General features: G+C 70.5%; 405 protein-coding genes, 6 tRNA genes, 3 rRNA genes, 8 pseudogenes and 1 riboswitch (2 of these 423 running past the window's edge). Of the genes and pseudogenes, 192 read left to right on the top strand and 230 right to left on the bottom strand.

The genetic code is table 11. The features are described from left to right. A protein-coding gene (locus SMD20_RS35750; protein ID WP_329589765.1) for a sulfotransferase crosses the window boundary here: on the top strand, positions 1–768 show its 3' portion. Its footprint begins 117 nt before the window's first position; only the last 768 of its 885 coding nucleotides appear in the window; its start codon lies beyond the left edge, outside the window; its stop codon occupies positions 766–768. Here SMD20_RS35750 and SMD20_RS35745 read toward each other — a convergent pair. The 12 genes from SMD20_RS35745 to SMD20_RS35690 all read right to left on the bottom strand — a co-directional run bounded on the left by SMD20_RS35745 (position 758) and on the right by SMD20_RS35690 (position 11,987). Continuing rightward, positions 758–1,537 (bottom strand): WecB/TagA/CpsF family glycosyltransferase, encoded by a 780-nt coding sequence (locus SMD20_RS35745; protein WP_329589763.1) that lies wholly within the window; start codon positions 1,535–1,537, stop codon positions 758–760. The genes SMD20_RS35750 and SMD20_RS35745 overlap by 11 nt on opposite strands. Beyond that, on the bottom strand, positions 1,534–2,442 hold the full coding sequence (locus tag SMD20_RS35740; RefSeq protein ID WP_329589761.1) for a glycosyltransferase family 2 protein: 909 nt from the start codon (positions 2,440–2,442) through the stop codon (positions 1,534–1,536). Before SMD20_RS35740 ends, SMD20_RS35745 begins: the two co-directional genes overlap by 4 nt. Continuing rightward, positions 2,439–3,341, bottom strand: coding sequence for a sulfotransferase (locus SMD20_RS35735; RefSeq protein WP_329589759.1), 903 nt, complete (start codon positions 3,339–3,341; stop codon positions 2,439–2,441). Before SMD20_RS35735 ends, SMD20_RS35740 begins: the two co-directional genes overlap by 4 nt. Positions 3,342–3,454: 113 nt before the next feature. After that, positions 3,455–4,717 carry a sulfate adenylyltransferase subunit CysN gene (cysN, locus tag SMD20_RS35730; RefSeq protein WP_329589758.1) on the bottom strand — a complete coding sequence of 421 codons (1,263 nt, stop codon included), beginning with the start codon at positions 4,715–4,717 and terminating at the stop codon, positions 3,455–3,457. After that, on the bottom strand, positions 4,718–5,632 hold the full coding sequence (gene cysD, locus SMD20_RS35725; RefSeq protein ID WP_329589757.1) for a sulfate adenylyltransferase subunit CysD: 915 nt from the start codon (positions 5,630–5,632) through the stop codon (positions 4,718–4,720). A gap of 19 nt (positions 5,633–5,651) precedes the next feature. Then, positions 5,652–6,416 (bottom strand): 3'(2'),5'-bisphosphate nucleotidase CysQ, encoded by a 765-nt coding sequence (locus SMD20_RS35720; protein WP_329589755.1) that lies wholly within the window; start codon positions 6,414–6,416, stop codon positions 5,652–5,654. Continuing rightward, on the bottom strand, positions 6,416–7,852 hold the full coding sequence (locus tag SMD20_RS35715; RefSeq protein WP_329589753.1) for a sugar transferase: 1,437 nt from the start codon (positions 7,850–7,852) through the stop codon (positions 6,416–6,418). Before SMD20_RS35715 ends, SMD20_RS35720 begins: the two co-directional genes overlap by 1 nt. A gap of 116 nt (positions 7,853–7,968) precedes the next feature. Further along, positions 7,969–8,553 (bottom strand): aminoacyl-tRNA hydrolase, encoded by a 585-nt coding sequence (gene pth, locus SMD20_RS35710; protein WP_329589751.1) that lies wholly within the window; start codon positions 8,551–8,553, stop codon positions 7,969–7,971. 65 nt (positions 8,554–8,618) lie between these two features. Next, positions 8,619–9,251 (bottom strand): 50S ribosomal protein L25/general stress protein Ctc, encoded by a 633-nt coding sequence (locus SMD20_RS35705; protein WP_329589749.1) that lies wholly within the window; start codon positions 9,249–9,251, stop codon positions 8,619–8,621. 103 nt (positions 9,252–9,354) lie between these two features. Next, positions 9,355–10,332 carry a ribose-phosphate diphosphokinase gene (locus tag SMD20_RS35700; RefSeq protein WP_329589748.1) on the bottom strand — a complete coding sequence of 326 codons (978 nt, stop codon included), beginning with the start codon at positions 10,330–10,332 and terminating at the stop codon, positions 9,355–9,357. Beyond that, entirely contained in the window at positions 10,329–11,780 is a 1,452-nt protein-coding gene (glmU, locus tag SMD20_RS35695; RefSeq protein WP_329589745.1) for a bifunctional UDP-N-acetylglucosamine diphosphorylase/glucosamine-1-phosphate N-acetyltransferase GlmU, read from the bottom strand. The genes SMD20_RS35700 and glmU overlap by 4 nt, the downstream gene beginning before the upstream one ends. Before the next feature lie 135 nt (positions 11,781–11,915). Next, positions 11,916–11,987 (bottom strand) — tRNA-Gln (locus SMD20_RS35690). 267 nt (positions 11,988–12,254) lie between these two features. On the opposite strand from SMD20_RS35690, the gene SMD20_RS35685 reads away from it, so the two are divergent. The 4 genes from SMD20_RS35685 (at position 12,255) to SMD20_RS35670 (ending at position 17,171) form a co-directional block, all read left to right on the top strand. Then, on the top strand, positions 12,255–13,193 hold the full coding sequence (locus tag SMD20_RS35685; RefSeq protein ID WP_329589743.1) for an acyl-CoA desaturase: 939 nt from the start codon (positions 12,255–12,257) through the stop codon (positions 13,191–13,193). A 79-nt stretch (positions 13,194–13,272) separates the two neighbouring features. After that, positions 13,273–14,145: a TetR/AcrR family transcriptional regulator gene (locus tag SMD20_RS35680; RefSeq protein ID WP_329589741.1), complete on the top strand. Its 873-nt coding sequence runs from the start codon at positions 13,273–13,275 to the stop codon at positions 14,143–14,145. 118 nt (positions 14,146–14,263) lie between these two features. After that, positions 14,264–16,327, top strand: coding sequence for an RNA degradosome polyphosphate kinase (locus tag SMD20_RS35675; protein WP_329589739.1), 2,064 nt, complete (start codon positions 14,264–14,266; stop codon positions 16,325–16,327). After that, positions 16,314–17,171, top strand: a complete 858-nt coding sequence (locus SMD20_RS35670) for an NUDIX hydrolase (protein WP_329589737.1) — start codon at positions 16,314–16,316, stop codon at positions 17,169–17,171. Before SMD20_RS35675 ends, SMD20_RS35670 begins: the two co-directional genes overlap by 14 nt. On the opposite strand, the gene SMD20_RS35665 is transcribed toward SMD20_RS35670, so the two are convergent. From SMD20_RS35665 to SMD20_RS35655, 3 genes are read right to left on the bottom strand one after another with little or no spacing between them, the layout of a single operon-like run. After that, positions 17,146–18,627, bottom strand: coding sequence for a CYTH and CHAD domain-containing protein (locus SMD20_RS35665; protein WP_329589735.1), 1,482 nt, complete (start codon positions 18,625–18,627; stop codon positions 17,146–17,148). The genes SMD20_RS35670 and SMD20_RS35665 overlap by 26 nt on opposite strands. Positions 18,628–18,679: 52 nt before the next feature. Beyond that, the gene (locus SMD20_RS35660; protein WP_329589733.1) at positions 18,680–19,027 is read right to left on the bottom strand and encodes a glyoxalase; all 348 of its coding nucleotides are present in this window, start codon (positions 19,025–19,027) and stop codon (positions 18,680–18,682) included. Beyond that, positions 19,024–19,794, bottom strand: a complete 771-nt coding sequence (locus SMD20_RS35655) for a trans-aconitate 2-methyltransferase (RefSeq protein WP_329589732.1) — start codon at positions 19,792–19,794, stop codon at positions 19,024–19,026. The genes SMD20_RS35660 and SMD20_RS35655 overlap by 4 nt, the downstream gene beginning before the upstream one ends. 55 nt (positions 19,795–19,849) lie before the next feature. On the opposite strand from SMD20_RS35655, the gene SMD20_RS35650 reads away from it, so the two are divergent. Further along, positions 19,850–20,356, top strand: a complete 507-nt coding sequence (locus SMD20_RS35650) for a MarR family winged helix-turn-helix transcriptional regulator (RefSeq protein WP_329589730.1) — start codon at positions 19,850–19,852, stop codon at positions 20,354–20,356. 168 nt (positions 20,357–20,524) lie between these two features. On the opposite strand, the gene SMD20_RS35645 is transcribed toward SMD20_RS35650, so the two are convergent. Then, complete coding sequence (locus SMD20_RS35645; RefSeq protein ID WP_329589728.1) at positions 20,525–22,333, bottom strand: ABC-F family ATP-binding cassette domain-containing protein; 1,809 nt, start codon at positions 22,331–22,333, stop codon at positions 20,525–20,527. 165 nt (positions 22,334–22,498) lie between these two features. On the opposite strand from SMD20_RS35645, the gene SMD20_RS35640 reads away from it, so the two are divergent. Continuing rightward, on the top strand, positions 22,499–24,736 hold the full coding sequence (locus SMD20_RS35640) for an Orn/Lys/Arg decarboxylase N-terminal domain-containing protein (protein WP_329589726.1): 2,238 nt from the start codon (positions 22,499–22,501) through the stop codon (positions 24,734–24,736). A gap of 1,155 nt (positions 24,737–25,891) precedes the next feature. Here the strand turns inward: SMD20_RS35640 and SMD20_RS35635 are convergent. Continuing rightward, the gene (locus tag SMD20_RS35635) at positions 25,892–26,794 is read right to left on the bottom strand and encodes a 4-(cytidine 5'-diphospho)-2-C-methyl-D-erythritol kinase (RefSeq protein ID WP_329589724.1); all 903 of its coding nucleotides are present in this window, start codon (positions 26,792–26,794) and stop codon (positions 25,892–25,894) included. Between the two features lie 215 nt (positions 26,795–27,009). On the opposite strand from SMD20_RS35635, the gene SMD20_RS35630 reads away from it, so the two are divergent. Next, on the top strand, positions 27,010–28,074 hold the full coding sequence (locus SMD20_RS35630) for an arginase family protein (RefSeq protein WP_329589722.1): 1,065 nt from the start codon (positions 27,010–27,012) through the stop codon (positions 28,072–28,074). Here the strand turns inward: SMD20_RS35630 and SMD20_RS35625 are convergent. Further along, entirely contained in the window at positions 28,047–28,718 is a 672-nt protein-coding gene (locus SMD20_RS35625) for an NlpC/P60 family protein (protein WP_329589721.1), read from the bottom strand. The genes SMD20_RS35630 and SMD20_RS35625 overlap by 28 nt on opposite strands. 749 nt (positions 28,719–29,467) lie before the next feature. Next, positions 29,468–30,307, bottom strand: coding sequence for a 16S rRNA (adenine(1518)-N(6)/adenine(1519)-N(6))-dimethyltransferase RsmA (gene rsmA / locus SMD20_RS35620; RefSeq protein ID WP_442942624.1), 840 nt, complete (start codon positions 30,305–30,307; stop codon positions 29,468–29,470). A 67-nt stretch (positions 30,308–30,374) separates the two neighbouring features. Between rsmA and SMD20_RS35615 the strand changes: the two genes are divergently transcribed. Together SMD20_RS35615 and SMD20_RS35610 are read left to right on the top strand one after the other, a co-directional pair. Beyond that, a complete protein-coding gene (locus tag SMD20_RS35615) occupies positions 30,375–32,468 on the top strand; it encodes a serine/threonine-protein kinase (RefSeq protein ID WP_329589717.1) in 2,094 nt (697 codons plus the stop codon). 11 nt (positions 32,469–32,479) lie between these two features. Then, on the top strand, positions 32,480–33,661 hold the full coding sequence (locus SMD20_RS35610; RefSeq protein WP_329589715.1) for a hypothetical protein: 1,182 nt from the start codon (positions 32,480–32,482) through the stop codon (positions 33,659–33,661). 5 nt (positions 33,662–33,666) lie between these two features. Here the strand turns inward: SMD20_RS35610 and SMD20_RS35605 are convergent, their stop codons facing one another. The 4 genes from SMD20_RS35605 to SMD20_RS35590 form a co-directional block, all read right to left on the bottom strand. Further along, a complete protein-coding gene (locus SMD20_RS35605) occupies positions 33,667–34,581 on the bottom strand; it encodes a resuscitation-promoting factor (RefSeq protein WP_329589713.1) in 915 nt (304 codons plus the stop codon). 100 nt (positions 34,582–34,681) lie between these two features. Then, entirely contained in the window at positions 34,682–35,536 is an 855-nt protein-coding gene (locus tag SMD20_RS35600; RefSeq protein ID WP_329589711.1) for a TatD family hydrolase, read from the bottom strand. Positions 35,537–35,563: 27 nt separating this feature from the next. Continuing rightward, the gene (gene metG / locus SMD20_RS35595; protein WP_329589709.1) at positions 35,564–37,345 is read right to left on the bottom strand and encodes a methionine--tRNA ligase; all 1,782 of its coding nucleotides are present in this window, start codon (positions 37,343–37,345) and stop codon (positions 35,564–35,566) included. 104 nt (positions 37,346–37,449) lie between these two features. Beyond that, positions 37,450–38,670: a glycosyltransferase family 2 protein gene (locus SMD20_RS35590; RefSeq protein WP_329589707.1), complete on the bottom strand. Its 1,221-nt coding sequence runs from the start codon at positions 38,668–38,670 to the stop codon at positions 37,450–37,452. Between the two features lie 100 nt (positions 38,671–38,770). On the opposite strand from SMD20_RS35590, the gene SMD20_RS35585 reads away from it, so the two are divergent. Then, positions 38,771–40,318 carry a hypothetical protein gene (locus tag SMD20_RS35585; RefSeq protein WP_329589705.1) on the top strand — a complete coding sequence of 516 codons (1,548 nt, stop codon included), beginning with the start codon at positions 38,771–38,773 and terminating at the stop codon, positions 40,316–40,318. Here the strand turns inward: SMD20_RS35585 and SMD20_RS35580 are convergent. Both SMD20_RS35580 and rsmI read right to left on the bottom strand, forming a co-directional pair. Next, entirely contained in the window at positions 40,254–41,798 is a 1,545-nt protein-coding gene (locus SMD20_RS35580; RefSeq protein WP_442942623.1) for a dolichyl-phosphate-mannose--protein mannosyltransferase, read from the bottom strand. The genes SMD20_RS35585 and SMD20_RS35580 overlap by 65 nt on opposite strands. Positions 41,799–41,848: 50 nt before the next feature. Then, entirely contained in the window at positions 41,849–42,688 is an 840-nt protein-coding gene (gene rsmI, locus SMD20_RS35575) for a 16S rRNA (cytidine(1402)-2'-O)-methyltransferase (protein WP_329589702.1), read from the bottom strand. A 77-nt stretch (positions 42,689–42,765) separates the two neighbouring features. On the opposite strand from rsmI, the gene SMD20_RS35570 reads away from it, so the two are divergent. Then, on the top strand, positions 42,766–44,400 hold the full coding sequence (locus SMD20_RS35570) for a dolichyl-phosphate-mannose--protein mannosyltransferase (RefSeq protein ID WP_329589700.1): 1,635 nt from the start codon (positions 42,766–42,768) through the stop codon (positions 44,398–44,400). Between the two features lie 113 nt (positions 44,401–44,513). After that, entirely contained in the window at positions 44,514–45,722 is a 1,209-nt protein-coding gene (locus SMD20_RS35565) for a hypothetical protein (protein ID WP_329589699.1), read from the top strand. Between the two features lie 240 nt (positions 45,723–45,962). Here the strand turns inward: SMD20_RS35565 and SMD20_RS35560 are convergent, their stop codons facing one another. Further along, the gene (locus tag SMD20_RS35560) at positions 45,963–46,601 is read right to left on the bottom strand and encodes a TetR/AcrR family transcriptional regulator (RefSeq protein ID WP_329589697.1); all 639 of its coding nucleotides are present in this window, start codon (positions 46,599–46,601) and stop codon (positions 45,963–45,965) included. 104 nt (positions 46,602–46,705) lie between these two features. Between SMD20_RS35560 and SMD20_RS35555 the strand changes: the two genes are divergently transcribed. Further along, positions 46,706–47,482 (top strand): alpha/beta fold hydrolase, encoded by a 777-nt coding sequence (locus SMD20_RS35555; RefSeq protein ID WP_329589695.1) that lies wholly within the window; start codon positions 46,706–46,708, stop codon positions 47,480–47,482. Between the two features lies 1 nt (position 47,483). On the opposite strand, the gene SMD20_RS35550 is transcribed toward SMD20_RS35555, so the two are convergent. Beyond that, a complete protein-coding gene (locus tag SMD20_RS35550) occupies positions 47,484–47,936 on the bottom strand; it encodes a DUF2000 domain-containing protein (protein ID WP_329589693.1) in 453 nt (150 codons plus the stop codon). A gap of 122 nt (positions 47,937–48,058) precedes the next feature. On the opposite strand from SMD20_RS35550, the gene SMD20_RS35545 reads away from it, so the two are divergent. Then, positions 48,059–48,553, top strand: coding sequence for an Lrp/AsnC family transcriptional regulator (locus SMD20_RS35545; protein WP_329589691.1), 495 nt, complete (start codon positions 48,059–48,061; stop codon positions 48,551–48,553). Positions 48,554–48,565: 12 nt separating this feature from the next. On the opposite strand, the gene pip is transcribed toward SMD20_RS35545, so the two are convergent. Further along, on the bottom strand, positions 48,566–49,528 hold the full coding sequence (pip, locus tag SMD20_RS35540; RefSeq protein ID WP_329589689.1) for a prolyl aminopeptidase: 963 nt from the start codon (positions 49,526–49,528) through the stop codon (positions 48,566–48,568). 176 nt (positions 49,529–49,704) lie between these two features. Between pip and SMD20_RS35535 the strand changes: the two genes are divergently transcribed. The 4 genes and pseudogenes from SMD20_RS35535 to SMD20_RS35520 all read left to right on the top strand — a co-directional run bounded on the left by SMD20_RS35535 (position 49,705) and on the right by SMD20_RS35520 (position 52,775). Further along, entirely contained in the window at positions 49,705–50,577 is an 873-nt protein-coding gene (locus tag SMD20_RS35535; protein WP_329589687.1) for a hypothetical protein, read from the top strand. A gap of 58 nt (positions 50,578–50,635) precedes the next feature. Beyond that, positions 50,636–51,234, top strand: a pseudogene (locus SMD20_RS35530) (DinB family protein). Between the two features lie 5 nt (positions 51,235–51,239). After that, a complete protein-coding gene (locus SMD20_RS35525) occupies positions 51,240–51,611 on the top strand; it encodes a bleomycin resistance protein (protein WP_329589685.1) in 372 nt (123 codons plus the stop codon). Between the two features lie 159 nt (positions 51,612–51,770). Next, positions 51,771–52,775: a polysaccharide deacetylase family protein gene (locus SMD20_RS35520; protein ID WP_329589683.1), complete on the top strand. Its 1,005-nt coding sequence runs from the start codon at positions 51,771–51,773 to the stop codon at positions 52,773–52,775. A 9-nt stretch (positions 52,776–52,784) separates the two neighbouring features. Here SMD20_RS35520 and SMD20_RS35515 read toward each other — a convergent pair whose 3' ends face one another. Continuing rightward, on the bottom strand, positions 52,785–53,432 hold the full coding sequence (locus SMD20_RS35515; RefSeq protein WP_329589680.1) for a winged helix-turn-helix transcriptional regulator: 648 nt from the start codon (positions 53,430–53,432) through the stop codon (positions 52,785–52,787). Positions 53,433–53,532: 100 nt separating this feature from the next. On the opposite strand from SMD20_RS35515, the gene SMD20_RS35510 reads away from it, so the two are divergent. Beyond that, positions 53,533–53,820 (top strand): DUF4287 domain-containing protein, encoded by a 288-nt coding sequence (locus SMD20_RS35510; RefSeq protein ID WP_329589678.1) that lies wholly within the window; start codon positions 53,533–53,535, stop codon positions 53,818–53,820. Between the two features lie 106 nt (positions 53,821–53,926). After that, positions 53,927–54,718: a polyprenol monophosphomannose synthase gene (locus SMD20_RS35505; protein WP_442942545.1), complete on the top strand. Its 792-nt coding sequence runs from the start codon at positions 53,927–53,929 to the stop codon at positions 54,716–54,718. On the opposite strand, the gene SMD20_RS35500 is transcribed toward SMD20_RS35505, so the two are convergent. Continuing rightward, positions 54,675–55,076, bottom strand: a complete 402-nt coding sequence (locus tag SMD20_RS35500; RefSeq protein ID WP_329589675.1) for a hypothetical protein — start codon at positions 55,074–55,076, stop codon at positions 54,675–54,677. The genes SMD20_RS35505 and SMD20_RS35500 overlap by 44 nt on opposite strands. A 60-nt stretch (positions 55,077–55,136) precedes the next feature. Between SMD20_RS35500 and SMD20_RS35495 the strand changes: the two genes are divergently transcribed. From SMD20_RS35495 to SMD20_RS35475, 5 genes are all read left to right on the top strand, one after another. After that, a complete protein-coding gene (locus tag SMD20_RS35495; RefSeq protein WP_329589673.1) occupies positions 55,137–56,039 on the top strand; it encodes a polysaccharide deacetylase family protein in 903 nt (300 codons plus the stop codon). After that, complete coding sequence (gene glsA, locus SMD20_RS35490; protein ID WP_329589671.1) at positions 56,036–56,944, top strand: glutaminase A; 909 nt, start codon at positions 56,036–56,038, stop codon at positions 56,942–56,944. Before SMD20_RS35495 ends, glsA begins: the two co-directional genes overlap by 4 nt. A 66-nt stretch (positions 56,945–57,010) precedes the next feature. Then, on the top strand, positions 57,011–57,403 hold the full coding sequence (locus SMD20_RS35485; protein ID WP_329589669.1) for a helix-turn-helix transcriptional regulator: 393 nt from the start codon (positions 57,011–57,013) through the stop codon (positions 57,401–57,403). Between the two features lie 4 nt (positions 57,404–57,407). Further along, positions 57,408–57,818, top strand: coding sequence for a VOC family protein (locus SMD20_RS35480; protein ID WP_329589666.1), 411 nt, complete (start codon positions 57,408–57,410; stop codon positions 57,816–57,818). A 14-nt stretch (positions 57,819–57,832) separates the two neighbouring features. After that, entirely contained in the window at positions 57,833–58,630 is a 798-nt protein-coding gene (locus tag SMD20_RS35475; RefSeq protein WP_329589664.1) for an integrase, read from the top strand. Positions 58,631–58,636: 6 nt separating this feature from the next. On the opposite strand, the gene SMD20_RS35470 is transcribed toward SMD20_RS35475, so the two are convergent. Continuing rightward, the gene (locus SMD20_RS35470; protein ID WP_329589662.1) at positions 58,637–58,762 is read right to left on the bottom strand and encodes a hypothetical protein; all 126 of its coding nucleotides are present in this window, start codon (positions 58,760–58,762) and stop codon (positions 58,637–58,639) included. Positions 58,763–58,802: 40 nt separating this feature from the next. On the opposite strand from SMD20_RS35470, the gene SMD20_RS35465 reads away from it, so the two are divergent. Then, positions 58,803–59,279: a dihydrofolate reductase family protein gene (locus tag SMD20_RS35465; RefSeq protein ID WP_442942622.1), complete on the top strand. Its 477-nt coding sequence runs from the start codon at positions 58,803–58,805 to the stop codon at positions 59,277–59,279. Between the two features lie 88 nt (positions 59,280–59,367). Here SMD20_RS35465 and SMD20_RS35460 read toward each other — a convergent pair whose 3' ends face one another. Beyond that, on the bottom strand, positions 59,368–60,342 hold the full coding sequence (locus SMD20_RS35460; RefSeq protein WP_329589658.1) for a helix-turn-helix transcriptional regulator: 975 nt from the start codon (positions 60,340–60,342) through the stop codon (positions 59,368–59,370). A gap of 113 nt (positions 60,343–60,455) precedes the next feature. Between SMD20_RS35460 and SMD20_RS35455 the strand changes: the two genes are divergently transcribed. Both SMD20_RS35455 and SMD20_RS35450 read left to right on the top strand, forming a co-directional pair. Then, positions 60,456–60,851, top strand: a complete 396-nt coding sequence (locus SMD20_RS35455; RefSeq protein WP_329592792.1) for a RidA family protein — start codon at positions 60,456–60,458, stop codon at positions 60,849–60,851. Positions 60,852–60,884: 33 nt separating this feature from the next. Continuing rightward, a complete protein-coding gene (locus SMD20_RS35450; RefSeq protein WP_329589656.1) occupies positions 60,885–61,535 on the top strand; it encodes a hypothetical protein in 651 nt (216 codons plus the stop codon). 35 nt (positions 61,536–61,570) lie between these two features. On the opposite strand, the gene SMD20_RS35445 is transcribed toward SMD20_RS35450, so the two are convergent. The 6 genes from SMD20_RS35445 to SMD20_RS35420 form a co-directional block, all read right to left on the bottom strand. After that, complete coding sequence (locus SMD20_RS35445) at positions 61,571–61,888, bottom strand: winged helix-turn-helix domain-containing protein (protein ID WP_329589655.1); 318 nt, start codon at positions 61,886–61,888, stop codon at positions 61,571–61,573. Beyond that, positions 61,888–62,385 (bottom strand): hypothetical protein, encoded by a 498-nt coding sequence (locus SMD20_RS35440; RefSeq protein ID WP_329589653.1) that lies wholly within the window; start codon positions 62,383–62,385, stop codon positions 61,888–61,890. The genes SMD20_RS35445 and SMD20_RS35440 overlap by 1 nt, the downstream gene beginning before the upstream one ends. 105 nt (positions 62,386–62,490) lie before the next feature. Next, positions 62,491–63,210 carry a hypothetical protein gene (locus SMD20_RS35435; RefSeq protein ID WP_329589651.1) on the bottom strand — a complete coding sequence of 240 codons (720 nt, stop codon included), beginning with the start codon at positions 63,208–63,210 and terminating at the stop codon, positions 62,491–62,493. Further along, positions 63,203–63,790, bottom strand: coding sequence for an RNA polymerase sigma factor (locus tag SMD20_RS35430; RefSeq protein WP_329589649.1), 588 nt, complete (start codon positions 63,788–63,790; stop codon positions 63,203–63,205). The genes SMD20_RS35435 and SMD20_RS35430 overlap by 8 nt, the downstream gene beginning before the upstream one ends. A 97-nt stretch (positions 63,791–63,887) precedes the next feature. Beyond that, positions 63,888–64,421 carry a hypothetical protein gene (locus SMD20_RS35425; protein WP_329589647.1) on the bottom strand — a complete coding sequence of 178 codons (534 nt, stop codon included), beginning with the start codon at positions 64,419–64,421 and terminating at the stop codon, positions 63,888–63,890. Next, on the bottom strand, positions 64,421–64,948 hold the full coding sequence (locus SMD20_RS35420; protein WP_329589646.1) for an RNA polymerase sigma factor: 528 nt from the start codon (positions 64,946–64,948) through the stop codon (positions 64,421–64,423). Before SMD20_RS35420 ends, SMD20_RS35425 begins: the two co-directional genes overlap by 1 nt. Positions 64,949–65,146: 198 nt before the next feature. On the opposite strand from SMD20_RS35420, the gene SMD20_RS35415 reads away from it, so the two are divergent. Continuing rightward, positions 65,147–66,286, top strand: a complete 1,140-nt coding sequence (locus SMD20_RS35415; protein ID WP_329589644.1) for a hypothetical protein — start codon at positions 65,147–65,149, stop codon at positions 66,284–66,286. Positions 66,287–66,313: 27 nt separating this feature from the next. On the opposite strand, the gene SMD20_RS35410 is transcribed toward SMD20_RS35415, so the two are convergent. Beyond that, positions 66,314–67,189, bottom strand: a complete 876-nt coding sequence (locus SMD20_RS35410; RefSeq protein WP_329589642.1) for an alpha/beta fold hydrolase — start codon at positions 67,187–67,189, stop codon at positions 66,314–66,316. Positions 67,190–67,760: 571 nt separating this feature from the next. Next, a complete protein-coding gene (locus SMD20_RS35405) occupies positions 67,761–68,357 on the bottom strand; it encodes a TetR/AcrR family transcriptional regulator (RefSeq protein ID WP_329589640.1) in 597 nt (198 codons plus the stop codon). Positions 68,358–68,446: 89 nt separating this feature from the next. On the opposite strand from SMD20_RS35405, the gene SMD20_RS35400 reads away from it, so the two are divergent. Continuing rightward, a complete protein-coding gene (locus SMD20_RS35400; RefSeq protein ID WP_329589638.1) occupies positions 68,447–69,280 on the top strand; it encodes an SDR family oxidoreductase in 834 nt (277 codons plus the stop codon). A 169-nt stretch (positions 69,281–69,449) separates the two neighbouring features. Continuing rightward, a complete protein-coding gene (locus tag SMD20_RS35395) occupies positions 69,450–70,130 on the top strand; it encodes a hypothetical protein (protein WP_329589637.1) in 681 nt (226 codons plus the stop codon). Positions 70,131–70,853: 723 nt separating this feature from the next. Here SMD20_RS35395 and SMD20_RS35390 read toward each other — a convergent pair. After that, positions 70,854–71,819, bottom strand: a complete 966-nt coding sequence (locus tag SMD20_RS35390) for a ketopantoate reductase family protein (RefSeq protein WP_329589635.1) — start codon at positions 71,817–71,819, stop codon at positions 70,854–70,856. Positions 71,820–71,911: 92 nt separating this feature from the next. Here SMD20_RS35390 and SMD20_RS35385 point away from each other — a divergent pair, with 92 nt between their 5' ends. Further along, positions 71,912–72,505, top strand: a complete 594-nt coding sequence (locus SMD20_RS35385) for a TetR/AcrR family transcriptional regulator (protein ID WP_329589633.1) — start codon at positions 71,912–71,914, stop codon at positions 72,503–72,505. Between the two features lie 497 nt (positions 72,506–73,002). On the opposite strand, the gene SMD20_RS35380 is transcribed toward SMD20_RS35385, so the two are convergent. Together SMD20_RS35380 and SMD20_RS35375 are read right to left on the bottom strand one after the other, a co-directional pair. Further along, positions 73,003–73,371, bottom strand: a complete 369-nt coding sequence (locus SMD20_RS35380) for a nuclear transport factor 2 family protein (RefSeq protein WP_329589631.1) — start codon at positions 73,369–73,371, stop codon at positions 73,003–73,005. Between the two features lie 1,026 nt (positions 73,372–74,397). Then, on the bottom strand, positions 74,398–74,874 hold the full coding sequence (locus SMD20_RS35375) for a TipAS antibiotic-recognition domain-containing protein (RefSeq protein WP_329589629.1): 477 nt from the start codon (positions 74,872–74,874) through the stop codon (positions 74,398–74,400). A gap of 550 nt (positions 74,875–75,424) precedes the next feature. Between SMD20_RS35375 and SMD20_RS35370 the strand changes: the two genes are divergently transcribed. From SMD20_RS35370 to SMD20_RS35355, 4 genes are all read left to right on the top strand, one after another. Then, a complete protein-coding gene (locus tag SMD20_RS35370; RefSeq protein WP_329589628.1) occupies positions 75,425–75,925 on the top strand; it encodes a hypothetical protein in 501 nt (166 codons plus the stop codon). Between the two features lie 25 nt (positions 75,926–75,950). Continuing rightward, positions 75,951–76,160, top strand: a complete 210-nt coding sequence (locus tag SMD20_RS35365) for a helix-turn-helix domain-containing protein (RefSeq protein ID WP_329589625.1) — start codon at positions 75,951–75,953, stop codon at positions 76,158–76,160. Further along, positions 76,157–77,155, top strand: a complete 999-nt coding sequence (locus SMD20_RS35360) for a site-specific integrase (protein WP_329589623.1) — start codon at positions 76,157–76,159, stop codon at positions 77,153–77,155. The genes SMD20_RS35365 and SMD20_RS35360 overlap by 4 nt, the downstream gene beginning before the upstream one ends. A gap of 74 nt (positions 77,156–77,229) precedes the next feature. Then, positions 77,230–77,592: a helix-turn-helix domain-containing protein gene (locus tag SMD20_RS35355; RefSeq protein WP_329589621.1), complete on the top strand. Its 363-nt coding sequence runs from the start codon at positions 77,230–77,232 to the stop codon at positions 77,590–77,592. A gap of 69 nt (positions 77,593–77,661) precedes the next feature. Here the strand turns inward: SMD20_RS35355 and SMD20_RS35350 are convergent. The 7 genes from SMD20_RS35350 to galU all read right to left on the bottom strand — a co-directional run bounded on the left by SMD20_RS35350 (position 77,662) and on the right by galU (position 82,305). Further along, positions 77,662–77,735 (bottom strand) — tRNA-Ala (locus tag SMD20_RS35350). A gap of 49 nt (positions 77,736–77,784) precedes the next feature. Then, positions 77,785–78,402, bottom strand: a complete 618-nt coding sequence (gene sepX / locus SMD20_RS35345) for a divisome protein SepX/GlpR (RefSeq protein WP_329589619.1) — start codon at positions 78,400–78,402, stop codon at positions 77,785–77,787. Positions 78,403–78,526: 124 nt separating this feature from the next. Continuing rightward, positions 78,527–79,180, bottom strand: a complete 654-nt coding sequence (locus tag SMD20_RS35340; protein WP_329592790.1) for a GNAT family N-acetyltransferase — start codon at positions 79,178–79,180, stop codon at positions 78,527–78,529. A gap of 48 nt (positions 79,181–79,228) precedes the next feature. Beyond that, a complete protein-coding gene (locus SMD20_RS35335) occupies positions 79,229–79,711 on the bottom strand; it encodes a MogA/MoaB family molybdenum cofactor biosynthesis protein (RefSeq protein WP_329592788.1) in 483 nt (160 codons plus the stop codon). Further along, positions 79,711–80,139 carry a cyclic pyranopterin monophosphate synthase MoaC gene (moaC, locus tag SMD20_RS35330; RefSeq protein ID WP_442942621.1) on the bottom strand — a complete coding sequence of 143 codons (429 nt, stop codon included), beginning with the start codon at positions 80,137–80,139 and terminating at the stop codon, positions 79,711–79,713. The genes SMD20_RS35335 and moaC overlap by 1 nt, the downstream gene beginning before the upstream one ends. A gap of 53 nt (positions 80,140–80,192) precedes the next feature. Beyond that, entirely contained in the window at positions 80,193–81,416 is a 1,224-nt protein-coding gene (glp, locus tag SMD20_RS35325; RefSeq protein ID WP_329589615.1) for a molybdotransferase-like divisome protein Glp, read from the bottom strand. Next, the gene (gene galU / locus SMD20_RS35320) at positions 81,403–82,305 is read right to left on the bottom strand and encodes a UTP--glucose-1-phosphate uridylyltransferase GalU (RefSeq protein WP_329589613.1); all 903 of its coding nucleotides are present in this window, start codon (positions 82,303–82,305) and stop codon (positions 81,403–81,405) included. Before galU ends, glp begins: the two co-directional genes overlap by 14 nt. 24 nt (positions 82,306–82,329) lie before the next feature. Between galU and SMD20_RS35315 the strand changes: the two genes are divergently transcribed. From SMD20_RS35315 to SMD20_RS48470, 3 genes and pseudogenes are all read left to right on the top strand, one after another. Continuing rightward, positions 82,330–82,899, top strand: a complete 570-nt coding sequence (locus tag SMD20_RS35315; RefSeq protein WP_329589611.1) for a 5-formyltetrahydrofolate cyclo-ligase — start codon at positions 82,330–82,332, stop codon at positions 82,897–82,899. Positions 82,900–82,923: 24 nt separating this feature from the next. Beyond that, on the top strand, positions 82,924–84,429 hold the full coding sequence (locus tag SMD20_RS35310) for a potassium/proton antiporter (protein WP_329589609.1): 1,506 nt from the start codon (positions 82,924–82,926) through the stop codon (positions 84,427–84,429). 69 nt (positions 84,430–84,498) lie between these two features. Next, positions 84,499–84,639: pseudogene (locus tag SMD20_RS48470) on the top strand (FmdB family zinc ribbon protein); the annotation flags it as partial. 14 nt (positions 84,640–84,653) lie between these two features. Here SMD20_RS48470 and SMD20_RS48465 read toward each other — a convergent pair. Further along, positions 84,654–84,941, bottom strand: coding sequence for a hypothetical protein (locus SMD20_RS48465; RefSeq protein WP_442942634.1), 288 nt, complete (start codon positions 84,939–84,941; stop codon positions 84,654–84,656). Positions 84,942–86,097: 1,156 nt separating this feature from the next. Beyond that, positions 86,098–88,068 carry an MFS transporter gene (locus tag SMD20_RS35300; protein ID WP_329589606.1) on the bottom strand — a complete coding sequence of 657 codons (1,971 nt, stop codon included), beginning with the start codon at positions 88,066–88,068 and terminating at the stop codon, positions 86,098–86,100. A gap of 115 nt (positions 88,069–88,183) precedes the next feature. Here SMD20_RS35300 and SMD20_RS35295 point away from each other — a divergent pair, with 115 nt between their 5' ends. Genes SMD20_RS35295 through mscL form a run of 3 tightly spaced genes read left to right on the top strand, consistent with a single transcriptional unit; the run spans position 88,184 to position 90,034 of the window. After that, positions 88,184–88,990: an S-methyl-5'-thioadenosine phosphorylase gene (locus tag SMD20_RS35295; protein WP_329589604.1), complete on the top strand. Its 807-nt coding sequence runs from the start codon at positions 88,184–88,186 to the stop codon at positions 88,988–88,990. After that, positions 88,987–89,604 (top strand): Flp pilus assembly protein CpaB, encoded by a 618-nt coding sequence (gene cpaB, locus SMD20_RS35290; protein WP_329589602.1) that lies wholly within the window; start codon positions 88,987–88,989, stop codon positions 89,602–89,604. Before SMD20_RS35295 ends, cpaB begins: the two co-directional genes overlap by 4 nt. A gap of 31 nt (positions 89,605–89,635) precedes the next feature. Beyond that, on the top strand, positions 89,636–90,034 hold the full coding sequence (mscL, locus tag SMD20_RS35285; protein WP_329589601.1) for a large conductance mechanosensitive channel protein MscL: 399 nt from the start codon (positions 89,636–89,638) through the stop codon (positions 90,032–90,034). A 13-nt stretch (positions 90,035–90,047) separates the two neighbouring features. Here the strand turns inward: mscL and SMD20_RS35280 are convergent, their stop codons facing one another. Next, positions 90,048–91,124 carry a D-alanyl-D-alanine carboxypeptidase family protein gene (locus tag SMD20_RS35280; protein ID WP_329592786.1) on the bottom strand — a complete coding sequence of 359 codons (1,077 nt, stop codon included), beginning with the start codon at positions 91,122–91,124 and terminating at the stop codon, positions 90,048–90,050. Positions 91,125–92,060: 936 nt separating this feature from the next. On the opposite strand from SMD20_RS35280, the gene SMD20_RS35275 reads away from it, so the two are divergent. The 3 genes from SMD20_RS35275 (at position 92,061) to SMD20_RS35265 (ending at position 96,644) form a co-directional block, all read left to right on the top strand. Next, a tRNA-Arg gene (locus tag SMD20_RS35275) sits at positions 92,061–92,133 on the top strand. Positions 92,134–92,806: 673 nt separating this feature from the next. Further along, positions 92,807–93,784, top strand: coding sequence for a polyprenyl synthetase family protein (locus SMD20_RS35270; RefSeq protein WP_329589599.1), 978 nt, complete (start codon positions 92,807–92,809; stop codon positions 93,782–93,784). Positions 93,785–94,727: 943 nt separating this feature from the next. Beyond that, positions 94,728–96,644: an FUSC family protein gene (locus tag SMD20_RS35265; protein ID WP_329589597.1), complete on the top strand. Its 1,917-nt coding sequence runs from the start codon at positions 94,728–94,730 to the stop codon at positions 96,642–96,644. On the opposite strand, the gene SMD20_RS35260 is transcribed toward SMD20_RS35265, so the two are convergent. Next, positions 96,641–99,481 carry a helix-turn-helix transcriptional regulator gene (locus SMD20_RS35260; protein WP_329589595.1) on the bottom strand — a complete coding sequence of 947 codons (2,841 nt, stop codon included), beginning with the start codon at positions 99,479–99,481 and terminating at the stop codon, positions 96,641–96,643. The two genes, SMD20_RS35265 and SMD20_RS35260, sit on opposite strands and share 4 nt — an antisense overlap. A gap of 200 nt (positions 99,482–99,681) precedes the next feature. On the opposite strand from SMD20_RS35260, the gene SMD20_RS35255 reads away from it, so the two are divergent. The 3 genes from SMD20_RS35255 (at position 99,682) to SMD20_RS35245 (ending at position 103,023) form a co-directional block, all read left to right on the top strand. Continuing rightward, positions 99,682–100,611, top strand: a complete 930-nt coding sequence (locus SMD20_RS35255; RefSeq protein ID WP_329589594.1) for an MBL fold metallo-hydrolase — start codon at positions 99,682–99,684, stop codon at positions 100,609–100,611. Next, the gene (locus SMD20_RS35250) at positions 100,611–102,101 is read left to right on the top strand and encodes a carboxylesterase/lipase family protein (RefSeq protein WP_329589593.1); all 1,491 of its coding nucleotides are present in this window, start codon (positions 100,611–100,613) and stop codon (positions 102,099–102,101) included. Before SMD20_RS35255 ends, SMD20_RS35250 begins: the two co-directional genes overlap by 1 nt. A gap of 517 nt (positions 102,102–102,618) precedes the next feature. Beyond that, the gene (locus tag SMD20_RS35245; RefSeq protein WP_329589591.1) at positions 102,619–103,023 is read left to right on the top strand and encodes a hypothetical protein; all 405 of its coding nucleotides are present in this window, start codon (positions 102,619–102,621) and stop codon (positions 103,021–103,023) included. A 123-nt stretch (positions 103,024–103,146) separates the two neighbouring features. On the opposite strand, the gene SMD20_RS35240 is transcribed toward SMD20_RS35245, so the two are convergent. The 3 genes and pseudogenes from SMD20_RS35240 to SMD20_RS35230 form a co-directional block, all read right to left on the bottom strand. Next, positions 103,147–103,995 (bottom strand): YceI family protein, encoded by an 849-nt coding sequence (locus SMD20_RS35240; RefSeq protein ID WP_329589589.1) that lies wholly within the window; start codon positions 103,993–103,995, stop codon positions 103,147–103,149. 68 nt (positions 103,996–104,063) lie between these two features. Further along, positions 104,064–104,717 (bottom strand): MSCRAMM family protein, encoded by a 654-nt coding sequence (locus tag SMD20_RS35235; protein WP_329592784.1) that lies wholly within the window; start codon positions 104,715–104,717, stop codon positions 104,064–104,066. Positions 104,718–104,870: 153 nt separating this feature from the next. Further along, positions 104,871–106,331 (bottom strand): annotated as a pseudogene (locus SMD20_RS35230) (MFS transporter); the annotation flags it as partial. Between the two features lie 199 nt (positions 106,332–106,530). On the opposite strand from SMD20_RS35230, the gene SMD20_RS35225 reads away from it, so the two are divergent. Beyond that, on the top strand, positions 106,531–107,181 hold the full coding sequence (locus tag SMD20_RS35225) for a TetR/AcrR family transcriptional regulator (protein ID WP_329592782.1): 651 nt from the start codon (positions 106,531–106,533) through the stop codon (positions 107,179–107,181). Between the two features lie 227 nt (positions 107,182–107,408). Next, positions 107,409–107,840 carry a BP74-related protein gene (locus SMD20_RS35220; protein ID WP_329589587.1) on the top strand — a complete coding sequence of 144 codons (432 nt, stop codon included), beginning with the start codon at positions 107,409–107,411 and terminating at the stop codon, positions 107,838–107,840. Between the two features lie 839 nt (positions 107,841–108,679). On the opposite strand, the gene SMD20_RS35215 is transcribed toward SMD20_RS35220, so the two are convergent. Then, a complete protein-coding gene (locus SMD20_RS35215; protein WP_329589585.1) occupies positions 108,680–109,261 on the bottom strand; it encodes a hypothetical protein in 582 nt (193 codons plus the stop codon). Here SMD20_RS35215 and SMD20_RS35210 point away from each other — a divergent pair. Further along, complete coding sequence (locus SMD20_RS35210) at positions 109,254–109,799, top strand: hypothetical protein (protein ID WP_329589584.1); 546 nt, start codon at positions 109,254–109,256, stop codon at positions 109,797–109,799. The two genes, SMD20_RS35215 and SMD20_RS35210, sit on opposite strands and share 8 nt — an antisense overlap. A gap of 136 nt (positions 109,800–109,935) precedes the next feature. Here the strand turns inward: SMD20_RS35210 and SMD20_RS35205 are convergent, their stop codons facing one another. The 3 genes from SMD20_RS35205 to SMD20_RS35195 form a co-directional block, all read right to left on the bottom strand. Further along, complete coding sequence (locus tag SMD20_RS35205) at positions 109,936–111,018, bottom strand: acyltransferase family protein (RefSeq protein WP_329589582.1); 1,083 nt, start codon at positions 111,016–111,018, stop codon at positions 109,936–109,938. Positions 111,019–111,113: 95 nt separating this feature from the next. Next, entirely contained in the window at positions 111,114–112,904 is a 1,791-nt protein-coding gene (locus SMD20_RS35200; RefSeq protein ID WP_329589580.1) for an AMP-dependent synthetase/ligase, read from the bottom strand. A gap of 91 nt (positions 112,905–112,995) precedes the next feature. Then, positions 112,996–114,357: an acyltransferase family protein gene (locus tag SMD20_RS35195; protein ID WP_329589579.1), complete on the bottom strand. Its 1,362-nt coding sequence runs from the start codon at positions 114,355–114,357 to the stop codon at positions 112,996–112,998. A 531-nt stretch (positions 114,358–114,888) separates the two neighbouring features. Here SMD20_RS35195 and SMD20_RS35190 point away from each other — a divergent pair. Together SMD20_RS35190 and SMD20_RS35185 are read left to right on the top strand one after the other, a co-directional pair. Beyond that, on the top strand, positions 114,889–117,654 hold the full coding sequence (locus SMD20_RS35190) for an AAA family ATPase (protein WP_329589577.1): 2,766 nt from the start codon (positions 114,889–114,891) through the stop codon (positions 117,652–117,654). Positions 117,655–117,748: 94 nt separating this feature from the next. Then, a complete protein-coding gene (locus tag SMD20_RS35185) occupies positions 117,749–118,165 on the top strand; it encodes a hypothetical protein (RefSeq protein ID WP_329589575.1) in 417 nt (138 codons plus the stop codon). A gap of 1,000 nt (positions 118,166–119,165) precedes the next feature. Here the strand turns inward: SMD20_RS35185 and SMD20_RS35180 are convergent. The 3 genes and pseudogenes from SMD20_RS35180 to SMD20_RS48460 form a co-directional block, all read right to left on the bottom strand. Beyond that, the gene (locus SMD20_RS35180) at positions 119,166–119,777 is read right to left on the bottom strand and encodes a DUF6461 domain-containing protein (protein WP_329589574.1); all 612 of its coding nucleotides are present in this window, start codon (positions 119,775–119,777) and stop codon (positions 119,166–119,168) included. Positions 119,778–119,854: 77 nt separating this feature from the next. Beyond that, positions 119,855–125,650: a LamG-like jellyroll fold domain-containing protein gene (locus SMD20_RS35175; RefSeq protein ID WP_329589572.1), complete on the bottom strand. Its 5,796-nt coding sequence runs from the start codon at positions 125,648–125,650 to the stop codon at positions 119,855–119,857. A 330-nt stretch (positions 125,651–125,980) separates the two neighbouring features. Further along, positions 125,981–126,232: pseudogene (locus SMD20_RS48460) on the bottom strand (dienelactone hydrolase family protein); the annotation flags it as partial. On the opposite strand from SMD20_RS48460, the pseudogene SMD20_RS48455 reads away from it, so the two are divergent. Beyond that, positions 126,156–126,512, top strand: a pseudogene (locus SMD20_RS48455) (dienelactone hydrolase family protein); the annotation flags it as partial. The pseudogenes SMD20_RS48460 and SMD20_RS48455 sit on opposite strands and share 77 nt — an antisense overlap. A 254-nt stretch (positions 126,513–126,766) precedes the next feature. Here SMD20_RS48455 and SMD20_RS35170 read toward each other — a convergent pair. Then, on the bottom strand, positions 126,767–127,363 hold the full coding sequence (locus SMD20_RS35170; RefSeq protein ID WP_329592780.1) for a class I SAM-dependent methyltransferase: 597 nt from the start codon (positions 127,361–127,363) through the stop codon (positions 126,767–126,769). On the opposite strand from SMD20_RS35170, the pseudogene SMD20_RS35165 reads away from it, so the two are divergent. Next, positions 127,349–127,504: pseudogene (locus tag SMD20_RS35165) on the top strand (transposase); the annotation flags it as partial. The gene SMD20_RS35170 and the pseudogene SMD20_RS35165 overlap by 15 nt on opposite strands. Before the next feature lie 15 nt (positions 127,505–127,519). Here the strand turns inward: SMD20_RS35165 and SMD20_RS35160 are convergent. Next, positions 127,520–127,972 (bottom strand): Rrf2 family transcriptional regulator, encoded by a 453-nt coding sequence (locus SMD20_RS35160; protein WP_329589570.1) that lies wholly within the window; start codon positions 127,970–127,972, stop codon positions 127,520–127,522. A gap of 128 nt (positions 127,973–128,100) precedes the next feature. Here SMD20_RS35160 and SMD20_RS35155 point away from each other — a divergent pair, with 128 nt between their 5' ends. Then, on the top strand, positions 128,101–128,850 hold the full coding sequence (locus tag SMD20_RS35155; protein ID WP_329589568.1) for an SDR family NAD(P)-dependent oxidoreductase: 750 nt from the start codon (positions 128,101–128,103) through the stop codon (positions 128,848–128,850). Positions 128,851–129,375: 525 nt separating this feature from the next. Next, a complete protein-coding gene (locus SMD20_RS35150) occupies positions 129,376–130,419 on the top strand; it encodes a fructosamine kinase family protein (protein ID WP_329589566.1) in 1,044 nt (347 codons plus the stop codon). A 56-nt stretch (positions 130,420–130,475) separates the two neighbouring features. Here the strand turns inward: SMD20_RS35150 and SMD20_RS35145 are convergent, their stop codons facing one another. Further along, complete coding sequence (locus SMD20_RS35145) at positions 130,476–130,901, bottom strand: SRPBCC family protein (protein WP_329589564.1); 426 nt, start codon at positions 130,899–130,901, stop codon at positions 130,476–130,478. A 24-nt stretch (positions 130,902–130,925) separates the two neighbouring features. Further along, positions 130,926–131,234: an ArsR/SmtB family transcription factor gene (locus tag SMD20_RS35140; RefSeq protein ID WP_329589562.1), complete on the bottom strand. Its 309-nt coding sequence runs from the start codon at positions 131,232–131,234 to the stop codon at positions 130,926–130,928. Positions 131,235–131,321: 87 nt separating this feature from the next. Between SMD20_RS35140 and SMD20_RS35135 the strand changes: the two genes are divergently transcribed. Next, positions 131,322–131,810, top strand: a complete 489-nt coding sequence (locus tag SMD20_RS35135) for a DUF1579 family protein (protein ID WP_329589561.1) — start codon at positions 131,322–131,324, stop codon at positions 131,808–131,810. 185 nt (positions 131,811–131,995) lie between these two features. Then, positions 131,996–132,961, top strand: coding sequence for a GlxA family transcriptional regulator (locus SMD20_RS35130; RefSeq protein WP_329589559.1), 966 nt, complete (start codon positions 131,996–131,998; stop codon positions 132,959–132,961). Positions 132,962–132,971: 10 nt separating this feature from the next. Here the strand turns inward: SMD20_RS35130 and SMD20_RS35125 are convergent, their stop codons facing one another. Beyond that, positions 132,972–133,529 (bottom strand): hypothetical protein, encoded by a 558-nt coding sequence (locus SMD20_RS35125; RefSeq protein ID WP_329589557.1) that lies wholly within the window; start codon positions 133,527–133,529, stop codon positions 132,972–132,974. A gap of 187 nt (positions 133,530–133,716) precedes the next feature. Here SMD20_RS35125 and SMD20_RS35120 point away from each other — a divergent pair, with 187 nt between their 5' ends. Continuing rightward, positions 133,717–137,229: a WGR and DUF4132 domain-containing protein gene (locus SMD20_RS35120; RefSeq protein WP_329589556.1), complete on the top strand. Its 3,513-nt coding sequence runs from the start codon at positions 133,717–133,719 to the stop codon at positions 137,227–137,229. A gap of 762 nt (positions 137,230–137,991) precedes the next feature. Next, positions 137,992–138,246 (top strand): hypothetical protein, encoded by a 255-nt coding sequence (locus SMD20_RS35115; RefSeq protein ID WP_329589555.1) that lies wholly within the window; start codon positions 137,992–137,994, stop codon positions 138,244–138,246. A 1,029-nt stretch (positions 138,247–139,275) separates the two neighbouring features. Here SMD20_RS35115 and SMD20_RS35110 read toward each other — a convergent pair. Beyond that, the gene (locus SMD20_RS35110; RefSeq protein ID WP_143082409.1) at positions 139,276–139,665 is read right to left on the bottom strand and encodes a hypothetical protein; all 390 of its coding nucleotides are present in this window, start codon (positions 139,663–139,665) and stop codon (positions 139,276–139,278) included. Positions 139,666–139,816: 151 nt separating this feature from the next. Then, a complete protein-coding gene (locus SMD20_RS35105) occupies positions 139,817–145,987 on the bottom strand; it encodes an RHS repeat-associated core domain-containing protein (protein WP_329589552.1) in 6,171 nt (2,056 codons plus the stop codon). 130 nt (positions 145,988–146,117) lie between these two features. Here SMD20_RS35105 and SMD20_RS35100 point away from each other — a divergent pair, with 130 nt between their 5' ends. Together SMD20_RS35100 and SMD20_RS35095 are read left to right on the top strand one after the other, a co-directional pair. After that, the gene (locus tag SMD20_RS35100; RefSeq protein WP_329589550.1) at positions 146,118–146,597 is read left to right on the top strand and encodes a hypothetical protein; all 480 of its coding nucleotides are present in this window, start codon (positions 146,118–146,120) and stop codon (positions 146,595–146,597) included. 1,147 nt (positions 146,598–147,744) lie between these two features. Beyond that, the gene (locus tag SMD20_RS35095; RefSeq protein WP_329589549.1) at positions 147,745–150,180 is read left to right on the top strand and encodes a serine/threonine-protein kinase; all 2,436 of its coding nucleotides are present in this window, start codon (positions 147,745–147,747) and stop codon (positions 150,178–150,180) included. 117 nt (positions 150,181–150,297) lie between these two features. On the opposite strand, the pseudogene SMD20_RS35085 reads toward SMD20_RS35095, so the two are convergent. From SMD20_RS35085 to SMD20_RS35065, 5 genes and pseudogenes are all read right to left on the bottom strand, one after another. Further along, positions 150,298–150,633, bottom strand: a pseudogene (locus SMD20_RS35085) (helix-turn-helix domain-containing protein); the annotation flags it as partial. Positions 150,634–151,032: 399 nt separating this feature from the next. Further along, entirely contained in the window at positions 151,033–152,238 is a 1,206-nt protein-coding gene (locus SMD20_RS35080; protein ID WP_329589548.1) for a hypothetical protein, read from the bottom strand. Positions 152,239–153,487: 1,249 nt separating this feature from the next. Further along, positions 153,488–153,686: pseudogene (locus SMD20_RS35075) on the bottom strand (IS3 family transposase); the annotation flags it as partial. Beyond that, complete coding sequence (locus tag SMD20_RS48450) at positions 153,620–153,862, bottom strand: NrtR DNA-binding winged helix domain-containing protein (protein WP_442942620.1); 243 nt, start codon at positions 153,860–153,862, stop codon at positions 153,620–153,622. The pseudogene SMD20_RS35075 and the gene SMD20_RS48450, both read right to left, overlap by 67 nt. Positions 153,863–154,091: 229 nt before the next feature. After that, positions 154,092–157,172: a DUF3427 domain-containing protein gene (locus SMD20_RS35065; RefSeq protein ID WP_329589543.1), complete on the bottom strand. Its 3,081-nt coding sequence runs from the start codon at positions 157,170–157,172 to the stop codon at positions 154,092–154,094. 239 nt (positions 157,173–157,411) lie between these two features. Between SMD20_RS35065 and SMD20_RS35060 the strand changes: the two genes are divergently transcribed. Together SMD20_RS35060 and prfH are read left to right on the top strand one after the other, a co-directional pair. Then, the gene (locus SMD20_RS35060; RefSeq protein WP_329589541.1) at positions 157,412–158,539 is read left to right on the top strand and encodes an RNA ligase RtcB family protein; all 1,128 of its coding nucleotides are present in this window, start codon (positions 157,412–157,414) and stop codon (positions 158,537–158,539) included. Beyond that, positions 158,536–159,165, top strand: a complete 630-nt coding sequence (gene prfH / locus SMD20_RS35055; RefSeq protein WP_329589539.1) for a peptide chain release factor H — start codon at positions 158,536–158,538, stop codon at positions 159,163–159,165. The genes SMD20_RS35060 and prfH overlap by 4 nt, the downstream gene beginning before the upstream one ends. Here prfH and SMD20_RS35050 read toward each other — a convergent pair. From SMD20_RS35050 to SMD20_RS35010, 9 genes are read right to left on the bottom strand one after another with little or no spacing between them, the layout of a single operon-like run. Beyond that, on the bottom strand, positions 159,162–159,611 hold the full coding sequence (locus tag SMD20_RS35050) for a group II truncated hemoglobin (protein WP_329589537.1): 450 nt from the start codon (positions 159,609–159,611) through the stop codon (positions 159,162–159,164). The two genes, prfH and SMD20_RS35050, sit on opposite strands and share 4 nt — an antisense overlap. A 49-nt stretch (positions 159,612–159,660) precedes the next feature. Further along, positions 159,661–160,539 (bottom strand): phosphorothioated DNA-binding restriction endonuclease, encoded by an 879-nt coding sequence (locus SMD20_RS35045; RefSeq protein ID WP_329589536.1) that lies wholly within the window; start codon positions 160,537–160,539, stop codon positions 159,661–159,663. A 37-nt stretch (positions 160,540–160,576) separates the two neighbouring features. Next, the gene (locus SMD20_RS35040; protein WP_329589534.1) at positions 160,577–161,842 is read right to left on the bottom strand and encodes a caspase family protein; all 1,266 of its coding nucleotides are present in this window, start codon (positions 161,840–161,842) and stop codon (positions 160,577–160,579) included. Beyond that, positions 161,839–162,186: an effector-associated constant component EACC1 gene (locus tag SMD20_RS35035; RefSeq protein ID WP_329589533.1), complete on the bottom strand. Its 348-nt coding sequence runs from the start codon at positions 162,184–162,186 to the stop codon at positions 161,839–161,841. The genes SMD20_RS35040 and SMD20_RS35035 overlap by 4 nt, the downstream gene beginning before the upstream one ends. A 32-nt stretch (positions 162,187–162,218) precedes the next feature. Next, positions 162,219–163,289, bottom strand: a complete 1,071-nt coding sequence (locus tag SMD20_RS35030; protein WP_329589531.1) for a VWA domain-containing protein — start codon at positions 163,287–163,289, stop codon at positions 162,219–162,221. Beyond that, complete coding sequence (locus SMD20_RS35025; protein ID WP_329589530.1) at positions 163,290–164,255, bottom strand: vWA domain-containing protein; 966 nt, start codon at positions 164,253–164,255, stop codon at positions 163,290–163,292. A gap of 16 nt (positions 164,256–164,271) precedes the next feature. Next, complete coding sequence (locus tag SMD20_RS35020; RefSeq protein WP_329589528.1) at positions 164,272–165,156, bottom strand: DUF58 domain-containing protein; 885 nt, start codon at positions 165,154–165,156, stop codon at positions 164,272–164,274. Positions 165,157–165,160: 4 nt separating this feature from the next. After that, complete coding sequence (locus tag SMD20_RS35015; RefSeq protein ID WP_329589526.1) at positions 165,161–166,150, bottom strand: AAA family ATPase; 990 nt, start codon at positions 166,148–166,150, stop codon at positions 165,161–165,163. Between the two features lie 21 nt (positions 166,151–166,171). Beyond that, on the bottom strand, positions 166,172–166,987 hold the full coding sequence (locus tag SMD20_RS35010; protein WP_329589524.1) for a S1C family serine protease: 816 nt from the start codon (positions 166,985–166,987) through the stop codon (positions 166,172–166,174). A 98-nt stretch (positions 166,988–167,085) separates the two neighbouring features. Here SMD20_RS35010 and SMD20_RS35005 point away from each other — a divergent pair, with 98 nt between their 5' ends. After that, positions 167,086–167,475 (top strand): RNA-binding S4 domain-containing protein, encoded by a 390-nt coding sequence (locus tag SMD20_RS35005; protein ID WP_329589522.1) that lies wholly within the window; start codon positions 167,086–167,088, stop codon positions 167,473–167,475. Between the two features lie 6 nt (positions 167,476–167,481). On the opposite strand, the gene SMD20_RS35000 is transcribed toward SMD20_RS35005, so the two are convergent. From SMD20_RS35000 to SMD20_RS34975, 6 genes are all read right to left on the bottom strand, one after another. Next, positions 167,482–168,693 (bottom strand): DUF1266 domain-containing protein, encoded by a 1,212-nt coding sequence (locus tag SMD20_RS35000; RefSeq protein WP_329589520.1) that lies wholly within the window; start codon positions 168,691–168,693, stop codon positions 167,482–167,484. Between the two features lie 23 nt (positions 168,694–168,716). Beyond that, positions 168,717–172,532 (bottom strand): type I polyketide synthase, encoded by a 3,816-nt coding sequence (locus SMD20_RS34995; RefSeq protein ID WP_329589518.1) that lies wholly within the window; start codon positions 172,530–172,532, stop codon positions 168,717–168,719. Positions 172,533–172,561: 29 nt separating this feature from the next. Beyond that, positions 172,562–173,605, bottom strand: coding sequence for a ketoacyl-ACP synthase III family protein (locus SMD20_RS34990; protein ID WP_329589516.1), 1,044 nt, complete (start codon positions 173,603–173,605; stop codon positions 172,562–172,564). Positions 173,606–173,632: 27 nt separating this feature from the next. Continuing rightward, positions 173,633–173,899: a phosphopantetheine-binding protein gene (locus tag SMD20_RS34985; RefSeq protein WP_329589514.1), complete on the bottom strand. Its 267-nt coding sequence runs from the start codon at positions 173,897–173,899 to the stop codon at positions 173,633–173,635. After that, entirely contained in the window at positions 173,896–174,951 is a 1,056-nt protein-coding gene (locus SMD20_RS34980) for a ketoacyl-ACP synthase III family protein (RefSeq protein ID WP_329589513.1), read from the bottom strand. Before SMD20_RS34980 ends, SMD20_RS34985 begins: the two co-directional genes overlap by 4 nt. Positions 174,952–175,280: 329 nt before the next feature. Then, complete coding sequence (locus SMD20_RS34975; RefSeq protein ID WP_329589511.1) at positions 175,281–176,600, bottom strand: cellulose binding domain-containing protein; 1,320 nt, start codon at positions 176,598–176,600, stop codon at positions 175,281–175,283. 361 nt (positions 176,601–176,961) lie between these two features. Here SMD20_RS34975 and SMD20_RS34970 point away from each other — a divergent pair, with 361 nt between their 5' ends. Continuing rightward, complete coding sequence (locus SMD20_RS34970; protein ID WP_329589509.1) at positions 176,962–177,180, top strand: hypothetical protein; 219 nt, start codon at positions 176,962–176,964, stop codon at positions 177,178–177,180. Positions 177,181–177,188: 8 nt separating this feature from the next. Here SMD20_RS34970 and SMD20_RS34965 read toward each other — a convergent pair whose 3' ends face one another. Next, positions 177,189–179,711 (bottom strand): polysaccharide lyase family 8 super-sandwich domain-containing protein, encoded by a 2,523-nt coding sequence (locus tag SMD20_RS34965; RefSeq protein ID WP_329589507.1) that lies wholly within the window; start codon positions 179,709–179,711, stop codon positions 177,189–177,191. A 145-nt stretch (positions 179,712–179,856) separates the two neighbouring features. On the opposite strand from SMD20_RS34965, the gene SMD20_RS34960 reads away from it, so the two are divergent. Both SMD20_RS34960 and SMD20_RS34955 read left to right on the top strand, forming a co-directional pair. Next, positions 179,857–180,294: an anthrone oxygenase family protein gene (locus SMD20_RS34960; RefSeq protein ID WP_329589506.1), complete on the top strand. Its 438-nt coding sequence runs from the start codon at positions 179,857–179,859 to the stop codon at positions 180,292–180,294. A 17-nt stretch (positions 180,295–180,311) separates the two neighbouring features. Then, positions 180,312–180,665: a PRC-barrel domain-containing protein gene (locus SMD20_RS34955; RefSeq protein WP_329589504.1), complete on the top strand. Its 354-nt coding sequence runs from the start codon at positions 180,312–180,314 to the stop codon at positions 180,663–180,665. Positions 180,666–180,714: 49 nt separating this feature from the next. Here SMD20_RS34955 and SMD20_RS34950 read toward each other — a convergent pair whose 3' ends face one another. Together SMD20_RS34950 and SMD20_RS34945 are read right to left on the bottom strand one after the other, a co-directional pair. After that, positions 180,715–181,800, bottom strand: a complete 1,086-nt coding sequence (locus tag SMD20_RS34950; protein WP_329589502.1) for a Gfo/Idh/MocA family protein — start codon at positions 181,798–181,800, stop codon at positions 180,715–180,717. Next, entirely contained in the window at positions 181,785–182,489 is a 705-nt protein-coding gene (locus SMD20_RS34945) for a ThuA domain-containing protein (RefSeq protein WP_329589500.1), read from the bottom strand. The genes SMD20_RS34950 and SMD20_RS34945 overlap by 16 nt, the downstream gene beginning before the upstream one ends. Positions 182,490–182,678: 189 nt before the next feature. Here SMD20_RS34945 and SMD20_RS34940 point away from each other — a divergent pair, with 189 nt between their 5' ends. From SMD20_RS34940 to SMD20_RS34915, 6 genes are all read left to right on the top strand, one after another. Beyond that, complete coding sequence (locus SMD20_RS34940; protein WP_329589498.1) at positions 182,679–183,611, top strand: hypothetical protein; 933 nt, start codon at positions 182,679–182,681, stop codon at positions 183,609–183,611. A gap of 204 nt (positions 183,612–183,815) precedes the next feature. Next, entirely contained in the window at positions 183,816–184,262 is a 447-nt protein-coding gene (locus tag SMD20_RS34935) for a hypothetical protein (protein WP_329589497.1), read from the top strand. 11 nt (positions 184,263–184,273) lie between these two features. After that, positions 184,274–184,876 carry a cell wall protein gene (locus SMD20_RS34930; RefSeq protein ID WP_329589495.1) on the top strand — a complete coding sequence of 201 codons (603 nt, stop codon included), beginning with the start codon at positions 184,274–184,276 and terminating at the stop codon, positions 184,874–184,876. A gap of 12 nt (positions 184,877–184,888) precedes the next feature. Continuing rightward, positions 184,889–185,665, top strand: a complete 777-nt coding sequence (locus SMD20_RS34925) for a MauE/DoxX family redox-associated membrane protein (RefSeq protein WP_329589493.1) — start codon at positions 184,889–184,891, stop codon at positions 185,663–185,665. A gap of 38 nt (positions 185,666–185,703) precedes the next feature. Continuing rightward, positions 185,704–186,168 carry a PPOX class F420-dependent oxidoreductase gene (locus SMD20_RS34920; protein ID WP_329589492.1) on the top strand — a complete coding sequence of 155 codons (465 nt, stop codon included), beginning with the start codon at positions 185,704–185,706 and terminating at the stop codon, positions 186,166–186,168. 95 nt (positions 186,169–186,263) lie between these two features. Then, a complete protein-coding gene (locus SMD20_RS34915) occupies positions 186,264–186,668 on the top strand; it encodes a hypothetical protein (RefSeq protein ID WP_329589490.1) in 405 nt (134 codons plus the stop codon). An 8-nt stretch (positions 186,669–186,676) separates the two neighbouring features. Here the strand turns inward: SMD20_RS34915 and SMD20_RS34910 are convergent, their stop codons facing one another. The 4 genes from SMD20_RS34910 to SMD20_RS34895 are packed head-to-tail and all read right to left on the bottom strand — an operon-like array spanning position 186,677 to position 190,287. Beyond that, positions 186,677–187,207 (bottom strand): hypothetical protein, encoded by a 531-nt coding sequence (locus SMD20_RS34910; protein ID WP_329589488.1) that lies wholly within the window; start codon positions 187,205–187,207, stop codon positions 186,677–186,679. A 19-nt stretch (positions 187,208–187,226) separates the two neighbouring features. After that, a complete protein-coding gene (locus SMD20_RS34905; protein WP_329589487.1) occupies positions 187,227–188,456 on the bottom strand; it encodes a hypothetical protein in 1,230 nt (409 codons plus the stop codon). Between the two features lie 50 nt (positions 188,457–188,506). Beyond that, positions 188,507–189,049, bottom strand: a complete 543-nt coding sequence (locus SMD20_RS34900) for a MarR family winged helix-turn-helix transcriptional regulator (RefSeq protein WP_329589485.1) — start codon at positions 189,047–189,049, stop codon at positions 188,507–188,509. A gap of 29 nt (positions 189,050–189,078) precedes the next feature. Further along, positions 189,079–190,287 carry a PP2C family protein-serine/threonine phosphatase gene (locus SMD20_RS34895; protein ID WP_329589483.1) on the bottom strand — a complete coding sequence of 403 codons (1,209 nt, stop codon included), beginning with the start codon at positions 190,285–190,287 and terminating at the stop codon, positions 189,079–189,081. A 167-nt stretch (positions 190,288–190,454) separates the two neighbouring features. Here SMD20_RS34895 and SMD20_RS34890 point away from each other — a divergent pair, with 167 nt between their 5' ends. Both SMD20_RS34890 and SMD20_RS34885 read left to right on the top strand, forming a co-directional pair. Then, positions 190,455–190,877 carry an anti-sigma regulatory factor gene (locus tag SMD20_RS34890; protein WP_329589482.1) on the top strand — a complete coding sequence of 141 codons (423 nt, stop codon included), beginning with the start codon at positions 190,455–190,457 and terminating at the stop codon, positions 190,875–190,877. A gap of 82 nt (positions 190,878–190,959) precedes the next feature. Continuing rightward, positions 190,960–191,970, top strand: a complete 1,011-nt coding sequence (locus tag SMD20_RS34885; RefSeq protein ID WP_329589481.1) for a hypothetical protein — start codon at positions 190,960–190,962, stop codon at positions 191,968–191,970. A 310-nt stretch (positions 191,971–192,280) separates the two neighbouring features. Here the strand turns inward: SMD20_RS34885 and SMD20_RS34880 are convergent, their stop codons facing one another. Both SMD20_RS34880 and SMD20_RS34875 read right to left on the bottom strand, forming a co-directional pair. Continuing rightward, positions 192,281–194,104, bottom strand: coding sequence for an ABC transporter ATP-binding protein (locus SMD20_RS34880; RefSeq protein ID WP_329589479.1), 1,824 nt, complete (start codon positions 194,102–194,104; stop codon positions 192,281–192,283). After that, positions 194,104–195,867 (bottom strand): ABC transporter ATP-binding protein, encoded by a 1,764-nt coding sequence (locus SMD20_RS34875; protein WP_329589477.1) that lies wholly within the window; start codon positions 195,865–195,867, stop codon positions 194,104–194,106. Before SMD20_RS34875 ends, SMD20_RS34880 begins: the two co-directional genes overlap by 1 nt. 572 nt (positions 195,868–196,439) lie before the next feature. Here SMD20_RS34875 and SMD20_RS34870 point away from each other — a divergent pair. The 3 genes from SMD20_RS34870 to SMD20_RS34860 are packed head-to-tail and all read left to right on the top strand — an operon-like array spanning position 196,440 to position 199,287. Beyond that, entirely contained in the window at positions 196,440–196,673 is a 234-nt protein-coding gene (locus SMD20_RS34870) for a hypothetical protein (protein WP_329589475.1), read from the top strand. Next, the gene (locus tag SMD20_RS34865) at positions 196,670–198,748 is read left to right on the top strand and encodes a DUF6571 family protein (RefSeq protein WP_329589473.1); all 2,079 of its coding nucleotides are present in this window, start codon (positions 196,670–196,672) and stop codon (positions 198,746–198,748) included. Before SMD20_RS34870 ends, SMD20_RS34865 begins: the two co-directional genes overlap by 4 nt. Then, positions 198,745–199,287, top strand: coding sequence for a hypothetical protein (locus SMD20_RS34860; protein WP_329589471.1), 543 nt, complete (start codon positions 198,745–198,747; stop codon positions 199,285–199,287). Before SMD20_RS34865 ends, SMD20_RS34860 begins: the two co-directional genes overlap by 4 nt. A gap of 446 nt (positions 199,288–199,733) precedes the next feature. Here the strand turns inward: SMD20_RS34860 and SMD20_RS34855 are convergent, their stop codons facing one another. From SMD20_RS34855 to SMD20_RS34845, 3 genes are all read right to left on the bottom strand, one after another. Beyond that, positions 199,734–200,543, bottom strand: a complete 810-nt coding sequence (locus tag SMD20_RS34855) for a ParB/RepB/Spo0J family partition protein (protein ID WP_091092706.1) — start codon at positions 200,541–200,543, stop codon at positions 199,734–199,736. Between the two features lie 41 nt (positions 200,544–200,584). Next, entirely contained in the window at positions 200,585–200,914 is a 330-nt protein-coding gene (locus tag SMD20_RS34850) for a hypothetical protein (protein ID WP_329589468.1), read from the bottom strand. A 557-nt stretch (positions 200,915–201,471) separates the two neighbouring features. Then, a complete protein-coding gene (locus tag SMD20_RS34845) occupies positions 201,472–201,726 on the bottom strand; it encodes a GntR family transcriptional regulator (protein WP_329589466.1) in 255 nt (84 codons plus the stop codon). Between the two features lie 170 nt (positions 201,727–201,896). Between SMD20_RS34845 and SMD20_RS34840 the strand changes: the two genes are divergently transcribed. The 4 genes from SMD20_RS34840 to SMD20_RS34825 all read left to right on the top strand — a co-directional run bounded on the left by SMD20_RS34840 (position 201,897) and on the right by SMD20_RS34825 (position 204,536). Next, on the top strand, positions 201,897–202,079 hold the full coding sequence (locus tag SMD20_RS34840) for a hypothetical protein (RefSeq protein ID WP_329589464.1): 183 nt from the start codon (positions 201,897–201,899) through the stop codon (positions 202,077–202,079). After that, a complete protein-coding gene (locus SMD20_RS34835; RefSeq protein ID WP_329589462.1) occupies positions 202,076–202,366 on the top strand; it encodes a hypothetical protein in 291 nt (96 codons plus the stop codon). The genes SMD20_RS34840 and SMD20_RS34835 overlap by 4 nt, the downstream gene beginning before the upstream one ends. Before the next feature lie 78 nt (positions 202,367–202,444). After that, entirely contained in the window at positions 202,445–203,482 is a 1,038-nt protein-coding gene (locus SMD20_RS34830) for an ROK family protein (protein ID WP_329589460.1), read from the top strand. A 76-nt stretch (positions 203,483–203,558) separates the two neighbouring features. Continuing rightward, entirely contained in the window at positions 203,559–204,536 is a 978-nt protein-coding gene (locus SMD20_RS34825; protein WP_329589458.1) for a zinc-binding dehydrogenase, read from the top strand. Positions 204,537–204,545: 9 nt separating this feature from the next. Here the strand turns inward: SMD20_RS34825 and SMD20_RS34820 are convergent, their stop codons facing one another. Beyond that, positions 204,546–204,995 (bottom strand): nuclear transport factor 2 family protein, encoded by a 450-nt coding sequence (locus SMD20_RS34820; protein ID WP_329589456.1) that lies wholly within the window; start codon positions 204,993–204,995, stop codon positions 204,546–204,548. Positions 204,996–205,091: 96 nt separating this feature from the next. Here SMD20_RS34820 and SMD20_RS34815 point away from each other — a divergent pair, with 96 nt between their 5' ends. Both SMD20_RS34815 and SMD20_RS34810 read left to right on the top strand, forming a co-directional pair. Next, positions 205,092–205,667 (top strand): TetR/AcrR family transcriptional regulator, encoded by a 576-nt coding sequence (locus SMD20_RS34815; protein WP_329589454.1) that lies wholly within the window; start codon positions 205,092–205,094, stop codon positions 205,665–205,667. A gap of 38 nt (positions 205,668–205,705) precedes the next feature. Then, positions 205,706–206,338, top strand: a complete 633-nt coding sequence (locus SMD20_RS34810; protein WP_329589452.1) for a maltokinase N-terminal cap-like domain-containing protein — start codon at positions 205,706–205,708, stop codon at positions 206,336–206,338. Here SMD20_RS34810 and SMD20_RS34805 read toward each other — a convergent pair. From SMD20_RS34805 to SMD20_RS34795, 3 genes are read right to left on the bottom strand one after another with little or no spacing between them, the layout of a single operon-like run. Beyond that, entirely contained in the window at positions 206,335–208,530 is a 2,196-nt protein-coding gene (locus tag SMD20_RS34805; protein WP_329589451.1) for a xanthine dehydrogenase family protein molybdopterin-binding subunit, read from the bottom strand. The genes SMD20_RS34810 and SMD20_RS34805 overlap by 4 nt on opposite strands. Beyond that, complete coding sequence (locus SMD20_RS34800; RefSeq protein ID WP_329589449.1) at positions 208,527–209,555, bottom strand: FAD binding domain-containing protein; 1,029 nt, start codon at positions 209,553–209,555, stop codon at positions 208,527–208,529. The genes SMD20_RS34805 and SMD20_RS34800 overlap by 4 nt, the downstream gene beginning before the upstream one ends. Then, on the bottom strand, positions 209,552–210,001 hold the full coding sequence (locus SMD20_RS34795; protein ID WP_329592779.1) for a (2Fe-2S)-binding protein: 450 nt from the start codon (positions 209,999–210,001) through the stop codon (positions 209,552–209,554). Before SMD20_RS34795 ends, SMD20_RS34800 begins: the two co-directional genes overlap by 4 nt. A gap of 95 nt (positions 210,002–210,096) precedes the next feature. On the opposite strand from SMD20_RS34795, the gene SMD20_RS34790 reads away from it, so the two are divergent. Together SMD20_RS34790 and SMD20_RS34785 are read left to right on the top strand one after the other, a co-directional pair. Then, positions 210,097–210,753 carry a TetR/AcrR family transcriptional regulator gene (locus SMD20_RS34790; protein ID WP_329589447.1) on the top strand — a complete coding sequence of 219 codons (657 nt, stop codon included), beginning with the start codon at positions 210,097–210,099 and terminating at the stop codon, positions 210,751–210,753. A gap of 111 nt (positions 210,754–210,864) precedes the next feature. Next, positions 210,865–212,475: a cellulase family glycosylhydrolase gene (locus SMD20_RS34785; RefSeq protein ID WP_329589445.1), complete on the top strand. Its 1,611-nt coding sequence runs from the start codon at positions 210,865–210,867 to the stop codon at positions 212,473–212,475. 40 nt (positions 212,476–212,515) lie between these two features. On the opposite strand, the gene SMD20_RS34780 is transcribed toward SMD20_RS34785, so the two are convergent. The 6 genes from SMD20_RS34780 to SMD20_RS34755 form a co-directional block, all read right to left on the bottom strand. Next, a complete protein-coding gene (locus tag SMD20_RS34780; RefSeq protein ID WP_329589443.1) occupies positions 212,516–214,555 on the bottom strand; it encodes a sensor histidine kinase in 2,040 nt (679 codons plus the stop codon). A gap of 93 nt (positions 214,556–214,648) precedes the next feature. Then, positions 214,649–218,617, bottom strand: a complete 3,969-nt coding sequence (locus tag SMD20_RS34775) for an Ig-like domain-containing protein (protein ID WP_329589441.1) — start codon at positions 218,615–218,617, stop codon at positions 214,649–214,651. A 2-nt stretch (positions 218,618–218,619) separates the two neighbouring features. Next, entirely contained in the window at positions 218,620–220,431 is a 1,812-nt protein-coding gene (locus SMD20_RS34770) for a glycoside hydrolase family 127 protein (protein ID WP_329589440.1), read from the bottom strand. Continuing rightward, complete coding sequence (locus tag SMD20_RS34765; protein ID WP_329589439.1) at positions 220,424–221,188, bottom strand: carbohydrate ABC transporter permease; 765 nt, start codon at positions 221,186–221,188, stop codon at positions 220,424–220,426. Before SMD20_RS34765 ends, SMD20_RS34770 begins: the two co-directional genes overlap by 8 nt. Then, positions 221,185–222,099: a carbohydrate ABC transporter permease gene (locus SMD20_RS34760; protein ID WP_329589437.1), complete on the bottom strand. Its 915-nt coding sequence runs from the start codon at positions 222,097–222,099 to the stop codon at positions 221,185–221,187. Before SMD20_RS34760 ends, SMD20_RS34765 begins: the two co-directional genes overlap by 4 nt. Continuing rightward, a complete protein-coding gene (locus SMD20_RS34755; RefSeq protein ID WP_329589435.1) occupies positions 222,096–223,376 on the bottom strand; it encodes an ABC transporter substrate-binding protein in 1,281 nt (426 codons plus the stop codon). The genes SMD20_RS34760 and SMD20_RS34755 overlap by 4 nt, the downstream gene beginning before the upstream one ends. A gap of 110 nt (positions 223,377–223,486) precedes the next feature. Here SMD20_RS34755 and SMD20_RS34750 point away from each other — a divergent pair, with 110 nt between their 5' ends. After that, the gene (locus tag SMD20_RS34750) at positions 223,487–224,500 is read left to right on the top strand and encodes a LacI family DNA-binding transcriptional regulator (RefSeq protein ID WP_329589433.1); all 1,014 of its coding nucleotides are present in this window, start codon (positions 223,487–223,489) and stop codon (positions 224,498–224,500) included. 11 nt (positions 224,501–224,511) lie between these two features. Here the strand turns inward: SMD20_RS34750 and SMD20_RS34745 are convergent, their stop codons facing one another. Beyond that, positions 224,512–225,138: an RloB family protein gene (locus tag SMD20_RS34745; RefSeq protein ID WP_329589432.1), complete on the bottom strand. Its 627-nt coding sequence runs from the start codon at positions 225,136–225,138 to the stop codon at positions 224,512–224,514. Then, on the bottom strand, positions 225,116–226,411 hold the full coding sequence (locus SMD20_RS34740; RefSeq protein WP_329589431.1) for an AAA family ATPase: 1,296 nt from the start codon (positions 226,409–226,411) through the stop codon (positions 225,116–225,118). Before SMD20_RS34740 ends, SMD20_RS34745 begins: the two co-directional genes overlap by 23 nt. A 284-nt stretch (positions 226,412–226,695) precedes the next feature. Between SMD20_RS34740 and SMD20_RS34735 the strand changes: the two genes are divergently transcribed. The 11 genes from SMD20_RS34735 (at position 226,696) to SMD20_RS34685 (ending at position 238,477) form a co-directional block, all read left to right on the top strand. Further along, complete coding sequence (locus SMD20_RS34735) at positions 226,696–227,715, top strand: LacI family DNA-binding transcriptional regulator (RefSeq protein WP_329589428.1); 1,020 nt, start codon at positions 226,696–226,698, stop codon at positions 227,713–227,715. Between the two features lie 11 nt (positions 227,716–227,726). Beyond that, positions 227,727–229,331: an FAD-dependent oxidoreductase gene (locus SMD20_RS34730; RefSeq protein ID WP_329589426.1), complete on the top strand. Its 1,605-nt coding sequence runs from the start codon at positions 227,727–227,729 to the stop codon at positions 229,329–229,331. A gap of 34 nt (positions 229,332–229,365) precedes the next feature. Continuing rightward, positions 229,366–230,604 (top strand): ABC transporter substrate-binding protein, encoded by a 1,239-nt coding sequence (locus SMD20_RS34725; protein WP_329589424.1) that lies wholly within the window; start codon positions 229,366–229,368, stop codon positions 230,602–230,604. Between the two features lie 7 nt (positions 230,605–230,611). Beyond that, positions 230,612–231,523: a carbohydrate ABC transporter permease gene (locus tag SMD20_RS34720; protein ID WP_329589421.1), complete on the top strand. Its 912-nt coding sequence runs from the start codon at positions 230,612–230,614 to the stop codon at positions 231,521–231,523. Then, positions 231,513–232,337, top strand: coding sequence for a carbohydrate ABC transporter permease (locus SMD20_RS34715; protein WP_329589420.1), 825 nt, complete (start codon positions 231,513–231,515; stop codon positions 232,335–232,337). The genes SMD20_RS34720 and SMD20_RS34715 overlap by 11 nt, the downstream gene beginning before the upstream one ends. A 12-nt stretch (positions 232,338–232,349) precedes the next feature. Next, positions 232,350–232,619 (top strand): sulfurtransferase TusA family protein, encoded by a 270-nt coding sequence (locus SMD20_RS34710; protein WP_329589418.1) that lies wholly within the window; start codon positions 232,350–232,352, stop codon positions 232,617–232,619. A gap of 87 nt (positions 232,620–232,706) precedes the next feature. After that, a complete protein-coding gene (locus tag SMD20_RS34705) occupies positions 232,707–233,717 on the top strand; it encodes a LacI family DNA-binding transcriptional regulator (protein ID WP_329589416.1) in 1,011 nt (336 codons plus the stop codon). A 191-nt stretch (positions 233,718–233,908) separates the two neighbouring features. Continuing rightward, complete coding sequence (locus SMD20_RS34700; RefSeq protein ID WP_329589414.1) at positions 233,909–234,226, top strand: DUF3140 domain-containing protein; 318 nt, start codon at positions 233,909–233,911, stop codon at positions 234,224–234,226. Between the two features lie 57 nt (positions 234,227–234,283). Then, positions 234,284–234,499 (top strand): hypothetical protein, encoded by a 216-nt coding sequence (locus tag SMD20_RS34695; protein ID WP_329589412.1) that lies wholly within the window; start codon positions 234,284–234,286, stop codon positions 234,497–234,499. 13 nt (positions 234,500–234,512) lie between these two features. Beyond that, positions 234,513–237,383, top strand: a complete 2,871-nt coding sequence (locus tag SMD20_RS34690) for a BTAD domain-containing putative transcriptional regulator (protein WP_329589410.1) — start codon at positions 234,513–234,515, stop codon at positions 237,381–237,383. 191 nt (positions 237,384–237,574) lie between these two features. Further along, the gene (locus tag SMD20_RS34685) at positions 237,575–238,477 is read left to right on the top strand and encodes a fatty acid desaturase family protein (RefSeq protein WP_329592777.1); all 903 of its coding nucleotides are present in this window, start codon (positions 237,575–237,577) and stop codon (positions 238,475–238,477) included. Here the strand turns inward: SMD20_RS34685 and SMD20_RS34680 are convergent. Next, entirely contained in the window at positions 238,469–238,690 is a 222-nt protein-coding gene (locus SMD20_RS34680) for a hypothetical protein (RefSeq protein WP_329589408.1), read from the bottom strand. The genes SMD20_RS34685 and SMD20_RS34680 overlap by 9 nt on opposite strands. A gap of 31 nt (positions 238,691–238,721) precedes the next feature. On the opposite strand from SMD20_RS34680, the gene SMD20_RS34675 reads away from it, so the two are divergent. From SMD20_RS34675 to SMD20_RS34660, 4 genes are all read left to right on the top strand, one after another. Beyond that, complete coding sequence (locus SMD20_RS34675; RefSeq protein WP_329589407.1) at positions 238,722–239,846, top strand: sensor histidine kinase; 1,125 nt, start codon at positions 238,722–238,724, stop codon at positions 239,844–239,846. Beyond that, entirely contained in the window at positions 239,843–240,511 is a 669-nt protein-coding gene (locus SMD20_RS34670) for a response regulator transcription factor (protein ID WP_329589405.1), read from the top strand. Before SMD20_RS34675 ends, SMD20_RS34670 begins: the two co-directional genes overlap by 4 nt. Before the next feature lie 98 nt (positions 240,512–240,609). After that, positions 240,610–241,863, top strand: a complete 1,254-nt coding sequence (locus tag SMD20_RS34665; protein WP_329589403.1) for a cytochrome ubiquinol oxidase subunit I — start codon at positions 240,610–240,612, stop codon at positions 241,861–241,863. An 11-nt stretch (positions 241,864–241,874) separates the two neighbouring features. Further along, positions 241,875–242,615, top strand: a complete 741-nt coding sequence (locus SMD20_RS34660; protein ID WP_329589402.1) for a cytochrome d ubiquinol oxidase subunit II — start codon at positions 241,875–241,877, stop codon at positions 242,613–242,615. Here the strand turns inward: SMD20_RS34660 and SMD20_RS34655 are convergent. After that, positions 242,612–244,393, bottom strand: a complete 1,782-nt coding sequence (locus SMD20_RS34655; protein ID WP_329589400.1) for a bifunctional metallophosphatase/5'-nucleotidase — start codon at positions 244,391–244,393, stop codon at positions 242,612–242,614. The genes SMD20_RS34660 and SMD20_RS34655 overlap by 4 nt on opposite strands. A 54-nt stretch (positions 244,394–244,447) precedes the next feature. After that, positions 244,448–245,200 carry an alpha/beta fold hydrolase gene (locus tag SMD20_RS34650; RefSeq protein WP_329589398.1) on the bottom strand — a complete coding sequence of 251 codons (753 nt, stop codon included), beginning with the start codon at positions 245,198–245,200 and terminating at the stop codon, positions 244,448–244,450. 73 nt (positions 245,201–245,273) lie between these two features. Between SMD20_RS34650 and SMD20_RS34645 the strand changes: the two genes are divergently transcribed. Beyond that, positions 245,274–245,870: a TetR/AcrR family transcriptional regulator gene (locus tag SMD20_RS34645; RefSeq protein ID WP_329589395.1), complete on the top strand. Its 597-nt coding sequence runs from the start codon at positions 245,274–245,276 to the stop codon at positions 245,868–245,870. Here the strand turns inward: SMD20_RS34645 and SMD20_RS34640 are convergent. Then, on the bottom strand, positions 245,857–247,518 hold the full coding sequence (locus tag SMD20_RS34640) for an alpha-amylase family protein (protein WP_329589394.1): 1,662 nt from the start codon (positions 247,516–247,518) through the stop codon (positions 245,857–245,859). The genes SMD20_RS34645 and SMD20_RS34640 overlap by 14 nt on opposite strands. A 29-nt stretch (positions 247,519–247,547) precedes the next feature. After that, positions 247,548–248,240, bottom strand: a complete 693-nt coding sequence (locus SMD20_RS34635; protein ID WP_329589392.1) for a TetR/AcrR family transcriptional regulator — start codon at positions 248,238–248,240, stop codon at positions 247,548–247,550. A gap of 53 nt (positions 248,241–248,293) precedes the next feature. On the opposite strand from SMD20_RS34635, the gene SMD20_RS34630 reads away from it, so the two are divergent. The 3 genes from SMD20_RS34630 to SMD20_RS34620 all read left to right on the top strand — a co-directional run bounded on the left by SMD20_RS34630 (position 248,294) and on the right by SMD20_RS34620 (position 251,085). Then, complete coding sequence (locus tag SMD20_RS34630; RefSeq protein ID WP_329589391.1) at positions 248,294–249,421, top strand: FAD-dependent oxidoreductase; 1,128 nt, start codon at positions 248,294–248,296, stop codon at positions 249,419–249,421. Between the two features lie 93 nt (positions 249,422–249,514). Continuing rightward, the gene (locus tag SMD20_RS34625) at positions 249,515–249,715 is read left to right on the top strand and encodes an EF-hand domain-containing protein (RefSeq protein WP_091092764.1); all 201 of its coding nucleotides are present in this window, start codon (positions 249,515–249,517) and stop codon (positions 249,713–249,715) included. Positions 249,716–249,807: 92 nt separating this feature from the next. Next, positions 249,808–251,085: a PucR family transcriptional regulator gene (locus SMD20_RS34620; protein ID WP_329589386.1), complete on the top strand. Its 1,278-nt coding sequence runs from the start codon at positions 249,808–249,810 to the stop codon at positions 251,083–251,085. Here SMD20_RS34620 and ccrA read toward each other — a convergent pair. Further along, entirely contained in the window at positions 251,060–252,373 is a 1,314-nt protein-coding gene (gene ccrA / locus SMD20_RS34615; RefSeq protein WP_329589384.1) for a crotonyl-CoA carboxylase/reductase, read from the bottom strand. The two genes, SMD20_RS34620 and ccrA, sit on opposite strands and share 26 nt — an antisense overlap. Next, on the bottom strand, positions 252,370–257,976 hold the full coding sequence (locus SMD20_RS34610; protein WP_329589381.1) for a polyketide synthase: 5,607 nt from the start codon (positions 257,974–257,976) through the stop codon (positions 252,370–252,372). The genes ccrA and SMD20_RS34610 overlap by 4 nt, the downstream gene beginning before the upstream one ends. Before the next feature lie 235 nt (positions 257,977–258,211). On the opposite strand from SMD20_RS34610, the gene SMD20_RS34605 reads away from it, so the two are divergent. Then, entirely contained in the window at positions 258,212–259,261 is a 1,050-nt protein-coding gene (locus SMD20_RS34605; RefSeq protein ID WP_329589380.1) for an alpha/beta hydrolase, read from the top strand. Positions 259,262–259,294: 33 nt separating this feature from the next. Here the strand turns inward: SMD20_RS34605 and SMD20_RS34600 are convergent, their stop codons facing one another. From SMD20_RS34600 to SMD20_RS34575, 6 genes are all read right to left on the bottom strand, one after another. Continuing rightward, a complete protein-coding gene (locus SMD20_RS34600) occupies positions 259,295–259,627 on the bottom strand; it encodes a hypothetical protein (RefSeq protein WP_329589378.1) in 333 nt (110 codons plus the stop codon). Positions 259,628–259,723: 96 nt separating this feature from the next. Next, entirely contained in the window at positions 259,724–261,004 is a 1,281-nt protein-coding gene (locus SMD20_RS34595) for a hypothetical protein (RefSeq protein WP_329589376.1), read from the bottom strand. A gap of 52 nt (positions 261,005–261,056) precedes the next feature. Next, positions 261,057–262,256 carry a glycosyltransferase gene (locus tag SMD20_RS34590; RefSeq protein ID WP_329589374.1) on the bottom strand — a complete coding sequence of 400 codons (1,200 nt, stop codon included), beginning with the start codon at positions 262,254–262,256 and terminating at the stop codon, positions 261,057–261,059. Further along, positions 262,253–263,602: an MFS transporter gene (locus tag SMD20_RS34585; protein ID WP_329589372.1), complete on the bottom strand. Its 1,350-nt coding sequence runs from the start codon at positions 263,600–263,602 to the stop codon at positions 262,253–262,255. Before SMD20_RS34585 ends, SMD20_RS34590 begins: the two co-directional genes overlap by 4 nt. Further along, positions 263,599–265,977 carry an MMPL family transporter gene (locus SMD20_RS34580; RefSeq protein ID WP_329589371.1) on the bottom strand — a complete coding sequence of 793 codons (2,379 nt, stop codon included), beginning with the start codon at positions 265,975–265,977 and terminating at the stop codon, positions 263,599–263,601. The genes SMD20_RS34585 and SMD20_RS34580 overlap by 4 nt, the downstream gene beginning before the upstream one ends. Next, entirely contained in the window at positions 265,970–267,622 is a 1,653-nt protein-coding gene (locus SMD20_RS34575) for a fatty acyl-AMP ligase (RefSeq protein ID WP_329589369.1), read from the bottom strand. Before SMD20_RS34575 ends, SMD20_RS34580 begins: the two co-directional genes overlap by 8 nt. Before the next feature lie 157 nt (positions 267,623–267,779). Between SMD20_RS34575 and SMD20_RS34570 the strand changes: the two genes are divergently transcribed. Continuing rightward, a complete protein-coding gene (locus SMD20_RS34570; protein WP_329589367.1) occupies positions 267,780–269,021 on the top strand; it encodes an MFS transporter in 1,242 nt (413 codons plus the stop codon). On the opposite strand, the gene SMD20_RS34565 is transcribed toward SMD20_RS34570, so the two are convergent. Then, a complete protein-coding gene (locus SMD20_RS34565; protein WP_329589365.1) occupies positions 269,011–269,646 on the bottom strand; it encodes a hypothetical protein in 636 nt (211 codons plus the stop codon). The genes SMD20_RS34570 and SMD20_RS34565 overlap by 11 nt on opposite strands. Positions 269,647–269,717: 71 nt before the next feature. Between SMD20_RS34565 and SMD20_RS34560 the strand changes: the two genes are divergently transcribed. The 7 genes from SMD20_RS34560 to SMD20_RS34530 all read left to right on the top strand — a co-directional run bounded on the left by SMD20_RS34560 (position 269,718) and on the right by SMD20_RS34530 (position 276,336). Then, positions 269,718–270,347: an IclR family transcriptional regulator gene (locus SMD20_RS34560; protein ID WP_329589364.1), complete on the top strand. Its 630-nt coding sequence runs from the start codon at positions 269,718–269,720 to the stop codon at positions 270,345–270,347. Between the two features lie 81 nt (positions 270,348–270,428). Then, entirely contained in the window at positions 270,429–271,598 is a 1,170-nt protein-coding gene (locus tag SMD20_RS34555) for a homogentisate 1,2-dioxygenase (RefSeq protein ID WP_329589362.1), read from the top strand. Beyond that, positions 271,595–272,368 carry a hypothetical protein gene (locus SMD20_RS34550; protein ID WP_329589360.1) on the top strand — a complete coding sequence of 258 codons (774 nt, stop codon included), beginning with the start codon at positions 271,595–271,597 and terminating at the stop codon, positions 272,366–272,368. Before SMD20_RS34555 ends, SMD20_RS34550 begins: the two co-directional genes overlap by 4 nt. Further along, on the top strand, positions 272,365–273,495 hold the full coding sequence (gene fahA, locus SMD20_RS34545) for a fumarylacetoacetase (protein ID WP_329589358.1): 1,131 nt from the start codon (positions 272,365–272,367) through the stop codon (positions 273,493–273,495). The genes SMD20_RS34550 and fahA overlap by 4 nt, the downstream gene beginning before the upstream one ends. Before the next feature lie 60 nt (positions 273,496–273,555). Then, on the top strand, positions 273,556–274,770 hold the full coding sequence (locus tag SMD20_RS34540; protein ID WP_329589356.1) for a L,D-transpeptidase: 1,215 nt from the start codon (positions 273,556–273,558) through the stop codon (positions 274,768–274,770). 55 nt (positions 274,771–274,825) lie between these two features. Continuing rightward, positions 274,826–275,257, top strand: coding sequence for an NfeD family protein (locus SMD20_RS34535; RefSeq protein ID WP_329589355.1), 432 nt, complete (start codon positions 274,826–274,828; stop codon positions 275,255–275,257). A gap of 2 nt (positions 275,258–275,259) precedes the next feature. Then, a complete protein-coding gene (locus SMD20_RS34530) occupies positions 275,260–276,336 on the top strand; it encodes an SPFH domain-containing protein (protein ID WP_329589353.1) in 1,077 nt (358 codons plus the stop codon). A 49-nt stretch (positions 276,337–276,385) separates the two neighbouring features. Here SMD20_RS34530 and SMD20_RS34525 read toward each other — a convergent pair whose 3' ends face one another. Further along, complete coding sequence (locus SMD20_RS34525) at positions 276,386–277,555, bottom strand: Gfo/Idh/MocA family protein (protein WP_329589350.1); 1,170 nt, start codon at positions 277,553–277,555, stop codon at positions 276,386–276,388. A gap of 68 nt (positions 277,556–277,623) precedes the next feature. Beyond that, positions 277,624–278,763: an ROK family transcriptional regulator gene (locus SMD20_RS34520; RefSeq protein ID WP_329589348.1), complete on the bottom strand. Its 1,140-nt coding sequence runs from the start codon at positions 278,761–278,763 to the stop codon at positions 277,624–277,626. A 162-nt stretch (positions 278,764–278,925) separates the two neighbouring features. On the opposite strand from SMD20_RS34520, the gene tdh reads away from it, so the two are divergent. From tdh to SMD20_RS34500, 4 genes are all read left to right on the top strand, one after another. After that, positions 278,926–279,954 (top strand): L-threonine 3-dehydrogenase, encoded by a 1,029-nt coding sequence (tdh, locus tag SMD20_RS34515; protein ID WP_329589346.1) that lies wholly within the window; start codon positions 278,926–278,928, stop codon positions 279,952–279,954. Beyond that, positions 279,954–281,123: a glycine C-acetyltransferase gene (locus SMD20_RS34510; protein WP_329589344.1), complete on the top strand. Its 1,170-nt coding sequence runs from the start codon at positions 279,954–279,956 to the stop codon at positions 281,121–281,123. The genes tdh and SMD20_RS34510 overlap by 1 nt, the downstream gene beginning before the upstream one ends. Before the next feature lie 14 nt (positions 281,124–281,137). Next, positions 281,138–282,058: a LysR family transcriptional regulator gene (locus SMD20_RS34505; protein ID WP_329589342.1), complete on the top strand. Its 921-nt coding sequence runs from the start codon at positions 281,138–281,140 to the stop codon at positions 282,056–282,058. Between the two features lie 69 nt (positions 282,059–282,127). After that, positions 282,128–282,529 (top strand): hypothetical protein, encoded by a 402-nt coding sequence (locus SMD20_RS34500; RefSeq protein ID WP_329589340.1) that lies wholly within the window; start codon positions 282,128–282,130, stop codon positions 282,527–282,529. Between the two features lie 10 nt (positions 282,530–282,539). On the opposite strand, the gene SMD20_RS34495 is transcribed toward SMD20_RS34500, so the two are convergent. From SMD20_RS34495 to SMD20_RS34480, 4 genes are read right to left on the bottom strand one after another with little or no spacing between them, the layout of a single operon-like run. After that, entirely contained in the window at positions 282,540–284,177 is a 1,638-nt protein-coding gene (locus tag SMD20_RS34495; RefSeq protein WP_329589338.1) for a YfjP family GTPase, read from the bottom strand. Beyond that, positions 284,174–285,988 (bottom strand): ABC transporter, encoded by a 1,815-nt coding sequence (locus SMD20_RS34490; protein WP_329589336.1) that lies wholly within the window; start codon positions 285,986–285,988, stop codon positions 284,174–284,176. Before SMD20_RS34490 ends, SMD20_RS34495 begins: the two co-directional genes overlap by 4 nt. A 30-nt stretch (positions 285,989–286,018) precedes the next feature. Then, positions 286,019–286,240 (bottom strand): hypothetical protein, encoded by a 222-nt coding sequence (locus SMD20_RS34485; RefSeq protein ID WP_329589334.1) that lies wholly within the window; start codon positions 286,238–286,240, stop codon positions 286,019–286,021. After that, positions 286,237–286,536 (bottom strand): hypothetical protein, encoded by a 300-nt coding sequence (locus SMD20_RS34480; protein ID WP_329589332.1) that lies wholly within the window; start codon positions 286,534–286,536, stop codon positions 286,237–286,239. Before SMD20_RS34480 ends, SMD20_RS34485 begins: the two co-directional genes overlap by 4 nt. 169 nt (positions 286,537–286,705) lie before the next feature. On the opposite strand from SMD20_RS34480, the gene SMD20_RS34475 reads away from it, so the two are divergent. Together SMD20_RS34475 and SMD20_RS34470 are read left to right on the top strand one after the other, a co-directional pair. After that, entirely contained in the window at positions 286,706–287,257 is a 552-nt protein-coding gene (locus SMD20_RS34475) for a GntR family transcriptional regulator (protein WP_329589329.1), read from the top strand. 4 nt (positions 287,258–287,261) lie between these two features. Further along, entirely contained in the window at positions 287,262–287,984 is a 723-nt protein-coding gene (locus SMD20_RS34470; RefSeq protein WP_329589327.1) for a GntR family transcriptional regulator, read from the top strand. A gap of 17 nt (positions 287,985–288,001) precedes the next feature. Here SMD20_RS34470 and SMD20_RS34465 read toward each other — a convergent pair whose 3' ends face one another. The 9 genes from SMD20_RS34465 to SMD20_RS34425 form a co-directional block, all read right to left on the bottom strand. Then, positions 288,002–288,661: a response regulator transcription factor gene (locus tag SMD20_RS34465; protein WP_329592775.1), complete on the bottom strand. Its 660-nt coding sequence runs from the start codon at positions 288,659–288,661 to the stop codon at positions 288,002–288,004. Positions 288,662–288,726: 65 nt separating this feature from the next. Continuing rightward, positions 288,727–290,109 (bottom strand): sensor histidine kinase, encoded by a 1,383-nt coding sequence (locus SMD20_RS34460; protein WP_329589325.1) that lies wholly within the window; start codon positions 290,107–290,109, stop codon positions 288,727–288,729. Between the two features lie 29 nt (positions 290,110–290,138). Next, a complete protein-coding gene (locus tag SMD20_RS34455; protein WP_329589323.1) occupies positions 290,139–290,837 on the bottom strand; it encodes a response regulator transcription factor in 699 nt (232 codons plus the stop codon). A 10-nt stretch (positions 290,838–290,847) separates the two neighbouring features. Beyond that, complete coding sequence (gene lhgO / locus SMD20_RS34450; RefSeq protein ID WP_329589321.1) at positions 290,848–292,038, bottom strand: L-2-hydroxyglutarate oxidase; 1,191 nt, start codon at positions 292,036–292,038, stop codon at positions 290,848–290,850. Between the two features lie 113 nt (positions 292,039–292,151). After that, positions 292,152–293,426 carry an acyltransferase family protein gene (locus tag SMD20_RS34445; RefSeq protein ID WP_329589319.1) on the bottom strand — a complete coding sequence of 425 codons (1,275 nt, stop codon included), beginning with the start codon at positions 293,424–293,426 and terminating at the stop codon, positions 292,152–292,154. Positions 293,427–293,489: 63 nt separating this feature from the next. Continuing rightward, the gene (locus SMD20_RS34440) at positions 293,490–294,383 is read right to left on the bottom strand and encodes a hypothetical protein (RefSeq protein WP_329589317.1); all 894 of its coding nucleotides are present in this window, start codon (positions 294,381–294,383) and stop codon (positions 293,490–293,492) included. Further along, the gene (locus tag SMD20_RS34435; RefSeq protein WP_329589315.1) at positions 294,380–294,922 is read right to left on the bottom strand and encodes an RNA polymerase sigma factor; all 543 of its coding nucleotides are present in this window, start codon (positions 294,920–294,922) and stop codon (positions 294,380–294,382) included. The genes SMD20_RS34440 and SMD20_RS34435 overlap by 4 nt, the downstream gene beginning before the upstream one ends. A gap of 76 nt (positions 294,923–294,998) precedes the next feature. Then, positions 294,999–295,412 (bottom strand): hypothetical protein, encoded by a 414-nt coding sequence (locus SMD20_RS34430; protein WP_329589313.1) that lies wholly within the window; start codon positions 295,410–295,412, stop codon positions 294,999–295,001. Continuing rightward, the gene (locus SMD20_RS34425) at positions 295,402–295,815 is read right to left on the bottom strand and encodes a hypothetical protein (RefSeq protein WP_329589311.1); all 414 of its coding nucleotides are present in this window, start codon (positions 295,813–295,815) and stop codon (positions 295,402–295,404) included. The genes SMD20_RS34430 and SMD20_RS34425 overlap by 11 nt, the downstream gene beginning before the upstream one ends. Positions 295,816–295,988: 173 nt before the next feature. On the opposite strand from SMD20_RS34425, the gene SMD20_RS34420 reads away from it, so the two are divergent. After that, positions 295,989–296,141: a hypothetical protein gene (locus tag SMD20_RS34420; RefSeq protein ID WP_442942542.1), complete on the top strand. Its 153-nt coding sequence runs from the start codon at positions 295,989–295,991 to the stop codon at positions 296,139–296,141. Here the strand turns inward: SMD20_RS34420 and SMD20_RS34415 are convergent. Further along, the gene (locus tag SMD20_RS34415; RefSeq protein WP_329589309.1) at positions 296,119–297,144 is read right to left on the bottom strand and encodes a hypothetical protein; all 1,026 of its coding nucleotides are present in this window, start codon (positions 297,142–297,144) and stop codon (positions 296,119–296,121) included. The genes SMD20_RS34420 and SMD20_RS34415 overlap by 23 nt on opposite strands. 75 nt (positions 297,145–297,219) lie before the next feature. Between SMD20_RS34415 and SMD20_RS34410 the strand changes: the two genes are divergently transcribed. Further along, on the top strand, positions 297,220–298,188 hold the full coding sequence (locus SMD20_RS34410; RefSeq protein ID WP_329589307.1) for an aldo/keto reductase: 969 nt from the start codon (positions 297,220–297,222) through the stop codon (positions 298,186–298,188). Positions 298,189–298,285: 97 nt separating this feature from the next. On the opposite strand, the gene thpR is transcribed toward SMD20_RS34410, so the two are convergent. The 4 genes from thpR to SMD20_RS34390 form a co-directional block, all read right to left on the bottom strand. Then, positions 298,286–298,843, bottom strand: coding sequence for an RNA 2',3'-cyclic phosphodiesterase (gene thpR / locus SMD20_RS34405; protein ID WP_329589306.1), 558 nt, complete (start codon positions 298,841–298,843; stop codon positions 298,286–298,288). A gap of 39 nt (positions 298,844–298,882) precedes the next feature. Next, positions 298,883–300,106: an MFS transporter gene (locus tag SMD20_RS34400; protein WP_329589304.1), complete on the bottom strand. Its 1,224-nt coding sequence runs from the start codon at positions 300,104–300,106 to the stop codon at positions 298,883–298,885. A 23-nt stretch (positions 300,107–300,129) separates the two neighbouring features. Further along, positions 300,130–300,582 carry a MarR family winged helix-turn-helix transcriptional regulator gene (locus tag SMD20_RS34395; RefSeq protein ID WP_329589302.1) on the bottom strand — a complete coding sequence of 151 codons (453 nt, stop codon included), beginning with the start codon at positions 300,580–300,582 and terminating at the stop codon, positions 300,130–300,132. 127 nt (positions 300,583–300,709) lie between these two features. Continuing rightward, complete coding sequence (locus tag SMD20_RS34390; protein WP_329589300.1) at positions 300,710–302,164, bottom strand: NCS2 family permease; 1,455 nt, start codon at positions 302,162–302,164, stop codon at positions 300,710–300,712. 84 nt (positions 302,165–302,248) lie between these two features. Between SMD20_RS34390 and SMD20_RS34385 the strand changes: the two genes are divergently transcribed. Then, positions 302,249–302,458, top strand: a complete 210-nt coding sequence (locus SMD20_RS34385) for a DUF2530 domain-containing protein (RefSeq protein ID WP_218156165.1) — start codon at positions 302,249–302,251, stop codon at positions 302,456–302,458. Positions 302,459–302,568: 110 nt separating this feature from the next. Here SMD20_RS34385 and SMD20_RS34380 read toward each other — a convergent pair whose 3' ends face one another. After that, complete coding sequence (locus SMD20_RS34380; RefSeq protein WP_329589295.1) at positions 302,569–305,604, bottom strand: sacsin N-terminal ATP-binding-like domain-containing protein; 3,036 nt, start codon at positions 305,602–305,604, stop codon at positions 302,569–302,571. A 101-nt stretch (positions 305,605–305,705) separates the two neighbouring features. After that, entirely contained in the window at positions 305,706–306,554 is an 849-nt protein-coding gene (locus SMD20_RS34375) for a DUF3027 domain-containing protein (RefSeq protein ID WP_329589293.1), read from the bottom strand. A 126-nt stretch (positions 306,555–306,680) separates the two neighbouring features. Between SMD20_RS34375 and SMD20_RS34370 the strand changes: the two genes are divergently transcribed. After that, positions 306,681–308,261: an MFS transporter gene (locus SMD20_RS34370; protein ID WP_329589291.1), complete on the top strand. Its 1,581-nt coding sequence runs from the start codon at positions 306,681–306,683 to the stop codon at positions 308,259–308,261. Between the two features lie 16 nt (positions 308,262–308,277). Here SMD20_RS34370 and SMD20_RS34365 read toward each other — a convergent pair whose 3' ends face one another. Continuing rightward, a complete protein-coding gene (locus SMD20_RS34365; protein WP_329589289.1) occupies positions 308,278–308,673 on the bottom strand; it encodes a cold-shock protein in 396 nt (131 codons plus the stop codon). A gap of 90 nt (positions 308,674–308,763) precedes the next feature. Further along, on the bottom strand, positions 308,764–309,381 hold the full coding sequence (locus SMD20_RS34360) for an HAD family hydrolase (protein WP_329592773.1): 618 nt from the start codon (positions 309,379–309,381) through the stop codon (positions 308,764–308,766). Positions 309,382–309,554: 173 nt separating this feature from the next. Here SMD20_RS34360 and SMD20_RS34355 point away from each other — a divergent pair, with 173 nt between their 5' ends. Then, positions 309,555–310,175 carry a TetR/AcrR family transcriptional regulator gene (locus SMD20_RS34355; RefSeq protein ID WP_329589287.1) on the top strand — a complete coding sequence of 207 codons (621 nt, stop codon included), beginning with the start codon at positions 309,555–309,557 and terminating at the stop codon, positions 310,173–310,175. Here SMD20_RS34355 and SMD20_RS34350 read toward each other — a convergent pair. Beyond that, positions 310,168–311,001: a hypothetical protein gene (locus SMD20_RS34350; protein WP_329589285.1), complete on the bottom strand. Its 834-nt coding sequence runs from the start codon at positions 310,999–311,001 to the stop codon at positions 310,168–310,170. The two genes, SMD20_RS34355 and SMD20_RS34350, sit on opposite strands and share 8 nt — an antisense overlap. Before the next feature lie 45 nt (positions 311,002–311,046). On the opposite strand from SMD20_RS34350, the gene SMD20_RS34345 reads away from it, so the two are divergent. Beyond that, positions 311,047–313,422, top strand: a complete 2,376-nt coding sequence (locus tag SMD20_RS34345) for a helicase C-terminal domain-containing protein (protein ID WP_329589283.1) — start codon at positions 311,047–311,049, stop codon at positions 313,420–313,422. Here SMD20_RS34345 and SMD20_RS34340 read toward each other — a convergent pair. After that, on the bottom strand, positions 313,419–314,768 hold the full coding sequence (locus SMD20_RS34340) for a hypothetical protein (RefSeq protein WP_329589281.1): 1,350 nt from the start codon (positions 314,766–314,768) through the stop codon (positions 313,419–313,421). The genes SMD20_RS34345 and SMD20_RS34340 overlap by 4 nt on opposite strands. Positions 314,769–315,078: 310 nt before the next feature. Here SMD20_RS34340 and SMD20_RS34335 point away from each other — a divergent pair, with 310 nt between their 5' ends. The 3 genes from SMD20_RS34335 (at position 315,079) to SMD20_RS34325 (ending at position 318,697) form a co-directional block, all read left to right on the top strand. Further along, a complete protein-coding gene (locus SMD20_RS34335; protein WP_329589280.1) occupies positions 315,079–316,554 on the top strand; it encodes an AMP-binding protein in 1,476 nt (491 codons plus the stop codon). 70 nt (positions 316,555–316,624) lie between these two features. Then, positions 316,625–316,981, top strand: a complete 357-nt coding sequence (locus SMD20_RS34330) for a hypothetical protein (protein WP_329589278.1) — start codon at positions 316,625–316,627, stop codon at positions 316,979–316,981. A 63-nt stretch (positions 316,982–317,044) separates the two neighbouring features. Further along, complete coding sequence (locus tag SMD20_RS34325) at positions 317,045–318,697, top strand: DNA repair helicase XPB (protein ID WP_329589277.1); 1,653 nt, start codon at positions 317,045–317,047, stop codon at positions 318,695–318,697. Positions 318,698–318,908: 211 nt separating this feature from the next. Here SMD20_RS34325 and SMD20_RS34320 read toward each other — a convergent pair whose 3' ends face one another. Then, positions 318,909–319,238, bottom strand: coding sequence for a hypothetical protein (locus tag SMD20_RS34320; RefSeq protein WP_329589275.1), 330 nt, complete (start codon positions 319,236–319,238; stop codon positions 318,909–318,911). 167 nt (positions 319,239–319,405) lie between these two features. Here SMD20_RS34320 and SMD20_RS34315 point away from each other — a divergent pair, with 167 nt between their 5' ends. Both SMD20_RS34315 and SMD20_RS34310 read left to right on the top strand, forming a co-directional pair. Beyond that, positions 319,406–321,415: a HelD family protein gene (locus SMD20_RS34315; RefSeq protein WP_329589273.1), complete on the top strand. Its 2,010-nt coding sequence runs from the start codon at positions 319,406–319,408 to the stop codon at positions 321,413–321,415. A gap of 97 nt (positions 321,416–321,512) precedes the next feature. Then, positions 321,513–322,043 carry a YbhB/YbcL family Raf kinase inhibitor-like protein gene (locus SMD20_RS34310; protein ID WP_329589271.1) on the top strand — a complete coding sequence of 177 codons (531 nt, stop codon included), beginning with the start codon at positions 321,513–321,515 and terminating at the stop codon, positions 322,041–322,043. A gap of 68 nt (positions 322,044–322,111) precedes the next feature. On the opposite strand, the gene groL is transcribed toward SMD20_RS34310, so the two are convergent. The 5 genes from groL to SMD20_RS34285 form a co-directional block, all read right to left on the bottom strand. Beyond that, on the bottom strand, positions 322,112–323,737 hold the full coding sequence (gene groL / locus SMD20_RS34305) for a chaperonin GroEL (protein ID WP_329589269.1): 1,626 nt from the start codon (positions 323,735–323,737) through the stop codon (positions 322,112–322,114). Between the two features lie 337 nt (positions 323,738–324,074). After that, positions 324,075–324,275, bottom strand: coding sequence for a cold-shock protein (locus tag SMD20_RS34300; protein ID WP_090947280.1), 201 nt, complete (start codon positions 324,273–324,275; stop codon positions 324,075–324,077). A gap of 241 nt (positions 324,276–324,516) precedes the next feature. Then, positions 324,517–324,792 (bottom strand): MoaD/ThiS family protein, encoded by a 276-nt coding sequence (locus SMD20_RS34295; protein ID WP_329589265.1) that lies wholly within the window; start codon positions 324,790–324,792, stop codon positions 324,517–324,519. A gap of 23 nt (positions 324,793–324,815) precedes the next feature. Continuing rightward, complete coding sequence (thrC, locus tag SMD20_RS34290; RefSeq protein WP_329589263.1) at positions 324,816–326,051, bottom strand: threonine synthase; 1,236 nt, start codon at positions 326,049–326,051, stop codon at positions 324,816–324,818. 13 nt (positions 326,052–326,064) lie between these two features. Then, a riboswitch (SAM riboswitch) is annotated at positions 326,065–326,206 on the bottom strand. Between the two features lie 79 nt (positions 326,207–326,285). Continuing rightward, complete coding sequence (locus SMD20_RS34285; RefSeq protein WP_091094399.1) at positions 326,286–326,840, bottom strand: RNA polymerase sigma factor; 555 nt, start codon at positions 326,838–326,840, stop codon at positions 326,286–326,288. A 31-nt stretch (positions 326,841–326,871) separates the two neighbouring features. On the opposite strand from SMD20_RS34285, the gene SMD20_RS34280 reads away from it, so the two are divergent. Then, complete coding sequence (locus SMD20_RS34280) at positions 326,872–328,296, top strand: alpha,alpha-trehalose-phosphate synthase (UDP-forming) (RefSeq protein WP_329589257.1); 1,425 nt, start codon at positions 326,872–326,874, stop codon at positions 328,294–328,296. 15 nt (positions 328,297–328,311) lie between these two features. Here the strand turns inward: SMD20_RS34280 and SMD20_RS34275 are convergent, their stop codons facing one another. The 3 genes from SMD20_RS34275 to SMD20_RS34265 are packed head-to-tail and all read right to left on the bottom strand — an operon-like array spanning position 328,312 to position 330,029. Then, entirely contained in the window at positions 328,312–328,884 is a 573-nt protein-coding gene (locus tag SMD20_RS34275) for a hypothetical protein (RefSeq protein WP_329589255.1), read from the bottom strand. A gap of 38 nt (positions 328,885–328,922) precedes the next feature. Continuing rightward, a complete protein-coding gene (otsB, locus tag SMD20_RS34270) occupies positions 328,923–329,678 on the bottom strand; it encodes a trehalose-phosphatase (protein ID WP_329589253.1) in 756 nt (251 codons plus the stop codon). 51 nt (positions 329,679–329,729) lie between these two features. Then, positions 329,730–330,029: a DUF3263 domain-containing protein gene (locus tag SMD20_RS34265; protein WP_329589251.1), complete on the bottom strand. Its 300-nt coding sequence runs from the start codon at positions 330,027–330,029 to the stop codon at positions 329,730–329,732. Between the two features lie 247 nt (positions 330,030–330,276). Here SMD20_RS34265 and SMD20_RS34260 point away from each other — a divergent pair, with 247 nt between their 5' ends. From SMD20_RS34260 to SMD20_RS34250, 3 genes are read left to right on the top strand one after another with little or no spacing between them, the layout of a single operon-like run. Beyond that, positions 330,277–331,671, top strand: a complete 1,395-nt coding sequence (locus tag SMD20_RS34260) for a S8 family peptidase (RefSeq protein WP_329589249.1) — start codon at positions 330,277–330,279, stop codon at positions 331,669–331,671. 25 nt (positions 331,672–331,696) lie between these two features. Next, on the top strand, positions 331,697–332,113 hold the full coding sequence (locus SMD20_RS34255) for a Zn-ribbon domain-containing OB-fold protein (RefSeq protein ID WP_329589247.1): 417 nt from the start codon (positions 331,697–331,699) through the stop codon (positions 332,111–332,113). After that, positions 332,110–333,300, top strand: a complete 1,191-nt coding sequence (locus SMD20_RS34250) for a lipid-transfer protein (RefSeq protein ID WP_329589245.1) — start codon at positions 332,110–332,112, stop codon at positions 333,298–333,300. The genes SMD20_RS34255 and SMD20_RS34250 overlap by 4 nt, the downstream gene beginning before the upstream one ends. 45 nt (positions 333,301–333,345) lie before the next feature. Here SMD20_RS34250 and SMD20_RS34245 read toward each other — a convergent pair whose 3' ends face one another. From SMD20_RS34245 to SMD20_RS34225, 5 genes are all read right to left on the bottom strand, one after another. After that, positions 333,346–334,359, bottom strand: coding sequence for an ABC transporter ATP-binding protein (locus tag SMD20_RS34245; RefSeq protein WP_329589243.1), 1,014 nt, complete (start codon positions 334,357–334,359; stop codon positions 333,346–333,348). After that, positions 334,346–335,380, bottom strand: coding sequence for an ABC transporter ATP-binding protein (locus SMD20_RS34240; RefSeq protein ID WP_329589241.1), 1,035 nt, complete (start codon positions 335,378–335,380; stop codon positions 334,346–334,348). The genes SMD20_RS34245 and SMD20_RS34240 overlap by 14 nt, the downstream gene beginning before the upstream one ends. A gap of 17 nt (positions 335,381–335,397) precedes the next feature. Beyond that, complete coding sequence (locus tag SMD20_RS34235; protein ID WP_329589239.1) at positions 335,398–336,342, bottom strand: ABC transporter permease; 945 nt, start codon at positions 336,340–336,342, stop codon at positions 335,398–335,400. Continuing rightward, positions 336,335–337,279, bottom strand: a complete 945-nt coding sequence (locus SMD20_RS34230; protein ID WP_329589237.1) for an ABC transporter permease — start codon at positions 337,277–337,279, stop codon at positions 336,335–336,337. The genes SMD20_RS34235 and SMD20_RS34230 overlap by 8 nt, the downstream gene beginning before the upstream one ends. Before the next feature lie 124 nt (positions 337,280–337,403). After that, positions 337,404–338,912 (bottom strand): peptide ABC transporter substrate-binding protein, encoded by a 1,509-nt coding sequence (locus SMD20_RS34225; RefSeq protein WP_329589235.1) that lies wholly within the window; start codon positions 338,910–338,912, stop codon positions 337,404–337,406. A 609-nt stretch (positions 338,913–339,521) separates the two neighbouring features. Between SMD20_RS34225 and SMD20_RS34220 the strand changes: the two genes are divergently transcribed. From SMD20_RS34220 to SMD20_RS34210, 3 genes are all read left to right on the top strand, one after another. Further along, positions 339,522–340,454, top strand: a complete 933-nt coding sequence (locus SMD20_RS34220) for an ABC transporter permease (RefSeq protein WP_329589233.1) — start codon at positions 339,522–339,524, stop codon at positions 340,452–340,454. Continuing rightward, entirely contained in the window at positions 340,447–341,307 is an 861-nt protein-coding gene (locus SMD20_RS34215; RefSeq protein WP_329589231.1) for an ABC transporter ATP-binding protein, read from the top strand. The genes SMD20_RS34220 and SMD20_RS34215 overlap by 8 nt, the downstream gene beginning before the upstream one ends. A 179-nt stretch (positions 341,308–341,486) precedes the next feature. After that, positions 341,487–341,642, top strand: a complete 156-nt coding sequence (locus SMD20_RS34210) for a hypothetical protein (protein WP_329589229.1) — start codon at positions 341,487–341,489, stop codon at positions 341,640–341,642. Between the two features lie 469 nt (positions 341,643–342,111). On the opposite strand, the gene SMD20_RS34205 is transcribed toward SMD20_RS34210, so the two are convergent. Next, positions 342,112–343,323 carry a hypothetical protein gene (locus SMD20_RS34205; RefSeq protein WP_329589228.1) on the bottom strand — a complete coding sequence of 404 codons (1,212 nt, stop codon included), beginning with the start codon at positions 343,321–343,323 and terminating at the stop codon, positions 342,112–342,114. A 382-nt stretch (positions 343,324–343,705) separates the two neighbouring features. Then, the gene (locus SMD20_RS34200) at positions 343,706–345,022 is read right to left on the bottom strand and encodes a KamA family radical SAM protein (protein ID WP_329589227.1); all 1,317 of its coding nucleotides are present in this window, start codon (positions 345,020–345,022) and stop codon (positions 343,706–343,708) included. Positions 345,023–345,200: 178 nt separating this feature from the next. Here SMD20_RS34200 and SMD20_RS34195 point away from each other — a divergent pair, with 178 nt between their 5' ends. From SMD20_RS34195 to SMD20_RS34175, 5 genes are all read left to right on the top strand, one after another. Further along, positions 345,201–345,758: a DUF1707 SHOCT-like domain-containing protein gene (locus tag SMD20_RS34195; RefSeq protein ID WP_329589226.1), complete on the top strand. Its 558-nt coding sequence runs from the start codon at positions 345,201–345,203 to the stop codon at positions 345,756–345,758. 141 nt (positions 345,759–345,899) lie between these two features. Further along, entirely contained in the window at positions 345,900–346,919 is a 1,020-nt protein-coding gene (gene plsX / locus SMD20_RS34190; protein ID WP_329589224.1) for a phosphate acyltransferase PlsX, read from the top strand. Positions 346,920–346,961: 42 nt separating this feature from the next. Further along, positions 346,962–349,274, top strand: coding sequence for an HAD-IC family P-type ATPase (locus SMD20_RS34185; RefSeq protein ID WP_329589223.1), 2,313 nt, complete (start codon positions 346,962–346,964; stop codon positions 349,272–349,274). Further along, complete coding sequence (argS, locus tag SMD20_RS34180; RefSeq protein WP_329589221.1) at positions 349,271–350,998, top strand: arginine--tRNA ligase; 1,728 nt, start codon at positions 349,271–349,273, stop codon at positions 350,996–350,998. The genes SMD20_RS34185 and argS overlap by 4 nt, the downstream gene beginning before the upstream one ends. Positions 350,999–351,161: 163 nt before the next feature. Then, on the top strand, positions 351,162–352,442 hold the full coding sequence (locus SMD20_RS34175; RefSeq protein WP_329589220.1) for a hypothetical protein: 1,281 nt from the start codon (positions 351,162–351,164) through the stop codon (positions 352,440–352,442). A gap of 202 nt (positions 352,443–352,644) precedes the next feature. On the opposite strand, the gene SMD20_RS34170 is transcribed toward SMD20_RS34175, so the two are convergent. After that, positions 352,645–353,028: a cell division protein SepF gene (locus SMD20_RS34170; protein WP_020546507.1), complete on the bottom strand. Its 384-nt coding sequence runs from the start codon at positions 353,026–353,028 to the stop codon at positions 352,645–352,647. A gap of 168 nt (positions 353,029–353,196) precedes the next feature. Between SMD20_RS34170 and SMD20_RS34165 the strand changes: the two genes are divergently transcribed. Both SMD20_RS34165 and SMD20_RS34160 read left to right on the top strand, forming a co-directional pair. Further along, positions 353,197–353,961, top strand: a complete 765-nt coding sequence (locus SMD20_RS34165; protein ID WP_329589218.1) for a PhzF family phenazine biosynthesis protein — start codon at positions 353,197–353,199, stop codon at positions 353,959–353,961. Positions 353,962–354,011: 50 nt separating this feature from the next. After that, positions 354,012–354,797: a bestrophin-like domain gene (locus SMD20_RS34160; RefSeq protein WP_329589217.1), complete on the top strand. Its 786-nt coding sequence runs from the start codon at positions 354,012–354,014 to the stop codon at positions 354,795–354,797. Between the two features lie 79 nt (positions 354,798–354,876). On the opposite strand, the gene rrf is transcribed toward SMD20_RS34160, so the two are convergent. The 3 genes from rrf to SMD20_RS34145 form a co-directional block, all read right to left on the bottom strand. Continuing rightward, positions 354,877–354,993: ribosomal RNA gene (gene rrf / locus SMD20_RS34155) — 5S ribosomal RNA — on the bottom strand. A gap of 83 nt (positions 354,994–355,076) precedes the next feature. Beyond that, a 23S ribosomal RNA gene (locus SMD20_RS34150) occupies positions 355,077–358,187 on the bottom strand. Between the two features lie 320 nt (positions 358,188–358,507). Beyond that, positions 358,508–360,030 (bottom strand): 16S ribosomal RNA (locus SMD20_RS34145). The 16S, 23S and 5S rRNA genes sit together here, the layout of an rRNA operon. A gap of 519 nt (positions 360,031–360,549) precedes the next feature. Between SMD20_RS34145 and SMD20_RS34140 the strand changes: the two genes are divergently transcribed. After that, the gene (locus SMD20_RS34140; RefSeq protein WP_329589215.1) at positions 360,550–362,640 is read left to right on the top strand and encodes a S9 family peptidase; all 2,091 of its coding nucleotides are present in this window, start codon (positions 360,550–360,552) and stop codon (positions 362,638–362,640) included. After that, positions 362,637–363,635 (top strand): L-glyceraldehyde 3-phosphate reductase, encoded by a 999-nt coding sequence (gene mgrA, locus SMD20_RS34135; RefSeq protein WP_329589213.1) that lies wholly within the window; start codon positions 362,637–362,639, stop codon positions 363,633–363,635. Before SMD20_RS34140 ends, mgrA begins: the two co-directional genes overlap by 4 nt. On the opposite strand, the gene SMD20_RS34130 is transcribed toward mgrA, so the two are convergent. Beyond that, positions 363,604–365,979, bottom strand: a complete 2,376-nt coding sequence (locus SMD20_RS34130; protein WP_329589211.1) for a lysylphosphatidylglycerol synthase transmembrane domain-containing protein — start codon at positions 365,977–365,979, stop codon at positions 363,604–363,606. The two genes, mgrA and SMD20_RS34130, sit on opposite strands and share 32 nt — an antisense overlap. A 235-nt stretch (positions 365,980–366,214) precedes the next feature. Between SMD20_RS34130 and SMD20_RS34125 the strand changes: the two genes are divergently transcribed. Beyond that, positions 366,215–368,230, top strand: coding sequence for a molybdopterin-containing oxidoreductase family protein (locus SMD20_RS34125; protein WP_329589209.1), 2,016 nt, complete (start codon positions 366,215–366,217; stop codon positions 368,228–368,230). Here SMD20_RS34125 and SMD20_RS34120 read toward each other — a convergent pair. Further along, a complete protein-coding gene (locus SMD20_RS34120; protein WP_329589207.1) occupies positions 368,208–368,978 on the bottom strand; it encodes an alpha/beta fold hydrolase in 771 nt (256 codons plus the stop codon). The genes SMD20_RS34125 and SMD20_RS34120 overlap by 23 nt on opposite strands. Positions 368,979–369,051: 73 nt before the next feature. On the opposite strand from SMD20_RS34120, the gene SMD20_RS34115 reads away from it, so the two are divergent. Continuing rightward, complete coding sequence (locus tag SMD20_RS34115) at positions 369,052–369,597, top strand: PadR family transcriptional regulator (protein ID WP_329589206.1); 546 nt, start codon at positions 369,052–369,054, stop codon at positions 369,595–369,597. Here the strand turns inward: SMD20_RS34115 and SMD20_RS34110 are convergent. The 12 genes from SMD20_RS34110 to SMD20_RS34055 form a co-directional block, all read right to left on the bottom strand. After that, on the bottom strand, positions 369,578–370,048 hold the full coding sequence (locus SMD20_RS34110; protein WP_329589204.1) for a GNAT family N-acetyltransferase: 471 nt from the start codon (positions 370,046–370,048) through the stop codon (positions 369,578–369,580). The two genes, SMD20_RS34115 and SMD20_RS34110, sit on opposite strands and share 20 nt — an antisense overlap. Before the next feature lie 13 nt (positions 370,049–370,061). Next, positions 370,062–371,579, bottom strand: coding sequence for a recombinase family protein (locus SMD20_RS34105; RefSeq protein WP_329589202.1), 1,518 nt, complete (start codon positions 371,577–371,579; stop codon positions 370,062–370,064). Between the two features lie 71 nt (positions 371,580–371,650). Next, a complete protein-coding gene (locus SMD20_RS34100; RefSeq protein WP_329589201.1) occupies positions 371,651–371,992 on the bottom strand; it encodes a hypothetical protein in 342 nt (113 codons plus the stop codon). A gap of 1 nt (position 371,993) precedes the next feature. Next, positions 371,994–372,245, bottom strand: coding sequence for a hypothetical protein (locus tag SMD20_RS34095; RefSeq protein ID WP_329589200.1), 252 nt, complete (start codon positions 372,243–372,245; stop codon positions 371,994–371,996). A 243-nt stretch (positions 372,246–372,488) separates the two neighbouring features. After that, complete coding sequence (locus tag SMD20_RS34090) at positions 372,489–372,815, bottom strand: helix-turn-helix domain-containing protein (protein WP_329589198.1); 327 nt, start codon at positions 372,813–372,815, stop codon at positions 372,489–372,491. After that, positions 372,808–373,317 (bottom strand): hypothetical protein, encoded by a 510-nt coding sequence (locus tag SMD20_RS34085; protein WP_329589196.1) that lies wholly within the window; start codon positions 373,315–373,317, stop codon positions 372,808–372,810. Before SMD20_RS34085 ends, SMD20_RS34090 begins: the two co-directional genes overlap by 8 nt. 212 nt (positions 373,318–373,529) lie before the next feature. Then, positions 373,530–375,386, bottom strand: coding sequence for an AAA family ATPase (locus SMD20_RS34080; protein WP_329589194.1), 1,857 nt, complete (start codon positions 375,384–375,386; stop codon positions 373,530–373,532). Beyond that, on the bottom strand, positions 375,383–375,505 hold the full coding sequence (locus tag SMD20_RS34075; protein WP_329589191.1) for a hypothetical protein: 123 nt from the start codon (positions 375,503–375,505) through the stop codon (positions 375,383–375,385). The genes SMD20_RS34080 and SMD20_RS34075 overlap by 4 nt, the downstream gene beginning before the upstream one ends. Further along, a complete protein-coding gene (locus tag SMD20_RS34070) occupies positions 375,502–375,720 on the bottom strand; it encodes a helix-turn-helix domain-containing protein (RefSeq protein WP_329589188.1) in 219 nt (72 codons plus the stop codon). Before SMD20_RS34070 ends, SMD20_RS34075 begins: the two co-directional genes overlap by 4 nt. Before the next feature lie 398 nt (positions 375,721–376,118). Continuing rightward, entirely contained in the window at positions 376,119–376,490 is a 372-nt protein-coding gene (locus tag SMD20_RS34065) for a hypothetical protein (RefSeq protein WP_329589187.1), read from the bottom strand. 199 nt (positions 376,491–376,689) lie between these two features. Continuing rightward, positions 376,690–378,102 (bottom strand): phage major capsid protein, encoded by a 1,413-nt coding sequence (locus SMD20_RS34060; protein WP_329589185.1) that lies wholly within the window; start codon positions 378,100–378,102, stop codon positions 376,690–376,692. Positions 378,103–378,308: 206 nt separating this feature from the next. Then, on the bottom strand, positions 378,309–378,548 hold the full coding sequence (locus SMD20_RS34055) for a winged helix-turn-helix domain-containing protein (protein WP_329592770.1): 240 nt from the start codon (positions 378,546–378,548) through the stop codon (positions 378,309–378,311). Between the two features lie 97 nt (positions 378,549–378,645). Between SMD20_RS34055 and SMD20_RS34050 the strand changes: the two genes are divergently transcribed. Together SMD20_RS34050 and SMD20_RS34045 are read left to right on the top strand one after the other, a co-directional pair. Further along, a complete protein-coding gene (locus tag SMD20_RS34050) occupies positions 378,646–378,945 on the top strand; it encodes a hypothetical protein (RefSeq protein ID WP_329589183.1) in 300 nt (99 codons plus the stop codon). A gap of 292 nt (positions 378,946–379,237) precedes the next feature. Next, positions 379,238–379,594 (top strand): hypothetical protein, encoded by a 357-nt coding sequence (locus SMD20_RS34045; protein WP_245774809.1) that lies wholly within the window; start codon positions 379,238–379,240, stop codon positions 379,592–379,594. Between the two features lie 13 nt (positions 379,595–379,607). Here SMD20_RS34045 and SMD20_RS34040 read toward each other — a convergent pair whose 3' ends face one another. Both SMD20_RS34040 and SMD20_RS34035 read right to left on the bottom strand, forming a co-directional pair. Further along, the gene (locus SMD20_RS34040; protein ID WP_329589182.1) at positions 379,608–379,985 is read right to left on the bottom strand and encodes a VOC family protein; all 378 of its coding nucleotides are present in this window, start codon (positions 379,983–379,985) and stop codon (positions 379,608–379,610) included. Between the two features lie 42 nt (positions 379,986–380,027). Further along, positions 380,028–380,825 (bottom strand): class I SAM-dependent methyltransferase, encoded by a 798-nt coding sequence (locus tag SMD20_RS34035; protein ID WP_329589181.1) that lies wholly within the window; start codon positions 380,823–380,825, stop codon positions 380,028–380,030. A gap of 103 nt (positions 380,826–380,928) precedes the next feature. Between SMD20_RS34035 and SMD20_RS34030 the strand changes: the two genes are divergently transcribed. Both SMD20_RS34030 and SMD20_RS34025 read left to right on the top strand, forming a co-directional pair. Continuing rightward, entirely contained in the window at positions 380,929–382,734 is a 1,806-nt protein-coding gene (locus tag SMD20_RS34030; protein ID WP_329589179.1) for an acyl-CoA dehydrogenase, read from the top strand. A gap of 137 nt (positions 382,735–382,871) precedes the next feature. Then, positions 382,872–383,096: a hypothetical protein gene (locus tag SMD20_RS34025; protein WP_329589177.1), complete on the top strand. Its 225-nt coding sequence runs from the start codon at positions 382,872–382,874 to the stop codon at positions 383,094–383,096. A 3-nt stretch (positions 383,097–383,099) separates the two neighbouring features. Here SMD20_RS34025 and SMD20_RS34020 read toward each other — a convergent pair whose 3' ends face one another. The 7 genes from SMD20_RS34020 to pdhA all read right to left on the bottom strand — a co-directional run bounded on the left by SMD20_RS34020 (position 383,100) and on the right by pdhA (position 389,623). Next, complete coding sequence (locus SMD20_RS34020; protein ID WP_329589175.1) at positions 383,100–383,393, bottom strand: Dabb family protein; 294 nt, start codon at positions 383,391–383,393, stop codon at positions 383,100–383,102. Between the two features lie 23 nt (positions 383,394–383,416). Then, positions 383,417–384,061: a response regulator transcription factor gene (locus tag SMD20_RS34015; RefSeq protein ID WP_329589173.1), complete on the bottom strand. Its 645-nt coding sequence runs from the start codon at positions 384,059–384,061 to the stop codon at positions 383,417–383,419. Beyond that, positions 384,052–385,137 (bottom strand): sensor histidine kinase, encoded by a 1,086-nt coding sequence (locus SMD20_RS34010; protein ID WP_329589171.1) that lies wholly within the window; start codon positions 385,135–385,137, stop codon positions 384,052–384,054. The genes SMD20_RS34015 and SMD20_RS34010 overlap by 10 nt, the downstream gene beginning before the upstream one ends. Next, a complete protein-coding gene (locus SMD20_RS34005; protein WP_329589169.1) occupies positions 385,121–385,738 on the bottom strand; it encodes a DedA family protein in 618 nt (205 codons plus the stop codon). The genes SMD20_RS34010 and SMD20_RS34005 overlap by 17 nt, the downstream gene beginning before the upstream one ends. Positions 385,739–385,986: 248 nt before the next feature. Further along, complete coding sequence (locus SMD20_RS34000; RefSeq protein WP_329589168.1) at positions 385,987–387,537, bottom strand: dihydrolipoamide acetyltransferase family protein; 1,551 nt, start codon at positions 387,535–387,537, stop codon at positions 385,987–385,989. An 11-nt stretch (positions 387,538–387,548) separates the two neighbouring features. Next, on the bottom strand, positions 387,549–388,529 hold the full coding sequence (locus SMD20_RS33995; protein WP_329589166.1) for an alpha-ketoacid dehydrogenase subunit beta: 981 nt from the start codon (positions 388,527–388,529) through the stop codon (positions 387,549–387,551). After that, complete coding sequence (gene pdhA, locus SMD20_RS33990) at positions 388,526–389,623, bottom strand: pyruvate dehydrogenase (acetyl-transferring) E1 component subunit alpha (protein WP_329589164.1); 1,098 nt, start codon at positions 389,621–389,623, stop codon at positions 388,526–388,528. The genes SMD20_RS33995 and pdhA overlap by 4 nt, the downstream gene beginning before the upstream one ends. A gap of 225 nt (positions 389,624–389,848) precedes the next feature. On the opposite strand from pdhA, the gene purS reads away from it, so the two are divergent. From purS to purL, 4 genes are all read left to right on the top strand, one after another. Next, entirely contained in the window at positions 389,849–390,097 is a 249-nt protein-coding gene (gene purS / locus SMD20_RS33985; protein WP_329589162.1) for a phosphoribosylformylglycinamidine synthase subunit PurS, read from the top strand. 218 nt (positions 390,098–390,315) lie between these two features. Further along, complete coding sequence (locus SMD20_RS33980; RefSeq protein ID WP_329592768.1) at positions 390,316–390,702, top strand: ATP-binding protein; 387 nt, start codon at positions 390,316–390,318, stop codon at positions 390,700–390,702. A 114-nt stretch (positions 390,703–390,816) separates the two neighbouring features. After that, complete coding sequence (gene purQ, locus SMD20_RS33975; protein WP_329589160.1) at positions 390,817–391,497, top strand: phosphoribosylformylglycinamidine synthase subunit PurQ; 681 nt, start codon at positions 390,817–390,819, stop codon at positions 391,495–391,497. Beyond that, positions 391,494–393,743 carry a phosphoribosylformylglycinamidine synthase subunit PurL gene (gene purL, locus SMD20_RS33970; protein WP_329589158.1) on the top strand — a complete coding sequence of 750 codons (2,250 nt, stop codon included), beginning with the start codon at positions 391,494–391,496 and terminating at the stop codon, positions 393,741–393,743. Before purQ ends, purL begins: the two co-directional genes overlap by 4 nt. 57 nt (positions 393,744–393,800) lie before the next feature. On the opposite strand, the gene SMD20_RS33965 is transcribed toward purL, so the two are convergent. After that, positions 393,801–394,751 (bottom strand): hypothetical protein, encoded by a 951-nt coding sequence (locus SMD20_RS33965; RefSeq protein ID WP_329589157.1) that lies wholly within the window; start codon positions 394,749–394,751, stop codon positions 393,801–393,803. A gap of 195 nt (positions 394,752–394,946) precedes the next feature. Between SMD20_RS33965 and SMD20_RS33960 the strand changes: the two genes are divergently transcribed. Genes SMD20_RS33960 through SMD20_RS33950 form a run of 3 tightly spaced genes read left to right on the top strand, consistent with a single transcriptional unit; the run spans position 394,947 to position 399,211 of the window. Continuing rightward, the gene (locus tag SMD20_RS33960) at positions 394,947–396,989 is read left to right on the top strand and encodes an adenylate/guanylate cyclase domain-containing protein (RefSeq protein ID WP_329589155.1); all 2,043 of its coding nucleotides are present in this window, start codon (positions 394,947–394,949) and stop codon (positions 396,987–396,989) included. Positions 396,990–397,022: 33 nt separating this feature from the next. Beyond that, positions 397,023–397,685 (top strand): Crp/Fnr family transcriptional regulator, encoded by a 663-nt coding sequence (locus tag SMD20_RS33955; protein ID WP_329589153.1) that lies wholly within the window; start codon positions 397,023–397,025, stop codon positions 397,683–397,685. A 44-nt stretch (positions 397,686–397,729) separates the two neighbouring features. Continuing rightward, positions 397,730–399,211, top strand: a complete 1,482-nt coding sequence (locus SMD20_RS33950; RefSeq protein ID WP_329589151.1) for an MFS transporter — start codon at positions 397,730–397,732, stop codon at positions 399,209–399,211. On the opposite strand, the gene SMD20_RS33945 is transcribed toward SMD20_RS33950, so the two are convergent. Together SMD20_RS33945 and SMD20_RS33940 are read right to left on the bottom strand one after the other, a co-directional pair. Beyond that, positions 399,172–399,918 carry a methylenetetrahydrofolate reductase gene (locus SMD20_RS33945; protein ID WP_329589149.1) on the bottom strand — a complete coding sequence of 249 codons (747 nt, stop codon included), beginning with the start codon at positions 399,916–399,918 and terminating at the stop codon, positions 399,172–399,174. The genes SMD20_RS33950 and SMD20_RS33945 overlap by 40 nt on opposite strands. Next, positions 399,915–400,574: a TetR/AcrR family transcriptional regulator gene (locus tag SMD20_RS33940; RefSeq protein ID WP_329592766.1), complete on the bottom strand. Its 660-nt coding sequence runs from the start codon at positions 400,572–400,574 to the stop codon at positions 399,915–399,917. The genes SMD20_RS33945 and SMD20_RS33940 overlap by 4 nt, the downstream gene beginning before the upstream one ends. Before the next feature lie 28 nt (positions 400,575–400,602). Here SMD20_RS33940 and SMD20_RS33935 point away from each other — a divergent pair, with 28 nt between their 5' ends. Further along, positions 400,603–402,069 (top strand): MFS transporter, encoded by a 1,467-nt coding sequence (locus tag SMD20_RS33935; protein WP_329589146.1) that lies wholly within the window; start codon positions 400,603–400,605, stop codon positions 402,067–402,069. Here the strand turns inward: SMD20_RS33935 and SMD20_RS33930 are convergent. Beyond that, positions 402,066–403,946 carry an ABC transporter ATP-binding protein gene (locus SMD20_RS33930; RefSeq protein ID WP_329589144.1) on the bottom strand — a complete coding sequence of 627 codons (1,881 nt, stop codon included), beginning with the start codon at positions 403,944–403,946 and terminating at the stop codon, positions 402,066–402,068. The two genes, SMD20_RS33935 and SMD20_RS33930, sit on opposite strands and share 4 nt — an antisense overlap. 35 nt (positions 403,947–403,981) lie before the next feature. After that, entirely contained in the window at positions 403,982–406,030 is a 2,049-nt protein-coding gene (locus tag SMD20_RS33925) for a PhoX family protein (RefSeq protein ID WP_329592764.1), read from the bottom strand. 126 nt (positions 406,031–406,156) lie between these two features. Here SMD20_RS33925 and SMD20_RS33920 point away from each other — a divergent pair, with 126 nt between their 5' ends. Next, positions 406,157–406,600 carry a sterol carrier family protein gene (locus SMD20_RS33920; protein WP_329589143.1) on the top strand — a complete coding sequence of 148 codons (444 nt, stop codon included), beginning with the start codon at positions 406,157–406,159 and terminating at the stop codon, positions 406,598–406,600. Here the strand turns inward: SMD20_RS33920 and SMD20_RS33915 are convergent. Next, positions 406,597–407,490 (bottom strand): hypothetical protein, encoded by an 894-nt coding sequence (locus SMD20_RS33915; RefSeq protein ID WP_329589141.1) that lies wholly within the window; start codon positions 407,488–407,490, stop codon positions 406,597–406,599. The genes SMD20_RS33920 and SMD20_RS33915 overlap by 4 nt on opposite strands. A 142-nt stretch (positions 407,491–407,632) precedes the next feature. Here SMD20_RS33915 and SMD20_RS33910 point away from each other — a divergent pair, with 142 nt between their 5' ends. The 4 genes from SMD20_RS33910 (at position 407,633) to purM (ending at position 411,399) form a co-directional block, all read left to right on the top strand. After that, positions 407,633–408,040, top strand: coding sequence for a MarR family winged helix-turn-helix transcriptional regulator (locus SMD20_RS33910; RefSeq protein ID WP_329589140.1), 408 nt, complete (start codon positions 407,633–407,635; stop codon positions 408,038–408,040). An 87-nt stretch (positions 408,041–408,127) separates the two neighbouring features. Next, a complete protein-coding gene (locus tag SMD20_RS33905; protein WP_329589139.1) occupies positions 408,128–408,874 on the top strand; it encodes an SDR family NAD(P)-dependent oxidoreductase in 747 nt (248 codons plus the stop codon). A 51-nt stretch (positions 408,875–408,925) separates the two neighbouring features. Continuing rightward, the gene (gene purF, locus SMD20_RS33900; RefSeq protein WP_329589137.1) at positions 408,926–410,362 is read left to right on the top strand and encodes an amidophosphoribosyltransferase; all 1,437 of its coding nucleotides are present in this window, start codon (positions 408,926–408,928) and stop codon (positions 410,360–410,362) included. Then, on the top strand, positions 410,359–411,399 hold the full coding sequence (gene purM, locus SMD20_RS33895; RefSeq protein ID WP_329589135.1) for a phosphoribosylformylglycinamidine cyclo-ligase: 1,041 nt from the start codon (positions 410,359–410,361) through the stop codon (positions 411,397–411,399). The genes purF and purM overlap by 4 nt, the downstream gene beginning before the upstream one ends. Before the next feature lie 10 nt (positions 411,400–411,409). Here the strand turns inward: purM and SMD20_RS33890 are convergent, their stop codons facing one another. Then, a complete protein-coding gene (locus SMD20_RS33890) occupies positions 411,410–411,955 on the bottom strand; it encodes a CGNR zinc finger domain-containing protein (RefSeq protein ID WP_329589132.1) in 546 nt (181 codons plus the stop codon). Between the two features lie 86 nt (positions 411,956–412,041). On the opposite strand from SMD20_RS33890, the gene SMD20_RS33885 reads away from it, so the two are divergent. Further along, complete coding sequence (locus tag SMD20_RS33885) at positions 412,042–412,908, top strand: alpha/beta fold hydrolase (protein ID WP_329589130.1); 867 nt, start codon at positions 412,042–412,044, stop codon at positions 412,906–412,908. A gap of 95 nt (positions 412,909–413,003) precedes the next feature. On the opposite strand, the gene SMD20_RS33880 is transcribed toward SMD20_RS33885, so the two are convergent. Then, the gene (locus SMD20_RS33880) at positions 413,004–413,225 is read right to left on the bottom strand and encodes a DUF3073 domain-containing protein (RefSeq protein WP_329589128.1); all 222 of its coding nucleotides are present in this window, start codon (positions 413,223–413,225) and stop codon (positions 413,004–413,006) included. Between the two features lie 150 nt (positions 413,226–413,375). Continuing rightward, positions 413,376–414,455, bottom strand: coding sequence for a Glu/Leu/Phe/Val family dehydrogenase (locus SMD20_RS33875; RefSeq protein WP_442942619.1), 1,080 nt, complete (start codon positions 414,453–414,455; stop codon positions 413,376–413,378). A 110-nt stretch (positions 414,456–414,565) separates the two neighbouring features. Between SMD20_RS33875 and SMD20_RS33870 the strand changes: the two genes are divergently transcribed. Together SMD20_RS33870 and bldC are read left to right on the top strand one after the other, a co-directional pair. Next, positions 414,566–415,432, top strand: a complete 867-nt coding sequence (locus SMD20_RS33870; RefSeq protein WP_329589124.1) for a hypothetical protein — start codon at positions 414,566–414,568, stop codon at positions 415,430–415,432. Between the two features lie 323 nt (positions 415,433–415,755). Continuing rightward, positions 415,756–415,959, top strand: coding sequence for a developmental transcriptional regulator BldC (gene bldC, locus SMD20_RS33865; RefSeq protein ID WP_013133571.1), 204 nt, complete (start codon positions 415,756–415,758; stop codon positions 415,957–415,959). A 133-nt stretch (positions 415,960–416,092) separates the two neighbouring features. Here bldC and SMD20_RS33860 read toward each other — a convergent pair whose 3' ends face one another. Next, entirely contained in the window at positions 416,093–416,743 is a 651-nt protein-coding gene (locus tag SMD20_RS33860) for a TetR/AcrR family transcriptional regulator (protein ID WP_329589122.1), read from the bottom strand. Between the two features lie 145 nt (positions 416,744–416,888). Between SMD20_RS33860 and SMD20_RS33855 the strand changes: the two genes are divergently transcribed. The 4 genes from SMD20_RS33855 to SMD20_RS33840 all read left to right on the top strand — a co-directional run bounded on the left by SMD20_RS33855 (position 416,889) and on the right by SMD20_RS33840 (position 420,808). Further along, positions 416,889–417,938, top strand: coding sequence for a LacI family DNA-binding transcriptional regulator (locus tag SMD20_RS33855; RefSeq protein ID WP_329589120.1), 1,050 nt, complete (start codon positions 416,889–416,891; stop codon positions 417,936–417,938). A 119-nt stretch (positions 417,939–418,057) separates the two neighbouring features. Continuing rightward, the gene (locus SMD20_RS33850; RefSeq protein ID WP_091081786.1) at positions 418,058–418,306 is read left to right on the top strand and encodes a hypothetical protein; all 249 of its coding nucleotides are present in this window, start codon (positions 418,058–418,060) and stop codon (positions 418,304–418,306) included. 58 nt (positions 418,307–418,364) lie between these two features. Further along, positions 418,365–419,216, top strand: coding sequence for an N-acetylmuramoyl-L-alanine amidase (locus tag SMD20_RS33845; protein ID WP_329589117.1), 852 nt, complete (start codon positions 418,365–418,367; stop codon positions 419,214–419,216). Next, a complete protein-coding gene (locus SMD20_RS33840) occupies positions 419,213–420,808 on the top strand; it encodes a beta-N-acetylhexosaminidase (RefSeq protein ID WP_329589116.1) in 1,596 nt (531 codons plus the stop codon). The genes SMD20_RS33845 and SMD20_RS33840 overlap by 4 nt, the downstream gene beginning before the upstream one ends. Positions 420,809–420,814: 6 nt before the next feature. Here the strand turns inward: SMD20_RS33840 and SMD20_RS33835 are convergent, their stop codons facing one another. The 3 genes from SMD20_RS33835 to SMD20_RS33825 are packed head-to-tail and all read right to left on the bottom strand — an operon-like array spanning position 420,815 to position 423,095. Then, positions 420,815–421,375 (bottom strand): GNAT family N-acetyltransferase, encoded by a 561-nt coding sequence (locus tag SMD20_RS33835; RefSeq protein WP_329589114.1) that lies wholly within the window; start codon positions 421,373–421,375, stop codon positions 420,815–420,817. Positions 421,376–421,385: 10 nt separating this feature from the next. Continuing rightward, positions 421,386–422,438, bottom strand: coding sequence for a quinone-dependent dihydroorotate dehydrogenase (locus SMD20_RS33830; RefSeq protein ID WP_329589112.1), 1,053 nt, complete (start codon positions 422,436–422,438; stop codon positions 421,386–421,388). 6 nt (positions 422,439–422,444) lie between these two features. Further along, a complete protein-coding gene (locus tag SMD20_RS33825; RefSeq protein WP_329589110.1) occupies positions 422,445–423,095 on the bottom strand; it encodes a response regulator transcription factor in 651 nt (216 codons plus the stop codon). Between the two features lie 19 nt (positions 423,096–423,114). Here SMD20_RS33825 and SMD20_RS33820 point away from each other — a divergent pair, with 19 nt between their 5' ends. Further along, a complete protein-coding gene (locus SMD20_RS33820) occupies positions 423,115–423,489 on the top strand; it encodes a tautomerase family protein (protein ID WP_329589108.1) in 375 nt (124 codons plus the stop codon). A gap of 39 nt (positions 423,490–423,528) precedes the next feature. Continuing rightward, the gene (gene lpdA, locus SMD20_RS33815; RefSeq protein WP_329589107.1) at positions 423,529–424,908 is read left to right on the top strand and encodes a dihydrolipoyl dehydrogenase; all 1,380 of its coding nucleotides are present in this window, start codon (positions 423,529–423,531) and stop codon (positions 424,906–424,908) included. 74 nt (positions 424,909–424,982) lie between these two features. On the opposite strand, the gene SMD20_RS33810 is transcribed toward lpdA, so the two are convergent. Together SMD20_RS33810 and SMD20_RS33805 are read right to left on the bottom strand one after the other, a co-directional pair. Continuing rightward, positions 424,983–425,900, bottom strand: a complete 918-nt coding sequence (locus tag SMD20_RS33810; protein WP_329592761.1) for an RNA polymerase sigma-70 factor — start codon at positions 425,898–425,900, stop codon at positions 424,983–424,985. Then, positions 425,897–426,640, bottom strand: a complete 744-nt coding sequence (locus SMD20_RS33805) for an SDR family NAD(P)-dependent oxidoreductase (protein ID WP_329589106.1) — start codon at positions 426,638–426,640, stop codon at positions 425,897–425,899. Before SMD20_RS33805 ends, SMD20_RS33810 begins: the two co-directional genes overlap by 4 nt. Positions 426,641–426,746: 106 nt before the next feature. Between SMD20_RS33805 and SMD20_RS33800 the strand changes: the two genes are divergently transcribed. The 4 genes from SMD20_RS33800 (at position 426,747) to SMD20_RS33785 (ending at position 430,442) form a co-directional block, all read left to right on the top strand. After that, positions 426,747–427,451, top strand: coding sequence for a Clp protease N-terminal domain-containing protein (locus SMD20_RS33800; RefSeq protein WP_329589104.1), 705 nt, complete (start codon positions 426,747–426,749; stop codon positions 427,449–427,451). Positions 427,452–427,518: 67 nt separating this feature from the next. Beyond that, positions 427,519–428,961 (top strand): hypothetical protein, encoded by a 1,443-nt coding sequence (locus tag SMD20_RS33795; RefSeq protein ID WP_329589102.1) that lies wholly within the window; start codon positions 427,519–427,521, stop codon positions 428,959–428,961. A 105-nt stretch (positions 428,962–429,066) separates the two neighbouring features. Next, positions 429,067–429,555 (top strand): hypothetical protein, encoded by a 489-nt coding sequence (locus SMD20_RS33790; RefSeq protein ID WP_329589101.1) that lies wholly within the window; start codon positions 429,067–429,069, stop codon positions 429,553–429,555. 83 nt (positions 429,556–429,638) lie between these two features. Then, positions 429,639–430,442, top strand: coding sequence for a hypothetical protein (locus tag SMD20_RS33785; RefSeq protein WP_329589099.1), 804 nt, complete (start codon positions 429,639–429,641; stop codon positions 430,440–430,442). Between the two features lie 18 nt (positions 430,443–430,460). On the opposite strand, the gene SMD20_RS33780 is transcribed toward SMD20_RS33785, so the two are convergent. Next, positions 430,461–431,051 (bottom strand): class I SAM-dependent methyltransferase, encoded by a 591-nt coding sequence (locus tag SMD20_RS33780; RefSeq protein WP_329589098.1) that lies wholly within the window; start codon positions 431,049–431,051, stop codon positions 430,461–430,463. A 131-nt stretch (positions 431,052–431,182) separates the two neighbouring features. Here SMD20_RS33780 and SMD20_RS33775 point away from each other — a divergent pair, with 131 nt between their 5' ends. Continuing rightward, a complete protein-coding gene (locus SMD20_RS33775; RefSeq protein WP_329589097.1) occupies positions 431,183–433,234 on the top strand; it encodes a cellulose binding domain-containing protein in 2,052 nt (683 codons plus the stop codon). Between the two features lie 11 nt (positions 433,235–433,245). Here SMD20_RS33775 and SMD20_RS33770 read toward each other — a convergent pair whose 3' ends face one another. The 6 genes from SMD20_RS33770 to SMD20_RS33745 all read right to left on the bottom strand — a co-directional run bounded on the left by SMD20_RS33770 (position 433,246) and on the right by SMD20_RS33745 (position 439,469). Then, positions 433,246–434,259, bottom strand: a complete 1,014-nt coding sequence (locus tag SMD20_RS33770) for a P1 family peptidase (protein ID WP_329589096.1) — start codon at positions 434,257–434,259, stop codon at positions 433,246–433,248. Between the two features lie 25 nt (positions 434,260–434,284). Then, a complete protein-coding gene (locus SMD20_RS33765; protein ID WP_329589095.1) occupies positions 434,285–434,929 on the bottom strand; it encodes a response regulator transcription factor in 645 nt (214 codons plus the stop codon). Beyond that, a complete protein-coding gene (locus tag SMD20_RS33760; protein ID WP_329589093.1) occupies positions 434,922–436,079 on the bottom strand; it encodes a sensor histidine kinase in 1,158 nt (385 codons plus the stop codon). The genes SMD20_RS33765 and SMD20_RS33760 overlap by 8 nt, the downstream gene beginning before the upstream one ends. 3 nt (positions 436,080–436,082) lie before the next feature. Continuing rightward, the gene (locus tag SMD20_RS33755) at positions 436,083–436,778 is read right to left on the bottom strand and encodes an ABC transporter permease (RefSeq protein WP_329589091.1); all 696 of its coding nucleotides are present in this window, start codon (positions 436,776–436,778) and stop codon (positions 436,083–436,085) included. 21 nt (positions 436,779–436,799) lie between these two features. Beyond that, positions 436,800–437,699, bottom strand: coding sequence for an ABC transporter ATP-binding protein (locus SMD20_RS33750; RefSeq protein ID WP_329589089.1), 900 nt, complete (start codon positions 437,697–437,699; stop codon positions 436,800–436,802). A gap of 108 nt (positions 437,700–437,807) precedes the next feature. Continuing rightward, complete coding sequence (locus SMD20_RS33745) at positions 437,808–439,469, bottom strand: hypothetical protein (RefSeq protein WP_329589087.1); 1,662 nt, start codon at positions 439,467–439,469, stop codon at positions 437,808–437,810. Positions 439,470–439,697: 228 nt separating this feature from the next. On the opposite strand from SMD20_RS33745, the gene SMD20_RS33740 reads away from it, so the two are divergent. Both SMD20_RS33740 and SMD20_RS33735 read left to right on the top strand, forming a co-directional pair. Then, positions 439,698–440,054 carry a CU044_2847 family protein gene (locus tag SMD20_RS33740; RefSeq protein ID WP_329589085.1) on the top strand — a complete coding sequence of 119 codons (357 nt, stop codon included), beginning with the start codon at positions 439,698–439,700 and terminating at the stop codon, positions 440,052–440,054. Between the two features lie 48 nt (positions 440,055–440,102). Then, positions 440,103–444,635: an nSTAND1 domain-containing NTPase gene (locus tag SMD20_RS33735; protein WP_329589083.1), complete on the top strand. Its 4,533-nt coding sequence runs from the start codon at positions 440,103–440,105 to the stop codon at positions 444,633–444,635. Positions 444,636–444,808: 173 nt separating this feature from the next. Here SMD20_RS33735 and SMD20_RS33730 read toward each other — a convergent pair whose 3' ends face one another. The 4 genes from SMD20_RS33730 to SMD20_RS33715 form a co-directional block, all read right to left on the bottom strand. Further along, on the bottom strand, positions 444,809–445,243 hold the full coding sequence (locus SMD20_RS33730) for a nitroreductase/quinone reductase family protein (RefSeq protein ID WP_329589081.1): 435 nt from the start codon (positions 445,241–445,243) through the stop codon (positions 444,809–444,811). Between the two features lie 93 nt (positions 445,244–445,336). Then, positions 445,337–445,942, bottom strand: coding sequence for a phosphotransferase-like protein (locus SMD20_RS33725; RefSeq protein WP_329589079.1), 606 nt, complete (start codon positions 445,940–445,942; stop codon positions 445,337–445,339). Between the two features lie 3 nt (positions 445,943–445,945). After that, the gene (locus SMD20_RS33720; protein ID WP_329589077.1) at positions 445,946–446,566 is read right to left on the bottom strand and encodes a maleylpyruvate isomerase N-terminal domain-containing protein; all 621 of its coding nucleotides are present in this window, start codon (positions 446,564–446,566) and stop codon (positions 445,946–445,948) included. Continuing rightward, positions 446,563–447,447: an NAD(P)-dependent oxidoreductase gene (locus SMD20_RS33715; protein WP_329589075.1), complete on the bottom strand. Its 885-nt coding sequence runs from the start codon at positions 447,445–447,447 to the stop codon at positions 446,563–446,565. Before SMD20_RS33715 ends, SMD20_RS33720 begins: the two co-directional genes overlap by 4 nt. A gap of 154 nt (positions 447,448–447,601) precedes the next feature. Between SMD20_RS33715 and SMD20_RS33710 the strand changes: the two genes are divergently transcribed. Both SMD20_RS33710 and SMD20_RS33705 read left to right on the top strand, forming a co-directional pair. Further along, entirely contained in the window at positions 447,602–448,567 is a 966-nt protein-coding gene (locus SMD20_RS33710) for a GlxA family transcriptional regulator (RefSeq protein WP_442942618.1), read from the top strand. 54 nt (positions 448,568–448,621) lie between these two features. Further along, entirely contained in the window at positions 448,622–449,884 is a 1,263-nt protein-coding gene (locus SMD20_RS33705; protein WP_329589071.1) for an MFS transporter, read from the top strand. Between the two features lie 201 nt (positions 449,885–450,085). Here the strand turns inward: SMD20_RS33705 and SMD20_RS33700 are convergent, their stop codons facing one another. Beyond that, the gene (locus SMD20_RS33700) at positions 450,086–450,562 is read right to left on the bottom strand and encodes a hypothetical protein (RefSeq protein WP_329589069.1); all 477 of its coding nucleotides are present in this window, start codon (positions 450,560–450,562) and stop codon (positions 450,086–450,088) included. Positions 450,563–451,439: 877 nt separating this feature from the next. On the opposite strand from SMD20_RS33700, the gene SMD20_RS33695 reads away from it, so the two are divergent. Together SMD20_RS33695 and SMD20_RS33690 are read left to right on the top strand one after the other, a co-directional pair. Beyond that, positions 451,440–451,985 carry an AAA family ATPase gene (locus tag SMD20_RS33695; protein ID WP_329589067.1) on the top strand — a complete coding sequence of 182 codons (546 nt, stop codon included), beginning with the start codon at positions 451,440–451,442 and terminating at the stop codon, positions 451,983–451,985. Between the two features lie 736 nt (positions 451,986–452,721). Beyond that, on the top strand, positions 452,722–453,153 hold the full coding sequence (locus tag SMD20_RS33690; RefSeq protein WP_329589065.1) for a hypothetical protein: 432 nt from the start codon (positions 452,722–452,724) through the stop codon (positions 453,151–453,153). 440 nt (positions 453,154–453,593) lie between these two features. On the opposite strand, the gene SMD20_RS33685 is transcribed toward SMD20_RS33690, so the two are convergent. The 4 genes from SMD20_RS33685 to SMD20_RS33670 form a co-directional block, all read right to left on the bottom strand. Further along, positions 453,594–453,670: transfer RNA gene (locus SMD20_RS33685), tRNA-Phe, on the bottom strand. 5 nt (positions 453,671–453,675) lie between these two features. Beyond that, a tRNA-Asp gene (locus SMD20_RS33680) sits at positions 453,676–453,750 on the bottom strand. 101 nt (positions 453,751–453,851) lie between these two features. Further along, a tRNA-Glu gene (locus tag SMD20_RS33675) sits at positions 453,852–453,924 on the bottom strand. A gap of 2 nt (positions 453,925–453,926) precedes the next feature. Then, positions 453,927–455,435, bottom strand: coding sequence for a metallophosphoesterase family protein (locus SMD20_RS33670; RefSeq protein ID WP_329589063.1), 1,509 nt, complete (start codon positions 455,433–455,435; stop codon positions 453,927–453,929). An 84-nt stretch (positions 455,436–455,519) separates the two neighbouring features. Between SMD20_RS33670 and SMD20_RS33665 the strand changes: the two genes are divergently transcribed. Together SMD20_RS33665 and SMD20_RS33660 are read left to right on the top strand one after the other, a co-directional pair. Then, a complete protein-coding gene (locus SMD20_RS33665) occupies positions 455,520–455,870 on the top strand; it encodes a metallopeptidase family protein (protein WP_442942540.1) in 351 nt (116 codons plus the stop codon). A 134-nt stretch (positions 455,871–456,004) separates the two neighbouring features. Then, positions 456,005–457,306, top strand: coding sequence for an MFS transporter (locus tag SMD20_RS33660; RefSeq protein ID WP_329589061.1), 1,302 nt, complete (start codon positions 456,005–456,007; stop codon positions 457,304–457,306). Here the strand turns inward: SMD20_RS33660 and SMD20_RS33655 are convergent, their stop codons facing one another. Continuing rightward, positions 457,307–457,601: the 3' portion of a PspC domain-containing protein gene (locus SMD20_RS33655; protein ID WP_329589059.1), read on the bottom strand. Its footprint extends 68 nt past the window's final position; 295 of the gene's 363 nt are visible here — the last part of the coding sequence; the start codon falls outside the window, past its right edge; its stop codon occupies positions 457,307–457,309. It abuts the gene before it with no gap.

Below are 457,601 nucleotides of genomic sequence, written 5' to 3'. Positions count from 1 at the left end.
CACCCGCCCGGCCGCTGCCCCGGCGTGCTGGCCGCCGAGGTCACCCATCGGTTCCAGTACATCTGCGACGACAACGACGAGGTGTGGCGGCCCGCCTTCCGCGACACGGTCGCGCTGCGCTACCGCTGGTGGGCCGAGCTGCGGGCGAACCGCCGCCCGTACGATCTGGCCCGCCTGCTCCGCTACGGCACCGCCTTCGCCCACGGCCGGCTGACCGGACGCCGGGCGCTGCTGGACGACCCGTTCGCGGTGCTGAGCGCGGGCTGGTTCGCCCGGCGGCTGGGCTGCCGGGTGATCGCGCTGGTGCGCGAGCCGGTGTCGTTCGTGGCGAGCTGGCAGCGGCTCGGCTGGCACGCCGACCTCCGCGACCTGCTCGACCAGCCGCTGCTCGTCCGCGACCACCCCGAGCTCGCCGCCCTCGACCCCTCGATCGACCGCCTCGCCGCGATCGCCGCCCTCTGGCGGGTCACCCGGACGATCCTGGCCGGCACGCCCGGGATCCTCGTCGTCCCTTACGAGTCCCTGGCCGCCGACCCCCTCACGGGCTTCCGGGAGCTGTACGACCACGCCGGCCTGCCCTGGACGCCGGCCGCCGCCCGCCGTATCCACCGCGCCTGCACCGGTCCGTCGCCGGCGGGCGGCGCGTTCCGCTGGTCCGGCCTGTCGCGTACGGCCTACCGCCGCATGGACTCCCGCCAGGCGCTCGCCACCGCCACCCGTGGACTCAGCCAGGAGGACGCCGCCCGCGTCCGCGCCCTCACCGCCTGACCAGGCGCGCGGCCAGGCCGCGGCCGAGCAGGCGGGCCGCGAACGGCAGGTCGTCGACGAGGTAGCGGCGGGCCAGCCGGCCCGGCTCGGTGGCGAGGCGGAACGCCCACTCCAGGCCCGCCCGCCGCATCCACCACGGCGCCCTCGGCACCATGCCGGCCGCGAACGCGAGCGCCGCCCCGCATCCCAGGAACCACGCCCCCGGCAGGTCGCGCCGCAGCTCGGCGATGAGGAGGTCCTGCCGGGGGAAGCCGAGGCCGACGAAGACCAGCCTGGGGCGGGCCGTGGCGACCCTGCGCCGCACGGCGGCCCGCTCCTCGTGGCAGGAGTCGAAGCCGTGCGCGGGCGCGTGCGCCCCGCAGATCCGCAGCCCGGGGAACGCTCTGACGAGCTCGCGGGCGGCCCGCTCGGGAGCGCCGTGGGGGCCGCCCAGCAGGTAGACCGGCCATCCGTGGCGGGCGGCCCGCGCGCTGAGCGAGCGCAGCAGGTCGGCGCCCGTGACCCGCTCCGGCAGTGGCGTGCCCAGCAGCCGCGCCGTCCAGACCAGCGGCATCCCGTCGGCCACCACGAGGTCGGCCGAGGCCACGAGCCGCCCGAGCGCGGGATCGGCGGCGGCCAGGCGGCAGATGTCCACGTTGGGGGTGACGATCCGGCCGCCCCGCCCTGCGGCCAGCCCGGCCGCCACCTGCTCGACGACGTCGTCCTCGCGCACCGGGTCCAGCCCCAGCCCGCCGACCCGGACGCGCTCGGCGGTCACGAGCAGGGTCATATGCCGTGTCCCCGGTCGTGCAGCCGGGACAGCACCGCCGGCGCGGAGACCAGCCCGGCCGCCACCGCGAGCGCGATCGGCGCGCGCGGCTCGGCGGGACGGGAGGCGAGGGCGCGGGCGGCCCAGCGCAGGGCCGCGCGCCGGTGGCCCAGCGCCGCGTGCCCGAAGGCGAGCTGCCCGTAGACCCGGGCCGCGCCGCGCGGGTCCACGGCCAGTTCGGGGTGCCGGGCGAGCATCCAGTCGAGGCCGGCGATGCGGTCCGCCCAGCGGGCGGAGTAGTGGGAGGAGCCCCAGCGGACCCGGACGAGCGGCCGGTCGACGTAGGCGATCGGGTGGCGCTTGGCGGCGCGCAGGGCGAGGTCCCAGTCTTCGTTCTGGCCGCCGGGCGCGCTCTCGTCGGGCCGCGGGGCGCCGCGCTCGAACAGGAACGTCGAGGAGTGGACCATGACCATGCGGGAGCGTACGAGGTCGGCGGCGCCCACGGTGGACGTGCCCGCGAGGCGCGGCACCCGGTGGCCGCCGTGCTCGACCTCGATGCCGCAGCTCGCGAACTCGCCCCCGCCGCGGCGCAGCGCGCGGAGCTGGGCGGCGAGCTTGCCCGGCAGCCACAGGTCGTCGTCGTCGCAGAAGGCGGCCAGGTCGGCGTCGAGGGCGTCGAGGCCGGTGTTGCGGGCTCCGGGCAGGCCGGGCGTGCGCGTGTTGGGCAGCACCAGCACCCGCCGCCGCGCGCCGTCGCCCAGCCCGGCGAGCCCTGCGGCGACCTCGGCCACGGGGCCGCCGCCGTCCACCACGACGACCACCGTCAGCGTGCCCCAGTGCGCCTGCCCGAGCACGCTCTCGACGGCCTGGCGCAGCAGGACGGGCCGGTCGCCGCGGGTCGGCACGACCACGCCGACGGACCTCACGCGGCCCCCCGGTAGCCGTAGCGCGTCCGGAGCGGCCAGGTGAGCAGGCTGACCACGCGCCGGTCGCCCGCGGCCATCGCGGTCGCCCACGAGTCGTCGCGCCGCAGCTCGACGCGGCCGACCTGGAAGCGCATGGGGTTGCCTGAGACGGTGTGGGACGGCCCGAGCCAGGCGCTGCGCCCGTCGATGAACGACGGCTCGGCGGCCGGCTCCCCGAGGCCCAGCTCGTGCCCGAGCGCGCCGAGCGCGGGCCCGGGTGCGGCCAGCAGGTCCTCGTAGCGGACGGTGGTGACCGGGACGCCGCGCCGCGCGAGCAGCTCCAGCGCGGCGTTCTGGGCCGTCCAGTGCAGGGCGGTGCGTACGGGCCCCCACCGGGTCATCGGCAGGCCGTCCTCGGGCCGCTCTACCGTGCGGCCCCAGGAGTGGGCGACGGCGCGCGGATCGCGTACCACCTGGACGATCCGGACGTCGACGCCGCCGCTCGCCAGGCAGCAGGCCAGGGAGGCGTGCTTGCTGGAGTCGACGACCACACGGGCTCCGGTGGCGGCGTAGAGGCTGCGGTAGACCTGGACGTAGTCGCCGAGGTCGGGGTGGGCGATGCGCGGGACCCGGCGCGTACGATCGACCCGCCGGCGCAGCGTGAGCACCCGCTCCGCCAGCCGGGCCGACCATCCTCCGAAGGCGCGCTCCCCCACCTGCCGCCAGAAGGGACAGGCCGGGAAGGGCGCCCCGCACCCGCAGGGCTGGCCCGCGAGCACTCCCCTTTCCCACAGATGCACGACCTCGCCGAGGGCGATCACGCCGGGCAGCTCACCGAGGAGCCGTTCGAGCAGCGTGGTGCCGCTGCGTCCCAGACCACCGAGGTAGATCACCTGGGTGGCGTGCTCGTGATCGGTCAACGGAGTGGCCTCGCATCAGAACATCGCGCTCAGCGTGGACTCTGAGCGCGGCCTGCGGCGACCCTATCGCCAGGAGTAATCAACCGGTCACGGAACGCCAGAAAGATCTACCTTCAGCGCGCGTCCAGCACCATCCCCGCGCCGACCGTGCCGTTGGTGGCCTCGTCGATGAGGATGAAGCCGCCGGTGAGCCGGTTGCGCGCGTAGTCGTCGACGAACAGCGGCTGCGTGACCCGCAGCGACACCCGGCCGATCTCGTTGAGGCCGAGCGAGGTGGCCTCCTCGTCGCGGTGCAGGGTGTTGACGTCGAGCCGGTAGTGCAGGTCGCGGACGAGCGCCCGCGCCGTACGGGTGGTGTGCTTGATCGTCAGCTTGGACCGCGGGGTCAGCTTGACGCCGTCGGCCATCCAGCAGACCATCGCCTCCAGCTCCTGCGCGGCGGCCGGCTGGTTGTTGGGCCGGGCGATCATGTCGCCGCGCGAGATGTCGAGGTCGTCCTCGAAGCGCAGCGTCACCGACATGGGCGGGAACGCCTCCTCCACCGGACCGTCGAAGGTGTCGATGGAGGCGATGCGGGTGCTCAGCCCGGAGGGCAGGTGCACGACCTCGTCGCCGGGCTTGAGCACGCCGCCCGCGACCTGCCCGGCGTAGCCCCGGTAGTCGTGGAAGGCGTGGTCGGTGGCCCGCTGGGGGCGGATGACGTATTGGACGGGGAAGCGCACGTCGGTCAGGTTGCGGTCGGAGGCGATGTGCACGTTCTCCAGGTGGTGCAGCAGCGAGGTGCCGAGATACCAGGGCATGTTCTCGCTGCGCGAGACGACGTTGTCGCCGTTGAGCGCGGAGATCGGGATGAAGGTCAGGTCGGAGACGTTGAGCTTGGAGGCGAACGCCGTGAACTCCTCCCTGATCTCCTCGAAGCGCTCCTGCGCGTAGTCCACGAGGTCCATCTTGTTGACCGCCAGCACCAGGTGCGGCACCCGCAGCAGCGAGGTCAGGAACGCGTGCCGCCGCGACTGCTCCAGCACGCCCTTGCGGGCGTCGATGAGGATGATCGCCAGGTCGGCCGTCGAGGCGCCGGTGACCATGTTGCGGGTGTACTGGATGTGGCCGGGGGTGTCGGCGATGATGAACTTGCGGCGCGGCGTGGCGAAGTAGCGGTAGGCGACGTCGATGGTGATGCCCTGCTCCCGCTCGGCGCGCAGGCCGTCGGTGAGCAGCGACAGGTCGGTGTATTCGGTGCCCCGGTCGCGGGAGGTGCGCTCGACGGCTTCGAGCTGGTCCTCGAAGATCGCCTTGGAGTCGAACAGCAGGCGTCCGATGAGGGTGGACTTGCCATCGTCGACGCTTCCCGCCGTGGCAAAGCGCAGAATGTCCATTTAGAAGTAGCCCTCTCGCTTGCGGTCCTCCATGGCGGCCTCGGACGCGCGGTCGTCGGCCCTGGTGGCCCCGCGCTCGGTGATCCGGGTCGCCGCGATCTCCTCGATGATCTCCTCGACCGTGGCGGCCTGGGACTGCACGGCCCCGGTGCAGGTCATGTCGCCCACGGTGCGGTAGCGCACCACCGCCTCGAACAGCGGCTCGTCGTCACCGCGCTGGACCACCTCGGAGTCGGGCAGCAGCATGCCGTCGCGCTCGAACACCTTGCGCGTATGGGCGAAGTAGATGGAGGGGATCTCGATGCCCTCGCGCCGGATGTAGTCCCAGACGTCCAGCTCGGTCCAGTTGGACAGCGGGAAGACGCGGATGTGCTCGCCCTTGCGGATGCGCGCGTTGTAGAGGTTCCACAGCTCGGGGCGCTGGTTCTTCGGGTCCCACTGGCCGAAGTCGTCGCGGAAGGAGAACACCCGCTCCTTGGCGCGGGCCTTCTCCTCGTCGCGCCGGGCGCCGCCGAAGACCGCGTCGAACTCGTGCTCCTCGATCGCGTCGAGCAGCGTGGTGGTCTGCAGGCGGTTGCGCGAGGCGCGCCGCCCGGTGTCCTCCACGACCCTGCCCTGGTCGATCGAGTCCTGGACGCTGGCCACGATGAGCCGCGCGCCGAGCTCGCCGGAGCGGCGGTCGCGGAAGTCGATGACCTCGTCGAAGTTGTGGCCCGTGTCGACGTGCATGAGCGGGAACGGGATGGCCGCGGGCCAGAACGCCTTCTCCGCGATGCGGAGCATGACGATGGAGTCCTTGCCGCCGGAGAAGAGCAGACAGGGGCGCTCGAACTCGGCCGCCACCTCGCGCATGATGTGGATCGCTTCGGCTTCGAGCACGTCGAGCTGCGACGTTGTGTAGTCGCGCTGCAGCATGGGAGCTTCCTCCGGCGGTTTAGCGGTGCAGGTCCCGAATCCCGGCGAGCAGGGATGCCGCCAGCTCCGGTAGGGAAACCAGAATATCTGGTAGTGAGGGGTCGGCTTGGTTGTAGGCCAGCGCGGCGCCGTCCACGCGGCTCGCGTGGGCGCCGGCGGCCTGCGCCACGGCGACGGGCGCGGCGGAGTCCCATTCGTACTGGCCGCCGGCGTGCACGTACGCCTCCACCTCGCCGGTCAGCACGGCGGAGATCTTGGCCCCGGCCGAGCCGATCGGCACCAGGTCGGCGCCGACGAGGTAGGCGAGCTTCTGGACGAACTCCGGCGGGCGGGTGCGGCTGACCGCGATGCGGAAGCGCCCGCCGCCGGACGCCGGCAGCTTGGGCGGCTCGGCGGTGGTGAGCGTACGGCCCTGCGCGGGCAGCGCCACGGCGCCCGCCGCGAGCCGGCCGCGCTCCCAGAGCGCCACGTGCACGGCCCAGTCGGCGCGCCCCTCCTCCGCGAACTCGCGGGTGCCGTCGAGCGGGTCGACGATCCACACCCGCTCGGCGGACAGGCGGCGCGGGTCGAGCCGCTCCTCGCGGGTGGCCTCCTCCGACAGCACGCTGTCGCTCGGCCGCAGCCGGGCCAGCGCCTCCATGAGGAAGACGTGGGAGCTCCGGTCGCCCTCGGCCTTCAGCGCGGCCGCGTCGTCGAAGCCAACACGCCGGCGAACCTGCAGCAGTCTCTCGCCCGCTTCGTTCGCCAGGTCGGCGGCGACGGCGTGGTCGTCGCGAATCGTCATCAATATGCTCCTTGCCCGCGGGCGACGGCCGACCAGGTTTTCCACAGGATCTGCAGGTCCAGGGTGAGGGACCAGTTCTCCACGTAACGCAGGTCCAGCCGGACCGATTCCTCCCACGATAGGTCAGATCTACCACTTACTTGCCACAGCCCCGTCAGACCGGGCCTGACGAGTAGCCGCCGTCGCACGTCGTCACCATAACGCGCCACCTCCTCGGGCAGCGGAGGGCGCGGCCCGACGAGCGACATGTGACCGAGCACGACGTTGATGAGCTGCGGCAGCTCGTCGAGCGAGTGGCGGCGCATGCGGACGCCGAACGGCGTCACCCGCGGGTCGTTGCGGACCTTGAACAGCAGCCCCTCGCGGTCGCTCACCAGCGTGATCTTCTGCTGCTCGGCCCCCCGCCGCATGGTGCGGAACTTCAGGATCGTGAACAGCCGCCCGCCGCGGCCCACCCGGGTCTGCCGGAACAGCGCGGGACCCGGGCTGGTGGCCCGGACCGCGATGGCGAGACCGGCCATCAGCGGGGCCAGCAGCACCAGCAGGGCCGCGGCCACCAGGCGGTCGAAGACGTTCTTGAGCAGTTGCCGCAGCCCCGCCAGCTCGGGATGCTCGACGTGCAGCAGGGGCAGCCCGGCGGCCGGGCGGATCGTGGTGCGCGGCCCGGCGACGTCCATGAGCGCGGGGGCGACGACCAGCTCGGTGCGGGTGCGCTCCAGCCGCCAGGCCAGCCTGCGCAGCGCCTCGCCGTCCATCTCGGGGCAGGCCAGCACGGCCACGGTGTCGGCGTCGTACTGGTCGACCGCGATCGGCACGTCGCTGAGGTCGCCGGCGACCGGCACCTCGGCCACCAGCTCGCCCGGCACGCCCTCGGGCAGGCAGGCGGCCACCACGTGGAGGCCGTGGTAGGACTCGGCGCGGAACAGCGCGACCAGCTCGGCTACCGACGCGGCGTGCCCGACGGCGACCACCTTGCGCATGCAGCCGCCGCTCGCGCGGCAGCGGTGCAGGCCGCGGCGCAGGGCGTACCTGAAGACGAGGGAGAACAGGGTGACCAGGGGCAGCGCGAGCACCACGTAGCCGCGGGCGACGTCGGTCTTGGTCGCGTAGGAGCCGATGGCGGTGCCGGCGGTGAGGGTCAGGCCGGACTGCAGGACGCGGCGGAACTCCTCGGAGCCGACGCCGACCATGCGCGGCTCGTACGCCCGGTGCAGCGCCACCGCGAGCGTCCAGACGACCGGCAGCGCCAGGCTCACCAGCACGTACGGCAACACATAGGGCGTGAACCCGCCGAACCGTACCCCGAAGGCCACCCCGGCCCCGATGCCCGCGCCGCACAGATCGGCGACCACGGCCTTGATCCGGTAGGCGTGCACCCAGCCCGGCTCGCGCGGGCCGCCCCGCCGCGAGACGACGTGACCGGAGCCGACGGTCATGAGGCTCTCATCATGGCCGCGCAACGCACTTCCTCCGGGTGACCATTCTGCAACGGACAGTCACAGATGGTAGCGGCCTGGAGTGCGGCGGACCGGCGAACGACCCTTTGCGGGGATCAGCGAGGAGGGCCGGAAATGTTCAGATCAGCCCGATGGAACTCGTTCTGGGTAACCTCCAGGCCGTGGGCCATGAGCGACTCCACGACGTCGGCCGCCCGGTCCACCAGGAAGGGGAGGTCCTTGCGCTCGGCGGTGGCGAAGTCCTTCAGCACGAAGGCGGCGGGGTCCATCCGGCCGGGCGGACGCCCGATGCCGAACCGCACGCGCAGGTAGTCGCGGGTGCCGAGCACCTTCGTGATCGACTTCAGGCCGTTGTGGCCGTTGTCGCCGCCGCCCAGCTTGGCGCGCAGCGCGCCGTAGGGGACGTCCAGCTCGTCGTGGACGACGATCAGCCGCTCAGGGCCGATCTTGTAGAAGTCGGACAGCGCCTTGACCGGCCCGCCGGACAGGTTCATGTACGTCAGCGGCTTGGCCAGGATGGCGGCGCGGGTCTCGCACACCTCGGACCGGCTCTTGTGCGCCTTGAACCGCCCGCCCGCCCGGGCGGCCAGCTCGTCGAGCACCATGAAGCCGGCGTTGTGCCGGTTGCCCGCGTATTCGGGCCCCGGGTTGCCCAGGCCGGCGATCAGCCAGCGGTCCATATGCACCCCTTACGCGCGGAAACGGGGCGGCTCGCAGGAAGCCGCCCCGTTCACGACGGAAACCGTTACTCGGAGGCGGTGGCCTCGGCGCCCTCGCCCTCGGCGGCGGCCTCGGCCGTCTCGCCCTCGGCGGCCTCGCCCTCGGCCTCCTCGACGGCCTCGGTCGGCTTGGCGATGACCTGGACGACGACCGTCTCGGCGTCGGTGGCGAGGGAGGCGCCCTCCGGCAGCTTGAGCTCGCCGGCGGTGACGGAGGCGCCGACCTCCAGGCCCTCGACGTCGACCTCGACGCCGGTCGGGATGTTCGTGGCCTCGGCCTCGACCGGCACGGCGGTGAGCTGCAGGTCGAGCAGGCCCTCGCTGTTGACGTCGCCGACGGTGGTGACCGGGATCTCGACGGTCACCTTCTCGCCGCGCTTGACCAGCAGCAGGTCGACGTGCTCGACGAAGCCCTTGATCGGGTCACGCTGGACGCCCTTGGGCAGCGCGAGCTCGTCGACGCCGTCGCCCTTGAGCCGGATGAGCACGTTGGGCGTGCGGAGCGCGAGCAGGACCTCGTGGCCCGGCAGGGTGAGGTGCTTGGGCTCGATGCCGTGCCCGTAGAGAACGGCGGGCACCTTGTCGGAGCGGCGGATCTTGCGGGCCGCGCCCTTGCCGAAGGTGGTGCGGGGCTCGGCGGCGATACGTACTTCGGACACGACATCTCCTAGGGATGCGGTGGGGAATGATCGGTCGTCGGCGCTCTCCCTCACCCGCCCTAGCGGAAGGCGTTACGAGCGCAACCGGTTCAGTCTATAAGGCTCAGGTGTCACCCTCGAACAGACTCGTGACCGAGCCGTCCTTGAAGACCTCCGTGATGGCCCTCGCGATCAGCGGGGCGATGGACAGCACCGTCAGCTTGTCGAACCTGGCGGCCTGCGACAACGGCAGCGTGTTGGTGACGATGACCTCGCTGATGCGGGAGTTCTTCAGCCGGTCGACGGCGGGGTCGGAGAAGACCGCGTGGGTGGCCGCGACGATCACGTTGGTGGCGCCCTGCTCGTAGAGGGCGTCGGCCGCTTTGCAGATGGTGCCCGCGGTGTCGATCATGTCGTCGATGAGCACGCAGGTGCGCCCGCGTACGCGGCCGACGACCTCGCTGACCTTGACCTGGTTGGCCACGTCGAGGTCGCGGCGCTTGTGGATGAACGCGAGCGGCGTGCCGAGCGTGTCGGCCCAGCGCTCCGACAGCCGCACCCGGCCGGTGTCGGGCGAGACGATGGTGGTGTTGTCCAGGTCGAGCTTGTTCTTGAGGTAGTTCTCCAGGACCGGCATGGCGAACAGGTGGTCGACCGGGCCGTCGAAGAAACCCTGGATCTGCGAGGTGTGCAGGTCGATCGACATGAGCCGGTCGGCGCCCGCGGTCTTGAACATGTCGGCGATGAGACGGGCGGTGATCGGCTCGCGCCCGCGGCCCTTCTTGTCCTGGCGGGCGTAGCCGTAGAAGGGCATGACCACGGTGATGCGCTTGGCGGAGGCGCGCTTGAGCGCGTCCACCATGATCAGCTGCTCCATGATCCACTGGTTGATCGGGACGGTGTGGCTCTGGATCACGAAGGCGTCGCAGCCGCGCACCGACTCGAGGTAGCGGGCGTAGATCTCGCCGTTGGCGAAGTCGATGAGTTTGGTGGGGGTGAGGGAGACGCCCACGTGCCGGGCGATCTCCTCGGCCAGCTCCGGGTGTGCCCGGCCGGAGAAGAGCATGAGGTTCTTCTCGCCGGGCGATTTGATGCTGGTCACTGCTGATTCTCCTGCTGCTCTCGCTCCGCCAGCGCGCGCTCGGCGGCCGCGGCCGACTTGGTGCCCGCGCGCCTGCGCAAGACCCATTTCTCAATGTTGCGCTGACGCGCTCGCGCCACCCCCATGGCGCCGGGGGGAACGTCGTCGATGATCACCGAGCCCGCCGCGGTGTAGGCGCCGTCGCCGACGGTCACCGGGGCGACGAGCATGGTGTCACAGCCGACGAAGGCGCCGTCGCGCACGGTGGTGTGGCTCTTGTTGACCCCGTCGTAGTTGACGAAGACGGTGGACGCGCCGATGTTGGCGTCGTCGCCGATCGTGGCGTCGCCGGCGTAGGTGAGGTGCGGCACCTTGGAACGTTCGCCGACGGTGGCGTTCTTCATCTCGACGAAGGTGCCGGCCTTGGCCTTGTGCTTGAGCACGGTGCCGGGCCGCAGATAGGCGTAGGGGCCGACGCTGGCCTCGGGGCCGATGTCGGCGTGGTCGCAGACGGCGTTGCGGACGACCGCCCGCTCGCCGACGCGGGTGCCGGTGAGCGTGGTGGCGGGGCCAACCTCGGCGCCGGCCTCGATGACGGTCTCGCCGTGGAGCTGGGTGCCGGGGTGGATGACGGCGTCGGGCGCGATCCGCACGCCGACGTCGATCCAGGTGCTGTCGGGGTCGATGATGGTGACCCCGGCGCGCATGTGGTCTTCCAGCAGGCGCCGGTTGAGCACCTTGCGGGCGGCGGAGAGCTGCACCCGGTCATTGACGCCCTCGACCTCGACGTGGTCGCCGGCGGCGTGGGCGCCGACCCGGTGGCCGTCACCGCGCAGGATGGCGAGGACGTCGGTGAGGTATTCCTCGCCCTGGGCGTTGTCGGTGGACACGCGCTTGACGGCGTCGGCGAGCAGCTCGCCGTCGAAGGCGTAGATGCCGGAGTTCATTTCCTTGATCGCCCGCTGCCCGGGCGTGGCGTCCTTCTCCTCGACGATCTCCAGGACCGCCCCGGACTCGTCGCGGATGATCCGGCCGTAGCCGGTCGGGTCGGGCACCTCGGCGGTCAGGACGGTGACCGCGTTGCCGTCGGCGGCGTGCCGTTCGAGCAGCGCGGCGAGGGTCTGGGTGCGCAGGAGAGGCACGTCGCCGTAGGTGACGAGGACCGTGCCGGGGATGGTGCCCAGCTCCTCCAGCACGGTGCGTACCGCGTGGCCGGTGCCCCGCTGCTCACGCTGGACGACGGCGCGCGCGTCGGGGCTGTTGGCCGCCAGGTGGCCGCCGACCTGCTCCAGTGCGTGGCCGATGACGACGACGAGCCGCTCGGGACCGAGCTCGCGGGCGGCGGTGAGCATGTGGTCGACCAACGCGCGGCCGCACAGCTCGTGCAGGACTTTCGGGGTCTGGCTCTTCATCCGGGTGCCCTCGCCGGCGGCGAGGACGATCACGGCTGCCGGGCGCGGCACACTCACGGACTGAGGCTCCCTGTGACTGGACGATCAGGGCCATTGGTACGGCTCTTCTATGACTACCGCACCGCTACCCTCCCGACACCGTGAGGATACCTGCCCGACCCCCGGACAATCTCGCCGGGTCTTGCCTCAAAGCTCCCGGAAGAGGACTCGAACCCCTACAAAGTGGACCAAAACCACTTGTCCTGCCGATTAGACGATCCGGGACAGATCGGACACGTGGCGTCCGACACATCCATACGATACCGAGCCCTGGCCCGGTCCCGCGCCGGGATTGACCATCCGCGCAGGTACCAGGGTCGCTTCTTATAACAGAACGCGCCAACCATCACAAGCGATGATTCCCACCCACCTTACGGGGAAGAGCGTCACATCTCCGCAATCCGCAACACAGGACTTCCTAACCTACGATGGCGTAGGTTACGGTTGCGTAGCCCGGACATTCATCCCCATACGTGCTGTTGGAGGTCGCCCATGACCGTTCTTGCCGAACGCTCCGCCCCCACACCCAAGCCGGACTTCGAACCCGAGCCGAAATCCCGCGCCGAACTCGTCACCTTCGGCCTGGTCGTCGGGCTCCCCATCGTCGCGGTCGCCGCGGCCGTACCGTTCGCCTGGGGATGGGGTCTCGGCTGGACGGACATCGTCATCGCCTTCGTCTTCTACATCGTCTCCGGCCTCGGCGTCACCGTCGGCCTGCACCGCTACTTCACGCACGGCTCGTTCAAGGCCAAGCGGCCGCTGAAGATGGCCCTGGGCATCGCCGGCAGCCTGTCGCTGGAGATGTCCGTGCTCGACTGGGTGGCCACCCACCGCAAGCACCACAAGTTCTCCGACAAGGAGGGCGACCCGCACTCGCCGTGGCGCTTCGGCCCCGGCTTCAAGAACATGGCCAAGGGCCTGCTCTACGCCCACATGGGCTGGCTGTTCGAGAGCGAGCGCACCAACCGCGAGAAGTACGCCCCGGACCTGTGCAAGGACCCGGACGTGATGAAGCTGCACAAGTGGTTCGGCCCGCTCGCCCTCACCTCGATCCTGCTGCCCGCGGTGCTGGGCGGCCTCTTCACCTGGTCCTGGCAGGGCGCGATGACCGCGTTCTTCTGGGGCTCCCTGATCCGCATCGGCCTGCTGCACCACGTGACCTGGTCCATCAACTCCATCTGCCACGTCTTCGGCGAGGAGGACTTCCAGGTGCGCGACAAGTCCCGCAACGTGTGGTGGCTGGCCATCCCGTCCTTCGGCGAGTCCTGGCACAACCTGCACCACTCCGACCCGACCTGCGCCCGCCACGGCGCGCTCAAGGGCCAGATCGACCTGAGCGCCGGCCTCATCAGGATCTTCGAGCGCTTCGGCTGGGTCCACGACGTGCGCTGGCCGACCCCCGAACGCCTGGCGGCGAAGCGGGTTGCCTGACGAGAAAGATCCGATGAGCGGCCACGGGAGCGTGGCCGTCATTATGGAACCTGTGACCGAACCCCGATCTCGCAGGCGCATGTCCGGTAGCGAGCGACGAGAGCAGCTGATCCGCATCAGCCGCACGCTCTTCGCGGAGAAGGGGTTCGACGGGACCTCTATCGAGGAGATCGCGGCCACCGCGCAGGTGTCCAAGCCCGTGGTGTACGAGCACTTCGGCGGCAAGGAAGGCGTCTACGCGGTGGTCGTCGACCGCGAGATGCAGAAGCTGCTCACGATGATCACCGAGGCGCTGGCCGCCTCCCACTCCCTGATCAAGGTGGAACGGGCCGCACTCGCGCTCCTCCAGTACATCGAGGAGAGCAGCGAAGGCTTCCGCATCCTGGTCCGCGACTCGCACGCCGCCTCGGGCACCGGCACCTTCGCGAGCCTGATCAGCGAGATCGCCAGCCAGGTCGAGGACGTGCTCGCCGACGAGTTCGCGGCCAGGGGCTACGACCCCAAGTCCGCCCCCATGTACGCCCAGATGCTGGTCGGCATGGTCGCGCTGACCGGGCAGTGGTGGCTGGACGTGCGCAAGCCGGGCCGCGAGGAGGTCGCGGCCCACCTCGTCAACCTGGCCTGGAACGGTCTGAGGGGGCTCAACCCCCACCCGGCCATCAGCGCCGTCACCCAGGCGCGCGCCACCGCCCCGCCGAAGCCCCGCCCGAGCAGCGAGAAGGAGCTGCGCGAGCTGGAGAAGGCCCGCGAGCGCGAGCTGAAGGAGGCCGAGAAGGTCCGCCAGCGCGAGCTCAAGGAGGCCGAGAAGGCCCGGGTGCGCGAGCTGAAGGAGCGCGAGCGGCTGCTCAAGGAGGCGGAGAAGGCGCGCGAGCGCGAGGACAAGATCCGCCAGCGGGAGGCCAAGCTCGCCGAGCGGGCCGCGCGCCTCGAACAGGTGGATCAGTCCGAGTGACGGGTTGAACAGAACGGCGGCCTGCGTGACCATAGGAGGAAGAGGGCGCTGATCAGCGAAAACGAGCGTTGCGGTGCCGTTAACGTGATGTTCAACCAAACGGGGCAATATACGCGATATGTCCGCCGAACCGGTGTCTCCTGCCAAGGATCTGCCGCTGCCGCAGGAGCGCTTCCTCAACCGGGAGGAGAGCTGGCTCCAGTTCAATGAGCGCGTGCTCGAACTGGCCGAGGACTCCACTCTCCCCTTGCTGGAGCGGGTGCGCTTCCTCGCCATCTTCGCCAGCAACCTGGACGAGTTCTTCCGGGTCCGGATCGCCGGGCTGAAACGGCGGATGGCCACCGGACTGCTGCTGCGGACCAAGAGCGGGCTCAAACCACGTGAAGAGCTGGTCCGCCTCGCCGCCGTCGCCGACGCGCTGGCCCGGCGGCACGCCGCCCTCTTCCACGACAAGATCTGCCCCCAGCTCGCCGGCGAGGGCATCGAGATCGTCCGCTGGGACGACCTCGACCGCGAGGAGCGCACCGAGCTGCGCAAGCTGTTCAGGGAGCGCATCCGGCCGGTGCTGACGCCGCTGGCGGTGGACCCCGCGCACCCGTTCCCGTACATCTCGGGCCTCAGCCTCAACCTGGCCGTCCTGGTCCGCAACCCGGCCACCGACCACACGGTCTTCGCCCGGGTCAAGGTGCCCTCGCAGCTCCCCCGGTTCATCCTGGCGTCGAAGGACCGTTTCGTCCCGCTGGAGGACGTCATCGCGGCCCACCTGGGCCAGCTCTTCAAGGGCATGGAGATCCTCCAGCACCACGTCTTCCGCGTCACCAGGAACGAGGACCTCGACGTCGACGAGGACGTCACCGAGAACCTCATGCAGGCACTGGAGAAGGAGCTGCTCAAGCGGCGCTTCGGCCCGCCGGTGCGGCTGGAGGTCGAGGAGACGATCACGCCGGAGGTGCTCGCCCCGCTCGTGGAGGAGCTGGAGCTGGCCCCGCACGAGATCTACCGGCTGCCGGGGCCGCTCGACCTGTCGGGCCTGCACGCCATCGCCGACCTGGAGCGCGGCGAGCTCAGCTACCGCCCGTTCGTGCCGGCCGAGGCCATCAGCGCCGAGGACGACATCTTCACCACGCTGCGCGAGCGCGACGTCCTGCTGCACCACCCGTACGACTCCTTCGCCACGAGCGTCCAGCGCTTCATCGAGATGGCCGCCGCCGACCCGCGCGTCCTGGCGATCAAGCAGACCCTCTACCGCACCAGCGGCGAGTCCCCCATCGTCGACGCGCTCATCGACGCGGCCGAGGCGGGCAAGCAGGTCGTGGTGGTCGTGGAGATCAAGGCCAGGTTCGACGAGCACGCCAACATCTCCTGGGCGCGCAAGCTGGAGCGGGCCGGCTGCCACGTCGTCTACGGCGTGGTCGGGCTGAAGACCCACTGCAAGCTGGCCCTCGTCGTACGCCAGGAGCCCTCGGGCGAGCTGCGCCGCTACTGCCACATCGGCACCGGCAACTACAACCCCAAGACCGCCCGCCAGTACGAGGACTTCGGCCTGCTCACCGCGGACCCGCTGGTCGGCGAGGACGTCACCGACCTGTTCATCCACCTGACCGGCTACTCCAACCACTCCGCCTACCGCCGCCTGCTCGTCGCCCCCCACTCGATGCGCAGCGGCCTGGTGGCCAGGATCGAGCGGGAGATCGCCCACCAGCAGGCCGGGCGGCCCGCCCGCGTCCGGATCAAGACCAACTCGCTGGTCGACGAGCCGATCATCGACGCCCTCTACCGCGCCTCGCGGGCCGGCGTGCCGGTCGACCTGTGGGTACGCGGCATCTGCGCGCTCCGTCCAGGAATCCCCGGCCTGTCGGAGAACATCCGCGTCCGATCGGTCCTGGGGCGGTTCCTGGAGCACTCCCGCGTCTACGAGTTCGGCCTCGGGCGGCGGCCGGAGATCTGGATCGGCAGCGCCGACCTCATGCGCCGCAACCTCGACCGCCGCGTGGAGGCCCTGGTCAAGGTGACCTCGCAGCAGCACAAGGCGTACCTCGTCGAGCTGATGGACCTCGCCATGGCCGAGACGACGAGCACGTGGTGGCTGGGCTCCGACGGCTCCTGGACCCGCCATCCCGGTGAGGACCTCCAGACCCACCTCATCAGCACCCGGCGATGGAGGACCGTTGACGACGACTGACCTGCTCCGGGCCGCCGGAGCCGTGGTCTGGCGGGGGCCGGCGAGCCGTCCCGAGGTGGCCGTCATCCACCGCCCCGCCTACGACGACTGGACCCTCCCCAAGGGCAAGCTCGAACCCGGCGAGCACGTCGTCGCCGCCGCGCTGCGCGAGGTGCGCGAGGAGACCGGCCTCACGGTCATGCTCGGCCGCCCCCTGCCGCCCGTCCACTACCTCGTACGCGGCCGGCTCAAGCGGGTCGACTACTGGGCCGCGCGGATGGTCGCCGACGACGGCTTCACGCCCGGCGAGGAGGTCGACGAGGTGCGCTGGCTGCCGCTGGAGCAGGCCGCGGCGCTGCTGACGTACGGGTGGGACGCCGGGCTGGTGCGCCGCCTGGCCGGCGCGCCGCTGGAGACCGTGCCCCTCGTGCTCGTCCGGCACGCCACGGCCGGCTCCCGCGCCGAGTGGGACGGCGACGACGAGCGCCGCCCGCTCGACGCCGGCGGGCGGGCCCAGGCCGCCACCCTGGCCACCGCGCTGCCCGCCTACCGGCCCGAGCTGCTGATGAGCTCGCCGAGCGCGCGCTGCGTGCAGACGCTGGACCCGTACGGCGGCGAGATCGTGCTGGACCCGCTGCTCAGCGAGGAGGGCCAGGACCCGCGCAAGACGCCCGTCCTGGTGCGCGAGATCACCGTCCCGGCGGTCGTGTGCAGCCACGGCAAGGTGCTGCCAGGGCTGCTGCACGCCCTCACCGGCAAGGAGATCAACCTGCGCAAGGGCGCGTTCGCGGTGCTGCACCGGGTGGGCGACCAGGTCGTCGGCGTCGAGCGCCACCGGGTCACAGCAGCTTCGCCACCGCCTTGACCGTCTCCGCCCACACGCCGGGGAAGTCGGCGTGCGCCCGCGCGGCGAGGTCGCGCTCGATCCCGACGAGCAGCCCGTAGGTGAAGGTGTCCTCGCCCGCCAGCCGGGCGCGCTCCGCCTCGCCGGTCAGCGTCTCCTGCGCGACCACGCCGTCCTGGTGCACCCCCAGCAGCTCCTGGATGTCCTCGGCATGCTTGGCGAGCTTGGCCATGTCCTTGCCGAGGGTGGGCCTGAGCGCTTCTGCGGTGTAACGGGCGCGTTTGGCCGCCTTGCGCACGTCATGCATGGCGATCTCGTGGCGCTCCGGGTCCTCGACGGCCTGGGCCCTGTCGTACGCCTTGGCCACCCGGCCCCAGTTGTCCGCGGCGATGGCGGCGAGCCGCTCCTTCGCGGGCTTGGGCGCGGCCTTGCCGAGGCTCGGGCCGGCGAGCAGCGTGTCGAGAGCGTTCAGCAGCGCGTAGTAGCGCTCGCCGCTGAGGGTGTCCCTGATCCGCTCGTACGCGTCCCGCTCGCGGGCGAGCAGGTCGGCGCCGAGGCGCTCCCGGACGGGGCCGACGATCAGCCCGGACGGCAGCCCGGCCAGCCGCTCGCCGAACCTGGCCCTCATGACCTCCAGGTCGCGGGCCTCGCCGAGCACGGTGCCGAGCCAGCGCAGCTCGTCCTGGACCTGTTCGGTGCCGGTCACCACGGTCTTGAACGCCTTCAGCGCGCTGCGCAGCCGCCGGGAGGCCACGCGCATCTGGTGGACGGCGTCGTCCTCGGCGCGGCGTACCCGGGGGTCCTGGGAGAGGAGGGCGTCCACCTGGCTCGCGAGGTAGGCGAGCACGACCTCGCCCGCCGAGCCCGGCTCGCAGCGGGCCAGGGGCGGCGGGGCCGGTTGGAGCACTTTCGCGAGCTTGCTGGCGGCTCCGGACGGCTCGGCGCCGGCCTTCCTCAGCCGTTTGCCGACCTTGGCCAGCAGCGCCCGCCGGCTCTCGTCGATCAGCTCGGCCTCGACCTCGCGCCAGCGCATGACCCGGCCGCCCTCGCGGCGGTCGGTGGCCTTGACGCGGTCGTCGGCGACCTCCAGCAGCCTGGTCCCGCCGTCGTGCAGGACGGTGACGCTCCTGCGGGTGTCCAGCTCGGCGACCACCTCCAGCTCGGCGCCGCGGGTGTAGGCGCGGACCAGCTCGGCCAGCTCCGGGGGGACGGCCCTGGTGCTCCGGGTGAGCGGTACGGCGATCTCCTGCCGGACGCCCTTGGCCTTGGGCAGCTTGAGATGCCAGCCGGCGTCGTCGCCGCCCCTTCGCCGTCTGAGCGTCACGCCTCTGGCGGCCAGCCGCAGGTCGGGTGTGTCGTAGTAGAGCGCGACGAGCTGATAACTCTTCGGCCCGATGACGCCGGTCGCGAGGTCGCCCAGGTCGGGGAGCGCGTAGTCGTGCGGAACGTCGAACTTGTCCTCGATCTCGATGCCCACTGCACCTCACAAAAGTCCGATTTCGGACAATTCTGCCACCGTAAGGTGAACATCACCGGGGTTGCAGCAGCTCGATCCTGTTCCCGACCGGGTCGGTGACGTAGACCCGGCGGTAGCCCGGCAGGAGGTCGTCGGGCACGGCCCCGGGGATCGCGGCGGCTAAGGCGTCCACGTCGTCCACCAGGAAGGCGGGATGCGCCTTGCGCGCCGGCCTGAAGTCCCGCTCGACGCCCAGGTGCACCTCCACGCCCTCGCCCCTGAACCAGACGCCGCCACGGGCGGCCAGCTCCGGCGGTTTGGGCACCTCGCGCAGGCCGAGCACCCCCGCGTAGAACTCCCTGAGCAGCGGCTCGCTGCCGGCCGGCACGGCCAGCTGGACGTGGTGCAGCCCGATGATCATTTCTGCGCCACCACGAAGACGCGGCGGAACGGGAACGGCGTGCCGTAGCTCTTCGCCGGATAGGCCTGCGCCAGCAGCTCGCCGAGATCGGACTTGAAACGCCGCTGGTCGCCGTGGTCCAGCCGGTCGAGTATGGGGCGCAGGGCCGTGCCCGACACCCAGTCCAGCACGGGGTTCTCGCCCTTCAGCACGTGCACGTACGTCGTCTCCCAGGCGTCCACCTGCGTGCCGCCCTGGTAGAGCAGGTCGCAGTAGCCGAGGGCGTCGTCCACCTCGGCGAGCCGCTGGTAACCGCCGAGTTTGTCCGACCAGGTGCGGGAGGCGCAGAGCTCCCGGATGGCGACGTGGCTCGGGGCGTCGTAGTTGCCCGGCACCTGGAACGCCAGCCAGCCGCCCGCGGCCAGCGACTCCATCCAGTGTTCGAGCACCGAGCGGTGGTCGGGCACCCACTGGAGGAGGGCGTTCGAGACGATCACGTCCACGGGCCGGTCGGGCCGCCAGGTCTCGGCGTCGGCGACGGCGAACCGTACGGACGTGCCGAGGCCGCGCGCCTTGGTGATCATGGCGGGCGAGGAGTCGAACCCCTCGACGGTCGCCCTCGGCCAGCGGGTGGCCAGGTCGGCGGTGAGTTCGCCACTGCCGCAGCCGGCGTCCACGACATAATCGGGATCGACCGCCCCCACCCTGGAGATGAGCTCGATGAACGGCCGGGAACGCTCGTCGGCGTACACCGCGTAGGTCAGCGGGTCCCAGATATCTCTTGACATGAAGATAATTGATATCGAGAGAGATATCTCGATGTCAAGACAGTACACTTGTGTCATGACGGAGGAAGCTAGGGACGAGGTCGATCGCCTCGTCGCCGCTTGGCGGACGGAACGCCCCGACCTCGACGTCGAGCCGCTCCAGGTGCTCTCCAGGGTGTCACGCCTCGCCAAGCATCTCGATCGGGCGCGGCGGGCGGCCTTCGCCGAGCACGACCTCGAACCGTGGGAGTTCGACGTGCTCACCGCACTGCGCCGGGCCGGCAAGCCGTACGAGCTGAGCCCCGGCACCCTGCTCCGGGCCACCCTGGTCACCTCTGGGACCATGACCAACCGCATCGACCGCCTCGCCCAGGCCGGTCTCGTACGGCGCCGGCCCGACCCCGAGGACCGGCGCGGCGTCCTCGTGTCCCTGACGGACACGGGGCTCTCCCGCGTGGACGCGGCCTTCGCCGACCTGCTGCGGCGGGAGCACGAACTGCTGTCGGGGCTGGGGGCGGCCGATCAGCGGACGCTCGCCTCGCTGCTGCGCACCCTGCTGGCCCCGTTCGACTCCCCCAGCTGATCCCGCCCACCCGGCACCTCGCTCGACACCTGCTCACGCCGGGTACTCCTCACCCCCGGGGGCACGTTCCTCCCGCGTCCCAGCCGCCTCCTACCCGGACCGTGCCCCCGGTACCCCTCACCCGAGACACCCGCTGACCTGGGCAGACCCCTGACGCCGGCCCCTCGGTCAGTCGCCGAGGCGGTCGGCGAGTTCGAGCCACTCCGACTCGATCGCGTCCTTCTGCGCCGTGATCTCCCGGAGCTCGCCGTCCAGAGCGCCGAGCCGGGCGTAGTCGCTGGCCGCCTCCGCCATGGCCGCGTGCAGCCGCTCCTCCTGCCCGGCCAGCTTGTCGAGCTGGCGTTCCAGGCGGCTGAGCTCCTTGCGCAGCTCACGCTCCTCCTTGGCCGACAGCTCGCCGGTCGCCGTGGCGCCCTCCTGCGACGCCGAGGCGGAGGCCGCCGCGCCACCGCCGCCCGCCACCCGGGCGGTCACCGCGGTGCCCGTGGCCCGCCGTTCGAGGTATTCGTCCACGCCTCCGGGCAGCAGCGACAGCCGCCCGTCGCCCAGCAGCGCCACGCACCGGTCGGTGACGCGCTCCAGGAAGTAGCGGTCGTGGCTGACCAGGACGAGCGTGCCGGGCCAGCCGTCGAGCAGGTCTTCCAGCTCGTTGAGCGTCTCGATGTCGAGGTCGTTGGTGGGCTCGTCGAGCAGCAGGACGTTGGGGTCGTCCATGAGCAGCCTGAGAAGCTGCAGCCGCCGCCGCTCGCCGCCGGACAGGTCGCCGATCACCTTCCACTGCGCGTCGCCCTTGAAGCCGAGGCGTTCGAGCAGCTGGGAGGCCGACCACTCCTTCTTGCCGAGCTGGAGGTACTTGCGTATCTCCTCGACCGACTCCAGCACCCGTCGCGTCGGGTCCAGCTCCGTGAGCTCCTGCGAAAGGTGCGCGAGGCGTACGGTGCGGCCCCGGACGACGCGGCCCGAGTCAGGCCTGACCGTGTCGGCGAGCAGGCGCAGCACCGACGACTTGCCGGAGCCGTTGACGCCGATCAGCCCGATGCGGTCGCCGGGCCCGAACTGCCACGTGCACCGGTCCAGCACCAGCGGCCCGTTCCCCGGGCCGCCGGCGTGCAGGGTGACGTCCTCCAGGTCGTACACCGTCTTGCCGAGCCGGGCCGCGGCGAAACGCATCAGCTCGACGGTCTCGCGCGCCGGAGGCTCGTTCGCGATGAGGGCCTGGGCGGCCTCGATGCGGAACTTCGGCTTGGACGTACGGGCGGGAGGGCCGCGCCGCAGCCAGGCGATCTCCTTGCGCATGAGGTTCTGGCGGCGTTCCTCGGCGGCCTGGGCGATGCGCGCCCGCTCGGCCTTGGCGAGGACGTAGGCGGCGTATCCGCCCTCGTAGCGCTCGACGCGCCCGTCCACGACCTCCCACGTGCGGGTGGAGACCGCGTCGAGGAACCACCGGTCGTGCGTCACCACGAGCAGGGCGCTCTTGCGGCCCGACAGGTGCGCGGCGAGCCAGGCGATGGCCTCGATGTCGAGGTGGTTGGTGGGCTCGTCCAGCATGATCAGGTCGTGGTCGTCGATGAGCAGCTTGGCCAGCGCGGTGCGCCTGCGCTCGCCACCCGACAGGTTCGCGGCCCTGGAGCCGAGGTCGAGGTCGCCGATCAGGTTGGCGAGGATCTCGCGGATCGCCTGGTCGCCCGCCCACTCGTGCTCGGCCAGCCCGCCCAGCACGATCTCACCGATGGTGGCGGCCGGGTCGAGCGCGTCGTGCTGCGACAGGAACCCGATCCGGAGGTTGCGGGTGTGCGTGACCCGTCCGCTGTCGGGCCGCACCTCCCCCGCGATCACCGACATCAGGGTCGTCTTGCCGCCTCCGTTGCGTCCGACGACGCCGATGCGCTCCCCGGCCTCGATGCCCAGGGAGACGTCACTGAGGAGCGGCTTGGGCCCGTAGGCGTGGGAGACCGACTCAAGATTGACCAGATTCATGACCTACCCAGGGTATCGGCTCCCCGCCCAGCTCCTCGCCGTCTCCTCCGCCCGCCTCATTACTGAAAGTTGCCTTACGACTGCCGAGCGTTACCATGATGAGTGGCCGGTGTGACCCTCCCCGGCCTTTCCCCTTTCCCCTTCTCCCCGACCACGGAGTGCCGCATGGAGCGAACGGTTCTGGCCGCCGTCACCGAACGTCCCGACGCCGATTCGGCACTCGCCGAGCAGATCCGCCGCGTCTGCGCCGCGATGGACGAGCTCGGGCTCCATGTGCGCTGGACCCACCGGGCCCACGACGCCCTGGCGGTGGTCGGCTCGGACGCGTCGCTCACGGCGGTGCTGGTGTCGTGGGACGCGCCGGGAGCCGAAGAGCTGCTGGGCGCGGTCGCCAAACGGTTCCGCGGGCTGCCCGTCTTCCTGATGACGCAGGAGCAGGAGCTCCCGCTGTGGGTCTACGAGGTCATCCAGGGCTACGTCTACCCGCTGGAGGACACCCCGCAGTTCATCGCCGGGCGCATCGCCCACGCCGCCGACCAGTACGCCGAGAAAATCCTCCCGCCCTTCTTCGGCGCCCTGCGCCGTCTGCAGGACCACCATCGTTACTCCTGGCACACCCCGGCGCACGCCGGCGGCGTGGCGTTCCTCAAATCGCCTGTGGGCCGGGCGTTCTTCGACTTCTACGGCGAGCGGCTGCTGCGTACCGACCTGTCCATCTCGGTCACCGAGCTGGGGTCGCCGCTCGACCACACCGGCCCCATCGGCGAGGCCGAACGCAACGCCGCCCGCGTCTTCGGCGCCGACCGGACGTTCTTCGTGGTCAACGGCAACTCCACGGCCAACCGCATCGTCGGCCACCACGCCATCGCCCGCGACGACACCGTCCTCGTGGACCGCAACTGCCACAAGTCGGTCCAGCACGCGCTGGCCATCAGCGGCGCCCGCCCGGTCTACCTGGTGCCCGAGCGCAACGGGCTCGGACTGGCCGGGCCGATCCCGCCCGCCGCCCTGGAGGCGGCCGCGATCCGGGCCCGGGTGGCCGCCCACCCTCTCGCCGCCGGCGACCCGACCTACGCCGTGATCACCAACTCGACGTACGACGGGGTGTGCTACGAGGCGGTGCGGGTCGGCGAGCTGCTGGGCGCCAGCGTGCCGCGGTTGCACTTCGACGAGGCGTGGTTCGCCTACGCCCGGTTCAACCCGCTCTACGCCGGCCGCTACGGCATGGCCGTCGACCAGCACACGCTGCCCGGCCCGGGCCGCCCCACCGTGTTCGCCACCCAGTCGACGCACAAACTGCTGGCGGCGCTGTCGCAGGCCGCGATGCTGCACGTCCGCCCCTCTGAGCGGGCGCCGGTCGACTACGACGCCTTCAACGAGACCTACCTCATGCACGCCTCCACGTCGCCGCTCTACCCGATGATCGCCTCCCTGGACGTCGCGGCGGCGATGATGGACGGCCCGTCGGGGCCGTTCCTCACCGGGGAGGCGATCGTCGAGGCCGTCCGGTTCCGGCAGGCGATGACGCGCCTGGCCGCCCGCATCCGCGAGGACGGTACACGGCCCGCCTGGTTCTTCGGCGTATGGCAGCCTCCCGCCGTCACCGACCCGCGCACCGGCAGGACCGTCCCGTTCGCCGACGCCGACCCGGCGCTGCTGTGCTCCGAACCCCGATGCTGGACCCTGGAGGCGGGCGCCGGCTGGCACGGGTTCGACGGCCTGTCCGAGGGCTACTGCCTGCTCGACCCGGTCAAGGTGACGATCACCTGTCCGGGCGCCGACGCCGCCACCGGCACGCTCGACTGGGGCATTCCGGCCCGCGTCGTGGCCGCCTACCTGCAGCGGCGCGGCATCGTGGTGGAGAAGACCGGCGACCACACGCTGCTGGTGCTGTTCTCGATGGGGATCACCAAGGGCAAGTGGGGCACCCTGATCGACGCCCTCACCGACTTCAAGAACGCCTACGACGCCGACCTGCCCCTGGCGGAGGTGCTGCCCGGTTTCGGCCCGCCCGCGATCTCGCTGCAGAAGCTCTGCACCCTGGTCCACGAGAAGCTGCGCGACTCCGGGGTCGGCAAGCTTCTCGACCAGGTCTTCACCTTCCTGCCGGAGCCCGTGGTCACGCCCGCCGACTGCTACCAGGCCATGATCCGAGCCCGCACCGAACGCGTCCCGCTGAGCCGCCTGCCGGGCCGGGTCGCCGCGGCCACGGTCGTCGTCACGCCACCCGGCATCCCCATGCTGATGCCCGGCGAGGCGACCGGCCCCGCCGACGGGCCGCTGATGACCTACCTGCGCGTCCTGGAGGACTTCGACCGGGCCTTCCCCGACCTGGCCACCGACATCCACGGCGCCCACCGTGACACCGACGGCCGCTACTGGGTGGAGGTCCTCAAGAACTGACCACGCGCTCCCGGCCATCCCTGTCGGCGGCTGCGACGCTCACTCGGCGAGGCGCGGAAGGAACGGCCAACGCCCTGAGGGCCGACAGCACGGCGACTTCGCCGTCCGCGTCTGGCTGCTCCGGCAGTCGGCAGCACACCGCCAGGACGACCGAGTCCCGTCGTCCCCTCAAGCCCCCGCGCTTCTGCGTGTACGGGGTGCACCTTCTCAGCTCAAGGGAACCCGGGATCTCGCGCTGGAGGAGGCGGACGGCCGATGACAGGATCACGGTCGACCTGCGCACCGGCCTGAGCGCCGCTCCCGACCCCGAGCACGGCAAGCCAGGACAGCTTCCGGCACGGCGCTCAAGGCCGCCTCGCTGGACGCCGACCTGGCGCATCACGTACGACGCGGCTTCCGCGGGGTCGGTGGAGACGACGGCCGCGCCTGCTCCGCTGGAGAGGTGGAGGTCACCATGGGAGCTGGGGCACGTCGCCGTGTCGGTACCTGTGAGACTCCGGTGTCGTGCTTCCGGATCAGGCGGTGGATCAGCTGCCGGACGTGGCCGACCAGAATGTTCCCTCACGCGGGCTCGCGTCCACAGGGATGCCGCTCACAACCCGCCAGCGTGGAGCCCGCCCTGCGGAACCTGCCCTGCGGAACCTGCCCTGCGGAACCTGCCCTGCGAAACCCGCCCTGCGGAACCCGCTCTGTGTAACCTGCCCTGTGGAACCCATCCCGGTTGAACCCATCCCGGTTGAACCCATCCCGGTGGAACCCATCCCGGTGGAACCCGTCCCGGTGGAACCCACCCTGGCGGAACCCGTCCCGGCGGAACCCACCCCGGCGGAACCCACCCCGGCGGAACCCACCCCGGCGGAACCCACCCCGGCGGAACCCATCCCGGTGGAACCCGCCCTGGTGGAACCCACCACAGCGGAACCCACCCTGGCGGAACCCACCACAGCGGAGCCCACCTTGATGGCCAGGTCGGGACTATGTCGGCCTGGCCATCACGCTGATCGGCTTGGTTGCCGTCCGCATCTACCGCCGCGCGGGGCGGCGAAGAGATCTCTTCTGCGACGGACATCGAGCGGCCCTGCGATCACCCCGGCGGGCCCGCAGCGGCGCATCGACCGTTCCAACGCCGGGAGGCGGGGTGGCGGAATTGCGGGATCAGACCAGGGTCGCGCCGTGGACGGGGCCGTGGGCCGCGACGGCGGTGTGCGCGGCGCCCGTGGCCGTGAGGCTGCCGGCCAAGTCGCGGGCGTGGAGGGCGTCGATGGCGAGGAACGCGCAGGTAGGGCCGGAGCCGGAGACGATGGCGCCCAGCGCGCCGTGCTGGCGACCGGCCTCCAGCGTAGGAGCGAGCTCCGGACGCAGGTTGAGCGCGGCGGGCTGGAGGTCGTTGCTGAGGTGGGAGCCGAGGGAGTAGGCGTCGCCGGTGCCCAGGGCCTCCAGGAGGGAGTCGTTGAGCTGCGGCCAGGGCACCTCCGCCGCCTCGGCGGCCCGGAGCCGGTCGCATTCGGCGTACACGCTGGCGGTGGAGAGGCCGCCGTCGGCGAGCGCGAAGACCCAGTGGAACGTGCCGCCCGTCGGCAGCTCGCTCAACTGCTCACCCCTGCCGGTGCCGACGGCGGTGCCGCCGAGCAGGGAGAACGGGACGTCGCTGCCGAGATCCCCGGCGATCTCCATCAGATCGTCGAACGGCAGGCCAAGCCCCCAGAGCTCGTTGCAGGCCACCAGGGCGCCGGCGGCGTCGGCGCTGCCGCCCGCCATGCCGCCCGCCACCGGGATGTCCTTGTTGATGATCAGGTCTGCGCCGTAGGTGCGTCCCGCGTGCTTGGCGAGGGCGCGGGCAGCGCGGATCGCCAGGTTGCTGTCGTCCACCGGCACCTGGTCGGCCCACTTGCCGTTGACCGACACGGTGATGGACTCGGACTCCTTGGCCACCACCTCGTCGAAGATCGACACGGCGTGGAAGACGTTGACCAGGTCGTGGTAGCCATCATCCCTGAGCGGGCCGACAGAAAGCTGCACGTTGACCTTCGCGGGCACACGTACGGTCACCGAACTCATCGATCTTCTGCCACTCTCATCGCTTGCCGGGGTCAAGGACACTCGATGTTATCGGTGCCCGGAGCCCTGACATGCGGTTCTCGAAAGATGAGCCCCGGAACGGCCGGATCCTCGGCACGTAGGGTCAGGTTGGTGACCATTTGCCCCCATGCTGTGCAGTTACGACGGGTGATGGCAGACGTGTGGTCTCGCGAGCCTAAGGGCGGTTTGTAGCGATGTTGCGGAAGGTTGCGGTTGTCGAAGTGCCGCAGTGGCGGGGGTCTGGGTCGCGTACGGCGGAGCGGCTGCGCGAAGGGGCGCGGGTCGTCGCCGACCTGGTCAACACGGCGACGGTGCGCGTGGTGGGCGAGGCCCCGCACAGGGTCCGGGTAGCGGTCGAGGACGGGAGCTCGGGCCTCGCGGCAGCTCGGCTGCCGCCAACGACCGAGGACAGCGATCCTGTCACGACAGCGACACGGGCGCAGGCAGCGGGCGAAGACGACAGTCCTGCCGCGACAGCGGCACAGATGCGGGCAGCGGTCGAGGACGGCGGTCCTGCCGCGGCGGCGGCATGGGTGCGGGCAGCGGTCGGGGACGGGAGTTTGGGGGTTGTGGCGGCTCGGGTGCGGGCTGCGGTTGAGGGGGTCGGCGATGGGGTGTTGGTCGTCGTCGTAGGCGGGGACTGCGGGGTGGAGTTGGAGCCTGTGTCGGCGGCGCGCAGGCGGTACGGCGATCGACTGGTGGTGGTGTGGTTCGACGCCCACGGCGACCTGAACACACCGGAGTCGTCGCCGTCGGGCGCCTATCACGGGATGGTGCTGCGGGCGCTCACGGGCGAGGGGCCGGAAGGGTTGGCGGCCGAGCAGCCGCTGGAGCCGCGGCGGATCGTGCTGGCCGGGGTGCGGGATCTCGACCCGCCGGAGGCGGCCTTCGTGACGCAAGCCGGAATCCGGTGGGTGACGATGGCGGCGACGGAGACGGCGGAGGCTCTTCTCGCGGCGATCGAGGCGGCGGGCGGTCCGGACGCCGCCGTGTACGTGCACATCGACCTCGACGTGCTCGACCCGGAGGTCTTCCGGAGCGTGGGGTGTCCTACACCTGGTGGCATGCATCCTGAGCGGCTGCTTTCGTTGGTGACGGCGATCGGCGGTCGGTTCGAGGTGGCCGGGCTCGGGCTCATGGAATATGAGGCCGGCGACCTTGGAGACGAGCCGGACGTGGATCGGGAAGTGCTGGCGGAGCTGGTCGGCGGGGTGGTGGCTGCCGTCGCCGGTCATCCCGGGCGTACGGCGCCTCGGTAGACGGCGCGGTAGTAGGAGGACTTGGCGAAGCTCGTCGTGCGGACCACGTCGCCGGTCTTGGGGGCGTGGACCATCAAGCCGCCGCCCAGGTAGAGGGCCACGTGCGTGGGGTCGGCTCGGCCACCGCCGAAGAAAAGGAGGTCGCCGGCGCGGCGGGCGGTGCGGCTGATCCTGCGGCCCTGGCGGAACTGGGCCCCGGTGTAGTGGCCCAATCGCACACCGGCTCTCGACCAGGCGTAGAGGGTGAGGCCGCTGCAGTCGAAGCCGCGGGTCGCTGCGCCTCTGCCGATGCCGAGAGTGGGGCCCTTCGCCGAGCCGCCGCCCCAGGAGAAGGAGACGCCGAGTTGGGCCAGGGCCGCGGAGGCGGCGATCTGGCCTCTCGTGAGTTTCCTCTTGATGGCTTTCTTTCTGGTGAGGCGTTTCTTGGTGGGGCGGGTAGCTTCGGCCGCCGTCGCCGCCGCCATGGTCGTGGTCGCGGTGGCTTCGGTGGCGGCGGCCAGGGCTGTGGTGGCGGTGGCGGTGGCGGTGAAGAGGGCGCAGGCCAGGGCGGCGGTACAGGCCAGGGGGCGGGGAGCGGCCGCGCGGGCATCAGGGGCGGCGGGTGAGGTGGCGGCGGGAGACGCTGCGGTGCTGATGCGGGTCATTCGGAACATTCGGGACATCCGGGCCTCCGTGGTCGTGAACGAGAACGAGAACGCGAACGAGGTGAGGCCAGGGTCCTGCGGAATGGTGGGTGGCCGAGGGGCCGAACGGGATTCTGTGGATGAGGGGTGGGTGGGGTGGATGCCTGTGGACAGGGAACGGCAGGCGGCGTCGGCCTGGCGATCTTGCCGGGCGGAGGCTCAGCACCTCGGGGGGCGAAGGCCTGGCGAGCTCGGGGGGCGAAGGCCTGGCGAGCTCGGGGGGCGAAGGCCTGGCGAGCTCGGGGGGCGGAGGCCTAGCGAGCGCGCCGGTTGGTTGAAGCGCAGGTCAGCACCCGGGCAGCTTTGCGGCGAGCAAGCCGGCGCACGTCAGGTCTGCGCGGGCAGGTCGGCGCCCGGCGGCTGGCCGATGCATGGACAGATGCTGCGACGGCTTTGCCTGAGTCGGCCGACGCCCGGCCGCACGGGCAGGGCTCCTGGCCGCACGGGCCGGGGCCCCAACGGCATGGGGATTCCAAGGGCACGGGACCCAGCGGCGCGAGGTCCAACGCACGAGCCGATGGCGCAGGGGCCGACGCCACGAGGTCCGGTGGCACAGGGGCCGACGGCGCAGGGGCCGACGGCGCGGGTGGCGTCCGCGCGGGTGGCGTCGGAGCCGGGGGCGACGGCTCAGGGTCCAACTGCGTGGGATTCAAACGCGCGGGATCCAACGGCGCGGGTGGCGTCGGAGTGGGTGGGTCGTGCGAGGTGGGTTAGGGCTTGAGTTCGGCGATGCGGGTGAAGGCGGTGATGTCGAGTTGTTCGCCGCGTGCAGACGGGTCCACGCCGGCCGCGCGCAGGATGTTCTCCGCCTCGGGGGCGCTGCCCGCCCAGGAGGCCAGGGCGGCGCGCAGGGTCTTGCGGCGCTGGGCGAAGGCGGCGTCCACGACGGCGAAGACCTGCTCGCGGGTGGCCTTCGTGGTCGGCGGCTCGCGGCGGGCGAGGGAGACCAGGCCGCTGTCGACGTTGGGGACGGGCCAGAAGACGGTGCGGCCGACCGGGCCGGCCCGCCGTACGTCGGCGTACCAGGCGGCCTTGACCGACGGCACACCGTACACCTTGGAGCCGGGACCGGCGGCGAGGCGGTCGGCGACCTCGGACTGCACCATGACCAGCCCCTTGCGCAGGGACGGGAGGGCCTCCAGGAGGTGGAGGACGACGGGGACGGCCACGTTGTACGGCAGGTTCGCCACCAGAGCCGTCGGTACGTGGCCGCCGAGGTCGGCGGGCGTGATCTTCATCGCGTCGGCGTTGACGACCGTGAGGCTGTCGGCCAGACCGCGTTCGGCGACCGTGACGGGGAGCTGGGTCGCGAGCACCGGGTCGATCTCGACGGCCACCACATGCGCGGCCGACGGCAGCAGGGCCAGGGTGAGCGAGCCGAGCCCGGGGCCGACCTCGATGACCACGTCGTCGGCCGAGAGCTCGGCCACCCGGACGATCCGGCGGACGGTCCCCGCGTCGATCACGAAGTTCTGGCCGAGCTTTTTCGTCGGACGAAGATTTAGCTTGTCCGCCAAATTACGTATTTCTGCAGGGCCCAACAGGCTCATCATCCAACCAGTCTCCCGCATCGAAGAACTGGAGATGGCGGATGGGGAGACCAAAGGAGAGGATGGCGTGGAACAGGAAGGGACGTCCCTCATGGAGCCAACGGGCGCCGCGCCGCTCCGTCCGACAGACCTGCGGGAGATCGGCCCGTACCGCCTGCTGGGGCGACTCGGCGAAGGCGGCATGGGGACCGTCTTCCTCGCCCGCGCGCCCACCGGCCGCTTCGTCGCGCTCAAGATCGTGAAGGCGGAGTTCGCCAACCAGGAGGGGTTCGCGGCGCGGTTCCACGCGGAGGTGGAGAACGCGCGGCGCGTGGCGTCGTTCTGCACCGCTCAGGTGCTGGACAACGGCAACACCGGCGACGGCCGTCCCTTCATGGTCACCGAGTACATCGCGGGCACCCCGCTCTCCGAGCAGATCGCCAAGTTCGGGGCACTGGACCCGGGGCCGTTACACGGCGTCGGCCTCGGCGTGGCGGCGGCGCTGGCCGCGATCCACGTGGCCGGGCTGGTGCACCGCGACCTCAAGCCGGCCAACGTCATCCTCTCCCTGTCCGGGCCCCGTGTGATCGACTTCGGGATCGCGCGGGCGCTCGACCGGGAGACCGGGTTCACGATGTCGGGCGAGCTGCTGGGCAGCCCCGGGTGGTGGGCCCCCGAGCAGGTGCGCGGGGAGGCGATCAGCCCGGCCGTCGACATCTTCGCCTGGGGCTGTCTCATCGCGTACGCGGGCAACGGACGGCACCCGTTCGGGCGTGGCGACCCCATCACGATGGCCCACCGCGTGCTCAACACGCCGCCGGACCTGGGCGCGCTGCCCGCTCCGCTCAACGAGCTCGTACGCCTGGCCACCTCGATGGAGCCGGCGGCACGCCCCACCGCGCAGGACCTGCTGATCGCGCTGGTCGGCGGGAACACACCGGCACCGTCGATCAACCCGCCGACGCTGGTCGCCACCGAGATGCTCAACGACTGGCAGCCGCCGAGGAACGTGGTGGACGAGCCGGACATCACGGCCACATTCACGACGCCGCCGCCGGGGGACGCCGCACAACGGGGGCCGACCGGTGCAGGGGCAGGGGCAGGCCGCTTATCCGACGCCGGGCAATCCTCGCCGTCCGGCGCATCTCCCGGGTCCTCCGGGCGGGGGCAGGCGGCGTTCGAGGAGTTGGCTCGGAGGGAGGAGCTGGCGGCCAAGGAAGAGCTGGCCCGCTGGCCCACCCCCCAGGGCGACGGGCAGCAGGACGGTGGCGCTGGTCCCGGACGTGTACGCGGCCTGTTCAAGCGCAAGAGCGGCGAGCAGGGGCCCGAAGGGGACAGTGGCGAGGGCGACGGGCCGGGGATTCCGCCGACCGGCACGGCAGCCACGATCTCGGCCACCGATCCCCCCGGCCCCACCCCCCACGAGTCCTTAGGCCGGACCCGCCAGGACTCGGCCGGGCGTCCGGTTCAGGACCGGAGCGGCCGGCCGTCCGGGCGGGCGGGTGAGGCGTGGGGCCTTGGGGGGGTGCCCGCGCGGGAGCAGTTGCAGCGAATGGCGCATTCCGAGCAGCGCGCCGCCGACACCCAGCCGGGCGACCGGCGCACCGCCGTCTCCCCCGAGCCGCTGCCGAACGAGCCCGACACCCTCGGCGGCGACCGTACCGCGGGCACCCGCTGGCTGATCGCCGCCGCGGCGGCCGTGCTGGCCATCGTGGTCACGGTGGGGGTGCTGATCGTGACGTCCGGCCGCGGCCCCGGCACCTCGACCGCTGGCGGCGGCCCGTCGCAAACCGCGACCACCAGCTCTCCACCGAACGACGTGGGCCGTAGGTTCCCGCTGGGCGGCGAGCTCGACGACCCGATCGCGATCATCTCGTCCGCGCCTCGGTGCGGGCTGAAGGAGTACGAGGGCAAGGTCGCCACCCAGGGCCAGCTCTGCGTGATCCGCTGGACGATGCTCAACCCGGGCGGCGAGCGCAGGACGCTGGTCCAGCCGGTGGTCACGCTGGTCGACGACCGCGGCGGCGAGCACGACCCGGCCGCCGTCACGCTGCCCCCGGCGATCCTGCCGGGCGCGCGGGTGGACAGCGCGTTCGTGTTCGACCTGGCGACGTACCGCAGGCCGGTCAAGCTGACGGCGACGATGCTGGAGAACGGCAAGCAGATCGAGGTGGCGTTGTGAGACTCGGGGGCATGCCCGTGGCGCTGCTGCTGGTCGTGGGTACGACGGTGATGCCGGTGGCGGCGCGGGCGGCGGCCTGCGTCACGCCCGCCGACTTCGACGGCGACGGTGTGGACGACGTGGCGGTGGGCGATCCGTTCGCCGACGACGACAAGGGCGCGGTGCAGGTGGTGTCGGGCGGCAAGGTGGTGCCGGTGCGCGTTCCCGGCCTGGCGACGGGCGACGGGTTCGGCTGGTCGGTACGGCTGGCGAACGTGGACGGCGACCCCTGCGCCGACCTGGTCGTCGGGGCGCCGTACGCGGACGTGGGCGGCGAGCAGGACGCGGGGGCGGTGTACGTGATCTACGGTGGCGGCACCCGCGCGCCGGTGCGCCTGACGGCGGCGCAGCCGCAGCGGTCCGCGCACTTCGGCTGGTCGCTGGCGGCGCGGGGCGACCTGCTGGCGATCGGCGCGCCGTACGAGGACGACGAGCAGTTCACCGACGCCGGCGCCGTCCACGTGCGCAAGGGCGAGGGAGAGCTGCGCAGGATCAGCCAGGAGAGCGTGGACGTACGCGGCAACAGCGAGATCGGCGACCAGTTCGGCTGGTCGATGGCCTGGGGGCCGAAGAACGCGCTGCTCGTCGGCGTGCCGTACGAGAACGACGACGGCGCGGGCCGCCAGGTCGAGGCCGGCAAGATCAATTCGGGTGCGGCGGTGTTCCTCGACGACGTGTTCGCGGCGAAGCTCACCAGCCTCAAGCTCGACTCCCCCACCGCCCGCAGCGGCGACCGCTACGGCTACGCGGTCGCCTACTCCGAGGGCTCCGGGTACGCGATCAGCTCGCCGGGCGCCGGCAGCGTGCAGCTGCTCAACCCGGCCAAAAAGGTCATCAGGACGGTCAAGCAGGGCGGCAAGGACGGGTTCGGCTTGGCGCTGGCGGCCTCGGCCGACGGCAGGCTGGCCATCGGCGCCCCGTACGGGGGCGGCGTACGCGTCGTCTCGTGGCGCGACGCCGCCGAGGACCGCAGGCTGGCGGAGGCCGAGGGGCTGTTCGGCTGGTCGGTGACGTTCAGCGGCAACAAGCTGTTCGTGGGGCAGCCGGACGCGCGGCCGGCCGGGCAGGTGGCGGTGGCCGGGCGCAACGCCGAGAGCCTGGAGACGGTGAGACCGCCCAAAGGCGCCCAGTTCGGGGTGTCCGTCGCCGGATGACAGGGTCAGGGGCGGGCGAAGAGGCGGGCGCCGCAGCTCGGCCACTGGCCCTGCCAGCGCCCCGCCACCTGCTGGTAGAGCAGTTGCGCCCGGTACGTCTGCTCCTCCTCCGGCCAGTCCGACGGCAGCCCCGGCCCGCCGACGGCCTTCCACATCGGCACGCTGAACTGGTACATCCCGTAGTAGGGCCCTTCCGCGTTGTACGCCCGCGGATCGCTCTTCGACACGCACTCCGCCAGCGCCCGCCAGTTGAGCGCGGCGACCGCCGGATCGACCGGATCGGTACGCGGCGGCCTGACCGTGATGACCGTCCCGTCCTTGGGGAAGCTGGTGAGCGGCGGCTCCACCAGGTAGCCGCGGCCGAGGCCGACGCGCTCCTGCCGCAGCACCTCGCGCACGGTCCTGGCGGTGGTGCGGGCGGCCAGGCGGGTTGCCCCGGCGACGACGTACACCTTGCGCCGGGTGTAGACGGTCAGCGCCATCCCGGACAGCGGCACGGCCTCGTCGGGGGGCGCGGAGACCCGGCCGGCGGCGGCGGGGATGGCCAGCTCGGCGAGGGCGCCGGCCACGTCGGTGCTGGTGACCAGGTGCTCGCTGGTGCGGCCGTCGAGTGTCAGGGTGATGGGGCGGGCGCGGCGCACCTCGATCGTGGCCCCGTCGGCGAGCGGCTGCTGGGCGGGCGGGCGCACCACGTCGCCGTAGCCGAGCGCCACGCCGGCGTCGCCGAGCGCGTCACGTACCGAGGCGGCGAAGCTCCGCACCGCCGTCCGCTTGCCGTCCACGACCACGACCACGTCCTTGGCCATGGCCGAGGTGACGACGATCGCCGCCACCACCGCGCCGCCCGCCAGGCACACCACGAGCGTCCAGGGGGAGCGCCACGGGATCGGCGGGCGCGGCTTACGCCTTCTGCCACGCACGTACCACCTCCGGTCACACGCCACCTCCGATGACGGAGAGTGACCGCCCGAACGTTAACCGCGGCACCGCGCTCGCCTCTACCTCTTCACCGAAAAATGGTCACCAGTCGCCGAAGACCTTGACTCCGTTGGCGTTGATCGCCGCGCAGAGGTCGGCGAGCTGGACTCCCTTGACCTCGGCCAGGCAGCGGAGGGTGAGCGGGATGAGGTAGGGGGCGTTGGGCTTGCCCCGGTGCGGGACCGGCGGCAGGTAGGGCGCGTCGGTCTCGACCAGCACCAGCTCCAGCGGCGCGGCCGCGGCGGCCGCGCGCAGGTGGTCGGCGTTCTTGTACGTCACCGGCCCGGAAAATGACATGAAATATCCGGCGTCGGCGCACTTTTTCGCCATCTCGGCGTCACCGGAGTAGCTGTGGAACACCACCTTGTCCGGCGCGCCCTCCTCCGCCAGCACCCTGAGCACGTCGTCGTGCGCGTCGCGATCGTGGATCACCAGGGCCTTGCCGGTGCGCTTGGCGATCTCGATGTGCGCGCGGAAGCTCGCGTGCTGGTCGTCCTTGCTCGCCCAGTCGCGGAAGTAGTCGAGCCCGGTCTCCCCCACGGCCCGCACCTCGGGCCGCCCGGCCAGCGCCTCGATCTCGGCCAGCGCCTCGGGCGTCGCGGCGTGCGCCTCGTTGGGGTGGATGGCGACGCCCGCGACCACGTCCTCGTGCTCGGCGGCCGCCTGGGCGCACCAGCGGGAGGAGTCGAGGTCGTAGCCGATCGTGACGAGCCGGGTGACGCCGACCGACCGGGCGTCCTCCAGGATGCTCCGCACGCTCGCCGAGGCCGCCTGCGCGGCCTGGGCGACGGGATCTCCGGAGGACGCCTGCCGGTTGCCCACCATGACGTCGAGATGGCAGTGGCTGTCGAAGACGGGCTCCGGCAGCGGCTCGGGCGGGGCGGGAAGCTTGCTCACGCCTCCTAAACTAGTGCGCCCGCGAGGTCACCCCTCCAGCCGGGCCAGCTCCTCCTCCACGACCTTGGGGTCGAGCTTCTTGAACAGCGGAACCGGCGCGGTGAGCGGCGTGCCCGGCTTGATCGGGCGGTGCTCCCAGCGGGCCGCGCCGTCGTAGTCGCCGGTGATGATCGGGTAAGACTGGCCGCCGTCCTCGTCGACCTCGCGGATCTCCGGCATGCCGGACCAGACGCCCTCGCCGCCCAGCATGGCGTGGACCTTGTTGGAGGAGGAGGGCAGGAACGGCGTGAGCATGGTCTTGGCGTCGTCGACGACCTGGAGCGCGACGTGCAGGATCGACTTCTGCCGCTCCGGGTCGTCCTTGAGCTTCCACGGCTCCTGCTCGGCGAGGTAGCGGTTGGCCTCGCGGACGACGTCGAACGCCTCGGTGATGGCGTTCTTGAAGCGGGACCTGCCGAGCTCCTGACCCACCGGCGCGAACGCGTTGCGCGAGCGCTCCAGCAGCGCCCGGTCGGCGTCGGTCAGCTCGCCCGCCTCGGGGACGGCGCCGAAGTTTTTGGCCGCCATCGAGATGGACCGGTTGACCAGGTTGCCCCAGGCCGCGACCAGCTCGCCGTTGTTGCGGTTGACGAACTCCTGCCAGGTGAAGTCGGTGTCCTGGTTCTCCGGGCCGGCCACGGCGATGTAGTAGCGCAGCGCGTCGGCGTCGTAGCGCGCGAGGAAGTCGCGCACGTAGATGACGATCTGCCGGGAGGAGGAGAACTTGCGGCCCTCCATCGTCAGGAACTCGCTGGAGACCACCTCGGACGGCACGTCGAGCGCGCCCAGCGCGCCCGGCCGGCCGCCGCGGGCGCCCTGGCCGTTGTAGCCGAACAGCATCGCCGGCCAGATCTCGGCATGGAAGACGATGTTGTCCTTGCCCATGAAGTAGTAGCCGCGGGCGTCGGGGTTCTGCCACCACTGGCGCCAGGCGTCGGGGTCGCCGGAGCGGCGGGCCCACTCGACGGAGGCCGACAGATAGCCGATCACCGCGTCGAACCACACGTAGAGGCGCTTGTTGGGCTGGTCGCGCCAGCCGTCCAGCGGGATCGGCACGCCCCAGTCGAGGTCGCGGCTGATCGCCCGCGGCTGCAGGTCGCCGAGCAGGTTGAGGGCGAACTTCAGCACGTTGGGCCGCCACTCGCCCTGCTTGGACTGCAGGTAGCCGCCGAGCACCTCGGCGAAGGCGGGCAGGTCGAGCATGAAGTGCTCGGTCTCGACGAACGCGGGCGTCTCGCCGTTGATGCGGCTCTTGGGGTTGATGAGCTGGATCGGGTCGAGCTGGTTGCCGCAGTTGTCGCACTGGTCGCCGCGGGCCCCGTCGTAGCCGCAGATGGGGCAGGTGCCCTCGATGTAGCGGTCGGGCAGGGTGCGGCCGGTCGAGGGCGAGATGGCGCCCATCGTGGTCTTCGGGAAGATGTAGCCGTTGGCGTGCAGGCCCTTGAAGATCTCCTGCGTGATCGCGTAGTGGTTCTTCGTGGTGGTCCTGGTGAACAGGTCGTAGGACAGGCCGAGGCCGGTCAGGTCTTCGGCGATGACGCGGTTGTAGCGGTCGGCCAGCTCCCTGGCGGTGACGCCTTCCTTGTCGGCCTGCACCTGGATGGGCGTGCCGTGCTCGTCGGTGCCTGACACCATCAGCACCTTGTTGCCCGCCATCCGCTGGTAGCGGCTGAAGACGTCGGACGGCACGCCGAACCCGGAGACGTGCCCGATGTGGCGGGGGCCGTTCGCGTAGGGCCACGCGACGGCGGTCAAGATGTGCTGGGACATGTTCCTAAGCCTACGGCGATCCCCGTCCGGCTCGGACCCGTTCCCCCGTTACGGCGCGACGCGCCGGAGCGGCCCGCCCCGGCGCGTCGTACGGCAAAGAAAAACTAGGCCGGGCTTTCCTCGCGGGTGACGGCCTGGGCAGCCTCCTCAGCGACGGCGGCGACGTGGTCGACGGGCGTCTCGCGGGTGCGGCGGATGCCGAGGATGCTGACGAACAGCGCGGCGAAGATCGTCTGGAAGCTCATGATCAACGCGGTGGCGGACGGCACCACCAGGCGCAGCGACTCGCGCGGGTCGAGCTCGCCGAAGCTGCGCACCTGCCAGTGGACCAGCGACATGACCAGGCCGACCACGCCGGCGAGCGCCAGCAGGCCGCCGACCACGAGGCCCTTCTCCAGGGTCACGATGTCGATGATCCTGCGGATGCGTGGCGACTCGGGCAGGAAGCCCTCCTCGGCCGCGTAGACCTTCGTGAACAGCGCGAACAGCGCCGCCTGGAAGCCGATGACCACCAGCGCCGACGATCCGACCAGGGTGTCGACGTCGAAGGCCAGCTCGCCGATCTCGACAGGCCCGAAGGTGAGCAGCGTGCCCGCCACCAGGCCGATGATCATCATCGCGACGCCGGGGTAGAAGAACAGCCACTTGGGGCTGTAGAGCAGCAGGAAGCGCAGGTGGCGCCAGCCGTCGCGCCAGGAGCGCAGGTGCGGCGGGCGGGAGCGGCCGTCGGGCGAGAGCGTCGTCGGCACCTCGCGCACGTCGAGCCCCGACAGCGTGGCGCGCACCACCATCTCGGAGGCGAACTCCATGCCGCCCGTCTGCAGGTGCAGCTTCAGGATCGAGTCGCGGCGGAAGCCGCGCAGGCCGCAGTGGAAGTCGCCGATGGCGGACGGGAAGAACAGCCGCCCGATGAACGACAGCACCGGGTTGCCCAGGTAGCGGTGGAGCGGCGGCATGGCTCCCGGGGCGATGCCCCCCTTGAACCGGTTGCCCATGACCAGATCGGCGCCGTCACGGAGCTGCTCCACGAACGGCAACAGGGCCGTGAAGTCGTAGGAGTCGTCAGCGTCGCCCATGATGACGAATTTGCCGCGAGCTGCCCTGATGCCGCCCATGAGGGCGTTGCCATAACCCTTGGCGTCGACGTGCACCACCCTCGCGCCGGCATCGCGGGCAAGCTGTTGCGAACCGTCCGTGCTGCCGTTGTCGGCGATCAGCACCTCGCCCTCGATGCCGTGCTCCTCCATGCACGCCAGGGCTTTGCGCACACAGACTTCCACGGTCTCCGCCTCGTTGAGGCAGGGCATGACCACCGTCAGTTCCACGTGTCTACCCTTCAAGATAAGACTCATCCAGTGGACCATCATGCACTCTGCCCGAGGATGCTCGGGTCAAGACCGAGAAACGACTGGCATTCTTTACAGCATGGTGAGCGTCGCGGAGATTACTCCTGTGGACCACTCCGCTCCAGGCCGGGCAGCGCGCCTGCTGTCCTTCGTGCGCCGGCATCGGGTGTTCGCCGCGGCTTTCGGCGTCGGCGCCGTGCTGCGGCTCATCACCATGCTCGGCTACGGGCCGGCCATGTGGTTCAACGACTCCTACGAGTACGTCTCGGTGGCGCTGCACCCGCGCCCGCACCCGATCAGGCCCGACGGCTACAGCTTCTGGCTGATGCTGCTCAAGCCGTTCCACAGCTTCGCGCTGGTGACGTTCGCGCAGCACCTGATGGGGCTGGCCACGGCCTGCCTGATCTACGCCCTGCTGCGGATCAAGTTCCGGCTGCCGAAGTGGGGCGCGACGCTGGCCGCCGCGCCCGTGCTGTTCGACGCCTACCAGATCCAGCTCGAACAGCTCGTGATGTCCGACACGCAGTTCACGCTGCTCGTGGTGGGCGTCATCACGCTGGTGCTGTGGAAGCGGCGGCTGACGTGGCAGGCCGGGGCGGTGATCGGGTTCCTGCTCGCGCTGACCTGGCTGACGCGCTCGATCGGGCTGCCGATCCTGGCGCTGGTCGTGCTCTACCTGCTGGTCAAGCGGACGGGCTGGCGGCCGATCACGGCGCTGGTCACCGCGTGCGCGATCCCGGTGCTGGCGTACATGGGGTGGTTCGCCTCGGCGTACGGCAAGTTCGCGATGACCAACAGCGACGGCCTCATCCTCTACATGCGCACGGCGATCTTCGCCGACTGCGAGAAGATGAGCTTCGACAAGTACAAAGAGGTCCAGCTCCTGCTGCTGTGCATCAACGACCCGGTCAACGAGCGCAAGGACTACGCGCAGTGGTACCTCTGGGGCCAGGGCAACGGCGACGGCCAGGGCACCGGCGAGGTCCTGCACCGCTGGGGCGTCCAAAAGAAGTGGAGCGAGATCACCAACGACGCGGCCAGCGCGTTCGCCACCCGGGCGATCCTGTCGCAGCCGGGTGACTACCTCAAGGTCGTGGCGAGGGACTTCTTCCGCTCCTTCCACTGGTCGCGCCCGCGTTTCCCCGACGAGTCGACCTACAACATGTACCAGTTCAAGCCGTACGTCGAGCTCGACGAGAACGGCCAGCCGAAGCGGCTGCCGAAGTGGTCGTCGTACGCGGGCGGGCGCACCGACACCGACGCCTTCAGCTACGAGCAGGGCCCGCCGGAGACCAGGATCACGCACCCGTGGGCCGACATCATGGCCGGCTACCAGAAGGTGTTCTACCTGCCCGGTATCGTGCTCGGCGGCGTCCTGCTGGTCGGCCTGTACGGCGTGGTGGTGCGCTGGCGCACGTTCGGCGGCCCGGTGGTGCTGCCGTGGCTGGGCGCGGTGGGCCTGCTGCTGGCCCCGGCGGCGACGGCGGAGTTCGACTACCGCTACGTGCTGCCGGCCGTCCCGCTGGCCTGCGTCGCGGCGGCGATCACGCTGCGCAAGGGCGTCACTTGGGGGCGGAGGTCACCCAGGAGCGCATCAGCATCCGAGCCCACCACTCTGCGTGTGTGATCGTCTCGGCGGTCAGCACCGGCTGGAGCCACCAGAAGTTGATGAGCACGACGAGCGCGAACGCCCCGGCGACGGCGGCCCCGACGGCCCGCCGCGCGGGCGGGGCGTCCTCCCTGCCGAGCACGAGCCCCGCGGCCAGCGTGGCCGCCAGCACCATGAACGGCACCACGGGCAGCAGGTAGAACAGGTACATCGTGCGGTCGTCGGCGATGGCGTAGTAGAACCACGGCAGCCAGCCGGCCGCCACGGCGAGCAGCACGGCGCCGGCCCGCCAGTCGCGGATCGCGGCATACCTGACGATCAGGGCGAGGACGGCGAGGACGGCGCCGTACCAGAGGGCTGGGGTGCCGACGCCGAGCACGGCCTGCGAGCAGGCGCTCGCGCCGCAGGCCGACGGCGGCAGGCCGGACGGGTAGTGGAACGAGACCGGGCGTAACAGCAGCGGCCACGACCACGGCTCCGACATGTACGGGTGATAGTCGTCCAGCCCGCTGTGGAAGCCGAGCACCTGGGTCTGGTAGCCGAACCAGGACCGTAACGAGGCGACGACGAAGTGGATCGGCCCCGACGAGGTGGCCCCCTCCCAGTCCCGCCCCCAGCCGAGCGGTGACGCGAACCACCCGGTCCAGCTCGCCAGGAACACCACGGCGGGCAGCAGCCCCATCGCGGCCACCCCGCCCGGCAGGTCGTACGTCAGCGTCCCCCGGTAGGCCCGCCGCGCCCCTGTCACCCGCCTGGCCCCGGCGTCCCACACGAGCGACAGCACCGCGAAGGCGACGAGGAAGAAGATCCCCGACCACTTGACGGCGCAGGCCGCGCCCAGGCAGGCGCCGGCCGCGAGCCGCCACGGCCGCGCGCCGAGCCGGGGGCCGAGCTCGCCGAGCGGCCCGCGCTCGGCGTGGCCGGCCAGCAGCCCCCGCGTACGGTCACGGTCCACGACCAGGCAGGCGAACCCGGCCAGCACCCAGAAGGTGAGGAAGATGTCCAGCAGCGCCGTACGGGAGAAGACCAGGTGCAGGCCGTCGAGCGCGAGCAGCAGCCCGGCGAGGCAGCCGAGCAGGGTGGAGCGGGTCATCCGGCGCGCGACCCTGGCGAGCACCAGGATCGACAGCGTGCCGACCAGCGCCGCGGCGAACCGCCAGCCGAAGGGGTTCACCCCGAACAGCCACTCGCCGGCGGCGATCATCCACTTGCCGAGCGGCGGGTGGGCGACGAACGAGGCGCAGTCGGCAGGCTCGCCGCACTGGCGGAAGATGTCGAGGTTTCCCGCGATGATCCTGCGGTCGGCGACGGGGTTCTTGGCGTCCCCCAGCGTGGTCCGCTCGACGCCGAACCTGAGCAGCGAGTACGCGTCCTTCATGTAGTAGGTCTCGTCGAAGACGACGGCGTGGGGCGCGCCGAGCCGGGTGAAGCGGAGCACGCCGCCGAAGACGGCGACGAGGAGCGGGGCGAGCCATCCCACGAGCGGGGAGCCCTGCATCGGCGGGACCAACCGTTGCCGCGAGACACCCCAATTGCTCACGAAGCGCACTATAGGCGCTTGTGAACCAGGTCATACAGCTCGCGCTTCTGGACGCCCGCCTCCTTCGCGACCTCGGCGACGGCGAGCTTGCGCTGCGCGCCCTCGGCGACCCTGCGCTCGACCTCCGCGACCAGCTCGTCCGGGTCGGGCTCGACCGCGCCCGGCACGTACCCGGCCACCACGACGGTGATCTCGCCCTTCACGCCGCCGTCCGCCCACTCGGCCAGCTCGCCGAGCCCGCCGCGGCGGACCTCCTCGTAGGTCTTGGTCAGCTCGCGGCACACGGCGGCCGGCCGGTCGGCGCCGAACGCCTCCGCCATCGCCTTCAGCGACTCCGCCAGCCGGTGCGGCGCCTCGAAGAAGACCATCGTGCGCTCCTCGCGGGCCAGCGCGCCGAGGCGGCGGGAGCGTTCGCCGGTCTTGCGCGGCGGGAAGCCCTCGAAGCAGAACCGGTCGCTGGGCAGCCCGGACACGGCCAGGGCGGTCGTGACGGCGCTCGGCCCCGGCAGCGCGGTGACCGTGATGCCGGCCTCGACGGCGAGCCTGGTCAGGCGGTAGCCGGGGTCGGACACCCCGGGCATGCCGGCGTCGGTGATGACGACGACCGTGCGGCCCTCCTTCAGGCTCTCCAGCAGCTCCTGGGCCCGGCCGGCCTCGTTCTGGTCGTAGTAGGAGACCACCCGGCCGGTGATCTCCACCTCCAGCTCGGCCGCCAGCCGGCGCAGCCGCCGGGTGTCCTCGGCCGCCACGACGTCGGCCTCGCCGAGCAGGTCACGCAGCCGGGGCGAGACGTCGCCCGCCCGGCCGATGGGAGCGCCCGCCAGCACCAGCCTGCCTTCTTCAGTCACTCGACCATTGTGGCAGGGCATCCGTATTAGACCGTGTTTCTACGTACCTACCGGCTTGGGCCCCGTACGATGTCCGAATGGCGGTGACCGATTCCCCGTATCAGGCCTCCGACGAGCGGGAGGCCGGCGAGAGCCTTCCCGCGACGCGGTCCGTGCGCGATCGGATGATCCCTCCCATGCGCGGCAGCGTCATGTGGGGATGGATCGGCCCGCTGCTGATCACTCTCTTCGGCGGCATCCTGCGTTTCTGGGACCTCGCGCATCCCAAGGCCGTGGTGTTCGACGAGACCTATTACATGAAGGACGCCTTCTCGCTCATCACCTGGGGGGTCGAGCGGGTCGCGGTCAAGGACGCCGACAAGGCGATCCTGGCCGGCAGAACCGACATCTGGGAGAGCTGCGCCCCCGACGCGCTCGACAAGTGCGCCTCCTACGTCGTGCACCCGCCGCTCGGCAAGTGGATGATCGGCTTCGGCGAGTGGCTGTTCGGGCTCACGCCGTTCGGCTGGCGGTTCGCCGCGGCGCTGGTCGGCACGCTGTCGATCCTGGTGCTGGCCCGGGTGGCGCGGCGGATGACCCGCTCGACGCTGCTCGGCTGCTTCGCGGGGCTGCTGCTGGCGCTGGACGGCCTGCACTACGTGCTGTCGCGGACGGCGCTGCTCGACATCTTCCTCATGTTCTGGGTGCTCGCCGCGTTCGCCTGCCTGGTGGTCGATCGTGACCAGGCCCGGGAGCGGCTGGTCGCCTGGTACGAGAGCGGGCCGCTGTCGCCGTACGGGCCGCGGCTCGGCGCCCGGCCGTGGCGGCTCGCGGCCGGGGTGTGCCTGGCCTTCGCGATGTCGGTCAAGTGGTCCGGGATCTTCTTCCTGGCCGCGTTCGCGGTGCTGTCGCTGCTGTGGGACTTCGGGGCGCGGCGGGCGGTGGGGCTGCGGCGCCCGTACGTGGGGGCGTTCAACAAGGACGTGCCGCAGGGGTTCCTGTCCTTCGCCGTGGTGCCGTTCGTGGCCTACATGCTGACCTGGTTCGGCTGGTTCGCCTCGGCCAACGGCTACGGGCGCAACTGGGCGCAGGCCACCTCGGCCGGCAATCCGCTGTTCTTCCTGTTCGACTCGATGCGGTCGTGGATCAAGTACCAGTGGCAGGTGTTCACCTTCCACAGCGGGTTGGAGAGCACGCATCCCTACATGTCGGAGCCGTGGTCGTGGCCGATGCTGCTGCGCCCGGTCGCCTTCTACTACGAGGGTCGGCAGAACACCTGCGGCGTCAAGGACTGCTCGGAGGCGGTGCTCGGTGTCGGCACGCCGGTGATCTGGTTCGGCGCGCTGGCGGCGCTGGTGGCGCTCATCGCGTACTACGTCTCCAGCCGCGACTGGCGGGCCGGGGCGGTGCTGCTGGCCTACGCGATGGGCTGGCTGCCGTGGTTCTACTTCGCCATCGCCGACAACCGGACGATGTTCCTGTTCTACGCCATCCCGATGGTGCCGTTCATGGTGCTGGCCATCACGCTCTGCGCCGGGCTGCTCATCGGCCCCGCCCGGCCGACCGCCACCGGCGCGACGCCGGTGCGCCGGACCGTGGGGGCCGCCGTCGTGGGGGCCTTCGCCCTGCTAGCGTTGATCAACTTCTGGTGGTTGCACCCGATTCTGTCCGCTGAGCTGCTCCCGTACACCGAGTGGAAGGCCCGTATGTTGTTCGAGAAGCGATGGATCTGATCCGCTTACAGTCCGGTCAATAGCGCTTTTTTAGGGTAGTCACTGTGCAAGACCCAATACGCACCGGATTCGGCCATCGTCAGGCCAGGGGTCGATACGGCAAACTTCGAGGCATGAGTGCACCGGATGTCACCGCCCTCCTCGCCGAGTTGGAGCGCTCTGAGCCGGAGATCGCAGAAGAGGCCAGGACCGCCGTCGAATGGCTGACCGGCGGCGAGCCGCTGGAGAGCGTGACCCAGCTCGACGTCTGCGAGTTCCTCTGGTACACGTTGCCGCTCAAGGTGGGGCCGCTGCGCGCGGACGGCGACCACGAGCGGCTGGCCCGCTCGCTCGGCCGGCTGCTTCAACTGGGCGGCTTGGAACGATACGCGGCGCTGTGCGTGTCGCCGACGACGGCCCAGATCCTGCGTACGTACGCGCGGGAGGGCGAGGACGCCGGCACCAGCGCCTACCAGAAGGCTCTGGAGGCCACGGGCGTGCTCCCGCCCGACGTTCCTGAGCTGCAGTGGAGCATGATCATGGGGCCCGAGGAGCTGGGCGCCCACCTCGCCTGCTCGGCCGCGCTTGAGCTGGCCATCGTGGCCGGCGAGGAGATGGACAGGGTCGCGCTCACCCGCCGCTGGCTCACCGAGGCGCGGGCCGACCTGGGCGGAGACAGCTGGCTCAACCGGGTGCACGGCGAGCGGCTCAACCGCTGGGTGCTCGGACGCGGCCCGGCCCGGCGGGAGCTGGCCCAGCCGTTCGAGGTGCGCCTGCACGCGCCTGTGTCGCCGCAGCCGCTGCCCGCGCTGCACAAGCTGCTCTCGCTGGCCGCGAGGGAGGGCACGCTGCCGCTGCGGCTCGCCCCGTCGCCGGCGGCGCTGCGCCTGCGCGAGCTGGCCGAGCGCGAGCTGGGCGCGATCCGCCGCGACGGCGCGCGCCTGGTCATCACCGACCACGGCCGGCGGCTGCTGGCCTCGCCCGAGGCCATGTGGACGGCGGTGACCCGGCTGCTGCTGGCCAAGGGCGAGCACGAGTTCGAGGTGTCGGCCAGGGAGGCGGCGCTCATGCTGCTGGCCGACGGCACCCTGATGTCGCCCGCCAAGCTGCACGAGCGGGTGGCCGAGGTGGTCGGCGGCGAGGGATGGCATCCGGCCGCGGGCGTCGACAACGTCGCCGGCCCGGTGAGCGACCTGGTCGCCCAGCTCACCGCGCTCGGCCTGGCCTACAGCGACGAGCTGGTGGTGCGCATGGACCGCCCCGGCCAGCTCGCCGCCCTGGCCGCGCTGCGGGCCCACGCCCTGCGCCCGCGCAAGTACGTCAGCTCGGGCCGCGCCGGCTGACCCCGTGAACGCGACGAGCGCCCGTCCTCCGGAGAGGGCGGGCGCTCGACGCGATTGTGTACCGGTGTGCAGGTCGCCTCTCGGCGAAAGGCACAACACGGCTCCAGCCGAACGGTATTCCGTGAAGGCGATAGGTGAGGCCCGGGGACACTGGACACACCGGCCACGATCTATGTAACCACACCCACCCCCCGTCCATTCCCCACCCGCGCCCACATTTTTCGCCAGGACTCGGCCGGGCTAGCCGGTCGTGAGCGCGCCGTGCAGGAACAGGTCCACCAGCTCGGCGGTGGTGAGCGTGTCGGGGTGGCGGCCAGCCGACAGGACCAGGAGCTGGAACGCGAGGGCGAGCCGGTCCGGTGGCAGCTTGAGCGTGTCGCGCTCCGGCTCGAACAGGCCCGCCAGCACCTCCTGGTGCGCGGCCATCGAGGCCTGCCGGGCGTCGACGCCCCGGCGCAGGTGCTCCTCCCGGCTCTCGCCCTCCCCTGCGGCGGGGGCGGTCGGGTCGCCGCGCCGCAGCCCGCCGGAGGCGGCGAGCGCCCCGGCGACCGCGCCCATCCTGGCCAGGTAGCCGCGCATGGCCTCGGCCGCCTCGATCAGGCGCTCGGCGAGCGGCAGCTCCATCGAGACGGACGCGATGTGGGCGAGGGTGTCGTCGGGGCGCAGCGCCTCGGCCATGCAGGCGTCGAGCAGGGCGTCCTTGTCGCCGAACGCGCGGAAGACGGTGCCCTCGCCGATGCCGGCCGCGCGGGCGACCTGCGCGGTGGTGACGGAGGTGCCGTGCTCCACAACGAGGGGGAGCGCAGCGCGGACGATCATCTCGCGGCGCTGCTCGGGGGTCATCGCCGGCGCTCGACGCCGGCCTGTTTCGTTCGTCATGTCTTCGACAGTACGGAGTGAGTCCTCACTCCGTCAATAGGGAGTGAGTGCTCACTCCGAAGGCGGGGTGCGAGCACAGACCGGGATGCGGCACCATCGAAGGCGTGCCATATGCGACGACCGACGGCGGAGTGAAGCTGTCCTACCAGGTCAGGGGCGACGGGCCGGCGCTCGTGCTGCTCCAGGGCCAGGCGAACGACCACCGCTGGTGGGATCCGGTCCGCGACGACTTCGCGGCCGGCCACCTCACCATCACCCTCGACTGGCGCGGCACCGGCGACAGCGACAAGCCGGACGAGCCGTACACGACCCGGGGTTTCGCCACCGACGTCGTGGCCGTGCTGGACGCGCTGGGGATCGGGCGGGCCCACGTGTACGGCACATCCATGGGCGGCCGGGTGGCCCAGTGGCTCGCGGCCGACCATCCGGAACGGGTGGGCGCGCTGGTGCTCGGCTGCAGCTCGCCCGGCGGAGCGCACGGCGTCGAGCGGAGCAACGAGGTCCGCAGGTCGCTCGCCCAGCCGGACCGCGCGGCGGCGGAGCGGGCGCTGCTGGAGCTCATGTACACCCCGGCCTGGCTGGCGGCGCATCCCGGACCCCACCACACGACCGGCGATCCCGGCATGCCCGCGCACGCCCGCCGCCGCCACCTGGCCGCGAGCGCCGGGCACGACGCCTGGGACGCGCTGCCCGCGATCGCCGCGCCCACGCTCGTCGTGCACGGCGCCGACGACGTGTTCAACCCGGCGGCCAACGCGCCGCTGCTGGCCGGGCGCATCCCGGGGGCCGAGCTGCGGCTGATCGAGGGGGCCAGGCACGCGTACTTCGAGGAGTTCCGCGAGGTCGCGAGCCCGATGGTGCTGGAGTTCCTGGCGGCCTGACTCAGCGCAGGAGCGGCAGCCGCCCGGTGAGCCGCTCCACGACCTGGCGCGGCCCGAACAGGCTGACCGCGTAGTACGACGGCTCCACGGCGTCCGCGAGCGCGGCCAGGTAGTCGTTGTAGACGGAGGCCCGCTGGGCGAGGTCCGCCATGTCCGCCATGACGAGGTCCGGCTCGGCTGCCGCGTCGTCCCTGATGCGCCGGACGATCGCGGACGGCGCGGCCAGCACGGTGCAGCCCGTCCAGGGCAGCCCCGCGTGCGCGGTCCCGGCCGCGTCCACGCCGCCCTCCCCCACGATGTCCGGCACCGCGACGCCCACGGAGGCGGCCAGGCAGGCGGCGGCGTTCGCCTGCAGCCCGCGCGGCAGGTCGCGGTCCAGGACGATCACCCACTTGACCGGCAGCTCCCTGGTGGGCAGGTCGCCGCGGCGCTCCAGGCCGGCCGTCACGCTCATTCTCCGATCCCCTCTCGTTCCTTCCGAAGTTCCGACAGCAGGCTCACACTCCGGCCGTCGTTCCACCAAACGAGGGAGCGGTTTTCCGAAGAATATTCGGCGATCCGTGCCACGATGGGCGGGTGGACGAACTTGATACGGCGATACTCGCCGAGCTGCAGCGCGACGGCCGCCAGACCAACCGCGAGCTGGCCGAGCGCATCGGCATCGCGCCCTCGACCTGCCTGGAGCGGGTGCGCTCGCTGCGCGCCACCGGGGTCATCGAGGGCTTCCACGCCGAGGTCAACCTGGACGCCGTCGGCCGGCCCGTGCAGGCGCTGATCAACGTACGGCTGCATCCCAAGATCCGCGAGGCCGTCGAGGGCTTCCGCGACTACGTCGCCGCCCTGCCCGAGACGCTGGCCGTCTTCGTCGTCTCGGGCGGGGACGACTTCATCATCCAGGTGGGCGTGCGCGACGCCGGTCACCTGCGCGACTTCGTGCTCGACCACGTGTCGCGCCACCGCAACATCGCCGACGTACGCACCTCGCTGGTCTACGACCACATCCGCAAGACATCGGTGGAGGTGCTGCCGCCGCAGGCGCCCTCCCGCCCGCGCACAGGGCGCAAACGGTGAACGGCGCCCGCTTCAGCGGCGCGAGGCGAAGGCGTCCTGGGCGGCGAACAGCTCCTTGCGCAGCGTCTCGCTGCCGGTGTGACCGGAGTCCTCCACCACGACCAGCCGGGCGTCGGGCCACGCCCGGGCCAGCTCCCACGCGGTGTCGGCCGGGCCGCTGAGGTCGAGCCGGCCGTGGATGAGCACGCCTGGGATGCCGGCCAGCCGGTGCGCCTCGCGCAGCAGCACGCCCTCCTCCAGCCAGGCGGCGTTCGAGAAGTAGTGCGAGCAGATGCGGACGAGCGCCAGTCTGGCGTCGTCGGGGCGGTCGCTGTAGGCGTTGCGCTTGCCGTGGGGCTCGGCGGAGATGACCGCGTCCTCCCAGGCGCACCAGTCGAGGGTGGCCTTCATGCGCACCTCGGGGTCGGGGTCGGAGACCAGCCGCGCGTACGCCGCCAGCAGGTCGAAGGTGTCGCCGCCGCGCTCGCTCTCCGGCACGCCCTGCCGGAAGCGCTCCAGCGCCTCAGGGAAGAAGCGGCCGGCGCCCCGGTAGAGCCAGTCGATCTCGTAGCGGCGGGTGGTGGTCACCGAGATCAGGATGATCTCCGACACGCGCTCCGGGTACGCCTCGGCGTAGGCCAGCGTCAGCGTCGAGCCCCACGAGCCGCCGTACAGCAGCCACTTGTCGACGCCCAGGTGCTCGCGCAGCCGTTCCATGTCGGCGATCAGGTGGTGGGTGGTGTTGGCGCTCAGGTCGGTCGCGGGGTCGGCGGCGTGCGGGCGGCTGCGACCGCAGTTGCGCTGGTCGAACAGGATGATCCGGTAACGCTCCGGGTCGAACGTGCGCCGCATGCCGACCGAGCAGCCGGAGCCGGGGCCGCCGTGGACCACGACGGCGGGCTTGCCCTCGGGGTTGCCGCAGACCTCCCAGTAGACGAGGTTGCCGTCGCCGACGTCCAGCATGCCGTGGTCGTACGGCTCGATCGGGGGATACAAGCGTGGCTCCTTCCGCTCAGAAATGCGACAGCGCTGTATATCAGCCCGCGACCGCACCCCTCCATCCGTTTTCGCCCTCGCGGTAAAGAGCGTTAGATCCAACCATGAAGTAATTCAAACGTCACTTAGGGTAATGATCACTGCGGATGATCGGATAAGCACTCGCAGGGAGCATCATGTACAAGCACGCCATCCTGGCACTCGCCACCGCCTCGGGCCTCCTCGCGGCCGCCGAGCCGGCCTCGGCGAGGAGCCTCCCCGTCAACATCACATACTGCGGAGGTCAGGACGCCATCAGGGTCGACGTCCCGCCGCCCGGGGACGACCTGACCGTCGGGGAGCTCCGCGAGCGGCTGGTGGCGATGGCCCGGAGCTGGGCGCCGGCGACGACCGATGCCCCCGTCCGGGCCCTCGTGAAGTGGCACGCCCCGTCGGGGACGTCGCTCTACGGGATCCTGCTCGACGGCCTGCGCGCATGCCGCCGCGTCCAGGCCGAGCAGGACGCCGCCGACGCGGCGGACACGACCGACGCGGACACGACCGACACGGACACGACCGACACGGACACGACCGACGCGGTGGACACGACCGACGACGAAGACGACACGCAGTGGTACGACCTCGACATGCTCGGCTCGCCCGACATCGCGACGATGCTCGAAACGCTGGTCGCGGACCCGCCGGCCTGCTGGCCCACCGCGCAGGCGGAGACCGACGAGGAGACGGACGAGGAGACCGACGAGGACACCGACGCCTACGACGAGTTGGACGCCGACGACGAGACAGAGATCGACGACGAGGAGGACGCCGACGAGCAGCCGGAGGCCAAGGCCGCCGGTGCGCACCAGGCGGCGCTGCTCGACGCGATCGGCCTGCGGCAGCTCCTGGACGCCGTGCTCACCGGTCCGGTCACCTGCGCCCCCGGCACCGCGCCCACTTCCCTGTTCGCCGAGCCCAAGGCGTCCGTGGTGCCGCTGGTCGCGTACGAGCCCTCCCTCATGGACAGACTCGGGCTCAGCGCCGCGCTCGACCGCGTCCTGGGCGGCTGAACACGACCGGCAGGGTCGCCGGCCCAGGACCAACACATCAGATCAAGGCGCTGACACAATGGCCGCCATGACGACATCGGACCCCAAAGCAGACCTCCACCACTACCTCAAGAGCGCGCGCGACGCCCTCCTGTGGAAGCTCGACGGCCTGTCCGAGTACGACGTCCGCCGTCCGCTCACCCCCACGGGCACCAACCTCCTCGGCCTGGTCAAGCACCTGGCCGGCATCGAGTACGGCTACTTCGGCGACACCTTCGGCCGCCCGCCCGCGGAGCAGCCGCCCGGGTTCGAGGAGGACGCCGAGCCGAACGCCGACCTCTGGGCCACCCCCGAGGAGTCCCGCGAGGAGATCGTCGCCCTCTACCGCCGCGCCTGGGCGCACGCGGACGCCACGATCGAGGAGCTGCCCCTCGACGCCTCGGCCGCGTCCCCTGGTGGCCGCCGGACCGCGACGCCGTCTCGCTGCACCGCGTCCTCGTCCACGTCACCGCCGAGACCAACCGGCACGCCGGCCACGCCGACATCGTCCGGGAGCTGATCGACGGCGCCGCGGGCCTGCGCCGCGACAACGCCAACCTGCCGGGCACGGACGAGACCTGGTGGGCGGACCACCACAAGCGGGTCGAGCAGGCCGCCCAAGCGGCCGGCCACCGGTGAGTCCCGTGTCCGACGAGGTGAAGTTCGAGAGAGTGGCGCCCGTGCTGCCGGTGCGGGACCTGGACGCGGCGCTCGATCGCTACCGCAGGCTCGGTTTCGCCGTCCGCGCCTACGCGGGCCCCGCCCGCTACGGGTACGCCGACCGCGGCGAGGTCTCGCTGCACCTGAGCGAATGGGACGAGCACGACCCGGCGCGCACCGGCGGGGTCGTCTACCTGTACGTCTCGGACGCCGACGCCCTGCACGCCGCGTGGACGGCGACCGGCCTCCCGGGGCGCTTCCACCCGCCGCACGACACCGACTACGGGCTCCGCGAGTTCGCGTATGTCGACCCCGACGGCACCCTGCACCGCGTCGGCTCCCGCCTCACCTCATGAAAGCTTCCTTGCAACCGAAACATTTCAAGCCGCCCACCAGCGGATAACTGACAGCACCTCATCAACTCCCCGAAACATTTCTTGCTGTCGTTGACATGTTTCCAACCCGTTCCCACAATGACCGGAGGTGAGTCGCCCCCCAACGATCAAGGACACGACATGATCGACCGGAAACGCCGCCCCACCCTCCTCGCCACGCTCCTCACCGTCTGCCTGGCCGCCGCCGCCACCACCGCGCTGGCCGCCGGCCAAGCCCTCGCCGCCGACTGCAGCGCGGGCTACGTCGGCCTGACCTACGACGACGGCCCCAACCCCGCCAACACCACGAACCTGCTCAACACGCTGCGCGCGAACGGCCTGCGTGCCACGATGTTCAACACCGGCCAGAACGCCCAGAACAACCAGGCCCTGGTCCGGGCGCAGCGCGACGCGGGCATGTGGATCGGCAACCACAGCTACACCCACCCGCACCTCACCCAGCTCGGCAGCGCGCAGATCCTCTCCGAGCTGCAGCGCACCCAGCAGGCCATCCAGGGGGCGACGGGGACCGCGCCCCGCCTGTTCCGGCCGCCGTACGGGGAGACCAACGCCACGCTGAGGTCCGTCGAGCAGCAGCTCGGCCTCACCGAGGTCCTCTGGGACGTCGACTCCCAGGACTGGAACGGCGCGAGCACGGCACAGATCGTCCAGGCCGCCGGCCGGCTGCAGAACGGCCAGGTCATCCTCATGCACGACCAGTACGCCACGACCGTGGCCGCCATCCCGCAGATCGCCGCGAACCTGCGCAGCCGCAACCTGTGCGCCGGCATGATCTCCCCCACCACCGGCCGCGCGGTCGCCCCTGACGGCGACGGCGGCCCCACGAGCGGGCCGACGACCCCGCCGCCCGGCGGCGGCACCTGCATCGCCACCGTCCAGCAGGGCCAGCAGTGGAGCGACCGCTTCAACCTGTCGGTCACCGTCTCCGGCTCGGCCTCGTGGATCGTCACGGTCACCGTGACGCCCCCGCAGAAGGTCATCGCCACCTGGAACGGCACCCCGTCCTGGGACGGCAGCGGCAACGTGATGACGATGCGCCCGAACGGCAGCGGCAACACCTTCGGCTTCACGATCCAGCACAACGGCAACTGGACCTGGCCGTCGGTCTCCTGCCGGACGAGCTGAGGCCGCCGCTCAGAAGCGGAACAGCTCGGCGAACCTGTCGAACAACGCCCGGTCCCCCTCCACCCGTACGCTCCCGTCGCGCAGCACGTCGTCCACGGTCCTGGCGCCGCTCATCAGGTCGCGGACGGGCTGGCCCGCCAGGCGCTCGATCACCAGATCGGGCGCCGGGTGCGGCCCGCGGCCGACCGTCAGCCGCCCGTCGTCGACCTGCGCGTGGAGGGTGAAGTCGGCCAGGCGGATCTCGTAGCCCACGCTGACCCCCGACGCCGCCTCCGGCCGGAACGCCGTACGGAAGGACATGGCGACCCCCTCGGCCGTGACGAGCTCGCCGGGGCGCGGCCCGCCCATCGTCCGGGCGCCCCAGCGGCCCAGGGCGACCAGCGCGGGTTCGAGGTCGCGTCCGTGGTCCGTCAGCTCGTAGACGACCGCCCGCTCGGGATGCGCCATCGCCCGCCGGGTGGCCATGCCCTCCTGCTCAAGCTGCTTGAGCCGGGCCGACAGGATGTTGGTCGGGATGGCGGGCAGACCCTTGCGCAGGTCGGTGAAGCGCTGGGGCCCGGCCAGCAGGTTGCGGACGATCAGCACGGTCCACCGCTCGCCGACGATCTCCATGGCGCGGGCCAGGCCGCAGAACTGGCCGTACTCACGAGAAGTCACGCTGCAGATCGTAGCTCAAGATGCAGTTGACAAACCTTGCTTGCAAATAACAAGCTTCTATTCGCCGGGACGGCCCGTTCCGGCAGAACGGAGGCCCCACATGTCGTTCCAGGCGTACCTCGACAACATCGAGGAGAAGACCGGCCTGACCCCGCGCGCGTTCATCGCCCTGGCGAAGGAGCGCGGCTTCGACGAGCCGTCCACCAAGGCCGGCGTGATCATCGACTGGCTGAAGCAGGACTACGGCCTCGGCCGCGGCCACGCGATGGCGCTCGTGCACGTCATCAAGAAGGGCCCGAAGATCGACGCCAAGCACGTCGGCAGCTCGGGCTCGCACCGTGACGAGAGCGACACCCTCTGGCTCGACGGCAAGGACAACCGCCCCTGAAACCGGACGATCACCTCTGATCAGTCGCGTTGATCTTGCTCACTCCGCCCGTATCGCGATAATCGACAGTTGCCGAAACGGGTATGAGGAGAGCATTTTGGACGACGTGACCGAAACGGACGCAGCCGCCCCGTGGGCGCTGCCGTCGCCGTGGCGGGATGCGCGCGTCGCCGTCGTGGTGCCGACCTACAACGAGGCCGGCAACATCGGCGACCTGACGGCGCGCGTTCTCGCGCTCGACCTGCCCAACCTGCGCCTGGTCATCGTCGACGACGACTCCCCCGACGGCACCGGCCTGCTGGCCGACGACCTCGCCAAGCACGCGAACGAGGACGGCCGCGACCGCATGGCGGTGCTGCACCGCACGGTCAAGGAGGGCATCGGACGGGCCCACATCGCCGGCATGCAGGAGGCGCTCGCCCACGGCGACGAGTACGTCGTGCAGATGGACGGCGACCTCAGCCACCGCCCCGAGTACATCCCGCACCTGCTCGGCACCATCCTGGCCACCCGCGCGGGCCTGGTGATCGGCAGCAGGTACGTCGTCGGCGGCTCCCTGTCCACCCAATGGGGCCGGCACCGGCGCCTGCTGAGCCGCTTCGCCGGCCGCTACGTCAACGCCATACTCAACCTGTCCGTACGCGACCCCACCGGCGGCTTCAAGATCTGGCGCCGCGACGTGCTCGAAGGCATCGGCCTCGACGCGATCCGCAGCGACGGATACAGCTTCCAGGTCGAGATGAACTACCGGTGCAAGCAGCTCGGCCACGCGATCGTCGAGCTGCCCATCCACTTCGAGGAACGCGCCGCCGGCTCCAGCAAGATCAGCTTCGCCGTGCAGCTGGAGTCCATGCTCACCCCACTGGCTCTCCGCTTCGGCCGAGCCGGCCGAGAATGAGCACCGCGGCCGGGTACGCGATCAGCCCGCTGACCAGGGCGAGCAGAAAGGCGTACCAGAGCGCCCAGAGCGGCAATGCCTCCACGACCAGCCAGATCACCACCAGCAGAGGCACGGCCACGACCGCCACGGGCCAGGCGGGCCGCACGCCCACCAGCCAGAGCAGCGGCCAGGCCACCACGGCCGCGACCCAGCGTCCCACCTCCCACGCCTTCATGAGGTAGCCGAAGCATCCGGTGTACTCGCCGCACAGGGAGGAGTTGGGGAAGAGCTCGGTCATGGCCACCGTCCACCCCACAAGGGCGAGAGGCAGGATGATCCCGACCACACAGGCCAAAGCGACGCGTTTGGCGATCATCTCCGTATGGTGACACGCGCTATACCCGCCTGTGGAGGGCCCGCGGGTACGTCCTGAGGCATGAAGACCATCAACGTCTGCTTCGGTGTCGACGTGGACGCCGTCGCCGGCTGGATCGGCTCGTACGGCGGCCAGGAGTCCCCGAACGACATCCAGCGCGGCGTGTTCGCCGCCGAGGTGGGCACCCCGCGGCTGCTGCGGCTGTTCGAGCGGGAGGGCATCCGGACGAGCTGGTTCCTGCCGGGGCACTCGGCGGAGTCATTCCCGGAGCAGATGAGCATGGTGGTCGAGGCCGGGCACGACGTCGGGGCGCACGGCTACATGCACGAGAACCCGGTGGCGATGTCGGCCCAGCAGGAGGAGGACGTGCTGGCCCGGAGCCTGGAGGTGCTCGACCGGGTGCTCGGCGTGCGGCCCCGCGGCTACGTCGCGCCCTGGTGGGAGATGTCGGAGCGGACGATCGACCTGCTGCTGCGCTACGGCTTCACCTACGACCATTCGCAGTCGTACCACGACTTCCTGCCCTTCTACGCGCGCAAGGGCGAGCAGTGGACCCGCATCGACTACGGACGGGACGCCTCGACCTGGATGCGGCCGCTCGTCCACGGCCAGGAGGTGAACCTGGTGGAGTTCGCCGCGAGCTGGTATCTCGACGACCTGCCGCCGATGATGTTCATCAAGGCCTCGCCGAACAGCCACGGCTTCGTCAACCCGCGCGACCTCGAACAGCAGTGGCGCGACCAGTTCGACTGGGTCCACCGCGAGCTCGACTACGCGGTCTTCCCCATCACCCTGCACCCCGACGTCAGCGGCCGGCCCCAGGTGCTGCTGATGCTGGAACGGCTCATCGGGCACCTCCGCGGCCACGAGGGCGTACGGTTCATGTCGCTGGCCGAGGCCGAGGACGACTTCCGCGCCCGTTACCCCTTCGACGGCGAGGCCCGCCCGGTGGACGTGCGGTGACCTCCGGGCGCTGGCGGCCGCTGCTCGACGGCGCGCTCGCCGAGGCGGCCACGGTGCGGGGCGGGCGGGTCGTCTCGTACATCCCCGCGCTGGCCGGCGTCGATTCTGGCCTGCTGGCCGTGGCGATGGTGGCCACGGACGGCGAGGCCGACGCCGCCGGCGACCGGGACGCCGGCTTCCCGCTGATGTCGGCGGCCAAGCCGTTCGTGTACGCGCTCGCGCTGGCCGAGCACGGCTTCGCGAAGGTGCACGAGCACGTGGGGACCGAGCCCAGCGGAGCCGCGTTCGACTCCCCGGTGGTGCGGAGCGGGTCGGGCACCCCGTTCAACGCGATGACCAACATCGGCGCCATCGTGACGACCTCGCTGGTCCGTGGCGGGCTGCTGGAGTTCCTGAGCCGCTGCGCCGGGCGTCACCTGGAGGTGGACGCCGCCGTGCTCGACAGCCAGCGCCGCACCGGCGACCGCAACAAGGCACTCGCCTACCTGGCGCACGGCCACGGCTCCCTGGTGGGCGATCCGGCCGAGGTCGTGGACCGCTACTTCACGCAGTGCGCGATCCGCGTGACGGTGACGGACCTGGCCAGGATGGCCGCCACGCTGGCGGGCGGGGGAAGGCTCCCGGGCACCGGCGAGCGGCTGGTCGAGGCGCGGGTGGCCCGTACGGTGCTGGCGGTGATGACGACCTGCGGCATGTACCAGGCGTCAGGGGCCTGGCTGGTGCACGCCGGGCTGCCGGCGAAGAGCGGCGTGTCCGGCTGCCTGGCCGCCGCGTTCCCGGGGCGGCTCGGCATCGCCGCCTACAGCCCGCCGCTCGACGAGCACGGCAACAGCGTGCGCGCGATGGCGGCCTGCGCGTACCTGGCCCAGCGGCTCGACCTCCACCTGCTCGACGTCCCCGGCTGATCAGGATTCGAGAAGCGATGATCAACGGTCGGCGCGTACCTTGAGAGCTGATCGGAAGGAGACCGTATGTGCCACCCTTCGTGGACGCGGGCGCTCAACGAGGCGCATCGCCTCGGCGAGCTCGCGCGGCTGCGCCGGGTCAGGGACCGGATCGACCGTGAGTACGCGCGCCCTCTGGACGTCGAGGCGCTGGCCCGCGCGGCGGGCCTGCCGCCCGCTCAGCTCAGCCGCCGCTTCCGCCTCGCCTACGGCCGTTCGCCGTACGACTATCTGATGGCCCGCAGGGTCGACCACGCGGCGGCGCTGCTGCGCCAGGGCGACATCAGCGTGGCCGAGGCATGCCGCGCGGTCGGCTGCCCGTCCCCCGCCGCCTTCGTCGCCCGCTTCACCGAACGCCTCGGCGTGCCACCGCACCGCTACCGGTTCCAGGCCGCGCCCGCGGGGCAGGGGCTAGCGTAGCCGTATGGACCTCAGCATTCACACGACCGTACTCCCGCACGACGACCCGGACGCCTCCCTGGCCTTCTGGCGCGACACCCTCGGCTTCGAGGTGCGCAGCGACGTCGGGCAGGGCAGGATGCGCTGGATCACGGTCGGCCCCGCCGGCCAGCCAGGCACGTCCATCCTGCTGGCGCCGCCCGGCGCCGACCCCGGCATCACCGACGACGAGCGCCGGACCATCGCCGAGATGATGGCCAAGGGCACCTACGGCTGGATCCTGCTGGCCACCGCCGACCTCGACGGCACCTTCGCGAAGGTGCGGGACGGCGGCGCGGAGGTGGTCCAGGAGCCGACCGAGCAGCCGTACGGCGCCCGCGACTGCGCCTTCCGCGACCCCTCGGGCAACCTGGTCCGCATCCAGGAGTTGCGCTGACCGCCGCCCCCGCCATGCGGGTGACCATGGTCAGCGCCGCCGGGCACCCCGGCCGCCCGAACGAGGACTTCACCGGCGCCGTGCCGGGCGCCGCCGTCCTCGTCGACGGCGCCGGCATCCCCGGCGCGGAGTCCGTCTGCCGCCACGGCGTCGCCTGGTACGCGCGCCGCCTCGGCGGCACGCTCCTCGCCCTCCTGGCGCCCGACGCGGGCCCCCCGTCCCTTCCCGCGCTGCTCGCCGAGGCCATCCGGCAGGTGACGGACGCCCACCGCGGCACCTGCGACGTCGCCGACCCCATCAGCCCGTCGGCGACGGTGGCCGTCCTGCGCCTGAACGGCGACCTCGCCGACCACCTGGTGCTCGGCGACTGCTTCCTCGCCCTCGACCGGGCCGGCGCCGCCCCGCTCGTCGTCACCGACCCCCGTGAGGTGGTCATCAGCGGCTCGTACGAGCCCGCCCTGGACGCCGCCGCCGGGGACGCCGCCGCGTACGGACGGATCCTCCGCGACCTCCGCGCCCGCCGCAACGCGCCCGGCGGCTTCTGGGTGGCCAAGGACGATCCGCGGGCGGCGGACGAGGCCGTCACCGGCAGCGTGCCGATCGCCGAGCTGACCGCCGCCGCCCTGCTCAGCAACGGAGCGGCCCGCTTCGTCGAGCGCTTCCAGCTCGCCGGCTGGTCGGAGGTCATGTCCGTCCTGGCGTCGGCCGGCCCCGCCGGCATCATCGACAGCGTCCGCCGCGCCGAGGCGTCTCACGGCGTCCCTTCGGACGACGCCACCATCACCCACTGCACCGCCTTCACCGCGCCCTGACCTCTCTCAGGCGTTCAGCGCCCTTCGCACGGCCGTGTCCACCAGCTCGCGTACCTCCTGCTCGGTGAAGATGTCCGGCAGCGTCAGCCGCTCCACGATGAGCCAGTTCAGCGCCAGGTAGAGGAGCACCACCCCCGGCCACGAGATCGACTTCTATCCGGTGTCCGACCAGATGGCGGCCTGGATCAACGACCGTTACCCCGAGACCGTCCCCACCCACATCCGCAAGCCGGCCGGCCTCGACGACGTGCCCAACCAGGTCTTCGACACCGTGGTGATGGGCCGCGGCACCTATGAGCCGGCCCTGGGCATCACCACCAGCCCGTACGCCCACCTGCGCCAGTACGTCGTCTCCAGCACGCTGACGATCGACGACCCCACCGTCCAGGTGGAGAAGGGCGACCCCGTCGAGCTCGTCCGGCGGCTGAAGTCCGAGGACACCGGCAAGGACATCTACCTCTGCGGCGGCGGCAGACTCGCCGCCTCCCTGCTCCCGGAGATCGACGAGATCATCCTCAAGAGCTACCCCGTGGTGGCGGGCAGCGGCATCCCCATGTTCTCCGGAACGTTCCGCCCCACCCAGTTCACCCCCGCCAGGCGCGAGTCCTTCGACAACGGCGCCCAGGTCACCTGGCTCACCAGGGCCTGACCCCCACAAGGAGGAACATGCACATCAAGAAGCCCACCCACCGGACGAACCTCTCCCGCCGCCCAACGGCCGCCCCACGCCGCACCGGCTACTGACCTCCGGCGTAGCGGCCGGCCAGCGCGACGGCGCGATCGTGCAGGTAGTCACGCAACCACTGCGGGGCCAGGACCTCCGCGTACGTCGCCAGCTGCCACAACGCCCATCGGGCGTGCCGGTGATCCTGGAAGGACACCTCCATCCGCAACCGGCCGTCCGTGTCGACCTCTTCGGCGATGACGGCCAGCGCGGTGCCCACCAGGTCCTCCCGCCGCACCGGGTCCAGCCGTACCAGCACGGTGACCTGGTCCCCACCGTTACGGAACCGCGTGCTGCGCTCCTGCCAGGCTCGGTCGAGATCGACCCGGTCCGGCCGCTGCGCGGGTTCGGCGAGCTCCCTGGCGGCCAGGATCCGGGACAGCCGGTAGGTGCGGTCCTCCCCCGACCGCGTGGCGAGCAGGTAACCCCGGTCGCGTACGGTGACCAGGCCGACCGGGTCCACCGTGCGCCACGTCGGCTCCTGGCCCTCGGCCGCGTAGTGAATGTCCAGCTTGTGCCCGGCGAACACCGCCCGCAGGACCTCGGCCGCCACGACGCCGGGCACCTCCTCATCGGTCAGCCGGCGGGAGAGGAGGTCGATCTCCGGCTCGATGAGCAGGCGCTCGGCCGCGCCGGCCGCGGTGTCCCGATAGCTGTCGGGCAGCGCGTCCACCACCTTGAGCATCGCCGAGGCGAGCGCCGTGCCGAGACCGAACGCCTGCGCGCCCCGCCGCGACCCGGCGACCAGCAGGGCGAGGGCCTCGTCGTGGTTCAGCCCGGTGAGCTCGGTACGGAAGCCGGGCAACAACGCGAAACCCCCGTGCCGTCCGCGTTCGGCGTAGACCGGGACACCGGCCGCGGACAGCGCCTCGATGTCGCGCAGCACCGTACGGGTGGACACCTCCAGCTCGCGGGCCAACACGGTCGCGGAGAGCCGGCCGTACTGCCGCAGCAGCAGCACCAGCGAGACCAGCCGATCGGCACGCATCCCAGAACGTTACCGAAATACACGACACAGGATGTCGTGCTTTGTTTGCGAGGTTCATCGACGCGCGCCCGAAAGGTGCGGGCGTCGACGAACCGAATGGAGCTGATGTGGCAATGGAGCGAACGCCGGTCAACCCGTGGCCGTGGTCCCTCGGGCTGGGCTACAACCAGGGCGAAGTCGTCTCCGGGCACACCCGGACCCTTTACTGCTCCGGGCAGACCGCGATGAGCGGCGAAGGCAAGCCCCAGCACGCCGATGACATGGGGGCACAACTGGCGCTGAGCCTCGACAATCTGGAGGCCGTGCTCGGCGAGGCCGACATGTCCCTCGCGAACCTCATCCGGCTCACCGTCTACACCACCGACGTCGACCGGCTCTTCGAGCACTACGGCGTGCTGGCGTCCCGGTTGGGCGGCGCCGGGGTGGCCCCGCCCACCACGATGCTCGGCGTGACCCGGCTGGCGATCCCCGACCTGATGGTCGAACTTGAGGGCACCGCCGTGGCATAGAACTTCTCGTGATGGCCGGACATCTCACCATTCATGATCGAAAAGACGATGACGGTGGCATTGGCGCTCGGCTCGGTCCTGGCAGGAACGAGCACCGCCCACGCCACCGCCACCAAAATTCCCAGGAATTTCCTGCTGACCGAGCCCGAGGCCGCCAAGGGGCCGGTCGTCGAGGGCGAGGAGTGGTGGGAGGTCAGCGACAGCCTGTCCCGGCAGCTCGAATTCAACCCCTGCCGATCGAAGGGGAAACCCCGCGACGGCCGGGTCGCGATGCGCACCATCACCTACTCCACCAGCGCGCCCTCGGGCACGAGCGAACAACTCGTGCTGTACGGGAACGCCGGAGCCGCCCAGGCCGCCTTCCGCAAGCTCCGTGCCGACCTGGCCAGGTGCTCGAAGCCGGCAGCGGTGAGGCGCGACCGGTTCGGCTACGTGGGCAAGCCGTTGCGCGTCGGTGACGAGGCCCTGTCGGTGGCGGGCTATGAGTACGCCGCGAGCGGCAGGCGTCTGTCCCAGTCCGACGACCTGGCGGTCATCGGACGCCGGGGCGCCGCCCTGTTCCTCTACACCGCCATCGCCAGGGGCAGCGGCGCGCAGAAGCAAATCACGGGTCAGGCCAGAAAGATGGCGAAAAAGGTGTGCACCCTTCCCGGGGTGTGCGGCAAGAAGACCGGCTCCGGCTGACGCGGCCCCCGTCTCGACGCGGGCGGGGGCCGCCGCTACTGGGCGGCGGGCCGCTCGTCGCTGCCACGGGCGAGCGCGACGATCCGCTCCAGCGCCGCCGCGTGCCGCACGAACGCCTCCCGTCCCTGCGGGGTGAGCCGTACGTACGTACGCCGCGCGCGCTTGTCCTGGTTCTTGCGCACATCGACGTATCCGGCGCCGGCCAGCGCGGAGACCTGCTTGGACAGGGCCGAGTCGCTGGTGCCGATCGAGTCCCGCAGGAAGCCGAAGTCCACCCAGTCGGCCGGCGCCAGCACCGCCACGATCGACAGCCTGGCCGGTACGTGCAGGAACTCGTCGAACTGTGGATCCATCAGCTCCGCCCGCCGGCCTGCTGGACGAGCGACCTCATGACGCGGCGGTTGACGGGCGTGGCCGCGACGTACGCGAGGGCCGCCACGACGGCGCCGATCATGGACTGCGACATCAGACCGTGCGCGGGCACGTCGAAGAGCGCGAAGGCGAGAATGCGCGCGGCGCTGAAGACCATGCAGATGCCCAGCAGCACCATCACGTGGTACAGCGTTTCCTGGACGGTGGGCTGCCTCCGGACCGCGGCCCGATATTCGTAGATGACGCCCACCCCTGCGAACAGGCCGAGCCCGACCGCGAGGCCGATGAACTGCCACGGCGCCCCCAGATCGATCAAGGCGTAGCCGATGAAGAGGCCGAGCGCGACGACGATCACGCGGGGCATCGCGAAGCTGCGGCGGACGATCTCGTTCCTGGTCGTGTCCTGAAGCCGGCGGATGTCGTCGAGCGAGGACTGGGCGTCGTGCGGGTTCAAAAAGGCCACCTCCGAGGTCGGCATGACTACTTTCCCATAAGGAAAGTAGCACGTGCTTTCCTCCGAGGAAAGTCGTCGTGGGAGGCGCGCGCTCCCCCCGGCCCCGAGGAGAGCGCGCGGGAAAGCGGATCAGCTGCCGGGCGGCGGCGTGGCGTCACCGATGTCGTCGGCCGAGGGATCCGCCACGACCTCGCACGGCTGGATCGGCCCGGTCGTCAGCCGCCCGCTGAACTGCCAGGCGACCCCGGGACGCGCCGCCGAGGGCGTGACCGGATTCTCCATGACCTCGATCATCGCGATCTGGCCCGGCTTGATGTGGCGGGGATAGATGGTGATGCCGTCCTGCGGACGAATCGCCTGGTAGGAGGCCGACTTCCGCAGTCTCTCCCGGAACCTCGCCTGCGTGGCGGCATCACCGCTCGACAACTCCTCGCCCGCGCCGAAGTCGTCGCCCTTGAGGAACGGCGCCCGGACGTTCCCGCAGCGCTTGCCGAGAGGCAGGTAGGTGATGTCGGCCGGCACACCCCACTCGCCCAGCTCCTTCTCGACCTGCTCGGGATCCCGGAACTCGTAGACCTTGAGGTTGATCGACCCGTCCTGGTTCTTCGTCAGGGCGTACGCCGGCTCGGCGGAGCCCAGCAGGGAAGGCACGGCCACGCCCACCGCGACGGCCGCCGCCACAGCAGCGCCCATCGCGAGCCGCCGCCCACTCAAGAACGGGAGCAGCCTTCCCCGGCGCCGCCCGCGCGGCGCCGCGGCCGCCTCCTGAGCGAGCCGGAGCCGTTGCCGGGCCAGGGAGTGGGGCGGCTCGTGCTCCAGTTCCTTGATGAGCGTCTTCAGTTCATCCATGACCGTGCTCCTCCAACGGGTTGACCCCACCCAGGGTGTGGCGGACCTTGCGCCGGGCCCGATTGAGTCGTGACTTGACCGTGCCGACCGGTATGCCGAGCGCGCGGGCCGCTTCCTCGTACGTCATGTCACTCCAGGCGACCAGGAGCAGAACGTCCCGGTCGCCTCGCGACAGCAGCGCGAGCGCGTTCAGCAGTACCGTCCGCGACCCCTGAGCGGTCAGCTCACGAGTGATCGCCTCTTCCGGCCCCTCGACGGGCTGGGCCGGGCTCTGCCGCTCCAGCGCGCGGTAGCGGCTGACCTCGGTCCTGCGGTGACCGGTGATGAGCTTGGTCGCGATGCCCAGCAGCCAGGGCCGGGCATCGCGGTAGGAGACGTCGTACGCGTCGCGCCTGCGGAACGCGATCAGGAACGTCTCCCCGACGAGGTCCTCGGCGAGTTCCGGACCGAGCCGGAAGGAGATGTACCTGTAGAGCGTCGCGGCGTAGCGGTCGAACAGGGCGGCGAACCTCTCCGGATCATCGAGGGAACGCGCGATGATCTCGGAGTCCACCACCAGTGGTGACGTGTCGGTCACCATAGACGATCTGTCTTCAACACTGGACCCCCTTCGAGATGTCACCTGTGTCTTGTCACAGGAGCCTCGAATGTTCACGCCCCCGCCCCACCTCGGACCGTCAGGCAGGTACGAGTTCGCAGGGCGCGACCGGTCCGCGGATCACCCCGACACCGCCTCCATTGCCCTTGGCCGGATCACCGCTGGCGGAGTGCATGACGACGACGAGCGTCTCGTCCGGCCCGAAGTCCTTGGGGTCGATCCAGAAGTCGGGGCCGTCCAACCGCCTGAGCGGCATCCGCTGCGGCTGGGGCACGATCTCCCCCCGCGGCCCGCGGCAGGTCTGTCCGTAAGGGACGTAGTCGATCACCGCTCGCACGCCCTCCTCCCGCAGCCTCCTCTCCAGCTCCTTGGGCCTGACGAACTCGTTGATCCGCACGGTGACGGTCCCGTCGGGGTTCCTGACGACAGCGAACGCCGGCGTTTCCGACACCAGCGGAACGGCGACCGCCACCACCGCGACCACCGCCGCGGCCAGCCCCGCCGCAGCCACCAGCCGGCGCGCGGGCCGGCGCGCCGGCCGGGACTCCCAGGAGACCGTGGCGGCCTCCGCGCGCAGTTCCTGGAGCAGTTTGTCCCTGAACGACACCGCCATCACAGTCCTTCCGTCACGAGAGCCGCCGCCACTCCTGGCACCTTCCGCAGAGCCCGGCGGGCGCGATGCAACCGCACTCTGGCCGTCCCGACCCTGATGTCCAGGGCCTGGGCCGCCTCCGCCACCGTCAACTGGTCGATGACCACGAGTTCCAGCAACGCCCTCTCCCCCTCCGGCAGGTCGGCCATGGCCGACAGCGCCCGGCGGGCGGGCTCCTCGGCGTCGATGCGGTCCGTCAGATCGGCGATGTCGTCACCGTCCAGCGAGCGGCGCGCGACGACCCGTGCGACGGCGCGCGCCTCGCGCTCGCCGCGGCGTCGTTGGGCCAGCAGCACGTTACGTGCCACCCCGTACAGCCATCCGGTCTCGCTGCCTCGTCCTGGCCGGTAGGTGTGCCGGGAGTGCAGCGCCGCGAGAAATATCTCCGCCGTGAGGTCGGCCACCGTGTGCGGGTCGGCCACCCGCCGTACGACGAAGCGCGTCATCATGTCGAAGTGCCGCAGGTAGAAGTCCTCGAAAGCCGGCATCCGTGTCAACGGATCCGCCGGTTCCTCCTGGTCGGGCCGCACGGGCCGGGCTCCCTTCGGTCAACAGCGCTTACACCCTGTACTTGACCGAAGCTCCCGATGCATTACGAGGCGCGCACGGCCCGCCCTGCCTGCCGGGTGAGATCGAAATGCCAGAGATGGCGCAATGTGCCCGATCGGCTGCGAGACTCCGAAACCATGAAGATCTTGTGGCTTGTCTGCGTCCTCGCCCTGGCAGGCTGCACGGCAGCCCCAGCGGGCACCGTGCCGCAGACACCGGCGGCGAGCACGACCCTCGCCACGTCGCCCACTGCGAACCACCCCGGCGAAGAGGACGAGAATGCCTCTGACGGCAGCGCCAACACGGTGCTGGACGTGGCGGTGGGGGGCCCGGACGCGGCCTGGGCGGTCGGCTACGCCGTGACAGCGGAGGACGAGCCGCGCAACGGCGTGCTTCTGCGAATGGACCGCGACGGGTGGCGTGTCGACCAGCGCCTGCACGAGCGATTCCCCGACGCGCTCGACTCCATCGTGTCGGGTGTGGACGCCGACGGACCGAACGAGGTCTGGGCGGTCGGCGACATCGGCGACCTCGACGAGGACTCCGAGGAGGTGCGGCTTCCCTTCGCCCTGCGCTGGGACGGCCGGCGGTGGAAGACGTTCAGACCTGCCCAGCTTCCGACGGTCGGCGCGCTGGCTGACGTCGCCGTGGACGGTTCGCGGGCGTTCCTGATCGGCAGACGCAGGGAGGGCAAGACGTCCGTCCCTGTCCTCATGACCTGGAACGGCAGGCGTTTCAGCAAGCGGGAAGTCCCGGGCGGAGGCAGATTCCACGCCGTGGACGCCGGAGCCGGACAGGTGTGGATCGCGGGCAGCTCGTCCAGCGGGCGATGCGCTGATTCGCGTCCGGCGATTTGGCACAGTGCGACTCCCGGCAGCGCGCCGGTGGAGATGCGGCTGCCCGCCCTGGGCAAGGGCATGCTGCGGCACATCTGGCAGAACCGGCCGTCCGACGTGTGGGCCGTGGGTGAACGCGGCGCCTCGGGGGACTGCGACGAGTACGGCACAGGCAAACCTCTGATCCTGCACTGGAACGGAAGCTTCTGGACACAGGTCCAATCCCCCAGCTGGAAGGGTTCGCTCTACGGCATCGCCGCCGTCGGTGAGGACGACGTGTGGGCGGTGGGCTACGAACAGGACGTGACGAGCGAAGTCACGTTGCTGCACTACAACGGGCGGCGATGGAAGCGCAAGGCCGGGTACACAGAAGGCGGCTCGAACGTCTTCGGCCTCGCCCGGATCGACGCCAACCTGCTGCTGGCCACCGGGAACCGCTGAGCCGACCGTTCTCTCTCGCAAGGCGGGTCACAGCCGGATCAGGTCGGCGACCTCCTCGGGCAGGCCAGGAGAAGTCATGACATGCCCCATTCCGGGCACCACGTGCAACACCGCGCCCGGAATCGCGGCAGCCAGCGCCTCGCCGTGACCGAGCGGATAGACCGGATCCTGATCGCCGTGCACGATCGAGGTCGGCGCGCTGATCGACGACAGCGGAGCGAGCAGGCCAGGGTCGTCCATCCACACGGCCCGGAAATGGTTGGCCGCGGCCGCCGGGTCGACAGCCCGCGACAGCGCCAACTCCAGCATCTCCCGGGCGGCCGACTCGTCGAACGGCCGGACCGGCCCGTTGAAGACCCGGAACAAGGCCACATCGGACTCCACACCCGGCGGCAGCCCGGCGTCCAGATGCGCGAGATACGCCGGCGCCGGCGGCGGCAGATCATCCGGATCGGCCGGCTCCCCGGCCCGCACCCGTTCCCATGCCGGACTCGGATCGTGCCCCATCAGCGAGCTGGACATCACCGTCAAAGACCGGACCCGCTCCGGCGCGTGCACCCCCAGCCACTGCGCGATCATGCCGCCCAGGGAAGCCCCCGCCACATGAGCGGAGCTCAGCCCATAACCGTCCAGCACAGCCAGGCAGTCGCGAGCCATGTCCCCGATCGTGTACGGATGGGCATCGAAGTCGACCACGCTGGACCGACCGGTGTCCCGGTGATCGAACCGGATCACCTGCACCCCACGCTCGACAAGCCGGTCGACCAGCGCATCAGGCCAACTGACACCCTGCGCAGCCGACCCCGTGACCAGCAGAACAGCGGGAAGCTCGGGATCCCCGACCCGCTCAGTCCAAATCCGCAGCGACCCGGAGGCCACAAATCGCTCGTGCGCATCCAACATGGAGGCACGGTAACGGCAACGTGCCGCCGAACGCCCGACATTTCCGATGGCGCGCAACCCGAGGACCAGATGGCGGCGAAGTGGCGTACTGCCGCCGTCCTGGCCTACACCTCCGGCAGCGCGGTCGGACACGTGTGCGCGCTGGTGGCCGGCCTGCTGGCCGCACGATGCGCCGCCATGGCCGTGATCTTCGCGACGCTCCTGATCGTCGCGGGCGTTGGGTTCGGCGTCGCCCAGGTGAGACCGGTCTACAAAGCTTTACTGACAGTGGCAGCTCTCGCGCTCATACCTGTCGCCCATGTCTGGATTACCGGCTGTTGTGCTGATTTCGGGAGTGGGACCGTACTAGTAAGTGGCAGGCCGTGTCCTGCCAGCGCCTGCCCCGTGAGGCACGGTCGCCCAGTTGGTCACTCAGCAACGCGAAAGGCCGCCTCCCAAAATCGGAAAGCGGTCCTTGACCTGGGTGGGGTGCGTCCGAGAAGAGTCTGAAGATCGCTTTCCACACGGCGTCACGCTGAGGGTCTGCAGTCCAGAACGACAGGCATTCGTCCTGGGCTACGGCGCGGCGGACTCAGTTGGCTTCAAGGGAGTCCAGCCAGGCGAGTAGGCGACCGCCCTCGCGTTGCATGATCCCCGGGTCCCGCAGGGCGTTGGTCAGCAGGGACATGCCCTGGTAGGCACCCACTAGGGTGAGCGCCAGGCTTTCGGGGTCCGGCTGGCCCAGCTCTCGAAATTGGCGCTCGACCCAGGTGAGCAGAAGCCGGATGACCTTGCCTGCTTCAACGTCCAGGCCGCCCTCGTCGCGCTTGTCCAGCTCGACGGTGAGTGTTCCGGTCGGGCAGCCGTACCGGGCGGCGAGGTCGCGCTGGCTCACCCAGGCGTTGATCAGTCCTTTCAGGCGCTCGCGGGGATCGGAGAGCTGATCCAGGCGGCCGGTGAGCAGGTCCAGTTGCCGTGTGTGCTCGGACAGGGCGGCGGCGACGAGCTCGTCTTTGGTCTTGAAGTAGTAGTACACGTTGCCCAGGGGGACCTCGGCCATCCGTGCGATGTCAGCGATGGTGGTGCGCTCGACGCCCTGCTGGTGTACGACTTGGGCCGCGGCCTTCATGAGCCGCTCCCGCTTGGCGCCGGCCGCCCGGACTCGGGCGGACTCTTTCGAGTCAGTCACCTGACTAACTATACGACTCCCATCTGTGCTAAGTTCACCCCAGCAAGCAAGTCAGCCAGCTAACTAACTCGCAGATCGAGGAACTCATCGTGATCGTTGTCACAGGAGCCACAGGAAACGTCGGCCGCACGCTGGTCCGCACCCTCGCCGAACAGGGCCACGAGGTGACCGCCGTCTCCCGCCGCATCACCGAACGCGACGTGCCGCCCGGCGTCCGTGCGGACGCCGCCGACCTCTCCCAGCCCTCCGCCAACCTGCCCTCTGCTGCGGATGCGGTCTTCCTGCTCGTAGGTGGGGACCTGATGATGGCCGGCGACCCTGCTCGGGTCGTCGCCCCGTTCACGGGTTTCGGAAAGATCGTCCTGCTCTCTTCCCAGGGAGTGGCCACCCGCCCGGACTCCCTGTCACACGGGCAGGCATTCGCCGCCTTCGAACAGGCCGTCATGGATTCCGGCACCGACTGGACCATCCTGCGCCCCGGCGGCTTCGCCTCCAACGCCTACGCCTGGGCCTCCTCCATCAAGGCAACCCGCACGATCGCCGCACCCTTCGGCCAGGTTGGCCTCCCGGTCATCGACCCTGACGACATCGCCGCCGTCGCCGCCGCCACCCTGACCCGGCCGGGCCACTCGAAGGCGATCTACGAATTGACCGGCCCCATTCCGACCACCCCACGCCAGCGCGCGGCCGCCATCGGGGACGCCATCGGTGAGTCTGTCACCTTCCTCGACCAGACCCGGGAAGAGGCCCGCGCCCAGATGCTCACGTTCATGCCCGCCCCGGTAGCCGACACCACCCTTGACATTCTCGGCACCCCTACCGTCCGCGAACAGACCGTCAGCCCCGATGTCGAAAAGATCCTCGGCCGTGCCCCCGCCACCTTCGCCGACTGGGCCAAGCGCAACGCCGCGGCCTTCCGCTGATGCCATCAGCCCTGTCGAGCCCTCCGAGTCGGGGCCGCTGCAGAGTTGTCTGGGGGTTGTAAGACAAGTAAGGAACCTCTCGATCATTGGGGGCCGCGTCGATGTACGCGCCACATCCAACGTCGGTTTCGAGACGGTACGGCTGTGTTTCATTGCTATGGTCGCGCGCATGCGGTCGAATTACCTCGCCTGGAACGATGCGGTGGACCTGTTCGAGCAGCGCGGCCTGCCGAAGGAGACCTACGAGAACCTGTACGAGGAGGAGTACATCCTGATTCCAGGGCCGGCCGCGGTGACCGGCGAACTCCCCCTCGACGAGCACGAGCGGACGCCGTGGCGGGAGGGCACGCCCGAGGCGGCAACCGGGTACATCGTGGACGGCGACCTGGTGGTCAACGGGAACATCACCGATGTGGACGACGGGGCCGCCGCGCTGATCGTCCTCGGGAACCTGCGGGCGCGGAACATCTACCTGGCCGGTGACGCGAAGCTGGTCGTACGCGGCCACGTGACGGCCGAGACCTTCGTCGGCGACATGACCGACAAGCTGGTGATGATCCAGGGGGACCTGCGCACCACCGTCTCGCTCTTCTGGAACGAGTTCTGCCCTGACCTGGTCGCCGGCACCCTCCACGGCAGGACACTCGCGCCAGGCTACCTCGACCTGTCCACCGCCTCCATCGGCGCTCTGGTCGACCCGGCACCCGAGGTCCCGCTCAGCCGCCTCCTCGTACCCGAACTGCTGGTCACCGGCGCCCCCGGCCCCGACGACCTCCCCGAGCTCGGCATCCGCGGCGACGCCCTGCGCGACCGCCTGCTGGCCGGTCTCCCCCTCGTCGCGATCCCCTGATCCGCATCGTGAGGCGGTCAGGCACGTAAGGCATGTGGGGGTGGTGCGCACGTGGCTTACGGATGTCCAGTGGTCGGCGTAGGGCACGCCCAGCATCTCGCAGATCACCAGTGACGGAACCGGCAGCGACAGCGAGTCCACCAGGTCACCGGGCCGCGGCCCGGCCAGCAACGCGTCGATCTGCCCGTCGACGATCTCCTGGATCCGCGGCCGCAGCGCCTCCAACCTGCGCACCGTGAACTCGCCGAGTACGGCCTTGCGCGCCGGCCCGTGCTCGGGCGCGTCCATCGCGATCAGCATGCGCTCCTCGTCCGGCCGCCGGGACGCCGCCTCGCCCTTGACCAGCGCCGGGAAATCCGGATGCTGCCGGTCGGCGCTGAACCGCCGGTCGTTCAGAACGGTTCGCACGTCTTCGTGGCGGCTGACCACCCAGGCCCACCCGCCATCGGGCAGACGAACCCGCGAGACCGGCTCTCCTTCGCGGATCTCTTCGTACGCCGGCGGCGGCGCGAACGGGCACGTACGGGCCATGGGGAACTCGTGCTTCTCAGCAGTAGTCATGACTTTTCCTTCCACGACGTCACGGACAGGTGATAGAGGCTGGACCGCGAAAAGCCGTATGTGAACGGCGGTTGGTCCGACCGGCGCGCCCGGGTTCGGCTCTGGGATGCGGTGGACTAAGGAGCCGCGATGGACCACCGGGACCAACACATAGCGGTGGATTCAGACTCGACCCATCCCCTCGCGGGCGAAGTTCGGTTCCGCCGCTTCCAGCCGCGGTACCGAGATGCCCAACCGTCGCGCTTCGGCCAGGGTGTCCCGGCAAACCTCACGCGGCTCCTCGGCGTCGGGGTCGGAGTGCGCCGCAAAACTCACGCGCAAGAGCGCGACATGAGCTGTCAACCAGGCGAGCACGGGGGCCGTCAGCCAGGTGGGCGCGCGGAACAGCAGTACAGCGCCCCGGTGACGCCGCAGGTCGACACCGCGCGCCTGGAGGAGCGGCAGCAGCTCCCGGCCGGCCAGCAGCCCTTCGCGCAGGTCGCCCCTTGCCCCGACCAGCTTGGACAGGGAACCCAGCCGCAGGCCCTGTGAGAGCAGGCCGGCATCCGACACGAAATGGACCCACAGCCACCCGCGGAAGTCAGGCCGCTCCTTGAGCCGGAGCCCGGCCTTGCGAAACGCCTGGCGCACGGCCCGCTCACGGTCGGTCGGGGGCCGGCCGAGGGTGCCGAAGATGACCGACGGCAGCAGCGCCCCACGGAGCACGCCGTCCGCGCCGAAACCGCCACCGGCCTGGGGAAAGCCCCAGGCGATCTGGTCGACAGGGAGTGCGCCGATCGCGGCCGGCGGCTCGGTCCAGATGTTGCCGAAGACCAGCACCGTGGCGTGGCCGACACGCGGCGCCAGGAAGGCCGTCGCCTCCGCGAGGCGGTGGTGCGACACGCTGAGCACGATCAGGTCGAAGTCATGGTCCGGTTCCAACTCCTCGCGGAAGCGCACCGGCCACTTCTCGACGACGCGCTGCCCCCACACCCGGCGCCGCGCATCGAGCAGGTCGAGGTCCACCGCGTCTCCGTACGTCGCCGCGCGTCCCGGCCGGACGTAGAACTCGACGTCGTGGCCGGCCCGTTCCAGGGCCCAGCCGTAGATGGTGGCGATCGCGCCTCGGCCGAACATGAGAATCTTCACGCTGCACCTCGTGGGGTACGATCAATTTGGAGACAATCTCCAGTTATTTCAAAATATGGAGACTATCTCCACTTGTCAACGCGAGGGAACGCATGACCGCCGACAAGCCGCTGCGCGCCGACGCCAAGCGCAACCGTGAGGCCCTGATCGCCAAGGCCCGGGAGGTCTTCGACGCCGGCGACTTCTTCGACCTGCGCTTCGATGACTTCGCCCGCCTGGCCGGGGTGGGCACCGGCACGCTGTACCGCCACTTCCCCACCCGGGAGGCACTGGCCGAGGCGGTCTACCACGGGGAAGTCGCCACGCTGTGCGACCGCGCCCGCCGACTGCAGGCCACGCTGCCCGCGGCGGAGGCTTTGGCGACCTTCCTACGCGGCATGGTCGACCACATAGACGCCCACGAGGGCCTGGCCCGGACGTTGGCCACGCTCATGGCCGATCGCTCGGGTGCCTTCGCCGAGGGCAGCCAGGCGCTGGAGCAGGCCGTCACCGACCTGGTGGCCGCCGCCGTACGGGACGGCGCCGTTCGCGACGACGTGGATGCCGGCGCCGTCATGATGGCGCTGCACGGCATCGGCGCGGCCCACGACCGCCCCGGCTGGCGGGCCGAGGCCGACGGTGTCATCACCCTCGTGCTGGACGGGCTGCGCAGCTCCGCCGGTCGTTCAGCGACCAGCGCCAGTTGAGGCGACCCCGCAGACAGGTGCCACTGCACAAGCAGCGCAGCCCTGGGTGGGGTGTTCACGAATAGGGCGGGCCTGGGGTTCAAGAAGGGTTCAGAAGATCGCTTCCCGAAGGGAACATGATTGTTTCCCGCACACGCCGCGATGGTCTTGCCCCGACGGAGATCTGGTTGCACCCCATCCTCCGACGACAACGCGGTCGTGCGAAGCATGGGACAGGAAGACCTGATCCCTTGGATCAAATAGCGGGTGGACTGGTGAAGGGACGGCAGACGAGCAATGCCTGTGTCCATCCGGGTGGACTGTCGGTAACGACGCCCGCTGAGCTGCGGTCCGACAAGTATGTGTACACGCTGGCGGTCCCGGTCGTTCACCTCGACGTGGCGGATTCCAGGCCCTGTGGGGAAGTCTGGTCGCGAAGGCCGTGGCACTCCAGATGCCAGGCGGCCCAGGGGCATTGTCGTCGCCGAGCCGGGCCGCCCGCGATCGAACTCCTCCGGTCAGCGGTAGTCGTTCTCCTTCAGCTCGATGACCCAGGCACGACGCTCGGCGATCTTGCCGTCGCGCATGACGAACACCTCCGCCATGGACATGCGCATCTCGCCGCCCGCGACTCGCTTCACCGTCCCGGTGAGTTCCGCCATGACGACATCGCCCTGCTCGACCATGCGCACGACCTCCAGGTGGGGAGGGTCGATAAGTTCGGGCGGGCCGTCGATGGCCCTGTCATATGCCTCTTTGCCGGTCAGGTGGAAGGCCCCGAAGACGGTCCACTCGATGTCGTCCGTCAGGCATGACAGGATCTGCTCATGATCGTTCTTGCGGAAACCGTCCAGGTAGGTGTTGACGGTCTCAATGTTCCGTGACATGCCTGCTCCTTCGAATCGGTGTCGCCCACGATGCACCGCTGTGCGAACCGGCGCTTCCCTTACAGGAAGGTCGGAGCGGCCAGAGCATTCTTGACATCACTTCGACAACTGACCCTAAATTCCGGCACCCGCAGCGGCATACGCCTGCCGTGACCTTGCCGGACTTGGCATCCTTCGCCGGAGATCTTTTGGTCTTGGGGCACCTGGCCAGGTCAGTGAGTACTTCTTCGGCGCCATCGGCAGAACTCACCGCGCTCATCAGAGCACGAGAGCCGTACTTGCTGCGCCTGAAACAGAGCCTGAACAGCGACGGCACCGCCCGCTTCCAGTGCCCGGCAGCAGGCACCTCCCCATCGCTGACCTGCCCCCGCTTCGACCGCCTCCACCAGCGCGGACCCAACCGGCCCACCGCGGTCGACCTCACCGACACCCGGCAACGAGCCGCCCACCCCGAAGGGCCACGACCTCGACCTGGCTGATCCGAAGTACCGCCTCGCCCACGGCCGCGTCGCCCAAACCATCCTGGTCGCGCTGCTCGTCACCGTCGCCAACGACCACTTTCTCGACCAGTGGCGCCACACCCACCAGCCCTCAGACGAGCCCGACGCATCCGCCGACGTCTTCGAGATCCCAGCGGAACGTCTCGACCGCTCGCCAGTCACGGGCCGGAGCCGGCCACCACCCATCCCATAACCCGCAATTCAGATCACCGTGTCGCACCACCCGGGACTCCCCGGACACCTGCTCCTCGACTTCCAAACCAGGACGAACCCGATTCTGAATCTCTCGAAACAACAAGATCCCGCCTGATCTCGACGATCAGACGGGATCCCGTCGACTAACTGCCAGCCGTTTCAAGAACGGCCCCCGTCGCCAGCGCGGGGAATCCATCCGCACCATCGCCGCCGGCGTCAAGGTCTCCATCGGCGTCGTCCACAAGACGCTCGCAGACGGGGTCCCGGTAGTACGGGGGAAATTTCCAACGGAGATGCCTGACCTGCGAACCAAGTCGGCACGGCAGACCAGTCACCCGGCTGTGGTCGGAGCCTCGGCGGCGCGCGCAGCGTTGGCTTTGATCGCCTCCTGCAGCCACTCCGCCGCGCCCGGCCGGGTGTTCGCCTCGATGCCCGCCCGGAAACGCGGGTCCTCCACGTACAGGTAGCTCTTTTGAACGTGGAACTCGTGCGTCATGTCGTAGAACCAGCGGGCGATGTGCTGCAGCTGCGCCTCGGCCACGTCCATCGCCGCCTCGCTCGACGGGTCGGCGCCGGCGTCCATCAGCTCACGGATCCGCGCCTCGATCGCCGCGTTGTCGCGGTTGATCTGCTCCCACTGCTTCTTGCCGTAGGTCGCGACGCGCTTCGCGGACTGCGCGTACGCGGTGCTGTCCCCCCACCGTTGCTCCACCTCGTCGAGGTACTCGCCTTCACGGTCGGCCCACTCGCCCCAGACCTCGCGTTTCTCCTCGTCGCTGAGCGGGGACCGGATCTTCTTGTCACTCATGGGCCGAGACCGTACGGCTTGACGCTACGTGAGGGTCAAGCCATTTTCGGCGGCGTGATCGCGATAGGCCGAATCCTGCGACTTCGCTGCCGGGTGACTGGTCTGCCGTTATTCGCAGGCCGCCCCGGCAGCCACCCCGATCGGAACGGCGAGTGGCGGCAAGCCGCGCCCCGACGCCTCGTTAACGCCACTGGCCGTTCCCTTGCTGCTCGACCCCGGAGTCCGACGACAGCGCCACGCCCAACGACGAGTGGTAACAACCGGCGCCAATCCCCGCCGCGTTCCGCGCCCTGAAACCCCTCGGGACGTCCTGCGAACGCGGGCCGACCTGGCGGCATACCGCGTCAGCAAGATCGGCAAAGACGTTAAGGGGTCGCCTGGTGTAGCTACCGGGGACGTGACAGCAGAGCAGCTCAACGCCTCAGGCTTCTGCATGTCCTCGGTCGTTCGCTCACGTGCTCGAAAGTCAGACGCAGACTGTCGGCCCGGAGCGTTACCCTGAGCGACGGCAAACAGGAAGGATCCCGGGGCGTTGCCCGCGGAGGTTGAGATGCCACGAAAGGTCACCCCGGCCCAGTACAACCGCATGGTCGACGCCTACAACCGTAAGCTGAAGCAGGCCGTCAACAAGCACAACCGCGAGGTGCGCGCACACAACGCGCGCGTGCGCGCCAATCGACAGCGGCTCAACGCCGAGATCGCGCGACTCAACCGCCAGCACTCGACGACCCGCTACGTGACGGTGCAGACCTTCACCATCGCCCTGCACACCGCGTACACCCGCGTCGACGAGCAGTCCGAACTGTGGAACGAGCGCGGGCAAGAGCTGGCCGACCTGGCGGAGGCCGAGACGGCCAACAGCGCGCACGTCGCCAACATTCTCCTGGGTGAGACGGTCGACGACGCGGAGGAGACCGAGGAAACGTCGCTCACCGACGAACTGTCCGCCCTCTCACCAGACCTGCACAGCCGCTGGGAGGGCGCCCGCTTCGCTATCAATCCGCGAAACCCCGACGCTGCGCGACACTTCTGCACCAGCGCCCGCGAGTAGCAGGTAGCAGCCGGGTACGGGATCGGTGCGGGATTGGTCTGGCGGGCCCAGTGCCGATGACGTCCAGCTCTACCGCGTTCCTGACGCCATGCTGAAGCTCCGCATGAGCCGCAGCGTGATCTACGAGCAGTTGCGCTCCGGCCGTCTCCGCTCGGTCAAGCAGGGCCGCTGCCGCCTGATCCCGGAGAGCGCCCTCCGCGAGTACATCGCCCTGTTGCAGCAGGAGGCGTCATGACGAAACGCCGTAGCCGTGGGGATGGCGGCCTGCACTGGGACGAGTCCCGCCAGCGCTGGATCGCCTCGCTCACGGTCGGCTACACACCGGCCGGGAAGCGCATCGTCAAGAAGGCCAGCGGCAAGACCAAGACCGCCGCCAAAGACAAGCTCAAGCAGATCATCCGCGACTACGAAGACGGCCTGGTGGTCTCCGGGGTCGGCTACACCGTGGCCGACGCCGTACAGAACTGGCTGGACTACGGGCTCAGCGGACGAGACGCCGCGACGGTGGAGAAGTGCAAGATCCTCGCGAACAAGCACGTCATCTCCGGCCTCGGCGCTCGCAAGCTCGTGGACCTGACGGCGGACGACGTTAACCGCTGGCTGGCCGACAAGTCGAAGGACCTCAGCACCCGCACCCTGCTCGAACTGCGGTCCATCCTCGTGCGCTCGGTCTCAAGGGCTCAGGCCCGCGACAAGGTGAAGCGCAACGTCGTGCTCCTGTGCGAGATCCCGAAGGGGAAGGAGGGCCGCCCGTCCAAGTCTCTGACGCTCGCCCAGGCCAAAGCCGTGCTCAAGGCGTCGGAGGGCACGGCCTTGCACGCTTACGTTGTCCTGTCGCTGCTCCTCGGTGCTCGCACGGAGGAACTCCGTGCACTCACCTGGTCGCACGTCAACCTGGATGGCACACCGCCGTCCATCATGGTCTGGCGCTCCGTCCGTGAAGGAGGCGACACCAAGACCAAGAAGTCCCGCCGTACCCTGGCCATGCCGAGGCGCTGCGTGGATGCCCTCAAGCTCCACCGTGAGCGCCAGGACGTGGCCAAGAAGGCGGCGGGCGACCGCTGGCAGGACAACGACCTCGCGAGATGCGGCACAGCTTCGTCTCGCTGCTCTCCGACTCCGGCATGCCGATCGAGGCCATCTCACGCCTGGTCGGCCACCGCAACACCACCGTCACCGAGACCGTCTACCGCAAGCAACTCCGCCCAGTGTTGCAAGAGGGAGCCATAGCGATGGATGAGATCTTCAGCCGCATTTCTCCGGATCGGCAGACAGAGAGCTAGGGATCGGTCACGATGAGTCGCATGAAGAATGACTTTAGCCGATTCGTCGCCGCCGCTAGGGACAGGCGCGGCCTGCGGCAGAAGGACGTGGCACAACGCCTCGGGGTTTCCCCAGCGACGATCTCCAACATCGAGAATGGCCATAAGCGCCCTGCGGGCGACCAATGGAAGCAACTGGCATGCGCCCTCGGCGTACCTTGGCAAGAACTTTTGGACCGTGCCACGGAAATGTCAGACCACGTCGAAAGAGCGATCATCTCATCCGGCCTCGATCGCGAGCATCAGGACGCACTGCTCCTGACATACGGCTCCTTCGCAGGGCGCGACTCTCTGGAGAACGTAAAGGTCCTTCGCCATCGAGATGCAGGAGCAGAGGACGCGTAGTCACTCACTTAGTCACCCGACAACGCCAAAGGCCGCTTCCTACAGCCAGGAAGCGGCCTTTGACCTGGGTGGAGATGAGGGGATTCGAACCCCTGACCCCTTCGATGCGAACGAAGTGCGCTACCGGACTGCGCTACATCCCCAAGGACTCGTTTAGGTTAGCATCCCCCCGAGGGTTCTCGCGCCACCCTTTCAGTCCCCCACCGCGCGTCTGGGCGGCTCCGCGTACTGGTCGAACAGCACGTCCTCGTGCAGTGCCGTCAGGTCGATCACCTCGGCCGCCTGCTCCTCGGCGAGGGCCTGGCGGCGCTGGCGGGCCCGGCGCCGGCGTTCGGCGAGGGCCTGGCGCGCGCGTTCGCGGCGTTCCTTGTCCACGTGTACGGCGACCCGCAGGAAGCACAGGTAGCCCACCGTAACCAGTACGGACGGCGCCACGCCCCACCACGGGATCATCTTGACCGCCGCCGTGACCACGGACGCCACCACCAGCAGGACGCAGAAGAACAGCAGCCGGCGCCGCCGGGCCACGATGATCGCCCGTCGCCGCAGCCGGAACTGCCGGACGTCGACCTTCTCGAACTCGCCGGTGACCGGCCCGGTGAGCAGCCCGATGCCGCTGTCGTCCTCGTAGCCCTCGGCCGCCGCGGCGGCGGCCAGGTTGTCGAGGTCGGGGAGCTGGTGCTCGCCGGTGTAGTACTCCTCGAGCTCGGCCAGCTCGGCGAGGTTGGTCTTGTCCTTGCGCAGCCACATCGGGATGAGGACGCACAGCCACATCACGACGATGGCGAGATAGAGGAGGACGCTGCTCACGACCACCTCCGGGCAGCATGAAGACGCGGGTCGGTTCGTTGCGTCTTCAATCTGCTCACGTCACGCACCGTAAGACCGCGTGTCACTGATTGACGAGCATTCGGTGCGGTGTGTCGCGAGATCGTCAAACCTCTTCGACAGAAGACCCCCCACGAGCCGCTGACTCGCGCGCGCGACGCCACTGTACGAGCAGCCCGCCAGGGACGTCCTCGACGGTCAACGCGTAGCAGATGTGGTCGCGCCAGGCTCCGTCGATGTGAAGTTGGCGACGCCGAATGCCTTCTTCCCTGAATCCGAGTTTCTCAACCACCCTACGACTGGCGGAGTTCTCGGGGCGGATGTTCGCCTCCAGCCGATGCAAACCAGTGGTGAAGAAGCAGTGGTCGACGGCCATGGCGAGGGCGGTGGGGGTGATGCCGTGGCCGGCCAGTTTGCCGTCGATCCAGTAGCCGACCTGGGCGGAACGGGCGGATCCCCACACGATGGCGCCGACGGTGAGCTGTCCGGCGAAGCGCCCCTCGTACGTGACCACCCAGGGCAGCGCGAGCCCCTGCCTGGCCTCCCGCCGCAGGGTGCCGACCATGGACACGTACGGGCCGAGCCCGGTCCTGAACAGAGGCGTCTCGGGGTTGCTCGGCTCCCAGGGGCGCAGCCAGTCGGCGTTGCGCAGCCTGGTCTCGCGCCACACGCGTACGTCGCCCAACCGCAGCGGCCGGAGGCCGACCGGCCCTTCGTTGAGGCTCACCGGCCAGCCGCGAAGTCGATCCACAACTCTCATCATCCCCCCAACGGGCACGATGCCGCCACGCGCGGATCGAAGTAGTGGTCACCGCGGGTGGTCGCCGCCGCGGATCTGCTCGACGGCGTGCCGCAGGATGGGGGCGAGTACGGCGACGCCGTCCCGTACGCCGCCGGACGAACCGGGCAGGTTGACGATCAGGGTGTCGCCGGCCTGCCCCGCGAGCCCCCGGGACAGGATCGACGTCGGGACCTTCTCGCGATTGGCCAGCCGGATCGCCTCCGCGATGCCCGGAACCTCCCGGGAGATCACGCGGGCGGTCATCTCCGGCGTGAGGTCCATCGGCGTCAGCCCGGTGCCCCCGGTAGTGACTATGACCTCGTAGCCGCCGAGGACGCCGTCCCCCAGCGCCATCTCCACCGCCTCGCCGTCGGGGACGACCACGGGGCCGTCGACGACGTCACAGCCGGCCTCGTCGCGCAGCAGCCGTACGAGCAACGGCCCGGATTTATCCTCATAAATCCCGGCCGACGCCCGGTTCGACACCGTGATCACCAGCGCTCGCATCATCATGATCGCGTCCACCGTCCGGTCTTGCCGCCCAGCTTCTCCTCCACCCGCACGTTGGTGATCACCGCGCCCGGATCGACCGCCTTGACCATGTCGATGAGCGCGAGCGCCGCCACCGACACCGCCGTCAGCGCCTCCATCTCCACGCCGGTGCGGTCGGCCGTCTTCACCCGGCAGGTGATCGCCACGCCCCAGTCCTCGACGTCCAGCGTCACCTTGACGCCGTGCAACGCGATCGGATGGCAGAGCGGAATCAGGTCCGGCGTACGTTTCGCGCCCATGATGCCGGCGATCCGCGCCACCCCCAGCGCGTCGCCCTTGGGCACCTCGCCCGTACGCAGCAGCGCGACGGTCTCCGCCGACAGCAGCACCCGCCCGGTGGCGACGGCGCTGCGCGCGGAGACGTCCTTGGCGGAGACGTCCACCATGCGGGCGGCGCCGGTCTCATCGATGTGCGTGAGCCCGCCCGCGTCCGGTCCGGTCACAGCCGGATCACCTCCACCTCCGCCCCGGCGGTCACCTCGGTCACGTCCTCGGGAACCACGATCAGCGCGTTCGCCGAGGCCAGCGCGGCAAGCTGGTGAGAGCCCTGCCCGTGCACCGGCGACACCGTGCCGTCTGCGGCCAGCACGCCCCGCAGATAGGACCGCCGCCCAACGGGCGAGCGCAACGACCCGGTGACGCACGCGGTGACGGACTCCGGCATGCCGGTCGGCAGCCCGCGCATCTTGGCCAGCGCCGGCCGGACGAACAGCACGAACGACACGAACGACGACACCGGATTGCCGGGCAACGCGAAGATCGGCACCTGGTCGTCCCCCAGCACGCCGAACCCCTGCGGCATCCCGGGCTGCATGGCCACCTTCTCGAACCGTACGGTCCCGAGCGGCGACAGGGCCTCCTTGACCGGTTCGTACGCGCCCATCGACACACCGCCGCTGGTGATGATGGCGTCGGCGCGTACGAGGTCGGTGTCGAGCCGGTCGAGCAGCACGGCGGGATCGTCCCCGACCGCCCCGGCCCGGAACCCCTCCCCGCCCGCCTCCCGCACCGCGGCGGTCAGCGTGAAGCTGTTGGAGTCCCAGATCTGACCGGGCCCGAGCTGCCCGCCCGGCTCCACGAGCTCGGCGCCCGTGGCGATGACGACCACCCGGGGCCGCGGCCGCGCGAGCACCCGCCGCCGCCCCACCCCGGCGATGATGCCGAGCTGCGCGGGCCCGATCAGGGTGCCCGGCCTGAGCACGACGTCACCGGATTGGACGTCCTCGCCGGCCCGCCGGATCGCGTTGCCCGGCCCGGCGGAGCGCTCGATGCGTACGGAGACCGTCCCGCCGTCCGTCCACTCGACCGGGACCACGGTGTCGGCCCCGGCCGGCAGCGGCGCGCCGGTCATGATGCGCACGGCGTGGCCGGGCCCGACGGCGCGCAGCTCGCCGGAGCCGGCCGCGACGTCGTCGATCACCGGCAGGGTCACCGGAACCTCGGCGATGTCAGCGGCCCGTACGGCATAACCGTCCATGGCGGAGTTGTCGAACGGCGGGAGCGGCACCGGCGCGGAGACCTCCTCCGCCAGCGTCGCCCCCAGGGACTGCTCCAGGTCGAGCTCGATGGGCGCGAGCGGGCGCACCGTGGCCAGGATGTCGGCCAGGTGCGCCTCGACCGGCTTCAGCGCGCTCGCCGATCCCGCCGGATCAGCCGACCTCATCGAGGAACTCCCGCAGCCACGGGACGAACTCGCCCGCCAGATCCTCCCGATCCGCCGCGAACTTCACCACCGTGCGCAGGTAGTCCAGCTTGTCGCCGGTGTCGTAGCGCCGCCCGCGGAACAGCACCCCGTGCACCGGGCCGCCCTCCTCGGAGCCGCGTCCGGCCAGCGTGCGCAGCGCGTCGGTGAGCTGGATCTCGCCGCCGCGCCCGGGCGGGGTGTTCTCCAGCACCTCGAACACCGCCGGGTCGATCACGTAGCGCCCGATGATGGCCCAGTTGGAGGGCGCCTCGTCGGCCGGAGGCTTCTCCACGAGGTCGGTCACCTTGACCACGTCGTCCTCGGCGGTCGCCTCGATCGTCGCAACGCCGTACAGGGACACCTGCTCCTTCGGCACCTCCATCAGAGCGATCACGCTGCCGCCGTAGGTGTCGCGTACCTCGATCATGCGCTTGAGCAGCGGGTCACGGTAGTCAATGAGGTCGTCACCGAGCAGGCAGGCGAACGGGTGGTCGCCCACATGCTGCTTGGCACAGAGCACGGCGTGGCCGAGTCCCTTGGGCTCACCCTGCCGCACGTAGTGCAGCGTGGCCAGGGACGCGGGCTCGCGGACCTGGGACAACCGGTGCTCATCGCCCTTGGCCTCAAGGACCTCCTCAAGCTCGAACGCGCGGTCGAAGTGGTCCTCGATCGATCGCTTGTTCTTGCCGGTGACCATCAGAACGTCCAGGAGACCCGCGGACGCGGCCTCCTCGACGACATACTGGATCGCGGGCTTGTCGACGATGGGCAACATCTCCTTGGGTGTCGCCTTGGTCGCCGGAAGGAACCGGGTGCCCAGACCCGCGGCGGGCACGACGGCTTTCGTCACAGGGTCGAAGTCAGCCATGAGTAGACCCTAGTGGAGGGACCTATGGACAAGATGAACCTCCGTCGTCAGCTGAACGCGGCGCGCGCCTCCCTCTCCCCGGACCAACTACGCGCAAACGCCATCAAGACCCGCGAAACGCTGCTCGACCAGCCGTGGGTCCAGATGGCCGGATTGGTGGCCTGCTACTGGTCGGCGGGGGTGGAGCCGGAGACGCACGGGCTCGTGTTCGCTCTCTGGAAACATGGAGCCACCGTCATGCTGCCGGTGCTGCGCGACGACAACGACCTCGACTGGGCGGTCTACGACGGGCCGGACACCCTCGCCCCCGGCCGCCACGGGATCATGGAGCCGGTCGACACCCGCCGCGGCGTCGGCGCCATCCGCACCGCGGCGCTGGTCATCGTGCCCGCGCTCGCCGTCGACCGCAAGACCGGCGTACGTCTCGGCCGCGGCGGCGGATCCTACGACCGCGCCCTCGCCCGCGTCGGCCCGAACGTCCCGACCGTGGCCCTGCTGCACGCCGGCGAGCTGCTCGACGACGTGCCCGCCGAGCCCCATGACCAGGCGGTCCGCTTCGCGATGACACCGGAGGGACTCATTAGTCTTATGTGACCGCTGGGACGAGAAGGGGGCCGGATGACGCATGATGTCTGGCTGCTCGCCGGCGCGGCCATCGTCATCGCGGCCATCGTGTCCGTACGTGTGGCGCACTTCAGCGGTCTGCCCAGCCTCCTCATCTTCCTCGGGTTCGGCCTCGTGCTGGGCGACTTCGGGTTCGGGCTGTCGTTCGAGTACCCGCTGCTCGCCCAGCAGATCGGGCTCACCGCGCTCGCGCTGATCCTGGCCGAGGGCGGCCTGACCACGACCTGGTCACACGTACGCAAGTCCGTGCCGATGGCGTTGATCATGGCGCTGGTCGGCGTGACGGTCAGCATCGTCGTGGTCGCGCTGGCCGTCCAGGGCATCCTCGGCCTCGACGTCAACACCGCGCTGCTCCTCGGTGCCGTACTGGCCTCCACGGACGCCGCCGCGGTCTTCTCCGTCCTACGCCGCCTGCCGCTGCCGCCGCGGCTGGCCGGCATTCTGGAGGCGGAGTCCGGGTTCAACGACGCCCCGACCGTCATCGCCGTGACCCTGCTCAGCAGCGCCGCCCGCGAGGCGCCCGACGTCGGAACGTTCCTCTTCGAGACCGGGCTCGAACTCCTCATCGGCGCCGCCATCGGCCTCGCCGTCGGGCCCGCGGGCGCCTACGCCCTCCGCCGCATCGCACTCCCCGCCTCCGGCCTCTACCCGCTCGCCGTGCTCGCGCTCACCTTCGTCTCGTACGGCGGAGCCGTGCTCCTGCACGGCTCGGGCTTCCTGGCCGTCTACCTGACGGCGCTGATCCTTGGCAACTCGCGCCTGCCGCACCGGGCCGCCACCCGCGGGTTCGCGGAGGGCGCGGCCTGGTTGGCGCAGATCGGGCTGTTCGTCATGCTCGGCATGATGGCCAGCCACGAGGAGATGCCGTCCGCGGTCGTACCCGGGCTGATCACCGGAACCGTCCTCGTGCTCCTCGCCCGGCCGCTGTCGGTGCTGGTCAGCTCGGCGCTCGCGTGGGCGCTGCGGCTGGGCTGGGTGAACTGGCGCGACCAGGCGTTCCTGTCCTGGGCGGGGCTGCGGGGCGCGATCCCCATCGTGCTCGCGACGATCCCCTGGGCGGCCGGCGTCGAGGGCTCCAAAGACATCTTCAACCAGGTCTTCGTGATCGTCATCGTGTTCACGCTGGTCCAGGGGCCGACGCTGCCGTTCGTGGCCCGCGTGCTCGGCGTGACCGCGCCAGGGGAGGCGCAGGACCTGTCGGTGGAGTCCGCGCCGCTGGAGGAGCTCAAGGCCGACCTGCTGCAGGTCAAGGTGCCGCCCGGTTCCCGCCTGCACGGCGTGGAGATCTTCGAGCTGCGGCTGCCCTCCGACGCCCAGGTGACCCTCATCGTCCGGGACGGCAAATCGTTCGTGCCCGGCAGCTCCACCCGCATCAGATCGGACGACCAACTCCTCATCGTCACCACGGCCGCCTGCCGTGACCAGGTCGAACGCCGCCTGCGCGCCGTCAGCCGCAGCGGCAAGCTGGCCGGCTGGTACGGAGAACGAGGTTTGGAATAGCCGTTTGACCGGATCGGTTACCATTAGCAGTCGCAACGCTCGAGTGCCAGAGTCTGTAGGAGGAGCCGCGTGCCGACTTACCAGTACGCCTGTAACGACTGCGGTGAGCAGCTCGAGGTCGTCCAGAAGTTCACGGACGACGCTCTGACAGTGTGCCCCAAGTGCGAAGGCAACCTGCGGAAGGTGTTCTCCGCGGTGGGCATCGTGTTCAAGGGCTCCGGCTTCTACCGGACCGACAACCGCACGTCGTCCTCTTCTTCGTCGACCTCCTCGTCGAACGGGTCCTCCAACGGGTCGTCCGGCGGATCCTCGAACGGGTCGTCCTCGGACGGTGGGTCGAAGTCCTCGGAGAGCAAGTCCTCCTCGGGCTCCTCCAGCTCGTCCTCCTCCACCCCGGCCCCGGCCGCCGCCTCCAACTGACGCGCGCCCGCCGGACGGCCCCCTAGCCGTACCGGCCGGCCGCCTTCGTACGTGCGCCCTCCCCAGACGCGTACGAGCAGCCACCCGGCCAACCCTCAACCACGTACGGTCGCGCACAACCGGCACGTACGGCAGGTAACTCGCGAACTACAACCGCATGGCCAGACGCCATCGCATGTGGACAGGGACGACCGCGCACGGGCAGCCGTCGCACGCGTGGACAGGCGCGACCGCGCATTGAAAGATCCCCGCACACGGGTAGCCGCCACCGCTTGTGAAGAGGCCCCACCGCGTCTGAAGGGGCCCACCGCGCAAGGGCGGAAGACACGCGCCTAGCCAGGCCCCACCGCGTATGAACAGCCGCCATCGCTCACGGGCAGCCGTCGTCGTGCATGGACAGCCATCGCTCACGGGCAGCCGTCATCGTGCATGGACAGCCGCCATCGCTCACGGGCAGCCGCCATCGTGTATGGACAGCCGCCATCGCTTACGGCAGCCGTCATCGCGCATGTAAAAGGCCCACCGCGTAAGGTCGGACACCACGCAGGCGCCCAGGGCTCGCCGCGCATGCACAAGCACCACCCCTTGTGCCACGCCGCAGCCCTGACCGCAGTCACCCCGTGCCCTGGTCGTCGCGCCGCCCCGGATGCCCCTGGCCATCACCAAAGCCACTGGACCTCTTGCCATCACCCCTGCCACCCGGCAGCCCCTGGCATCGCCTCAGCCGCCATCAGGTCCGTCAACGCGGCCACCACAGGGTCCCGCACAACAGCGCAAACCGTCCCATAACCGCGAGCCGGTCGCACGCCCCTCCCCTGGATCACGACAAAGTCGGGGTCACCAATCGGGGATCCGCTGTGCCGATCACCTCCCGTCCATCACACTGTTGTTCGCGGCCATCACGTGCCCACCTTCGATCTGGTTTGCGCCTTGAAGGGTCACGCGATGGCCGTCACCATGTCTTCACTCCCGCCCGCGTACCGGTCTCCGCCCCGCCCGCGTATCGGCCTCCGCTCCCACCCGCATGCCGGCCTCGACACCATCCGCATGCCCGGCCTCGACACCATCCGCATGCCCGGCCTCGGGTCCGCCCGCGTACCCCTGCCTCCGGTCCGCCCGCGTACCTCGACGCACCCCCGCCCGCGCCCGCCTGCACCCATGCTCCCGCCTACCGCCATCACTCCTGTTTCCGCCAACCCCCATGCAGCCACGAACGCGACCCCGCACACCAAACCCGAACGCCGCTCCTCAAGGAGGGGGCCGATCACCTCGCGCCCCCAACAACTCCGGCGCCACCTGATCCACCATCCGCTCAAGCTGCGGATCCTCCCCCCAATCCGCGACCAGCCGCCTCAACCCCTCCCGCGAACACCCCACCAACCGCGTCACCGCCCGCTGTCCCTCCTCCGTCAGCCGCAGCGCCTCCTCGTCCTCCGACCTCCGTACCAGCCCCATGGCCACGAGCTGATCGACGTAAGGACGCCCCCACTCCTTACTCTTCTGAGCGCGTTCCGCCAGTTCATCCCCCCGCACCCACCCTCCCCCGGCCAACCGCGCCAGCACCCACACCCCCTGCGGCGAGATCGCGTCGAGCCCCGCCGCCGCCCCGAGCCGCTCGTAATATCCCCGCCTCAGCTCGGTGTCCGCCAGCCGCATCAGCCCTCGCTCCACCTCCGCCAGCGACGACCGCTCCGCCGACGTGGCTCCGAGCCCTTCCCCCAGGTCCGCCGCCCTGATCGTCTCCCGCAACCGGGTCTGCGGAATGAACCAGCTCAGCACGAACGCCCCGAACACGACCGGCGCCGCCACCCGGAACACCGCCGCGATCGCGTCCGCGTACACGTGCAGAAAATCCGCGGCGAGCTCCCGAGGCAGTCGCTGGATGACGGTCGGATCCTCCTGCACCCGCCGCGGCTCGAACCCCGGCGGCAGCCGTGCCCCCCGCAACGCCTGTCGCAGGTCGCTGTTCAGTGTCGCCGTGAACACCGCCCCCAGCGCCGCCACCCCGAACGACCCTCCGATCGACCGGAAGAACGTCGCCCCGGACGTGGCCACCCCGAGATCCTTGAAGTCGACCGCGTTCTGCACCACGATCACCAGCACCTGCATGGTCATCCCGAGCCCGACCCCGAGGACCAGCAGGTAGACCCCCAACGTCAGCAGGCTGCTGTGCTCCGTCATCGTCGACAGCAGAACCAGCCCGGCCGACGCGAGCAACGTCCCCGCGATCGGCAGGAACCGGTATTTCCCCGTCCGGGAGATGATCTGCCCGCTCACGATGGACATGGTCAGCATCCCGGCCATCATCGGCAGCAGGTAGACCCCCGACAGCGTCGGGCTGACCCCGTGCACCACCTGCAGGTAGAGCGGCAGGTAGGTGAGCGCCCCGAACATCCCGAACCCCACCACGAACCCCACCGCCGACGCCATGGAGAACGTCCGCAGCCCGAACAGCCCGAGCGGCAGCACCGGCTCGGCCGCCCGCCGCTCCGCGAACACCCACATGACCAGTAACGCCACCGCCGCCCCGGCCAGCCCCACCACCACGGGCGACGTCCAAGCGTACGTCGTCCCGCCCCACGTGGTGACCAGCACCAGGCACGACGTGGCCGCGCCGAGCAGCACGACGCCCGCGTAGTCGATCGTGTGCCTGGCCCGAGCGAGGTCCCCGGGCAGCACCGTCGCGATCACGAACAGCGCGACCGCGCCCAGCGGCAGGTTCACGTAGAAGACCCAGTGCCACGACAGCCGGTCCACGAACACCCCGCCCAGCAGCGGCCCCACGATGCTCGCAACGGCGAACACCGCCCCGAAGAACCCCTGGTAACGCCCCCGTTCGCGGACCGACACCACGTCGCCCACGATCGCCTGCGCGAGCACCATGAGCCCGCCACCTCCGAGCCCTTGAAGCCCCCGGAACGCGATGAGCTCACCCATGTTCCGGCTGAGCCCGCAGAGCGCCGATCCCACCAGGAAGATAACGACGGCCCCGATGAACAAGCGCTTGCGCCCGTACTGATCGCCCAGTTTGCCCCAGAGCGGCGTGGAGACGGTCGAGGCGAGCATGTATCCCGTCACCACCCAGGCCAACTGCTCCAGCCCGCCCAGGTCGCTCACGATCGTCGGCAGGGCCGTGGACACGATCGTCTGGTCGAGCGCCGCCAGCAACATGCCGAGCATGAGCGCGACGATGATGAGACCGAGACCCTGTTGCCGCATGCGGCGATACTACTCTTCGTACTGGTGTTCTCACGCATTGCAACGATGCCACGTTATCCACAGAACGCCGCTCGGCCGCACCGGGCCCCGCACCGACCCGGCTACTCTCTGCGCCATGGTCACTCGCGCAGACATCGGCGTCATCGGCGGCTCCGGCTTCTACTCCCTCCTCGACGACGCGGAGGAGATCGAGCTCGCCACTCCCTACGGCCCCCCGAGCGACGTCGTCACCGTCGGGCGCATCGGCTCCCGTTCAGTGGCGTTCATCCCCCGGCACGGCCGCGATCACCGCTTCCCGCCCCACCGCATCCCCTACCGCGCCAACCTCTGGGCACTGCGCTCCCTCGGCGTCCGCCAGGTGCTCGCGCCGAGCGCCGTAGGGTCCCTGCGGGCCGATTACGGCCCCGGCACCATGGTCATCCCCGACCAACTCGTTGATCGCACCTCAGGGCGTGTCCAGACTTATTACGACACCGGCGGCGCCGTCCATGTCTCCTTCGCCGACCCTTACTGCCCGTCCGGCCGGGCGACGGCCGTGGACACCGCCCGGGCCACCGACTGGCACACCGCCGACGCCGGCACCCTCGTGGTCATCGAGGGCCCCCGTTTCTCGACCCGCGCCGAGTCCCGATGGTTCGCCGCCAACGGCTGGTCCATCGTCGGCATGACCGGCTTCCCCGAGGCGATCCTGGCCCGCGAGCTGGCCCTCTGTTACACGTCCCTCTGCCTGGTGACCGATCTCGACGCCGGCGTCGAGGCGGGACAGGGGGTGACCCACGACGAGGTCCTCGAGTTCTTCGCCCAAAACGTCACCCGCATGCGCTCCCTGGTCTCCGCCACCGTCCAGGCGCTTCCCGAGGAGCGCACCTGCCCGTGCGGCAGCGCGCTCGACGGTCTCAAGCTCCCGTTCGACCTGCCGTGATCAGGAGCTGGCTGGTCCGCTACGGCCGTCGCCGCCGCCTCATCGCGGCGGCGCTCGCCGCCCTGGCCGTCCTGTTCGCCTATGCGGCGACCCGCCCCACCCCGCCCGCGACGGTCCTGGTGGCCGCCCACGACCTCCCCGCCGGCCCCCTGACGGCCGCCGACCTGACTTCCGTCCCCCTCAACCATCCGCCGGCCGGCGCGATCCGCCGCCTCACCCCCGGCACCACCCACCACCTGACCTCCCCCATGCGCCACGGCGAGCCCCTGACCGACGCCCGCCTCCTGAAGACGGCCTACGCCCACCTACCGCCGGGCATGGTCGCCACTCCAGTACGCGTCAACGACCCCGACGCCGCAGCCCTGCTCTCCCCAGGCGCCACCGTCAACGTCCTGGCCACCTGGCCGCAAGCCACCGCTCCCACCCCCGCCCGCACGATCGCAGAAGCCGTGACCGTCATCACGATCCCCCCGCCACGCACCCAGCGGGACCTCTCGTCGTCCACGCCACGCGGCACCCTCCTCCTCCTGGCGACGACCACCACCCAGGCCGCAGAGCTGGCAGCGGCCCAGGCCACCGCCCACCTGTCGATCACCCTGCCACCACCTACCTAGCAGAGAGTAGCCATGCAGATACAATCTGCACATGAGCGGTTTCAAGAAGTTCCTCATGCAGGGAAACGTCATCGACCTGGCCGTCGCGGTCGTCATCGGCGCGGCCTTCAACTCGATCGTGCAGTCCTTCGTGGCCGACCTGCTGACCCCGCTGATCTCAGCCTTCGGCGGCCTCCCCGACTTCTCATCCCTGAAGGTCACCATCGGCCGGTCGAACTTCATGTACGGCAATTTCATCAACGCGATGATCTCGTTCCTGATGGTCACCGCGGCCGTCTACTTCTTCGTCGTGAAGCCCTATACCCACGTCAGGGAACGCGCCACAGCCAAGACCGAGCCGACCACCCACGACTGCCCCGCGTGCCTTTCCGAGATCCCGAAGAACGCCTCCCGCTGCGCCTTCTGCACCACGGAGCTGACAGCGGCCTGACCCCCGGCCGACGTCAATCGAGCAGTGACCCCAGCTTGGGGTCGTACTCCCAGTGCCACGGCTCGAACGGGCTACTGTAGGCCCACGACGGATGGAACCACCCATACTTCTTGGAGTTCCTCTCCATCCACACGAACTCCGCGGACCCTGACCGTTCCACGCCGCCGCACAGGTCCACAGCCAGCCCGAGCCCATGGTTGCTCCGCCCCGGCACCGCCGCGAACCCGGGCCGCCGATAGTAGACGGCCTGCTGCTCGGCCAGGCTGCGATAGGCGTCGGTCACGCACATCTGCTTGCCGAACCGTTGCTTGAAGGCCTCGTTCAGGCTGACGAACGCGATCGTGGCGTCCGCCCGCAGGCTGAACCCCTTCTGCTGCAAGGGGCAGAGCATGCCCCTGGGGATGAGCCCGTTGGGATACTCGCCGGCGGTGGCGGCCCGCAACGGGTCGCAGCCGAGCGCCGCCCGCCCCACCTTGTCGATCTTGATACCCAGCTTCACCAGCGCCGCGGTCAACGACTTCACGATCTTGTCCGACCGCTGCCGCAACGTGTCGATCTCGGCCGCGAGCTGCGCCTCCGCCAGGAGATTTCCCGCCCGCAACTCCTGCGCCTCGCTCGCCAGCCGCTCGGCCTGGGCGTACAGCGCGCTCGTCTGCTGCACGGCCTGCTGCCGCGTCGCCACGATCTGGTTGGCGTCGCTGAGCGCCCGCAGAGTGTTCTCGTCAGCGCCACCGGCCAGGAAGGGCAGCACTCCGCCGCCGTTGAGCGGCTGCACGTACAACAACTCAGCCATCTGCGAAACGGGCTGTCGCATCACCACGAGCCGCCGTTCCAGCTCCTGCAGCGCCGTAAGCTTGCCCTTGAGCTGCTTCTCGGAGGCGGCGATCGTACTGCGCCGTTTCTCCAGAGCCTTGGTGGCCTCTTCCAGCTCCTTGGCCGACCGCTCCGCCTCTTTCCTCAGCTCGGTCAGATTGCCGGGATCCTGCCGCTCCTGAACCCGAACCAGCCTCGCCTGCCCCCGCCGATCAGCCTGCCCCAAAGCCTCCGCCGCCGCCACCTGCGCCGAGGACACCACCAGAGAAGCCACCATCGCCACGACAGCCGCGATCAGACCCGCTGATCGAGGGGCTGGCACGTTCGACTCCTCCGTATGCAAACTCGTCACCCGGGTCAGGCACGCACGTTACTACAGCCCTCCGAGTGTCCGGACCGAATGCCGAAGAGCTGTTATGAGACAAAAAGCCCACTTTGCTCAACCACCCCGTCCCACCAGCCCCGAAACCTCGCCCCCGGCAAGGAACAGGCACTGCCGCACTCAGATCCCAGACAACAGCCCATCGGCGAGCCCCGGCGCATCCTGCCGCTCCCCAGCCCGGCACACCTCCCACAACCACGTCTCCTCCCACTCCCCCGGACACCCCTCACGAGGCCGAACCGGCGCCGGCACATAAGGCTCCTCCACCTCCACCCCGCGACGCCTGCCACCTCCCCCGCGCGCCGAATCCGGAGCCCCCGCCCCATCAACCTCAGCCCGCCGCCGCCGAGCACCGCTTTCATCAGAAGCCGTGCCCACCACCGCCTTCTCTCCCCGATCGGCCAGCACAGCCTCCGCCCGCACCACGACTTCACGCGGCACCCCGGGCACGAACCCCCCATACACCCACTGCGGCCGAGCCGGAGCAGACACGTACAGCGGCTCGAACGCCATCACCGCGACCCGTCCCCCACCCCCCAGCGCGCCGGCATGGTCCGACCGATCCCCGAACCCCCGCGCCTGCCCCGCCAGCAACCCGCCAGCCAGAATCCCCGGCGCCAGCAACGCCCCGAACAACACCACAGGCCGCCGCCGCGCCTGCCTACACCGCCTCATGGTCACCCGCAGAAGCTAGCCACGCCGAACGAGCGGAACCCCGGCCACTTGTCAGGCCTTTACCGCAGCTCAGACCACCCATAACCAACCCCGCCGAACTGCTCCCGGCCCCATGTCCCACGCAGTGCCATACTTTCGCTAGGCTTACGAGAGTCCGCCTCCGTAGCTCAGGGGATAGAGCACCGCTCTCCTAAAGCGGGTGCCGCAGGTTCGAATCCTGCCGGGGGCACTCACCTAGATCGGCATTTCAGGCCCCTGACCTGCGGTTTCACAGCCGCAGGTCTTTTGTTTTGTGCCCTTGGTAGGCAGCAGGCGGTGCCCGCATGCAACCGTAAGACCATGATCAGGGGATATACACGGGATGATCTTGCGAGCGTTTCCCCAGCTCCCGGTCCTAATTCTCCGCCATCCCGGCCGTCGGTACCGCCACGACCACCTGCACATTCGACGAACGCCACCGGTGACCATGCCAAATGCGTGCGTAAACCCGCGCTGCAGGTGCACCTTCGTCTGCCAAATACGCGTCCCGCCCCAAGGCGAGCCGTGGCCACCAGAGTCCAGCAGGCTGCGACGCAACCGCAGGAGAGCCACTGCGGACGCTGCCGACTCTCCGGCTGCTCAGCGCGATGTCGTCCATCCATACGTCGAAGCCGGCGGGCGTCGTCTTCGCCTGGTAGAGCTGCCAGCTGAAGGCGACGGCTATGGCCTCGACGTGCATGATGAGCGGACCGAGGTCGCGCTCGCCGACCGGCCCCGGGGGCTTCTGCGGCGCAGACGACATAAAGGTCCTCGCTCGCACCAGGAATCACCGCGCACTGACAAAGCGCGCTAAGAAGGCGTACTGAGAGGCTCCTCAGGGTCTCTCAGGTGTCACACAGCCACCGTGAGGCAGGCTGGAGCGCATGGACCAACTCCTGCGCAACCCGGTCATCGCCGCGGGCCTGACCAAGGTCGAAGCCAGGATCCGGCGGCTGAGCGGCTCCTCCGCGCTGCCCGCCATCAACGCGGGCGCGGGGCGCGTCGTCGCGGCGGGCGGCAAGCGGCTGCGGCCCGCCATGACGCTGGCCGCCTCCCTGGCCCTCGGCAAGGCGCCCGACCGCCGGGTGATCACGGCCGCCGCCTGCGTCGAGCTCATCCACACCGGCTCGCTTGTGCACGACGACCTCATGGACCGCGCGAGCGAGCGCCGCGGCGCCAGCACGCTCAACGCCGAGCTGGGTGACGGCAGGGCGCTGGTGATCGGGGACTTCATGCTGGCCAGGGCCGGGCTGGCGGCGATCACGAACGTCTCCAGGCTGGTGGCAGAGGTGCTGGCGGCGGCGGTGGTGGAGCTGGCCGAGGGGCAGTACCTGGAGACGGCCGGCCTGTTCGACGCCGGCCGTACCCGAGAGAGTGCGTTGCGGTCGATCACCGGCAAGACCGCCGCGCTCTTCAGGGCGAGCTGCCTGGTCGCGGCGGTGTGCGCGCACGCGCCGGCCGAGGACAGGGCGCGGATGGCGACGTACGGAGAGAAGTTCGGGCTGATCTTCCAGGTGCTCGACGACCTGCTCGACCTGACCGCCACCAGCGAGCAGCTCGGCAAGCCGGCCGGGAACGACCTGCGACAGGGCGTCTACAGCCTGCCGCTGCTCATGTCGGGGATCGACCTGGGCGGGCTGGGCCGGGGCATGACGGACGAGCAGGTCGCGGAGGTGCTGCGCGCGGTGCGGGCGAGCCGCATGACGACCGACACGATCGCGTACTGCCGGGGCCTGGCCGCGGACGCGGTGGCCGCGCTGCCGGTGATCCACGACCCCGAGATGGCGACCCTGCTGTACGGGCTTCCGTCGGCGTACATCGACCGCGTGGAGCGGCTGGCCGGCCTGACGATCGCCGGTTAAGAATTGCTGTCCACCGTCAGCAGGTCAGCGGCGAGCTCGCGCCGCTCGTCGGGGGGAGCCGTACCAGCCGCATGGCCGGCACCCCACCATGGCGACAGGCGTGAGTCATCGCCTGCGATCGACCGCTTCCCGGAACTGCGCCAAGGACCGCTCGAACGCTGAGCGCGCCCGACGGTAAGTGCCGTCCTTGGCGCCTGCCGCTTCCGCCAGTCGGGCCGCCGATGTGACGAGAGCTTCAACAGTGGCCACGATCGGGCGTGACGCCGGCCCCGCCAGAGGCTGATCTCGTGCAGGAGACGCAGCATCTGTTCGCTTTTCGGGGCGAGCATCGCCTGGCAGTCCGCCGTCACGGCACGCTTTTCGAGATCCTGGTCGCGCGCCACCTGGGTGGCGCGGCCTGGGTCGTTGCGAGCTTGGACGCCGTCGCCGTCAGCGTCGTCGTAGCGGCCTTCGATGCCGTCGCCGTCGAGGTCGGGGCTTGGTGTGGCGCCTGGTGTCCAGGGTTTTGGGGTCCATGGCGTGTAGGACGGGATAGAGGGCGGCGTGAAGGAGGCAGGGTCGGTGTTGCCCCCTCCGCCGAACAGTGCGCTCAGCTGCCACGTCGTCCTGCAAGCCCTCGGTCCAGTCACCCTTCGCCGGCGGCCGGTCGGAGTACTCGATCTCCTCCGGTTTCGACCTACTCGTGCCGTCGTCGTGAACCATGCGATCTCCCCCAGCCGCCATCGAGTACGAATGGTGTCGTGAGGACGGCCAGTTCCCTGTCCTCCGCCACAACGGTCTCCAGTTCGAGGAAACGGCCCGAGGGCGCTATGTCAAGTCCACGATGATCGGCTGGATCAAGCACCGGATGGCGTCCTTCTGAAGTGCAGTCATTCGTCCGATACTCCGGCCGGGCCGCGCGTCCGCATGATGGCAGGGGAACCGGACGATCGCGAGGAAACCGATGGGCACTCCACTCCGGCGGGCGGCAGGCATGCGGGATCGCCTCACGGCAGGCGATCCCGGGCTCGTACGCACGACCACCGCGCTCAGAGCCGTCGCGGGCATCGCGCTCACCCTGGCCGTGTTGTCCTTCACGGACCTGCCTGATGCGTTCCTCGTCGCGGGCTGCTTCGCCCCCTTCACTGTCGCGCTGGCCGCCGGCGACAGCCCCGCGCGGGATCAGGTGTTCATGGTCGTGGCGGCCGTTCCGCTGGTGTCCGCCGTCCTGCTCGCGGGTGGCGCGCTCGCGCCCTTCCGTGTGGCGGCCGAGGCCGTTTTCGTCCTGTTGATCTTCTGGGCGGTGTTCGTCCGCCGGTACGGGCCAGGGGGACAAGCGCTCGGGATCTTCGCCTTCATGGCGTACTTCTTGACCCAGTTCCTCGACGCGCGGCTGAGCCAGTTGCCCGGCTTGTACGCCGCCGTGGGCGTCGGCTTCGCCGCCGACGCGCTGGTGGGCTTCGGCCTGCTGCGGACGACCCCCGCCAAGACGCTGCGGCGGCTGCGGCGTGCCTTCGACCTTCATCTGGAGCATGTCGTGCTCGGGGCGATCGAGGTGGTACGGGCGGGACGGGACGACACCCGCCTGACGTGGTCATTGGAACGCCGGCTCGCCCGGCTGCACCGGAGCGGGCTGATGATCGCCGATCTCCTCGATCGGGGAGGAGCCGCTGACCCGGTGCGGCAGGGGATCGTGAGGGCCGAAGTGGCCGCGCAACGGCTGGCGGTGCTGGCCGTCCGCTCCTTTCCGGCTTTCATGGGGACGACGCACGACCGAGCCACTGCCGCCCTCCTGAACGTCCACCACGCGATCGGCGAGCTGATACGCGCCGTGGACGGACTCCGATCGGTCGCCGACGCCCCCTCGTACCGCGGCCCCCGTACGAACGGGGCGGCCCGCCGGCTGAGGCATGTCGCGACGCGGCAGGCCGTCCAGGCCGCCGCGGCGGCGGCCATCGCCGTCGTGAGCGGCGACGTGTTGTCCTCCGAACGCTGGTACTGGGCCGTGCTCACCGCGTGGGTGGTCTTCGTCAATACCGAGAGCTCGGGGGAGGTTCTGGTCCAAGGCCTCCAGCGCCTGCTGGGCACCGTGCTGGGCGTGGCGTGCGGGCTGTCGATCGCCGCCTTGGCCGGTGGCTGCCCGCCGCTGGCCCTCGGTGTCTCGCTGGTCTGCGTCTTCGGAGTCTTCCGCACCCCGCCGAACGCGTACTGGGCGGTGACGTTCTTCATCACGTGCATGATCGCCACGGTGTTCGTCCTGCTCAGCACGTTTTCGGCCGAACTGCTCGCGCTGCGCGTCTGGGAGACCGCGCTGGGGGCGCTGTGCGGGGTGCTGGCGGGCACGCTCGTGCTGCCCACGACCGTGCGCCGGGCCAGTGGCGAGCGGCTGCTTGAGGTGCTGCGGGCCCTTCGGCGTACGCGTGTCCTGGAGGGCGGCGCCCTGCTCGACACCCGTGAGCTTGATCGAGCTCTGGAGGAGCTGCGCGGCGCCCTTCGCCCGCTGACCCACCCGCTGAACCCGCGCCGTGCCCCCCGGGCCCACGCCCGCCACCTGCTCGCCCTGCTGGAGTCGTGCGCCTACCACGTCCGCAGCCTCGCCGCCGTGACCGCCGCGGCTCAGATGGGCGAGGCAGAGTACGAGGCCCGCGCCATCGAGCGCATCCGGGCCAACCTGGACCGAGCGATCCACCTCATGGAGGCCGGCGCGTGGCCCACGATCCCCTGCCACGACGGCCGCCGCACACTGGCGCGGCTGGCCGCAGACCGCTGGCGAGGCGATCACATGTCCCTCGAGCTCTTTCACGTGAACCGCCTGGACGAGGCGACGGCCGAGCTGGCACAGACATTCGACGGCGGCCGCGTCCCCTGCGTGATGACCTAGTCGGGCGGGCCGTCCACGGCCGCCGCCTCCACCACGTCTCGAAGCTGGGAGCGGGCGGTGACGCCCAGCTTGGGGAAGGTGCGGTAGAGGTGGGAGCCGACGGTGCGCGGCGACAGGAAGAGGCGTTCGCCGATCTCACGGTTGGTCAGCCCGCGGGCGGCGAGCCGGACGATCTGCTGCTGCTGCGGAGAAAGGCCGGCGAAGGCTCCGGGGTCGGCCGGTTCGATGTCCAGACCGGCCGCCCGCAGTTCCGCCTGCGCGCGTTCGCTCCACGGCCACGCGCCCAGCCGGCGGAAGGTGTCGTACGCCGCGGTGAGGAACGGCCGTGCCTCGGCGATCCGGCGACGGCGGCGCAGCCATTCGGCGTACTCCAGCAGCGTCTGAGCTCGCTCGAAGGGCCAGCGTTCCAGCGCGGGATCGGCCAGGGCCGCCAGGAAGGCGGGCTCGGCGTGCTCGGGTTCGGCGAGCAACGCGCGGCTGCGGTTCATCAGGCTCCGCAGGCGGGGCGAGCCGCCGCGGGCGAGAGTACGGGCCGAGCGCTCGATGATCTCGATCACCTCGGCGTGATGGCCGCTGCGCGTGGCGGACTCGGCCAGCTCCGGCAGGGCAGGGTAGGAGGCGTGGTAGTGGACGGGGTCGCCGTTGATGTCGAAGACCATCCGCGCGTGCTCGTAGGCGGCCTCGTAGTCGCCTTCGGCCATGGCGGCGGCGGTCAGTGCGCGGTGCGCGTACACGGCGACCGATCGGCTCTCCAGCGGGTCCACCAGGCGCAGCGCCTCGTCGGCGAGCGCACGGGCGCCTGCAGCGTCGCCCTGAGGGGCCACGACCATGGCCTCTATGGCGCGCGCGCATGCGACGGCGTGGTCGAGTCCGGCCGCGGCCGGCAGCGCGCCGATTTCGGCGCAGACCTCACGGGCCCGATCCCAGCGGCCGTATTCGAAGTAGGCCAGCGCGACGACGCCGCCGAGCCCGTCGGGGAGCGGCCCTGCGGTGCGCCACGACTGGACGGCCTCGTCGAACGCCCGGACCGCCAACGGGGTCTCGTCCAGCACCCAGGCCGCAATGGCCAGCGCGGTCAACCGTTCGGGTCGACCACCCGCACCGGCGCCGCCGGCCCCTCCGCGATTGCCTGATCCGAAGCGGCCCCCGGCTGCGGCGATCCTGTCAGGCAGCAGGGGCGCCAGTTCGCGACCGCCGCCGAACGGGTCCGAGACGATCTGCGCCCACTCCCGCAGCGGCCCGGCGGGCAGGTGCGGCAGGAGCCGGTCGATCTCCCGCCGCTGGGACTCCTCGCCTGAGTAGAAGCGCAGCACTGCGGCGGCGGCGAGCGCGTCGAGCGCGATGGCCGGGTGGGTGGCCGCCAGGTCGTCGGCGATCGCGGCCAGGTCGTTGAAGCTGGCGGCGTGCTGGCTGGTCAGCGCGGACAGTCGCCCCACGTGCAGTGAGGCGGCGGCGAGCAGGGCTGGATCGTCGGTACGGGCGCGGGTCCGGCCGGCCAGTTCCTCCACCCAGGGCAGGTCCCCGGTGAAGACGGCCACGCCGGCCGCGTCCGCCAGCAGCCGAGCGCTGTCGTCGCGCCGGGGATGCAGCTCCGCCGCGCGGGCCAGTGCCTTGGCCGCCGCCGCGTAACCGCCTCGCCTGCGAGCCCTGTCGGCCGTCTGTTCCAGGGCGGCAGACACCTCCGCGTCGGGGTGGAGGGCGGCGGCGGCGAGATGCCAGGCACGGCGGTCCGGTTCGTGGCGCAGGGCGTCGGCCAGCTTCCTGTGGGCCTCCATGCGGGCGTCGAACGGCGCTGTGTGGTAGACCGCGGAGCGGACCAGCGGGTGGCGGAACCGTAGGTGACGGCCTGCTCGGCGGATCAGCCCGGACTCTTCGACAGCGGGCCAGGCTTTGTGGTCGGCGTCGGGCAGCAGCGCCAGCACGGCGTCGGGGGGATCTTCCACGTCGGCGGCTGCCAGGAGCAACAGGGCCTGCCAGCCGGCTTCCGGCAGCTCAGCCAGCCGGGCGGCGTAGATGGCCGCCAGTCGCCGGCCGACCGGCAGCGGGCCGTGCTCGTCGGGGTTGAGCGATGCGTGTTCGGCCAGTTCGAGCAGGGCCAGGGGGTTTCCCGCAGCCTGGTCGAGCACGCGTTGCCTGATCCTGCTCGTCAGGCCGGGCGCGCGCAGGCCGAGCAGCCGTCGGGACGCCGTGTGGTCGAGCGGGGGCAGCACGAGCGTCGGGAATTCGCGGTCGAAGCCTGGCCTCCGGTCGAAGCTCGGCCCGCCGTCGCGTACGCCGACCGACGGTGCGTCCAGGTCGTCGTCGCGTACGGCGGCCAGCAGGGTGATGGGGTCGTCGTCCAGCCGGCGAGCAGCGAAGGCGAGGACGTCGGCGGAGGCGGAGTCGATCCACTGGGCGTCGTCGAGCACGACCAGGAGCGGCGCCCGTTCGGCCAACTGGGACAGCAGGGTCAGGACGGCGATCCCCGTCAGCAGGGAATCGGGGGCGTCGGGCAAGACCCCGAAGGCACCGAGCAGCGCCCGGCGCTGTCGATCCGGCAGGTGGGCCGCCTCGGCCAACACCGGCCGAAGAAGCTGATGCAGGCCCGCGAAAGCCAGGTCCCTCTCGGACTCGCGACCGCTCGCCCGTAGCACCCGACGGCCTGCCTCCTCAGCGACGCGAGCGGTGTGCTCCAGTAGCACGCTCTTGCCCATCCCCATGGCTCCGGACATGAGCAGGACCCGGCCGCCACCAGACGCGTCCGCCGCCAGCGCGGCGAGTCGATCGACCTCGGCGTCCCGCCCGACGATCGCGTCACGTTCCGCGTTGGCGCGGGAACTCGGCGCCCGCTCCTGCACAGGCCCTCCAAAAGATCTCATCGTGCGGGACCGCGGCGTCGTCGCAGGTCCGTGCCCACGTTCTGTCACGGTAGCAAGCGCGTGACCTCACAGCGGATGCAGTCACGTGACGCATACCGCCGGCCTCGTGCGACGGCGCACCATGGACGGGCGGCGGATCTCACCGCACTCATCTCCACTCCTCTGACCAAGGAATACTCATGCCTGCCAACCGGATCACTTTGGGTGACGTGACGATCACGCGGGTCTGGGAATACTACGGGCCCGTCGAGGTGACGCAGGAGACGTTCTTCCCGGAAAGCTCGCCACGTACGTGGGAGGAGCACTCCTCCTGGCTGGAGCCGCACTTCGTGGACCCCGAGACGCGGATCGTCAACTCCGCGATCCAGACCTGGCTGCTCCGCAGCGAGGGTAAGAACATCCTCATCGACACCGGGGTCGGCAACCACAAAGAGCGGCCCTACTCGCCGGTCTGGAGTCGCCTCGACACCGATTTCCTGGTCAACCTGGCCAGCGCCGGCGTACGGCCCGAGGACGTGGACATCGTGGTGAACACCCACCTCCACGTGGACCACGTCGGCTGGAACACCTACCTGGACGGCCGTACCTGGGTGCCGACCTTCCCCAACGCCACGTACCTCATCTCCAAGAGCGACTTCGACTTCTGGAACCCGGCCAACGAGCACAAGCCGCTCCTCGGGCGGGGCAATCAGAACGTGTTCGAGGACAGCGTGGCCCCCGTCCACGAGGCGGGGCTGACGAGCCTGTGGGAGGACTCGTACACGATCGACTCCAACCTGCGCCTGGACCTCGCGCCGGGGCACACACCGGGGTCCTCGGTGGTCACCCTCGAATCGGGTACGGACCGGGCGGTGTTCGTCGGCGACATGTTGCACAACCCCGTGCAATTCGTCGAGCCGGACACCAATAGTTGCTTCTGCGAGGACCCGGCCGGGGCCCGCGCCACCCGCCGCAAAGTTCTCGGCTGGGCTGCCGACCGGGGCGCCCTGGTTGTCCCCGCGCATCTGGGCGGGCAGGGCGCCGCCGAGGTGGTCCGCCAAGGGAGCGGGTTCGCCATCAAGAACTGGGCTCCGTTCGCCTCCTACTCCGAGACCTCGAAGGAGGCCTGATGAACCACCACGCGGCAGACACCGTCGTCACCACGCAAGGCGCCGTGCGTGGCCTGCTGCGCGACGGGACGACCGTGTTCCTGAACATCCCGTACGCTGCTCCGCCGACCGGCGCCGCCCGATTCGCCGCTCCACGCCCGCACGCCCCTTGGGACGGTGTACGGGACGCCACCGAGCCCGGGCCGACCGCGCCGCAGGCCGAACGCCGGCTCGGCAGCCTGGACATGACCCCGTACTTCGGGCCCGGCTGGATTCCCGGCGAGGATTTCCTGACCGTCAACGTGTGGACGCCGGCGGCCTCTGGGGAGCGTCTGCCCGTGATGGTGTTCGTGCACGGCGGCGGGTTCGTGGCGGGATCCACCCGGTCGGAGGTCTACGACGGGGCCACCTTCGCCCGCGACGGGGTCGTGCTCGTGACGCTCAACTACCGGCTGGGCATCGCGGGCTTCCTCGACCTGCCTGGTGCGCCCGCCAACCGGGGCCTGCTCGACGTGATCGCCGCCCTGCGGTGGGTACGGGAGAACATCGCCGCGTTCGGCGGCGACCCGGCACGCGTGACGTTGTTCGGCCAATCCGCGGGCGCCACGATCGTGGGTGGCGTGCTGGCCGCGCCCGAGGCCGAGGGGCTGTTCCGGCGCGCGATCGTGCAGAGCGGCAGCGGCCTGGGCGCCTTCACGCCTGAGCAGGCCGCCCGCGTGACCCGCGCCGCTGCCCACGCACTTGGGGTTGAGCCGCATGCCGACGCCTTCGCGGGCATTCCCGACCGGCGACTGGTCGAGGTCATGCCCGAACTGTCGGGCATTGATCTGCAGACCGAGACCCACAGTGACCCCCTCATCGGGCTCAGCCCGTTCAGCATCGTGCTCGACCGGCAGCCGGCCGAGGCCGTCGCCGCGGGCCGCGGCGCCGGTGTGGACCTGCTGGTGGGCACCAACGCTGAGGAGGGCAACCTCTACCTGGCACCGTTCAGGAACCTGTCCACCTCGACCGCGGCGGATGTGGACGCCGCCGCGGCCCGCTCGCACCCGCAGCCTGCCCGCCTCGTCGAGACCTACCACAAGGCCAGGCCGCAGGCGTCCGACGGGGAACTGCGCTCGGCCATCATGGGCGATGCCCTGTTCGGCGCGGGAAGCCGGCGCCTGGCCGACGCACATGCGGGGAGCGCCGCCGCCGCCACCTACCGCTACTCGTTCTCGTGGCGCTCGAACGCGCTGGGCGGCGAACTGGGTGCCACCCACGCCGTGGAGCTGCCATTCGTCTTCGACGTCACCAACCTGCCCCGGCTGCGCGGCCCACAGGCTCTGCTCGGTCCGGACGAGCCGCCGTCGGACCTGGCCGCCCGGATGCACGCGGCCTGGGTGGCCTTCGCCACGGCCGGCCACCCCGGCTGGGACCGCTACGACACCGGCCGCCGGGCCACGATGCGCATCGGCGGCGATTGGAGCATGGTGGACGACCCGCACGGCGAAGAGCTCCAGGCGTGGCCCTGACCCCTTGCCCCTGCGGACCTGGCTCATTGCGCCCGCCGCGAGACTCCCCACCGCTGTATCGCTTGCGGTGGCATGTCGGACCCTCGGGAGAAGTTCACTGGTCGTGGGCCGGCTCTTCGAGTGGGAACACTACGTGTTCGGCGTTTCTCTGCAGGAAACGCCATGCCTCGGCACGGCCGGAGCTGACGGGGAATGCCTCCACGGTGATTGGTGCGCCGAGGACCGGGGCCTGGAGCTCCACACGTACTCGCCCGAGACGATGACCTCGGGAAGGGACCCATTTGGCCCGCGGCCCTCACCGGCTACACGCTCCCAACGTAGGACGCGCGGCCGCGCTGGCCCCCTGGGTTTTCCAGGTCACCGACCGCCGCCACCCCCACAGCGATCCAGCGTGTCAGCAGCCGCGTCAGTACGGCGACGGCCCGCTGTCAGCGCGACCGGCGATGGTTGATCCATGAACGGTTCAGCACCTGCCCATCCAGCTGAACCCCCTGACAGTCCAAAGGAGCGCACCACCATGTCGATCACCTTCACCGACCAGGACCAGCTCACCCTCCGCACCGCCGCCTGGGGCGCCGTCTTCCTGATGTCCGCCGCCGGCGCCGCCGGCTCGGCCCACAAGGCCGCCACCGAAGGCTCCATCGCCCTGACCAGCGCGACCGGCTCCATCGGACACGTCCTCGCCAAGGCCCCCAAGGGCGTGAAGTACGGCAAGAGCGTGGCCGCCCTCGCCGACAAGGTGCTCCCCGCCCTGGCGGCATCCATGACCCTGCTCAAGCAGCACGACCCGGCCGAGGCCGACAACTTCCGCCGTACGGTCAACGTCGCCGTCGAAGCAGCCACCCGCCCCCAGCACGGCACCCCCAGCCCCACCATGACCGAGATGGCCCGTAAGATCACCGAAGCCCTCGACGCCGCTTGATGACACCCGCCCCTTCAACGCCACAGCACGTCACGGGGTCCACCCGGACCCCGGAGGCGGTTGTTCCACCGCACCACGATGCGCGGCGGCTCGTCGATCATCAGCCGTCGGCGATGAGGCGCGCTATGGAAGAGCAGTTCCCTGTACGGCCTGGATGTCCAGCTCTACTTTCACCGTCGGCCCCACCAGGTTGATCCCGGCCCGCACCACCTGGTTGTACGTCATCGCGAAGTCCTCGCGACGCAACTCGGTCTCCGCGTGGAAGGCCACCCGCAGGCCGCCCCACGGATCCGGGCCGGTGCCGAGGTAGGCCAGGGCCAGGTCCACGGGCCGCGACACCCCGGCGAGGGTGAGGGTTCCGTGGACGGTCCACCGGTCGGGGCCCGCGGGGCTGAGCCCGGTGCCGCGGTAGGAGATCATCGGGTACGAGGCCACGCCCAGGAAGTCGGCCGAGCGCAGGTGGTCGTCCCTGGTGGCGTTGCCCGTGTCGATCGAGGCGGCGGCGATGTCGGCTGCCACCGTCGAGTCCTCCGGGGCAGTGCCGACCTGGATCCGCCCGGCGAACTGCCGGAACCGCCCGCGTACGGTGCTGAGCCCGAGGTGCTGGGCGGTCGCCGCGATCGTGCAGTGGGCCGGGTCGAGCGTCCAGGAGCCGGGCGGCGGCAGGTCGGCGCCGCCCTGCCTGGCCAGCACCACGGTGCCCAGCTCGGCCGCGCCGGAGGCGGTCACGATGGCCGTCAGCGCGGCCGGCGCGTAGCCGATCGCGGTGGCGACGGCCGTGTACACGCCGGGCGGCAGCGGGCCGCTCGACACGATGCCGTCGGCATCGGCCTCGGCCCGCACGACCTGCTGCCCGGACGGGTCCGTCACCGTGACGACCGCGTGCTGAACGGCCCATCCGTCCTTGGTGCGGACCGCGGCGCGCAGGCCCCGCCGGCTGCCGGCCGAGAGGTTGTGCTGGCTGGTGTCCATGGTGCGTGCTCCTGCTCTCCCCCTGCTCGTACGTCCGGAGCAGTGCTTCGTTCGGAAATCCGGGACGGTCAGTCCTTGTGGGCCAGCCACAGGTCGCGGTCGTCGCCATCCCTGCCGTCGATGGTCACGGTGTCGGCGACGGGCGGATAGCCGGTGGCGATGAGGGTGTACTGGCCGCCGGTCAGGTCGGCGAAGGCGTACGCACCGTCGTCCGCCGTGGTCGTGGTGCCGACCACGTTCCCGGCGGCGTCCAGCAGCGTCACCCGGGCGTCGGCCAGCGGGATCCCGTCGCGTACCCGGACGGTGCCCCGGATCCGGGTGCCCGGCCGCAGCTCGACGTCCTGCCGGGTCTGGCCGGCGCCGTGGGCCTCGACGAAGACGGCCGTCGGGCGGTAGGACTCGGCGCTGACCGCGAGCGTGTAGTTGCCCGCGTTCACCCCGGAGAAGGAATACGCGCCGTCGAGGTCGGTCGTGCTTGTGGACAGCACCTCGCCGCGGACGTCCGTGAGGACGAGCACCGCGCCGGACACCGGCTTGCCCTCCAGGTCGCGTACGGTGCCGACGAGCTTGCTCGATCCGGCGAGGATCAGGTTGAAGTCGAGCGGCTGCTCGCCCACGACGAGCGTGGCGACCTGCGGATCGCGGTGGGCGGCGGACGCGATCAGGACATAGGTGCCGGTGCCCGGCGTCCAGATGCTGTAGCCGCCGTCGGCCAGGCTCATGGCCCTGCCGAGTTGGTGGCCGTGCAGGTCGATCAGGGTCAGCGTGGCGTGGCCGACCGCCTGGCCGTCGTCGCCGCAGACGAAGCCGCGGATCTCCACCGCGCCCTCCGAACGGGCAGCCGCGTACGCGCGCTGGGGCTCCTCTTCCAGGACGGCGGGAGCCGGATGTGCGGCGGGGGCGTGGTGCGAGGCCGCGACGGCGGCCGGGTCGCGGCGCGGGAGGAAGGCGGCGAGCAGGAAGGACAGCAGGGCGGCGCCGGCGCCGATGGCGAGCACGACGCGGAAGCCGTCTTCCGAGGGCAGCTCGGCGGGCCCGAACCGGATGGTCATCTCGGCCAGGATGACCCCGGCCACGGCGCTGGACACGGAGGTGCCGATCGCACGCATCAAGGTGTTGAGGCTGTTGGCGGCGGCCGTCTCGGAGATCGGCACCGCGCCCATGACGAGGGCGGGCATGGAGGCGTACGCGAATCCGATGCCGGCCCCGATGACGCAGGAGACCAGGACGAGCTGCCACACCTCGGACATCAGCACGATGTTGAGGCCGTAGCCGGCGGCCACGATGATCGCGCCGAGCATCAGCGTCACCTTCGGCCCGTACGCCCCGGACACGCGGGCCGCGATCGGCGCCAGCAGCAGCATGACCACGCCGGACGGGGCCATGACCAGGCCCGCGGCCAGCATCGACTGGCCGAGCCCGTACCCGGTGGCCTCGGGAAGCTGGAGGAGCTGAGGCACCACCAGTGACATCGCGAACATCGCGAAGCCGAGCATGATGGAGGCGAGGTTCGTGAACAGCACCTGCCGCCGCATGGTGGTGCGCAGGTCCACCATCGGCTCCCTGGTGCGCAGCTCCCACCAGCCCCACAGCAGCAGCACCACGACCGCCGCGGCGAACAGGCTGATGGTGAGGGCGTCGCCCCAGCCCCAGTCGGCACCCTTGGAGATGGCGAGGAGCAGGCACACCAGCGCGCCGGACAGCCCGACAGCGCCGACGAGGTCGAAGCGCCCGCCGCTGCGTACCGCGGATTCCGGCACGAGCGACAGCACGAGGACGAACGCGACGGCCCCGAGCCCCGCCGCGGTCCAGAACAGTACGTGCCAGTCGAAGTTCTCGGCGATGAGGGCGGCGGCGGGCAGGCCGAGCGCGCCGCCCACGCCGAGCGAGGCGCTCATGGAGGCGATGGCGGAGCCGAGCCGTTCGGCGGGCAGTTCGTCGCGCATGATGCTGATGCCGAGCGGGATGACGCCCGATGCCAGGCCCTGCAGCGCCCGGCCCACGATCATGGGTGTCAGCGAGTCGCTGAGGCCGCAGAGGACGGAGCCGGCGATCAGCAGGGACAGGCTGACGAGCAGCATGCGCCGCTTGCCGTACATGTCACCCAGGCGCCCCATCACCGGCGTGGCGGCGGCACTGGCGAGCAGCGTGGCGGTGATCGCCCAGGCGGTGTCGGCCGCCGGGGCGTTCAGCAGCTTGGGCAGCTCGGGCACCAGCGGGATCACCAGGGTCTGCATCAGCGACACCGCGATCCCGCTGAAGGCGAGCACCACCACGAAGGTGCTCGCCCGCGGCGGGTCGGCCGCGTGCGCGGCCCGGGCGGGGTTTTCGGTCATGCGGGGGAAGCCTCCGTTGCTGCGGGGGAGTCGATGTCAACTGTTTTAAATCAATCAGTTGAGTTAAGATTAGCCGCAGAGATTCTGATCACCGACGGCGGGATCAACGTTTGGCGAAGGACGCACTGCGGCGAGATCATGGTGAACGGCCGTGGACGCAGGACGCAGGGCGATCCAGCACAGCTCAGGTGAGATGGTGATGATGACCGGCAGGACCGCGCGTGCCGAGCGCGTCGAAGTGACCCGTGGCCACATCTTGACGGCGGCGGAGCGGCTGTTCGCCGAGCACGGCGTGTTCTCCGCGTCCAACCGGCAGATCAGCGAGGCCGCCGGGCAGGGCAACACCGCCGCGGTCGGCTACCACTTCGGCACCAAGACCCACCTGGTCCGCGCGATCGTCCGCAAGCACAACGAGTCGATCGAACGGCGGCGCGCGCAGATGGTCACGGCCATCGACGGCTCCGACGACGTACGCGACTGGGTCTCCTGCATGGTGCGCCCGGTCACCGAGCACCTCGCGCAACTCGGCTCCCCCACCTGGTACGCCCGCTTCCTCGCGCAGGTGGGCACCGACCCCGCGCTCAACGCGATCATGACTGAGGAGAACCGCGCCTCCTCCGCGCTGCGACGCAACATCGAGGGCTTCAATCGCTGCCTGCCTGCGCTCTCCCCCGCCGTACGCGCCGAACGGGGCGAGATGATGCGCCAGCTCGTCCTGCACACCTGCGGCGTCCGCGAGCGGGCCCTCGCGGAAGGCACCCCCACCCCCCGCAAGACCTGGCACGACACCGCGACGGGGCTGATCGACGCCCTCGTCGGGCTGTGGCTGGCCCCCGTCACGCCCGACTGACCGTCAACGGGCCGGCCACGGCGGCCGCGCACACCGGCCCCGCGAATCGATCGGCGCCGCGTCACAGACACCACTGCGCCGCAGGGTCGCGGCCGGTCGGACCCGCTGGCCGGCCCGCCGGTGACCACGTTGTCACCGTGACGCAAGAGGCCGTTCTCACCCTGGCGTGATTACTTAGCGTAAGTAACTGCTACTTACAGTAGTCAAAGATTGCGAGAGGGGTCTCCATGCACCACATCCTGACCAAGATCCTCGCGGTACTCGCCGCCCTGGCGACGCTCAGCGTCGCCACCCCCGCACCCGCCCAGGCGGCGACCCCGGCCTACTTCGTGATGACCGACATCACCCGCGAGAACTTCGTCGTCCAGCTGACCGACCCCGTCAAGATCCAGCACGCCCGCGACCTGATCAGCGGCACCACCACGGACAGGCCACACGTCCTCGGACGCATCACCAAGAGACCCGCCCCCTACAACCCGCGCTGGAGCTACCAGCTGAACCCCGACACGATCAGCTTCTTCGACCTCGCGATCGAGGTCTGTGACGCGACCATCCCGTACGTCGAAGACCACCTGGACGAGGCCGGCGGAGCGTTCCTGCCCGGCCTCTTCTGGTGCCCGTGGACCTCCAGGCTCGTCCGCGAGATCCCGGCGCCGTAGCCCTGACGCCCTGACGTCAACACCGCCATCGCGGCCCCCGGAGAACGCTCCGGGGGCCGTCGCGCGGACGACGGCCGGCGCGTTCAGGGCCATGGCGTCGGCATCTCGCCCATCCCGAGGCCAGGAGCCGTGCGCAGGTACGGAAGTCCGCGGGCGACGGCATCGCCCGGAACTCGGCGTTCCAGGACCCGGACGTCTTCGCGACTTTCGGCCTGGCGGTCAGGCCCGACGACCAGGGGCTTGCCATCGCCGAGGCATAGCTGACGTCGCTCCATCCGGCGCTTGAGATCAACACGGACAATGTGGTTGCCGTGGCAAGCTCCTGCCCCCAGGGCGGACTTTGGTAGATCTTTCTACGCTCTCGCGTCGGACGAAATGCCGCCGACGCCTCTTTGGCCTGGGCTTCACCCCCGGTCAGAGCCGTCGATCGCTCCTTTCGGAGCGCTTGACCTGCGGGAACATCCGGTACGCTCGCGCTACCCACAGGCTTCCGGTTTGTCCCTATAAGTCACTTGTCATCACTTTTGTCAGGGATCTGTATGGGTGAATCCGGTCTCGTCCGGGAGGTCCCCCACTTCCATGACCTCAGATATCCAGAAGTTCATTGACGCGACCCAGACGCTCGATGACCACGCGGGCCCACCGGCGGACGAACCTCATGGTGGTCCGCGCACCGACACGGACGGCCGCCAGGACACCCAAGCGAAGCACCAGAGCTCGCACGGGAAGGGCCCGGACTCCCAAGAGCTGGGCCACGACTCTCCGGAGAGGCCGGACACCCCCTCGGGCCCCGACCGGGACAGCACCGGCCAGAACGGCATGTACCAGAACGGATCCCCTCAAGGCGGCTCCCACCATGAGGGTGCCGGCTCATCATCCGTGGCAACCCGTCCTGCACCAGAGCCGACCCACGCCCCCGACGACACGCTGCCGCACGAGAGCACGCCACCGCACGAGAGCGCACCGCCGTCCGGCACACCAACGCCAACGCCTACCTCAACGTCAGGCGGTCCTGCCCCCACGGGGATCCCGCAGCCCACTTCGGGCACACCGACCTCCACCGTGGCCCCGTCATCGACTCCGACTCCCACGACGTCGGAGTCATCCTCCCCCACCCCAACGACGTCGGATTCGTCCTCCCCCACGCCCTCCACCTCTGAGTCCCCTTCAGCCACCCCCACGGCATCCGACTCGCCATCTCCCACAGAGACCGCCACGACCTCCGAGTCACCGTCCGCCTCGGCCACCAGCGAAGCCGAACCGGCCGCCACCTCCACTTCAGCGGCGGCGACGGCGACTTCGACCTGGCCGACCTCCACGCCGGAGGCCGTAGCCGACGAGGGCTCCAATGCCACACCGCCGACCCCCAGCGCCACGGCTTCCACCACCGTCCCCGCACACATCAACGCCGCGGTGTCCACCGAGCAGGCGGGCTCCTCCACAGCGACGATGGTCACCTCGGCCGTGGTGCTCGTGGTCGCCCTGCTGGCCGTGCTCGCGGTGCTCGTGGTCAGGTCTCGCCGGACCCGCCCGGCCACCGCCGGACACGTCGAGCCCGTACCCGCAGCTCCGGTACCCCAGCACGGCTTCGCCAAGCCCAACGAGGACTACCCGTGGACGCGGCAACTCCTCGAAGCCATCGAGACCGTCACCGCCCTCGACGAACAGGACAGTGCCAAACCAAGCGCGCCGCACGACCCGGAGCAGCCCAGGACCGGCTCCGGCACGGACCCTGAGGCGACCGCCCCCTGGGCCCCGCCCGCCAAGCCCTACATCCCGCCTGGCCCGCTGGAGTCGCTCTTCAACTCCGGGCCCCCCGATCCAGGCACCGACCCCGCAGCCGCCTCCCCGTCGGGCAACCTCACCCCTACCGAGAACGAGCCCGTACGCAGGCGGCTCGGCGACCAGCCGGCCGGCGACGATGACGACGACACCATGCCGGGAAGCACCACTCCGTAGTCCTGGCGGCCGAGGCGTCCGGCCGGGACACCGCGTCCCGGTCCGGCGCTCTCAGAGCGTGCCGGTCCCGCTCACAGCAGCCCGCCGGGCCACCGTGTGGGCCGCATACCTGGCCGAACTGCGCACCTGAACGTGGTCAGCGACCTGCCTTCGCCCGAGGCCGGCGGGCGGCCAGTTCGACCCGGACGAACAGCACCACCAGCACAGCCATCACGACCGACGGGGCCACGAGCCACAGCCAGCGCTGGGCCCACCAGCCGGCGGTCGGCTCCGCCGGCAGGGTGCCGCCCAGCCCCTCATAGACCCGCAGCACCACCAGGTACGCGGTCATGTGCCAGAGAAAGATGGTCAGCGCGGCCACGTTGAGGGCCACCACCGGCTTCCAGGCGGCCGGGCGGCGCAGCAGGCGTTCGGCGGCCGGCGTGATCAGGACCAGCAGCCCGAGCTGGAAGACGGCCAGGGCGGCGATGGCGGCGTTAGTCGGGAAGATGTTGGATTCGACGCCGGCGGTGGACACCATCGAGGCGGGGTAGCCCGCTCCCGCTGTCAGCCCGACCAGCCCGGCCAGCCCGGTTCCGGCCACCGCGAGCCGTTGCGCCAGCGGCCGCCGCCCCAGCTCCCAGCTGCGCCAGGCGTAGCCGAGCTGGTGGCAGAACAGCCACACCAGGGCGGCGGTCGCCCAGCCCGCCCAGGTCAGGCCGGCGCCGCGGTGCGCCACGCTGCCGAGGGCGATCAGCAGGACGAGCGCTGCCAGGACCCTGGCTCCGTAGCGGGCGTTCAGGCTCGCGGTGATCGGTACCGTGGCGATCAGCAGGCCGTACACGACCAGGAACCACAGCGGCGTCAGGTAACCGGGGAACCACTCCCACATCCATCGGTGCGAGCCGGGCAGAGCGGCCGCGATCAGCTCGCCGGCGAGCCAGATCAGGGCCCAGGCGGCGGTCGGCCAGAGCAGCCGACGCAGCCGGCTTCTGACGAACCGGCCGGCGGTCGTCCCACGTGCTCGTGCCCGTTGCCAGCCGACCAGGTTGGCGTACCCACCGACCAGGAAGAACACCGGCATGATCTGCAGCACCCAGGTGGCGAGCCAGCCGCCGGGCACGGCGTGGATCGGGTTCGGCATGGTCAGGTTGCCGTCGGCGGTGCGGTGGGTGACCGAAAACGTCCAGTGCCAGAGGGTGACGACCACGATGCACAGCGCGCGGGCGGCGTCGACCACGCGGTCGCGGGACGCCGGCGTGGCCTCGACCAGCCGGTCCAGCGTCGATCGTCGGTCCGTGGCGCTCCGGGGCTGCCGGTCTTCACGTCCTCCGCTCAGCGGTACAGCTCCTCGATGTCGGCCGCGAAGTCCTGGTGAACCAAGGCACGCTTGACCTTCAGGGTCGGGGTCAGATATCCGTTCTGCTCGGTCAGGTCGACCGGAAGGATCCGGAACCTGCGGATCGACTCGGCCCGGCTCACCATCGTGTTGGCCTCGTCCACGGCCGTCTGCAGGCTGGCCAGCAGCTCCGGATCGTCACGGAGCTCGGCCGGGCCGGCCTGCTCGGGCCTGCCTGCGGCCCGCTTCCATGACGCCAGCGCCTCGGTGTCCAGGGTGAACAGCGCGGCGGTGTACGGCCGCCGATCGCCGACGACCACCGCCTGGCTGATCAGCGGATGGGTGCGCAGGCGGTCCTCCAGCGGCTCCGGGGCAAGGTTCTTGCCGCCGGCGGTCACGATGATCTCCTTCTTGCGGCCCGAGATCGTCAGGAACCCGTCCTCGTCCAGGACGCCGAGGTCGCCGGTGAGCAGCCAGCCGTCCGCGGTCAGGGTCTCCCTGGTCTTCTGCTCGTTGCGCCAGTAGCCCTGGAACACGATCGGACCCTTGATCAGGATCTCGCCGTCGTCGGCGATCCGGATCTCGACCCCGGGCAGGGGCGGCCCCACCGAGCCGATCTTCTGCGCGTGGGGCAGGTTCACGGTCGCGGCGGCACTGGTCTCGGTCAGACCGTAGCCTTCCAGCACGGTGATGCCGATTCCGCGGAAGAAGTGGCCCAGTTGTACGCCCAGCGGCGCCCCGCCGGAGATGGCGTAGCCGACCCGGCCGCCGAGCGCGGCCCGCAGCCGCCGGTACACCAGCCGGTCGCACAGGCGATGTGCCAGCCGCAAGCGCCGCCCTGGCCGCCCGTCCTCCAACGCCTGGCTGTACGCCACGGCGGTCCGCTCGGCCCAGTCGAAGATCCTCCCCTTGCCCTGAGCCCTGGCCCGCTGCTGAGCATCGTTGTAGACCCGCTCGAACACCCTGGGCACCGCCAGCAGGAACGACGGTCGCAGGGCGGCCAGGTCCTCGGCCAGCCTGGCCCGGTCGGCGCTGTGCGCCAGGCAGACGCCCCGCTCCAGGCAGGCCACCTGGATCACCCGCGCGAACACGTGTGCCAGCGGGAGGAACAGCAGGGTCGAGGCGTCCCGGCCGAAGATGTCCTTCGGGCTGTCGATCGCGGCGCGCGCCTCGTACAGGAGATTGCCGTGACTCAGCATGCATCCCTTCGGGCGGCCGGTGGTGCCCGAGGTGTAGACGATCGTCGCCAGGTCGTCGGCCGACACCGTCCGGCGGCGCTCACGCAGCCGGACGTCGTCCACGCCCCGCCCCTCCTCGCGGAGGCGGTCCAGGCCGCCGCCGTCGATCTCCCACACCCGCGGCGGCCTGGGCAGGCCCTCAGACGCCTCCTCGACCAGGCGGCGATGCGTCTCGTGCTCGACCACCACCGCGACGGGACCGGCGTCCTCCAGCACCCAGCGGATCTGCTCGACCGAGGAGGTCTCGTAGATCGGGACCGGCACCGCCGCCACCGTCCACAGGGCGTAGTCCGCCAACGTCCACTCGTAGCTGGTGGCGGCCAGCAGCGCGACCCGGTCACCGGGCTGTATCCCGGCGGCGAGGAGGCCGGCCGCCAGAGCGCGAACGTCGGCCGCGAACCGCCCGGCCGTCACCGGACGCCAACCGCCCTCCGACCGGCGCCTGAACAGGACCAGGTCGCCGTTGACCCGGTCGTCGGCGAACACCGCGTCGGCGAGCTGGGTGTCCGGGGCAACGGTTGTCGGAGCGGGGACCGCATAGACACGCATCGTCCATCTCCCTGCGCAGAAGGTCGTCCAGGCGGCACCGGGCACCGCACGTACGGCGGCGAGAAGCAGCCCTTCAGCCTGTTTCCCCAGGTCACCGACCGCACACTTGACCGCCCGGAGTGCTCCGCGGCGATAAGCGACCGGAGCCCGGCAGGACAGGCCGGGTTCGTACCACGCGCAGCACAGCAGCGCCGCACAGGTAAGAGAGCACCCCGGCCCATGAGAGCCCGGTCGGCCCGTGGTAGCCGGGGCCGGAAAAGGCGACGAAGAGCAGCCCGGCCAGCACGGCAGCCAAGCCGAGCACAGTCGCACCATCGCGCCACGGACCGCGTCGCTCGGCGGAGCGCAGCGCCGACCGGCGCAGTTCGATCCGCGCGAAGAGGGCGACCAGGACGACGAGGACGAGGGCACAAGCCGCTATCCACGGCACTCGCCACAGCAGCCACGTCGTGGAGTGCAGCGGGGGCTGCCGCAGTACACCGGTCGGGAACAGCAGAGCGGCCGCGACCACCGCCGCTGTCATATGCCAGAGGAACACGGTCAGGATGACCGCGTTGACCGCGATCACCACATTCCACGGGCCGGTCCGGCGAAGCCATCGATTGGCGGCGGGCGCAAGGGCCAGGACCAATCCGAGCTGCGTGGCGGCGAGCGCCATCAGTGCCAGGGTCGGCGGAGCCGTGTTGTACCCGACCATGGCGACCGGGTACGGGCCCACCACGGTCAGTCCGATCAGGGCGACCAGGCCGCCGGCCACGACCGCGAGCGCCTTGCCACGGCTCAGCCGCAGAAGCCCGTCGCGCCAGCAGAAGCCGAGCTGGTAGATCGCCATCCAGGCGAACAGATAGGTGCTCTGACCGACGACCGGCACGTGCAGGCCCCTCCGCAGCAGGTCGGCGACAGCGACGATGACCACCATCGCCAGCGGGGCGGCCAGCCCCGCGCGGCGGTGCAGCGCGTGCAGCCCCGGCGTGAGCACCATCAGGACGAAGTAGGCCAACAGGAACCACAGCGGGATGGAGGCAAGCCACGCCGCGTGGCCGAGCAGCTGGCTGCTCACCCCGGCTGCCGTCGCTGCCAGTGATACCAGCGGCAGCACCACGAACAGCGCAGTCGCCGGCCGCAGCAGCCGGTCGGTCCGCCTCAGCACCCAGCCGATGCCGTCGCCTCCGGAGGCGCGGTGCGATGCCATCGACGCACTGCCGGCGTAGCCACCGACCAGGAAGAAGATCGGCATCACCTGGAACAGCCAGGTGACCGGGTCCAACCAGCTCAGGACGTCCAGCGCGTTGTACCCGGACAACCTGCCGTCCCGGTAGGTCACGGCGACGACGAACCAGTGCCCGAACACCACCAGGCAGATGGCCAGCGCACGCCACATGTCGACGCTGCGCTCACGACTTTCCGGCGTACGCGCCGCCAGGTCGCGCACCATCGCCGCCAGCCCCCGCATGACTGCAACCCTCGCTCACCATGGATCATCGCGCGACACTTCGCCACCGGAGCGGAGGCAATGGTGACCCCGTCCCCCTGACCTGCGGTTTCTAATCTCGGTAGGCAGTCGTTCGTCAACAGTTCAGCGGGATCGCCCCCGACGTAGAGGGTGATCCCTACTGTGCGGAGTGAGGATCGGGACACGGGCGAGCGGCGTCTCGAGCAGGAGTTGCGAGAGCGGTACGATCTCGATCCGCACGAGTTCAAGCTGAAGAGCTCGGACGTGGAGCAAAGGTCTCGAGTTTCGACGTCTACAAAGGGTCATCCCCAACACCGCACTCGTGCCTCGCTCGGCTCCGAACATGTCATCGACCACACCGAGAAGAACTACACGCCCGGCGTCACCCTCACGACCTACTGCTGATCCATCGTGAATCACAGCGTGCTCGCGAGCAGGCTCATGCTGCGACTGATGATGGTGGAGTGCAAGGCTTTCCCGATGCAGGCGACGAACACTCGTCGTTCTCGGGAGCGACGCCTATCGTGAGTTGTGAACATCCACGGCCGGGATCACGAACTCCACATCTGTCAGACCGCGCTGCAACACACTCCCCTTCCCACTGCTCTGATCATCAGCGGAGAGGCGGGGATAGGTAAGACAGTGCTCTTCCGTGCGATGACTGCACTCGTCGCTGCGAGCGGAGCACGAGTCTTGTCCACGGTCGGAATTCCCGGCGTGGTCGACTTCCCGCTCACCAACCTCATCGATCTGCTCACCCCTGCGGTCGGCGACATCCTGAACGTCATACCTGCGACGCAGGCAAGCGCCCTGCGCGTCGCGCTGAGGATCACCGAGGGGGCGACTCAGCCCGCCGAGGCGCTGCTGGCGTCGGCGACCGTCAATGCGATACGAGCGCTGAGCCACGAGCATCTGCTGCTCGCGATCGATGATGAGCAGTGGCTGGACGCCGACACGAGAAAACTGCTGAGCATCACCGCCGTCCGGCTGGCACAACAGCCCATCGCCTGGCTGATCGCAGGACGCACGGAGCAAATCGAGCGCGGCATTGCTCAAGTCCTCACGCATGAGCTGGGAGCGTCCGTGACCTGGCTGAAGGTGGCCCCCTTGGAGGGGTCCACGTTGACCGGCCTCATTCTCGATCGCTTCCCAGGCACCTGGTCCCCGCAACTGCTCACACACATTCACGAACTGTCCGGCGGTAATACCTACACCGCCCTGGAACTGGCCAGGGAGACCACGGCAGCCCAAGGCCAGGCGGGCTCGAAGGTGCACCTCCCGCTGAGCATCACCGACTCGCTGCGGGCAAGGCTCGCCCGGCTGACCCCGAACACCCTCGCCGTCGTCCAGGCCGCGGCGGTGACTCCACGCCCAACTCGCCGGCTGCTACGCCTTGTGTTCGGCGAAGGGGCGGACACGGCGCTGAACGAGGCATTGGAAGCGGACATCCTTGACATCGTTGCTCCTGCGAACCCGGTCCTCCGCTTCACGCACCCGCTCCTGCGCGCCGTGAGCCACGCGTCCTTGACCGGTGCCCGCCTGCAACGACTGCACGCACGCCTCGCGACCGCCGTCGAGGATCCGGACGTGGCGGCCGGTCATCTCGCCGCAGGAGCCGAGGAACCCGATGAACGTACCGCCGCGACCGTGTACCGGGCAGCTGTCCGCGTTCTCGACAGCGGCGCTCCCGCCCGAGCAGCTCAACTAGCCGAAGCCGCCCTCAGCCTTACTCCAGATCCAGCGCATCCGCACGCTTGGCACCGGCGTTTCCTCCTGCTCGACTGCCTTGAGACGGCCAGCGAGTTCGAGCAGGCGAGAAGGCTGGCCGAAGGCTGGGCGAGCCAAGTGCCAGACAGCCTACGGGGGCAGTTGACGGCCCGCCGGGGACGGTTGCAAACCGACTTCGAGACCGCAGCCGACCTGCTGGAGCAGGCCATGAGTCAGCTCTCCGGAGATCCGACGCAGACGGCACAGGTCGCCGTCGACCTGGCGGTGGTCGCCGGCATCCATTTGATGAGATTGCCGCAGGGTGGTGCGGCGGCGGACCGCTGTGTCAAGAACGCTGAGCGGACCGGTGATCCGCTGGCGATGCGTCGGGCGTTGTCTGTCAAGGGCTTCTTAGCCGGCCTGGCAGGAGATCCCAAGAGTGCCCTCATCTTGCGCAGTGGGTTGGACCTGCCCAGCCTGCATGGAATGGCGTTTCCGTATTACTCGCCAGAGACCCGTCTGGCGATGACACACACCTGGCGCGGCGAAGTTGAGCGGGCCCGTGAACTGCACCTGGAGGTCCTAAAGGCCGGGGAACAGTGCGGCTCTCAGGAGAGTGCCAACGGGACCCGGCTCCATCTCGTGGAAGTGGAATGGCGGGCCGGACGATGGGCGCAGGCCGCCCAGTACGCCGACATCGTCGCGCACTACTGGCGGGTTAGCGGCGCTGTACAGGACGGGCAGCCTGAATACGGCCTCGCCCTGGTTCATGCCGCCCGAGGTCAGGTAGAACGGGCACGGGCCCTCGCGGTTCAGGGCCTACGGGCCGCGGAGGGGCAGAAGTCCATGGTGTTCGCGGGTCAATGCCGTTCGGTCCTTGGTCAGCTCGAACTATCCGTGGACGACCCGGCGGCGGCGGTCGGCTGGCTCGAACCGTTCGCCAGATTCTTCCACGAACACGAATTCGGCGAGCCTGGCCTGTTCACGTTCCCGGCCGATCTGGTCGAGGGGTACGCCCGGGTGGGGCGAATCGACGATGCGGCAGCCGAACTGAAATGGCTTCGGGAGGCCGCCGCCCGGCTTGACCATCCCTGGGCCCGGATCACCGGCGGCCGGGCCGCGGCGGCCCTCCATCTGGCCACCGGTGATCCGTACGCCGCCGTCGAGACCCTCACACCCGCACTCCAGGAAGCCCGCGACCTGGGCCTGCTGCTGGAGGTCGGTCGAGCCCTGCTCCTCCTGGGCATGGCCGAACGCCGCACCCGGGAACGCCGCTCGGCGGCGCGCACCCTCGACGAGGCCATCCACCTTCTCGGCAACCTCGGAGCAGCGCGCTGGGAGGCGTTGGCCCGTGCCCAGAGGGCCCTGCTCGCGCACCTCGCTGACGACCTCCTCACCCCGGCGGAGCAGCGCATGGCCGAGCTGGTCGCGAAGGGACTGACCAACGCGGAGATCGCATCCGCCCTGCACGTAACGCTCAAAACCGTAGAAGGGACACTGACCCGTGTCTATCGCAAACTGGGCGTCCGAGGCCGGGTCGAGTTGACCCGTCGGACCATACTCCCGAGCCGAGGCGGCGACCCCCCTTAACGCACCCGGCCACACGGCCCTCGGCCTCAGGGTTTCCTCCGGTGAACCGCTCCCGCCCGCAGGCGAAAGTGGCATTAGACAGAAGGAGGAACTCATGCAGACCAACGACATTCAGCTCGTCCGGCTCTACACCAGCAAAACGGCAGGCGGCGTGCAGGACGACACCCCCGCCGAGTTGGGTGGCAGCCCGCAGCCGGAGTTCTATCTCAACATCGTCGCCGAGGCTGGCGACAATCTCGGTGATCTCAAGGCGGCCTACACCCTGTACGTGCGCGCTACCTCCACCTCCGGCGGCAGCACCACCTTCACGCGCCAGGTGCTCAGCGAGACCGTCACCGACGGCCAGTACGGGTGGAGAGACCTGAAGAACAACAATGGCTACAGCAAGGACGCGCGCCTGCTCGTCAAGTCCTCCGACTTCCCGAAGGGGGACATCTACCAGTTCGTCGCCATCATCCAGGCCGGCAACGGAATCGTGTCCAAGACCGTGAGCAACGAATTCATCGCGTGATTCCGCGCGGCTGAGCCCAGTCGCGGGGCATCTCCGCACACCACAACGCTTCCTGCGTGTCCTGGGCAGGGTCTCGAGGTTCTTTCGGATGCTTGGCGATTACTCTGTTCTACGAGGGACTTTAGTGAGGCTAAGATCCAAGCCTTGCGACGGCCAGAACTGTATAAGCCACTCCTCAACTCCTCGTGGAGGAGTGGCTTCATCTGGCCAGCTCCAGCCGCTTCCTGGACGACGACTTGCCTTGATCGCCCAGTCACTGGCATTTTTGCGCAGATCCATGGGGACGCTCGGGGGCCCGCTGCCGAACAGCTCGCTCAAGTAGACGAGACCCGAACTGGAGTAGAAGGATGCGGTCTTACTTCTCTCCCAGGAGCCGGAGATATCGGGAGGGGGGCCATCCCATAGCTCCAGGGTGACCGAGGTTTCGTGCCACGGAGCACTGCTCAGGAATACTGCCCAGTTCAAGGTCGCCTCGAACCAGGAGCCATGGTTGAGACGTGCCGATACCTCCTCCAGGCGAGGCCAATCAGGTGGCTCGTCCAGCGTACCCTCCTGATCTCTCAGCAGAAATCGGCTTCTCTCCACTGTGATGACCTCGCGGAGGCGATCAACAAGTTGTGACATTCATTCTCCACATATAATGATGCAGTGTGCTGCCCCCCGCGGAGGCAGCACACTGCATTTAGATGGACATCACGTTTTTGTGTTGACTCGGACTAGGGACTGATTCGCGCGCCTATCCGCAGCCGGTCCCGACCTCGACCGGGAAGAAGCGCCGGCCCGCGCCGACGCCCACGGTGACCAGGACCGTCACCCCCACCCCCACGCGTCCCGCAGAATCGCCTGCGCACCGAGCACGAGTTCGCTGGAGCACATCGGATCGGCGGCCCTCCCACGTTGTGGCAGCCCTGCGTCAGCGCCGAGATCATCGCTGATGGTCAGCCCGACGGCGGGTGGGGCGACAGCCTGGCGACGCGCCGCATGAGCTGAGCGGGGGCCGTCAGGAGGTGGGCCGGATGCAGGAGTGCTGCGCCTCGAACCAGTCGGTGGCCATGTCCGTTCCCGTGAAGCGCCCGATCAGGGCCAAGGCGGAACTGATGCTCTCCTCCCGGTCGACGCGATCGTCGAAGACGTCGTCCGCGCTGATCTGGAAGCGCAGCCCATCCATCAGATGATCGAGCGCGTACGGGTCGTCGCCGAAGCGTAACTCCGGCTGGGAAGGGCTGAACGAGGTCACCAGGCGTCCGTCGCGGGCGTAATGGAGGTAGTCCCTGTTGCTGATGTCCGTGCTGAGGCCGAGGGCGTCGCGGCCGCCTGCGGTGATGGACAGCAGGTGGTCACGGTCGGCGTTTGCCGGCGCGATGCTGATCCAATCTCCGGCCTCGGCGACCCAGAGGGATTCGTCGTCGATGTTCTGATCGAGAATCTCACTCAGGTAGCACGGGGTGCGGGTGGAGAGGTCCAACTGGTAGATCGTAGCGAGGGCGTCGAGGTCCGCACCTTTGATCCAGACGGCGCTGAATCCCAGCGTCCACAGATCCATGTCGCCGTCGAGCCCTTCGGTGAAGAGGGTCGAGGCCAGAAGGTCGTGCAGGTAGGTCGGTGATTGCATGGCCGCCTCTCGGAAGGAGGGGGCATCCCACTGATGCCCCCTCCTCACAGGTGGTTACGGGTTACCTTGATTGATTGTCATGAAGAAGGAGTTGGCGGGGCGCCTTCCTTGATTCTTACGAAGAAGGCGTTGCCAGGCCGGTTCTGCAGGCCACCTTCGAGGGTCGCGTTGGGAAGGACACGATAGCGGGCGTAGAAGGCGCCCAGGTCGCGGCCGGCAGCCTGATTGTGATCCGTACTGACCATGCGGAGTGAGGCGTTGAGAGAGGGAACCCAGACGCTGTTCTCCATCTTGCCGTCGACGCCGATCGCCTGCCAGGTGGACGCGAACGGGTATTCGTCGCATTGTTTGTTCGGATCGTCACGGCCGGGAAGATCTCTGCAGTATTTACTTAGATTGTTGGAGTTCTTCGAGTTGTACAGCGCTCCGTCCGGGGCCGGCACGCGGTCTCTGTTGCCCCTTCTGGTCAGGGGGATGATCCGGCAATGAGTCGGGTCGGGCGAGTTAAGGCACCCGTCGTAGTTACCGGGGAAGTTCTTGGTGATCGGCTTCCCCTCCTTGGTCACCTTGGGCTCCGTGTCCCGCGGGTGCTGGAAGGCGTATTGGATGTGCTGGGCCACCTCGCCCCGGTGAGAATCGCCGGTGTACATGGTGTAGACCCGGTCAACGCCGAGGAAGCGGCATCCTCCGGTGTTGCCTCTCCACGTGGATCTGTTGTTCACGAGGACGCGGTAGCTGATGCGCTCGCTGTCGCAACGCGCGACGAAGGGCAGGTCGCCCTTGGCGGTCGGGGGTCCCTGTTCGGTGGCGAGATATTGCCACAAGCGGAAGGGGCTCGGATCCAGCTTGGGGACGTTGGCAGGCGGATACAGCTTGGGGCGCAGGGTGCAGTTGCCGAAAGATTTTCCTCCGGATCGGAAGACGAAATTGTCGGTGCCGACTCTCTTGAGGCCCCCGATCGTCGTAGTACGGTTCGCTCCTTCAACCATCGAGCAGGTGGAGCCCTCCGACGCCGCGACGTCGCCCCGGATCTGGATCGCTAAGCCGTCGTGCGCAGTGGTGGGCTCGCAATTGGCGCCCACCGTACGCACATTGGTGATGCCGACCCAGACGCTGATGTCCCTGGCCGTGTAGTCGGTTCCCGCGCCGTAGACGACAGGTGAGCCGTTCTTGGTGCCCAGATAGGTGTGCGCGACCACGGTGGCCGTCATCATCACGCCCATACTCCTCGGGCACCGGGTCTTCGGCAGGCCGGTGAGCAGATCGATGTCCCAGTCGCCCCATCCCAGGACTCTGCTGTAGCAGCCGGTATAGGGCCTGGCGACGGTCCATCCGAACCCATGATTGGGCCGGGGAGATTGCGTGAGCCGCGCGTCGTTGCACTGGGTGAGATCCATCCGCTCATAGCTGAACGGACCGCTCGTGTTCGGGTCAGAGGTCGCGGCGGTGGCCGGGGCGGGCGATGCCGAGGAGGCCGTGGTGTCCGATGCCGGAGGGGCTTGAACGTCCGTCCGCTCCGTTGATCCGCCATCCGCCCGGGCGCCGACCATGAACGTCTGCCACTCCGACCAGGCCGTCCATGCGCCTGCCTCGGTCTGCTGATCCGTGACGATCCGGGCTCGCCATCGCGCCTTCTCGCCGTCCCGCAACTTGCCCTCGGGGATCTGCAGGGACACCCGGGTCTCGCCGGGCTTGGCGGTGACCTCACCCGACCAGATCAGCCGTCTGTCCGTGCTCACCTTGCCCTCCTTGACGGACTTGGCGGGCTTGGCGGGCTTGGGGGGCTTGCCGGCGACCTCCACTTCCACCTTCGCCTCGCCGTCGCGCCCGGCGGACAGCCAGGTGGTCAGTCGCGGGGTGAGGGTGGAGGCGAGGGTGGCCCCGTCCGCGGTGCGACCGCCCTCCACTGTCAGTTTGTCGATCCCGGGGCCGACGTCCGTGGCGGCATTGAGGCGCTGTTGCTGCGTTGCCATGCTCGTCGCGGCGGCGCCGATGGGGGTGTTCATGTCGCTCTGGATCTCGGCCGCGGTCTGGACGCGGTTGTAGATGCGTACCTCGTCGATCAGGCCGCTGTAGAACTCGTCCAGCCAGAGGTTGTTGCCGCCGAGACGCAGGACACCGCCGTCGTCGGCGAGGTTGCCGGTCATCGGGGTCTGGTCGATCTGGGTGCCGTTCAGGTACAGGGTGATGATCGTGCCGTTGTAGGTGACGGCCAGGTGGCTCCACTGGTTGATCGGCAGCGGGTCGTCGCCGACCACCGTCTTGAAGGTTGTGGCGTTCTGCAGCCAGCCCAGGGGGGCGCCGTCGTAGGCCGCGTACAGCCCGTAGGCGGGGCCGAAGGCGTTCTCTTTCATCAGCACGGTGCGCCAGGTGTCCACTGTTGCCGGCCGGACCCACGCCGAGAGCGTCAGCGTGTTCGCCAGGCGCAGCGACTGGGCGTGCGGGACGGTGACCCAGCTGGAGGTGCCGTTGAAGGACAGGGCCTTGCCGTGCTTGCCGTTGGCCCAGGTGGTGTCGGTGGCCGCTCCGGTGTTGTTCTTCCCGGAGGAGTCCCCGACGGTGGTGCCCGAACCCTCGTTCATGCCGTACGCGGCCACCAGGCCCGGGGTCGCCGGCGGGGCGGTGACGGCGGCCGAGACCTCGTTCGAGGACGGGCTGAGGTTGCCGGCCGCGTCGGCGGCCAGCACCCGGTAGTAGTACGTGCCCGCCGCGAGGCCGCCGTCGGTGAAGGTGGTGGCGGTGACCGAGCCGACCTGGTTGGCGGCCGACGGGGTGAATCCCGGCGTCGTGGAGCGGTGGACACGGTAGCCGGTCACGCCGACGTTGTCCGTCGAGGCCGTCCAGGTGAGCTGGGCGCTTCCGGAACCGCCGGTCGCGGCGAGCGAGCCGGGCGCCGTCGGCGCCTGGGTGTCCGGCGGCGCCGCCCCGCCGATCGGGGTGGTCATGTCGGTCTGGATCTCGGCGGCCGTCTGGGCGCGGTTGTAGATGCGCACCTCGTCGATCAGGCCGCTGAAGTACTCGTTCCAGACGACGTTGCCGCCGATCCGCAGCGGGTTGCCGTCGTCGTAGAGGCTGCCGCTCAGCGCGGTCTGGTCGATCTGCTGGCCGTTGACGAACAACCGCAGCGCGGCGCCGTCGTAGGTGAGCGCCAGGTGGCTCCAGCCGTTCACCGGCAACGGCGAGAGCCCGTCGGCGGTCGCCGAGGTTTCAGGATCGGTCTGCACCCAGCCGGACGGAACTGTGCCGCCGTTGGCGGCGTAGAGGGCGTAGGAAGCGCCGCTGGAGCTCAGCTCCTTGGTCACCACGCTGCGCCACGCGGTACCGGTCACCGTGGTGGGGTTGACCCAGGCAGACAGCGTCATCCCGGTCGTCAGGCGCAACGACGCGGCGTGCGCGACCGTGACCATGCTGGAGGAGCCGTTGAACGACAGCGCCTTGCCGTACTTGCCGTTGGCCCAGGCGGTGCCGCTGCCCGTGCCGGGGTTGTTCTGCCCCGAGGAGTCGGCCACGCTCGTGCCCGAGCCCTCGTTCAGCCCATAGGCGGCCACGAGCCCTGCCGGTGCCTTCGCGCCGGTGGTAAAGGACCATCTGTGCGGCTGAGCGATGGCATTGCCCGCGGCATCCTTGGCGCCGAGCACCTCGGCGTTGTACGCCGTGTTCTCAGAAAGCGGCTGGGCGGGGGTGAACGTGAGCACTCGAGCGGTCGCATCCATGGAGATCGTGCCGGCGACCGCCGTACCGGCCGGATCCTTCAGCGCGAACTGCGCATCGGTGACCGCTTCGCTGAACGTCACCGTGACCGGGGTTGTGACCGGAACCCCCATCGCCTGGGCCGCCGGGGTGACCGCGGAGACGGTCGGCGGCGTCGTGTCGTTCTCGGTGGTGAAGCGCCAGGAATGCGAGGTTTGCTGGTTGCCCTCCTCGTCGTAGGCCTCGCTCACCTCAGCGTTGTAGGCGGTCGCAGGCTTCAGCGGCGCAGCAGGGGTGAAGGTGAGGACCTTCCTCGAGGTATCCAGGCTCGCCGTTCCCTGAACCGCGTTCTCTGCGGCGTCCTTGACAGTGATCTTCGGCTCCCAGACAGCTTCGCTGAAGGTCGCCGTGATCGTAGTGCCGATCGGGACGCCGGTACTGTCGGCGATGGGCCGCACGTCTGTGACCGTGGGCTTCGTCTCATCCAGCGGGAGGTCACCGGCCGGAACCTCATTGGGATCCAAGGTGGCGGGATCGACCTCGACGTCGTCCGGCAGTGGCTGCAGGCGATTGGTGTCGATCTCGTAGGGGGTGCCCACGCCCAGCTGTTCGATCTCGTCGGCCTCCTGATCGCTCAGCGCCCAGTTGACGGTGTCGTCCAAGGGCTCCCCCTCCAGCGCCTTGGCTTGCTGATAGGTGGGGAACTCTGTGAAGTCGTCGTCAGACTCGAACTTCACCCATTTGGTCTCCGTGGGCGCGGGCGTGTAGTCGATGATGAGTGCGGGTGGGTGACGGTAGCCGGGGTAAGGACTGCCGCCGCCGAACTGGCTGGAGTAGTACTGGCGCCAGTTGATCGCGGCGGTCTCGCTGGCCGCCTTCAGCACGATCCCGTGGTTGGCCACGCCCTGCTGGATCCAGGCGCGGGTCATGGCGGTGACCTCGTAGAAGAGTTCCTCGTCCTTGGCGCACCAGGTAGCGGGGTCGGCGTCGTAGTTGTAGCCGGCCCGGTTCACCGTCTCCGGGGCCGTGCTGGAGGGCTGGTTGTACCAGTCCAGGCTGTCGATCGTGCCGTCGAGTGTCCATTCGCCGGTGACGCGCGCGGCCCGGATGCCCGCGCCCATGGGGTCCCCGCAGAGCTGTCCGTTGGGCCCGCCGGACTTGTAGTTCCATATCCGCAGGTCGGCGTCGTTGACGGTGGCGCCCTGCAACACCGGGTCGCTGGTGTTGAACTTGAGGTACACGCGGGCGACGTCAGCGCTGGTGGAGGTGGTGCCCGCGCGGAGGTACCCGGCTGCGGAGTTGTTGTTGTAGGGGTCGTTCTTGCTGATCCAGGCGTCGTCGGGGGCGCCGCCGCCGAACCAGGTGGAGGACGCGGCGACGGTCACCGGGTAGGCCACCGCCGGATCGGCCAGGAACTTCTCGTCCGGGGTGAACACCAGCTCCGAAGTCTTGCCGGTGGTCTCAACCTGCGCCTTGACCGGGTGGGTTCTGCCTTGGTCGGGGGCGGCTTCGACCTTGGCGTCCGTCGCGGTCAGCACGATCGGCGCGGCCTCGGCCTTGCCCTTGGCGTCCTTGAGCTGCGGCAGTCCCTGCGGTGTCTTTCCGAAGGTGGTGCCCTCAGGCAGGGTGAGCGGCAGCCGTACGGTGACGGGGGCGGTCGGCCGCTGCCGGAAGACCACCTGGGAGATGAAACCGTCGGCCTGGGCCAGCACCACCAGGTCCGCCCCGGGTGCGACGGCGTCGGGGTAGGTGACCGCGTTGCCGGACACCTTGGGTTCCGGGAGCGCGCGGGTCACGCCCAAGCCGATCTCGCCGTGCTTCCCGGGGGCGGACACCAGTTGCTTGGCGCCGCGCCCGCCGAAGGTGAGCGGGGTCTTGACCCGGGTGGCCTGCAGCTTGCCGTCGCGGGTGACGATGCGGGTGTCGATGGGTTCCCAGGCGCCGCTGGTCGCGTTCTTGAGCTGGACGGGCCGGGTGTGCAGCTCGGCTCGCATGTTCTTGCCGTCGGGGTTGGCCCAGACCTTCATGGTCTCGGTGGAGTGGGTGGGGACCTCGACGGGTTTGCCGGTCTTGGCTGCCTGGTCCCAGGCCGCTTTGAGTGTTGGTTCCGTGGTGCCAGCTGTTGTCTTGGATGCCGTGGCAGGGGGTGGCGTGGGGCCCTGGGCGATCGCGGGTGCGGTCATGAGCGAGAGCGGCAGTGTCAGGGCCGCGATCAGGGCGCCGCGGCGACGCGTTCGAGTAGACGAGCCGGGAGCTAATCGGCGTGCGTTCATGCACAACCTTTCGAACGAAAGTAGCAAAACGGCCCCGATCATCACATAAGGCGAAACTAAAAGTAAAGATCCTTTTCAGTATCGGGAACGGGATGCTCCGTGATCTCAGATCGCGTGGACCTGCGCCTGCCGAATCACATTCGGCCAGCTCATAGCCTTGCGGAGCTTTTTAGGCGAGTATTTGGGATCGATGATCTTCGTCAGTCGCAGACGACTTCGGTCTGTCTCCGAGCGGGATCCCTACGGGTGAGACGGCGGCCATGCCTGCTTCGATGGCGGTCCAGCGGATGACGGCCTCGGGGGGCAGACCGAGGCCAGCTCCTCCTGGCGGCGCGGCACCACGCCGTAGTTCACCGCCGCCGCTCGCACGCCGGGCGCCGCGCCGGCCGCGCAGGCCAGGGCGAAGCCCGCGCCCGTGCAGAACCCGATCACGCCGATCCTGGCGCCGTCGACCTCATCGCGGGCTTCCAGCCACCGCCGGGTCGCGTCGAGCTCGGCGACGGGCCCGTCGAGCCGGTCCGTCCGCGAGCTGGTCCAACTGGTCGGCGCCTCCTACGGCGGCCGTGACCGGGGCTTCCGCTCGCACGGCGTACGGTTGCGGAGGCATCTGCGGGCACTCGGCGTCGACCGCGACGCCTCGATCTACCCGGAGGCCGGTCACTCGTTCATGACCCACGGCCACCACCCGATCGCGAGCCTCATACTGTTTCCGCTCCGGCACGGTCTCGTGCGCCCAGCGGCGGACGACGCCTGGCAGCGCACCCAGTCCTTCTTCGACCGGCATGTCACCGGCGCGTCAGCCCGACGGCTCCTGACCGTCACCGATCGTCCCGACCTCCTGCTGCTGCGGCTTCAGGGGCAGGAGGGCCATCAGCTCGGGATGGCGGCGCAGGACCGGGACGTGCACCGCGGCGGCTCTCAGCGGCTCTCGGCGGCGAGCCTGCGCGAGCCGGCCAGCACCGCGACGGCAAGCACCAGTGTGCGTTGCCCTGCAAAGGGCGCGACGCGTTCGCCTCGTGGCCGCGGTCACCCGTGCCCCGGGATGCCCTCACCTTCGGAGGATGCCGGACAGTACTGCCAGGCGCTCTCCAGCCACGGCGGCGCCACCCCCGTGAAGTGCGCCCAGCTACCCGGTTCCGCACCCGGATAGTCTCCTCGAACCTCAGACAGGAACGTCAGCATGAAGCCTTCCCGGATCAGGCTGTTGACCATCCGGCTCAGCGTCTGCCTGTACTCCAGGGGTTCGCGGATGTGGCGGCCGTCCGGCTTGCGGTCGTAGACCCAGTCCTGGTCGGGATAGCTGGTCGCGGCCTCGTCGGTGTAGGGGTGCTTCAGCGTGTAGCCCTCCCCGTTCCACGAGTGGTGAGTGAGCCCGGAGAAGAACGGGTTGGCGCACATCAGGTAGTAGTAGCCACCTTCGCCGACGACCCTCGCGACCTCGCGGAAAACGATCCGGGCGTCGGGGACAAAGGTCAGCGAGTACGGATGCCAGACCAGATCGAACGAGGAGCCGTCAAGGGCCGACAGGTCCCGCATGTCTCCCTGAACCGCGCGGATGCCGACGCCGTAGTGCTCAGCGGCTAAGCGGTCCCGCTCCAGCTGCCCGGACGCGGCACCCAACACGACTCCGGCCTGGGCAGACAACGCCGGGTCGTCGAGCAGACCTTCGCCCTGCTGCACGCCTTCAGACGCCTGCGCATCCGCTGGGAGACCCACGCCGACATCCATGCGGCCTTCCTCAAGCCGGCCTGCGCACTCGTCTGCCGGCGACGCCTGACCTCATTGCGTCAGGAGCTCTTGGCGAGGTGCTGCGAGGACGTCCTGGAGTACGTCCTTCAGCGTGACGCGGGCCAGCTCGCGCCGGAGGGTCTCCTCGATGCCGTCGTAGATGCGCTGCATCGCCGGCTGGATGCCGTACCCCACCACGCATTCCTGGTCCGGGGTGGCGCGGTGCAGGGCGAACAGCGGGCCGGGTTCCACCGCTTCGTACACGTCGAGCAGCGTCATCGACTCCAGGTCGCGCGCCAGCGACCAGCCCGCACCCACTCCACGCCGGGACTCCACGAGCCCCGCCCTGCGCAGGTCGCCGAGCAGCCGCCGGATCACCACCGGATTGGTGTTCACGCTGGACGCAATCTGCTCGGAGGTAGCGACTTCATGGCCCTGGCGCTGGTAGAGGCCGATCCAGGTCAACGCGTGGGCGGCGATGGTCAACCTGCTGTTGGCGCTCATGAACTCGTTCCTCTCGGTCGCAACTCTCGATGTTACGACACGCCTGTCGTAACACATATGGTTGCGACCAGGCGTCGTAACCATTAGCGTTACGACAGTCGAGATGGACAACCAGTGAGGTGAGAAGAATGAACAAGCCACTGACGGGCAAGGTCGCCTTGGTCACCGGAGGGTCCCGCGGGCTGGGAGCCGCGACCGTACGGTTGCTTGCCGAACAGGGCGCCGACGTCGCGTTCACCTACGTCAGCTCCGACAAGCAGGCGCAGGCCGTCGTCGACGAGGTGCGCAGCAAGGGAGCGAAGGTCGTCGCGTTCAAGTCCGACCAGGCGGACGCGCGCCAGGCGCCGGCCCTGATCGACGACGTGGTCGCGCACTTCGGCGGCCTGGACATCCTCGTCAACAACGCGGCGATCTCAGTCAACGCCACGGTGGACGACCCGAATGCCGACACCGCCGCGCTGGACCGCATGCATGCCACCAACTACCTCGGCGTGATCGCCATCACCCGGGCCGCCTCCCGAGTGCTGCCTGAGGGCGGCCGCATCATCACGGTGAGCTCCGGGTTGGGCTCTCGAGCCGGCGTCCCGGGCGTGGCCGACTACGCCGCGACCAAAGCAGGGATCGAGCGGTACACCATGGGCGTCGCCCGTGACCTCGGCCCCCGAGCCATCACCGCCAACGTCGTGGAAGCCGGGCTGATGACGGGCGGCATGGAGCAGCCGGACCCCGAGATTCTCAAGGCCCTGCTCAGTTCGCTGTCCCTGCAGCGCTTGGGCCACCCCGACGAAATCGCCGCGGCGATCGCCTTCCTGGCTAGCCCCGCGGCGTCGTACGTCACGGGCGCCGTACTGGACGCCCACGGCGGCTACAACGCCTGACCCGCAGCACCGTCAGCGGGGTGGTGCATCCCGGAGGTGGCCACGTCCAGCGCTGGGGATCTTGAACTCCTCCGCATGGTGTGGCTGCAGGCCGAACGCCTGCCGGATGCGCCGCACGCTGGACAGAGAGATGCCTACCCGGGTGTTCAGTTCCCGAAGTGGGTGACGCCTCCGAAAACCGGGGGCGCTGCCCGGCGCGACCGCACTGGAGCAGGCCCGCCCGCGTCTGTCTGCAAGGCCCACGGAGACAAGGACGGCACCCGGGCGCTGATCGAGGCCCTGCTGCTCGCTCGGCATCTGCCGCATGAGCAGCTGGTCACAGGCCTCGCCGCGGCGCTGCGAGCTGGGGCCTTCACCGCTGACGCGGTCGGGTTGGGGCACGCGAGGCCGGCGAGGACGAGGACAGGACCCGACCCGCGTAAGACCCCGTCGTGCTGGGGCGCCGCGAGCGGGTCGCGTCCCTGACCGAGCGGCGGTTGATCCAGCTACTCCTTGATCGCAGGCCTTTGCCTTCGGCGGCGGTCTATGACCAGCCCGTTCCAGATCGCCTGCTTCCAGCCAGGCGCGGCGATCCTGCGCACCAGGCAAGATGACCTCATGCCCATCGCGCCGGAATCAACCGGGTCCTTCTTGCTCGAACGCCTGCACGCGGTCGGCCTGACCGACGTCGTCGCGGTCGAGCCGGTCGCCGGGGGCCTCGCCGCGACCGCGGGGCTCGCGCGCCGCGGTGACGGCACGTCCGTATTCGTCAAGGCGTTGAGCGAGCCGCCATCGGGCGACGTCTTCGCCGCAGAGGCAGAAGGGCTCGCCGCGCTGCGCGAGGCGGGCGGCGCCGGAACGCCCGAGATCATCCTCGCGGACCGCGCCCTGCTCGTGCTGTCCACGCTGCAGCCCCGGCCGGCGACCGGGGCCTTCTGGGAGCAGTTCGCTCACGCGCTCGCCCACCTGCACACCACCACACGGCACCCCCGATTCGGATGGCACCGAGACAACTGGCTAGGCCGTCGCCGGCAGGTCAACACCTGGAACGACGACGGCTACGAGTTCTTCGCCCAGCATCGCCTGCTGCGCTGGCTCGGCGAGCCACGCGTCCGGGAGGCGCTCGACGCCACGGACCGAGCGGCACTCGAGCGGCTGTGCAACCGGCTACCCGAGCTCCTGCCGGTCAGGCCCGCGTGCCTGACACACGGCGACCTGTGGGCGCAGAACATCATGGCCACCCCCGACGGGCAACCCGCGCTCATCGACCCGGCCGTGTCATACACCTGGGCCGAGGTCGACCTGGCCCACCTATGGACCACGGCACCGCCACCCGAGGCACACGTATTCTTCGACCTGTACGCCGAGCTGACCGGACTCGATCGCGACTGGCGCAAACGCATGCCGATCCTCCAACTACGCCAGCACCTGGCAGTGATCGCCCAATTCGCCCCCGACTGGGGCGCCGCCGACATCGTCCGCGCCACACTCGCCCCCTTCCGGCAACGGCCCAAAGATCACTCAAGTAGACGCCACACGACACCGGTTGCGGATCCAGCCCCCGAAGGACTTCCGAAGCCGACCACCTAACCATCCCAGCAGAGCAGGGCGCGCCCGGTTACGAGTAGGCGCATGTTCGACCAGGTTCAGCGGAGTTCCTGGCGTTCAGCCGTTTCGCCCAGACGATGGAGCAGGCGCGCCCAGCCGCCGCTGGTCTCCTCTTCGAGTACGGCCGGCAGACCACTGTGGCGCAGGGTGAGCTGGGTGCCATCACCGTCCGGGGCCAGGGTGACTTCGACTCGGGATGCCTCGGGTGCCAGGTCGGGCGCTCCTGGTGTGGCCTCCCAGCCGAAGGTGAAGACGAGACGTTCGTACGGCACGAGCTCCACGAACCGTCCGCACATCACCGGGCGTGGGCCCTCGTGCATCGCGACCTGCAAGGTGCCGCCGGGGCGGGCGTCCAGCTCGGCCGTTCCCCACCATTGCGCCAGGCGTGCCGGGTCGGTGAAGAACCGCCAGACCGTCTCGGGACGCGCACGGATGTGCAACGTCTGCTCAATCGTCCTGCTCACAACGTTCCCTTCACGTCCTGGTCATCAGTGTGCGCGTTCTTCTCGCTCGGCTTCGTGCTGGAGGCGGCTGAGCGAGGTGGACCACATCGTCTCCAGGAACGTCACCGCCTCGGCCAGCCCCTCCGGACGTAGCCGGTAGAAGCGGCGATTGCCTGCGCGGCGGACGTCGACGAGGCGGGCTGCTGTCAGCGTTCGCAGATGCTGGGACACCGCAGGGCGACTGATTTCGGGAAAGCGCTCGGCGATCTCGCCGGCCGACACCTCGCGATCCCGCACCAGGACGAGGATGGCGCGGCGGGTCGGGTCCGCCACAGCGCGAAGCGCGTCGTCCATGGGTCACCGCCTTCGTTTGCGCACTGCCGGGACAGTATGTAAGTGTTTAAGCAATATCTTACACTCTATCGATGACGAGGATCCGCCATGTCAGGAGACGACGACACCCGTGCCCCGCGACCGGAGAACCAGCGACTGAATGCGCTGGTCGGCCGTTGGCGTTCGCAGGGGCGTACAGCGGCCACCGCGATCGACCCGGAGATCCGCATCGCCGGGTCGGACACCTACGAGTGGCTGACGGGCGAGCACTTCCTCGTTCACCGTGTGGACGTGCGCATGAATGAGGAGCACGTCGAGGTCATCGAGATGATCGGGCCCTACGATCCAGCGAGCCGGACCTATCCGATGCGCTCCTTCGACAATCACGGCAACTTCGTCACCATGCGGGCGAGCGTCGACGACGAGGGTGTCTGGACGTTCGCCGGTGAGACAGAGCGGGCGACGCTGATGATCGCCGCAGACGGCGACTCCATGACAGCCGAATGGGAGCGCACTGACGACGGCTCAAACTGGCGGCACTGGATGGACATGAGCTTCACGAGGGCTTCGAGCCCCAGCGCCATCCCTCGTCACTGAATCCCTCGCAGATCAGCAGCCTGACCGTCGAGCTCGCCTCGCCGTTCCTGGCGGAGGCAGGCGCCGGTCCGGTCCGGTGCTCGCCGCCACGGCCGTGACTACGCTGGACCGGTGCCCCCGACGCATTGCTGTCCCGTTCGTCAGGACTGTCCCAGCTCCTGGTCACTCATGCCCGGGAGATGGCGATGAGCGCGACCGGTGATGTCGTCTTCGCCGTGTCCGACGGCGTTCTGCTGCTCGATGTGGCCGGACCTCTTCAGGTGTTCGACAGCGCCGGTGGATACCGGGTCCGGCTGGCCTCGGTGGACGGGCGGCCCGTTCGCGCCGACGTCGGCATCTCGCTGAGCGTCGACCTCGCGCTGTCCGAGTTGGACGGCGACGTGGACACCTTGGTGGTGCCGGGATACCCGCGGGACGAGTACGCCGGCGTTGCCCCGGAGCTGGTGGACGCCGTGCGGCGGGTGGCGGCCGGCGCCCGGCGGGTGGTCTCGGTGTGCACGGGCGCGTTCCTCCTGGCACGAGCGGGGCTGCTCGACGGCCGGCGGGCCACGACGCACTGGGACGCCTGTGCGGCGTTGGCGGAGAAATTTCCCGAGGTGCACGTAGAACCTGACGCCATCTACGTGCGGGACGGTCCGATCGTCACCTCGGCGGGGGTGACCGCCGGGATCGACGTCGCCCTCGCGCTCGTCGGCGAGGACCGGGGCGAGGAGCGGGCCCGTGCGGTCGCGAAATACCTGGTCGTGTTCCTGCAACGTCCTGGCGGCCAGTCGCAGTTCCGTGCCCGCGACGCCGTGGCCGGTCCGCGCTCCGCGACCCTGCGTCGGGCGCTGGACCTCGTGGCCGCTGACCCGTCCGGCGACCATCGCCTCACCACGATGGCCGACGCGCTCGCGGTCAGCGAGCGCCACCTGAGCCGCCTGTTCCGCCGCGAGCTCGCGATGACGTGCGGCCAGGTCGTCGAACGCCTCCGGGTCGAAGCCGCGCAGGCCCTCCTGGAGTCCGGCGAGGATACGGTGCCGGACGTCGCCCGCGCCTGCGGCTTCGGCTCGGGCGAGACGATGCGGCGGGCGTTCCTGCGCGTGCTCGGCGTCCCGCCGTCGGCCTACCGGCACCGCTTCCGGCTCGCCGACCAGAGAACCGCACCTTGACGACCGGCGTTCAGTTGACGAACCCGAGAACGATGAGCCCGAGGCCCAGAGGCACGTCGAGAAAGATGCAGGCCTCGGCCAGCGACGGCGCCACGACGAGCTTGCGCCGGAGGTGGATCACGTCCCAGATCGCGTGGCTCGCGAGCGCGAGGCCGGCCACGACCACGCCTACCTGAGGTGTGATGAACACCGCGATCACGGCGGCACCGCCGAACCCGACCACGGCGAGGGCCTGGGCGAGGAGCGCGGACCGTGACACCCGCAGGGCAAGGCCGACGACGACGAGGACGACGGCCGTGCCGCCAAGGCCGGCCCACCAAGGTATCCCGATCAACTCGCTGACGACGACGACCAGGCTGACGCCAAGGGCGGCCGGCCAAACGGTCCAGGGTTGGCCCAGCGCCGCTGCGGCGAGATAGCACGTGGCGGCAACAGCCAGGGTGATGGCCAGGGACTCCTGGTTGCTGCCGGTCACCAGGGAGAGAATGGCGACCGCCAGTCCCAGTGCGGTGGGCCAGCGATGCAGGACGAAGTGCCGGCGGCTGGCCGTCGGCGAAGGGGCGCTCATGACGGGGACAGTACGAGAGCGCGATGCGACCGTGAACAGAATGACCAGAGGTGTGGAATTGATGTCCGTAAGCGTGGAGTCGTACGCATGGTCAGGCCACCCCGGTTGACCTTCCGCGCGACTTTGTCGGTCGTTCTCGCCATACTCGCCGCTGTCGATCAAGAGGCAGCAGGGTGGAGGTATCGGCATGAGCGTGGAGCGCACGCTGACGTTCGTCGGCGAGGGTTCGGCCAAGTTCTGGGCGGTTCGCCAGGACGGCGCGGAGCTGCACATCCGGTATGGACGGCTGGGCGCGGCCGGTCAGACGCAGGTCAAGTCGTTCGGCTCGGCCGCCGTCGCCACGGCGGCCGCGGACAAGCTGGTGGCGGAGAAGTTACGCAAGGGCTACACGGAGGACGAAACGGCCTCCTCGCCGCAGGCGACTTCCCCTGCAGGCGCCGGCAGCGTTGAGGACGAGGACCGGCTGACGTTGCCGCCCGCCTGGTTGCGCGCTCTCCACCCCCGGCGGGGCGGAGCGAAGGTCTCCGTGAAGCGGCCGGACCCCGGCGCGCCCGAGAAACTGGCCGCCGAGCTGGACGAACGCCGGAAGGCGCTCGCCGACATGGTGGCGAAGTGCCCGGATCCTGAGCTCGCGTCCGCGGGCGCGGCGTACCTGGCAGGGGATCCCGCCGGCACACCGCTGGGCGCAGCGGTGGTCGCCAAGGCGGTGGCCGTGTCCCTGTCATGGGCCGAGCGCGAGATGCTGTCCCTGTTCGCCGAGACCTGGCTGACCGAACGCGGCCCGGTGTTCGCGGCGGTGGCCGTGACCGAGCTGGCCTCGCTGGGTCACCTCCTCGACGGGGGCACCTGGACAATCCGGCAGCTGGCCGACGGCGAGGCCTCCAACCAGTGGCACGACTGGACCTCCACCCAGCAGATCGACGCCCGGGTCCGCGCCGCGCTGGCCGCCGCGTCCGACGCCGAGTACGCCGAGGTCGTCGCCGCGCTCGCGGTGAGCCGCGAAGGCGGGCTCCACCACCGCGTTGCGGCCTCCTACCTGGCGCCCACCGAGACCGGCTGGGTCACGGCCGACTGCGCCGAGGTGAGCCAGGTCCTCCCGGCTCTCGCCTACCGCCTGATCGCCGCCATCAGCACGCCGGAGCACGCCGAGCTGATCACGGATCACGTGCGCGGTTCCTACCTAGGTGACTCCCTCGCCCTGCCCGCCACGGTCGTCGACGGCATGGGCGAGGCGGCCGTGCCGCTCCTGGCCGTCTGGGTGGACCACGCCTACGGCGCGGACACCCGGAAGCGGCTGTTGGACGTGCTCGCCGACCTGCCGTACGACCCGGCGATGCGGGCGCTCCTCGACCGCATCGAGCAGAAGTACACCCAGCCGGCCTTCCTGCGCGCGGCCTCCCGCTTCCCCCGCCGCGCGATGCGGATGCTGGCCGAGTCCGGCGGCAAGGTCGTGGACCTGCTGCTACGCGCCCATGTGGCGGCCCATCCCGACCTGGTGGACGAGGTGCTCGCGAGCCTCGGCGACGGCGCCGCCGCCGAGCGCATCAACACGATCATGAACGCTGAGACCGTCGCCGCCGCTCCGCCGGAGGCCCTGCCCGAGGTGCTGGTCAGCCCGCCCTGGACCCGCCCGCGCAAGGCACGCAAGGTGGTCGTGGTGAACGGCCTGGCCTGCACCGACGAACCGGCCCTCGTATGGGCGCCGGGCGAGCAGGACAACTGGCGTTCCCCCCGGGCGGGTGAAGGTTCATGGGATCGGACCTGGCGCCGGAGCTGGGAGGACACCGCCCGCGAGATCGCCAAGGGCCAGAACGGCTCCTGGCGTGACGAGATCGCCCTGTTCGTCGCCGGGCCCGAGGAACTGGCCGCGCCGCTGATCGGGAAGTGGCGCCCCGCCGACCTGTGGGGGGCGGGCGACTGGATGCCGAGGGTGGTGGCCAGGTTCGGGCCGGCGGCGCTGCCCATGGTGCTCGACAGCGCCCGGCGCGCTCCCAGCTCGGTCGCCGCGTCGCTGCTGCCGTTCGCGGCGCCGGAGGTCGCCGTGCTGATGGCCGAGTGGCTGGCCCGACTGAAGTCCGTACGCGCCACCGCCCTGGCCTGGCTGCACCGCCACCCCGGAGCGGCCGCCAGGGCACTGATCCCGGCGGCTCTCGGCAAGCCCGGCGTAGCGAGGCTCCGGGCCGAGCAGGCGCTGGCGGCGCTGGTCGCGGGCGGCCACCGCGACACCGTGGCCGAGGCCGCCGCAGAGTACGGGCCCGCCGCCGAGGCCGCGATCGCCGACCTGCTCGTGGCCGACCCGCTCGACACGCTGCCCGCCAAGATGCCCGTACTGCCCGAATGGACGGAGGTCGCGATCATGACCCCGATCCACCTGCGCGGCGGCGCGGGCGCGCTGCCTCCCGAGGCGGTACGCCACGTGATGACGATGCTGGCGATCTCCAAGCCCGGCGACCCGTACGCCGGGCTCGCCGTGGTCAAGGACACCTGCGACGGCCGCAGCCTCGCCGACTTCGCCTGGGCGCTGTTCCAGCGCTGGCAGGCGGCCGGCTACCCGTCCAAGGAGGGCTGGGTGATGGACGCGCAGGCGCTGCTCGGCGACGACGAGACCGTACGGCGGCTGACCCCGCTGATCAGGACCTGGCCGGGCGAGGGCGGGCACGCGCGTGCGGTCACCGGCCTGGACCTGCTGGCCTCCATCGGCTCCGAGGTCGCGCTGATGCATCTGCACGGCATCGCCGAGAAGGTCAAGTTCAGCGGGCTGAAGAACCGGGCCAAGCTGAAGATGGACGAGGTCGCCGCCGAGCTCGGCCTGACGCCGCAGGAGCTGGCCGACCGGCTGGTGCCCGACTTCGGCCTGTCCGCCGACGGCAGCCTGACCCTCGACTACGGCCGCAGGCAGTTCGTGGTGGGCTTCGACGAGCAGCTCAAGCCGTACGTGGCCGACGCCTCGGGCAAGCGGCTGAAGAACCTGCCCAAGCCGGGCGCCAACGACGATCCGGAGCTCGCGCCCGCCGCCTACCGGCGCTTCGCCGGGCTGAAGAAGGACGTGCGCTCCGTGGCGGGGGATGCCATCCATCGCCTGGAGCAGGCCATGGTGAACCGGCGTCGCTGGAGCGCCGGCGACTTCGGCCGGCTGCTCGTCGGCCACCCGCTGCTCTGGCACATCGTACGGCGGCTCGTATGGGGGCTGTACGACCCGTCGGGCCAGCTCACGGGCACCCTGCGGGTGGCCGAGGACCGCAGCTTCGCCGACGTCGAGGACGACCCGCTGACGTTGCCCGAAGACGCCCTCGTCGGCGTGGTGCACCCGCTGGAGCTGGGAGATGGCCTGGCCGCCTGGTCCGAGGTGTTCGCCGACTACGAGATCCTGCAGCCGTTCCCGCAGTTGGGCAGGGAGACGTACGAGCTGGATCCGGCGCTGGTGGCCGAGATCGAAGCCGCCAAGATCCCCACCCGCGCGGTGATCGGCCTGGAGCGGCGCGGCTGGCGGCGCGGCGCGCCTCAGGACGCCGGCTGGCAGGGCTGGATCGAGCGGGACGTACCCGGCGGCAGAACCATCACGATCGGCCTCGACCCGGGCATCGCGATCGGCTACCTCGACTTCGCCGACGAGCAGACCCTGGTGGAGCTGGGGCTCGACGGCCTCGACCCGATCACCACCTCCGAAATCCTTCGAGACCTGAGAGACATCACCCGATGAACGAACACGCCCAGCCGGCCCCCCGCCGAGATCCGCTACGCCGGCGAGCCGGCCAGGCTGCGGGAGCACGACACCGGCCGACGCCCTCAAGACCTGGACGCCTACGACTCCTACCTGCGCAAGCGGCGGAAGGAGGAGTGCACCAACGCCGAAACCCTCTACCGAGAACTGCAGACTCTGGGCAATCGCGGCAGCCGCACCACCATCCGCCAGTACATCCACCCCTGGCGCACCGCAACGCCTCCCCCGCCGACCCCAGCGCGCACGCCCACCGTCCGGCAGGCCACCGGCTGGTTGACGAGGCACCACCGCGCAGAACCTGGACCGCGGGCTCACCCTGCCCTACAACTCCGGGCCCGTCGAAGGCCATGTCAACCGGACCAAGATGCTCAAGCGGCAGATGTACGGCCGCGCCCACCCCGATCTCCTGCGCAAACGCATCCTGCTGACCAAATGACCGGGGCCCGATCACGAGGTATGTGCCTGATCCAGAATTCGAGTGTCGTCGACAGCCCGGTCTTTCGGGTCCGTCGCTTTGGCCACGTTTCCGCTGGCACGAGCCCTGCGCGGGCAGCCGCCTCGGGAGCGCGATCCTCCTTCCCTGAGGAGAAAGAACCTGTGCGTGGGTATAGAGAACTACACCGTAGTCAGGAGCGATGCTCGGCACGGGAATCAACAATCTGTCACTGTGTGCTCACACAGCGGGATCTCGGCAGCTCATCGCCAGGGATCCCTTCCTTCGCTGCCACAAGGTAGGGAAACGTGGACACAGAAGCACACCTCCTCGACCTGATATCGCGGGTGCGGGCACTCGAAGCAGGCGTGCAGATCAGCGACGCCCTCGTCGTCACGATGATCGGCATCGCCCAAGTGATGACCGACATCACCGAGCTCCGGACCGAGACCAGACAAGATTTCGCAGCTCTTGTCGACGAGGTGGAAGGGCTCCGGCGACACCTGAACGAGTACCTCGGCCCCACCCGATCCGAGATACCGCACCAGCCCGGCTCCCCCTAGAACCAAGATGAACGGTCGCTAGACAGCCAGAGGCTCAGCCGAAGCCGCCGACCTACACTCGAAGGCTCAGGCTGAGCCCAGCCCATTTGAAACACGGCCCAAGAGGCTCTCGCCGAAGTGCCCAATCCACGTCGAGCAGCACTGCATATCGCCCCATCAGCGGACAAACGGGACTCGGAGTTGCTTGAGCTCTCCTAAAGCGGGTGCCGCAGGTTCGAATCCTGCCGGGGGCACTCACCTAGATCAGCATTTCAGGCCCCTGACCTGCGGTTTCACAGCCGCAGGTCTTTTGCTTTCCGGACCTCGGTAGGCAGCCAACGGTGCCCGCATGCGGCCGTAAGACCATGATCACGGGACATGTGGGGGATGATCTTGGAGGGATTCCCCCAGGTCAGCCCCTAATTCCGGGTCATCCGCGCAGCCGACAACCCGCTACGACCGCCCCCGCATGCGGGCAACACAGCCGTCGATCGCGCCAAACATGTACATGCAGCCCGGAGCGTCATCCGGCCATCGCTCTTGAGGACATCGGCATCCTCCTGCCCTTGGCCGGGCAAGGCTCAGATGTCAGCAGCGCGGTGTCGTACCGCGGAGAACAAGCCCAAGGACTTGCCGGCCCTGCCGCCACAGTTGCAGGGCGCGCTCACGAGGGCAGCCATCCTCGGAGGCATCGCCCTGTCCATCCTGAGCTTCGGCCCTGAGCCCGAGAAGGCGGCGGATCCGCTCGGGCCATCGCTGGGGCGACAACCGTTGTGGCCCGGTGAGGGGTTCGCCAATGAGCCCGCCTCCGAACCGGAGCGGTACTCCGGATCTCCAGAAGGACCGCGCCTGCCTGGAAGCACCGGGTTCAATGTCTTGGAAACATATTCGATCTGCTCGGCGGCGGACCAAGCGAGGCGTGAGAGAGCGACTCGACGATCCTCCCGATCGCCACCGAGGGGGTGATCGAAAGATCATCCATGCCGAAGCGGCGCGCTGGAGGTCCCCGTTCGATCGGGACTGTAAGAGCGGTCGACCGGGCCCACCCTGTTAAATGTGATCATGAGCCTGAAACAGCCACGACTGTGGCGCAAGGCGCAACGACGACGCCTGGGGTTGCCACAGCAGCTCGGGCATGTGCGGCTCTGCAGTAGAGCCGTTGAGGAAGAAGCCCTCCCATTCTGTACCGGTGTCCGGAAGACGGCTGTCGACGACCAGCCCCAGTGAGGCGGTGTCGGTGACCGCCAGCCAAAGGACGGCGGCCACGGCGCGGTGGGCCTCATCCGTGGTCAGGCCATCCAGGTCGAACTCGACCACGACCATGCCGCCGTGGGTCGACACCGACGTCAGGACGTCGGTATCGACGTTGATCCACAGCTGCAGTGTGAGTGGCCGAGGCAGGTTCACCTCGGTCAGGAGAGCATCGAGGGTGGTCTCCACCGGTCCGCACTCGGCCAGATACCGTACCCCACCTGTCTGCGGATGCGTGAGCCGCAAACCGTAGGACGTCAGCCGGCCGAGTGAGCCGAGTAGGACTGCCAGGGACTCGGATCGCCGAACCCACAACACTTCTCCGAATCCCATGGCCTTCCTAGCGAGTGAATTGCACGACGTTCTTGGCGCCGAGGATCCGCATCGCCGCCTGGATCACCGACAACGGAGTGCCCACTTCGAAGTAGGCAATGGCGCGGACCCCTTCCGCGTCGGCAGCGTACTTGAGGATGGAGAGCTTCTGGCGGAGCTTGTTGATGTTCTTGGCCTTGGCCGGCCCGCCCACGGCGATCCATTCGCCGTTAGGGCCGATCACATCCACGTCGGTGGAGCCCACACCGGGGCGGACGACCTTCATGCCCTGTTTGCCCGCCGCGCCGGAGACGTGTCCTCCCGTCAGTTCGGCAACGGCCTGCTCACGAGCTGCGCCGATGTCGACGCCGCAGTGGTTCGTGGGGTTGTTGTCGTTGTGGACGAGAATGTCGGTCTTACCTGCTGCAACATGATATGTGTGAGGACCGGCGACGGTGAGGTTGTGGACCCGTTGCCTGCCGGAGGTCCACTTCTCGATCGCCGTCACTTGGACTCGCGTGCCGGCACTGGTCCGGAGCCAGGTCCCTGGGCGCAGTTGGGAGGCTTGCGCCCAGGTTCTCGCATCATCGATCCAGAACGGGTGCTCAGCGGTCGCGATCAGCACACCAGCCGTACTGTCCCGGTCGCCGTCGGAGACGGTGATCCTCACCAGGTTCTTGGCGCCGGAGCTGGTGATCAGGGCCAGCACCGGCACCGATTCTGTCCGGCCGGTCACAGGGTCGGCGGCGATGACTTGGTCACCGACTTTAACCTCTTCTATTGGTTTTTCCCGATTGTCGGCCATCACCACCTTGGTTCCAGGTACGAAGCTGCTACAGGCCTTACGCAGGACATCCTCCGCAGCCCGCGCCCTGGATCTCGCGGCCTGAAGACGGTCCTTGGCTCGAAGCCAATTCTTGAAGGCACTGATGGCATCACCTGCGTGCTTCCAGATGGCCTTGCCTAATTCGTAGGCTTTTTTCCACTTCCACGGCAACGAGTACTTGACCGCCAGCTTCCCGGCCAATCCGCCCGCCAGAGACCCGAGGATGTTGAGCGCCGTTTCTCCGCAGGCGCCTAAATCTCCGGAAGTGAAGCACTTGATGCCGGCTGTAATGCCCAACTCGTCAGCCGCGATCTTGGCAATGGCCAACAGCGAGTCCAGCAGGGCCTTGACCTGTCGGTCCACCTCCGCCTGCGCCGCGCGGGCATCGGCGTCGGCCTGCTGCTTGCGCTTGAGCTTGCAGGCGACGCTCTTGGGCTGAGCGCAGACGTCTGCCGGACGAGCATCGGTGATCGGTCTCAGACCGCTGGGGTCGGACAAGCCGACGGGGTTGCTCGCGGCGTAGGAATAGGGGTTGGTCCATTGGGGCTTGTCAAGATTAAGCACGGGATCGGTGGTGATGAACCGGCCGATGGAGGGGTCGTAGTAGCGGGCGGACAGATAGTCGAGTCCGGTCGAGGCGTCCTCGACCTTGCCGAGGAAACCACGATCGGTGAACGGCAGATCGTCGATGCCACGGCGCTGCCCGTATGGTTTGTACCGCTCTCGGGTGACCTGACCGGTGCTCGCGTCAATGGCCATCTGGGTGGTGCCGTGCAGGCCTGAGGCCATGTAGGTGACGCCCGTGCCGTTCCGCACGGCCACTACGGCGCCGTCAGGCCCGCTGTAGTAGCGGGTGGCCTTGACCACTGCGCCGGTGGCCTTCACCTCCATCGACCCGAGGTACAGCGTCCGGGAGCCGTCGGGATCGCGGCGGATCAGTCGCTCTCCCTCGGCGTCGTAGACCATGGAGGTTTCCTGGCCCTCCGTCACGACCTTGTCGAGTTGGCCCAGAGCGTCCCAGGTGAAGGCGGACTGCTTGTTGTCGACAGTGCGGGCGGTCAATCGGCCTGCCGCGTCGTAACCGTAGGAGTCCGTACGGCCCTGCCTGGTGATCGAAGTGACCGCATTAGGACGAACCGCTGAGGCGCCTGCGGCCGGATAGCCATAGGTGGCAGTGATCCCGTCGTCTGTGACCGATGTCAGGTTGCCGAGTGCGTCGTAGGCGAAGGCCTGACTGTAGGGCTCTGTTCCTTGGTTGTCGGGGCCTGCCGTACACGAGGAACTGGTCATGGTGAACGCAGCGGTCAGCCGGTCCAGCCCGTCGTAGGCGAAACATTCGGACTGGCCGCCAACAGAGTCCTCGATACGGGTGATCTGACCACCGGTGTTGTAGGTGACGCGATCATCTTGGGCGAGTTGAGAGCCGGAAACCGTCGTCATGCGGCTGAGCCAGCCAGTGCCCTCGTCCCACGCGAAGGTACGCTTGATCTGGGCGCTGGCGTTGTAGGAACGTTCGTTGAGTCGGCCGGTGGCTGAGTAGCTGCTTTCCTTGACGTACGTGGCGCCGCCCCCGTAATCGGAGGTCAGCGAGTGCGGCATGCCCAGGTCGGTATAGCCGAAGGCGAGCGTCTCCGCCGCCAGGTCGCCCTTGGCCGGCATACGCTGCTCGATCAGGTGTCCCGCGCTGTCGTAGCGAGCGGTGAAGGTGTACTCGCCGGCCAGCGGCCCCTCGGTCTGCGGGATGGTCAGCTTGGTCTCGGTGGCCTGATAGGACTCGTCGTAGGCGACCACCGCGTCCACGTACGGCTGGCTGCCGTTGAACCTGGTTGACGACGTCAGATAGCCCTTGGCGACGCTGTCGAAGGACCATTCCGCGAGCTTCGTCCCGGTCTGAGGTTCTCCGGCCCACTGACTGATGCGGCGGCCGAGATCGTCGTAGACGTTCGACACCTTGGCACCATTGCCGTCCAGTCCCCACAAGAGGCGGCTCGCGGCGTCGTAGCCGTAGGTGGAGGAGCCCGCATCAGGATCGGTCGCGGCAGTACGGCGGCCGAGCCAGTCGTAGGTGAAGGTGCGGACGTTGCCTTTCGCGTCAGTGATGTTCGTGAGCTGACCGGAGGCGTTATAGGTGTAGGTGGTGTCGTGGTGAGTGGAGGAATCCTTCCACTCCTCGGTCTTGACCGTACGGTCGAAGACATCAGTGACAGTAGCGGTCTTGCCGCCGACCGGTGGCGTCACCTCCACACGGTCCAGTCCCGGATAGGCCGTGGTCGTACGCCGAAGCTCCGCGGCGAGATGGTGATCGATGACCGCGGTCGGACGCTCCATGCTGTCGTACACCGTCTTGGTCCACGACGGGAGCGCGGTGAGGGCGGGGTTGAGCAAGCCACTGCCGGGAGCCGCGCCGTTGTGCGTCGGCTGGGACGTGGTGGCGGTTAGCCCTCTGGCGTCGTAGGTGGTCGCCACTACGATTCGCCCACCAATCGGTGAGGCGGTCTGCGTCTCGCGGGGACGTCCGAAACCGTCGTCGTAGGTGTAGGTCGACACGTATGTCGTGCCACGCAGCAGACGTCGCATGGTGGTCTTGGCCGCGGCGGTGGGCTGGCCCAGGTTGCCGTCGAAGGGGATCTCGTAGCCGACCGTGGCGGTCGGCACGCCGCCGGCACGTGACTGGCCTGGCTGCCACAACGTGACGGTCCTGCCGAGCGCGTCGTAGTCGATCTCGGTGGTCTTGTTGTTGGCGTCCACGACCTTCGTGGGCAGGCCGTTGCGGTGCGAGGTGAACGTGGTGACGGCGTGGCCGAGAGGGTTGGTGACCTTGGCGCCCTGGTGGGGCCAGCCGACGGCCGGGGTGTAGGTCGTGGTGGTGATCTTGCCCATCGGGTCGGTGGCGGTCAGCGGGCGGCCGTAGTCGTCGAAGGTGTTCTTGGTGACCGAGATCGACGTGGCGCCGGCGTAGGAGCGCGTCTCGGTGATGTTGCCGTCGGACGGGGTGTTGGTGGCCGGGTCGGTGCCGCCGTCGTACAAGGTGATGGTCTTGCCGATCAGCGTTCCTGAGGTGCAGCTGTCGCCGGAGCGCTTCTCCACCACCGAGGGCAGGCTGGTGATGCCGTTGGCCGGGTTGCGGGCGTAGGTGGTGCTCGTGCAGGTGTTGTCGGTGCTGACGGCGGTGTCGCCGTAGTCGTTGACCGTGGTGGGCTGGCCGTCGCTGTTGTAGGCGGTGCGCTGGTCGCTCCAGCGCCAGGTGCCGCCGGTGACCAGCTCGCGGGTGCGTTCGCGGGTGCGGTGCACGAAGGCCGGGTCCAGGACGCCGGGGCCGGTGCCGGTGGAGGCGACCTGGTACTCGTAGCGGGTGGATTCGGCCTCGGTGTAGGCGCGCGGCTCGGTGGCCGTCAGTTTCCAGGTCTGCTCCTGCAGGAGTTGACCCTGCAGGGCGCGGGAGTCGGTGACGGTGGTGCCTTCGAAGGTGGTGATGGTGGCGCCGTCGATGCCGCGGTAGAAGGTGTCGGAGGTGACGGTGTAGCCGTTGGGGTCACTGCCGGAGCCGCGGGTGGTGCGTACGGTGCCGTAGCCGCGCCAGTCGCTGCTGCCTGGAGCGAGATCGGGCTGGGCGAAGGCGACCGGGTTGGTCCAGCGCGGGCCGCCGAGGTAGTCGTAGCTGGTGACCATGTCGGGCGAGCCGGCGACCAGGTCGCGTTCGGTCACCTTCATGGCCAGTTGCTTGAAGAAGCGGCCCCAGCTCTCGTAGCCGATCTCCGGGTTGGCGTCGTAGTCGACGCGGTAGCAGTCGCCGGTGGCGTCGGATAAGTAGTTGGTGCCGTCACGGCCCTTGCCACCGCCGCACGGGTCGGCCTGGCCGTAGGTGACCTCGATCCGGCCGCCCATGCCGTTGCCGATCCCCGTGACGCGGGGCACCATGCGCCAGGACAGGAAGTCGGTCCAGTCCGACCAGTTGTCGTAGTCCATGCGGCCCGCGACCATCGTCGCATCGAAGCTGACCGGGGGCAGCTTCTGCGAGCTCGTGCCGGCCAGGCCGGTCTGCTGCACGCTGTCCAGCCACAGCACCGGGTCGTAGGCGGGGCCGAAGTCGGTACGGGTGTAGATCCACCGGTAGCGGAAATCGGTGCGGGTGTTCGGCTCCCAGGCACCGGAGGTGGGGTTCTTGGACTCGGTGAGGATCGAGTCGAGTTTGCGGGTGGAGTAGAACGCGACCGCGTCGTTGGTGGCGCAGGTCGGGCCGCAGTTCAGGTCGGTCGGCACGTCCAGGCCGCCGCGGTCGGAGGTGGTGAACGTCATCCGCGAGGTCGGCGTGCTGCCGGCGACCTGGGTGTTGTGGCCGTAGCTGATCTGCTTGAGGAAGCCGCCCCGGTCGTACGGCAGGACCTTGTAGGTCTCGTAGTCACAGCCGGGCATGCAGAAGTAGTTGGTCTCGCGCTCGTAGGAGTAGTCGATGACGTTCTCGTTGGCGTCGATCGACTGGTCCAGGTTCCACCGCCACACCCCGGCGCAGGTCGGGGGGATCATGTCGTTGAAGTACCGGTCCGCGCAGGGCTCGGCGCGCTGGTTGCCGATGTACTGCAACTGCCACTGGGCGTCCTTGTTGTAGCCGAAGCGGTGCACCTGGCCGTCGGAGGAGGTGACCTTCCAGTACTCCAGGCCGTCGGCGCCGCCGGTCAGCTGCTCGATCTTCCAGCCGAAGTCCGGCACCGTCTTCCACAGGCCGCTGGTGCGGTCCTTGACGATCGAGGCCGAGCGGCCGGCCAGGTTCAGCACCAGCTCCGACTGGGTGTAGTCCTTGGTGACGTCGGTGGCCAGCTCGTCGGGCGACTCCCAGCACACGGCCGGGCCGTAGGGGCCGTTCTCGTCGGCGTACCAGATCAGGTCGGCGGTGTTGGGGTCGTACTCGTTCCAGGCCGTGCAGCGGCGGTACTTGCGTTCGATGAACCCGGCCGACAGGTTCCAGCCGATGCCGACCACGCCGGACTGGTTGTTGGTCCAGTGACCCTCGCCGTCCACCGAGGAGGCGTCGTACTGCAGCGACAGGTTCGGCCCGTTGCCCACCGGCGACGGCGCCTCCGGCAGCGGGTAGTCGTAGGAGAAGCCGCCGCCCGAGGTGCCGGCCTGCCAGGTGCCGGACGGCTTCAGGTCGGTGGCGCCGAAGTTGCCGTCCGGGCCCGTCATGCCGGCCGCCAGCACGTACACCGACCCGGACGTGAACGTCTGCGCCGCGTTGGACGTGGCGTCCTTGCCCGTCTGGCTCTTGGGCAGCGTCAGCGGAGCAGTCTTGCCGGTGGCGGGGTCGACATCGACGTCGGCGGTCAGCGTGCCGGTCTTGACGTCGTTGTGCGCCTTGACCTGCTGCGGGCGGACCACGCAGTCGCGCGGGCGCGGGGTCGTCAGTGCGCACGCCGGCACCCGTAACACCTGCAGACGGGTGGCGAAGTTGCCGCCGTAGGCGTCGCGGAAGCTCGCGTACGAGAACGCCGCCCGTACCTTGCCCGCCTTGCCGGCCGTCAGCCGGGCCGCGATCCCCACGCCGCCGAGCCTGCGTACGGTGTCGGCGGGCAGCGTCTCCACCTTCACCGTGCCGGCTTCGGCGCCTTTGACCTCGGAGAGCCGGACCGGCAACTCACCCGCGGCGACCGCCTTCTCGCCGGGATCCACCTGGGCGGTTCCCGGGCTCGGCCAGACCGGCTCCTTACGGTCGACCTTCGGCTGGGACTCCTCCGCCCCCTTGGCCACCTTGGCCTTCGTCACCGGCCGGCCGTCCACCGACGTCTCGGGATCCGGCCCGGACACCGACGCCGCCGCCGGAATCACGAGGTTGTCAGGAATTCCCAAGCCGGAGATCACCACGGCCATCGCCATCGCGATGGCCAGCACCATCGTCCGTAACCGCCGCCGGACTCGCATGTCGCCACCTCTTCCGGGCACGCTGACGCAGGCCTCGGGGAAGAGGCCGCCTCGCGTCGTAAGGAGTTGATAAAGACGATCAGTCCGGATCCTGATCGACGATCACGGCACGGTCAATGTCCAGACGGCCGCTCGAAACATTACGGAATGCCGCTTTCGCGATTCACAGTGAGTCATGCCGCATGTCAAACGCCCTGCAGAAACCGCCCCTACCAGATCGAGGGGCGCGTGTGACATGAGTCATATTGACACATCGAGTCAGCCATAATAGTCGAGGGACATCCCGCAGTGGAGGGACAGGGCCGCCTGCACCGAAATTGCGCCGTCCGCGACGCGGCATCAAGTCATCCAACCAAGTCACGAGAACCGCACATGAAGAGCGGGAACACCTCTCGGATTCCGACCGCAAGTATCGCTTTGAACAGGCAAAACATCCGTCGAGCGATGGACAGCGAGAGGTCATCGTCGAGGTGCCAATGCGGTCGGACAGCACCCACATAACGCCCATCAGTGGACACGACGGACTCGGAATGGCTCGAGCTCTCCTAAAGCGGGTGCCGCAGGTTCGAATCCTGCCGGGGACACTCACCTAGATCGGCATTACAGGCCCCCGACCTGCGGTTTCACAGCCGCAGGTCTTTGTTTTCGCGCCCTCGATAGGCAGCCGACGGCGCCCGAGCGCAGCCGTAAGACCATGATCAGGGGGGACATGCCCGGGATGATCTTGATGACGTTTCCCCAGGTCGGGCCGCATTTTGGGCCGTCGCGTCAGCCGGTACCCGCTTCCGACCGCGCGGCATGGGGCGAACACAGCCAGCCTGATCGTGCTAAATAGCGCACAACTCGGGCCTCACCTGGTATCACAGAGGCTCGGCACCGACGCCACGTGAGCCAGCCGGGAACCTTGCGTGGGGACGCTCCCAGATGTGCCATCCAGCGACTGACACCGGGCCCACGGGTGCCGCCTACCCGGCATCGCGGTAGGGACGGACCCTCCCCCCTTGAAAACCGTGCCGTAGCCATTTGAGCTCGTGCCACGAGTTGTTGCAGGCATCGTGAACTGCTCGGACACCCGTTGTGGAGAGGGCTGGCCAGTTGGGCACGCTTGGAGTGATCGCGCCGCTCAACCAGCGACCCGCGCGTCACGGCAGCACACCTCCCTCACAAATCCTCCTCCGCCAGCTATATCCTGATCAACCCATCGAGGTCGGAGCCTGATGCTAAAGCTGCCGCTCAAGCCGTCCTTCCGGTACGTGCACGAACCGCTGAGGGGTGACGAGGAAGTCATCCCGCTCCTGGGCAACACACAGCTCATCGGCGAGCTGATGCACAGGCTGCGCTATTCGCGAGGAGGCACCTTCCTCATCACGGGCTTCAGGGGTGTCGGCAAGAGCACGGTGATAACGCGTGCAGTCGAGGGGATCGCCGCTGAGGCAGCCACCAACGAAATCGTGATACCGATCACGATCAACGTGGCCCGCCCCATGACTCCTGATCAGTTGCTCTTCGCTCTTGTGCGCCGACTCTACGAAACGCTACAGGACCGCCGCGTGCTCAAGCGGCTGGACGAGACCGCGCGGCGAGCGGTCATGCTGGCCCACATCCGGACGTCGTTGGGACTGAAGCAGACACGCTCCGACGCGAAGGAGCGCGGTACCTCCCTGACCATCGGCATGGGTCCGGGCGCCTCCAAAATGACTGGTCCCGCCAGTTGGCTGGCTCCCAGTGCAGGTCTGACATCCAAGCGGACGCGGTCTCTGGCCGTAGAGGCGTCTTACCTGACCTATTCGGACAGCGACGTCGAGCACGACCTTGGACGGATTATCGACCTCCTCTCCAGGACGGAGCCGGGCCGGCGTAGGTGGTGGCGCAGAGCCAAGCCGCGCGTTCATCTCATCGTCGTTCTGGATGAGGTCGACAAACTGACCTCGGAGCCGTCCGGGCTTGGGGAAGTTGAACGGCTGCTGGGCAATTTGAAGAACACGCTCACCATGCGCGGCGCGCACTTCTTGCTCGCTGCCGGCCCAGATCTGCACGACCACGCCGTCCTTGACGCCAGCCGGGGCAACAGCGTTTATGAGAGCATCTTCGCCTGGCAGCGCTATATCCCGTGCAGCTGGGACGCGCCGGATCTGCTTCTTAAGGCGGTGCTCGCCGAGGACGCCAGTGCGGATGCCGAAGAAGTCGTCCGGTATTTGCGTTTCAAAGCACGTGGCATCCCACGGCGCTTACTGCAAGAGTTCGGCAAGTTTGTCCACTGGGAGGGCGGCCACCCCTTTCTCGTTGTCGGCGAGCACGACCAGACGAGGATTACCTTCTATGCGCAGGTCGAGGAACTGCTCCTGTCCTACTTCCGGCAAGGCCGTTCTGACCGGCTCTTCCGGGAAGACATCGACGATGACCGCTGGCGCATGGCCGGATATTTTGTCATCGATTGGATTTTGCGCCGGCAGGGGGACCCGTTCACTGTCGTCGACGTCTGTGGACCGGCTGAGAAGCCCGAACTCGACCCCCTGTTACGGCTCGCGCAAGCAGACGTTGAGCAGTTGCTACGTCATCTGGCCAAGCACGACTTCTTGACGGTCGTACGGGATCCGGGTCGCCCTGATGTGACACGTATCGGGAGCGACAGTCCAGACGGCTCACTCGTGTGGTACAAGCTCGCTGATGATGTGAAACGTCGTCTTTTGGGAGTCGTTTGGGGGAACGCGAGCGAGCGAGCCGCGCTGGAGGTGTCGCTCCGTCTCCCCTTGCCCGATAGAGGGACCACCGTGTCGGGGTCGCTACCGGCTGCCCTGCTCAGTCATCCGCCGTCGGAGCGTGATCTGGAGTCTGTGCTCCGCACCGTCGCCGGCCGTTACGAATTGGTCGAGGCCATTGGTGCGGGCGGGATGAGTATGGTCTATCGAGCTCGCGACCTGGTGATGCAACGGGAGGTGGCGGTCAAAGAGCTTCGGAGCGGCGGAAGCCCGGAGTATCAGCAACGTTTTCGCAGAGAAACAAAGATCCTCCGCGAGCTCCGACATCCGCGTGTCGTGCGATTGTTTGACATGATCGAGGAGGAAGAGGGGTACTTCATTGCCATGCAATTGGTGCCGGGATCAACGCTGCATGAGTCGGTGGCCGAGACAGGGCCTCTGGATCTCGCGTCCACTGTACTTCTCGGACACCAGATCGCCGAAGCGCTGGAATATTTGGAAACTCAACAGATCAGCCGCATCGACTTGAAGCCCCAGAACATCATGATGGCTCCCGACCGCGGCGCGGTGCTGATCGACTTCGGCCTCGCCAAAAGAGCCGATCTCGCCGATATCACGGCGACCGGCAGCTTTGTTGGCACACCTGCCTACATGGCACCTGAGAGCATTGAGGGTGGCCGAACGGACATCAGGACCGACATTTACGCGCTCGGGCTCGTACTATATTTCGCCCTGACAGGACGCTCGCCCTACTCCCGGGAGGAAGGCATCCAAGGCATCTTGGCCGCCATCGCGCAGGGGAAGCGGGACATGACACCGCTGGCCGACATGGCGTACATGCGCAACATCATCTCCAAGGCGCTGGCGACCGACCCCGACAACAGATTTCAGCACCCCGCCGAGATACGTGACGCCCTGGCAGCCACACCCGATGGTTCCGCTCAGGGCCTTTGACAAAGAATCCGCATGGTATGGCCGTCTGCCGCAGCAGTGGCCGGACGTGCCCTGGGACCAGCAGTGCAAGAACGCCGACGGCGAATGCGAGCAGATCCTCGGTCTCGCGTTCTTCACCCGCAAGCGGCTGACCAAGGTCACCACCAGCGTGCTCAAGGCCGACGGCGTCCGCCAGCGGTCGGGGTCGCCCTTGGCGATCAGCTTCGGGCGCCGCCAGATGGCCACCAGCCGCACCCGCTGATACAGGGTGCGGCGGCTCAGGGCGGGCCGGTTCAGCAATCGCCACAGCCGGGGGATCGTCCACGGTCCTGGCCGGGCCAGCAGCGCGGCGATGCGCTGCACTAGCCGCCGGCCACCGCGCCGGGGACGTCCGGGACGGGGACCGTCGGCCAGGCCCGCCACGCCCAGCCGCTTGAACCGCCCGATCCAGCGGCGCACCGTGCCGGCGTCGTAGCCGCAACCCAAGCAGCTGAAGAATCGAGGCTGAGGACCGTTGTGGTATAGGACCATCTCTACGCTTTGAGGGGATTGACAGCGCTCGGTGTGATTGATGCATGCCATGATCCCGGGGCGGCCGAAAGCCTTACCTTGATTCTTCGGTGGGTTGTGCCACTTTATGAACCAGGCGGGACCGCACACGCCGCCATCGGTCAAGAGCCCCCTGTGGCGACCCCGCCGCGGTCTGCAACGACTCGGTGCTCGCCCATGGCTACCGCACGATCTCTCCCTCCCAGTTGCACAAGCTCAGTGCCTGGGCCGAAGACCGCTAGGTCCACTTCCACACGATCTCCCATGCTGAACCACTTCCCATGAAGTGGAAATCGAGACATGCTATATGGCATTGAATGCGCATCAGAGCAGGATCGGGCTATTTGATTCGATTGCTATGTAAGTTTCAGCCGTAACTCCTTCCAGAAGCCCCAAAGAGGCATATGATCGCTCGAATTCCCGCCCCCTCAGCAAATCGCTGATCGTGAATCCGCCCTCCCCCTCGAAAGCAGAGCGGAGCGAAGGCCGCGTTTGCTGCAGTGCTGACTCAAAATAATTTCTAAAGCTCTGATACACGAAGGCATCATCGTCGATCTGATCGATATCGCCGTAGGCTGGTCTGGATCTATTGATTCCTCGCCATCGGCTCAACTCCGGGACCGCTGCATAGGCTGCGTTAGCCTGTGCGCGATGAAGTTCATTGCACGCAGCGAACAGTCTGACGGACATACCGAGATGAACGCCAATGCCCTGGATCTTCCCTACAATGAAGTCGATGGCTTCCACCCCTGGGGCGACCTGCCTCTCACGAACTCGAGTCGTCGCCTGATCGGATTCGAGAGGGGTAAGGAAGCCAGTCGCAGCTCGTTGGCGCCCACTACGATCCGCACTAAGGGGTGTTATTCGAATGGAATCTACTGCCCCAAAGGCAAGAGCGCGGAAGATCAGTAGCTGAGACTCCGCTACACGCAAAAGGGCGTCGTCGTCGCTGTAGATGATATCCTCGTCCATAGCTGCCAGCACAGGATCGTTCACTCCGAGTATATCAAATGTATCGACGGTTAGAAATAGCGGATCGGTTTCCCATACACTTTTATTAGGCAGGCCAGTTCCACAGAGTACCTGTGTGTGAGCTGCGTTCGGGAGCAGACTCGAACCATTGTTTAGTTGCTCCATCGCGTCTCGGAGCACGCCCACTCCGAGACCTTGTCTAGCCTTGGCCTCAATAAGCCACCATTGCTTGGCGGACGAATGAGTGCCCCATAGATCAGGCAGCTTCAGGGTCGGATCCTGGAAACGGAAATCTCCGTTCGGGCCGCCCCCTTCAATATGAAAGGTCTCCCCGAGCCCCATCATGCTGGCACAAACCCAGTGCGCCATAGTCATGCCTACATGGTAGGCGAAGGCACTTTGTGCGCTCCGCTCGATCCCGTGACGATAGATTGCGTTCACATACAGACGTCGTCCAGCGTGATTAGCCGTCGGCGCATCTGCGTTCTTCAACCGAAGATAAGCGTTCATCGGCGAAATGCGCGCGATGATCTCGTTGGTGGCCAGCCGTGGTGTCACAGCGAGCCAAGGATCCAGATTCCTTCCAACTCTGATCGAGGATCTGAGAACCTCACGCCACAGAGTGGTTGCGAGGTAACTCCCAGGACTCGGGATATCGTGAACACTTGGCCAAGAGGCCGCTGCGAAATTCCGTTTGCGTCGGTCTGGGAACTCGGCAGGAGAATCACCTGCCGAGTTCTTTCGAACGAAGACAGCGAGATCAAACGCATCAGAAAGCCTAGCGTGCCCCGAGTCGTGCACTCCTATCGAAGGTCGCATGTACATGTCCTTTCACGTCAGAGTCGATAAGCAGTCCTAACCCGATACCTTCCAATCTCGAAAACGCGATCACGTTGAAAGTCGCAGAAACAGGTAGCAGGACCGCAGCAGGACTCCAGCAGTCGCCGGCTCCCAGAGCCCAGGAGAATTAAGCGTACGTGGCCGACGCCGTCGGAGGATTACTTGGTCGATTGTCCACACTGGGATGCAGAGCTGCAACGTCAGACGCCTGCATCGCCACCACGCCCTGGGCGAACAGGTGGCTGAACACGACTACGTCACAGTTGGGCGGTGCCAGTCTTGTCGAACATGAGCGCCTTGCCGCCGAGGGAGCAGTTGGGCAGCGAAAGGTGGACCAGGCAGCACCGCGCGCTTGAGCGCAGCATGGCACTCAAGCTGGGCCAGCCGGATGGCTGACCTTGGCGAGGGCAGTCAGTTCGCCGCTGACTGAGGCGACCGGTTGCACCTGCTGGCCATCAATGAGTGCTCAAGGGCGTCGCGCTCGCGTTCATCTCCCTCGGCCACCCCAGCGCGGTGAACTCGGGCGCGGCCGCCTTCAGCCACTGGCCTGACGACTTGAGGACTGTCCACCTCGTTGCTTCTGAACTACCTCGCCCTCTTCGGCGTGGCGTTCCCAGTGCACCAAACCTGCAGCTCGCCTGGTCGACTGCAGCAGCACCGTTTCGCCGCAAAGCACCCGCACGTGAGGAGCGGGACCGCCGGACAAGGCTGCCGCCGCGAGTATCGCTTCCACCAGGCCAAACACTCGCCCAGCTCTGACCGGTGGGAGGTTCTTGCCAAGGAACCAATGCACGCCGAGCGACGGGCACATATGACCTATTAGTAGAGGAACTGGACCCCGTTCGACTCGAGCTCTCCTAAAGCGGGTGCCTCAAGCTGTCCCGGTTCGATAGGTACATCAGGGCTTGCGATTAGGCGGCAGCATAGTCGAGGCCTTGGGTGTTCTTGAGCGCGTGCCGACGGTCGTTTCGGCGGGGCTGAGCTGGCCGTTGGCGGAGCGACGGCGGCGCGGGTTGCAGAAAGCCCTCGATGTAGCTGAACAGGGCCCGTTCGGCTTCTGACCTGGTTCGGAAGGTACGCCGGTCGATCAGCTCGCACTTCAGAGAAGCGAAGAAGCTCTCGATGATCGCATTGTCGAAGCACGTTCCGGTTCGGCCCATCGAGGGAGAAAGTTGCGGAGGTCGAGGCGGACGCCCCAGACCGCCTCGTACACCTGCTGGAGCTCCGAGATCGTGAAGATCTCGGCGCAGAACGCGGTGGCCAGGGCGGTGTGCTCCAGCTTGGTCCGGGCGCGCTCGACGTCGTCGATGAGGATGCGGCGGTGGTCGAACGCCAGGTTCATGCCCGTGGTCAGGGCGTCGTCCCCCGGGGTCCAGGAGGCGTCGGTGCCGGCGATCGGCTCCGACGCCAGGCGCGCCGGCGCGATGGCAAGGTAGGCGACGGATACGACGCGGCCGCGCGGGTTGCGGGCCGGCTTGCCGTACACGCTCAGGGGCTCCAAGTGCACGTCGGACAGACCGCCTCCTCCGCCGGCTCGCGCCGAACCACCGCTGCGCTCACCTCGGGCTGGCTCAGCCGGCGATGGCGGCGCGGCGGAACAGGTCTGCGGGCATCTCCTCGTCGAGGCGCCAGGTGATGCCCATCGGCCGCTCGCCGCGGTGCTCCACGTAGTGGGCCTTGCCGTGGAAGACGTACGCCTCGGGGTGGCCGAGGTCGTTCTTCTTGCGCTCGCGGGTGAATAGCAGCACGTGACTGCCCTCCGTCGCGTGGTTCTGGTAGCGGCGGCCCGTGGCCGAGGTGGCGCTGGTCCGGTTCTGGGATTCCCAGTGGAACAGGCGTGAGGTCAGGGCGTAGTCGTGGTACATCGTCTGCGGCGAGAATTCCTTCTCGTTCTTGCGCAGGGTGACCAGCAGGGCGTCGCACTGGGTCGCGGGGCTCCAGGCGACGCCTTCGCGCGCGTTGGAGGGCACCTGGCCGTTCAGCGAGGCCCAGCCGATCGCGGCGAGCACCTCCTCGGAGGAGTAGGAGGCGTTGACCGCCAGCGGCACGCCGTCGAGCTCCACCGGCTTGGCCACATAGCGCGGCCGGTCGATGCCGTAGGCGAGCACCTGCCTGAGCTCGTCGCAGAGCGCCGTCTCGGTGCGCAGGCGGTCCAGCGCCTCGTCGTAGGAGGCGAACCCGCCCCCGTCACGCCAGAACGAGAAGAACAGCATCCGGGCGAAGGTCTGGTCGGCCGGCGACAGCGACGCGTAGCGCGGGCCGTCAGGTTGCAGCAGGCGGGCATAGGCGTCGCCGCGGGCTCGGTCGTCAACGTGGAGCAATGCGCGGACGCGGCGTCCCAGCTGCTCTTCCAGCGGGGAGCCAGGACCGGGCAACAGTCCGGTACGGCGCAGCAGCGAGGTCCAGCTGCGATCGTTGCGGTACAGGTCGCTGATGTCGCGTCCGCTCTCCTCCAGATATCTGATCAGCGACAGCTCCCCGACAGAGCGGATCTCCTGCGACAGCGTGTTCACCGTCACCCCGAGCTGGACCTTGAGATCGGCCAGCAGCCGCTCCTTGGTCACCCGGTCCAGTACGATCTGGCTGCCCGACGGCAGCAGCGGGAAGTCGTCCTTGACCTGCGCGTCCAGCCGGCCCCTGGAGAACCCGGTCAGCGCCTGGAACCGGTTGGCGAAGCGGTACTCCTTGCGGTGCTGCCCGACGAAGTCGAGCACGGTCAGCACGTCCTTTTCCGGCGTACGGCGGAGCCCGCGCCCGAGCTGCTGCAGGAAGATCGTGGCGCTCTCGGTGGGCCGCAGCATGAGCAGGGTGTCGACGTTGGGCACGTCCAGGCCCTCGTTGAACAGGTCCACCGCGAACAGGAACCTGATCTCCCCTTCCGCGAGCGCCCGAAGTGCCGCCTTGCGGGTGCCGTCCTCCGTCGAGCCGTCCACCGCCTGCGAGGGCAGCCCGTGCCGGGTGAAGAAGTCGGCCATGTAGTGCGCGTGCCGTACCGAGACGCAGAAGCCCAGCCCGCGCATGGTCGCAAGGTTGCCGACCTTGTCACGTACCGCGTTGAACACCAGCCGGGCGCGGGCGTCGTCGCCGGTGAGGACGTTGTCGAGAGCGGCGGCGTCGTAGGAGCCGCGCGTCCATTTCACCCCGGACAGGTCGGTTCCATCGTTGATGCCGAAATAGTGGAACGGGCACAGCAGATCGGCGTCCAGCGCATCCCACAACCGCAGCTCGGAGGCGATCCGCCGGTCGAAGAACGCGTCCTGCACCCAGGTGCCGTCCGACCGCTCCGGCGTCGCGGTCAGGCCCAGCAGTTCTTTGGGACTGAGGTGGTCCATGATCCGCCGGTACGTCGGCGCCGCGGCGTGGTGGAACTCGTCGATCACCACGACGTCGAAGTGCTCGGGGTCGAACTCCGTGATCCGCTGGGTGAGCGACTGCACGCTCGCGAACACGTGTCGCCAGTGCCGCGACTTCTCCTCCCCCACGTGCAGTTCGCCGAAGTCCGGGGCCGCGAGCACCTGCCGGTACGTGCGCATCGCCTGAGCCAGGATCTCCCGCCGGTGCGCCACGAACAGCAACGACGGCCGTCGGCCCAGCCGCTGCTGCAGGTTGCGGTAGTCGAAGGCGGCCACGACGGTCTTGCCGGTGCCGGTCGCGGCGACCAGCAGGTTGCGGTGCCGGTCGTGGACGGTCCGCTCGCGGTCGAGGTCGGCCAGCATCTCGCGCTGGTGGTCGAAGGGATGCGGCACCAGCTCGGGGATGTCGAACAACTGCTTGCCCACTTGTGAGCGGGCCAGCGCCTCGTCCAGGCGGTCGGCGTCGGTGGCGGGGTCGTACGGCTCGAACTGGGACCGGTTCCAGTAGGAGTCGAACGTCGCCTCGAACTTGTCCAGCAGCCGCGCGGTGGTCACCGACGACAATCGAACGTTCCACTCCAGCCCGTCCAGCAGGGCCGCGCGGGAGAGGTTGGAGCTGCCGACGTAGGCGGTGTCGAAGCCGGTACGGCGGCGCAGCAGCCAGGCCTTGGCGTGCAGCCGGGTGGAGTTGCGCTCGTAGCTGATCTTCACCTCGGCGCCGAAGTCGTTGACGAGACGGTCGAGCGCTCGCCGTTCTGTCGCGCCCATGTACGTCGTCGTGATCACCCGCAGCGGCACGTTCCGGCGCCGCAGCTCGGCCAGCGGCTTCTCCAGGATGCGCAGTCCCGACCACTTCACGAACGCGCACAGCAGGTCCACCCGGTCGGCGCTCTCCAGCTCGGCCGCCAGTTCGTGCGCCAGGTTCGGGTCCTCGCGGGCGTTGGTCAGCAGGGCCGCTTCCGCCAGCGAGGTCAGGGGGCGACGCGGAGCGGGTTGTCCGGGAACGTCCTTGACGATCGACAGGAGCTGGTTCGGTCCCTCGGCGACCGTCTCCGGCTCGGCGAGTTGCGCCAGCAGCCGGTTGGCCAGGGCCACCTGCTGGTCGGGGCGCCCCTTCAGCTCGGCGAAGGCCCTCGCCGCCGTCTCGCCGACGAAGCGGGCGAGCAGATGGGCGACCTCCTCAGCATCGATCTTGGACACCTCGACCAGATGACCGGTTTGCCGCCAGGTGTTGATCTTGGCTTCGAGCGTGCCGCTGAGCAGGGAGTCGTAGAGACCGGGGATCGGAGCGTCGGTCATGTCAGGCCCTCGGAGACATAGGAAGATCACATGTCTAGCCGAAGCCTGCGGAGGGCGGCAAGGGATCGATCCTCGGGCGTCGGAAAATGGTTTGCCTCGGGTGGTGGGCTCCGGGAAATGTGGTGTTCATGAGGCTCTGACGACAACACCCCCGCTCTTGTACGAGATGCCGCGGCGCGCACTCGGCGCCGTGATGCCGCATGCCCATCCCCTTGTTCAGCGAAGCGAAGAGAGCGTCTTTGTCTCAGCACCCCTCCCCCAAGGCCACGGCCACGGTCACCGTGTTCGCCTCCCCCACGAGCTGGATCGAGTCCGATGCCGTCGCGCAGTGCCATCAGGTGGCCGCCCTCGACGGGATGAGGCACGTCGCCGGCATGCCCGACCTGCACCCCGGCAAGGGTGCGCCCATCGGGGCGGCCATGACGTCGTCCGTCCTCTATCCGTTCCTGGTGGGGTCCGACATCGGTTGCGGGATCGCCGTGTTCCCTATCAAGCTCAGGCGCGTCGTGCCCGAGAAGCTGGCCGCGCGGTTCCCCGATCTCGATCGGGTGCCGGATGCCGACGATCCCGCCTGGGGTGTGGTGAAGGGTGACGTTCCGGCCGGTCATGTCGAAGGGCTCGGGACGGTCGGCCGGGGCAACCACTTCGTGGAGCTGGCGCGGATCGGGAGCGTTTTGGAGCCGGAGCACGCGAGCCGGCTCGGGCTCGACGCCGGTGACCTGGTGCTCGTCGTTCACAGCGGTTCCCGGGGGCTGGGCGAGCGGATCCTGCGGGCGCACACCGAGGTCCACGGCGCGGGCCCCGCGCCTGATCCAGGCGCCTACCTGGCGCTGCACGACGACGCCGTACGGTGGGGGTCGCTCAACCGGCGGCTGCTGGCCGCCCGCGTGGCCCACGCCCTGGGGGCCGAGCCCACCGAGCCGATCGTCGACCAGTGCCACAACCTGGTCGAGGTCCGCGACGGGCTCTACCTGCACCGCAAGGGCGCGGCGCCGGGTGACGGGCGTGACGTGCTCATCGCCGGTACGCGCGGCACCCCGTCCTACCTCGTCGCCGGGCACGCCGGGGCGGACGCCGGCCATTCCGTGGCCCACGGCGCGGGGCGCAAGATGTCGCGCTCGGACGCCCTGCGCCGGGGGCGGGCCAAGCACACGGTGGAGGAGCTGCGCCGTACGCCGGTGGGGTCGGTGGTGGTGTGCGGGGACCGGCAGTTGTTGTTCGAGGAGGCGCCGACGGCGTACAAGCGGATCGAGCAGGTGATCGCCGATCTCGTCGCCCATGGTCTGGCCACGCCGGTGGCCACCACGGTCCCGCTGGTGACGTACAAGACCTCCGAAGTCGGCAAGAGCCGGCGGGGGCGTTCGTGAGCGTGCATCTGCTGCTGTCGGCCGGGCGCGGTCCGCAGGAGTGCGCGTGGGCGCTGGCCCGGCTGCTGCGGCGGCTGGAGGTGGACGCCAAGCGGCACGGCCTGGAGACTCACCGGGTCGACACCGTTCCCGGGGATCGGGCCGGCACCTATCGGTCGGTTCTCGTCCGGATCGCCGGGGCGGGTGCCGAGGCTTTTGCCGCCTCGTGGACCGGAACGCTGTGCTGGCAGGCCCCCAGCCCTTACCGGGCCGGCGCCGGGCGCAAGAACTGGTACGTCACCGCCCAGCCATGCCAGGTCGACGCCCCGCGCACGGCGTTCAGGGAGGCGGACGTCGACATCGTCGCCTGCCGTACCGGCGGTCCCGGTGGCCAGCATCGGAACAAGGCCAGCACGGCGGTGCGGGCGACCCACCGGCCCACCGGGATCGTCGTGGTGGTCGACACCGAGCGGCAGTTCGGCCTCAACCGCCGCATCGCCCTGCGGCTGCTGCGGGAGCGGATCGAGCAGGGCGACGAGGCGGCGGAGCGTGCCGTCACCGCCGCCCGCCGGCGGGTCCATGACGAGCTCGTACGCGGCGATCCCGTCCGCGTCGAACGCCCCGAGGGCCCGCCGCAGGTCACTTAGCGTTGCAGGCCGTCCCAGGACCAGCGGGGGATGCTCAAGCCCTCCGGCACGTCGGCCGCGGACTCCGGGTAGCGGGCCATGGTCGTGGTGGTGGCCCAGGCGAAGTAGTCGTACAGGACCTGACGGACCGGCTCGTCCTTGGCCAGCCCCACGTCGTCGAGAGCCTGGTCGAAGCAGGCGATCGCGCGGCGGTCCATCTCCTCGTGCTCGCCGTTGCCGCTGTGGAGGCGTACGACGGTCGTCTCGTCGCCGTACTGGCCGGAGTAGGCGGCCGGGCCGCCGAGCGCCTCGGCCCAGTAGGCGGCCAGCCGCTCGCTGTGCCGAGGGTGGAAGCCATGGCTGAAGGCATGGCCGACCACCTCGTCCACCATCACGCGGGCATGCCACGCTTCGGCGAGGCGGAGCAGGCCCTCGTCGCCGCCCGCGGCGGCGTACACGGTCTCCATGCACCCGAGGATGCCAGGGCCGACCGACAATTCCCGGCCCCGTCGCGAGTCAGGCGCGGGCCGGTGGGCGGAAGACCTGGCGGCTGTGCCAGGTGATGTGGTCCTGTTCGACCGCATCGAGGCCGGCCTGGGGTTCGCGGGCGGGGCGGCCCGCCAGGGAGAGGACCAGGTCGCGGGAGGACTGCGAGCGGCCGGCGTACCTGGCCGAGACGGCGATCGTGTGCTCCGCGGTCAGGCCGAGGACGCCCTTGTCGAACAGTTTGTGGTGGATCGCGCACAGGCACAGGCCGTTCGCGACGTCGTCGGGGCCGTCGAAGGCCCACCAGCGTACGTGCGCCGCGTCCAGGCCGACCACCATGCCGTCCAGCCAGCCCTCGTAGGAGCAGAAGGCGCAGCGGTACTCGTACGCCATGAGCACCCGGTCGCGGAAGGCGGGATCGCGGCGTACGGCGGGTTTCGTGGCCGGAGCGGTGGCGGTTTCGAGGTCCAGGCCGGTCAGCAGGCACAGGTCCTGGTGCAGGGACGGGGCGAAGTTGGCGTCCAGGAGATGGCGGGCGATCCGCCCCAGCAGGCCGGGCTCCTCCGACAGGGCGCGGGCCAGGTCGGGGTGGAGGCGGCCGGCGGCCTCGCTGTCGCGGAGGCGGCGCAGCTCGGGGCCCGGGCTGCCCGGACCGTGGCGGGTGTCGACCAGCCAGAGGCCGTCGGTCGTCAGGTGGTGGAACGGGTAGCCGGGGCTGGTGTCGCGGGGCGGGCCGTACTCCTTGAGCAGCTGCTTGAGCTCGGCCTCGGCGGCGCTGAACGGAATGGGCCGGTTGCCGTCACGCTGGAAGCGGCCGAGGGCGTACAGCAGGAGGAGCGGCTTGTGCGGGGCGCGCTCGCCGCCCCTGGTCCAGCGCCGGATCTCGGCGATCCGCTCGATCCAGTCCACGGTCGGCCAGTTTAGAGCGATTCCCCCGTCGGTCGCGTCACTGCGCGGCGCGGAGCGTCCGGAGGGCTCGTTCGCACACGGCATGCCAAACGTCCGCGCCTCGAATGCGGACCAGCACGCTGGCGACCACTTTCTCGTCACATGAGCTTCCGTGCCATGAGCACTTTCCCTGGATCGCCCGCGACCCTCCCGTGTGGTAGCGGGGGTCGAAGTCGTGCACCTCCACCAGCCGGGATTTCATGGCGGTCACCGGCCGGTCGGAGGGGACGTAGCCGTACTCCTTGAGACGTGCCCGCGCCCGTTCCCGCTCGTCGTCGGTGAACAGGGATGCGAATTTGCTCTGCAGGATGACCGCTTCCACGGTGAGGTCGAGACGTCCGCGTTCCCACAGCGCGGTGAATCCGTCGGAGACGCGGGAGGCGTTCAACAAGTGCCGGGCGGTGGCCAGGCCGCCGCGCTGGTTGAGCATCTCCAAGAAGTAGGTCGCGGAGTAGCGGGCCTCCGTCTTCGCACGCCTGTAGACGTCGATCATGGCGGCCTCGAATTCCCGCTCCGGATCTGTCAGCGTGGCATGGGCGCGGTTGCGGACCAGGGTCAGCCGGCCCGCGGTGTTGCGGTCACGCTTCTGCGGCAGCGGACGCCCTTTGTCACGCATGGCGGCGCGGACGTGGTTGTAGATGGTGTCCAGGTCCAGCAGGGGGCCGTGTCCCTGGATCCCGTTCTGGAAGATCCCCAGCAGCTCGGCGGTGAAGGCGGTGTGCGGCTCGCCCATGGGCGCGAGGGCCTTCTGGTTCTCCGCCGTCGCGGCGAGCACGTAGGTGCCCTCGGTGCTGGCCTCGTCGATGGCGGCCGTGACGGGGTCGGCCATGGTGCCCAGTGCCCGCCCGCTGTGGCAGCAGTCGAGGATGACGATCCTGCGGGTCGCGCGGCTGTCCAGCAGAGCGTCCCTGACATGGGCGTAGGAGACGGCTGTGTACGGGCGCTGCGCGTCGGATCCCACCAGGGCCAGGTGCAGCTCTCCGCGCCGGGGATCGGTAAGTCCGTGGCCCGCGTAGTAGAAGACCAGGGTGTCGGTGGCCTCGTCCGCGGCCCGCACCACGGGGTCCAGCAGGTCCGCGCCGGTCACCGGGTCGGCCACGATGGTCACGTGTTCGGCGGGAAGCCCCCAGACCTCCTCGGCGGTCAGAACGTCAGCGAGGGACAGGAGGTTGTCCTCCACCGACGCGAGGGCGGGGAGGAAGTCGTAATGCGCCGTCCCGATCAGCACGACCCTGGAGAGGGCGGGATCCGGGACCCTGCTCATGGCCGCTTGGATTCGAGCGCTCGGACGATCTTCTCGACCGTCTCGGGGTCGCCGTCCGCCAGGACGATCTTCGTCCCGTCGTGCTCGATGGTGACGGACGGTTTCGCCGGTCGCGTGGCACGCCAGGCGACATAGGCGAGCGCGAAGTTGAGTGCCTCGAAACCGCTGTCGACGATCAGTTCGATGACGTCCAGCGCGGAGCCCATCTCCCCGTCCTGGACGGGCGGTCCGCCCAGTCTCACGCGCGCGTGCCTGCGCACCTCCGGGTCGTCCAGCAGCCATTGGCGAAGGGACTGTAACTCCTGCTCGGAATGATCACCGTCGAATCGCATGCGGATGGACATCCTGACCCTCCTCAACGTCATGACCACATTACTCACCGGATCGGCGTACGAGGGCGGTTCCACCACAGGGAGAGGGACAGGGCCGTGACGACGAAGAGGGCGCCGCCGCCGGCGAAGAACGGGGCCGTGTCCACCCGCTCGCGGATCACCTGGAAGGAGCCGGGCAGGGAGTCGAGGGCGTCCTGGAGCTGGTCGGCGTTCTCGGCGCGGTGGTACGCGCCGCCGGTCGTCCTGGCGATCTCCTTGAGTGCGGGCTCGTCGATCGAGCGCATGTTGCGGCCGCCCCGGTCGAAGCCGCCCCGGCCGCCGCCCCAGCCGCCCCAGCCGCCGAAGCCGCGGCCGTCGACCTGGGAGTTGTCGCAGACCATCGGAGCCGGGGTCGTGGTGCCGAAGCCGATGGGGAAGACGCGTACCCGGCGCAGCGCCGCCTCCTCGGCGGCGGTCTCCGGGTCGACGCCCTGGGTGTTGGCGCCGTCGGTGAGTACGACGATGGCGGCGCCGGCGTAGCCCGAGTCCGCGCCGCCGCCGGCGGTGGCGTTCGCGCCTGTGGGCGGGACCGACGGGTCGACCTCGGCGATCGCGTCGATCGAGGCGAGCATGGCCTGGCCGATCGCGGTGCCGCGGGCGACGGTGAGGCCGTCCAGCGCCTCGATCAGCTCGTCGGTGTCGTCGGTGGGCGGCACGAGCAGGCCCGCCGAGCCGGCGAAGGTGACCAGGCCGATCCGGGGCCCGCCGCGCTGCGACTCGATGAAGTCCGCGGCGGCCTTGCGGGCGGCGGTGAGGCGGTTGGGGTCGACGTCCGTGGCGCACATGGAGGCGGAGGTGTCCAGGGCGAGCATGATCGTCGCCGACCTCATCGGCACCGCCACCGACGCCTGCGGGCGCGCGGCCCCGACCGCGAGCAGCACGAGCCCGGCCACGAACAGCGCCGGCGGGATCCGCCGGGTCCAGCGCGTACGGCCGGGCAGCGCGGCCCGTACGAGCGCGATCGAGGTGACCCGCACCGCGACCCGCCGCCGGCGGCGCAGCGCCCACCACCGGATCGCGAAGATCAGCGGCACGACCAGGACCGACAGCAGCGCCCACGGCCACGAGAACGTCATTCAGATCACCCGCCCCGACCGGAACACGGTGAGCGCCGCTCCCCCGGTGAGCAGCGCGAGGGCGAGCCCGATCAGCCCGCCGGCGAGCGGCAGCGGCTCGTCCGAGACGGTGACCCGCAGGTCGATCGTGTCGGCGATGCCGTCGAGCCGCGCGGCGTCGGAGGCGGGATGGTAGGCCCCGCCGGTGGTCTCCGCGATCCAGGTCAGGACGTCCTCCTCCAGCGCGGTGTGCAGGCGGAAGCCGTCCACGCTCACCGTCGCCCCGGCCGTGGTGCCGACCCCGACGGTGTGGATGTGGACGCCCGCCTTCTGGGCCGTCTCGGCGGCGCGTTCGATGTCGCCGCCCCGGTTCTGGCCGCCCCGGTTCTGGCCGTCGGTGAACATCACGATCGTCGCCGACGGCCAGTAGCCGAGGTCGGGGATGGCGCCGTCGGGGTCGGCGGGCACCTGCTTGCCGGTGATCGCCGTGAGCGAGGCCCTGATGGCCGTCCCGAGCGCGGTGCCGCCGGTGATCTTCAGCCGGTCGACGGCCTTGAGCGCGACGGAGTGGTCGGCGTCGGGGCGGGCGGTGGTGCGCGCGCCCTGTTCGAAGGTGACCACGCCGATGTCGACGGTGTCCGGCTGCGCCTCGATGAACGCGCGGGCCGCCCGCTGCGCCGCGGCCAGCCGGTTGGGGGCGACGTCGTCGGCACCCATGCTGCTGGAGACGTCCATGGCGAGGATGACGGTGCCCGCGGTGCGCGGGACCGGCACCATGGCCGCCGGCCCGGCGGCGGCGACCGCGAGCACGCCGACGCCGGCGATCGTCAGGCCGGTCCCGAGCGACGCCCGCCGCCCGCCGAGCATGGTGACGCCGGCCGCGGCGAGCGCCCTCGTTCTGCGGCGGCCCAGGACGACGGCCGCCCAGACCAGCGCGGCCGTGACGAGCAGCCCGGCGACCAGCAGCAGCGGCGAGGAGAGCGTCATGATTCCCCGTCCCGGGTCATGGCTTCCGGCCCCCCGTGCCGGCGACGACCTCGACCAGTGCCTCGCCCAGGTCGCGGTCCGTGTCGACGCGGTGGACGGGCACCCGGGCCCGGCGCATCCCGGCCGTGAGCCGGGACTCGCGGTCCTCGACCGCCTCGCGCAGGCGCGACCGCAGCAGCGGGTCGGCGGAGTCGACGACGAGCTGCTCGCCGGTCTCGGCGTCCTCGACCACGATCAGCCCGGCCTCGGGCAGCACGTCGTCGGCGGCGTCCACGATCCGCAGGGCGACCACCTCGTGCCGGCGGGCCAGGCGTTGCAGCGAGCGTTCCCAGTCGCCGTCGCCGATGAAGTCCGACAGCACGACGACGAGCGCGCGGCGGCGGGCGAGCCGCCCGGCCGCGTCCAGCATCGCGGCCAGGTCGGTCGTAGCGCCGCCAGAAGCGGCGGCGGTGCGCTCCAGCTCGGCGGCGATCCGCAGCGCGTGCCGCCGGGACGTGCCGGGCGGCACGACCCGCACCATCCCGGTGTCGTACAGCAGCGCGCCGACCCGGTTGCCGCCCCTGCCGAACAGCCGGGCGAGGACCAGCGCGAGCTCGGCGAGCACGTCGTGCTTGCCGCGCCCCGGCCGGCCCGCCGCCATGGACGCCGACCGGTCGAGCACGAGCCACACCGTCAGCTCGCGGTCCTCGGTGAACACCCGCAGCTGCGGCTCGTCCAGCCGGGCGGTGACGTTCCAGTCGATGTGCCGGGCGTCGTCGCCCTCGGTGTACGCCCGCAGCCCCGTGAAGTCGATGCCGGAGCCGCGGTGCGCGGTGCGGTGTGCGCCCTGGAGCCGGCCGTCCAGCCTGCGGACGACCTTCCACTCCAGGCGGAGCAGGAGTCTCTCGGGGGCGGTGGCCATGACGTTATCGGTTCTGCAGGACGACGTCGGGCGCGCGGACGGACCCGAGCACCCTGGCGATGATCGTGTCGGCGTCCACGTCGTCGGCCAGGGCCTCGTACGACAGCACGAGGCGGTGGCGCAGCACGTCCAGGGCGAGCTCCGACAGGTCGTGCGGCAGGACGTAGTCGCGTCCGCGCAGGAACGCCAGCGCCCGCGCGCCCGTGACGAGCGCGATCGACGCCCGGGGGCTCGCCCCGTGGGTGACGTAGTGCTCCAGCTCGCCGAGCCCGGCCATGGCCGGGGAGCGGGTCGCGGCGACCAGTCGTACGGCGTAGTCGACGACGGCCGGATCGACGTACACCTGCCTGGCCCGCTCGCGCATCGCCATCAGGTCCTCGGTCGTCACCATCGGCTGCGGCGGCTCGGGCGGGCGCAGTGCCCGCTGGACGATCGCCTGTTCCTCGGGCTGCGTCGGGTAGTCGACGACGACCTTCATCATGAACCGGTCGACCTGGGCCTCGGGCAGCGGGTACGTCCCCTCCGACTCGATCGGGTTCTCCGTGGCCATGACCAGGAACGGCTCCGGCACCCGGAACGTCTCCCGCCCGATCGTCACCTGGTGCTCCTGCATGACCTCCAGCAGGGCGCTCTGCACCTTGGCCGGGGCGCGGTTGATCTCGTCGGCCAGCAGCAGGTTCGCGAACACGGGGCCGAGCTCCGTCCTGAACTCCCCCGAGTGCTGGTGGTAGACGCGGGTGCCGACGAGGTCGGCGGGCACCAGGTCGGGGGTGAACTGCACGCGCTGGAACTTGCCGGCGATCGCGGCGGCCAGCGACCGCACGGCGAGCGTCTTGGCCAGGCCGGGCACGCCCTCCACCAGCAGGTGACCGTCGGCGATCAGCGCGACGGCCATGCGCTCCAGGAGCAGGTCCTGGCCGACGATCGTGCGTTTGACCTCGTACAGCACCTGTTCGAGCGGGTGGCCGTGGCCCGGTCCTGGGGGTTTCGTCATACGGGGTTCCTTCTCATCAGGTCAGATGGCGCCCATCGAGTCGCCGGGCCCGTCGCCGTCGCCGCCGCCCAGAGCCGCCCCGATCGGCACCGCGAACGCGATCCCGGCGAACGCCTCGTCGCCGCCCGGGTCGGCGATCGACACGACGACGCCGATGACCAGGCCGCGGGCGTCCAGCAGGGGGCCGCCGGAGCTGCCCGGGTTCACGGAGGCGTCGAACTGGATGAGCCCCTTCAGGTTGCTCCCCTTGGCGGCGCCGCCGGTGCTGCGGTTCAGTCCGGACACGACGCCGGTGGAGACGCTGTAGGTCAGGCCGAGCGGGTTGCCGATTGCGACGACGGACGCGCCCACCTCCACGCCGCCGCCGAGCGTGGCGGGGACGACGATCTCGGGCAGCTTGGCGGGCTTGAGGGTGGCGACGTCCCTTTCGGGGGCGGAGGAGGCGATGGCGGCCTTCGCCTTGGTGCCGTCGGCGAAGGTCACGGTGACGTCCGCGGCGCCGTCGCCCGCCGCGCCTTTGACGACGTGGTACGCGGTCAGGATCGTGCCGTCCTCGGCGGCGATCACGCCGGTGCCGAGCGACTCGCCCGACCGGATGACCACCACGGAGGGCCCGACCCGCTCGAAGACGTCGGGCACCGTGAGCGACGCGCTCGGCGTCGGCGTCGGGGTCGGCCGGGACGCGGCCTCCTCGCCGCTCCCCCCGCCGCCTCCCAGCCAGTACGCCAGCGCCGCCACGACGACGAGCAGGCCGCCTCCGGCGGCGTACCGCCGAGCCTTCCCGGCCCCGGCTCGCCGAGCCTCGGCCGGATCAGCCTCCTGCGGCGCGTGCTCCATCGCTCCATCGTCATAAAAGTCCGCTCAAAGTGCCACAAACTTCACCTGAGAACTCCATGAGAACCGCTCACGGCCGAGAAGCTGACTAAAGTGGCGAGGTGGCAGGTGAACAAGCCGGCGCTCGGGTGGACAGCTGGATCTGGTCCGTACGCCTGACCAAGACCCGGTCGGTCGCGTCCGACGCCTGCCGGGGCGGTCACGTCCGGATCAACGGGGTGCGCGTGAAGCCCGCGCACGTCGTCAGGGTCGGCGACGAGGTCCGACTGCGGCACGACGGGCACGAACGCGTCGTGATCGTCTCGAAGATCATCACCAAGCGCGTGGGCGCCCCCGTGGCCGCCGAGTGCTACGTCGACAAGAGCCCGCCGCCTCCGCCGCGCGAGCAGGCCGGGCCGGTGGCCGTACGCGACCGGGGCGCGGGCCGCCCCACCAAGCGCGAGCGCCGCAGCATCGAGAAGCTGCTCGGCCGCCGCGGCCGGCCGGAATGAGACCGGTCAGCGGAAGGGGATGTTGACCCACGGGCTGTCCGGGTCGCTGGTCAGGATCCGGTGCGCGTGGAGCATGTCCCCGTACCAGTCGCCGAACTCCTCCTCGTCGAAATGGAGGCAGCGCCCGAGGACATAGGCGGCCGAGAAGTCCTCCCACGAACGGTAGGCGATCCGGCTGAGCTGCCCGGCGCGCAGGACCGCCCGCTCGGCCTCCGCCAGGTCGCAGTAGCGGGCGCCGAGCCCCCAGCGGGCCATCTTCGAGGCGCGTCCGTAGTCCCACGCCTCCACCGAGTGGACGAATCCGTTCGCGGGGAGCAGCCCGTCGGCGCGGAAGCGGGCCTCGTACCGGATGATCCGACCGATGAGCCGCTGCGCTCCGGCGACGTGGGCCTCCGTCTCGGCGTCGGTGTCGCCCGCCGGGAGGCTCCGCAGGACGCGGGAGGTCACCTCGCGCCAATGGGCGACCTCCACCAGGCCGCCGAAGTCACGGGCGAGAGCGCTCCGCACTCCCAGGACCGTCCCCCAGAACGGGCTGCTCATCCGGCAGTCGAGCAGCGCCTCGACGGCGCTCGACCACTCCTCACGGCCGGTGATCCCCCACCACTCCTTGAGCCGCTTCCGCTCGCGTACGTAGCCGGTGCCGTGCCAGCCCATCGCGTTCCAGAGCGAGGCGTTGGCCACGCACAGCAGAGCCCCGCAGGCGAGGCCGTGGGCGACCGGGCCGTGCAGCGGGCCGCCGGTCCACAGCGTGCGCAGGGCGTTCCTGCGGGGGTAGGGGTTGCGGTCGGCGTGCCGGCGCCACACCGACCGGTGCTCGGCGGTCGCGGGGAAGTACGCCTCGCAGGGACTGCCCGGGTTGACGCACAGCCACTCGTCGTCCTGCGGCCAGTTCCTGGCGAGCTCGCCCAGATCGTCCTGGAAGAAGACCGGGTCGGGCGCCGGCGCCGGCAGCATCCCCGCGGTGCGGAACACCAGGACCTTGGTGCCGGGCCGCGCGCCCCAGGACGTGGGGGTGTAGCTGATCCAGCCGGGCCGGGAGTCCGCCGTGGCGCGCGGCATCGCGTGATAGAGGTCGGCGGTGGCAAGGACGTCGAAGTACGCGGCCCAGTCGCCCCGCGTCCTGGCCGCGTACAGGCCGGCTTCGACGTCCGTGGGCGGGCGCCACCCGGGGACAGGTGGCGCCGCCGCACCGGGGCCCATGCCGTTCCACGTCTCCACGCCCCGTGATGTTACAAGCGGGCTCAGCCTCCGATCGCGCCGACAGGCGCGGCGGCCGGCGGCGTGGCGGCCGAGGTGGCCGGGGTGGCGAGGAGGTCCGCCAGGTGGCCGGCGATGGCCGCGATCGTGGGCTGCTGCCACAGGAGGGTCGCGGGCAGCCGGCGGCCGAAGCGCTGCTCCAGACGCCGCCTGACCATGACCGTCATCACCGAGTCCAGCCCCTGCTCCACCAGCGGGCGGCGGACCGCCAGGTCCTCCTGGTCGAGCCGCATCACGGCCGCGATCTCCGCGCGGACCTCGGCCTGGACGCGCTCGCGCAGGTCCTCGGCGGACAGGCCGGCGAACGACTCGGCGGCCTCCCCCAGCTCGTCCTCGGCCGCCGCGGGCGCGTCGATCACCGGGTAGCGGAGCCCGGACAGCCGTCCGACCACACGCCCGCCGGCGTCGGCGATCAGCGCCTGCACCGTGTCCTCGCCCGCAGGATCGACGGCGGCCTCGATGATCACGGTCTCCGGCGGCGCGCCGGTCAGCACCACCTCGTCGATGTGCACGACCATGCGCAGCACCGGGTCGCCGGGGAACACGCACGGGGCGACGGACATCACCGCGTCCATCGCCGCCGCCCACGTGGATTCCTCGCCGGCCGTCCGTACGGTCGCCCGCAGCACCCCGTCCCCGCTCAGCAGCGTGCCGATCGTCCAGTCGAACCCCGTGGAGGGGACGCCGACGGCGGCCAGCCGCCGGTGGACGTACCCGGGGTCGATCGGGGCGAGGCCGGCCGCGTCCGGCAGCGTCCCGGAGAGCGCCTGGGCGGGGCCGCCGACGGACGCCGTCACGTGGACCAGCCAGTTCGGCTCCGGCTCGCCGGGCCCGGCGGGCGTGCGCGAGGCGAGCCTGATCGCGGGAGGCTCGTGCACGACCTGGACCTGCCGCCGTCCCGAGGTCATCAGCGGGTGCGTCATCTCCACGTCGGTGAGCACGGGCAGTTCGCCGGCCGCGTCCAGGAACGTGTTGACCAGCACGGCGGCCGGCACGATCTCGACCCCGCCGACGGCGTGGCTGCCGGGGTAGGGCCGGTTGGCGTCCTCCAGGACGGTCCGCCACATCCGGGCCTGGCTGCCCGCGAGGCTCGTCCCGGCGCCGAGCAGGGTGTGGGAGTCCACGTCGTGGCCCCGGTTCTCGGCGGACCCGGCGGCGGGGTCGCGCCAGTGGCGGCGGCGCTGCCAGGCGTACGGCGGCAGCGGGGCGAGGCCGCCGTCCGGCTGCAGCCGGCTCCAGTCCACCTCGACGCCGGCGCAGTGCGCGCTGCCCACGGCGGCGAGGAAGGCCGCGCGTTCCGGCTGGTTCCTGCGCAGCGAGATGCCGACGAACACGTCCTCGTGCCCGCTCTCCCCGAGCGTCTCGGTCAGGGAGTGCGCGACCACGGGGTGCGGGGAGATCTCCAGGAACGCGCGATAGCCGTCCTCGGCGGCGGCCGTGGCCGCCGCGGCCAGGCGCACCGGGTCGCGGAGGTTCGCCGCCCAGTACGCGGAGTCGAGCACGGGCGTGGACCGGGGATCGGCCAGCGCGGTCGTGTACATCGGGATGCGGGGCGCGCCGAAGGGCAGGTCGGCGGTGACCGCGGCCAGCTCGGCGGCCAGCGGCTCCATCTGCGGGCTGTGGAAGGCGACGTCCGAGTCGACCCGGCGGACCATGATGCCCTCGGCCGGCCACTCCTGCAGCACCTCCTCGACCGCGGCGACGTCGCCGGAGAGCACGGTGGAGCCGGGCGCGGAGGCGATCGCGGCCACGAGGTCGCTCCGCCCGGCCAGCCGCTCGGCCGCCTCCTCGAACGACAGCCCCACCATGGCCATGGCCCCCTTGCCCTCGGCCTGGCGCAGCAGCAGGGAGCGGCGGCAGATCAGCCGCGCGCCGTCGGCGACGCTCATCGCGCCGGCGGTGACCGCCGCCGCGATCTCGCCGACGGAGTGGCCGATGACGGCCGCCGGGGTCACCCCGTGCGCGGTCCAGAGCCTGGCCAGGCCGAGCTGCATCACGAAGATCATGGTCTGGACGCGGTCGATGCCGTCCAGCTCGCCCTCGGCCAGCACCCGCCGGGGGGAGAAGCCGATCTCCTCGGCGAAGATCGGCTCGACCTCGTCGACCAGGGCCGCGAACTCCGGCTCGGTGGCCAGCAGCTCCCGTCCCATGCCGCGCCACTGGCAGCCCTGCCCGGCGAACACCCACACCGGGCCCGGGCCCGGCTCGGGCAGCACGTCCCCGGTGAGCACGGCCTCGGCCGGCAGGTCGCCGGCGAGCCTGCGCAGCCCGTCCGCCAGCTCGTGCCGGTCGGCCGCGAGCACCACGGCCCGGCGGCCCAGGTGGGTACGGCGCACCGCCAGCGTGTGCCCCGCCGAGGCCAGGTCGAGCCCGTCGCCCTGGAGCCGGTCGGCCAGCGTGCCCGCGTACTGCCGCAGGGCGGCCCCCGACGCGGCCGACAGCGGGAACACCCGCAGCCCCGTCCCCTCGCCTCGGGGCGTCTCGGGGGCCGGCGGCGCCTGTTCGATCACGATGTGCGCGACCGTGCCGCCGTAGCCGAAGCTGGAGACGCCGGCCCGGCTGGGGTGGCCGCGATCGGGCCAGGCCGACCGCTTCGTCACGATCTGCAGCCCCGAGGTCTCCCACGGGATGGCCGGGTTCGGGGTGGCCAGCACGCTCGGAGGGATCTCCCCGCGGTCGAGGGCGAGCACCGCCTTGATGACCCCGGCGATGCCGGCGGCCCCTTCGAGATGGCCGATGTTGGACTTGACCGAGCCGATGAGGCACGGATCCTCGGCGGTCCGCCCCGCGCCGTAGACGGCGCTCAGCGCCGCCGCCTCCAGCGGGTCGCCCAGCCGGGTGCCGGTGCCGTGCGCCTCGATGTAGTCGAGCGTGGCCGGGGCGACGCCCGCCTGCCGGCAGGCCCGGCGCATGACGTGCTCCTGGGCCTCCCCGCACGGGGCCATGATGCCGTTGGTGTGCCCGTCCTGGTTCACGGCGCTGCCGATGACCAGCGCGAGGACCCGGTCTCCGTCGCGCCGCGCGTCGGAGAGCCGTTTGAGCACGACCACGCCGCAGCCCTCGCCGCGCCCGTAGCCGTCGGCCGTGGCGTCGAACGACTTGGACCGCCCGTCGGGGGCCAGCGCGCCGGCCGCGCCGAGCGTCACGGTCTGCCCCGGCGTCACCAGCAGGTTGACCCCGCCGGCGAGGGCGACGTCGCTCTCGCCGAGCCGCAGGCTCTGCGCGGCCAGGTGCAGCGCGACCAGCGACGCCGAGCACGCGGTGTCCACGGCCATGCTGGGCCCGCGCAGGTCGAGCGAGTAGGAGACGCGGTTGGCGACGGCGCAGGTCGCGGCGCCGATCCCGGTCCACGCCTCGATCTGCGGCACGTCCTCCAGCAGCATGCCGCCGTAGTCGGCGGTGCAGACCCCGACGAACACCCCGGCGTCGGTGCCGGCCAGCTGGTGCGGCGGCAGGCCGGCGTGCTCCAGGGCCTCCCACGCGGTCTCCATGAGGACGCGCTGCTGCGGGTCCATCAGCTCGGCCTCGCGCGGCGACAGGCCGAAGAACTCCGCGTCGAAGCCCTCGACGTCGCGCAGGAAACTGCCGTGCCGTACGGCGTCCCGCAGCGCGGCGGCGTGCTCGGGCCCGCGGTCCTCGTACGGGCGCCAGCGTTCGGCGGGCAGCGGCCCGGTGGTGTTGCGGCCGGCGCACAGCAGGTCCCAGAACTCGTCCGGTGAGTCGGCGCCGCCGGGGAAGCGGCAGCCGATCCCGATGACCGCCACCGGTTCGGCCTGGACTCCGCTCGGACTGTCGGCCATCGCGTTCTTTTCCCTTCGCTGACTGCGGATCAGGACCATGAGGGCTTGCCGAGGATCTGGATCACGGCGCTGGAGACGGTGACGCCCGGTCCGGTGCCGAGCATCAGCAGGTGGTCGCCGGGGCCCAGCTCCCCGGTCAGGAGCAGCCGGTCGAGGGCGAGGACCTGGTCGCTGGCGCCGCAGTGGCCGATGGTGCGGCCGTAGTCCCAGGTGGAACGGGACATCGGCAGGTCCAGCGCGGCCATGCAGCGCTGCTCGACGATCTCCTCGGAGTAGTTCATGAAGGCCACCCTGGCGAGGTCGCGGGCCTCGACGCCGCTCTCGGCCAGCGTGCGCTCGACGACCTCCATCAGCGCCCGCTGGATCTTGAACAGCGCCGCCGTGCTCTCGCCCTTGGGCATGACCTGCTGCCGGAACTGCTGGTTCCGCGTTTCGAAGCTCATCCGGCGGCCGACGGTGACGCCGGGCGGGAACAGCGGCTCGGTGCCCCGGTGCAGCTCCTCGGCCTCGGGCACGGTGACCGTACAGACCGCCGCGAGGCGGGCGAAACCCTCCTCCTTGGTGAGGACGAGCGCGCTGGCGGCGTCGCCGCCGATGTAGCCGGGGCCCATCCGCCACCGGTCCATCAGCGGGGTGCCGTAGTTGTCGGCGGCCACCAGCAGGGCGGCCTGCCGGCCCGGCGCGGCGGCGAGGTGGCTCGCGGCGAGGTCCAGGGCGAGGAACATGCCGTTGCAGCCCTGCCGGATCTCGGTGGCGAGCACGTCGCCGCCGACCAGGTGGCGTTGCAGGTAGGAGTGCGGCGGCCAGCCGTCCGGGCCCTGGTGCCAGGTGGAGGCGTACAGCAGGAGGTCGAGGTCGCCCGGTGCGCGGCCGCTGCGCTTCAGCGCGCTGCGCGCCGCGTGCAGGGCCATCTCGGGAGCCGGCAGGTCACCGGCGACCGCCGCCCCGGCCAGGTTGTGCAGCTCGGCCTCGTCGGCCGGGTACCAGCCTTTCTGCACGGCCTTCTCGACGCTGACGATCGTGCGGGGGACGAAGGCGCCCACGCCGCTGATGTAGGTGTCCGTCCACTGCATGACTCTGTCCCCGTTCGTTCTGGACGGCTAGCCGATCTTCGCCGCTTCGAGTTCCCTGATCAGCGCGACGATGGTCGCGACGTCCTTGAAGTTGTCGGGGTCGAGCTTCGCGGCGGGGACGGGGACGCCGAGCTCGCGCCGGATGAAGTTCAGCAGCCGCGCCGTACGCAGGGAGTCGAGCAGCCCCGACAGCAGGAGCGGGGTCGTCTCGTCCACCTCCAGCTCGACGTCGTCGGGGACCAGGCTCTCCTGGATGAAGGCCACCAGGCGGTGGCCGAGCTCGTCGGCGGTCACGCGCGCGCCCCTTCCCGGGTCACCGGAGCGGGGGCGAGCACGCGGAACACGGCCGCGGCCACGGACGTCCCCGAGCCGAACCCGACCATGAGCAGATGGTCACCGGGCACGAGCCCACCGGTCGCCAGCAGGTGTTCGAAGGCGATGAACTGGTCGACCGCGCCGCAGTGGCCGACGCGCCGGCCGTAGTCCCAGGTCGTCTGGTCGAGCTCGATGCCGAGCCAGGACATCTGCCCGTCCAGGTCCTCGCGGCGGCCGTGCGGGAAGGCCACCTTCGTGATGTCGGACAGCTCGATGCCGGCCTCGTCCAAGGTCTGCTCGACCTGCTGCATCATCGTCTTCTGGATGGTCAGGTGGATCCCGGTGCCCCGTTCCTTGAGCAGCCGCTGGCGGAACTCCTCGTGCCGGTCGCCGAAGCTCAGCCCCCGCCCGACGGTCGCGTCCGGCGGGAACAGCGGGTAGGCGCCGTCGTTGACCGCGTCGGCCTCGGGGATCGTGGTCGCGTTCACCGCGAGGAGCTCGGCCATGCCGTAGTCCTTGCCGAGGACGAGCGCGCACGCGGCGTCGCCGATCAGCGCGCCGGGCGTCATCCGCCAGCGGTCCACCAGCGGGGTGCCGTGGTTGTCGGCGGAGACCACCAGCGCCGTCTCCCTGCCGGGCTCGGCCCGCAGGTAGCTCGCCGCCAGCTCCAGCGAGCTGATCATGCCGACGCAGCCGCTGCGGATCTCGTACGCGGGGACGGCGCCGCCGAGGAGGTGCATCTGGAGGTAGTGCTGGGGCTGCCAGCCGTTCGGGCCCTGGTGCCAGACCGACGGGTAGAGCAGCAGGTCGAGCTCCTTCGGCGCTGACTCGTTCCAGCGCTCGTAGGCGTCGAGGACCGCGCGGCGCGCCATCTCGGGGGCGGGCATGTCGCCGGCGACCGCCGCGCCGAGCTGCCCGAAACGTTCGGCCTCGTCGGGCGGGTACAGTCCCTCCTCCACCGCCTGCTCGACGCTCACGATGTCCGGCACGAAGACGCCGAGGCTCCGGACGAACATGTCAGATGTACGCACACGTCCCCTAACTGATCGACGGGCACCACGAAGAACGGCGTCGCGTCGGGACGCCGGCGAAGCTTTCCGTAAAAGGGTCAGGCGATAACGCGGGATGGGCCGCCGGCCGCCGAAACATTTCGGCCCGCTCTTTGATCGGCCCTCACGAGAGCGAAAGGATAGGGGCAGCTCGCCGGGAAAATCAATATAACTGTCCGCGATCTGGACGATTTCCTTCCGTAACCGGAATCCAGCGGAACGTGGCCGATTTGGGAAATGTCCTTTTTCCCGGCGAGCTGCGGTTCATCGTTCTGGACGGTTCCAGAACGCCTTTCCGAAATTATCGGCGCTCAGGTCGCCGGGGTGCAGACCACGCCGTTCAGCCTGAACTCGGACGGTTTGGCGTTCGTCCCGCTGTAGGTGGCATTGAGACCGAAACTCTGGGCGGAGCCCGGACCGATATAGGCGTTGTGGCCGGCGTCGCGCGCGGTCGCCTGGGTGCCCGACTGCGTCACGGTGGCGTTCCAGGAGCTCGTGACCTGCTGGTTGCCCGGCCACGTCCAGGTCACGGCCCAGCGGTCGACGGGCGTCGTGCCGGTGTTGGTGATGGTGACGGTGGCCGAGAAGGCACCGTCCCAGGTGGTGGGCACGTAGGAGACCTTGCAGGCGGTGCCCATCTTGAGCCCGCCGCGGATGTGGTTGGCGAAGGTGTCCCAGGTGGGGTTGGGGGCGCCGGCCGTGGTGGTGCTTGAGCAGTTGGCGGTGGTGTAGGTGGTCTGGGTGCCGTAGCGGGCGGGGTCCATGACGAAGTCGATGCCGTGGTCCGCGCCCGGGATCGAGATGAACTGGCCCTGGCCGCAGCTCGCCTTGATCTTGTTGTAGAGCAGGACGCTCTGCCCGTGCGGCACCAGGAAGTCGGCCTGCCCGTGCAGGAACAGCAGCGGCGGGTCGTTGGCGTCCACGTAGTTGACCGGGTTGGCGAGGGCCACCTGGGCGGGGCAGGTCTGGATGGGGCAGCCGATCAGCATCGACTCCGGCGAGGCCGGGGAGTCGTGGTCCAGCCCGCCGGTGGGCAGGTTCTGGGCGTTCATCTGCAGGAAGTCGGTCGGGCTGAAGAAGGCGAGCCCCGTCTGCACCGCGCTGGAGACGCCGGTCGTGCCGACGGTGCCCTCCAGCGACGCGACGCCGCCGGTCAGCGTGGCCATCTCCGTCAGCCAGCCGCCCGACGAGTCGCCCATCATGGCGAAGCGGTTGGGGTCGAGCTGGTAGGTGGCGGCGTTGGCACGCAGCCAGCGGATGGCGGCCTTGACGTCGTGCACCTGGGCGGGGAAGACCGCCTGGGTGCTGGACCTGACGCTGACGCCGGCCACCGCGAACCCTCTGGGGTTGAACACGGCGGCGATGGCCGCCGCGCCGGTCTTGCCGTCGTCGCTCGACCAGGCCGAGCCGCTGTGCCAGATGATCAGCGGCCGGGGCGCGGTGCCGCCGGAGGGCAGGTAGAGGTCGAGCAGGTGTCCTTTGGAGCCGGCCGGTTGCGCGGGCGCGTACGCGATGTTGCTGATCACCTGGTCGGCCTGGGCCGGGGGCGGAAGGACGAGCGACACTGCGAGGCCGGCCAGCATGGTCATGACCATGCCGATGATCGCGGCCGGGCGGGAACGAACTTGCATGGTGCGCCTCCGGTGTTTCGGATGATCGCCGCTTGCCAGGTGGCCGTCCGGTTCTCACCCGTGCCGGGGCAGCCGCGATCGGCGCGTCAGCCGTCGCGCAGGTGAGAACAACACACGCCCCCGTGCGGATTCGCCCTTGCCATCGATCGGGCTCGCAATCGATCAGGGCGAGGCGACGATATGCCAGGGATGTGACGGTGGTCAAAGCCCGTCCGGAAACGTCCGGGAATCACCGGCGAAACATGCGCCGCCCTCACGAAAAGGCGGGTGGAAAGTTTCGGCCTCCCGGTGTTGATCTCAGCCGCGATGACTGCCAATGTAATGATCCGCTCCGTTGATCCGCCCCATCGCAGGAGGATTCATGCGAAAGGTTCGTGCGGTTCTCGTCCCGGTCCTTCTGGCCGCGGGATTGTCGTTGACGCTCGGCGCCACGCCGGCGAACGCGGAAAGGCTGGCCGGTGTCTACCGCACGTACGCGGAATGCCAGCGCGTCGGCGCCTACGGCGAGAGCCAGGGTTGGTGGGACGACTGGCGCTGCGAGTGGAAGCCCGCGTACGCCTACTACTTCCTCTACTCCTGAGCCCCTGATCAGCGCAGGGTGGCGGCGAGCGTGCGGCCGTAGGTGCGGCGGGTCACGGCCTCGACGAGCGTGCCGCCGGGCACGCGGCGGACCGTCACCCCCTCGTCGGCCCGGTCGAGCCGCAGCGAGGGGCCGTGCAGCAGGACGCTGACGCGGTCGCGCCGGGTCGTCGGGTCCGCGACGGCGACGCTCACCCGGGAGCCTGACCTCCGCACGATGACCGCGGCCGGGCCGTCCACGAGCAGGCGGCCGGCATGGCGCGGACCTGCGGTGAAGACGTTCGCGGCGAGCAGCCCCAGCCCCTTGTGCTCGATCGCCTGCACGTGCCGGTCGTTGGCCAGCACGGTCAGCGGCCCCCTGGCGTAGGCGCGCAGGCGGGCCTCGGTGGCGTTCGGGACCAGGGCGTAGGCGAGGGCCGGCAGCGCGCCGGACGCCGGGTGGGTGACGGAGGCGGTGAAGACGTTCTTCGTGACCTGGGTGTCCGGGTTGGAGGTGCGGACGACGCGCCGGCTGCGGGTCACCGTCTCCAGGACCGCGCTGACCGGCTGGCGGCTGAGGAAGACGTAGCCGACGGCGCTGCCACGGGTGGCATTGGCGTAGCGGAGCCAGCGCGGCTCGCCCGTCGCCCCCGGCTGCCACGGCGAGCCGGTCCAGGTCTCGCCAGTGAGCGCCACCGTGTCGGCGGGGGCGGCGATGCGGCTGTCCACCGTGGTCACCGCGGCCCGCCCCGACTGGCCGGAGACGTCCGCGGCCAGCACCACGATCTCGTCGTCGAGCAGGAACCACGACTTGGTGGCGCGGGCGTTCCGGTAGGCGACGAAGTCGTCCGGCAGCAGGCCCGCCTGCTTGGCGGTCCAGGCGGCGTCGTCCGACTGGACCATCCCCGCGACGCCGTACGCGCCGAGCGTCGCGCCGCCCGAGAAGGCGTTCCCGGCGACCGGGAAGTACACGTAGGCGTTCTGGGACTCCGAGGACGCGGTGAAGTTCAGCGGGTGGCCCGGGTTGTCGTACCAGAGGCGGCCCCCGTACAGCTCGGGGACCGTGCGGCGCTCCTCGACCGGCGCGGTCACCCCGGCCAGCCGGTACGGCGACACCGCCGTGAAGTAGTCCACGCCGAACACCGCCCGCTGGTCCTCCCCCGCCAGGTAGAGGTAGTGGGCGCCGTCGCCCTGGAACCAGGGCATGAGGTTCTCGCCGCTCATGTACTCGTACTTGCTGATCCGCTCCGAGCTGCGGGCGAGGGCGAAGGCGTAGCCGGGGCGGCGGTGGACGGTGCGGTCCATCGCGTTGAAGGCGACGCTGCGCTCGGGCGGGTTGAGGTCGGCGGCCTGGATCGAGGCGTCGGCCCGGATCGCTGCGTAGCGGGCGATGCTGACCGGCGAGACGAAGGCGGCGGTGTCGGCGGCCGGCAGGTGCTTGACGTACTTCTTCAGCGCGAGCGCCTGCTCGGCCGGCACGTGGTCGGCGAGGTCGGCGACGGCCTCCACGACCACGCCGACGTCGGCGTAGCCGGTGTTGGTGCGCGAGACCGCCCGCCCCTTGACGATCTCCATCATCCAGCCCTCGAAGATGAGGGGGGCGAAGCCGTCGGCGACCCAGCGGTAGACGACGCCCGGCAGGTCGTCCGCGGCGGCCGCCGCCGTCGCGCCGTCCAGCGTCTTGAGCGTCTGGACGACGCGCGTCAGCAGGGCGCGGCCGTAGGAGCCGGTGTAGGCCACCGAACTGTGCTGGACGAAGGAGCCGTCGCGGTAGTAGCCGTCGGTGACGCCGTGCTGGAGCGCGTACGGGTCGACGGTGGCGAAGACCGTGGACTGGTCGGCGACGGCCTTGGCGACGCGGGCGTCGTCGCCGGACACCGCGCCCTGGAGGATGCGGTTGGCGGTGATGTCGGCCAGGTTCGCGCCGGTGTGGAAGCGCGAGTCGAGGTCGACGTCGCCGTCCTTGCCGTTGCGGAGGTAGGCGTCCATCGAGGCCACGTAGGTGGCGGTGAGGCCGGGCCGCTCCGCGCGCAGCCGGTCCGCCAGCAGCGCGAGCGTCCTGGTGACGTGGGTGGGGATGCCGATCTCCCACGTGTGCCAGTTGCCGTAGTAGCCCTTCGCCTGGTCGCCGTAGTAGCGCTCGTGCAGCCACAGCAGGCCGTCGGCGACGCGCCGCTGGGCGGCGGCGTCGTCCGCGAGCTCCCCGCCGGGGACGCGGGTGGCGAGCGCGATCTCGTACAGGTACTGGAAGGCGAGCCGCAGGTCGACATCGTTCGAGCCGAGCGCGAGGCCGGCGAACAGCTCGCCGTCGCCCGCCCGGTCCATCGCGGCGAGCCGCTGCCTGGCGGTGGCGAGCACGGCGGCCAGCTTGGCGGCGACCTCCGGCCTGGCGTTGACCTCGGGGGTTCCGGCCAGCGTGGCGACGGTGTTGGCGATCAGCCGCGCGTGGTCGAACCCGCCCGCCTCGGCGGCGGCGCGCAGCGGACCGGCCACGGCCAGCAGGCCGGCGGCGGGGAGCAGGGAGAGAACCTGACGGCGGGAAGGCTGCGGCACGGCGGGCTCCAGGCCGTTGGGGGACGGGCCGCGCTCACCTTACATGATCTCTTTCAGCCCGCACAGGACCCGAGGAGAGCGTCGCTTATGGGAGTGAGCGTCCTGTGCATGGACCGTCTCACCCGCCCGGCTCCAGGATAGGGGCATGCTGATTCTCGCCCTGCTCACGCTCGTCCTGCACGGGCTGCTCGCCGGTCTCTTCTACGCCTTCTCGATGTCCGTCATGCCCGGCCTGAACGCGATCGAGCCGGCGCAGGCCGAGGCGGCGATGCGGAGCGTCAACCGCAAGATCCTCAATCCGTGGCTGTTCCTGGTGTTCCTGGGCTCGCCGGTGGCGGCGCTCGTGGCCGGGCTCCTCGCGGGCGGCGCGGCGGCGGTGTGGTTCCTCGCCGCGGCCGGGGTCGGCTTCGCCGGCTCGTTCCTCGTCACCGTGGCGGTGAACGTCCCGATGAACAACGCGCTCGACGCGGGCACGATGCGGTGGAAGGACTATTCGCGCAGGTGGACGGCGTGGAACACGGTGCGGGCGGTGGCCTCCACGGTGAGCCTGGCGCTGGTCGGGGTCGCGATTGGCGCGCTGTGACGGGGTAGGGGGCGGACATGCTCGAAAATCTGTGGCAGTACCGTCCTGAGCTGCAGCTACGCGAGTCGCTCGACCTCGTCGGCTTCGAGGTGGACGCGACCGACGGCAAGATCGGCACGGTGGACGAAGCGAACAACGCGGTCGGAGAGAGCTACGTGATCGTGCACACCGGCCCGTGGATCTTCGGCAAGAAGGTGCTCATCCCCGCGGGGGCGGTGGAGCACATCGACGAGGCCGCCCGCAAGATCCACGTCGGGCGGACCAAGGAAGAGATCAAGAAGGCCCCGGAGTTCGACGAGAAGACGTACCGGGACACCCGCTACCACGACGAGGTCGGCGGCTACTACGCCGGCTTCCCCGATTCGAGGTGACATGCCGGGTCATGGACGCGGACCGCACCCACGCCCATGACCCGTGCGCTCAGAAGGCCAGCAGGGGCACCGGCGACGGCCGCTCGCAGGTGCTGCCGACCGTGACCGCGGCCCCCGAAGCGGCCGAGGCCAGCAGTGACTCCATGACGTCGAGGACGTGGAAGGCCAGCGTCCCGCTCGCCCGCGGCTCCTCGCCCGCCGGGGTGGCGGCGAGGTCGGCCAGGCCGACGCCGCGGCCCGCGGCCACATAGCCGGCCGAGTCCGGCAGGTCGCGCCAGCCCGCCTCGCCCACCGCGGAGAGCTGGACGACGCCGTCGAAGTGGTTCGGGTCAGGGACGACCAGCGAGCCGCGTTCGCCGTGCACCTCGATGTTCGGCGCCTTGGTGGCCGCCGCGTCGAAGCTCATCACCAGCGTGGACAGCGCGCCCGAGTCGTGCACCAGCACGCCGGTGACGTGGGTGTCCACGGACACCGGGATCTCCTCGCCGCGCCGCGGTCCGGAGCCGATCGTACGCTTGCCGCGCAGGCGGGAGGCCGCCCCGATCACGGAGGTGACCGGGCCGAGGAGCGTCACCAGGCTGGTGACGTAGTACGGCCCCATGTCGAGGAGGGGGCCGCCGCCGGGGACGTAGTAGAAGTCGGGGTTGGGGTGCCAGCGCTCGTGGCCGGCCGTGACCATCGTGGCGGTGGCGGCGACCGGGCGGCCGATGAGGCCGTCGTCCACGGCCTTGCGGGCGGTCTGCGTGCCGGTGCCGAGCACGGTGTCGGGCGCGCAGCCGACCCGTACGCCGGCCGCCTCGGCGGCCCGCAGCACCCGCGCCGCGTCGGCGGAGTCGGCTGCTAACGGCTTCTCGCCGTAGACGTCCTTGCCGGCCGCGATGGCCTGGAGTGCGACCTCGGCGTGGGCGGCCGGGATCGTGAGGTTGAGCACGACGTCAACGCCGGGGTCGGCCATCAGGTCCGCGACGGACAGGACGGGGGTGCCCGGCCAGGCGGCGACCGCCTCCGCGGCCCGGCCGGGGTCGAGGTCGGCGACGGCCGCGAGGCGGAGCCCCGGCAGGCGGTCGATGGTGCTGAAGTATTGGGCCGAGATCGCGCCGCAGCCCACGACGCCGACGTTCAGCGGCTGGCCCACAACATGCCCCTCTCGATGATCGTGCGTACGGTGTCGTGCTGGAGGACGTCCAGGCTGTGGCCGGGGGTGGTGACGAAGATGCGGCCCTCGCCCCAGCGGCGGGTCCAGAGGGCGGGCGAGGTCACCTCGCGGTGCCACGGGTCCCAGGGGCGGACCTGCTGGGTGGTCGTCGCGAGCACGTCGATGTAGTCGTCGGTGAGCACCCAGTACTGCTCGGTGACGAGGTCGAAGTCGGAGAGGCCGGCGGTGATGGGGTGCCCGGCGGCCTCGGGCAGCAGGTTGACCGTGTAGGGGACGAAGTTGTCGGCCTGCGTGCCCTCCCGCTCGTCGGGGTGCTTGCCGGGGTGGCAGGCGAACTGGCCGCCGATGAGGTGCAGGTAGTCGGAGGAGTTGCGGTAGGAGTCGGCGATCCCGCCGTGCCATCCCGCCATGCCGGTGCCGGCGCGGATGGCGGCCTCCAGGCCCTTCAGCTCGTCGGGCTGGATGGTTCCCATCGTGTAGCACTGCACGATGAGGTCGACGCCGGACATGTACGAAGCGTCCGCGTACGGCGCGGGCGAATCCGCCCTCCGCACTTCGAACCCGTTCTTCTCCAGGAAGGGGATGAAGAGCTCCGTGGCCTCCACCGGGGCGTGCCCTTCCCAGCCGCCCCGGACCACGAGAGCCCTGCGGCCCTGGTCACTTGCCATGCTTTCGCCTATCGCCGAATGGGTCGAACGATCCGATCGTCGCATCCCGGCATAAGCAACACGGAAGTGGGCAGCGCTTTCCGGGCAGGACCCCACGGCTCGGCACGAGGGGCGGCAGCTTACGGATGCCTTAGTGCGGCGGGGTTCTCATGAGTTGAATGTCGGCGAATGACACGAAAGGTAACGCCTATGCAGGCCCACCAACCTCGCGACAGCCGGATCCGGCGGCCGGTGTTCGTCGCCGCCACCGCCGTGTTAATGGCGGCGGGCGGAGCCGGCGTGGCCGCTGCGGCGGCGGGCACCCCGCCCACCGAACCGCCTACCGCGACCCCCACCGAGACCCTCTCCCCGACCCCCACGGACACGGTCACCGTCACCGACATCCCCACCGAGACCCCGACGGAGACCCCCACTGAGACCCCCGTTCCCGAACTCGCGCCGCTCAGCCCCTGGGGCTTCGTCGGAGCGATGCACGGCGAGTTCGCGGTGGCCACGAAGGACGGCTGCGGCTCGGTGACGCTCTTCGCCCAGACGGGCCGGGCGACCGCCGTCGCCGAGGACTCCATCACGGTACGCAGCCAGGACGGCTTCGAGCGGACGTACACGATCGGCGAGGACACCCGGACGATCGCGGGCCGGCGCGGGAACAGCGCGGTCAAGCAGGACGACTGGGTGTCGGTGACCGCGATCGCCCCGACCGCCGCGACCACCGCGTCCCCCACGGCCGCCGCGACCCCGACGACCCCCGCGTCCCCGACGTCCCCCGCGACCCCCACGGACGGCACGGACGGCACGGACGGCACGGACGGCGGCGCCGCTCAGGAGGCCACGGACGGCGGCACCGCCCTCTACGTCTACGACCTGTCGCGGCCGGTCAAGCGTTCGTGGAAGGGCTGGGGCCAGCTCCGGCAGTGGTGGGCTCCGGCGCCGTCGTGGCGTACGCCAGCCGAGTGCCCCACGCCGTCCGCCACCCCGACCGTCACTCTGCCCGAGACCCCGACCGAGACCCCGACGGAGACTCCGACGGCGACCCCGACCGAGACGCCCACCGAGACCCCGACGGGCACTCCGACCGAAACCCCGACCACGACCCCCACGGAAACGCCGACGCCGGCTTCCTGATCCGCCGCGCGTCCGTTCCCGGGCAGCACCCCCGCGTCCCAGGTCACCACCCGGGACGTCACCCCCCTCCTCCCTCTCTGGCGACTCCGGGCACAAGTCAGGCATTGACGAAAAATCCTTACATGGTACTCATAGATCGAGTCGGAAAGCTTCAATCCCTCGATCCGTCGAGACCCCCCGGAGCTCACCCGAAGGGAGACGCGCATGGCGCGTACCACGTCCGGCCCGCCCGCCGACTTACTCGGCCCCGTCCAAGGAGAGGTCTCCTGGTTCTGCTGCGGCAATTCCTGGGGACCGTGCAGCAGCACCGGCAAGGGAGCCTGCGGAACCTGCAACTCCGGCAGCCTCCAGCACGCCTGGCCCAACACCTCCGACGCCTGCTGGGCCATCACCCGTCCTGACTCCTGCGGAGTCAGCCTGTCCCGCCGCACCTGCGGCTTCCGGCACCGCACCACCGCCCTGTGCACCGGTACGAGCGTCGTCACCTCCATCGCCGACTGCGGCCCGCAGACCGACCTGTTCTGCGGCGAGCGGAGCTGCTGCGGCGCGACCTGCGCGAGCAACCGGCTGATCGACCTCACCCCGGCCGCCTACAGCGCGATCGCCAGCCTGTCCTCGGGCCTGCGCCCGGCCGAGATCTCGACGGCGTGAGGGGGACGGAGATGCGCAGCAGACGGGATGTGCTCAAGTCCGCCGTGCTCGGCGGCGGCGCCGGCGTCGTGGCCGCGACCGCGCTCGGCTCGCTCGGCCCCGAGGCCGCCTTCGCCACCACCACCGCCGCTCCCGGCGTGGAGCCCGGCACCCTCGACCCGAACTTCGCCGAGGGCAGGATCCGCTCGATCAAGGACAACACGCTCCTCGTCCTCGGCTCGAACATGGTCTTCCACACCATCCGCGTCGTGGACGGCACCAGCCTGTGGAAGCTCGGACCGGTCGGCTTCGACCAGGCCAGGCCGGGCGACGGCCTGTACGCGCGCGGCGTCCGCATGCCCGACGGGATGCTGGCCGCCGAGGCGGTGTGGCTCAACATCGTCAACATCAAGGGCCACATCACCGACATCAAGGACCAGACCCTCCGCCTGGACCACAACGGGCACGAGGTGCTGTGCCATGTCGTACCCGGCAAGTCGGTCGCCATCCACTCCGAGTCGCCGCCCACCTCGGACCTGTCCCTGCTGAAGGTCGCCCAGCACGTACAGATCCTGGGCGCCTGGCGGCCGGACACCAACGAGGTCGACATCGCCACCGTGTTCTCCCCCCACTAGGAGAGGAGCCCGATGAACGGGATCGCCGCGTCGCAGCCGTACGTGATCGCCCTCTTCCTCCTCTGGGCCGGACTGATGAAGCTGTTCGGCAGGCGGATGCGGGCCCAGGCCGGGCGAAGCGCCCTGGCCAGGCTCGTCGGCCCGGCGCGCGCGGTCCCGGCGCTCCGCCTCGTCGGGCTGGCCGAGCTCGCCGTGGCCGCCGCACTGCTCGTCCCGCCGCTCCACCCCCTGGACGGCGCGGCCGCCGCGCTGCTGGCGGCGGGCTTCCTCGGCTACCTCGGCTACGCCTACGTGGCCGCGCCGACCGCGTCCTGCGGCTGCCTGGGCGACCACGCCAAGCCCGTGGACGTACGGTCCTTCGCCCGCGCCGGGCTGCTGCTCGCCGCCGGGCTTCTCGCGATGACCGCGCCGGCCGCGCACCCACCCTTCCTGCCCCTGGCCGCGCTGGAGGTCGTGGCGCTGCTCGCCCTCTCCTCCGAGCTGGACCGGCACTGGCTCGTCCCGCTGCGCCGCCTCCGGGTCCGCCTCCGCCCGCCGCTCACCGCCCCTGCCCCCTCCGGGGACGTGCCCCTGGAGACCTCGCTGCACCTGCTGCGCCGCAGCCCCGCGTACTGCTCGGCGTCGGCGCGCCTCACCTCCGACGTACGCGAGACCTGGGACGAGGACGGGACCCGGTTCCTGGTCTACGGGGCGGGCCCGAGCACGGCGGTCTTCGCGGTGCCGCTGTCCGGCGACGACCCGCGCACCGTCCGGGTCGCCCTGGTCGACGAGGCGGCGCTCGCCCAGTGAAAGGATCGGAGCACGTACGATCCGAAAGGCACCTGCACATGGCTCCGAACATCGCCACCGCGCGCCGCGTCGACCGGCCCGAGCTCCTCGACTTCCTGCGCACCCGGCATCACGGCCTGCTGTCGACCGCCCGCGCCGACGGCCGCCCGCAGCTCTCGCCGGTCGCCTGCGGCGTGGACGCCGACGGGCGGATCGTGGTGTCCACCTATCCCGAACGCGCCAAGACCCGCAACGCCAAGCGGGACGAGCGCGTGTCCATCTGCGTGCTGTCCGACGACTGGGACGGCCCCTGGGTGCAGGTGGACGGCCGCGCCGAGGTGCTCGACATGCCCGAGGCGCTGGACGGGCTGGTCGAGTACTACCGGTGCATCGCCGGCGAGCACCCCGACTGGGACGAGTACCGCGAGGCGATGCGCCGCCAGGACAAATCGCTCATCCGTCTCCACATCGATCGCTGGGGGCCGATCGCCACCGGCGGTTTCCCTGCCCGACTCGCCCAATAGGTAATCAAGCGGACCACTGGGCTCCAAGCCGCTCGCAAGTATCGGGTCCTATCTGTAGTGGGGTGAAGTTCTTTGCCCGATCTCGGAGACCCCTCATGCGTCTGCTCGCCCTGTTCGCCGCCGCCGTCGTCCTCCCCCTGGCCGGGGCCGCCACACCCGCCTCGGCCACGCCGGCCGTCTGGAAGTGGGGGCCCGTCTACTCCGCCGACGGCATGGCCGGCTCGTGGGGGAAGGTCTACCTCCACCAGTTCGGCTACCTCGTCGAGGGCAAGCTGGAGGACACGCGCGGCAAGGGCTGCGCGTGGGCCGTGCTGAAGGCGCAGGACTCGCGCAACGGCCGCTGGAAGTCGTACGGCTTCTACAACTGCCGGCCGGGCGTGGGCTCGTTCAAGAAGGACTACCGCAACGTGCTGCAGATCCGCATGCAGGTCTGCCGCGGCACCGCCTCCCGGCCCACGGGCGAGTGCTCCACGTGGAAGCCCGTGCTCAAGCAGGGCTGACCCCCGCTTCAGAGCACGTAGACCGCCAGCAGGGCGAGTCCCGCGGCGAGCGCCGCGAAGGCGAGCGTACGCGGCTGCCGGGCGGCCTCGCGGCGCGAGGACACCACCAGCGTCACGAGCACCGCCAGGGCCGCCGCCAGGTGCAGGCCGTACCAGACGGGGATGGGCAGCCGCACCAGGACGAGCTCGTCGGCGGCGCCGCGTCCGGCCACTCCGGCGACCGCGATCAGGCCGAGCACCGCCAGGGCGTACCTGACGCGGCCGAACAGCGCCCAGACCACGGCGCCGAACGCGAGCACCATCATCACCTTGGTGTGGAACTGCCGCGCGAACAGCGCGCGGGGCTCCTCGAAGCTCATCGTCAGGATCGACTCGTACGCGGCCGTCATCATCGTTCCGCGCAGGGGCTCGTACGAGCCCGCGTACGGCACCAGCTGCCCGCTCGGCGTGTAGAAGTACGCGAGGTAGGCGCCGGTCAGCAGGAGGAAGGCGAAGCAGTAGAGGAGCGTCTCCCCTACCAGTTGCCGAGCTCGGTCCATTCCCGGAATTTGATCACATTCAGGCCAGCTCGGCGATGGTCGCACGGCTCCAGAACCCGCCGTCCGCCGACAGCGTGCCGACTGCCCAGGTCGCGCCCGACCGGGCCGACCCCTCGACATTGAAGAACTGCGAACGCTTCAGCCCGGGGATCGCCGGCAGGCGCGGCAGCGGGACCGCGGCCGCGCCGGGCGCCGCCACCCGCCAGGTGTCGCGCAGGCGCGGGCTCCCGGTCACGATGAGGACGCCGCCGGAGGGACCGGCGGCCAGGCGGGGGCAGCAGTAGCCGCTGTCGCCGGGAGCGTTCTGCCTGCTCCAGCTCCGGCCGTCCCAGTGCAGGAGGATCGGCGGCGGATCGGCCGGCTCGTCGTCCACCTCGCCGTGGTTGAAGGTGTGTACGCCGATCGCCCACACGTCGTCCTCGCCCAGCACGAGCACGCCGTCCAGCATGGCGCTGCCCTCGGGCGGCTTGGGCCGGGCGAAGGCGTACGTCGGGGTGGGCACCAGCCGCCAGGAGCGCCCGTCCCAGCGCATGGCCGCGGGCTGGTCCATCTCGCTCTCGGTCACGCCCGGCCCGGAGGAGCGGAAGCCGACGGCCCAAAGGCCGGCGGAACGGGAGCCGCCCAGGGCCGCCGCGTACGCGGGGAGCGGCACCTTCGTCCAGGACCGGCCGTCCCAGTGGGCGGCCTCCCGGCGATCGGAGCCGTAGACGGCCCAGGCGTCGGCGGGCCCGAGCACCGCGAAGCCGGCGACGTACGGGGAGTCGATGCGCCCGGGGACCCGATGCCAGGCGGAGCCGTCCCAGCGTACGGCCGTCAGCGCCTGAACCTGGTCGTCCGCCCCGAGCTCGGGAAGCAGCAGCCAGACGTCGTCCGGGCCGGAGGCGGCGATCCGGACGTCCGCGCCCTCCGGCACCGCGGGCGCCTCGGGCGGCGGGTCGGCCCGGCGCCAGGCGGTGCCGTCGTGGTGGAGCAGCAGGAGCCGGTCACCCTCGGAGCCGGCGGCCCACGCCTCCCGGGGGCCGGCGGCGGTGACGCCGGTGAGGCGGGAGCCGGGCTGGTCGCTGACGTACGCGTAACGCCAGCCGCCGGGGGAGGCGGCCGGGGTGACCACCGGGCCCGGCGTCGGGGCCCCTTCGGACTGGACCGTACGCGGGGAAGTGGGTGCCGGTGCGGGCGACGGAGTCGCCCCCTGCCCCGCCGCGCACCCGGCCGCCACCAGCAGGCCCAGTAACGACGCTACGGTCCTCATCAGGCTTCGGTCCTCATCAGGCTGCGGTCCTCATCAGGCTGCGGTCCTCATCAGGCGAGGAGGCGGGCGGCGATCTGGATCCAGTCTTCGTCCTCCTCGGGCGTCTCGCGCGCCGTGACCCGGTCGGCCGCCTCCGCAAACGCCTGCAGCCCGCGCAGCAGCGCGATCCGCCCGGCGGGCGGCATCTCGCTGAGCACCCGGGCGAGGTCGTCCCGCCGCAGTTGCTGCAGATCCTCGATGAGGGCGCGGCCGGAGGGGGTGAGGGAGAGCGTCAGCTCGCGCCGGTCCTCCTCGTCGTGGGAGCGCCGGACCAGCCCGGCCGCCTCCAGCCGGTCGCAGAGGCGGCTCGCGGACGAGGGCACCGCCCCGAGCGCCGCGGCCAGGCGGCCCAGGTTGATCGTCTCGTGCTTCTCGATGGTCAGCATGGCCTGGAGCTGGATGGAGGACACCTTCGTGACGAACGCCTGACGTGAGCGGCCCCAGACCGCGACCAGGGCCGCTGCCTCCCTCTCGATGAGGGCCCATTCGGTCGGTGGCAGGTGGCCGACGAAGGAGTCGAACGCTTCAACGGGTGGAACAGGCTCGTCAATCACACGCTATCCACTCAGTGAGGTGATGCCGGTCATGGTCGTTCTCGCCCGGGATGCGGCCCGGATGGCTTCGGCCCCGGCTTGGGGTCCGGTGTCCAGTCGAGACATACCACGACCGCATCATCCAGCACTTCCATGCCCCGCCGGAAGTCCAGCAGTCCCCGGATCATCGTGCGGACCGCCTCATCGGCCGGCTGCATCCGCGTGGACTTGATCAGAGACTCCAGGGACGAGCCGCCGAACTCCGTACCGCCCTGCGAGCGCGAGGAGTAGACGCCGTCGCTGGCCACGATCAGCCGGTCGCCGGGCTCCAGCCGCAGGTGCTGCTCGGTGTAGGCGGTGTTGCCGAACATGCCGAGCGGGAGCTGCTGCTCCAGCTCGATGTGGCGGACCTGGCTGCCGCGCATCAGCAGCAGCCGCGGCGAGCCGGCGTCCACCAGCGCGGCCTCGCCGGTCTCGGCGTCGAAGCTCATCAGCAGGGTGGAGACGTGGAGGCGGCCGCCGTACTGGCTGTAGATGGCCTCGTCGGCGAGGCCCGCCTGCTCCTCCAGGCCCGCGCCCGAGCGGCGGGCGTTGCGCAGCGCGGTGATGGTGAGCGTGGTGAGCATCGCGGCCTCGACCCCGGCGCCCATGCCGTCGGTGACCGACACGATGAGGCCGCGCGGGCCGCAGGCCCAGTCGAAGTTGTCGCCGTAGACGGCGTACGCCGGTTCGAGCTGGCCGGCCAGGCGGTAGCCGTCGCCCTGGTGGCCGCAGCCGGGCAGCAGCGCCCACTGCATCTCGGCGGCGAGGGTGAGGCGGGCGGCGCGGCGTACGCGGTGGTAGCGGTCGGTGGTGCGGTAGGCGTCGCACAGGATGTGGCCGAGCGCGGTGGCGATCTCCTGGAGGTCCTCGACGACCTCCGTGCCGGGCTGCGTGCCGAAGCTCAGGCTGAGAACGCCGACCCGCTCGCCGCACGCGCTGACGGGCAGGTGCAGCAGCGTGCCTTCGCGCTGCGGCGTCTGCGAGGCGAACGTGCGGCCGGCGGGCGTGCCGTCGATGGCCAGACCACGTACGCCGGGCGCGTACTCTTCGAGAACGGGACGGAGCGTGACCAACGCCGGGTCGGCGAGGAGCACCTCGACGCGCTCGACGGCGAAGTGCAGAGTCACCGCGTCACGCAGCGCCTCGGCCACGGCATAGGGCGGAGCGGCCTGCATGGCCTGTCGCACCGCGTGAACGCCCTCGGAAATGCTGCCCAACGCATGTCCTCTTCTCCAGGCGCGAGTCCGCGCGCCGCCGATAAATTTGCACGATAGCAAATAACTCTGAGGTCACGTTCATCCCGGCCCGAACCTGCGACCGGAGTGACGATCCTATATATTTGCCACGCGACAACTAACCGGACGGCCATGGAGGGGATCCGGGTTTGGGTGACAGTGAGCCCGCGGAGCCCGCGGCGACCCGCTCTCTGCCCATCCGCACCGAACGCGACCTGCTCACCGCCCGGCACGCGGTACGCGCCGCGTCCCTGGAGGCCGGCTTCGGCCTCATCGCGCAGACCAAGCTCATCACGGCGGCCAGCGAACTGGTACGCAACTGCTACGTCCACGGCGGCGGGGGCAGCCTGCTGATCGAGCACCTGCTGCCGCCACCCCGGGCCGGGCTCCGGCTGACGATCTCCGACGAGGGCCCCGGCATCCCCAAACCGGACGTCGCGCTGGTCGACGGCTACTCCACGGGCCGCGGGCTCGGCCACGGGCTGGGCGGGGCGAAGCGACTGGTGGACGAGTTCCGCCTGGAGAGCGCGCCGGGGCGCGGCACGACGGTCGTGATCACCCGCTGGAGGTGAAACTTCCTCACGCCATAGCGGATCTGCTCACCTTCGTACGCGGGCCGCGCGCATCCTCCCCGCCGCGGTGCATGATCCATCCATGGTGTACGAGGCGGCGGCGGTGTACGAGGAGGCAGCGGGGCTGGGCTTGCCACGGACGGCGCGGCGGTTCGACCTGGTGTTCGCGGGCCTGTTCCCCTGGCTCACACCGCTCGACGACGAACAGCCGGCGCTGCCGCCGCACACGCTCGCACCCCTCCCCGAACTCGCCGCCCAGGCCGAGGCCTCCCTGCTGGCACGCCACGCCTCCCCTGAGCGCAAGTCCGCCGTACGGGCACGGCTCGCGGCCGGCGGGTCCGCCGAGCAGGGCCAGCTGGAGGTGTGGGCCCGGCTGCTCGCCGACTCGCTGCGGGACCGGGTGGAGGCCGAGCAGAAGGACGGCTGCTACTACTCCCTCCAGTCACCCCTGGAGGCGATCCTCCCTCTGACCGCCACCCTCATGGCGGTCCACCTGGCCGGCCGCCCGTTCCCCATGCTGCTCCCCGCCCTGCCCATCGCCGCCGCCACCCACGACCTTACGGGACCGCACGACCCGGACGGGGCGCTGTTCGGGGGCGTACGCGTCGCGATGAACGCCTGGACGACCGCCGGCGTCACCGCCCCCGCCGACCTAACAGCACCCGAGACCGGGACCGAGACCGGGACCCGGACCCGGACCGAAACCGGGACCGAGACCGGGGCCGGGACCGGGGCCGAGACCGAGACCGGGGCCGAGACCGGGGCCGGGACCGGGGCCGAGACCGAGACCGGGGCCGAGACCGGGACCGAGGCTGGGGCCGGGACCCGGACCGAGGCGGCGGCCGGGACCCGGACCGAGGCTGGGGCCGGGATCGAGATCGGCGATCTTGTGACGCACTTCTGGCGCCACGACGACGCCTCACCCGACCGCGCCAAAGCCGCCGCCCACTTCCTGCGCCGGATCCCCCGCCACGCCCTCGACGTGATCATGAACAGCCCGCCCGTCCAGCTCACCCCACTCGGCGCGTACGGCGTCCGCAGGCTGCTGCTAGCCCACCGCTGGACGGTCACCCCGTCCACTCCCGCCCCCTGACCGCGCTCCGGCCAGACCCCGGCCAGACCCCGGTCAGGCCCTGGCCGCCGCGCTCTGGCCAGGGCCTGGCCCCCGGCCTCTGACCGGACCTCCACCACGCCCACCTCGATCGGGGAGCGACGCATACCCGGGCCGCAGCGGCAGCCGCCAAAAGCTAGCTGCAGCGTTCTGGAAGCGGCGTGCACCCTCGCCGCGCAGCAGGCGCCCACGACGCCCACCTGGCGCACGCCCCACCCCCGGACCGTACGCCCTACTCCCTCACCCCGCCCCTCCTCCCCCACCAAGAAACCCCGCAGCCCCACCGGCCCACTCAGCCCTGACCAACCGCGACGAACCCCGTACCGGCCCGATAGTTGGGCGACTGGTGCCGGAAGTACGTGTTGTAGACCTCGCAGTAACGCCCACCCTTCGCCAGCAGCGTCGCGTGATCGCCCTCCTCCACGATCCGCCCGTGATCAAGCACGATGATCCGATCGACGTGCTCGATCGTGGACAGCCGGTGCGCGATCACGATCGACGTACGCCCCGCCAGCACAGCGTCGAGCCCCTCCTGGATCTGCGCCTCGGTCAGCGGATCGACGCTCGCGGTGGCCTCGTCGAGCACCACGATCGCCGGGTCCTGGATGAGCAGCCGGGCCAGCGCGACGAGCTGCCGCTGCCCCATGGACAACGCCCGGCCGTGCTCGCCGACGTCCGTGAGCAGGCCGTTGGGCAGGGCCTCGATCCAGTCCCCGCCGCCCACGGCCGCCGCCGCCCGCTGCACCTCCTCATCGCTCGCCTCGGGGCGCGGATAGCGGATGTTGTCGGCCACCGTGCCGCTGAACAGGAACGGCGCCTGCGGCACCGCGCCGATCTGCCGCCGGTAGGCGCCCAGCTCCAGGCTGCGGATGTCCTGCCCGTCGATGAACAGGCTGCCTTCCTGGAACTCGTAGAAGCGGGTGATCAGCTTGCTGAGCGTCGACTTCCCCGCACCCGTGTGCCCCACCAGCGCGACCGTCTCCCCCGCCGCGATGGTGAGGTCGAAGTCGCGCAGCACGGGGCTGGCCGGGTCGTAGCCGAAGGTGACGCCACGGAACTCGATGCGGCCCGCCGGCTTCCCGACCGGCCGCGCGTCGGTCTGCACCACGCGGGGCGGCGCGTCGATCAGCGCGAAGACCCGCTCGGACGCCGACAGCCCCTGCTGGAACTGCGACCAGAATGCCGCGATCGACGTCAGCGGGAACCAGAAGAGCGCCACGCTCTGCAGGAACAGGTACCACTCACCCGCCGTGAGCCCGCCCGCCAGCACCCGCGCCCCGCCGAGCTGCACGAGCGCGACCGTGGCCAGCCCCGCCACCGTGAACAGCACGGGGAAGATGGTGGAGAAGACGAACCCCTGCCGCAGCGTCACCTGGTAGCTCTGCTGGTTGATCGGCCGGAACTCGTCGTAGACCTGCTGCTCCTGCCGGAAGTTCTTGGCGACGGCGATGCCGCCCATGGTCTCCTGCAGGTTGGCGTTGACCCGGCTCAGCGAGCGCTGCGCCCGCCGGGTGCTGATCCTCGCCATTCGCCGGAACAGCAGCGCCAGCCCGACCACGATCGGCACCACCAGCAGCGTCATCAGCGCGAGCTGCGCGCTGCGCACGAACAGCAGCACCGTCACGAAGCCGACCATCAGCACCTGGCTGATGAGGTCCATGGTCAGGGTGGAGACGGTGGCGAAGTCGTCGGTGTCGGAGGTGACCCGGCTGACGATCCGGCCGGACGGCGTCTCGTCGTAGAACGACAGGTCGCGGGCCAGCACCGCGTCGAAGGCGTCCTCGCGCAGTTGCAGCACGACGTCGCCGGTGACCTCGGCGCTGTGCTTCTGCCGGAGGTAGTTGAAGATCCACGACAGTACGCCGGTGCCCAGGATGGCCGCCACGAGCGCCGGCCCGGCCTCGCCGATCGTGCCGTCAGCGATGGCGTCCACGGCGAGGCTGCCGATCGCGGGAACCGCCGCCTGGCTCGCCGACAGCAGCACGATCATGGCGGCGACCAGCAGCATCGGGCCCAGCTTGGGCCGGAAGTAGGACAGGATGCGCCGCAGCAGGTCGCGGTCGTTGTAGGTGCGGTCGTAGTCCTCGGCGTCGAGGCCATCCATGATGAAGCCCATCAGCGCACCCCTCCCTGCTCCCCCGCCAACACCCGACTGCCGTCACCCTGGGCGCCGTCACCCTGGGCGCCGTCACCCTGAAACCCGTCGCCGTCCTGGAGGCCATCACCACCCTGAACGTCGATCTCGTCATAGTGCGCGAACACCCGCCGATAAAGCCGACTCCGCGCGATCAACTCGTCATGCGTACCGAAGTCGACGACCTCCCCGCGCCGCAGCAGCAACACCTTGTCCGCCCACCGAATCTGCGAGAGCCGATGTGTGATCAGCAACGTGCTCCGCCCTTCCAGAATGCGCCCGACGGCCTGCTGGATCTTGTCCTCGGTCGCCGAGTCGATGGCACTGGTGGAGTCGTCGAGCACCAGGATCGCCGGGTCGGTGAGCAGCGCCCGCGCGATGGCCAGCCGCTGCCGCTGCCCTCCGGAGAGCGTGACGCCGCGCTCCCCGATCACCGTCTCGTAGCCGTCCTCCAACTCCCCGATGAACTCGGCGGCCTGCGCGTCCTCGGCCGCCCGCACCACCGCCTTGTGGTCGGCCCGCTGCCCCAGACCGAAGGCGATGTTCTCGCTCACCGACCGCGAGAACAGCACGATGTCCTGCTCGATCGTCGAGATCTGCGACCGCAGCGAGTCGAGATCCCAGTCGCGTACGTCAACCCCGTCGACCAGCACGCGCCCACCGGTGACGTCGTAGATACGCGGGACGAGCTTGGTGAGCGTGCTCTTGCCCGACCCGGTCTCCCCGACGATCGCGACCGTCTCGCCCGGCTTCACGGTGAACGACACCCCGCGCAGCGCCGGCTCGCCATCTGCGGCGTACCCGAAAGTGACGTTCTCGAAGACGATCTCGCCGCGGATCGGCGCGGCGTGCCCGTCGGCCCGCTGCTCGATCTCGCTCTCGGCGGTCATGATGTCGAGAATGCGCCGGGACGAGACGATGCCGATCTGGATGAGCGAGAACGTGAAGATCGACATCTGCGTGGGGAACCCGAGCATGCCCATGAGCCCCATGAACGCGACCAGCTCGCCGACACTGATCGCCCCGATGCCCTGCAGATAGAGCCCGTGCCAGAGCGCCCCCGCCATCGCGAACGAGAACAGCAGCGTCGGCAGATAGCGGGCCTGCACCAGCCCGTTACGTACGAACGAGTCGCGGTAGCGCCGCGCGCTGGCCCGGAACCGCAGCCGCTCCTGCCCCTCCTGCGCGGTCACCTTGATCACCTCGATGCCGCGCACCGCCTGGCTGAGCCCGGCGTTGAGCTCGCCGAACTCCTCCCGCATCCGCGTCGCCACCGGGTTGAGCCTGCGCATGTAGTGCCGGAGCGCGATCACGAACACCACCGCGAACACCCCCGGCACCAGCAGCAGCCGCGGATCGATGGCCGCCATGAAGAACAGCGGGACGATGCCGGTGAGCCCGGAGTCGACGATGAGGTCGGCGCCCGGCGTGATCATGATGGAGAGCTGCCGGATGTCGTTGGCGGCCCGCGCCATGAGGTCGCCCACGCGCTGGCGGTTGTGGAAGGTCTGGCTCTTGCCGAGCAGGCTGACGTACAGCTCGTCGCGCGCGTCACGCTCCAGCCGCTTGGCCAGCACCTCGCTCGACAGCCGCGCGACCAGGTCGAACACCCCGCGCGCGAGCACCACCGCCAGCATCGCCAGCGCGATGAGCCCGAGCGCGTCGAGCGGCCCGCCCCGGTGACCGAGCACGGAGTCGAAGGCGTCGCCGATGTACTGCGGAACCATGGCGTTGAGCGTGGTCATGACCACGGACCCGCCGAGGAACCCGACCAGATGGAACGGGTGCCGCCGCAGGTGCGACCAGAGCCAACGTACGGGCCCACGCCGGTCGTGACGCGGGCCCGCCACAGAGAACTCGGAACTGCTGCTCGTCACAGACGCCGCCCCCGACCACGGATAGCTGACAGACTCGAACTCGCTTTCTACCACCGGCCTCCGACAGTTTCCCAGCGGTTTTGCTCGCCCCGTCCCCCACCTGATCGTCGGCCCACCCGACGCCCACCACCACGGCCAGATGTGGGACGACCTCCGCGTCGCGCGCCCAGTGGACAACAGTCCGCAGAATCGCGAGAATCACCCCGCTACGCCCCTATCCGTGCCACCGAGCACACAACCCGCAACCACCCAAGAAAAGCCAGAACGACCCCCCTTTTAGGCGCGCATAAAATCACTCTTTCACCCGGCCCCATTATGCATATTCCCGCCCCGTCTTATACCGATTGACTGTGCAGCCGGAAATTGCGCTCTGTACCTCACATAACCCGGATACGCTGCGCATGGTCACTCGCCCGTCGACCGGCCACAGGGGACCCAGCATGGCGACACAGGAGCAGATCCATGCCGCCCGGCGGCAGATCGAGCAGTTGCGCGATCAGCACAGCGGCGATATCCGCGGCCTGATCCACCTCATTGACGCCGGCGCGATCAAAGGCCCTGCCGCCGACAGACTCGTACGCGACATCAACGGCTGGGACCAGGCGTACCGCGGCCTGTTCGACCGCGCACTCAATTTGCTGGACACCCTCAACCCCGACGGCGCGCCCTCATGACCCCCGGACCGACGACACCTCTCGCCATCGATCCGACGCTGATGACCCAGCTCATCTCGCTGATGAAGCGCCTCAGCCAAACCGTCCCCGAGACCGGCGCCCAGGTGGACAAGGCCCTGAGCACGGTCCAACTCAGCATGTCCGGCCCCGGCACCGCCCGCGACATCGCCCACCAGATCGGCACAAAGGTCCCCGAACTACAACGGCGACTCGACCTGATGCTCGCCGCCCAGAAGGTAGCGCTCAGCAGATCCCAGGCCCTGTGGGCCGACGAGTCCCAATGGGTGTCCGACACGCCCGCGGCGGGCGCCGCGACGGCCGCCCGCCTGGCCGCCGCCCTCCGCACCGCCAAGAAGAAGGGCACCATCGACGCCAAAACCCTCGCCGACCTCCAGAAACACCAGAACGACCCGTACTTCGCCATCGCCTTCGCCACCCAGCTATCCCCCAGGGAGCTCAAGCAACTGCTCACATCCCTCTACCGCCGCAACACCACCGTGCTGGGCGCCGACCCGGAAGCGATCGCCGAGCTCGACAAACTGTCCGCCGCCCTGAGCACCACCCTCGGCACCGCCTCACGCGGCGCCGGCCCCCTCAAGCTCCCGAAGGGCTACGTCGACCAGCTCCTGGAACACCTCGACACCCCCGAAACCGCCTTCGCACTCAACAAACTCCTGCGTACCGGCCGCTTCGACGACACCTTCCTCCGCGAGCTGGCCACCAAGGTCTACGACTACGAACGCAAACAACCCCCGGGCTCCCTGTACTGGCACAACATGACACCCACCACGCAGCCCGCCAACGACCTCCCGGCCGCGTACAAGGACCCGCTGGCCGCCGTAGCAGCCGCCCTCGCCCACAACCCCCGAGCCGCCCAGGACTTCCTCACCGACCCCCAACGCAAGCCCCTCGACTACCTGATGCGCGAGCGCACCTGGTACGAGGCCACCGACAGCGACCTCGGCCACGCCCTCGAAGCCGCCACCACCACCTTCCGCGACCACGACCTCCCACCAGGCCAATCCCGCGGCTACAAGTCCGCCCTGATCGCCTCCTGGACCCTGCACTTCTGGGGCAACCCATCCGTCCAGTCCAACCTTCGCAACACCCGACAGAGCGTGGGCAACATCCTCAGCTCGTACATAAGCGACCTGAACCGCGTGCCTGGTCTACGAGTCGCGCAACCACCCGGCGTGACCCCCGCCTCCGATCCCGATCCTCATTTGAAAGGCGTGCAGCCCTACGGCGCCATGCTGGACGGCGACGGAGTCAAGAACGTGATGCGGTGGGCCTTCGACGATCCGATCGCTTTGAAGACGGTGGCCACGGCCCAAGGGCAATACAGCATCAATGTCCTGAACGAACGGGCGGCCCGGGTCGCCGAACAGGTCCGTTCGGACTTCGAGAAATGGCATAAGACTCACCCCGACGCGACTACTTCCGATATAAATGATCAACGCCAGAGGATTCTGGAGAGTCACATGGCAGGGGCCGGCGGCGCAGAATTCAGCACTGACGTGGAAAGACTCAGCGAAACCCTGTACCTCGTCACCGATGCGGGAAACATCGCCCACATCACCAAAGCCGATGCCCAAGACAGCGCGTTCGGCGCTTTTAAGGATGCCGTCACCAGCGTGGCGAACTTGATTCCAGGACCTCAGGGGAAGATCAGCAGCCTGCTCTTCGACAAGGCCAAGTCCGCCGTGTTCGGCCAGGTGACCGGACAACAGGGAGCGCTAGCACGCAGTCAGGCGGAATCCACGGTCGGTCAGAGCATCGACATGTTCACTGACATCACGGCAGACGTCATGATGCGGCACGGTCTCTTCGGCGACGGCGAAGTCCCGGCTAGGACACATCCCTACTCATCCACCAACTACCCTCGCGGCTCCGAGGGGGACTTCGTGGACGGCAACAAGATCGTGCCATGGAGCAAGATGAACGAGGCGCAACGCGACGCCTACACGACCTGGCTGGGTCTCGGTGATACGGGAGCCGTCTTCCGCGACCCCGTGCAGGCCGTCAGGGACGGCTTCAAGCAAGCTGGCGGCGTCGGCGGGAGCTCGGTTCGATGAGAGCGACCTTTCTCGGGCCTTCCCTGATCGCGGCCATCGTCGTCGTCTCAGCCTGCACCTCCTCTCCGCCTCCTGACACCAGTCCGCTCGGAGAAGTGACTGCGGGCCCTCAGGAATGCGGCCTCATCTCCAAACAGGCCATCATCCGCGCCACCGGCCTGGAGGAATACGAGGCCTCCGGCAGCGAGCCGGGCAGACCCTTCTCGTACTGCATCGTCACCGATCCGCAGAACGAGGGGCGAGGCTTCCTGCTGTCCGTCAAGCTCGACAATCCTTCAGCTCTGTCCCTTGAAGAGCTGACGAACACGATGAAGCACGACCGAGGGGTGGACCTGCCACCTGATCTCGGTCCTGGCTATACAGCCGAGTTCGAGAGCAAGAACGGACCCAGCACGTACGCCTACGCCTGGACACCCGACACGCGCCGCCTACTGTCCATCTGGATCACGCCGGGCGCTCCAGGCCGAGACCATCGAGCGGACGCCATCGAGTTCGTCCGCCAACTTAGGCCCATCCTGCTAGCGCCTTCTACTAAGTGACGCAGCGTGTGCTTGCCGCTCTAGGGCAACTGGCTCTGCCTGGCTTACCACCATCACGGTTGGGCTTCTTTCAAGCCCCGAGAGTCACTCTAGATCCGGAAAAGCTTCCCGGATGATGCTAAGAAGCATGGCTGCGCCAGCCTGATCGAACTGTAGGGTCTGACTAACTTTCTTCGGGGACTGCCTGCCATCAGACCCATTGGTGCTCAGCTGGAGTAGGCGCCCTTCAGCCGCATGCACCACTTGATAACCACACTCGACCTCGGTCGGGTGAAGCCCAGCATTTTTAGTCGTCCTAGAGAACGAACGCACGACCGCCAAAGCATCCTCCTCGCAGATGAATGACTGCACTATCTCGTAGAGGTACACGGCAAGCGCACCTCTTATTCAGCCTGTTTGGGGGCGAGCCCGACCACGATCTCCCGCCGGCGCAGGAGCGGATACAGTCATCCAATGCGGTTGGCGGCGGTTCGGCCCTTGTTCCAACTCTCGATGACCATCTGGTAGCACTGGCTCTCTCGTGACCCGGTGCCGCTGTTGTTGTAGCCGCCGTTCGACGCGCGGGTCAACGCTTCGGACCTCCAGCGCGCGGCCAACCCTCGCTTGAGCATCTTCTTGGCCAGGTCATCGTCGTCAACATTCGCGCCGTGACGCCCGAGGAACATGGCCACACCCCCCAGGATCACGCCGTCCCAGGACTCCTTGTCCCTCCCCCACGCCAGCTCAACAACCCGCAGTGTTCGATCTAGAACATCGGGTCCATATTGCTTGGTGATCCTCAGCACGGCCGACACTGCGCCGACGCTGTTCGTCGAGCTTGATCCCAAGCCGAGCCGGTGATCCTTCAGTACTCTGTCGATACTCACACAGAGCTCATCCCCTGCGGTCAGCCCGACCCGGTACTCATCCAGAGTGCTGACTTTTGCTGACTCTCGATTCTTGATAAGGAAGAGAGTCGCCTCCTGCTGCTGGTCAAGGCCATAATGGATCTCCGCTTTCAGAGTGCGAAGCCCTCTCAGCTTGCATGCCTCGGTTCGATGCATGCCGTCAACCACATACCGAATGCCGTCGGCACGCTCAGAAACCACGATCGAGCCAAGAGCGTCCACGATCAGCCCATCCGCGATGCTCTTCGCGCGCTTCGGATTGAGCTTACGCTGTGCATCCTCGTCAATTTTCAGCGTGTCGATCTCAACTTCGACACCGTAGTCGACGCGGTGATCCGGCAGTACGTACTGGAAGCGAGACTTGGCCATTCGATGAACTCCGTTCTGGATGCTAGCTGGGCTTCGGCTTTCTAAGGCTCTTGCGGCGGCCCCTGGTGGCTACCGACGCTCTTGAGGAATTCGGTAGCCACCTTCACATCCGTCGTCGACACCGTCCAGCGCTCACTTCCGCTTCGCTTGTCCCAATGCAGGACGGGCAGTGCCGGTTGAGTTCGACGAGCGGCAGCTCGGCGCTGTCCACTCTGATCAGCGATAAAGCCGCCCCACGCGGTGAGGACCACGACCACAACCACCGCAGCCCAGGCCCACATGTTGTACTTCATCTCGGTAGCAAGGTTGACGGCAATGCCCAAGCCAGCCGACATCACAGCGCCCCAAAGTGCCCAGGATTTGCGGCTCATATCCGAGAACCTCTCAGGACGGACTCTCAACGGGGTAGGCCGTCCTGGTCACATGCACGACACCCCACTCAGGCCTGACGAGAGCGTAATTGAGATCCTCAATCGGCACAACCAGAACCTCTAGGAACTAGCATCACAAGTGCCCAACAAGCATTAGCAGTCCGGCATTTGTCCAGGTCACAGCTTCGTCTGCCGTTTGGGATACCTCTCGGCTTCATGACGTACGCTTGACTCGACCTTAGAGCCTCATTCCGCACGACAACCGGACAAAGCTTGCTAATGAGGCATGAATATATCCATTAGAGGTGGTGTCGATGCCCAAGGGCTCGGCTGCCCGGCTGACAGCCGCCGGTCTCCACCACGACACCCTCGCCCCACGGTGACCATGGCCCGCATGCCGACTTGATAACAGCGAGATAACGTCCGCCGGAGTGGCTTCGCTACCTGAAGAGGTCACTCGTGGGCACTCTGGCACCTGGCGAGGTCTCGTGAAGCGACCGCGTCCCAGCGCGCCATCGTCTCTCTTCCAGACTTATTGCCGACAGAGCGGGCGGCTACTACTCCTCCTTGGGCCAGCGATCCCGGGGAGCGACGAAAGTTCCCCGGCCCTGGATGGTGATTACCCAGCCCTCCTCGCGCAGGAGTTCCATCGCACGGCGTACTGAGCCACGAGCGATCCCGTGCTCCTGCTGCAACGAGGTCTCGGAGGGGACCGTCTGCCGTTCTTTCAAGTCGCCCGCCTTGATTCGCTCCCTGATGATCCGGGCCAGCTGCTCATAGATCGGGGTCGGGTCAAGCTGGTCAACTGTCATACCCAGCACGTTAAGTACGTACTTGCAGGGCCTTACATGCGGTACGAGCTGTACGAGCTAGACGGGTTGTACGAGCTGGACGTATGGTTGAAGGGTTGGAGTAAGCAAGGGCCCGTCCGGCGATGCAGCGCCGAGACGGGCCCGTCAATCGGACACGGGAGGTCCGATCCATGAGCAACTCAACCACAGACCTGCGGTTCACGCCCCTGCTGGCCGCCGAGGTTCAGGCCGTGCTCGAAAAGCACGGCTACCGGCTGCCTGCCGGCGGAGATCACGTACAGGCGTTGGTGCTGGCGCGGGTCGAGGTCGCGGTCAAGAACCTCGCCGCGATCTTCGAGGGGAGGACCTGGTGATCCGGTGGGATGGGTTCGCCGACTACCACGGTCAGCACAATGAGCGGCCGAAGCCCGGTCATCTCGTCCTGAACTGGCATGAACCTAGCAACCGGACACAGCGCGTCCGGGTGGTGGCGCACACGTGTGAGTGCCGGGACGTCGTGTACGAGCTCTGTCACGTCGCCGGGCAGGGCTTCGTACGGCGGACCGATCGGATGGAAGGAACGGTGCGCGAGACGGCCTGGACGAGCACGACGGTCGCCCTGGACACCTTTCATCGGATCCTGTTGGGACAGGCGCGATGAGAGCCCGGTAACGGCTCTTGTTGGCGGGACGGGGGGCGGCGATGCTGGGGGGAGGGTCGGCTGGGGTTAGGGGTGGGTATGGGCTCCGGGTCGTGGTGTGTCGTCGGGCTCGACAATGGCGGGAATGCCAATAACGCCACCGTTCTTGATGACGCGGGCCGGTTCCTCGTTCCCGGGATGGTCGAGTCGCCGAGTCGGGTGCGGGAAGGGCCGAAGGCGGCGTTGCGGGCGCTGGTGGAGGCGTTGGAGCAGGTGCTGGAGGTCGCCAACGTACGGCGGGCGGCCGTGGCGGGGGTTGGGCTGGACACGCCGGGGCCGGCCAGTGCGTACGGGGTCATCTCGTCGCGTGGGTCGACGAATTTCCTGCATCCCGAGTGGGCCGGGTTCGATATTCGTACGGCGCTGGAGGATCTGCTGCAGGTGCCAGTTGTGTACAGCAATGATGCCAATGCGGCGGCGTTGTACGCCCATCACACCTATTTCGGGCCGGAGGAGGCGGGGCGGCGGTCGTCGGTGTCGGCGATCGTCGGTACGGGGCTCGGTGGCGGGGTGGTCGAGTCGGGGCAGGTCGTGCGAGGAGCGGCGGGCATGGCCGGGGAGCTTGGGCACATTCCGCTTCCGCCTGGTGGGGTGTTGGAGGACGGGCAGGGGTTGCCGGAGTGCAATTGCGGCAATGTGTGTGATGTCGAGAGTCTGGCTTCGCTGACCGGGATCGAGAAGAATTTGCTGCCCTACTGGCTCGGGCGGTATCCGGGTCATCCGCTCGCGGCTGAGCCGTTACCGGTGGCGGCCAGGGCGTTGCGTGGGTACGCCGAGCGCGAGGATCCGCTGGCGTTGAGTGTGTTCGAGCAGCAGGCGAAGGCTCTCGGGGTGTTGTTCACGATCGCGGCCAACTTCACCGATCCGCACGCGTACTTCCTGGGCGGGGGCGTCGTGGCGGCCGGGGCGCGGTTCCGGGACTGGCTGCTGGGGCGGGTGCGGGCGTACACCGCGCTGCGGGTTGAGCAGCGGGAGGCGGCGGTGTTCGCGCTGGTGCCGGATCTGGACATGGCGGGGGCGCGGGGGGCGGCGATCGCCGCACGCGAAGCCCTGACGCGGAGCCCTCATACAGGTTGACCTCGACCTTACTTGAGGTTGGAGACTGGCGAGGACGGTTTCTCCCGTGATGCCGTGATGAAAGGCGGTCGTCCTCGTGCGTGCGATTCAGGTGGCCTCGTTCGGTGGGCCTGAGGTGCTGGTTCCTGTGGAGGTGCCCGATCCGGAGCCCGGTCCCGGACAGGTGGTGGTCGGGATGGCGGTGGCGGATGTGATCTTCCTGGACACGCTGCTGCGTGCCGGGTGGGGGCAGGAGTTCTTTCCGCGGGAGTTGCCGTACGTGCCCGGCGGTGGCGGCTCCGGTGAGGTGCTGGAGGTCGGCGACGGCGTGGATCCGGCGTGGGTCGGGCGGCGGGTGGTGGCGCGGACGTCCACGGGGTACGCCGAGCGGGTTGTTGCCGGGATCGAGGAGATTGTCGCGATTCCGGACGGGCTGGCGTACGAGCCGGCGGCGGCCCTGGTGCACGACGGCGTGACCGCGCTCGGCATGGCCGGACTGGGCGTGCCCGAGGAGGGGGAATGGGTGCTGGTGTCGGCGGCGGCCGGTGGGGCGGGGTCGCTGCTGGTGCAGCTGGCCGTGGAGGCGGGGGCGCGGGTGGTGGCGGCCGCGTCGAGCGGCGACAAGCTGGCGCTGGCGAAGGAGCTGGGGGCTGAGGCGGACGTCGACTACACGCGGCCGGGCTGGGTCGAGCGGGTGCGGGAGATCACCGGCGGCGGGGCCTCGCTGGTGTATGACGGGGCGGGCGGAGCCCTCGGCACGACGGCGGCCCGAGAGGCGGTGGCGGACGGCGGGCGGTTCGTCACGTACGGGACCAGCGAGGGTTTCGCGTCACCCGACCAGGAGGCGGCCGAGCGCCGGGGCGTGCGACTGTTCTTCCCGCTGATGGAGGGTCCGCCCGCCCCGGAGGTCGCCCGCGAAGGGCTGGAGCGGGCGCTGCGCCTGGGCGCGGAGGGGCGGCTGCGGCCGGCCGTCGGCGCCGTCTACCCGCTTGAACGGGCGGCCGACGCGCATCGGGCACTGGCCGCACGGAAGACGGTGGGCAAGTCGCTGCTGGCGGTCCGGCCCACCGGGTGATCGCCTGAGTCAGCTGAGCGGCAGCGGCGGCTCAGGGTCGCGGCGGGGGCCGAGGATGCGGCGTTCTGACTCCTCCATGCGTACATCGTTGATGCTGGCCTCGCGCCGCCTCATCAGCCCGTTCTCGTCGAACTCCCACTGCTCGTTGCCGTAGCTGCGCCACCACTGGCCAGAGGGGTCGCGGCTCTCGTACTGGAAGCGTACGGCGATGCGGTCGCCGGACACCGCCCACAGCTCCTTGCGCAGCGCGTAGTCCAGCTCGCGGTCCCATTTGCGGCGCAGGAACGCTCGGATCTCGTCGCGGCCTTGGAGGAACTCGTCGCGGTTGCGCCAGACGGAGTCCTCCGTGTACGCCAGCGCGACGCGCTCGGGGTCGCGGGTGTTCCAGGCGTCCTCGGCGGCCTGGACCTTGATCCGGGCGGTCTCCTCGGTGAAGGGCGGGACGGGCGGGCGGGTCATGGGGCCTCCTTGGCGCGGCAAGCGGAGAACGGGCGTTCTCCCGTATCCTAGAGAACGCCCGTTCTCCGAAGCAAGGAGCCACGGGCGAGGGAGGTCATGGAGGTCATGGAGCACGCGGAACGCGTTCTCACCGCGGCTGCGGACCTGTTCTACCGGCGTGGCGTGCGCGCGGTCGGCATGGACGAGGTCAGGGCCGCCTCCGGCGTGTCGCTGAAGCGGCTCTACCAGTGCTATCCGTCGAAGGAGGCGCTGGTGGTGGCGTACCTGGAGCGGCGGGACGAGCGCTGGATGTCCTCGCTCACCGGTTACGTGGCCGGGCGGGCCGACCCGATCGCGGCGGTGTTCGAGTGGCTGGAGCGGTGGTTCGGGGAGGACGACTTTCGCGGGTGCGGGTTCGTCAACGCCTATGGCGAGCTCGGTGCCGAATCCGACGCCGTACGGGAGGTGGTGCGGCGGCACAAGGAGCGGCTGCGCGCGTACCTGCGCGGGCTGGCCACCGAGACGGGGGCGGCGGATCCCGGGCTGGTGGCCGAGCAGCTGCTCGTGCTGATCGACGGGGCCACCGCGGTCGCCATGGTGAGTCCGCGCGAAGCGGCGGCCACGGTGGCCCGCGCGGCGGGCCTGGCCGCCGCCGCCGCACTCACGGCACCGGCTGCCGTCCCGGGGCGATAGCGCCGACAGGGCCGACGACCATGCGACAATCCCCGTTCATGGCCGTCATCCACCAAACAAGCCTCAAACCCACCAAACTCGAACTGCTCACCGCCTGGCTGCCCACCCGCCCCTGGTACCAGGGTGGCGACGGCGTGCCGAACCTGGTCAAGGCCGGTGGATTCCGGCTGGACGACCCGCAGGGCGAGGTCGGGATCGAGTTCATGGTCGTCGCCGACACCTCGGGCGGCGCGCGTCCGACCGCCTATTTCGTGCCGCTCACCTACCGGGGCGCGCCGCTGGACGGGGCGGAGGACGCCCTGGTCGGCACCATGGAGCACGGCGTGCTGGGGCGGCGCTGGGCGTACGACGGCTGCCACGACCCGGTCCTGCTCGCCCAGCTCGCGGCCCTGATCGAGGGCCGGGCGCAGGCCCAGGCCCAGAACGTCAGCGACACCGTCGACCAGGAGGTCAGCCGCGCCTTCAGCGGCGACGTCCTTCCTCGTTTCTCGACCGTGTGGAACGACGACGAGGGCACCGAGCTGAAGGCGGCGGACGGCACGGTCCTGCGGCTGCAGCGGGTGCTGGGGCCGGCCGACGCCCCCGAGGAGGCGATCGGGCACGTCGCCGGCGCCTGGACCCTGCCGGACGGCGTACGGGAGCGCGGCCTGTTCGCCGTCCTGACCCGCTAGCCCGGCAACACCTTGTCGAGGGTGATCGGCAGGTCGAGGACGCGGACACCGGTGGCGTGGCGGACCGCGTTCGCGACCGCCGCCGCCACCCCCGCGATGCTGACCTCCCCGATCCCCACCAGCCCCAGCGGCATGGTCGGGTCCGGCTCGTCCAGATAGTGCACGTCAATCGAAGGCACGTCGGCGTGCACGGGCACGTGGTAGTCGGCGAGGCTCGGGTTCATGATCCGGCCGGTACGCGGATCGACCAGCGTCTCCTCCGACAGCGCCATCCCGAGCCCCATGACGATCCCGCCCCGGAGCTGGCTGGCGGCCGTCTTGGCGTTGACGATCCGGCCCACGTCGAACACCCCGAGCCAGCGCGACACCCGGATCTCGCCGGTGTCCCGGTCCACCCGCACCTCGCAGAAGTGCACCCCGCAGGCGGCCTTCACCAGCCGCCGCCGCTCCAGCAGCGTCCGGATCATGAACACCGGCATGTTGGCCTTCACCTCGGCGGTGACGTGGTCGCGGCCGGCGCGGGTCAGGATCTCCGCGTACGTTCCGGGAGCGCCCCGGCCCAGCCGCCGCACCGTGCGCTTCAGCTTGTCGCAGGCGGCCACGACGCCGGCGGCGACGCTGGCGGTCTGCGTCGAGCCGCCCGCGCCGGGCGCGTCCGGGAGCGAGGAGTCCCCGTACTCGACCCGCACCGACTCCAGGGGCACGCCCAGCTCGTCGGCGGCGATCTGGGCCTGGACGGTCGCCGCGCCCATGCCCATCTCCTGCAGCCCGCAGCGCACCACGACCCGGCCGTCCGCGCCCAGCCGGACGCTCACGTTCGCGGGCAGCACCATCGCCGGATGGTAGGCCGTCGCGACCCCCATGCCGACCAGCCAGCGCCCGTCCCGCATCGCTCCGGCGCGCGGGTCGCGGTCGCGCCAGCCGAAGCGTTCGGTTCCGAGCGCGTACGCCTCCCGCAGCAGCCTCCGCGAGAACCGCTTGCCGTCCACCGGATTGCGTTCGGGCTCGTTGCGCAGCCGCAGCTCCACGGGGTCGAGGCCGAGCTCCCAGGCCAGCTCGTCCATGGCCGACTCGATGGCGAAGGTGCCGATGGCCTCGCCGGGGGCGCGCATGGCGGTGTTGGCCAGCAGGTCGAGCTCGACGACGTGCTGGCGCAGGTGGATGTTGGGCGCGGCGTAGAGGTGGCGGGTGGCGGCGGTGATCGGCTCGGGCATGCCGCCGATCCGCCCGGTCCTGGAGACGCTGGTGTGCACGATCGCGCTCAGCCGCCCGTCGGCGTCCGCGCCGAGCGCGACCCGCTGCGTGCTGGGGGTGCGCCCGCCGACCGTGTGGTAGACGGCCGCGCGGCTGAGCGCGAGGCGTACGGGGCGGCCGACCGCCCGCGCGGCCAGCACGGCGAGCAGCGTCCCCGCCCACACCATGGCCTTGCCGCCGAACCCGCCGCCCACGTACGGCGCCAGCACCCGGACGCCCCGCTCCGGCACGCCGAACCGCATCGCCAGGTGCCTGCGCAGCCAGGCGATGTTCTGGGTGCCCTCGTGCACGGTGAGCCGGTCGCCGTCCCAGACGGCGGTCGTGGCGTGCGGCTCCAGGGCGTTGTGGTGGTAGGGCGGCGTGGTGAAGCGCAGGTCCACGGTCACCGGCGCGGCCTTCAGCGCGGCTTCGGCGTCGCCCTTGTCGGCCTCGCTCTCCTGCAGCAGGTTGCCCTTCTGCGGCACGGCGTTCGGCTCCTCGGCGGCGAAGTCGAGGACGGCGGGCAGCTCCTGGTAGACCGGCCGGACGAGGGCGGCGGCGTGCCTGGCGGCCTGCGGGGTCTCGGCGACGACGACGGCGACCGGCTGGCCGTTCCAGTGCACTTCGTCCGTCGCCAGGTAGTTGACGGACGTCGCCGAGACGAACGTGCTGAGGTCGAGCGGGCTGAACTTCGGCGGCGGCTTCATGGCCGGGGCGTTCTCGTGGGTGAGGACGTCGATCACGCCGGGTACGGCCCTGGCCTCCGCCGTGTCGATCGCGGTGATCCGGCCGCGCGCGACGGTTGCGTGGACGAGGGCGGCGTGGGCCAGGTCGGGGTAGTGGTGCTCGGCGGCGAAGCGGGCCTCGCCGGTGACCTTGGCCCGGCCGTCGACGCGGTCGACGGGCTTGCCGACGTAGGCGGCCGGGGCGGTCGCGCGCTCGGTCTCGGTCGTGGTCATGCGGTCCCCTCCTCGTCGGTCAGGTCGCGCGGCATCCCGGCGATCCCCTCCCCCAGGTCGCGCAGCGTGGCCGCGACGGTGGCGCGGGCCAGGCCGGTCTTGAACGCGTTGCCGGGCCGTACGGCGGCGGGCGCCAGCTCGGCCTCGGCGGCCCGCCGGTACGCCTCCTCGCTCGCCGGCCCGCCGAGCAGCAGCCGCTCGGCCTCCCTGGCCCGCCACGGCGTGGTGGCCACGCCGCCCAGCGCCAGGCGCACGTCGGTGACGACGCCGTCCCTGACCTCCAGCGCGGCGGCCACGGAGACCAGCGCGAACGCGTACGACGCCCGGTCGCGTACCTTGCGGTAGCGGGAGCGGGCGGCGACCGGGACGGGCGGCAGCTCGACCGCCGTGATCAGCTCGTCGGCGGCCAGCGCGGTCTCGACGTGCGGGGTGTCGCCGGGCGGCAGGTGGAACTCGCCGATCGGGATCCGCCGGACGCCGCGCACGCTGCGGGCCTCCACGACGGCGTCGAGCGCGGCGAGCGCGACGCACATGTCCGACGGGTGGGTGGCGATGCAGCTCTCGCTGCCGCCGAGCACGGCGTGGGAGCGGTTGAAGCCGCCGATGGCGTCGCACCCGGCTCCCGGCTCGCGCTTGTTGCAGGCCGACTCGCGGTCGTAGAAGTACGGGCAGCGAGTGCGCTGCAGCAGGTTGCCGCCCACGGTGGCCATGTTGCGGAGCTGCGCGGACGCGCCCGCCAGGATGGCCTGGGCGAGCACCGGGTAGCGGGCGGCCACGCGGCGGTCGGCGGCGAGTGCGCTGTTGCGTACGAGGGCGCCGACGCGCAGGCCGCCGCCGGGCAGGTCGTGCACCTCGTCGAGGGGCAGCGCGGTGAGGTCCACGACGGTGGCGGGGCGCTCGATGCCCTCGCGCATGAGGTCCACCAGGTTGGTGCCGCCGCCGAGGAAACGGGCGCCGGGGTCGGCGGCCACCGCCAGCACGGCCTCGTCCACGTCGGCGGGCTTGAGGTAGGCGAAGGGTCTCATCGGGTCACGTCCTTGATCGCGTCCACGATGCCGTTGTAGGCGCCGCAGCGGCACAGGTTGCCGCTCATGCGCTCCCTGATCTCGGCCTCGTCGAGGGCTGCCGGGTCCGCGCCTGAGGCGGCGTGCTCGGCCAGCATGCCGATGGCCGAGCAGATCTGGCCCGGGGTGCAGTAGCCGCACTGGAGCCCGTCGTGGCGGACGAACGCCTCCTGGAGGGGGTGCGGGGTCACCCCCTCGACCGTGGTGATCTCCTTGCCGTCGTACTGGACGGCGAGGGCCAGGCAGGAGTTGATCCGCATGCCGTCGGCGAGGACCGTGCAGGCGCCGCACGCGCCCTGGTCGCAGCCCTTCTTCACCCCGGTCAGGCCCAGGCGGTCGCGCAGCAGGTCGGCGAGGCTCACCCAGGGTTCGACGTCCAGCTTCTCCTCGGCGCCGTTCACCCGCATCCGTATCTCGGTCACGACGGGGACGCTAACAGAACAGCGTCCGCCTAACAAGAGAACGTTGTTCTTTTAAGTGCCGCCAGTATGCTTGCAGCGACATGACGCGATCGGCATTCCTCCGGGCCAGGCGGCCTGAGCACAAGGAGCAGCGGCGGCAGGCGATCCTCGACGCCGCCCGCGAGCTCGCCGCCGCCTCCGGCGTGCGCACGGTCAGCCTGGGGGCGGTCGCGGAGGCGGTCGGACTGGCCAAGTCCAACATCGTGCGTTATTTCGGCACCCGTGAGGAAATCTACCTCCAGCTCGCCGCCGAGGAGTGGCACGCCTGGGCGGAGGCGGTCACGGCACGCCTCCCCGAGACCACGGATCCGGACGCGGTCGTCACGGCGCTGGCCGAGACGCTCGCCGCCCGCCCGCTCTTCTGCGACCTGCTCGGCAACACCTCCACCAGCCTGGAGCACAACGTCTCCGTCCCGGCCGCGCACGCCTTCAAGCGCACCGTGGTCGACACCGTGACCGAGCTCGGCGCCAGGATCGCGCCCGCGGCCGGCCTCACCCCGGCCGAAGGGCTCGAACTCGCCGCGGCCGCCGCCGGCCTGGCCGGGATGCTCCATCCGGCCGCCAACCCCTCCCCCGTCCTGCTCCAGGTCTACGCCCAGGACCCCGAGCTGGCCGCCTCGTGCCCGGCGTTCGTGCCGACGCTCGTCCGCGGGCTGCGCGCCATCGCGGCCGGGCTGCCCACGCTGCGCGAGAGCTGAAAGTTTCAGCGGCGTCCAGCGCATTCGCCGCCGCGGCGGCCGATTGCTGTACACGGCGGGGATTTCCCAGCACGGTGTGCCTAACCGGTTAACACTGGAGAAGGGACCCCCATGAGGAAACCCATCGGGCTCGTGGCGGCGGCGTTCCTGTCGCTCCTCGTCTCGATGCTCGCCGCCCCTGCCCCCGCGCACGCCGCGGTCGGGCTGCGGGTCAGCGGCACCAAGATCGTGGAAGCCAACGGGAACGCGTTCGTGATGCGCGGCGTCAGCCACGCGCACACGTGGTACACGAGCCAGACGAGCTCCTTCGCCAACATCAAGGCGCTGAAGGCCAACACCGTCCGCGTGGTGCTGAGCGGCGGCCGGTGGACGCCGAACGCCGCCTCCGACGTGGCCAACGTCGTCTCGCTGTGCAGGCAGAACCGGTTAATCTGCGTGCTCGAAAACCACGACACCACGGGCTACGGCGAGCAGAGCGGCGCGTACACGCTGGACCAGGCCGTCACCTACTGGAACAGCGTGAAGAGCGCGCTCACCGGCACCGAGGACTTCATCATCATCAACATCGGCAACGAGCCGTACGGCAACAACAACGTCTCCGGCTGGACCAGCGCCACCTCCTCGGCCATCGCCCGGATGCGCACCCTCGGCTTCCAGCACCTGCTCGTCGTGGACGCGCCCAACTGGGGCCAGGACTGGCAGTTCACCATGCGGGACAACGCCGCCACCGTGGCCGCCGCCGACCCGCAGCACAACACCGTCTTCGCCATCCACATGTACGGCGTCTTCGACACCGCCGCCGAGATCACCGCCTACCTCGACGCCTTCCAGAGCGCGGGCCTGCCGCTGATCATCGGCGAGTTCGGCTTCAACCACTCCGACGGCAACCCCGACGAGGACACCATCATGGCCCAGGCCCAGCAGCGGGCCCTCGGCTACATCGGCTGGTCGTGGAGCGGCAACGGCGGCGGCGTCGAATACCTCGACATGGTCACCAACTTCGACCCCGCCCAGCTCACCTCCTGGGGCCAGCGCATCTTCAACGGCGCGAACGGCATCGCGTCCACCTCGCGCGAGGCCACGTTCTTCAGCGGCGGCAGCAGCGACACGACCCCGCCGACCACGCCGGGCACGCCGTCGGCCGCGAACGTCACCTCCTCCGGCGCCACCCTGTCCTGGACGGCCTCCACCGACACCGGCGGCTCGGGCGTGGCGGGCTACGACGTCTACCGCGAGCAGGGCGCGACCGACCCGCTGCTCGGGACGTCGGCGACCAACTCGATCACGCTGACCGGGCTGTCGGCCGCCACGCAGTACCAGGTGTACGTACGCGCCCGCGACGTCGCCGGCAACACCTCCGCGGCCTCCGCGACGACCACGTTCACCACCCTGCAGGGCGGCGGCCCGAGCGGCGGCTGCACGGCGGCCGGGACGGTGCAGAGCCAGTGGAGCGGCGGCTACGTGGTGCAGCCGGTCACGGTGACCAACACCGGCACCTCGGCCACCACCGCCTGGACGGTCACCTTCACCCTGCCCGCCGGTCACACCCTGGCCGGGTCGTGGAACGCCACGGTGAGCGTCAGCGGCCAGACGGTCACGGCCAAGAACGCCGGCTACAACGGCAACCTGGCCCCGAACGGCTCGACCAGCTTCGGCTTCCAGGTGACCCGTCCGGGTGGCAACACCGCGACGGTCTCCTCCTACACCTGCGCCGCCTCCTGAACGCGGCCCCGGTCCTCGCCGTGATGGCGAGGACCGGGCTCTACGCCAGCGCCTCGGAGGGAGCGGTGAGGAGCGGGAACATCACCTCGACCCGGGTGCCCCCGCCCGGCTCGCCGCTCACCACGCAGATGCCGCCCAGCTCGGCCGCCCGCTCCCGCATCGACCCGAGCCCGACGCCCGACCGTACGGACTCGGGCAGCCCCTTGCCGTCGTCGGAGACGAGCACCCGCAGCCCCGACCGCTCCCGCTGGAGCACGACCCGGGCGGTGGAGGCCGCCGCGTGCTTGCGCACGTTCGTCAGGGCCTCCTGGACGATCCGGTAGACGGCCACCTCGACGGCGGCGGGCAGCCGGCTCAGGTCGCCCTCGACCTCCGCCTCGACCGCGATGCCCGGCGACGAGCGCTCGGCGAGGTCGCGTACGGCGCGGGCCAGGCCGAGGTCGTCGAGCGCGGGCGGGCGCAGCCCGTAGACCAGCTCGCGGATGTCGCCGGTGACGGCGGCCATGCCGGTGTGCAGCTCGCGCAGCAGCTCGTCGGCGGTGTCCGGCGAGTCGGCGAGGCTGAGCCTCGCCATGTTGATGGTCATCGCCATGGCCGACAGGGTCTGGCCGAGCCCGTCGTGCAGGTCGCGGCGCAGGCGGCGGCGCTCCTCCTCGCGCGTGGTAAGGATGCGCTCGCGTGAGCGCTGCAGGTCGGCGGCCATGCGCACGGCGTGGGCCACGTCGGCCGCGTACGGGGTGAGCGTGGCCAGCACCCGCTCGTTGTGCGCGGCCGGGAACCTGCGCGGCCCCGGCGGCCCGACGAGCAGCCGCCCCACCCGCTCCCCGTGCCAGATGAGCGGCACCTCGCGCGGGGTGTCGCCGACCCGGCCGCTCTCGACGTAGCGGGGCTCGCCGTCGGCCACCTCGACGGCCACGCCCTCGACCGCCAGCCCGTCGCGCAGCACGCCGACCACGGAGGTGAGCGCGTTGGCCGGGTCGCCGCGGCGTACGGCCTGGGTGAGACGCTCGGCGAGCAGGGCCGGGTCGCCGACGGAGCCGTACAGCAGCCGGTCCACGGCCCGCTGGAGCAGGCGGCGCAGCGGCTGGAAGAACGCCCCGGCGAACAGCGCGGCGGCCACCCCGGCGACCTGGGCGTAGCCGGAGACCACCAGGCTGGACAGCGCGCCCGCGCCGAAGTAGACCGCGCTGACCACGGCCACCACGCCGGCCGCCACGAAGGCGCGGCTGATCACCGTGTCGATGCCGTAGAGCCGGTAGCGCATCACCGAGAACGCCAGCGCACAAGGGATCGCCGCCGCCCACACGGTCGACGCCCACAGCAGCTCATCGACGAAGACCGCGACGACCAGGAAGACGATGTAGCCGGTGAAGGCCAGCAGCGGCCAGCCGATCTGCCGCCGCAGCACCGGGTCGGCCCCGCGCAGCCGCACCGCCAGCGAGAGCGCGGCCAGCGCCATCGCGACGTAGATGCCGGTCCAGCCGATCGCCGACAGCGTGCCGAGATGAGGGGTGAGCGCCGGCACGGCCAGCGGGTTGGGGATGACCTCGGGGTACGGGTAGCCCGCCGCCGGCGGCGGCTCCCTGAAGGTGGCGCGCACGAACGTGATCGTGATCGCCGCCCAGCCGAGCAGCAGCGCCGGCCGCCAGCGCGGCGACGGCAGCCGCCCGTCGGGCGAGTAAAGAGGCAGCAGCATGGTGAGCGTCAGCCCGCACACCGCCCACCCGACGGACGCCGGTAACCGCATCCAGCCGGCGAGGGCCAGGTCACCCGCGGCGGCGGCGCGGAACATCAACGCGTCCGACAGGTCGCTGACCGCCGCCGCGAGCCCGCCGACGCACATGAGCCAGGCCAGGTTGAGCCGCGGCCGGTGCACGACGAGGAACGCGCCCACGGCGGGGAAGGTCAGGGCGACCGCCGACTGCGGGGAGACGGTCTGCTCCGGCGTCCACTCGGCCGGCAGCCCGGCCCACACCAGCCAGGATGTGACGCCGAGCACCGGCGAGACAGCGGCCATGATCACCGCGACCAGCCGCGCGGGCGTGGCCTTCCCGATGCCGTCGGCGAGTCGGCCGCTCATGCGCCCTCCGTCCTCCGGGCCCGGCAGGAGGGGTCCGGCAGATGGCATTATGCCCTGGCCCCATGAACCCATAGGGCCAGGACAATATAGGCGCTACTGGACGGTGACCGTCGCCTTCGCCGGCAGGGTCGTCCCCTGTGCCTGCCCGGTCACGGTGAACGTGCCGGGACGGGCGTACTTGTCGGGGTCGATCGCCTCCCATGTCACCGGCACCGAACTGTCCTTCGAGCCGTCGTTGAAGGTCGCGATCACGGTGCCGGGCAGGGCGGGCGCGACCCCGGCCCGCGTGGTCACGCTCTCCTCCGCGATCGAGGTGACGGTCACGGCGGCACTGACCCGGACGTGCACGGTGGCCTCCACCGACCCGCGCACGCCCTCGGCGAGCCCGGCGACGGTGAAGCTCCGGCCGCCGGTCGCGACCTGATCGGGGGTGACCTGCTGCCAGGTGACCGCGGCCCGGCCGCGCCCGCCGTCGGCGTACGTGGTCTCGACGGTGGCGGGCAGCTCCGGCAGCGCGCCCGCCAGGGTGGGGACGTGCACCGGGCGGACCGCGTCGGGCGGCACCGCGTACGCCTTGACCTCCAGCAGCCCGACCGAGGCCGCGCCCGACACCAGCCGCACGCGCAGGCGCGAGGTGGTGACCGCGTCGAAGGAGACCGCGTTGTAGGCGTCCGCGGCGACCGGGTACGTGCCCGGGATGTCGACGAAGGCGGTTCCGTTCCAGTACTGGAGCTGCCAGGAGGCGGGCACCCGCACGCCTCCGCCGTCGTCGAAGAAGTACACCTCGGCCTGGTCCAGCCGGACCGGCTCGGGCCAGTCGAGCTGGACCCACTGCGTGCCCTGCTGCGGCCAGGTGCCCCAGCGCGGGTTCGCGGCGTCGTTCGAGCTCGCCGGGTCGATGCCGTCGTTGATCGCGGTGACCTTCTCCCAGGGCGAGGTGTAGGAGGCGGTGGGCGTGGCGTAGGGGGCCACGTTCGCCCGCTCGCCCTGGGCCGTGGCGGTGACGGTGACGCTCGCGGCGGCGCTCTTCGCGCCGTCGCTCGCGGTCAGCTTCAGCGTGTACGTCCCCGGCTCCGAGAACGCGACCACGGTGGACGTGCCGGCCGGCTCGGCGAAGAACGCCTCCCCCGGCCCGTCGACCTTGGACCACTGGGTGGTGAGCGTCCCCGACGGCAGCCCGTCGTCCTCCACCACGGCCTCGATCCTGACCTGGCCCGGCCGGTTGAAGGCGGTGTCCGGCACCGCCAGCACGGACGGCGCCCGGTTGGCCGCCGGACGGGCGCCCTGACCGGTCAGGTACGCCTGCACCTCCTTCAGCCCGGCCGCCTGCCCAGGACGGGCGGTGGGCAGCACCCGCAGCTTCGCCGTGGTGACGGCCGGGAAGCGTACCTCGTTGAGGTTCGCCCGGGGATAGGCGGGAGTGCGCGCCTGGCCGGGAACGTCCTTCCAGGCTCCGGCGGCGTCCTGGTACTGGACGCGGTAGACCGCGGGCTCGGCGTAGCGCTTGCGGTCGGCGTAGAAGTAGAGCCTGACCAGGTCCACCTTGCGCCGCCCGCCGAGGTCGGTCTCCAGCCAGTCGCCGCCGCCCCAGTACGGCTCGTTGATCGTGAACCCGTCCGCGGCCCCGGTCGCGTCGCCCGAGGCGGCGGTGGCCGAGGCGACCAGGTTCGGCCGGGTGGAGCGCAGGTCCACCCCGGCCTTCTGGAACAGGTCGGTGACGCGCTCGCCGTCCAGCTCCACCTGGGTGGGCGCCTTCATGGACGGGGCCTTCTCCGCGTGCGTCGCGACGGCGCCCTCGACCTGGCCGGTCCGCGGGTCCCAGATCGCGTGCCGCAGCTCCGGCAGGGTGACCTTGCGCTTGCCGTCGATCAGGATCGAGTAGCCCTCGGGCACGCCGGCGTAGTGCTTGGTCCCGTCGCCGGGCTTGTCCCAGACGATGGTGAGGTCGTCGCCCCGGTAGTCGACGCCGTTGACGGTGAAGTGGTCCCAGCCGATGTCCACCGGCCACAGCTCGACCTTGCCGTCCGAGCGCGGGCGCAGGCCCATGACGTCCTCGATGACCGTCCAGTTGCTGCTGCCCAGAATCGTGTGGTGGATCCAGGACCGGTAGCCGATCGTCTTGGTGTCCGGCTTCCAGTCCGCCCAGAACTCGTTGGCGTCGGGGTAGCGGGTGTCGCCGCCGACGTACTGCGACCAGGCGTTCCAGTAGAGGAGCTGCTTGTACTGCGCGGCCGTCAGGTACGGCGAGGCGTACTCGCGCAGCGCCTTCGAGAACAGCGCGAAGTTCCGCGTCGAGTTGATCTGCGAGAAGTTGTTCGACCCCGGCTTGCCCTGGGCGGCCGCCTCGGCCTTGTCCTTCTGGTTGGCGGTGTACGCCGGGAAGATCGGGTACTCCGCCGGGTCGGCCCACAGCCGCAGCGCCTCCCGGTACTTCGGGTCGTCGGCGGGCACCAGGCCGGTCGCGAACGGGATGTAGTTGTTGGACTCCTTCCAGGGGATGAGGTTGCCGGTCTGCAGGTCGCGGTGCTTGAACAGCTTGTTCTGCTCGTCCCAGAGCAGGGTGAGGATGCCGTTCTTCACCTTGTCGGCCACGGCGCGCAGCTCGGCGGCCTTGGCCTGGTCGCCGCTCAGCTCGTACGCCTGCGCCGCCGCCATCGCGTTGGCGTGGACGTAGGCGCCCTCCAGCCGCTCGTTGGCCCGGTCGTAGTAGTGGAAGGAGACGGCGTCGGCGTCGTTGCCGGTCATGGCCTCCCAGTCGTACTCGATGACGCCGTTGCCGTTGGAGTCGTAGGCGGCGAGCTGGCCGCGTACGTCCTTCTCCGCGTAGCGGGCCAGGTTGCGCAGGATCGCGGGCTGCCCGCCGTGGATCTGGTAGCTCTCCAGGGCCGCGGCCGAGATGTACTGCGTGTAGCTGTTCGACCAGTTCTCCGGGTCGCCCGGGTTGTCGGTGTACTTGGAGTTGCGCGAGACCTCGCCCGCCGACACCCACGGCCCGTACGAGTAGATCGGGTCGCGCAGGTACTTCAGGTCCTGCACGAACATCGGCACGGTCAGCACGATCGCGTTGTTGTAGCCGAGCGCGCCCTCGACCGACGTCGGGAACTGGAAGTCGTTGCCCGGGATGTCGGCGTCGAGGAAGTTGAAGCGCATCAGCCACCAGCGGTAGTAGACGAACTTCTTGATGTTCTCGTCGGGCACGTCGATATACGGCAGGTTCTCCGCCCACCAGGCGTTGTAGTCCTGGAGCTGGCGGCGCAGCGCCTGCTGCGGCGAGCGGTCCCGGTAGGCGTCGTACTCGGCGCGCGAGCCGGGCAGCTCCTCGGTGACGAAGCCCATCTGCACCTTCGTGCGGACGGTCCGGCCGGGGCCGACCGTGAGCGTGCCCTTGAGCTCGCCGCCGGCCGCCTTCAGCCCGTCGCCGCTCAGCCTGGGGAAGATCGTGGTCAGCTTGTTCCTGGCCGCGACGACGCCGGTCAGCTCGCGCTCGCCGTCGGCGGTCCGCGCGTACGGCGAGGTCACGGTCACCGGGACGGTCCGCGCGGCCGTGCCGGTGTTGGTGATCTCCAGGGTGGTGACGGCCACGTTCTCGGCGGTGACGAACTTCTTGACGCCGACCGACAGCCCGTCACCCGCGTAGACGCCGCTCCAGTGGCTCGGCATCTGCAGCCGCTTCGGCACGTCCTCGGCGAGCGCCGTGCCCAGCGAGACCGTGTACGCGTCCCGGTCGTCGATGCTCTCCCAGTACGCGACCGCCCCGCCGAACCCGATCTTCGCCGGGTCGTGCGTCTTCATGAACAGCGCCCGCCCGCGCGACATCAGCCACGTCCCCGCCGGGTCGTCCCCCGGCCGGGCGAGCATCCGGTCGATCCAGTACGAGTCGCCGCCCTTCTCCTTGGCGTAGATCGCCTTCATCATCCGCCGCGGGTCGTACTCGACCGGCTCGTCCGGCACCGGATCGGCGCCCGTGAACACCGGCATCCCCAGCTCGGCGGAGGCCCCTGCGGGCGAGACCATGAGCGACGCCGTGAGCGCCAGCACCGTGAGCAGTGCCCTCTTCCGCATGGTCACTCCCCCGCCCCGACCGGCAGCCAGACACGCATGGTCGCGGGGCCGCGATTGCCCCACCGGTGGTACGGCACCAGCCGCAGACCGGCGTCCGCACCCGAAGGACGCCCGTCCGGCTCGTGGCCGTACGGCCAGCCCGGCGACCCGCCGCCGCCGCCGAGCGACGCGGCGACCTCCAGCTCGACCACCCCGTCCACATGGTGCTCCACGGGCGGAGCCACGTGGGCGGCGACGTCGCCGAGCGGCGGCTCGTCGGCCACCGACTCCGCGCAGTAGACGAGCGGCCCGCGCTCCACGGCGGCGCTGCCCCGCAGCGCGTCCACGCGCCGGTCGGGGAACGTCCAGCGCGGCGCCATCGGCAGCTCCAGCCGCAGCTCGTCGCCGGTCCGCCAGGGGCCGTCGGCGACCGCGTACCCGGGGGCGACCTCGCGGACCTCGCCGCGGTGTGTGAGCCGCGCGCCCTTCGCCCAGGCGGGGACGCGCAGGGCGATCCTGCCCCTGCCGCCGGTCAGCGCCCGTACGGTCACCGCGCCGTCCCACGGGTAGCCGGTCTCCACCTTGACCGCGAGCTCCCCGTGCCGGATCTCGGCCGGGGTCGGGTGGTGGATCTGGATGCCGTCCGCCGTGGCCGTGGCGACGTACGCGGGCAGCGAGGCCAGCGTGCGGGCGATGTTGTTCGGGCAGCAGGCGACGTCGAACCAGGGCGAGCGCAGCCCGCCCTCGGGGGCGTGGTTCACCCCGTCGAGCGGCACGGCCGGCACCCGCACCTGCAGCGGGTTGGCGTAGAAGAACGAGCGGCCGTCCAGCGCGACGCCGGTGGCCAGCATGTTGTAGAGCGTCCGCTCGGCCAGGTCGGCGTAGCGCACGTCGCCGGTCGCCAGCAGCAGCCGGTGGGACAGCATGACGGAGGCGATGCTCGCGCAGGTCTCGTTGTAGGCCCGGTCGGGCGGCAGCTCGTAGTCCTCGCCGAACGACTCGTCCGCGTGGCGCGAGCCCATGCCGCCGGTCAGGTGCGTACGCCGGGCGACCGTGCGCTCCCACTGCGCCTCGACCGCCTTCAGCAGCTCCTCGTCGCCGGTCTCGACGGCCACGTCCACCACGCCGGAGGCCAGGTAGAGCGCCCGTACGACGTGGCCGCGGAACACCTGGGCCTGCCGTACCGGCAGGTCGTCCTGGTAGTAGGCGCGGCCGAAGGGGATGTCGGCGAGCGCGGGCAGGCCGCGGCGCTCGACGAAGCGGCGGGCCATCTCCAGGTAGCGCTCGGTCCCCGTCACCCGGTACAGCTCGACCAGCGCCATCTCGATCACCGGGTGCCCGCAGGTCTGCGTGCCCTCCATGAAACGGCGGCACACGTGGTCGGCGGCGCGCAGCGCGACCCTGGTCAGCGTGTCCTCGCCGTGCGTGCGCAGCCGGGCCACCCCGGCCTGGATGAGGTGGCCGTAGCAGTAGAGCTCGTGGCCCCACTCCAGGTCGGTGTAGCGGCTGCCGGACCAGCGGGTGTTGAGGTAGCCGTCGCCCTCCTGCGCGCCCGCCACGATCTCGGCCAGCGCGGGCAGCCCCGGATGGTCCGCCCAGGCCATGGCCTCCAGCAGCTTGTAGATCTCCGAGTCGCTGAACTCGCGGCCCCGCCTCGGGCGCTCGCCGCGGAAGTTGCCGATCCAGCCTTCGCGCTCTTCCCATTCCTGGCAGTGGGCGATCGTGACCTCGCGGTTGAGCGCCACCCGGTCGCCCCAGAAACCGGGCGAGAGGCGTACCGCGTCGAGTCCGAGGGGGGACAGGACGCCCGAGGAGGGCAGGACGGGATTAGCCACGCAGAGCTCCTGACATGAATCCGCGCACGTAGTGGCGCTGCAGCACGATGAACAGGACGAGACAGGGGATGGCCATGACCATGACGCCGGCCTGGAGCATGCCGTAGTCGACGGCGCCGAACGTGCGCTGCGTCATGCTGACCACGGCCACCGGCAGCGTGAACGACGCGCCGTCGTTGAGCAGGATGAGCGGCGCGAAGAAGTCGTTCCACGAGGCGAGGAAGGCGAACAGCCCGACCGTGATCAGCGCCGGCCGCACCGCCTTCAGCAGGATGCTGGAGAAGGCGCGGAACGTGCCGCAGCCGTCCACCAGCGCCGCCTCCTCCAGCTCGCGCGGCAGCGCCTCGAACGCGTTGCGCATCATGAACAGCGCGAACGGGAGCTGGAACATCACGAACACCAGCGACAGCCCGACGAGCGAGTTCTGCAGGCCGAGGTAGCCGAGCAGCACGTAGAGCGGGATGAGGATGGTCGCGTACGGCACCATGAGGATCGCCAGCGTGGCGAGGAACAGCACGTTCTTGCCGGGGAAGTCGAAGCGGGCGAAGCCGTAGCCGCCGAGCGCCGAGACGACCAGCGTGCCGGCCACGGTCATGACCGAGACGAGCACGCTGTTGGTCGCGTACGTGCCGAGCCCCTCGCCGAAGCCGGCCATCTCCAGGTAGTTGGACGGGTCCTCCAGCGACGCGTAACCGCTCCACACCAGCGGGAACAGGAACAGCACCGCCAGCGCCGACAGCGTGAGATAGCGGCTCATCGCAGCCTCCGCATCATGAACGTGTTGAGGCCGACGAGGGCCACGAGCAGCACGACCGACAGCGCCGCCGCGCCGCCGAGGTCGAAGCGGAAGAAGGCGTCCCGGTAGACGACCATGACCATCGACACCGTGCTGTTGTCCGGGCCGCCGTTGGTGAAGACGAAGAACTGGTCGAAGGCGAGCAGTGAGCCCGTCACGCTGAGGATGAGCATCAGGGCCAGCGTCGGGCGCAGCAGCGGCAGGGTGATCCTGGTGAAGATCTGCCGGCGGTTGGCGCCGTCGCTGCGGGCGGCCTCGTACACCTCGGTGGGGATGGCCTGCAGGCCGGTGAGCAGGATGAGCATGTTGAACCCGGCGAAGCGCCAGATCACCAGCGTGATCGTGGAGAACAGCGCCATGTTCGGGGTGCCGATCCACTTGACCGGCTCGCTGGTGAGGCCGATGGCCTGGAGCATCGGGTCGATGGGGCCGAAGTCGTTGTTCAGCAGGCCGTAGAACAGCAGGCCCGCCGCGGCGAAGCCGACCGCGCCCGGCAGGAAGAACGCGGTGCGGAAGAACCCGATGCCCGGCCTGCGGTCCTGCACCAGCAGGGCCAGCCCGAGCGCCACCGCCGACAGCAGGACGGTGGTGAGGGCGGTGTACTTCAGCGTGAAGAGCACCGCGTCGACGAAGAGCGGGTTGTCGGCGATCTTGGTGTAGTTGTCCGGCGCGTTGAACGCCGGGGCGCCGAGCAGGGGCCAACGGTTGAGCGACATCCAGACCACCAGCACCAGAGGCGCGATGAAGAGCACGCCCACGATGACGGCCGTCGGGGCCGCGTACAGCCAGCCCTGGATCCTTCTGCTCCGCCACCGGGCGGAGGGCGCGCCGTGGGCCGCCCGCCGCCCGGAACGGGTCATCGTCAAGGTCATTGCTGCAGCGACTTCGTGATCTCGGCGTTGAGCTGCGGGAGCTTGGAGGCGTCGCCGAAGACGGCCTCACGGGCGTAGCGCAGCCACGGGCCCTGCGGGTCGTTGAAGGTCTGGCCGAAGCGCAGGGCGTACGGGGTCTGGCCCTTGGCCACCAGCGAGTTGATCAGCACCACGCGCGGGTCCTCGGACGAGTACTTGTTGCTCGCCAGGTCGGTGCGCGCGAGCACGTCCTTGTTCTTGGCCATGACCTCGACCTGGGCCTCGTCGCCGACCGTCCAGGACAGGAACTCCCAGGCGGCGTCGGCGTTCTTGGTGGTGGAGCTGATGCCGATCGAGTCGCCGCCGACGAACGTCGACTCGCCGCCGTCGGGGCCGGCGATCGGGGCGACGCCGATCTTCATCTCCTTCGGCATGAGGCCGAGCGTGGTCGAGGGCATCGGCATGACGCCGATCTCGCCCTTCGGGAAGAAGCCCGTCCAGGTCGGGCCCTGCTCCTCCTTGGCGGTCGGGCCGGTGACCTTCTTCTCGTACAGCTCGCGCCAGATCTTGAAGACGTCGGTCATGGCCGGCTGGTCGTTGAGCGACTGGGTGCCCTCGGCGTTCATGACCTGGCCGCCGGCGGCCCAGACGGAGGGCCAGAAGGTGAAGACGTAGCAGCCGCCGCAGTTGCCGCCGAAGAACGTGCCGTGGACCTTGCCGTCCTTGCCCAGCTTCTCCTGGACGGTGGTGGCCTGCTGGGCGAACTCCTTCAGCGACTTCGGGCCCTGCTCGGGGTCGAGGCCGGCCTTCTCGTACAGGTCCTTGTTCCAGAACCAGACCGACAGGTCGAGGGTGTGCGGCAGCGTGTACATGCGGCCGTCGAGCGTGCCCAGCTTGATGTGCGAGGGGGCGAGCTTGTCCTTGTACGGCAGAGCCGCCAGTCTGTCGGTGATGTCCAGGAACAGGCCCTGGGAGGTGTAGTTCGGCACGAAGATGACGTCGGCCGCGAACACGTCGGGGAGCTGCTTGGCCCCGGCCGCGGCGGCGATGCGGGGCTGATAGTTGTCCGTCGGGATGACGGTGAGCTTGACCTGGTTCTTATGGGTCTTGTTGTACTGCTGGACCAGCCGCTCGCTCTGGGTCTGCGTGGCGGCGCGGGTCCACATCGTGATCGTGACGGGGCCCGCCTCCTGAGCTCCGCCGTCGCCGCCGTTCCCGCTGTTTCCGCTGTTTCCGCAGGCCGCCGCTGTGAGCGCTAACACACCGAGAAGGGAGATCCCGGCCAGCCTTCGTCTCATGTTGTGCTCCTGGACTTAAAGGTTTTCGGAAACGTAGAAGAAACACGGACCTCTGTCAATGGGTGCTAGGGTGCTAAGCAGTTCACAGCGACCGAAAAGGGTTTCGAAGCATGGCGACTAAGCGGGCGACCATCAACGATGTGGCCTCGCTGGCGGGGGTGTCGATCGCCACGGCGTCCAAGGCGCTGAACGGGCGGCAGGACGTACGGGCCGCCACGCGCGAGCGGGTGCTCGCCGCCGCGGCCCAGCTCTCCTTCCAGCCGAACGCCCTCGCCAGAGGGCTGCTGTCCGGTCAGACGCGCACGGTCGGGCTGCTGACCTCCGACAGCGTCGGCCGGTTCGGCATCCCGGTGCTGCTCGGCGCCGAGAACGCCTTCGGAGCCGGCGAGATGGCCGTGCTGCTCTGCGACGCCCGCGGCGACGCCATCAGGGAGCAGCACCACCTGCGGGCGCTGCTGTCGCGCCGGGTGGACGGCCTCATCGTCGTGGGCGAGAGCACCGACCCGCGGCCGTCCGTGAGCAAGGACCTGCCGGTGCCGGTCGTCTACGCCTACGGACCTTCCGAGGACCCGGAGGACGTCTCGTTCGTGCCCGACGACGTCGGCGCCGCCGCCATGGCCGTCAACCACCTGCTCGCCCTCGGCCGCCGCCGCATCGCGCACGTCACCGGCCCCACCCACTACAAGGCCGCCCGCGACCGCGAGGAGGGCGCCCGCCTCGCCCTGGAGGCGGCGGGCCTCCCCCAGGCCGGCCAGACCCTCTCCGGCCCGTGGTCGCAACGCTGGGGCCGACACGCCGCCGAGATGCTGCTGATGTCCGAGCCCGAGATCGACGCCGTCTTCTGCGGCAGCGACCAGATCGCTGCCGGCTTCGTCGAAGCGGCCCGCGAACGCGGCCGGCGGGTGCCCGACGACATCGCGGTCGTCGGCTACGACAACTGGGAGGTCCTGTCCACGGAGACCCGCCCGGCGCTGACGACCGTGGACATGAACCTGGAGTCACTGGGCCGGACCGCGGCCCAGCACCTGTTCGCCGCGATCGACGGCAAGGCGACGCCCGGCGTCCACAAGATGCCCTGCCAACTCGTCATCCGCGACTCCACCTCCCCACCCGGCATCTCCTGACCCCTCTGAGCTCAGAGCGAGGAGACCTCCTCGGGTGAGGCCCGCAGAACCTCCATGACCTCCCAGACCGCGGTCGACGGGTTGTTCTTCGGAGGTTCGCCCAGGGCCTTGGCCCGGCGTATCGCGTCTTCTATGCCTTCCCAGAAATCTTCCATGCGTAGAGTCGACTTGTCCCAGCGCGGCAGGACCCTGCTCAGCTCGGCCTCAACCTCTTTGGCATGGTGAGCGCTCTTCCGGAAGTCCTTCTTGTGGAGAATCAGCCAGACTTCGAAGCACGGTTGCGACAGAGCTATCCCGATGCCGCATTCGCGGGCGAGTTGCACGGCCTCGCGCACGTCGAAGGCGTCCACGTCGCACACGCACCACACCTGGTCGTAGCCGGCGTTGGATTTCTCGGACATCCCGAACTCGACCAGTGCGGTGGGAGCGCAGTTCTTGATGCTCACATGGAACGGATTACCCCAGGCGCGCCTCCTGAGGGCATCGAAGTACTGTTTCTCGGTTTTGATGCCGTTGGTGAGCACCAGAACGGTCAGGGCGCTGTTCCTGTAGGCTTTCCGCCTTCTCAGGGTCGTCTCACGCCCTTGTCCCAGCTTCACGCCCTGGCGGGGAGACTTAGGTGTCTTCTTCTCTTTCACCCATGTCTCCTCGGGACGTGAGCGCCTTCACGAAAAGCTCATCGGATACGACCGGGATGGCGCCATAGCTACCGTTGAGATACCTTCGCTGCCTGTTCTCCTGCTTGCGCGGATGGAAGTCGGTCAGGGGGAACAGCGTCGAGGCGCCGTCACCGCCCTTCTCGGTGAACCAGATCTGGTCCCGTTGCAGCACTTCACCGCCTTGGATGGACCCGAGCAGCGTGGCGTCGTGCGTCGTGAGTATCAGCTGCGCAGCGCTCTTGTTGACGGCCGGATTCTGGAACAGTCTGATGAGGCTTGCGGTCAGCACAGGGTGGAGGCTCGAGTCGATCTCGTCCACCAGCAGCAGGGATCCGCTGCGCAGGGACTGCTCGGCCTTCAGCGCCAGATCAAGAAGCTGGCGGGTCCCGGTCGACTGTTCTCCCCATTCGAGAAGGACGTTCCCACGTGCCCCGGCGTGACTGAACAGAATGCGTCTCGTCTCTCTTCTCGGCCGGAAGCTCTGCACCATCTCGAAGTCGCCCAGGAAATCCAGATCGAGCTGCTCCGGCGAGGGATCAGTGGGCGCACTGAGCGAGATGTCCTGAAGACCCAGGTCGGCCGCTTTCACCAGCCCGACGATGATGTCCCTGCGCGCCGGGTCATCGAGTCGATCGATATAGTTGACCAGGTCCTTGCTCGTCAGCAGGCGCCGCTGCTGGAAGCTCACTTTGATGGCGCGCAGGAACCAGTTGTAGACCGGCAGGATGAGTTCCTGCCGAGCACGCGCCGCAAACGTCAGGAACAGCACATTGGGCGCTGTCAGTTTCGGTAGCTGAACGAGCGGGGTCTTCTCCGACTCCTCACCCCAGCGGTAGTCCTGACCAGTGCGCTCGAAAACGACACGCCGTCTTTTCAGAGGATAGCTGTACAGCCATTCTTCCAGAACTTCGTCATCGTCGACGGTGAACCCGTAGGTATGGCGAACACCGTCCAGCGACAGGTCGATGACATAGCGTGACGGCTCCAGGGCGACCTCAGGATCAAGGCGAAAGGGCGACCTGTCCACTCCCGTATCCGGCTCCGAGTCGCGATCGGACGAGGTGACCATGCGTCGCATGTACGTGAAAGCGGTGATCGCGTTGGACTTGCCCGACGCGTTGGCCCCGAAGATCGCCGCTATCGGAAGACACGGGACTTCATGGACACTGTCTCCCTCGTAGACCGGGAGGAGATTGAGTTGTTGCTCATCCCTGAATGATCTGTGGTTGGCGAAGCGGAAGCTCAGCAGCATAGATGATCACCTCCCGGATCCTGAGGTCATACCCCGTTCTGTGCAAGTGACTCGCAATCAAGGGCCTCTGACCCCGGCTCTGGTGCCGTCACATCATCGCACGGAAAGCCTGGTCACGTCCCCGCATCCTCCTCCCCGGAAGGATCGACGTCGTCCGGTCACGCGAGGGGCGCGGCTGCTGGTAATCCGGATTAGCACTGCGGGAACCCTTGACACCCCGTGCGGGGGAGGCGAACAATTCCGGCATTGCCCCTCGCGCTAATGCGCATTAGCTGAGGAACGTCATGCCTCCCCCCGATCCCGCACACCGTCGCCTCACCCAGCGCGACATCGCCCGCCTGGCGGGCGTCAGCCAGACCACCGTCTCCCTGGTGCTGAACAACCGGGCCGGGGCCGACTCGCGGATCCCGGCCGAGACCAGGGACCGGGTGCTGCGGGTGATCCGGGAGACCGGGTACGTCGCCGATCCGGCCGCCCGGCGGCTGGCAGCGCGGCGCAACCGCATCCTCGGGGTGTTCACCTACGAGCCCGTCTTCCCGAGCGCGACCGGCGATTTCTACCACCCGTTCCTCGTCGGGATCGAGGAGTGCGCCGAGCAGTTCGGGTGCGACCTGCTGCTGTTCACCAGCGCGCCCACCGTGGACGGGCGCAAGCGCGTCTACCACCAGGACAACCGGCTGCGGCTGGCCGACGGGTGCGTGCTGCTCGGCCGTGAGCTGGACCGGGAGGACCTGGCGCGGCTGGTGGGCGAGCGCTACCCGTTCGTGTCGGTGGGGCGGCGCGACGACGCGGGGGGCACGGTGCCGTACGTCGGCGCCGACTACGCCTCGGCCGTCCGCGACCTGGTGGTGCGAGCCCGTGCGCTGGGCCACGAGCGGGTGGCGTACCTGGGGCACGGCGTCGGCGCCGAGTCGTACGCCGACCGCTTCCGCGGCTTCGCCGGCGTCGTCGGGCGCCCGCTGCGGCTCGCTCCCGGCGAGCCCGCCGACATGGCGGAGCGGGTGCTGGCGGCGGGCGTCACGGCGGTGTTCGCCGAGGAGTACGCCGACGCCGCCGCCCTCGCCGACCTGCTGGGCAGGCGCGGCGTCACCGTTCCCGGCGACCTGTCGATCCTGACCCTGGGCGACCCCACCCGCCCGGCGCCGACCGACATCGACTTCACCGGTTTCCTCATCCCGCGCAGGGAGATGGGCCGGCAGGCGGTCGAGGACCTGACCGAGCTGATCGAGGGCGGACCGCCCGTCCAGCGGCTGTTGCCGTGCGAGCTCACCGAGGGCGTCACCCTGGCGCCCCCCACCAAGTGAAAGGATCGGAGTTGCGCGAGTCGAGCACCGAGGTGCTGATCGTCGGGGGCGGCCTCGGAGGAGTGGCCGCGGCGCTCGCGGCCCTGCGGGCGGGCAGGAAGGTGGTGCTGACCGAGGAGTACGACTGGCTCGGCGGCCAGCTCACCAGCCAGGCCGTCCCGCCCGACGAGCACACCTGGGTCGAGCAGTTCGGCGTCACCGCGAGCTATCGCGCGCTGCGTGACGGCATCCGCGACTACTACCGCCGCCACTATCCGCTCACCGAGGGCGCCCGCGCCTGGCGGGCGCTCAATCCGGGCGCGGGCTGGGTGAGCCCCCTGTGCCACGAGCCGCGGGTGGCGGTCGCGGTCATCGACGCCATGCTCGCCCCCTACCTGGGCGGCGGGCGGCTGACGGTGCTGCGGCCGTACCGGCCGGTGGCGGCCGAGGTGGACGGCGACCGGGTGACGGCGGTCCGGCTCGCGCACCGCGACGGCGGCGACGAGCACTGGATCACGGCCCCGTACATCCTGGACGCGACCGAGACCGGCGAGCTGCTGCCGCTGACCGGCACCGAGTACGTCACCGGCTTCGAGTCGCAGGCCGACACCGGCGAGCCGAGCGCCCCGGCGACCGCCCAGCCGCTCAACATGCAGGCCGTCTCCGTCTGCTTCGCGATGGACCACGTGGACGGCGACCACACGATCGACCGGCCGGAGCGCTACGACTTCTGGCGGACGTACCAGCCGGAGTTCTGGGGCGGGCCCATCCTCGGCTGGCGCAGCCCCAACCCGCGCACGCTGGAGATCACGGAACGTTCCTTCACCCCCAACCCGGGCGACGACCCGCTCCAGGTCCACGCCGACCAGCGGCGCAACCCCGGCGACGGCAACCTGTGGACCTTCCGCAGGATCGCCGCCAAGGACCTGTTCGCGCCGGGCGCGTACGCCAGCGACATCACCCTCGTCAACTGGCCGATGATCGACTACCTGGAGGGCGGGATCGTCGACGTCCCCGACGCCGCGGAGAACCTGCGGCGGGCGAAGGAGCTGTCGCTGTCGGTCCTGTACTGGATGCAGACCGAGGCGCCGCGTCCCGACGGCGGCACCGGCTGGCCGGGGCTGCGGCTGCGCGGCGACGTCACCGGCTCGGCCGACGGCCTGGCCCAGGCCCCGTACGTGCGCGAGTCCCGCCGCATCCGCGGGGCTTACACGATCGTCGAGCAGGACCTGTCGCTGGCCGTGCGCGGCGACAAGGGCGCCGTCCGCTACCCCGACTCGGTCGGCGTCGGCATGTACCGCATCGACCTGCACCCGTCCACCGGCGGCGACAACTATCTCGACGTGCCGAACAGCCCGTTCGAGATCCCGCTCGGCGCGCTGCTCCCCCACCGCGTCGAGAACCTCCTCCCGGCGGGCAAGAACCTCGCCACCACGCACATCACCAACGGCTGCTACCGGCTGCACCCGGTCGAGTGGAACATCGGGGAGGCCGCCGGCGCGCTGGCGGCGTTCTGCCTCGACCGGTCCACCTCGCCGCACGCCGTGCGGCAGGACCCGGCCCTGCTCGCCGCGTTCCAGGACCGCCTGGAGGCGCAGGGCGTCGAACTCCACTGGCCGGACGTCACCGGCTACTGATCCCCCTCTGTACCCCCCTCTGCAAGGAGCGCCGATGCGCATCACCCTGGCCGCCGCCGGCCTCGCGGGACTGCTCGTCCTCACCGCCTGCGGCTCTGGCGGCGACGAGACCGCGAGCGGGCCCGCCGCGCTGCGGATGACGGTCTGGACCGGCAACGCCGAGCACCTCGACCTGCTCAACGCGATCGCCGCCGACTATCTGAAGACTCACAAGGACGTGGCGTCGATCAAGTTCGACACGCTGCCGCTGGAGAACTACACGACGACGCTGACCACGCAGATGGCCGGCGGCAACGCGCCCGACCTGGCCTGGATCCTGGAGAACTCGGCGCCCGACTTCGTCGGCTCGGGCGCGCTCGCGCCCCTGGACAACCTGGTCAAGCCGGAGGAGTTCGCCCCCGCGACCACGAAGCTGTGGCAGCGGGACGGCAAGCTGTACGCCTACCCGTTCTCCACCTCGCCCTTCGGCGTCTTCGTCAACGAGGACCTGCTGAAGCAGGCGGGCCAGAAGCTCCCGAAGGCCGGCTGGACGTGGGAGCAGGCGGTCGAGACGGCGGCGGCGGTCAACGCGAAGACGGGCAAGGCCGGCCTGGTGGTCCGCGACTTCGACTACAAGGGCTGGGACAACCTGGCCACCGTGTGGGGCGGCTGGGGCGCCGAGGCGTGGAGCGAGGACGGCCGGACCTGCGGCTTCACCAAGCCCGAGATGGTCGAGGCGATGACGTTCCTGCACCGGGCGATCTTCGACAGCAAGGCGCTGCCCGGCCCCGGCACCACGGCGGACTTCTTCGCCGGCGAGGCCGCGATGACGATCACCCAGATCTCCCGCGCCTCCCTGCTCAAGGACGCCACTTTCAAGTGGGACCTGATCCCGCTGCCGACCGGCCCGAAGGGCGGCTACAGCGTGATCGGCCAGGCGGGCATCGGCGTGGTCAAGAAGAGCCCGAACGCCGCCAAGGCCGCCGACTTCCTGGCCTTCCTCTCCAGCCCGGACAACGCCGCCAAGCTCGGCCAGTTCTTCCCGCCGCCGCGCACGCCGCTGCTGACCGCCGACGGCCTGGCCAAGAGCAACCCGCTGCTCAAGCCGGAGCAGCTCCAGCAGGTCGTCATCGACGGCATCGCGAACGGCCGGGTCAAGCCCAACCACGCCGGCCAGGCCGAGCTGGCCCAGACCGTACGGGCCGGCCTCGACCCGCTCTGGCAGCCGGGCGCCGACGTGGCCAAGACGCTCGCCGGGGTCTGCGCCGCGATCCAGCCGATGCTGGCCAAGTGACGGCGTGATGGCGATCGACGTCCGTCCCGGTGGTCGCTGGTGGACCGCGCGCCGCCGCGACCATCTGGTCGGCTACGCGTTCGTGGCCCCGCAGTTGCTCGGCAGCCTGCTGTTCGTGTTCCTGCCGCTCGGGCTGGTCGTCCACTACAGCCTGCACGAGTGGAACGTTCTGGCCGACACCTTCGACTTCGTCGGCGGCGACAACTACCGGCAGCTCCTCGCCGACCCGAACGTCCCCAAGGTGCTCACCGCGACCGCGGTCTTCTCGGCCGGCCTGGTGGCGTTCAACCTGTCGCTGGCGATGCTGCTCGCGGTGCTGCTGAACCAGCGGCTGCGCGGCACGGTGGTCTTCCGCACGCTGTTCTTCTCGCCGGTGGTGGTCTCGCTGGTGGCCTGGACGATCGTGTGGGGCTTCATGCTCCAGCAGAACGGCGGCGTCAACGCGTTCCTGCACGTGCTGGGCGTCGAGGGGCCCAACTGGCTGCGTACGGGCTCGGGCGCGATGGTGTCGGTGATCGCCGTACAGGTCTTCAAGAACGTCGGGCTCAACATGGTGCTGTTCCTGGCCGCGCTCCAGGGCGTGCCCAAGGAGCTGTACGAGGCCGCGCGGCTCGACGGCGCGGGCGCGTGGGCCCGTTTCACCAGGATCACCCTGCCGATGATCAGCCCGACCGTGCTGCTCACCTCGATCATCACGGTCGCCGGGTCGCTCCAGGTCTTCGCCCAGATCGCGGTGCTCACCCAGGGCGGGCCGGGCACGTCCACGACCGTGCTCGTCTACTACCTCTACCAGCAGGCGTTCCAGTTCCACCACTTCGGCTACGGCGCCACGCTGTCGGTGCTGCTCTTCGTGATCGTGCTCGCCCTCACCGTGCTGCAGTGGCGGATGCGCAGGAGGTGGGTGTTCCTTGAGACGTAAGACTCTTCTGTACGGCGTCCTGTGTGTCTTGTGCGTGCCGTTCGTCTTCCCGACCTGGTGGATGGTCACCTCGTCGCTGAAGCCGGTCAACGAGATCTTCGCCTTCCCGCCGTCGCTGCTGCCGAACGCGCCGCGGCTGGAGGCGTACCGGCAGGTGTTCGAGCTGCAGCCGTTCGCGCAGCAGTACTGGAACAGCCTCTACATCGCGGCCGTGGTGACGGCCGGGACGCTGGCGATCTCGGCGCTGGCCGGCTGGGCGTTCGCGCGCATCCGCTTCCGCGGCTCGAACGCGTTGTTCCTGGTGATCCTGGTCGGGCTGCTGATCCCGAGCGAGGTCACGATCGTGCCGCTGTTCCGGCTCTTCCACTCGGCCGGGCTGACGGACACGCACTGGCCGCTCATCCTCGTGCCGGTCCTGGGCGCGCCGAGCGTGCTGGCCACGTTCATCATGCGGCAGTTCTTCCTCGCGCTGCCGAAGGAGCTGGACGAGGCGGCGGCGGTGGACGGGCTCGGGCGGCTGGCCACGTTCTGGCGGATCGGGCTGCCGCTGGCCCGGCCCGCGATCGGCGCGGTGGCGATCTTCACCTTCCTGCACAGCTGGAACCTGTACCTGGAGCCGATCGTCTTCCTCACCACGCCGGAGCGGTTCACGCTGCCGCAGGCGCTCACCCAGTTCGTGGACGCCTACGGCGGGCCCATGTGGAACGTGCAGCTGGCCGCCGCCTCGATGACGGCGCTGCCGGTGCTCGTGGTGTTCGTGCTGGCGCAGAAGCAGTTCGTGGAGGGGCTGGCGCACACCGGTCTCAAGGGATGATTTCCTGGAGACATGCCTGATCTCGTTGTCGACGGCGGCGACAAGCTGTGCGTGCAGCTCCTCATCGAGCTGCGCGGTCACGTACGCCGCGCCGGCCCCGGTGCCGTGATCCATCTGATCGCCACCGACCCGGCCGCGCCCGTCGACCTGCCGGCCTGGTGTCACCTCACCGGGCACACCTACCTGGGGCCGGTCGAGGGGGCCGAGCGGCCGACGTTCGCGTTGCGGGTGGCGGAGGAGGCGTACGAGACGCAGGACGCGCGGCCCTGGCACGTGGCTTGACCGGTTAACGGGCGTTTGCTCCGGGTGGCCTAAAGTAGAGGCGGTTACCCGGTTCAGAGCCGGGAGCCGGGCCAAGAGAGGGAGTCCGTGAAGCGACCGACGATCGCCGACATCGCCAGCAGGGCGGGCGTCTCCAAAGTGGCGGTGTCCTACGCGCTCAACGGGCAGCCCGGCGTGTCGGAGGCGACGCGGGCCAGGATCGTCGCCATCGCCGAGGAGATCGGCTGGCGGCCCAACAGCGCCGCGCGGGCGCTCAACGGAGCCCGCGCCGACTGCGTGGGGCTCGCGCTCTGCCGTCCCGCCCGCGTCCTCGGCGTCGAGCCGTTCTTCATGGAGCTGATCAGCGGCATCGAGGGGGTGCTCGCCGACCGGTCGTACGCGCTGCTGCTCCAGGTCGTCACCAGCCACCAGCAGGAGAGCGAGGTCTACCGGCGCTGGTGGGGCGAGAGCCGCATCGACGGCGTCTTCCTCGTCGACCTGCACACCTCCGACACCCGGATCGGCGAGCTGGAGCGGCTCGGCATGCCGGCCGTGGTCATCGGGCACCCGTCGGAGTCGGGCTCGCTGTCGGCGATCTGGTCCGACGACGGGCAGGCCGTCCGCGAGACCGTCGGCTACCTCGTGGCGCTCGGCCACCGGCGCATCGCCCGGGTGGCGGGGCTGCCCGAGCTGGTGCACACCGCGCTGCGCGACCGGGCCTTCGCCGAGGCGTGCCAGGGGGTCGCCGAGCCGGTCACGGTCCACACCGACTACACCGGCGAGGAGGGCGCCCGCGCCACCCGCCGCCTGCTCAGCTCGCCCGACCGGCCGACGGCGATCATCTACGACAACGACATCATGGCCGTGGCCGGGCTCTCGGTGGCCCAGGAGATGCGGGTCGAGGTGCCGCGCGACCTGTCCGTCGTGGCCTGGGACGACTCGCCGCTGTCGCGGGTCGTCCGGCCGCCGCTGACGGCACTCACCCGCGACATCCCGGCCTACGGGGCGCACGCGGCGCAGCGGCTGCTCGCGCTGATCGCCGGGGAGAGCGTCCCTCCGTACGAGGACCAGGCGGCGGCGCTCACGCCGCGTGGCAGCACCGGCCCGGCCCCGCTGTAGCGTCCCGGCACGTGTCGCACGGGCGGGCCGGGCGGCTGGCAGACCGCGTGGCCCTGCGCGCGACACGTGCCGCCCCCTCCTTCGCGGCGGTCCTGACCTCACTGAGCGCGCGGGCCGACGGTCGAATACCTCTATCTCGCCACGAATCTGGACGGGCGCGTAACGCCAGGTCTGCGGGGTAGGCGGCCCACATGACTGAGAGCCTTGGCACCGATCTGCTCTGGGAAGAGTTCCACCGCGCGGTCAACATGAACTCGGAGGAGCTGCGCTCGTACCTGCTGGCGGACGCCTCGAACGAGGATGGCTTCCCGCCCGACCCCGACCTCGGCATCGACGAGCTCGGACGGGGCGTGCTGCACGTCCTGAGCAAGCGCAAGGGCGATCTCACCAGGACCGACCTCGACGTGATGCGGCAGGTCATCGAGCTCGTCGAGACCCTGGACGGCCGGACGGACGACGAGTCGCGGCGCGAGCTGATGTCCGTCGGCCACGACCCGCTGCGAGGCTGACCCCCTACCCGGGGCGCGCACTGCAAGAATGGGTCTTCGTCCATCCGAGGAGATCCGTTGAGAGACAACCTCGACCTCGCCGCGAGCGCCCAGAAACTGGCCGACGCCGCCCCGACGGGATCGATCGACCGCGCCGCCGCCTCGTCCGTGGCCATCACGCTCGCCACCACCCGCGACATCGAGCAGGCCAGGGAGACCCTGGGCGGGCTCTCCCCCGAGGAGGTGCGCGAGGCCGCGCTCCAGCTCTTCGACGAGCTCTCGGCCGACGCCTAGGGTTCCCGGGCGGATGCGGGTCGGGATTCTGGGGCCGCTGCAGGTGGCGGGCGCCCAGGTGGGCGGGGCCAGGGTGCGGGCCCTGCTGGTACGCCTGGCGCTCGACCCCGGCCGGGTCGTCCCCGCCGACCGGCTGATCGACGACCTCTGGCCGGACGACCCGCCCGCGCATCCGGCGGCGGCGCTGCAGTCCCTGGTGTCGCGGGCCCGGCGCGATGCCCCCGGCGTCATCGGCTCCCACCCCGCCGGCTACCTGCTGGACGTGCCGCCTGACGAGGTGGACGCCTGGGCGTTCGAGCAGCTCGTACGCGACGGCGAAGCGCGCCAGGCGCTGGCCCTCTGGCGGGGGCCGGCGCTGGCGGACGCGGCGGACCTGCCGTTCGCGGCGGGTCCTGCGGTGCGGCTGGAGGAGCTGCGGCTGACCGCGCTCGCCACCAGGATCGCCCACGACCTGTCCACCGCAGGTCCGGCCGTGGAGGGGCTGGTGGCGGAGCTGGAAGGGCTGGCGGCGGCGCATCCGCTGCGGGAGCCGTTCCACGCGCTGCTGATGCGGGCGCTGTCGGCGCGGGGGCGGCGGGGCGAGGCGCTGGCCGTCTTCGAGCGGATCAGGGCCGCCCTGGACGACGAGCTGGGCGCGGACCCCGGGCCCGAGCTGCGTGAGGCCCACCTGGAGGCGCTGCGGGAGCCGCCGCCCGCGCCGCGCGGCAACCTGCCCGCCCAGGTGACGAGCTTCGTGGGCCGGACCGGCGACGTGGCCCGGCTGCGCGCCCTGCTCGGCGGCGGGACCCGGCTGGTCACCCTGACCGGCGCGGGCGGCGCGGGCAAGACCAGGCTGGCGCTGGAGGCGGCCGCCGGGCTGGTCGCGCCCGGCGGGGTGTGGCTGGTGGAGCTGGCGGCCGCGGACGGGGTCCGGGCCGCGGTGGAGAGCGTGCTGCGGACCAGCGACCCGGTGGCGGCGTTACGCGGGGCCGGAGCGGTGATCGTGCTCGACAACTGCGAGCACGTGGTCGAGGAGGCCGCCAGGGTGGCGGGGCGGCTGCTGGCGGAGGTCGCGGACCTGCGGATCCTGGCCACCAGCCGGGAGCCGCTCGACATCCCCGGCGAGAGCGTCCATCCCGTCCCGCCGCTGCCGGAGGCACAGGCCGTCGAGCTGTTCGCGGCGCGGGCCGCCGCGGCCAGGCCCGGCCTGCGGGTGGAGCCCGACCAGGCGGCGCGGATCTGCCGGGAGCTGGACGGCATCCCGCTCGCCATCGAGCTGGCCGCCGCCCGCCTGCGTACGATGCCGGTGCCGCTGCTCGTCGAACAGCTCGGCGAGCAGCGGCACCGCCTGGCCCTGCGCGGCGGGCGCACCGCCGAGCCGCGCCACCGCACGCTGCGCGCGGTCATCGACTGGAGCTGGAACCTGCTCTCCGACGCCGAGCGCGAGCTGCTGCGCGGGCTGACCGTCTTCTCGGGCGGCGCGACGTACGAGGCGATCGCCCACATCTGCGGGGGTGGCCTGGACCTGCTGTCCTCGCTCGTGGACAAGTCGCTCATCGCGGTCTCCGGCGACCGCTACACGATGCTGGAGACGATCCGCCAGTACGCCGCCGCCGACCTGCCCGAGCTGCGCCGCGCCCACGCCCTCCACTACACGGAGCTGGCCGAGCGCGCCGAGCCGCAGCTGCGTACCGGCGCGCAGTTCGCCTGGCTCGCGGTGCTGGACGCCGAGCACGGCAACCTGGAGGCCGCGCTGCGTCACTCCGAGGACCCGCTGCGGCTGATCCTGCCGCTGTTCTGGCCGTGGATCATGCGGGCCCGGGTGCGGGAGATCCGCGAGCAGGCCGCCGCGGTGCTCGCCCGGGTCGGGGACGTGCCGCCGCCGGGCAGGGAGCTGGCGCACGGGCTGTGCCGGATGCTGGCGGGCGAGCCGGCGTCGGAGGCGGTACGCGACTCCGACCATCCGGCGGCGCTGAACTTCTGGGCGATGGGGGCCGTGCTGGGCACCCCGGACGACGTCGTGGCGCTCACGGAGCGCGGCGCCGAGCGGCTGCGCGACCATCCCGACCCGTGGGTCAGGTCGGCGGCGCTGCTGGTCGCGGGCCTGGTGCGGTTCGAGTACGGCGCGGTGGCGGGCGCGGAGGACCTGCTGGAGCCGGCGCTGGACGGCTTCCGGCGGACCGGCGACCGGTGGGGCCAGTGGGCGGCGTCCTACTGGCTGTCGCTGGCGGCCGAGAACCGCGGCGACTTCGCCGCCGCCGTCGCGCTCACCGAGACGCCGGGGATGGCGGGGTCGCCGGGGCTGCCGGGGCTGGAGGAGGTGGCGCTCGGGCCGATGTCGTACCTGCTGCGGCTGGGGCAGCTCAAGTGCCGGGCGGGCGACCTCGCGGGCGCGGCCGGCACGCTGGCGCGGGCGCAGGAGGCCGCAGAGCGTTCGCGGGATCCCGAGCCGCTGGCCCGGGTGCTGCACGCCCGCGCCGAGCTGGCCCGGCGCGGCGGCGACCCGGCGGAGGCGCGGCGGCTGCTGGAGGCCGCGCTCGCCCTGGACGTCGAGGCGAGCCCGCAGTTCCGTGCGCTGCTTCAGGTCGAGCTGGCCCGGGTGGCCGAGCCGGGCGGCCCGCTGCGCGCGGCGCTGGAGCTGATGGCCGGCTGCGCCGACCGGACGGTGCGGGCAACGGTGCTGGAGGGCGTGGCCGGGCACCTGGAGCCGGCGCCCGCGGCCGAGCTGCTCGGCGCGGCGCGGGCGCTGCGCGGGATCGCCGAGTCCGCCGACCCGTACGTGACCGCCCTCGCCGCGCGCTGCCGGGAGGCGCTGGGCGCGGCCGGGTTCGCGGCGGCCATGGAGAGGGGCGCGGCGCGGCCGGATCCGGAGCGGCACGCGCTGGGGTCGCTCGCGTACCGTTGAAACGCCACGACCTGCGAAGCTTCCTTCTTGGTGTCCGATACGTCAGGGTGGCAGCAACGAATCCGTGAGGAAGGAGACCTGTGGCCAGTCCTGGCACGCTGGACGCTCGGGGAAGCGATTTCGCCCGGCTAGCCCATCGCATCGCGGACGCCGGTCTGCTGGACCGGCGTCCCGTCTACTACGCGGTCCGGATGGCCGTCTCCGTCGCCGTCTACGTCGCCTCCTGGACGTTGTTCGCCCTGGTGGGCGACTCGTGGCTGCAACTGCTCGTGGCGGCGCTGCTGGCGGTGGTGTTCAGCCAGTTCGGCTTCCTCGCCCACGATCTCGGCCACCGGCAGGTCTTCCGCACCCGCCCGCCCAGCGACCTCGCGGGCCTGCTGTTCGGCAACCTCGCGATCGGGCTCGGCTGGGGCTGGTGGAACAGCAAGCACAACCGTCACCACGCCAACCCCAACCACGAGGACCACGACCCGGACGTCTCGCCCGCGGTCATCGTCTTCTCGGCGGACCAGGTCGCGAGGAGCCGCGGCCTGCCCAGGTTCATCGCCCGCCACCAGGCGTTCTGGTTCCTGCCGCTGCTCACGCTGGAGGCCTGGCACCTGCACGTGGCCAGCGTGAAGGCCCTGCTCAAGCCGGGGGCGCGGCGGCGGTGGCAGGAGCTGGGGCTGCTCGCGGCGCACTTCGCGGCCTACTTCGGCGCGGTCTTCGCGGTGCTGCCGCCGGGCAAGGCGCTGGCGTTCCTGGCCGTGCACCAGGGGCTGTTCGGGCTCTACCTGGGGTGCACGTTCGCGCCGAACCACAAGGGCATGCCCGTGCTCACCAAGGAGGACAAGCTCGACTTCCTGCGCAAGCAGGTGCTCACCTCGCGCAACGTACGGGGCGGCCCGGTCCGCGACGTCCTGCTCGGCCAGCTCAACTACCAGATCGAGCACCACCTGTTCCCGAACATGCCCGCGCCGAACCTGCGCCGCGCCCAGCCCATCGTGGAGCGCTACTGCGCGGAGATCGGCGTCAGTTACCTGCAGACCGGCCTGTTCGCCTCCTACCGGCAGGCGCTCGGTCATCTGCACGAGGTGGGCAGCTCGCTACGCTGACTCCTCCTGCTCCAGGCGGGCGACCAGGGTGTCGCGGCGGCGCTCCAGCTCCGCGATCAGCTCGACCTGCTCGTCCGCCTGGCTGATCACCGCGGCCTTCTCGATCTGGTCGGCCGCGCCCATGTCCCGGATCTGCGCGCGGATGTCCTGGTTCTCCGCGCGCAGCCGGGCCAGGTCCTCGTCGAGCCGGCGCAACTCATCCTTAGTGCTCATCCACGGACGGTACCCGTACAGAATGGGAGACATGCGAAAGCCCTCCGCCAGCACGCTGGCGTCGCTCGCGGCGGTCGGCGTCGTGGCGGCGGGCACGGTGATCACCGCGCTGTTGAACCCGTCGCGGCCGCCCAACCTGCTGGACGTGCTGCTGCCGCTGGTGGCGAGCGTGGCGACGCTGGTCCGGCTCAGGTTCCCGGTCACGGCGCTGATCGTGGTCGCGCTCTGCGTGGCGGTCTACTACCCGTGGGGGCGGCTCGACGGGCCCCTGCTGGTGCTGGCGTTCGTGGCGCTCTACACGGCGGCCGACCTCGGGCACCTCGCCGCGGCCGTCGCCACCGGGGGCACGCTGCTGCTGGCGATGGGGCTCGGCGAGTCCGGCGGCACCCGGCACGTGGACGACTCGATGTTCGTCGCGATCGGCGGCTGGGTGGTGGCGGCGGTGGCGTTCGGCGGGGTGACCAGGACGCGGCGGGCCTACTTGCTGGAGGCGGAGCGGCGGGCGGCCGACGCCGAGCACAGCAAGGAGGAGGAGGCCAGGCGGCGGGCGAGCGAGGAGCGGCTGCGCATCGCGAGGGAGCTGCACGACGTGCTCGGGCACAACATCTCGATGATCAACGTGCAGGCCGCGGCGGCGCTGCACGGGCTGAAGAAGCGGCCGGAGGAGGCCGAGCGGGCGCTGCGCACGATCAAGGACACCAGCAAGGAGACGCTGCGGGAGCTGCGTACCACGCTGGGCGTGCTGCGGCAGGTGGACGAGGGCGCGCCGACCGCGCCCGCCGACAGCCTGGCCAGGATGGACGCGCTGGTCGCCGCCTCGGGCCTCACGGTGCGCACCGAGCTGGCCGGGCCGCTCGACGCCCTGCCCACCGAGGTGGACCTCGCCGCCGCCCGCATCATCAGGGAGGCGCTGACGAACGTCTCCCGCCACTCCGGCGCGGCCGAGGCCCGGCTCTCGGCCGCCTGCCGGGACGGGGAGCTCGTCGTCCGCGTGGAGGACGACGGCCCCGGTGTCACGTACGACGGGGGCAGCGGCTTCGGCCTGCAGGGCATGCGCGAGCGCGCGACCGCGCTCGGCGGCACGCTGGAGGCCGGTCCGCGCCCCGAAGGCGGCTTCCGCGTGGTCGCCCGCCTGCCGATCGAAGGAGCTCGATGATCCGCGTGCTGCTCGCCGACGACCAGACCCTGGTACGGGCGGGTTTCCGGTCCATACTCAGCGACGAGGACGACATCGAGGTCGTCGCCGAGGCCCCGAACGGCGAGGCCGCCGTGGCCGGAGCCCGCGAGCACCGGCCCGACGTCGTGCTCATGGACATCCGCATGCCCGAGCTGGACGGCCTGGAGGCCACCCGCAGGATCGCCGGCGACCCGCGGCTCGACGGCGTCAAGGTGATCATCCTGACCACGTTCGACCTGGACGACTACGTCTACGGGGCGCTGCGGGCGGGCGCGAGCGGCTTCCTCGTCAAGGACACCGAGCCGGCCGAGCTCATCCACGCGGTCCGGGTGGTGGCGAGGGGCGACGCGCTGATCTCGCCGTCGGTCACCCGGCGGCTGATCGCCGAGTTCGCCGGCCGGGTGAAGCGGCCCGAGCCGGGCCCCCGGCTCAACGCGCTGACCGAGCGCGAGCGGGAGGTGCTGACGCTGGTCGCGGCCGGGCTGTCCAACGACGAGATCGCCGCCCGGCTGGTGCTGAGCCCGGCCACGGCGAAGACGCACGTCAGCCGCATCATGACCAAGCTGGCGGCGCGCGACCGGGCCCAGCTCGTGGTGCTCGCCTACGAGGCCGGAATGATCACCCCCGGCTGGCTTACCTCCTGAGCGGTACGCCAGGCCACCCCCCTGCATCCCCGGGCGTACGCCGGATGCACGCACCGGCATGACGCGGCGGCCGGTGCCGTGACCCGAGGCTTGCCGGCATGGAAACGGTGGATCTCGCTCGCCTGCAGTTCGCGCTCACGGCGGGCGCGCACTTTCTCTTCGTCGCGCTCACCCTGGGCCTCGCGACCCTGGTGGCCGTGCTCCAGACCCGGGCGACGGTGACCGGCAGCCCGATCCATCTGCGGATGACCCGGTTCTGGGGTCAGCTCTACCTCATCAACTACGCGATGGGCATCGTCACCGGCCTGGTCATGGAGTTCCAGCTCGGGCTGGCGTGGAGCGGGCTCACCGAGTACGCGGGCGACGTCTTCGGCTCGGCGCTGGCCATCGAGACGCTGGTGGCGTTCTTCGTCGAGTCGACGTTCCTCGGGCTGTGGATCTTCGGCTGGAACCGGCTGAACCGGTGGGCGCACCTGGCGCTGATCTGGGTGGTGACGCTGACCGCGTACGCGTCGGCGTTCTGGATCATGGTGGCGAACGGCTTCCTGCAGCGCCCGGTCGGCCACGTGCTGGAGGGCGGGGCGCTGCGGATCGCCGACTTCGGGGCGATGGTCGGCAATCCGGCCGCGCAGCTCGCGTTCTGGCACATCCTGGGCGGGGCGCTGCTCACCGGCGGGTTCTTCATGGCCGGCGTGAGCGCCTACCACCTGCGCAAGCGCAGCGCCGAGCAGGACTTCTTCCGCAAGTCGCTGCGGCTCGGGCTCGGGCTGGCGCTGCCGGCGGCGATGTTCACGGTGACGTTCGGCGGGCTGCAGTTCTCCTACCTGCAGCCGTCGAAGAACGCGGTGTGGGCGGACCGGGCGCAGCTGATGGCCGAGACGCAGGCCGCGATGGCGGCCCTGCACGGGCCCGGCGACTACCTGCCGCCGGTGGGCGCGGTGCGGGTGGCGGGCGTGCTGATGATGGTGCTCTGGCTGATCATGACCATGGTGGCCGGGCTGAGCGTGCTGCTCATGGCGTTCCGGCCGGTCGTACGGTCCTTCCGGCCCTGGCACTGGCTGCTGACGCTGATGATCCCGGTGCCGTTCGTCACGATGCTGGCCGGATGGGTGTTCCGGGAGGTGGGACGCCAGCCGTGGGCCGTCTACGGCCTGCTCACCACGGCCGAGGCCATGTCGCCGCTGACCGCGACGCAGGTGCGGGTGTCGCTGACCGCGTTCATCGCGGTGTTCGCGGCGCTCATCGCGGTCAACTACTGGCTGCTGGCCCGGCACGCCCGGCGCGGACCCGGCGCGGTCGCGCTCGGCGGCCAGCCGGCCGAGCCCGCCCCCGCCCCCGTCCCCACGTTCTAGGAGGAGCCGTCATGGAGATCTTCGTTCTCGCCTTCTTCGCCCTCGGCTACCTCGTGCTGGGCGGGGCCGACATCGGGGTCGGCATGGCGCTGCCCTACCTGGGGCGCTCCGGCGCCGAGCGGCGCGAGGTGATCGCCGCCATCGCGCCGTTCTTCCTCGGCAACGAGGTGTGGCTGGTGGCGACCGCCGGGGTGCTCGCCGGGCTGTTCCCCGAGCTGGAGGGCGAACTGCTGAGCGGCAACTACACGCTGGTGGTCGGGCTCGTGCTGGCGTGGGTGATCCGCGACATGGGGCTGTGGCTGCGCGGGCGGCTGCCGCGGCCCGGCTGGGAGACGTTCTGGGACGGCGCGACCGTGGCCGGGAGCTGGGGGCTCGCGCTGACCTGGGGGCTGCTGCTCAGCCGCGTGCTGCTCGGGCTGGAGGGGCCGATCGCGATGCTGCCCGCGCTGGTGGTGGCCGCGCTGTTCGGCACGCACGGGCTGACGTTCGCGGCGCTGCGGCTGCGCGGCGGGTTGCGCGAGCGGGCGGGCGTGCTCACGGGCGGCGGCGGGGAGGCGCGGGCGTACGCGCTGACCGCGGCGGCGCTGCTGGCCGTCGGGGTGCTGGCGGGGCTGCGCCTCCCCCTGCATCCGGGCACGTCGGGGCCGGTGCTGGTGCCGGTGGTCCTGGTGCTCATTCCGTTCCTGGTGGCGTCCCAGGGGTGGGTGTGGTGGACCTTCCGGCACCGGGTCACCGGGCCTTCGTACCTCTAGAAGACCGGGACGCCCTCCCTGGTGAGCCTCCAGTTCGGGGCGGCGAAGTCGGCCGGGTCGATGGTGCCCTTGGCGGTGGCGTACTCGATGAGCGCCTGGCGGATCTCCACCTGGGCGTTGTAGAGGACGGGGGCGGTGGTGACGTGCGGGAAGCCGCCGCCGCCCGACTGCCGGTAGTTGTTGATCGCGACCACGAACTCCTTGCCGGCCGGGACGGGCTGCCCGTCGTAGGTCAGGTTCGCGATGCGCTGCCCGACCGGCTTGCTGACGTCGATGTCGTACGAGACGCCGGAGAGCTGGTCGTAGTTGTAGTCGGGGGTGCCGGAGGCGTTGGTCAGCGTGGCCACGTCCACCGGAGCGCCGGGGGCGAGCTGGTTGAAGTACTTCGCCGAGTACTCCAGGTAGTCCTTGATCTGCGCGCCGGTCAGCTTGATCGCCAGCAGCGTGTTGTCGTAGACGTAGAGGCCCGCGACGTCCCTGACCCGGACGTCACCGGCGGGGAAGACCGCCGAGCGGCTGAACGGGGCCGCGATCGACAGCACCGGCAGCGTGTTGTCCGGCAGCGCCTGCTTCACCGTCTCGGTCTGCACCTGCTGGATGTAGTCGAGGATCGGCGTGTCCTTGTACGGCGACTCGGCCGCCGACAGCTCCTGCGCCGACTTGGCAACGACCTTGTTGACATAGCCGACGGTGGTGTCGTGCTGCGGCTTCAGCAGCGAGACGATCTTCGGGTCCTCGGCGACCGTGTTGGTGTTGATCGTGGCCGAGGACTTGCCGGTCACCACCCACTTGCCGCGCTGCTTGCTGAGCTGGAAGTCCAGCCGGGACAGCCGCTGGCCCCACCGGCCCGGCTCGGTGAGCAGCACCTGCTGCCCGGTGACCTTGTTGGTGACGAACTTCTGCGGCACGTCGTTGTGCGCGTGCCCGAACAGCACCGCGTCGATGCCCGGCACCTGCTCGGCGACCAGGGCCGAGGCGTTCTCGACGGGCAGGTCGCCGCCGTAGGAGGACATGCCGTTGTCGCCCGCGTGCGCGGTCACGACGACCACGTCCGCGCCGAGGCCGCGGATGACCGGCACCCACTTCTTCGCCGAGTCGACCAGGTCGGTGAAGCGCAGCTTGCCCTCGACGTTGGCCTTGTCCCAGATGGCCACGCCGGGGTTGGTGAGGCCGAGCACGCCGACCTTGATCGGCTTCTCGCCCTGGACCTTCATGGTCTTGATGACGAACGGCTGGTACGCGGGCAGCCCCGACTTCGCGTGCACGGCGTTCGCGCCGAGCACCGGGGCCTTCATCTGCTTGATCCAGGTGGCCAGCAGCGGCAGACCGTAGTTGAACTCGTGGTTGCCCAGGGTCACGGCGTCGTAGCCGATGGCGTTCATGGCCTTGGCCATCGGGTGCGTCTGGCCGGTCTCGGTGATCGGCTCGATCTTGGCGTAGTAGTAGGCGAGCGGGGTGCCCTGGATCGTGTCGCCGGAGTCGAAGAGCAGCGTGTGGCCCGGCCCGCGCTCGGCCCTGATCGTGTTGACCAGCGTGGAGACCTTGGCCAGGCCGACGCTGTTGCCCGCGCTGTCGGCGTAGGCGGCGTCCTTGAAGTAGTCCCAGTTGAGGGCGTTGCTGTGCAGGTCGGACGTGCCCATGACGGTGACGGTGACCGTCTTCGCGGGCCCGGCCTGAGCGGGCCCGGCCTGAGCGGGCCCGGCGTGGGCGGGGAGCGCCGCCAGGGCCAGCGCGGTCAGCGCGGCGGTCCCGGCGAGGGCGAACTTCTTGGTCTGCATGTGCCTGGAGGGTAACCACGGCAAATTACTCGCCGGTTACGACTCGCCCAACAGCTACCGGGTCAGGAACTCGCGGATCAGCGCGGTGATCTCGGCCGGGCGCTCGTGCAGGACCACGTGGCCGCTGTCGAGCTCGGCGTACTCGCTGCCGGGGATGGCGGCGTGCAGCGCGCGGGCGTGCTCGGCCGGGACGAGGTAGTCGCGGGTGTTGCCGATGACCAGCGTGGGCGCGGTGATCTTGGGGAGCAGGTCGCGGACGTCCACCCTGAGGTCCAGCTCGATCTGGCGGAGCGTGCCGCGCGGCGGCTCTCCCATGAGCGCCGCGACGCCGGCCTCGCGGACGAACTCGGGGCTGAAGCCCACCAGCGGCCCGTACGCGGCGAAGCTCTCGGGGTCGGTGCGGGCGAGCCTGGCCCAGGTGCGCAGGCCGAGTTCGAGCCGGTCGTCGGCGAGGTGCGTCCAGCCCGCGATGAGCACGAGCCGCCGGACCAGCTCGGGCCGCTCGGCGGCGACCGCGGCGGCCACGACCGCCCCCAGCGAGAACCCCACCAGGTCGGACGGGCCCTCGAAGGCCGCGGCGACCTGCCCGGCGAGCAGGTCCAGCGTGAGCTCGCCGCCGGGGTCGGCGGTGGCCCCGCTGCCCGCGTAGTCGGGGGTGATGACGGTGCGCACGTCGCTCAGGCCGGGCACGAGGTGGGCCCAGTTGGTGGCGGCGTCGCCGCCGGTGCCGTGCACCAGGACCAGCCCGGGGCCCTCGCCGGAGCGGCCGTAGTGGACGGGGCCCGCGGGGTGCTGCGCGACAGGCATCGTTCTCCTCGCACTTTCTTTAGTGATCGCTACAGAAAGCACCATAACATAGCGATCGCTATAGAATGACGGCATGGCCAGGCAGCGGACATTCGACCGGGACCTCGCGCTGGAGCAGGCGCTGCGGGCGTTCTGGCGGCGCGGCTACGAGGCGACCTCGATCGCCGAGCTCACCGCCGCGATGGGCATCAAACCGCCCAGCCTGTACGCCGCCTTCGGCGACAAACGCCGCCTGTTCGAGGAGGTCGTCGCCCGCTACCAGCGCACCTACGGCGCCTTCACCACCCGCGCGCTGGCCGAGGAGCCCACCGGACGGCAGGCGATCGAGCGCGTGCTGCGGGAGGCCGCGGCCGAGTACGCCGACGCCGCGCATCCGCCCGGCTGCATGATCGTCTCCTCGGCGGTCAACTGCGGGCCGGAGTCCGCCGAGGTGGAGGAGCTGCTGCGCGACCACAGGAAGGAGGCCACGGCCGCGCTGAAACGGCGCATCGACGACGACCTCGCGGCGGGCCGCATCCCGGCCGGCACCGACACGGCCGGACTGGCCGCCTTCTACGCCTGCGTCATCCAGGGCATGTCGACGCAGTCGCGCGACGGGGCGGGACCCGCCGAGCTCCGGCGGATCGCCGCCCTCGCCATGGCGGCCTATCCCCCTGCTACTGCGACATGACGCCCGCGTCCTCGGGCGCGATCTCCGGCGGTGAGGCCCGCAGCCAGCGGCAGCCGTGCGGCTCCAGCGGCAGCTTCACCCTGGCGTCGGCCGCCACGTCGAGCGTGCCGTCCACCAGCAGGTCCGTGAGCTGCTGACCCTCCAGCCCCGGCAGCTCCAGCTCGGCGTCCACCGCCGTGTCGCACAGGTTGTGCGCCACCACGACCGTGGCGCCGTCGGCGTCGCAGCGGTGCGCGAAGACCGCGTGGTGCCCGGCGTCCAGCACCGTGTACGTCCCCCACGCCAGCTCCGGGCACTCCCGGTAACGCTCGATGAGCAGCTGGAACCAGCGCAGCAGCGAGGCGGTGTCCCGCTTCTGGTCGGCGACGTTGACCCGGTCGGGGGCGAACGAGCCCTCCGGCATCTCGCGCACCGGCTCGGCCTGGCTGAAGCCGCCGTCCCGCGTCCACTGCATCGGGACGCGGACCGCGAGCCGGCCCTCCTCGTCGAGGTTCTCGCCCATGCCGATCTCCTCGCCGTAGAAGATGACGGGGGTGCCGGGCAGGGAGAACAGCAGGCTGTAGGCCATCTTCACGCGGCGCAGGTCACCGCCGAGCATCGTCGGCAGCCGGCGGCGCAGGCCCCGGCCGAAGATCTGCATGTCCTTCTCCGGCCCGAACGCGTCGAAGACCTCCTGCCGCTCCTCGTCGGTCAGCTTGTCGAGGGTGAGCTCGTCGTGGTTGCGGAGGAACATGGCCCACTGGCCGTCCTTCGGCGGCTTGGGACGCTCGCGGAGGGCGTCGGCGAGGGGGCCGGCGTCCTGGCGGGCCAGCGACAGCCACGCCTTCTGCATGCTGATGAAGTCGAAGCACATGGTGACCTGGTCGCCGAGCCCGTCGCCGAAATAACGCACTAATTCCGAGTAGGGGACGTTGACCTCACCGAGCAGGATCGAGCCGCCCTTCCTGCGGGTCATGAACGCCCGCATGTCCTGGAGGAACTCGTGCGGATCGGGCAGCTTCGGGTCGACGTTCTCGATGAGGAACGGGACGGCGTCCACCCGGAAGCCCGACAGGCCGAGCTCCATCCAGAACCCGAGAATGCGCGTGATCTCGTCCCTGACCTCGGGGTGGGCCACGTTGAGGTCGGGCTGGTGCTTGTAGAAGCTGTGCAGGTAGTACTGCTTGGAACGGTTGTCCCACTCCCAAAGGGAGTCCTCCTTGTCGGGGAAGACCACCTTGCTCGGGTCGTCCGGCTCCGGCTTGTCGGACCAGACGTACCAGTCGCGCAGCGGCGAGTTCTTGCTCCTGCGCGACTCCTTGAACCAGGGGTGCTGGTCAGAGGTGTGGTTGACGACGAGGTCGGCGATGACGCGCAGGCCGCGGTCGTGGGCGGTGCGCATGAACTCCACGAAGTCGCCCAACGTGCCGAGGCGGGGGTCGATGCTGTAGAAGTCGGTGATGTCGTACCCGTCGTCCTTGTTGGGGGTCGGGAAGAACGGCATCAGCCAGAGACACGTCACGCCGAGCCCGGCGAGATAGTCGATCTGCTGCGTGAGCCCGCGGAAGTCGCCGACGCCGTCACCGTTGCCGTCCTTGAAGGTCTCCACGTCCAGGCAATAGACGACGGCATTCTTCCACCACACGTCGCTGGTGTACGTCAGTCGCATGACCCCCCGACTACCCCTGCTTTGCCGATTCAGGCGATTCTCGCGGCGACGGCGTCGAGCACCCAGTCGAGCCCCAGGTCGAAGGACGTCCCCGCGTCCGTCTCCGTGCCCTCGTGCACGAACCTGGCCAGCGCCGGATAGCGGCCCGTGTCCAGCATCCGCGTCAGGTAGGGGCCGGAGGCACGCTGCCAGTCGTGCTCGGACAGCCCCGTGGCGCGTTCGGCCCGCAGGTTCGCGATCTCGCTCCTGATCGCGCCGGTGACGTAGGCGTTGACGGTGGCCACGGCGCGGGCCACGGTGTCCACGTCGGCGAGGCCGTCGAACGCCGCCAGCTTGGCCTCGGCGGCGGCGAGGGCGTTGGGGCCGAGGATCGGCCGGCCGCCGAGCAGGTCGGCCAGCCATTCGTGGCGGCGGGCGGCCTGCCTGGTGCGGCGGGCGTGGGCGCGCAGCGTCTCGCGCCAGCCGGTGACCTGGTCACCCGGGGCGGGCAGGATCTCGGCGTACACCGCGTCCAGCATGAGGTCGAACAGCTCTTCCTTGGTGGCGATGTAGCCGTAGAGCCGCATCGGGCCGGCGTCGAGCCGGGCCGCGACCTTGCGCAGCGACACAGCCTCCAGCCCGCCCTCGTCGGCCAGCTCGACGGCGGCGGCGACGATGCGCTCGCGGTCGAGCGGCACGGGCGCGGGCCGGGGCTGCGGCTCTGGCCGGTCCCACACAGTCATGGATACATCGTACGATTGCGATACGGCGTATCTACTCAATACAGTGTATCGACATGAGACAATGTATCGCCGTCGTCGGCGCGGGCCCCGGCGGCCTCGCCTTCGCCCGCGTCCTGCACCGCCACGGCCACCCCGTCACCGTCTACGAACGCGACCCCGGCCCCCACGCCCGGCCCCCGGGCGGCACCCTCGACCTGCACGAGAACATGGGCCAGTGGGCGCTCGACCAGGCCGGGGTGCTCGCCGGATTCCGGGCCCGCGCGCGCCCCGAGGGCCAGGCCATGCGCATCCTGGCCGAGGACGGGACCGTGCTGCGCGACTGGGCGCCCAGGCCCGGCGACCCCCAGCATCCCGAGATCGACCGCGGCGACCTGCGCGACCTGCTGCTCGGGCCGCTCGACGTCCAGTGGGGCCGGACCGTGACCGAGGTCGTGCCGTCCGCCGGTTCCACGGTGCGGGTGCGCACGGCGGACGGCGGCGAGGAGACGTACGACCTGGTGGTCGGCGCGGACGGCGGCTGGTCGCGGGTGCGCCCGGCGCTCTCGCCCGCGACCCCGCGCTACACCGGCGTGCGCTACGCCGAGACGTCGCTGGACGACGTGGACACCCGCCACCCCGACCTCGCGCGCCTGATCGGCGACGGCTCCATGGCCGTGTACGGGGTGAACAAGGCCCTCGTGGCGCAGCGCAACAGCGGCGGCCACGTCAAGGTGTACGCCCAGTTCCGCGCCCCGCTGGAGCGGCGGGCGGAGCCGGAGGACGCGGAGGCCGCGCGGGAGCGGCTGCTCGCCCTGTTCGACGGCTGGGCCGATCCGCTGCTCGACCTGCTCAGGCACGGCGGCACCTTCACGCACCGCGCGCTGCATGTCCTGCCCGTGCCGCACACCTGGGCCCACGTCCCCGGGGTGACGCTGCTCGGCGACGCCGCCCACCTGATGCCGCCGCTCGGGGCCGGCGCGAACCTCGCGCTGCTGGAGGGAGCCGAGCTGGCCGAGGCCGTGGCCACCGCCGCTCCAGGCCGCCTGGACGAGGCCGTCGCCGCCTTCGAGGAGCGGATGCAGACGCGGGCGGCCAGGTGGGCGGCGTTCACCGCGGCCGGGCTCGACCGCATCGTCAGCCCCGACCCGGCCGGCGCGGTCGCCTTCTTCGACGAGCTCCAGAGCCCCGAACAGGTCCGTTAGGGCGGCGTTTGCGGGGGAATGGCGTTCCATCGACGGGCCGCGATCCGCGCCACTAAGGTTCGAACGCGACGACAACCCAGAAAGGCCCCCCATATGAGCGACTACGCGATCACCTTCGATCTCATCGACGTCGACAAGGACGGCCGGATCTCGGCCGAGGAGCTCGTCCGGCTCATGGAGATCATGGGCCAGCCGGTGACGCTGGAGGCGGCGCAGGAGGGCGTGCGCAGGCTCGACAAGGACGGCGACGGGCTCATCGACGTGGAGGAGTTCGGCGCCTTCGTCAGCCGGTGAGCGGTCCGTCGCCGGTATAGCCGGATGTGATAAAACCAAGCACTTGCTACAAAACTCCTGTCGCCTGGGTCACAATGGCGACAGGAGGGACGATGGCCATCAAGAGTGACGTACGCGAAAGCCGGGCGCCCGCGGGCCTCGTGAAGACGCTCAGGTCGGGCATCGGCCGGGTCTCCGAAGAGGTGATCGAGGAGATCCAGAACCGCATCCCCGAGTACGCCAGGCGGGAGGACGAGCTCTACATCAAGGTCCTGCGCACCGCGGTCGAGCAGGCCATCGAGGGCTTTCTCGACCGCGTCGAGAGCCCCGACGCCGCCTGGGACCCCGAGCCGTTCCGCATGGTCGGCAAGGGCGAGGCCGCGGAAGGGCGCAACCTGGAGCCGCTCCAGACCGCGCTCCGGCTCGGGGCACGGGTGGGCTGGCGGCGGCTCACGGAGATCGCCGACCCGCTCGGGCTCTCCCCCCAATGCCTGTACGACCTGGGCGAGACCATCTTCGTCTACCTCGACCAGCTCGCCGACGCCGCGGCCGAGGGGTTCGAGGAGGCCAGGGCGCGGGCCGCCGGCGAGATCGAACGGCGCCGCGCCCGGCTGCTCGACCTGCTGCTCAGCCAGCCGGCCGCGAGCCCCGACGCGATCGCCGACCTGGCCAAGGCGGCCGGGTGGCGGCTGCCGCGCACGGTCGCCTGCGTGGCGCTCGACGACCTGCCCGGCGTTCCGGCACAGGGGCCCGGTCAGGGGCCCGCACAGGGACCCACGCAGGGGCGGCGCGGGGCGGCGTACCGGATGCCGGCCCGGATGCCGGCGTTGCCGCCCGACGTGCTCGCGGGGCTGGAGCGGACCACGCCCTGCCTGCTGGTGCCCGACCCGAGCGGGCCGGGACAGGCGCAGATGCTGGAGCACGGGCTGCGCGGCTACTGGGGCGCGATCGGGCCCGCGGTGCCGCTCGCCGCGGCGGCGACGTCCCTGCGCTGGGCGCGGGAGGCGCTGGAGCTGTCGCGGCGCGGGGTGCTGCCGCGCGGGCTGCCGCGCTGCGAGGAGCACATGGCGACGCTGGTGGTGTTCAAGGACGAGGAGCTGGTCAACGCCCTGGCCGAGGCGCGGCTCGCGCCCCTCGCGCACCTCCGCCCCACCCAGCAGGACCGGCTGGCCGAGACGCTGCTGGCCTGGCTGCGGTACGGGCGCGGGGCCGGCGAGGTCGCCGCCCGCCTGCACGTACACCCCCAGACCGTGCGTTACCGGTTACGCCAGCTCGAAGAGCTGTACGGCGAGCAGCTCGCCGACCCGGACGTCCGGTTCGAGCTGGAGATCGCGCTCCGCGCCCGCCAGGCCGTGAACAGGACGTTCAGAGCGGCCGGCGGAAGAGCCTGAGCCGGTCCTCGCCGATCCGCGCCCGCAGCGCGTGGTCCTCGATCCCCAGGTCCTCCGACGGGGCGAGGGCGAGCACGCCGACCTTGCCGACGTGCTGGTTGAGCTGGACGGCGCGGGCCGCCTCCGCCGCCTCCTCCAGCGGGTAGACGGCCGACAGCGTGGGATGGACCATGCCGAGCGAGATCAGCCGGTTCACCTCGTGGCACTCCTGGTAGTTCGCGCCGTGGGAGCCGATGATGCGCTTGAGCTTCATCCACAGGTGCCTGTTGTCGTACTCGTGGGCGTAGCCGCTGGAGGAACCGCAGGTCACGACCGCGCCGCCGCGCTTGGCGACGTACACCGACGCCCCGAACGTCTCCCTGCCCGAGTGCTCGAAGACGATGGCCGGGTCCTCCCCCACCTGCCGCCTGATCTCCGCGCCGAGCCGCCGCCAGCCCTTCTCGTCCGCCAGGCCGCCGTCGAGCTGCGAACGGTCCACGACGTACGGGCAGCCCATGCGGCGCAGCAGCTCGGCCTTCTCCTGGCTGCCGACGACGCCGACCGGGATGCCGCCGCCGTTCCTGACGAGCTGCACGCCGTACCCGCCGAGGCCGCCCGTCGCCCCCCACAGCAGCACCACGTCGCCCTGCTTCATGCGCGCGCCGCGCTCCCCGACCAGCATCCGGTACGCGGTCGAGGCGCACAACATGTTGCAGGCGGCCTCCTCCCAGCTCAGGTGCCGGGGCTTGGCGAGGAGTTGGGTCGCCTTGACCACGGCGAAGTCGGCGAGGCCGCCGAAGTTCGTCTCGAAGCCCCAGGCGCGCAGGTCGCCCGCCAGCATGCCGTCGTGCTGGACGACCGGGTCCTCGCCGTCCACGTACGCGGGGCTGGTCACCACCCGGTCGCCCACCCGCCAGCGGCGGACCGCGCGGCCGGTCCTGACGATCACGCCGGCCGCGTCCGAGCCGAGCACGTGCACCGGCAGGTCGTGCCGGGCGTCGGTGCGCCCGAACCGCTCCAGGAACGCGAACGTCGGCACCGGCTCGAACATCGCCGACCACACCGTGTTGTAGTTGATCGCGCTCGCCATGACCGCGACCAGCACCTCGTCCTCGGCCAGCTCCGGCATCGGCACCTCGCCGACGTGCAGCGTACGGCGGACGTCCTTGTCCTGGTCGTCCTGGTCGAAGCTGCCGACCTCGTCCTTGCGCAGGTGGGCGGCGCGGTAGGCGGAGGGCACGTCCAGGCGCGCCAGCTCGGCCGGCTCGGCGCCGGCCACCACCGCCTCGGCGAGTGCTGTCGTCTTCACAGGAGTAGTCCCTTCAGGTGCTCGGCGATGACCTCGACGTGGGGCGGGTCGAGCAGGTTGAGGTGGTGCGAACCGGGGATCTCGACGACCTCCAGCCGGGGCGCGTACGGGGCGAAACCGCGCGCCGGGTCGCCGGCGTGGGCGTACCGGGGGTCCTCGACGGTCCAGGGGGCGGGCTCGGTGGAACGGTAGAGGACCGCGCGGCCGTGGTACGGGCCGGCGGGACGGTAGCGCTCGATGGCCCGGGTGTCGTCGTGCGAGGTGAGCTGGTGACGCAGGATCGCGGGCGGCAGGGTGGCGAGCACGCCCGACTCGGCGATCCTGGCCTCGGTGAGCGCGAGCTGGGCCGGCTCGTCCAGCGCCTCCAGCTCCGCGCCGTCCAGGTGGATCGGGGCGCCGTACGTCCTGGTCAGGTAGGCGGCGAAGGCCGCGTAGCGGCGGGCGGCGAGCCGGCGGCGGTCCGGCTCGCGCACCTCGTCGGGGAGGCCGGAGTCGATCATGGCCAGCAGCTCGACGTCGTCCTCGCCGAGCAGCCTCGCGATCTCGAACGCCAGGATCCCGCCGAACGACCACCCGCCCAGCCGGTACGGGGGCTCCGCGGCCCGGCGGACGGCTTCGGCGTAGCGGGCGGCGCGGTCCGGGATGTCCGGCTGGTCCAGACGTTCCAGCCCGAGGACGGGGACGGGGAGGCGGGCGGCGAGGAGGGCGTACACACCGGTGGTGCCGCCCGCCGGGTGCGCCAGGAAGATCGGCGCACCGCCGGAAGCGGCTTGGGTCAGCGGCCGGACGACCCCCCGCCCCGCCTCGGCCTCGTCCACCCGCCTGACGGCCGCGGCCAGGTCGGCCGGGGTGACGACCTCCTGTCCTGACTCCTGGCCCAGGAGGGCGAGGGCCTCGGGCAGGATGCCGGGGGGCAGCGGCTCGGTGACGGAGGGCTCGCGGCCGAGCAGCCCGGCGAGCACGCGGGTGACCTGGCGTTCCGCCGCGTCCCTCGGCAGGACGGGGGCGGGGGCGAGACCCAGGCTCTCGGTGACCGCGCGTGCCAGCGCGCCCAGCGTGCCGCCGTTGAGCAGCGGGGCCGCCGCCACCCGTACGCCGAAGTCGTGCTCGATCATGCCCCGCAACCGGGTGGCGGCCAGCGAGTCGAGACCGAGGTCCGTGAGGACGGCGTCGTCCCCCAGCCGGGACGGCTCCACCCCGAGCACGGCGGCGGCCCGCTCCCTCAGCTTGCGGGAGACCGCCGCCGGCCCCGAGAGGTCCTCAGGGGCCGGGGCCGGAGCCTCGGCGACCTCCGAGAAGTACGGGATGCGCACCAGGGACGGGAAGAGCGCGACCGCCCGCCCGGCATCGAGCTTGACCACCCCCGCCGGAAAATCACGTTGCAGCAGTGCCTCCAGCGCCTCCAGCCCTTCGTCCTCCGTCAGGGGCTCGACGGCCGGGGTGGCGGGCGCGGCGGTCCCCGCCCAGGGACCCCAGTTGACGGCCAGAGCGGGCAGCCCCTCGGCACGGCGGCGCTCGCACAGGGCGTCCAGCCAGGCGTTCGCGGCGGCGTAGGCCGCCTGGCCCGGCGAGCCGAGCAGGGACGCCGCCGACGAGAACGCCACCCACCAGTCGAGATCGAGGTCCTTGGTGGCGTCGTGCAGCCGCTGAGCGCCGATGACCTTGGCGTTCCACACGCGGGCAAGGCCGTCCGGTTCGAGGCCGGCGATCAGGCGGTCGTCGAGCACCCCGGCGGCGTGCACGACGCCGCGCAGCCGCAGCCCGCCCTCGGTGGCGGCGGCCACCAGCCGCTCGGCCGTCCCCGGCGCGGCGAGGTCGCCGGTGACCGTCCTGACGGCCGTTCCGGTGTCCGGGTGGGGGGTGCGGCTGTTCAGTACGACGCGGGTGGCGCCGCGTTCGAGCAGCAGGCGGGCGGTGAGGCGGCCGAGGTGGCCGTGACCCCCGGTGATGACGTACGCCCCGGGTCCCGCCACGGGGCCGGGACGGCGGAGGGGCGGCGGGAGGGTGACCCGCCGGAGGCGGGCGGCGTAGCGGGCGCCGGCGCGCCAGGCCACCTCGTCGTCCTCGGCGTCGCAGGACAGCTCCCGGGCCAGCGCGTCGAGGTCGTCGTGGTCGACGAGGCGGGCGCGGGTCTCGGGGTGTTCCAGGGCGAGGACCCGTACCAGGGCGCGGAGGGCGGCGGGCCCGGGGTCGGCGAGGTCGCCGTCGCGTACGGGCTGGGCCCGCTCGGTCGCGATCACGATCCGCGCGCCTCGCCGAGCCAGTTCGGCCACCCGGAGCATGACCCGCTGCACCCCCGCCACCCCGAGCCCCGGCGGCACCAGAACCAGCACCCCGTCACCCGGCTGTACCTCCTCGCCCGAAGGGGCGGGCAGGAGGGTGCGGAGGCGGGCGGCCCGCGCGTCCCCCTCGTCGGCCAGGATGAGCCAGGCGCGGGGCGGGCCCGTCTCCGGCGGTGGCGGCACGTTCACCCACGCTCGCGTGAGGAGCTTGGCGTCCAGCGTGACGGGGACGGGCCCCGGGGGCAGGTCGGTGGTCTCGGTCCGTGAAACACCGAGGATGGCGCTCCCGTGGACGGTCCACCGGCCTGCGGCGTTCTTCGCCGAGAGCTCGACGCGCCCGTCCGCGAGGGTGAGCGTCACCTGGGCGGGAAGCGGGAGATGGGAGTGCAGGGTCACCTGCCGAAGCCGCATCTCCCCGGAAGCCTCCGCGACGGCCGCGCGGGCGAGCCGGGCCAGCACGGCGGGCGTGAGCACCGGATGGCCGTCGCGGTGCCATTCCTCCGGCGGCAGCCGCCAGGGAGCCTCGGAGAGGTCGTCGAGCGTGGTGGTCCACGAGTGGCAGGACGGCGTCTCGACGTGCGCGCCGAGCAGCGGATGCCCTGTCGGCGGCCGTTTCGGCTCGGCCCAGTGCCGTACGTGCTCCCAAGGCGAGTGCGGCACGTCGGCGAGCCGTCCCCGCGTCCGGGGCGGCACGGCCACGGCGACGGCGGCGAGCTGGTCGTGGAAGGGCCCTTCGGTGACGCGGGCGGTCGCGGGCAGGGTGTCGCGAAGCGCCCCGGACAGCAGCGGGCGGGGCCCCAGCTCGGTGAAGAGGGTGTGCCCGTCCTCGGCCGCCGCCCGTACGGCCTGCATGAGCCGTACGGGACGGCGCAGCCCGGCCGCCCAGTACGCGCCCTCGAACGCCGGCGCCTCGCGCGGATCCTCGAAGACCGGCGAATAGTACGGGATATCAGGCTTGCCCCCCGCGATCCCGCGTAGTTCCTCGCGCAGCAGCGGCACCAGCGACCGTACCTGCGGCGAGTGCCCCGCCCCTTCGGCCGTCAGCGTCCGCGCGAACAGCCCCCGCGCCGCCACCGAGGCCGCGAACTCCGCCACCCGCTCCGGCTCCCCCGTCACCACGGTCTGGCACGGCGAGGCGTACACGGCGACGTGCAGGTCGTCCGGCACCTCCTCGGCCCCGGTCTCGACGACCGCCATGGCCCCGCCGCCGCCCAGCCCGCCGAGCAGCCGGGCCCGCGCGCAGATCACCAGTACGCCGTCCTCGACGCCCAGCCCGCCCGCCACCACCGCGGCGGCCACCTCGCCCATCGAATGCCCGATCACGGCGGCGGGCTCGAAGCCGTAGGCCCGCCAGGTCTCGGCCAGCGCGAGCTGCGCGGCGAAGATGATCGGCTGGAGCACGGCCACGCCGGCCGCGCCGGGGTCGTGGACGTCGATGCCGGCCTCGTCGCGCAGCATGGGGGCCAGCAGGTCGAGGGTGCGGCGGTAGGCGGGCTCGGCGGCGTAGAGCTCCAGGGACGGCCGGTGCGGGCTGTAGCCGCTGAACACCCAGACGGGCCCCTCCGCGGTGGTGACGGGCCCGGCCGGCCGGACCTCGCGCAGCTTGGCGGCCAGCTCCCCGGCGTCGCCCGCCACGACGGCCGCGGCCATCCGCCCGCGTCCGGCCCGCCTGGCGAGGGTGTGAGCCACGTCCGCCAGGTCGGCGGAGGGCTGCCAGGAGGCGAGGACGCGGGCGTGGCGCTCGACCCGGCGGGGGGTCGCGTCCGTGAGCAGGAAGACGTGCTTGGCGCGGGCGGCCGGGGTTCCGAGGTGAGGAGCGGGGAAGGCGTCCAGGGCGACGTGGGCGTTCGTGCCGCCGAAGCCGAACGCCGACACCCCCGCCCTCGCCGGGTCACCACCCTCGCCGCGCGGCCACGGCGTGGGCTCGGTGACGACGCGCAGCCGCTCCCACGGGATGTGCGGGTTCGGCTCGCGGAAGTGCAGGCTGGGCGGGATCACCCCGTGGTGCAGGGCGAGTACGGCCTTGATGAGCCCGGCGACGCCCGCCGCCGCCTCCAGGTGCCCCAGGTTGGTCTTGACCGAGCCCAGCAGGACCGGCGTCGGGACGGCGGCGGCGATGGCCCTGGCCTCGATCGGGTCGCCGAGCAGGGTCCCGGTGCCGTGCGCCTCGATGTAGTCCGGCCCGCGGCCGAGCCGGGCGTACACCTGCCGCAGCAGCGACTCCTGTGCCTCCGGGTTGGGGGCGACCAGGCCGTTGGAACGGCCGTCCTGCCCGACGGCGCTCTCCCTGATCACCGCGAGCACCCGGTCGCCGTCCCGTACGGCGTCCGCGAGCCGCTTGAGCACCACGACGCCGCAGCCCTCGGCCCGCACCATCCCGTCCGCCGCGGCGTCGAACGCCTTGCAGCGCCCGTCGGCCGCGGTGCCGCCGCCCCGGTCGAAGGCCACGGTGATCAGCGGCGACAGGAGGAGGTTCACCCCGGCGGCGAGCGCCAGGTCGCACTCGCCGGCGCGCAGGCCGGTGACGGCCAGGTGGGTGGCGACGAGGGAGGAGGAGCAGGCGGTGTCCACGGCCAGGGAGGGGCCGCGCAGGTCCAGCAGGTACGACACCCGGTTGGCGGCGATGCTGAGCGCGGCCCCGGTGGCGGTCCAGGCGTCCACGGCGGCGAGGTCGGCGCCGGTCAGGTGGGCGTACTCGGTGCCGGAGAGCCCCGCGTACACGCCGGTGCGGCTGCCGGAGAGCGTGCGCGGGGCGTGACCGGCGTGCTCCAGCGCCTCCCAGGCGGTCTCCAGGAGCAGCCGCTGCTGCGGATCCATGGCGGCGGCCTCGCCGGGCGAGATGCCGAAGAACTCGGCGTCGAACCCGGCCACGTCGGCGAGGAACCCGCCGTGCCGGGTGACGCCGGCCAGCGCCTCGCTCGTGCGCGCGGAGCCGTCGTCGAACGCCTCCCAGCGCCCCTCCGGCACCTCGCCGACCGCGTCCCGGCCGTCGACGAGCAGCTTCCAGTACGCCTCGGGGCCGTGCGCGCCGGGGAAGCGGCAGCCGACGCCGATCACCGCGACCGGCTCCCCCGCCGTACCTCCGACTTCAGGGCTCTCCTGTGGGGCGGACAGCGCGCGGGCGAGCCGGTCGATCGTCGGGTGTTCCCACACGATCGTCGGGCTCAGCTCGCGGCCCAGCAGCTCGCCCAGCTCGCCCGCCACCGCGACGGCCTCGCGCGAGGACAGCCCGTGCTCCTCCAGCGGCCGGCCGGGATCCACCTGCCCGCCGAGCCGTTCGATGAGGAAGGTCCGGATCTCGCTCTCATCGGGTACGTCCACGAAACACTCCCGCGTGCGCCGGGGCCGGGGTGATCGGCCACCCTACTGAGGAGCGCCGGACGGGCGGCACGACCGTACGGAACATTCCTCGGTCGTGTTTTGTCACGCCGGTGACAACTCGGGCAGATTTGTCCGACGGGCCACAACGGACGGCCGATTTCGTTGCGCCACCTCATAGCCCCGAGCTCACAGACACCCCTACCCTCGCCTGCACCCCGAGCGAAGGAGGGCTCCCATGCGTGCCCTGGCGGCACTGGCGGCGGCGACGGCGCTGCTGCTCTCCTGCGCGGCCCCCGCCTCCGCCGACCCCGACTGGTCGTTCGCCCAGGAGAGCGAGCCACCGCGCGCCGAACCCACCGCCGGCGGGTACGCCCCCGGCCGGCGGGCGCTGCCCGGCCCCGCCCGCGTGGTCGCCGAGCGCCGGATCGACGCGCGCACCCTGGACCTGCTCGTCTCCTCGCCGGCCGTCGGGAAGCTCACGCCGGTCCGCCTGCTCCTGCCCCGAGGCTGGTCGCGGACGGCCGGGCGGACCTGGCCGGTGCTCTACCTGCTGCACGGCGGCGCCGACGACTACACCTCGTGGACCCGGATGACGGACGTGGCCACGTACACCGCCAACCTGGACGCCATCGTCGTCATGCCGGAGGCGGGCCGGGCGGGCAACTACTCCGACTGGTACAACGCCGGCCGGGGCGGGCCGCCGAAGTGGGCGACGTTCCACACCTCGGAGGTGCGGCGGCTGCTGGAGTCCGGCTACCGGGCCAGTACGCGGCGCGCCGTCGCCGGGCTGTCGATGGGCGCGTACGGCGCGATCAAGTACGCCGCCGCCAACCCCGGCATGTTCCGCTTCGCGGGCGCGTACAGCGGGATCATGGCCACCCGGCTGCCGGGTATCCCCGCGGTCATCATGAACGCGCAGGCCAGCGAGAAGCAGGATCCGCTCGCGCTGTGGGGCGACCCGAAGCGCGACGCGAAGGTGTGGGCCGCCAACGACCCCCTGGCGCTCGCCGCCGGCCTCCGCGGCACGTCGCTCTACATCTCCAGCGGCAGCACGTCACTGAACGGCCCGCTGGACCTGCCCGGCGCCGCCTGGAACCCGGCCCACCTGGGCGAGCCGATCTCCGCCTACACCGCGCGGGCGCTGAGCGAGCGGCTGAAGAAACTCGGCATCCGGCACACGCTGCACCTGTACGGGGACGGCACGCACACCTGGCCGTACTGGACGCGTGAGTTCAAGAGGTCATACCCGATGATCGTGCGCGCTCTGGGGCTGCGGCGGGGATGACGCGGCGGGCCACCGGCCCGCCGTGTCCTCCGCCTACGGAACGTCGAACGTCTTGCGTCCGCCCGCCCCGATCACCTCGATCCCCTTGGCGCCGAGGATGCCGTCGAGCGGCAGCGACACCGAGTAGGGCGCGGTCGCGGGCAGCCCGATGCCGCGCAGCCGGCCGACGACCTCGATGCCCCAGTAGTCGGGCTGCCGGACGTACACGAGCGGCGACAGCTCGACGTGCATGGTCAGGTACGGCTTGGTGCCGTTGACGACCAGGATGAACGTGTTCGGCACGATCCCCGGCACCACCCGCGCCTCTTCGAAGTCGATCAGCCGCACGGACTGCGGCGCGGGCAGTTCGGCGAAGTCCTCCGTCATGGCGGAGCCCCCTTGCGTGAGATGGTCAACCCCCGTCGGTTACCGAAACTCTCACGCCGGCCCCGTCCGGGCAACGACTGTCGCGGGCGAGGCGGCTCAGGCGACGTGCAGGTAGACCTGACCGAACACCTCGGACAGCCGCTTCAGGTCGGTGGCGAGGTCGATCTCGGGGTGGGCCGGGTCGTAGAAGGTGGCCAGGCGGGCGCGGAGCGAGCCGAGCTTCCCGAGCTGCTCCCACGCCGGGGTCGCGGCCCACTTGTCGCCGTAGACGCGGACCGTCTGGTTCTCGGGGTTCACCCAGCGGGTCCACAGGGTGACGGTCTCGGCGGCGTCCTCCTGGAGCGGCGCGGCGACGCGCTCGGTGAGGGCCTGGGTGACCTGCTCGGCGGTGAGCGCGGAGGTGATGGTGGCGTCCTCGACGGCGATCTGGGCGTAGGCGTCCCAGGCCCGGCCGCGGATCTGGATGGACTGGTTGCGCTGGGCCTCGGCGGCGTCGATCTTCCAGGTGGCGTACCCGCTCGCGAGGAGCACGTTGTCCAGGGCGAGCTGGTCGGCGTAGCCCTTGGTCAGCCAGGCGCCGACCCGGTCGGGGTCGAGCAGCGGGTACTTCTTGCTCATCTCGGCCTTGCAGGCGTCGTTCGCGCCGCAGCCGAGCACCGGCGCCACCGTGTGCACCGACAGCTTGCGGCCCGGCACGGCGGCGCGCAGCGCGCTGGCGGCCGTGGCGACGAACTTGTCGATCTCGTCGGCGCTGTCGAACGTCGTGTTGAAGCCGAGCTGCGAGGTGAAGCGGATGCCGACGACGCCGGGCTGCGTGGCGGCCAGCGCGGCGACCTTCTTGACGGCCTCGTCCAGCTTGCCGGCCTGGTAGTCGTCGGCCAGCTCGGTCTCGATCCAGAGGCGCAGGCCGGTCGGCGTGGCGGCGGTCGCGGCCTGACCGGCGGCGGTCTGCTTGGCGGCGGCCTTGTCGGCGGCGCTGATCTGGCTGCCGTCGGTGTAGCACTGCTCGCCGTTCTGGCACTCGGGCGTGCCGCCGTCCTCGGCGCCCTCGACGTCCGGGTCGCCCGCGTCGTGGGCCTCGCCGTCGCCTTCGGAGTCCACGGCGCACGCGTTGGCGGGGTCGGTGCAGTCGACGCGGATGGTGCCCTGCGGGCCGGAGTCGATCATGTTCTGGCCGTCGTTGCCCAGCCAGAACTTCGCGATGTCGGCGGCCTCCTCGGGAGTGGCCATCCAGGTGCAGACGACGTACGCGGGGGTGTCCGCGGCCAGCAGGTCGTTGCAGCTGCGCGGATCGTCGGCCGACCAGGCCGGGAGGCCGATCCCGAGGAACGACAAGGTGATTCCGAGGACGAGGAGCTGCCGCAGCCGCTTTCGCATGGCACCTGACTTCCTGGGGGTGATCGTGGCCATATGCACCATATCCGGATGATCAATAACGTTCAATGACATCGGCCGCCGTCCGTACTCCGTTCTCGACCGCCAGTCGCCTGCCGAGTCGGGCGGCCCGTTCGCGGTGCCGGGGGACGGCCAGCAGCCGCTCGGCCAGCTCCCGCCGGTCGAGCCGGCGGATCGGCAGCGGCGGCGGGCCGGCGCCGAGCGCCGCGACCCGGCGTCCCCAGAAGGGCTGGTCGGAGAAGAACGGGCAGACGACGCTCGGCACCCCGGCCGTGAGCGCCGTCCCGGTGGTCCCGGCCCCGCCGTGGTGCACGACCGCCGCCATGCGCGGGAACACCAGGTCGTGCGCCACCTCCCCCACCGGCAGCAGGTCGTCGCCCGCCGCCACCGGCAGCCCCTGGACGACGCCGCGCAGCCCGGCCAGCCGCAGCCCGGCGACGACCTCCCCGGCCACCCGCTCAGGGCACGGCATGCTCCCGAACCCCACGAACACCGGCGGCGGACCGGCCGCGAGGAAGTCCTCCAGATCCGCCGGGCCGCCCGCGCCGGGGAGCCGCCAGTAGCCGGTCAGGTGCACGTACCCGGGCCAGTCGCGGGGGCGCGGCACCACCAGCGGGCTGACCCCGCACAGCACCGGCACCCGCTCCCTCCGGTCGGCGGCGAACGGGCTCCCCCGCAGCGGCCCCAGCCCCAGCACCTCGGCGCGCAGCCGGTTCACCAGACGGGCCAGCACCAGCAGTCCGGCCCGCTCCACGAGCGCGTACGAGGCCCGGTTCCCGAGCCGCCCCAGAGTGGCGAGCGGCACCAGCGGATTGGGGAACTCGCCGGTCGGCTCGCTCGGCTGGAACTGCAGGATCCGGTACGGCATCCCGTGCCGCTCGCTCAGATGCCGGCCGAACGCGCCGAGCGCGGGGGCGAGCACCAGGTCAGCGCCCGCGCAGGCGGCGTCCACCTCGGCGACAAGCCTGGCGGCCAGCGGCTCGACGACCGTTCTCAGCCCGCGGACGAAGCCGAGGGGCCCGCTGTCCAGCCACGCCCGCCCCTCCTCGCCGTCCAGGACGGTCGCGGGATCCACGCTCAGCGGGACGAACCGCACGTCGGGAGCCGCCAGGGCGGCGTAGCGGGCGGGCGCGGCGAGCACGACCTCGTGCCCGCGCCCGGCCAGCTCCAGCGCCAGCGCGGCGCACGGCTGCGTGTCCCCGCGCGACCCCAGCGCCAGCACCGCGACCCTCATCGCTTGAGCGTCCTCAGGGCGATCAGCGCGCCCGCCAGCACCAGCCCGGCCGCCGCGAGCAGCCCGGTGGCGTACCCGGTGGCGAAGCTGGGGGCGGCCTGCACGACCGCCCCGACGGCGGCGATCCCGAACAGCCCGGACACCTCCCTGCTGACCGAGAAGACCCCGCCCGCCACCCCGGCCCGGTCCTGCGGCACCGCGCCCAGCACGGCCGATCCCAGCGGCATCGTGAGCGCTGAGCCGATCCCGATCGCGCACACGGCGGGCAGCAGCCGCCCCCACCCGTCGCCCGCCTCCAGCGTCGCCGCGACCGCCATCCCGCCCGCGACCAGCGTCAGCCCGGCCGCCAAGGTACGCCCCGCGCCCACCCGCCGTTCCAGGAGCGGCGCGAGCGGCGTGACGAGCACCACGAGCAGCGCCAGCGGCACGAACGCGAGCCCCGACCCGGTGGGCGTGAACCCGAGCACCCCTTGCAGGAAGATCGCCGTGTAGAAGAACACGCCGTTCACGCCGAGCCCCCAGAGCACCTGCGCCGCCACCCCGCCCGCGAACGCCCGCACCGCGAACAGCCGCAGGTCCACCATCGGATCGGCGGCCCGCCGCTCGGCCACCGCGAACGCCGCCCCGCCGCCCGCGCAGAGCGCCAGCGCGGCGACGACCGCCGGCGAGCCGTAGCCGTGCTCCCCGCCGTGGATCAGGGCGAACGTCCCCGACGCCAGGAACACCGCCGAGGCCAGCACGCCGGGCACGTCCAGCGCCCGCCGTACCGGCCGCGACGCGGGCACGGCCAGGGCGGCGAGCGCCACGACCGCCGCGCCCAGCGGCACGTTGACGAGGAACACCCAGCTCCAGTGGGCGTGCTGGCTCAGGTACCCGCCGACCACCGGCCCGAGCGCGAGCGCGGCCGCCCCGGACGCCATCCAGACCGCCACGCCCGTCGAGCGCCGCCGCTCGTCGAGCACCGCGAGCACGGCGAGCGTCGCGGGCAGCACCAGCGCCGCGCCCGCCCCCTGGACGAGCCGGGCGGCCACCAGCGGCCCGACCGCCCCGGCCAGCCCGGCCGCGAACGAGGCCGCGGTGAACAGCGTCAGCCCGGTCAGCAGCGTCGCGCGGTGCCCCCAGACGTCGGCCAGCCGCCCGCCCGCCGGCATGAGGCCGGCGAACGTCAGCAGGTAGCCGGTGGCCACCCATTCCAGGGCGGCGAGGCCCGCGCCGAGGTCGCGCTGGATGCTGGGGAGCGCGACGGTGACCACGGTGTTGTCCAGGGTGGTGAGGAACCCGGCGAGGGCGACGGCGGTCAGCAGCCACCGGCCGGTCGCCGGGCGGGTCGTGGTGAGGCCGGTCACCGGTCCACCTCCACCCAGGTCCAGCCGGTCCCATCGGGGGTGGCCCGCACCACGCGGTCCCGTTCGCGGCCGATGCGCTCCCACCGGGGCCCGCCCTCGGCCCTGGGCCGGCCGCGCTCTCCGGTGCACGGCTGCTCGCGAACTGCCGGGGTTCCCGGAGCCGCGGCGGGCTCGCGGAGCTCCACGCGCCGGTGCAGCGCGCGCAGCGGCCGGGGCAGCCACCAGTTGGCCCCGCCCATGAGCCGCATCGTCGCGGGCACCAGCAGCGCCCGCACCAGGGTCGCGTCCACCACGATGGCCACGAACAACCCCACCCCCAGCAGCTTCACGATGGTGATCCCGGCGGTCGAGAACGCCCCGATCACCACCAGCAGCAGCAGCGCCGCACTGGTGATCACGCCGCCGGTCTGCCGCAGCCCGGCGGCCACGGCGGCGGTGTTGTCCCCGGTGCGCAGCCATTCGGCCCGCACCCGCGACAGCAGGAACAGCTCGTAGTCCATCGACAGCCCGAACACCACGGCGAGGATCAGCACGGTCACGGTCGCCTCGACCGTCCCGGTGGAGGTGAAGCCCAGCACGGACGCGAGGTGCCCGTCCTGGAACGCCCACACGATCACTCCGAGCGAGGCCCCGATGGACAGCACGTTCATCAGCAGCGCCTTGACCGGCAGCACCACGGACCCGAACGCGGCGAACAGCAGCACCGCGGTCACCGACCCCACCACCAGGGCCATCCACGGCAGCCGGGCGGCGAGGCTGTCCATGAGGTCCATCTGCGCGGCCGTGGGCCCGCCGACGACGACGCGCCGCACGTTCGGCTCCGGCGGCGACCCAGGTGGCGACCCAGGTGGCGACAACGTCCTGATGGCGGTGACGAGACGCTGCGCCTCCGCCGACATGGGGTCCACGTCGTAGCGGACGGCGAGCCGGACGGCGCCGTTGTCCTGGGACAGCCCGGCGACGTCCACGCCGGTGACGTGGGGCAGCCGGCGCAGCCGCGCGGCGAGCGGGTCGGCGTCGTCCGGCGTGACGGGGGTGACGGCGCTGATCGCCGCGTGCCCCTGGCCGAGCGGCCCCGGGCGGGCGGGCGCCTCGGCGAAGGACCGCTCGACCAGCACGTGTACGTCCACCGCGGCCATCGAGTTGCGCCCGAAGTCCCGGTCGACGATCTCGGCCACCCGGCGGCTCTCGGAGTCCGCGGGCAGCACGCGGTGGTCCACGTTGCCGAACGTGACGTGCAGGAACGGCGCGGCCAGCGCCACCAGCACGGCGGCCACGGCGACGAAGTAGAGCACGGGCCGGCGCATGACGCTGGAGGCGACCGCGTGCCACATGCCGCCGCTGTGCCCACCGTTCCCGAGGTCGGGGGTGAGCCTGAGCGCGTTCACCCGCCGCCCGAGCACGCCGAGCGCGGCCGGCAGCACGACGAGCGCCGCGCCCATCGCGACCAGCACCACGGCCGCCGCGCCGAGCCCGATCGAGCGCAGGAACATCTGCGGGAACACCAGCAGCCCGAGCAGCGCCGTCGCCACGGTCAGCCCGGAGAAGGCGACGGTACGCCCGGCGGTGGCCATGGTCCGCACCACGGCCTGCTCGCTCGTCGCCCCCGCCGCGATCTCCTCGCGGAACGCCTTGAGCACGAACAACGAGTAGTCCACGGCGAGCCCGAGCCCGAGCATGGTGACGACGTTGAGCGAGAAGACCGAGACCTCGGTGACCTCGGTGAGCAGCCGCAGCAGCACCAGCGCGCCGAGCACCGCGAACGCCCCCACGAGCAGCGGCAGCCCGGCCGCCACCAGGCTGCCGAACACCACGACCAGCAGCACCAGCAGCACCGGCATGGAGATGGCCTCGGCGCGGGCGAGGTCGGCGGCGGTCTGGTCGTTGAGCTCCTTCAGCAGCGGCACCGGCCCGCCGATCGAGACCTGGAGGTTCGTGGCCCGCCGCAGCCGCTCCGCGACGGCCGCGTAGCCGGCCTGCTTGTCGCCCTTGAGCGTGACCAGCGCGTACGTGGACCGCCCGTCCTTCGACACCATCAGCTTCGACCCGGTCGTCCAGTACGTCGCGAGCGCCCCCACGTGCTCGGCCGGCAGCGCCCGCAGCGCGTCGTGCACCGCCTTCTTGTAGCGGGGGTCGCGGGCCTTGACGGACGGGTGGTGGTAGAGGACGACGACGTCGGGGGCGTGCTCGCCGTACCAGTCGTCGCTCCAGCGGGCGGCGGTGGTGGAGTCGGCGCGCGGGTCCTCGAAGCCGCCGTCGGCCATCCGCCCGAACAGCTCCATGCCGAGCGGCGCGACGAGGAGCGCCGCCGCCAGGCTCAGCACCAGCAGCGTCCACCTGCCGCGGTAGACCAGGTGGCCCGCGCGCTCAAACAAGGGCGCCCTCCAGGTACGCCCGCAGGCAGGCGCGCCGGGCGAGCTTGCCGCTGGAGGTGCGGGGCACGGCCCCGGCCTCGGTCAGCACGAAGTCGTGCACCGCGAGGTCGTGCCCGGCCCGTACGGCGGCCCGCACCGCCCGCGCCACCTCCGCCGCGTCGGCCCCCTGCCCGCGCCGGGACCGCTCGGCCACCACGACCAGCCGCTCGGTGTCCTCGCCCGGCACCGCGAAGGCCGCCACCCGGTCGCGCCGCACCGCCGCGTGCGCCTCCTGGACCGTGGCCTCGATGTCCTGCGGGTAGTGGTTGCGTCCGTCCACGATGACGAGGTCCTTGATGCGGCCGGTGACGTAGAGCCGGCCGTCGTGCCACACGCCGAGGTCGCCGGTGCGCAGCCAGCCGTCGGCGCCGAAGACCTCGGCGGTGCGGGCCGGGTCGCGCCAGTAGGCGCGGGCCACGTTCGGCCCGCGCACCCAGATCTCGCCGACGTGGCCGTCCGGCTGGTCGCCGGCGTCGCCGACGATCCTGACCCGCTGCCCGTGCGGCCGGCCGCAGGAGACGAGGTGACTGGCCGGGCCTTCGGTCCAGGGGACCGCGCGGCCTTCGCGCAGGGCGTCGCGGGAGAAGGCGGTCACGACGGGCCGCTCGTCGCGGCCGGTGGCGGCGACGAACACGGTGGCCTCGGCCAGCCCGTACGCGGGCGTGTGCGCCTCGGGCCGCAGCCCGCACCCGGCGAAGGCGGCGTCGAAGGCGGCGAACGCGCCCGGCCGGACCGGCTCGGCCCCGTTGAGCATGACCCGGACCCCGGACAGGTCGAGCCCTTCCTTGTCCTCGGGGCGGACGCGGGCGGCGGTGTACTCGTAGGCGAAGTTGGGCGCGCCGGTGTAGGCGTCGGCCTCCTCCGACAGCAGCCGCAGCCACCGTACCGGGCTCATGACGAACGCCACCGGGTCCATGAACACCGCCCGGTTCGCCCCCATGATCGGCATGGCGACGGTGGCGACCAGCCCCATGTCGTGGAAGAGCGGCAGCCAGAGCACCGCCGCCGAGACGCGGGGCCGGGCGCGGAAGACCTCCCAGAGCTGGGCCGCGTTGGCGGTGAGGTTGCCGTGCGTGATCTCGACCCCGGCGGGGGCGCGGGTGGAGCCGGAGGTGTACTGCAGGTAGGCGAGGTCGCCCGCGGCGATCGGCTCACGCTCCCACTCGTCGGCGAGCAGGTCGGAGACGGCGTCCACGGCGACGACGGGAGGCCCGGCCTCCCCCAGGAAGGCGTCCACACCGGGCCGCGCGGCCGTCGTGGTGAGCACGACGGCGGGCCCGGCGTCGGCGAACGCCCGCTCCAACCGCTCACCGTGCCCGGGCAGCCCGGGGGCGAACAGCGGGACCGCGACCAGCCGGGCGTACATCGTGCCGAGCACGGCGACCACGTAGTCCAGCCCGGACGGCGCGAGCACGGCCGCCCGGTCGCCGGGCCGGGCCAGCTCGCGCAGCCGTACCGCGAGCGCCCTGGCCTTGAGGTCGGCCTGCGCCCACGTGTACGTCCGCCGGGAGCCGTCCCCGAGGTGGTCCACGAACGTGTACGCCGGCGCGTCCGGGACCTCGCGCGCCCACCGCGCCACCCGTGTGATCAACATCTCGTCCGGCATGCCCGCGTCCCCTTCGCTGGAGGGACCTAGCAAATTACGGGAGGATCGGGCCGCGATTCTTGCCAAACCCCTGCACATTCCGCGGCCCGTCTTTTTTATCGAGTGACAAGACACGGGGCCGGATGGCAGGCTTTGACCGTTTTGTAGGGGGTTCTTGGTGCACGATTACGCACGCGATCTCGGCATGCTCCGGGACCGCCGCTTCGCGCTGCTGTTGTCCGGGCGGACCATCTCCGTCCTCGGTGCCGCCTTCGCCCCTGTCGCACTGGCGTTCGGCGTGCTCGAACTCCCCGGGGCGACCGCCGGCACGCTGTCGATGGTCCTCGCCGCGGCCTCGGTGCCCATGATCGCGTTCATGCTGGTGGGCGGGGTCGTCGCGGACCGGCTGCCGCGCCAGCAGGTCATGATGACCGGCGAGTTCCTGGCCGCCGTCGGCTACTTCGCGATCGGCGCCATGATGCTCACCGGCTGGACGCCGATGCCCGCGCTGCTGACGGCGGCGGCGCTCACCGGCATCGCCACGGCGCTCGCGCTGCCCGCGCTCACCGGGATCATCCCCGACGTCGTGCCGCCCGACCGGCTGCAGTCCGGCAACGCGCTGCTCGGCCTCGGCGCGAACGCCTCCCGCGTGGGCGGGGCCGTGCTCGGCGGCGGCACCGTGACGCTGTTCGGCGGCGGCTGGGCGCTGATGGCCAGCGGGGCCATGTTCGGCGGGGCGGGCGTGCTCATCGCGCTCCTGCGGATGGACCGGATCGAGCGCCCGCCCGGCGAGCGGCACTCGGTGATCAAGGACCTGCGGGACGGCTGGCGGGAGTTCCGCACCCGGCAGTGGCTCTGGGTGGTCGTGGCGCAGTTCTCGCTGCTGATCATGGCGTTCGAGGCCGGGCACGGCGTGCTCGGGCCGCTGCTGTTCAAGGACCGGCTCGGCGGACCGGCGGCCTGGTCGGCGTTCCTCGCGGGCGAGGCCATCGGGATGATCGCCGGCGTGCTGGTGTCGATCCGGCTGCGGCCCCGGCGGCCGATCCTGGTGGCGGTGCTGCTGTGCCTGCCGACGGCGCTGCCGTACGTGCTGCTCGGCAGCGACGCGCCGCTCTGGGCGGCCGTGGCCGCGGCGTTCGTGCTCGGGGTGTGCTTCGACGTCTTCGGCGTGCTCTGGCAGACCACGATGCAGCGGGAGGTGCCCCCCGAGGCGCTGTCGCGGGTCAGCTCGTACGACATGCTCGGCTCGCTCATGTTCGGGCCGCTCGGGCTGCTGCTGGCCGGAGGCGCGGCGGACGTGTTCGGGGCGGAGACGTCGCTGCTGGCCTGCGCCGTGATCATCGTGGTGTGCTCGCTGGCCGCGCTGCTGGCCCCCGGCGTACGGAACCTGCGCGCGCCGGTCGCGCCCGTCACGCGATGATGAGCCGGACCACCACGCCCGCGCAGTTGCCCGCCACGCAGATCCGCACCGGCACCTCCGAGATGCCGGCCTTCGCCGGAACGCCGCCCACGTGCCCGTCGGGGCCGATGGACACCCCCTCGGGCAGCCTGCCGTGGTCGGTGACGGTGAAGGTGGGGAGCACGCCGGGCGGGCCGCCGTTGATCCCGATCTCGCCGTTCAGCGGCACCCCGGCCTTGCCGGGGAAGATCAGGTCGCGCGGCACCCAGGGGACGTTGCCGAGCACCACCAGGGTCACCCGCGTCTCCCGGCAGGACGAGCCGGAACAGATCTGGACGGGAGCGACGTAGGTGCCGACGCGGTCGGGCTTGCCGGAGAGGCGGCCGCTCTCGTCCACCCTGACGCCGACGGCGAGATAGGCCGGGCGGACGGAGACGCCCTTGGCGGTGGGCAGGAGCTGCTGAGCGACCTCGATGCCCTCCGTGAGGTAGAACGTGTCCTCGACCAGCTCGCCCTCGGGGCGGTGGTAAGGAGTCTCCCGGGCCATCAACTCGACGGGCGCGATCGGCTCGGTCAGCGACGGCACCACGGCGGACAGGCCGCACACGGCCATCCCGGCCAGCAGGAAGACCCACCTTTGCCGCACGTGCACCCCCCGGTTCCGCTGCTTCCCGTACGTACCCCCTTCACAGCGCTGCGTCACTAGATAATTGGCGGATGGCCGCTGAATCCGTACAGACCCTGGAACGCGGGCTTCGCCTGCTGCGACTGCTCGCCGACGGTAAGGCCGGGCGCACGCCGACGGAGCTGGCGGGTGAGTTGCAGCTGAGCCGGCCGGTGGTCTACCGGCTGCTGACGGCCCTGATGGCGGAGGGGTTCGTCCGCCGTGACGCCGAGGGGCGGGTGCACCTGGGGTTCGGTGTGCTGGTGCTGGCGCAGGCGGTGCAGCCGCTGCTGCGGGCGGCGGCGGTGCCGACGCTGCGGCGGCTGGCCGAGGAGGTGGGCGCGACCGCGCACCTGACCGTCGCCGAGGGGGACGACGGCCTCGCCGTGGCGGTGGTGGAGCCGTCGTGGACCGACATGCACGTGGCCTACCGCGAGGGCTCCCGGCATCCGCTGACCAGGGGCGCGGCGGGGCAGGCGATCCTGGCGCTGCGCGAGGGGCGCGGCGACTACTTCGTCTCTGAGGGGCAGTTGCAGGAGGGAGCCCGGGGCGTCGCCGCGCCGGTGACCGGGCTGCCGTGGCTGGAGGCGTCGGTGGGGGTGGTGACGTTCGGGCCTCTGGACGAGCGTGCGGGGGCGCGCGTGGTGGCCGCGGCGGCCGAGTTGTCGGCCGCGCTGGGTTGACATCCTCCGGCACATGAAAGACGGTTAGTACACATAGAGGACACTGACGTCCGATAACAGGACAGCCATGGAGGGGCCGGTATGCCGTACTACCGGGTCGTTGGAGAGGTGCCGCGCAAGCGGCACGTGCAGTTCAGGCGGCCGGACGGCGGGCTCTACGCCGAGGAGCTGATGGGCGAGGAGGGCTTCTCGTCCGACTCCTCGCTGCTCTACCACCGCCACCTGCCGACCGCGATCGTGAAGGCCGAGGCCGTCGAGCCGGTCAACGACGCGCGGCTGGAGCCCAACCTGCCGCTGTCGCCGCGCCACTTCCGCACCCAGGAGCTGGGCAGCGCGGGCGACCTGGTGGGCGGGCGCATGCTGCTGGCGGGCAACGGGGACGTCCGGTTGTCGTACGCCACCAGCGACCGCCCGAGCGAGCTCTACCGCAACTCCATGGGCGACGAGTGCGTCTACGTCCAGCGCGGCCGGGTGCGCTTCGAGTCCACCTACGGCGTGATCGAGGCCGGCGAGGGCGACTACGTCGTCATCCCGACCGGCACCATCCACCGCTGGGTGCCGGACGGCCAGGTCAACGTGCTGGCCATCGAGGCGTCCGGGCACATCAGGCCGCCCAAGCGCTACCTGTCGCAGTACGGCCAGTTCCTGGAGCACGCGCCCTACTGCGAGCGCGACCTGCGCGCCCCTTCCGAGCCGCTGCTCGCCGAGGGCGAGGAGGTGCCGGTGCTGGTGCGCACGCGCGGCGGGCTGACCCGGCTGGTCTACCGCGACCACCCGTTCGACGTGGTGGGCTGGGACGGCTGCCTCTACCCGTACGCGTTCAACATCGACGACTTCGAGCCGGTGGTGAAGAAGACGCACGCGCCGCCGCCGGTGCACCAGACGTTCGAGGGGCCGGGGTTCGTGGTGTGCTCGTTCTGCCCCCGGCCGCTGGACTTCCACCCCGAGGCCGTGCCGATCCCGTACAACCACCACAACGTGGACTCCGACGAGTTCATGTTCTACGTGGGCGGCGACTACTCCGCCCGCAGGGGCTCGGGCATCGACGTCGGCTCGGTGTCGCTGCACCCGGCCGGGTTCACGCACGGGCCGCAGCCCGGCGCGGTCGAGGCGGTCGTCGACGCGGTGGCCAACGGCGTGACGACCACCAGCGAGATGGCCGTCATGGTCGACACCTTCCGCCCGCTCGACCTCGGCCCGGCCGCCCTGTCCTGCGAGGACTCCGGCTACGCCTGGACGTGGGCCCGATGAGCGCCACCCTGTACGCCGCGCTGGTGGACGACGCCGGGCTGTTCCCGCCGACGTCCCTGCACATGGAGGAGGCGCTCGCCCGCAACCGGCGCGACCTGGAGAGCGGCAACCCGGTGCTCACCAACCGCTTCCTGTGCCCGGCCGGCCGCCTCGACCGGCTGCGCGGCCAGGACTTCCGGCCGGCCCGCATCGGGCTGATCCTCGACACCGAGGACCTTCCCGACTTCGGCGACCTGCCGATCGACCTGGTCGAGACGCCGCTGCCGGAGGGCGAGACCGTCGAGGCGCTCGCCGCGCGGCTCCAGCTGCCCATGGGGGTCCGGCTGTTCGCCGAGGTCCAGCCGCGCAAGCTGGCGATCGACGTGCCCGAGGGCACGGGGCTCAAGGTGCGCTGCGGCGGGCTGACGGCCGACGCGTTCCCGGCGGTGGAGCCGCTGGCGGCGTTCATCAGGTCGTGCGTGGACCACGAGGTGCCGTTCAAGGCCACCGCGGGGCTGCACCACGCGGTGCGGCACTTCGACCCCTCGCTCGGCGTGGACCGGCACGGGTTCCTCAACCTGCTGCTGGCCGTCTGCGAGGCCGTGCAGGGGCGCGATCCCGCGCACGTCCTGCGCATGACCGACGTGGGGCAGCTCGTGCGGATGGCGCGGGCGGTGCCCGAGGAGATCGCGGCGCGGGCGCGGCGGCTGCTGGTGAGCTACGGCTCCTGCGCCACCCACACACCCATCGAGGACCTGCGTACGCTGGGCCTGATCGAGGAGGATCAGTGAGCTGGGGGATCGACAACCTGCCGTACGGCGTCTTCTCGCTGCCGGGGCAGGAGCCCCGCGTCGGGGTGCGCTACGGCGACAAGGTGCTCGACCTGACCGCCGCGCTGCACGACGAGGTGTTCGCCGCGCCGTCGCTCAACCCGTTCATGGCGCGGGGCCGGGCGGCCTGGCGGGACACCCGGGCGCTCATCCAGGAGAAGCTGACGAGCGACCTGTCGGTCGTCGAGCGCCACCTGATCCCCTTGGCGCAGGTGAAGCTGCACATGCCCGTCGAGGTGGCCGACTACGTCGACTTCTACTGCTCGCTGGAGCACGCGAGCAACGTCGGGCGCATGTTCCGGCCGGACGCCGAGCCGCTGATGCCCAACTGGCGGCACCTGCCGGTCGGCTACCACGGCAGGTCGGGCACGGTCGTGGTGTCCGGCACGCCGGTACGCCGCCCTCAGGGGCAGCTCGGCGAGGGCCGGTTCGGGCCGTGCGCGAAGCTGGACGTCGAGGCCGAGCTGGGGTTCGTGGTCGGGGTGCCGACGGAGATGGGCACGCCGGCCGGGGAGTTCGAGGACCACGTGTTCGGGGTGACGCTGGTCAACGACTGGAGCGCGCGCGACATCCAGTCGTGGGAGTACCGCCCGCTCGGGCCGTTCCTGGCCAAGTCGTTCGCCACGTCGGTCTCGCCGTGGGTGACGCCGCTGGAGGCGCTGCCCCGGATCCCCGGGCGGGCGCAGGACCCCGAGCCGCTGCCCTACCTGCGCAGGAAGGCGGACTGGGGGCTGGACATCGCGGTCGAGATCCTGCTCAACGGCGAGGTCGTGGCCCGGCCTCCGTACGCGGAGATGTACTGGACGCCCGACCAGATGCTCGCGCACCTGACCGTGAACGGGGCCTCGCTGCGCACCGGCGACCTGTTCGCCAGCGGCACGATCTCGGGTCCTGAGCGCGGCCAGCGCGGCTCGTTCATCGAGCTGACCTGGAACGGCACCGACCCGATCAAGCTCGGCAGCGGCGAGACGCGTACGTTCCTGGAGGACGGCGACACGGTAACGATCAGGGCGACGGCCGGGGACGTGACCTTGGGGGAGGTTTCCGGAACTGTCGCACAGGCCCTGGATGTCACTCAAGGTGCTTGACCGGTGACTCCCCGCTAATCTGGGAGGACCCCTTCTCCCGGACAGCAGGAGTCACCTCTCATGCGGCGTGCCGCGATGCTTCGTGTCGCCTTCCTCCTGGTTTGTGCCATGGCGGTGGTGTCCGTGACGTGCGGCTGCGGCCCGGTCACCGCGGAGACGCCCGCCACCCCGCCGGTCGTGCGGATCGCGCCGGCTCTCGACAGCGTCCGCGCCCGGCCAGGCCGCGGCCTGGTGATCAGGGCGACGGGCGGCACGCTGAGCCAGGTGGCGGCGCTCACCGGCGGCGAGCCGGTGCCCGGCCGGCTCGACGCCGAGCGCCGCGTCTGGCGCTCGGACTGGACGCTGAAGCCAGGCGCCGAATACACCGTGGCCGCCACCGCCACCTCACCGGGCGGCCCCGCCACCGTGCTGGCCGGGCACTTCCGCACCCGTCCCGCCCAGGAGACCTTCGGCCTCGCCGCCACCGCGCCGCTGCCCGGCGAGACGGTCGGCGTCGGCATGCCGGTCATCCTCGACTTCGACCGCCCGATCGAGGACAAGGCGGCCGTCGAGCGGGCGCTGGAGGTCAGGTCCGGGCATCCCGCCGAGGGCGCCTGGCGCTGGGCCGGCGACACCCGCGTCATCTACCGCACGCGCCGCTTCTGGACGCCCCGGCAGCGGGTCACCGTCACCGCGCACCTGGCCGGGGTGCGCGCGGCCGACGGCGTCCACGGCGCCGTCGACTCCACCTTCGCCTTCACCGTCGGCCGCGCCCAGACCAGCGTGGTCGACACCCGCACCCACCGGATGACCGTCGAGCGCGACGGCCGCACCGCCCAGCGCATGGCGATCAGCGCCGGCATGGCCACCACCCGCGAATACACCACGACCAGCGGCGTGCACCTCACCATGGACAAGGGCGACCCGGTCCGCATGATCTCCCCCGGCCGCGAGGAGGGCGATCCCGGCTACTACGACCTGCTCATCGAGCACGCCGTACGCATCTCCGACAGCGGCGAGTACATCCACGCCAAGGACAACGTGTGGGCCCAGGGCCGCCGCAACGTCAGCCACGGCTGCGTCAACGCCCGCCCCGACCAGGCCGCCTGGTTCTACGCGAGCGCGCTGCGCGGCGATCCCGTCACGATCACCGGCACCCGCCGCGAGCTCGCGTGGGACAACGGGTGGGGTTTCTGGCAGCTCACCTGGGAGAGGTGGATCCAGGGGAGCGCCCTGCGGGCCGCCGACTCCGCAGGTGAGAGGGTGCCATCGGGGTTGACTCCGGGGCTAGGTTAGAAGAGGGGGGAACCACCCGCGGCATGGGCCCGTTGTTCTTACAGGAGGGCCGGACATGGATGATTGGGTCATCTGGGTAATCCTCGCCGTCGTCCTCGGCGTGGCGGAGCTTTTCACCTTCACGGCGGCTCTCGGGCTGCTCGGCGCGGCAGCCCTCCTGACCGCCGCGACCGCCGCCATCGGCCTGCCCGTTCCGCTGCAGTTAATATTCTTCGCCGCCGCCTCCGCAGCCGGCCTCCTGGTCGTCAGGCCGCTCGCCCTGCGGCACGTCAAGCAGCCGCAGCTCCAGCGGTTCGGCGTGGAAGCCCTCGTCGGCAAGCCTGCCTACACGGTCTCGGAGGTCACCGGGCGTGAGGGGCGGATCCGTGTCGGGGGCGAGGAGTGGTCGGCGCGTGCCTACGACGAGACACTCGTGATCCCCGCGGGCGCGACCGTAGACATCATCGAGATCGAGGGCGCGACCGCCCTCGTATATCCCCGGGAGTAGGCATGGATCCGCTCTTGATGGTCGGCATCTTCGTCATCCTGTTCGTCGTCTTCACCGTGCTCAAGGCCGTGCGGATCGTGCCGCAGGCCCGGGCCCGCAACGTCGAGCGGCTCGGCCGATACCACCGCACGCTCAAACCCGGGCTCAACTTCGTCATCCCGTACATCGACCGCGTCTACGCCATGATCGATCTGCGTGAGCAGGTCGTCTCGTTCCGCCCGCAGCCGGTCATCACCGAGGACAACCTGGTCGTCGAGATCGACACGGTGCTCTACTTCCAGGTCACCGACCCGCGGGCGGCGGCGTACGAGATCGCCAACTACATCCAGGCCGTCGAGCAGCTCACCGTCACCACGCTGCGCAACGTCGTCGGCTCGATGGACCTGGAGAAGACGCTGACCTCGCGCGACACCATCAACAGCCAGCTGCGCGGCGTGCTCGACGAGGCCACCGGCAAGTGGGGCATCCGCGTCAACCGCGTCGAGATCAAGGCGATCGACCCGCCCAAGACCATCAAGGACGCGATGGAGAAGCAGATGCGGGCCGAGCGCGACAAGCGGGCCGCGATCCTGACCGCCGAGGGCCAGCGCCAGTCGCAGATCCTCACGGCCGAGGGCGACAAGCAGAGCCGCATCCTGCGTGCCGAGGGCTCCAGGGCCGCGGCGATCCTGGAGGCCGAGGGCCAGTCGCGGGCCATCGACCAGGTCTTCCAGGCCGTCCACCGCAACGACCCCGACCCCAAGCTGCTCGCCTACCAGTACCTCCAGGTGCTGCCGCAGCTCGCCCAGGGGCAGGGCAACACGTTCTGGGTGATCCCGAGCGAGGTCACCTCGGCGCTGACGGGCGTGTCGAAGGCGTTCACCGAGGCGCTGCCGCGCTCGGCGGCCACCCGCGAGGAGGAGGCGCCGGAGAGCTCGGCGGCCGAGGAGGACGCCGCCCGCGCGGCGGAGGCCGCGGCCGAGGCCGTCGCCGACGCCCAGGAGACCGACCCCAAGGGCCCGCGCCAGCTCACCCAGGCACTCAAGGAGCCGTCTCCCTTCCCCGACCTCGACCCGCAGCCCAAGGAGGCCGAGCGCTGAGCCCCTGGCGCACCGGCCCGGTCCCCTCGCGGGGCCGGGCCGTCGTGGTTCACGCCTGCCCGCCCGCGAAATAGGCGGCCAGATCCGGATCGAGCGGCGGCACGTCGTACGGCATGCCGCCGTCACGCAGCGACATCGTCGCCATGTAGCCGGCCGCCACGCTCATCCGGGCCGCCACCGGCGAGGTGTCGGTGGCCCCGCCCTCCTGGACGAACCTGCGGAACTCGGCGATGATCTCGGCGTCCGCGCCGCCGTGCGACCCTTCGGCCAGCGGCACCTTGTACGCGATGTCGCAGTCGTCCCGGTAGCCGGTCGGCCCGGTGTTCCAGACCTTGACCGTGTCGCCAGGACCGTCGCCGAAGTTCTCCAGCCGCCCCTCGGTGCCGATGACGGTGTAGTTGCGCACGTAGTCGGGCGAGAAGTGGCACTGCTGGTAGGCGGCGATGACGCCGTTGTCCAGGCGCATGTTCATGACGGAGACGTCCTCGACGTCCACGACGTGGTGCAGGTCGCGGCGGGCGGTGGGCGGCCACGCGTACGTGCGCAGCCAGTCGTCCGGGCGCGGGGTGCCGGGGGCGCGGCGCGGCAGGTCGCCGTAGACCATGAGGTCGCCGAGCGCGTTGACCCGGGTGGTGTAGCCGCCGGCCAGCCAGTGGATCACGTCGAGGTCGTGCGCCGCCTTCTGCAGCAGCAGGCCGGTGGTGCGGGTGCGGTCGGCGTGCCAGTCCTTGAAGTAGTAGTCGCCGCCGTAGCCGACGAAGTGCCGCACCCACACGGTCTTGGGCTCGCCGATGACGCCCTTGCGGATGATGTCGCGCATGAGCCGGACCACGCCCATGTGGCGCATGTTGTGGCCGACGTACAGGCGGGTGCCGGTGCGGCGGGCGGCGCGCAGGACGGCGTCGCAGCCCTCCACGGTGATCGCCATCGGCTTCTCCAGGTAGACGGCCTTGCCGGCCTCCAGGCAGTCGATGGCGATGCGCTCGTGGGTGTCGTCGGGGGTGTTGACGATGACGGCGTCGAGGTCGGGCCGGTCGAGGAGCTCGCGGTAGTCCTCGGCGAGGAGGTCCGCCTCGAAGCGGGCCGACTGGCTCTTGAGCACCGCGGGGTCGGAGTCGCAGAGCGCGGCCACGACCGACCCGCCGCCGGGACGGTGCGCGTGCAGCGCGAGGCTCGTCCGCAGGCCGAGACCGATGACTCCGATGCGCAGGTCCTTCACACGAGTCCTTCCACGTTCGAGCGTTGCGTGACCTGCAGGCTAGCGGTCAATTATGAAAACAACTAGCTTTAATCCCGCGCGAAAAGATGCTGGTCGGCATGGTCGAGGGCCAGGCGGACCGCGCCGACCACGATGCCGTCGTCGCCCAGCGCCGAGGCCACGACCTCGGGCGGATAGAGGCAATGGCGCTCGAAGACCTCACGCACCGGCTCCACCAGCAGGTCGCCGGCCGAGGCCAGCGCGCCGCCGATGACCACCATCTCGGGGTCGAGCGGGTTGACCACAGTGACCAGGCCCGCCGCCAGCCCGCGGGCCAGCTCGCGTACGGCCGTCGCGGCCTGCTCCTCGCCCGCGCGGGCCCGGCCGATCGCGAGGTCGGCGCTCTGCCGCATCGAGCGCAGCTCCCCCGGCTCGGCCGCCATCGCGTAGTCGATGACGTGCCGGAACGCCGTCCAGTTGTCGTTGGGCTGGGAGCCGATCTCTCCCCCGGCCGCGTGCGCGCCCCGGTGCGGCCGGCCGCCGACCAGCAGGCCCATGCCGATGCGGTCGCCGGTGAACAGGTAGACCACGTCGGAGCGGCCCCGCGCCGCGCCGCGCCAGTGCTCGGCCAGCACCGCGAGGCGCATGTCGTTGTCCACCAGCACGGGGACGGGCAGCCTGCGGGCCAGCTCGCCGCGCAGGTCGAGCCCCGTCCAGTCGTCCAGCGCGACGCTCTTGACCACCCGGCCCGCCGCGTCCACGGTGCCGGTGGTGCCGACGCCGGCGGCGGCCAGGCTCTCCAGGGCCAGGCCCGCCCGGCCGGCGGTCTCGGCGGCCAGCGCGGTCGCCGCGTCCAGCCGCTCGGCCGCGCTCAGGTGCCGGTGGCCGGGCACGCAGCCGGAGGCCGTCACCGTGCCCGCGAGGTCGGCCACCATGGCCCGCAGGCTGGAGCCGCCGATGGAGACGCCGAGCACGTGCCCGGCCGCCGCACGGAACCTGAACCGCCGGGCCGGCCGCCCCCGCTGCCGGTCGCCCTGGTCCTCCGTCCACTCCTCGGCCCAGCCCTCGGCGATCAGCTCGTCCACGATGACCTCGGCCGTCGGCCGTGACACCCGGACGGCCCTGGCCAGCTCCGACAGCGTGGCGACGTCCACCTCGCGCAGCACGCGCAGGATCGCCGCCGAGTTGAGCCTGCGCAGGAGGGAGGCGTCGCCGCTCCGCTGTCGCACGTGACCTCCCCATCGAGTCATCTTCAAGCCTCTTGCGTAATTCTGCCTGCTCGCGGGCCGGCGTGAAGCTGAGCTGTGGGGGCACTTAAGAAGTCCTCGATGGACACCTCACGAGTGGACCGGGCACAGTGCGTTAGGTTCGACCTAGGGGGAGAGAGGGCCATGAAAGCGCTGGTCAAGGAGAAGGCCGAGCCCGGTCTGTGGCTGGTGGACGTCCCGGAGCCGGAGGTGGGGCCCGGCGAGGTGAAGATCCGGGTGCTGCGCACCGGCATCTGCGGCACCGACCTGCACATCCGCAAGTACGACGACTGGGCCAGGCACACACTGAAGCTGCCCCTCGTCGCCGGGCACGAGTTCTCCGGTCACGTGGTCGAGGTGGCGCCCGGCGTCGAGGACGTCGCCGTCGGCGACCTCGTCAGCGGCGAGGGCCACCTGGTCTGCGGCAAATGCCGCAACTGCATGGCCGGCCGCCGCCACCTGTGCCGCAACACGATCGGCCTCGGGGTCAACAGGGACGGCGCGTTCGCCGAGTACGTCACCCTCCCCGCCACCAACGTGTGGGTGCACCGCACCCCGGTCCACCCCGACATCGCCGCCATCTTCGACCCGTTCGGCAACGCCGTGCACACCGCGCTCTCCTTCCCCCTGGTCGGCGAGGACGTCCTGATCACCGGCGCCGGCCCGATCGGCCTGATGGCGGCGGCCGTCGCCACCCACGTCGGCGCGCGCAACGTGATGATCACCGACGTCAGCGACGAGCGCCTCGACCTGGCCACCAAGCTCGGGGTCTCGCTCGCGCTCAACGTCTCCCGCACCTCCATCGAGGAGGGCATGCGCCGGCTCCAGATGCGCGAGGGCTTCGACGTCGGGCTGGAGATGTCCGGGAACCCGGCGGCGGTGCGCGAGATGATCGCGCACATGACGCACGGCGGCAGGATCGCCATGCTCGGGCTGCCCGCCGAGGAGTTCGCGATCGACTGGGCCACGGTCGTCACCTCCATGATCACCATCAAGGGGATCTACGGCAGGGAGATGTTCGAGACCTGGTACAACATGTCCGTCCTGCTGGAGAAGGGGCTCGACCTCTCCCCCGTCATCACCCACAGGTTCGACTACCGCGACTTCGACGCGGCCTTCGACACCGCGGCCGGCGGGCGTACCGGCAAGGTCATTCTGGATTGGAGCGCTTGATGTTCACCAACGTGCGCGGGCAGCTGCGGGCGACCCTCGACGAGATCGCCGAGGCCGGGCTGCTCAAGCCCGAGCGGGTGATCACCACCCCGCAGAGCGCCGAGGTCGGCGTGGCCGGGCGCGAGGTGCTCAACTTCTGCGCCAACAACTACCTGGGCCTCGCCGACCACCCCGAGGTGGTCGCGGCGGCCAAGGAGGCGCTGGACCGGTGGGGGTTCGGCATGGCCTCCGTACGCTTCATCTGCGGCACCCAGGAGGTGCACAAGGAGCTGGAGTCCCGGCTGTCGGACTTCCTCGGCATGGAGGACACCGTCCTCTACAGCTCGTGCTTCGACGCCAACGGCGGCGTCTTCGAGACGCTGCTCGACGCCCAGGACGCGGTCATCTCCGACGCGCTCAACCACGCCAGCATCATCGACGGCATCCGCCTGTCGAAGGCCCAGCGCCTGCGCTACGCCAACCGCGACATGGCCGAGCTGGAGGCCCGGCTGAAGGAGGCGTCGGAGGCGCGGCGGCGGCTCATCGTCACCGACGGCGTCTTCTCCATGGACGGCTACGTCGCCCCGCTGCGCGAGATCTGCGACCTCGCCGACCGCTACGACGCCATGGTCATGGTGGACGACTCGCACGCCGTCGGCTTCGTCGGCCCCACCGGCCGCGGCACGCCGGAGCTGCACGGCGTCACCGACCGCGTGGACATCATCACCGGCACGCTCGGCAAGGCGCTCGGCGGGGCCAGCGGCGGCTACGTCGCGGCCCGCGCGGAGATCTGCGCGCTGCTGCGCCAGCGCTCGCGCCCCTACCTGTTCTCCAACTCGCTCGCGCCCGTCATCGCGGCCGCCTCGCTGCGCATCCTCGACCTGCTGGAGACCACCAGCGAGGCCCGCGAGCGGCTGCGCGCCAACACCGCCCGCTTCCGCGCGAAGATGACCGAGGCCGGCTTCGACATCCTGCCCGGCGACCACCCGATCGTGCCGGTCATGATCGGCGACGCGGCCGAGGCGGGCGCGATGGCCGAGCGCCTGCTCGACCTCGGGATCTACGTCGTCGGGTTCTCGTACCCGGTGGTGCCGCACGGGCAGGCGCGGATCCGGGTGCAGCTCTCGGCCGCGCACCGCGAGGAGGACGTCGACCGGGCGGTGGACGCCTTCGTACGCGCACGCAGCTGAGTATCCTCACCTGCGTGATAGACACGCGGCGGCTGCGCACGCTCCGTGCCGTGGCCGACCACGGCACGGTCACCGCCGCGGCGGCCGCGCTGCACCTCACGCCGTCGGCCGTGTCGCAGCAGCTCGTGGCGCTGGAGCACGAGGTGGGGCACCGGCTGTTCACCCGCGACGGGCGCGGCGTGCGGCTCACCGCGGTCGGCCGGATCATGCTCGGGCACGCCAACGAGGTGCTGGCCCAGCTCGAACGGGCCCGTGCCGACGTGGCCGCGTACACCGCGGGCGAGGCCGGCGAGGTCACCGTCGCCTGCTTCGCCACGGCGATCAGCGCCGTGCTCTCCCCCGCGATCGCGGCGCTGCGCGCGAGCGCGCCCGGCATCCAGGTGCGGGTGCTCGACGCCGAGGGCGACCAGGGGCTCGCCATGCTGCTGGACTCGGCGGCCGATCTCGCCGTCGCGGTCGAGTACCGCGGTGCGCCCGACGCCGCCGACGGGCGGCTGTCCCGGCTGCCGCTGTACGCCGAGCCGTTCGACCTGGTGCTGCCGCGCGGCCATCCGCTGGCGGACTCGGCCACGCTGGTGTCGCTGGCCGCCGAGCGGTGGATCGGGCCCTATCCGGGCAATCCGGTGCACGACGTGATCACGTTCGCCTGTCAGCAGGCGGGCTTCACGCCCAACGTCGCCCACTGCTCCGACGACTTCCGCGCCGTGGTGGCGCTGGTCGGGGCGGGGGCCGGGGTGGCGCTGGTGCCCCGGCTGGCGCTGCGGGACATGGCGACAGACGGCGTGGTCGTCCGGCGTACTCAGGGGGCGGCCGAGCGGCGCGTCTTCGCGGCCGTACGCCGGGGGGCCGACTCGCATCCGGTCGTGCGGCCGGTGCTGGCGGCGTTGCGTGAGGTGGCGTCCTCGATCGGCGGCACCCCGCCCGATACATCCTGATTTATCAGCGCATTGGTGCCTTATGGTTGATCTTCACATCGGATCACATCTAAGGAATCCCGAGTGCGCATGATCAAGCGGAGCGCGACCCTCTCGCTCGGCCTCGCGGCCGCCCTCGCCGCGTCAGTGACCCTGAGCGGCCCGGCCGCCGCGGCGTCCACGCCCATCGGCGCGTGCGGCGGCGGCAGCTACCACGTCATCGACAGCCACGCCTTCGGCTCCAGCGCCGTCACGTACCTGCTCTACAACGGCTCCACCAACTGCGTGGTGACGTGGAAGACGGGCGCGGCGGGCAACACCACGTACGTGCGTGCCGTGATCTGGCCGTACGGCGGGGAGGGCAAGGTGGACGCGGACAACTACCGCTACTACGCCGGGCCGGTCAAGGTCAGCGCGGCCGGCAAGTGCGTCAAGTGGGGCGGCACGTACGGCAGCACGTGGTGGGAGAGCGACTGGGAGCACTGCGGCTGATCCCGGCGTCTCACACCTCGGCCCGGGCCAGGCGGAGCGCCTCGGTGAAGCGGGCGTGCCGGTCCAGCTCCGCACGTACGGGCTCCAGCACGAGCTGATCGCTCACCTCGGCGATGGCCGTCCGCAACGCCTTCCCCGTACGGCGGGCGCGGCGGCGGCCACCCAGCCAGGCCAGCAGCCGGGACAGCAGCGCGACGAGCACCCCCGCCAGCGCCCCGCCCGCCAGCAGCACCGTCGGCCACGGGATGGGCCCGGCGGTGGGGAGCGGCGGCTGGGGCAGGCGCAGGTAGTCCATCCCGAACAGCACCCCCAGCCAGAGCGCGCCCGCCAGCATGGCGGCGAACACCAGCCATTGCAGCGCGTTCACCGCGCTCCACCAGCGGGGGCGGCGGGTCGCGTCGAGCGAGGTCGTGGCGATCGCCCGGTCCACCGCGTCCATCAGCTCAGCGGCGTGGGAGCGGGCCGCGTGGCGCACCGCCGCCGCCCAGGGGCCGGGCAGGCCGGTGGCGGCGGTCTCGCCGACGTCCCTGAGCGCGGTGTCGACCTGCGCCCGCTGAACGGCGGACGCGCCCGGCACCGAGGTCCGCCCGACGATCTCCGCGTCCCCTGGTGCGGGGAGCTGGGGGCGCGTGTTCTGGGCCGTCGTCATCCCCAGGCGGAGCCGGCGCAGCGGGTCGGGGCGGAAGCGCCGCAGCCAGCGGGTGACCGGCCACCCGGTCGCCACCACCGCCCGGTGCCGGTGCCCCTTGGCCACGGCCTCCACCACCAGCGGCACGCCCGCGGCCCGCGCGAGCGCCGCCCTGAGCCCCTTGTCCAGCCCCTTCTCCAGCTCCCCGGATGTCGGGACGTCGCCCTCGCCCAGGTGGGCGGCGGCCGCGGCGACGTCGGCGCCCAGGCGGGCCGCCCACGACGCACGGGCCGCGACCCGCTCGCCCAGCACCTCCCGGAGCCCGGCCATCCCTTCACCGGTGCGCGCCGAGACGGCCAGCACCGGGACGTCCGCCAGCCCGTCGCCCTCCAGGAGCCGCCGCAGGTCGCCGACGCAGCGTTCGACGGCCTGCGGCGGCAGCCGGTCGACCTGGTTGAGCACCACCAGCATCACGTCCCCGTGCCCGGCCAGTGGCCGCAGATAGCGCTCGTGCAGCGCCGCGTCGGCGTACTTCTGCGGATCCACCACCCACACCAGCAGATCGACCAGCTCGACCAGGCGGTCCACCTCCAGCCGGTGGGAGAGCCGGATGGAGTCGTGGTCGGGCAGGTCCAGCAGGACGAGCCCGGACCCGTCCGCGTCCGCGGCGGAATGGCGGTGCGGGACGTCCAGCCAGTCGAGCAGCGGGCCCGCGCCCTCGCCGTCCCAGAGCGCCGCCTGCGCGGTCGAGGTCGTGGGCCGGGTGACGCCGACCACCGCCAGCTCCTCCCCCGCCAGCGCGTTGTAGAGGGACGACTTGCCGCTGCCGGTGGCCCCGGCCAGCGCGGCCACGGTGTGGTCGAGGGACAGGCCGGCGCGCGCTCCCGCCCGCTCGGCGACGGCCCGCGCGGCGGTCACCGCCTCCTCCGGCAGCCGGCCCTCGCCGAGCGTGGCCGCCTCCAGCAGCGCGCTCACCCGCGTGTCCAGGGACGGCCCCTCCTTGCGCCGCAGCAGCTTCACCGGCCCTCCTCCTCGGCCCGCGGCTGGACCGGCAGCTCCATGGTGGCGGCGGACTGCCACGCCTCCGGAGGCGGCGCGGCCTCCACGGCCGGCAGCGCGGCCGGCGCCGGCAGGTCGGCGCGCCGCGCCCGCTGGGAACGGATCTCGGCAAGAGCCTCGTCGAGCTGCTCGGCCGTGCCCTTCGGCGGTTCGGCGGACTCCAGGAGCGCGTCGAAGCGGGCCGCCTCCTCCGCCAGCAGGACGCGGACCCGTTCGCGCAGGTCCTCGCGGGCCGTGACGGTCAGCGTACGGACCGCCTGGTCGCCGAAGACGGCCTCCAGCACCTTCTGCGACAGCACGCTCGTGCCGCCCGCGATCCCCACCTCGATACCGGTCAGCCCGCCCGTGGACGCGAACACCCCCAGCATGAGCAGCAACCCCGCCCCGTTCACCCCGAACGAGGCCACCCTGGCCGCGGTGCGCCGCTCGGCGCCCTCGTCGCGTACCAGGTCGAGCACGAACTCCTGCCAGCCGCGCACCGCCGCCTCCGCCCGCCTGCCGAGGTCGGGCGAGGCCCGCCCGAGCCGGGCCGACTCGACGGCCCCGAGCCGGTCGAGCAGCCCCGCGCCGCCGGGCGCCGCGGACCAGCCCTCCAGCGCCCGCTCGGCGGACCCGTCGGCGGCGCCCCTGATCAGCGACTCGACGCCGCTCTCCAGCGCCTCCTTGAGCTGCGTCTCCGGCATCCGCCCGGTGAAGAAGCCCACGATGCGGTCGCGCAGCCAGCCGACGCGGCTCTCCAGCGTACGCATGAGGTCGCCGGTGCCGATGAAGTCCTGCCAGCGGGCCAGCACCTCGCCGCGCAGCAGCGAGCCGTCACGCATGCCGCCGTCGAAGTCGGCGAGGCCGCCCGCGTACGCGTTCGAGACGATCGCGCGCAGCCCGTCGAAGCCCGACTGCTGCCTGGCGACCGCCGTGGCCAGGGCGGGCACCCGGGTCTCCAGGCTGTCCAGCGCGCCGGAGAGCGTCTGGCGTACGACGCGGGCGCGCTCGGCGGCGTCCTCGGCCAGGCCGTTGAGCCAGGCGGAGATGGGGCGTACGTACTCCTCGGGCAGGCGCGCCTTCTCGTCCGGCAGGGCCGCCTCGGGGACGGTGAACAGGCGGGTGCCGTCGAGCCCGTTCTCGTCGAGCAGCCGGTTGAGGTCGCGGGCTACCGGCTCGACGGCCTCCCGCGACACCCGGTCGAGCACCACGGCGAGCGCCGTGCTCCGTTCGCGCGCCGAACGCAGGAAGCTCCACGGCACCTCGTCGGCGTACCGGGCGGCGGTCGTCACGAACAGCCACAGATCGGCGGCGGCGAGAAGCTGCGCGGCCAGCTCCCGGTTGGCGGTGACGACGGAGTCGATGTCGGGCGCGTCGAGCAGCGCCAGCCCGGCCCCGACCGCGTCGGAGGTCACCACGCGCAGCGCGCCGGGACCCTCGCCGGTGGCGCGGGACAGCCCCGGGAGCACGTTCTGGCCCATGAACCAGGGCCGGTCGGCGGGGTTGACCACGAGCGTGGGGGTCAACGTGGTGGGCCGCAGCACGCCCGGCTCGGCCACGTCCGCGCCGACCAGCGAGTTGACCAGCGTGGACTTGCCCGCCCCGGTGGAGCCGCCGACGACGGCCAGCAGCGGCGCGTCGATCGCCCGCAACCGCGGCAGCAGGTAGTCGTCGAGCTGCCCGGTCAGCTCGCGCAGCGCACGCCGGTCCGCCGCCGCCTCGCCGATCGCCAGCGGGAACAGCTCGCGGTCCAGCGGCCGGCGCAACGCCTCCAACGCGCCCAGCAGATCCATACGCCTCACGCTACCCACGAGGGGGCAGATTCAGCGGTCGCAACGATGCTGGAAGGCAAGGTGGACGTACACCTGCACCGCCTCGGCGAACAGCCGCCTGGCCGTCGCCTCGTGTCCGCCGTCCGCCGTCGGGCGCAGGACGAAATACAGACCGCCCTCGGACGCCAGCTCATACTCCCCACAGCAGGACGTGTGCCGGATCCGCAGTTGCGGGCATCGGGGTACGTGCGGCTCCCACTTGAAGTCGCTCACAGCGGGCGGGTACGAGAGCGTGCGTTGTGCAGCAGAGCGGTCTGCCAGGCGAGCGCCCCCGCCAGCGCGATGGCGTCCGGCTCCTGAACGACCGGCCTCACCCCGGCGTTCGCCAGGGCGGCGGTGAAGACCGGAACCAGCCTGGCCGTCCACCACACCTGCCCGAGCTCGTCCTGCTCGCGCTCGATCTCCCAAGACGGGTACGTGTGACGCAGCGTCGAGAGCTGCCGGTCCGCCCAGTCCCGCAGAAGCTCGGTCTGCGTGTCCTCTCCGCCCGAGTGGGCGTTTTGCTCCATGCCAGATCGCTCCTCATGCCATATGGGGCCGCAGGGTGAGGGGCGAGCCATCTGAACCTTAATGCCATTCACGAAAGGCAGCAACGAAAACGCGATAACCTTTGCTCGGAGCTCCGCCATACGGAAGCGGTACGGTGGCATGCCGATGGAGCCTTGAATGGAGGACCTCATGTCGGACACGGGCTGGGCCGACATCTCCGCCCCTTACCTGCGGCCTCGCCGCCCCGGCGACCCGGACGCCTGGACAGCTGAGGCGGAGGCGCACGGCCATGTCGGGACGAACCAGCTACGCGACGTGGAAGAGATCCGGCCGCCGCAGGCGGTGGCCGACGCCCTGCGCCTCGGCCCCGGGGACACCGCGATCGTCCGGCGGAGGCTGGTGCTGCTGGACGGGCGGCCGACGGAACTGGCCGACTCCTACTATCCCGTCGGAATCGCGGGCGGCACGAGGCTCGCCGAGGCCCGCAAGATCCCTGGCGGAGCCGTCACCATGCTGGCTGAGCTCGGCTATCGGCCGCACAAGGTCGAGGAGCGGGTCACCGCCCGCCCCTCGACGGAGCCCGAGCAGGCCGCGCTCGGCCTCCGCCCGCAGGACTGGGTCCTGGTCCTCACGAGGGTGTCGCGTACGAGCGCCGGGACACCGTACGAGGCCAGCGTGATGACGATGGTCGCCGACGGACGTGAGCTGCGCTACGAGATGACCATCGGCAAGGAGACGTGACAGCTTGGCAAGGCGGCCCGACCCACGTCCTCGTCATCAGCAGATCGCTGCAGAGCTGCGAGCCGAGATCATGTCCGGCGCGCTGCGGCCAGGTGAGCAGTTGCCTTCGACGCCGCAGTTGGTCGGCCGGTTCGAGGCGGCGAACGCGACGATCCAACGCGCCCTCCAGTCCCTGAAGGACGAGGGTTTCGTCCGTGGTCATGCAGGCAAGGGCGTGTTCGTACGAGAACGCCGGCAGTTCGTCGTCGAGGCCACCGCCTACAAGCCGCCGACCACGGGTGGCTATAGCTATGAACTGCTTGAGGTGAGCGAGACGCCGCCGCCGTACGACGTAGCGACGGCACTCGCGACACCTGACGGCGAGAACGTCGTCCTGCGCCACCGCCTGCTGCTGCACGACGGCGAGCCGGTCGAGCTGTCGTGGTCGTACTATCCGCTCGACATCGCCGCCAACAGCCCCTTGAGCAGCCGAAAGAAGATCCAGGGCGGCGCGCCGCAGGCACTCGCGGACCTCGGCTTCCCCGAGCGGCGTTTCGAGGACCGCATCTCGGTACGGCAACCGACCGTCGACGAGGCCGAGGGTCTGGACCTGCCTGCCGACGTGCCCGTCTTCCGGCAGTTCCGGGTGGTCTACAGCGACTCGGGACGGCCGGTCGAGGTCTCGATCCTGATCAAGGGCGGCCATCTTTACGAGCTGTCGTACCGTGACCAACCTGCGGAGGGCTGACCCGACGCCCCGGACCGTCAGGGGGAAGGCGGCGGTTCCCGGAGCACGTAGCCGACGCTGCGCAGGGTGTGGATGAGCCGGGGCTCGACGTCGTCCACCTTGCGCCGCAGATAGGACACGTACGACTCGACCACCCCGGCGTCGCCGCCGAAGTCGTAGTTCCAGACGTGGTCGAGGATCTGCGCCTTCGACAGCACCCGCCCGGCGTTGACCATGAAGTAGTGCAGCAGCTTGAACTCGGTCGGCGACAGGCGCACCGACCGGCCGCCGCGCCAGACCTCGCGGGAGTCCTCGTCCAGCTCCAGGTCGGCGACCTTGAGCCGGGTGGCGGGCGCGCCCTCGACGCGGGTGCGCCGGAGCACCGCCCTGATGCGGGCCTGCACCTCCTCCAGGCTGAACGGCTTGGTCACGTAGTCGTCGCCCACCCGCAGGCCCGCGATCTTGTCCTCGGTGGCGTCGCGGGCGGTGAGGAAGAGCACGGGCGCGTCGATGCGCTTGGCGACCTCCAGGCCGTCGAGGTCGGGGAGCATCACGTCGAGCACCACGAGGTCGGGCGAGGCGCGTTCGGCCACCTCGACGGCCTCCTGCCCGTCGGCGGCGGTCAGGACCTCGAACCCGGAGAAGCGCAGGCTGGCGGAGAGCAGGTCCCTGATGCTGGGTTCGTCGTCCACCACCATGATCAGCGCCTCGGGTTTCGTCACCTACTTACAGTGACAAAACGACCTGAGGGTTAGCTGAACGGTCACTCCAAAGCTAGTGGGAGTTCGACCCGGAACGTGGAGCCGTCCTCGACGGTGCTGGTCACGGTGACCTCGCCGCCGTGGGCCCGTACGAGCGCCTGGACGATGGCGAGGCCGAGCCCGCTGCCCCGTTCCTCGGTCGAGCGGCGGCGGGCGCGGGCGCTGTCGGCCCGGTAGAAGCGTTCGAAGACGTGCTCGACCTGCTCGGGGGTGAGTCCTGGGCCCTGGTCGGCGACCTCCAGGAAGACCTGCTCGCCGCCGGCGCCGACGCGGACGATGATCGGTGAGGCGGGCTCGGTATGGACGATGGCGTTGGTGACGAGGTTGCTGACCACCTGGCGCAGGCGTACCTCGTCGCCGGAGACGATCAGGGCCGCGCCGCCGACGACGTCGAGCTTGATCGTACGGTCGGGTGCGATGATCCGGGCGTCCTGCACGGCGTCGGCGGCCAGCGCCAGCATGTCCACGGGGCGCATCCGCAGCGGCCGCTGCTGGTCCACCCTGGCCAGCAGGAGCAGGTCGTCCACCAGCAGGCTCATCCGGCCGGCCGCCTTCTCCACGCGCTGCATGAGCTCGACGGGGTCGGCGCCGGGGTTCTGGCGGGCGTACTCGGCGAAGCCGCGGATGGAGGTGAGCGGGGTGCGCAGCTCGTGGGAGGCGTCGCCGACGAACTGGCGCATACGGTCCTCGGAGCGCCGGGCGGCCTCCTCGGAGGCCGAGCGGGCGGCGAAGGCGGCCTCGATCTGGGCGAGCATGCCGTTGAGCGACCTCGCCAGGCTGCCCACCTCGGTACGGGGGTCGGCGTCGGGGACCCGGCGGCCCAGTTCGCCGCCGGCGATGGCCTCGGCGGTGCGCTCGATCTGGGCGAGCGGGCGCATGCTGCGCCGGACGATGGCGACGCCCACGACGGCGAGGATGAGCAGGCTGCCGCCGCCGCCCAGCAGCTCGATGAGCACGAGCCGCCTGGTGATCGCGTCGACCTCCTCCAGGTCCACGGCGACGACGAGCGTGGTGCGCCGCACCTGCCGCTCCAGCACCCGCCATTCGCCGTCGCCGACGGTGGCGCGGGTGGTGTAGGCGTCCTGGCCGGGCGCGCTGGCGAGGAGGGGCTTGGGCTTGGCGTCCACGTCGCGGTCGGTCAGCATCGGTACGAAGTCGCCGCCGGGCTCCCTGACCAGGACGATCGCGTCCGACTCGATGAGGATCGGCCGGTCGGGGGTCTCCCTGTCGTTGCGCCGGTCGTTGACGATCTTCTTGTGCATGCGCTCGCTGAGCAGCGTGAGCTGCCCGTCCACGCGGTCGATGAGGTAGCCGTGCAGCACCGACACGCTGACCAGGCCGATGAAGACCATGCCGAAGCCGAGCAGCGCCAGCATGGACGCCATCAGCTTGATCCTCAGCGGCAGCCGGGTCATCAGGAGCTCGGGGGCAGGCGCAGCACGTATCCCACGCCCCGCAGGGTGTGGATGAGGCGGGGGCTCCGGTTGTCGATCTTGCGGCGGAGTACGGACACGTACGACTCGACGATGCCCACCTCGCCGCGGAAGTCGTAGTCCCAGACGTGGTCGAGGATCTGCGGCTTGGACAGGACGCGCCCGGCGTTCGTCATGAAGTAGCGCAGCAGCTTGAACTCGGTCGGCGACAGCGGCACGGCGGTGCCCCCGCGCCACACCTCGTGGCTCTCCTCGTCCAGCTCGATGTCGGCGAACGTCAGCCGCGGCGGCGCGGCCGGCTGCTCGCCACTGGTACGGCGGAGCACCGCGTGGATGCGCGCGATCACCTCCTCCAGGCTGAACGGCTTGGTCACGTAGTCGTCGCCGCCGATCGTGAGGCCGCGGATCTTGTCCTCGGTCTCGTCACGGGCGGTCAGGAACACCACCGGCGTGTGCAGCCCGCCGCCGCGCAGCCGCCTGACGATCTCGAAACCGTCCAGGTCGGGCAGCATGACGTCGAGCACGACGAGATCGGGGCGGTGTCGTTGCACGGCCGCCACGGCGTCGACGCCGCTCTTCGCCGTGGTCACGTCGAAACCCGCGAACCTGAGGCTCGCGGCGAGGAGTTCGAGGATGTTGGGGTCGTCCTCGACGATCAGCAGGCGTGATTCCATCACCATAAGGATGCCTTTAACGGACGAGTGCTGGGACAATTCCGGCAACATGCCTGGCGATTGCCAGGCTCGACGTGGCCGCGGGCGACGGGGCGTTGCGGACCAGCACGACGTTGCCGTGCACGTCCACGACGAAGTCGTCGACCAGCCGGCCGTCCCTGGCCACGGCCTGGGCGCGGACGCCGCCGGGCGCGCGTACCAGGTCGGGGGCGCTCAGCTCGGGCACGTAGCGGCGGGCGGCCCGGACGAAGGCGCCCTTGGCGAGGCTGCCGCGCACCTCCTTGATCCCGGTGCGCCAGTGCTGCCGGGCCAGGCGGAGCGTGCCGGGCCACCCAAGAATTTGCCGGATATTTCCGAACTTGCGCCAGTTGTAGCCCTCGTACGCGAGCGCCAGCACCGCGTTCGGCCCCACCAGCACCTCGCCGCCGACCGTACGGGTCAGATGCACCCCCAGGAACGGGTAGCGCGGATCGGGCACCGGATAGATCAGCCCGCGTACGAGCTCCTTCGCCCCGCCCTGGAGCGCGTAGTACTCACCACGGAACGGGACGATCCGCACCTCCCCCGGCCGCCCGGCCATCGCGGCCACGGCGTCCGTGCCGAGCCCGCCGCAGACCACCAGGCGGTCGAAGGTGAAGATCCGGCGGGCGGCCAGCACCTGCACGCCGCCCGCGCGCTCGCGGATGCCGCGGACGGGGTGCGCGAGGCGTACGGACCCGCCCAGCTCCTCGACGTCCCTGGCGAGCCGGTGGGCGACGGCCGGGAAGTCGCAGATCGCGGTGTGCGGGGAGTGCACCGCGCCGACGCCCACCGCGTGCGGCTCGATCTCGCGCAGCCCCAGCGCGTCCAGCTCGGCGATGCCGGGGACGCCGTTCGCGCGGGCCCGCTCGGCCAGCGCGGCGAGGCCCGCCCGCTCGGCGTGGGTGCTCGCCACGACGAGCTTGCCCACCTCCTCGTACGGCAGCCCGTGCGCCGCGCAGTAGTCCTTGAGCAGCGCCACGCCCTCCCGGCACAGCCTGGCCTTGAGCGAGCCGGGCGGGTAGTAGATGCCGGCGTGGACGACGCCGCTGTTGTGCCCGGTCTGGTGGGCGGCGACGCCGTCCTCCTTCTCCAGCACCGTCACCTCGGCGCCCCGGGTGGCGGCGAGCTCGCGCGCCACCGCCAGCCCGACGATCCCGGCGCCCACGATCCCGATTCTCTCCGTCACATGACCGATTTTCCCGGCTTACCGCCCGTCCCCGCCATATCAGGGCGAATCGAACATGAGTACGATGCCGATATGGACGTCCCGCCGAGGTCCGTCCGCCCGGTGGGCGGCCATCACGGTGATCGGTGCTTGAGGTCCTGGCGTAGAGCGGCGGTGTCGCGCCCGAGTGGCGCTTCGCCGCCGGGTGGCACAGCGGCCCCCTCTGCCCGGCGGGGTTCGGTCCGGCCGATCAGGCGCCTGCCCAGCCGCTGCGCCGGCAGCTCCACCCATCGCCAGGTCAGCGCGCACAGGCCGAGCAGCACCGCGTACACGGCCACCAGCAGCGTCAGGCGCACTGCCACCGGTACGGCCGACGGGTCCGGCAGGAAGAACTCCACGCTCTCCAGCAGCAGCGGATGCAACAGGTAGATCGAGTAGGACACCAGGCCCAGCCAGGTCAGCCACGACGGCATCGTGCGATGGCGCAGTGCCATCCCGGCGGCGAAGGTCAGCCAGGCCGCCGCGATCGTCAGCTGCAATCCCAGCTCGGCGCGCGCCAGCCACAACCCCGCCAGCGGTATCAGCGCCACCCAGGCGATGTGGCGGTGACCGAATTGGCCGGTCTCGACACGATAAAGGGCAGTGCCGGCGAACATGGTCGCCAAGATGAACAGTCCCTGCCACGGCCCGGGATAACTCTGGTTGACCGCCAGCAGCAGGAGGATCGTGCCTGCGATGACCACGGCGCCCACCTGCCGTAACCGCCTGCCGCCGTGCAGCACCACGGCCAGCCCGGCAGCCAGCACGGCGGTCACGACGACCACGACCGTGAGCATGCGGCCCGCCCCGCCGGCCGACAGGAGCGCCACCGGCAGCAACCCGGCGCCCAGCACCGCGGCCACCGCGAACGTGAGCGCGGCCGCGGTGCTGCGCCGGTGCACACCAAGGGTGAACATCGCCGTCAGCAGAAGGTAGAAGGCCATCTCGTAGGACAGTGTCCACAGCACGTTGACCACGTTCGGCACGTACATCAGGTTCTGCAGCATGCCGGCGTGCGCCAGGGCCAGCGCCATCGGCCGAGTGCCCCACCAGACGTGCAGGTCGTCCCAGCCGACCGCCGCCAGCAGCACCATGCCGGCCACGCACACGGAGAACAGCGGCCATAACCGGAAGAACCGCGAGATCCAGAAGGCCCGCACGCTGCCCCGGCGTTCCAGCGACGCCGGCACGATGTAGCCACTGACCAGGAAGAACACCAGCACGCCATACCAGCCGGGATCGAAGACGGCCTTGATCGGCAGCTGCGCCTCCGGCCACAGCGGTTTGAGCGCATGCTCGAAGACCACCACCATCGCGGCCAGTCCACGCAGCGCGTCCAACCAGGCCAGACGCCGGGTCTGCGCCTTCAACGCCACCATCATCGGTACCGGTACCCCCGCTCCCATCCATTCGCCGGATCACCAAAGCGGGGCTCAGCCCGGCAGGTCGTACCACTGGGGTTCGGGGTGCGGGCTGGGGACGGGGCCCGCGTCCTTGCCAGGAGTCACGTACAGGTCGACGGTGTCGGAGCTGTGGAAGCGGGTGGACGCCACGATCCAGTCGTCCTTGATCCGGCTCTCCGGCGCGGCCTCGTCGAACCACGAGCTACCGCCATCGCCCTTGTCCCTGTAGGTCCAGAGCAGCCGGTAGCCGGCCTTCAGCCCGCGTCGGCTCAGCTCGGCCCGTACGTCCGCGACCGTCTTGCCGTGGCTGATGTAGCCGGACAGGGCCTCATCGCCCTCCGGGTCAATGGGGCCGTCGCCGACGTACGGCTCGCCCGGCTCGGCGGGGCGGCCGATGCCGAACACCACCCGCCCGGGAAAGTCGGCCGGCATCCAGACCTTGGCGCAGAACGCCGACGAGCACGGCGTGATCCCCTGAGTGCCGATGCTGCCGTGCCACTTGAAGCCGTCCGGAACGACGGGGCCGATCAGCTTCCCCACGTCGGAGGGCGCCACCGGGACCACCTTGACCGTGACGTTCAGCCCGACCGCCCGGAACGCCTCCTCGAAGCGACGGCGGTCGGCCGTGGGATCGGTGATGTGCACGCTGAAGTACTCGGCGGTCTTCTCGATGGAGACGGCGGCGTTGGCGTAGCTGGTCACCGGGCCGCCGACCAGGCCGGTGCCGACGGCGACGGCCGCGGCTGCGGTCATGGTCGCGAGGCCGAGCACCAGCCCTCGCCGGACCTTGCGGCGAGGCCGTGTCACGGTGACCGGCTTCCGCTCCTCGGACATGATCGCGCGCATGAGTTCCTGAGCCTCTGGCGCGGACGCCTCCCCGATGAGGTTCTCGTCACGGACGCGGGCGAGGTCGGCAAGGTTCACAGCGAGCTCCCTTCCAGGGCGACGGCGCGAGGGTGGTCGATGCCGGCTTTCGCCAGGCCCCGGGCGAAACGCTTGCGGGCGCGATAGAGCCTGATCCGTACCGCGTTGCGGGAGATGCCGAGCATGCGGGCGATCTGCCCATGGTCCAGCGCCTCCCAGGCGACCAGGGAGAGCAGCTCCCGGTCGTCGTCGGGCAGGCCGCGGAAGACCCTCCCCATCTGCGACATCTCGTCCTCCGGCGGGCGGGCCGGCGCGGGGGAGGCGGCGAGCCGCTCGCGCAGGGCCGCCGTACGCTGCTCGTGGCGCTGTTCGCCGCGCCGATGGTTGGCGAGCGCCCGGCGCGCCACGCCGTACAGCCACAACCTCGCCTCGTCGCCCTCGGGCAGCTCCTCGATGCGACGCCACGCTGTGGTGAACGTCTCGGCCACCACGTCGGCCGCGTCCTCCGGGTGCTGGCAGCGGCGCAGGACGTACCCGAGTATCGGTTCGTAGGTGGATTCGTAGATCTCCACGAACCGGCTACGGGGGTCGGCTCCCATCCGGTCTCCTTAGCTGGATCATCGGTCATCTACCTCCATGTCCGGAATTTTCGGGGCATTTCACTGGACGCGGGCGTCAGCGCCTTCCGATCCAGGAGTAGAAGGCGCCCTGCAGGTGCTCGAAATAGTGATCGACGTGATCCTCCGACCACTCCACGTCCTCAAGAAGCCGGACTGGATCACCCTGCGGACTCCAGGCGTAGCCGTAGGGGCTGTGCATAGTGTCGCCCTGCTGGAAAACGACCACCCCACGCTCGCGGCGGACCTCCTCGAACTCCATCCCGCCGACGGTGCGGGGGCCGAGCCGTTCGCCGTCCCGCATGGTGCGGGCGAACGCCTCGATCTCTGCGGACGCGCGGAGGAACCGCCCGTCGCCGGTGCCGCGGAAAACCACGAGCGCCACCATCACGACGCCCGCGAGGGCGAGGATGCCCAAGAACGTCAACACTCCCCGACGAGAAACGCCGATCGCAATCACCTCACCGATCATTGTGTCGACGACGCGTGAACTCGGCCGTCGTCGACACATCGCGCAGCATCGCGGTGAAGCCTTCACCGCGGAGCGCTCTTTCGACAACCTCGATGGACCGGGCCAAGCGGACCAGGCGCGGCCCTTCCTGGCGATAGACATCCAGCACCGCCTCGACAGTGTGAGGCGGGAGGCGGCCTTTGAGATCGACAGCCGCGCTTCTGTACCCGGCTCTTGCCGCTTCAACAGCTGCATTGACGTGGTGAAGTGCCATCCTGGCCAGCGCAACCGGATGGCGGCGGAGCACCTCGTACGCCCGATAGTCGGGCGGCACCGCATCGAGCAGCCAAGCCACAGCCGAGGCCTCCCAGTCGGGAACGCTGGGCGGGCGGACCTCAGCCGGCCACTCCGGTGGGAGATACATGACATCATCGTACTCACGTTCGATTGAAGACTGCCCTGTCGGCAAGAGCCAAGGGCCACGACATCGGAAGGAGGGATAGGCCCATGACGCCCATGCTCACTGCGCTTGTCTCCCCCCGGGACGCGGACCACGTCTGACCCCGGAGCGGACAGGCGTCTTCACCGGAGAGTGCCTTGACTGCGGAACAGAACGACCTGACCATCCGCCCGATCAGCGGGCGTGAAGAACTCGACCTCTTCTCCCGGCAGCCCTATGTCCTCAACGAGGAACTGGCGGACGACCTGGACCATGCGCGGCGGCCGGTCAGGCGGTGCGGCGGGCGATGAAGGTGATCACGCCGATGGCCGTCGCCGCCGCGGCCAGCCAGATGAGCACGTCCTTCAACGCCAGCCCGCCCTCCGCCGGACTGTCCGCCTGCGCGTCCAGGCTGCTCTCGGCCTTCGCCGGGCTGGGCGTGGGCGTGGGGGCGGCGCTCGGCGAGGCGGCGCCCAGCGCGCGGGCGGGCAGCGGCACCCGGTAGACCGGGCTCCGCGCCCCCTCGCTGCCGGTGAGCAGGGCCTTGCCGTCCGCCGTGAACGCGATCGACTCGGCCTGCTCCAGTTGCGGCATCGTCACCCTGGCGATCGTCTCGCCCGAGGGCTTGTAGAGGGTGGCGGAGAAGTAGGTGCGCACGACGTACGAGGAGCCGTCCGGCGCGTACGCCGCGTCCGTCGCCATGATGGGCGCGGCGGCCACCCTGCGCAGCACGTTCGTCCGGTCGGTGCGCAGCGTCTTCGGCGCGGCGTAGACCGAGCCCGCGAACTCCTTGGACACCACGTAGAGCCGCCCGGTCCTCGGGTTGACCATGATGCCCTCGGCGTTGCGCGCGCCGTCGGCGTAGCGGAACCGGTAGCGCACGGCGGGCAGCGTGGCGTCGCCGAGCCGCTGCGGCTCCATCACCTTGTAGATCGACACGTCGGGCCAGGCGCCGTCGAGGTTGTCGCCGATGTCGGCGAACCAGAGCACGCCGCGCCCGGTGCGCGGGTCCTTGCTCGCGGCCATCGCCTCCCAGTCGCGCGCCTCCGCGCCGCGTAGCTGGTAGGTCGCCCGGGTGCGCCCCTCGCCGTCCACGGCGTAGAACGTCGGAGCGGCGGAGCTGTCGTTGTGCGTGTAGTAGATGCCGGGGTGGGTGGGCGACACGGCCAGGCCGCTGGACTCGGTGATCCTCGGGTCCTTGAACGTGAAGAGCTTCTCCATCCGCTCGTCGTCGGCCGCCGCATGGGCGGGCGCGACGGTCAGAAAACTGGCCGCGAGCACAGCCGCGAGCATCCGGATCATGACATCCCCCACGCCGCCATCATGCCCCACCGGCGCGCCGGGAAGCGTCTGGCCTGGAGTGCGCTCCAGGTCTTTAGGGTTGGAACCATGGACTATGTCAACCTCGGACGCAGTGGCCTTCAGGTCAGCCCCCTCTGCCTCGGCACCATGAACTTCGGCCCGCAGACTTCGGAGGAAGACTCCTTCGCGATCATGGATCGGGCCCTGGAGCTGGGCATCAACTTCTTCGACACCGCCAACGTCTACGGCTGGAAGCTGGGCGAGGGCATCACCGAGAACATCATCGGCAGGTGGTTCGCCCAGGGCGGCGGGCGGCGCGAGAAGACCGTCATCGCGACCAAGCTCTACGGCGGCATGAGCGAGTGGCCGAACGACAGCAAGCTGTCGGCGCTCAACATCCGCCGGGCCTGCGACGCCTCGCTGAAGCGCATGCAGACCGACTACATCGACATCTACCAGGCGCACCACGTCGACCGGAACACCCCGTTCGAGGAGTTCTGGGAGGCGATGGAGGTCCTGCGCCAGCAGGGCAAGATCCTGTACGTAGGCTCCTCGAACTTCGCCGGCTGGCACATCGCCAAGGCCCAGGAGACCGCCACCCGCCGCAACTTCCTCGGCCTGGTCAGCGAGCAGTCCCACTACAACCTGCTCACCCGCGCGGTCGAGCTGGAGGTGCTGCCCGCCTGCGAGGACTACGGGCTCGGCGTGATCCCGTGGAGCCCGCTGGCCGGCGGCCTGCTGGGCGGCGTGCTCCGCAAGATCGACAAGGGCCGCTCGGCGAGCGAGCAGATCGTCAAGCAGCTGGAGAAGCACCGCGACAAGATCGAGGCCTACGAGAAGCTCTGCGACGAGCTGGGCGAGGACCCGGCGCACGTGGGCCTGGCCTGGCTGCTCAAGCAGCGGGCGGTCACCGCGCCGATCATCGGCCCGCGCACGCTGGAGCAGCTCGAAGGCAGCATGCGCACGCTGGAGATCGAGCTGGACGACGCCGTGCTGGCCCGCCTGGACGAGATCTTCCCCGGTCACAAGACGGCGCCGGAGGACTACGCCTGGTAGGGCTCAGGTGAGCAGCGCGCCGAGCACCACGATCAGCAGGAGCAGGCCGAGCACCAGGGGCAGCAGCCAAGGACGAGGACGATCCACGCCCTGGAGCCTAGCCCGGCTCGGCGGGTGCGAGCGCCCATTCGGCGAGTGACTCGTACCTCACCTGCGGCCCGGCACTGCTGCGCACCAGCCGCACCGTCTCCGCCCGCCACGGCGAGCCGCTGAACCCCGACAGCGACTCCACCAGCGGGCGGAGGTCGGTCTCGGTCTTGGCGCGGGCCAGCGTGAGGTGCGGGTGCATGGGTTTGGCGTCGGTCTCGGTGGCTCCGGCGCGGCGGGCGCCGGCGCGTACGGAGTCGGCGAGCCTGGTCATGGAGTCGCCGGTGACGCCGATCCAGAAGACGCGGGCGCGACGGGCGGACGAGAAGGCGCCGAAGCCGGCGAAGGCCAGGTCGAGCGCCCGGTGCCGGCGTACGGCGCGGGCCAGGCGGGTCTCCAGGTCGGGCAGCGCCCGCTCGGGCACCTCGCCGAAGAAGCCCAGCGTGATGTGCCAGGTGGCCCGGTCGGGCCAGCGCAGCCCCGGCACCTGCCCGACGTACGGCGCGATCGCGTGTTCGACCTCGTCCAGCACCTCGTCGGGCGGCACCAGGGCCGCGAAGAGCCTCATGCCAACACATTGTGCCCGCTCGGGGCGGGCGGAGGCGGGTCAGGCCATCGCGAGGGCGGGGCGGGCGACCCTGCGGCTGATCAGCCGCGTCACCACGACCGCGAGCCCGGTGCCGGCCAGCACCAGCACGCCGGACAGCAGCACGCCGAGGCGCGGCCCGCCGAGCTCCGACAGCCAGCCGACCAGCGGCGCGCCGAGCGGGGCCCCGCCGGTGAAGACCAGCATGTAGATGCCCATCACCCGGCCGCGCATCTCGGCCGACGTCGCGAGCTGCACGCTGGCGTTGGCGGCCGTGTTGACGGTGATCAGCGCGACCCCGGTGGGCACCAGCAGCAGCAGGTAGACCGGGTAGAATGGAGCCAGCGCGGTGAGGATCTGGAACGCCCCGAACCCGATCGCCCCGGCGAACAGCACCTTGTTCGTCAGCTTGGCCCTGCGCGCCGCGAGCAGCGCGCCACCCAGCGCGCCCACCGCGAACATGCTGGAGGCGAGGCCGAACGACGACGCGCCCGCCTTGAACACCTCGCGCGCCATCAGCGCTATCGACATCGAGAACGACTGCGAGAACATCGACACGAACCCGATGAGCAGCACCGGCAGCAGCAGCTCCTCGCGCCGCACGACGTAGCGCAGGCCCTCGCGGAGCTGCCCCTTCGCCCTCGGCACCGGCTCGGCCGGGTTGAGCTCGGAGGCGCGCATGAACACCAGCGAGGAGATCACCGCGCCGAACGTCAGCGCGTTGACCAGGAAGATGGGGCCGGTGCCGCCGAGCACGTAGATCAGCACGCCGGCCAGCGCCGGGCCGACCACGCGGGCCAGGTTGAAGATGGAGCTGTTGAGCGCGATCGCGTTGGGCAGGTCGCGGCGGCCGACCATCTCGACCACGAACGCCTGCCGGGTCGGCACCTCCACGCAGGAGATCATGCCGAGCAGGAACGCCATCACGTACACGTGCCACACCTGGGCGCTGCCGGTCATCGTCAGCACGCCGATGGTGAGGGCCAGCATGGCCATGAGGCTCTGGGCCCCGACGAGGATCGGGCGCTTCGGGTAGCGGTCGGCGAGCACGCCGCCGAACATGCCGAACAGCAGCATCGGCAGGAACTGCAGCGCGGTCGCCGTGCCGAGCGCCGCCGCGCTGCCGTTGGTCAGGTCGAGCACCAGCCAGTCCTGGGCGGTGCGCTGCAGCCAGGTGCCGACGTTGGAGACGGCGCCACCGGCCGCGAACATGCGGTAGTTGCGAATCCTGAGCGACCGGAACATCCCGGTCCTGGGTTGCTCGGGCTCTATATCCTGCTGAGCTTCTCCAGAATCGGCGCGGCCTGCCTGAGGATCGACTTCTCCTCCGGGGACAGCTCCTTCAGCCGCTGCGTCAGCCACGCGTCCTTGCGGCGACGTTCCTCCTTCAGCAGCTTCTGGGCGGCCTCGGTCACGGTCACGGTCACCTGGCGCCGGTCGGTCGGATGCGGGCCGCGGGCGACCAGGCCGCGCTCCTCCAGCCCGGCGATCACGCGGGTCATCGAGGGCGGTTGCACCTTCTCCAGCTCGGCCAGCTCGCCAGGGGTTATCCCGGAGTGCCGTTCCACGGCGGCGAGCGTCGCGAACTGGGTGGGCGTCAGCGAGTGCGCCGCCGCCTGTCGTCTTAGTCGTCGATTGAGCCTTGTCAGCGACACGCGCAAGGCTGAAGCCAGACCCGCGTCGCCGCGCAGACCTGTCTTGTGCGGGGTGTTGGTTAGCATGAGTCATTACCTTTGCTAACTATACGGCAGTCCACGAAATTTCCCCAACCGATTAGGCGTCTCACCCCTTGATACCCCGGAGCCGCCCCGCGTGTGCGGGGCGGCTCCGGCCTTGCGTGACGCGGGATCAGATGCCGAGCAGCGCCCGGATCGGACCGATCGCGAAGTAGAGCACGAACAGCACCGCGGTGCCCCAAAGCAGAGGGTGCACCTCGCGCGCCTTGCCGCGCACCACCTTGATCAGCACGTAGCTGATGAAGCCGGCGCCGATGCCGTTGGAGACCGAGTAGGTGAACGGCATGATGACGATGGTGAGGAAGGCCGGGATGGCCATCTCGTAGTCGTTCCAGTCGATGTCGCGGATCGCGGTCATCATGAGGAAGCCCACGACGACCAGCGCGGGCGCGGCGGCCTCGTACGGCACCACGGTCACGAGCGGCGCGAAGAAGATGGCCACCAGGAACAGCGCCCCGGTCACCACGCTGGCCAGGCCGGTACGGGCGCCCTCGCCGACGCCGGCCGCCGACTCGATGTAGGTCGTGTTGGAGGAGACGGAGCCCGCGCCGCCCGCCGCCGCGCCGATCGAGTCGACGAGCAGGATCTGCTTGGTACGCGGCAGCATGCCGTCCTCCTGCACCAGCCCCGCCTGCCGGCCGACGCCCACGACCGTGCCCATGGTGTCGAAGAAGTCGGTGATGAGCAGGGTGAAGACGAACAGCACGGCCAGCAGGATCGTCACCCGCTGGAAGCCGCCGATCGGGTCGAACTCGGCGAACAGCGTCAGCGGGTTGTGGAAGCCGAAGATCTGCTCGGGGACGGTGGGCCGGTTGAGCTGCCAGCCGCCGGGGTTCTCGGCCGAGAAGTTGCCGGCCTTGGTGAGCGCCTCGACGACGATGGCCAGGATCGTGGTGCCGACGATGCCGATGAGGATGGCGCCCTTCACCTTGCGCGCCACCATGGCGGCGGTGGCGAGCAGGCCCACGATGAAGACGAAGATGGGCCACGAGGTGAGGTTGCCGGCGATGCCCAGTTCCAGGGGCGTGCCCTGGGCCTTGCGCACGAAGCCGGCGTCCACGAAGCCGATCAGCGCGATGAACAGGCCGATGCCGACGCTGATGGCGGTCTTGAGCTGGGCGGGGATGGCGTGGAAGACCGCGGTGCGCAGTCCTGTCAGCACCAGGATCGCGATGATGACGCCTTCCAGGAAGACCAGGCCCATGGCCTCTTCCCAGCTCATCACCGTCGCGATGTTGAAGGTCACGAAGGCGTTGAGCCCGAGCCCGGCCGCCATCGCGAAGGGCACCTTGCCGATGACGCCCATGAGGATCGTCATCACGCCGGCCACGAAGGCGGTGCCGGCGGCCACCAGCGCGATGTTGGGCGTGCTGCCGTCGCCGATGTACTCGCCGTCGATGTCCTTGCCGGTGGCGATGATCAACGGGTTCAGCACCACGATGTACGCCATCGTGAAGAAGGTGGCCAGACCGCCCCGGACTTCCCGGGAGACGGTCGATCCTCGCGCGGTGATGGCGAAGAAGCGGTCCAGTGCGGATCGGGGTTCAGTGTTCTTTGTGTCGCTCACGACGCGAAGGGTGACAGTATGGGATGACCTGCGGAAAGTGTCAGTAATACGATCGAGACACTATTGGAAGCTAGGCTGGACCACGTGAAGCAGTGGCACCCCGACCCAGAGCCGATCAAGACCAACGACGTCGCCGCCGTCGGCGTCGGCACGGCCATCTGGGCCGTCGCCCTGGTCGTCCTGTTGATCTTCCGCCCCGCGCCCGGGAACGAGTGGTGGATCTGGACCTGCGTCACGGGAGTGGCGTTCGGCTTCCTCGGGATGTGGATGGTGCGCCGCCCCCGCGACAACTGACGTCCGGACCCGCCGACCGGCCGGCCCGGGACCCGCCGGCCCCGGAACCGCCTGCCGGGGACCCGCGGCCCGGGACCCGCCGGCCCGAAACCGCGGCCCCGGACGCGCGGCTACGACAGGTCGGCCTCGGCCAGCAGCAGCGGCACCGCCTCGGGATCGCGCAGCAGCGCGGCCACCGCGAGCCGGTCGCCCCACTGCCCCGTCGCCCAGGCGAGCCCGCGGGCCAGCCCGTCGACCCCCGTGCAGTGCACGGCGCCCTCGAAGTAGCGCCACGCGCACTCCACGCCGTCGACCAGCAGCTTCTCGTGCTCCACGTACGTGCCGGGAGCCGCGGGCAGCAGCGAGCGCACCGCGGCGGGCACCTCGCGCACCTCGCCCGCCGAGGTCACCTCACCGGTCGTCAGCTCGCCCGCCAGCGGCAGGTCGAGCAGCTCCGACAGCGACTCGGCCAGGTCGTAGGGGGCCAGCACCAGCGGCCGGTCGGCGACGAGCTGCAGCAGGTCGGGCGCCTCCACGACCACGGCGTCCTCGGCCGCCGCCACCACGATCGACCCGCGCAGCACCGCCCGCACCCGCGACGGCGGCGCCACCCGCTCGGGATCGACGCCGGCCAGCGCCACCCACAACGCGCGCAACTGGGCCCGGTCGACCTCGACGGACTCGTCGGCCATGAGGTCGAGCAGCTCCTCCGGGCCACCGTGCGAGACCAGCAGCTCGGCCAGCGTGGTGCGGACGCCGATCATCGCCAGCGCCCCCTCGTCGAGCCCGGCGGGAGCGTCGGCGTAGAGGCCCTGCAGCAGCGGGTCCGCGCCGGGCAGGCGCAGCTCCAGCGGCTTGCGCCCGTCGAGCACCGGATGGCGGGCCAGCCACCACGCGGTGTAGGACGGCACCTCGACGCCCGCGATCCGCAGCGGGTGGAGCGCGGCCCGCAGCGGCGGCCTGGCCAGCAGCGCCAGCGCCGCCGGCCAGTCGGCCACCAGCTCCAGGTCGCGCACGGCCGTGAACTCGGGGATCAGCGGGGGCACGTCGAGCTCGGGCAGCAGGTCGAGCACGTGGTCGAGCCAGTCGACCTCGCCGTCGAGGTCGTGGTCGCACTCGTCGGGGTCGAGCAGGACGTCCTCGTCGTGGACGACCGCGAACCCGTCGAGCACGCCCGCCGCGGCCAGCACCCGCGAGCCGTACGTCTCCTCCAGCGCGGCCGAGGCGATGCCCAGGTGGCCGCCGGGCTCCAGCACGCCGGCCAGTGCCCCGTCGGCCAGCATGAGCTCGCCGGCCGGGTAGAGCTCGCCGTCGGCGCCCGGCAGGGCCAGCTCGGCCAGCCAGGGCGCCTCGCCCGGCGCCAGCCTGGCGGCCTGGACGAGCGAGAGCACCGCCCGCGCCACAAGCTCGGAATCGGGGCTGTCGAGCGACTGCGCCACCGCGGCCTTGGTCAGCGGGTCCTCCAGGACCGTACGCGGCGTGGCCTCGGCCGCCCCCAGCCGCAGCAGCGCCGGGTGGGCCGCCTCCGGGTGCACGATGCGCAGCCCGAGCGGCGTCAGGTCGAGCTCGGCCCCGCCGTCGGTCAGGATGAGGGTGCCGCGCGGCCCGCGGACCACGCGCCCGTCGGCGAGCGGCACCGGCAGCGCGCCCAGCGACTCGGGGTCGTCGGCCGGCAGCACCTCGTACAGCGAACGCCACCAGGACGGCTCACGCCCCTCCACGGCCTCGCCCGACAGCAGGTCGACCACGTCGGCCAGCTCGACCCGGCGCACGCCGAGCGCGGTCATCGCCGGATGGCGCGGCGGCCAGCCGACCGGCAGCAGGCCGGGCACGAAGCCGGCGACCGTGGCCAGCAGCTCGGCCGACCCGGCGGCCAGCACGGCCGCCTCGCGGCCGCTCACCACCCAGCCGCCCGCCTCCGGCTCGGGCGCGGGCTGCTCGACCTGCCAGGCGGCGTCGGGCTCGTAGACCTCCGCGTCGGCGAACGACGGCGTCTGCACGGCCGGCGCGGGCGCGGACAGGGCGGGCAGCAGGGGCGTGCCGGGCAGCCGGTCGAGCACGGCCCGCCGGATCCTGGCGTCCAGCTCACCCTTGCCCATGAACGCGGGCACCAGGTCGAGCAGCTTGGACGTACGCGGCAGCTCGCGCAGCAGCCGGACGTAGGCGTCGGCCGCCTTCTCGACGAGGAAGTCGGCCAGCGGCCCCTTGGCGACGTGCCGCCGGTCGGTGGCCATCGGGAACGAGGCGATCAGCAGCGCGGGCAGGTCGAGCGGCTCGTCGCTGGGCGTGGGGGCGTGCACCACGGGCGGCACGCTCGCGGGCAGCGGCCCCGGCTCGCCGGTGCCGGTGACGGGCACCGCCCAGCGCAGCGACCAGAAGGGGCGGGACCGCTCCTCGGTGGGCCGGTCCGCGAACAACGCGGCCACCTGCTCGGGCGTGAACTCCCCGGAGTCGGAGACCACGTGCCAGCCGTCGGCGACGACCCTGCGCGTCTCGCCGTCGACGTCGATCTCGATGAGCTCCAGCGCCGGCAGGCCGAGCAGCAGCGCCGGGCTGGTCTCGGCCAGCATCCGCCGCACCGCATCGACCGTCGCCGGGTCGCGCAGCGGCAGGCGTACGAGCGTGTCGAAGCCCTCCGGGATGTCGACCAGGGGCGGCTCGTCGAACGGCAGCCGCAGCAGCGGCACGTGCCCCGACCGGTCGGCCAGCTCGCCGGCCAGCGCGGGGATCTCCGCGACCAGCGCCGCGGTGTCGGTACGGGACCAGCGCACCGCCTCGGAGCCGCGCGAGCCGATCGACGGCGCGTCGGTCACCGAGACCACCGCGGCGAACCCGACGCCGAAGCGCCCGGCCGCGCCCGCCTCGTCGCGCTTGCCGGAGGCCCGCAGCGTGGAAAGGCTCTGCACGCCGGTCGCGTCGAGCGGCGCGCCGGTGTTGGCCGCGGTCAGCACGTCGCCCCGCAACGTCAGCCGCAGCACCCCTGGCACGCCCGCGCGCAGGGCCGCGTCGGCGGCGTTCTGCGCGAGCTCGACGATCAGCCGGTCGCGGTAGCCGCCGAGCGCGAAGTCCTCCTCGGCGTTGGCGTCCTCGCGGAACCTGGCGGGCGAGGCAGTCCACGCGGCGAGGACGGCGGCCCGCATCCGGTCACAGCCAAAGGTGTCGGTCATCGATCACGATCCTGATCAGGTTGAGGGTGGGCCAGGGTAGGTTAGCGGCCACCGGCGACAGGAAACCCGGTTATGGCCCTTCCCCCAGCCTGACACCTCGATCAGGAATGACCGAGCTCCTCCGACCCCGACTCGTCGACGGAACCCGGCTCCTCGGCCGCGCCCACCTCCTCGGCGAAGCCGGCGGCGGCCCCCGGCTCCTCCTCCATCAGGTCGTAGCCGAGGTCGTCGAGGATCGGGATGGCCTGCTCCACCGGCGGCGGCAGCACGGCGGCCTCGGAATGGGCGCCGCAGCCGTGGTCGGCGGAGACCACCTTGCCGTCGTCGGGGGCGTACTCGTTAGTGCAGACCCCGAACGTCTGCCGCAGCCCACCCGCGAGCAGCCAGTAGAAGCCGCAGGTGGAGCACTGCGCGGGAGCGGCGTGTGCGATCGGTGTATGCGGCCCGTGCTCGCCGGAGTGCCAGCGCCTGGCAGCCCGGTCCTTGCCGATGGCCGAGAGCACACGTGCCCGGCCCAGGCCGTACTCGAAAAGCGCCTGATGGTCGGCGTCGTCGTCGACCTCGGTGAAACCCGGCGCCAGCCGGTCGTCGTCCTCGGCGACCGGCAGCAGGTCGCCCACACCCAGGTCGCCGGGGCGCAGCCGCTCGCTCCACGGCAGCCACTCGGGCGCGAGCAGCGCGCCCGTGCCCGGCAGCAGCACCGCCTCGCTGACCGTCACCTTCTTCGCCCGCGAGGCGCGCGTGACCGTGACCGCCCAGCGCCAGCCGCGGTAGGCGCGGTCGAGGCAGGCGAAGTAGTGGGTGACGATGCGGTCGCCCTCGCTCTCGAAGCCGAGGTGCTCCCCAGGCTCGCCCGGCCGTGCGAGCTCCTCGGCCGCGGCGCGTGCCAGCTCGACCGCCTCGGCACAAGCCTGGTCGGGAGCGGGGACACGGGCCCTTGTGCGGCTCATCGGGCCGCCTCCGGCGAAAGGTGCTGTTCGCTCACACTTCATTCTCACCCATCCCGGGACCTGGACGGGCCGGGAACGGCGCATCGTCCGCCGACTCTTCGCCCGAATCGGGTAAGACTGGTAGGCGTGGACGCAGGCTGGGACCGGGCACGCGAGGCCGCGCGGCGCATGAGGCGCGGCGCCGCCGACGCCGGACGCGCCGCCGGACGGGCCGGCCGGGCCACCGCCGGAGGCACGGCCAGGGCCGGCCGGGCCACCGCCAACGGCGTACGGTCGGTCGGCAGGGCCACGCGGCGGCTGACGTACGCGGGCGGCGCGGGCCGCACCGGACTGGGCCGGCTGATCGAGCTGTCCGCGGGCAACAGCGCCGGCGACGCCCTGGTGACGGTGGCACTGGCCAGCACGGTCTTCTTCGGGGTGCCGGTCGGCGAGGCCCGCGGCTCGGTGGCGCTCTACCTCGTCATCACGATGTTGCCGTTCGCGCTGCTGGCGCCGTTCGTCGGGCCGATACTCGACCGGTTCAGGTCCGGCCGCCGCTACGTGATGGCGGGCACGCTGTTCGGGCGGGGCCTGCTCTGCTTCGCGATGGCGGCCGCCGTCGGGCCCGGAGACCTGCCGACGCTGTTCATCGGGGCACTCGGCGTGCTGGTGCTGTCGAAGGCGTACAACGTGTCGCGGGCGGCGATCATGCCCAACGTGCTGCCCGCCGACATCACGCTGGTGTCGGCGAACGCGAGGGTGGCGCTGTTCACGCTGGTCGCGGCCGGCGTGGCGGTGCCGATCGGCGCGGGGCTGACCGCGTGGCTGGGCAGCGCCGTGGTGCTGCGCGTGGCGATGCTGGCCTTCCTGGCGCTCGGGGTCGTCGCGGTACGCCTGCCACGCCACATCGACTCCCCCGACCTGGAGGAGGAAGGCTCCAGGCACCGCTGGCGGACGCTGCTCAAGGTGGGCCCGGCGGTCGCCGAGGCGGTCTGGGCCAACGTCGCCATCCGCGTCTTCTCCGGCTTCCTGCTGTTCTTCCTGCTGTTCCTGGTGCAGGACCACGCGGTGCCGTGGCTGGCGGGCCGGGACGCGTTCTTCGACGTGCCGCGGACGATCGCGCTGCTGGCCGGCGCGGCCGGGCTCGGCGGCCTGGCCGGCGCGGCCGTGGCCAACTGGACCCGCAACCACGCGCCGCAGCTCATCGTGCCGGCCACGCTGGCCCTGACCCTCGTGACCGCCGTCGTGACGGCGCTGCTGTTCGGCGTCTGGGCGGCGCTGGCGATCTCGCTGGTCACCGCGTTCGCGCAGGAGCTGGGCAAGCTCGCGCTGGACGCGATCGTGCAGCGCGAGATCGGCGAGGAGGTGCGTTCGTCCACGTTCGGGGTGGTCGAGGCGGTGCTGCAGCTCGCGTGGGTGTTCGGCGGGCTGGTCGGGCTGGTGCTGTCACTGGCCCGCGACGCGTCCACCGGGCTGGTCGGGCCGGCGGTGACGCTGGCCGCCGCGCTCGGCTGGCTGGTGTTCGCCCGCGTACGGCGGGTGCGCGCCGCCAAGGCCGAGGCGGCCAGGAAACACGGCCTGTACGACCCGGAGGCCCACTCCGCCGATGACGACGCGGCGGCGTCCGCGCCGACCGCCGAGTGGCCCGCGCCCGCGCCCGCCGAGCGTGACCCCAGGCGCGGGGACACGCTCGACTCCACGAAACCGCTGACCAACCCGTTCGGCTGAGCGGGCCGGAGCGCCGTTACGCGTCGAGGTCGTCGGCGAGGGCGCGCAGCACCTGGGCGATCTTCTTGGCGTGCGCGGTATCGGGGTGCTTGCCCCGCCGGTAGGTGCCCGAGACCTCGTCGAGCAGCTTGATGAGGTCCTCGACGATGACGACCATCTCGTCGGGCTTCTTCCGTTTGCCCTTCGGCTTGGGCTTGGCCAGGGTGGGCGGTTGCTCCAGGATCCGCACCGACAGCGCCTGCTGGCCGCGGCGGCCCTCGGCGACGCCGAACTCGACCTTCTGGCCGGGCTTCAGCGGGCCGGTGCCAGGAGGCAGCGCGGAGGAATGCACGAAGACCTCACCGCCGTCGTCACGGGTGAGGAAGCCGAATCCCTTGTCGGCGTCGTACCACTTGACCTTGCCACTCGGCACAGGAGGACCTCGTTCAAACAGTCGAAAAGGCTGGATGGATGTAGGTTATGCCCCGAAGGGCGGCGGAGCGACCGGGTAAATGCCGATGAATTACCGGACTTCATCGCGGCGGCACCAGCGGGCGTACCAACCGGCGAATTCGGTGAGGTCGGGAAGAGCCACATCCGCGCCGTGCTCGCGCAGCTCCTCCGCTGTGTACGGCCCCGTGGCGACGGCGACGCTCACGGCGCCTCCCGCGCGGGCCGCATCGATGTCCGCGACATGGTCACCAACATAGGCGGCGGCGCCGAACCTCGCGAGTGCCGATCCTTTGCCCGCCCCGAACAGCGAGCCGACCACTTCGTCGACGACCAGCCCCAGCGTCTCGACGGTGCTGGCGGCGTCGCGCGGGTTCTTGCCCGTCACCACGATGACCCGGCCGCCGGCCGCGCGGACGGCGGCGATCGCGTCGTGCGCGCCGTCCATGGCCGTGTGTACGGGAACCCCTATATCCGGATATATCTCCCGATACAGGTCGGCCGCCGCCGGGACCTGCTCCGCGGGCATCCAGTTGGCCAACTCCATCTCCAAAGGCGGCCCGAGCCGCCGCACCACGGCCGCGCTGTCGATCGGCACCCCCAAACGCGCCGACAGCTCGTCCATGGCGGCCGCTATCCCCACTCGCGTATCAGCCAATGTCATGTCAAGGTCGAAACCTACCGATGTCATCACCCGTGCAGGATGCCAAAGGCCGCTCGGCCTCCGGTAACCGCCCTTGTTGTGGGATGGTGGAATGGCCAGAAAGGAATTACTTATCGAGGGGGAGGGCTCGGTCCTGGCGAGCCCGGTCCGGCGCGCCGCTCCGTAACGACTACTCTCCTTACGGAGGTATCAGGATAAACATGAGCAGATCCACCCGTGAGCGGATCATCGATGAGTCCCTGCGGCTGTTCGCCGAGCGGGGCTACTCCGCCACTTCCGTGGCCGAGATCGAGGCCGCCTCAGGGCTGTCTCCCGGCGCCGGAGGGCTCTACAGGCACTTCAAGTCCAAGTACGAGGTGCTCGCCGCCGCCATCAACGAGCACGCCGCCCGTACCCGTAGCCAGGTGGCCGGCAGCCTGGCCGAGCTGAGCGCCATGGAGTCCTCGGCCGACCTGGAGGAGCGGCTGTCGCTCGTCTGCCGGGCGGGGCTCGCCAAGGTGCGCGAGGAGTCGGAGCTGACCCGTGTCTTCTTCCGCGACCTCAGCCAGTTCCCCGAACTGGTCGCCGTCGTACGGGAGGGGCTGCTGCAGCCCATGTTCGACGCGATCGTCACCTGGTTCCGCGCGCAGCCCGAGTACCGCGACGTCGAGATCGACTGGTGGGGCATCGCGGCCGTGCTCGGCGGCGCCGTGGTTCACTACCGGCTCTTCCAGGAGACGGTGGGCGAGCTGGCGGGGCACGCGGACAAGGAGCAGTTCGTGACGGCCTGGGTCCGGCTCGCCGTCGGGCTGCTGCCGAGCCCGGCGCCCGTGATCAGCTGAGGTCGAGCAGGCGGTAGGCCAGCCAGACCACGCCCAGCCCCGTGCCGATCATGAACATGGTACCGCTCACGGCCCAGAACTCGGTCATGAACGTGTCGAAACCCGGCTCGGCGCCGACCCGCAGACCGCCGACGAGCACGCCGCCGACCGCGTAGCCGAGCAGCGGCGCGCCCGCGCCCAGGAAGCGGTCGCGGACCTCCCAGCTCTCGCTCAGCAGCACGACCGCCGTACCGGCCGCCCACACCACCAGGGGGACCGGGAAGATCGCCAGCGACGGCAGCCCGAACGGCACCAGCAGCGCGGCCACCACCAGGATCACCAGGGCGCCGGTCTCGCGCGGATGCTCCTTGACCACGGTCCGCGCGTCCCTGCCGCCGGTGGCCATGGGGTTGGCCGTGGACATCGCGACCCTGCGCAGTCCCGCGAACGGCAGCCCCAGGCCGGCCGAACGGCTCACCCGATGCTGCCCGGCCCTGCGGGGCACGTGCGCGGGCGCGAGCACGGTGTCGTCCCGGATGGCAGGAAACCGCCGCGAACCGCCCGGCCCGAGGCCGATGCGAGGGTCGGCGGCGGGGCCGGGGGCGGGGGTGGCTTCGGTGGTGGCGAGGCGGTGGGCCTCGCGTTCCACGAGCGCCGCCGGATCGCCGAACCTGTCCAGCACCTTCGCCACCGCGCGCGGGTTCTCGCTGCCGCCCACCTCGGCCTCGATCCGGGCGCGCAACCGCCGGGCGAAGTCCAGCCGCTGCTCGGAGCGCAACACGCCGTGGGCCGCGTCGGCGGCCTTGGAGACGTAGTTCAGCACGAGCTGATCGGCACGCTCTCTCACGTCCAGCCATGCTGCCCCAATCAGGGGGGACATACCATGGCAACGATGGAGTTCACGGAGTGGATCAGGGGACGCACCGACGACCAGTTGCGTGCGCTCGTCTCGTCGCGTCCCGAGCTGATCACTCCGGTGCCCGCGCACCTGGAGGGTCTGGCGTCGCGCGCGGCCAGCCCGTCGGCGATCGGCAGGGCGCTCGACCGGCTCGACCGGTTCACGCTGGCCGTCGTCGAGACGCTGGCGGTCCAGGACGGCCCGACGCCGAAGGAGTGCCTGAGCGCCCTCATCGCCGCGGCCCTGCCCCCGCCCTCGCCCCCGCCCTCGTCTCCGCCCAGCGACCCGCAGGCCGCCGAGCCGGCGCTGTCGGCGGCGCTCGACCGGCTGCGCGACCTCGCCCTCGTCTACGGTCCCGACGACGCGCTCGACCTCGGCCCCGGCGTACGCAAGGTGCTGGAGGACCCGGCCGGTCTGGGCCCGCGCGCGGTGGAGGCGTTCCGGCACCACCCGCCCGAGCAGCTCGACGAGATGGCCGACGACATAGCCCCCGGCACCGCGGGCACCGGCAAGGAACGCCTGGCCGCGGCCCTGGCCGACCCCGCCGAGCTGGTCGCGTCCGTGTCGCCGGAGGCGCGGGCCGCGCTCGACCAGCTCGCCTGGGGCCCGCCGGCCGGCCGGGTGCCCAACGCCCGCCGCGAGGTGCGCGTCGCGACCGCCCGTTCCCCCATCGAGGAGCTGCTGGCCCGCGGCCTGCTCGCGGCGACCGGCGAGGAGAGCGTGACGCTGCCCCGCGAGGTGGGCCTGCACCTGCGCGGCGGCCGGGTGCACCGCGGCCTGCCGGCGGAGCCGCCGCCGCTGGAGGGCCCCGAGCGCGACCGGGAGCTGGCCGACCGTACGGCGGCCGGGCAGGCGTTCACGTTCGTCCGCGCGGCCGAGGAGCTGTGCGAGCGGTGGAGCATCGAGCCGCCGGGCGTGCTGCGCACGGGCGGCCTCGGCGTACGCGACCTGAAGCGCACGGCGGCCGACCTGGACCTGCCGGAGTGGGTGACGGCGCTGGTCGTCGAGGTGGCGCACGCCGCCGGGCTGATCGCGGCCGGCGGCGGCGTGGACGGCGAGTGGCTGCCGACCCCCGCCTACGACCTGTGGCGGGTCAGGGGCACCGCCGACCGCTGGGTGACGCTGGCCGCGAGCTGGCTGCACATGGACCGCGTGCCGGGCCTGGTGGGCGAACGGGACGAGCGCGACCGCCCGCTCAACGCCCTGCACGCCGATCTGCGCCGGGCGGCCGCGCCCGGGGTGCGGGCGGCGACGCTGGGCGTGCTGGCGGCGGCGCCGGGCCGCGCGCCGTCCCGCGACGCGGTGCTCGAACGCCTGACGTGGGAGCAGCCGCGCCGCCGGGGGCCGCTGCGCGAGCAACTGACCGAGTTCGCCCTGCGCGAGGCCGAGCAGATCGGCGTGACCGGCCTGGGCGCGCTGTCCGGGCACGGGCGGGCGCTGCTGGAGGGCGGCGACGCCGGGACGGCGGCGGCCGCGCTGGCGCCGCTGCTGCCCGAGCCGGTCGATCACGTGCTGCTGCAGGCCGACCTGACCGCGGTCGCGCCGGGCCCGCTGACCAGCGAGCTCAACCGGTGGATGACGCTGACCGCCGACGTCGAGTCGAAGGGCGGGGCCACCGTCTACCGGTTCAGCGAGCAGTCGATCCGGCGGGCGCTCGACGCGGGCCACGGCGGCGAGGAGCTGCTGGCGATGCTGGCCCGCCACTCGGCCACGCCGATGCCGCAGGCGCTGTCCTACCTGGTGGGCGACGTGGCGCGGCGGCACGGGCGCATCCGGGTGGGCACGGCGAGCGCGTACGTCCGCTGCGACGACCCGGCGCTGCTCGACCAGATCACCGCCGACCGGCGCTCGGCCGCGCTGCGGCTGCGCAGGCTCGCCCCGACGGTCATCGCCTCCCGTTCCTCGCGCGCGGCGCTGGTCGACTCGCTGCGGGCCATGGGCTACTCCCCGGTCGCCGAGTCGCTCGACGGCGACGTGATCATCTCGCAGCTCGACAGCAGGCGCACCGAGGCGGCGCCGCCGGTGCGCGCGGTGGCCCCGGCCAACGGCATCGACCCCCATGTGGCGGCGGCGGCCGTACGGGCGCTGCGCGCGGGCGACGCGGCGCATCTCGCCCGGCGCGAGCCCGCGGACGCCCCCGACGGCCAGATCCCGCGCGGCCCCGCGACGGCCACGATCTCGGCCCTGCAGGAGGCCATCAAGCAGGGCGTACGCGTGTGGATCGGCTATCTCGACTCCCAGGGCAACGCGACCTCGCGCATCCTGGAGCCGGCGAGGATGGAGGGCGGCTACCTGACCGCGTACGACGAGACCAGGGCCGCCGTCCACCGCTTCGCACTGCACCGCATCACCGGCGTGGCGGGGGTCTAGGCGCCCGCCCCCATCCGCCTGGCCACCGCGGCGGCCGGTCCGTCGCCGGCGGCGAGCCGCCGCAGGGCCCGCTCGCAGTCGGCCGGGTAGCGCAGCGCCAGGTCGCCGCCCAGGGCCACGGCGGCCGTCGTGGCGCGGGCGGGGTCGGCCGCCCACTCCAGCGCCAGCCGGAGCGCCTCGGGGGCGAGGGTGTCGCCGGCGCACATGTACGACAGCGCGTCAGCCGCCGCCAGCCGCTCCCCTGCCGTGCCCGCCGCCCACACCTCCAGGAACTCGGCCCTCGCCTCCTTGAGCGCGTACGCGGCCAGCGCCGCCACGCCCTCGGCGGCCCGGGTGCGCACCTCGGGATCCTCGGCGGTCAGCGACCTGACCCAGGCGCGCAGCGGCTGCCACAGCCAGAACCCGTACCGGGCGGCCAGTTCGGCCAGCACCGGCCCGCGGTGCTCCGGCGTCGGGAAGCCGGCCTGCCCGCCGGCGCGGCTGATGAGCGGGTGCGGCTCGGGAGGCTCGGGCGGGCCGCTCTCGTGCGCCTGCCAGATCGGGTCGAGCCGGGCGAGCCGCGCCTCGAAGGCCGCCTCGGGCAGCGGCGCGGTGAACGCCAGCGCCGCCGCGGCCAGCACTTCCCGCATGGCCGGCTTGGTGTCGAACCAGGCGGCGACCTCCTCGGCCGCCCGCGCCGCGCCCGCCCGCGCCCCGTCCGGCGCGAGCCCGGCGGCCAGCCGGACGACGTGGGCGGGCGTGGGCAGCTCGGCCGCCCGGTGCCGGGCCTTGACGAGCATGTCGGGTGCCACTCCCGCGCGCAGGTCGTACGTGCTGAGGCACAGGTCGAACAGCTCCCGGTGGTCGGGCGCGGCCCAGGGCTGCTCGACCTCCACGGCCCGCGAGGGCGGGCCGTCGCGGGTGATGACGAGGTAGGAGCCGAGCTCGGCCAGCTCGCGCGCCAGGACGGACAGCGCGGCCGGGTCGGTGCCGGCGGCGATCCAGTCGTGCAGCAGGTATGCCCGCCCCGGCGCGTACTCGGTCCCGTCGATCAGCTCGGCGACGGTGCTGGCCGGCGACAGGACGGTGATCGTGCTCTCGGCCAGCGACATGCGCGACAGCAGGGCTAGCCCGCCCAGCCGCTTGCCGATCTCCTCCTCGCCCACGAGCACGAGCAGGTGCCGGGCGGCGAGCCTGCGGACGGCCTCGGGGAAGCAGGGCGGCTCCAGGTAGGAGCGCAGCAGGGCGTCGGCCTCCCGCCGGGCGAGCTCCCCGGGGACGGGCCGGACGTTCGCCGGGGGCGGGCGGCGCCGCGTGAGCGCCAAGTCGTCAAGGTCGAGCTCGCCTGGTTGAGGCGTGTCGGTCACGAAGTCACCTCGGAGCTGGACACGAAACTTGTCTCCACTGATTACCGCGAAGGGCACGACTTTCTCCGTGCCGCACGAGCCGGTCGCGCTGCGTCACCGTACCGGCCTGACCAGGTGTTTCCTATCTGGAACGCCAACCCGCATCCCCAGATCTCCCACATTTACACGATCTAGGCCACCGTGAAAACTGGAATGGCCCGAGTAGGAGATATCACTTTATTTACCGATAATGAAGACATCCTCCACAGTGATCAGTCAAGAGGGTGAAGAGGTCTTGACGTCACGCTCCCCCGCCCAGCAGGTTGGGCATGTGACCGAGCAGACGCTGGGCCGGCTGGCCGAGGAGTCCTGGGGCCGTTTCGCCGACCACGACGCCATGTACTACGAAGGGGTCTGGCACCGCAGTCACGAGCTCGCGGAGCGCGCGCGCCGGATGTGCGGCGGCTTCGTCGCGGCGGGCGTCCGGCCCGGCGACCGGGTGGCCGTCATGATGGCCAACTCGCCCGAGGTGCCGGTGCTCTACCAGGCGCTGTGGGCGGCCGGCGCGGTGGTGACCCCCGTGGTGTTCCTGGTGGGCGCGGAGGAGCTGCGGCACATCCTGCTCGACAGCGGCGCCGTGGCGATCGTCACCTCCCCCGAGCTGGAGGCGACCGTACGGGCCACGGGCGTGGACATCCCGGTCCATGTGGACACCGCTGAGCTCGAACGGGCACCCGGGCGCGGCCCCGTCGCGCGGGACCCCGGCGACCTGGCCGCCCTCATGTACACGGGCGGCACCACCGGCCGCGCCAAGGGCGTCATGCTGAGCCACCGCGGCCTCTGGCAGGTGGGCAAGGCCGTCTGGGACACGTCACACCAGGAGGGCAAGAACCGCATCATCGTGCCGGTGCCGCTGTCGCACTCGTACGGGCTGATCGTCACGATCGCCTGGATGCACGCGACCGAGCCGCAGCACGCGGTGCTCATGCGCTGGTTCGACCCCGGGCAGTTCCTCAAGCTGGCCGCCGGGCAGCGCGTCCACTACGGCACCGTCGTGCCCGCCATGCTCCAGATGCTGCTCGCCGAGCCGCTGGAGTCGCACCCGCTGCCCGAGCTGTCCCACCTCACCTGCGGCGCCGCCCCGCTCGGCCGGAGCCTGCTGGAGGAGTTCGAGCGCCGCCTGCCGGACGTGCAGATCCTGGAGGGCTACGGCCTGACCGAGACCTGCGCGGTCACCACCTTCAACCCGCCGGGCCGGCGCAGGGTCGGCAGCGTCGGCCTGCCGCTGCCCGGCTACTCGATCACCGTACGCGACGGCGACGGCGAGGCGGTGGAGACCGGGGAGGTCGGCGAGATCTGCGTCGCGGGCGAGTCGCTGATGCTCGGCTACTGGGGCGAGCACGAGCCCGACCCCGAGGGCACCACGCTGGTCGACGGCGAGCTGCGCACCGGCGACATCGGCTGCGTGGACGACGACGGCTACCTCCACGTCGTGGACAGGAAGAAGGACCTCATCATCCGCGGCGGCTTCAACGTCTTCCCCCGCGACGTCGAGTATGCCCTCGACCAGCACCCCGACGTGGCCCGCTCCTGCGTGGTCGGCCGGCCCGACGCCCGCCACGGCGAGGAGGTCGTGGCGTTCGTGCAGCTCGAACCCGGCGGGAAGGCGAGCGCGGAGGAGCTCATCGAGTGGGCCCGCGACCGCGTCGGCCGGGTGAAGTACCCGCGCGAGATCCGCTTCGCCGACGACATCCCGGTCACGAGCGTGCTCAAGCTCGACCGCAAGGCCGTACGCGCCCGCCTCTAGCCCGGCAAGCCGATCATGCGGCCGGACCCGTCCGGTTCCGTGATAAGTGTTGACGTGTCTGGAGGTGACGATGACCCAACAGGACCCGCCGGGTTACCCTTACCAGCCCTACGGCGCCCCTTACGGCGAGCAGTCCCCGCCGGGCTACGGCTATGGCTACGGCTATCCGCCGCCGCCGCGCGACGAGGGGCCCAACGCCAACGCCATCGTCTCCCTCGTGCTCAACCTGCTCTCCCTCGTCTCCTGCTGCAACGTCCTCGCCCTGCCCGGGGCGATCCTCGCCGGGCTGGCGCTCAGCAGGGCGAGTTCCGACCCCCGCGCGGCACGTAGCATGGTGATGTGGAGCTGGGTCCTGTTCGGGCTCGGCTTCGTCCTCATGATCGGCCTTTTCCTCTTCCTCGGCCTCAACGGCTATCTCGACGATTGATGACCCGTTCCGGGACTTTCCCTGCCGTCGGCTGTGTTGGATAAGGGTCAACCGTAGGAAGGGATGTCCGTGAACGACGGCCCGCTCATCGTCCAGTCGGACAAGACTCTGCTGCTCGAGGTCGACCACGACAAGGCCGACGAGTGCCGCAAGGCCATCGCGCCGTTCGCCGAGCTCGAACGCGCCCCCGAGCACGTCCACACCTACCGCGTCACCCCGCTGGCGCTGTGGAACGCCCGCGCCGCCGGCCACGACGCCGAGCAGGTCATCGACGCGCTCATCAGCCACAGCCGCTACCCGGTGCCGCACGCGCTGCTCGTCGACATCGCCGAGACCATGGCGCGCTACGGCCGCCTGCGCCTGGAGAAGGACCCGGTGCACGGCCTGGTGCTCACCTCCAGCGACCGCGCGGTGCTGGAGGAGGTGCTGCGCTCCAAGAAGATCGCGCCGATGCTGGGCGACCGGCTCGGCGCCGACTCGGTCGTCGTGCACCCGAGCGACCGGGGCAACGTCAAGCAGGCCCTGCTCAAGCTGGGCTGGCCGGCTGAAGACCTGGCCGGCTACGTCGACGGCGAGGCCCACCCGATCAAGCTCGCCCAGGAGGGCTGGTCGCTGCGCCCCTACCAGCAGGAGGCGGCCGACGCCTTCTGGCACGGCGGCTCCGGCGTGGTCGTGCTGCCCTGCGGCGCCGGCAAGACCATCGTGGGCGCGGCCGCCATGGCCCACGCCCAGGCCACCACGCTCATCCTGGTCACCAACACCGTCTCCGCCCACCAGTGGAAGACCGAGCTGCTCAAGCGCACGTCGCTGACCGAGGACGAGATCGGCGAGTACAGCGGCAACAAGAAGGAGATCCGCCCGGTCACCATCGCGACCTACCAGGTGATGACCACCAGGCGGAAGGGCGTCTACAGCCACCTGGAGCTGTTCGACGCGCGCGACTGGGGGCTCATCGTCTACGACGAGGTGCACCTGCTGCCCGCGCCGATCTTCCGGATGACCGCCGACCTCCAGGCCCGCCGGCGCGTGGGGCTCACCGCCACGCTGGTACGCGAGGACGGGCGCGAGGGTGACGTGTTCTCGCTCATCGGCCCCAAGCGCTACGACGCGCCCTGGAAGGAGATGGAGAACCAGGGCTGGATCGCGCCGGCCGACTGCGTCGAGGTGCGGGTCACGCTCACCGACGAGGAGCGGCTGGCGTACGCGATGGCCGAGTCGGAGGAGCGCTACCGCTTCTGCGCCACCACGCCGTCCAAGACGCGGGTCACCGAGGCGTTGGTGCGCCGGCACGCGGGCGAGCAGGTGCTGGTCATCGGCCAGTACATCGACCAGCTCGACGAGCTCGGCGAGCACCTCGGCGCGCCGGTGATCAAGGGTGAGACCCGGGTCAAGGAGCGCGAGCGGCTCTACCAGGCGTTCCGCGACAAGGAGATCCAGGTCCTCGTGGTGTCGAAGGTCGCCAACTTCTCCATCGACCTGCCGGAGGCGTCCGTCGCCATCCAGGTGTCGGGGACGTTCGGCTCGCGCCAGGAGGAGGCCCAGCGGCTCGGCCGGGTGCTGCGGCCCAAGGCGAGCGGCGGGGGCGCGCGGTTCTACACCGTGGTCAGCCGCGACACCGTCGACCAGGAGTTCGCGGCGCACCGGCAGCGTTTTCTGGCCGAGCAGGGCTACGCCTACCAGATCATCGACGCCGACGACGTGCACGACGGCGTCTGAGGGTGGCTCTCAGCGGGTGAAGGCCCGGCCGCTCGCGCGTGAGCGGCCGAGCGCTCGACGTGGTGTCACGTCCACGAGACTCCGCGGGCCGTCGACAATCGAACCACCCCCCTCACCTGCGTACTATCACGCCGCCTGCGACATACCCCCATGATCCGGCAAACCCACCTGATATGCCCGATTTTTTCGGTATTCCCAGGTTGTCCTCAGCTCAGGGGTGGCGGGCCAGCAGCCCGCCGACGAAGAGCACGCCCTCGGCCAGCACCCACGCCAGCACCGCCGCGCCCATGAGCCGCCCGAACACCCGCAGGTCGCCGCGCGAGACCGGCAGCAGCCAGGCCGCCGCCGTGCAGCACGCGGCCAGCGTCGCGAACAGGCCCGACATCGTGGAGACCGTGCCGAGCCGCCGCGGGCAGTCCTCGTCGCCCCCGGCGCAGAACGCCTCCAGGCCCCAGCCCGCGAACACCGACAACCCCCAGAGCGCCGCGAGCAGGAAACTCGCGATCGTCGGGATGATCGGCGAGACCCGCACCCGCGCCATCCCTTCGTTTTACCCGCGCCCCGGACCGCCAACCGCCCCACGCAAGGGCACGCCCACCCACGGGTAAATGCTGTGGAAGCGCTCGCCGCGCACGGCTAAACTGACCGATTCGCTACCTTGACCACCTCCGACGACCACCTCCGATCCCGACAAGGAGGCACTTTCGCATGCCCGCGCACCAATTGGCCCCCGACATACCCGCCGACGTCCTCGCCGCCGAGCAGCGGCACCTGGCCGAGTCCAGGGCCGCGCTGACGGCGATGCGTGCCCACGCCCAGTCCCTCTCCGCCGACGCGGCCGGCGACTGGGTGTCGCAGCAGATCCTCCAGTCCCTCCTCGACCAGCGTGTCGCCGCCCTGGCCGACCACCCGGACACCCCGCTGTTCTTCGGCCGGCTCGACCGCGAGTCCGGCGACGACCTGCCCGGCACGATCTACGTCGGCCGCCGGCACGTCCACGACGGCCACAGCAAGCCGCTGGTCATCGACTGGCGGGCCCCGGTCTCGCGGGCCTTCTACCAGGCGAGCCCGGCCGAGCCGATGGGCGTCGTACGCCGCCGCCGCTTCGGCTACCACGGCGGCACGCTGACCGCGTACGAGGACGAGCCCCTGGGCGATGGGGACGTCGAGCTCGGCCCTTCGAGGATCCTCACCGAGGAGATCGAGCGCCCGCGCACCGGCCCCATGCGCGACATCGTCGCCACGATCCAGCCCGACCAGGACGAGATCGTCCGCTCGGGGCTCGCCCAGACCGTCTGCGTCCAGGGCGCCCCCGGCACCGGGAAGACCGCCGTGGGCCTGCACCGGGCCGCCTACCTGCTGTTCACCCACCGCGAGCGGCTGGCCAGGTCCGGCGTGATGATCGTCGGCCCCAACCGCGCGTTCCTGTCCTACATCTCCTCGGTCCTGCCCGCGCTGGGCGAGGTCAAGGTGGACCAGACGACCGTGGCGGGCCTGCTCGGCGAGCACGCCGCCCCGGAGGACCCGCTGGTGGCCGCGGTCAAGGGCGACGCCCGGATGGCCGCGGTGCTCGAACGCGCCCTCTGGCTGCACATCGTGAAGCCGGAGGAGGGCCTGGTGTTCACCAAGGGCGCCTACCGCTACCGGGTGGCCGACCACGAGGTGCGCGAGATCGTCGCCTCCCTGCGCGGCACCACCCGCTACCTGCCAGGACGGGCGGCGCTCGCGCAACGGCTGGCCCACATGGTGCTGGTGCGGATGGAGCAGCGCGGCGAGTCCCCCGACGACCGGGTGCAGGACGCCGTGGCCCGCTCCAAGCCGGTCAAGCAGCTCGTGGACGCGGTCTGGCCGAAGCTGACGCCCGAGCAGGTGCTCCACCGGCTGCTCGCCGAGCCGGAGTTCCTCGCCAGAGCGGCCAAGTCCGACCTGTCGCCCGACGAGCAGGGCCTGCTCCTGTGGGCGAAGCCGTACCGTAGCCACAAGTCCGCCAAGTGGTCGGTGGCGGACGCCGCGCTCCTCGACGAGCTGCGCGACCTCATGGAGCGCACCCCCTCGCTCGGCCACCTGGTCGTGGACGAGGCCCAGGACCTGTCGGAGATGCAGTTGCGCGCGCTCGGCCGCCGCTGCCGCAACGGCTCGGCCACCGTGCTCGGCGACCTCGCCCAGGGCACCACGCCCTGGTCCACCAGCTCGTGGAAGAGCGTGCTCCAGCACCTCGGCCAGGCCGAGGGCGAGGTGACCGAGCTGACGCTCGGCTTCCGCGTGCCGCGCGAGGTGCTCGACTTCGCCGCCCGGCTGCTGCCGTCCATCGCCCCCGGCCTGGCCGCGCCGCAGTCCCTGCGTCCTGGCGCGGGCTCGCTGAGCATCCGTCCGGGCGGCTCGGTGGCGGAGGCCGCCGACGCGGCGCTCGCCCAGGAGGGCTCGATCGGCGTCATCGTCCCGGACGCGCTGGTCGGCGAGGTCTCCCGGGCGCTGTCCGGCCGGCCGCACTCCGTGCTCGACCCCGACGCCCCGGAGGAGGGCGAGCACCGCCTGCTCGTCGTCCCCGCCACGCTCGCCAAGGGTCTGGAGTACGACCACGTGATCGTGGTCGAGCCCGCCGACATCGTCGCCGCCGAGCCCCGCGGCCTGGCCCGGCTGTACGTCGTCCTGACCCGTGCGGTGACCTCGCTCACGGTCCTGCACGACAAGCCCCTGCCGGCGCAGCTCGCCATGTGACCGCGCCCCGCGCGGGAACCGGCGACGCCATGACCGGCGACCGGCCCGGCCGCTTCTAGGATGGCGATCAGGAACGCTGCCTACCTAGGAGGATGCCGTGCCAGCACCGCTGCCCCATGAACACCTGCCGTCGGTTCCCGCGCTCGTGGTCGAGAGCGACGACATCCAGGACGGCGAGCGGCTCAGCGACCTGCACGTCTTCAACGACTGGGGAATGACGGGCCAGAACGTCTCGCCCCAGCTCCGCTGGTCCGGCGCGCCCGAAGGGACCCGGAGCTACGCCGTCACCTGCTACGACCCCGACGCCCCCACGGGCAGCGGGTTCTGGCACTGGGTGCTGTTCGACCTGCCGGCCTCGGTGACCGAGCTGCCCGCGGGCGCGGGCAGCGCCCCCGATTTCAAGGGGCTGCCCGAGGGGGCCGCCCACGCCCGCAACGACTACGGCGCCAAGGCCTTCGGCGGCGCGGCCCCGCCGCCCGGCGCCCCGCACCGCTACGTCTTCACCGTCCACGCCCTGGGCGTCGACAAGCTGGGCGTGGACGGCGACGCCAGCCCGGCGGTGGTCGGCTTCAACATCACGGCCAACACCCTGGCCCGCGGCCACATCGTCCCGGTCTACGGCGTCTGACCGCCGTCACGAACAAGAGCGGCCCGGAAAATCCGGGCCGCTCTTGTTTTTCGGCTTCGCGAACAGACCTAGAAGTCCATGTCGCCGCCACCCGGCATGGCGGGAGCGGCAGCGGCCTTCTCGGGCTTCTCGGCGATGACAGCCTCGGTGGTGAGGAAGAGCGCCGCGATGGAGGCGGCGTTCTGCAGCGCGGAGCGCGTCACCTTGGCCGGGTCGATGATGCCCGACTCGAACATGTTGACGTACTCGCCGCTGGCGGCGTTGAGGCCCTCGCCCGGAGTGAGGTTGCGGACCTTCTCCACCACGACGCCGCCCTCGAGACCGGCGTTGACCGCGATCTGCTTGAGCGGCTCCTCCAGAGCCTTCTTGACGATCGAGGCACCGGTGGCCTCGTCGCCGGACAGCTCCAGCTTGTCGAACGCCTTGGCGCCGGCCTGCAGCAGCGCCACGCCACCGCCGGGGACGATGCCCTCCTCGACGGCCGCCTTCGCGTTGCGCACGGCGTCCTCGATGCGGTGCTTGCGCTCCTTGAGCTCGACCTCGGTGGCCGCGCCGGCCTTGATGACGGCCACGCCGCCGGCCAGCTTGGCGAGACGCTCCTGGAGCTTCTCGCGGTCGTAGTCGGAGTCGGTGCGCTCGATCTCGGCGCGGATCTCGTTGACCCGGCCGGAGATCTGCTCGGCGTCACCGGCGCCGTCGACGATCGTGGTCTCGTCCTTGGTGACGACGACCTTGCGCGCCCGGCCCAGCAGGTCGAGGGTGGCGTTCTCGAGCTTGAGACCGACCTCCTCGGCGATGACCTGGCCACCGGTGAGGATGGCGATGTCGTTGAGCATGGCCTTGCGGCGGTCGCCGAAGCCCGGGGCCTTGACGGCCACGGAGCGGAACAGCCCGCGGATCTTGTTGACAACCAGGGTGGCCAGGGCCTCGCCCTCGACGTCCTCGGCGATGATCAGCAGCGGCTTGCCGGACTGCACGACCTTGTCGAGCAGGGGCAGCAGGTCCTTGTTGGCGGAGACCTTGCTGTTGACGATCAGGATGTAGGGGTCCTCGAGGACGGCCTCCATGCGGTCGGAGTCGGTGACGAAGTACATCGACACCATGCCCTTGTCGAACCGCATGCCCTCGGTGAGCTCCAGCTCCAGGCCGAAGGTGTTGCTCTCCTCGACGGTGATGACGCCTTCCTTGCCGACCTTGTCCATCGCCTCGGCGATGAGCGAGCCGATCTCGGGGTCGGCGGCGGAGATGGAGGCGGTGGAGGCGATCTGCTCCTTGGTCTCCACGTCCTTGGCCAGCTTGGAGAGCTCCTCGCTGACGCGCTCGACGGCGGCCTCGATGCCCTTCTTCAGGGCCATCGGGTTGGCGCCGGCGGCGACGTTGCGCAGGCCCTCACGAACCAGCGCCTGGGCGAGCACGGTGGCGGTGGTGGTGCCGTCACCCGCGACGTCGTCCGTCTTCTTGGCGACTTCCTTGACCAGCTCGGCGCCGATCTTCTCCCAAGGGTCCTCGAGCTCGATCTCCTTGGCGATGGACACGCCGTCGTTGGTGATCGTGGGGGCGCCCCACTTCTTCTCCAGCACGACGTTGCGGCCCTTGGGGCCCAAGGTCACCTTGACGGCGTCAGCGAGCTGGTTCATACCGCGCTCGAGACCGCGCCGGGCGTCCTCGTCAAACGCGATCATCTTGGCTGCCATAAGGCTAGACCTCCCAGATGCAGGGTGGCTTGTCCTGGACCGAGCCGACGCCCGCGACGGCCAGGGACTGCATCTCCGTTCGGCAGACCCCATCGTCTCGATCCCGAGTTGCTGGCACTCTGCCACACAGAGTGCCAACGAACTGTTTAGCACTCTACCCTGCCGAGTGCAAGCGAACGACCTTCTGGAGGGGTTTCCGCGCAGGTCAGCCGATCTGCGTAGGGACGGCGGGCCGCTCACCGTGTGGCCCGCCGCCGATCGACGACTACGGGGGTGGCGGGCTCGTACGGACTGCGCTGCCGCACGGGCCCCGCCGGTGCATACCAGGTGACGTAAGTCAGACCGAGCGGACAGACTCGGCCTGCGGTCCCTTCTGGCCCTGCGTGATCTCGAACTCGACCCGCTGGCCCTGCTCGAGAGATCGGTACCCGTCCATCAGTATCGCGGAGTAATGGACGAATACATCCTTACCACCGTCTACCGCGATGAAGCCGTAGCCCTTGTCCGCGTTGAACCACTTGACGGTGCCCTGCGCCACTTCCGACTCCTCTTACTGGGGCTACAGATCTCGCCCATTCCACCGCGAGACCCGTAATCGTCCGACTTAACGACAAATCAGCCAGACGATCGCCTCGACCATACCTGTGGCAAGGGGTTTGGCAACAGAGTCAATCCGCGAACGACGCATTTGTTCGCAGTGCGGGTACTTCAACGTTTGAATAGGCCCGAAAAGCAGAAGGCGCCCGCTTGGGGCGCCTTCTGTGGAGTCGTACGGGCACTCAGCCGCCGGCGACCGCCGGGATGATGGAGATCTGCGTGCCCTGCGGGACGGCAGTGTCCAGGCCCTCGGCGAAACGGACGTCCTCTTCCCCCACGTAAACGTTGACAAAACGCCGAATCTTGCCCGATTCATCCAGAATTCTCGCGCCGATCCCCGGGAAGTCGGCATCGAGCTTGGCGAGCACGTCACGAAGAGTCGCGCCTTCGCCACTCACTTCCGCGTTTCCGCCGGTGTAGGTGCGCAGAATGGTGGGAATCCGAACAGTAACGCTCATGGTTATCTCGCCTTTCCTGGTTGTCAGACAGCCGCGCGGAACGCGTCGAGGGACGGCTTGATCACGGCGGTGGGCCGCGACGACTCGCCGGCGATGGCGTCCAGCGTCTTCAGACCGTCGCCGGTGTTGAGGACCACGGTCTCCGCCTCGGGGTCGAGCCGTCCCGTCTCGACGAGCTTCTTGAGCACGCCCACGGTGACGCCGCCCGCGGTCTCGGCGAAGATGCCCTCGGTCGAGGCCAGCAGCTTGATCGCGGCCACGACCTCGGCGTCGGTGACGTCCTCGACGGCGCCGCCGGTGCGCCGGGCGATGTCCAGCACGTAGGGGCCGTCGGCCGGGTTGCCGATCGCCAGCGACTTCGCGATGGTGTTCGGCTTGACCGGCTGGACGACGTCGTGCCCCGCCTTGTAGGCCGCCGACACCGGCGAGCATCCCTCGGCCTGCGCCCCGAAGACCTTGTAGGGGGTGTCCTCGACCAGGCCCAGGGCGATGAGCTCCTTGAAGCCCTTGTCGATCTTGGTGAGCTGCGAGCCCGAGGCGATCGGGATGACGATCTGCTCCGGCAGCCGCCAGCCGAGCTGCTCGGCGATCTCGTACGCGAGCGTCTTGGAGCCCTCGGCGTAGTAGGGCCGCAGGTTGACGTTGACGAACCCCCACTTGTCGCCCAGCGGGTCGCCGATCAGCTCGGAGCAGAACCGGTTGACCTCGTCGTAGGTGCCGTCGATGCCGATCAGCTTGCCGCCGAACACCCGGGCCATGGCGATCTTCGCCTCTTCGAGGTCGGCCGGGATGAACACGCAGGCGTCGAGCCCGGCCCGCGCCGCGGCGGCGGTCACCGCACCCGCGAGGTTGCCGGTGGAGGAGCAGGAGAGCGTGTGGAAGCCGAAATTGCGCGCCGCCTCGACGGCGATGGCGACCACCCGGTCCTTGAAGGAGTGGGTGGGGTTGCCGGAGTCGTCCTTGACGTGCAGGGATCTGATGCCGAGCGCCCGCCCGAGGTTGCCCGCCCTGACCAGCTTCGTCCAGCCGGGGTTCATGTTGGGCTTGGTCGCCACGTCGGCGGGGACCGGGAGCAGCGAGCGGTAACGCCAGATGTTGGCCGGGCCCGCGGCGATGTCCTCGCGGGTCACCCGGCCGAACTCGTAGGCCGCTTCGAGCGGCCCGAAACACTCCAGACACGCGAAGCTCGGCCCGAGCGGGTAACGGGCGCCGCACTCGCGGCAGGACAGAGCGACGGCAGGACCAAAGTCGTGCGACATGAAGCGAGGCCTTCCCTCATCTTCGCCCACGGCCACCTTGACCGCGAACCGGAATTGGCACCTTGTCCCGGTCGGCCTCGCCAGGTCGCGAGTCGAAAGCCGGGAGGGTTGCCGGGGCTTCGCAGGGCCGGTCCCTCCACCCCTCTGGATGAGCTGTATGAAGTTGTTGCACACGACTCTACCCGCCGAAGCGGCGGGAATGACCACCTGTCTCAAAGCATGAGACGAGGCGTCTCACCGATAGTCGTCACCCAGCGCCGCCTGGACGTACTTGCGCGCCTGGTGGATGCGCGACTTCGCGGTGCCCAGCGGGATGCCGAGCTGCTCGGCCACCTCGTTGTAGTCGAGCTGCACGATGTCGCGCAGGACCAGCGCCTGCGCGAGATCGGGCTTGTCGGCTTCCAGCGCCTCCATCGCGTCGAGCAGGTCGAGCCGCGAGCCGGCGATCACGCTCACCCGCCGCGCGTCGGGCTTCTGCGTCGGCAGCTCGTCGGAGGTCTGCTCGGCCGCCCTGCGCTTCAGCGACCGGTAGGTGGTGCGCGCGCAGTTGGCCGTCACGATGTGCAGCCAGGTGCTGAACCTGGCACGCCCCTCGAAGCGGCCGATGTTGCGCGCCACCGCGAGCAGGGTGTCCTGCGACGCCTCCTCGGCATCCTGGTGGTACGGAAGGATCCGGGAGCAGTGGCGCATCACATCCGGCTCGATCCTGGCCAGCAACTCGCCGAGCGCGCGATGATCTCCAGCAGCGGCGGATCGGGCGAGTTCCTCGGTTAGCTCATCAAGCGCCATAGCTGCGATCCTATGATCGGAAGGAGCTTCGATGAACAGCGTCCTCGTGGCCTCCAACAGAGGGCCGGTCTCCTTCACCGTCTCCGACGACGGTGTCCTCATCATGAGACGGGGCGGCGGCGGCCTCGTCTCCGGGCTGTCCGGGGTCGCCAAGGACGACGGCGTCCTGTGGGTCTGCGCGGCGCTGTCCGACGACGACCGCAGCGCCGTACGCCTGTCCCCCGGCGGCCGGCTCGACCAGGCCGGCTACGACACCGGGCCGCTGCGCATGCTCGACATCCCGGCGACCACCTTCCACCGCGCCTACAACGCCGTGGCCAACTCCACACTGTGGTTCGTCAACCACCTGCTCTACGACATCCCCAACGCGCCCAGCTTCGGCATCCGCTTCGCCCGCGAGTGGGAGTCCTACCGCGACTACAACGGCGCCTTCGCGCTCGCCCTCGCCGAGGAGGCCGGGCACGGCGCCCGCGTGATGGTGCAGGACTACCACCTCACGCTGACCCCCGCCATGCTCAGGGCCGAGCGGCCCGACCTGCGCATCGCGCACTTCAGCCACACCCCGTGGGCGCCGCCCGAGTACTTCTCGCTGCTGCCCGACGAGGTGGCCGGCGAGGTCCTGGAGGGCATACTCGGCGCCGACCACGCCGGGTTCCTGGCCGAACGGTGGGCGGCGGCGTTCATGGACTGCTGTGAGGCGGTGCTCGGGGCGGAGGTCGACCGCGCGGCCCGCAGCGTCACCCACGAGGGCCGCACCACCAGGATCGGCGTCCACAGCCTGGGGGTGGACGGCGCGGCGCTGTGGGAGCGGGCCGGCGAGCCCGACGTCGAGTCGCACATCACGGCGATCAGGGAGCAGGTCGGCGACCGCCGCCTCATCGTCCGCATCGACCGCACCGAGCTGTCCAAGAACATCGTGCGCGGCCTGGTGGCCTACGGGGAGTTCCTGGCCGCCCATCCCGAGTGGCACGGCCGCGTGGTGCACCTGGCCTTCGCCTACCCGAGCCGGCACGACCTGCCGGAATACCGCGAGTACACCGCCTCGGTGCAGCGCTGCGCCCAGGAGATCGAGAACGAGTTCGCCACCGAGGACTGGGACCCGCTCATCCTCAACGTCCACGACGACTATCCGCGGTCGCTGGCCGCGTACCGGATGGCCGACGTGCTGCTGGTCAACCCCATCCGGGACGGCATGAACCTGGTGGCCAAGGAGGGCCCGGTGCTGTCGCCGCGCTGCGCGCTGGTGCTCTCGCGGGAGGCGGGCGCGGCCGCGGAGCTGGGCCCGTACGCGCTGATGGTCAACCCCTACGACATCAGCGGCACCGCCGAGGCCCTGCACAGGGCGCTGGTCATGCCGGAGGACGAGCGGCGGGCGCGGCGCGACAAGCTGCGCGCCGCGGCCACCGCCCTGCCGCCCCAGAAATGGCTCGCGGCCCAGCTCGACGCCCTCGGCTGAGCCGCGATCCCGCGCTCACCGCCAGTCGGCGTGCTTGAGCGTGTCGGCCAGGCCGGGGGTGTTCCACTGGTCGACGACCAGGATCTTGCTCTTCGGCAGGTACCACTCGCGCTGGGTGAAGCGGGCCTTGATCTGGGTGCCGCTGTAGCTCGCGCAGGTGGACTTCCAGGCGTTGTACGTGGCCTTGTGGCCGGGCCCGACCTGGCGCAGCCCCCGCGAGCCCTTCGGGCCGATGGTCTCGCCCCACTTCTCGTTGAACGGACACGGCTGCACGTCGCTCGCCGTGTAGTACGGGTCCTTGCCGGTGTAGGGGCCGAAGCCCTCCGCGCCGCGCTTGATGAACGACGGCCCGAGGATGTAGAAGGAGTCGCACTCCGCCGTCCGCCAGCCCCGGGCCTTCCCGCACTTGCCGGTCACGACCTGCACGTTGTCCGGGCCGAAGCGGTGGACCACCCACTGGATCGGGATGTAGAGGGTGAGCCCGGCACGCAGCCTCAGCTCCTGGGCGGGCGCGGCGTGGGCGGGGAGGGCACCGGCGGTGAGGGTGACGCCGGCGGTGGCGGCGACGGCGAGGTAGCGCTTGATCATGAGCCCGACTCTAGAGAACCGGACTTGCAGTCCAGTCATCAACGGCTGAACGCCGACGCCAGCTCCGCCAGCAACGCCAGCACGCCGTCCGGGCCGTCCACCACGATGTCGGCCCGTTCGGCCAGCGCGGTCACCTCCGCCGAGCCGCTGCACACGGTCACCCCTGGCAGCCCGGAGGACCGTACGGCGTCGAAGGCGGCGAGGTCGCCCAGGTCGTCGCCGGCGAACAGCACCGAACGCGCGTCCCTCTCGGCCAGGAACAGGCCGAGCGCGTGCCCCTTGTCCATGCCCGGCGGCCGCAGCTCCAGCACCATGCGGCCCGGCTCGACCACCAGCCCGTGCCGCTCGGCGAGCGCGGCCAGCGGCTCGCGCAGCGCGGCCAGCGCGCTCTCGGGATCGGGAGCGCGGCGGGTGTGCACCGCGACGGCCCGGCCCTTGTCCTCGACGGTGACGCCCTCGACGCCGAGCGAGTCGAGCAGCAGCGGCAGGTCGGCCTTGGCCCGTGGCACGCCGGCCGGCGGGGGCGGCGCGGAGGTGCGGCCGCCCTCCCAGCGTTCGAAGCCGTAGTGGCCGAGGATGACCAGCCCGGGAACGTCGGCCAGCGCCGGGCCCAGCTCCAGCGCGGTGGCCGGCGGCCGGCCCGTCACGATGACGATGGCTCGTACGTGCGCGCCGAGCTCGGCGAGCACCGCGGGCGCCTTGGGGTGGATCACGGCGGCCGCCGGATCGGGCACGATCGGGGACAGGGTTCCGTCGAAGTCGAGCCCGATCACGGCCCCGGCGGGGTCCTTCAAGATTGCTTCAATTCCAGGGATGTTCTCCACGCGCCTGCCGTACCCAGCAGGTCAGGGGCGCATGCCAAGCCTTCTGGCCGCGCGGTCGCGCTGCCGCTCGGCGCGCACCCTGCGAAGCCGCTTGACCAGCATGGGGTCGTGCTCAAGCGCCTCCGGACGGTCGATCAACTCGCCCAGCATCTGGTAGTAGCGCGTGGCGGAGAACCCGAAGGTCTCCTTGATGGCCTGCTCCTTCGCGCCCGCGTAGCGCCACCATTGGCGTTCGAAGGCGAGGAGCTCGATGTCGCGTTCGGTGAGTGGCTGTCGGGACGGCTCGTGGGCAGCATCGTCACCGCTGAGGGGTGCTCCCATGGTGTCCTCCTCTGAGGGGACGGGTGACGGTCCCGTCACCCGCACGGCCCGTGGCCAATCGTAATGTGCTGAGCTCCCGCCCTACGGGTATGTCTCGACTTTCGCCTACGAGGTAGCAGAAAAGCCCACAGAACGGAACTACTCCGCGTATCGGGCTGTTTACCGAACCGTCGGATTGCGGTGGCGGCCGCATGTCAGAATGCCGGTCAGTTCGAGCGTTCCCCCTCTCCTCCGCTCGAGGTCCTCCGTGCACCAGCTGTTCACCGTGCTGCCACGCCTGGGTCGCGACCGCGCCGCAGCGGGCTCTGACGTGATGAGGAGCCTCCTCGCCGTGGCGCTGGCCGCCGGCTGCGTGCTCGCCGTCCCGGCCTCAGTGACCGCCGTCGGCGAGACCAGGGCCGGCGACAGGATCGGGGCGGTCGCGCGGGCCGGGCAGTGGCAGCTCGGCGCGCTGCGCCTGCCCGAGGCGTGGCGGCGCAGCGAGGGCCGGGGCGTGCTGGTCGCCGTACTCGACACCGGCGTCGACGCCCGCCACCCCGACCTCGCGGGCGCCGTCGTCGAGGGCCCCGACCTCACCGGCGCGGCGCGCGGCCACGGGCCGTGGGGCCACCACGGCACCGCGATGGCCGGCCTGATCGCCGGCCGCGGGCACGGCGCCGGTCGCGCCGCCGGGATCGTCGGCGTCGCGCCCGCGGCCCGCGTCCTGTCCGTACGGGTCACGCTGGAGAGCGGCGACCCGCAGCGCGCTCGGCAGCCCCGGGGCGGGCACGACGCCCTGGCGCGCGGCATCCGCTACGCCGCCGACCACGGCGCCGGCGTGATCAGCATGTCGCTGGGCGGCGGCAGCGGCACGCGGGAGGGCTCGGCGGCCGAGGAAGAGGCCGTCCGGTACGCGCTCGGCAGGGGCGCGGTGCTGGTGGCCTCCTCGGGCAACGACGGCGACAGCGCCAACAGGAAGAACTTCCCCGCCGCCTATCCCGGCGTGATCGCCGTGGGCGCGGTGGACCGGGAGCTCCGGGTGGCCCGCTTCTCCAACCGGCAGGACCACCTGTCCGTGGTCGCGCCCGGCACGGACATCGTCACGGCCGACGGCGCGGGCTCGTACGCGGTGGGCGACGGCACCAGCTCGGCCGCCGCCATGGTGGCGGGCATCGCCGCGCTCATCCGCTCCGCCCATCCCGGTCTGTCGCCGCAGGAGGTGCGCACGGCCATCGAACAGGGCACCAGAAGGCGCCCACCGGGCGGCCACAGCCGCACGTACGGGCACGGCGTCGCCGACGCCCTGCTGGCGCTCCACGCGGCGGACGAACTGCGCGCAACGGACGAACTGGGCACTGCCGCCGGACTCGGCGCCCCCGACGAGCCGGAGACCGCCCGCGGACTCGGCACTGCCGACGAGCCGAGGACCGGCCGGGGGCTCGGCACTGCCGACGAGCCGGGGACCACCGGCGGACTCGGCACTGCCGACCGGCCGCGGGCGGCGGCGGGCCCGCCTGCGGGGCCCGGCCCCCGCTCCGGGGCGGGGCCGGGCGCGCCCGTTCCCGCGAGCAGGACGGCCGTGGTCGCGGGGCTGCTGGGGCTGATGGCGGCCATGTCGATGCGGGTGATGGTGAGACGGCGGCGCGACGGGGATTCACCCTAGCAAGCGCTTGTGTGATACTCCGGCTATGACGTACGCGATCGAGGGCTGGTTCGCCGTCGACGCCGACGGGGTCGTCCTGCTCGGCACCCGCTGCGCGGCCTGCGGCACCCTCTGCTTCCCGCCCCGCCGCGGATCCTGCCCCGACCCGCGCTGCGACGGGACCGACATGCAGGTCGCCCGGCTCCCCCGGCGGGGGCGCGTGTGGTCGTACACGAACGCCGCCTACCCGCCGCCCCCGCCCTACGTGGCGGCGCAGCCGTACGTGCCGGTGACCCTGGCGGCGGTCGAGCTCGACGGAGCCGGGATCGTGGTGCTCGGCCAGGTCGCCGGCCTCACCGTGGACGAGCTGGAGGTCGGCATGGAACTGGAGCTCACCGCGGGCCCCCTCGCGGACGGCCCGCTGGTGTGGATGTGGCGGCGAGCCCCTGGAGCGGCCTCATGAGCGGCGTCGTGGTGCTGGGCACCGGCATGCACCCCTGGGGCAAGCAGGGCCGCCCCTTCACCGAGTACGGCCTCGCCGCCGCCCGCGCCGCCCTCGCCGACGCCGGGGTCGCCTGGACCGACATCCAGTACCTCGTCGGCGCCGACACCATCAGGAACGGCTACCCCGGCTTCGTCGCGGGCTCCACCTACGCCCAGGCGCTCGGCTGGACCGGTGCCAGGATCGCCTCCTGCTACGCCGCCTGCGCCTCCGGCGCCCAGGCCGTGGACCTGGCCCGCACCAGGATCCTCGCCGGGCTGTGCGACCTCGCCCTGGTCGTCGGCGCCGACTCCACCCCCAAGGGCTTCTTCGCCCCGGTGGGCGGCGATCGCCCCGACGATCCCGACTGGCTGCGGTTCCGGCTGCTCGGCGCCACCAATCCGGCCTATTTCGGCCTGTACGCCCGCCGCAGGATGGCCCTGCACGGCTCGACCCCGTACGACTTCGCCGGCGTCAAGGTCAAGAACGCCCGCGCCGGCGCGCTCAACCCCATGGCCCGCTACCGCAGGACCGTCACCCCGGAGGAGGTCCTGGCCTCGCCCATGGTGGCCGACCCGCTGCGGCTGATGGACATCTGCGCCACCTCCGACGGCGGCGCGGCCGTGGTGCTGGCCTCGGAGTCGTACGCCCGCCGGCACGCCGGCGCCCGCGACCTGGTGCGCCTGGCGGCCGTCTCGACCGTCACGCCCACCTTCCCCAACACGGTCCTGGAGCTGCCGAACTTCGCCACCGACTCCTGCGCCGCCGTCCCCCCGCCCGAGCGGCCCTTCCGCGCGGCCATCGCGCACGCCGCGTACGAGGAGGCCGGCCTCGGCCCTGAGGACCTGTCGCTGGCCGAGGTGTACGACCTGTCCACGGCCCTGGAGCTGGACTGGATCGAGGACATCGGCCTGTGCCCGCCGGGCGAGGCCGAGAAGCTGCTGCGCGACGGCGCCACCGCCCTCGGCGGCCGGATCCCGGTCAACCCGTCGGGCGGCCTGGCCTCGTTCGGCGAGGCGATCCCCGCCCAGGCGGTCGCCCAGCTCTGCGAGCTGACCGACCAGCTCCGCGGCCGGGCAGGCCCCCGGCAGATCCAGGGGGCCAGGGCCGGTCTGGCGGCCAACCAGGGCCTGTTCGGCCACGGCAGCGCGATCCTGGTCACGCGATGAGACGCGAGAAGGCCCTCCGCGAGGGGAGGGCCTTCTCCGGAGGCGTCAGTTGACGTGGACCACGTCGTGCGTCTCGGCGAAGTGGCAGGCGCTCTCGTGCGCCGTGCCCGGCCGGATCTGCAGCAGCGGCTCCTCCTCGGCGCAGATCTCCTGCGCCTTCCAGCACCGCGTACGGAACCGGCAGCCCGACGGCGGGTTGGCCGGCGACGGCGGGTCACCCTGGAGGATGATCCGCTCCCGCTGCTCCCGCCCCTCGGGGTCGGGCACCGGCACCGCCGACAGCAGCGCCTGCGTGTACGGGTGCGCGGGCCGGTCGTAGATCTCGGTGTCCTTGCCGAGCTCCACGTACTTGCCGAGGTACATCACCCCGACCCGGTCGGAGATGTGGCGGACCACCGACAGGTCGTGCGCGATGAAGATGTAGGCCAGCCCGAACTCGTTCTGCAGCCGCTCCAGCAGGTTGATGACCTGCGCCTGGATCGACACGTCGAGCGCGGACACCGGCTCGTCGCACACGATGATCTCCGGCTGGAGCGCCAGCCCGCGGGCGATGCCGATGCGCTGCCGCTGGCCGCCCGAGAACTGGTGCGGGTAGCGGTTGATGTGGTCGGGGTTGAGGCCGACCACCTCCAGCAGCTCCTGCACCTTCGTGCGCCGGTCGCCCTTGGGCGCCACCTCGGTGTGGATCTCGTACGGCTCGCCGATGATGTCGCCCACGGTCATCCGGGGGTTCAGCGAGGTGTACGGGTCCTGCATGACCATCTGGATGTTGCGCCGCATGCGCTTGAGCTCGGCGCCCTTGGCCCGGCCGATGTCGCGGCCGTTGATCATGACCGACCCCGACGTGGGCCGCTCCAGCGCCATCAGCACCTTGGCCAGCGTGGACTTGCCGCAGCCGGACTCGCCCACGATGCCCAGCGTCTCGCCCTTGTGCAGGTCGAACGAGACGCCGTCCACGGCCTTGATCGCGCCGATCTGCCGCTTGAAGAGGATGCCCTGGGTCAGCGGGAAGTGCTTGACCAGGTCACGCACCTCAAGGATCTTCTCACCGATCGCCATCGAGGACCTCCCTCCAGTAGTGGCAGGCGCTGCCGCGCGTGCCGCTGATCTGATGCAGTGGGGGGACGTCGGTCTCGCAGTTGCCCTGCCGGTAGGGGCAGCGCGGGTTGAACGAGCACCCGCTGGGCAGTTCGAGCAGGTTGGGCGGCAGGCCCTTGATCGCGTACAGGTCCTGGCCCTTCTGGTCGACCCGGGGGATCGACTCCAGCAGGCCCTTCGTGTACGGATGGGCGGGCGTCCGGTAGATGTCGTGCACGAGGGCGTTCTCGACGATGCGTCCCGCGTACATGACGGCGATCTTGTCGGCCACGTCCGCCACGACGCCGAGGTCGTGGGTGATCAGAATGAGGCCCATCTGGCTCTCGCGCTGCAGCTCGGCCAGCAGCTCCATGATCTGCGCCTGGACGGTCACGTCGAGCGCCGTGGTCGGCTCGTCGGCGATGAGCACCTCGGGGTCGAGCGCGATCGACATCGCGATCATGATGCGCTGCCGCATGCCGCCGGAGAACTGGTGCGGGTAGTCGTTGACGCGCTGCCTGGCGGCCGGGATGCGGACCCGGTCCATCAGCTCGACCGCCTTCTTCATGGCGTCGCCCTTGGACATGCCCCGGTGCACCCGGAACATCTCGCTGATCTGCCAGCCCACGGTGAAGACCGGGTTGAGCGCGGAGAGCGCGTCCTGGAAGATCATGGCGATGCGCTGGCCGCGCACCTGGGTGCGGGCCTCCTCCGACAGCTTGAGCACGTCGGTGCCCTTGAAGCGGATCTCTCCCTTGGGGATGCGCGCGGGCGGCATGTCCAGAATGCCCATGATCGCCTGCGCGGTCACCGACTTGCCCGAGCCCGACTCGCCCAGCACCGCCAGTGTCTCGCCCGGGTTGACCGTGTAGCTCACGCCGTTCACGGCGCGCACGATCCCCGCCCGGGTGTGGAACTCCACGTGCAGGTTGTCGACGGCGAGCAGCGGTTCGTTGCCGAGTCCTCCCTCGACCGGCAACACGTCCGCTGACGTCCTGCTCACTGTTCGGTCCCCCCCTTCTACCTGAGCTTCGGGTCGAGCGCGTCGCGTACGGCGTCGCCCAGCATGATGAACGCGAGCACCGTGATGCTCAGGAAGACCGCCGGGAAGATCAGCGGCAACGGCGCCTCCAGGAAGCGGCGCTGCGCGTCGGCGATCATCAGGCCCCACGAGATCTCCGGCGGCTGCACGCCCACGCCCAGGTAGGACAGCGCGGCCTCGGCCGCGATGAACCCGCCCAGGTTGATCGTCGCCACGACGATCACGGGAGCGAGCGCGTTGGGCAGCAGATGCCGGAACATGATCCGGATCGGCCCGGCGCCCAGCGCTCTCGCCGCGACCACGAAGTCCTGCGACTTGGCCGTGATGACCGCCGCCCGCATGATCCGGAACGTCATCGGCCAGCCCAGGATGGTGAGCGCGGCGACCACCAGCCAGATGCCCCATCCGCTGTCGCGGAAGGTCGAGCCGATGAGCAGCGCGCCCAGGATGCTGGGGATGGCGAAGAAGATCTCGGTGACCCGGGAGGCCACGCTGTCCACGCCGCCGCCGAAGAACCCGGCGATCAGGCCCATGAGCCCGCCGATCAGGGCGGCGAAGATGGTCGTGCTGATGCCGATGACCAGCGAGTTCGCCGCGCCGTAGATGGTGCGGGCGTACAGGTCGCAGCCCAGGTTGTCGCGGCCGAACGGATGGCCCGCGCTGGGCCCCTGACGGGCGGTGGCGAGCTCGCAGGTGCGGGCGTTGAACGGATCCACCGAGCTGAACAGCGACGGCCAGAGGGCCATCAGCGCCAGCACCGCGATGATGCAGAGCGAGATGATGAAGATCGGCCGCCGGCGCAGGTCGTGCCAGGCGTCGGACCACAGGCTGGCCGGCTTGGCCGCCTTCTCCTTCTTCTGGGGCTTCGGTGCGGGGGTCTCCTCGGGCGCGATGACGGGGCCGCCCGGTCGAATGTCACTCATAGCGGATCCTCGGGTCGAGCACTGCGTACATCACGTCCACGGCCAGGTTGGCCAAGATGTAGATCAGGACCAGGATGGTCACGATGCCGACCACTACTGGCTGTTCCCTGAGGTACACCGACATGAAGAGCTGGTTGCCGATGCCCGGCAGGTTGAAGATTCTCTCGGTGATGACCGCTCCGCCCATGAGGTTGCCGAGGTCGGCGCCCAGGAACGTGACGAGCGGGATCAACGCGTTGCGCAGGCCGTGCCTGCCGACGACCCGCCGCCTGGGCAGGCCCTTGGCGGTGGCCGTCCTGATGTAGTCGGCGCGCAGCGTCTCGGCCAGGCTGGTCCTGGTCAGCCGGGTCAGGTACGCGATCGACACGCCGGCGAGCACGAAGCCGGGCAGCAGGTAGCTGCGGAAGCCCTCGGTGATGCCCGCGATGGGGAAGATGTCGAGCCCCGTCCACAGTTTCAGCCGTACGCCGAGCAGGAACTGCAGCACGAAGCCGGACACGAGCGTCGGCACCGAGATCAGCAGCAGCGTCGAGGCGAGGATCATGGTGTCGATGGCCTTGCCGCGCTTGAGAGCCGCCCAAAGGCCCAGACCCACGCCGATGAGGGCCTCGATGACGAGCGCGGTGATCGCCAGATTGAGCGTCACCTGGAACTTGCCCGCCATGATCTGCGAAACGGGCACGTCGGCGAAGGTGACGCCGAAGTCCGCCCGGAAAATCACTCCGCTGATGTAGTACCAATACTGGAGCAACAGCGGATCATTGAGGTGGTACTGCTCGCGCAGGATCGCGACGATGTTGGGATCCGCCCGTTTCTCGCCCGCCAGCGCCGCGATGGGATCGCCGGGCAGCGCGAAGACGATGGCGAAGATGAGCAGGGTGGCACCCAACAACACGGGGATCGACTGGAGCAGACGCCTGATGATGTAACGGCCCATATAAGCCTCCCGTACACGCGAAGAAGGCCACCCCCCTGACCCTATGGGTTTTCGGCCGGGGAGCCGCCTCCTCGCTTACCCCTGCGGGGTGGGCGCGGCGTCCGCGCCCACCCCGGGAACAACGTCAGACCTTCTCGACGTCAGCCCACTCGACCTGGTTGAGCAGGTTGATGTGAACGTTCTTGACCATCTTGGAGTAGCCGGAGTTGTTCCGGTAGAAGTACACCGGGATGTACGGCAGTTCCTCGTTGAGGATGTCGTCGGCCTGCTGGTAGAACTTCAGGCCCTCCTCCACCGAGGGAGCCTGGTCGCCCTGGGCGATCAGCTCGTCGAACTTCTTGTTCGAGTAGCCACCGTAGTTCGAGCCGGTCGCGATGGCGCCGGTGCTGAAGATCGGCGACAGGTAGTTCTCGGCCGACGGGTAGTCGATGGCCCAGCCCATGCGGAACAGGCCCTTGTACGTCTTGGCGTCCAGCTCGTCGAGGATGCTGGCGAACTTCTCGAAGGGCTTCGCGACGGCGTCGATGCCCAGGTTGGCGCGGAGGTTGTTGGCGACGGCCTCGATCCACTCCTTGTGCGGACCGTCGGCGTTGTAGCCGATCTCCAGGGTCTTGGGGCCGCCGGCGGACTCGTACAGCTTCTTGGCCTCGGCCGGGTTGTACGTGCACGCCTTGCAGGCGCCCTGGCGGTAGCCCGCGATGGCCGGGTTGATGAAGTCGTCGGCCGGGGAGCGGGTGCCGGAGAAGACCGTCTCGGCGATGGTCTTGCGGTCGATGGCCATCGAGATGGCCTTGCGGACGTCGGCCTTGTCCAGCTCGGCGTTGTACTTCAGCGGCACGCCGATGTAACCGACGCCGGCGTCCGGCTGGTCCTGGTAACGCTCACCGAGGGAGGACTTGGCCTGAGCGATCGCCGCCGGGCCGAGCGAGTCGTGGATGTCCAGGTTGTCGGCCATCAGGTCGTTGAAGGCGACGTCCGAGTCGGTGTAGAGCTTGAACTGGAGCTTGGTCCAGTTGCTCGGCTTCTTGCCCGGGTACTTGTCGTACACGGTCATGTCGATGCTCTGGTCGGTGCCCTTCTTGTAGGGCTTGTCCAGCTTGAACAGGCCCTGGCCGATGGGCTGCTCGCCGAACTGCTGCGTCACCTTGCCGTCGGCGCCGAAGGCGGCCTTGGGCAGCGGGTAGAACGCGGTGTAGCCGAGCATGACCTTGAACTGCGAGAACGGCGCGGCCAGAGTGACCTTGAACGTCGTGTCGTCCACGACCTCCAGGCCCTTCATGCCCTTGGCGGTGACCGCCTTGCCCTCACCCGGGTTGAGGTCGGCGAAGCCGTCGACGCGGCCGAAGAAGTAGCCGGCGCTCTGGGCGTTCTCCTGGTTGGCGGCGTAGTTCCAGGCGTCCACGTAGTTCTGCGCGACGAGCGGCTCGCCGTTGTGCCACGTGTAGCCGGACTTGAGCTTGATCGTCCAGACCTTCTGGTCATCGCTGGTGATCGACTCGGCCGCGGCCTCGACGGCGTTCTTGTTCTCGTCGTAGGTGACGAGAGGCTCGAACACGGCCGCGAGGACCTCCGAACCCTCGGACTCCGTGGTGTTCGACGGCACCAGGAGCTCCTGGGGCTCACCGAGCTCCATGCGGACCGGCGTTTCTGCGCCACCGCTCGCGGCAGTGCCACCTTCCGAGGCACCGCCACCACACGCGGCAACCGCGAGGGCGAGCAGCGCGGTACCGGCGACGATCTGTGCGCCCTTAGTAACACGCATGGTAAAGAAAAATCCTCCCTCTACAGTGGGCGTACAGCGCTGAGCTGCGTGTTCGTGAGCAGCCTGACGGGGGAGTCCTGGTATCCCCCCCGAGTTTGGCCGACCAGGTCAAGCCAGCCGTACGCCCTGCCAGTCGATCGCGACTATCCCTTACTACTTGCCACCAGCGAGTCTCTGGCGCGTTGCAGTTCGGTCACACGTCCGCCTATCAACCGTCACAGACAATCGGTGCGATCTGTGGTAAATCGTACAAAGAGCCCAGTACCGGTTGGACCTGGACCTGAACAGACGATGAAAATTACCCCCTGCCGAAGACTGCTCGTGCCTCCGCCACCACCGCCCGCCCCTCCTGGGCTACGGTTGAACAGGTCTTGGCGGTGGCTTGGAACCCCGGCGCCCCGAGACACCGTCCAACAGTCTGCCGGTCACGGTCCAGCGTGACAGGCACCCCACCGACCCGGATCCAATAGAGTCCTTGCCATGAGCCAGCCGGAATCCGCTGTAGCGGACGCCCAGGCGGGCGGCCGGAGCGGGGAGCCGCTGGCCAAGCTCGCCAAGAGATACGGGCTTCGCCGTGCCATCGCACGGCCGAGGTTCCCTGTCTACGTGCGCCAGCTGTGGGAGCGGCGACACTTCATCCTGACGTACGCGACCTCGCGCAACGTCTCGAAGTACTCCAACTCGGCGCTGGGCCAGCTGTGGCAGGTGCTGACCCCCCTGCTCAACGCCGCCATCTACTTCCTGATGTTCGGCATCATCCTGGGCGGCAGCAAGAACATCGAGAACTACCCGGCCTTCCTGCTGACCGGGATGTTCATCTTCACCTTCACCCAGCGCACGGTCACCGCGGGCGCCAAGTCGATCACCGGCAACCTGTCGATGATCCGGGCCCTGCACTTCCCGCGCGCCTCGCTGCCGCTGGCCTACACGATCCAGGAGCTGCAGCAGCTCGCGATCTCGATGAGCGTGCTCCTGGTGCTCGTGGTCGCCACCGGAGAGTTCCCCACCTGGTTCTGGCTCATGATCCCGGTGGTGCTCGCCCTGCAGACGATGTTCAACATCGGAGCGGGGCTCGTCATGGCCCGCCTCGGCGCCTCGATGCGCGACCTCAACCAGTTGCTGCCGTTCATCACGCGCACCTGGCTCTACGCCTCGGGCGTCTTCTTCTCGATCCAGGACAAGGTCGTGGGCTCGGCCGGCCTCCCCCAGTGGGTGGCCGACGTGATGTATCTCAACCCCGCGGCCTCCTACATCGAGTGGATGCGGGAGATCCTGATCACGAGCCACAACACCGCGGTGGGGCACCACCCCCCGACAATGGTGTGGATGTCTTGCGTATTCTGGGCGGTGTTCGCGCTCGGATTCGGCTTCTGGTACTTCTGGCGGGCCGAGGAGAGGTACGGGCGTGGCTGAGACCAAGGAGCTGCAGCAGGTGAAGGGCGACAAGCCCGCCGTCCCCAAGGACGCCAAGGCGCGTCCCGCCGCCAAGTCCACGGGCAAGGCGCCACTCGACGTTCCCACGGGCACGCCGACCGTCATCGTCGACGACCTCCACATCGTCTACCGCGTCTACGGCGCGGCCTCCGACTCCGAGAAGGGCAACGCGGTCAACGCCCTCACGCGCATTCTCAAGCGCCAGGGCCGCCCGCAGATGAAAGAGGTCCACGCGGTCAAGGGCGTGACGTTCGTGGCCTACCACGGCGACGCCATCGGCATCGTGGGCCGCAACGGCTCGGGCAAGTCCACGCTGCTGCGCGCCATCGCGGGCCTGCTGCCCCCGCACGAGGGCGCCGTCTACACCGACGGCCAGCCCTCGCTGCTGGGCGTCAACGCCGCCCTGATGCGCGAGCTCACCGGCGAGCGCAACATCGTGCTCGGCTGCTACGCCATGGGCATGACGCCGGCCGAGGTCCGCGAGAAATACCAGGAGATCGTCGACTTCTCCGGCATCGACGAGTTCGTCCAGCTGCCGATGTCCACCTACTCGTCCGGCATGGGCGCCCGCCTGCGCTTCGCGATCTCCTCGGCCAAGACCCACGACGTCCTGCTCATCGACGAGGCCCTCGCCACCGGCGACCGCGAGTTCCGCAAGAAGAGCGAGGAGCGCATCCGCCAGATCCGCGAGTCGGCCGGCACCGTCTTCCTCGTCGCCCACGACCTGCGCGTCATCGAGGAGACCTGCAACCGCGTCATCTGGCTGCACAAGGGCAAGATCCGCATGGACGGCGACCCGAAGGAAGTCATCGCCGCCTACAACAAGGGCTGAGACCGCAGGTCCGAGCGCCGTGCCCCCGCGAAGGGCGCGGCGCTTTCCCATGGGCGAAACGCCCGCGACGGGAGGGACGAAAGACTGACACCGGGCCACGCGTTCCGATAGGATTCGAACGTCAATTCGATCCGAGGACCGGTGATGGACAAGGACCGGTGATGGAGTGGGAGCGCGCGATGGGAGAGCTTTCGGCCGCGATCGACCACCTGGCCACCGAAGACGTGACCGAGATCCCGCGGATGCAGCTCGCCGAGCAGCTCCTGGAGCTGCACTGGCAGATGGCGAGGCTGCAGGCGCAGATAGCCCGTCGCACGGGCGTCCGACTGCCCTGACCGACCGAGAGACCCCGCCGCGGCGAGCGGCAGACCCCCTCACATGAGCCGGACGTGCTCCGGACATGAGAATGCCGCCGACCCTGGTCGGGCCGGCGGCGGGGCTCGGGGGCGCCGCTGCCCTGCATGAGAACGGCGTTGCCCGAGCCCGGGCCTGGGCGCGTCCGCCCGAGCCCGTCACTGAGACCGCCCGCTCACCGCGGGAGGCTCGTAACCCACGCGCGCCAGCTCTTCGAGCGCCCGGCACCTTGAGGGGCGTCCCGGAGATCTGCCGCGTCAGTGCGACGACGTCCCGGCCCGTTGCTGCGGCCCAGGGGAATACACGTCGTCAGGGGACCACTGGGGGTGGGGGCGAAACGAAGCCGCCTCCGCCGGCACGACCGGTTCCCGGGCATCGGCACCCAGGGAGCCCGCGAACCACCATGCCGGCTCTCGGCGAGCCACGTTCAGCACCGCCTCCATCGCGTTCCTAGCCGCGATTCCAGGTGTCCCGCACCGAGCCCGTCAGCGCGTCGGTGGTCCATCCGAGAGCGGCCATCAGGTCGTTGTAGCCGGCGACGGCCTTGGCCCCGTTCGCCTCGACGACGTCCGCGGCGCCGGCCGTGAGAGGCGCGAGCTCCTCGACGGTCGCGTGCCGCACGGCGGCGGGCAGGACCTCGGCCACCGCCGCAGTCCCGACCGGCGCGGCCCGGCCGACGACCGGGGCCTGCTCGCCCTTGTACGGCAGCGCCCGCAGCGCCGCCTGGGCGAGGCCGGCGGGCGAGGCGCCGCCCGGCAGGGAGTCGAAGCCACGCGCGGGCGCGGCCAGCAGCCCGGCCGCCGGCGGGCCGGAGATCGCGCCCAGCGGGCTCCCGGACAGCGCGCCCAGCGGGCTTCCTGGCAGCGCGCTCAGCGGCAGCGAGGCCAGGCCGGTCACCGGCCCGGCGAGCGAGTCCAGCGGCGCGCCGCCGCCGGTGAGCCCGCTGACCGTCCGGTCGGAGAGCCCGTGCACGCCGCCGACCGGCAGGCCGCCGCCCGTCGCCCCGGACGGTCCGGGCAGGCCCGGCAGGGCGGCGCCGTCCAGCATGTCGCTGGCCTGCACCTTGCCCGCCGCGCCCACGGCGTCCTGGGCCAGGCCGGTGACGAGGTGGAACGGCCCGTACTCGGCGCCGGTGGCGTTCAGCGCCGCGGTCTGACGCTCGATCCGCCGGGCGGCTCCGCCCGCCGGGGCGGCCGCGCGGCGCGCGCCCGACGCCACGGGCAGCGACTCGGTCACACCGCCGCCGCCGAGCGGGATCCCGCCGCGGATCGGCGACAGCTCGGGAAGCGGCCGGCCCCTCCTCGTGGCGTCCTCGGCGGAGTTCGGCGTCTGGGGCCAGCCGACCTGCCCCCTCCGCCCGCCGGCGGCGATGGCGTCCTTCTCGGCCTCGCTCGGCTCGCGGCGGGCCTGGCCGCCGGCGGCCGACTTGGACTTGCCCCCGACCAGGCCGCCCAGGAGTCCCCCGCCGACACCGCCGCCCGCCAGCCCGCCCAGAAGACCTCCGACAGGGCTGCCGCCGGCGACGCTGGTGCCTCCGCCCGGTCCGTCGGCGAGCGCGTTCCTGGCGGTTTCGTATTGGGCTTCGGCCTGGGCGGGCGCGGCCAACGCCGCCGCCAGGCCGAATGCTGTAGCGGCTACCGCCGCCTTGACTACTCGATTCATGATTGCCTTCCCGGCTCGTGATCGATCGCTCTCGAATGCGGTGGAAATGCGAATCGATAACCCCCGTATGCCGCGGCGTGCACGCTATGGGCACCACACTGAGCGTGTGCGTCACGGCTGAGCTACGCAGCAGTTGTACCACCGGCCGGGAACGCCCGAATGCCCATGTGACAGGGGTTTGCAGGCCGGTTACCGAGTAAGGGGAGAGCGTTGAGCGGGAAGACAAACCGGGAAATAGGAGGCTGTTGTTTCCGATATTGCAGAGGCGGTTGTGAACACGGCCGTCAAGTGATATGACGCCTTCCCGGCCCGCGAACAATAGGGACGCGAAATGAATTGTCGCGGGCCGGGTGACGTGATTTCCGACGGCGGCGCCCGCCGCTCAGGAGGGCAGCAGCGCCCCTGCCGGTTCGAACGGGAAACGCTCGTCGAAGGCCGGCCGCAGGTCCGTCAGCCAGACCGCCTCCGGGTCGTAACGCGCGAAGAAGGGCCGCCCCACGAGCGAGGGGTCGCGCGCCTGGATGAAGTGGAGCACGAAGACCTGCTGCCCCGCGACCTCCATGACGCCGTCCACGCACACCTTGCCCGGGGTGGCCGACATCGACGGGCCGCGCACCGTGCGGCACAGGCCGGAGACGGACGCGTACGCGTCACGGAAGATCTCGTACGCACGGGCCAGCGGCACCGCGAAGTAGTCCTGCGGCCCGGTGTCGCGCTCGACGAACAGGTAATAGGGGACCATCCCCATGCGCAGCTGCCGCCGCCACATCGACGACCAGACGGCCGGGTCGTCGTTGATGGAGCGGATGAGCGGCGCCTGCGTCCGGATCGTGGCCCCGGTGCCGATGATGCGCTCGACCGCCGCCTGCACCTGCGGCGGGTCCAGCTCGCGCGGATGCGTGAAGTGGGCCATGAACGCGAGGTTCTTGCCGGCCGCCGTCACCCGCTCGAACAGGCGGAGCGTGTCGTCGGCGTCGGGATCACTGGTGAAGCGCTGCGGCCAGTAGGCGAGCGACTTGGTGCCGATCCTGATGGATTCGAGCTGCTCCAGCTCCAGCAGCGGTTCGAGGTAGCGCCGGAGGACCGGCTCCCCCATGATCATCGCGTCGCCCCCGGTGATGAGGACGCTGGTGACCTCGGGGTGCCGGCGGATGTAGTCCACCATCCGGTCGACGTCGTCGGAGGCGAACTTCAGGTCCGCGTCGCCGATAAACTGCGCCCACCGGAAGCAGTACGTGCAGTACGCGTGACAGGTCTGCCCCTGCTTCGGGAAGACCAGCACGGTCTCGGGATATTTGTGCTGCATGCCCGGCACCGGCTCGTCGCCGATCCTCGGGACGTTCAGCTCCTTCTGGCCCGCGGGATGCGGGTTGAGCTGCGCGCGCACGCGGTTGGCCTCGGCCTGGAGCTCCGCGTTCGGTGCCTCCGCCTTGATCAGGTCGGCCAGCCTGGCGACGTCCGCGGCGGGAAGCATGTCCGCCTGCGGGAAGACCAGCCGGTACATGGGGTCGTCGGGCGCGGCCGACCAATCGATGAGTTCGTCGACGACATAGGCGTTCGTCCGGAACGGCAGAACCGTCGCGACGGCGCGGACCTTCAGCCGTTCCTCGTCGTCGAGCCCCGCACGCCGCAGGAGCTCGTCGAGATGCTTGGACGTGTACGCCTTGAAGCGCCGCGTGCCGGTTTGTTGCAAGATCACTAGGCCGTTCCCATCTTTTTTGTTCGATCGGACGTAAACCGAAGGACCTCTTCGCGCGTCTAAGGACCTTAATACCGAGACGTGTATGCTCACGCCCCTGGTTCCGCCAAGCTCCAAGTTTTCCTTCAGCTTCACCAACACTCGCGACATATCGCGATTGGACATAGACTCCGATGTCGTGACCGATGAATCCGCGATACGCGCCTCGGACGCCGACCGCGACCAGGTGGCCGCGGTCCTGAGCGAGGCCCTCGCCACAGGACGACTCACCAGCGTCGAGCACGCCGACCGTCTGGACCTCGCCTACTCGGCGACCACGATGGGCGAGCTCGTCCCCCTGACCAGGGACCTGCCCGAGGTGACCGCCTCGGGAGTCCCCGCCGCCGTCGAGCGGCAGGTCATCCACTCCACGTTCAGCAAGATCATCCGGCGGGGGCGCTGGGTGGCCTCCCGGCACACCCGGCTCACCGCCCGCTTCGGCGCCCTGATCATCGACCTGACGGACGCCGTGCTCCCGGGCCGGGAGATCACCCTGGAGGCGGACGCCTGGTTCAGCAAGATGATCGTGCGCGTTCCCGAGAACGCCCACGTCGTCGACGAGGGCGGCTCCGTCTTCGGCAAGCGGCTGGTGACCGGCGGTTCCCAGGCGGACGGGCCGCTCATCCGGGTCACGGGAAGATCGGCGTTCTCCAAGGTCATCGTGTCCCGCGCGAAGACCGACTGGAACCTCGGCTGAAGGACTGCGACCGGCGGCGCGGGGAACGACAACCCTTACCCGCCGGTTAACCTGGCAGCAGCCTCGCCCTCGATGCGGACATACCGAGCCCGCGCGCCGGCCAAGCCGTGGCGGCGGGCGAGATGCCGTACGAGGTGACGATTGTCCGACAGCAGGCCCGTCGCGCTGGACGCCATGGGCGGCGACCACGCGCCGCACGAGATCGTGGCCGGCGCCGTGCACGCCGTCCGTGAGCGCGGACTGTCCGTCGTGCTCGTCGGCTCCCCCCGCGTGCTCTTCGAGGCGCTCGCCGACCACGACGCCACCAAAGAGGTGCCGATCGTCCGCGCCGAGGAGGCCCTCGCCATGAACGAGGGCGCGCTCGCCAGCCTGCGCCGCCCCCGCTCCAGCATCGCGGTGGCCTGCCACCTCGTCCGCCGCGGCGACGCCTGCGCCGTGGTGTCGGCCGGCTCCACGGCGGGCGTCGTCGCCACCGGCCGGCTGCGGCTCAAGGCGCAGCAGCACGTGCTGCGCCCGGCCATCGCGGTCCGCCTCCCCACGCTCCCCCGCCCGACCCTGCTGGTGGACGCCGGCGCCAACGCCGACGCCAAACCGGAGATGCTGGTGCAGTTCGCCCATCTGGGCGCCGCCTACGCCGAGCTCGCCCACGGCGCCACCGAGCCCAAGATCGGCCTGCTGACCATCGGCAGCGAGCCCGAGAAGGGCAACAAGCTGGTCAAACGAGCCAACGAGCTGCTCCAGAGCTCCCCCGGCCTGCACTTCGCCGGCAACATCGAGGGCCACGACCTGCTCACCGGCAAGGTAGACGTGATCACCACCGACGGCTTCACCGGCAACGTCGCGCTCAAGACCATGGAGGGCGCGGTCCGCTACGCCTTCGCCGAGCTGCGCACCACCATCGAGGAGAGCAGGCTCGCCAAGCTCGGCGCCGCCCTGCAGCGCAACCGCCTGCGCGAGCTGCGCAACCGCCTCGACGCGGAGGCGTACGGCGGAGCCGTGCTGCTCGGGCTGAACGGCACCGTCGTGATCGCCCACGGCTCCTCGCGGGCGCCGGCGATCAGCGCGGCCTGCCAGCTCGCCGCGGATATGTCCGCCAATGGGATCGTCACCCGAATCGGCGACAGAATAGCGACATCACACCGCTCCCACAGACTCTGGTGAACCCGTAGGGTGTGAGACCGATCCACAGATACAGGGGGTTATGTGGTCGGGCTCACCTTTGACGGGCTCACTGCTGCCCAAGTCGCAGCGGCGAAGCCCAACGACGTCCCACGCCGGTCCAGCAGATCGTTCAGCGCCATCATCAGGGCGAACGTCTTCACCCTGTTCAACCTCGTCATCGGCGTGCTCTGGGCGCTCATCCTGATCTTCGGCGAGTGGCAGGACGGCCTGTTCGGCCTGGTCATCGTGGCCAACGCGCTCATCGGCATCGTCCAGGAGCTGCGGGCCAAGCGCACACTCGACAAGCTCGCGGTCATCAACGAGGCCCCCGTACGCGTGCGCCGCGACGGCGCGGAGCGCGAGATTCACCCGCGGGAGATCGTGCTCGGCGACCTGATCCTGCTCGCCCCCGGCGACCGCCTCCTCGTGGACGGCGACGTGACGCGCTCCGACGGCCTGGAGGTGGACGAGTCCCTGCTGACCGGCGAGGCCGACCCCGTACACAAGAAGCCCGGCGACCAGGTGCTGTCGGGCAGCTTCGTGGTGGCCGGCGCGGGGGCGTTCGTGGCCACGAAGGTCGGCACCGACGCCTACGCCGTACGGCTCGCCGAGGAGGCCAGCAAGTTCCACCTCGCCCACTCCGAGCTGCGCGAGGGCGTCTCCAACTTCATCAAGTACATCACCTGGCTGGTCATCCCCATCGGCGCCCTGCTGATCTACAGCCAGCTCAGCAACTCCGTCGACTTCGGCACCGCGATCACCGGCGCGGTCGCCGGCATCGTCACCATGATCCCCGAGGGCCTGGTGCTGATGACCTCGATCGCGTTCGCCGTCGGCGTCGTACGCCTCGGCCGCCGCCGCTGCCTGGTCCAGGAGCTGCCCGCGATCGAGGGCCTGGCCCGGGTCGACGTGCTCTGCCTGGACAAGACCGGCACCCTCACCGCCGGCGGCATGGAGCTCGACGAGGTCCTGCCGCTCGGCCACGACCAGCCCGTGACCGACGCCCTGGCCGCCCTCTGCCACGCCGACCCCCGGCCCAACGCCACCGCCCAGGCCATCCGCGCCCGCTACGCCACCCCCGCCGAAGGCTGGACGGCCGGAGAGAGCGTGCCGTTCTCCTCGGCGCGCAAGTGGAGCGGCACCGACTTCGGCGAGCGCGGCGCCTGGGTGCTCGGCGCCCCCGACGTCCTGCTGCAGGGCGGCGACGGCTACGACCGCGCCGCCGCGCTCGCCACCACCGGCGCGCGCGTGCTCGCGCTCTGCCGCGCCGACCGGCTGCCCGACCCCGGCGACGGCTCCACCGCGACGCTGGAGCCGGTCGCGCTCATCACCCTCAAACAGCGCGTACGCCCCGACGCCGACGAGACCCTGCGCTACTTCGCCAAGCAGGGCGTCACGGTCAAGGTCATCTCCGGCGACAACCCGGAGGCGGTCGCCGCCATCGCCACCGGCCTCGGCATCCCCGACGGCCACCGCTTCATCGACGCCCGCACCCTCCCCGACGACGACCCGAAGAAGCTGGGCGAGCTGCTGGACGAGCACGCCGTCTTCGGCCGGGTCACCCCGCAGCAGAAACGCAAGTTCGTCACCGCCCTGCAGGCCCGCGGCCACACCGTCGCCATGACCGGCGACGGCGTCAACGACGTGCTCGCGCTCAAGGACGCCGACCTCGGCATCGCCATGGGCGCGGGCAGCCCGGCCACCAAGGCGGTCGCGCAGGTGGTGCTGCTGGACAACAAGTTCGCCACCCTTCCCCACGTCGTCGGCGAGGGCCGGCGAGTGCTCGCCAACATCGAGCGGGTCTCCAACCTCTTCCTCACCAAGACCTTCTACGCCATCGCGCTCTCGCTGGCCGTGGGCGTCGCCGGGGTGATGTTCCCGTTCGCGCCCCGCCACTCGACCCTGGTCAACGCCCTCACCATCGGCATCCCGGCCTTCTTCCTGGCGCTCGCGCCGACCCTCGAACGCGCCCGCTCCGGATTCGTCCGCCGGGTGCTGCGCTTCGCCGTGCCCTCCGGGGTGCTGTGCGCGGTCGCGGTGCTGGTGTCGTTCTGGCTGGCCCACAGGGGCGACTCCACGCTGATCGAGGACCAGACCTCGGCGGTGATCACGCTCTTCATGACCACGTGGTGGGTGCTCGTCCTCATCGCCAGGCCGCTCACCTGGTGGCGGGTGCTCCTGGTCGGGGCCATGGCGGTGGCGTTCGCGATCGCGATGTCGCTGCCCTTCGTACGGGACTTCTTCGCCCTCGAACCCAGCGATCTCGCAGGCGACCTGACCGCCGTCGGCGTCGGCCTCGGGGCGGCTGTTTTGATCAGCGTCGCGGTCAAGCTCGCCGGTACCCTTAGAACATGACCGACCCGCAGATAGTGCTCACCGAGCGCGTCCAGCAGGCGCTGGCGCACGCGTTCGGCGCCGAGCACGCCGACGCAGACCCGCTGATCCGGCCCTCCCAGTTCGCCGACTTCCAGGCGAACGTCGCGATGAGCCTGGCCAAGCGGCTGCGACGAGCCCCGCGGGAGGTCGCCGAGGCGATCAGGGCGGAGCTGTCCGACTTCCCCGGCACGGTCGAGGTCAGCGGCCCCGGCTTCCTCAACATCACCCTCGACGACGGCTGGATCGCCGCCGAGGCCCAGCGCATGCTCGACGACCCGCGGCTCGGCGTCGGCACGGCCACGCCCACGCAGACCGTGGTGATCGACTACTCCGCGCCCAACGCGGCCAAGGAGATGCACGTCGGCCACCTGCGCACCACCATCGTCGGCGACGCGCTGGCCCGCCTGCACGAGCACGTCGGCAACACCGTCATCAGGCAGAACCACCTGGGCGACTGGGGCACGCCGTTCGGCATGCTCATCGAGCACCTGCTCGACATCGGCGAGGAGGCCGCGGTCGAGCAGCTCGAAGCCGGCATGGGCACCGAGTTCTACCAGGCGGCGCGGGCCAAGTTCGACGGCGACGAGGCGTTCAAGCAGCGCGCCAGGGTGCGGGTGACCACCCTGCAGTCCGGCGACCCCGACACGCTGCGGCTCTGGCACGTCTTCATGGACGCCACCGTCCGCTACTTCAACAAGGTCTACAGCCTGCTCGGGGTCACCCTCACCGACGCCGACATCGCCGGCGAGAGCATGTACAACCCGATGCTGGAGCGCACCTGCGCCGACCTGGAGGCGTCCGGCACCGCCGAGCTCAGCGAAGGCGCGCTCTGCGTCTTCCCGCCGGGCTTCACCGGCTCCGACGACAAGCCGCTGCCGCTCATCATCAGGAAGAGCGACGGCGGCTACGGCTACGCCACCACCGACATGGCGGCCATCCGCTACCGCGTCCACGACCTCAAGGCCGGGCGCATCCTCTACGTCGTCGGCGCCGACCAGGCGCTGCACTTCCGCATGGTGTTCGCCGCGGCCCGGCAGGCCGGCTGGCTGCCCGACGAGGTCTCGGCCGAACACGTCCAGATCGGCATGATGCTCGGCAAGGACGGCCGCCGCTTCAAGACCCGCTCCGGCGAGTCGGTCAAGCTGAACGACCTGCTCGACGAGGCCATCGAACGGGCCACGGCGGCCATCGCCGACCGCGGCTACGACGCGGCCACGCAGGCCGAGATCGCGCGGGCGGTCGGCATGGGCGCGGTGAAGTACGCCGACCTGTCGGTCAGTCACGACAGCGAATACGTCTTCGACTTCGACCGCATGCTCGGCTTCACCGGCAACACCGGCCCCTACATGCAGTACGCCACGGCCCGCATCCGCTCCATCTTCCGCAAGGCGGGCATGGAGCCGGCCGAGGCGCAGGGCGCCATCACGCCCGGCGAGCCCGCCGAGCGCGCGCTGGGCCTGCACCTGCTGGGGTTCGGCGAGCTGGTGTCGCAGGTCGCCACCCAGTCCGAGCCGCACCGGCTGTGCGCCTTCCTGTTCGAGACCGCGAGCCTGTTCAGCACCTTCTACGAGCAGTGCCCGGTCCTCCGCACCGACGTCGCACCCGAGGTGCGGGCCTCCCGGCTCGCGCTGTGCGCGCTCACCCTCCGCACGCTGGAGACCGGGCTCGACCTTCTGGGCGTCCCTGTCCCCGAGCGCATGTAAACACGCAGTTGGCTCGAAGCCGCCCGTTCCACCGTGGGCGCGCCTCCACCGGGTTGGCGCGCCCATACGGTTAGGCTTTACGCGGTCATGAACTGAGGCCGAAATGGGGGAGTTCTCTGCCTTGAGCACGGACCTGACTGCGAGCCCCCAAGCAGCGACGGAGGTGCATCGCTACGCGGAGGCACTGCTGGCGCACCTCGCCGCCGACGGCGCGGCGCCGCCCGCGACCCCGGTCGCCTTCCGCGACGTCCCCGGCTACTGGCTGCCCCCGGCCGTCGAGGCCCTGGTCGCCCTCCTGTCCGGTGACGACTCGCTGGAGCCGCTGAGCCGGGCCGCGAGCCGCGACCAGCAACGCACCGCGCTGTTCCTGTGCCTGGCACTCGCCGTGTCCGGGCAGGGCAGCCGCATCCACGCCTCCTGGCTGGGCACCGCCTTCGGCGAGCTGGCCCTCGACCGGCCGGTCACGCACGGTCAGCGCTCGCTCTGGCTGGCCGCCGCGCGCGGCGCGTACGGCCCCGCCGGCAAGATCTTCGTCCTGCGCAAGCTCGACGCCCTCGCCGTCCAGGAGCACGCCGACGCCGAGCAGTGGATCCAGGCGCTCATCCCCGGCGAGCCCGCGGTCGTCGTGCCGCCCTCGCTGGCCGATTTCCCCGAGATGGCCGAGATCCCCGAGCTGGCCCGCCCCGCCATGGCCGCCGACCGGCTGGCCCGGCTGCGCGGCCGGTGCGCCGAGATCACCTCGGCCCGCAAGACCGGCCCTGACGCCCGCGTCCCGCTCGACAACCCCGCCACACACCTGGCCGAGAACGAGCCGCTGACCGTGCTCCGCTCGCTCATCGGCTCCGGCGGTCCCGAGGGGCCGATGGCTTCGCTGGTGTCCTACCTGCTGGACGACCTCCGCCCCGGCGCCGACCCGCAGTTGGCGGCGATCGCGCTGCACGTGGCGGCCCCGATCCTGCGGATGGTGGCCGAGGAGCTGGAGACCGACAGCAGCCTGGAGCCGCCCGAGACGCTCACCGTGCCGATCCTCGGGCACCGCATCCACCTGCGCCCCGAAGGCCCTGACCGGGCCTCGCTGGCCGTGGCCGAGCAGTCCATCGTCACCGAGGGTGTCATACCGCGCTCCCGCCCGTGGGCGGCGATCCTGCTGATCGTGGCCGGAGTGGCCTGCCTCGCCGGCGCCGCCCTGACCACTCCCCTGCTGGCCGCGGCCGGCGTCGCCATGATCGGCCTGGCCGGCTGGCAGCTCTGGCAGCGCCGCAAACTGGTCGACGCCGACGCCCAATACGTCGACGGCCAGGTCAGCGAGCTGCGGGAGCTGGCCGAGGGCGCGGTGTGGGCGCTGCACGCCTACGCCCGCGAGTCCGACGCCCGCGCCAAGCAGGCCGCCGAGGACGCCAGCGAACTCTTCCGCCTCATCCGCCGCGGCCCCCGCGCCGCCTGACCCGCCCCGACGGGCGGGCGGGCTGCCTGACGGCGTTCCTCGGCCGGGTTCCGATGCGGCACCGACAGCACGAACCCGGGCCTGATCACATCAGACCCGGGTTCAAGAAGCCGGTCGCCGGCCCGAGGCGCCCCCAGCGCCCCGTCACCGGCCGGTCCGGTCGCCCTTCGCCCCGGCAACCGAACTGCACTCCCTCGGCCGACTATGTCGTCTCGATCTCCACATGCGCCGGGGCAAGCAGGAACACCCGCTCCGCGATGCGCTCGATCCGCCCCTCGCATCCGAAGGCCAGCCCGGCGGCGAAGTCCACCATTCTGGTGGCCTCAGGCAACGCCATGCCGGAAACGTCCATGATCACCGTCTGGCCGTCACGGAAGTGCTGGCCGATCAACGGTGCGTCGTTGTACTTGAGCGGCTGGACCATCACGATGCGTGACGAGTCGACGTTCGCGCGCCACCGCCGAGCTGCCCGCTCGGTCGCCGGGACATACTCGTCCTCGTAGTGCTCGTCGTCGTCATAGGCCTCGTCGTAGTGATCGACCCCGCTCAGGCCAAGGTAGCTCACCACCTTGCGCACTGCCCCCATCGGCTTGTCCTTTCCTCAGGAACTCACCGTAATCGGCACGTCCCTACACATTGGACGGTAACCGACGATTCCGCATTCGCCACGCGACACGCCCAGGCCTAATTCCAGTTTGTACGGCTTGCAGCCCGCTTGCATCCCGATATCCACTGCCCAGATACCATCGCCCCCATGCGCCTCTACACCGTCGACGCCTTCACCAGCACAGCTTTCCAGGGTAATCCGGCCGCCGTCTGCCTGCTGGACTCTCCGGTTACCGATGGTTGGATGCAGAGAGTAGCCATCGAGATGAACCTCTCGGAGACCGCGTTCCTTCACGGGGATTCGCTCCGCTGGTTCACGCCGGCCGTAGAGGTCACGCTCTGTGGTCATGCCACCCTCGCCACGGCACATGTCCTCTATTCGACCGGCACGGCGACGGGCCCGATCCAATTCCGGACGGCCAGCGGCACGCTCACCGTGAATCGACTCCCGAGCGGCGGGATCACCATGGATTTCCCGGCGAAGGAGGTGACCCCCGTCACACTTCCGACCGGCCTGGAGAAAGCCCTCGGGGCCACCCCGGTGCGCGTCGGGATAAGTCAGCTCGACCTGTTGGTGGAGCTGGAGTCGGAGGAAACGGTACGGAACCTGACCCCCGACATCACCGCCCTCGGGGCCGTCGACGCCCGCGGCGTCATCGTCACCGCCCGGGGCACGGAAACGGACTTCGTCTCCCGTTTCTTCGCGCCCAAGGTAGGTGTCCCGGAGGACCCCGTAACCGGTTCGGCCCACTGCGCGCTCTCCCCCTACTGGTCGGCCCGTCTCGGGCGCGCTTCGCTTGTCGGCGCGCAATTGTCCAAGAGAGGCGGAATCGTCCACGTCACTTATGCCGGAGACCGCGTTCACCTGGCGGGCAACGCCGTAACCGTGCTGTCCGGCACCCTACACGTCTAGCGACGCGACCTCACTTTGCGTAATCATTAGAGCGCAGAAAGTGGGGTGCTTTGTTCGTCGCCATCGTCGGCCTGCTCATCGCAGCCGCCGCGGCCGCCGTCACCGGCGTCGCCGCCTTTTACGCCAACCGGTTCATCGCCGCGCCGCTCCGTCACGATTTCCGCGAAGGCAGCAGCGTGGTGACCGGAATCGTCGGCACGCTCTTCGCCGTCAGCATCGGCCTCGTCGTGGTGGCGGCCTGGAACCAGGTCAACTCCGCCCACCAGACCGCCTCCACCGAGGCGAGCAACCTCACCGACGTCTACTGGTACTCCCGCTCGCTCCCCGACACCCAGCGGCACACCCTGCAGGCCCTCGCCACCGACTACGCCACCACGGTGGTCCGCGAGGAGTGGCCGCGCATGGCCGAGGACCACACGCTCTCTCCGCGCGCCTGGCGCCACGTCGAGCAGCTGCGCGCCTACTTCCAGACCATCGAGCCGGCCACCGGCGCCGCCTCCACCCGCTACAGCCAAGCGATGGGCCGCATCCAGGCCGTACTCGACGCCCGCCGCGCCCGCGCCCTGATGGCCGACTCGGGCGTCCCACCGCTCCTCTGGACGGCCCTGGCCGGCTGCGGCCTCATCGTGCTCCTCCCGGCCATCGTCTGCGGCAGCCCGGTACGCAAGGTCCACGTCACGGTCGCCGCCGTCGTGGGCGGCCTGGTCGGGCTGGTGCTGTTCCTCGTCCACCAGCTCGACTTCCCGTTCAGCGGCGGCATCGCCATCGGCCCCGAAGCCTTCGAACAGGCCCTGACCCGCTTCACCAGCATCCGCACTCTGGGGACCACCGGCTAGCGCTCCCCTCCCACGCGAGAGAAGGGGCAGAAATGCAGAAGGGCCCCGACTGAACCAGTCGGGGCCCTCCATAAAGATTGTCCGGCGGTGACCTACTCTCCCACACCCTCCCGAGTGCAGTACCATCGGCGCAGAGAAGCTTAACTTCCGGGTTCGGAATGTAACCGGGTGTTTCCTTCCCGCCATAACCGCCGTAACCCTCCGAAACAAACAAACACACAGTGTTTGCTGTCTCAGAATTGCCTAGTGGACGCGAGCAAAAACTAGAAAGTATGCTTTGTGGTCAAGTCCTCGGCCTATTAGTACCGGTCAGCTCCACACGTTACCGCGCTTCCACCTCCGGCCTATCAACCCGGTCGTCTACCGGGAGCCTTACCCACTCTCGTGGTGGGAGACCTCATCTCAAGGCGAGCTTCCCGCTTAGATGCTTTCAGCGGTTATCCCTTCCGAACGTAGCCAACCAGCCGTGCACCTGGCGATACAACTGGCACACCAGAGGTTCGTCCGTCCCGGTCCTCTCGTACTAGGGACAGCCCCTTTCAAGTCTCCTGCGCGCGCAGCGGATAGGGACCGAACTGTCTCGCGACGTTCTAAACCCAGCTCGCGTACCGCTTTAATGGGCGAACAGCCCAACCCTTGGGACCTACTCCAGCCCCAGGATGCGACGAGCCGACATCGAGGTGCCAAACCATCCCGTCGATATGGACTCTTGGGGAAGATCAGCCTGTTATCCCCGGGGTACCTTTTAGCCGTTGAGCGACACCGCTTCCACACGCCGATGCCGGATCACTAGTCCCAGCTTTCGCTCCTGCTCGACCCGTCAGTCTCACAGTCAAGCTCCCTTGTGCACTTACACTCAACACCTGATTGCCAACCAGGCTGAGGGAACCTTTGGGCGCCTCCGTTACCCTTTAGGAGGCAACCGCCCCAGTTAAACTACCCACCAGACACTGTCCCCGATCCGGATCACGGACCAGAGTTAGACGTTCAAAACGACCAGAGTGGTATTTCACCAATGACTCCACCCGAACTAGCGTCCGAGCTTCCCAGTCTCCCACCTATCCTACACAAGACGCTCCAAACGCCAATGTCAAGCTGTAGTGAAGGTCCCGGGGTCTTTCCGTCCTGCTGCGCGAAACGAGCATCTTTACTCGTAGTGCAATTTCGCCGGGTCTGTGGTTGAGACAGCGGGGAAGTCGTTACGCCATTCGTGCAGGTCGGAACTTACCCGACAAGGAATTTCGCTACCTTAGGATGGTTATAGTTACCACCGCCGTTTACCGGCGCTTAAGTTCTCACCTTCGCCCAACCGAAGTCGGACTAAGCGGTCCCCTTAACGTTCCGGCACCGGGCAGGCGTCAGTCCGTATACATCGTCTTACGACTTCGCACGGACCTGTGTTTTTAGTAAACAGTCGCTTCCCCCTGGCCACTGCGACCCCCACCAGCTCCAGGCGCAAAGCCCATCACCAGCAGAGGTCCCCCTTCTCCCGAAGTTACGGGGGCAATTTGCCGAGTTCCTTAACCACAGTTCACCCGATCGCCTTAGTATTCTCTACCTGACCACCTGAGTCGGTTTAGGGTACGGGCCGCCACAACACTCACTAGAGGCTTTTCTCGGCAGCATAGGATCATCCACTTCACCACAATCGGCTCGGCATCACATCTCAGGATTAATGCGAGGCGGATTTGCCTACCTCACTCCCTACATGCTTACCCCAGGACAACCATCGCCTGGGCTGGACTACCTTCCTGCGTCACCCCATCGCTTACCTACTACCCGATCGGACCGAGCGTTCAGCCTGACACCCGCCCCGAAGGGCCGGCCGACTTAAGGACTCTTAGCATCACGAGGTTCAGTATGGGCGCATTGAAGCGGGTACGGGAATATCAACCCGTTGTCCATCGACTACGCCTGTCGGCCTCGCCTTAGGTCCCGACTTACCCTGGGCGGATTAGCCTGCCCCAGGAACCCTTGGTCATCCGGCGCGAGGGTTTCTCACCCTCGATTCGCTACTCATGCCTGCATTCTCACTCGCACAGCCTCCACGACTAGATCACTCTGCCGCTTCACCGGCTGCACGACGCTCCCCTACCCACCAACAAGCACAATGACTCGTCAGTGCCACGACTTCGGCGGTGTGCTTGAGCCCCGCTACATTGTCGGCGCAGAATCACTTGACCAGTGAGCTATTACGCACTCTTTCAAGGGTGGCTGCTTCTAAGCCAACCTCCTGGTTGTCTCTGCGACTCCACATCCTTTCCCACTTAGCACACGCTTAGGGGCCTTAGTCGGTGATCTGGGCTGTTTCCCTCTCGACTACGAACCTTATCGCCCGCAGTCTCACTGCCACGCTCTCACTTACCGGCATTCGGAGTTTGGCTGACGTCAGTAACCTTGTCGGGCCCATCGGCCATCCAGTGCTCTACCTCCGGCAAGAAACACGCGACGCTGCACCTAAATGCATTTCGGGGAGAACCAGCTATCACGGAGTTTGATTGGCCTTTCACCCCTACACACAGATCATCCCCCAGGTTTTCAACCCTGGTGGGTTCGGTCCTCCACCCAGTCTTACCTGAGCTTCAACCTGCCCATGCGTAGATCACTCCGCTTCGGGTCTACAGCATGCGACTCAAACGCCCTATTCAGACTCGCTTTCGCTACGGCTCCCCCACACGGGTTAACCTCGCCACACACCATAACTCGCAGGCTCATTCTTCAAAAGGCACGCAGTCACATCACAGCCGATCCGAAGACCAGCTAAGCTCCTACGGCTTGTAGGCACACGGTTTCAGGTACTATTTCACGACCCCTCACCGGGGCACTTTTCACCTTTCCCTCACGGTACTCGTGCACTATCGGTCATCAGGGAGTATTTAGGCTTACCAGGTGGTCCTGGCAGATTCACACAGGATTCCTCGAGCCCCGTGCTACTTGGGATCCCCTCCAGAAGCCTTCAAGGTTTCGTCTACCCGGCTCTCACGGTCTACGGCAGCCCTTCCCAGAGCTTTCAACTACCCCAAAGGTTTATAACTTCTCGAAGCAGCGGCAGCCACTTCAGGCGGGTCCCACGACCCCGGACATGCAACGCCTGCCGGCTATCACACACGCCCGGTTTAGCCTCATCCGCTTTCGCTCACCACTACTCACGGAATCACTCTTGTTTTCTCTTCCTACGGGTACTGAGATGTTTCACTTCCCCGCGTTACCACCAACCGCCCTATACATTCAGGCGGAGGCAACACCACATGACTGGTGCTAGGTTTCCCCATTCGGACATCCCCGGATCAACGTCTGGTTGGCGACTCCCCGAGGCTTAACGCAGCCTCCCACGTCCTTCATCGGCTCCTGATGCCAAGGCATCCACCGTGTGCCCTTAAAAACTTGGCCACAAAGATGCTCGCGTCCACTATGCAAATCTCAAACAACAAACAGCAACCACATCCACACCAGAGAGACTTCTCTGACGCTTCAGTGGCCCTGTGCTCCGAAGAAGACGAGCGCAACCAATGTGCCCGTTCCTTCAGGACCCAACAGTGTGTCCGACCAGTCCCGGCCTTCTCGACGCCCGTTCCCACTCCCGTTCTCCCCGAAGGAAGACGGGCGGTACTAGCGCGCAGACGACCAGGCCTGGTCGAGTAGCCAGTGCTCCACTAGTGAGCTGTCACCCCACCACACGCTCGGTGGTGACGGGTGAGAGTGCTCCTTAGAAAGGAGGTGATCCAGCCGCACCTTCCGGTACGGCTACCTTGTTACGACTTCGTCCCAATCGCCAGCCCCACCTTCGACCGCTCCCCCCAGCAAGCTGGTTGGGCCACGGGCTTCGGGTGTTGCCGACTTTCGTGACGTGACGGGCGGTGTGTACAAGGCCCGGGAACGTATTCACCGCAGCATTGCTGATCTGCGATTACTAGCGACTCCGACTTCATGGGGTCGAGTTGCAGACCCCAATCCGAACTGAGACCGGCTTTTAGGGATTCGCTCCACCTCACGGTATCGCAACCCTCTGTACCGGCCATTGTAGCATGTTTGCAGCCCAAGACATAAGGGGCATGATGACTTGACGTCATCCCCACCTTCCTCCGAGTTGACCCCGGCAGTCCCCCATGAGTCCCCAACCACCCGAAGGTGTTGCTGGCAACATGGAGCAAGGGTTGCGCTCGTTGCGGGACTTAACCCAACATCTCACGACACGAGCTGACGACAGCCATGCACCACCTGTCACCCAGCCCAAAAGGGAAGCCCCATCTCTGGAGCGGTCCGGGTGATGTCAAACCTTGGTAAGGTTCTTCGCGTTGCGTCGAATTAAGCAACATGCTCCGCCGCTTGTGCGGGCCCCCGTCAATTCCTTTGAGTTTTAGCCTTGCGGCCGTACTCCCCAGGCGGGGCGCTTAATGCGTTAGCTCCGGCACGGAACCCGTGGAAGGGTCCCACACCTAGCGCCCAACGTTTACAGCGTGGACTACCAGGGTATCTAATCCTGTTCGCTCCCCACGCTTTCGCTCCTCAGCGTCAGGTAAGGCCCAGCAAGCCGCCTTCGCCACCGGTGTTCCTCCTGATATCTGCGCATTTCACCGCTACACCAGGAATTCCACTTGCCCCTACCTACCTCTAGCCGGCCCGTATCCACCGCAGACCCGCAGTTAAGCTGCGGGCTTTCACGGCAGACGCGACCAGCCACCTACGAGCTCTTTACGCCCAATAATTCCGGACAACGCTTGCGCCCTACGTATTACCGCGGCTGCTGGCACGTAGTTAGCCGGCGCTTCTTCTGCAGGTACACGTCAACTTCGTCCCTGCTGAAAGAGGTTTACAACCCGAAGGCCGTCATCCCCCACGCGGCGTCGCTGCGTCAGGCTTCCGCCCATTGCGCAATATTCCCCACTGCTGCCTCCCGTAGGAGTCTGGGCCGTGTCTCAGTCCCAGTGTGGCCGGTCGCCCTCTCAGGCCGGCTACCCGTCGTCGCCTTGGTAGGCCACTACCCCACCAACAAGCTGATAGGCCGCGAGCCCATCCCCAACCGAAAAACTTTCCACCACCATCCGATGCCGGAGGCGGTCATATCCGGTATTAGACCCAGTTTCCCGGGCTTATCCCAGAGTCAGGGGCAGGTTGCTCACGTGTTACTCACCCGTTCGCCGCTCGAGTACCCCGAAGGGCCTTTCCGCTCGACTTGCATGTGTTAAGCACGCCGCCAGCGTTCGTCCTGAGCCAGGATCAAACTCTCCAAACAATGTCTGCGTAATACAGCTTGTCCGGATGAATCATCCAAGCAAGAATCCGTCAAAAATGACGGGGTCATACATGTGTGATGCACATGCACTGGCTTTTAACACACTGTTGAGTTCTCAAGAAACGGACGCGTACTTCCTCACCGGAATCCCTTGCGGGCCCCGCCTCGGAGGCGTTTCGTTTCGTCTTCGTTGTGTCTTAATTCTTTCAGCCGTTCAAGTCTCTGTCAAATTGACCGGACTTGCTCGACCTGCTGGAATTAATCCGCGCCCCGTTTCCGGGGCAACCCCTCTAACTTACCAGGCCATCGACCGCCTAGCGAATCGATCACCGAACAGGTGAGTCTCAAGGGATTACCGGCACTGGCGACACAACACACACCAAAGTCATCTGAGTGATGAAGGAGGGTTGCGCCGCACCGCGTCGGCTTCTAAAGATTAGCAGCGCCTCCACGCTGCTCGTGCCGATTCGCCTGTCTCTCCGGCCACAGAACGATCACGGCCGAACATAGACTCCCCACGTGAGCAGCAACATGCCGCCTGTGGCGAAGAAGATCCCGGCCGAGCGCACGCATCACGGCGACACCTTCATCGACGAGTACGCCTGGCTGGCGAACAAGGACGACCCCGACACCACTGCCTATCTGGAGGCGGAGAACGCGTTTCTCAAGGAGCAGACCGCTCATCTGACGGACCTCCAGGAGCAGGTGTTCCAGGAGATCAAGGGGCGCACCCAGGAGACCGACCTGTCGGTGCCGAGCCGCAAGGGTGCCTGGTGGTACTTCAGCCGCACCGAGGAGGGCAAGCAGTACGCCGTCTCGTGCCGCGTCCCCGCCGACAGCGACGCGCCCCCGCTGATCACCCCCGGCGAGCGCCTCGACCTGGAGCAGGTGGTCCTCGACGGCAACGAACTGGCGGGCGACAGCCCCTTCTTCTCCGTCGGCACCAGCGCGGTCAGCCCCGACGGGACGATGCTGGCCTTCTCCACCGACTTCAAGGGCGACGAGCGCTTCACCCTGCGCTTCAAGAACCTGGAGACGGGCGAGGTGCTGCCCGACGAGATCGTCGACATCTTCTACGGCGGCGCCTGGTCGCCCGACGGCTCGGCGTTCTTCTACACGCGGGTGGACGACGCCTGGCGCCCCTACCAGGTCTACCGGCACACCCTCGGCACCCAGGAGGACGTCCTGGTGTACGAGGAGGCCGACGAGCGTTACTGGGTGGGCATCGGGCTGACCCGCAGCGAGCGCTACCTGGTGCTGGCCGCCGGCAGCAAGATCACCAGCGAGGTCCGCATCCTCGACTCGGCCGACCACTCCGGTGAGTTCAAGGTCGTCCGGCCGCGTACGACCGGCGTGGAGTACAGCGTCGAGCACGCCGGCGACTTCTTCTACATCCTCCACAACGAGAACGCCGAGAACTTCGAGCTGGCCACGGCGCCGCTCGACGCCCCCGGCACGTGGACGCCGCTGATCCCCCACCGGGAGGACACCCGGCTGCTGGGCATCGACGCCTTCGCCGACCACGCGGTGGTGTACTTCCGCCGCGACGGGCTGACCGGGCTGCGGGTGCTGCCGTACCCGGACGGCGGGCAGGGCTGGCGCGAGCGCGCCGAGGCGGCCGAGCGGAACGCGTACGAGATCGACTTCCCCGAGCCGCTGTACGACGTCGGCCCGGCCGGCAACCCCGAGTTCACGACGACGCGGCTGCGGCTGACGTACACGAGCATGGTGACGCCGCCCAGCGTGTACGACTACGAGCTCGACACCCACGAGCTGATCCTGCTGAAGCGGCGGCCGGTGCTGGGCGGCTACGACCCGGCCGAGTACGAGCAGTTCCGCGAGTGGGCCACGGCGGAGGACGGCACGCGGGTGCCGATCTCGATCGTCAAGCGGAAGGACGCGGCCAGGCCGGCGCCGACCCTGCTCTACGGCTACGGCAGCTACGAGACCTCGATCGACCCGGGCTTCTCGGTGCCGCGGCTGTCGCTGCTGGACCGCGGGTTCGTCTTCGCGGTCGCGCACGTGCGGGGCGGCGGCGAGATGGGCCGCCGCTGGTACGAGGACGGCAAGCTGACCAGGAAGCGCAACACGTTCACGGACTTCGTGGCGGCGGCCAGGCACATGAAGGCGTCCGGCTGGAGTGAGCGGATCATCGCGCGGGGCGGCTCCGCGGGCGGCCTGCTGATGGGCGCGGTGACGAACCTGGCGCCGGAGGAGTTCGCCGGCGTGGTGGCCGAGGTGCCGTTCGTGGACGCGCTCAACACGATCCTCGATCCGTCGCTGCCGCTGACGGTGATCGAGTGGGACGAGTGGGGCGACCCGCTGCACGACCCCGACGTGTACGCCTACATGAAGAGCTACACGCCGTACGAGAACGTGGACGGGCGGGCGTACCCGCCGGTTCTGGCGATCACCAGCCTCAACGACACGCGCGTCCTCTACCACGAGCCGGCCAAGTGGATCGCCCGGCTGCGGGCGAGCGCCCAGGGCGGCCCGTTCCTGCTGAAGACGGAGATGGGGGCCGGTCACGGCGGGCGCAGCGGGCGCTACGACGCCTGGCGCGAGGAGGCGTTCGCGCTCTCCTGGATCATCGAGAGGGGCACGGCATGAGTTATCAGGCGGACGAGGAGCGTTACGAGCGGCAGCCGTACAACCGGAGCGGGCGCAGCGGGCTGAGGCTGCCGGCGGTGTCGCTCGGCCTGTGGCACAACTTCGGCGACGACCGGCCGGTCGAGAACTCGCGGGCGATCCTGCGGCGGGCGTTCGACCTCGGGGTGACGCACTTCGACCTGGCCAACAACTACGGGGTGCCGTACGGCTCCGCGGAGCGCACCTTCGGCCGGATCCTGCGCGAGGACTTCCTCCCCTACCGGGACGAGCTGGTCATCTCAACCAAGGCCGGATACGACATGTGGCCCGGCCCGTACGGCGAGTGGGGCTCGCGGAAATATCTGCTGGCGAGCCTCGACCAGTCGCTCGGCCGGATGGGCCTCGACTACGTGGACATCTTCTACAGCCACCGTCCCGACCCGGACACGCCGCTGGAGGAGACCATGGGGGCGCTGGACCGGGCGGTGCGCTCGGGCAAGGCGCTGTACGCGGGCATCTCCAACTACTCGCCCGAGCAGACCGCGCAGGCGGCGCGGATCATGCGCGAGCTGGGCACGCCGCTGCTCATCCACCAGCCGTCGTACTCGATGATCAACCGGTGGATCGAGGACGGGCTGCTGGACACGCTGGAGGAGGCGGGCATGGGCTGCATCGTGTTCTCGCCGCTGGCGCAGGGGGTGCTGACCGACCGCTACCTGAAGGGGGTGCCGGCGGACTCGCGGGCGGCCACCAGCCGGTTCCTCACCCCGGACCGGATCGAAAGGGAGCTCGCCCGCGACCTCGACGAGATCGCCCGCGGGCGGGGTCAGACGCTGGCGCAGATGGCGCTGTCGTGGACGCTCAGGGACCCGCGGGTGACGAGTGTGCTCATCGGCGCGAGCAGCGTCGGGCAGCTTGAGGACAACGTGGCGTGTGTGGACGGTCCCGCCTTCACCGAGGACGAGCTGGAGGCGATTGACAAAATCACAGGGCCTCGTGCCGCTGGAGGTAGGTGAAGGAGGCCCAGCCGGGCAGCACCGGCAGCCAGAACGTGAGCAGCCGGTGCAGCAGCACGGCCGAGGTCGCGAGCTCGGCCGGCAGCCCGGCCACGGTGAGGCCCAGGGCCAGCGCGCCCTCGACCGCGCCCAGCCCGCCGGGTGTGGGCGCGGCCGAGCCGATGGCGTTGGCCGTGAGGTAGACGACGGCGACGGCGGTGAAGCTGAGGTTGCCGCCGAACGCCGCCACGCAGGCGTCCAGGCACACCACGAACGCCATCGTGATCATCAGGGTGCCGGTGCACGCCTCGATCATCTTGCGCGGCGACTGGAGCACGTCGAGCAGGCGCGGCAGCACGTTGCTGAACAGCCGGCGCATCCGCGAGGTGATCAGCCGGCGCAACGGCGGCACGCCCAGCACCCCCACGACCGCCACCGCCACGGCCAGCAGCGCCAGCACCAGGCCGCGCGACGGGGTGAAGGACGTCGCGGTGTTGGAGCCGGTGATGTAGGCGAACAGCAGCAGCAGCGCGATGTGGAAGACCAGCATGATGAGCTGGGAGGCGCCGACGCTGGCGACCGCGCTGCCCGGCGGGATGCCGCGCTTCTGCAGGTAGCGGGTGTTGATCGCGACGCCGCCGACGGCCGCGGGCGCGACCAGCTTGACGAACGAGGACGCGAACTGCACCAGCACGGTCCGCCAGAGCGGCAGCGGCTCGGGCACGAAGCCGCGCAGCATGAGCGCGGCGGCCACGAAGCTGACGAACGAGGCCGCGAGCGCCAGGATCGACCAGGCCCAGTTGGCCGTGGTGACCACCTCGTAGATGTTCACCTGGCTGAGCTGGGAGAGCAGGAAGTAGGCGGCGAGCGCGCTGGCGATGATGGTGACGAGCGTGCGCGGGCGGAAGCGTTCGAGGCGGACCTCCTCGACCTTGCTCTGCGGCTTGAGCGCGACGATCTGCTCGCGGATGCCGGGCAGGATCTGCTTGGCCTTGCCGACGGCCGCGCGGGTCTCCCTGGTGAGCGCGATGCGCTGGAGCAGCGGCATGGCGGCGGCGAGCGCGTCGGGGCCCATCACGGCGGCCGCGGCGCGTACGGAGCGCTCGGGGCCGACGCGCAGCGCGAGGTAGGTGAGGAGCTGGGCGACGTCGAGGCGCAGCAGCAGGTCGCCGGCGGCGATCTCGCCGCTGCGCGCGTCGGTGAGCACGACCCGGCCGGCCCGGTCGAGGTGGATGCCGTCGCCGGTGAGGCGGCGGTGGGCGAGGCGCTGGATCTGCAGCAGTTCGACCTGTTCCCAGATCTGGTGCAGCAGGGCGTCGTCGATCTCGTTGTCGGGGACCTCGTCGAGTGGCCGGGTCTCGATGTGCTCGTAGGCGAGCAGGGCGGCCTCGGTGCCGATCTCGCTGGTGCCGAGCAGGCGCGGGGTGCTGGCGCCCGCGGCCTGGCCGGCGTACGCCATGAGGGCCTCGCGCTCCAGCTCGGCGCGGAGTGAGCGGATGGCGCGGCGGCGGGTCTCGGAGTTGAGCCTGATGCGCCGCCACAGCCGGTACGGGAGCCCCGCCACCTGCCGGTCGCGGTCGAGGACGGTGACGTCGAGGCTGGTGCCGTCCTTGAGCCCGACGGCGTAGCGGCGGCTGCCCTGGTGGTCGTCCTCGATGCGGCGGGCGGAGACGACCTGGAACGACAGCTTGCGGAGCGCGGCCACCACGGCGCTGCCCGGCGGCCGGGTGTTGGGGCTGCCGACGCCGTAGAGGGTGGCGTAGCCGATGGCCATGCCGACGAGGACGGTGACGATGGCGCTGGGGATCGTGATCTGGCGGCCGGAGAAGAAGGCGAGGATGTAGAGCGCGATCGTGGTCCACATCAGCATCCGCCAGGTGGGGCGGCGGGAGATGCGGACCGCGGTGGTGTAGGCGACGACCGAGGTGAGCAGGGTGTTCAGCGGCTCGATGTCGCGGTTGCCGGTGAGCAGCACGCGCAGGTCCTCGACGTTGCCGCCGACCAGCCACTGCCCGAGCAGGAACGAGCCGGCCATGCCGACGATGGCGGCGATGAGCCCTTCGGCGACGCGCAGGCCGTCGCGGTGGAAGACCCGTTCGACGGCGAACGCCGTGGGCACGACGAGCACGGCGGCGCCGCCGAGGAAGGCCGCGACGCGGCTCAGCAGCGGGACGAGCTCGGCGCCCTCCTTGACGTCGGCCTCCAGGCCGATGAGGGTCTGCTTGGCGACCAGGGCGAGCAGGACGACCGCGCCGAGGACGACGAGCGTGGCGATGAAGCGCAGCAGGTCGGAGGGACGGCGCAGGCGCTGCGGCAGCAGCGGCTCTACGACGTAGACGTCGCTGTCCGCGCGTGGCTCGCCCACGGCCGGATCCCCCTCCGTGAGGTCCTCCGTGTCATCTCGTTCCCTGATTTCGGCCACCGTCAGCGATTCTGCACCTTCCCGGCAGGACCGTGAGATCTCTGGGTCGCAGTGTCCCCGTTTCGCAATGCGGACGGGGCGCCTGCCGTCCCCATCGGGCAGCCTACGTCCGCGCAGGCAGGCTACACGGTGGAGCTCCAGCAGTTCACCTCTCGGCGCCCCGCGTAGGCTGTCTCCTATGTCGGGCGAATTGAGGGTTCTGGGGGCATGTCCGCTGGACTGCCCGGACACCTGTTCCTGGGTGGTCACCGTGAACGACGGCCAGGCCGTCAAACTGCGCGGCAACCCCGACCAGCCCTACACCAGGGGCGCGCTGTGCGTGAAGGTCAACCGCTACCTGGAGCACACGCAGGCGCCCGACCGCATTCTTCACCCGATGCGCCGGGTCGGCCCGAAGGGTTCGGGACGGTTCGAGCGGATCTCGTGGGACGAGGCCCTGGAGGAGATCGCCACCCGGCTGCGCGCGATCGTCGACGAGCACGGCGGCGAGGCCATCTGGCCCTACCTCGGCACCGGCACGCTCGGCTATCTGCAGGGCTGCGAGGGCGTGGCGGGCCGGCGGTTCTGGAACGTGCTGGGCGCGTCCAAGCACTGGCTCAACATCTGCTCGGCGGCCGGCAGCAGCGGCCTCTACCGCGCGAACGGCACCGCGGGCGGCATGGACCCGGAGAACTTCGCGCTCTCCAAGCTGATCCTGCTCTGGGGCACCAACACGCTGACCAGCGGCCACCACCTGTGGAAGTTCATCCAGGACGCCCGCGCGAACGGCGCCCACGTGGTCGCCATCGACCCGATCCGCACCAGGACCGCCGACCAGGCCGACGAATATCTCGCCATCCGGCCGGGCACGGACGCGGCGCTCGCGCTCGGGCTGCTCAACGTGGTGCTGGCCGAGAACGCGCAGGACGAGGCGTACCTGGCCGAGCACACCGAGGGCTGGGCCGGCTTCCGTGAGGAGATTCTGGCCCACCCGGTGGAGAAGGTGAGCGAGATCACCGGCATCCCGGCGGCCGACATCCACAGGCTGGGGACGCGGCTGGCGCACACCCGCCCGACCGCCATCCGGGCCACGATGGGCATCCAGCGGCACGCGGGCGGCGGCGCGGCCATGCGGACGATCGGCGCGATCCCGTCCGTCACGGGCGACTGGCGGCATCCGGGGGGCGGGGTGGCGTACTCGACCAGCGGGCACGTCCACCTCGACATCGACAAACGTGACGACCTGTTGCCCAAGCCGGTGCGCACGCTGGTCATGACGAAGCTCGCCTCGCAGCTCGACGACGTGAAGTGCCTGTGGGTGTACGCGGCCAACCCGCTCGGGTCCACGCCCGACGCCAACGCCATCAGGCGGCAGCTCGCCCGCGAGGACCTGTTCACGGTCGTCATGGAGCAGTTCCCGACGGACACCGTGGACTACGCCGACATCGTGCTGCCGGCCACCATGCAGACCGAGCACCATGACCTGCACGCCGGCTACGGGCACCTCTACCTGCTGTGGAACGAGGCCGCGGTGGAGCCGCCGGGCGAGTGCCTGTCGACGACCGAGACGTTCCGGCGGCTGGCCCGGCACATGGGGCTCACCGAGCCGTCGCTCTACGACTCGGACCTGGAGCTGGCCGAGCAGTTGCTGTCCAGCGGGCATCCGTCGCTGGAGGGCGTCACGCTCGACCGGCTGCGCAAGGAGGGCTGGGTGCGGATGAACTATCCCAAGCCGTTCACGCCCTTCGCCGACGGGTTCCCGACGCGGTCGGGCCGGATGCGTTTCCCCCGGCCCGGGGAGGCGTACGTGCCGTCGCACGCCACGCTGGCGGCGGACGGCTCGCCGTACCGGCTGACGCTGGTGACGCCGGCCTCGCACACGTTCCTCAACACGACGTTCGGCAACAACGCCGAGCTGCGGCGGCGGGCCAAGGACCCGGTGGTGCTGATCAACGCGGCCGACGCGGCGGCGCGCGGGCTGGCGGACGGCCAGCGCGTACGGGTCCACAACGACGGCGGCGAGTTCCTGGCCGACGTGGAGATCAGCGACCGGGTGGCCCCCGGGGTCGTGGCCTCGCCCAAGGGCCGCTGGCCGAAGCTGAGCCCCGGCGGCTCGAACCCGAACGCGGTGGTGGCCGAGCGGGACGGCGACATGGGCAAGGGGCCGGGCTTCCACGACAACCTGGTCGAGGTCAGCCCTTGTGCCGGTTCATGAACGTCTCGACGGTGCTCAGGACCTGATCGGCGTACGGGCTGGAGAGCAGCTGGGAGGCGTGCAGGCTCTCGCCCGGGATGACGAGTGCCTGGGCGTCGGGGGCCTTGGTGGCGGCGGCGCGGGCGGCGTCGAGCGAGGCGCGCCCGCCGTAGTCGTCGTGCTCGCTGCCGATCTGGAGCAGCGGGACGGTCAGCTTCGCCGCGTCCTCGGCGGCGATCTCGCCTGACAGCGCAACCACGCCGGCGATCTTCTCCGGGCCGAGCCGCAGCGCGGCGGGGACGGCGGTGGTGGCGCCGATCGAGCCGCCGACCAGGAACACGCGGCCGACGCCCTTCTCCTTGGCCAGGCGTTTCGCCATGGCGACGGTGGTTTCCTCGGGGGCGGCGGCGGTTCTCGCGTAGAGGAGCACGCGGTAGCCGGCGGCGACCAGGCGGTCGGAGAGCGGGCGCCAGGAGCAGACGTTGCCGCGGCGCTCGTAGGTGATGACGACGCCGGTGGAGCCGGTGCCGGTGATCACGCCGGGGAGGCCGCCGTCGTACTCGAAGATCTTGCCGTCGGCCTCGGTGAAGCAGCCGGAGACGTTGGGGCCGGTGGGCGGCGGGCTGCTGCTGGGGGCGGCGCTGGTCGCGCTGGTCGCGGGGGTCGCCGGGGCGGGGGCCGCCCCCGTGCCGCCCCCGCCGTCACTTCCGCAGGCGGCCGACGCGGCCAGCATGGTCACGAGTCCGACAGCGTTCAGCAGTTTCCGCACGACCGCCCACCTCCAATGCCGCACACTATGTCAGAACTGACATAGTGGGAAGCACCTTATCCTTGGGGCCACGATGACCTCAACACTGGGATTCGCGATCCTCGCCGTGCTGGCCCGCGGCGAGCGCACCGGATACGACCTCGCCGCCGCCATGCGCACCCCGGTCGGCTACTTCTGGACGGCCGGCCACAGCCAGATCCACGCCGAGCTGCAGAAGCTGCGCGCCGGAGGGCTGGTGGGCTTCGAGGCCGAGCACGGCCCCGGCCCGCAGGGCAAGAAGGTCTACCATCTGACCGCCGACGGCCTGGCGGAGCTGCGGGCGTGGGTGACCGAGCCGCCGCGGGCCCGGCCGGAGCGCGACGAACTGGTGCTGAAGACGTACGCGTCGTGGCTGGCCGAGCCGGGGCTGCTGCGGAGGCTGTTCGCCGACCAGCTCGCGATGCACGAGGAGCGGCTGGCGGACTACGAGCGGGAGGAGGCGGCCTTCGGCGGCCCGCCCCCGCCCGGCGATCCCCGGTTCGGCAACTACGCGACGCTCTGGTGCGGGCTCGGCTACGAGCGGCACCGCGTCGAGTGGTGCAGGTGGATGCTGGAGCGGCTCAGCTCAGCTGGAGCTTGAAGCCCTCGTGGGAGGCGGCGAAGCCGAGCGAGCCGTAGAAGCGGTGCGCGTCGGTGCGGGTCTTGTCCGAGGTGAGCTGCACCATGGCGCAGCCGCGTTCGCGGGCGCGGTCCACGGCCCAGCCGATCATCCGGCGGCCGAGCCCCTGGCCGCGGAGCGATGCGTGCACCCGTACGGCCTCGATCTGGCAGCGTTCGGCCCCGAGGCGGGAGAGCCCGGCCAGGTACGTGAGCTGCATCGTGCCCACCACCTCGCCGCCCTGCTCGGCGACGATGAGCTCGTCGTGGGGGTCGGCGTCGACGCGGTCGAAGGCCGCGAGGTAACGCGGGTCGCCGGGGTCGCCCTCGCGCCGGGCGCCGAGGGGGTCGTCGGCCAGCATCGCGACGATGGCGGGCACGTCGTCGCGGCGGGCCGTACGGAAGGTGATGTCTGTTACGTGCGGTTGGTGCATGTTTCGCATCATGTCAGGGACGGCTCAGGGCTTCTCCCCCGGCAGTTGAGTCCGGGAACGGCACGACGCCCTCGATCCGGATTCGCGGCTCGGCGGTGTTCTCCAACACGGTCACCCGCACCCGCAGCAGCTCGACCACCTCGGCCCGCTCCTCCGAGGTCATGTCTGCCAGGCGGCTGCTGGCACGCTCGGCCAGCTCGATCAGCGCCCTCATGCGCTCCGACGCTCCGTTGGCGTCCTCCGTTCGGGCCACCAGCTCCGCCCGACGCCTCCGCAGCTCGGCCATCTCGTCGCGGATGCGGTCAGTCGCGGCCTTGACCACCTCAGCCGGGACGCCCTGCCTCAGGTACTCGGCGACGTCATACACGAGGCTGCGCTCCAGCTTGGCCAAGTGGGTCGTGATCTGCTCCAGCTCGTCGCGCTCTGCCTCCACCTGGTCGGCTCGGCTGGCGTAGTAGTCGGCGGCCAGCCGCATCAGCCGCTCGGGCTTCCCGAGCAGGTCACGCACCTCTGCCCACACCCGCGCCTCGATCGTGTCGGCAGTCAGGTTCACGCAGCCGCACTTGGGCGCACCCACCGAGTTGTATCGCCGCTTCCGGCACCGGTAGATGCGCCTGGTCGTGCGGCTCATCACCACCCCGCCGTACGGCTCCCCACACGGCGACACCATGCGCCCCTGGTTGAGCAGGTACGGGCGAGCCTGGGTCGAGTGGCGGGTGCGTCGGCTCAGCGCCTCTTGCAGGGCCAGCCACCGCTCCTCGGTGACGATCGGCTCCACCTGAATCTTGATGGGGTCGCCGTATTTGCCCTTGCCGGAGCTGCCCCAGTTCAGTTCACCGAGCATCCCCCTGCCCCTGAGCATGTCCCTCAGGTTGTCCTGATGCCAGGGGTTGCCGTTCCTCTGGCGGTAGCCCTCGGCGTTGAGTCGCAGGGCGGCTTGCCCTCGGGTCAGCCCCTCGTCCACAACCCAGCCGACCACCAGCCGCACCATGTGCACCTCGGCCTCGTTGTGAACCACCCGGTTGCTCCTGCCTTGACCCTCCAGCCGGTAACCGTACGGCAGGGCGCTCGGGCTCGCGGGCCACCCGCCTGCCCTGGCCTTGGCGTGCTGCCCCTTGGCCATCTGCTCCACCACCGAATCGCGGTCAAGCTCGGCCAGCCCCAGGAACTGGAGTCTGAGGAACCTGCCCTGCGGGGTCGTGGTGTCGATGTTCAGCTCGGTCACCGCCAGTCCCACACCGAGCTCCTCAAGCTCGAAGCTGATGTTGAGCCCGATCCGCGCATTGCGGGCGAACCGCTTCCAGTTCATGACCACCACCACGTCGAACGCCCTGGCGGCTGCGTGCTTCATGAGCTGTGACCACTCGGGCCTGTCGGCCTTCGTCCCGGTGAACCCCTCCTCCCGGTAGACCTGCACGACGGACCACCCGCGCTCCTCGGCGTATCGCCGACAGATGCGCACCTGGTCGTCAAGGCTGGTGTTGTCGGTCTGGTCCTCGGTCGAGACCCGCGCGTAGACAGCTGCCCTCATGTTTTGCCTCCTCGGATAGGGCTGGACCCCCTTGCCGGGTGTGGCTCGGGGGTCCCGTAGTGGGGTGGGGGTCAGGCGGAAACCTTCTCGTCGCCGCTCCGCGCAGCCGCGCGAGCCGCCTTGGCCTGGGCTCGGGCCACCGCCCTGTCGCCGCGCTCCTTGAACCGCTTGGCCTGGTTGTCGAGCATCGTCGCGAGCTTGTTCTTGAGCGCCTCGCTCGCCTTGCCCGCCTCGGCCAGGGCCTTGGCTCGGGTCAGCTCCCTGGCCTCCACCCGCTTGGCGAGCTGGCTGCACATCCGGGCGTCGTGTCCGGGGCGGAACTTGCCCTTGCTGTTCTCGCCGCAGCCGCACAGGCAGGGGGTCGGCTCGACGGTCTTCTTGGCGGGCTTGGCGGGGGCGGTGGTCTTGGCCATTTCAGATCTCCTTGCGAGCGGTGAGGGTGAACATCGAGTGGTTGGAGTCGAGCCGGATGAACCCGAACGAATTCAGCATTCCGGCGAATTCAGCGGGCAGCTCAACGAGCCATTCGCCGCCGATTACGTCGCCCGCCTCGAATGGAGGGCAGTAGCCGAATAGTGCGGAGAGGGCTTCTCTTGCCCCGTCGATCCGCTGCACCGGGATGTTATTGCCACCCCAGGAGAGCCGGACCCGCGCCTTTTCTGTCATATGAAAATCGAAACATTCCGGAATTACCGCGCACAATTTGCCGGCGGTTATGCGCTGGGCCACACACCGCCCGTGCCGCCCTGGAGCGCCCCAGCGGGGGCGTGCCGCTCCGGAGTGCCCACGAGAACACGCCCTGGCCGGTCGGGGGGCCTACCGCCCACCCATAGCCCCACCTACATCCCGCCCACCCCGCGCGGGGCTTCCGTAGGCCCTACTGAGGGTGGGTGGGACAGTGGGTGGGCACTAGGTGGGCAGATCCTCCAGGCGATGCGGCATCCGGGGCGGTTGCGGCCTTCCCGGCTGCTGCCTTTTGATGTTCCATTCGAGCAGGGTGCGATCGTCCTCGTCGGGAATCCAGTCGGGGGTGGTCTTGAAGTCGGCCACCTCGCAGCCCAGGACCTTTGCGGCCTTTAGCAGCGACTGCCAGCCGGGGGCGGTGCGACCGATTTCCCAGTCCTTGAGCGACCCCGTCTTGACGCCGATTTTGCGGGCCAACTCCGCCCGACCCATGCACGCCTTGACGCGCATTAGTCGGAACTTAAGCGGGTGGAAATGCTGCTGGTTAGCCATTGCGCCTCCTCAGCGGAATGGGCTGGTCGGCCTGAGCCTGCCTCTTGGCCTTGGCGAGCCACCGCTGCGCCGTCGTGTGCGATTTGCCGAACATCCGCTGCACGTCGCCGATCGTGGGTTTCTGGCCTCCCCTAATGAGATCGACCAGTTGGCCCACCCCCCTACTGGAATCCATGAGTTCCGGGGTGGTATTCCGCGTGGGGTCCAGGGCGGACCCCTGGTATTCCAGGGCGGGTTCCACCGGTATTCCGGGGTGGAATTCCGGGGGTTCCGGGGTGGAATTCTGGGGGGATTCCATACCCTCCGACCGGGCACGAGGCGCTCTCGCCCTTACTTCGGGGTCGTCGATGTTGTCGATATTGTCGAGGTAGTACTGCATGAGGTCCGCGTTCTTGATGACAAACAGCAGATGCTCCATAGCGAACTTATCGGGCTTCAGCTCGCCTGACAGGTCCATGAATGCATACAGAGCCTCTTCGGCCTTATTGAGGTCGTCGCTCATTGGTCCTCCCCCGTGGGGTTTCGGGTGCTCCCGGCAGCAGGTCTCCGTGGGTGCTCCTCGGGAGCACGCTCCTGCTCCTAGCCTCTCGGCTCCGTGCCCAGTCAGAGGGGGTGCGGCGCTCCGGGAGCATGCTCCGGAGTGCTCCCCAGGGGCGCTGCTCCCGTGCTCCCACACCCCTAGGGTGGGGAGCGCGGGAGCGCCTGGGATCGGGGCTATTCATCGCGCGCCTTACGCGCCTTTGCGATTGCCGTCCAGAACGCGTTGCCCTTCTTGATGTCGCGCTCCCTGCCCCATTCCTGGAGCTTCCGGTAACTCGCGTCGTTCGGGATTTTGGCCTCGTCGATAAGGCGAATAGTTTCAACCATCACCCGATCGCGGAGTTCCTCAAGACGCTCGCGGTCCAGCCGATCGATTACGCATGAGGTGACTCGCTCGCCGTCTTCGTCCTCCCACAGGGGGATGGCCTTTAGCCGGAATGACAGCGGCTCGGCAGCCGCGTTGTCCTTCTGCTTGGGGTTGGAGAGTTCAAGGGCTCCCTCTCCTCGGTCGATTTTCATCTCGGTGCCAAGCGCACCCAGGACCGACGAGGAGCCACGCCCATGGTCGCCGTTGTGCCCCAGATGGTGAATAACCATCACGCAGGCTCCGGTTCGGGCTCGGAGGAATTCAATTTGCTCCACGAAGTGCCCCATGTCGGTGGCGCTGTTCTCCTCCAGCCCGACCGTGATTCGGGCCTGAGTGTCGAGCACGATCAGCACGGGCTTAATTCGCTCGCAGACCTCGATCAGGGTGCGCCATTCATGGCTGGGAACCAGGTCGCGATCAGCGCGGAGAGAGGTTCGAATTGCCCTCGGCAGGAACAGCACGTTCTCCATGCGCCTGCGGTGGTGCTTCTCCCAGGCTCGGACGCGCTTCTTGATGCCGCTCCCGCCCTCGGCGGCCACGTAGACCACCGTGCCCTGACGGATCTTGTGGCCCTGCCACTCCAAGCCCGACCCGACGTGCGCCGCCATGTCGATGGCGACGAACGACTTGCCATGACCCGGCTTGCCGTTGAGCCTGCTGATCGTGTCCAGGTCCAGCCAGCCCTTGACCACGTAACGGGGGTCCGGGATCGAGTCCAGCCCGTACGTGTCGAGCAACTCGCCTTCGAGCTTCTCGGGGGTCAGCAGGTCAAGCTCGTCGTCCTCGGGCCTCTTGGCCTTCTCCCGGCTCCAGATGGACTTGGCGACCTTCTCGACCTGCGCGTCGTCCAGCGCTGGCCTGCACCGACCGCTGTTGACAGTCTGGAGAACGGCCAGGTAGCCGTCGAAGTGCCGATGTGACTTGGCAAGGTGGCCTGCGACCTTGGTCAGCCACTTATCCCTGCCGCCTTCGTCCACACCTTCGGCAAGCAGCTTGGCTAGATCGCTGTGCCCGCCATCTGCCCCCGCCTCGGGAGTGGGTTTCGTAGAAGCTCGCACGGCCCTGGGGACCCACTCCGGCACCGGGGGGAGCGTAGAGACCGGGGGCCACGCCGCGTGGTCGTCGTAGGCGATCAGGAAGCCACCCACACCCCGCGTGTCGATGCCCTCGGCAATGTCGTCCTGGCTGTTCGGGGTCGGCATGCCGGGTCTTGCCCGATAGGGGATGTGAACGCCCCCGCTGGGCGTTGCCGCCTCGGGTCCAAGCTCGGTGCCTGGGTGCTGGTTCAGCAGGTCGGCCCACGCGTTGAGACCGTTCTTGCCGTGCTTCTTGTCGAGGTCCACCACGACGATGCCGGACGCCTGGGTGTTGATACCGATGTGGGTGGCCTTGCCCAGGCCCCAGTTCAGGATGACCTCAGGGTCGGTGGTGGCTGTGTCTTGCCATCCGCCCAGGGGGAACCGAAGAGTCTTGTCCTCGCCGTCCCACGTCACGTGAACAGGGACCACCGCGTAGCCGCGTTCGGCGAGCTGCAACGCCTGCTGGCGCAGCCGCTTTATGGGCTTGACGGGAATGTCAACCGGGATTGACGGAGCGTTACTCTGCGTGCTTGACTGGGTGGCAGAGCTGGTAGTAGGGGCGGGGTCGCGGGGTGTGGCAGTCACGCGGCTTCGCCCTCCTCCATGTCGGGGGCGCGCTCGTCGGCCTCGTCCCGCTTGAAGAGGATCGCCAGCAGCCGCCTGTAGCGGTCGGGGTTGGCCTCGACGGACCACTCGGCGCTCACAGCTCCACCTCGACGCAGAGGTCTTCCGGCTCAACGTGCAGGACTCGCGCGAGCCGCTCGATCATGGCGCGCTTCGGCGTCCGCTTACCGCTCAGGTACTCGTACACGGGCCAGGTGCTGTGGAAGCAGCAGCGCTCAGCGAAGGCTTTCTTGGACAGGCCCGACCGTTCGAATGCGGCCTGGAGCTTGGGCGGGCTGAATACCAGGGTCGTCATCTGACTTCCTCCGGGTTACGTCACCGAAGGTCGTCAGGCGCAGCCTCGCTCCGACAACCGGATACCGGACCCTCCTGGCCCGACTCCAGCGGGTCCATCAGCCTGAGGCTGGAACCCTCCCCCGAGTTACCTCAAGGGGCACACCCCGACTGGGGTAGCGGGGGACTACCCCGCTCGCTGCTAGTACCCAGTAGAGCACAGGCGGCCTCAGCGGCAAAAGATTTGACCGGGGGTCAAGCCCCGTAAGAGGCCAGGCAGGACACCCCTTCTGGCTTCGTATGGATCACGACGAGTTACGCCGGCGACTACTTCTCGTGATTCCCCCGGTCCCAGAGAAAAAGAGAAAGAGTGCGCGGTCTTCCTTCGAGTCGGCGGAGACCCGTGCGCACCCCCTCCCCCTACTCCTCTGGGTCGTCGAGCGCAGCGACAGCCGTGTCCCAGTCGGGCGGCACCTCGGCTCCGTAGATGAACTGCATGAGCCGGAAGGCGCGTTCCTGCTCGACCCGCTGGAGCGCCTTCGCAAGCTCCGCCATGACCTCGCCGAACGGGGTGTCACGGGATGACGCCAGGCACCACCGCGCGGCCATGCGCCGCACCTGCGCCAGCTCGCCGTCCGTCAGGCCGTCCACGTCGACAAGCGCCACGCTCGACGCAGGCGGAAGCTTGGGTGCCGTGTTGCGCCCGAACTGGATCAGGGCTGCGCGCTCCGCTGCCTGCTGCTGGGCTCGCTCGTGCTCGGACAGGGGCGCGTCCGCGTCTCCGTGCCACATGGGAACGCCTCTGGGCTGCTGCCTGGGCCTGCGGGCGGGATTCTTCGATGGCGGGGTCCTCATGGTGTCTCCAGGCTTGATCGGTGGCTTGAGATGGGGGCAGGGTGAGCGTCAAGCCAACACCCACCCTGCCCTTTGGAGAGGCACCCCCGCCGTCTGAACGGGTCCCCTCCTCAGGGGGCACCACCCCCCTGGTCTGTTACGCGGTGGTCGGGACGTCCAGCATCCGGAACGCCTCCGGCACCACCACGTCGCCGCCCGTGCGGAAGTACATGTACAGACCGCGCTGGCCCGTCGGGCGTCGGTTGGGACCGAACAGGTGCGGCACCAGCTCGATCGTGGTGCCGATCCGGTCCACGATCACGTAGTTCGCGAAGTCGCCGTAGATCATGACGAAGTTGCTGGCCGTCGCAGCCGGGTTGAGCGACCCGTCCATGTTGCTGTTCTCGCTGATGGGCCGACCCAGCAGGTTGCCGTTCGCCAGCTCCGGGAACTTGAGCGACCCGTTGGTGGTCTCGAACTGCCGCAGCGTGTTGATGATCGGCAGTGCCGCCATCCACTCAGCCCTCGGCCTGAACCGGGGCGGCAGCGCGTTCTGGAGCGTGAACGGGTCGGCGGCGGTCAGCACCTCGGTGCCGCTGCCGTTGATCTCGCTCGCCGTCCCTGCGAGAGCGGTCACGATGCCCTTGGGCTGGTTGGTCCCGGTGCCCGTGGCGAACGCCGTCGCCTGGAGCTGGTCCGCTGCGTCGACGAGCAGCCTGCCCAGTTCCTGCGTCGTGCCGACCATGTCCATTCCGATCTCGATCGAGAACGGCACCCACGCGTTGCCCTTGTGCACCGGAATGCTGGGCTGGCCGAAGCTCGGCGAGTCGTCGCTGGCCTCTTCCTCTTCGGGTCGCCAGCTTGCCGTCACGCCAGCCGAAGTCACACCGTGCCACACATCGCTGCTGGTCTGCACGACGCGAGCCAGCCGCCGCATGGGGTCCACGCTGCCGCCGCTCGTGAGCAGGATTGCCGGGTCCAGGTGGAACGGCACCATGTAGCCGCCCTCGTTGTCGGTGAGGCTCAAGGCCCGCATCTCGCCGCGCAGCTTCTGAACGGCGGCGAACGCCGCGCGCTCCTCCTCGTCCCACATCAGGTGCCCGCGCTCGGGGTCCGCGACGAGGTGCGCGAAGGCCCGCTCGTACGCCTGGCTGCCCGTGGCCAGCACCCACCTTTCCGCCAGGCTCCGGTGGACGGGGGCACCCTGCCCAAGCAGCCGCTCGGCCTTCTCCTGCGCCTCGGCGGGGATGGCCGCTCGCTCGATCGCCCGCATGGCCTGGTCGCGGGTGCTGCCACCCCTCGGCCTGCCCTCGGCGGGGTCGTAGTCGTACTCGTCGCTGCTGGAACCGGGGGTGCCCCGCTCGGTCTTGAGGTTGCTGCCGCTCGTGATGCGGTCCAGCCGGTGCTGCCGCTCCTCGCGGGTCAGGCTCTCCAGCTCGTCGGTCAGCGAGTCGAACCGCTGCCGCTGCGGTCGGGTGGGGTTGTCGTGGGTGCCGAGCTGCTCCATCTCATCGACAACAACGCGCATGCGCTCGACGACCTCGGCGTGCCGCGTCCGGTTGTAACTCATGTCTGGTTCTCCTAGAGAGTGGTGAGTTCCCTAGGCGGCCTGAAGCGTGCCCGCTGGCAACGCGACGTGACGCATCCCGCGCCCGGTCTGGTTCGAGGTGCCTCTATGTGGGGGCGTCTGCGGAACCGGGTGAGCGAGGCTCGGCGCGGTGCGACTACCACCACCAGCGAAGCAGGCCCATTTGCCAGGCCACAAGTCGGCGCAGATCAGGCGTCTTCCGGCTCAGGACCGATGAACGAACCGATCTGCGGAACTGTGTAGATCAAGCCCTCTTCGCGAAGGTGGGCAATCACCTTGCGCACCGTGCCACGGGCGATGCCGAACTCCTGCATGATGGCGGTCTCGGACGGCAGCGGCACGCCACGCTTGTACTCGCCCGACTCGATCCGCTTGCGCAGGATGTTTGCGACCTGCCTCCATTTCGGCTGGTCAGCCCGTAGTTCCATCACAGCTCAACCGTAGACATGCAGGTCAGAGCATCATCAACCGACTACGAGTATGAACGTGCTTGAACGAGTATGTACGAGGGCTTACGCTGGGGCGATGCAGAAGAAGGCTCGATCCCCCCAGGTCAACATCGAAATTGAGGGCCAAACCCTCCCCGTGGTGGAGCACCTCTACTCGCTGGCCTACCTGGCTCGCGTGTTCAAGGTCGGCGAGTCCGACGCTCAGGACGCCTACCTCACCATCGACGTCAATGACGCCTACGACTGGCTCGATGAGAACGTCGGGGAGGGCTTCTACGGGGACATCGCGATCTACGACATCTCGTTCCCGAGCCAGCGAGAGCCCACCCTGCTCAAGACGCTGTCCGGCACCCGCAGGCGGCCAGCCACCGCATAGCCACGGGAAGCCCTCGGAGGTACTCCGGACAGCACGAGAGCCACCACCCGGCACCTACGCCGGACTGGTGGCTCTCGGCTTTCCGTGAGGCTTCCGTCTACGCGGCCAGTGTGAACGGCAGCCCTGACTTAACTACCAGGGTCGAAATCAGGGTCCGTCCCCGATGCTCCCAAGGGGCCCCGGGAGCGACCATGGCGATATGAACGAAATCAGTCGACGCGATGAGATATCGCTTTCCGGTGCCGCGCTCCGTGGCGCCCCTTGGAAGGCCGCGGCCGTCGGCGGCGGTGTCGTGACCGCCGCCAGCTACGGCATGGGCCTGCTCACGGGCGGCGGCGACCTGGTGTGGGCGCTGGGCCTCGGCATCAGCCTGTTCGCCCTGATCGCCGCGATCGGGGCGGTGTCCAAGCCGCACGAGGGCGACCGGGTCACCCGGCAGGCGCGCATCTGGTCGCTGCGCCACCCGTGGAAGTTCGCGCTGCTGCCCGCGGGCATCACGGCGGTGCTCGACTATCCGGTGCAGCTCGTCCTCGACGGCGAGGGGGTCTTCGGCTCGGCCGTGCACGCGCTGTGGCACGGCGCGCTGGTCTATCTGATCGCCGGCATCCTGACGCTCACGATGCAGGGCCGGGCACGCTCCGAGCGGTGACCCCGCCCGGCCTTCAGGACTCCCGCTCGGCCTGGCTGCGGCACACACAGAACTCGTTGCCCTCGGGGTCGAGCATCGTCACCCATCCGGCGCCGTCGGGCCGGCGCAGATCGGCGTGGACGGTCGCGCCCAGCTCGATGAGCCGTTCGACCTCCTCGTCGCGCGTCCTGCCCGCGGTGCCGTTGACGTCGAAGTGCAGGCGGTTCTTGACCGTCTTGCCCTCGGGAACGCGGATGAACAGCAGGAAGGGGTCCCGCTCGGTCCGCAGCATCACCTCGTCGTCGCCCGGCTGGTCGTCCTCGCCCAGAGGCAGCCCCGTGGCCCTGCTCCACCAGCTCGCGAGCTCGTACGGGTCGGCGGAGTCGATGGTGACGGCGTGAATCTCGATCATGGGAACACCCAACCCGACACCACCGAAGACGTCAAACCGGTGTCAGTCCCACCAGACGGTGACCCAGCGGTCCCGTGGCAACGGCCACATGCCCAGCTCGACGGCCGTGGCGGCCACCTCGTCCGCCCGGGACGGGTCGAGGCACGCCCGCCGGCAGGCGCTGGCCGCGAGCTCCTCCAGGGAGCTGAATCGTTCCAGCGGGGCCTCCCGCTCCTCCACCCGTACGGCGAAGCCGAGCGCCGCCGCCAGCGCCACGCAGTCCTCGGCGACCGGCCGCGCCGGGCGGTCGATGCCGTGGAAGTGCTGCCAGAGCGGCGTCATCCAGCTCGTCGGATGGCGGTGCGTCAGCTCCAGCACCACCCGCCCGCGCGTGTGCGCGTCGAGCGCGCGCAGGAAGGCGGCCAGGTCGGGCACGTTGTAGACGACGTGCGCGGCGATGGCGACGTCGGCCACCGGGGCCTCACCCGCGACGTCCGGCCAGCGGCCGTGGATCGTGGTGACCGGCACCCCGAGCTTGTCGGCCCGCAGCGTGAGCCCGTCGAGCATCGCGGCCGAGGAGTCGACCGCGTACAGGTGGCTGACGCGCCCGCTCAGCGGCAGCGAGGACGCGCCGGCGCCGCAGCCCACGTCGAGCAGCGTGCCCTGGTCGGGCAGGGCCTCCGTCAGCCTCGTCATCGTGGGTCCGTCGTCCGGCTCGGCGAGGGCCCGGTCGGTGCGGGTGCCGAACCGTTCGGGCGAGTGAGTCCAGGGGTCGGCGGAAGCGCGGGCCAGGATCTCGTCCGGGATCGCCCAGGCCTCCAGTCGCTCCCGCCACCGCGCGGCGAGTTCTTCGGCGTCCATGGAGACGAGCATGCCATGCATGGCAGGGGTTACCCGCGGGTAGCATTTCAGAGTAAGGTTACTCGCGAGTACACCCCTGTCTCGGTTCAAGGAGATCGACCCCATGGGCCACTACAAGAGCAACGTTCGCGACCTTGAATTCAACCTCTTCGAGGTCTTCGGGCGACGCGAGATCCTCGGCGCAGGGCCCTTTGCGGAAGTCGACGAGGACATCGCGCGCAGCCTCCTGGAAGAGGTCAACCGCCTGGCGACCGGCGTGCTCGCCGACTCCTTCGAGGAGGGCGACAGGAAGCCGCCGGTCTTCGACCCCGCGACCGGCTCGGTCACCATGCCGGAGGGGTTCAAGAAGTCCTTCAAGGCGCTGGTGGACGGCGGCTGGGCGCACCTCGACCTGCCCACCGACCTGGGCGGCCCCGGCATCCCGCGCAGCCTCGCCTGGTCCACGGCCGAAATGGTGCTGGGCGCGAACCCGGCGCTCTACATGTACGCCGCCGGCCCCAACTTCGCCTACACCCTGTGGCAGGTCGGCACCGAGGAGCAGAAGCGCTTCGCCGAGCTGGCCATCGAGCGCAACTGGGGCGCGACCATGGTGCTGACCGAGCCGGACGCCGGCTCCGACGTGGGCGCCGGCCGCACCAAGGCCGTACGCCAGCCCGACGGCACCTGGCACATCGAAGGCGTCAAGCGCTTCATCACCAGCGCCGAGCACGACATGGCCGACAACATCTTCCACCTGGTGCTGGCCCGCCCGGAGGGTCACGGCCCCGGCACCAAGGGCCTGTCGATGTTCCTGGTGCCGAAGTACCACGTCGACCTGGAGACCGGCGAGCTCGGCGAGCGCAACGGCGTCTACGTCACCAACGTCGAGAAGAAGATGGGCCTGAAGGTCTCCACGACCTGCGAGCTCACCTTCGGCGAGAAGCACCCCGCGATCGGCTGGCTGGTCGGCGAGGTGCACGAGGGCATCAAGCAGATGTTCATGGTCATCGAGCACGCCCGCATGATGGTCGGCACCAAGGCCATCGCCACGCTCTCGACCGGCTACCTCAACGCCCTCGACTACGCCAGGTCCCGCGTCCAGGGCGCGGACCTGACGCAGATGACCGACAAGACCGCCCCGCGCGTCACCATCGTCAACCACCCGGACGTGCGCCGCGAGCTGATGCTGCAGAAGGCGTACGCCGAGGGCATGCGCGCCCTGGTCCTCTACACGGCCACCTTCCAGGACGCCGTGATGATCGACCCGGCCGACCGGCACGCGCACGCGATGAACGACCTGCTGCTGCCGCTGGTCAAGGGCGTCGGGTCGGAGCGGTCGTACGAGCTGCTCTCCCGTTCGCTGCAGACCCTGGGCGGCTCCGGCTACCTGCAGGACTACCCGATCGAGCAGTACATCAGGGACGCCAAGATCGACTCCCTGTACGAGGGCACCACCGCCATCCAGGGCATGGACCTGTTCTTCAGGAAGATCCTGCGCAACCAGGGCGCGGCCGTCGGCGCGCTGCTCGGCGAGATCACCGCCTTCGCCGCCTCCGAGGCCGGCAACGGGCGGCTCAAGGAGGAGCGCGAGCTGCTGGCCGAGGCCGCCGCCGACGTCAAGGCCATGGGCGACACGATGGCGACCTGGGCGCTCGGCTCGATGGAGAAGCCGGAGGAGGTCTACAAGGTCGGCCTCAACACCACCCGCCTGCTGCTGGCGCTCGGCGACCTCGTCATCGGCTGGCTGCTGCTGCGCCAGGCCGAGGTCGCGCTGGCCCGGCTCGCGGACGGCGAGGACCCGTTCTACCAGGGCAAGGTGGCGTCGGCCACGTTCTTCGCCAAGACCGTGCTGCCCCGCCTGACCGCGGAGCGGCGCATCCTCGAGTCCACCGGCCAGGAGCTCATGGAGCTTCCGGAGGAGGCCTTCTAAGGTCCCTTCCGAGTCCCGGTACGCACGGAACGCCCGCACGTCGTGCGGGCGTTCCGTCGTTCGGCCGGTGGAGGGTGTGATCGTCCTTGGCCGGGTATGACCGTGGGCGTACCGGCCGTTTACCAGGGAGGCTCGTCATGGGTGTCGGGGTCAGCATCTTCTTCCTCACGCTCGGCGCCATCCTGAAGTTCGCGATCGAGCCCGACGTCTTCGGCGACAGCGTCCACATGGACGTCATCGGCCTGATCTTCATGATCGTGGGCGGCGTGGGCGTCGTGCTGAGCATCGTGCTGGCCCCGAGACGGGGCCGCACGTCGGACGGGCGCCTGATGCACCGCGAGAACAACCCTCCGGAGATCTAGGCCCTACACCTCGATCTGCGCGGAGGCGCGGGTGGCCACGATCGGCTTGATGTGCTCGGCGATGACCGCCTGGTGCCGCGGGTGGTCGCGGTAGACGAGATAGTCGTCCGCCGAGTCGAAGTCGGCGACCACCGCGTAGGCGTGGTTGCCCTGGTTGATGCCGGCGTCGGGGCCGACGGTGTAGGAGCGGAGCTCCGGGATCGCGTCCGGCAGCTTGCGCAGCTCGGCGGTCACCGTCGCCTTCTGCTCGTCGGTCGCGTCGTCGGTCCAGGTGAACAGCACGATGTGGCGAATCATGGGAGCACCCTATCGACGCCGGCTCAGGAGCCGAGGTAACGCAGCACCGCGAGGACCCGGCGGCTGTAGCCGGTGGTGTGCGACAGCGCGAGCTTGTCGAACAGGGCGTTGACGTGCTTCTCCACCGCGCTCTGCGACACGTGCAGCGACTGGGCGATGGAGGCGTTGGTCAGTCCCTGCGCCATCAGCTCCAGCACCTGGCGCTCGCGGGCGGTGAGCTGCGCCAGCGGGTCGGTGTTGCTGGTGCGCGCGAGCAACTGGCGCACCACCTCCGGGTCGAACGCCGTCCCGCCCGCGCCCACCCGGTCGAGCGCGTCCAGGAAGTCGCCGACCTGGGCCACGCGGTCCTTCAGCAGGTAGCCGACGCCGTCGATGCTGCCGCTCATCAGCTCGGTGGCGTACTTCTTCTCGACGTACTGCGACAGCACCAGCACCTTGACCTCCGGCCAGCGCCGCCGGATCTCCAGGGCGGCGCGCAGGCCCTCGTCGGTGTGGGTGGGCGGCATCCGTACGTCCACCACCACGGCGTCGGGCCGCTCGGCGGCCACCGCCCGGAGCAGCGAGTCGGCGTCGCCCACCGCGGCCGGCACGTCGTGACCTTCCTCCTTCAGCAGCCGCACCAGGCCCTCCCGCAGCAGGGCCGAGTCCTCGGCCAGCATCACGCGCACGGCAACTCCGCTTCGATCACGGTCGGCCCGCCGGGCGGGCTGGTCAGGGTGAACCGGCCGTCCAGGGCGGCCACCCGCTGCGCCAGGCCGGTCAGCCCGCCGCCGGTCGCGTCGGCCCCGCCTGCGCCGTCGTCCTCCACTCGCACGACGACCATGGTGGCCTGCCGGCGTACGTCGATGGTCACCAGGGTGGCTCCGGAGTGTTTGGCCGCGTTCGTCACCGCCTCGCTGGCCACGAAGTACGCGGCGGCCTCCACCACCGCCCCGGGCCGCTCCGGCAGCTCGCAGGTCACCTTGACCGCGACCGACGACCGCTCGGCCACTCCGGCCAGCGCCTCCGCCAGACCGTGGGCGTCCAGCCCCGACGGGTAGACCCGCCAGGCCACCTCGCGCAGCTCCGCCAGGGCCTGCTGGGCCTGCTCGTGGAGCTGTTCCAGCAGCTCGGGGCGGCCCCGGCGGGCGCGTCCCGCGAGCATGGACAGCGCCACCAGCCGCTGCTGCACCCCGTCGTGGAGGTCACGCTCGATGCGCCGCCGTTCGGCGTCGACCGCCGCGACCACCCCGGCCCGGCTCACGGTCAGCTCGTCGATCCGCCGCCGCAGCGCCTCCACCGGGTCGGGGGCGAGCAGCCGTACGGCCAGCCGCCGCTCCAGCGCCTCCACCCCCACCAGGCCGCACACGTCCAGGAACAGCAGGACGCAGCCCGACACCGAAATGTAGGCCACCAGCGGCGCGGTGGGCAGCATGCCGTCGAACGCCTCCCCGCGCCCCCACGACCACGCCAGCATGACCGCCGTGCCAAGGCCGATCACGAGCAGCAGCACCACGATGCCGCCCAGCACGCCCACGGGCGTACGGGCGGCGAGGTAACGCAGCTCGCCCTCCTCGTTCCTGCCGGAGAGGTCCAGGCCCAGCCGCCACAGCTCAAGCCGGACCAGCCGGGCGGCCGCCGCCCGCACCGCGGGACGGTCCGCGAACGGCGCCGCCACCAAGACGAACAGCAACCCCACGAGGGCGGTGACCGCACCGGCGGCCACCGCCCCGACGAGCCTCGGCCCGTTAAGCACCGACCGCATGCCGCCCCTTGCGCCGCTGAGCCAGCCGCGTGCCTGCGAAGACCAGCACCGCCAGCGCCACCGTGGCGATGACCGCGTTGGTGCCGACGCCGACGTAGGTCTCCACCAGCTCCCAGTTCTCGCCCAGCATCCACCCGGCCAGCACGAAGACGGTGTTCCAGAGCAGGCTGCCGGCCGTGGTCAGGAGCGTGAAGACGCCCAGCGGCATGCGCTCCACCCCGGCGGGAACGGAGATCAGGCTGCGGAAGATGGGAATCATCCGGCCGAAGAACACCGTCTTGCGCCCGTGCTTGAGGAACCACGCCTCCGTCCTGGCGATGTCGGAGACCTTCAGCAGCGGGATCCGGGCGGCCAGGGCCAGCGTGCGCTCCCGGCCGAGCATCGCGCCCACTCCGTACAGCATCAGGGCCCCGATCACCGAGCCGGCGGTGGTCCACAACAGCACGGCGAGCAGGTTCATCTCTCCCCGGGAGGCGGTGAAGCCGGCCAGCGGCAGGATCACCTCGCTGGGCAGGGGCGGGAAGAGGTTCTCCAGCGCGATCGCGATCCCGGCTCCCGGCGCGCCGAGCATCTCCATCAGGTCGATCAGCCATTCCGTCATGCACCAGAGACTAGGAACGACCAGGGTACGGCCACCATGAGGCGGACGGCCGGTCAAAGGTGTGGAAAACCACAGGAGATGTATCAGATGGGGTGGGTGGCGTCTCTGACGTCATGAAGGCAACCGTGTGGCTCGCCTCGTACGGGCCTGCCGCGGGGAGCATGCGCGCTCTCCTGCCGGGCCCGTGGTGATCGCCGGGGGAGGGGTCCTCCCGGCGATCACCCTTGTCTCAGCTCAGCTCCCTTGTTTCAGCTCCACGCCATGATGCGGAGCGGGTCCTCCAGCATGTCGCCGATGTCACGCAGGAAGCGTGAGCCCAGCTCGCCGTCCACGATCCGGTGGTCGAACGACAGGGACAGTGTCGTCACCTTGCGTACGGCGAGCTCGCCGTCCACCACCCACGGCAGGTCCCGCACCTGGCCGAAGGCGAGGATGGCGGCCTCGCCCGGGTTAATGATGGGGGTGCCGGTGTCCACGCCGAACACGCCGACGTTGGTGATCGTGATCGTCCCGCCCGCCATCTCGGCCGGCTGCGTACGTCCCGCGCGGGCCGTCTCCGTCAGCTCGGCCAGGCTCCGGGCCAGGTCGGGCAGGGAGAGGGTGTGCGCGTCCTTGATGTTGGGCACCACCAGGCCCCGGGGGGTGGCGGCGGCGATCCCCAGGTTGACGTAGTGCTTGACGACGATCTCCTGGGCCTGCTCGTCCCAGGAGGAGTTGACCATCGGATGCCGGCGGGCCGCCGTCAGGACGGCCTTGGCCACCAGCAGCAGCGGGCTCACCTTGACCTCGGCGAAGTCCGGCAGGGCGCGCAGCCGCCTGACGGCCTCCATGGTGCCGGTCACGTCGATCTGGAGGAACTCCGTGACGTGCGGAGCGGTGTAGGCGCTGGCGACCATAGCCTGGGCCATCATCTTGCGCACGCCCTTGACGGGGACGCGCTCCTCCCGCTGCCCGGGGGCGGCCGTCTCCGGGGCCGGGGCCTGTGCGGCCGCCGCGGCGTGGACGTCGTCCCGCGTGATGGAGCCCTGCGGGCCGGTGCCCGTGACCGTGGTGAGGTCCACGCCGAGGTCCTTGGCCAGCTTGCGGACCGGCGGCTTGGCCAGCACCGTGATGGGGCCGGGCGCCTCATGGACGGGTACGGGCGCCACCTCCACGCGCCTCGGGTTGGCCACCGGAGCGGCGGGGATCGAGGGGGCGGGCGCCTCCGCGGCCGGAGCGCCGGCGGAAGGGGCGCCCGTGCTCGGAGCGCCCGTGGTGGGGGCTTCGGGGGCGGGGGCTTCCGGGGCGGCGGCTTCCGGGGGCAGGCCGTCGGCGGTGGTGGCGGGGCGTTTGCGGGGGCGGCGTCTGGTGGCGCCGGTCTTGACGCCGTAGCCGACCAGCACCGCCTGGCGCTCCTCCTTCGGGGCCGGGCTGCCGTGGGCGCCGGGCTCGACCGCGCCCTCCGCCGGAGGGTTGGGCACCAGGTCCTCGGCCAGGGCCTTCGCCTGGCCCGCCGGCCCGGCCGGACCCGCCGCCGACCCGGCCGACGTACCGGCGGGCGGCGGGGTCTCGCGGGGCTCTTCCGCCGTGTCCACGGCGATGATCGGCCGGCCCACCTCCACCGTCAGGCCCTCGTCGGCCAGCAGGCCGGACACCACGCCGTCCCACGGGATCGGCAGCTCCACGATCGACTTCGCGGTCTCGATCTCGACCACGATCTGGTTGACCTTGACCTCGTCGCCCGGCTGGACGTGCCAGCGGACGATCTCGGCCTCGGTCAGCCCCTCACCGACGTCGGGGAGCCTGAACTCGCGTCGCATGAACCCCCCTCTCAGAACCCGAAGGCCCGGTCGACGGCGTCGAGCACCCGGTCCAGGTCGGGCAGGTAGTGCTCCTCCAGCTTCGACGGCGGGTAGGGAGTGGAGAACCCGCCGACCCGCAGCACCGGGGCCTCCAGGTGGTAGAAGCACTGCTCGGTGACGCGGGCGGCCAGCTCGGCGCCGAAGCCGTTGTAGACGGGCGCCTCATGGACGACCACGACCCGGCCGGTGCGGCGCGCCGACTCCATGATCACCGCCTCGTCCAGCGGGTTGAGCGAGCGCAGGTCCACGACCTCCAGGGAGCGCCCCTCGTCCTCGGCCGCCGCCGCGGCCTCCAGGCAGGTCTTCACCATCGGCCCGTACGCCAGCAGCGTGGCGTCGGCCCCGGCCCGTACGACCTTGGCCGCGTCGAACGGCGTCCACCAGTCGGACGAGGTGGTGTCGATGTCGCCCTTCTCCCAGTAGCGGCGCTTGGGCTCGAAGAACACCACCGGGTCGTCGCAGCGGATGGCCTGCTGGATCATCGTGTACGCGTCCGCCGGGTTGGAGCAGGCGACCACGCGCAGCCCGGAGGTGTGGGTGAAGTACGCCTCGGGGGACTCGCTGTGATGCTCGACCGCGCCGATGCCGCCGCCGCACGGGATGCGTACGACCACCGGCAGCTTGATCGCGCCCAGCGACCGCATGGGCATCTTGGCGAGCTGCGTGATGATCTGGTCGGCGGCCGGGAAGACGAAGCCGTCGAACTGGATCTCGCACACCGGCCGGTAGCCGCGCAGCGCCAGGCCGATCGCGGTGCCGATGATGCCGGACTCGGCGAGCGGCGTGTCGATGACGCGGTCCTCGCCGAAGTCCTTCTGCAGGCCGTCGGTGACGCGGAAGACGCCGCCCAGCTTGCCGACGTCCTCGCCCATGATGAGGACCTTGGGGTCGTCCTCCATGGCTTTGCGCATGCCCTCGTTCAGGGCTTTCGACAAGCTCAGAACCGTCACTTCTCGAACCCCTCCAGATACGCGGCGAACTGGGCGCGCTCCTGGTCGATCAGCGCGTGGGGCTCGCGGTAGACGTGGTCGAAGATGTCGAGCGGCTGCGGGTCGGGCAGCGCGAGGCAGCGCCGCCGCAGGTCGGCGCCGAGCTGCCCGGCCTCCTCGTCGACGGAGTCGACGAACTCCTGGTCGGCCAGCTCGTTCTTGAACAGGTAAGCCTTCACCCGCTCGATGGGGTCCTTGAGCTTCCACGCCTCCAGCTCGCTGGCGACCCGGTAGCGCGTCGGGTCGTCGGTCGTGGTGTGGGCGCCCATCCGGTACGTGAACGCCTCGATGAGCGTCGGCCCCTGCCCGGTGCGCGCCGCCTCCAGCGCCTTGCGCGTGACGGCGAGGCAGGCGAACACGTCGTTGCCGTCGACCCGGACCCCGGGGAAGCCGAAGCCGGAGGCGCGGCGGTAGAGGGGGATGCGGGTCTGCTTCTCCAACGGCTCGGAGATGGCCCACTGGTTGTTCTGGCAGAAGAACACGATCGGCGCGTTGAACACGCTGGCCCAGATGAAGGACTCGTTCACGTCGCCCTGGGAGGTGGCGCCGTCGCCGAAGTAGACGATCGTGGCGGCGCTGGCGTCGTCGCGCTGGATGCCCATCGCGTAGCCGACGGCGTGCAGGGTCTGGCTGCCGATGACGATCGTGTAGAGGTGGAAGTTGTGCTCCTGGGGGTCCCATCCGCCGTGGTTGACGCCGCGGAACAGCCCGAGCAGCTTGACCGGGTCGACGTCGCGGCACCACGCCACGCCGTGCTCGCGGTAGGTGGGGAACGCCATGTCGCTGTCGGTCAGCGCCCGGCCCGAGCCGATCTGGGCGGCTTCCTGGCCGAGCAGCGAGGCCCAGATGCCGAGCTCGCCCTGGCGCTGCAGCGCCACGGCCTCCAGGTCGATGCGCCGGACGAGCACCAGGTCGCGGTAGAGCGACCGGACCTCTTCCGGGGTGAGATCGACGTCGTAGTCAGGGTGCTCGACCCGCTCCCCCTCGGGGGTGAGCAGCTGGACGAGCTCCGGAGGTGCTTCTTGGTGAGCACCGCGAGAGGCGTCGAGTGTCACGTGCCACTCTCCTGTGCGTCGGGGCTGGTCCGGACGGGGTTGCCACCTTAGGCCAGCCTTCTTGGCGATGAACCAACTGGTGGTGGTTCGTACGCGTTTGGGAACATCGTGGCAGACGTCACAGCCCTCCGCGCAAGCCCCATCTCTCCCCCGTTCCCGTTGTGCCGTCGGCCACACGCCCCCGGTAGGCTGGCTTTCCCAACCCCGTCGCACGCAGGAGGAACAGTGGCGCGCGTCATCGTCGAGGTCATGCTGAAGCCCGAGATCCTCGACCCGCAGGGCCAGGCGATCGCGCAGGCGCTGCCCCGTCTCGGCTTCTCCGGCGTCTCGTCGGTCCGCCAGGGCAAGCGCTTCGAGGTCGAGCTGGACGGCCCGGCCGACGCGGCGGCGCTGGACGAGGTCCGCAAGATGGCCGAGACCCTGCTGGCCAACACCGTGATCGAGGACTACGCCGTCCGGGTCGAGGAGCAGTAGGGAGATTTGGCGTCCCGTTTTCCTCGTGGCCGCTTAAAGCCGGGTGCCGACGTGCCACAATGCCACGGGGTCACCAACAGTGAATAACAACAGCGTGATTTTGCGGTTAGCCCCGTTTTCACAGGGAAATCTACTCCAGGTGACATTCTGGCGCCCGGAGGAGTCCGGTGGATATTGAGTTCTCGTTGGCACTGCCTCGGGATGCGATCGGCATACCGATGGTCAGGCGGGTGCTCGGCGATGCCATGAGGTCGCTCAACGTGAGCGAGACCTGCATCGCCGACATGCTGCTCGCCGTCTCCGAGGCATGCTCCAACGCGGTTCGGCACGGGGGGCCCGCCAACCGCTACGAGGTGAGCGCGTCGATCGGCTACGGCCAGTGCGACGTCCGGGTGGCGGACAGCGGCACGGGCGTGCCGTCGATCCCGCCGGGCTTCCCCCCTCCCGACACCGAGAACGGCCGTGGGCTGCTGATCATGCGCTCCGTCGTGGACGAGATCTCGTTCGGCATCACGCCGGGCCGTGGCACCACCGTTCACCTGCGCAAATCGCTCGACTGGGACGAAGAGGCCGTGGCCCGCCCCCGGGAGCTCGCCGCCGTCTGACCGCGATACCGCGCATCTGGGCGCCTCCGATACGCTGAAGTGACCGCCGCAGACCACCGTCACCCCGCATCGACGGTGGCGCGCGCGTGCGCATCCTCGGAGGGGACGACTGTCATGAGCGCTGCCCGTGTGGGCGTAGTCACGTTTCCAGGAACTCTCGACGACCAGGACGCCGCCAGAGCCGTGCGCCTCGTGGGCGCGGAGGCGGTGCCGCTGTGGCACGCCGACCACGACCTGAAGGGAGTGGACGCCGTGTTCCTGCCCGGCGGCTTCTCCTACGGCGACTACCTGCGCTGCGGCGCCATCTCGCGCTTCGCGCCGCTGATGGACGAGCTGATCCCGGCCGCCAAGGCCGGGCTGCCGGTCATCGGCACCTGCAACGGCTTCCAGATCCTCTGCGAGGCGCACCTGCTGCCCGGCGCGCTGACCCGCAACGCCTCGCTGCACTACGTCTGCCGCGACCAGCGGCTGCGCGTCGAGCGCGTCTCGACCTCCTGGACCAACTCCTTCGACGAGGGCCAGGAGATCACGCTGCCGATCAAGCACGGCGAGGGCCGCTACGTCGCCTCCGCCGACACCCTCGCCGAGCTGGAGGCGGGCGGCCAGGTGGTCGTGCGTTACCTCGGCAACCCCAACGGCTCGCTCAACGACATCGCCGGCATCAGCAACGCGGCCGGCAACGTCGTCGGCCTCATGCCGCACCCCGAGCACGCGGTCGAGGACCTCGTCGGCGCGCCGAGCACCGACGGCCTCGGCTTCTTCACCTCCATTCTCAAGAGCCTGGTGAACGCATGACCGACACCGTTGAGCGGGCGTCAGGGACGCCCGACGAGCCGATGCCCTTCGCCGAGCTCGGCATGAAGCAGGACGAGTACGACCGGGTCAAGCAGATCCTCGGCCGCCGCCCGACCGGCTCCGAGCTGGCCATCTACAGCGTCATGTGGTCCGAGCACTGCTCGTACAAGTCGTCCAAGGTGCATCTCAAGCAGTTCGCCACCAAGGCGCCCAAGTCCGAGGCGCTGCTGGTCGGCATGGGCGAGAACGCGGGCGTGGTCGACATCGGCGACGGCTGGGCGGCCACGTTCAAGATCGAGTCGCACAACCACCCGTCCTACGTCGAGCCCCACCAGGGGGCGGCCACCGGCGTCGGCGGCATCGTCCGCGACATCATGTCGATGGGCGCCCGCCCGATCGCCGTCATGGACTCCCTGCGCTTCGGCGCGGCCGACGCGGTCGACACCCGCCGGGTGCTGCCCGGCGTGGTCGAGGGCATCAGCAGCTACGGCAACTGCCTGGGCCTGCCCAACATCGGCGGCGAGGTCGTCTTCGACCCCTGCTACCTCGGCAACCCGCTGGTCAACGCCCTGTGCGTGGGCCTGCTGCGCAAGGACCAGATCAAGCTCGCCACCGCGCCCGGCCCCGGCAACAAGGTCGTGCTGTTCGGCGCGTCCACCGGCCCCGACGGCATCGGCGGGGCGAGCGTGCTGGCCAGCGCCACGTTCGAGGACGAGTCGCAGGCCAAGCGGCCCGCCGTTCAGGTGGGCGACCCGTTCATGGAGAAGCTGCTCATCGAGTGCTGCCTGGAGCTGTACGCGGCCGACGTGGTCGTCGGCATCCAGGACCTCGGCGCGGCCGGCGTCTCCTGCGCCACGACCGAGCTGGCTGCCAAGGGCACCGGCGGCATGCAGGTCGACCTCAACCTGGTGCCGCTCCGCGACCCCTCGCTCCGCCCCGAGGAGATCCTCATGAGCGAGTCGCAGGAGCGCATGATGGCCGTGGTCCGGCCCGACGACATCCCGGCGTTCATGGAGATCTGCGCCAAGTGGGACGTCCCCGCCACCGTCATCGGCGAGGTCACCGACACCGGCCGGCTCGTCATGACGTGGGACGGCGAGGTCATCGTGGACATCCCGCCGGGCACTGCCGCCGATGAGGGGCCGGTCTACGAGCGGCCCTACCACGAGCCGGCCGGGCAGTCCGCGCTCAACGCCGACACCCCCGACCGCCTGGAGCGGCCCGCGGACCTGCGGGAGACGCTGCTGCGGCTGCTCGGCTCGCCCAACCTGGCCTCCAAGGAGTGGGTGACCGACCAGTACGACCGCTACGTCCGGTCCAACACGGTCCTGGCGCAGCCGGCCGACGCCGGCATGCTGCGCATCTCCGAGGCCATCGCCGGCGCCGAGCCGACGACCCGGGGCATCGCGCTCGCCACCGACGGCAACGGGCGTTACGCCAAGCTCGACCCGTACGCGGGGGCGCAGCTCGCGCTCGCCGAGGCCTACCGCAACGTCGCGGTGACCGGGGCCGAGCCGCTGGCCGTCACCAACTGCCTCAACTTCGGCTCGCCCGAGGACCCCGAGGTCATGTGGCAGTTCGCCGAGGCCACGCGCGGCCTCGCCGACGCCTGCCGGACCCTCGGTGTGCCGGTGACCGGCGGCAACGTCTCCTTCTACAACCAGACGGGCGCGACCGCCATCAACCCGACCCCGGTCGTGGGCGTGCTCGGCGTCATCGAGGACGTCGCCAAGCGGGTGCCCACCGGGTTCGTCGCCGAGGGGCTGCGCGTGGTGCTGCTCGGCGACACGCGCGAGGAGTTCGGCGGCTCGGAGTGGGCGCACGTCGTCCACCGTCACCTGGGCGGGCTGCCGCCGCAGGCGGACCTGGAGGCCGAGCAGGCGCTCGGCGCCGTGCTCGTGGAGGCGGCCAGGCGCGGCCTGCTGGAGGGCTCGCACGACCTGTCCGACGGCGGGCTCGCGGTGGCGCTGGCCGAGTCGTGCCTGGCGCGGGGCGTCGGGGCGAACGTGACGCTGTCCGGCGACCCCTTCATCGACCTGTTCAGCGAGTCGGCGGCGCGGGCGCTGGTCGTGGTGCGGCCGGAGGCGTACGACGAGTTCGCCTCGCTGTGCGGGCGGCACGACGTGCCGTGCTACGGGCTCGGGGTCACCGGCGGGGCGTCGCTGGTGGTCGAGGACGTGTTCGAGGTGCCGGTCGAGGAGCTGCGGGAGACGCACCAGGGGGCGCTGCCCGCGCTGTTCGGCTGATCCTGGACGAGCGAAGGGCCGGTACGGGTTTCCCGTGCCGGCCCTTTCGCGCGCGGGTCAGATGCAGATCACGTAGACGGTGCCGCTGGTGTTCCCGTCGAACTCGACCAGCCAGCCGGCCGGCCGGCCGTTGGAGCTCATGGGGGCGTTCTTGATCGCCTTGCCGTTGGCGTTGGTGGTGTAGCCGCCGCCGGTCGCGGACTTGCCGTCAGGGCAGGAGACCTGCGCGGCCTTGCCGTTCACCTGAGCGGTGTAAGTGGTGGGGGTGATGCTGCCACCGCCCGTGCCGGAGTCGCCCTTGTCACCCTTCGGGCCCTTCAGGGACTCCAGGAACTGGGACACGGTCTTGTTGCCGTTGCCCGGCTGGCTGCGCCAGATCTCGTAGGCGCTCTTACCGTCCTCGCCGTCCTGGCCCTTGTAGCCGCGAGGACCGTCGTCACCCTGCGGGCCGCGAGGACCGGTCTCACCCTTCGGGCCCTGCGGGCCGGCGGGGCCGGTGTCGCCCTTCGGGCCCTGCTGGCCGTTCTTGCCGTCCTGGCCGTCCTTGCCGGGGAGCCCGTTCTTGCCGTCCTGGCCGTCCTTGCCGTCCTGGCCGTTCTTGCCGTCGTCACCCTTCGGACCCTGCGGGCCCTGGGGGCCGGCGGGGCCGGTGTCGCCCTTGGGGCCCTGCGGGCCGGTCGCGCCCTTCAGACCGGGGCGGCCCTGCGGACCCTGGGGGCCGGCGTCACCCTTCGGGCCCTGCGGGCCCGTGTCACCCTTGGGGCCGACGGTGACGGAGTTCGTGGTGGCCTCGCTGCCGCCGCCGATGAGCACGCGGATCTCGGTGGTGCGGCACTTCGTGGTCGGGTTCACGATGCGCGCGTAGCGGGTCTTCTTGTTCACGCACGCGGTGACCTGGTTGCTCGCCGACGATGCGGTGGCGACGCCACCGACCGCGAGGAGCGAGGCGGCGAGCGCTCCGACAGTGGCGAGGGTGAGCGCACGCCCACCGCCGATCTTGATAGCCACGGCTGTCCTTCCAGCGACGGATGTTTCATAGGAGATGCATGAGAAGCACGTTTCGAACGGTCCAGAGGTTGGCAGAAACTACATAACGTATTTGTCACACTGCAAAGCGTTACTTACCAAGTTGACCGATTGTCGGTGACTCGGGTGAGTAAAACGGCACAGTCGCCGCACCGGACTCGCGTGGATAATCGGCTTGTGCCTAGCGCCGATCCCGCCCCCTACCTGCCGCCGGCCACCCAGCCGGTGCGCGGCGCAGTCTGGGCGATCCACCTGGTCCTGCCCATGCTGGGCCTCTGGCTCCTGCTCGCCAACGACTCCGTCAACATCCCCTGGCAGCACAACCCGAGCCACTTCTGGCTGATCGTCGCGGTCGCCGGGATCAACGTGGCGCTCGGCCTGATGATCAGCGAAGCCTCGCGCCGCCGCCGCGACGCCCGCCTGTTCCTCGTGTCCATGGTCTTCCTGAGCAGCGCCGGCTTCTTCTTCATGCACGGCCTGGCCACGCCGATGATCATCCTGCACACCGGCTCGCTCGGCTTCGACATCGGGCAGCAGGTGGGCCTGTCGGCCGCCGCCGTGTTCGCCTTCGCCTCGGCGCTGCCGCTCGGCGAGCAGGCGGCCGCGCGGGTGCTGGGCGCGCAACAGGTGATCCGCGCGGCGTTGGTCGGCTTCATGGTGGTGTGGGGCGTCGCCTCGCTGGTGCCGGGGCTGACCGCGCTCAGCGAGCCGCCCTCCCTGACGCCGGTGCCCTGGCTCGCCTGGGGCTCGATCCCCGGCCTGCTGCTGTACGCCGCCGCCAGCGTGATGATGTTCCTCATCCACCGGCGGCGGCCGTCGGCCATGCTGATCAGCCTCATCACCGCGTACGCGCTGCTGGCCGAGTCGATGGTCGCCGGCATGTCGCAGCTCAACTGGCACCTGTCGTGGTGGGAGTGGCACCTGCTGCTGACCCTGGCCTTCGTCTTCGTGGCCTACAGCGCCTACCTGCAGTTCCGGCGCGAGGGGTCGAGCGCGGGGCTGTTCGACTCGGTGACGCTCGCGGCGACCGTACGGCGGATCACGCAGGACTACGACCGGGCGCTGGAGGAGCTGGTCGAGGCCGTACGCAGGGGCGAGCCGCTGGCGGCGACCCGCCTGTCGGGCAAGTTCCGGCTCAACGAGAGCCAGACCGCGGTGCTGGACCGGGCGGGCGCGGCCCTCGCGAACGAGCGCGAGCTGTCGGCCCGGCTGGCGGCCCTGGTGGACGTCAGCGCCCGGACCAAGGTCGGCCTGCCGGAGGACGAGCTGCTGGCCTCGTCCCTGGAGCGGGTGCGGCAGGCGTACGGGGACGTCAAGATCGGGCTGGTGGCCGACGGCCGGACGCAGGTCGGCTCGCGCGAGTACGCCTTCACCGGCGATCTCCTGGCACGTGCAGGCGAGCCGATCCGCCGCGACCACCTGCTGGCCTTCCCGCTCACCGTCAAGGGCAGGCTGGCGGGCGTGCTGGAGGTGCCGGTCGGCCGGACCGGCCAGGACGAGGCGCTGGCCGCCACGCTCGCCGGTCAGCTCTCCCTCTCGCTGGAGAACGCCCGCCTCTACCGCGAGCTGCACACGCTGTTCCACCAGTACATGTCGCCGGACGTGGCGCACGCGCTGCTGGCCGACCCCGCACAGGCGGCGCTCGGCGGCGAGCTGCGCGAGCTGACCGCGCTCTTCGCCGACCTCAAGGGCTTCACGACGTTCTCGGAGAAGGTCACGCCCGGCGAGATCGTCGAGATGCTCAACCGCTACCACACGGCCGCCGTGCCGTGCATCCTCGACAACGGCGGCACGATCGTGCAGTTCGTCGGCGACGCGCTGCTCGCGCTGTTCAACGCCCCGGCGGCGCAGGCGGACCACGCGCGGGCCGCCTGCCGGGCCGCGCTGGCCATGCAGCAGGCCGCGGCCGAGGTGGCCGAGGAGATGGCGTGGAAGCGGGTGGACGACGTGCCGTGGCCGACGTTCCGGGTGGGGGTCAACACCGGGCCCGCCCTCGTCGGCAACATCGGCAGCCCCGAGCTGCGCGGCTTCAACGCGATGGGCGACTGCGTCAACGTGGCCGCCCGGCTGGAGGGCATCGCCGAGCCGGGCACGGTCGTCATCGGCGAGACGACGCTCAAGCAGCTCGGTGAGGGCGCGACGGTCAGCCCTCTGGGGCGGCTGAGCCTGAAGGGCAAGGAAGAGCTCGTCGCGGCGTACGTTCTGACGAGTTTGCCGTAGATGGGCGGGGCTCGTACCGACATAATCGGGCGCATGGAGCCAGAGCCAGGCGAGTTCCTGTCCATGCTCACCGACGAGGAGGCGCAGGCCCTGCGCGCCGCCGGGCGCCTGCGCCGCTGGGATCGCGGCACCGCCGTGATGAACGAGGGCGACCTCGCCGACTGGGTGCTCGTGCTGCTCGACGGCCGGGTCAAAGTGTCCTCCCACACGAGCGGCGGCAACGAGGTGGTGCTGGCCGTACGCGGGCCCGGCGGCCTGCTCGGCGACATGTCCGCCATCGACGGCTCGCCGCGCTCGGCCACGGTCACCGCGCTGGAGCCGATCAGCGGCATCGTGGTGCGCGACTTCCCGGCGTTCCTGGAGGCCCACGGGCGGATCGCGGTGCTGCTCATGAAGCTCGTCACCGGCCGGCTGCGCGACTCCGACAGGAAGCGCGTCGAGTACGGCGCCTACGACACGACCGGCCGGGTCGCGACCCGCCTGATCGAGCTGGCCGAACGGTACGGCGAGAAGACCAGCAGCGGGGTGCGCGTGGCGCTGCCGCTGTCGCAGGACGAGCTGGCGGGCTGGACCGGCGCGTCGCGGGAGGCGGTCAGCAAGGCGCTGCGCACGCTGCGTGACCGAGGGCTGATCGAGACCGGGCGGCGGCGGGTGGTCATCCACGACCTCGACGGCCTCAGAAAGCGCGCCAGGTAACACCCCCACCAAATCGGACGTACGTCGTACGTCATAGTGGGTGCATGGTCGCGGTCACCCCCCAAGACGACAACCGCCTCCGCTACGCCTGGAAGGCGTGCTCGGTCACCAGCCTGGGGCTCGTCCTCATCGGCATCGCCGGCAGCACGCTCAACGTGGCCTTACCCACCGTCGTGCGGCACTTCGCGGCCGGGCCGACGGAGTCCGGCTGGATCCTGCTGTCGTTCCTCCTGGTCAACACGGCGAGCCTGGTGTTCTTCGGCCGGGTGGCCGACCTGCTGGGCAGGCGGGAGGTGTATTTAGCGGGGTTCGCCCTGTTCACGCTGGCCTCGCTGCTCGCGGGGCTGTCGCCGGACGTGTGGTTCCTCATCGCGATGCGCGTGGTGCAGGCGGTCGGGGCGGCGATGATCCTGGCGAACGGCACCGTGATCATCACCGACGCCTTCCCGCCCGAGCGGCTGAGCCAGGGCATGGGCGTCTACATCGGCACGCTCTCGGTGGCGCAGCTCGCCGGCCCCACGGTCGGCGGCCTCATCGCCGAGACCGCCGGCTGGCAGTGGATCTTCTGGGTGAACGTCCCCGCCGGGCTGCTCGCGCTCGGCTGGGGCGCGGCGATCCTGCGCAAGATGCCCCGGGGGCCGCGCGAGCCGGTGGACGCGCCGGGCAACGTGCTGCTGTTCGCCGCGCTGTCGGCGCTGCTGCTCGCGCTGTCGGAGGCGGGCTCGCGCGGGCTGTCGAGCCCGGTGGTGCTGGCCGGGGCCGGGGTGTTCGTGGTGCTGGTGCCGCTCGTCGTGCTGGCCGAGCGGCGGGCCCCGAACCCGGTGCTGGACCTGCGGCTGTTCGGCGGGCGGCTGCTGGCGTACGCGAACGCGGCCTCGTTCTGCAACGCGCTCGCGCGCTCGGCGCTGATCCTCGTGGTGGCGTTGTACTTCCAGGCCGCGCGGGGGCTGGACGCGTTCGCGGCGGGGCTCAGCGTGCTGCCGGTGCCGGTCGGGATCGGGCTGGCCTCGCCGCTGGTGGGGCTGCTGGGGCGGCGGGTGTCGCCGTACGCGCTGTCGATCGGCGGGGCGACGCTCAGCGCGCTGGGGCTCGGGACGCTGATGTTGACGGCCGATCCGGCCACGCCGTACTGGGTGACCGGGCTCGGCCTGTTCGTGGCCGGGTGCGGCAGCGGGACGTTCCTGACCGGCAACACCACGCAGGTCATGGCGGCGCTGCCGAGCGGCAGCCTGGGCGTGGTCAACGGCTTCCGCATCATGATCATGAACGTGGGGGTCGTGATCAGCGTCGGCCTGTCGCTCAGCGTGGTCACCGCCTCCGTGGGGCCGGAGCTGCGCGCCCAGGTGTACGCGGGAACGTTGTCCACGCTCTCGCCCGTCGCCGTCGGGCAGCTCATGGGCGGCTTCCAGCGGGCGTACGCGGTGCTGTTCGCGGTCGCCGTCGCGGGCGCGCTGCTGGCGGCGCTGGCGCGGGGCCGTCAAGACGGTCAGAGCACGGCGGAGAGCCTGGACTCGACGTCGCGGTAGCGGGAGACCGGGATGAGGTGAACTCCGGCGAACGCGCCCGACTCGCGCAGCGCGAGCACCTGCTCGCAGGCCGCCTCGACGCCCGCCATGCGGTCGGCCGCCACCCGCCGGACGAGGTCGTCGGGGATGCCGATGTCGGGGATCGCGGCGCCCAGGGTGCGGGCGTGGCGCTCGCTGGCGAGGACCATGACCCCGGCGTAGACCGGCACGTCCGCCGGATGCTCGTCACGCCACCGGAGCTGGGCCTCCACCGAGTAGCTGACCTGGAGGAACAGGAAGTCGGCCGCGTGCTTCCACGCGGGCAGGGAGCGCAGCCCGGCCGCCGCGCCGAGCCGGAGGTCCGGCGAGAACGCCCGCGCCTCCTCGATCATCGAGCGCACGGTGAGGTCGCTGGTCCGGTTGCCGCTCGTCGGCTTGTCGCCGTAGACGAACAGGAACTGGTCGACCCCGTAGGCGGCGGCGGTCAGCAGGTCGCGCCGGAAGCCGAGCAGGTTGCGGTCGCGGGAGTTGAGGCAGGCGATGCCGCGCCCGCCCATGGCCTCGACCTCGTGCGCCACGGCCACGCTCGACACGGTCGCGCGGCCGATGTGGTTGTCGGGGATGAGGAACGAGTGGGCGATCGTGCTCATGGTGCCGATCTGGTGCCTGACGTGCTTCAGATCGGGCTTGGTGGGGGGTTCGATCTCGCAGATCAGCTCGAAGGTCACGAAGACGACCCTAGCCGCCGGCCGGCCAGCGCCTCGATGCCCGCCAGGACGAGATCGACGCCGAAGGTGTCGTACAGCTCCGGGTCCGGGCCCTCCACCAGCGGCACGGCCATCTCCACGATGTGCGGGTAGGTCTCGCGCGGCACCGACTGCAGGCCGATGAGCTTGGCCTGGACGGCGGAGGCGGCCTCGCGTCCTGCGCGGTGGTGCGCGGGGGCGTCGGCGATGGCGATGGCGCTGTTGAGCAGGTAACGGCTGATGAGGCAGCTCTCGTCACCGTTGAACCCGGCGTCGCGGCCGACGCCGAGCGCCTGGTTCCAGACGGCCAGGAAGTTCGGGACGGTGATGACGTCCACCTGCTCGATGACGCTCCTCGCGCAGGGGTGCGTGCGCAGCGTGCGGATCAGCCCGACCATGAGGTCGCGGAGCTGCTCCTGCCACGGGCGCTGGTCGGCGGGCTTCGGCGCGAAGCCGGCGATGAGGTGGTCGGCCATGCCCGCGAGGAGCTGGTCCTTGTTCTTGAAGTGCCAGTAGAGGGCCATCGGGGTCACGCCCAGCTCGGTGGCCAGACGCCTGATCGTCACGGCGTCGAGTCCTTCGGCGTCGCCGATCTCCAGGGCGCGCACCGCGATCGCCCGCGCGGTCAGTTTTCCCATCACGGTTGACAACTATACGGCGTACACGTTGAACTGTACGGCGTACAAGTACGGCGTACAGGAAGGCGTCGCCATGCGGTGGTGGGCGTTGGTCGCGGTGACTCTGGGCACCTTCATGACCTATTTGGACAACAATGTGGGCAATGTGGCGTTGCCCACGATCCAGCGGGAGCTCGGGCTGACCGTCTCCGGGCTGGAGTGGATCGTGAGCTCGTACATCCTGGTCTTCGCCGGGCTCATGCTGGTTGGCGGGCGGCTGGCGGACGTGTTCGGGGCCCGGCGGGTGTTCCTGGCCGGCCTCGCGGTCTTCACCGCCTCGTCGCTGGCCGCCGGGCTGGCCACGAGCGGCGGCATGCTGATCGCGGCCAGGGCCGCGCAGGGCGTGGGGGCCGCGCTGCTCACCCCCACGGCGCTGGCGCTGATCGGGCAGATCTTCCCCGACCCCGGCGAACGCGGGCGGGCCGTGGGCGTGTGGAGCGCGACCGGGGCGCTGTCCATGGCGCTCGGGCCGGTCACCGGCGGGTTCATCAGCGAGAACCTGCACTGGGGCTGGATCTACCTGGTCAACGTGCCGATCGGGGTGGCCACCGTCGGGCTCGCGCTCTGGGCGATCAAGCCATCCCCGCGTGGGCGGCGGCACAGCCTGGACCTGCCGGGGCTGGTGACCTCGGCGCTGGCGCTGGTCGCGCTGACGTACGGGCTGATCGAGGGCGACGCGGCCGGATGGACCTCGCCGGAGATCCTGGCCGCGTTCGGGGTGGCCGCGGTGGCGGCCGTGGCGTTCCTGGTGATCGAGTCCCGGGCGGCCGAGCCGATGCTCGTGCTGTCGCTGTTCCGGTCGCGGGTGTTCAGCGGCGGGCTGCTCACCAGCGGGATCTGGTCGTTCGGGGTGTTCGGGATCTACTTCTTCAGCGCCCTGTGGCTGCAGAACGTGCTCGGCTTCTCCCCCACCGAGGCGGGCGCCTCGTTCGTGCCGATGGCCCTGGTCACCGCCGTCGTCGCGCTGCTGTCGCAGCGGGCGAGCCGGCTGTTCGGCCTCGGCCCGACGGTCGCGCTCGGCCTGGCCCTGATGGGGTCGGCGGTCTACCTGCTCTCCGGCGTCGGCGCCGAGGCCGGCTACGCCGACGTCGGCCCGTGGTTCATCCTGTACGGCCTCGGCGCGGGCCTGCTCGTGCCGCTCACCGCGGCCGTCCTGAACAGCATGCCCGCCGGGCGCTCGGGCGTGGCCTCGGGCATGCTGAACGTCTCGCGCGAGGTCTTCGGCCTGCTCGGCATCACCGTCCTGGGGGCGATCCTCAGCTCCCGGCAGAGCGCGAGCGGCCTGCCCGCGCTGGCCGCCTTCCTCGACGCGTACCGGTTCACGCTGGTCATCGCGGCGGTCGTGATGCTGTCCGCCATCCCGGTCGCCCTCTGGGCCCTCCGCGCCCGCCGCACCCCGGCGGCCGAGGAGCCTCGGGCCGCCGCCCCCGCGACCGCCGGGCACGGCGCCGTCTAGGCGAACGCCTCGGCGGTCGTGGGGTCGTCGAACTGCGTGCGGTAGAGCTCCTCGTAACGGCCGCCGGCGGACAGGAGCTCGGCGTGGGTGCCCCGTTCGACGATCCGGCCGTCCTCGACGACCAGGATGAGGTCGGCGGCGCGGATCGTGGACAGGCGGTGGGCGATGACCACGGCGGTCCGGCCCGCGAGGGCCTCGCCGAGCGCGTCCTGCACGGCGGCCTCGGAGGTGGCGTCGAGCGCCGCCGTGGCCTCGTCCAGGACCACCACCCGGGGCTGGGCCAGCAGCAGGCGGGCGATCGTGAGCCGCTGGCGCTCGCCGCCCGACAGGCGGTAGCCGCGCTCGCCCACCACCGTGTCGAGGCCGTCGGGCAGCGAGGCGATGAGGGTGGCGAGGCGGGCCCGGGTGAGCGCGTCCCACAGCTCGTCCTCGGTCGCCTCGGGGCGGGCGAGGAGCAGGTTGGCCCGGATCGTCTCGTGGAAGAGGTGGCCGTCCTGGGTGACCAGGCCCAGGGTGTCGCGGATGGAGTCGAACGACAGCTCGCGCACGTCCACACCGGCGAGGCGGACCGCGCCTGAGTCGACGTCGTACAGGCGGGGCAGGAGCTGGGCGATCGTGGACTTGCCCGCGCCCGAGGAGCCGACGAGGGCGACGACCTGTCCGGGTTCGGCCCGGAACGAGATCCCGTGCAGCACCTCCTCGCCGCCGCGCGAGTCGAGCACGGCGACCGCCTCCAGCGAGGCCAGCGAGACCTTGTCGGCCGACGGGTAGGCGAAGCGCACGTCGTCGAACTCGACGGCGACCGGGCCTGCCGGGACCTCGCGCGCGCCGGGCCGCTCCTGGATGAGCGGCTTGAGGTCCAGGACCTCGAAGACACGCTCGAAGCTGACGACCGCGCTCATGATGTCCATGCGGGCGGAGGCGAGGGCGGTCAGCGGGGCGTACAGACGGGTGAGCAGCATGGCCATCGCGACGACCGCGCCGGGCTGGAGCTGCTCGCGCAGGGCGTAGAAGCCGCCGAGCCCGTACACGAGGGCCAGGGCGAGCGCCGAGACCAGGGTCAGCGCGGTGACGAAGGCCGACTGGGTCATGGCCGAGCGCACGCCGATGTCGCGGACCCGGCGGGCCCGCGCGGCGAACTCGGCCGACTCGCGGTCGGGCCGGCCGAACAGCTTGACCAGCGTCGCTCCCGGCGCGGAGAAACGTTCGGTCATCTGGGTGCCCATGGCGGCGTTGTGGTCGGCCGCCTCGCGGCGCAGCCGGGCGACGCGCGTCCCCATGCGCCGCGCGGGCAGCACGAACACCGGCAGGAGCAGCAGCGCGAGCAGCGTGATCTGCCACGAGATGCCGATCATGGCGGTGAGCGTCAGCGCCAGCGTCACGAGGTTGCCGACCACGCCGGACAGGGTGTCGGTGAACGCCCGCTGCGCCCCGATCACGTCGTTGTTGAGCCTGCTGACCAGCGCCCCGGTACGGGTCCTGGTGAAGAAGGCGATCGGCATCCGCTGCACGTGGTCGAAGACGGCGGTGCGCAGCCCGAGGATCAGGTCCTCGCCGATGCCGGCCGACAGCCACCGGTTGACCAGCCCGAGGCCCGCCTCGGCGACGGCGATCCCGGCGATGGCCACCGCCACCGCGACCACCACGCCGAACGGCTCGGCGTTGAAGATCGCGTCCACCACCCGGCCCGCGAGCAGCGGCGCGGCCACCGCGAGGCCCGCGAGCACCACGCTGAGCAGCACGAACAGGGCGAGCTTCGCCCGGTGGGGCCGGGCGAAGCCGCCGATGCGCCGGAGCGTCGCCCGCGACAGGGGGCGACGCTCCCGCTGGTCGTTCATCGAGTACAGCTGGTGCCAGGCCGTCATCTCCATGCTCATGGCATGGAACGCTATTTCCTCAGGTTATGTTGAGGTCAAGCGCCGATCTTCTTGTTCTTCTCGTGCCAGACGACGGCCACGGCCGGGCGCGGCTGGTCGCCGTCGGGCCAGCGGCTGGCCGGCTTGTCGGGCGTGGCGCCGTCGAGCTCGCCCGGGTGCTGCACGGCCACGAAGACGCTGCGCTGGTCCTCGGTCACCAGCGGGCCGCAGGTCTCCGCGCCGACCGGCACGGTCAGGAACTGCCGCAGGTGGCCCCGCTCCTTGCCGCGCACCGGCATGACGAACAGGCCGTCGTTGGAGCCGAGCGCGTTGCCGTCCGTGGAGATCCACAGGTTGCCGTCACGGTCGAAGGTGACGTTGTCCGGGCACGAGATCGGCGAGACCTTGCTCTTGTCGTAGCCGGCGAAGTACGTCGCCGGGTCGGCGGGGTCGCCGCAGACCAGCGGCACCGACCAGGCGAACGTCGTCGCGGCGGCGTCGTCGCGCTTCTCCACCAGCTCCAGCACGTGGCCGTGCTTGTTGGACGGACGCGGGTTGGCCTCGTCGACCTGGGCGGCCGTGCGGTTGCCGTTGTTGGTGAGCGCCACGTAGACGCCCCCGGTGACCGGGTTGCGCTCGATGTCCTCGGGGCGGTCCATCTTCGTCGCGCCGCCCTTGACCCTGTCGGCGGCCACGCGGGTGTAGACCAGCACCTCCTGGGCGGTCATGCCCTCGACGTACGACCGGTCGCCCGACACCAGCGGCTTCCACTCGCCGGAGCCGTCGAACGCCCCGTCGGCGGGCAGCTTGCCGGAGCCGTCGATCTCGGCGGCCGGGCTGTTGCCGGTGAACTTCGCCACGTACAGCGTGCCCTCGTCCAGGAGCGACCGGTTGTGCCGGTCGTTGCCCGGGATGTAGCGGTTCTTCGAGACGAACTTGTAGATGTACTCGAAGCGCGAGTCGTCGCCCATGTAGACGACCAGGCGCCGGTCGCGGGACAGCGTCGTGGTGGCGGCCTCGTGCTTGAAGCGGCCGAGCGCCGTGCGCTTGATCGGGGTGGAGTCCGGGTCGAACGGGTCGATCTCCACGATCCACCCGAACCGGTTGGCCTCGTTCGGGTGCTTGGCCAGGTCGAAGCGCTCCTCGACGCGGTCGAAGCGCCGGCTGCTCGACGGGGTGCCGGTGGTGATGGTGTAGCGGGTGATGTACGGCTTCTGCGCCTCGGGGACCTTGTCGCCGTTGACGAAGTACTGGTCGATGTTCTCCTCGGCGGTCAGCACGGTCCCCCACGGGGTGGTGCCGCCCGAGCAGTTGTTCAGCATGCCGACCGGCTTGACGCCCTCGGGGTCGGCGGCCGTCTTGAGCAGGTCGCTGCCCGCGGCCGGGCCGGTGAACTTCATGGGCGTCTGGGCGGTGATGCGCCGGTTGTAGCGGCGGCGGCCCTTGGTGACCAGCTTCCACTCGCCGGTGCCGCCCGCGCGCTCGACCTCCACGACCGAGCCGCCGTGCGCGGCGAGGGCGATCCTGATCTGCTCCTCGGTCGCGGCGGCCCCGCCCGTGTAGCCGCGGAACATCAGGCTCTCGTCGGTGTACTCGTGGTTCACCCACAGCAGCGCGCGGTCGTGGCCGAGCGGCAGCAGCGTGACGTAGTCGCAGTTGTAGCCGAACTGCCTGGCCTGCGCATCGGCGGTCTGGTTGTCGAAGTCGAAGGCCGGCGCGTCGGGCAGCACCGGGTCGCCCCAGCGTACGACCACGGAGGAGCGGTAGCCGGAGGGGATCGTCAGCGCGTCCTCGGTGTTCGGCGCCACAGGAGTGAACGCCAGGCCACCGTTCGGGCCCGGGGCGTTCCCCGGCTTGTCGGCGAAGGCCGGGGCCGCTCCCGCCACGCCCACGCCCGCCACCAGCGCGCCGAGCGCGCCCGCCCGCAGCACCCCGCGCCGCGAGATCGCCTCACGCACCACGTCGCCGAAGTAGGCGTTGTCCGAGGTGTTGGCCACGTCGTGCGCGCACGCGTCCCCACATCGGAACCGGCAGGTCAACGCGGAACGGCCACCTTTGTGCGGGGTGGAGAGCAGCGGCAGCAGCGGTCGCCGCCCGTCCCCCATGAGGTTCGCCACAAATCCTCCATGTATGTGCGCGTCTGTACCGTTCCGGAGGCTACGGTCGGCGACGAAACCTCAGGTGAACGACGACCTCCGTCCCGGTGAACGCTCTCGGGAGACAATGGCGGGGTGCCACCTCGCAAGCTGGACCCGGAGAAACTGAGAGCCGCCCTCGACGCGCAGCTCGTCGCCCTGGACGAGCCGCCGTACGACGGGCCCGCCGCCGCCCTGCCCGGCGCGCTGGTCGCGGCCGTGCTGGCCGCCTACGACCGCGGGCTCACCCCCGAGCGCGACGCCGCCAGGCAGGCCGTACGCCACCTCCTCGACCGCCTCGCCACCGCCGCCCCCGGAAGGACCGTCGAGGTACGCGTGCCGCCGTACGCGGCCGTCCAGGCGATCCCCGGCCCGCGCCACACCCGCGGCACGCCGCCCAACGTCGTCGAGACCGACGGGCGCACCTGGATCGAGCTCGCCGTCGGGCGGCTGACGTGGGAGGAGGCCGTGGCCAAGGGCGCGGTCTCGGCCAGCGGCTCCCGCGCCGACCTGTCGGCGCACCTGCCACTGAACGACTAACCCCGGCTGCCGTTCATCCAGGGGAAACGCTCCTCGAAGCAGCGGTCGGCCGCCGCGCCCGTCAGGTGGGCGCAGTCCTGCACGACGTTCCAGAACCAGATCGCCACGATCGCGAACAGGATCAGGGACAGCACGCTGATCACGATCCCGGCGACGGCCCGGCCCTTGCCCGCCTTCCGCGCGAGGGCCACGCAGCCGAACACGATCGACAGGATCGCGGTGATCAGGCCGGTGAAGCAGACGAACACCAGGAAAGGGCTGGCCACGCCGAGCACGAGCGAGGCCGTGGCAAGGCCGTTGCCGGTCCGGTCCGGCGGTGGCGGCTGGCCTCCGTACTGGTAGGGGGCGCCTGGATAGCCGTAGGAGGGCGGGTTGTAGCCGGGCGGGCCGCCGTACGGGCTGGACGGGCTGGTGCCGGGGACGGGCTGCCCCGGCGGCGGCGCGGCGGGCGGGACCTCGCCGCCGCCTGAGGGCCCGTAGCCGCCGTAAGGGTGCTGCGGGCCGGACGGGGGGCCCGGGGTGCCCCCGGGCGGCTGCTCGTACCGGGAGGGCGTGGCCTTGGGCGGGGGCTCCTCCTGCGGGGAGCTCTCCCAGCCCGGGTAGGCGGGCGTCGCGCCCGGCACGGGGAACGCCTGCGTCTCCTCCGCGTCCTCCCCTGGTCCCGCGCCCACGGATGGCTCCGGGGTCTCGGGCGACGTGGGCAGGTCGGGGTGCCGGGGCTCCCCCACCGGCCCGCGCGGCGGCTCCGGCGGCGGCTGGTGGGGCGGGGGCACGACGGGCGGCACGGGCGCGATGGGCTCCTCCCCCTCGTGCGGGGCGTCGGGTCCCTCCTCGCGCCGTGGGACGTCCCGCCCCTGGCCGGGCTCGTTCGGATCGCCGGATGTGGTCACGTCTGCGCCTCCCGACCAGTCTGCATTCCGGACACTTCACCCTGTCGCGGAGGCCGTCCGCCCAACCACGCGACACGGCAAAAGCGCGCTCATCCTTGGGTCACCATGCGCCCAACCTGCACGCGGCGGGCAAGATGAGGGCATGCTGGACGAGACCCTGTCGTACGCACTGATCAGCCTCATGAAGCGGCAGCGCAACCAGCTCGCCGCCGCCCTGGTGCCGCTCGGGCTGCACGCGGGACAGGAGATGCTGCTCAACCAGCTCTGGCGCGAGGACGGCCTGACGCAGAGCGAGCTCATCGCCCGCCTCGGCGTCGAGCCGCCCACGGTCACGAAGACCCTGCAGCGGCTCGAACGCGCCGGCTTCGTCCACCGCTCCCCCGACCCCGACCGCCCGCGCCTGATCCGCGTGCACCTGACCGAGGCGGGCAAGGCCCTGCGCGACCCCGTGGAGCGGATCTGGCACGAGCTGGACGAGGACCTGCAGCGCGACCTCGACGCCGCCGAACGCGACGCCCTGTCGCGCCTGATCCGCGCCCGCCGCCGCTGACCCTTCACCCTGAGCGAACCCGGCTTGCCCTGGCCGCTCTTTTCCAGTTAGCTGGCTAATTAGTCGGCTAACTACAAGGAGCACCGTATGCACGTCCTCGTCACCGGCGGATCGTCCGGCATCGGCGCCGCGACCGCCCTCGCGTACGCCAGGACCGGCGCCCGCGTCACCCTCACCTACAACACCGGCCCCGACCGCGCGGCCGACGTGGTCAAGCGCATCGAGGCCGAAGGCGGCGAGGCGGCGGCCGTCCACCTCGACCTGACGGACCACGCCACCGTCGCCGCCGCCGTCGCCCAGGCCGGGCCGGTGGACGCGCTGGTGGCCAACGCCGTCCGCTGGGGCGGCGTCATGCCCGGCAGCATGCCGTTCGAGGACGTGCCCGCCGCCGAGTGGACCGCGGCCCTGCACGCCAACGTCGTCGGCAACGCGCTGCTCGTCCAGGGCGTGCTGCCGGAGATGCGGCGGCGCGGGTTCGGCCGGATCGTGTTCGTCTCCTCGGGAGTCGCCGAGGAGGGCGTGCCGGGCCCCGGCCCGTACGGCACCGCCAAGATGGCCCTGCACGGCATGGCCCGCGCTCTCGCCTGGGAGGCGGGCCGGGACGGCATCCTGGTCAACGTGGCGGTCGCCGGCCTCACGCTCACCGACACCCGGCGGCCGATCCCCCAGGCCGTGCTCGACGAGATCGCCGCCCGCACGCCGAGCCGCCGCCTGTCCACGGCCGACGACATGGCCGCCCTGATCGTCTTCCTCGGCTCGGCCGCCAACCGCAACGTCACGGGCGAGCTGGTCCGCGACGGCTCGAATGCGGGCAGGTCATCGCACGCGGTGTGATGACCGACCCGGATGCGCGAGCACGGAAGACGCCGACCTAGACTGAACCATGTGCTGAAGGGCGACGGCCGGCTCGGCCATGACCTGGACCCCCACGACCGCGCGCCTAAAGACGCCTGCGGCGTCTTCGGCGTCTGGGCACCAGGCGAGGAAGTTTCCAAGCTCACCTACTACGGGCTGTACGCGTTGCAGCACCGCGGCCAGGAGTCCGCGGGCATCGCGGCCAGTGAGGGCAGCCGCATTCTCGTCTACAAGGACATGGGTCTGGTCTCCCAGGTCTTCGACGAGTCGGTGCTGGGCACCCTGCGGGGCCATCTGGCCATCGGCCACTGCCGCTACTCCACGACCGGATCGAGCGTGTGGGAGAACGCTCAGCCCACGCTGAGCTCCACCGAGGTCGGCGGGCTCGCGCTCGCACACAACGGCAACCTGATCAACACCCCGGTGCTGGCCGAGCGCCTCGCGCCGGGGTCCACCAGGGCCACCACCGACACCGAGGTCCTGACCACGCTGCTCGCGCAGGACCGCACCCGCAGCATCGAGGACTCCGCCGCCGAGCTGCTGCCGCAGGTCAAGGGCGCCTACTCGCTGGTGTTCATGGACGAGAAGACGCTCTACGCGGCCCGCGACCCGCAAGGCATCCGCCCGCTGGTGCTCGGCCGCCTGGAGCGCGGCTGGGTGGTCGCCTCCGAGACGGCGGCGCTCGACATCGTGGGCGCCACGTTCGTCCGCGAGATCGAGCCCGGCGAGCTGCTCACCATCGACGAGCGCGGCGTCCGTTCGCGCCGCTTCGCGCTGGCGGAGCCCAAGGGCTGCCTGTTCGAGTACGTCTACCTCGCCCGCCCCGACACCACGATCGCCGGGCGCGGCGTCCAGGTCACCCGGGTCGAGGTGGGCCGCGTGCTGGCCCGCGAGCACCCGGTGGAGGCCGACCTCGTCATCCCCACCCCCGAGTCCGGCACCCCGGCCGCCGTCGGCTACGCCGAGGAGAGCGGCATCCCCTACGGGCAGGGCCTGGTCAAGAACTCCTACGTCGGCCGCACCTTCATCCAGCCGTCGCAGACCATCCGCCAGCTCGGCATCCGGCTGAAGCTCAACCCGCTGCGCGAGGTCGTCGAGGGCAAGCGCCTGGTCGTCGTGGACGACTCGATCGTGCGCGGCAACACCCAGCGGGCCATCGTCAAGATGCTGCGCGAGGCGGGGGCGCGCGAGGTGCACGTACGCATCTCCTCGCCGCCGGTCGCCTGGCCGTGCTTCTACGGCATCGACTTCGCCACCCGCGCCGAGCTGATCGCGGGCTCGCTGACGGTCGAGGAGATCCGGGCCTCGCTCGGCGCCGACTCGCTCGGCTACATCTCGCTGGAGGGCCTGACGAAGGCCACCACGCTGCCGGCCGAGCGCCTGTGCCGGGCCTGCTTCACCGGCGAATACCCGATCGCGATCGACCAGGACAACGTCGGCAAGTTCGTTTTGGAGAGCAAGGCGTGAGCGAGCGCAGAGCGAGCACCTACGAGGCCGCGGGCGTCGACATCGCCGCCGGCGAGCGGGCCGTCGACCTGATGAAGGACAAGGTCGCGCGCTCGCGCCGGCCCGAGGTCGTCGACGACGCCAGCGGCTTCGCCGGCCTGTTCGACGCCTCGGCGCTGCTGCGTTACCGGCGGCCGCTGCTCGCCACCTCGACCGACGGCGTGGGCACCAAGGTCATGATCGCCCAGCGTTACGGCAAGCACGACACGATCGGCATCGACCTCGTCGGCATGGTCCTCGACGACCTCGTCGTGTGCGGGGCCGAGCCGCTGTTCATGACCGACTACATCGCCTGCGGCAAGGTGGTGCCCGAGCGGGTCGCCGAGATCGTGGGCGGCGTCGCCGAGGGCTGCCGGCTGGCCGGGGCGGCGCTCGTGGGCGGCGAGACGGCCGAGCACCCGGGCGCGATGGAGGCCGACGAGTACGACCTCGCCGGCGCCGGCACGGGCGTCGTGGAGGCCGACGCGCTGCTCGGCCCCGACCGCGTGCGCGCGGGCGACGTCGTGCTGGGCCTCGCCTCCTCCGGCGTCCACTCCAACGGCTACTCGCTGGTCCGCCACGTCCTGCGCGAGGCCGGGCTGTCGCTCGACGCGGAGCTGCCCGAGCTGGGCCGCCCGCTCGGCGAGGAGCTGCTGGAGCCGACCCGCATCTACTCGCTCGACTGCCTGGAGCTGGCCCGCTCGGTCGAGGTCCACGCCTACGCGCACATCACCGGGGGCGGCGTCGAGGGCAACCTGGCCCGCTCGCTGCCGTCCGGCCTGGACGCGGTGCTCGACCGCTCGTCCTGGACGCCGCCGCCGATCTTCGACGTGCTGGCGGGTCACGGCCGGGTGGCGCAGCAGGACATGGACCGTACATTCAACCTGGGCGTCGGCATGGCCGCCGTGGTCGCGCCCGACGCGGCCGACGCGGCGCTCCGCCTGCTCGCCGGGCGCGGGCTGCCGGCCTGGGTGCTGGGCGAGATCGTCGAGGGCTCCGGCCAGGCCCGCTACCGCTGAGCGGCGGGGCTCACGCCTCCTTGCGCCGCCGGTAGTGCCGGGCGACCCGCACCCGGTTGCCGCACAGGTCGGGCGAGCACCAGCGGCGGCGCGGGTGCGCGGGCAGGAAGAGCAGCAGGCAGCCGGGCCCCTCGCAGCCGCGCACGCGGCGGGCGGCCGGATCGGCGAGCAGATCGACGGCGGCCTCGGCGAGCTGAGCGAGCAGCGCGGCCGGGGCCTCGCCGTCACGTTCCGCACGTACGCGCGGCCCGCCGTCGCGCCACTCCAGCACGCGGTGCGCGGGGGCGGCGCGGGCGGCTTCGTTGATCGCGTCCAGCGCCGCGGCGGGGGGCGGGTCTCCCGCGCGCACGGCGTCGAGCGCCGCCGCCACGTGCCCGCGCAGGCGCCGTACGGCGGCCAGCCCCTCCGGCCCGAGCGGCCCGGACGGCGGGTCGAGCCGCCCGGCCTGGCGGGCCAGCCACGTCTGGAAGTCGCCGGGCGTGTCGAGGACGTCGAGGTCGCGGGTGCGGGTGTTGAGCAGGTCCAGCGCCAGCGGCTCGCCGATCAGCAGCTCCATACGACCTAATGCTACATCTGGCGATTGACCCGTTAGCCGTCACCTGGCTATAACTAATGCATCTTCGAGCGAAAGAGGCATTAGCTATGGACATCCCCGAGGTGCGGCACGGGTTCGTGGACGTGGCCGGCGTCCAGGTCTTCTACCGAGAGACGGGCCCGCGCGACGCCCTGCCCGTGCTCCTGCTGCACGGCTTCCCGTCCGCCTCGCACCAGTACAGACGGCTCATGGACGCGCTGGGCGGCCGCTTCCGGCTGATCGCCCCGGACTACCCGGGCTTCGGGCACACGCGCGTCCCCGACGGCTTCGTCCACTCCTTCGACGGCCTCGCCGACGTCGTGGAGGGTTTCGTCCAGGCGCTCGGCCTGACCCGCTTCGCCTGGTACGCCTTCGACTTCGGCGGCCCGGTCGGCTTCCGGGTGGCCCAGCGGCATCCCGAGTGGATCGCCGCGCTCATCGTCCAGAACGCCAACGCCTACGAGGAGGGCCTGTCGGACCTGGCCCGCCGGACCATCGCCGAGCCGCCCGCGGAGCTGTTCACCCTCGCGGTCACCCGCTCGCAGTACGAGGACGGCGCCGCCGACCCGTCACGGGTGGCGCCCGACGGCTGGACCCTCGACCAGCACTTCCTCGACCTGCCGGGGCGCAAGGAGGCCCAGCTCGCGCTCGCCCGCGACTACGCGAGCAACGTGAAGCTGTATCCGGCCTGGCAGGAGTGGCTGCGCGAGCACCGCCCGCCCACGCTGGTGCTCTGGGGACGGGGCGACGCGTTCTTCCCGGAGGCGGGCGCGCACGCCTACCGGCGCGACGTGCCGGAGGCGGAGGTGCACGTGCTGGACACCGGGCACTTCGCGCTGGAGGAGAGACTGCCGGAGATCGCCCCGCTGATCGCCCGCTTCCTCGGCGAACTCGACGCCGAACTCGACACCGAACTCGACACCGAGCGGGCATGACGAAGCCCCACGGTCACCCGTGGGGCCCGACGCGCATGAGTCGAGGATCCGGCGCGGACGCCGGGCCCTCGATCATGTGTCAATCCAGAGTGCGCCTATCGGCGGCCGGACGGACGGTCGTCGTCATCGGCGCCGTAGTCGTCGGCGTAATCGGCATAGCGATCCGCCAGCTCGTCATTGCGGTCGTCGGCGTCGTCATTGCTGGAGTCTCCGACCCCGAGTTCGTCGCGAAGACGGTCAAGATCTGTGCCACCGCTGTTGTACTTCAGCTGGCGAGCAACCTTGACCTGCTTGGCCTTTGCTCGGCCGCGCCCCATTGGCTCGACCCCCTCGTCGGGGTCGTCCCCGACCCCTCGTCGCTAACGCACCACACACTGACGCCGCCTGACTTTGGACGTCAGCCTATCGTTCGCCTATTACCGTACCTGTTTTGTGCCCAGCTCGGTACGTCGGATGGGCGGGGGGCGTCACTGGCCGAGCCAAATGCCCCTAATTCGCCCGACTTCCGACATTCTGCGCTCCGCTAGCCTATCCGCTGCGACGGCGGGAGGAACTCCCTCCTCGGCAGCGATTCGGAAGATCTTCGAAGTCGTGTCGTAGATCTGGGCGGCCTTGGCCCGCGCCCGCTCCATGTCGAAGCCGCCGATCTCGTCGGCCACCTGGATCACGCCGCCCGAGTTGACGACGTAGTCGGGCGCGTAGAGGATGCCGCGCTCGGCGAGCTGCTTCTCGACGCCGGAGTGGGCGAGCTGGTTGTTGGCCGCGCCGCAGACGATCTTCGCGCGCAGCGCGGCCACCGTCGTGTCGTCGAGCGCCCCGCCGAGCGCGCACGGCGAGAACACGTCGAGGTCGGCCGCCTTCAGCGCCACCGCGTCGGCCACCACCTCGACCTCGGGGTGGCGGACCCGCACCCGCTCGACGGCCTTGGGGGCGACGTCGCAGACCACGACCTCGGCGCCGTCCTCGCGCAGCAGCTCGACCAGGCGGTGGCCGACCTTGCCCACGCCCTCGACGCCCACCCGCCTGCCGTGCAGCGACGGTGTGCCGTAGACCAGCTCGGCGGAGGCGCGCATGCCCTGGAAGACGCCGTACGCGGTGAGGATGGAGGAGTCACCGGCGCCGCCGTGGGCGAGGGTGCGGCCGGTCACGAAGCGCGACTCGCGGGCGACGACGTCCATGTCCTCGCTGTAGGTGCCGACGTCGCAGGCGGTGTAGTAGCGCCCGCCCAGCGACTCGACGAACCTGCCGTACGCGCGCAGCAGCGCCTCGCTCTTGTCCTTCGCCGGATCGCCGATGATGACGGCCTTGCCGCCGCCGTGGTCGAGGCCGGCGAGGGCGTTCTTGTACGCCATGCCCTTGGCCAGGTTGAGCACGTCGGCGAGGGCCGCCTGCTCGCTCTCGTAGGGATAGAAACGTGTGCCACCCAGCGCCGGCCCGAGCGCGGTGTTGTGGATGGCGATGATGGCGCGCAGGCCGCTCTGCTCGTCGGCGCAGAAGACGACCTGCTCATGCACGTCCTTGTGGGACGAGCCGAAGACGTCGGTCACGGTGGTGACTCCCTGTCCGGTCCGCCGCTTCTTCGCGACGGAGATCACACTGACACTGTAGTGACGGCGGAACGATGCGATGGAGGTTCGCTTCGTGACACGATTCCTCCGTGCTGCCCTATGCCGCCTACCTCCGCGTCTACGAGCCACTGACCGCGTTCGCCGAGTCCGAGCGCAAGGTGTGGGCCGACTACGCCGACTCACGTGACCGCCCGCGCCGCGCCAACGCGCTCAGTGCGGAGCACGACGAGTCGGTGATGCGCCTGCTCGGCGTGCCCCCTCAACCCGTTCCCGCCCAGGAGAGCCCCAACGCCTATCTACGCCGCGTTGAGGACCGCCTGTACGTCTGCCCCTGGCAGACCCGGTTGCGGTCCTGGCTGGCCTTCTCACGGCGGCGTGGGGCCACTCCGCAGAAGCTGATGGACCACCTCGTCCCGCGCAACGTCGCCGACCAGGTCGCCGACGACTTCGACCGGTTCAAGCGGAAGGCCGGATCGTCCGCGTTGCGCACGCACATCCGCACCACGGCGTGGCACGTCCCGCCGTCGTGGTTCGTGCCGTTTGATGGGAACGAGCGCTGGCTGGTGCTCGGCTCCTCCGTTCCTGGACAGGATGTGAAGACGACCGCTACGGGGCGCAACCTCATCTACGTCACCTCCATGGCCCAGGCCAGGCGGCGGGCGGCGCGGGCGCTCAACGTGCTGCGCAAGCACCTCGGCGACCTCGCGGCCGGCTTCGAGGTGGAGGAGATCGCCCGGTGGCTGGAGGAGTTCCACCCGCACTCCCTCGTCGAGCTCGACTACGGCGGGCTGGTGCACCTGATGGACGACGACGCGCTGCAGGCCGACCAGTCGGTCGCGGAGATGGCGGCGGCCCTGACGGGCCTGGACACGGGTCAAGAAGAACTTGCCTACGCCATGTATCAGCGGGTCATCCTGCGGTGGAAGTCAATGCAACAGCTGGAATCTGCCAACTGAGCCCCAATACGGCCGTCTGACCTGCATGAGTAGGTCACGGCTCGCGGCTGCTCTCTTCTGCGAACTGAGTAGTTTGCCGTTTTCACTGCGATACCACGAAACGTGTCGCTAGAATCACCGAGCGTGACATGGCCACGGGGGCGGGCAGTTGGGTCAAAGAAGGGCTCGCCAATCGCTCTGCGTGGCGGTATGGTCACATCGGGTGATGCCGCATATGGCTTAGAAAAGCCGCACGCTCTGTGCCATAGGCGGACATCCGTGACACGCGCAAACGGCAGTCACAGGATCGCGAAGCCGGTCCACACGGAGGAGAGGCCGCACAAATGTCAGCTCGTACACCCGAGGCCGAGCCACTGCTTACGCCCGCTGAGGTCGCCACCATGTTCAGGGTCGACCCCAAGACCGTCACGCGGTGGGCCAAGGCGGGCAAGTTGACGTCCATCCGCACGCTCGGTGGCCATCGGCGTTACCGGGAGACGGAGGTCCGGGCACTGCTCGCGGGGATTCCGCAGCAGCGTTCCGAGTAACCGAGGGTCGTCATTTCACGAACCTCAGGGGGGTGAAGGGTGGGCCAGGCCGGCACTGGGGCCCGGTCCACCTCGAAGAGTTGGCGCCGCCCGTCCGGCGCCATCCTTCTCGTCCGGCCTTCCTGCCGGTGTCCTATGCCAGGCGCTCCAGCAGGGCGGCCACGTCGGCGTCATAGCCGGCCGCGACCCCGAGCAGCGCCACCATCTGGTCCACGAGCATGCGTTCGAGCGCGGGGCGTTCGAGATCGCGGTGCTCCAGCCAGTCGAGACCGGCCGTCTCCACGGAGGCGATCCACGAGCGCAGGGTCGCGCGCAGCACCGGGCTGGGCTCCTCGACCCCCATCTGCTCCTGGATGAGGCGGAACAACCGGCGCCGCACGCCGTCGACGATCTCGCCGACCTCGCCCGAACGATTGGCGGGGCCGCCGCGCAGCAGCGCCGCGAAGCCGGCCGCGTGCTCCTCGACGAAGTCGAAATAGCGGCCGAGCCCGGAGGCCAGGTCGTCCAGCGGCCGGCCGCCGTCCTGCGGCCGGAGACGCGACTCCAGCTGCTCCGCCGCGCTCTTCAGCGCGGCCACGTAGAGCTCCTGCTTGCCGCCGAAGTAGTGGTAGACCAGGGCGCGCGAGGCGCCCGCCGCCGACGCCACGTCGTCGATCGAGACATCCTCCGCGTCGCGGGTGCTGAACAGCTCCAGAGCCGCCGCCATCAGCTCTTCGCGACGACGGTCCACGCTGAGCCTGCGCCGTGCCGGCCGTGCCGTCTCGGCTGACTTCCCGGATGTCACCCCTGTACGGTAGCCGACCCCTTGGCCTGTACGTTTCCGGTCAAGGTCCACTTCTGTCCGTCAAACCGCGATGGAGGCCGTACCCTGCGGCGAACTCGATCGTTTTGTGAGACAGGTGCCCGTATCCGCATCGCGGGGGAGACACATGTCAGGACCGCCAGTCAAAACTTCAACGATCACTGAGCTGAGAGAGGTAGATGCCTTGCCTCGGCCCAGACCGACCATCAGGAACGTCGCCGAGCGAGCCGGCGTCTCGAAATCGCTGGTCTCACTCGTGCTGCGTGGATCCCCGCACGTGAGCGAGCACCGGCGACAGGCCGTGCTGCAGGCCGCCCGCGAGCTGGGCTACCGCCCGAACGCGGTCGCGCGCAGTCTGGTCGAAGGACGTACCCACCTCGTCGGCGCGCTCGTCGCCGACCTGCACAACCCTTTCTACGCCGAGTTCCTGGACGGCCTGCAGGAGAGCCTGCACGGCGACGGCTTACGCATGCTCATCGGCAACAGCCAGTGGGACCCCGCCTTCGAGGACGAGGCCGTCGAGGCCTTCCTGGAGCTGCGGGTCGACGGGCTGGTGCTGCTGGGCATCGCCCCGACCAGCGAGACGCTGATCGAGGCGACCGCGTACACGCCGACGGTGGTCGTCGGGGAACGTGACATCGAGCTCGACGGCGTCGACATCGTGGTCGACGACGACCAGCTCGGCGCCCGCCTGGCCATCGACCACCTGGTCGAGCTGGGGCACAAGCGCATCGCGCACATCGAGGGGCCGCGTTCGTCACGGTGCGAGGGATACCTCGTGGCGATGCGCAGGCACTCGCTGGCGCCGTACATCATGGTCGAGGCGGCGGACGCCTCGGAGGAGGGCGGCCGGGAGGCGGCGACGGCGCTGCTGACCCGCGACCCCAGGCCCACGGCGATCTTCGCCGCCAATGACGTGGTCGCGCTGGGCGTGCTGTCCGCCGCCGCCGACCTGGGCCTGCGCGTCCCCGAGGACCTGTCCGTGGTCGGCTACGACAACACCCAGATGTCGGCCTCCAGCCACGTCTCGCTGACCTCCGTCGACCAGGCCAGGCGGACCATGGGGCGGTCGGCGGCGGCGCTGCTGAGCGACCGGATCGGCGACCCCGGCAAGGGCGCGCGGCTGCGCGAGGTGCGGCCGGAGCTCATCGTGAGGCGGAGCACGGGTCGCGTCTGAAAAGCACCAAGGCTGGGTCAAGCCGTGCGGCGGCGCGGCCGCACGGCGGTTAACTCGGCAGCGTCATGCTATTGGTGGCCGGATCCGTTCCGGCCACGATCTGATCCGGGGGAACAGTCATGCGTGATCCGGAACTGGTGTCCTGCGCCCAGCGCGCGGCTGCCGAGCTCGAACGCGCCTGGGGGCACTGGCGCACGAACAGGGGGCGGGGCGCCGACGGCGGTGCCGAATCCGTCGCCAGCTACGTCGCCCACTCCCTCGACCACCCGTGGGGCCGTCCCCGCGTCGTGCTCGGCCTGGACGCCGAGGACGCGCGGGAGCTGGCCGCCCTGCTGGAGCGCCAGGAGGTCGGCGAGCACGTCTGGTAACGCGCCGGACACGCCGTATGCGGGGTTTGAGCACGCGGTCTGACGTAAGTTGGACGCCATGCGTGCTCTAGCAGCCTCAGTCCTCGCCGCTTGCGGCCTGATCGCCTCCGCGTGCGGCGGCGCCGGTTCCGGCGGCGCCGCGACAGGTCAGGCCGCTCCCGCGACCACCGGCTCGCCGCAGGCGCAGACCTCGCAGCAGACCTCGCCGGCGGAGCAGAGCCCGGGCAAGCAGTCGCCGCCGAAGGCCGAGCCGCTGGAGGGCAAGGTGATCGTCCTCGACCCGGGCCACAACGGCAACAACTACCGCCACCCGGAGATCATCAACCGCCCGGTCGACGTGCTGACCGAGAAGAAGGCCTGCGACACCACCGGCACCTCGACCAACAACGGCTACAGCGAGGCCGCCTTCACCTGGGACGTCTCCACCCGCCTGGCCAAGATCCTGCGTGAGCGCGGTGCGACCGTCAAGCTCACCAGGAGCAACAACACCGGCGTCGGCCCCTGCATCACCGAGCGGGCCGCGATCGGCAACAAGGCCGGCGCGGACGCCGCGATCTCCATCCACGCCGACGGCGCGGGCCCGAGGGACCACGGCTTCCACGTCATCATGCCGCAGAAGATCAACGGCCCGGTGGACAAGGTCGTGGCCAAGTCGTCCAGGCTGGGCATCGACGTACGGGACGCCTACCGCAAGGGCACCGGCATCCCCTACTCGACCTACATCGGCAAGAACGCGCTCGACTACCGCAAGGACCTCGGCGGGCTCAACCTGTCCACGGTGCCGAAGATCTTCATCGAGACCGGCAACATGCGCAACGCGGGCGACGCGGCCAAGCTGTCGAGCCCGGCGTTCCGGCAGCGGATCGCGGTGGCGCTGGCGAACGGATTGCAGCACTATTTGGGGACATGATCCCTCGTCCCGTACTTTCTTCTCACCTGTCCGGTTCGTACGAGCTGACCACCGGCGCGACCGTGTCCGGCGACCTCGTGGACGCCGTCCGTCTCGCCCTTCCCCGCCTGGACCCGCGTCCCGGCGACACCGGCGAGATCGACGTGCGGCGCGACCCGGCGCTGGGCGCGGAGGCGTACCGGCTGACGGTGGGCTCTCGGGGCGTGGAGATCGTGGCCGGCGGGCGGGCGGGAGCGTTCTACGCGGCCCAGACACTGCACCAGCTCCTGCCGGCCGCCTCCTACCGGCACGCCGAGCGGGCGTCCTGGCCGGTGCCCGGCGTACGGGTCGAGGACGCGCCCCGCTTCCCGTGGCGCGGCCTGCACCTGGACGTGGCCAGGCACTTCTTCCCCAAGCGCGAGGTCCTGCGCCTGATCGACCTCATGGCGCTGCACAAGCTCAACCGGCTCCACCTGCACCTGGTGGACGACCAGGGGTGGCGGGTGGAGAGCCGGGCGTACCCGCTGCTGCACGAGGTCTCCTCGCACCGGCCACGCACCGCCGTCCACCCCCACGGGGAGCCCGCGGCCTACGACGAGGTGCCCCACGGCGGCTACTACACGCTGGACGACCTGGCCGAGATCGGGGCGTACGCGCGGGCGCGCTGCGTGACGGTCGTGCCGGAGATCGACGTGCCGGGGCACGCCTCGGCGATCCTCGCCGCCTATCCGGCGTTCGGGGCGACCGGGGAGCCGTACGAGGTGCTGGACCGGTGGGGCATCTCCCCCGCGATCCTGTCGCCGCTGCCGCCGACCGTGGAGTTCCTGACCACGGTCTTCGACGAGGTGATCGGCGCGCTCGGCGAGACCCCGTACGTGCACATCGGCGGCGACGAGGTCGTGCTCGACCACTGGGCGGCCTCCCCGGAGATCACCGCGTACCGGGAGTCCCTGGGCCTCGCCACCGTCAACGAGCTGCAGGCGTGGTTCCTGCGCCGGCTGGCCGACGCGCTGGCCGAGCGGGGGTCACGGACCGTGGTGTGGGACGAGGCGTTCGTCAGCGGCGGCCTGCGGCAGGACACGGTGGTCATGCCGTGGCGCGGCATGGGCGTGGGCCGGCGCGCGGCGGCGGCCGGGCACGACGTGGTGGCGACGCCGGTGTTCCCGCTCTACTTCGACTACGCCGAGGCGTCCGCGCCGGACGAGCCGCTGGCGATCGGCGACGCGATCACCGTCGCGGACGTGGCCGCGTTCCTGCCCGCGCCGGACGACTGGACGGACGAGGAGCGCGCCCGGGTGCTCGGCGCGCAGGCGCAGCTCTGGACCGAGCGGGTCACCGACCCCCGCACCGCCGACTACCGGTTGTGGCCGCGGGCCTGCGCCCTGGCCGAGGTCGCCTGGTCGGGCTCCGCCCAGGACGGCTTCGACGGGCGGCTGGCCGAGCACCTGGGGCGGCTGGACGCGCTCGGCGTGGAGTACCGGCCCCTGGCCGGGCCGCACCCGTGGCAGCGGCGTCGCCCGCACCGGGCGAGCCCCGTGCCGATCACCGAGCGCATGGCCCGCATCGAGGCCATGACCCACGACCCGGAGTCGACCAGGCCGAGCGTGTCGTGAGCCGGCTCAGAACGTGAAGGCGGGGCGGTCGTTGAGAATCCGCTGGAACAGCCGGTGGTCCTGCCAGCGGCCGTCGATCTCCAGGTAGCGGGGCGCGGTGCCGAACTGCTCGAAACCGGCCTTGCGGAGCACGCTCTGCGAGGCCGCGTTGTCGAGCAGGGTCGCCGCGGCGATCCGGTGCAGGCCGAGCTCCTGGTCGGCCAGCCGGCACACCTCCAGCACGGCCCTGGTGGTGAGACCGCGGCCGGTGTAGCGGGTGTCGGTCCAGTAGCCGAGGTCGGCGTTGAGCCACGGGCCGCGGACGATGTTGTTGAGCGTCATGCCGCCCACGATCTCGTCGCCGTCCGCCAGCACCCAGGGCACGGTCCGGCCCTCGGCCCGCAGCCGCAACAGGTCCTTGAGCCGGTGCGACTGGCCGGCGAGGGTGTAGAACTCGGCGGGGCGCCGCGGCTCCCAGCGGCGCAGGTGGTCGCGGTTGCGGAGGTAGGCCTGGAGCAGGGCCTCGTCGTCCTGCTCGGTGAGCGGGCGCAGGACGACGCCGTCGGGGAGTGCTACCGTCTCGATCACTCCCCCTAGCTTAGGCGGTGCGGCCGACGGCCTCGGCGATGCTCTTCATCCCGTGGCGGCGGACCCGGCGGGCGAGCTGCCGGTGGATGCCGGCCGCCCACAGCGGGCCGCCGTAGATCCAGCCGGTGTAGCCCTGCACCAGGGTCGCACCGGCGAGGACGCGCTCCCAGACGTCGTCGGCGTCCTCGACGCCGCCCACCGACACCAGCGTGAGACGGTCGCCGACGCGGGCGCGCAGCCGGCGCAGCACCTCCAGCGAGCGCTCCTTCAGCGGGCGGCCGGACAGCCCGCCGGTCTCACCGCCGTGCCTGATCGTGGTGTTGGTCGCGACGATGCCGTCCAGGCCCAGCTCCAGGGCCAGGTCGGCGACGGCGTCGATGTCGTCGTCGGCGAGGTCGGGCGCGATCTTGACCAGCAGCGGGGTGCGGCGCGGCGTGCCGTCGGCGACCTCCTTGACCGCGGTGAGCAGCGGGCGCAGCAGCTCGACCGCCTGGAGGTCGCGCAGCCCGGGGGTGTTGGGCGAGCTGACGTTGACCACCAGGTAGTCGGCGAGCGGCGCCAGCTCCTTCGCGCCGGCGACGTAGTCGGCGACGGCCCCGGACTCGGGGACGACCTTGGTCTTGCCGATGTTCACCCCGACCACGACCGGCACGCCGCGGGGGCGGCGCAGCCGGCGGGCGGCGGCCCTGGCGCCGTCGTTGTTGAAGCCCATCCGGTTGATCACCGCGCGCTGCGGCACCAGCCGGAACAGCCGCGGACGCGGGTTGCCCGGCTGGGCGTGCGCGGTGATGGTGCCGACCTCGACATGGCCGAAGCCGAGCGCCGCGACGGCCTCGGCGCAGGCGGCGTCCTTGTCGAAGCCCGCGGCCAGCCCCAGCGGGCCGGGGAAGTGCACGCCGAACGCGGTGATCCGCAGGACCGGGTCGTGCGGCGCGAACGCCCGGTGCAGGAGCCGCTTGAGCAGCGGCAGGCGGGCGAGGAGCGCGAGGGCGCTCACGGTCAGACGGTGCACGGTCTCGGCGTCGAGACGCCGCAAGACCTGCGTGAACACGAGGCGATACATCACGCGTCAGGCTACCAACCCGGCCTCGTGGGCGATGATCGCGGCCTGTACGCGGTTGCGCACGTCGAGCCGGGTCAGGATGGCGCTCACGTACGCCTTCACCGTGCCCTCCACGATGTGCAGCCTGCCCGCGATCTCCGCGTTGGACAGCCCCGCCCCGACCAGGGCCAGCACTTCGCGCTCGCGCTCGGTCAGCGCCTCGATGCGGTCACGCGCCTGCGCGCCGCGCGCTATCCGGCCGCCTGACAACTGCGCGATGACCCGCTGCGCGACCCGTGGCGCGAGGTAGGCCGCCCCCTCCGCCACGGCGTGGATGCCGGCGATCAGCTCGCGCGGGTCGCCCGACTTCAGCAGGAACCCGGCCGCGCCGACGTCGAGCGCCTTGGCGATGTAGTCGTCCTCGCCGAACGTGGTCAGCATCACCACGGCGGTGCCCGGCGCGGCCCTGCGGATCTCGGCGGCGGCGGCCAGCCCGTCGAGCCTCGGCATGCGGATGTCGAGCAGCGCGACGTCAGGGTGGTGGCTGATGGCCAGGTCGACGGCCTGCCGCCCGTCCCCCGCCTCGGCCACCACGTCGAGCTCGGGGTCGGAGGCGAGGATGGCGCGCACCCCGGCGCGCATCATGGCTTCGTCGTCGGCGAGGAGGATGCGGATCACGCCTTCTATAGTGGCGCGTATGGCGCAGGTGAAGGTGTACGGACGCAGGGACGTGTGGGCCGGGCGGCAGCGGGAGCTCTCCGACCTGCTGCAGGAGTGCCTGGTGAGCGCGTGGGGCCTGCCGGAGGACAAGCGGTTCCACCGTTTCCTGCTGCTCGACCCCGACGACTTCGTCTGCCCCCAGCGGAGCGAGCGCTACCTCATCGTGGAGGTCGTCTGCTTCACCGGCCGCAGCGACCACGCCAAGCGGACGCTCATCAGGGAGCTCTACGCCCGCTGGCCGCACGACCCCGAGGACGTCGAGCTCACGATCATCGAGATGCCCCAAGTCAACTGGGGGATCCGCGGGGTTCCCGCCGATGAGCTGAGCCTTCCGTACCAGGTGGAGGTCTAGCGTCAGGGGTGGTTCCGGGCGAGCGGTATGGTCCGACTCATGAGCACTCACTATGACGTCGTCGTTCTCGGCGCGGGTCCGGGAGGATACACGGCCGCGGTCCGCGCCGCCCAGCTCGGGCTGCGCACCGCGGTCGTCGAGGAGAAATACTGGGGAGGCGTCTGCCTGAACGTGGGCTGCATCCCGTCCAAGGCGCTGCTGCGCAACGCCGAGCTGGCCCACATCTTCCACAACGAGGCCAAGACCTTCGGCATCAGCGGCGAGGTCACCTTCGACTACGGCGCGGCCTTCCAGCGCAGCCGCAAGGTGGCCGACGGCCGGGTCAAGGGCGTTCACTACCTGATGAAGAAGAACGCCATCACCGAGTACGACGGCCGGGGCACCTTCCTCGACGCCAACACCCTCCAGGTGAACGGCGAGACCATCACCTTCTCCCACTGCATCATCGCGGCCGGGGCCACCACCAGGCTGATCCCGGGCACGCAGTTGTCGGAGCGGGTGGTGACGTACGAGGAGCAGATCCTCACCGAGGAGTTGCCGGGCAGCATCATCATCGCGGGCGCCGGCGCCATCGGCGTGGAGTTCGCGTACGTGCTGCACAACTACGGCGTCAAGGTGACCATCGTCGAGTTCCTCGACCGCGTCGTGCCGCTGGAGGACGAGGAGGTCTCGGCCGAGCTGGCCAAGCGCTACAAGCGGCTCGGCATCGAGATCCTGACCTCGACCCGCGTGGACGGCATCGAGGACACCGGCTCCTCCGTCAAGGTCACCGTCACCAAGAACGGCCAGCAGCAGGTGCTGGAGGCCGACAAGGTCATGCAGGCGATCGGCTTCCAGCCGCGCGTGGACGGCTACGGCCTGGAGAAGACCGGCGTGGCCCTGACCGACCGGGGCGCGATCGCCGTGGACGGCCGCTGCCGCACGAACGTGCCGCACATCTTCGCCATCGGCGACGTCACGGCCAAGCTGATGCTGGCGCACGCCGCCGAGTCCATGGGCATCATCGCGGCCGAGACGATCGGCGACGCGGAGACCATGGAGCTCGACTACGTCATGATCCCGCGGGCGACCTACTGCCAGCCGCAGGTGGCGAGCTTCGGCTACACCGAGGCGCAGGCCCGCGACCTGGGCTACGACGTGAAGGTGGCGAAGTTCCCGTTCACGGCGAACGGCAAGGCCCACGGCCTCGGCGACAGCGCCGGCTTCGTCAAGATCATCAGTGACGACACGCACGGCGAGCTGCTCGGCGCCCACCTGATCGGCCCCGAGGTCACCGAGCTGCTGCCGGAGCTGACGCTGGCCCAGCAGTGGGACCTGACCGTGCACGAGGTCGCGCGCAACGTCCACGCGCACCCGACGCTCGGCGAGGCGGTCAAGGAGGCCATCCACGGGCTCGCGGGGCACATGATCAACATGTGATCGCGGCGACGGCGGGTCGTACGCGCGCAACGTGACCCCGATGTCGCCATCGGGTCACGTTGCCTCGGCGTGGATCACCCGCGCATCGCCTCACGGGCCTCGCGGGTGACCTGGTACGCGTCCGCCACCGGGCCCAGATGCCGTAGCTTGTCCGGGTTCGCGACCACCCGGATCGTCGCGATCCGGCCATCAGGGATGTCCAGCGACACCGTGTTGAGCACCTTGCCCTCCGCGTCGCGGAAGACGGCCCCCGGCTCGCCGTTCACCTCGCGCGGCTCGACCGAGCCGCCGATCGCGAGGAGCGCGGGCACCAGCCGGGCGAACACCCGGGCGACGTTGTCCGCGCCGACGATGCCGCGCGCGAGCGCCGGCGCCTTGCCGCCGCCGTCGCCGACCGTCCGCACGTCGGCGGCCAGCACCTCGCGCAGCGCGCCGACGTCGCCCCCGCGGATCGCGTCGAAGAAGCGCCCGGCGAGCTCCGCGCGCTCCTTCCGGCCGGCCGCGAACCGGGGACGGCCCTCGTGCATGTGCCGGCGGGCCCGTACGGCGAGCTGCCGGCAGGCCGCCTCCGACCGGCCCACGGCGGCGGCGATCTCGGGGAACTCGAAGCCGAACACGTCGCGCAGCACGAAGACCGCCCGCTCCGGCGGACTCAGCCGTTCGAGCATGAGCAGCGCCGTCGTGGAGACCGACTCGGCCAGCTCCGCCGAACGCTCCGGGTCCTCGTAGGGGTCCTCAAGCAGCGGCTCGGGCAGCCACTCCCCGACGTACGACTCCCGCCGCACCCGGGCCGAGCGGAGCTGGTCGATCGCCACCCGGGTGACCACGGTCGACAGGTACGCCTTGACCGAGTCGGGCTCCGTACCGGCGTCGGCGTAGCGCAGCCAGGTCTCCTGGACCGCGTCCTCGGCGTCGTCCACGCTGCCGAGCAGGCGGTAGGCGATCGAGAACAGCAGCGGGCGGTACTGCTCGAAGCCCTGGACCCTGGTCACCATCCGATGGGGCCCAGGCGGTCGATGAAGATCCCGCTCGGCCCGTCCGCGTCCAGCGTCGCGAGCTCGATGATCGGGTCACTGCCCTCGGTGACGGTGAGCTGGCCGGTGTGGTGGTTCATGTCGGTGGCGGTGAACTTGTGGTTCACGACCTCCCCCGGGGTGAGGGCGTTGACCTTGACGTGCGGGAGCGCCTGGGCGTACCGGACGGTGATCATGTTCAGCGCCGCCTTCGACGAGCTGTAGGCGAGCTCGTGCATCTTCGTGACCTGCTGGGTGGGGTCGGCCATGACCGCGAAGGAGCCGCCCCCGCTGGAGACCATCACCACGCGCGGGTTGTCGGCCGCCTGGAGCAGGGGCAGGAACGCGTTCGTGACCCGGATCGGCCCGTAGACGTTGGTGTCGTAGACGGCGTGCACCTCCTCGGCGGTCGTCTGCGCGGGCGGGGTGACGTCACCGGACGCGCCGGCGTTGTTGACCAGCACGTCCAGGCGGTCGGTGTGCTCGCGAACGAGCCGTACGGCTCCGGCCACGGACGCGTCCGAGGTGACGTCGAGCGGGACCATGACCACGTCGACGCCGGCCTCGGCGAGCTTGGCTGCCGCCGCCCGCCCGCGGGCCTCGTCGCGCGAGCCGAGGAACACCTTCCACCCTTCCGCGCCGAGCCGCCGGGCCGTCTCCAGGCCGAGCCCCTTGTTGGCGCCGGTGATAAGCACTGTGGTCTGTTCTGCGTTCGTCATGCCCTCTGAGACGAGATGACCATCCTGCCGGTGACATGGTGTGAGCGGGTTCACACCAGTCAACCCTAGGTTGACGGTCACGGCGCCGTCAACCTAGGGTTGACGCATGGAAGAAAGCGTACGACTCGACGACCTCATCTCCGTGATCAGGAAGCGGCACCCGGACGGTGACCCCCTGGGCGAGCTGACCGACGCCGTCGCGCTCGGCGAGCACATGGGCGAGGTGGCCGATCACCTGATCGGGCACTTCGTGGACCAGGCCAGGCGCTCGGGCGCGTCCTGGACCGACATCGGGCGCAGCATGGGCGTCACCAAGCAGGCCGCGCAGAAGCGGTTCGTGCCCAAGGAGGGCGGGCCGTCGATGGCCGACGACCTGCGGGTCTACGCCCGCTACACCGATCGGGCGCGGGCCGTCGTGGTGAAGGCGCAGCGGGCCGCGCTGAGCGGCGGGCACCGCCACATCGAGCCCGGCCACCTGCTGCTCGGCCTGGCCGACGAGCCCGAGGGGCTCGGGGCGAGGACGATGGCCGCGCTCGGCGCCGCACCCGAGGCGGTCAGGGACGCCGCGATCCGCGTGCTCGGGCCGGGCACCGAGCCGGCCGGGCCCCGGGAGGTACCGTTCGCCGCGCAGAGCAGGAAGGCGCTGGAGCTGACCCTGCGGGAAGGGCTGCGGCTGGGGCACGAGCACCTGGGCACCGAGCACCTGCTGCTGGGGGTGCTGGGGCTGGAGGACGGGCCGCTGACGCGGGCGCTGGCGGACCTGGGCGTCACCAAGGAGGCCGCGGAGCGCGAGATCGCCGCGGCGCGCTGACCTTCGGGAGCGGGCGGGCCATCGGAAGCGGGCGGGAATGTCATCGCCGGTTGCTAGCGTGCCGGACATGCTGGAGATCGGCGATGTGGTGGCCGTCCCACTGCCGCTGGGCGGCTACGGCGCCTGCCAGGTGACCGCGGCGGGCGAGCACCTGACGGTGTGCGTGCTCGACTGGCGCTCCGACGCGGTGCCCGCGCTCGACGACCTGCGCTCGGCCGGGCCGCTCCGCGTCGACCACCACTCCTGGTCCGGCGATCCCGAGGTGGTCGACGTCCCCGCCGGCGAGCACCTGCCGACCGACGCCGTGCACCTCGGCCGCCTTCCGGTCCGGCCCGAGCTGCCGGAGGGGTCTGCCGCGTACGGCTCCTGGCCGGACATGGGGCTGCAGGTGGTGCTGCAACGGCGCTGGGAGCTGGAGGTGCCCGGCGCGGCCAGGGAGGCGTACAAACGGGCCGGGCACGGCAGGGTCCAGGTCGACCTGGGGCGCGGGGCGGTGGCCAGGCCGGCCGGCCTGTCCGCGCTCGACCTGCGTGACCACGCGGGAGACGTACGGTGGGCGGGGCTGGACGCGCTGCCCCGCCTGACGCAGCTCACCTGGCGCGGCCCGGAGCGCGGCCTGGTGGCGGCGCTGGAGGCCCGGCCGCTGATCACCGCCCTGCGCTGGGAGGATCCGCCCGAGAGTGTCGACCTGAGCCGGACCGGCCTCCACGGGCTGGCCCTCGTCGCGGGCGCGGGGCCACGCCGGGTGGCCCTGCCGCCGGGGCTGATGATGCTCTGGCTGGAGGGCGGGGCCCCGGAGGCGGTGGAGGCGGCCGCTGAGGGCCGGTGGATCAGGCTCACCACGCGTTCGGGGGTGCCGCGGGGGTTGCGCGGCGTTCGCGATCTGGCGGTGGAGGCGTCGGGCGACGTCACCGGCGCGTCCTTGGGCGACGTGGACGGGCTTGAGCGGTTGTCCGTCCGGTGGGGCCGGCCGCACGGCGGCCTGGCCGGGCTCGACGCCCATCCCCGGCTGCACACGCTGGAGCTGGCCGACGCGTACGGCGTCGAGGCGTCGATGCTGCCCGCACCCGGCGGGCCGCTGCGGCTCCTGCGCGTCGACGGGTTCCGGAGCAGCCGGTCCAGGGCCGTCCGGCAGCGCTACCAGGACGCGGGCGTGTTCGTCGAGATCCGGGGCGCCAAGCCGGACCGCTGGCTGGCGACCAACCTGGACAACCCGCTCCGCGACTGGGTGGACGACCACAAGCGGGCCGGCGAGGCCGCCTGCCGGGCCTACGCGACGGCGTCCCGCGCGATCGCGGCCCTGGACGTCCTTGATCCGGGGGCGGTGGCGGACGCGCGGCCGATCCTGCGGAGCTTCGTCGAGACGCTCAACGGCATCGAGGAGCGCTACGAGATCATCGACACCCTGCGGCGGGAGGAGGCGGGCGAGGTGTTCTTCGTGCTGGCGGAGCGGGCCGGGGTCCCGCCCTCGGAGGCCGAGTCGTGGTTCGGAGACTGGCGCGAGTTCTGAAAGTGGTTGAGCCGACAATTGTTCTACGCGCCGACAATCACATTTTCATCTAATCTTCAGATTCCCTACAGGCTCCTCTGACCCTGCGAGGTCAGGGTCCTGACCATGACCTCAACCGCGGAGAGGGCGGCGCACCGCCGCCGGTTCGCTCAAGCAGGCCCGATCTCGCTGCGCCTCGGCCTCCTGGCGCTGGTCGCGATCGGCATCGTGGGAGCCGCGTTCGAGCTGGCCTTCGAACGCCACTGGCGCTCTCCCGTCCAGCTCATCCCCTGGGTCGCACTGGCCCTGCTCGCGGTCGCGCTGGTGCTGCTCGCCCTGAGCGAGGCCCCGCGGGCGGTCACCGCGGTGCGGGTGCTCGCCGGGGTGGTGCTGCTCGCCTCGGCGTACGGCGTGTTCACGCACGTGTCGGTCAACCACGGCATGGGCTCGATGGCCACCGAGTGGGACACGCTCTCGCCGCTCTCCCAATGGTGGTACGCGCTCACCAAGACGGTCGGCACGGCCCCGCCGCTCGCGCCCGGCATGCTCGCCCAGAGCTCGCTGCTGCTCCTGCTGGCCAGCCTGACCACGAGGAGGAAGAGCCCCGCCTCCTGACCTTCTGGGACCGGCGGCGAACTTCTGATTCGTGACCAGCGTCACATGGTGCAACAAGCGCATATGTGAGGCTGGTGAGATAAGTGACATTAGGTCGCATCTTCATCGCGGTAGCCGCTGTGGCGGCCCTCGCGCTCGGCACCGACGGGGCCGCCACCGCCGCGTCCTCGGCTGCGTCCTCGGCTGGGGCCTCGGCTGGGGCCGAACCCCGGCAACCGGTCGCCGAGACCCGGGTCACCCCGGGAGCGTACGAGAGCGCCCCCGACGAGCCGGCGTGCGTACGGATCCGGGGCGCGCAGGCGTGCGTCGGCCCGGACGGCAGCGACCGGCCGGGCATCACCGTCGAGGACACCGCCGGCGACCGGCTGCACGCCGCCGTCGAGTACTACCAGCACGGCTACCTCGGCACCGAGTACGTCATCCACAACCTGGCCGGCAAGGGCCAGGTGCGCGGCAGCCGGGAGATCGGCAAGGTCGTCACCTTCCGGGTCGCGCTCTACCGGGGCGACCGCATGGTGAAGCACGGCCGCTGGAAGACCGTCCAGAACGTCGCGAAATATCCAACTAAGCGGGACACCCGGATCACCCCGGCCACCGCCCGCGCCCGCGCCAAGCTCTGCACCACCACCCGGGGCGCGGCCATGACCTGCTTCGCCGAGCGCGGGTCGGCGTACGTCCTCGCCTGTGACGTACGGGCCGACAAGTACCAAGCCCGCGCCGAGTACTTCGTGGGCGGCGACCCGACGACCCGCTTCGAGATCCGCCAGCTCGCCGGCACGGACACGTGCGGCAAGGCCGAGCACGGCGAGCTCGCCATCAGCATGTACCGGGCCGCGCTCTTCGACGGCCGCCACCGGGTCGCCGACCAACTCTACAGATACAACTGAGCCCCTTGCGGGAGGCGGCTAGGCGGGCTCGCGGTGGACCAGCAGGTACCGCCAGAACAGCAGCCGCCTGATCCGCGCTCCGGGCAGCAGCCCGGCCGCCTCCCGCCGGATCTCGGCCAGCGACATCTCCGGCTGCCGCACCGGAGCCCGCACGCCGACCTCCTGCCCGCGCTCGCGCACCGCGACGGCGGCCCGCGCCACCGCGTTCACCGGGACGGCGGCCAGGCTCCACGCGAGGTCCGCCGGCGTCTCCCGGTAGCAGCCCAGGATGGCGAGGACGCCGCCGGGCGCCAGCGCGGCCCGCAGCCGGGAGACCGTCGCGAACGGCACGTGGTGGATGCTCGCCAGGCACGAGACGAAGTCGTAGTGCCCCTCGGGCAGCTCCATGTCCGTGATGTCCGCGTGCAGGAACCGGGGCCCGCCGCCCGCCGCCCGCGCCGCCTCGATCGCCTCCGCCGCCGGGTCCACGGCGTCGACCTCGATGCCGCGCGCCGCCAGCCGCCGGGCGAACCCCCCGGTACCGCAGCCGACGTCCAGCGCCCGCGCGCAGCCCGGCGGCACCTGGCGCAGCAACGTCCGGTGATAGTGATCGTTGTGATCGAACGGCATGGACCAGAGGATACGGCGGTGAAAGTTTCACGTCCGGTTGACCGGGCCGGACGCCGCGCCACATGATCCTCATGCCTCCTGGTCAGGAGGGGGCGTCGAGTGATGACCGCTATCCGTGGCGAGGTGCTTCGATGCCGAGATCCCTGTTACCGGCCGCGTCCGCAGTCCTGCTGGCGCTGACCGTGCTCAACGCCCCGACGGCGCGGGCCGAGTCGTCCGCCGCCGATCCGTCCCCGGCCGCCGTGACCGTCAACGCGCGGGCCGCCCTCGCCACCGTCCCCGAGACCGGCATCGGCGCCAACCACGCGATCTGGGACTCGAACCTGGGCACCGACGCCGTCGCCGACTCACTGAAGGCCGCGGGCGTGAAGCTGCTGCGCTACCCCGGCGGCTCCTACTCCGACATCTACCACTGGGAGACGCACACCGCCCCCGGCGGGTACGTCGCCCCCAACACCGACTTCGACACGTTCATGCGCGGCGTCCGCCGTACCGGCGCGCAGGCGATGGTGACCGCCAACTACGGCACCGGCACCGCCGCCGAGGCCGCCGCCTGGGTCCGCCAGGCCAACGTCACCAAGGGCTACGGCGTCAAGTACTGGGAGATCGGCAACGAGAACTACGGCAACGGCCACTACGGCACCGCCTGGGAGGCCGACGACCACGCCGACAAGAGCCCGGCCGAGTACGCCCGCCACGTCGTCGCCTACGCCGACGCGATGAAGGCCGTCGATCCCACCATCAAGATCGGCGCCGTGCTGACCACCCCCGCGAACTGGCCCGACGCCATCGTGGGCGAGGGCGACGACGGGAGCTGGAACAAGGTCGTCCTGTCCGCCGCCGGATCCAAGATCGACTTCGTCATCCTGCACTGGTATCCGGGCGCCCTCGACCGGACGGGCCACGTTCCCGACATGATCCGGCTCACCCGCGAGCAGATCGCCAGGTACGCCGGAGCGAGCGCGGACCGGATCGGCATCGCGATGACCGAGTTCAACACCGGCAGCAGCAGCAACGGCACCAACACCCAGCCGGGCGCGCTGGCCGCCGCCGACGCCTACGCCACGCTGCTGGCGAACGGCGTGTTCTCGGTCGACTGGTGGAACGTCCACAACGGCATCGGCACGGTCACCGAGGTCGAGGGCCACACCGACTACGGCGACTTCGGCCTGCTGTCGAGCGGCACGTGCACCGCCGACGGCTCGGTGTGCGAGCCGGCGCTGAACACCCCGTTCGCGCCCTACTACGCGCTGCAGATGGTGAGCAAGTTCGCCCGGCCCGGCGACCAGTTCGTCAGGGCGGCCACCGACCAGCCGAAGGTCACCGCGCACGCCGCCCGCCGCCCCAACGGCGACCTCGCGGTCATGCTCGTCAACGCCTCGTCCGACACCTCGTACCCGGTCACGATCGGCTACGCGGGCTACCGCCCGGCCTCCGGGGCGCCGACCGTGCTGACGCACACCAACGGCGCGACCGCCATCACCAGCACCACGTCGGGGACGGCGACGGCACAGACCCTGCCGCCGCTCTCCCTCACCACGCTCGTGCTGCGCCCGGCCACCTCGCAGGCGGGCCTGCCCGGCGCGCCCGGCCAGCCCAAGGCCACGAACGTCACGGACCAGGCCGCCACCATCACCTGGCCCGCCGCCTCCCCCGGCGCCCGCCCGATCGCCAAGTACGAGATCCACCGCCAGAACGGCGCGATCACCGAGCAGCTCGGCGAGACGCCCGGCACCTCGTTCACCGTCGGCAACCTCACCCCGGGCACCCGCTACACGGTCAACGTGATCGCCCGCGACACCGGCGGCGGCCTGTCCTGGTCCTCACCGCCGCTGACGTTCACCACCGGGACGCCCGCGACCAGCTCCTGCTCGGTCCGCCTGACGAACCAGACCGACTGGGCGAGCGGCTACGTCGGCAGCCTTGAGATCACCAACCGCGGCGCCCCGCTCAACGGCTGGACGCTCAGCTTCGCCTGGCCCCGGGCGTGGCAGAGCCTCGGCAGCGGCTGGGGCGGCGGGTGGACCGAGACCGGCTCACAGGTCAAGGTCGTCAACGACCCCGCGAACCCCACGCTGGCGACCGGCGCCACGGCCACGGTCGGGTACGTCGGCAACTACAGCGGCCCGAACGTCCTGCCCGCCGTCTTCACCCTGAACGGCACCGTCTGCCGCACGGAGTGACCTCAGCCCAGTCAGCCCAGGAACCGCCGGTCGTACGGCACCGCGTGCGCCGTACGGCCGGCGAACCCGGTGGTCGTCGTCGCCATGAACAGCGAGTTGAGCAGCGCCTCCTCGACCGCGTCCATGACGGCGGCGAACAGGGGGTCGAGCGCCGCGTCCGGCACCACCGGGGCGCCGGGCGGCGCGGTGCTGAAGGCGATCGCGTAGTCGCCGCTCCCCTGCGCGTACGACGCCCCCACCCGTCCCATGGCGAAGACCGCCCGGCGGGCGAGCCGGCCGAGTCGGCGCGCGTCGAGCGGCGCGTCGGTGGCCACCACGATCATGCACGAGTTCCCCGGAGGCTCCAGCCGCCGGGACCCCGGGACGGCCTCCTCGACCGGCACGGGCACGCCCCGCACGGTCAGCACGCCGCCGAAGTTGGCCTGCGCCAGCGCGCCGACCGTCACCTCGGTCCCGCCCGCCGCCACGCGACGCGAGGAGGTGCCGATGCCCGCCTTGAAGCCGAGCGCCGTCGTCCCGGTGCCCGCGCCCACGCACCCTTCCGCGGGCAGCCCGCCGGTGGCCCCTTCCAGCGCGTCGAGCACGTGCCGCTCGGTGATCGGCCGCCGCCGGATGTCGGACAGGAACCCGTCGTTCGTCTCCCCCACCAGCGGGTTGAACGACACCCCGTCCGGGCGGCGCCCCATCAGGTACGTCAGCACCGCGTCGGCCGCACGGAACACCGACAGCGTGGCGGTCAGCACGACCGGCGACTCCAGCACGCCGAGCTCGTCCACCTGGGTGGAGCCGACCAGCTTGCCGTACCCGTTGCCGGTGTGGACCGCCGCCGGCAGCCCGCCCCCGGCCAGGCCCTCGGGGACGATCGCGGTGACCCCGGTGCGCAGGTCCGCCCCGTCGTCCACGGTCGTGTGCCCCACCAGGACGCCGGGGACGTCGGTGATCGCGTTCAGCGGGCCGGTCGGCAGCGCGCCGACGACGACCCCGAGCGAGCGCGCCCGCACCCGCTCACCCCCGTGAGCATGCATGCGCCACATTCTGCTCGACGCGACCTCAGCGGCCGTCGTCCAGGGTCAGCAGGCCACGGCGGAAGGCGGTCGCGACGGCCGCGGCGCGGTCGTTGACGCCGAGCTTGGCGTAGATGTGCAGCACGTGGCTCTTGACCGTGGCCTCGCTGATGAACAGGCGGGCCGCCGCCTCCCGGTTGGTGGCGCCGTCCGCGATGAGCCGCAGGATCTCCAGTTCCCTGGCGCTCAGCGGGTCGGCGGGCGTGCGGACCTGCCCGAGCAGGCGGGTGGCGACCGACGGCGACAGCACGGCCTCGCCGCGCGCCGCGGTGCGGACGGCCCGCGTCAGCTCGTCACGGCCGGTGTCCTTGAGCAGGTAGCCGGTCGCGCCGGCCTCGATGGCCGGCAGGACGTCCCGGTCGGTGTCGTACGTCGTGAGGACCAGCACGCGGGCCCCGATCCCCAGCTCGGCGAGCCGTTTGATGGCCGTGACGCCGTCCGTGCCCGGCATGCGCAGGTCCATGAGGATCACGTCGGGGTCCAGCGCCCGCGCCAGCTCGACGGCCTGCGCGCCGTCCCCGGCCTCGCCGAGCACCTCGAAGCCCGGATCGCCGGCGAACATGCCGCGGAGGCCGTCGCGGACGATGGGATGGTCGTCGGCGATCAGCAGCCGGATCGGTCGCTCAGCCACGCGCCACCGCCGGCAGGCTGGCGGAGATCGCGGTGCCCGCACCGCTCTCCGACTCGATCTCCAGCGTGCCCGCCAGCCGGTCCACCCGCTTGCGCATCGCGGTCAGGCCGAACGCGGTGAGCTGGGGGTCGAAGCCGATGCCGTCGTCGCGTACGTCCAGGGTGACCACATCCTCCATGTACGACAGCGTGAGCCCGATCCGGGAGGCGTGGGCGTGCTTGGCGACGTTCGCCAGCGCCTCCTGGGCGGTGCGGAGCAGCGTCTCCTCGACCTCGGGGTGCAGGGGACGGGCCGGGCCGGTGACCGTGAACTCCGGCGTGAGTCCGTTGAGCTCGCCCCACCGGGCGGCGACGTCCCGCAGCGCCTCCGGCAGCGGCGCCGACTCCAGCGGGCCCGGCCCCACCGCGTGCACCGAGCGCCGGGCCTCGGCCAGGCTCTCGCGGGCCAGCCGCAGCGCCAGATCGACGTTCCGGTGCCAGTCGTCGGCCTGCCCGGCGGCCTGGAGCTGGGTGATGATGCCGGTCAGGCCCTGGGCGAGGGTGTCGTGGATCTCGGCGGCCATGCGCCGGCGCTCGTCGAGCACGCCGGCCTCGCGGGCCTGGACGAGGAGCTGGGCGTGCAGGCCCGCGTTCTCCCGCATGGCCTCCTCCAGCTGGGCCACCATCCGCTCGCGCTCCGCGCTGCGCTCGTCGGAGATCTGGCCGACGAAGCTGAACAGCGCGACCCCGGCCACGATGGCGCCGGTGAAGAACACGTACGTGAGGATCCCGATCGGCGTGGGCTCGGGCAACCCGCCGCTGTAGGCGGCGACGCTGAACGCCGCCACCCCCGTCACGCCGGCGAAGCGCCACATCCCGTTCAGGTAGCGCCAGGAGTGCAGATAGCCGACGAAGCCGAAGAAGCTCGCGAACCAGAAGCTCTGGGTGCTCAGCACGCCGATCAGCAGGACGAGCCCCGCCACGTACACCGGGCCGCGCGGCACCAGCCACACCCACCCGGCGGCCGACGCCGCCAGGCCGAGCGTGACCCACGACACCGTCCCGCCGCCGCCGGCCAGGGCGAGCACCACGGAGACCGCCAGCAGCACGTACGGCGCCGCCGCGAGCTGGCGCTCCAGCACCCGTTCCCACCGGTCGAGCCGGCTGGTCATACCTCACTCCCAGCGGAAGAACCTGGCCGCCACCGCGCTGACGACCAGGGCGTAGGCCGCCATCACCGCCAGCAGCAGGGGATCGGGAGCGCCGCCCGCCCAGACGTCCCGCAGACACTGCCCGAACGCCCCCATCGGGGTGTACTCCCCAACAAGAGCCACCATATCCGGCATCTGATCGGCAGGCTGCATGAGACCGGCGAGGTACGCCATCGGGAAGTACAGCAGCACGCCGATCCCGTTCGCGGCCCTGCCGTTCGGCGCCAGGGCGGCGATGAGCAGACCGACCGCGAACATGCTCGCCGTCCCGAGCAGGAACGTCAGCACGACCGCCGGCACCCCGTCCGGCATGTGGGCGCCGAGCACCGTCCCCGCGACGGCCAGCAGCAGCCCGCAGGCCGTCACCGCGAGCACGAGCTGCAGCAGCAACTGCACCACCAGCAGCCGCCCCGGCCGCACCGGCGTCGCCGACATCCGCCGCAGGATGCCCCGCTCCCGGTAGGTGGCCAGCGTGGTCGGCACCATGTACAACCCCACGAGCCCCACCGCGATGGCCAGCGCCATCGGCAGCAGCACCCGGTCGCCCGGCTCGATCGAGCTGCCGAACACCACCAGGATGAACAGCGGGATGAGCAGCGAGAACACCGCGCCCGGATCGCGGACGAGCAGCTTGGTCTCGACGAAGGTGAGCTTCAACATGATCGTGTCCTAGAGGTTGGTTCAGTTGTCGTCGAAGGGACGGCCGGTCAACGCGGCGAACGCGTCGTCCAGCGTGCGCTTGTCGATCCGCAGATCGCTGACCAGCACCTGGTGGCGGGCCAGGTGCGCGGTGACCGCCGTCGCGAAGTCGCCGCGCCCCGTGACGACCACCCGGTCCCCCGTACGGGACACCCCGGTCACTCCCGGCAACCCGGACAGGTCCGGCGCCTCGCCCGCCTTCAGCGTGAAACGCATCCGGTGCTCGCCCTCCAGCAGCCCCGACGGCGTGTCCAGCGCCACGATCCGGCCGCGGTCCAGCACCGCCACCCGGTCGCACAACTCCTCGACCTCGTCCATGAAGTGGCTGACCAGGACCACGGTGACGCCGCCGGCGCGTACCTGCTTGATCAGCTCCCAGGTCGCCCGGCGGGCCTGCGGGTCGAGGCCGGTGGTCAGCTCGTCGAGGAACGCCACCCGCGGCTTGCCCACCAGCGCGAGCGCGATGAACAGCCGCTGCTTCTGGCCGCCCGACAACTTCCCGAACCGGGCGTTCCGCTTCTCGGCCAGCCCCCACTCCTCCAGCAGCGCCCGCCAGTCACGCGGGTCGGCGTAGAAGGAGGCGTACAGGTCGAGGGCCTCCCACACCTTCAGATTCTCCGGCAGCTGGGTCTGCTGGAGCTGCACCCCGATCTGCTCGCGCATCCTCCGCGCGTCCCGGACCGGGTCGAGGCCGAGCACCCGTACCGTGCCGCTGTCGGGCCGCCGCAGCCCCTCCACGCACTCCACCGCGGTCGTCTTGCCGGCGCCGTTCGGCCCCAGCACTCCGAAGATCTCGCCCTCCTCCACGGAGAACGACACCCCGTCCAGAACCTTCAGCCCCGCGTAGCTCTTGCGCAGGTCGGTGACTTCGATGACTGCCATGCTCAAAGCATGCTGTGAGCAGCCCCGACCCCGAATCGACCGCCCGGCCACGATCGTGTCGGCACCCTGCTGACCGAAAAATCCACCGAACGGTGGATACCGGATCGCTCACCGCCGGGCCGGATAGACGAGGATGAGATCCACGCCCTCCCGCGTGTACAGCCGCAGCCGGTAACGACCGGGGCCGCCGAGCGCGAGATCGGGAAAGCGCACCCTGCTCGCCGAGAGCGTCTGCATGACCAGGCGGCCCGATTCGCTGACGATGTCCGCCTCGACCACCTTGTCCCAGCCTCGGCGCCGCAGCGGCGGCGGAGCCGAGCGCAGCGCCTTCGCCGTGACGCAGGTCGCCCAGTCCTGGGCGGGCGTGAAGATCAGGGCGAGCTGACCGCTGACCGCCAGGGTGTCGGTCGAGTAGGCGTCCCAGATCGTCTCGGCGTCCCCCGAGGTGTCCGCCTCCGCGTCGTAGATGCCGTAGGGCTGGGCGTCCCAGTCGTAGTACGACGCCGTCGCCTGGAACCGGGTGCGCAGCGCCGGCCACGGATCGCGGCACCGGGCGTCCTCCTCGCGCGCCTCGCGCCTCAACTGCTCACGCTGCCGGCTCCTCTCCTCCGCCCGTTGCCGCTCCACCTGCGCGGACGACAGCAGCAGCTCCGGATGTCTCCGCCCGATCACCTCCGGGCAGAGCAGCGCGAGCAGCGCGGGCCGCGCCCTGACCGGCTGCCCGCCCGCGAACCTGGCGCACGCGGCCTTCCCCTTGCCGATCAGCTCCTGGTCGGAGACCTCCCGGTCGGGCTTGCTCACGCTGCACAGATAGGCCCGGTCGCGCTCGTGAACGGGGGTGTCCGCGACCCGCGGCGGGGTCCAGCTCAGCCGGCAGTCCAAGCCTTCCTCACTGCGCCAGGTGTAGGTGAGCCGCGACGCGTACTCGGGCCCGACAGCCATCAGCAGGGCGACGGCGGCCACGGCCGTGACCGCCGTGGGCACGCGCAGCGGCGCCGTCCGCCTCGGCTCGCGGTTGAGCTCGCGGGCCGTCCGCGCCAGCCAGACGAGGTAGAGGACGTCCATCGCCTCGGCGATGGACTCGATCGTGCTTCCGCGCGTCTGGGCGTCCACGAGCTCCACCAGGAACGGGCTCGCGAACGTCCCCACCCCGACAAGCAGCGTCCCCCGGCTCCAGCGCCCGTCGCGCCGCTGCGCGAGCAGAACCATCACCATCATGACGAACGCGGCCACCAGCGTGACCACGACCTCCACCACCCGGTGGACCGGGGTCAGGAAGATCAGGCGCTGCGCGTCGTCGGCGAAGTCGTCCATGACCGCACCGGCCTGCGCCACCAGCCCGAACAGGAGCAGAGCCAGCCGGAAGGACCGGCCCGAACCCGTGACCACCACCGTGAGCAGCACGAGCGCGGGCACCCAGAGCGCCAGGCCGATGACCGTCTCGACCAGGTCCGGCAGGAACGAGGGGATCAGCAGCCACACCACGTTTGCGTACAGCAGCACCCGCAACCACGCGGCCGCCCTGCCCATGGGCACGCCCGTGGGCGCGGGCCTGCGCAGGACCTGCCAGAACATCCACGCGTTCACCAGCCCGAGCAGCAGCAACCCGCCCAGCACCGGCAACAGCGGCGACCCCTCGACGGCCTCGCCGGGCGGATACCACATGGTGACGAGCCACGCGGGCGTCGCGGACCCGATCACCAGGCCGAGGACGACCGACCCGAGGGTGATGGCGAAGTAGGCAGAAGCCGCCAGACGGTGTAATCGCACACGTGATCGTAGTACGACCAGCGGGCCCACCCCCGCCGAAGTGTCGCCTTCCAACCCTTGCGCCGAAAGCCGGTACAACCGACTGGGCGCTGTCCTCCCACGGAAGTCGCGGATCCCCGCCTATGCGAAGGCAACCGAACCGAACCCCTGGGCGTCAATAGCTCAGACATCACGGCGATGCCGCTCGCCGAGCGAGAGGCTCGGCCATGGACGGAAGGAAGCCGGCTGGTGGCAGATGTTGTGCGGATACCGTTAGAAGGCGGCGGTGTCGTCTTGGTCGAGGCCACCGGAAGTCCGGGCGGCAGTACAGGCGGCCCGGTGAAGGCAGGCCGGGTCGATGAGGCCGTCCGCTCGTTGCCGACCACCCTGCAGGCGGCTCTCGGTCCGATCACGGACGGCGCCCGCGCAGTACTGTCCCAGTTACGCAAGGCCGGCCCAGACGAGATCGAGATTGAGTTCGGGGTCGACCTGTCCACCGAAGCCGGAGCAGTGATCACCAAGACTGCGGCGAGCTGTCACCTCCGGGTGACGGTGGTATGGAAGAACGGTAAGCAAGACAGCGAACACGGTCCGAACGGAAACTAAGGCCGGTCGGTGATGACGGCAGATGACCACGCAGACGGCTCCGGAGCGATGCTTTACACCGCCGTCGCCCAGATCCTCAATGCTCATGGTGATGTGGTGGGGACCGGGTTCCTCCTCGAGGAGGGTGTGGTCGTCACCTGTTCGCATGTCGTCGACTTGGCCGGCTCCGGACCCGGCAGGACGTTGAGCGTCGCCTTTCCGCACGTGGCAGGCTCCCCTCGCCTTGATGGGCACGTCGTCACCGAGGCATGGCGCGACCCCGACGGTGCGGACATCGCCGTCGTGCGCCTGGAGAGCACGCCGACCGGCGCACGGGTGCTCGCGATGGGCAGGGCGGCAGACTGCGGCGGGCACCGGGTGCGTTCCTACGGGTTCCCGCAGCAGGCTCCCCAGAGCGGTCACTTCGGTTACGGCGTGGCCGGCGAGCTGCTGCCTCCTGCTCCTGCCTCTGCCCGCGCGGATTCGCTGCTTCAGCTGACGGACGCCAATGATCTGACCACAGGATTCAGTGGCGCACCGGTTCTGGACGAGATGACGGGTCTCGTGATCGGGATGGTCAGCGCCATCACCGCTCCCGACGCGTACAACCGCGGGCAGGGCATCGTCTATGCGACGACGACCGAGATGCTGCGCACGGTATGGCCCGGCCTGAACACCCAGGATGTGTCACCGTATCGGGGGCTTGAGCCGTTCACCGTCGAGCATGTCCGATGGTTCCACGGCCGGGACACAGCGGTCGAGCGGGTGATCGCGGCATTGGCCTGGCACCGGCGGGCGCTGCTGCTGCTGGGTCCCTCGGGGGCGGGCAAGTCGTCATTGATCCAGGCCGGCGTGTTACCCCGGCTCGCCGCCGGCGGGCTTCCTGGCAGCGACCGGTGGCTACCGCTGCTGGCCCGGCCCGGCCAGGATCCGCTGGAAGAGCTGGAGCGGGCAGGGCTCCCCGGAGTCGGCGGCGACGGCATCGCGTCCGCGGTCGAACGACGGCTAGCCGCCGAGCCGGATCGGCAGCGGGTGCTGCTCGTCATCGACCAGTTCGAAGAGCTTCTCGCCCAGCCCTCCGCCACCGAACGCCTTCCCGACGGTCACCTCGCCGCCATCGAGCAGATCACCGAGGCGATCAACTCGCAGGTCCCGCTGAGCGTCATCCTGATCCTGCGTGACGACTTCTACCCGCGGCTGGCGGCCCTGGCCCCCGAACTGCTTGAAGCCACCACGCCCGGCCTGCTCAACATGCCGGCCACGTTGAGCATCCAGGATCTGCATGCCATCATCACGCGCCCCGCGCAGGACGCGGGCGCACGCTTCAAGGAGGGTCTGCCCGAACGGATCATCGATGATGTGCTGGCCGCGGACCACGACGGCGCCACGGCCCGCCAGGCGACGGTGACCGTGCTGCCGCTGCTGGAGTTGATGCTGAGCCAGCTCTGGAAGGATCGTCAGGACGGTTGCCTCACCCACGAGGTCTATCAACGCATGGGCGGGGTGACCGGAAGCCTGGCGACATGGGGCGACAATGCGATCCGGCGGTTGTCGGCCGAGCAGCGACCCGTCGCCCGGCGGATCCTCACCGCCCTGGTGCGCCCCGCCGATGATCCCCATCACATCCCGGCTGTCCGCCAGCAGGTGCCTCTGGCGAAGTTACGTGAGCTAGCAAGCGATACCGGGACCCCGTCGACCGCCGGCCCCGCCGTCGACGACCAGGTCGTCAACAAGGTCATCAAAACGCTCACCCACCAACGGATTATGACCACGCACAACGCGCGTGCCGGGGAGCGGCCTGACGATGCTGTCGGTGATCCTATGGCGGAGCTCATCCATGACGCGCTGATCCGGGAGTGGGGCACACTACGCGACTGGGTGCGGCAGGATCACCGCTTCCACGACTGGCTACGCCGTGCCACTGAGCAGCACGCCCGTTGGGACGCGCACCGCGACCCCGATGATCTGCTCCACGGCACCGATCTCGCGGAAGGCCTCGGCTGGGAGGGAAAATACCGGCTGCCCAGGGACATCGCCACGTTCGTGGCGGCCAGTCACCAGCGGCAGCGAAGCGCCGCCCGCCGAGCCCGGCGTCTCAATGTCATCCTCGCCGGTGTTCTCCTGATCGCCGTCGCCGCGGCGGGGCTGGCGACGGCGGGCCAGAACGAGGCTCGGCGCCAGCAGCGCGCCGCCCAGGACTCCCATCGGCTGGCGGTGGCCCATGCTCTGGTGAACAGGGCCGACGATGTCAGCGAACGGGATCCGCGGACGGCCGTACGACTGTCTCTTGCCGCCGAGTCCATCCACCAGGATTCGCGAACCGCCGCCTCCCTGTTCCACGCCGTCACCGCCCATGACATCGGAGCGACCCTGATCGGTCACGACACCGATGTGCAGGCCATGGCACCGAGGCGGCGGCGCGGCCTGGTCGCGAGCGCCGACGACGGAGGGCGAGTGATCTTCTGGGACGTGAGCCGTTCCCAAGGGCCTCTTCGCCTCGGCGGCATCGATACGGGTCAAGGAAAACACCCGGAGAATGGGGTCAGAGCCGTTGCTTGGTCCCCCGATGGCCTTCATCTCGCCACCGCGGGTGCCGATGGCACCGTCGGCATGTGGGACGTCACCGAGCCCGCCGCCGTTAGACAGCTCGGGGACTTCGTGGCAGTCGGCACGGCCGAAGAGGTCTTCGCGGCCGCCTGGTCGCCGCACGGCGATCGGCTCGCCACCGGCAGCGCTGACGGACTCGTCACCGTCTGGGATGTCAGCAAGCCATCGCGACCACACCGCGTCGCCTCTTCCAGCACTGGTGAGGCGGTCTTCACGGTCGACTGGTCGCCGGACGGCGCTACGCTCGCGTCCGCAGGAGCGGATGCGAAGGTGTCTCTGTGGGATGTCTCCCGGACCGGACTTCGCCGGATCGGCGCTCCGCTCGCGCATTCACGGGTCCTCCACACGATCGCGTGGTCTCCCGACGGCAAAGCACTGGTGACGGCGGCGGGATGGCCGAATCATCAGTTCTTCGTGCGAGACGAAGGCCCCGAGGCAGTGGTGATGTGGGATGTGACGGATCTCTCGCATCCCCGGCGGACGGGCGCGCCGCTCAAGGTCAGCGACGTGACCGGTGTCGCGTGGGCGCCGGATGGCGAGCAACTGGCGATCAGCATCGGCGTGGCACTCTATGTCGTCTCGGCCGACGACCTGACCAGGGGCCGGCTCCTCTCCGGCCACACGGACGAGATCCTCGCGCTGGCCTGGTACGACGAGCGCACGCTGATCTCGTCCGGGCACGACAAAACGGTGATGCTGTGGGATGTCGAGCGCGCGAACCAGGCTCGGCAGATCCCCCACCCTCTGACCTCGGGCGGGCGGGACGTACGCGCCGTGACCTGGTCACCCGATGGTGACGTGGTCGCCGTCGCCAGTTCCGCCACCATCGCGTTCTGGGACATGAGCCGCCCTGACCAGCCGCGGCAGCTCGGCCGGCCACTGCCCTGGCCGACCGAAGGGCGCTCGTCGGGCGACATCCAGACCATGGCTTGGTCCTGGGATGGACGGTTCCTCGCGGTCGGGAGCGGAGGAAACAACGGGGCCGTGCTGCTGTGGGATGTCAGCGACCTGGACCTGCCACGGCGATCGGGTGAGGCGATGACGTTCAGCGAGGCGGTCACGGAAGTGGCGTGGTCACCGCAGCCGGGGAGGAAGATCCTCGCGGTCGGTCTGAGTGGGGCCGTATCGCTGGTAAGCCTGGATGATCCCGCCGCGCCACGTCGCCTCGGTAAGACGTCCTCGAGCGAGATGGCAGTCGAGAGATTTCTGTGGTCGCCGGACGGTACACGCCTTGCCATAGCGGACGCTTATGAGCTCTACCTCTGGGATATGACCGACCTGCGCCTGCCCCGGCTGATCGGCGACAAGTTCAACACCCGTTCGAAGATCATCACCTACTCGGGAGAGATCTATCCCATCTCCTGGGCATCGGACGGCAGGACACTGGCGTCCATCGGCTACGACAACCGGGCTCAGTTCTGGGACCTCACCGTCCCCACCACTCCGACGCGCGCGGGCGACGGCCTTGGCGACCCCGAGGACAGCCTGCGCTCCGTCACCTGGTCACCGACCGGCGAGATCCTGGCCACGGTCACGATGGACCACTCGGTCAGCCTGTGGGACGTCACCGACCTCGGCACTCCCCGACGAATCGGGCGTGCCCTGTCCGCCCCGAAGACAGAGTTGACAGGCGCAACCGCTTGGTCCCCCAGTGGTCAGCTCCTGGTCACCGCCACCGAGGGGAACGAGGCGATCATCTGGGATCTCCGGAGTGCGAGTCTCCTCCGTGCGCACCGCGCCCAACGTGCCTGCGTCATCTCCGGGGGAGGTCTGACCCCGGAACAATGGCGGCAGTTCATTCCCACCCTGGCCTACCAACAGACCTGCGAGCGGCAGACCAATGCCGCGCATGAGGGCGGGGGCGACTCACCTCGGCTCGCCGTGCCTCCTCTGATCTGGCTGGGATCGCTACTCGCCATCCTCGTTGTCGGCGCGGCCTGGACTCTCCGCAGACGCGTACGCTCCTCGCGGCGGCGATCGGCTCGCATGGGTTGATGCGGAAGAGATTCCGGCTCGCTGACAAGCGTGACTGGACACCATCCTGCCCATGCTGATCCGCTAACTCGGGCGACGACGGCCACGGCCGGTCGCCGCGGGTCATTCATGACAAGGCTCGGCGCGGGAGGGCCTGGACTTCCACCCGCCCTGACCTCGGCCATCGAGTCTCCCTAGGTGATCCGGAAGACGGGAAAGCCCAGAGCGACCGCCTGCACCTGCTCCTCGGACGCGTTCGCGCTCAGTCCCTCGAAGAACCTGCCGACCTCCCAGCCCCAGCGCTTCAGGTACGCCCGGAGAACGGCCGGCTTCTCGTCGTCGGACAGTTCGGTGGCGGTGAACGTCTCGACGCGGCGGCCCACGTGCAGCTCGCCGTTCCCGGCGACACGCAGGTTGCGGACCCACTGGGTGACGCCTCGGGGTGCGACCAGGTAGCGGGCGCCGTTCAGGGTCAGCATGTTGACCGGCGTGGTACGCCATTCGCCACTGGACCGGCCGCGGACGTACAGGATCCGGGAACCCATGAGGCTGATCCCGCGCCGGGTCAGCCCGGCGACCATGCGATTGAACAGGTGGTCCATGCGGGTCGGTTCGATGTAGCGGGACATTGCCGGCTCCTCAGGCAGAGAGTTCCGAGAGCACTGCTCTCGCTTGAGAACAAGCATGCCGCGAGAACCGCTCACAGTCAAGAGCGGTGCTCTCTAATTGGTCCGCCAATCTCCCCCGGAACGGCCACGCACACGCAACTGTTCGAAGGCGGAGACCGCCGGCGGGTTCACCAGAGCGGCACTGATCAGCTTGGCGACTTCCGCCGGCCCGTGGACGGAGGTGTCCACCTCCAGGTCGTAGCAGCCATGCGCATGGACGGGCTCATCGAGAGGCGGCGCCGACGTCATCCTGTCGGTTCGCCCCTGCTCACGCCGTTCCACCTCCTCCAGGGGACATCGAATCCCGACGAACAACACCGGGATCCCCTCGAACAGCGCGAGGTAGTGGTCCAACATCTGCGGCGTGATCATCGCCTCCGAGATCACGTCATGACCGAGCAGCGTGAGACTGCGCAGCAGGTGCAGGTAGCCATCGAGCACTCTGCGGAAAAGCACGCCTCCGTGGTCCTGCAGCCAGTGTCGGCCCTGGTAACCGCCGCGCAACTCGTCCAACGAACAGTGGAAGAACGGCTCGGCCAGCTCCTCCTGCAGGGCTTTCGCCACGGTCGTCTTCCCTGAGCTCGGGGTTCCGTTGAGCAGGACCAGTCGCCCGACTCGCTCGGGGACGGGACCGAGAAGGCTGCCCAGGTGAAAGTCCATGACTCACGGTAGGACGGCAGCGGCCACGTGATCCACTGGATTGAGCACGGTCCCGCCCCACTGCCATTCCCCGCGTCGGGCCTGTCCTGGCAGCTCGATGCGGCCTGTACACCACAGCAGGGTGTCGGACGAGCCGTACCCTGACGGCGCGTCCGGGAAGAGGCGGGCGAGGACTGCGCTGCTGAGGTCGTCGGGCGGAGCCCAGGAAAGGCCGAGGGCGCGGGTGATGTCGTACGTGTGGACGATCAGTTCGGTGATCCCCATGGCGGCGAATCCGGCGGCGTCGGAGTGGCCCCACGGGTGCCAGGCGCGTACGTGGGCCGCCGCGCCCCGGACGGTGGAGGTGAGGAGGGAGGCGGCGATGCCGAGTCCGTCCAAGCAGTCGGGGATCGGGGCCTCAGGGTCGATCGAGGCGAAAAGCGTGATGTAGCGATCGTCGGGCTGGGCGATGAGCAGGCCGGCGTAGCCGACCAGTCCGAGGGCCAGGTGGTCGAGGGTCTCGCGACAGGTCCAGTCGAGGTCCTGGGCGGGGCGTGACCAGTCCTGGTCGGCTCCCTTGCGGAGAACGGCCAGGCAGTCGTCGGCGGCGGCCGTCAGCAGGTCCGGCCACGGCGTGGCGGTCATCGGCCGTCCGCCGGTTCCCGCAGGACCTCGATCAGGCTCGCGTAGCTGTCGGAGCCGTGGCCAGCGGCCTTGGCCCGTTCCATGAGCGACTTCAGGAGTTCGGGCAGGGCGTTGTCCACGCGCCGGGCCTCCGCGGCGTGGAGGAGGTGGTCGATGGCCGCGATCTGTACGTCGACGGTGGCGTCGTCGCCGGGGTAGCGGCCGGCGTCCACCTGTGGCGCGTAGGCGCTGAGGAAACCGGCCACGGCGGTCAGCCAGCGGATCGCGACGGGAGTGAAGACCGCGGCCGGCGTCTTCTCCGCGCCGACCACCGCGGCGCCGTGCAGCCAGCCGGTCATGGCGGACCACATCAGGCCGAGCAGGGCGGCATCGTACAGAGAGGCGAGACCGGGGTCGGCGCCCAGGTGCAGGGGGTCGCCCAGAGCCGCCAGGGTCGAGCGGTGAGCTTCGAAGACCAGGTCAGGACCGCTGTAGAGGAACATCATCTCGGGGCTGCCGACACCGGGCGGGGTGGTCATGATCGCGCCGTCGAGATAATCGGCGCCGTGGGAGCCGGCCCAGGCGGCGAACTCGTGGGCCTGCTCGGGGGAGCCGGAGGTGAGGTTGACCAGGACCTTGCCCGAGAGGGATCCGGCGACGGGTTCGAGGACGGTGCGCAGTGCCGCGTAGTCCAGTACGCAGGCGACGACGAGTCCGCTCGCCTCGATCGCCTCCCGGGGCGTCGCGGCCAGGCGGGCACCCCTTTCGATCAGCGGACGGGCCTTGTGCTCGGAGCGGTTCCACACGGTGGCCGGGTGCCCGTGGTCCAGAAACGCACCGGCCAGGGCCGAGCCCATCAAGCCCAGCCCGACGACGGTGACGGATCGGCGGTCGGTGTTCATGCGACAACTCCTTGTACGTCCGCACGTGAAGGTTGATCAGTCGCAGGCAACCCTCGCAGCGCGCGGCGTCCGGGAACAGTGACACTGGTGACGATCACCACCAAATTCCTGCCATACGCTTCGAGGCATGAGCGCAGGATCCGTGGCCGTGGTCATGTCCGAGGAGATCGGAGTGCCCTCGTGGGACCTGTACGAGTTGAGCATCCCCTGCACCGTCTTCGGCAAGCCGCAGTCCGATCTGGCCGACCCCTGGTACGACCTGCGGCTGTGCGGCACGGGGGAACGCCCGGGCGGCTCCGGGCTGCTGCTGCAGACCCCGTACGGACTCGACGACCTGGTCGGCGCCGACACGGTCATCGTGCCCTCGGTGCCCGACTCCTGCGTCGAGGAGGGCGAACCGCTGCCACAAGCGCTGATCACGGCCCTGCGCCGGGCCTACGAGGGCGGCGCCCGCATGGTCTCCCTGTGCACCGGCGCCTTCGCGCTCGCCGAAGCGGGACTGCTCGACGGGCGCCCCGCGACGGCCCACTGGATGCACACCGCGCTGCTGGCCGAGCGCTACCCGAAGGTACGAGTCGACGACTCGGTGCTCTACGTGGACGACGGTGACGTGCTCACCAGCGCCGGCCTGACCGCCGGACTCGACCTCTGCCTCCACCTGGTACGACGCGACCTCGGCGCGCACGTCGCCAACCAGCTGGCCCGCCGGATGGTGGTGCCCGCCCACCGGCCCGGCGGCCAGGCGCAGTTCATCGAGGTGTCCGTGCCGACCGCCGACGACGAGGGGCTGGCTCCCGTACTGGACTGGGCCCGAAGTCAGCTGGACCAGCCGCTGACGGTGCACGACCTGGCGCGGAGGGCCGCGATGAGCCCTCGCACGTTCTACCGGCGGCTCCAGGCGGCCACCGGGACGACCCCTCTGCAGTGGCTGCTCAACCAGCGCCTGGGACGGGCCCGGATCCTGCTGGAATCGACCGACCTCCCGATCGAGAAGATCGGGGAGCTCAGCGGGCTGGGCACGGCCAACAACCTCCGCCACCACTTCCTCAGGCACCTCGGGATCTCGCCGAGCGACTACCGGCGGGCCTTTCCCCGTACGACGCCCGAGTCATCCCCCTGACGATGGCCGGCGGCAGAGATCCTCTCGCTCCGGACGCGTGGCACAATCTCGCGGATGTCGAAAACGGTATCGCTGTGGCGCCATCGGGATTTCCTGCTCTTATGGAGCGGCCAGACAACCAGTTCCCTCGGCAACGAGATCTCCTACCTGGCGTTACCGCTGGTCGCCGGGCTCGTACTGAACGCCTCACCGCTTGATCTCGGTCTGCTGACCGCCGCACGTCGCGTGCCCGTGCTGTTCGCCTCGCTGCCTGCCGGGGCGCTGAGCGACCGATGGCGCAAACGTCCCGTGATGATCACTACGTTCCTGATCTCCGGTTGTGCGATGGCGACGATCCCGCTGGCCGCCGCCGCGGGCTCGCTCACCCTGTGGCAGTTGTACGGCGTCGCCCTAGCGGTCGCGACCTGCGAGGTGTTCTTCACCCCCGCCTACCAGACCTACCCTCTCACCCTGCTCGGCCCCGACAGCCTGATGGAGGGCAACGCCAAGCTCACCAGTACGATCACGGTCGCGGGCATGGCGGGCCAACCGGTCGGCGGCGTGCTGATCTCCCTGTTCGGCCCGGCCAAGGCGGTGCTCGCCGACGCGCTCTCCTACCTGGCGGCCGCGCTCACGCTCGCACTGATCCGCGCCCCGGAGCCCAAGCCGGAGAAGGCGCAGAAGGCCCCCAAGCTGCGCACCCAGATCGCTGAGGGGTTGCGTTATGTCACCCGCCACCGCGTCATCGGCCCACTCGTCCTCTACATGGCCACGGTCAGCTTCTGTCTGGCCGGTTTCTCAGCGCTTGAGATCAACTACGTGGTACGTGAGCTCGGCTGGTCCAGCCTGGCCACAGGCTTGGTCCTCGGGCTGAGCATGGCGGGCGGCCTGGCGGCCGGGGTGATCGCGAAACCGCTCACCGACCGTTACGGCATGCCACGGGTGCTGCTCGGGGCCGCCACCGCCTATCCGCTGTGCACCGCATCGATCGGCCTGGTCAACCCAGGTCTGGCCGGGCAGGTCATCGTCGGCTTCTCCTGGACCATGATGATCATCGTCACGCTCATCTTCCAGAGCACCCAGCGCAGCCTCCGTCAGCTCCTGACCCCCCAGGACATGCAGGGCCGCCTGGCGGCCACCTCCCGCTGGCTCACCTGGGCGGCCACTCCGATCGGCGCCGTCCTCGCCGGAGCCCTGGGAGCCGGCATCGGCATGCGCGCCACGCTCCTGGTGTTCTCGGCCGGGATGCTGATCGGTCCGGTCGTGATGTGGTTCTCGCCACTGCGTACGTCCCGGCACGAAATTGAGCAGGACGTGAAGATGGCGACGACGAGCTGACCGTCTTGGTGGCCGACGTTGCCGTCCGGGCTGCCGTCGGCACTCAGCGAGGCACTACCTGCGCGCGGACGCCTCACCGTGGTCCACGCCCGCGATTGGGCGGATGTGGCACGCCGAACACCGTGACCGCTCGCCGTGGTCTACCTGCACATCATCGGCCCGCCCGGACGCGTCGAGACCTCGGTTCGTCGCGTCGAAACCTCATACTGACTGCGCTACGGTGCCGACGGCGATCCCCACGAGTCCCACCGCGCCGATCACTGCCGCGCTGGCCAGGCGGAAGGCCCGAAGTCCCAGGGCTATCCCCACCGCAGTGATGAAGATCAGGCCGATGGAGAGGTCGACGAGCGCTGCCAGGGCTCCCTGCGTCCCCCGGACCCCGGCTCGGTCGCCCCCGTTGGTGATCTGGGCGGGATAGACGTGGCCGGGATCGGCCCACGAGAAGGCGCGGACCGCCGCCTTCTCGCCCGTGGCGTCGTACACGAAGCTCCCCGTGCAAACCTGCCTGCTGTGCCTGCTGGAGCCCCCGTCGTGGCACTCCAGGACGGTCAGGGTTCCGGGAGCGCCGGTGAGGCCGGTCGCCAGCCCGATGTCGACCACTGCGGGAACGGTGGCCGTCAGGGTCCATCCCACCGCCGCCGCCGTCGCGGCGATGGCCAGGACGACCCTGGTGAACATTGACTCCTCCGAGGCGTCACGCCCCGACTTCCCACGCGGAGTTCCGCGCCGGCTGGAGGAACGCATACGCAAGGGATGGCGAATATCCGTACGGGAACGCATGGTGTCAGCGTGGAGCGGCGTGTTTGCGACTCGCTTGGAGACCACTGGCCTGTGGTTTGGATGGGTCGGCTCGCCCCGGTCCGCTCCGCCGCGTCACAGGCACGTCACCGGCCGGGCGGCGCGTCGGAGCCACCCACCAGACTCCCCGGGCGCTCCGGCCGGAGGGGGGCGCACGGCTTACATTGAGGTCGTGCTGGGACTGCTGCTGCGTACGACGACGTTGCCGTCAGGAGAGACAGAAAAGCCCCGAAGCGATAATCGCTACGGGGCATTCTTGCTGTTCAAAAATGGTGGTCAGGGGCAGGGTCGAACTGCCGACCTTCCGCTTTCAGGTGTAGCAATCAACCTATTCCTGAGCTGCGACCAGGAGGTAGGTGGTCGCTCACGGTGCTGTCCATGTGAGACTGGTGGCCGGCGTTGCCGTCAGCGTTGCCGTCAGATTCCTCCTTGCTCGATGGCCAAGGCCCGGCGGAAACTCAAGGACGGCCGCGGCAGACCGGGCCGAGCCCCCCGTTACTGCCTGGGTAGGGCCTGTATCGGAAGTCGCTGGACTGTGGCGGTCAACCATCCGCCGGATTCCTGCGATCTCGTAGTCGATCTTCACGTAGAGTGCGGCCAAGAGGGTCTAGAGGTTTGTCCTCATACCTGAATCATTGAGCCCTCTCTCCTGTCGCGGGCCGGAACTTGGGATCTGCTCCTCCGGTTGACCGCCGATCACACCATGTGACAAAGCGGGCTGGGCGGCGTCCATGTCCGAGACATACGGAGGCAGTTGATGAAGCGCTACATCCTGACCGGCGCCCCTGGAGCCGGGAAGACGACGATCCTGCGTTGGCTGGAGTGTGACGGCTACACCGTCGTCGAAGAGGCGGCGACAGACGTCATCGCCCTGGAGCAGGCTCGGGGTGAACCCGAGCCGTGGACGAAGCCGTCCTTCGTGGGGGCGATCGCCGCCTTGCAGTGTCGACGGCAGGAACAGGCTGCGGCCCTTCCCGGTGATGTACAGATCTACGATCGATCGCCCGTCTGTACCTACGCCCTGGCCACTTATCTTGGCCATCCCATCTCTCCGGCTCTGTCTCACGAATTGGAACGCATCCAGGCACAGCAGATCTACGCCAAGAAGGTGTTCTTCGTTCAGAGCCTCGGGTTCGTCACGCCAACCGACGCGCGTTCGATCACCTTCGAGGAGTCGCTGCGATTCGAGCAGATCCACCAGGAGACCTACATCTCACTCGGCTACGAGTGCGTGCCGATCGCTCCAGGCATGTTGCGGGACCGGGTGGCGACGGTCAAGAAGCTGCTCGAAGCTGCATCTTGACCGGACCGCCGACCTGCGCAGTTTTTCCTGGCAGCGGACCTGCTCCGGTGCCTACAACAGCTGTACCAGGGTCGGGTTGCAGCAGTAAGTTGTGCCCTTGACCGACTCCCTGCCACCCGGCGGCGTTGTGCTCGGGGCGGATGAGCTGGAAACCCGCTCGGCTTGTCCCGGGTCCGATGGCCGGCGGGATGATCAAACTACCACCTCAGCCATTAGGCTCTCGGAAAGCTGGGAGACCGCCTCAGCTGATCGTCACTCCGCCGCAATACTCTGTGAGCTCATCCGCTCCAGGGCGTTGCCGAGTTCAGGAACCCCTGGATGATGTCATACGTGTTTGAGCACACGCTCGGGGACGTTGCCGTCAGCGGACACAAAAACGCCCCGGAGCGATGATCGGTATGAGGCATCTTTGCTGTTCAACGCTGGTGGTCAGGGGCAGGGTCGAGTTGCCGACCTTCCGCTTCCTCGTCGGGCGCCGGCTGACGAACTCCGCGGTCCGTTCCTGCAAGGCCTCGTCCGAGCGTGCCGTCCGGGTCGAAGAGCGCGAGCCGTTGCACGATCGGCCATCCCATGGGCGGACTGCGACGACGACGGAAGACCGACATTAGAGTGACTGGGCCTGAGGAACAGCCGTGTCAGATCGTGCGCAAAGCTTTCGTCGGTCTTTGTGGGCGGCCGACGGGGTATCGGCCGGATTTCCCGCCGCGGCGTCGGTGATGGTCTCTAAAGTTGCCCCATGGCCTCTGGTGACCTGCCCGGGATGATCTGGGAACTGATGTTGGTTGCGCGTCCAATCGAGACGCATCTCTCGCAGTCGAGCATTCCTGGGGGGAGCAGCCCTCTCGTGCGGAGGGATGATGACAACGGGCTCATTACACAGGCCGTGCTCTTCCCGGCTGACAACGTGATCAAGGAGGTCGCAGCCGCAAGCGTCACGGTGGGCGTCATCGCGGGCATCACGGTGGGCGTCATCGCGGGCATCACGGTGGGCATCGTTGCCCTGAAGGCCACGCCGCACGTCAAGCACAGGTTCACCGACCTCAAGTCGAAGCTGAACCGCAAGTCGGAGGACACCGTCGAGGCCGCCACTCAAAAGGTCAGGCCGGAGCAGCCCGACATGGGGATTGAGGAACCTAGGAGCGAAAACCGGCGCTTGTACGCTGCGTGACGGGCACCGTGGATAACGGCCCATTATCCGTGCCACCAGTCACCCTGAACTACGGTTCATGACGGCTCGGGATGCGCGAACCAGCCCCGTTATCTGCGGTATCAGGCGCGGGAGGACTTAGCGCACGTTGTGACGTCGTTGTTCCACAACCCGTTGCCGACGAGGGAGCCGCGCGCCGTGGCGGCCGAGAGGATCGGGGAGCGGACGGCGGCCGGGTCGACGTCGCTCGCACGAGCCCTACAGGGCATCGGATTTGTCACCGACCGTCGGTAGCTTTCTGATCACGACGCAGACGGATGACTGACGTAGCCATCTTCGGGCAGCCGCTACCCGGCCTCCACGCCTGAAGCCGGAGCCGACGTTGCTGTCACTCTTGCTGTCAGCAGACATCAAAAAGCCCCGAACGAAGATCCGTTCGGGGCGTTCTTGCTGATGAAATGTGGTGGTCAGGGGCAGGGTCGAACTGCCGACCTTCCGCTTTTCAGGCGGACGCTCGTACCAACTGAGCTACCTGACCCAGAGCGGTCCTGACGGGACTTGAACCCGCGACCTCCACCTTGACAGGGTGGCGAGCACTCCAAACTGCTCTACAGGACCTTGCTTGCCTTGCGGCGTTTCTTGCTGTTTGCGCTTGCTTAGCTTACCAGCTCTTCGGTGGTCTTAGACCGACCGTTTAGCTCGTGCGCTAAGCACTCGCGTGCCCCCAACGGGATTCGAACCCGTGCCGCCGCCTTGAAAGGGCGGTGTCCTAGGCCGCTAGACGATGGGGGCCGTTAGGTTTCCCTGTCGCCTTCCGTCGGAGACCTCTGAAGCATAGGGGACGATGGCCCCTGTTGCCAAAGTGGCGGTCCGGCGTCGGGTGACGCGGAGCCGGTGACCGATCCCGTTGGCGACGGGGCGTTCGTGGGCTCCGGAGAAATCATACGTTGTGGGTTGGGCTCCACGTGACGCTGGATGTACACCGACTGCTCCCCCAGCCCGCCGAGCGTGACGTCGTCCCAGGCCCGGAGGCGGCGGGTCTCCTTGTCGAAGTACAGGACCGACGCCTGGACGGGGGTGGGCTGGGCGTGTTCGAGCGCGCGGAGGCCGGCGCCGCCGGTGGAGCCCTGCGTCAGCAGGCGGGTGCCGGTCGGGAGCATCGTGGTGCGGCGTTCGTGGGTGTGGCCGGCGAGGATCATGGGGGCGGCCCCCGAGAAGCCCTCGCCGATGACCGGGTCGTGTACGGCGATCAGGTCCACTTTGCCGACCTTGCCCAGGTGCGCACGGCCGAACTGCTTGAGCGCGTCCGGGTCGGAGTCCACGCTGACCGACTTGTCCGGGGTGAAGCGCGGGTCGCCGAGGCCGTAGATGGTCAGGCCGGCGACCTTGCGCGCCTGGTCGTCGAGGACGATCGCGTTCTTCTGCCGTTCGACGGCCTTCTGGGTGGCCATGGAGTCGTGGTTGCCCCTGACGTACACGTACGGGACGCCGAGCCGGCCGACCTCGTCCACGAACTTGTTCTCGGCCTTGGTGCCGTGGTCGGAGATGTCCCCGGTGTCCACGATCAGGTCGACCTTGAACTGGTCCTTGAGCGAGCGGATGACGTTCCAGGCGATGGGGTTGATGTGGATGTCGGAGACGTGCAGGACCCGGATGGACTTCGGGTCGGCGTCGTACAGCGGGAGGGTCGAGACCGTGTCGTAGAGCTTCGAGACGTTCGTGACGAGTTTGGTGAGCTGCGACCGGTACGACTCGAACCGCGTCACGATCGACTCCGCGCTGCCCACCAGCGACGGCGCGGCGGCGACCAGCCCCGAGTAGCGCGGCTCCACGAGCGAGTTGGGGCGGAAGGTCGCGACGGCGAGCACTCCCGTGCCGGTGAGGGCCACGGAGGCCGCCAGAAGGCCCGTGAGGGCCACGCGCGGGCGCCTGAAGACCAGCAGGGACGCCGCCAGCGCCCCCGCGCCCGCGCAGAGCAGCGAGCGGACGGCGAGGGCCCGTACGCCGTCCAGGAGGTCCTCCTCGATCACCTGGGGCAGCCGCTCGGCGAGGCGCGGGTCCTCGATGAAGGCCTTGGCACGTTCCTGGTCGATGTTCTCGAGCGTGATGCGCAGGCGCAGGGGCGCGGCGTGGGTGCGGAACGTGAGCGTCCCCAAGGGGCTCGCGTCCACCACGGTCTCGCCGTTCCAGGCCGGCCGGAGCGACATCGCGGTCTCGACCGGGCCGACCTCGGCGCGTACGGAGCCGCTGAGGAAGATGCCCAGCCACGCCCCGACCGCGGCCACGGCGAGGACGCCGGCCACGCGGGCGACTCGTGAGCGGATGACAACGTTTGCGATGTGAACGAACTTCATGCCGTTTCTTGCTTAGCTGACAGGCGGGGCAGAATGGCAAGCGTGATCGAGGTGTCTCGGGAGAAGTTCGAGGAGCTCGTGGCCGAGGCTTTGGACACGATCCCCGGCGATCTCGCGGCCGCGATGAGCAACGTCGTCGTGGTCGTCGTCGACGATCCGCCGGAGCCCCACCTGCTCGGCCTGTACACCGGTGTCCCCCTCACCGAACGTGGCGACTGGTACTCAGGTGTCTTGCCCGACCAGATCGAGATCTACCGCAACCCGATATGTGAGATTTGCCAGACGGAAGAAGACGTCGTCGACGAAGTACGCATCACCGTCGTCCACGAGATCGGTCACCACTTCGGCATCTCCGACGAACGGCTGCACGAGCTGGGTTGGTAACCCTTTGCTTTTGGTTGGCTTCTTTGGGTTGCGGCTTGCCATGATGATCGGGCACCTTAGGTGACGTAGCGAGCACGCAAAGCGAGCTTCGAGAGCGCATCGAGAGTCAGGCACAGCGGAGTCCAATGGGGGCCATGCGGGCGCGGCGGCCGCCAGGACGTCATCGACGGGGCGAGGCCGGCACGGAAGGACAACGAGCCACTTACCGGGAAGTCATCGCCATCAGGGAGTTCCGGGCCCTGTGGTACGCCCAGGGCTTCTCGCTCCTCGGCGACCAGCTCGCGCAGGTGGCGCTGGCCGTGCTGGTCTACCACCGCACCCAGTCCGCGCTGGCCACGGCCGCGGTCTACGCCCTCACCTACCTGCCCTCGATCGTCGGCGGGCCGCTGCTGGCCGGGCTGGCCGACCGGTTCGCCCGCCGTGGGGTGATGCTGGCCTGCGACCTCATCCGGTTCGTGCTGGTGGCGGCCATGGCGCTGCCGTTCATGCCGTTCTGGGCGCTGTGCGCGCTGGTGTTCCTGGTCGTGCTGCTGAGCGCGCCGTTCTCGGCCGCGCGGGCGGCGCTGCTGCCCGAAGTGCTCGACGGCGACACGTACGTCATCGGCTCCGCCCTCCAGAACATGACCAACCAGGCGGTCCAGATGCTCGGCTTCGCCGTGGGCGGAGCGCTGATCGCCACCATGGGGCCCTACCGGGCGCTCGCTCTCGACGCCGCGACGTTCCTCGGCTCGGCGCTGATCCTGGCTTCCGGCGTACGCCGCCGCCCGGCCCCGTGCGCCGACGACGACTCCAAACCGTCCATGTGGACGATGACCAGGGCCGGCGCGCGGCTCGTCTTCGGTACGCGAAACCTGCGTACGCTCGTGCTGTTCGCCTGGTTGTGCGGCTTCTACGTGCTGCCCGAGGGGATCGCGGCGCCCTACGCGACCCGGCTGGCCGTGGGCGGCCCGCTGCCTGCGCCCGTCATCACCGGGCTGCTGATGGCCGCCATGCCCACCGGCACGGTGATCGGCGCGTTCCTGTTCAGCAGGTTCGTCACGCCCGCGCGGCGGTTGCGGCTCATGGGATGGCTGGCGTTGCTGAGCTGCGCGCCCCTGATCGTGACCGCACTGCGTCCCCCGCTGGTCGTCGTGCTGGCGGCGTGGGTCCTGTCGGGGATCGGCGGCGCCTACCAGCTCGCGGCCAATGCCGCCTTCGTCCAGACCGTGCCCGCCGAACGTCGCGCTCAGGCGTTCGGGATCGTGCACTCCGGGCTCATGGCCGTCCAGGGAGCGGGGATTCTCGTCGGCGGGTACGCGGCGGAGAGACTCGGTCCCGAGCCGGTGGTCGCGCTGTCCGGCGTCGCCGGGGTGATCTGCGCGGCCGTGCTGACCCTGCTGTGGACCGAGTCCCGGGGCGACCGGGCCGCCCGCCTGTCCGCCGAGGCCCCCGCCTGATCACTGCTGCGGCGGCTTGTGCTCGCCGGTCCAGTCGGTCGTGCCGCGGTTGCGGCTCTGCTGCTTCTCGATGATGTTCTGCAGGACGGAGGTGTCGCTCTTCTCGTCCGGGATGAGGAGCCAGCCGATCGCGTAGACGCCGACGCCGAGGCCGCCGAACAGCGTCACGACCGCCAGGGCGATCCTGATGAGGTTGGGGTCGATGCCCACGTACTCGCCGATGCCGGAGCAGACGCCGGCGACGATCCTGCCCCGGTCCGTCCTGTGGAGCTTCTTGACGTGACTGGTCTGGCCC

This window comes from Nonomuraea sp. LP-02 (assembly GCF_036289125.1).
Lineage (GTDB): Bacteria > Actinomycetota > Actinomycetes > Streptosporangiales > Streptosporangiaceae > Nonomuraea > Nonomuraea bangladeshensis.
This window is presented reverse-complemented; position numbering and strand designations above follow the sequence as displayed.

Excerpts from the sequence above, each read along its gene's own strand:
- SMD20_RS33885 (WP_329589130.1), top strand. The coding sequence starts at position 412,042 with ATGGACATCCCCGAGGTGCGGCACGGGTTCGTGGACGTGGCCGGCGTC.
- SMD20_RS35625 (WP_329589721.1), bottom strand. The coding sequence starts at position 28,718 with ATGACCCGCATCAGCACCGCAGCGTCTCCCGCCGCCACCTCACCCGCC.
- SMD20_RS33940 (WP_329592766.1), bottom strand. The coding sequence starts at position 400,574 with ATGGGAAAACTGACCGCGCGGGCGATCGCGGTGCGCGCCCTGGAGATC.
- SMD20_RS35195 (WP_329589579.1), bottom strand. The coding sequence starts at position 114,357 with ATGCGGGGGCTGGCGGCGATGGTGCGCGACCTGGCGGCGCGTACGCCG.
- SMD20_RS34315 (WP_329589273.1), top strand. The coding sequence starts at position 319,406 with ATGCCCGCGCACCAATTGGCCCCCGACATACCCGCCGACGTCCTCGCC.
- SMD20_RS33775 (WP_329589097.1), top strand. The coding sequence starts at position 431,183 with ATGCCGAGATCCCTGTTACCGGCCGCGTCCGCAGTCCTGCTGGCGCTG.
- SMD20_RS34865 (WP_329589473.1), top strand. The coding sequence starts at position 196,670 with ATGACCCCCGGACCGACGACACCTCTCGCCATCGATCCGACGCTGATG.
- SMD20_RS34660 (WP_329589402.1), top strand. The coding sequence starts at position 241,875 with ATGGAGATCTTCGTTCTCGCCTTCTTCGCCCTCGGCTACCTCGTGCTG.
- glp (WP_329589615.1), bottom strand. The coding sequence starts at position 81,416 with ATGAGGTCGGCTGATCCGGCGGGATCGGCGAGCGCGCTGAAGCCGGTC.
- SMD20_RS35265 (WP_329589597.1), top strand. The coding sequence starts at position 94,728 with ATGGGCACTCCACTCCGGCGGGCGGCAGGCATGCGGGATCGCCTCACG.
- SMD20_RS35610 (WP_329589715.1), top strand. The coding sequence starts at position 32,480 with ATGCCCGTGGCGCTGCTGCTGGTCGTGGGTACGACGGTGATGCCGGTG.
- SMD20_RS33660 (WP_329589061.1), top strand. The coding sequence starts at position 456,005 with ATGCGGGCGCGGCGGCCGCCAGGACGTCATCGACGGGGCGAGGCCGGC.
- SMD20_RS34255 (WP_329589247.1), top strand. The coding sequence starts at position 331,697 with ATGACGTACGCGATCGAGGGCTGGTTCGCCGTCGACGCCGACGGGGTC.
- SMD20_RS34535 (WP_329589355.1), top strand. The coding sequence starts at position 274,826 with ATGGATGATTGGGTCATCTGGGTAATCCTCGCCGTCGTCCTCGGCGTG.
- SMD20_RS34360 (WP_329592773.1), bottom strand. The coding sequence starts at position 309,381 with ATGACATCGGTAGGTTTCGACCTTGACATGACATTGGCTGATACGCGA.
- SMD20_RS34460 (WP_329589325.1), bottom strand. The coding sequence starts at position 290,109 with ATGGCGTCCATGCTGGCGCTGCTCGGCTTCGGCATGGTCTTCATCGGC.
- SMD20_RS35455 (WP_329592792.1), top strand. The coding sequence starts at position 60,456 with ATGGAGCGAACGCCGGTCAACCCGTGGCCGTGGTCCCTCGGGCTGGGC.
- SMD20_RS34855 (WP_091092706.1), bottom strand. The coding sequence starts at position 200,543 with ATGGCCAAGTCTCGCTTCCAGTACGTACTGCCGGATCACCGCGTCGAC.
- thrC (WP_329589263.1), bottom strand. The coding sequence starts at position 326,051 with ATGTCGCACGACTTTGGTCCTGCCGTCGCTCTGTCCTGCCGCGAGTGC.
- SMD20_RS33925 (WP_329592764.1), bottom strand. The coding sequence starts at position 406,030 with ATGGGGGACGGGCGGCGACCGCTGCTGCCGCTGCTCTCCACCCCGCAC.
- SMD20_RS35745 (WP_329589763.1), bottom strand. The coding sequence starts at position 1,537 with ATGACCCTGCTCGTGACCGCCGAGCGCGTCCGGGTCGGCGGGCTGGGG.
- SMD20_RS34435 (WP_329589315.1), bottom strand. The coding sequence starts at position 294,922 with ATGGGAGCCGACCCCCGTAGCCGGTTCGTGGAGATCTACGAATCCACC.
- SMD20_RS34920 (WP_329589492.1), top strand. The coding sequence starts at position 185,704 with ATGGCTCCGAACATCGCCACCGCGCGCCGCGTCGACCGGCCCGAGCTC.
- SMD20_RS34945 (WP_329589500.1), bottom strand. The coding sequence starts at position 182,489 with ATGGCAAGTGACCAGGGCCGCAGGGCTCTCGTGGTCCGGGGCGGCTGG.
- SMD20_RS35225 (WP_329592782.1), top strand. The coding sequence starts at position 106,531 with ATGATGACCGGCAGGACCGCGCGTGCCGAGCGCGTCGAAGTGACCCGT.
- SMD20_RS34575 (WP_329589369.1), bottom strand. The coding sequence starts at position 267,622 with ATGCCGGACGAGATGTTGATCACACGGGTGGCGCGGTGGGCGCGCGAG.
- SMD20_RS35140 (WP_329589562.1), bottom strand. The coding sequence starts at position 131,234 with ATGGACGACGCGCTTCGCGCTGTGGCGGACCCGACCCGCCGCGCCATC.
- SMD20_RS34635 (WP_329589392.1), bottom strand. The coding sequence starts at position 248,240 with ATGACTGTGTGGGACCGGCCAGAGCCGCAGCCCCGGCCCGCGCCCGTG.
- SMD20_RS34925 (WP_329589493.1), top strand. The coding sequence starts at position 184,889 with ATGAACGGGATCGCCGCGTCGCAGCCGTACGTGATCGCCCTCTTCCTC.
- SMD20_RS35460 (WP_329589658.1), bottom strand. The coding sequence starts at position 60,342 with ATGCGTGCCGATCGGCTGGTCTCGCTGGTGCTGCTGCTGCGGCAGTAC.
- SMD20_RS35380 (WP_329589631.1), bottom strand. The coding sequence starts at position 73,371 with ATGTCACGGAACATTGAGACCGTCAACACCTACCTGGACGGTTTCCGC.
- SMD20_RS34055 (WP_329592770.1), bottom strand. The coding sequence starts at position 378,548 with ATGGAACTACGGGCTGACCAGCCGAAATGGAGGCAGGTCGCAAACATC.
- SMD20_RS34690 (WP_329589410.1), top strand. The coding sequence starts at position 234,513 with ATGCGGGTCGGGATTCTGGGGCCGCTGCAGGTGGCGGGCGCCCAGGTG.
- cysD (WP_329589757.1), bottom strand. The coding sequence starts at position 5,632 with ATGCTGCAGCGCGACTACACAACGTCGCAGCTCGACGTGCTCGAAGCC.
- SMD20_RS35440 (WP_329589653.1), bottom strand. The coding sequence starts at position 62,385 with ATGCCGACCTCGGAGGTGGCCTTTTTGAACCCGCACGACGCCCAGTCC.
- SMD20_RS34975 (WP_329589511.1), bottom strand. The coding sequence starts at position 176,600 with ATGCAAGTTCGTTCCCGCCCGGCCGCGATCATCGGCATGGTCATGACC.
- SMD20_RS34935 (WP_329589497.1), top strand. The coding sequence starts at position 183,816 with ATGGCGCGTACCACGTCCGGCCCGCCCGCCGACTTACTCGGCCCCGTC.
- SMD20_RS35715 (WP_329589753.1), bottom strand. The coding sequence starts at position 7,852 with ATGACCGTCGGCTCCGGTCACGTCGTCTCGCGGCGGGGCGGCCCGCGC.
- SMD20_RS35370 (WP_329589628.1), top strand. The coding sequence starts at position 75,425 with ATGCCACGAAAGGTCACCCCGGCCCAGTACAACCGCATGGTCGACGCC.
- SMD20_RS33805 (WP_329589106.1), bottom strand. The coding sequence starts at position 426,640 with ATGACGAACGCAGAACAGACCACAGTGCTTATCACCGGCGCCAACAAG.
- SMD20_RS35050 (WP_329589537.1), bottom strand. The coding sequence starts at position 159,611 with ATGGAGACCGTGTACGCCGCCGCGGGCGGCGACGAGGGCCTGCTCCGC.
- SMD20_RS35015 (WP_329589526.1), bottom strand. The coding sequence starts at position 166,150 with ATGACGAAACCCCCAGGACCGGGCCACGGCCACCCGCTCGAACAGGTG.
- SMD20_RS33780 (WP_329589098.1), bottom strand. The coding sequence starts at position 431,051 with ATGCCGTTCGATCACAACGATCACTATCACCGGACGTTGCTGCGCCAG.
- SMD20_RS34595 (WP_329589376.1), bottom strand. The coding sequence starts at position 261,004 with ATGCGAAAGCGGCTGCGGCAGCTCCTCGTCCTCGGAATCACCTTGTCG.
- SMD20_RS34035 (WP_329589181.1), bottom strand. The coding sequence starts at position 380,825 with ATGGACGCCGAAGAACTCGCCGCGCGGTGGCGGGAGCGACTGGAGGCC.
- SMD20_RS34700 (WP_329589414.1), top strand. The coding sequence starts at position 233,909 with ATGACTGAGAGCCTTGGCACCGATCTGCTCTGGGAAGAGTTCCACCGC.
- SMD20_RS34860 (WP_329589471.1), top strand. The coding sequence starts at position 198,745 with ATGAGAGCGACCTTTCTCGGGCCTTCCCTGATCGCGGCCATCGTCGTC.
- SMD20_RS34735 (WP_329589428.1), top strand. The coding sequence starts at position 226,696 with ATGCCTCCCCCCGATCCCGCACACCGTCGCCTCACCCAGCGCGACATC.
- SMD20_RS48450 (WP_442942620.1), bottom strand. The coding sequence starts at position 153,862 with ATGAACCTGGCGTTCGACCACCGCCGCATCCTCATCGACGACGTCGAG.
- SMD20_RS34820 (WP_329589456.1), bottom strand. The coding sequence starts at position 204,995 with ATGACCCGCCCGCCCGTCCCGCCCTTCACCGAGGAGACCGCCCGGATC.
- SMD20_RS33755 (WP_329589091.1), bottom strand. The coding sequence starts at position 436,778 with ATGTTGAAGCTCACCTTCGTCGAGACCAAGCTGCTCGTCCGCGATCCG.
- SMD20_RS34680 (WP_329589408.1), bottom strand. The coding sequence starts at position 238,690 with ATGAGCACTAAGGATGAGTTGCGCCGGCTCGACGAGGACCTGGCCCGG.
- SMD20_RS34000 (WP_329589168.1), bottom strand. The coding sequence starts at position 387,537 with ATGCGACGCGAGTTCAGGCTCCCCGACGTCGGTGAGGGGCTGACCGAG.
- SMD20_RS34630 (WP_329589391.1), top strand. The coding sequence starts at position 248,294 with ATGAGACAATGTATCGCCGTCGTCGGCGCGGGCCCCGGCGGCCTCGCC.
- SMD20_RS35425 (WP_329589647.1), bottom strand. The coding sequence starts at position 64,421 with ATGGCGGTGTCGTTCAGGGACAAACTGCTCCAGGAACTGCGCGCGGAG.
- SMD20_RS33845 (WP_329589117.1), top strand. The coding sequence starts at position 418,365 with ATGCGTGCTCTAGCAGCCTCAGTCCTCGCCGCTTGCGGCCTGATCGCC.
- SMD20_RS35550 (WP_329589693.1), bottom strand. The coding sequence starts at position 47,936 with ATGAGCGTGACGGCCGGCCTGGAGCGCCGCGGCGACCTGCCCACCAGG.
- SMD20_RS34815 (WP_329589454.1), top strand. The coding sequence starts at position 205,092 with ATGGAGGTCATGGAGCACGCGGAACGCGTTCTCACCGCGGCTGCGGAC.
- SMD20_RS35295 (WP_329589604.1), top strand. The coding sequence starts at position 88,184 with ATGGTCACTCGCGCAGACATCGGCGTCATCGGCGGCTCCGGCTTCTAC.
- SMD20_RS34840 (WP_329589464.1), top strand. The coding sequence starts at position 201,897 with ATGAGCAACTCAACCACAGACCTGCGGTTCACGCCCCTGCTGGCCGCC.
- SMD20_RS35175 (WP_329589572.1), bottom strand. The coding sequence starts at position 125,650 with ATGACCGCACCCGCGATCGCCCAGGGCCCCACGCCACCCCCTGCCACG.
- SMD20_RS34285 (WP_091094399.1), bottom strand. The coding sequence starts at position 326,840 with ATGGCGCTTGATGAGCTAACCGAGGAACTCGCCCGATCCGCCGCTGCT.
- SMD20_RS35495 (WP_329589673.1), top strand. The coding sequence starts at position 55,137 with ATGAAGACCATCAACGTCTGCTTCGGTGTCGACGTGGACGCCGTCGCC.
- SMD20_RS35430 (WP_329589649.1), bottom strand. The coding sequence starts at position 63,790 with ATGGTGACCGACACGTCACCACTGGTGGTGGACTCCGAGATCATCGCG.
- SMD20_RS34110 (WP_329589204.1), bottom strand. The coding sequence starts at position 370,048 with ATGCACCAACCGCACGTAACAGACATCACCTTCCGTACGGCCCGCCGC.
- moaC (WP_442942621.1), bottom strand. The coding sequence starts at position 80,139 with ATGGTGGACGTCTCCGCCAAGGACGTCTCCGCGCGCAGCGCCGTCGCC.
- SMD20_RS34620 (WP_329589386.1), top strand. The coding sequence starts at position 249,808 with ATGGCCATCAAGAGTGACGTACGCGAAAGCCGGGCGCCCGCGGGCCTC.
- SMD20_RS35155 (WP_329589568.1), top strand. The coding sequence starts at position 128,101 with ATGAACAAGCCACTGACGGGCAAGGTCGCCTTGGTCACCGGAGGGTCC.
- SMD20_RS34555 (WP_329589362.1), top strand. The coding sequence starts at position 270,429 with ATGCCGTACTACCGGGTCGTTGGAGAGGTGCCGCGCAAGCGGCACGTG.
- SMD20_RS35300 (WP_329589606.1), bottom strand. The coding sequence starts at position 88,068 with ATGCGGCAACAGGGTCTCGGTCTCATCATCGTCGCGCTCATGCTCGGC.
- SMD20_RS35160 (WP_329589570.1), bottom strand. The coding sequence starts at position 127,972 with ATGAGCGCCAACAGCAGGTTGACCATCGCCGCCCACGCGTTGACCTGG.
- SMD20_RS34720 (WP_329589421.1), top strand. The coding sequence starts at position 230,612 with ATGGCGATCGACGTCCGTCCCGGTGGTCGCTGGTGGACCGCGCGCCGC.
- SMD20_RS35445 (WP_329589655.1), bottom strand. The coding sequence starts at position 61,888 with ATGGATCCACAGTTCGACGAGTTCCTGCACGTACCGGCCAGGCTGTCG.
- mgrA (WP_329589213.1), top strand. The coding sequence starts at position 362,637 with ATGAGTTATCAGGCGGACGAGGAGCGTTACGAGCGGCAGCCGTACAAC.
- SMD20_RS34645 (WP_329589395.1), top strand. The coding sequence starts at position 245,274 with ATGGCCAGGCAGCGGACATTCGACCGGGACCTCGCGCTGGAGCAGGCG.
- SMD20_RS35385 (WP_329589633.1), top strand. The coding sequence starts at position 71,912 with ATGACCGCCGACAAGCCGCTGCGCGCCGACGCCAAGCGCAACCGTGAG.
- SMD20_RS34380 (WP_329589295.1), bottom strand. The coding sequence starts at position 305,604 with ATGACCGACACCTTTGGCTGTGACCGGATGCGGGCCGCCGTCCTCGCC.
- SMD20_RS35240 (WP_329589589.1), bottom strand. The coding sequence starts at position 103,995 with ATGGACACCAGCCAGCACAACCTCTCGGCCGGCAGCCGGCGGGGCCTG.
- SMD20_RS35220 (WP_329589587.1), top strand. The coding sequence starts at position 107,409 with ATGCACCACATCCTGACCAAGATCCTCGCGGTACTCGCCGCCCTGGCG.
- SMD20_RS33800 (WP_329589104.1), top strand. The coding sequence starts at position 426,747 with ATGGAAGAAAGCGTACGACTCGACGACCTCATCTCCGTGATCAGGAAG.
- SMD20_RS34725 (WP_329589424.1), top strand. The coding sequence starts at position 229,366 with ATGCGCATCACCCTGGCCGCCGCCGGCCTCGCGGGACTGCTCGTCCTC.
- SMD20_RS35025 (WP_329589530.1), bottom strand. The coding sequence starts at position 164,255 with ATGACGCTCTCCTCGCCGCTGCTGCTGGTCGCCGGGCTGCTCGTCACG.
- pth (WP_329589751.1), bottom strand. The coding sequence starts at position 8,553 with ATGGACCGCTGGCTGATCGCCGGCCTGGGCAACCCGGGGCCCGAATAC.
- SMD20_RS35480 (WP_329589666.1), top strand. The coding sequence starts at position 57,408 with ATGGACCTCAGCATTCACACGACCGTACTCCCGCACGACGACCCGGAC.
- SMD20_RS35650 (WP_329589730.1), top strand. The coding sequence starts at position 19,850 with ATGACGGAGGAAGCTAGGGACGAGGTCGATCGCCTCGTCGCCGCTTGG.
- bldC (WP_013133571.1), top strand. The coding sequence starts at position 415,756 with ATGTCAGCTCGTACACCCGAGGCCGAGCCACTGCTTACGCCCGCTGAG.
- SMD20_RS33890 (WP_329589132.1), bottom strand. The coding sequence starts at position 411,955 with ATGGAGCTGCTGATCGGCGAGCCGCTGGCGCTGGACCTGCTCAACACC.
- lpdA (WP_329589107.1), top strand. The coding sequence starts at position 423,529 with ATGAGCACTCACTATGACGTCGTCGTTCTCGGCGCGGGTCCGGGAGGA.
- SMD20_RS34465 (WP_329592775.1), bottom strand. The coding sequence starts at position 288,661 with ATGGTGGTGGACGACGAACCCAGCATCAGGGACCTGCTCTCCGCCAGC.
- SMD20_RS35200 (WP_329589580.1), bottom strand. The coding sequence starts at position 112,904 with ATGCGTGTCTATGCGGTCCCCGCTCCGACAACCGTTGCCCCGGACACC.
- SMD20_RS34095 (WP_329589200.1), bottom strand. The coding sequence starts at position 372,245 with ATGACAGAAAAGGCGCGGGTCCGGCTCTCCTGGGGTGGCAATAACATC.
- SMD20_RS34850 (WP_329589468.1), bottom strand. The coding sequence starts at position 200,914 with ATGAGCCGCAAATCCTGGGCACTTTGGGGCGCTGTGATGTCGGCTGGC.
- SMD20_RS35035 (WP_329589533.1), bottom strand. The coding sequence starts at position 162,186 with ATGTCCATCCGCATGCGATTCGACGGTGATCATTCCGAGCAGGAGTTA.
- SMD20_RS35280 (WP_329592786.1), bottom strand. The coding sequence starts at position 91,124 with ATGGTGGCTTCTCTGGTGGTGTCCTCGGCGCAGGTGGCGGCGGCGGAG.
- SMD20_RS33695 (WP_329589067.1), top strand. The coding sequence starts at position 451,440 with ATGAAGCGCTACATCCTGACCGGCGCCCCTGGAGCCGGGAAGACGACG.
- SMD20_RS35020 (WP_329589528.1), bottom strand. The coding sequence starts at position 165,156 with ATGGCCACCGCCCCCGAGAGACTCCTGCTCCGCCTGGAGTGGAAGGTC.
- SMD20_RS35560 (WP_329589697.1), bottom strand. The coding sequence starts at position 46,601 with ATGACGAACGAAACAGGCCGGCGTCGAGCGCCGGCGATGACCCCCGAG.
- SMD20_RS35435 (WP_329589651.1), bottom strand. The coding sequence starts at position 63,210 with ATGGATGAACTGAAGACGCTCATCAAGGAACTGGAGCACGAGCCGCCC.
- SMD20_RS35395 (WP_329589637.1), top strand. The coding sequence starts at position 69,450 with ATGCGGTCGAATTACCTCGCCTGGAACGATGCGGTGGACCTGTTCGAG.
- SMD20_RS33795 (WP_329589102.1), top strand. The coding sequence starts at position 427,519 with ATGCTGGAGATCGGCGATGTGGTGGCCGTCCCACTGCCGCTGGGCGGC.
- SMD20_RS34400 (WP_329589304.1), bottom strand. The coding sequence starts at position 300,106 with ATGTTCCGGTCGCTCAGGATTCGCAACTACCGCATGTTCGCGGCCGGT.
- SMD20_RS34250 (WP_329589245.1), top strand. The coding sequence starts at position 332,110 with ATGAGCGGCGTCGTGGTGCTGGGCACCGGCATGCACCCCTGGGGCAAG.
- SMD20_RS34230 (WP_329589237.1), bottom strand. The coding sequence starts at position 337,279 with ATGGGCCGTTACATCATCAGGCGTCTGCTCCAGTCGATCCCCGTGTTG.
- SMD20_RS34540 (WP_329589356.1), top strand. The coding sequence starts at position 273,556 with ATGCGGCGTGCCGCGATGCTTCGTGTCGCCTTCCTCCTGGTTTGTGCC.
- SMD20_RS34830 (WP_329589460.1), top strand. The coding sequence starts at position 202,445 with ATGGGCTCCGGGTCGTGGTGTGTCGTCGGGCTCGACAATGGCGGGAAT.
- SMD20_RS35235 (WP_329592784.1), bottom strand. The coding sequence starts at position 104,717 with ATGAGCCTGGCCGACGGCGGCTACAGCATCTGGACGCCGGGCACCGGC.
- SMD20_RS33770 (WP_329589096.1), bottom strand. The coding sequence starts at position 434,259 with ATGCATGCTCACGGGGGTGAGCGGGTGCGGGCGCGCTCGCTCGGGGTC.
- SMD20_RS34500 (WP_329589340.1), top strand. The coding sequence starts at position 282,128 with ATGATCAAGCGGAGCGCGACCCTCTCGCTCGGCCTCGCGGCCGCCCTC.
- SMD20_RS34805 (WP_329589451.1), bottom strand. The coding sequence starts at position 208,530 with ATGACCACGACCGAGACCGAGCGCGCGACCGCCCCGGCCGCCTACGTC.
- SMD20_RS33700 (WP_329589069.1), bottom strand. The coding sequence starts at position 450,562 with ATGTTCACCAGGGTCGTCCTGGCCATCGCCGCGACGGCGGCGGCGGTG.
- SMD20_RS35150 (WP_329589566.1), top strand. The coding sequence starts at position 129,376 with ATGACCAGCCCGTTCCAGATCGCCTGCTTCCAGCCAGGCGCGGCGATC.
- SMD20_RS35040 (WP_329589534.1), bottom strand. The coding sequence starts at position 161,842 with ATGAGCAGGGTCCCGGATCCCGCCCTCTCCAGGGTCGTGCTGATCGGG.
- SMD20_RS34885 (WP_329589481.1), top strand. The coding sequence starts at position 190,960 with ATGGTGTACGAGGCGGCGGCGGTGTACGAGGAGGCAGCGGGGCTGGGC.
- SMD20_RS35120 (WP_329589556.1), top strand. The coding sequence starts at position 133,717 with ATGAGCGTGGAGCGCACGCTGACGTTCGTCGGCGAGGGTTCGGCCAAG.
- purQ (WP_329589160.1), top strand. The coding sequence starts at position 390,817 with ATGAGCGCTGCCCGTGTGGGCGTAGTCACGTTTCCAGGAACTCTCGAC.
- SMD20_RS34760 (WP_329589437.1), bottom strand. The coding sequence starts at position 222,099 with ATGACCTTGACGATGACCCGTTCCGGGCGGCGGGCGGCCCACGGCGCG.
- SMD20_RS34225 (WP_329589235.1), bottom strand. The coding sequence starts at position 338,912 with ATGGAGCTCGGTGAGCCCCAGGAGCTCCTGGTGCCGTCGAACACCACG.
- SMD20_RS35415 (WP_329589644.1), top strand. The coding sequence starts at position 65,147 with ATGAAGATCTTGTGGCTTGTCTGCGTCCTCGCCCTGGCAGGCTGCACG.
- SMD20_RS34905 (WP_329589487.1), bottom strand. The coding sequence starts at position 188,456 with ATGAGGACCGTAGCGTCGTTACTGGGCCTGCTGGTGGCGGCCGGGTGC.
- SMD20_RS33830 (WP_329589112.1), bottom strand. The coding sequence starts at position 422,438 with ATGTATCGCCTCGTGTTCACGCAGGTCTTGCGGCGTCTCGACGCCGAG.
- SMD20_RS33735 (WP_329589083.1), top strand. The coding sequence starts at position 440,103 with ATGCTTTACACCGCCGTCGCCCAGATCCTCAATGCTCATGGTGATGTG.
- SMD20_RS35315 (WP_329589611.1), top strand. The coding sequence starts at position 82,330 with ATGGACAAGATGAACCTCCGTCGTCAGCTGAACGCGGCGCGCGCCTCC.
- SMD20_RS33715 (WP_329589075.1), bottom strand. The coding sequence starts at position 447,447 with ATGAACACCGACCGCCGATCCGTCACCGTCGTCGGGCTGGGCTTGATG.
- SMD20_RS34550 (WP_329589360.1), top strand. The coding sequence starts at position 271,595 with ATGAGCGCCACCCTGTACGCCGCGCTGGTGGACGACGCCGGGCTGTTC.
- SMD20_RS35375 (WP_329589629.1), bottom strand. The coding sequence starts at position 74,874 with ATGAGTGACAAGAAGATCCGGTCCCCGCTCAGCGACGAGGAGAAACGC.
- SMD20_RS33665 (WP_442942540.1), top strand. The coding sequence starts at position 455,520 with ATGGCAAGCGTGATCGAGGTGTCTCGGGAGAAGTTCGAGGAGCTCGTG.
- purL (WP_329589158.1), top strand. The coding sequence starts at position 391,494 with ATGACCGACACCGTTGAGCGGGCGTCAGGGACGCCCGACGAGCCGATG.
- SMD20_RS34605 (WP_329589380.1), top strand. The coding sequence starts at position 258,212 with ATGCGTGCCCTGGCGGCACTGGCGGCGGCGACGGCGCTGCTGCTCTCC.
- SMD20_RS35520 (WP_329589683.1), top strand. The coding sequence starts at position 51,771 with ATGATCGACCGGAAACGCCGCCCCACCCTCCTCGCCACGCTCCTCACC.
- SMD20_RS35410 (WP_329589642.1), bottom strand. The coding sequence starts at position 67,189 with ATGTTGGATGCGCACGAGCGATTTGTGGCCTCCGGGTCGCTGCGGATT.
- SMD20_RS34915 (WP_329589490.1), top strand. The coding sequence starts at position 186,264 with ATGCGTCTGCTCGCCCTGTTCGCCGCCGCCGTCGTCCTCCCCCTGGCC.
- SMD20_RS35255 (WP_329589594.1), top strand. The coding sequence starts at position 99,682 with ATGCCTGCCAACCGGATCACTTTGGGTGACGTGACGATCACGCGGGTC.
- thpR (WP_329589306.1), bottom strand. The coding sequence starts at position 298,843 with ATGAGGCTCTTCGCGGCCCTGGTGCCGCCCGACGAGGTGCTGGACGAG.
- SMD20_RS34100 (WP_329589201.1), bottom strand. The coding sequence starts at position 371,992 with ATGGCCAAGACCACCGCCCCCGCCAAGCCCGCCAAGAAGACCGTCGAG.
- SMD20_RS34990 (WP_329589516.1), bottom strand. The coding sequence starts at position 173,605 with ATGCAGTGGACGGACACCTACATCAGCGGCGTGGGCGCCTTCGTCCCC.
- SMD20_RS34425 (WP_329589311.1), bottom strand. The coding sequence starts at position 295,815 with ATGTATCTCCCACCGGAGTGGCCGGCTGAGGTCCGCCCGCCCAGCGTT.
- SMD20_RS35500 (WP_329589675.1), bottom strand. The coding sequence starts at position 55,076 with ATGATCGCCAAACGCGTCGCTTTGGCCTGTGTGGTCGGGATCATCCTG.
- SMD20_RS34395 (WP_329589302.1), bottom strand. The coding sequence starts at position 300,582 with ATGCTAACCAACACCCCGCACAAGACAGGTCTGCGCGGCGACGCGGGT.
- SMD20_RS34345 (WP_329589283.1), top strand. The coding sequence starts at position 311,047 with ATGGAGTTCACGGAGTGGATCAGGGGACGCACCGACGACCAGTTGCGT.
- SMD20_RS33760 (WP_329589093.1), bottom strand. The coding sequence starts at position 436,079 with ATGACCAGCCGGCTCGACCGGTGGGAACGGGTGCTGGAGCGCCAGCTC.
- SMD20_RS35475 (WP_329589664.1), top strand. The coding sequence starts at position 57,833 with ATGCGGGTGACCATGGTCAGCGCCGCCGGGCACCCCGGCCGCCCGAAC.
- metG (WP_329589709.1), bottom strand. The coding sequence starts at position 37,345 with ATGTCCCAGCACATCTTGACCGCCGTCGCGTGGCCCTACGCGAACGGC.
- SMD20_RS35640 (WP_329589726.1), top strand. The coding sequence starts at position 22,499 with ATGGAGCGAACGGTTCTGGCCGCCGTCACCGAACGTCCCGACGCCGAT.
- SMD20_RS35635 (WP_329589724.1), bottom strand. The coding sequence starts at position 26,794 with ATGAGTTCGGTGACCGTACGTGTGCCCGCGAAGGTCAACGTGCAGCTT.
- SMD20_RS34060 (WP_329589185.1), bottom strand. The coding sequence starts at position 378,102 with ATGAGTTACAACCGGACGCGGCACGCCGAGGTCGTCGAGCGCATGCGC.
- SMD20_RS34025 (WP_329589177.1), top strand. The coding sequence starts at position 382,872 with ATGGGTGTCGGGGTCAGCATCTTCTTCCTCACGCTCGGCGCCATCCTG.
- SMD20_RS34710 (WP_329589418.1), top strand. The coding sequence starts at position 232,350 with ATGCCTGATCTCGTTGTCGACGGCGGCGACAAGCTGTGCGTGCAGCTC.
- SMD20_RS35340 (WP_329592790.1), bottom strand. The coding sequence starts at position 79,180 with ATGAGAGTTGTGGATCGACTTCGCGGCTGGCCGGTGAGCCTCAACGAA.
- SMD20_RS35270 (WP_329589599.1), top strand. The coding sequence starts at position 92,807 with ATGGACCAACTCCTGCGCAACCCGGTCATCGCCGCGGGCCTGACCAAG.
- SMD20_RS35685 (WP_329589743.1), top strand. The coding sequence starts at position 12,255 with ATGACCGTTCTTGCCGAACGCTCCGCCCCCACACCCAAGCCGGACTTC.
- SMD20_RS35630 (WP_329589722.1), top strand. The coding sequence starts at position 27,010 with ATGTTGCGGAAGGTTGCGGTTGTCGAAGTGCCGCAGTGGCGGGGGTCT.
- SMD20_RS34210 (WP_329589229.1), top strand. The coding sequence starts at position 341,487 with ATGGGAGAGCTTTCGGCCGCGATCGACCACCTGGCCACCGAAGACGTG.
- SMD20_RS35485 (WP_329589669.1), top strand. The coding sequence starts at position 57,011 with ATGTGCCACCCTTCGTGGACGCGGGCGCTCAACGAGGCGCATCGCCTC.
- SMD20_RS34030 (WP_329589179.1), top strand. The coding sequence starts at position 380,929 with ATGGGCCACTACAAGAGCAACGTTCGCGACCTTGAATTCAACCTCTTC.
- tdh (WP_329589346.1), top strand. The coding sequence starts at position 278,926 with ATGAAAGCGCTGGTCAAGGAGAAGGCCGAGCCCGGTCTGTGGCTGGTG.
- SMD20_RS34675 (WP_329589407.1), top strand. The coding sequence starts at position 238,722 with ATGCGAAAGCCCTCCGCCAGCACGCTGGCGTCGCTCGCGGCGGTCGGC.
- SMD20_RS34960 (WP_329589506.1), top strand. The coding sequence starts at position 179,857 with ATGCTGATTCTCGCCCTGCTCACGCTCGTCCTGCACGGGCTGCTCGCC.
- SMD20_RS33910 (WP_329589140.1), top strand. The coding sequence starts at position 407,633 with ATGCTGGACGAGACCCTGTCGTACGCACTGATCAGCCTCATGAAGCGG.
- SMD20_RS35655 (WP_329589732.1), bottom strand. The coding sequence starts at position 19,794 with ATGTCAAGAGATATCTGGGACCCGCTGACCTACGCGGTGTACGCCGAC.
- SMD20_RS35570 (WP_329589700.1), top strand. The coding sequence starts at position 42,766 with ATGGCGGTGACCGATTCCCCGTATCAGGCCTCCGACGAGCGGGAGGCC.
- SMD20_RS34320 (WP_329589275.1), bottom strand. The coding sequence starts at position 319,238 with ATGGCGCGGGTGCGGGTCTCGCCGATCATCCCGACGATCGCGAGTTTC.
- SMD20_RS34875 (WP_329589477.1), bottom strand. The coding sequence starts at position 195,867 with ATGACCACGCTCAACGCCATGGTTCCGCAGTACATCGGCGACGCCTTC.
- SMD20_RS34090 (WP_329589198.1), bottom strand. The coding sequence starts at position 372,815 with ATGGCTAACCAGCAGCATTTCCACCCGCTTAAGTTCCGACTAATGCGC.
- SMD20_RS35565 (WP_329589699.1), top strand. The coding sequence starts at position 44,514 with ATGAGTGCACCGGATGTCACCGCCCTCCTCGCCGAGTTGGAGCGCTCT.
- SMD20_RS33725 (WP_329589079.1), bottom strand. The coding sequence starts at position 445,942 with ATGGACTTTCACCTGGGCAGCCTTCTCGGTCCCGTCCCCGAGCGAGTC.
- SMD20_RS34880 (WP_329589479.1), bottom strand. The coding sequence starts at position 194,104 with ATGGGCTTCATCATGGATGGCCTCGACGCCGAGGACTACGACCGCACC.
- SMD20_RS34480 (WP_329589332.1), bottom strand. The coding sequence starts at position 286,536 with ATGGAGCAAAACGCCCACTCGGGCGGAGAGGACACGCAGACCGAGCTT.
- SMD20_RS34410 (WP_329589307.1), top strand. The coding sequence starts at position 297,220 with ATGGACTATGTCAACCTCGGACGCAGTGGCCTTCAGGTCAGCCCCCTC.
- SMD20_RS34330 (WP_329589278.1), top strand. The coding sequence starts at position 316,625 with ATGACCCAACAGGACCCGCCGGGTTACCCTTACCAGCCCTACGGCGCC.
- SMD20_RS34685 (WP_329592777.1), top strand. The coding sequence starts at position 237,575 with ATGGCCGTCTCCGTCGCCGTCTACGTCGCCTCCTGGACGTTGTTCGCC.
- SMD20_RS34355 (WP_329589287.1), top strand. The coding sequence starts at position 309,555 with ATGAGCAGATCCACCCGTGAGCGGATCATCGATGAGTCCCTGCGGCTG.
- SMD20_RS33710 (WP_442942618.1), top strand. The coding sequence starts at position 447,602 with ATGTCCGAGGAGATCGGAGTGCCCTCGTGGGACCTGTACGAGTTGAGC.
- SMD20_RS35135 (WP_329589561.1), top strand. The coding sequence starts at position 131,322 with ATGTCAGGAGACGACGACACCCGTGCCCCGCGACCGGAGAACCAGCGA.
- SMD20_RS34765 (WP_329589439.1), bottom strand. The coding sequence starts at position 221,188 with ATGAGCCGCTATCTCACGCTGTCGGCGCTGGCGGTGCTGTTCCTGTTC.
- SMD20_RS34870 (WP_329589475.1), top strand. The coding sequence starts at position 196,440 with ATGGCGACACAGGAGCAGATCCATGCCGCCCGGCGGCAGATCGAGCAG.
- SMD20_RS34795 (WP_329592779.1), bottom strand. The coding sequence starts at position 210,001 with ATGCGGGTGAACGGCGCCGAGGAGAAGCTGGACGTCGAACCCTGGGTG.
- SMD20_RS34740 (WP_329589431.1), bottom strand. The coding sequence starts at position 226,411 with ATGCTGCTGAGCTTCCGCTTCGCCAACCACAGATCATTCAGGGATGAG.
- SMD20_RS34005 (WP_329589169.1), bottom strand. The coding sequence starts at position 385,738 with ATGACGGAATGGCTGATCGACCTGATGGAGATGCTCGGCGCGCCGGGA.
- SMD20_RS35680 (WP_329589741.1), top strand. The coding sequence starts at position 13,273 with ATGTCCGGTAGCGAGCGACGAGAGCAGCTGATCCGCATCAGCCGCACG.
- SMD20_RS35130 (WP_329589559.1), top strand. The coding sequence starts at position 131,996 with ATGAGCGCGACCGGTGATGTCGTCTTCGCCGTGTCCGACGGCGTTCTG.
- SMD20_RS35125 (WP_329589557.1), bottom strand. The coding sequence starts at position 133,529 with ATGAGCGCCCCTTCGCCGACGGCCAGCCGCCGGCACTTCGTCCTGCAT.
- SMD20_RS34085 (WP_329589196.1), bottom strand. The coding sequence starts at position 373,317 with ATGAGCGACGACCTCAATAAGGCCGAAGAGGCTCTGTATGCATTCATG.
- SMD20_RS34670 (WP_329589405.1), top strand. The coding sequence starts at position 239,843 with ATGATCCGCGTGCTGCTCGCCGACGACCAGACCCTGGTACGGGCGGGT.
- mscL (WP_329589601.1), top strand. The coding sequence starts at position 89,636 with ATGAGCGGTTTCAAGAAGTTCCTCATGCAGGGAAACGTCATCGACCTG.
- SMD20_RS34560 (WP_329589364.1), top strand. The coding sequence starts at position 269,718 with ATGGCCGCTGAATCCGTACAGACCCTGGAACGCGGGCTTCGCCTGCTG.
- SMD20_RS34375 (WP_329589293.1), bottom strand. The coding sequence starts at position 306,554 with ATGAGCCGCACAAGGGCCCGTGTCCCCGCTCCCGACCAGGCTTGTGCC.
- SMD20_RS34205 (WP_329589228.1), bottom strand. The coding sequence starts at position 343,323 with ATGAATCGAGTAGTCAAGGCGGCGGTAGCCGCTACAGCATTCGGCCTG.
- rsmA (WP_442942624.1), bottom strand. The coding sequence starts at position 30,307 with ATGAGCCTGTTGGGCCCTGCAGAAATACGTAATTTGGCGGACAAGCTA.
- SMD20_RS34280 (WP_329589257.1), top strand. The coding sequence starts at position 326,872 with ATGAACAGCGTCCTCGTGGCCTCCAACAGAGGGCCGGTCTCCTTCACC.
- SMD20_RS35660 (WP_329589733.1), bottom strand. The coding sequence starts at position 19,027 with ATGATCATCGGGCTGCACCACGTCCAGCTGGCCGTGCCGGCCGGCAGC.
- SMD20_RS34125 (WP_329589209.1), top strand. The coding sequence starts at position 366,215 with ATGTCGGGCGAATTGAGGGTTCTGGGGGCATGTCCGCTGGACTGCCCG.
- SMD20_RS34750 (WP_329589433.1), top strand. The coding sequence starts at position 223,487 with ATGGCGACTAAGCGGGCGACCATCAACGATGTGGCCTCGCTGGCGGGG.
- SMD20_RS35355 (WP_329589621.1), top strand. The coding sequence starts at position 77,230 with ATGAAGAATGACTTTAGCCGATTCGTCGCCGCCGCTAGGGACAGGCGC.
- SMD20_RS33930 (WP_329589144.1), bottom strand. The coding sequence starts at position 403,946 with ATGAGCATGGAGATGACGGCCTGGCACCAGCTGTACTCGATGAACGAC.
- argS (WP_329589221.1), top strand. The coding sequence starts at position 349,271 with ATGACCGACCCGCAGATAGTGCTCACCGAGCGCGTCCAGCAGGCGCTG.
- SMD20_RS34105 (WP_329589202.1), bottom strand. The coding sequence starts at position 371,579 with ATGAGGGCAGCTGTCTACGCGCGGGTCTCGACCGAGGACCAGACCGAC.
- SMD20_RS35335 (WP_329592788.1), bottom strand. The coding sequence starts at position 79,711 with ATGATGCGAGCGCTGGTGATCACGGTGTCGAACCGGGCGTCGGCCGGG.
- SMD20_RS34235 (WP_329589239.1), bottom strand. The coding sequence starts at position 336,342 with ATGAGTGACATTCGACCGGGCGGCCCCGTCATCGCGCCCGAGGAGACC.
- SMD20_RS35420 (WP_329589646.1), bottom strand. The coding sequence starts at position 64,948 with ATGCCGGCTTTCGAGGACTTCTACCTGCGGCACTTCGACATGATGACG.
- SMD20_RS34655 (WP_329589400.1), bottom strand. The coding sequence starts at position 244,393 with ATGCAGACCAAGAAGTTCGCCCTCGCCGGGACCGCCGCGCTGACCGCG.
- SMD20_RS33850 (WP_091081786.1), top strand. The coding sequence starts at position 418,058 with ATGCGTGATCCGGAACTGGTGTCCTGCGCCCAGCGCGCGGCTGCCGAG.
- SMD20_RS34775 (WP_329589441.1), bottom strand. The coding sequence starts at position 218,617 with ATGCGGAAGAGGGCACTGCTCACGGTGCTGGCGCTCACGGCGTCGCTC.
- SMD20_RS35030 (WP_329589531.1), bottom strand. The coding sequence starts at position 163,289 with ATGACGTTCTCGTGGCCGTGGGCGCTGCTGTCGGTCCTGGTCGTGCCG.
- SMD20_RS35095 (WP_329589549.1), top strand. The coding sequence starts at position 147,745 with ATGCTAAAGCTGCCGCTCAAGCCGTCCTTCCGGTACGTGCACGAACCG.
- SMD20_RS35510 (WP_329589678.1), top strand. The coding sequence starts at position 53,533 with ATGTCGTTCCAGGCGTACCTCGACAACATCGAGGAGAAGACCGGCCTG.
- SMD20_RS34220 (WP_329589233.1), top strand. The coding sequence starts at position 339,522 with ATGAGCCAGCCGGAATCCGCTGTAGCGGACGCCCAGGCGGGCGGCCGG.
- SMD20_RS33905 (WP_329589139.1), top strand. The coding sequence starts at position 408,128 with ATGCACGTCCTCGTCACCGGCGGATCGTCCGGCATCGGCGCCGCGACC.
- SMD20_RS33820 (WP_329589108.1), top strand. The coding sequence starts at position 423,115 with ATGGCGCAGGTGAAGGTGTACGGACGCAGGGACGTGTGGGCCGGGCGG.
- SMD20_RS34530 (WP_329589353.1), top strand. The coding sequence starts at position 275,260 with ATGGATCCGCTCTTGATGGTCGGCATCTTCGTCATCCTGTTCGTCGTC.
- SMD20_RS33730 (WP_329589081.1), bottom strand. The coding sequence starts at position 445,243 with ATGTCCCGCTACATCGAACCGACCCGCATGGACCACCTGTTCAATCGC.
- SMD20_RS34625 (WP_091092764.1), top strand. The coding sequence starts at position 249,515 with ATGAGCGACTACGCGATCACCTTCGATCTCATCGACGTCGACAAGGAC.
- SMD20_RS34755 (WP_329589435.1), bottom strand. The coding sequence starts at position 223,376 with ATGAGACGAAGGCTGGCCGGGATCTCCCTTCTCGGTGTGTTAGCGCTC.
- SMD20_RS33880 (WP_329589128.1), bottom strand. The coding sequence starts at position 413,225 with ATGGGGCGCGGCCGAGCAAAGGCCAAGCAGGTCAAGGTTGCTCGCCAG.
- SMD20_RS34245 (WP_329589243.1), bottom strand. The coding sequence starts at position 334,359 with ATGGCGATCGGTGAGAAGATCCTTGAGGTGCGTGACCTGGTCAAGCAC.
- SMD20_RS34665 (WP_329589403.1), top strand. The coding sequence starts at position 240,610 with ATGGAAACGGTGGATCTCGCTCGCCTGCAGTTCGCGCTCACGGCGGGC.
- SMD20_RS34940 (WP_329589498.1), top strand. The coding sequence starts at position 182,679 with ATGCAGGCCCACCAACCTCGCGACAGCCGGATCCGGCGGCCGGTGTTC.
- SMD20_RS34065 (WP_329589187.1), bottom strand. The coding sequence starts at position 376,490 with ATGTGGCACGGAGACGCGGACGCGCCCCTGTCCGAGCACGAGCGAGCC.
- SMD20_RS34115 (WP_329589206.1), top strand. The coding sequence starts at position 369,052 with ATGACCTCAACACTGGGATTCGCGATCCTCGCCGTGCTGGCCCGCGGC.
- SMD20_RS34510 (WP_329589344.1), top strand. The coding sequence starts at position 279,954 with ATGTTCACCAACGTGCGCGGGCAGCTGCGGGCGACCCTCGACGAGATC.
- SMD20_RS33705 (WP_329589071.1), top strand. The coding sequence starts at position 448,622 with ATGTCGAAAACGGTATCGCTGTGGCGCCATCGGGATTTCCTGCTCTTA.
- SMD20_RS35250 (WP_329589593.1), top strand. The coding sequence starts at position 100,611 with ATGAACCACCACGCGGCAGACACCGTCGTCACCACGCAAGGCGCCGTG.
- SMD20_RS35010 (WP_329589524.1), bottom strand. The coding sequence starts at position 166,987 with ATGGAGCACGCGCCGCAGGAGGCTGATCCGGCCGAGGCTCGGCGAGCC.
- SMD20_RS33855 (WP_329589120.1), top strand. The coding sequence starts at position 416,889 with ATGTCAGGACCGCCAGTCAAAACTTCAACGATCACTGAGCTGAGAGAG.
- SMD20_RS34640 (WP_329589394.1), bottom strand. The coding sequence starts at position 247,518 with ATGCGACTGACGTACACCAGCGACGTGTGGTGGAAGAATGCCGTCGTC.
- SMD20_RS35065 (WP_329589543.1), bottom strand. The coding sequence starts at position 157,172 with ATGACCGACGCTCCGATCCCCGGTCTCTACGACTCCCTGCTCAGCGGC.
- SMD20_RS33980 (WP_329592768.1), top strand. The coding sequence starts at position 390,316 with ATGGTCAGGCGGGTGCTCGGCGATGCCATGAGGTCGCTCAACGTGAGC.
- SMD20_RS35245 (WP_329589591.1), top strand. The coding sequence starts at position 102,619 with ATGTCGATCACCTTCACCGACCAGGACCAGCTCACCCTCCGCACCGCC.
- SMD20_RS35465 (WP_442942622.1), top strand. The coding sequence starts at position 58,803 with ATGGCGGCCTGGATCAACGACCGTTACCCCGAGACCGTCCCCACCCAC.
- SMD20_RS34475 (WP_329589329.1), top strand. The coding sequence starts at position 286,706 with ATGTCGGACACGGGCTGGGCCGACATCTCCGCCCCTTACCTGCGGCCT.
- SMD20_RS34810 (WP_329589452.1), top strand. The coding sequence starts at position 205,706 with ATGGCCGTCATCCACCAAACAAGCCTCAAACCCACCAAACTCGAACTG.
- SMD20_RS34600 (WP_329589378.1), bottom strand. The coding sequence starts at position 259,627 with ATGACGGAGGACTTCGCCGAACTGCCCGCGCCGCAGTCCGTGCGGCTG.
- SMD20_RS35645 (WP_329589728.1), bottom strand. The coding sequence starts at position 22,333 with ATGAATCTGGTCAATCTTGAGTCGGTCTCCCACGCCTACGGGCCCAAG.
- galU (WP_329589613.1), bottom strand. The coding sequence starts at position 82,305 with ATGGCTGACTTCGACCCTGTGACGAAAGCCGTCGTGCCCGCCGCGGGT.
- SMD20_RS34040 (WP_329589182.1), bottom strand. The coding sequence starts at position 379,985 with ATGATCGAGATTCACGCCGTCACCATCGACTCCGCCGACCCGTACGAG.
- cysN (WP_329589758.1), bottom strand. The coding sequence starts at position 4,717 with ATGGACATTCTGCGCTTTGCCACGGCGGGAAGCGTCGACGATGGCAAG.
- SMD20_RS34070 (WP_329589188.1), bottom strand. The coding sequence starts at position 375,720 with ATGACGACCCTGGTATTCAGCCCGCCCAAGCTCCAGGCCGCATTCGAA.
- SMD20_RS34295 (WP_329589265.1), bottom strand. The coding sequence starts at position 324,792 with ATGAGCGTTACTGTTCGGATTCCCACCATTCTGCGCACCTACACCGGC.
- SMD20_RS34955 (WP_329589504.1), top strand. The coding sequence starts at position 180,312 with ATGCTCGAAAATCTGTGGCAGTACCGTCCTGAGCTGCAGCTACGCGAG.
- SMD20_RS34790 (WP_329589447.1), top strand. The coding sequence starts at position 210,097 with ATGACGCGATCGGCATTCCTCCGGGCCAGGCGGCCTGAGCACAAGGAG.
- SMD20_RS34275 (WP_329589255.1), bottom strand. The coding sequence starts at position 328,884 with ATGATCAAGCGCTACCTCGCCGTCGCCGCCACCGCCGGCGTCACCCTC.
- SMD20_RS33790 (WP_329589101.1), top strand. The coding sequence starts at position 429,067 with ATGACCTCAACCGCGGAGAGGGCGGCGCACCGCCGCCGGTTCGCTCAA.
- SMD20_RS33950 (WP_329589151.1), top strand. The coding sequence starts at position 397,730 with ATGGTCGCGGTCACCCCCCAAGACGACAACCGCCTCCGCTACGCCTGG.
- SMD20_RS34165 (WP_329589218.1), top strand. The coding sequence starts at position 353,197 with ATGCGCCTCTACACCGTCGACGCCTTCACCAGCACAGCTTTCCAGGGT.
- SMD20_RS35450 (WP_329589656.1), top strand. The coding sequence starts at position 60,885 with ATGATCGAAAAGACGATGACGGTGGCATTGGCGCTCGGCTCGGTCCTG.
- SMD20_RS34430 (WP_329589313.1), bottom strand. The coding sequence starts at position 295,412 with ATGATCGGTGAGGTGATTGCGATCGGCGTTTCTCGTCGGGGAGTGTTG.
- SMD20_RS33690 (WP_329589065.1), top strand. The coding sequence starts at position 452,722 with ATGGCCTCTGGTGACCTGCCCGGGATGATCTGGGAACTGATGTTGGTT.
- SMD20_RS34590 (WP_329589374.1), bottom strand. The coding sequence starts at position 262,256 with ATGAGGGTCGCGGTGCTGGCGCTGGGGTCGCGCGGGGACACGCAGCCG.
- SMD20_RS34010 (WP_329589171.1), bottom strand. The coding sequence starts at position 385,137 with ATGCGGTCGGTGCTTAACGGGCCGAGGCTCGTCGGGGCGGTGGCCGCC.
- SMD20_RS35535 (WP_329589687.1), top strand. The coding sequence starts at position 49,705 with ATGTACAAGCACGCCATCCTGGCACTCGCCACCGCCTCGGGCCTCCTC.
- SMD20_RS34845 (WP_329589466.1), bottom strand. The coding sequence starts at position 201,726 with ATGACAGTTGACCAGCTTGACCCGACCCCGATCTATGAGCAGCTGGCC.
- SMD20_RS34785 (WP_329589445.1), top strand. The coding sequence starts at position 210,865 with ATGAGGAAACCCATCGGGCTCGTGGCGGCGGCGTTCCTGTCGCTCCTC.
- SMD20_RS34930 (WP_329589495.1), top strand. The coding sequence starts at position 184,274 with ATGCGCAGCAGACGGGATGTGCTCAAGTCCGCCGTGCTCGGCGGCGGC.
- SMD20_RS34970 (WP_329589509.1), top strand. The coding sequence starts at position 176,962 with ATGCGAAAGGTTCGTGCGGTTCTCGTCCCGGTCCTTCTGGCCGCGGGA.
- SMD20_RS34170 (WP_020546507.1), bottom strand. The coding sequence starts at position 353,028 with ATGGGGGCAGTGCGCAAGGTGGTGAGCTACCTTGGCCTGAGCGGGGTC.
- SMD20_RS34780 (WP_329589443.1), bottom strand. The coding sequence starts at position 214,555 with ATGAGCGGCCGACTCGCCGACGGCATCGGGAAGGCCACGCCCGCGCGG.
- SMD20_RS33840 (WP_329589116.1), top strand. The coding sequence starts at position 419,213 with ATGATCCCTCGTCCCGTACTTTCTTCTCACCTGTCCGGTTCGTACGAG.
- SMD20_RS35310 (WP_329589609.1), top strand. The coding sequence starts at position 82,924 with ATGACGCATGATGTCTGGCTGCTCGCCGGCGCGGCCATCGTCATCGCG.
- SMD20_RS34020 (WP_329589175.1), bottom strand. The coding sequence starts at position 383,393 with ATGATTCGCCACATCGTGCTGTTCACCTGGACCGACGACGCGACCGAC.
- SMD20_RS33955 (WP_329589153.1), top strand. The coding sequence starts at position 397,023 with ATGGAGCCAGAGCCAGGCGAGTTCCTGTCCATGCTCACCGACGAGGAG.
- SMD20_RS33750 (WP_329589089.1), bottom strand. The coding sequence starts at position 437,699 with ATGGCAGTCATCGAAGTCACCGACCTGCGCAAGAGCTACGCGGGGCTG.
- SMD20_RS34490 (WP_329589336.1), bottom strand. The coding sequence starts at position 285,988 with ATGGATCTGCTGGGCGCGTTGGAGGCGTTGCGCCGGCCGCTGGACCGC.
- SMD20_RS35675 (WP_329589739.1), top strand. The coding sequence starts at position 14,264 with ATGTCCGCCGAACCGGTGTCTCCTGCCAAGGATCTGCCGCTGCCGCAG.
- SMD20_RS34650 (WP_329589398.1), bottom strand. The coding sequence starts at position 245,200 with ATGCCTGTCGCGCAGCACCCCGCGGGCCCCGTCCACTACGGCCGCTCC.
- SMD20_RS35720 (WP_329589755.1), bottom strand. The coding sequence starts at position 6,416 with ATGACGATTCGCGACGACCACGCCGTCGCCGCCGACCTGGCGAACGAA.
- SMD20_RS35360 (WP_329589623.1), top strand. The coding sequence starts at position 76,157 with ATGACGAAACGCCGTAGCCGTGGGGATGGCGGCCTGCACTGGGACGAG.
- SMD20_RS35580 (WP_442942623.1), bottom strand. The coding sequence starts at position 41,798 with ATGCAGGGCTCCCCGCTCGTGGGATGGCTCGCCCCGCTCCTCGTCGCC.
- SMD20_RS35185 (WP_329589575.1), top strand. The coding sequence starts at position 117,749 with ATGCAGACCAACGACATTCAGCTCGTCCGGCTCTACACCAGCAAAACG.
- SMD20_RS34455 (WP_329589323.1), bottom strand. The coding sequence starts at position 290,837 with ATGGTGATGGAATCACGCCTGCTGATCGTCGAGGACGACCCCAACATC.
- SMD20_RS33720 (WP_329589077.1), bottom strand. The coding sequence starts at position 446,566 with ATGACCGCCACGCCGTGGCCGGACCTGCTGACGGCCGCCGCCGACGAC.
- SMD20_RS34995 (WP_329589518.1), bottom strand. The coding sequence starts at position 172,532 with ATGGCCGACAGTCCGAGCGGAGTCCAGGCCGAACCGGTGGCGGTCATC.
- groL (WP_329589269.1), bottom strand. The coding sequence starts at position 323,737 with ATGGCAGCCAAGATGATCGCGTTTGACGAGGACGCCCGGCGCGGTCTC.
- SMD20_RS34910 (WP_329589488.1), bottom strand. The coding sequence starts at position 187,207 with ATGGACCGAGCTCGGCAACTGGTAGGGGAGACGCTCCTCTACTGCTTC.
- SMD20_RS35585 (WP_329589705.1), top strand. The coding sequence starts at position 38,771 with ATGGTGAGCGTCGCGGAGATTACTCCTGTGGACCACTCCGCTCCAGGC.
- SMD20_RS34265 (WP_329589251.1), bottom strand. The coding sequence starts at position 330,029 with ATGGGAGCACCCCTCAGCGGTGACGATGCTGCCCACGAGCCGTCCCGA.
- SMD20_RS34050 (WP_329589183.1), top strand. The coding sequence starts at position 378,646 with ATGCAGAAGAAGGCTCGATCCCCCCAGGTCAACATCGAAATTGAGGGC.
- SMD20_RS34800 (WP_329589449.1), bottom strand. The coding sequence starts at position 209,555 with ATGAGACCCTTCGCCTACCTCAAGCCCGCCGACGTGGACGAGGCCGTG.
- SMD20_RS34325 (WP_329589277.1), top strand. The coding sequence starts at position 317,045 with ATGTCCGTGAACGACGGCCCGCTCATCGTCCAGTCGGACAAGACTCTG.
- SMD20_RS35180 (WP_329589574.1), bottom strand. The coding sequence starts at position 119,777 with ATGCAATCACCGACCTACCTGCACGACCTTCTGGCCTCGACCCTCTTC.